395 protein-coding genes, 1 tRNA gene, 1 other RNA gene and 31 pseudogenes (2 of these 428 cut by a window edge) are annotated in these 452,568 nt (G+C 65.9%); 204 read left to right on the top strand and 224 right to left on the bottom strand.

The features are described 5' to 3' along the window. The 9 genes from puhA to ACYQPG_RS21075 all read left to right on the top strand — a co-directional run. Window positions 1-440, top strand: the 3' portion of a protein-coding gene (gene puhA, locus ACYQPG_RS21115) for a photosynthetic reaction center subunit H (RefSeq protein WP_147854056.1). Its footprint begins 340 nt before the window's first position; only the last 440 of its 780 coding nucleotides appear in the window; its start codon lies off the left edge, out of view; the stop codon is at window positions 438-440. After that, on the top strand, window positions 437-1,093 hold the full coding sequence (puhB, locus tag ACYQPG_RS21110; RefSeq protein ID WP_147938463.1) for a photosynthetic complex putative assembly protein PuhB: 657 nt from the start codon (window positions 437-439) through the stop codon (window positions 1,091-1,093). Before puhA ends, puhB begins: the two co-directional genes overlap by 4 nt. 11 nt (window positions 1,094-1,104) lie before the next feature. Continuing rightward, the gene (gene puhC / locus ACYQPG_RS21105; protein WP_419830143.1) at window positions 1,105-1,593 is read left to right on the top strand and encodes a photosynthetic complex assembly protein PuhC; all 489 of its coding nucleotides are present in this window, start codon (window positions 1,105-1,107) and stop codon (window positions 1,591-1,593) included. Continuing rightward, complete coding sequence (locus ACYQPG_RS21100) at window positions 1,593-1,889, top strand: hypothetical protein (protein ID WP_147854059.1); 297 nt, start codon at window positions 1,593-1,595, stop codon at window positions 1,887-1,889. Before puhC ends, ACYQPG_RS21100 begins: the two co-directional genes overlap by 1 nt. Then, window positions 1,886-2,974: a magnesium-protoporphyrin IX monomethyl ester (oxidative) cyclase gene (gene acsF, locus ACYQPG_RS21095; protein WP_147938460.1), complete on the top strand. Its 1,089-nt coding sequence runs from the start codon at window positions 1,886-1,888 to the stop codon at window positions 2,972-2,974. The genes ACYQPG_RS21100 and acsF overlap by 4 nt, the downstream gene beginning before the upstream one ends. A gap of 1 nt (window position 2,975) precedes the next feature. Further along, the gene (gene puhE, locus ACYQPG_RS21090; RefSeq protein WP_147909147.1) at window positions 2,976-3,770 is read left to right on the top strand and encodes a putative photosynthetic complex assembly protein PuhE; all 795 of its coding nucleotides are present in this window, start codon (window positions 2,976-2,978) and stop codon (window positions 3,768-3,770) included. Window positions 3,771-3,880: 110 nt separating this feature from the next. Next, complete coding sequence (gene hemA, locus ACYQPG_RS21085; protein ID WP_461231685.1) at window positions 3,881-5,098, top strand: 5-aminolevulinate synthase; 1,218 nt, start codon at window positions 3,881-3,883, stop codon at window positions 5,096-5,098. Between the two features lie 174 nt (window positions 5,099-5,272). Then, window positions 5,273-6,286 (top strand): magnesium chelatase ATPase subunit I, encoded by a 1,014-nt coding sequence (gene bchI, locus ACYQPG_RS21080; protein ID WP_461231684.1) that lies wholly within the window; start codon window positions 5,273-5,275, stop codon window positions 6,284-6,286. 158 nt (window positions 6,287-6,444) lie between these two features. Continuing rightward, window positions 6,445-8,163, top strand: coding sequence for a magnesium chelatase subunit D (locus ACYQPG_RS21075; RefSeq protein ID WP_461232495.1), 1,719 nt, complete (start codon window positions 6,445-6,447; stop codon window positions 8,161-8,163). 36 nt (window positions 8,164-8,199) lie between these two features. On the opposite strand, the gene ACYQPG_RS21070 is transcribed toward ACYQPG_RS21075, so the two are convergent. After that, window positions 8,200-8,346 (bottom strand): hypothetical protein, encoded by a 147-nt coding sequence (locus tag ACYQPG_RS21070; protein ID WP_187278355.1) that lies wholly within the window; start codon window positions 8,344-8,346, stop codon window positions 8,200-8,202. A gap of 207 nt (window positions 8,347-8,553) precedes the next feature. Here ACYQPG_RS21070 and bchO point away from each other — a divergent pair, with 207 nt between their 5' ends. From bchO to ACYQPG_RS21055, 3 genes are all read left to right on the top strand, one after another. Next, complete coding sequence (bchO, locus tag ACYQPG_RS21065) at window positions 8,554-9,459, top strand: alpha/beta fold hydrolase BchO (protein ID WP_147938457.1); 906 nt, start codon at window positions 8,554-8,556, stop codon at window positions 9,457-9,459. 90 nt (window positions 9,460-9,549) lie between these two features. Further along, the gene (locus ACYQPG_RS21060) at window positions 9,550-10,320 is read left to right on the top strand and encodes a gamma-glutamyl-gamma-aminobutyrate hydrolase family protein (protein ID WP_461231683.1); all 771 of its coding nucleotides are present in this window, start codon (window positions 9,550-9,552) and stop codon (window positions 10,318-10,320) included. Window positions 10,321-10,506: 186 nt separating this feature from the next. Continuing rightward, complete coding sequence (locus ACYQPG_RS21055; RefSeq protein WP_461231682.1) at window positions 10,507-10,878, top strand: hypothetical protein; 372 nt, start codon at window positions 10,507-10,509, stop codon at window positions 10,876-10,878. A gap of 230 nt (window positions 10,879-11,108) precedes the next feature. Here the strand turns inward: ACYQPG_RS21055 and ACYQPG_RS21050 are convergent, their stop codons facing one another. Both ACYQPG_RS21050 and ACYQPG_RS21045 read right to left on the bottom strand, forming a co-directional pair. After that, window positions 11,109-11,321, bottom strand: a complete 213-nt coding sequence (locus tag ACYQPG_RS21050; protein WP_147938455.1) for a hypothetical protein — start codon at window positions 11,319-11,321, stop codon at window positions 11,109-11,111. Window positions 11,322-11,361: 40 nt separating this feature from the next. Then, window positions 11,362-11,544: a hypothetical protein gene (locus tag ACYQPG_RS21045; RefSeq protein ID WP_147909061.1), complete on the bottom strand. Its 183-nt coding sequence runs from the start codon at window positions 11,542-11,544 to the stop codon at window positions 11,362-11,364. Window positions 11,545-11,876: 332 nt separating this feature from the next. Here ACYQPG_RS21045 and ACYQPG_RS21040 point away from each other — a divergent pair, with 332 nt between their 5' ends. Then, complete coding sequence (locus tag ACYQPG_RS21040) at window positions 11,877-12,752, top strand: SDR family oxidoreductase (RefSeq protein ID WP_461231681.1); 876 nt, start codon at window positions 11,877-11,879, stop codon at window positions 12,750-12,752. A 196-nt stretch (window positions 12,753-12,948) separates the two neighbouring features. After that, window positions 12,949-13,965, top strand: a complete 1,017-nt coding sequence (gene dusA / locus ACYQPG_RS21035; RefSeq protein WP_461231680.1) for a tRNA dihydrouridine(20/20a) synthase DusA — start codon at window positions 12,949-12,951, stop codon at window positions 13,963-13,965. A 106-nt stretch (window positions 13,966-14,071) separates the two neighbouring features. On the opposite strand, the gene ACYQPG_RS21030 is transcribed toward dusA, so the two are convergent. The 3 genes from ACYQPG_RS21030 to cobS are packed head-to-tail and all read right to left on the bottom strand — an operon-like array spanning window position 14,072 to window position 15,850. Then, window positions 14,072-14,764: a retropepsin-like aspartic protease family protein gene (locus ACYQPG_RS21030; protein ID WP_461231679.1), complete on the bottom strand. Its 693-nt coding sequence runs from the start codon at window positions 14,762-14,764 to the stop codon at window positions 14,072-14,074. Next, the gene (locus ACYQPG_RS21025; protein WP_447672062.1) at window positions 14,761-14,973 is read right to left on the bottom strand and encodes a DUF1289 domain-containing protein; all 213 of its coding nucleotides are present in this window, start codon (window positions 14,971-14,973) and stop codon (window positions 14,761-14,763) included. The genes ACYQPG_RS21030 and ACYQPG_RS21025 overlap by 4 nt, the downstream gene beginning before the upstream one ends. Before the next feature lie 52 nt (window positions 14,974-15,025). Further along, window positions 15,026-15,850 carry an adenosylcobinamide-GDP ribazoletransferase gene (cobS, locus tag ACYQPG_RS21020; protein WP_461231678.1) on the bottom strand — a complete coding sequence of 275 codons (825 nt, stop codon included), beginning with the start codon at window positions 15,848-15,850 and terminating at the stop codon, window positions 15,026-15,028. Between the two features lie 132 nt (window positions 15,851-15,982). Here cobS and cobT point away from each other — a divergent pair, with 132 nt between their 5' ends. After that, complete coding sequence (cobT, locus tag ACYQPG_RS21015) at window positions 15,983-17,020, top strand: nicotinate-nucleotide--dimethylbenzimidazole phosphoribosyltransferase (protein WP_461231677.1); 1,038 nt, start codon at window positions 15,983-15,985, stop codon at window positions 17,018-17,020. Between the two features lie 45 nt (window positions 17,021-17,065). Here cobT and ACYQPG_RS21010 read toward each other — a convergent pair whose 3' ends face one another. Further along, window positions 17,066-18,106, bottom strand: coding sequence for a methyl-accepting chemotaxis protein (locus ACYQPG_RS21010; RefSeq protein WP_461231676.1), 1,041 nt, complete (start codon window positions 18,104-18,106; stop codon window positions 17,066-17,068). 450 nt (window positions 18,107-18,556) lie between these two features. Here ACYQPG_RS21010 and queD point away from each other — a divergent pair, with 450 nt between their 5' ends. Both queD and queC read left to right on the top strand, forming a co-directional pair. Continuing rightward, window positions 18,557-18,913, top strand: coding sequence for a 6-carboxytetrahydropterin synthase QueD (queD, locus tag ACYQPG_RS21005; protein ID WP_147909053.1), 357 nt, complete (start codon window positions 18,557-18,559; stop codon window positions 18,911-18,913). Continuing rightward, window positions 18,903-19,622, top strand: coding sequence for a 7-cyano-7-deazaguanine synthase QueC (gene queC / locus ACYQPG_RS21000; protein ID WP_461231675.1), 720 nt, complete (start codon window positions 18,903-18,905; stop codon window positions 19,620-19,622). Before queD ends, queC begins: the two co-directional genes overlap by 11 nt. Here queC and ACYQPG_RS20995 read toward each other — a convergent pair. Further along, complete coding sequence (locus ACYQPG_RS20995; RefSeq protein ID WP_461231674.1) at window positions 19,609-20,175, bottom strand: TetR/AcrR family transcriptional regulator; 567 nt, start codon at window positions 20,173-20,175, stop codon at window positions 19,609-19,611. The genes queC and ACYQPG_RS20995 overlap by 14 nt on opposite strands. 128 nt (window positions 20,176-20,303) lie before the next feature. On the opposite strand from ACYQPG_RS20995, the gene ACYQPG_RS20990 reads away from it, so the two are divergent. From ACYQPG_RS20990 to panB, 4 genes are all read left to right on the top strand, one after another. Then, window positions 20,304-21,275 carry a quinoprotein relay system zinc metallohydrolase 2 gene (locus ACYQPG_RS20990; RefSeq protein WP_461231673.1) on the top strand — a complete coding sequence of 324 codons (972 nt, stop codon included), beginning with the start codon at window positions 20,304-20,306 and terminating at the stop codon, window positions 21,273-21,275. A 41-nt stretch (window positions 21,276-21,316) separates the two neighbouring features. Continuing rightward, window positions 21,317-22,135 carry a quinoprotein dehydrogenase-associated SoxYZ-like carrier gene (locus ACYQPG_RS20985; RefSeq protein ID WP_147909049.1) on the top strand — a complete coding sequence of 273 codons (819 nt, stop codon included), beginning with the start codon at window positions 21,317-21,319 and terminating at the stop codon, window positions 22,133-22,135. A gap of 2 nt (window positions 22,136-22,137) precedes the next feature. After that, the gene (locus ACYQPG_RS20980; RefSeq protein WP_461231672.1) at window positions 22,138-22,734 is read left to right on the top strand and encodes a rhodanese-like domain-containing protein; all 597 of its coding nucleotides are present in this window, start codon (window positions 22,138-22,140) and stop codon (window positions 22,732-22,734) included. 305 nt (window positions 22,735-23,039) lie between these two features. Then, a complete protein-coding gene (panB, locus tag ACYQPG_RS20975) occupies window positions 23,040-23,858 on the top strand; it encodes a 3-methyl-2-oxobutanoate hydroxymethyltransferase (protein ID WP_147909047.1) in 819 nt (272 codons plus the stop codon). 15 nt (window positions 23,859-23,873) lie between these two features. Here panB and ACYQPG_RS20970 read toward each other — a convergent pair whose 3' ends face one another. Continuing rightward, a complete protein-coding gene (locus tag ACYQPG_RS20970) occupies window positions 23,874-24,752 on the bottom strand; it encodes a LysR substrate-binding domain-containing protein (protein ID WP_461231671.1) in 879 nt (292 codons plus the stop codon). Between the two features lie 68 nt (window positions 24,753-24,820). Between ACYQPG_RS20970 and ACYQPG_RS20965 the strand changes: the two genes are divergently transcribed. After that, window positions 24,821-26,041 (top strand): YbfB/YjiJ family MFS transporter, encoded by a 1,221-nt coding sequence (locus ACYQPG_RS20965; protein ID WP_461231670.1) that lies wholly within the window; start codon window positions 24,821-24,823, stop codon window positions 26,039-26,041. Between the two features lie 70 nt (window positions 26,042-26,111). On the opposite strand, the gene ACYQPG_RS20960 is transcribed toward ACYQPG_RS20965, so the two are convergent. Next, a complete protein-coding gene (locus tag ACYQPG_RS20960) occupies window positions 26,112-27,107 on the bottom strand; it encodes an NUDIX hydrolase (RefSeq protein WP_419830135.1) in 996 nt (331 codons plus the stop codon). Between the two features lie 202 nt (window positions 27,108-27,309). Here ACYQPG_RS20960 and thiE point away from each other — a divergent pair, with 202 nt between their 5' ends. The 3 genes from thiE (at window position 27,310) to ACYQPG_RS20945 (ending at window position 29,555) form a co-directional block, all read left to right on the top strand. Beyond that, complete coding sequence (thiE, locus tag ACYQPG_RS20955) at window positions 27,310-28,020, top strand: thiamine phosphate synthase (RefSeq protein ID WP_147909043.1); 711 nt, start codon at window positions 27,310-27,312, stop codon at window positions 28,018-28,020. Further along, the gene (gene thiD, locus ACYQPG_RS20950) at window positions 28,017-28,832 is read left to right on the top strand and encodes a bifunctional hydroxymethylpyrimidine kinase/phosphomethylpyrimidine kinase (protein ID WP_461231669.1); all 816 of its coding nucleotides are present in this window, start codon (window positions 28,017-28,019) and stop codon (window positions 28,830-28,832) included. Before thiE ends, thiD begins: the two co-directional genes overlap by 4 nt. A gap of 96 nt (window positions 28,833-28,928) precedes the next feature. Beyond that, window positions 28,929-29,555: a helix-turn-helix domain-containing protein gene (locus ACYQPG_RS20945; RefSeq protein ID WP_147909041.1), complete on the top strand. Its 627-nt coding sequence runs from the start codon at window positions 28,929-28,931 to the stop codon at window positions 29,553-29,555. 21 nt (window positions 29,556-29,576) lie between these two features. On the opposite strand, the gene ACYQPG_RS20940 is transcribed toward ACYQPG_RS20945, so the two are convergent. The 5 genes from ACYQPG_RS20940 to ACYQPG_RS20920 all read right to left on the bottom strand — a co-directional run bounded on the left by ACYQPG_RS20940 (window position 29,577) and on the right by ACYQPG_RS20920 (window position 34,638). Next, window positions 29,577-30,158, bottom strand: coding sequence for an ABC-type transport auxiliary lipoprotein family protein (locus tag ACYQPG_RS20940; protein WP_147909040.1), 582 nt, complete (start codon window positions 30,156-30,158; stop codon window positions 29,577-29,579). 121 nt (window positions 30,159-30,279) lie between these two features. Next, window positions 30,280-31,362: an MlaD family protein gene (locus ACYQPG_RS20935; protein WP_147909039.1), complete on the bottom strand. Its 1,083-nt coding sequence runs from the start codon at window positions 31,360-31,362 to the stop codon at window positions 30,280-30,282. Between the two features lie 98 nt (window positions 31,363-31,460). Further along, a complete protein-coding gene (locus tag ACYQPG_RS20930; RefSeq protein ID WP_187277788.1) occupies window positions 31,461-32,270 on the bottom strand; it encodes an ABC transporter ATP-binding protein in 810 nt (269 codons plus the stop codon). A gap of 10 nt (window positions 32,271-32,280) precedes the next feature. Next, complete coding sequence (locus ACYQPG_RS20925; RefSeq protein WP_147909066.1) at window positions 32,281-33,405, bottom strand: ABC transporter permease; 1,125 nt, start codon at window positions 33,403-33,405, stop codon at window positions 32,281-32,283. 66 nt (window positions 33,406-33,471) lie between these two features. Continuing rightward, window positions 33,472-34,638 carry an MFS transporter gene (locus ACYQPG_RS20920; protein ID WP_461231668.1) on the bottom strand — a complete coding sequence of 389 codons (1,167 nt, stop codon included), beginning with the start codon at window positions 34,636-34,638 and terminating at the stop codon, window positions 33,472-33,474. A gap of 163 nt (window positions 34,639-34,801) precedes the next feature. Here ACYQPG_RS20920 and ACYQPG_RS20915 point away from each other — a divergent pair, with 163 nt between their 5' ends. Continuing rightward, complete coding sequence (locus ACYQPG_RS20915) at window positions 34,802-35,773, top strand: hypothetical protein (RefSeq protein ID WP_461231667.1); 972 nt, start codon at window positions 34,802-34,804, stop codon at window positions 35,771-35,773. A gap of 72 nt (window positions 35,774-35,845) precedes the next feature. After that, complete coding sequence (locus tag ACYQPG_RS20910) at window positions 35,846-36,286, top strand: DUF1489 family protein (RefSeq protein ID WP_461231666.1); 441 nt, start codon at window positions 35,846-35,848, stop codon at window positions 36,284-36,286. A gap of 51 nt (window positions 36,287-36,337) precedes the next feature. On the opposite strand, the gene ACYQPG_RS20905 is transcribed toward ACYQPG_RS20910, so the two are convergent. Next, window positions 36,338-44,053: an apolipoprotein A-IV repeat region-like domain-containing protein gene (locus ACYQPG_RS20905; protein WP_461231665.1), complete on the bottom strand. Its 7,716-nt coding sequence runs from the start codon at window positions 44,051-44,053 to the stop codon at window positions 36,338-36,340. Between the two features lie 290 nt (window positions 44,054-44,343). Between ACYQPG_RS20905 and ACYQPG_RS20900 the strand changes: the two genes are divergently transcribed. After that, window positions 44,344-44,667 (top strand): Hpt domain-containing protein, encoded by a 324-nt coding sequence (locus ACYQPG_RS20900; protein ID WP_147908601.1) that lies wholly within the window; start codon window positions 44,344-44,346, stop codon window positions 44,665-44,667. A gap of 146 nt (window positions 44,668-44,813) precedes the next feature. Further along, the gene (locus tag ACYQPG_RS20895; protein ID WP_147908602.1) at window positions 44,814-45,134 is read left to right on the top strand and encodes a 2Fe-2S iron-sulfur cluster-binding protein; all 321 of its coding nucleotides are present in this window, start codon (window positions 44,814-44,816) and stop codon (window positions 45,132-45,134) included. Between the two features lie 6 nt (window positions 45,135-45,140). Here ACYQPG_RS20895 and ACYQPG_RS20890 read toward each other — a convergent pair whose 3' ends face one another. Continuing rightward, window positions 45,141-46,316, bottom strand: a complete 1,176-nt coding sequence (locus ACYQPG_RS20890) for a vWA domain-containing protein (RefSeq protein ID WP_461232494.1) — start codon at window positions 46,314-46,316, stop codon at window positions 45,141-45,143. A 337-nt stretch (window positions 46,317-46,653) separates the two neighbouring features. Between ACYQPG_RS20890 and ACYQPG_RS20885 the strand changes: the two genes are divergently transcribed. Then, window positions 46,654-47,061 carry a hypothetical protein gene (locus tag ACYQPG_RS20885; RefSeq protein ID WP_461231664.1) on the top strand — a complete coding sequence of 136 codons (408 nt, stop codon included), beginning with the start codon at window positions 46,654-46,656 and terminating at the stop codon, window positions 47,059-47,061. Between the two features lie 34 nt (window positions 47,062-47,095). Here the strand turns inward: ACYQPG_RS20885 and ACYQPG_RS20880 are convergent, their stop codons facing one another. Beyond that, entirely contained in the window at window positions 47,096-48,943 is a 1,848-nt protein-coding gene (locus ACYQPG_RS20880) for a cation:proton antiporter domain-containing protein (RefSeq protein ID WP_147908604.1), read from the bottom strand. A 321-nt stretch (window positions 48,944-49,264) separates the two neighbouring features. Here ACYQPG_RS20880 and ACYQPG_RS20875 point away from each other — a divergent pair, with 321 nt between their 5' ends. The 3 genes from ACYQPG_RS20875 to ACYQPG_RS20865 all read left to right on the top strand — a co-directional run bounded on the left by ACYQPG_RS20875 (window position 49,265) and on the right by ACYQPG_RS20865 (window position 52,107). Beyond that, entirely contained in the window at window positions 49,265-50,539 is a 1,275-nt protein-coding gene (locus tag ACYQPG_RS20875; protein ID WP_147938433.1) for an ATPase, read from the top strand. Further along, window positions 50,536-51,183, top strand: a complete 648-nt coding sequence (locus tag ACYQPG_RS20870; protein ID WP_147908606.1) for a hypothetical protein — start codon at window positions 50,536-50,538, stop codon at window positions 51,181-51,183. The genes ACYQPG_RS20875 and ACYQPG_RS20870 overlap by 4 nt, the downstream gene beginning before the upstream one ends. A 72-nt stretch (window positions 51,184-51,255) precedes the next feature. Further along, entirely contained in the window at window positions 51,256-52,107 is an 852-nt protein-coding gene (locus tag ACYQPG_RS20865; protein ID WP_147938431.1) for an AAA family ATPase, read from the top strand. Between the two features lie 3 nt (window positions 52,108-52,110). Here ACYQPG_RS20865 and ACYQPG_RS20860 read toward each other — a convergent pair whose 3' ends face one another. Further along, window positions 52,111-53,040 (bottom strand): class I fructose-bisphosphate aldolase, encoded by a 930-nt coding sequence (locus ACYQPG_RS20860; RefSeq protein ID WP_461231663.1) that lies wholly within the window; start codon window positions 53,038-53,040, stop codon window positions 52,111-52,113. A gap of 173 nt (window positions 53,041-53,213) precedes the next feature. Between ACYQPG_RS20860 and ACYQPG_RS20855 the strand changes: the two genes are divergently transcribed. Beyond that, on the top strand, window positions 53,214-53,738 hold the full coding sequence (locus tag ACYQPG_RS20855; RefSeq protein WP_147908609.1) for a SixA phosphatase family protein: 525 nt from the start codon (window positions 53,214-53,216) through the stop codon (window positions 53,736-53,738). Window positions 53,739-53,742: 4 nt separating this feature from the next. Here ACYQPG_RS20855 and ACYQPG_RS20850 read toward each other — a convergent pair whose 3' ends face one another. Next, the gene (locus tag ACYQPG_RS20850) at window positions 53,743-54,774 is read right to left on the bottom strand and encodes an alpha/beta fold hydrolase (protein WP_147938429.1); all 1,032 of its coding nucleotides are present in this window, start codon (window positions 54,772-54,774) and stop codon (window positions 53,743-53,745) included. A 206-nt stretch (window positions 54,775-54,980) separates the two neighbouring features. Between ACYQPG_RS20850 and ACYQPG_RS20845 the strand changes: the two genes are divergently transcribed. Both ACYQPG_RS20845 and olsB read left to right on the top strand, forming a co-directional pair. Next, a complete protein-coding gene (locus tag ACYQPG_RS20845; protein ID WP_147908611.1) occupies window positions 54,981-55,463 on the top strand; it encodes an Hsp20 family protein in 483 nt (160 codons plus the stop codon). 151 nt (window positions 55,464-55,614) lie between these two features. Further along, window positions 55,615-56,607 carry a l-ornithine N(alpha)-acyltransferase gene (gene olsB / locus ACYQPG_RS20840; protein WP_461231662.1) on the top strand — a complete coding sequence of 331 codons (993 nt, stop codon included), beginning with the start codon at window positions 55,615-55,617 and terminating at the stop codon, window positions 56,605-56,607. Between the two features lie 152 nt (window positions 56,608-56,759). Here olsB and ACYQPG_RS20835 read toward each other — a convergent pair whose 3' ends face one another. Continuing rightward, on the bottom strand, window positions 56,760-57,212 hold the full coding sequence (locus ACYQPG_RS20835; RefSeq protein WP_147908613.1) for an RNA polymerase subunit sigma-70: 453 nt from the start codon (window positions 57,210-57,212) through the stop codon (window positions 56,760-56,762). Between the two features lie 221 nt (window positions 57,213-57,433). Here ACYQPG_RS20835 and ACYQPG_RS20830 point away from each other — a divergent pair, with 221 nt between their 5' ends. From ACYQPG_RS20830 to ACYQPG_RS20815, 4 genes are all read left to right on the top strand, one after another. Further along, entirely contained in the window at window positions 57,434-58,294 is an 861-nt protein-coding gene (locus ACYQPG_RS20830) for a Kdo hydroxylase family protein (protein ID WP_461231661.1), read from the top strand. A gap of 18 nt (window positions 58,295-58,312) precedes the next feature. Continuing rightward, window positions 58,313-58,612, top strand: a complete 300-nt coding sequence (locus tag ACYQPG_RS20825) for an antibiotic biosynthesis monooxygenase family protein (RefSeq protein WP_007568328.1) — start codon at window positions 58,313-58,315, stop codon at window positions 58,610-58,612. 697 nt (window positions 58,613-59,309) lie between these two features. After that, complete coding sequence (locus tag ACYQPG_RS20820) at window positions 59,310-64,595, top strand: alpha-2-macroglobulin family protein (RefSeq protein WP_461231660.1); 5,286 nt, start codon at window positions 59,310-59,312, stop codon at window positions 64,593-64,595. 205 nt (window positions 64,596-64,800) lie between these two features. Continuing rightward, window positions 64,801-65,925, top strand: coding sequence for a mechanosensitive ion channel family protein (locus tag ACYQPG_RS20815; RefSeq protein ID WP_461231659.1), 1,125 nt, complete (start codon window positions 64,801-64,803; stop codon window positions 65,923-65,925). 146 nt (window positions 65,926-66,071) lie between these two features. On the opposite strand, the gene rlmN is transcribed toward ACYQPG_RS20815, so the two are convergent. Next, the gene (rlmN, locus tag ACYQPG_RS20810; protein WP_419830125.1) at window positions 66,072-67,346 is read right to left on the bottom strand and encodes a dual-specificity RNA methyltransferase RlmN; all 1,275 of its coding nucleotides are present in this window, start codon (window positions 67,344-67,346) and stop codon (window positions 66,072-66,074) included. 99 nt (window positions 67,347-67,445) lie between these two features. Between rlmN and ACYQPG_RS20805 the strand changes: the two are divergent. Next, a pseudogene (locus ACYQPG_RS20805) lies at window positions 67,446-68,100 on the top strand (class I SAM-dependent methyltransferase). Window positions 68,101-68,256: 156 nt separating this feature from the next. Here ACYQPG_RS20805 and grxD read toward each other — a convergent pair. From grxD to recQ, 6 genes are all read right to left on the bottom strand, one after another. Then, window positions 68,257-68,595, bottom strand: a complete 339-nt coding sequence (gene grxD / locus ACYQPG_RS20800; protein WP_147855269.1) for a Grx4 family monothiol glutaredoxin — start codon at window positions 68,593-68,595, stop codon at window positions 68,257-68,259. A 28-nt stretch (window positions 68,596-68,623) separates the two neighbouring features. After that, window positions 68,624-69,133 carry a DUF29 domain-containing protein gene (locus ACYQPG_RS20795; RefSeq protein WP_147938424.1) on the bottom strand — a complete coding sequence of 170 codons (510 nt, stop codon included), beginning with the start codon at window positions 69,131-69,133 and terminating at the stop codon, window positions 68,624-68,626. Window positions 69,134-69,156: 23 nt separating this feature from the next. Beyond that, window positions 69,157-69,393 (bottom strand): BolA family protein, encoded by a 237-nt coding sequence (locus ACYQPG_RS20790; protein ID WP_007568343.1) that lies wholly within the window; start codon window positions 69,391-69,393, stop codon window positions 69,157-69,159. A gap of 26 nt (window positions 69,394-69,419) precedes the next feature. Continuing rightward, window positions 69,420-71,645, bottom strand: coding sequence for a phosphoribosylformylglycinamidine synthase subunit PurL (gene purL, locus ACYQPG_RS20785; RefSeq protein WP_461231658.1), 2,226 nt, complete (start codon window positions 71,643-71,645; stop codon window positions 69,420-69,422). 138 nt (window positions 71,646-71,783) lie between these two features. Beyond that, the gene (locus tag ACYQPG_RS20780; protein ID WP_461232493.1) at window positions 71,784-72,938 is read right to left on the bottom strand and encodes a hydrolase; all 1,155 of its coding nucleotides are present in this window, start codon (window positions 72,936-72,938) and stop codon (window positions 71,784-71,786) included. A 211-nt stretch (window positions 72,939-73,149) separates the two neighbouring features. Beyond that, the gene (gene recQ / locus ACYQPG_RS20775) at window positions 73,150-74,991 is read right to left on the bottom strand and encodes a DNA helicase RecQ (RefSeq protein WP_461231657.1); all 1,842 of its coding nucleotides are present in this window, start codon (window positions 74,989-74,991) and stop codon (window positions 73,150-73,152) included. Between the two features lie 74 nt (window positions 74,992-75,065). Here recQ and ACYQPG_RS20770 point away from each other — a divergent pair, with 74 nt between their 5' ends. After that, window positions 75,066-75,314 carry a type II toxin-antitoxin system VapB family antitoxin gene (locus ACYQPG_RS20770; RefSeq protein ID WP_461231656.1) on the top strand — a complete coding sequence of 83 codons (249 nt, stop codon included), beginning with the start codon at window positions 75,066-75,068 and terminating at the stop codon, window positions 75,312-75,314. Beyond that, entirely contained in the window at window positions 75,314-75,718 is a 405-nt protein-coding gene (locus ACYQPG_RS20765) for a type II toxin-antitoxin system VapC family toxin (RefSeq protein ID WP_461231655.1), read from the top strand. Before ACYQPG_RS20770 ends, ACYQPG_RS20765 begins: the two co-directional genes overlap by 1 nt. A 4-nt stretch (window positions 75,719-75,722) precedes the next feature. Here the strand turns inward: ACYQPG_RS20765 and denD are convergent, their stop codons facing one another. The 5 genes from denD to ACYQPG_RS20740 form a co-directional block, all read right to left on the bottom strand. After that, window positions 75,723-76,700: a D-erythronate dehydrogenase gene (denD, locus tag ACYQPG_RS20760; protein WP_461231654.1), complete on the bottom strand. Its 978-nt coding sequence runs from the start codon at window positions 76,698-76,700 to the stop codon at window positions 75,723-75,725. Between the two features lie 107 nt (window positions 76,701-76,807). Beyond that, complete coding sequence (gene otnK / locus ACYQPG_RS20755) at window positions 76,808-78,094, bottom strand: 3-oxo-tetronate kinase (RefSeq protein WP_461231653.1); 1,287 nt, start codon at window positions 78,092-78,094, stop codon at window positions 76,808-76,810. Continuing rightward, the gene (otnI, locus tag ACYQPG_RS20750; protein ID WP_461231652.1) at window positions 78,091-78,873 is read right to left on the bottom strand and encodes a 2-oxo-tetronate isomerase; all 783 of its coding nucleotides are present in this window, start codon (window positions 78,871-78,873) and stop codon (window positions 78,091-78,093) included. The genes otnK and otnI overlap by 4 nt, the downstream gene beginning before the upstream one ends. A 25-nt stretch (window positions 78,874-78,898) precedes the next feature. Next, window positions 78,899-79,813: an L-threonate dehydrogenase gene (gene ltnD, locus ACYQPG_RS20745; RefSeq protein ID WP_461231651.1), complete on the bottom strand. Its 915-nt coding sequence runs from the start codon at window positions 79,811-79,813 to the stop codon at window positions 78,899-78,901. 97 nt (window positions 79,814-79,910) lie between these two features. Then, complete coding sequence (locus ACYQPG_RS20740; protein WP_147938415.1) at window positions 79,911-81,230, bottom strand: MFS transporter; 1,320 nt, start codon at window positions 81,228-81,230, stop codon at window positions 79,911-79,913. A gap of 288 nt (window positions 81,231-81,518) precedes the next feature. Between ACYQPG_RS20740 and ACYQPG_RS20735 the strand changes: the two genes are divergently transcribed. Together ACYQPG_RS20735 and otnC are read left to right on the top strand one after the other, a co-directional pair. Continuing rightward, window positions 81,519-82,526 (top strand): LacI family DNA-binding transcriptional regulator, encoded by a 1,008-nt coding sequence (locus tag ACYQPG_RS20735; protein ID WP_147938414.1) that lies wholly within the window; start codon window positions 81,519-81,521, stop codon window positions 82,524-82,526. Continuing rightward, window positions 82,523-83,200 carry a 3-oxo-tetronate 4-phosphate decarboxylase gene (otnC, locus tag ACYQPG_RS20730; protein WP_147938413.1) on the top strand — a complete coding sequence of 226 codons (678 nt, stop codon included), beginning with the start codon at window positions 82,523-82,525 and terminating at the stop codon, window positions 83,198-83,200. Before ACYQPG_RS20735 ends, otnC begins: the two co-directional genes overlap by 4 nt. A gap of 50 nt (window positions 83,201-83,250) precedes the next feature. On the opposite strand, the gene glyS is transcribed toward otnC, so the two are convergent. The 3 genes from glyS to ACYQPG_RS20715 all read right to left on the bottom strand — a co-directional run bounded on the left by glyS (window position 83,251) and on the right by ACYQPG_RS20715 (window position 86,997). Continuing rightward, a complete protein-coding gene (gene glyS / locus ACYQPG_RS20725) occupies window positions 83,251-85,434 on the bottom strand; it encodes a glycine--tRNA ligase subunit beta (RefSeq protein WP_461231650.1) in 2,184 nt (727 codons plus the stop codon). Window positions 85,435-85,573: 139 nt separating this feature from the next. Beyond that, window positions 85,574-86,017 carry a nuclear transport factor 2 family protein gene (locus ACYQPG_RS20720; protein WP_147908632.1) on the bottom strand — a complete coding sequence of 148 codons (444 nt, stop codon included), beginning with the start codon at window positions 86,015-86,017 and terminating at the stop codon, window positions 85,574-85,576. A gap of 68 nt (window positions 86,018-86,085) precedes the next feature. Continuing rightward, a complete protein-coding gene (locus ACYQPG_RS20715; RefSeq protein WP_461231649.1) occupies window positions 86,086-86,997 on the bottom strand; it encodes a glycine--tRNA ligase subunit alpha in 912 nt (303 codons plus the stop codon). A 167-nt stretch (window positions 86,998-87,164) separates the two neighbouring features. Here ACYQPG_RS20715 and ACYQPG_RS20710 point away from each other — a divergent pair, with 167 nt between their 5' ends. Further along, window positions 87,165-87,623, top strand: coding sequence for a GNAT family N-acetyltransferase (locus ACYQPG_RS20710; RefSeq protein WP_461231648.1), 459 nt, complete (start codon window positions 87,165-87,167; stop codon window positions 87,621-87,623). A 153-nt stretch (window positions 87,624-87,776) separates the two neighbouring features. Beyond that, the gene (locus ACYQPG_RS20705; RefSeq protein ID WP_147941834.1) at window positions 87,777-88,052 is read left to right on the top strand and encodes a hypothetical protein; all 276 of its coding nucleotides are present in this window, start codon (window positions 87,777-87,779) and stop codon (window positions 88,050-88,052) included. Between the two features lie 144 nt (window positions 88,053-88,196). Here the strand turns inward: ACYQPG_RS20705 and ACYQPG_RS20700 are convergent, their stop codons facing one another. The 4 genes from ACYQPG_RS20700 to ACYQPG_RS20685 form a co-directional block, all read right to left on the bottom strand. Beyond that, window positions 88,197-89,807 (bottom strand): Na+/H+ antiporter, encoded by a 1,611-nt coding sequence (locus ACYQPG_RS20700; RefSeq protein ID WP_461231647.1) that lies wholly within the window; start codon window positions 89,805-89,807, stop codon window positions 88,197-88,199. 140 nt (window positions 89,808-89,947) lie between these two features. Continuing rightward, a complete protein-coding gene (locus tag ACYQPG_RS20695; RefSeq protein WP_461231646.1) occupies window positions 89,948-90,454 on the bottom strand; it encodes an MmcB family DNA repair protein in 507 nt (168 codons plus the stop codon). Window positions 90,455-90,574: 120 nt separating this feature from the next. Then, window positions 90,575-91,351, bottom strand: a complete 777-nt coding sequence (locus ACYQPG_RS20690) for a cobalamin-binding protein (RefSeq protein WP_461231645.1) — start codon at window positions 91,349-91,351, stop codon at window positions 90,575-90,577. A gap of 16 nt (window positions 91,352-91,367) precedes the next feature. After that, the gene (locus ACYQPG_RS20685; RefSeq protein ID WP_147910855.1) at window positions 91,368-91,889 is read right to left on the bottom strand and encodes a DedA family protein; all 522 of its coding nucleotides are present in this window, start codon (window positions 91,887-91,889) and stop codon (window positions 91,368-91,370) included. 364 nt (window positions 91,890-92,253) lie between these two features. On the opposite strand from ACYQPG_RS20685, the gene ACYQPG_RS20680 reads away from it, so the two are divergent. The 3 genes from ACYQPG_RS20680 to pdxY all read left to right on the top strand — a co-directional run bounded on the left by ACYQPG_RS20680 (window position 92,254) and on the right by pdxY (window position 95,343). After that, window positions 92,254-92,565, top strand: coding sequence for a hypothetical protein (locus ACYQPG_RS20680; protein WP_461231644.1), 312 nt, complete (start codon window positions 92,254-92,256; stop codon window positions 92,563-92,565). A 1,163-nt stretch (window positions 92,566-93,728) separates the two neighbouring features. Next, the gene (locus ACYQPG_RS20675) at window positions 93,729-94,313 is read left to right on the top strand and encodes a phospholipase A2 family protein (RefSeq protein WP_461231643.1); all 585 of its coding nucleotides are present in this window, start codon (window positions 93,729-93,731) and stop codon (window positions 94,311-94,313) included. 181 nt (window positions 94,314-94,494) lie between these two features. Then, entirely contained in the window at window positions 94,495-95,343 is an 849-nt protein-coding gene (gene pdxY / locus ACYQPG_RS20670) for a pyridoxal kinase PdxY (RefSeq protein ID WP_461231642.1), read from the top strand. Window positions 95,344-95,363: 20 nt separating this feature from the next. Here pdxY and ACYQPG_RS20665 read toward each other — a convergent pair whose 3' ends face one another. Further along, window positions 95,364-95,846, bottom strand: coding sequence for an OsmC family protein (locus ACYQPG_RS20665; protein ID WP_461231641.1), 483 nt, complete (start codon window positions 95,844-95,846; stop codon window positions 95,364-95,366). A gap of 154 nt (window positions 95,847-96,000) precedes the next feature. Here ACYQPG_RS20665 and ACYQPG_RS20660 point away from each other — a divergent pair, with 154 nt between their 5' ends. The 3 genes from ACYQPG_RS20660 to ACYQPG_RS20650 all read left to right on the top strand — a co-directional run bounded on the left by ACYQPG_RS20660 (window position 96,001) and on the right by ACYQPG_RS20650 (window position 98,932). After that, window positions 96,001-96,885, top strand: a complete 885-nt coding sequence (locus tag ACYQPG_RS20660; protein WP_461231640.1) for a PhzF family phenazine biosynthesis protein — start codon at window positions 96,001-96,003, stop codon at window positions 96,883-96,885. Next, window positions 96,878-97,582 carry an NUDIX hydrolase gene (locus ACYQPG_RS20655; protein WP_461231639.1) on the top strand — a complete coding sequence of 235 codons (705 nt, stop codon included), beginning with the start codon at window positions 96,878-96,880 and terminating at the stop codon, window positions 97,580-97,582. The genes ACYQPG_RS20660 and ACYQPG_RS20655 overlap by 8 nt, the downstream gene beginning before the upstream one ends. 369 nt (window positions 97,583-97,951) lie before the next feature. Next, a complete protein-coding gene (locus tag ACYQPG_RS20650) occupies window positions 97,952-98,932 on the top strand; it encodes an ABC transporter substrate-binding protein (RefSeq protein ID WP_461231638.1) in 981 nt (326 codons plus the stop codon). 17 nt (window positions 98,933-98,949) lie between these two features. On the opposite strand, the gene ACYQPG_RS20645 is transcribed toward ACYQPG_RS20650, so the two are convergent. Continuing rightward, complete coding sequence (locus ACYQPG_RS20645) at window positions 98,950-100,053, bottom strand: IS630 family transposase (protein WP_461231637.1); 1,104 nt, start codon at window positions 100,051-100,053, stop codon at window positions 98,950-98,952. Between the two features lie 314 nt (window positions 100,054-100,367). Here ACYQPG_RS20645 and glgX point away from each other — a divergent pair, with 314 nt between their 5' ends. The 3 genes from glgX (at window position 100,368) to ACYQPG_RS20630 (ending at window position 103,184) form a co-directional block, all read left to right on the top strand. Next, a complete protein-coding gene (gene glgX / locus ACYQPG_RS20640; protein WP_147910510.1) occupies window positions 100,368-102,635 on the top strand; it encodes a glycogen debranching protein GlgX in 2,268 nt (755 codons plus the stop codon). A gap of 137 nt (window positions 102,636-102,772) precedes the next feature. Next, window positions 102,773-102,862 (top strand) — tRNA-Ser (locus tag ACYQPG_RS20635). 145 nt (window positions 102,863-103,007) lie between these two features. Next, a complete protein-coding gene (locus tag ACYQPG_RS20630; protein ID WP_461232541.1) occupies window positions 103,008-103,184 on the top strand; it encodes a hypothetical protein in 177 nt (58 codons plus the stop codon). Window positions 103,185-104,185: 1,001 nt separating this feature from the next. Here ACYQPG_RS20630 and ACYQPG_RS20625 read toward each other — a convergent pair. Both ACYQPG_RS20625 and ACYQPG_RS20620 read right to left on the bottom strand, forming a co-directional pair. Further along, entirely contained in the window at window positions 104,186-104,848 is a 663-nt protein-coding gene (locus ACYQPG_RS20625; protein ID WP_419830089.1) for a hypothetical protein, read from the bottom strand. Further along, window positions 104,845-105,216 carry a hypothetical protein gene (locus ACYQPG_RS20620; protein ID WP_461231636.1) on the bottom strand — a complete coding sequence of 124 codons (372 nt, stop codon included), beginning with the start codon at window positions 105,214-105,216 and terminating at the stop codon, window positions 104,845-104,847. The genes ACYQPG_RS20625 and ACYQPG_RS20620 overlap by 4 nt, the downstream gene beginning before the upstream one ends. Window positions 105,217-105,551: 335 nt before the next feature. Here ACYQPG_RS20620 and ACYQPG_RS20615 point away from each other — a divergent pair, with 335 nt between their 5' ends. From ACYQPG_RS20615 to ACYQPG_RS20585, 7 genes are all read left to right on the top strand, one after another. Continuing rightward, window positions 105,552-105,734 (top strand): hypothetical protein, encoded by a 183-nt coding sequence (locus tag ACYQPG_RS20615; protein WP_419830087.1) that lies wholly within the window; start codon window positions 105,552-105,554, stop codon window positions 105,732-105,734. A 732-nt stretch (window positions 105,735-106,466) separates the two neighbouring features. Next, window positions 106,467-106,865 carry a hypothetical protein gene (locus tag ACYQPG_RS20610; RefSeq protein WP_461231635.1) on the top strand — a complete coding sequence of 133 codons (399 nt, stop codon included), beginning with the start codon at window positions 106,467-106,469 and terminating at the stop codon, window positions 106,863-106,865. A gap of 330 nt (window positions 106,866-107,195) precedes the next feature. Then, window positions 107,196-107,489 (top strand): hypothetical protein, encoded by a 294-nt coding sequence (locus ACYQPG_RS20605; RefSeq protein ID WP_147941411.1) that lies wholly within the window; start codon window positions 107,196-107,198, stop codon window positions 107,487-107,489. Between the two features lie 860 nt (window positions 107,490-108,349). After that, window positions 108,350-108,523, top strand: a complete 174-nt coding sequence (locus ACYQPG_RS20600; protein WP_187278613.1) for a hypothetical protein — start codon at window positions 108,350-108,352, stop codon at window positions 108,521-108,523. Between the two features lie 65 nt (window positions 108,524-108,588). After that, window positions 108,589-108,723: a hypothetical protein gene (locus tag ACYQPG_RS20595; RefSeq protein ID WP_419828643.1), complete on the top strand. Its 135-nt coding sequence runs from the start codon at window positions 108,589-108,591 to the stop codon at window positions 108,721-108,723. Between the two features lie 110 nt (window positions 108,724-108,833). After that, on the top strand, window positions 108,834-109,148 hold the full coding sequence (locus tag ACYQPG_RS20590; protein ID WP_419830085.1) for a hypothetical protein: 315 nt from the start codon (window positions 108,834-108,836) through the stop codon (window positions 109,146-109,148). Window positions 109,149-110,052: 904 nt separating this feature from the next. Beyond that, a complete protein-coding gene (locus ACYQPG_RS20585) occupies window positions 110,053-110,433 on the top strand; it encodes a hypothetical protein (RefSeq protein WP_419831056.1) in 381 nt (126 codons plus the stop codon). A 12-nt stretch (window positions 110,434-110,445) separates the two neighbouring features. Here ACYQPG_RS20585 and ACYQPG_RS20580 read toward each other — a convergent pair whose 3' ends face one another. After that, a complete protein-coding gene (locus ACYQPG_RS20580; protein WP_461231634.1) occupies window positions 110,446-110,790 on the bottom strand; it encodes a hypothetical protein in 345 nt (114 codons plus the stop codon). 116 nt (window positions 110,791-110,906) lie between these two features. On the opposite strand from ACYQPG_RS20580, the gene ACYQPG_RS20575 reads away from it, so the two are divergent. Beyond that, window positions 110,907-112,009, top strand: a protein-coding gene (locus ACYQPG_RS20575; protein WP_461231633.1) for an IS3 family transposase whose coding sequence is annotated in 2 segments (ribosomal slippage) — window positions 110,907-111,168 and window positions 111,168-112,009 — 1,104 coding nt in all. Because the reading frame shifts where the segments join, the coding sequence is not laid out codon by codon here. 256 nt (window positions 112,010-112,265) lie between these two features. On the opposite strand, the gene ACYQPG_RS20570 is transcribed toward ACYQPG_RS20575, so the two are convergent. Genes ACYQPG_RS20570 through ACYQPG_RS20555 form a run of 4 tightly spaced genes read right to left on the bottom strand, consistent with a single transcriptional unit; the run spans window position 112,266 to window position 115,989 of the window. After that, the gene (locus ACYQPG_RS20570; RefSeq protein ID WP_461231632.1) at window positions 112,266-113,207 is read right to left on the bottom strand and encodes an efflux RND transporter periplasmic adaptor subunit; all 942 of its coding nucleotides are present in this window, start codon (window positions 113,205-113,207) and stop codon (window positions 112,266-112,268) included. A gap of 60 nt (window positions 113,208-113,267) precedes the next feature. Continuing rightward, entirely contained in the window at window positions 113,268-113,477 is a 210-nt protein-coding gene (locus ACYQPG_RS20565; protein WP_147909004.1) for a DUF1656 domain-containing protein, read from the bottom strand. Then, entirely contained in the window at window positions 113,474-115,516 is a 2,043-nt protein-coding gene (locus ACYQPG_RS20560) for an FUSC family protein (RefSeq protein ID WP_461231631.1), read from the bottom strand. Before ACYQPG_RS20560 ends, ACYQPG_RS20565 begins: the two co-directional genes overlap by 4 nt. Next, window positions 115,513-115,989: a MarR family winged helix-turn-helix transcriptional regulator gene (locus ACYQPG_RS20555; RefSeq protein WP_147909006.1), complete on the bottom strand. Its 477-nt coding sequence runs from the start codon at window positions 115,987-115,989 to the stop codon at window positions 115,513-115,515. Before ACYQPG_RS20555 ends, ACYQPG_RS20560 begins: the two co-directional genes overlap by 4 nt. Before the next feature lie 487 nt (window positions 115,990-116,476). Here ACYQPG_RS20555 and ACYQPG_RS20550 point away from each other — a divergent pair. Beyond that, window positions 116,477-117,147: pseudogene (locus ACYQPG_RS20550) on the top strand (IS630 family transposase); the annotation flags it as partial. Window positions 117,148-117,818: 671 nt separating this feature from the next. After that, window positions 117,819-118,280, top strand: a complete 462-nt coding sequence (locus ACYQPG_RS20545) for a Ros/MucR family transcriptional regulator (RefSeq protein WP_461231630.1) — start codon at window positions 117,819-117,821, stop codon at window positions 118,278-118,280. Window positions 118,281-118,897: 617 nt separating this feature from the next. Here ACYQPG_RS20545 and ACYQPG_RS20540 read toward each other — a convergent pair. After that, on the bottom strand, window positions 118,898-119,632 hold the full coding sequence (locus ACYQPG_RS20540; RefSeq protein ID WP_461232492.1) for a putative bifunctional diguanylate cyclase/phosphodiesterase: 735 nt from the start codon (window positions 119,630-119,632) through the stop codon (window positions 118,898-118,900). Between the two features lie 120 nt (window positions 119,633-119,752). Here ACYQPG_RS20540 and ACYQPG_RS20535 point away from each other — a divergent pair, with 120 nt between their 5' ends. Then, complete coding sequence (locus ACYQPG_RS20535) at window positions 119,753-120,562, top strand: IS5 family transposase (protein ID WP_039903003.1); 810 nt, start codon at window positions 119,753-119,755, stop codon at window positions 120,560-120,562. On the opposite strand, the gene ACYQPG_RS20530 is transcribed toward ACYQPG_RS20535, so the two are convergent. The 8 genes from ACYQPG_RS20530 to ACYQPG_RS20495 form a co-directional block, all read right to left on the bottom strand. Continuing rightward, window positions 120,546-121,523 carry a GAF domain-containing protein gene (locus tag ACYQPG_RS20530; protein ID WP_461231629.1) on the bottom strand — a complete coding sequence of 326 codons (978 nt, stop codon included), beginning with the start codon at window positions 121,521-121,523 and terminating at the stop codon, window positions 120,546-120,548. The genes ACYQPG_RS20535 and ACYQPG_RS20530 overlap by 17 nt on opposite strands. 522 nt (window positions 121,524-122,045) lie before the next feature. Beyond that, window positions 122,046-123,773, bottom strand: coding sequence for a diguanylate cyclase (locus ACYQPG_RS20525; protein WP_461231628.1), 1,728 nt, complete (start codon window positions 123,771-123,773; stop codon window positions 122,046-122,048). 689 nt (window positions 123,774-124,462) lie between these two features. Then, window positions 124,463-124,876 carry a VOC family protein gene (locus ACYQPG_RS20520; RefSeq protein ID WP_419830080.1) on the bottom strand — a complete coding sequence of 138 codons (414 nt, stop codon included), beginning with the start codon at window positions 124,874-124,876 and terminating at the stop codon, window positions 124,463-124,465. A 42-nt stretch (window positions 124,877-124,918) separates the two neighbouring features. Next, the gene (locus ACYQPG_RS20515; protein ID WP_461231627.1) at window positions 124,919-125,953 is read right to left on the bottom strand and encodes a 5-oxoprolinase subunit C family protein; all 1,035 of its coding nucleotides are present in this window, start codon (window positions 125,951-125,953) and stop codon (window positions 124,919-124,921) included. Then, window positions 125,946-126,680, bottom strand: a complete 735-nt coding sequence (gene pxpB, locus ACYQPG_RS20510; RefSeq protein WP_147909012.1) for a 5-oxoprolinase subunit PxpB — start codon at window positions 126,678-126,680, stop codon at window positions 125,946-125,948. The genes ACYQPG_RS20515 and pxpB overlap by 8 nt, the downstream gene beginning before the upstream one ends. Continuing rightward, the gene (locus ACYQPG_RS20505; protein WP_147940817.1) at window positions 126,673-127,446 is read right to left on the bottom strand and encodes a LamB/YcsF family protein; all 774 of its coding nucleotides are present in this window, start codon (window positions 127,444-127,446) and stop codon (window positions 126,673-126,675) included. Before ACYQPG_RS20505 ends, pxpB begins: the two co-directional genes overlap by 8 nt. A gap of 35 nt (window positions 127,447-127,481) precedes the next feature. Beyond that, on the bottom strand, window positions 127,482-128,765 hold the full coding sequence (locus ACYQPG_RS20500; RefSeq protein ID WP_419830076.1) for a Zn-dependent hydrolase: 1,284 nt from the start codon (window positions 128,763-128,765) through the stop codon (window positions 127,482-127,484). Then, entirely contained in the window at window positions 128,762-129,826 is a 1,065-nt protein-coding gene (locus ACYQPG_RS20495) for a hydroxyacid dehydrogenase (protein WP_461231626.1), read from the bottom strand. Before ACYQPG_RS20495 ends, ACYQPG_RS20500 begins: the two co-directional genes overlap by 4 nt. Window positions 129,827-130,020: 194 nt before the next feature. On the opposite strand from ACYQPG_RS20495, the gene ACYQPG_RS20490 reads away from it, so the two are divergent. From ACYQPG_RS20490 to ACYQPG_RS20465, 6 genes and pseudogenes are all read left to right on the top strand, one after another. After that, window positions 130,021-130,827, top strand: a complete 807-nt coding sequence (locus ACYQPG_RS20490) for an amino acid ABC transporter ATP-binding protein (RefSeq protein ID WP_461231625.1) — start codon at window positions 130,021-130,023, stop codon at window positions 130,825-130,827. Window positions 130,828-130,861: 34 nt separating this feature from the next. Beyond that, window positions 130,862-131,545: an amino acid ABC transporter permease gene (locus tag ACYQPG_RS20485; protein ID WP_461231624.1), complete on the top strand. Its 684-nt coding sequence runs from the start codon at window positions 130,862-130,864 to the stop codon at window positions 131,543-131,545. 66 nt (window positions 131,546-131,611) lie between these two features. Then, window positions 131,612-132,409, top strand: coding sequence for a transporter substrate-binding domain-containing protein (locus tag ACYQPG_RS20480; RefSeq protein ID WP_461231623.1), 798 nt, complete (start codon window positions 131,612-131,614; stop codon window positions 132,407-132,409). Window positions 132,410-132,479: 70 nt separating this feature from the next. Next, entirely contained in the window at window positions 132,480-133,160 is a 681-nt protein-coding gene (locus ACYQPG_RS20475; RefSeq protein WP_147909018.1) for a GntR family transcriptional regulator, read from the top strand. 14 nt (window positions 133,161-133,174) lie between these two features. Next, window positions 133,175-134,341: a M24 family metallopeptidase gene (locus ACYQPG_RS20470; RefSeq protein WP_461231622.1), complete on the top strand. Its 1,167-nt coding sequence runs from the start codon at window positions 133,175-133,177 to the stop codon at window positions 134,339-134,341. A gap of 195 nt (window positions 134,342-134,536) precedes the next feature. Next, a pseudogene (locus ACYQPG_RS20465) lies at window positions 134,537-134,713 on the top strand (transposase domain-containing protein); the annotation flags it as partial. A 293-nt stretch (window positions 134,714-135,006) separates the two neighbouring features. On the opposite strand, the pseudogene ACYQPG_RS20460 reads toward ACYQPG_RS20465, so the two are convergent. Together ACYQPG_RS20460 and ACYQPG_RS20455 are read right to left on the bottom strand one after the other, a co-directional pair. Further along, window positions 135,007-136,112 (bottom strand): annotated as a pseudogene (locus ACYQPG_RS20460) (IS110 family RNA-guided transposase). Window positions 136,113-136,610: 498 nt separating this feature from the next. Next, window positions 136,611-137,036 carry a hypothetical protein gene (locus ACYQPG_RS20455; protein ID WP_461232491.1) on the bottom strand — a complete coding sequence of 142 codons (426 nt, stop codon included), beginning with the start codon at window positions 137,034-137,036 and terminating at the stop codon, window positions 136,611-136,613. Between the two features lie 64 nt (window positions 137,037-137,100). Here ACYQPG_RS20455 and ACYQPG_RS20450 point away from each other — a divergent pair, with 64 nt between their 5' ends. Beyond that, a complete protein-coding gene (locus ACYQPG_RS20450) occupies window positions 137,101-137,283 on the top strand; it encodes a hypothetical protein (protein ID WP_461231621.1) in 183 nt (60 codons plus the stop codon). A 269-nt stretch (window positions 137,284-137,552) separates the two neighbouring features. Here ACYQPG_RS20450 and ACYQPG_RS20445 read toward each other — a convergent pair whose 3' ends face one another. Both ACYQPG_RS20445 and ACYQPG_RS20440 read right to left on the bottom strand, forming a co-directional pair. Beyond that, window positions 137,553-138,851: a sensor histidine kinase gene (locus tag ACYQPG_RS20445; RefSeq protein WP_461232490.1), complete on the bottom strand. Its 1,299-nt coding sequence runs from the start codon at window positions 138,849-138,851 to the stop codon at window positions 137,553-137,555. Between the two features lie 34 nt (window positions 138,852-138,885). Further along, on the bottom strand, window positions 138,886-139,566 hold the full coding sequence (locus tag ACYQPG_RS20440) for a response regulator transcription factor (protein ID WP_461232489.1): 681 nt from the start codon (window positions 139,564-139,566) through the stop codon (window positions 138,886-138,888). A 293-nt stretch (window positions 139,567-139,859) separates the two neighbouring features. On the opposite strand from ACYQPG_RS20440, the gene ACYQPG_RS20435 reads away from it, so the two are divergent. The 3 genes from ACYQPG_RS20435 to ACYQPG_RS20425 all read left to right on the top strand — a co-directional run bounded on the left by ACYQPG_RS20435 (window position 139,860) and on the right by ACYQPG_RS20425 (window position 144,499). Next, window positions 139,860-140,561: a sigma-70 family RNA polymerase sigma factor gene (locus ACYQPG_RS20435; protein ID WP_461231620.1), complete on the top strand. Its 702-nt coding sequence runs from the start codon at window positions 139,860-139,862 to the stop codon at window positions 140,559-140,561. Window positions 140,562-140,961: 400 nt separating this feature from the next. After that, window positions 140,962-141,549, top strand: a complete 588-nt coding sequence (locus ACYQPG_RS20430; protein WP_461231619.1) for a hypothetical protein — start codon at window positions 140,962-140,964, stop codon at window positions 141,547-141,549. 253 nt (window positions 141,550-141,802) lie between these two features. Further along, window positions 141,803-144,499: a PAS domain-containing protein gene (locus ACYQPG_RS20425; RefSeq protein ID WP_461231618.1), complete on the top strand. Its 2,697-nt coding sequence runs from the start codon at window positions 141,803-141,805 to the stop codon at window positions 144,497-144,499. Between the two features lie 386 nt (window positions 144,500-144,885). Here ACYQPG_RS20425 and ACYQPG_RS20420 read toward each other — a convergent pair whose 3' ends face one another. The 4 genes and pseudogenes from ACYQPG_RS20420 to ACYQPG_RS20405 all read right to left on the bottom strand — a co-directional run bounded on the left by ACYQPG_RS20420 (window position 144,886) and on the right by ACYQPG_RS20405 (window position 150,065). Then, window positions 144,886-147,006 (bottom strand): TonB-dependent siderophore receptor, encoded by a 2,121-nt coding sequence (locus tag ACYQPG_RS20420; protein WP_461232488.1) that lies wholly within the window; start codon window positions 147,004-147,006, stop codon window positions 144,886-144,888. Between the two features lie 384 nt (window positions 147,007-147,390). Continuing rightward, window positions 147,391-148,472: pseudogene (locus ACYQPG_RS20415) on the bottom strand (IS5 family transposase). Between the two features lie 265 nt (window positions 148,473-148,737). After that, window positions 148,738-149,178 carry a bleomycin resistance protein gene (locus tag ACYQPG_RS20410; RefSeq protein WP_461231617.1) on the bottom strand — a complete coding sequence of 147 codons (441 nt, stop codon included), beginning with the start codon at window positions 149,176-149,178 and terminating at the stop codon, window positions 148,738-148,740. A 215-nt stretch (window positions 149,179-149,393) separates the two neighbouring features. Further along, complete coding sequence (locus ACYQPG_RS20405) at window positions 149,394-150,065, bottom strand: TetR/AcrR family transcriptional regulator (protein ID WP_461232487.1); 672 nt, start codon at window positions 150,063-150,065, stop codon at window positions 149,394-149,396. 81 nt (window positions 150,066-150,146) lie between these two features. On the opposite strand from ACYQPG_RS20405, the gene ACYQPG_RS20400 reads away from it, so the two are divergent. Continuing rightward, on the top strand, window positions 150,147-150,887 hold the full coding sequence (locus tag ACYQPG_RS20400) for an SDR family NAD(P)-dependent oxidoreductase (protein WP_461231616.1): 741 nt from the start codon (window positions 150,147-150,149) through the stop codon (window positions 150,885-150,887). A gap of 265 nt (window positions 150,888-151,152) precedes the next feature. Here ACYQPG_RS20400 and ACYQPG_RS20395 read toward each other — a convergent pair whose 3' ends face one another. From ACYQPG_RS20395 to ACYQPG_RS20385, 3 genes are read right to left on the bottom strand one after another with little or no spacing between them, the layout of a single operon-like run. Continuing rightward, window positions 151,153-153,621, bottom strand: coding sequence for a branched-chain amino acid ABC transporter ATP-binding protein/permease (locus ACYQPG_RS20395; protein ID WP_461231615.1), 2,469 nt, complete (start codon window positions 153,619-153,621; stop codon window positions 151,153-151,155). Between the two features lie 4 nt (window positions 153,622-153,625). Beyond that, window positions 153,626-154,495 carry a branched-chain amino acid ABC transporter permease gene (locus ACYQPG_RS20390; RefSeq protein ID WP_461231614.1) on the bottom strand — a complete coding sequence of 290 codons (870 nt, stop codon included), beginning with the start codon at window positions 154,493-154,495 and terminating at the stop codon, window positions 153,626-153,628. Window positions 154,496-154,505: 10 nt separating this feature from the next. After that, window positions 154,506-155,699 (bottom strand): ABC transporter substrate-binding protein, encoded by a 1,194-nt coding sequence (locus ACYQPG_RS20385; protein ID WP_461231613.1) that lies wholly within the window; start codon window positions 155,697-155,699, stop codon window positions 154,506-154,508. Window positions 155,700-155,893: 194 nt separating this feature from the next. On the opposite strand from ACYQPG_RS20385, the gene ACYQPG_RS20380 reads away from it, so the two are divergent. Continuing rightward, window positions 155,894-156,328 (top strand): nuclear transport factor 2 family protein, encoded by a 435-nt coding sequence (locus tag ACYQPG_RS20380; protein ID WP_461231612.1) that lies wholly within the window; start codon window positions 155,894-155,896, stop codon window positions 156,326-156,328. Here the strand turns inward: ACYQPG_RS20380 and ACYQPG_RS20375 are convergent, their stop codons facing one another. Further along, window positions 156,329-157,039 (bottom strand): GntR family transcriptional regulator, encoded by a 711-nt coding sequence (locus ACYQPG_RS20375; protein ID WP_461231611.1) that lies wholly within the window; start codon window positions 157,037-157,039, stop codon window positions 156,329-156,331. It abuts the gene before it with no gap. A gap of 1,236 nt (window positions 157,040-158,275) precedes the next feature. On the opposite strand from ACYQPG_RS20375, the gene ACYQPG_RS20370 reads away from it, so the two are divergent. Beyond that, a complete protein-coding gene (locus tag ACYQPG_RS20370; protein WP_461231610.1) occupies window positions 158,276-158,623 on the top strand; it encodes a hypothetical protein in 348 nt (115 codons plus the stop codon). Between the two features lie 68 nt (window positions 158,624-158,691). Here ACYQPG_RS20370 and ACYQPG_RS20365 read toward each other — a convergent pair whose 3' ends face one another. From ACYQPG_RS20365 to ACYQPG_RS20345, 5 genes are all read right to left on the bottom strand, one after another. Further along, window positions 158,692-160,056 carry a S8 family serine peptidase gene (locus tag ACYQPG_RS20365; protein WP_461231609.1) on the bottom strand — a complete coding sequence of 455 codons (1,365 nt, stop codon included), beginning with the start codon at window positions 160,054-160,056 and terminating at the stop codon, window positions 158,692-158,694. A gap of 67 nt (window positions 160,057-160,123) precedes the next feature. Then, window positions 160,124-160,909, bottom strand: coding sequence for a phosphatase PAP2 family protein (locus tag ACYQPG_RS20360; protein ID WP_461231608.1), 786 nt, complete (start codon window positions 160,907-160,909; stop codon window positions 160,124-160,126). A gap of 39 nt (window positions 160,910-160,948) precedes the next feature. Next, window positions 160,949-162,739 (bottom strand): adenylate/guanylate cyclase domain-containing protein, encoded by a 1,791-nt coding sequence (locus ACYQPG_RS20355; protein WP_461231607.1) that lies wholly within the window; start codon window positions 162,737-162,739, stop codon window positions 160,949-160,951. A gap of 1,056 nt (window positions 162,740-163,795) precedes the next feature. Further along, entirely contained in the window at window positions 163,796-164,824 is a 1,029-nt protein-coding gene (locus ACYQPG_RS20350; protein ID WP_461231606.1) for an IS110 family RNA-guided transposase, read from the bottom strand. Between the two features lie 200 nt (window positions 164,825-165,024). Continuing rightward, window positions 165,025-166,926, bottom strand: a complete 1,902-nt coding sequence (locus ACYQPG_RS20345; protein ID WP_461231605.1) for an adenylate/guanylate cyclase domain-containing protein — start codon at window positions 166,924-166,926, stop codon at window positions 165,025-165,027. A gap of 408 nt (window positions 166,927-167,334) precedes the next feature. On the opposite strand from ACYQPG_RS20345, the pseudogene ACYQPG_RS20340 reads away from it, so the two are divergent. The 3 genes and pseudogenes from ACYQPG_RS20340 to ACYQPG_RS20330 all read left to right on the top strand — a co-directional run. Then, window positions 167,335-167,790: pseudogene (locus tag ACYQPG_RS20340) on the top strand (DUF2157 domain-containing protein); the annotation flags it as partial. Between the two features lie 157 nt (window positions 167,791-167,947). After that, window positions 167,948-168,442, top strand: a complete 495-nt coding sequence (locus ACYQPG_RS20335) for a hypothetical protein (RefSeq protein ID WP_461232539.1) — start codon at window positions 167,948-167,950, stop codon at window positions 168,440-168,442. Between the two features lie 251 nt (window positions 168,443-168,693). After that, window positions 168,694-169,356, top strand: a complete 663-nt coding sequence (locus tag ACYQPG_RS20330) for a GDYXXLXY domain-containing protein (protein ID WP_461231604.1) — start codon at window positions 168,694-168,696, stop codon at window positions 169,354-169,356. A 290-nt stretch (window positions 169,357-169,646) separates the two neighbouring features. Here the strand turns inward: ACYQPG_RS20330 and ACYQPG_RS20325 are convergent, their stop codons facing one another. Both ACYQPG_RS20325 and ACYQPG_RS20320 read right to left on the bottom strand, forming a co-directional pair. Continuing rightward, window positions 169,647-170,168, bottom strand: a complete 522-nt coding sequence (locus tag ACYQPG_RS20325) for a DUF1993 domain-containing protein (RefSeq protein ID WP_461231603.1) — start codon at window positions 170,166-170,168, stop codon at window positions 169,647-169,649. 210 nt (window positions 170,169-170,378) lie between these two features. Continuing rightward, window positions 170,379-170,828 (bottom strand): winged helix-turn-helix transcriptional regulator, encoded by a 450-nt coding sequence (locus tag ACYQPG_RS20320; RefSeq protein ID WP_419830066.1) that lies wholly within the window; start codon window positions 170,826-170,828, stop codon window positions 170,379-170,381. 102 nt (window positions 170,829-170,930) lie between these two features. On the opposite strand from ACYQPG_RS20320, the gene ACYQPG_RS20315 reads away from it, so the two are divergent. Together ACYQPG_RS20315 and ACYQPG_RS20310 are read left to right on the top strand one after the other, a co-directional pair. Continuing rightward, window positions 170,931-171,701, top strand: a complete 771-nt coding sequence (locus ACYQPG_RS20315) for an SDR family oxidoreductase (RefSeq protein WP_419830065.1) — start codon at window positions 170,931-170,933, stop codon at window positions 171,699-171,701. A gap of 61 nt (window positions 171,702-171,762) precedes the next feature. Beyond that, window positions 171,763-171,975: a tautomerase family protein gene (locus tag ACYQPG_RS20310; protein WP_147832167.1), complete on the top strand. Its 213-nt coding sequence runs from the start codon at window positions 171,763-171,765 to the stop codon at window positions 171,973-171,975. A gap of 267 nt (window positions 171,976-172,242) precedes the next feature. On the opposite strand, the gene ACYQPG_RS20305 is transcribed toward ACYQPG_RS20310, so the two are convergent. The 3 genes from ACYQPG_RS20305 to ACYQPG_RS20295 all read right to left on the bottom strand — a co-directional run bounded on the left by ACYQPG_RS20305 (window position 172,243) and on the right by ACYQPG_RS20295 (window position 174,941). Further along, window positions 172,243-172,623 carry a nuclear transport factor 2 family protein gene (locus ACYQPG_RS20305; RefSeq protein ID WP_461231602.1) on the bottom strand — a complete coding sequence of 127 codons (381 nt, stop codon included), beginning with the start codon at window positions 172,621-172,623 and terminating at the stop codon, window positions 172,243-172,245. A 419-nt stretch (window positions 172,624-173,042) separates the two neighbouring features. Next, window positions 173,043-174,110: a threonine aldolase family protein gene (locus ACYQPG_RS20300; RefSeq protein ID WP_461231601.1), complete on the bottom strand. Its 1,068-nt coding sequence runs from the start codon at window positions 174,108-174,110 to the stop codon at window positions 173,043-173,045. A gap of 15 nt (window positions 174,111-174,125) precedes the next feature. Then, window positions 174,126-174,941: an amino acid ABC transporter substrate-binding protein gene (locus tag ACYQPG_RS20295; protein ID WP_461231600.1), complete on the bottom strand. Its 816-nt coding sequence runs from the start codon at window positions 174,939-174,941 to the stop codon at window positions 174,126-174,128. 237 nt (window positions 174,942-175,178) lie between these two features. Between ACYQPG_RS20295 and ACYQPG_RS20290 the strand changes: the two genes are divergently transcribed. Next, on the top strand, window positions 175,179-176,105 hold the full coding sequence (locus tag ACYQPG_RS20290) for a LysR substrate-binding domain-containing protein (protein ID WP_419830060.1): 927 nt from the start codon (window positions 175,179-175,181) through the stop codon (window positions 176,103-176,105). Window positions 176,106-176,317: 212 nt separating this feature from the next. Here ACYQPG_RS20290 and ACYQPG_RS20285 read toward each other — a convergent pair whose 3' ends face one another. The 9 genes from ACYQPG_RS20285 to ACYQPG_RS20245 form a co-directional block, all read right to left on the bottom strand. Further along, window positions 176,318-177,073, bottom strand: a complete 756-nt coding sequence (locus tag ACYQPG_RS20285) for an amidohydrolase family protein (protein WP_461231599.1) — start codon at window positions 177,071-177,073, stop codon at window positions 176,318-176,320. Continuing rightward, complete coding sequence (locus ACYQPG_RS20280; RefSeq protein ID WP_461231598.1) at window positions 176,980-177,279, bottom strand: hypothetical protein; 300 nt, start codon at window positions 177,277-177,279, stop codon at window positions 176,980-176,982. The genes ACYQPG_RS20285 and ACYQPG_RS20280 overlap by 94 nt, the downstream gene beginning before the upstream one ends. Before the next feature lie 110 nt (window positions 177,280-177,389). Continuing rightward, entirely contained in the window at window positions 177,390-177,938 is a 549-nt protein-coding gene (locus ACYQPG_RS20275) for an invasion associated locus B family protein (RefSeq protein WP_461231597.1), read from the bottom strand. Window positions 177,939-178,014: 76 nt separating this feature from the next. Continuing rightward, on the bottom strand, window positions 178,015-181,320 hold the full coding sequence (locus ACYQPG_RS20270; RefSeq protein ID WP_461232486.1) for a YadA-like family protein: 3,306 nt from the start codon (window positions 181,318-181,320) through the stop codon (window positions 178,015-178,017). A gap of 449 nt (window positions 181,321-181,769) precedes the next feature. Next, window positions 181,770-183,446, bottom strand: coding sequence for a putative bifunctional diguanylate cyclase/phosphodiesterase (locus ACYQPG_RS20265; RefSeq protein WP_461231596.1), 1,677 nt, complete (start codon window positions 183,444-183,446; stop codon window positions 181,770-181,772). A gap of 2 nt (window positions 183,447-183,448) precedes the next feature. Next, window positions 183,449-185,272, bottom strand: coding sequence for an ATP-binding protein (locus ACYQPG_RS20260; RefSeq protein ID WP_461231595.1), 1,824 nt, complete (start codon window positions 185,270-185,272; stop codon window positions 183,449-183,451). Between the two features lie 246 nt (window positions 185,273-185,518). Beyond that, a protein-coding gene (locus ACYQPG_RS20255) for an IS630 family transposase (RefSeq protein WP_461229959.1) occupies window positions 185,519-186,474 on the bottom strand; the annotation gives its coding sequence in 2 pieces (ribosomal slippage) (window positions 185,519-186,123 and window positions 186,123-186,474; 957 coding nt in all). A 630-nt stretch (window positions 186,475-187,104) separates the two neighbouring features. Then, a complete protein-coding gene (locus tag ACYQPG_RS20250) occupies window positions 187,105-187,512 on the bottom strand; it encodes a dienelactone hydrolase family protein (RefSeq protein ID WP_461232485.1) in 408 nt (135 codons plus the stop codon). Continuing rightward, a complete protein-coding gene (locus ACYQPG_RS20245) occupies window positions 187,446-188,450 on the bottom strand; it encodes an IS481 family transposase (protein WP_461231594.1) in 1,005 nt (334 codons plus the stop codon). The genes ACYQPG_RS20250 and ACYQPG_RS20245 overlap by 67 nt, the downstream gene beginning before the upstream one ends. On the opposite strand from ACYQPG_RS20245, the gene ACYQPG_RS20240 reads away from it, so the two are divergent. Then, window positions 188,355-189,185 (top strand): LysR substrate-binding domain-containing protein, encoded by an 831-nt coding sequence (locus ACYQPG_RS20240; protein ID WP_461231593.1) that lies wholly within the window; start codon window positions 188,355-188,357, stop codon window positions 189,183-189,185. The genes ACYQPG_RS20245 and ACYQPG_RS20240 overlap by 96 nt on opposite strands. A gap of 194 nt (window positions 189,186-189,379) precedes the next feature. Here ACYQPG_RS20240 and ACYQPG_RS20235 read toward each other — a convergent pair whose 3' ends face one another. From ACYQPG_RS20235 to ACYQPG_RS20220, 4 genes are all read right to left on the bottom strand, one after another. Continuing rightward, entirely contained in the window at window positions 189,380-190,432 is a 1,053-nt protein-coding gene (locus ACYQPG_RS20235; protein ID WP_461231592.1) for an alpha/beta hydrolase, read from the bottom strand. Window positions 190,433-190,451: 19 nt separating this feature from the next. After that, window positions 190,452-191,567: an alpha/beta fold hydrolase gene (locus ACYQPG_RS20230; protein WP_461231591.1), complete on the bottom strand. Its 1,116-nt coding sequence runs from the start codon at window positions 191,565-191,567 to the stop codon at window positions 190,452-190,454. 171 nt (window positions 191,568-191,738) lie between these two features. Further along, complete coding sequence (locus ACYQPG_RS20225) at window positions 191,739-193,961, bottom strand: xanthine dehydrogenase family protein molybdopterin-binding subunit (protein WP_461231590.1); 2,223 nt, start codon at window positions 193,959-193,961, stop codon at window positions 191,739-191,741. Window positions 193,962-193,975: 14 nt separating this feature from the next. Next, entirely contained in the window at window positions 193,976-194,446 is a 471-nt protein-coding gene (locus tag ACYQPG_RS20220; RefSeq protein ID WP_461231589.1) for a (2Fe-2S)-binding protein, read from the bottom strand. Window positions 194,447-194,579: 133 nt separating this feature from the next. Between ACYQPG_RS20220 and ACYQPG_RS20215 the strand changes: the two genes are divergently transcribed. After that, window positions 194,580-195,176: a hypothetical protein gene (locus tag ACYQPG_RS20215; RefSeq protein ID WP_419830057.1), complete on the top strand. Its 597-nt coding sequence runs from the start codon at window positions 194,580-194,582 to the stop codon at window positions 195,174-195,176. 286 nt (window positions 195,177-195,462) lie between these two features. Here the strand turns inward: ACYQPG_RS20215 and ACYQPG_RS20210 are convergent, their stop codons facing one another. From ACYQPG_RS20210 to ACYQPG_RS20200, 3 genes are all read right to left on the bottom strand, one after another. Further along, window positions 195,463-195,624, bottom strand: a complete 162-nt coding sequence (locus tag ACYQPG_RS20210) for a hypothetical protein (RefSeq protein ID WP_461231588.1) — start codon at window positions 195,622-195,624, stop codon at window positions 195,463-195,465. Between the two features lie 358 nt (window positions 195,625-195,982). Next, entirely contained in the window at window positions 195,983-196,765 is a 783-nt protein-coding gene (locus ACYQPG_RS20205; protein WP_147939798.1) for an SDR family NAD(P)-dependent oxidoreductase, read from the bottom strand. An 84-nt stretch (window positions 196,766-196,849) separates the two neighbouring features. Further along, on the bottom strand, window positions 196,850-197,821 hold the full coding sequence (locus ACYQPG_RS20200; RefSeq protein ID WP_461231587.1) for a cupin domain-containing protein: 972 nt from the start codon (window positions 197,819-197,821) through the stop codon (window positions 196,850-196,852). A 218-nt stretch (window positions 197,822-198,039) separates the two neighbouring features. Here ACYQPG_RS20200 and rclC point away from each other — a divergent pair, with 218 nt between their 5' ends. The 4 genes from rclC (at window position 198,040) to ACYQPG_RS20180 (ending at window position 201,214) form a co-directional block, all read left to right on the top strand. Beyond that, the gene (gene rclC / locus ACYQPG_RS20195) at window positions 198,040-198,675 is read left to right on the top strand and encodes a reactive chlorine resistance membrane protein RclC (protein ID WP_281407075.1); all 636 of its coding nucleotides are present in this window, start codon (window positions 198,040-198,042) and stop codon (window positions 198,673-198,675) included. Between the two features lie 124 nt (window positions 198,676-198,799). Further along, window positions 198,800-199,795: an MBL fold metallo-hydrolase gene (locus ACYQPG_RS20190; RefSeq protein WP_419830056.1), complete on the top strand. Its 996-nt coding sequence runs from the start codon at window positions 198,800-198,802 to the stop codon at window positions 199,793-199,795. 28 nt (window positions 199,796-199,823) lie between these two features. Beyond that, the gene (locus ACYQPG_RS20185) at window positions 199,824-200,660 is read left to right on the top strand and encodes an alpha/beta fold hydrolase (RefSeq protein WP_461231586.1); all 837 of its coding nucleotides are present in this window, start codon (window positions 199,824-199,826) and stop codon (window positions 200,658-200,660) included. Window positions 200,661-200,872: 212 nt separating this feature from the next. Continuing rightward, complete coding sequence (locus tag ACYQPG_RS20180) at window positions 200,873-201,214, top strand: hypothetical protein (protein WP_419830054.1); 342 nt, start codon at window positions 200,873-200,875, stop codon at window positions 201,212-201,214. A 177-nt stretch (window positions 201,215-201,391) separates the two neighbouring features. Here the strand turns inward: ACYQPG_RS20180 and ACYQPG_RS20175 are convergent, their stop codons facing one another. Beyond that, entirely contained in the window at window positions 201,392-201,646 is a 255-nt protein-coding gene (locus tag ACYQPG_RS20175) for a hypothetical protein (protein WP_419830053.1), read from the bottom strand. A 182-nt stretch (window positions 201,647-201,828) separates the two neighbouring features. Here ACYQPG_RS20175 and ACYQPG_RS20170 point away from each other — a divergent pair, with 182 nt between their 5' ends. After that, window positions 201,829-203,319, top strand: coding sequence for a carbohydrate porin (locus tag ACYQPG_RS20170; RefSeq protein WP_461231585.1), 1,491 nt, complete (start codon window positions 201,829-201,831; stop codon window positions 203,317-203,319). Between the two features lie 20 nt (window positions 203,320-203,339). Here ACYQPG_RS20170 and ACYQPG_RS20165 read toward each other — a convergent pair whose 3' ends face one another. Both ACYQPG_RS20165 and ACYQPG_RS20160 read right to left on the bottom strand, forming a co-directional pair. Further along, window positions 203,340-204,383 carry a transporter gene (locus ACYQPG_RS20165; RefSeq protein ID WP_461231584.1) on the bottom strand — a complete coding sequence of 348 codons (1,044 nt, stop codon included), beginning with the start codon at window positions 204,381-204,383 and terminating at the stop codon, window positions 203,340-203,342. A gap of 5 nt (window positions 204,384-204,388) precedes the next feature. After that, complete coding sequence (locus ACYQPG_RS20160) at window positions 204,389-206,017, bottom strand: inorganic phosphate transporter (RefSeq protein ID WP_461231583.1); 1,629 nt, start codon at window positions 206,015-206,017, stop codon at window positions 204,389-204,391. 182 nt (window positions 206,018-206,199) lie between these two features. On the opposite strand from ACYQPG_RS20160, the pseudogene ACYQPG_RS20155 reads away from it, so the two are divergent. From ACYQPG_RS20155 to ACYQPG_RS20135, 5 genes and pseudogenes are all read left to right on the top strand, one after another. Further along, window positions 206,200-207,212: pseudogene (locus ACYQPG_RS20155) on the top strand (integrase core domain-containing protein). 350 nt (window positions 207,213-207,562) lie between these two features. Beyond that, a complete protein-coding gene (locus tag ACYQPG_RS20150; protein ID WP_147939804.1) occupies window positions 207,563-208,576 on the top strand; it encodes an ABC transporter substrate-binding protein in 1,014 nt (337 codons plus the stop codon). A 10-nt stretch (window positions 208,577-208,586) separates the two neighbouring features. After that, window positions 208,587-209,447 (top strand): ABC transporter ATP-binding protein, encoded by an 861-nt coding sequence (locus ACYQPG_RS20145; protein WP_461231582.1) that lies wholly within the window; start codon window positions 208,587-208,589, stop codon window positions 209,445-209,447. Window position 209,448: 1 nt separating this feature from the next. Continuing rightward, window positions 209,449-210,294 carry an ABC transporter permease gene (locus tag ACYQPG_RS20140; RefSeq protein ID WP_147910373.1) on the top strand — a complete coding sequence of 282 codons (846 nt, stop codon included), beginning with the start codon at window positions 209,449-209,451 and terminating at the stop codon, window positions 210,292-210,294. Between the two features lie 44 nt (window positions 210,295-210,338). Next, window positions 210,339-211,259, top strand: a complete 921-nt coding sequence (locus ACYQPG_RS20135; protein WP_147910374.1) for an acetamidase/formamidase family protein — start codon at window positions 210,339-210,341, stop codon at window positions 211,257-211,259. Between the two features lie 119 nt (window positions 211,260-211,378). Here the strand turns inward: ACYQPG_RS20135 and ACYQPG_RS20130 are convergent, their stop codons facing one another. The 7 genes from ACYQPG_RS20130 to ACYQPG_RS20100 all read right to left on the bottom strand — a co-directional run bounded on the left by ACYQPG_RS20130 (window position 211,379) and on the right by ACYQPG_RS20100 (window position 219,788). Beyond that, window positions 211,379-212,455: a DmpA family aminopeptidase gene (locus ACYQPG_RS20130; RefSeq protein WP_147910375.1), complete on the bottom strand. Its 1,077-nt coding sequence runs from the start codon at window positions 212,453-212,455 to the stop codon at window positions 211,379-211,381. Continuing rightward, window positions 212,452-213,348 carry a glutathione ABC transporter permease GsiD gene (gene gsiD / locus ACYQPG_RS20125; protein WP_147939807.1) on the bottom strand — a complete coding sequence of 299 codons (897 nt, stop codon included), beginning with the start codon at window positions 213,346-213,348 and terminating at the stop codon, window positions 212,452-212,454. Before gsiD ends, ACYQPG_RS20130 begins: the two co-directional genes overlap by 4 nt. Window positions 213,349-213,355: 7 nt before the next feature. Then, the gene (gene gsiC / locus ACYQPG_RS20120) at window positions 213,356-214,276 is read right to left on the bottom strand and encodes a glutathione ABC transporter permease GsiC (RefSeq protein ID WP_147910377.1); all 921 of its coding nucleotides are present in this window, start codon (window positions 214,274-214,276) and stop codon (window positions 213,356-213,358) included. A 108-nt stretch (window positions 214,277-214,384) separates the two neighbouring features. After that, window positions 214,385-215,932, bottom strand: a complete 1,548-nt coding sequence (gsiB, locus tag ACYQPG_RS20115; protein ID WP_246692330.1) for a glutathione ABC transporter substrate-binding protein GsiB — start codon at window positions 215,930-215,932, stop codon at window positions 214,385-214,387. A 33-nt stretch (window positions 215,933-215,965) separates the two neighbouring features. Next, window positions 215,966-217,867, bottom strand: coding sequence for a dipeptide ABC transporter ATP-binding protein (locus ACYQPG_RS20110; RefSeq protein WP_461231581.1), 1,902 nt, complete (start codon window positions 217,865-217,867; stop codon window positions 215,966-215,968). A gap of 8 nt (window positions 217,868-217,875) precedes the next feature. After that, window positions 217,876-218,853 (bottom strand): isoaspartyl peptidase/L-asparaginase family protein, encoded by a 978-nt coding sequence (locus ACYQPG_RS20105; RefSeq protein WP_461231580.1) that lies wholly within the window; start codon window positions 218,851-218,853, stop codon window positions 217,876-217,878. After that, a complete protein-coding gene (locus tag ACYQPG_RS20100; protein ID WP_461231579.1) occupies window positions 218,850-219,788 on the bottom strand; it encodes a MurR/RpiR family transcriptional regulator in 939 nt (312 codons plus the stop codon). The genes ACYQPG_RS20105 and ACYQPG_RS20100 overlap by 4 nt, the downstream gene beginning before the upstream one ends. 584 nt (window positions 219,789-220,372) lie before the next feature. Here ACYQPG_RS20100 and rnhA point away from each other — a divergent pair. The 4 genes from rnhA to ACYQPG_RS20080 all read left to right on the top strand — a co-directional run bounded on the left by rnhA (window position 220,373) and on the right by ACYQPG_RS20080 (window position 225,350). Next, complete coding sequence (gene rnhA, locus ACYQPG_RS20095) at window positions 220,373-221,038, top strand: ribonuclease HI (RefSeq protein ID WP_419830049.1); 666 nt, start codon at window positions 220,373-220,375, stop codon at window positions 221,036-221,038. Between the two features lie 696 nt (window positions 221,039-221,734). Beyond that, window positions 221,735-223,909, top strand: coding sequence for a marine proteobacterial sortase target protein (locus ACYQPG_RS20090; protein WP_461231578.1), 2,175 nt, complete (start codon window positions 221,735-221,737; stop codon window positions 223,907-223,909). Continuing rightward, complete coding sequence (locus ACYQPG_RS20085; protein WP_419830047.1) at window positions 223,909-224,499, top strand: class GN sortase; 591 nt, start codon at window positions 223,909-223,911, stop codon at window positions 224,497-224,499. The genes ACYQPG_RS20090 and ACYQPG_RS20085 overlap by 1 nt, the downstream gene beginning before the upstream one ends. A 92-nt stretch (window positions 224,500-224,591) precedes the next feature. Then, complete coding sequence (locus ACYQPG_RS20080) at window positions 224,592-225,350, top strand: helix-turn-helix domain-containing protein (protein ID WP_147940035.1); 759 nt, start codon at window positions 224,592-224,594, stop codon at window positions 225,348-225,350. Between the two features lie 110 nt (window positions 225,351-225,460). On the opposite strand, the pseudogene ACYQPG_RS20075 reads toward ACYQPG_RS20080, so the two are convergent. Beyond that, window positions 225,461-226,221, bottom strand: a pseudogene (locus ACYQPG_RS20075) (integrase core domain-containing protein). Window positions 226,222-226,280: 59 nt separating this feature from the next. Here ACYQPG_RS20075 and ACYQPG_RS20070 point away from each other — a divergent pair. After that, window positions 226,281-226,523 (top strand): hypothetical protein, encoded by a 243-nt coding sequence (locus ACYQPG_RS20070; RefSeq protein ID WP_419828639.1) that lies wholly within the window; start codon window positions 226,281-226,283, stop codon window positions 226,521-226,523. A 15-nt stretch (window positions 226,524-226,538) separates the two neighbouring features. Here the strand turns inward: ACYQPG_RS20070 and ACYQPG_RS20065 are convergent, their stop codons facing one another. The 4 genes from ACYQPG_RS20065 to ACYQPG_RS20050 all read right to left on the bottom strand — a co-directional run bounded on the left by ACYQPG_RS20065 (window position 226,539) and on the right by ACYQPG_RS20050 (window position 232,140). Next, entirely contained in the window at window positions 226,539-228,389 is a 1,851-nt protein-coding gene (locus ACYQPG_RS20065) for an ABC transporter ATP-binding protein (protein WP_147908955.1), read from the bottom strand. Between the two features lie 86 nt (window positions 228,390-228,475). After that, a complete protein-coding gene (locus ACYQPG_RS20060) occupies window positions 228,476-229,408 on the bottom strand; it encodes an ABC transporter permease (RefSeq protein WP_147940037.1) in 933 nt (310 codons plus the stop codon). Continuing rightward, entirely contained in the window at window positions 229,374-230,333 is a 960-nt protein-coding gene (locus ACYQPG_RS20055; protein WP_147940038.1) for an ABC transporter permease, read from the bottom strand. The genes ACYQPG_RS20060 and ACYQPG_RS20055 overlap by 35 nt, the downstream gene beginning before the upstream one ends. Window positions 230,334-230,349: 16 nt before the next feature. After that, on the bottom strand, window positions 230,350-232,140 hold the full coding sequence (locus ACYQPG_RS20050) for a peptide ABC transporter substrate-binding protein (RefSeq protein WP_419828638.1): 1,791 nt from the start codon (window positions 232,138-232,140) through the stop codon (window positions 230,350-230,352). 218 nt (window positions 232,141-232,358) lie between these two features. Here ACYQPG_RS20050 and ACYQPG_RS20045 point away from each other — a divergent pair, with 218 nt between their 5' ends. From ACYQPG_RS20045 to rpsI, 5 genes are all read left to right on the top strand, one after another. Beyond that, complete coding sequence (locus ACYQPG_RS20045) at window positions 232,359-233,777, top strand: M20 family metallopeptidase (protein WP_461231577.1); 1,419 nt, start codon at window positions 232,359-232,361, stop codon at window positions 233,775-233,777. A 163-nt stretch (window positions 233,778-233,940) separates the two neighbouring features. Continuing rightward, the gene (locus tag ACYQPG_RS20040) at window positions 233,941-235,257 is read left to right on the top strand and encodes a nucleotide sugar dehydrogenase (RefSeq protein ID WP_147940041.1); all 1,317 of its coding nucleotides are present in this window, start codon (window positions 233,941-233,943) and stop codon (window positions 235,255-235,257) included. A gap of 61 nt (window positions 235,258-235,318) precedes the next feature. Next, entirely contained in the window at window positions 235,319-235,903 is a 585-nt protein-coding gene (locus tag ACYQPG_RS20035) for a CoA-binding protein (RefSeq protein ID WP_147940042.1), read from the top strand. 217 nt (window positions 235,904-236,120) lie between these two features. After that, a complete protein-coding gene (rplM, locus tag ACYQPG_RS20030; RefSeq protein ID WP_147855873.1) occupies window positions 236,121-236,582 on the top strand; it encodes a 50S ribosomal protein L13 in 462 nt (153 codons plus the stop codon). Window positions 236,583-236,584: 2 nt separating this feature from the next. Then, entirely contained in the window at window positions 236,585-237,070 is a 486-nt protein-coding gene (rpsI, locus tag ACYQPG_RS20025; protein WP_147908961.1) for a 30S ribosomal protein S9, read from the top strand. Between the two features lie 286 nt (window positions 237,071-237,356). Here the strand turns inward: rpsI and ACYQPG_RS20020 are convergent, their stop codons facing one another. Further along, entirely contained in the window at window positions 237,357-237,491 is a 135-nt protein-coding gene (locus tag ACYQPG_RS20020) for a hypothetical protein (protein ID WP_274533107.1), read from the bottom strand. On the opposite strand from ACYQPG_RS20020, the gene ACYQPG_RS20015 reads away from it, so the two are divergent. Further along, window positions 237,490-238,737 (top strand): DUF3829 domain-containing protein, encoded by a 1,248-nt coding sequence (locus tag ACYQPG_RS20015; protein ID WP_461231576.1) that lies wholly within the window; start codon window positions 237,490-237,492, stop codon window positions 238,735-238,737. The two genes, ACYQPG_RS20020 and ACYQPG_RS20015, sit on opposite strands and share 2 nt — an antisense overlap. 205 nt (window positions 238,738-238,942) lie before the next feature. Here ACYQPG_RS20015 and ACYQPG_RS20010 read toward each other — a convergent pair whose 3' ends face one another. Together ACYQPG_RS20010 and ACYQPG_RS20005 are read right to left on the bottom strand one after the other, a co-directional pair. Continuing rightward, window positions 238,943-239,329 (bottom strand): hypothetical protein, encoded by a 387-nt coding sequence (locus ACYQPG_RS20010; protein ID WP_461231575.1) that lies wholly within the window; start codon window positions 239,327-239,329, stop codon window positions 238,943-238,945. A 202-nt stretch (window positions 239,330-239,531) separates the two neighbouring features. After that, window positions 239,532-239,798: a hypothetical protein gene (locus tag ACYQPG_RS20005; RefSeq protein ID WP_147940045.1), complete on the bottom strand. Its 267-nt coding sequence runs from the start codon at window positions 239,796-239,798 to the stop codon at window positions 239,532-239,534. A 144-nt stretch (window positions 239,799-239,942) separates the two neighbouring features. Here ACYQPG_RS20005 and ACYQPG_RS20000 point away from each other — a divergent pair, with 144 nt between their 5' ends. Beyond that, on the top strand, window positions 239,943-240,341 hold the full coding sequence (locus ACYQPG_RS20000) for an ABC transporter ATP-binding protein (protein ID WP_147940046.1): 399 nt from the start codon (window positions 239,943-239,945) through the stop codon (window positions 240,339-240,341). Window positions 240,342-240,355: 14 nt separating this feature from the next. Here ACYQPG_RS20000 and ACYQPG_RS19995 read toward each other — a convergent pair whose 3' ends face one another. The 7 genes from ACYQPG_RS19995 to ACYQPG_RS19965 form a co-directional block, all read right to left on the bottom strand. Further along, complete coding sequence (locus ACYQPG_RS19995) at window positions 240,356-240,712, bottom strand: hypothetical protein (RefSeq protein ID WP_147940047.1); 357 nt, start codon at window positions 240,710-240,712, stop codon at window positions 240,356-240,358. A gap of 80 nt (window positions 240,713-240,792) precedes the next feature. Further along, window positions 240,793-241,485 (bottom strand): hypothetical protein, encoded by a 693-nt coding sequence (locus tag ACYQPG_RS19990; protein WP_461231574.1) that lies wholly within the window; start codon window positions 241,483-241,485, stop codon window positions 240,793-240,795. Window positions 241,486-241,496: 11 nt separating this feature from the next. After that, window positions 241,497-242,150: an HD domain-containing protein gene (locus ACYQPG_RS19985; RefSeq protein ID WP_147940049.1), complete on the bottom strand. Its 654-nt coding sequence runs from the start codon at window positions 242,148-242,150 to the stop codon at window positions 241,497-241,499. 10 nt (window positions 242,151-242,160) lie between these two features. Further along, on the bottom strand, window positions 242,161-242,439 hold the full coding sequence (locus ACYQPG_RS19980; RefSeq protein ID WP_147908967.1) for a hypothetical protein: 279 nt from the start codon (window positions 242,437-242,439) through the stop codon (window positions 242,161-242,163). A gap of 53 nt (window positions 242,440-242,492) precedes the next feature. Then, window positions 242,493-243,101: a hypothetical protein gene (locus tag ACYQPG_RS19975; RefSeq protein ID WP_187193635.1), complete on the bottom strand. Its 609-nt coding sequence runs from the start codon at window positions 243,099-243,101 to the stop codon at window positions 242,493-242,495. Between the two features lie 2 nt (window positions 243,102-243,103). Then, window positions 243,104-243,610, bottom strand: a complete 507-nt coding sequence (locus ACYQPG_RS19970; protein WP_461231573.1) for a hypothetical protein — start codon at window positions 243,608-243,610, stop codon at window positions 243,104-243,106. Window positions 243,611-244,024: 414 nt separating this feature from the next. Next, a complete protein-coding gene (locus tag ACYQPG_RS19965; protein ID WP_246692782.1) occupies window positions 244,025-244,468 on the bottom strand; it encodes a hypothetical protein in 444 nt (147 codons plus the stop codon). Between the two features lie 54 nt (window positions 244,469-244,522). On the opposite strand from ACYQPG_RS19965, the gene ACYQPG_RS19960 reads away from it, so the two are divergent. The 3 genes from ACYQPG_RS19960 to ACYQPG_RS19950 are packed head-to-tail and all read left to right on the top strand — an operon-like array spanning window position 244,523 to window position 246,099. Beyond that, window positions 244,523-244,849 carry a hypothetical protein gene (locus ACYQPG_RS19960; protein ID WP_147830646.1) on the top strand — a complete coding sequence of 109 codons (327 nt, stop codon included), beginning with the start codon at window positions 244,523-244,525 and terminating at the stop codon, window positions 244,847-244,849. Next, complete coding sequence (locus ACYQPG_RS19955; protein ID WP_147940052.1) at window positions 244,836-245,354, top strand: hypothetical protein; 519 nt, start codon at window positions 244,836-244,838, stop codon at window positions 245,352-245,354. The genes ACYQPG_RS19960 and ACYQPG_RS19955 overlap by 14 nt, the downstream gene beginning before the upstream one ends. A 52-nt stretch (window positions 245,355-245,406) precedes the next feature. Further along, window positions 245,407-246,099, top strand: coding sequence for a hypothetical protein (locus ACYQPG_RS19950; RefSeq protein ID WP_461231572.1), 693 nt, complete (start codon window positions 245,407-245,409; stop codon window positions 246,097-246,099). A 3-nt stretch (window positions 246,100-246,102) separates the two neighbouring features. On the opposite strand, the gene ACYQPG_RS19945 is transcribed toward ACYQPG_RS19950, so the two are convergent. Genes ACYQPG_RS19945 through ACYQPG_RS19935 form a run of 3 tightly spaced genes read right to left on the bottom strand, consistent with a single transcriptional unit; the run spans window position 246,103 to window position 249,172 of the window. Continuing rightward, entirely contained in the window at window positions 246,103-246,453 is a 351-nt protein-coding gene (locus ACYQPG_RS19945; RefSeq protein ID WP_147830653.1) for a hypothetical protein, read from the bottom strand. Between the two features lie 54 nt (window positions 246,454-246,507). Next, on the bottom strand, window positions 246,508-247,011 hold the full coding sequence (locus ACYQPG_RS19940; protein ID WP_056186785.1) for a hypothetical protein: 504 nt from the start codon (window positions 247,009-247,011) through the stop codon (window positions 246,508-246,510). 10 nt (window positions 247,012-247,021) lie between these two features. Then, on the bottom strand, window positions 247,022-249,172 hold the full coding sequence (locus ACYQPG_RS19935; RefSeq protein WP_147940053.1) for a M48 family metalloprotease: 2,151 nt from the start codon (window positions 249,170-249,172) through the stop codon (window positions 247,022-247,024). Window positions 249,173-249,308: 136 nt separating this feature from the next. Between ACYQPG_RS19935 and ACYQPG_RS19930 the strand changes: the two genes are divergently transcribed. Then, entirely contained in the window at window positions 249,309-249,512 is a 204-nt protein-coding gene (locus ACYQPG_RS19930) for a helix-turn-helix domain-containing protein (RefSeq protein WP_461232484.1), read from the top strand. Window positions 249,513-249,773: 261 nt separating this feature from the next. Here ACYQPG_RS19930 and pdxR read toward each other — a convergent pair whose 3' ends face one another. Continuing rightward, on the bottom strand, window positions 249,774-251,255 hold the full coding sequence (pdxR, locus tag ACYQPG_RS19925; protein ID WP_461231571.1) for a MocR-like pyridoxine biosynthesis transcription factor PdxR: 1,482 nt from the start codon (window positions 251,253-251,255) through the stop codon (window positions 249,774-249,776). 90 nt (window positions 251,256-251,345) lie between these two features. Between pdxR and ACYQPG_RS19920 the strand changes: the two genes are divergently transcribed. The 3 genes from ACYQPG_RS19920 (at window position 251,346) to ACYQPG_RS19910 (ending at window position 253,795) form a co-directional block, all read left to right on the top strand. Beyond that, entirely contained in the window at window positions 251,346-252,263 is a 918-nt protein-coding gene (locus ACYQPG_RS19920; protein WP_461231570.1) for a DMT family transporter, read from the top strand. Between the two features lie 84 nt (window positions 252,264-252,347). Continuing rightward, window positions 252,348-253,016 (top strand): GNAT family N-acetyltransferase, encoded by a 669-nt coding sequence (locus tag ACYQPG_RS19915; protein ID WP_461231569.1) that lies wholly within the window; start codon window positions 252,348-252,350, stop codon window positions 253,014-253,016. After that, window positions 252,917-253,795, top strand: coding sequence for an isocitrate lyase/PEP mutase family protein (locus ACYQPG_RS19910; RefSeq protein WP_210248943.1), 879 nt, complete (start codon window positions 252,917-252,919; stop codon window positions 253,793-253,795). The genes ACYQPG_RS19915 and ACYQPG_RS19910 overlap by 100 nt, the downstream gene beginning before the upstream one ends. A gap of 171 nt (window positions 253,796-253,966) precedes the next feature. On the opposite strand, the gene ACYQPG_RS19905 is transcribed toward ACYQPG_RS19910, so the two are convergent. Next, entirely contained in the window at window positions 253,967-254,869 is a 903-nt protein-coding gene (locus ACYQPG_RS19905) for an SDR family oxidoreductase (RefSeq protein WP_419828625.1), read from the bottom strand. Window positions 254,870-254,967: 98 nt separating this feature from the next. Between ACYQPG_RS19905 and ACYQPG_RS19900 the strand changes: the two genes are divergently transcribed. Then, complete coding sequence (locus ACYQPG_RS19900; protein ID WP_147940058.1) at window positions 254,968-255,831, top strand: helix-turn-helix transcriptional regulator; 864 nt, start codon at window positions 254,968-254,970, stop codon at window positions 255,829-255,831. A 210-nt stretch (window positions 255,832-256,041) separates the two neighbouring features. On the opposite strand, the gene ACYQPG_RS19895 is transcribed toward ACYQPG_RS19900, so the two are convergent. Then, complete coding sequence (locus ACYQPG_RS19895; RefSeq protein ID WP_461231568.1) at window positions 256,042-256,452, bottom strand: Cif family virulence factor; 411 nt, start codon at window positions 256,450-256,452, stop codon at window positions 256,042-256,044. A gap of 730 nt (window positions 256,453-257,182) precedes the next feature. Between ACYQPG_RS19895 and ACYQPG_RS19890 the strand changes: the two genes are divergently transcribed. The 14 genes from ACYQPG_RS19890 to ACYQPG_RS19825 all read left to right on the top strand — a co-directional run bounded on the left by ACYQPG_RS19890 (window position 257,183) and on the right by ACYQPG_RS19825 (window position 270,086). Further along, window positions 257,183-258,643 carry a helix-turn-helix transcriptional regulator gene (locus ACYQPG_RS19890; RefSeq protein WP_419828623.1) on the top strand — a complete coding sequence of 487 codons (1,461 nt, stop codon included), beginning with the start codon at window positions 257,183-257,185 and terminating at the stop codon, window positions 258,641-258,643. Window positions 258,644-258,902: 259 nt separating this feature from the next. Then, the gene (locus tag ACYQPG_RS19885) at window positions 258,903-259,268 is read left to right on the top strand and encodes a CsbD family protein (protein ID WP_147908978.1); all 366 of its coding nucleotides are present in this window, start codon (window positions 258,903-258,905) and stop codon (window positions 259,266-259,268) included. Window positions 259,269-259,314: 46 nt separating this feature from the next. After that, window positions 259,315-260,283 carry a PhnA-like protein gene (locus ACYQPG_RS19880; protein ID WP_461231567.1) on the top strand — a complete coding sequence of 323 codons (969 nt, stop codon included), beginning with the start codon at window positions 259,315-259,317 and terminating at the stop codon, window positions 260,281-260,283. An 87-nt stretch (window positions 260,284-260,370) separates the two neighbouring features. After that, window positions 260,371-260,574 (top strand): CsbD family protein, encoded by a 204-nt coding sequence (locus tag ACYQPG_RS19875; RefSeq protein ID WP_147957821.1) that lies wholly within the window; start codon window positions 260,371-260,373, stop codon window positions 260,572-260,574. Between the two features lie 73 nt (window positions 260,575-260,647). Further along, window positions 260,648-261,031: a CsbD family protein gene (locus ACYQPG_RS19870; protein WP_461231566.1), complete on the top strand. Its 384-nt coding sequence runs from the start codon at window positions 260,648-260,650 to the stop codon at window positions 261,029-261,031. 206 nt (window positions 261,032-261,237) lie between these two features. Beyond that, entirely contained in the window at window positions 261,238-261,735 is a 498-nt protein-coding gene (locus ACYQPG_RS19865) for a YidB family protein (RefSeq protein ID WP_147908162.1), read from the top strand. Between the two features lie 137 nt (window positions 261,736-261,872). Beyond that, window positions 261,873-262,823, top strand: coding sequence for an N-acetyl-gamma-glutamyl-phosphate reductase (argC, locus tag ACYQPG_RS19860; protein ID WP_147908163.1), 951 nt, complete (start codon window positions 261,873-261,875; stop codon window positions 262,821-262,823). Window positions 262,824-262,940: 117 nt separating this feature from the next. After that, the gene (locus tag ACYQPG_RS19855) at window positions 262,941-263,483 is read left to right on the top strand and encodes a sigma-70 family RNA polymerase sigma factor (RefSeq protein ID WP_147899394.1); all 543 of its coding nucleotides are present in this window, start codon (window positions 262,941-262,943) and stop codon (window positions 263,481-263,483) included. Further along, a complete protein-coding gene (locus ACYQPG_RS19850; protein WP_461231565.1) occupies window positions 263,480-264,271 on the top strand; it encodes an anti-sigma factor family protein in 792 nt (263 codons plus the stop codon). Before ACYQPG_RS19855 ends, ACYQPG_RS19850 begins: the two co-directional genes overlap by 4 nt. A gap of 85 nt (window positions 264,272-264,356) precedes the next feature. Continuing rightward, window positions 264,357-265,073, top strand: a complete 717-nt coding sequence (locus ACYQPG_RS19845; protein WP_461231564.1) for a helix-turn-helix transcriptional regulator — start codon at window positions 264,357-264,359, stop codon at window positions 265,071-265,073. Between the two features lie 83 nt (window positions 265,074-265,156). Next, window positions 265,157-265,384 (top strand): DUF1127 domain-containing protein, encoded by a 228-nt coding sequence (locus tag ACYQPG_RS19840; protein ID WP_447674714.1) that lies wholly within the window; start codon window positions 265,157-265,159, stop codon window positions 265,382-265,384. A 135-nt stretch (window positions 265,385-265,519) separates the two neighbouring features. Further along, window positions 265,520-266,869 carry a coagulation factor 5 8 type domain-containing protein gene (locus tag ACYQPG_RS19835; protein ID WP_461231563.1) on the top strand — a complete coding sequence of 450 codons (1,350 nt, stop codon included), beginning with the start codon at window positions 265,520-265,522 and terminating at the stop codon, window positions 266,867-266,869. A 258-nt stretch (window positions 266,870-267,127) separates the two neighbouring features. Continuing rightward, window positions 267,128-268,372: a discoidin domain-containing protein gene (locus ACYQPG_RS19830; protein ID WP_461231562.1), complete on the top strand. Its 1,245-nt coding sequence runs from the start codon at window positions 267,128-267,130 to the stop codon at window positions 268,370-268,372. Window positions 268,373-268,436: 64 nt separating this feature from the next. Then, entirely contained in the window at window positions 268,437-270,086 is a 1,650-nt protein-coding gene (locus ACYQPG_RS19825; RefSeq protein WP_461231561.1) for a GDSL-type esterase/lipase family protein, read from the top strand. Window positions 270,087-270,095: 9 nt separating this feature from the next. Here the strand turns inward: ACYQPG_RS19825 and ACYQPG_RS19820 are convergent, their stop codons facing one another. The 5 genes from ACYQPG_RS19820 to ACYQPG_RS19800 form a co-directional block, all read right to left on the bottom strand. Further along, window positions 270,096-272,501 carry a glycosyltransferase family 2 protein gene (locus tag ACYQPG_RS19820; protein ID WP_461231560.1) on the bottom strand — a complete coding sequence of 802 codons (2,406 nt, stop codon included), beginning with the start codon at window positions 272,499-272,501 and terminating at the stop codon, window positions 270,096-270,098. 47 nt (window positions 272,502-272,548) lie between these two features. Next, the gene (locus ACYQPG_RS19815) at window positions 272,549-272,965 is read right to left on the bottom strand and encodes a hypothetical protein (protein WP_147908169.1); all 417 of its coding nucleotides are present in this window, start codon (window positions 272,963-272,965) and stop codon (window positions 272,549-272,551) included. A 276-nt stretch (window positions 272,966-273,241) separates the two neighbouring features. Then, on the bottom strand, window positions 273,242-273,916 hold the full coding sequence (locus ACYQPG_RS19810; RefSeq protein WP_147908170.1) for a DedA family protein: 675 nt from the start codon (window positions 273,914-273,916) through the stop codon (window positions 273,242-273,244). Window positions 273,917-274,049: 133 nt separating this feature from the next. Next, complete coding sequence (locus ACYQPG_RS19805; protein WP_461231559.1) at window positions 274,050-275,090, bottom strand: NAD-dependent epimerase/dehydratase family protein; 1,041 nt, start codon at window positions 275,088-275,090, stop codon at window positions 274,050-274,052. Further along, on the bottom strand, window positions 275,087-277,732 hold the full coding sequence (locus ACYQPG_RS19800; protein WP_461231558.1) for a glycosyltransferase family 61 protein: 2,646 nt from the start codon (window positions 277,730-277,732) through the stop codon (window positions 275,087-275,089). The genes ACYQPG_RS19805 and ACYQPG_RS19800 overlap by 4 nt, the downstream gene beginning before the upstream one ends. Window positions 277,733-278,045: 313 nt before the next feature. Between ACYQPG_RS19800 and ACYQPG_RS19795 the strand changes: the two genes are divergently transcribed. The 4 genes from ACYQPG_RS19795 (at window position 278,046) to ACYQPG_RS19780 (ending at window position 283,534) form a co-directional block, all read left to right on the top strand. Then, entirely contained in the window at window positions 278,046-278,705 is a 660-nt protein-coding gene (locus ACYQPG_RS19795) for an acetyltransferase (protein WP_461231557.1), read from the top strand. Window positions 278,706-278,815: 110 nt separating this feature from the next. Further along, window positions 278,816-279,925, top strand: a complete 1,110-nt coding sequence (locus ACYQPG_RS19790) for a DegT/DnrJ/EryC1/StrS family aminotransferase (RefSeq protein ID WP_461231556.1) — start codon at window positions 278,816-278,818, stop codon at window positions 279,923-279,925. Between the two features lie 39 nt (window positions 279,926-279,964). Then, entirely contained in the window at window positions 279,965-281,737 is a 1,773-nt protein-coding gene (locus ACYQPG_RS19785) for a glycosyltransferase family 61 protein (RefSeq protein ID WP_461232483.1), read from the top strand. Window positions 281,738-281,764: 27 nt separating this feature from the next. After that, entirely contained in the window at window positions 281,765-283,534 is a 1,770-nt protein-coding gene (locus tag ACYQPG_RS19780) for a glycosyltransferase family 61 protein (RefSeq protein WP_461231555.1), read from the top strand. A gap of 27 nt (window positions 283,535-283,561) precedes the next feature. Here ACYQPG_RS19780 and ACYQPG_RS19775 read toward each other — a convergent pair whose 3' ends face one another. Continuing rightward, window positions 283,562-286,927: a rhamnan synthesis F family protein gene (locus ACYQPG_RS19775; protein WP_461231554.1), complete on the bottom strand. Its 3,366-nt coding sequence runs from the start codon at window positions 286,925-286,927 to the stop codon at window positions 283,562-283,564. A gap of 1,009 nt (window positions 286,928-287,936) precedes the next feature. Between ACYQPG_RS19775 and ACYQPG_RS19770 the strand changes: the two genes are divergently transcribed. From ACYQPG_RS19770 to ACYQPG_RS19760, 3 genes are all read left to right on the top strand, one after another. After that, window positions 287,937-290,378, top strand: coding sequence for a glycosyltransferase family protein (locus ACYQPG_RS19770; RefSeq protein WP_461231553.1), 2,442 nt, complete (start codon window positions 287,937-287,939; stop codon window positions 290,376-290,378). A 200-nt stretch (window positions 290,379-290,578) separates the two neighbouring features. Further along, complete coding sequence (locus tag ACYQPG_RS19765) at window positions 290,579-291,640, top strand: hypothetical protein (protein WP_461231552.1); 1,062 nt, start codon at window positions 290,579-290,581, stop codon at window positions 291,638-291,640. A gap of 562 nt (window positions 291,641-292,202) precedes the next feature. Next, complete coding sequence (locus ACYQPG_RS19760) at window positions 292,203-292,475, top strand: hypothetical protein (RefSeq protein ID WP_461231551.1); 273 nt, start codon at window positions 292,203-292,205, stop codon at window positions 292,473-292,475. A gap of 217 nt (window positions 292,476-292,692) precedes the next feature. Here ACYQPG_RS19760 and ACYQPG_RS19755 read toward each other — a convergent pair whose 3' ends face one another. Then, complete coding sequence (locus ACYQPG_RS19755) at window positions 292,693-293,667, bottom strand: alginate O-acetyltransferase AlgX-related protein (protein ID WP_461231550.1); 975 nt, start codon at window positions 293,665-293,667, stop codon at window positions 292,693-292,695. Between the two features lie 602 nt (window positions 293,668-294,269). Here ACYQPG_RS19755 and ACYQPG_RS19750 point away from each other — a divergent pair. Beyond that, on the top strand, window positions 294,270-295,391 hold the full coding sequence (locus tag ACYQPG_RS19750; protein ID WP_461231549.1) for a glycosyltransferase 61 family protein: 1,122 nt from the start codon (window positions 294,270-294,272) through the stop codon (window positions 295,389-295,391). Between the two features lie 689 nt (window positions 295,392-296,080). Here the strand turns inward: ACYQPG_RS19750 and ACYQPG_RS19745 are convergent. Genes ACYQPG_RS19745 through ACYQPG_RS19720 form a run of 6 tightly spaced genes read right to left on the bottom strand, consistent with a single transcriptional unit; the run spans window position 296,081 to window position 300,621 of the window. Next, on the bottom strand, window positions 296,081-296,731 hold the full coding sequence (locus tag ACYQPG_RS19745; protein WP_461231548.1) for an LbetaH domain-containing protein: 651 nt from the start codon (window positions 296,729-296,731) through the stop codon (window positions 296,081-296,083). 13 nt (window positions 296,732-296,744) lie between these two features. Then, complete coding sequence (locus ACYQPG_RS19740) at window positions 296,745-297,467, bottom strand: SDR family NAD(P)-dependent oxidoreductase (RefSeq protein WP_461231547.1); 723 nt, start codon at window positions 297,465-297,467, stop codon at window positions 296,745-296,747. Window positions 297,468-297,476: 9 nt separating this feature from the next. Continuing rightward, window positions 297,477-297,704 carry a hypothetical protein gene (locus tag ACYQPG_RS19735; protein ID WP_147940528.1) on the bottom strand — a complete coding sequence of 76 codons (228 nt, stop codon included), beginning with the start codon at window positions 297,702-297,704 and terminating at the stop codon, window positions 297,477-297,479. Next, the gene (locus ACYQPG_RS19730; RefSeq protein ID WP_461231546.1) at window positions 297,704-298,741 is read right to left on the bottom strand and encodes a 3-oxoacyl-ACP synthase III family protein; all 1,038 of its coding nucleotides are present in this window, start codon (window positions 298,739-298,741) and stop codon (window positions 297,704-297,706) included. Before ACYQPG_RS19730 ends, ACYQPG_RS19735 begins: the two co-directional genes overlap by 1 nt. Continuing rightward, window positions 298,734-299,048: a hypothetical protein gene (locus ACYQPG_RS19725; protein WP_461231545.1), complete on the bottom strand. Its 315-nt coding sequence runs from the start codon at window positions 299,046-299,048 to the stop codon at window positions 298,734-298,736. The genes ACYQPG_RS19730 and ACYQPG_RS19725 overlap by 8 nt, the downstream gene beginning before the upstream one ends. Continuing rightward, window positions 299,014-300,621 carry an HAD-IIIC family phosphatase gene (locus tag ACYQPG_RS19720; protein ID WP_461231544.1) on the bottom strand — a complete coding sequence of 536 codons (1,608 nt, stop codon included), beginning with the start codon at window positions 300,619-300,621 and terminating at the stop codon, window positions 299,014-299,016. The genes ACYQPG_RS19725 and ACYQPG_RS19720 overlap by 35 nt, the downstream gene beginning before the upstream one ends. A 246-nt stretch (window positions 300,622-300,867) precedes the next feature. Between ACYQPG_RS19720 and ACYQPG_RS19715 the strand changes: the two genes are divergently transcribed. After that, window positions 300,868-302,301: a MaoC family dehydratase gene (locus ACYQPG_RS19715; RefSeq protein WP_461231543.1), complete on the top strand. Its 1,434-nt coding sequence runs from the start codon at window positions 300,868-300,870 to the stop codon at window positions 302,299-302,301. A 632-nt stretch (window positions 302,302-302,933) separates the two neighbouring features. Here ACYQPG_RS19715 and ACYQPG_RS19710 read toward each other — a convergent pair. Continuing rightward, window positions 302,934-303,491, bottom strand: a complete 558-nt coding sequence (locus ACYQPG_RS19710) for a hypothetical protein (protein ID WP_461231542.1) — start codon at window positions 303,489-303,491, stop codon at window positions 302,934-302,936. A 350-nt stretch (window positions 303,492-303,841) separates the two neighbouring features. On the opposite strand from ACYQPG_RS19710, the gene ACYQPG_RS19705 reads away from it, so the two are divergent. The 5 genes and pseudogenes from ACYQPG_RS19705 to ACYQPG_RS19685 all read left to right on the top strand — a co-directional run. Beyond that, entirely contained in the window at window positions 303,842-304,444 is a 603-nt protein-coding gene (locus ACYQPG_RS19705) for an acyltransferase (RefSeq protein ID WP_461231541.1), read from the top strand. Between the two features lie 272 nt (window positions 304,445-304,716). Continuing rightward, the gene (locus ACYQPG_RS19700) at window positions 304,717-308,604 is read left to right on the top strand and encodes a glycosyltransferase (protein WP_461231540.1); all 3,888 of its coding nucleotides are present in this window, start codon (window positions 304,717-304,719) and stop codon (window positions 308,602-308,604) included. Window positions 308,605-308,770: 166 nt separating this feature from the next. Continuing rightward, window positions 308,771-309,565: an ABC transporter permease gene (locus ACYQPG_RS19695; protein ID WP_461231539.1), complete on the top strand. Its 795-nt coding sequence runs from the start codon at window positions 308,771-308,773 to the stop codon at window positions 309,563-309,565. 38 nt (window positions 309,566-309,603) lie between these two features. Further along, window positions 309,604-310,125, top strand: a complete 522-nt coding sequence (locus ACYQPG_RS19690) for a glycosyltransferase (RefSeq protein WP_461231538.1) — start codon at window positions 309,604-309,606, stop codon at window positions 310,123-310,125. A 342-nt stretch (window positions 310,126-310,467) separates the two neighbouring features. Next, window positions 310,468-311,459: pseudogene (locus tag ACYQPG_RS19685) on the top strand (DDE-type integrase/transposase/recombinase); the annotation flags it as partial. A gap of 430 nt (window positions 311,460-311,889) precedes the next feature. Here the strand turns inward: ACYQPG_RS19685 and rfbA are convergent. From rfbA to rfbC, 4 genes are all read right to left on the bottom strand, one after another. Beyond that, a complete protein-coding gene (rfbA, locus tag ACYQPG_RS19680) occupies window positions 311,890-312,789 on the bottom strand; it encodes a glucose-1-phosphate thymidylyltransferase RfbA (RefSeq protein ID WP_461231537.1) in 900 nt (299 codons plus the stop codon). Then, the gene (rfbD, locus tag ACYQPG_RS19675) at window positions 312,786-313,691 is read right to left on the bottom strand and encodes a dTDP-4-dehydrorhamnose reductase (RefSeq protein WP_461231536.1); all 906 of its coding nucleotides are present in this window, start codon (window positions 313,689-313,691) and stop codon (window positions 312,786-312,788) included. The genes rfbA and rfbD overlap by 4 nt, the downstream gene beginning before the upstream one ends. After that, window positions 313,691-314,740 (bottom strand): dTDP-glucose 4,6-dehydratase, encoded by a 1,050-nt coding sequence (rfbB, locus tag ACYQPG_RS19670; protein ID WP_461231535.1) that lies wholly within the window; start codon window positions 314,738-314,740, stop codon window positions 313,691-313,693. Before rfbB ends, rfbD begins: the two co-directional genes overlap by 1 nt. 109 nt (window positions 314,741-314,849) lie before the next feature. Beyond that, on the bottom strand, window positions 314,850-315,401 hold the full coding sequence (rfbC, locus tag ACYQPG_RS19665; protein WP_461231534.1) for a dTDP-4-dehydrorhamnose 3,5-epimerase: 552 nt from the start codon (window positions 315,399-315,401) through the stop codon (window positions 314,850-314,852). A gap of 448 nt (window positions 315,402-315,849) precedes the next feature. Between rfbC and ACYQPG_RS19660 the strand changes: the two genes are divergently transcribed. The 6 genes and pseudogenes from ACYQPG_RS19660 (at window position 315,850) to tnpC (ending at window position 324,355) form a co-directional block, all read left to right on the top strand. Continuing rightward, on the top strand, window positions 315,850-316,410 hold the full coding sequence (locus tag ACYQPG_RS19660; RefSeq protein ID WP_461231533.1) for a hypothetical protein: 561 nt from the start codon (window positions 315,850-315,852) through the stop codon (window positions 316,408-316,410). Window positions 316,411-316,470: 60 nt separating this feature from the next. Next, a complete protein-coding gene (locus tag ACYQPG_RS19655) occupies window positions 316,471-320,400 on the top strand; it encodes a glycosyltransferase (RefSeq protein ID WP_461231532.1) in 3,930 nt (1,309 codons plus the stop codon). A gap of 208 nt (window positions 320,401-320,608) precedes the next feature. Continuing rightward, window positions 320,609-321,505, top strand: a complete 897-nt coding sequence (locus ACYQPG_RS19650) for a class I SAM-dependent methyltransferase (RefSeq protein ID WP_461231531.1) — start codon at window positions 320,609-320,611, stop codon at window positions 321,503-321,505. Between the two features lie 159 nt (window positions 321,506-321,664). Next, window positions 321,665-322,468, top strand: a pseudogene (locus ACYQPG_RS19645) (transposase); the annotation flags it as partial. Between the two features lie 77 nt (window positions 322,469-322,545). Then, window positions 322,546-323,003 (top strand): annotated as a pseudogene (locus ACYQPG_RS19640) (transposase); the annotation flags it as partial. A 49-nt stretch (window positions 323,004-323,052) separates the two neighbouring features. Then, window positions 323,053-324,355, top strand: a pseudogene (gene tnpC, locus ACYQPG_RS19635) (IS66 family transposase). A 29-nt stretch (window positions 324,356-324,384) separates the two neighbouring features. On the opposite strand, the pseudogene ACYQPG_RS19630 reads toward tnpC, so the two are convergent. Further along, window positions 324,385-324,531, bottom strand: a pseudogene (locus tag ACYQPG_RS19630) (IS66 family transposase); the annotation flags it as partial. Between the two features lie 226 nt (window positions 324,532-324,757). On the opposite strand from ACYQPG_RS19630, the gene ACYQPG_RS19625 reads away from it, so the two are divergent. Continuing rightward, window positions 324,758-325,600 (top strand): 3'(2'),5'-bisphosphate nucleotidase CysQ family protein, encoded by an 843-nt coding sequence (locus tag ACYQPG_RS19625; protein ID WP_461231530.1) that lies wholly within the window; start codon window positions 324,758-324,760, stop codon window positions 325,598-325,600. Between the two features lie 131 nt (window positions 325,601-325,731). On the opposite strand, the gene ACYQPG_RS19620 is transcribed toward ACYQPG_RS19625, so the two are convergent. The 4 genes and pseudogenes from ACYQPG_RS19620 to ACYQPG_RS19605 all read right to left on the bottom strand — a co-directional run. Continuing rightward, window positions 325,732-327,183, bottom strand: coding sequence for an IS4 family transposase (locus ACYQPG_RS19620; protein WP_461231529.1), 1,452 nt, complete (start codon window positions 327,181-327,183; stop codon window positions 325,732-325,734). Between the two features lie 47 nt (window positions 327,184-327,230). Next, window positions 327,231-327,836, bottom strand: a pseudogene (locus ACYQPG_RS19615) (integrase core domain-containing protein); the annotation flags it as partial. Window positions 327,837-328,182: 346 nt separating this feature from the next. Continuing rightward, window positions 328,183-329,337, bottom strand: a complete 1,155-nt coding sequence (locus tag ACYQPG_RS19610) for a hypothetical protein (RefSeq protein ID WP_461231528.1) — start codon at window positions 329,335-329,337, stop codon at window positions 328,183-328,185. Window positions 329,338-329,732: 395 nt separating this feature from the next. Next, window positions 329,733-330,623 (bottom strand): annotated as a pseudogene (locus ACYQPG_RS19605) (IS3 family transposase); the annotation flags it as partial. Between the two features lie 92 nt (window positions 330,624-330,715). On the opposite strand from ACYQPG_RS19605, the gene ACYQPG_RS19600 reads away from it, so the two are divergent. Continuing rightward, window positions 330,716-331,735 carry an IS110 family RNA-guided transposase gene (locus ACYQPG_RS19600; protein ID WP_461232482.1) on the top strand — a complete coding sequence of 340 codons (1,020 nt, stop codon included), beginning with the start codon at window positions 330,716-330,718 and terminating at the stop codon, window positions 331,733-331,735. A gap of 272 nt (window positions 331,736-332,007) precedes the next feature. On the opposite strand, the pseudogene ACYQPG_RS19595 reads toward ACYQPG_RS19600, so the two are convergent. Next, window positions 332,008-332,298, bottom strand: a pseudogene (locus tag ACYQPG_RS19595) (transposase); the annotation flags it as partial. 63 nt (window positions 332,299-332,361) lie between these two features. Here ACYQPG_RS19595 and ACYQPG_RS19590 point away from each other — a divergent pair. Further along, window positions 332,362-332,826, top strand: a pseudogene (locus ACYQPG_RS19590) (IS66 family transposase); the annotation flags it as partial. A 31-nt stretch (window positions 332,827-332,857) separates the two neighbouring features. Here ACYQPG_RS19590 and ACYQPG_RS19585 read toward each other — a convergent pair. The 5 genes and pseudogenes from ACYQPG_RS19585 to ACYQPG_RS19565 all read right to left on the bottom strand — a co-directional run. Continuing rightward, window positions 332,858-332,979, bottom strand: a pseudogene (locus ACYQPG_RS19585) (IS630 family transposase); the annotation flags it as partial. Window positions 332,980-333,208: 229 nt separating this feature from the next. Further along, window positions 333,209-333,886 carry a hypothetical protein gene (locus ACYQPG_RS19580; protein ID WP_461231527.1) on the bottom strand — a complete coding sequence of 226 codons (678 nt, stop codon included), beginning with the start codon at window positions 333,884-333,886 and terminating at the stop codon, window positions 333,209-333,211. Between the two features lie 196 nt (window positions 333,887-334,082). Next, window positions 334,083-336,650, bottom strand: a complete 2,568-nt coding sequence (locus tag ACYQPG_RS19575; protein ID WP_461231526.1) for a glycosyltransferase family protein — start codon at window positions 336,648-336,650, stop codon at window positions 334,083-334,085. Between the two features lie 24 nt (window positions 336,651-336,674). Next, a complete protein-coding gene (locus tag ACYQPG_RS19570) occupies window positions 336,675-337,595 on the bottom strand; it encodes a hypothetical protein (protein WP_461231525.1) in 921 nt (306 codons plus the stop codon). 246 nt (window positions 337,596-337,841) lie between these two features. Then, window positions 337,842-338,678 carry a methyltransferase domain-containing protein gene (locus tag ACYQPG_RS19565; RefSeq protein WP_461231524.1) on the bottom strand — a complete coding sequence of 279 codons (837 nt, stop codon included), beginning with the start codon at window positions 338,676-338,678 and terminating at the stop codon, window positions 337,842-337,844. Window positions 338,679-339,172: 494 nt separating this feature from the next. Here ACYQPG_RS19565 and ACYQPG_RS19560 point away from each other — a divergent pair. Then, window positions 339,173-340,309, top strand: a pseudogene (locus tag ACYQPG_RS19560) (IS30 family transposase); the annotation flags it as partial. Window positions 340,310-340,312: 3 nt separating this feature from the next. Here ACYQPG_RS19560 and ACYQPG_RS19555 read toward each other — a convergent pair. From ACYQPG_RS19555 to ACYQPG_RS19545, 3 genes and pseudogenes are all read right to left on the bottom strand, one after another. Continuing rightward, window positions 340,313-340,783: pseudogene (locus ACYQPG_RS19555) on the bottom strand (transposase); the annotation flags it as partial. Between the two features lie 265 nt (window positions 340,784-341,048). Beyond that, window positions 341,049-342,086 carry an IS110 family RNA-guided transposase gene (locus ACYQPG_RS19550; protein ID WP_461231523.1) on the bottom strand — a complete coding sequence of 346 codons (1,038 nt, stop codon included), beginning with the start codon at window positions 342,084-342,086 and terminating at the stop codon, window positions 341,049-341,051. Continuing rightward, on the bottom strand, window positions 342,049-342,924 hold the full coding sequence (locus ACYQPG_RS19545) for an IS256 family transposase (RefSeq protein WP_461231522.1): 876 nt from the start codon (window positions 342,922-342,924) through the stop codon (window positions 342,049-342,051). The genes ACYQPG_RS19550 and ACYQPG_RS19545 overlap by 38 nt, the downstream gene beginning before the upstream one ends. Before the next feature lie 107 nt (window positions 342,925-343,031). Between ACYQPG_RS19545 and ACYQPG_RS19540 the strand changes: the two are divergent. Further along, window positions 343,032-343,340: pseudogene (locus ACYQPG_RS19540) on the top strand (transposase); the annotation flags it as partial. A 114-nt stretch (window positions 343,341-343,454) separates the two neighbouring features. Further along, complete coding sequence (cysC, locus tag ACYQPG_RS19535) at window positions 343,455-344,135, top strand: adenylyl-sulfate kinase (RefSeq protein WP_461231521.1); 681 nt, start codon at window positions 343,455-343,457, stop codon at window positions 344,133-344,135. 469 nt (window positions 344,136-344,604) lie between these two features. Here the strand turns inward: cysC and ACYQPG_RS19530 are convergent, their stop codons facing one another. The 4 genes and pseudogenes from ACYQPG_RS19530 to ACYQPG_RS19515 form a co-directional block, all read right to left on the bottom strand. Further along, complete coding sequence (locus tag ACYQPG_RS19530; protein ID WP_461231520.1) at window positions 344,605-345,657, bottom strand: IS481 family transposase; 1,053 nt, start codon at window positions 345,655-345,657, stop codon at window positions 344,605-344,607. Between the two features lie 373 nt (window positions 345,658-346,030). After that, window positions 346,031-346,882 carry a hypothetical protein gene (locus ACYQPG_RS19525; protein WP_461231519.1) on the bottom strand — a complete coding sequence of 284 codons (852 nt, stop codon included), beginning with the start codon at window positions 346,880-346,882 and terminating at the stop codon, window positions 346,031-346,033. Window positions 346,883-347,373: 491 nt separating this feature from the next. Then, window positions 347,374-347,980 (bottom strand): annotated as a pseudogene (locus tag ACYQPG_RS19520) (IS3 family transposase); the annotation flags it as partial. A 110-nt stretch (window positions 347,981-348,090) separates the two neighbouring features. After that, a complete protein-coding gene (locus tag ACYQPG_RS19515) occupies window positions 348,091-348,324 on the bottom strand; it encodes a helix-turn-helix domain-containing protein (RefSeq protein WP_461231518.1) in 234 nt (77 codons plus the stop codon). A gap of 95 nt (window positions 348,325-348,419) precedes the next feature. Here ACYQPG_RS19515 and ACYQPG_RS19510 point away from each other — a divergent pair, with 95 nt between their 5' ends. From ACYQPG_RS19510 to ACYQPG_RS19485, 6 genes are all read left to right on the top strand, one after another. Beyond that, window positions 348,420-348,716 carry a hypothetical protein gene (locus tag ACYQPG_RS19510; protein ID WP_461231517.1) on the top strand — a complete coding sequence of 99 codons (297 nt, stop codon included), beginning with the start codon at window positions 348,420-348,422 and terminating at the stop codon, window positions 348,714-348,716. A 13-nt stretch (window positions 348,717-348,729) separates the two neighbouring features. Next, window positions 348,730-348,954 carry a hypothetical protein gene (locus ACYQPG_RS19505; RefSeq protein ID WP_461231516.1) on the top strand — a complete coding sequence of 75 codons (225 nt, stop codon included), beginning with the start codon at window positions 348,730-348,732 and terminating at the stop codon, window positions 348,952-348,954. Window positions 348,955-349,400: 446 nt separating this feature from the next. Next, on the top strand, window positions 349,401-350,603 hold the full coding sequence (locus tag ACYQPG_RS19500; protein ID WP_461231515.1) for an HNH endonuclease signature motif containing protein: 1,203 nt from the start codon (window positions 349,401-349,403) through the stop codon (window positions 350,601-350,603). Window positions 350,604-351,206: 603 nt separating this feature from the next. Continuing rightward, window positions 351,207-351,677: a DUF4214 domain-containing protein gene (locus tag ACYQPG_RS19495; RefSeq protein WP_461231514.1), complete on the top strand. Its 471-nt coding sequence runs from the start codon at window positions 351,207-351,209 to the stop codon at window positions 351,675-351,677. 489 nt (window positions 351,678-352,166) lie between these two features. Then, the gene (locus ACYQPG_RS19490; RefSeq protein WP_461231513.1) at window positions 352,167-352,394 is read left to right on the top strand and encodes a hypothetical protein; all 228 of its coding nucleotides are present in this window, start codon (window positions 352,167-352,169) and stop codon (window positions 352,392-352,394) included. 233 nt (window positions 352,395-352,627) lie between these two features. After that, window positions 352,628-354,055, top strand: coding sequence for a phosphomannomutase (locus ACYQPG_RS19485; RefSeq protein WP_461231512.1), 1,428 nt, complete (start codon window positions 352,628-352,630; stop codon window positions 354,053-354,055). Between the two features lie 542 nt (window positions 354,056-354,597). On the opposite strand, the gene ACYQPG_RS19480 is transcribed toward ACYQPG_RS19485, so the two are convergent. Next, window positions 354,598-354,720 carry a hypothetical protein gene (locus ACYQPG_RS19480; protein ID WP_461231511.1) on the bottom strand — a complete coding sequence of 41 codons (123 nt, stop codon included), beginning with the start codon at window positions 354,718-354,720 and terminating at the stop codon, window positions 354,598-354,600. 522 nt (window positions 354,721-355,242) lie between these two features. On the opposite strand from ACYQPG_RS19480, the gene ACYQPG_RS19475 reads away from it, so the two are divergent. After that, window positions 355,243-357,402 (top strand): Hint domain-containing protein, encoded by a 2,160-nt coding sequence (locus tag ACYQPG_RS19475; protein ID WP_461231510.1) that lies wholly within the window; start codon window positions 355,243-355,245, stop codon window positions 357,400-357,402. A 20-nt stretch (window positions 357,403-357,422) separates the two neighbouring features. Further along, a complete protein-coding gene (locus ACYQPG_RS19470; RefSeq protein ID WP_461231509.1) occupies window positions 357,423-357,752 on the top strand; it encodes a hypothetical protein in 330 nt (109 codons plus the stop codon). 85 nt (window positions 357,753-357,837) lie between these two features. On the opposite strand, the gene ACYQPG_RS19465 is transcribed toward ACYQPG_RS19470, so the two are convergent. Further along, complete coding sequence (locus ACYQPG_RS19465) at window positions 357,838-358,230, bottom strand: HNH endonuclease signature motif containing protein (RefSeq protein ID WP_461231508.1); 393 nt, start codon at window positions 358,228-358,230, stop codon at window positions 357,838-357,840. Then, a complete protein-coding gene (locus tag ACYQPG_RS19460; protein ID WP_461231507.1) occupies window positions 358,230-358,502 on the bottom strand; it encodes a hypothetical protein in 273 nt (90 codons plus the stop codon). The genes ACYQPG_RS19465 and ACYQPG_RS19460 overlap by 1 nt, the downstream gene beginning before the upstream one ends. 1,362 nt (window positions 358,503-359,864) lie before the next feature. Between ACYQPG_RS19460 and ACYQPG_RS19455 the strand changes: the two genes are divergently transcribed. Further along, on the top strand, window positions 359,865-360,188 hold the full coding sequence (locus ACYQPG_RS19455) for a polyhydroxyalkanoic acid system family protein (RefSeq protein WP_461231506.1): 324 nt from the start codon (window positions 359,865-359,867) through the stop codon (window positions 360,186-360,188). Between the two features lie 23 nt (window positions 360,189-360,211). Here ACYQPG_RS19455 and ACYQPG_RS19450 read toward each other — a convergent pair whose 3' ends face one another. The 3 genes from ACYQPG_RS19450 to ACYQPG_RS19440 all read right to left on the bottom strand — a co-directional run bounded on the left by ACYQPG_RS19450 (window position 360,212) and on the right by ACYQPG_RS19440 (window position 363,086). Further along, window positions 360,212-361,456 carry a capsule biosynthesis protein gene (locus ACYQPG_RS19450; RefSeq protein WP_461231505.1) on the bottom strand — a complete coding sequence of 415 codons (1,245 nt, stop codon included), beginning with the start codon at window positions 361,454-361,456 and terminating at the stop codon, window positions 360,212-360,214. Window positions 361,457-362,101: 645 nt separating this feature from the next. Further along, window positions 362,102-362,539 carry a response regulator gene (locus tag ACYQPG_RS19445; protein WP_461231504.1) on the bottom strand — a complete coding sequence of 146 codons (438 nt, stop codon included), beginning with the start codon at window positions 362,537-362,539 and terminating at the stop codon, window positions 362,102-362,104. Window positions 362,540-362,570: 31 nt separating this feature from the next. Beyond that, on the bottom strand, window positions 362,571-363,086 hold the full coding sequence (locus tag ACYQPG_RS19440; RefSeq protein WP_461231503.1) for a GAF domain-containing protein: 516 nt from the start codon (window positions 363,084-363,086) through the stop codon (window positions 362,571-362,573). 924 nt (window positions 363,087-364,010) lie between these two features. On the opposite strand from ACYQPG_RS19440, the gene ACYQPG_RS19435 reads away from it, so the two are divergent. After that, on the top strand, window positions 364,011-365,204 hold the full coding sequence (locus ACYQPG_RS19435) for a flagellin N-terminal helical domain-containing protein (protein WP_461231502.1): 1,194 nt from the start codon (window positions 364,011-364,013) through the stop codon (window positions 365,202-365,204). 806 nt (window positions 365,205-366,010) lie between these two features. Here the strand turns inward: ACYQPG_RS19435 and ACYQPG_RS19430 are convergent. Next, a complete protein-coding gene (locus ACYQPG_RS19430; RefSeq protein ID WP_461231501.1) occupies window positions 366,011-366,454 on the bottom strand; it encodes a hypothetical protein in 444 nt (147 codons plus the stop codon). 538 nt (window positions 366,455-366,992) lie between these two features. Here ACYQPG_RS19430 and ACYQPG_RS19425 point away from each other — a divergent pair. Further along, window positions 366,993-367,190, top strand: a complete 198-nt coding sequence (locus ACYQPG_RS19425) for a hypothetical protein (protein ID WP_461231500.1) — start codon at window positions 366,993-366,995, stop codon at window positions 367,188-367,190. Between the two features lie 194 nt (window positions 367,191-367,384). After that, window positions 367,385-367,807, top strand: coding sequence for a hypothetical protein (locus ACYQPG_RS19420; protein ID WP_461231499.1), 423 nt, complete (start codon window positions 367,385-367,387; stop codon window positions 367,805-367,807). 1,307 nt (window positions 367,808-369,114) lie between these two features. Here ACYQPG_RS19420 and ACYQPG_RS19415 read toward each other — a convergent pair. After that, window positions 369,115-369,432, bottom strand: coding sequence for a hypothetical protein (locus ACYQPG_RS19415; protein WP_461231498.1), 318 nt, complete (start codon window positions 369,430-369,432; stop codon window positions 369,115-369,117). A 282-nt stretch (window positions 369,433-369,714) separates the two neighbouring features. Here ACYQPG_RS19415 and ACYQPG_RS19410 point away from each other — a divergent pair, with 282 nt between their 5' ends. Further along, window positions 369,715-369,927 carry a hypothetical protein gene (locus ACYQPG_RS19410; protein ID WP_461231497.1) on the top strand — a complete coding sequence of 71 codons (213 nt, stop codon included), beginning with the start codon at window positions 369,715-369,717 and terminating at the stop codon, window positions 369,925-369,927. A 552-nt stretch (window positions 369,928-370,479) separates the two neighbouring features. Here the strand turns inward: ACYQPG_RS19410 and ACYQPG_RS19405 are convergent. Both ACYQPG_RS19405 and ACYQPG_RS19400 read right to left on the bottom strand, forming a co-directional pair. Next, on the bottom strand, window positions 370,480-371,460 hold the full coding sequence (locus tag ACYQPG_RS19405; RefSeq protein WP_461231496.1) for a hypothetical protein: 981 nt from the start codon (window positions 371,458-371,460) through the stop codon (window positions 370,480-370,482). 108 nt (window positions 371,461-371,568) lie between these two features. After that, on the bottom strand, window positions 371,569-372,516 hold the full coding sequence (locus ACYQPG_RS19400; RefSeq protein ID WP_461231495.1) for a hypothetical protein: 948 nt from the start codon (window positions 372,514-372,516) through the stop codon (window positions 371,569-371,571). A gap of 267 nt (window positions 372,517-372,783) precedes the next feature. On the opposite strand from ACYQPG_RS19400, the gene ACYQPG_RS19395 reads away from it, so the two are divergent. After that, window positions 372,784-373,844, top strand: a protein-coding gene (locus ACYQPG_RS19395; RefSeq protein WP_461231494.1) for an IS630 family transposase whose coding sequence is annotated in 2 segments (ribosomal slippage) — window positions 372,784-373,270 and window positions 373,270-373,844 — 1,062 coding nt in all. Because the reading frame shifts where the segments join, the coding sequence is not laid out codon by codon here. Between the two features lie 550 nt (window positions 373,845-374,394). Further along, window positions 374,395-374,708 (top strand): annotated as a pseudogene (locus ACYQPG_RS19390) (aldehyde dehydrogenase family protein); the annotation flags it as partial. A gap of 1 nt (window position 374,709) precedes the next feature. On the opposite strand, the gene ACYQPG_RS19385 reads toward ACYQPG_RS19390, so the two are convergent. Together ACYQPG_RS19385 and ACYQPG_RS19380 are read right to left on the bottom strand one after the other, a co-directional pair. Then, window positions 374,710-374,967: a hypothetical protein gene (locus ACYQPG_RS19385; protein WP_461231493.1), complete on the bottom strand. Its 258-nt coding sequence runs from the start codon at window positions 374,965-374,967 to the stop codon at window positions 374,710-374,712. A 674-nt stretch (window positions 374,968-375,641) separates the two neighbouring features. Beyond that, window positions 375,642-377,321, bottom strand: coding sequence for a methyl-accepting chemotaxis protein (locus ACYQPG_RS19380; RefSeq protein ID WP_461231492.1), 1,680 nt, complete (start codon window positions 377,319-377,321; stop codon window positions 375,642-375,644). 810 nt (window positions 377,322-378,131) lie between these two features. Between ACYQPG_RS19380 and ACYQPG_RS19375 the strand changes: the two genes are divergently transcribed. The 3 genes from ACYQPG_RS19375 (at window position 378,132) to ACYQPG_RS19365 (ending at window position 381,292) form a co-directional block, all read left to right on the top strand. Next, window positions 378,132-379,238, top strand: a complete 1,107-nt coding sequence (locus ACYQPG_RS19375; RefSeq protein WP_461231491.1) for an acyltransferase family protein — start codon at window positions 378,132-378,134, stop codon at window positions 379,236-379,238. A gap of 977 nt (window positions 379,239-380,215) precedes the next feature. Next, entirely contained in the window at window positions 380,216-380,608 is a 393-nt protein-coding gene (locus ACYQPG_RS19370; protein ID WP_461231490.1) for an integron, read from the top strand. A 222-nt stretch (window positions 380,609-380,830) separates the two neighbouring features. Continuing rightward, a complete protein-coding gene (locus ACYQPG_RS19365) occupies window positions 380,831-381,292 on the top strand; it encodes a hypothetical protein (protein WP_461231489.1) in 462 nt (153 codons plus the stop codon). Between the two features lie 187 nt (window positions 381,293-381,479). Here the strand turns inward: ACYQPG_RS19365 and ACYQPG_RS19360 are convergent. Continuing rightward, window positions 381,480-382,648, bottom strand: a protein-coding gene (locus ACYQPG_RS19360; protein WP_461231488.1) for an IS3 family transposase whose coding sequence is annotated in 2 segments (ribosomal slippage) — window positions 381,480-382,384 and window positions 382,384-382,648 — 1,170 coding nt in all. Because the reading frame shifts where the segments join, the coding sequence is not laid out codon by codon here. Window positions 382,649-382,785: 137 nt separating this feature from the next. Further along, entirely contained in the window at window positions 382,786-384,141 is a 1,356-nt protein-coding gene (locus ACYQPG_RS19355; RefSeq protein WP_461231487.1) for a cytochrome P450, read from the bottom strand. Window positions 384,142-385,103: 962 nt separating this feature from the next. Here ACYQPG_RS19355 and ACYQPG_RS19350 point away from each other — a divergent pair. Beyond that, a pseudogene (locus ACYQPG_RS19350) lies at window positions 385,104-385,445 on the top strand (IS481 family transposase); the annotation flags it as partial. 104 nt (window positions 385,446-385,549) lie between these two features. On the opposite strand, the gene ACYQPG_RS19345 reads toward ACYQPG_RS19350, so the two are convergent. From ACYQPG_RS19345 to ACYQPG_RS19325, 5 genes are read right to left on the bottom strand one after another with little or no spacing between them, the layout of a single operon-like run. Further along, on the bottom strand, window positions 385,550-386,683 hold the full coding sequence (locus tag ACYQPG_RS19345) for an FAD-dependent monooxygenase (protein ID WP_461231486.1): 1,134 nt from the start codon (window positions 386,681-386,683) through the stop codon (window positions 385,550-385,552). Window positions 386,684-386,712: 29 nt separating this feature from the next. Continuing rightward, a complete protein-coding gene (locus tag ACYQPG_RS19340; RefSeq protein ID WP_461232481.1) occupies window positions 386,713-387,249 on the bottom strand; it encodes a cytochrome b in 537 nt (178 codons plus the stop codon). Window positions 387,250-387,257: 8 nt separating this feature from the next. Continuing rightward, window positions 387,258-388,370 carry a catalase family peroxidase gene (locus ACYQPG_RS19335; protein ID WP_461231485.1) on the bottom strand — a complete coding sequence of 371 codons (1,113 nt, stop codon included), beginning with the start codon at window positions 388,368-388,370 and terminating at the stop codon, window positions 387,258-387,260. Window positions 388,371-388,379: 9 nt separating this feature from the next. Next, complete coding sequence (locus tag ACYQPG_RS19330) at window positions 388,380-389,153, bottom strand: anti-sigma factor family protein (protein ID WP_461231484.1); 774 nt, start codon at window positions 389,151-389,153, stop codon at window positions 388,380-388,382. After that, a complete protein-coding gene (locus tag ACYQPG_RS19325) occupies window positions 389,150-389,680 on the bottom strand; it encodes a sigma-70 family RNA polymerase sigma factor (protein ID WP_147940846.1) in 531 nt (176 codons plus the stop codon). Before ACYQPG_RS19325 ends, ACYQPG_RS19330 begins: the two co-directional genes overlap by 4 nt. 285 nt (window positions 389,681-389,965) lie before the next feature. Here ACYQPG_RS19325 and ACYQPG_RS19320 point away from each other — a divergent pair, with 285 nt between their 5' ends. Continuing rightward, window positions 389,966-390,235, top strand: coding sequence for a hypothetical protein (locus ACYQPG_RS19320; RefSeq protein WP_461231483.1), 270 nt, complete (start codon window positions 389,966-389,968; stop codon window positions 390,233-390,235). 1,369 nt (window positions 390,236-391,604) lie between these two features. On the opposite strand, the gene ACYQPG_RS19315 is transcribed toward ACYQPG_RS19320, so the two are convergent. Beyond that, window positions 391,605-392,498: a LysR substrate-binding domain-containing protein gene (locus ACYQPG_RS19315; protein ID WP_147940844.1), complete on the bottom strand. Its 894-nt coding sequence runs from the start codon at window positions 392,496-392,498 to the stop codon at window positions 391,605-391,607. 111 nt (window positions 392,499-392,609) lie between these two features. Here ACYQPG_RS19315 and ACYQPG_RS19310 point away from each other — a divergent pair, with 111 nt between their 5' ends. Then, window positions 392,610-393,365, top strand: coding sequence for an SDR family NAD(P)-dependent oxidoreductase (locus ACYQPG_RS19310; protein WP_147940843.1), 756 nt, complete (start codon window positions 392,610-392,612; stop codon window positions 393,363-393,365). A 206-nt stretch (window positions 393,366-393,571) separates the two neighbouring features. Here the strand turns inward: ACYQPG_RS19310 and ACYQPG_RS19305 are convergent. From ACYQPG_RS19305 to ssrA, 11 genes and pseudogenes are all read right to left on the bottom strand, one after another. Next, window positions 393,572-393,703 (bottom strand): annotated as a pseudogene (locus ACYQPG_RS19305) (IS630 family transposase); the annotation flags it as partial. Window positions 393,704-393,790: 87 nt separating this feature from the next. Then, on the bottom strand, window positions 393,791-395,491 hold the full coding sequence (locus ACYQPG_RS19300) for an AAA family ATPase (RefSeq protein WP_461231482.1): 1,701 nt from the start codon (window positions 395,489-395,491) through the stop codon (window positions 393,791-393,793). A gap of 37 nt (window positions 395,492-395,528) precedes the next feature. Further along, window positions 395,529-395,942 carry a hypothetical protein gene (locus tag ACYQPG_RS19295; protein ID WP_461231481.1) on the bottom strand — a complete coding sequence of 138 codons (414 nt, stop codon included), beginning with the start codon at window positions 395,940-395,942 and terminating at the stop codon, window positions 395,529-395,531. Window positions 395,943-396,086: 144 nt separating this feature from the next. After that, window positions 396,087-396,983, bottom strand: coding sequence for a hypothetical protein (locus ACYQPG_RS19290; RefSeq protein WP_461231480.1), 897 nt, complete (start codon window positions 396,981-396,983; stop codon window positions 396,087-396,089). 1,309 nt (window positions 396,984-398,292) lie between these two features. Continuing rightward, the gene (locus tag ACYQPG_RS19285) at window positions 398,293-399,594 is read right to left on the bottom strand and encodes an LLM class flavin-dependent oxidoreductase (protein ID WP_147941372.1); all 1,302 of its coding nucleotides are present in this window, start codon (window positions 399,592-399,594) and stop codon (window positions 398,293-398,295) included. A gap of 40 nt (window positions 399,595-399,634) precedes the next feature. Next, window positions 399,635-400,969: an MmgE/PrpD family protein gene (locus ACYQPG_RS19280; RefSeq protein ID WP_461231479.1), complete on the bottom strand. Its 1,335-nt coding sequence runs from the start codon at window positions 400,967-400,969 to the stop codon at window positions 399,635-399,637. Next, window positions 400,969-401,763, bottom strand: coding sequence for an amino acid ABC transporter ATP-binding protein (locus ACYQPG_RS19275; protein WP_187278612.1), 795 nt, complete (start codon window positions 401,761-401,763; stop codon window positions 400,969-400,971). The genes ACYQPG_RS19280 and ACYQPG_RS19275 overlap by 1 nt, the downstream gene beginning before the upstream one ends. Before the next feature lie 17 nt (window positions 401,764-401,780). Next, window positions 401,781-402,512 carry an amino acid ABC transporter permease gene (locus ACYQPG_RS19270; protein ID WP_246692409.1) on the bottom strand — a complete coding sequence of 244 codons (732 nt, stop codon included), beginning with the start codon at window positions 402,510-402,512 and terminating at the stop codon, window positions 401,781-401,783. Between the two features lie 47 nt (window positions 402,513-402,559). Then, window positions 402,560-403,303, bottom strand: a complete 744-nt coding sequence (locus ACYQPG_RS19265) for an amino acid ABC transporter permease (RefSeq protein ID WP_147941368.1) — start codon at window positions 403,301-403,303, stop codon at window positions 402,560-402,562. A gap of 16 nt (window positions 403,304-403,319) precedes the next feature. Beyond that, a complete protein-coding gene (locus ACYQPG_RS19260) occupies window positions 403,320-404,132 on the bottom strand; it encodes a transporter substrate-binding domain-containing protein (protein WP_461232480.1) in 813 nt (270 codons plus the stop codon). Window positions 404,133-404,587: 455 nt separating this feature from the next. Continuing rightward, window positions 404,588-404,759, bottom strand: a transfer-messenger RNA (tmRNA) gene (gene ssrA, locus ACYQPG_RS19255). Window positions 404,760-404,987: 228 nt separating this feature from the next. Between ssrA and ACYQPG_RS19250 the strand changes: the two genes are divergently transcribed. Continuing rightward, window positions 404,988-406,607 (top strand): methyl-accepting chemotaxis protein, encoded by a 1,620-nt coding sequence (locus ACYQPG_RS19250; RefSeq protein ID WP_461231478.1) that lies wholly within the window; start codon window positions 404,988-404,990, stop codon window positions 406,605-406,607. A gap of 198 nt (window positions 406,608-406,805) precedes the next feature. Here ACYQPG_RS19250 and ACYQPG_RS19245 read toward each other — a convergent pair whose 3' ends face one another. Next, on the bottom strand, window positions 406,806-407,639 hold the full coding sequence (locus ACYQPG_RS19245) for an outer membrane protein (protein ID WP_147957816.1): 834 nt from the start codon (window positions 407,637-407,639) through the stop codon (window positions 406,806-406,808). A 372-nt stretch (window positions 407,640-408,011) separates the two neighbouring features. Between ACYQPG_RS19245 and ACYQPG_RS19240 the strand changes: the two genes are divergently transcribed. Together ACYQPG_RS19240 and ACYQPG_RS19235 are read left to right on the top strand one after the other, a co-directional pair. Continuing rightward, complete coding sequence (locus tag ACYQPG_RS19240) at window positions 408,012-408,176, top strand: hypothetical protein (RefSeq protein ID WP_461231477.1); 165 nt, start codon at window positions 408,012-408,014, stop codon at window positions 408,174-408,176. Between the two features lie 279 nt (window positions 408,177-408,455). Continuing rightward, entirely contained in the window at window positions 408,456-408,743 is a 288-nt protein-coding gene (locus ACYQPG_RS19235) for a hypothetical protein (RefSeq protein ID WP_147910234.1), read from the top strand. 14 nt (window positions 408,744-408,757) lie between these two features. Here ACYQPG_RS19235 and ACYQPG_RS19230 read toward each other — a convergent pair whose 3' ends face one another. Continuing rightward, window positions 408,758-409,201, bottom strand: coding sequence for a DMT family transporter (locus ACYQPG_RS19230; RefSeq protein ID WP_147910233.1), 444 nt, complete (start codon window positions 409,199-409,201; stop codon window positions 408,758-408,760). A gap of 116 nt (window positions 409,202-409,317) precedes the next feature. Continuing rightward, the gene (locus tag ACYQPG_RS19225) at window positions 409,318-409,539 is read right to left on the bottom strand and encodes a DUF6894 family protein (RefSeq protein WP_147910232.1); all 222 of its coding nucleotides are present in this window, start codon (window positions 409,537-409,539) and stop codon (window positions 409,318-409,320) included. Window positions 409,540-410,139: 600 nt separating this feature from the next. On the opposite strand from ACYQPG_RS19225, the gene ACYQPG_RS19220 reads away from it, so the two are divergent. After that, complete coding sequence (locus ACYQPG_RS19220; protein ID WP_246692323.1) at window positions 410,140-410,340, top strand: hypothetical protein; 201 nt, start codon at window positions 410,140-410,142, stop codon at window positions 410,338-410,340. An 89-nt stretch (window positions 410,341-410,429) separates the two neighbouring features. On the opposite strand, the gene ACYQPG_RS19215 is transcribed toward ACYQPG_RS19220, so the two are convergent. From ACYQPG_RS19215 to ACYQPG_RS19190, 6 genes are all read right to left on the bottom strand, one after another. Beyond that, window positions 410,430-410,825 carry a hypothetical protein gene (locus ACYQPG_RS19215; RefSeq protein ID WP_246692972.1) on the bottom strand — a complete coding sequence of 132 codons (396 nt, stop codon included), beginning with the start codon at window positions 410,823-410,825 and terminating at the stop codon, window positions 410,430-410,432. A gap of 214 nt (window positions 410,826-411,039) precedes the next feature. Next, complete coding sequence (locus tag ACYQPG_RS19210; RefSeq protein ID WP_147910231.1) at window positions 411,040-411,483, bottom strand: DMT family transporter; 444 nt, start codon at window positions 411,481-411,483, stop codon at window positions 411,040-411,042. Between the two features lie 135 nt (window positions 411,484-411,618). Continuing rightward, the gene (locus tag ACYQPG_RS19205; protein ID WP_147941615.1) at window positions 411,619-411,840 is read right to left on the bottom strand and encodes a hypothetical protein; all 222 of its coding nucleotides are present in this window, start codon (window positions 411,838-411,840) and stop codon (window positions 411,619-411,621) included. Between the two features lie 61 nt (window positions 411,841-411,901). Further along, complete coding sequence (locus ACYQPG_RS19200; protein WP_187278633.1) at window positions 411,902-412,078, bottom strand: hypothetical protein; 177 nt, start codon at window positions 412,076-412,078, stop codon at window positions 411,902-411,904. Window positions 412,079-412,199: 121 nt separating this feature from the next. Continuing rightward, entirely contained in the window at window positions 412,200-412,610 is a 411-nt protein-coding gene (locus ACYQPG_RS19195) for a hypothetical protein (RefSeq protein ID WP_147941614.1), read from the bottom strand. A gap of 193 nt (window positions 412,611-412,803) precedes the next feature. Next, window positions 412,804-413,247 (bottom strand): hypothetical protein, encoded by a 444-nt coding sequence (locus ACYQPG_RS19190; protein ID WP_147941613.1) that lies wholly within the window; start codon window positions 413,245-413,247, stop codon window positions 412,804-412,806. Between the two features lie 256 nt (window positions 413,248-413,503). On the opposite strand from ACYQPG_RS19190, the gene ACYQPG_RS19185 reads away from it, so the two are divergent. After that, the gene (locus ACYQPG_RS19185) at window positions 413,504-414,013 is read left to right on the top strand and encodes a hypothetical protein (RefSeq protein ID WP_147910227.1); all 510 of its coding nucleotides are present in this window, start codon (window positions 413,504-413,506) and stop codon (window positions 414,011-414,013) included. Beyond that, window positions 414,010-414,456, top strand: a complete 447-nt coding sequence (locus tag ACYQPG_RS19180) for a hypothetical protein (protein WP_147941612.1) — start codon at window positions 414,010-414,012, stop codon at window positions 414,454-414,456. The genes ACYQPG_RS19185 and ACYQPG_RS19180 overlap by 4 nt, the downstream gene beginning before the upstream one ends. Before the next feature lie 13 nt (window positions 414,457-414,469). Here the strand turns inward: ACYQPG_RS19180 and ACYQPG_RS19175 are convergent, their stop codons facing one another. After that, on the bottom strand, window positions 414,470-414,724 hold the full coding sequence (locus ACYQPG_RS19175) for a hypothetical protein (RefSeq protein WP_461231476.1): 255 nt from the start codon (window positions 414,722-414,724) through the stop codon (window positions 414,470-414,472). Window positions 414,725-414,816: 92 nt separating this feature from the next. After that, window positions 414,817-415,083 (bottom strand): hypothetical protein, encoded by a 267-nt coding sequence (locus ACYQPG_RS19170; RefSeq protein ID WP_147910224.1) that lies wholly within the window; start codon window positions 415,081-415,083, stop codon window positions 414,817-414,819. 459 nt (window positions 415,084-415,542) lie between these two features. Here ACYQPG_RS19170 and ACYQPG_RS19165 point away from each other — a divergent pair, with 459 nt between their 5' ends. Next, window positions 415,543-415,680, top strand: a complete 138-nt coding sequence (locus ACYQPG_RS19165; RefSeq protein ID WP_187278632.1) for a hypothetical protein — start codon at window positions 415,543-415,545, stop codon at window positions 415,678-415,680. Between the two features lie 54 nt (window positions 415,681-415,734). Here the strand turns inward: ACYQPG_RS19165 and ACYQPG_RS19160 are convergent, their stop codons facing one another. Beyond that, window positions 415,735-416,460, bottom strand: coding sequence for a hypothetical protein (locus tag ACYQPG_RS19160; protein ID WP_147942012.1), 726 nt, complete (start codon window positions 416,458-416,460; stop codon window positions 415,735-415,737). Window positions 416,461-416,631: 171 nt separating this feature from the next. Between ACYQPG_RS19160 and ACYQPG_RS19155 the strand changes: the two genes are divergently transcribed. Beyond that, window positions 416,632-417,411: an SDR family oxidoreductase gene (locus ACYQPG_RS19155; protein ID WP_147910222.1), complete on the top strand. Its 780-nt coding sequence runs from the start codon at window positions 416,632-416,634 to the stop codon at window positions 417,409-417,411. A gap of 1,000 nt (window positions 417,412-418,411) precedes the next feature. After that, window positions 418,412-419,200: a class II aldolase/adducin family protein gene (locus tag ACYQPG_RS19150; RefSeq protein ID WP_147910221.1), complete on the top strand. Its 789-nt coding sequence runs from the start codon at window positions 418,412-418,414 to the stop codon at window positions 419,198-419,200. Between the two features lie 211 nt (window positions 419,201-419,411). Here the strand turns inward: ACYQPG_RS19150 and ACYQPG_RS19145 are convergent, their stop codons facing one another. After that, a complete protein-coding gene (locus ACYQPG_RS19145; protein ID WP_147910220.1) occupies window positions 419,412-420,311 on the bottom strand; it encodes a LysR family transcriptional regulator in 900 nt (299 codons plus the stop codon). A gap of 155 nt (window positions 420,312-420,466) precedes the next feature. Here ACYQPG_RS19145 and ACYQPG_RS19140 point away from each other — a divergent pair, with 155 nt between their 5' ends. From ACYQPG_RS19140 to ACYQPG_RS19120, 5 genes and pseudogenes are all read left to right on the top strand, one after another. After that, entirely contained in the window at window positions 420,467-422,611 is a 2,145-nt protein-coding gene (locus tag ACYQPG_RS19140) for a malate synthase G (RefSeq protein WP_461232479.1), read from the top strand. A 933-nt stretch (window positions 422,612-423,544) separates the two neighbouring features. After that, a pseudogene (locus ACYQPG_RS19135) lies at window positions 423,545-423,886 on the top strand (helix-turn-helix domain-containing protein); the annotation flags it as partial. 58 nt (window positions 423,887-423,944) lie between these two features. Continuing rightward, window positions 423,945-425,165 (top strand): IS256 family transposase, encoded by a 1,221-nt coding sequence (locus ACYQPG_RS19130; RefSeq protein WP_461231475.1) that lies wholly within the window; start codon window positions 423,945-423,947, stop codon window positions 425,163-425,165. Window positions 425,166-425,310: 145 nt separating this feature from the next. Further along, entirely contained in the window at window positions 425,311-425,547 is a 237-nt protein-coding gene (locus ACYQPG_RS19125) for a hypothetical protein (protein ID WP_147910961.1), read from the top strand. A gap of 649 nt (window positions 425,548-426,196) precedes the next feature. Further along, window positions 426,197-426,775: a site-specific integrase gene (locus ACYQPG_RS19120; RefSeq protein ID WP_246692953.1), complete on the top strand. Its 579-nt coding sequence runs from the start codon at window positions 426,197-426,199 to the stop codon at window positions 426,773-426,775. Between the two features lie 41 nt (window positions 426,776-426,816). Here ACYQPG_RS19120 and ACYQPG_RS19115 read toward each other — a convergent pair whose 3' ends face one another. The 6 genes and pseudogenes from ACYQPG_RS19115 to ACYQPG_RS19090 all read right to left on the bottom strand — a co-directional run bounded on the left by ACYQPG_RS19115 (window position 426,817) and on the right by ACYQPG_RS19090 (window position 430,524). Continuing rightward, a complete protein-coding gene (locus tag ACYQPG_RS19115; RefSeq protein ID WP_147853188.1) occupies window positions 426,817-427,017 on the bottom strand; it encodes a hypothetical protein in 201 nt (66 codons plus the stop codon). Window positions 427,018-427,086: 69 nt separating this feature from the next. Continuing rightward, entirely contained in the window at window positions 427,087-427,296 is a 210-nt protein-coding gene (locus ACYQPG_RS19110) for a cold-shock protein (protein WP_147941461.1), read from the bottom strand. A gap of 306 nt (window positions 427,297-427,602) precedes the next feature. Further along, a pseudogene (locus ACYQPG_RS19105) lies at window positions 427,603-427,929 on the bottom strand (MucR family transcriptional regulator); the annotation flags it as partial. Further along, a pseudogene (locus ACYQPG_RS19100) lies at window positions 427,915-428,423 on the bottom strand (transposase); the annotation flags it as partial. The pseudogenes ACYQPG_RS19105 and ACYQPG_RS19100, both read right to left, overlap by 15 nt. A gap of 758 nt (window positions 428,424-429,181) precedes the next feature. Beyond that, window positions 429,182-429,979: a pyrimidine utilization protein D gene (gene rutD / locus ACYQPG_RS19095; protein WP_147941460.1), complete on the bottom strand. Its 798-nt coding sequence runs from the start codon at window positions 429,977-429,979 to the stop codon at window positions 429,182-429,184. Between the two features lie 413 nt (window positions 429,980-430,392). Beyond that, complete coding sequence (locus ACYQPG_RS19090) at window positions 430,393-430,524, bottom strand: hypothetical protein (protein ID WP_461231474.1); 132 nt, start codon at window positions 430,522-430,524, stop codon at window positions 430,393-430,395. A 525-nt stretch (window positions 430,525-431,049) separates the two neighbouring features. Between ACYQPG_RS19090 and ACYQPG_RS19085 the strand changes: the two genes are divergently transcribed. The 6 genes and pseudogenes from ACYQPG_RS19085 to ACYQPG_RS19060 all read left to right on the top strand — a co-directional run bounded on the left by ACYQPG_RS19085 (window position 431,050) and on the right by ACYQPG_RS19060 (window position 437,289). After that, the gene (locus tag ACYQPG_RS19085) at window positions 431,050-431,238 is read left to right on the top strand and encodes a hypothetical protein (protein WP_147941459.1); all 189 of its coding nucleotides are present in this window, start codon (window positions 431,050-431,052) and stop codon (window positions 431,236-431,238) included. 183 nt (window positions 431,239-431,421) lie between these two features. Beyond that, window positions 431,422-431,862 (top strand): BLUF domain-containing protein, encoded by a 441-nt coding sequence (locus ACYQPG_RS19080; protein ID WP_246692952.1) that lies wholly within the window; start codon window positions 431,422-431,424, stop codon window positions 431,860-431,862. Window positions 431,863-432,209: 347 nt separating this feature from the next. Next, entirely contained in the window at window positions 432,210-432,353 is a 144-nt protein-coding gene (locus ACYQPG_RS19075) for a hypothetical protein (protein ID WP_187278617.1), read from the top strand. A 1,031-nt stretch (window positions 432,354-433,384) separates the two neighbouring features. Next, window positions 433,385-434,932 (top strand): sensor domain-containing diguanylate cyclase, encoded by a 1,548-nt coding sequence (locus ACYQPG_RS19070; RefSeq protein ID WP_461231473.1) that lies wholly within the window; start codon window positions 433,385-433,387, stop codon window positions 434,930-434,932. Between the two features lie 95 nt (window positions 434,933-435,027). Further along, a pseudogene (locus tag ACYQPG_RS19065) lies at window positions 435,028-435,451 on the top strand (HNH endonuclease); the annotation flags it as partial. 1,580 nt (window positions 435,452-437,031) lie between these two features. After that, window positions 437,032-437,289 carry a hypothetical protein gene (locus ACYQPG_RS19060; protein ID WP_147941000.1) on the top strand — a complete coding sequence of 86 codons (258 nt, stop codon included), beginning with the start codon at window positions 437,032-437,034 and terminating at the stop codon, window positions 437,287-437,289. A gap of 845 nt (window positions 437,290-438,134) precedes the next feature. Here the strand turns inward: ACYQPG_RS19060 and ACYQPG_RS19055 are convergent. From ACYQPG_RS19055 to ACYQPG_RS19045, 3 genes are all read right to left on the bottom strand, one after another. Further along, entirely contained in the window at window positions 438,135-438,344 is a 210-nt protein-coding gene (locus ACYQPG_RS19055; RefSeq protein WP_246692888.1) for a hypothetical protein, read from the bottom strand. 74 nt (window positions 438,345-438,418) lie between these two features. Beyond that, entirely contained in the window at window positions 438,419-438,697 is a 279-nt protein-coding gene (locus tag ACYQPG_RS19050; RefSeq protein ID WP_147940998.1) for a hypothetical protein, read from the bottom strand. 121 nt (window positions 438,698-438,818) lie between these two features. Further along, window positions 438,819-438,905, bottom strand: a complete 87-nt coding sequence (locus tag ACYQPG_RS19045; RefSeq protein ID WP_246692889.1) for a hypothetical protein — start codon at window positions 438,903-438,905, stop codon at window positions 438,819-438,821. Window positions 438,906-439,263: 358 nt separating this feature from the next. Here ACYQPG_RS19045 and ACYQPG_RS19040 point away from each other — a divergent pair, with 358 nt between their 5' ends. Continuing rightward, window positions 439,264-440,547: a cation:proton antiporter gene (locus ACYQPG_RS19040; protein ID WP_461231472.1), complete on the top strand. Its 1,284-nt coding sequence runs from the start codon at window positions 439,264-439,266 to the stop codon at window positions 440,545-440,547. 9 nt (window positions 440,548-440,556) lie between these two features. On the opposite strand, the gene ACYQPG_RS19035 is transcribed toward ACYQPG_RS19040, so the two are convergent. Next, window positions 440,557-441,672, bottom strand: coding sequence for a potassium channel family protein (locus ACYQPG_RS19035; protein WP_147940996.1), 1,116 nt, complete (start codon window positions 441,670-441,672; stop codon window positions 440,557-440,559). An 800-nt stretch (window positions 441,673-442,472) separates the two neighbouring features. Between ACYQPG_RS19035 and ACYQPG_RS19030 the strand changes: the two genes are divergently transcribed. Then, window positions 442,473-443,069, top strand: coding sequence for a carbonic anhydrase (locus ACYQPG_RS19030; RefSeq protein WP_461231471.1), 597 nt, complete (start codon window positions 442,473-442,475; stop codon window positions 443,067-443,069). Between the two features lie 190 nt (window positions 443,070-443,259). Here ACYQPG_RS19030 and ACYQPG_RS19025 read toward each other — a convergent pair whose 3' ends face one another. Together ACYQPG_RS19025 and ACYQPG_RS19020 are read right to left on the bottom strand one after the other, a co-directional pair. Beyond that, entirely contained in the window at window positions 443,260-443,868 is a 609-nt protein-coding gene (locus ACYQPG_RS19025) for a PAS domain-containing protein (protein WP_461231470.1), read from the bottom strand. A gap of 234 nt (window positions 443,869-444,102) precedes the next feature. Further along, window positions 444,103-444,730, bottom strand: a pseudogene (locus ACYQPG_RS19020) (integrase core domain-containing protein); the annotation flags it as partial. Between ACYQPG_RS19020 and ACYQPG_RS19015 the strand changes: the two are divergent. Next, window positions 444,719-446,094 (top strand): annotated as a pseudogene (locus ACYQPG_RS19015) (ISL3 family transposase); the annotation flags it as partial. The pseudogenes ACYQPG_RS19020 and ACYQPG_RS19015 sit on opposite strands and share 12 nt — an antisense overlap. A gap of 637 nt (window positions 446,095-446,731) precedes the next feature. Here the strand turns inward: ACYQPG_RS19015 and ACYQPG_RS19010 are convergent. The 4 genes from ACYQPG_RS19010 to ctrA all read right to left on the bottom strand — a co-directional run bounded on the left by ACYQPG_RS19010 (window position 446,732) and on the right by ctrA (window position 449,406). Beyond that, window positions 446,732-447,013 carry a hypothetical protein gene (locus ACYQPG_RS19010; RefSeq protein ID WP_147940994.1) on the bottom strand — a complete coding sequence of 94 codons (282 nt, stop codon included), beginning with the start codon at window positions 447,011-447,013 and terminating at the stop codon, window positions 446,732-446,734. 521 nt (window positions 447,014-447,534) lie between these two features. Continuing rightward, complete coding sequence (locus tag ACYQPG_RS19005; protein ID WP_147940992.1) at window positions 447,535-447,927, bottom strand: helix-turn-helix domain-containing protein; 393 nt, start codon at window positions 447,925-447,927, stop codon at window positions 447,535-447,537. 230 nt (window positions 447,928-448,157) lie between these two features. Continuing rightward, complete coding sequence (locus tag ACYQPG_RS19000; protein WP_306440327.1) at window positions 448,158-448,610, bottom strand: Ros/MucR family transcriptional regulator; 453 nt, start codon at window positions 448,608-448,610, stop codon at window positions 448,158-448,160. 94 nt (window positions 448,611-448,704) lie between these two features. Next, complete coding sequence (gene ctrA / locus ACYQPG_RS18995; RefSeq protein WP_461231469.1) at window positions 448,705-449,406, bottom strand: response regulator transcription factor CtrA; 702 nt, start codon at window positions 449,404-449,406, stop codon at window positions 448,705-448,707. 613 nt (window positions 449,407-450,019) lie between these two features. Here ctrA and ACYQPG_RS18990 point away from each other — a divergent pair. Together ACYQPG_RS18990 and ACYQPG_RS18985 are read left to right on the top strand one after the other, a co-directional pair. Then, window positions 450,020-451,111 (top strand): IS630 family transposase, encoded by a 1,092-nt coding sequence (locus tag ACYQPG_RS18990; protein ID WP_461231468.1) that lies wholly within the window; start codon window positions 450,020-450,022, stop codon window positions 451,109-451,111. Window positions 451,112-451,553: 442 nt separating this feature from the next. After that, the gene (locus tag ACYQPG_RS18985) at window positions 451,554-451,778 is read left to right on the top strand and encodes a hypothetical protein (RefSeq protein WP_147940989.1); all 225 of its coding nucleotides are present in this window, start codon (window positions 451,554-451,556) and stop codon (window positions 451,776-451,778) included. A gap of 660 nt (window positions 451,779-452,438) precedes the next feature. Here ACYQPG_RS18985 and ACYQPG_RS18980 read toward each other — a convergent pair. Then, window positions 452,439-452,568 carry the 3' end of an outer membrane protein gene (locus ACYQPG_RS18980; RefSeq protein WP_147957816.1) on the bottom strand. The gene runs 704 nt beyond the window's last position, so only the last 130 of its 834 coding nucleotides appear in the window; the start codon falls outside the window, past its right edge — the gene reads right to left on this strand; the stop codon is at window positions 452,439-452,441.

Below are 452,568 nucleotides of genomic sequence, written 5' to 3'. Positions count from 1 at the left end.
CCGGTTCCTGGGTCGTCCGCCACGACGTGCACGACAGGACCTGGGACGACGAGAAGCGGATCGTGCCCCTGCGGGTCGCCACCGCCTTCGTCGTCCACGAGGACGGCCCGAACCCGATCGGCATGACCGTGTTCGGCACCGATAATGGGGTGGCGGGCGTCGTCAGCGACGTCTGGATCGACCGCGGCGAATCGCTGATCCGCTACTACGAGGTCGAATTGCCCACGGGCGGACGCAGGCTGATGCCGTCCGCGTTCTGCCGGGCCGGCGGCTTCACCAAGACGGTGAAGTCCGAAGCCCTGCTCGCCGACCAGTTCGCCGACATCCCGGCGACGCGGGATCCCGACAGCATCACCTTCCTGGAGGAGGAGCGGATCATGGCCTATTTCGGTGCCGGCACGCTCTACGCCACCCCGGCCCGGGCGGAGCCCCTGCTATGAGCGGCGATTTCCTGCCCGAGGGCACTCCGCGCGGGTTGCCGGGCCCGCTTCCTGCGGGCGAGCGCATCCTGTGGCAGGGCGCGCCGACCACCGCGGGGGCACTGGTCCGGATCTATCACGCCCGCCTGGTCGCCGCCTGGTTCGCCGCCTGCGCCCTGGCCTTCGGGCTCAGCGCCGGCTCGCCCGCGGCGGCGCTCTCCACCGTGGGGCCGACGCTGGTGGTCGGCGCGGTCGGATTGGCCCTTCTGCGTCTGTTCGCCTGGCTGACCCACCGCACCACGGTCTACACGATCACCAACCGCCGGGTGGTGCTGCAGGCCGGGATCGCCCTGCCGGTGACCCACAACGTGCCCTTCGCCCAGATCGAGGGTGCGGCGTTGCGTGCCTTCACGGACGGGAGCGGAGACTTGCCGCTCCAGTTGCGGCCGGGCCTCCGCATCGCCTACCTTCAGCTGTGGCCGCATGCCCGGCCCTGGCGTCTCGGCCGGACTCAGCCCATGCTGCGATCCGTGCCTGATGCGGATGCGGTTGCGATGGTCCTGGCGCGGGCGATCGAGGCCCATGCCGAGGCGTCTCAGACGGTACGGCCCATGATCGTCCCGCGTCCGCGGGCGGTCCAAGACAATCCCGGCCGCCTCGTCGCGGCCGAGTAGGGAGAGGCGCGATGGGCGAGCGGGCGGAGAGCGTCGGCCGGGCCAAAAGCTCGGCAGCCGGACCGGCACCGGCTCTGCTGATGATCGGCGCCGGCGCGCTGATGGGCTTCTCCATGCTGGCCGTCCTGATCGGGCGCAGCGAAGGCATCGGCATGATCGCCCTGCCGCCGGCCAAGCCCGTCGAGCGGCTGGAATTCCGCGCCGAGGACCAGGTCGACGGGTCGATCGCCCTGCGTAACGCCGCCGACCGGCACATCGTCGCCTGGATCCGCCCCGGCGAGGACGGCTTTCTGCGCGGGACGCTGCGGGGCCTGGCCCAGGCCCGCCAGCGCGATGGCCTCGGCCAGGAACAGCCGTTCAGCCTGACCCGCTACGACGACGGCCGTCTCTCGCTCGCGGACGACGCCACCGGCCGCCGGGTGCCGCTCGAGGCGTTCGGCCCGACCAATGCCGGCGCCTTCGCCCGGCTGCTCGCCGCCGCCACGACGGAGACCCGCTGATGGGCCTGTTCGGGAGCCGCACCGTCACCGTGCCGTGCACGGTCGAGATCGAGCAGACGCCCGAGAGCCTGCACGCGCACGTGACCCTGGATTCCGGCTTCGAGATCGAGCCCGGCGACGAGGTCCAGGTCCACGACGCGCCGACCTCCGTGCCCTATGGCGAGCGGCTCACCGTCCGCCGCACCGCCACCGTCACCCGGGCCGGCCCGCTCGAGCGGGCCTGGACCAAGCTCGTCGCCCATCTCGAACTGACCGAACTCTACGAGGTCAGTTTTTCCGAGAGGAGGAAGCTGTGAACGCTCCTGTCCCGCCGCTCTCCGGCCAGCCGGTCCCGAAAACACCGGTCAACGAATCGACCAAGGCCGCGCAGGAGACGACCTTCCTGAGCCCGCGCTTCTACACCACCGATTTCGTCGAACTCGACCGCACCGATGTCGAGCCCGTACGCCGGGACTGGGACCTGCTCATCGCCGAGTTGCGCGACGACCCGAATAAGCGCCACTTCACCCGCAACGCCGACTTCGACTGCGACCTGTCGCAGATGGAGCCCGAGCTGCGGAAGGAGTTTCTGGATTTCCTGGTTTCGTCGATCACCGCCGAGTTCTCCGGCTGCGTGCTTTACGCCGAGATGCGCAAGCGCGCGAAGAACAAGGACATCAAGGAGCTGTTCGGCTTCATGAGCCGTGACGAGGCGCGCCACGCCGGCTTCATCAACGACACGCTGAAGGATTTCGGCATCGGCGTGGACCTGGGCTTCCTCACCAAGTCGAAAAAATACACGTTTTTCCGGCCGAAGTTCATCTTCTACGCGACGTACCTGTCCGAAAAGATCGGCTACGCCCGCTACATCACGATCTTCCGCGAGCTGGAGAAGCACCCGGAGCGGCGCATCCATCCGATCTTCAAGTGGTTCGAGTTGTGGTGCAACGACGAGTTCCGCCACGGTGAGGCATTCGCGCTGTTGATGCGCGCCAACCCCAAGCTGACCAGCGGCATCAATCGCTACTGGATCCGGTTCTTCCTGCTGGCGGTCTTCGCCACGATGTACGTACGTGACCATCACCGCCCGGCCTTCCACGCCGCGCTGGGGGTCGATCCAACCGACTACGATTACAGGGTCTTCCGCATCACCTCCGAGATCTCGCGGCAGACCTTCCCGCTGGAGCTCGATCTCGACAACCCGAAGTTCCACGCCGGGCTGGAGACGCTGCTGGCCTGCTCGCGGGCGATCGCGGAAGCCCGGGCTCAGGGCGGCGTCCTGGGCAAGCTGAAGCACGGGGTCCAGGTGCTGCGCGCGGCCGCCACCTTCGTCCGGCTCTATCTCCTGCCGGTGAAGGCGAACGCATTGCCGGCCGACATCCGCCTCCAGCCGGTCTGGTAGAATGGCGACCTACGCCGCGCCGGTGGTCTACGCGCTTCTGCTCTGGTGGTTCTCCACCGGGCTGATCCTGCTGCTCGACCACGCGCCGCGGCGCACGCATCCGTGGAGCATGGCCGGCGCGACCCTGCTGCTTGCCGGCGCCCTGGTGGCGATCCGTACCAGCGCCCAGGATACCAGCGCCGCAGGGGCCTACACGGCCTTCACGGCCGCCCTGGTGGTGTGGGGTTGGCAGGAGATGAGCTACTACATGGGCTTCCTGTCGGGCCCGAAGCCGTTCGCCTGCGCGCCGGGCTTGCGCGGTTTCGACCGGTTTCTGGCTGCGCTCGCCACCAGCCTGTGGCACGAATTCGCCATCGTGATCGGCGGCCTGGCGATCCTGGCGCTGGTCTGGGGCGGGGCCAACACCATCGCGTTATGGACCTACGGCGCGCTGGTGGTGATGAACCTGTCGGCGCGGTTGAACCTGTTCCTCGGTGTGCGCAACCTGCACGCCGAGTTCCTGCCTGATCACCTCGGCTACCTGGCCTGCTACCTGTCGCGCAAGCCGATGAACCTCCTGTTCCCGGTCTCGGTGAGCCTCGGGACCATCGCGGCGGGGCTGCTCGGGCGGGCGGCGCTCGGTCCGGACCTGTTGGCGCACGAACTGATCGGTTTCACCGTGCTGGCGACCCTGATGGCGCTGGCGACGCTCGAACACTGGTTCCTGATGCTGCCGCTGCCCTCGGCCGAATTGTGGCGGTGGAGTCTGCCGGCCCGCGGGCCGGACGGCGCGGCGCGGCCGCGGGACAACGGGTAGACCCGGCCATCACGAAAGGATTTCGCGCGCGCACCAGTTTGGAACTGGTCTCGTGCGAAATCCAACCTCACAGGCGGGGGCAACCCGCGAACCAATCGGGGAGAGGCGACATGGACTACGAAACCTTCTTCGGAGCCGAGATCGCCGGTCTCCACCGCGAAGGGCGCTACCGGGTCTTCACCGATCTCGAGCGCCACGCCGGCAACTTCCCGCACGCCACGCACCACCACCCGGCCGGCACGCGCCCGGTCACGGTCTGGTGCTCGAACGACTATCTCGGCATGGGCCAGCACCCCACGGTCACCGGGGCGATGCACGAGGCGATCGACCGCTGCGGCGCCGGCGCCGGCGGCACCCGCAACATCTCCGGCACCAACCACTATCACGTGCTGCTGGAGCAGGAGCTCGCCGACCTCCACCGCAAGGAGGCGGCCCTGCTGTTCACCTCCGGCTACGTCTCGAACTGGGCGGCGCTCGGGACCCTGGCGTCGCGCCTGCCGAACTGCGCGGTCTTCTCCGATTCCGAGAACCACGCGTCGATGATCGAGGGCATCCGGTTCTCCCGGGCCGAACGCCACATTTTTCGTCACAACGATCCGGAGGATCTGAACCGGAAGCTCGCCTTGGTCGATCCGGCCCGGCCGAAGCTCATCGCGTTCGAATCCGTGTACTCGATGGACGGCGACATCGCCCCCATCGAAGAAATCTGCGACGTGGCCGAGGCCCATGGGGCGCTCACCTATCTCGACGAGGTCCACGCGGTCGGCCTCTACGGCGCCCGTGGCGGCGGAATCTCGGAGCGCGACGGCGTCGCCCACCGCCTCGATGTGATCGAGGGGACGCTGGGTAAGGCGTTCGGCGTGCACGGCGGCTACATCACCGCCTCGGAGAAGCTGTGCGACTTCGTGCGCAGCTTCGCCTCCGGCTTCATCTTCACCACTTCGCTGCCCCCCGCGGTTGCGGCCGGCGCAGCGGCCTCGATCCGCCATCTCAAGGCCAGCGGCACCGAGCGGGCGCGCCATCAGGAGCGCTGCGCCAAGGTCCGGACCGCCCTGGAGGCCGCCGACATCCCGGTCCTGCCCAACGACAGCCACATCGTGCCGGTGATGGTCTGCGATCCCGTGCTGTGCAAGGCGATCTCCGACACCCTGCTCGACGAGTTCGGCATCTACGTGCAACCGATCAACTACCCGACGGTAGCCCGCGGCACCGAGCGCCTCCGGATCACCCCATCGCCGCTGCACACGGATGCGGATATCGCCAATCTGGTCGGGGCGCTCTCCACGATCTGGGCGCGGATCGGGCTCCGGCAGAAGGCGGCGGAGTAGCGGTTCCCTTCTCCCACCCGCTCCCGCATCCTGAGAGCCCGCGCGAGCGGGCGTCGACGGAGCCCTCAAGCCGGCGACCCGATCCCCGGAGGTCTCGTTCGAGGCCTTCGCTGCGCTTCGGCACCTCAGGATGAGGGGGGTGGATCGGATCCCCCAGCAGCATCGAGTCACCGCGTGTCAACCTTCCCCTTCTCGGCCATCGTCGCGCAGGACGAGATGCGCCAGGCGCTGCTGATCGCCGCGGTGGATCCCTCCATCGGCGGCGTGCTGGTGTTCGGCGACCGGGGCACGGGGAAGTCCACGGCGATTCGGGCGCTGGCCGCCCTGCTGCCGCCGATGCGGGCGGTGGTCGGCTGCCCGTACCGGTGCGACCCCGACAGCCCGGCCGAAGCCTGCCCGCACTGCGCGGCCACGCCGGGCCCGCGCAAGAGTCACAAGACGGCGGTGCCGGTGGTGGACCTGCCGCTCGGCGCCACCGAGGACCGGGTGGTCGGCACCCTCGATCTGGAGCGGGCGCTCGGCGCCGGCGTGAAGGCGTTCGAGCCGGGGCTGCTGGCCCGGGCCAATCGCGGTTTTTTGTATATTGACGAAGTGAACCTCCTCGAGGACCACCTGGTGGATCTCCTCCTCGACGTGGCGGCCTCCGGGATCAACACCGTGGAGCGGGAGGGCCTCAGCTTGCGCCACCCCGCCAAGTTCGTCCTGGTCGGCTCCGGCAACCCGGAAGAGGGGGAGCTGCGCCCGCAGCTGCTCGACCGGTTCGGGCTGGCCTGCGAGGTCGTGACCCCGCGGGACATCGCCACCCGGATCGCGGTGGTGCGCGCCCGCGACGCCTACGAGCGCGACCCCGAGGGGTTCTGTGCCGCCCGCGCCCGGGACGAGGCCGCCATCCGGAAGAAGATCCTGTTGGCCCGGGAACGCCTGCCGGGCCTGACGGTGCCGGATTCGGCGTTGGAGCGCGCCGCTCAGCTCTGCCTGGCGCTCGGCACCGATGGCTTGCGCGGCGAGCTGACCCTGATGCGCACGGCCCGGGCCTTGGCGGCCCTCGACGGCGCCGGTTCGGTCACGGACGACCACATCCGCCGGGTCGCCCCGGCCGCCCTGCGCCATCGCCTGCGACGCAATCCGCTGGACGAATCTGGCTCGACCGCCCGGGTCGAGCGGGCGCTGGCGGAGGTGTTCTCGTGACGGAGCCGCCGTCTCTCCCTCCCCGCGCTACGGGGGAGGGTACCCTGCGCAGCATAGGGGGCCGGGACGAAGTCCCGCGAGAGGGGCAGCGCGTCGGCTCAGAATGCGAGACCCGTCGCGGCTCCTCCGGCAGCGGCGCTCCCCTCTCCCGACCCTCGCTGACGCGAGGGCCATCCTCCCCCGCAGAGGGGGGAGGAAAGGCGAAAACGGCAAAAAAAACCTGGCTCGAAGCCTGCATCGCCGCACGCCTCCTGGCCGCCGACCCGAGCGGATGCGGCGGCGCGGTGGTGCGGGCGGGGCCCGGGCTTGTACGCGACCGCTGGCTCGATGACGTGCGGGTGTTGCTCCCCACAGGCACGCCCTGGCGGAGGCTGCCGCCGGGCATCGGCGACGACGGCCTGCTCGGCGGCCTCGACCTCGCCGCGACGCTCGCGGCCGGCCGGCCGATGGCGCGGACCGGCCTGCTCGCCGAGGCCGATGGCGGGCTGATCGTCGTGCCCATGGCCGAGCGGCTGCCCTCCGGCGTCGCGGCCCGCCTGGCCGCCGCCCTCGACGCGGGTACCGCGTCGGAGCGGCCGGCGCGCTTCGGCCTCGTGCTGCTCGACGAGGGCGAAGGCGACGAGACCGTGGCGGAGTCCCTCGCCGACCGCCTGGCCTTCCGGATCGACCTGAGCGGCGTCGGGCTCGCGGATTGCGATGCCGCTCAAGTCGATCCGGAGTCCGATCCCGGCGCCCCGGAAGCCGACCCGCTCGGCGTACTGTGCCGATTGTCGGAGGCGTTCGGCGTCGCCTCCCTGCGCGGGCCGATCCTGGCCGCCCGGGTGGCCAGGTCCCTGGCAGCCGGGAACCCGGTCGGCGCGGCCGAGCTCACCATGGCGGCTCGCCTGGTCCTGGCGCCGCGGGCCACGCGGCTGCCCATGCCGGAGGACAGGCCACCCGAGGAGGCCGAGGCACCACCTCCGCCCCCGCCCGCGGAAGACCAGGCTGCCGCGGAAGACGCGACGGATCCCGCCCCCGCCGAGGCGGCCGACGACCGCGTGCTCGATGCGGTGCGCACGGCGATCCCGGCAAACCTCCTGGATCAGTTGCTGGCGGGGGGCGTACGGCTCTCGGCCGCGAAGGCCGGGCGGGTCGGCCAGCCGGCGGCGTCCCGCACCGGGCGGCCGATCGGCAGCCGGCGGGGCGATCCGCGGCGCGGGCGCCTCGACCTGCTGGCGACCCTGCGGGCGGCGGCCCCGTGGCAGACGCTGCGGCGGGCGGAGGGGGAAACCCGCCCGATCGTGGTCCGGCGGGACGACCTGCGGATCCGGATCCTGCGGCAGCGGACCGAGACCACGACGGTGTTCTGCGTCGACGCCTCGGGCTCGGCCGCCCTGGAGCGGCTGGCCGAGGCGAAGGGCGCGGTCGAGCTGCTGCTGGCCGAGGCGTATGTCCGACGCGACCGGGTCGCCCTGGTGGCGTTCCGCGGCAGCGGTGCGGAACTGGTGCTGCCGCCGACCCGCTCGCTCACCCGGGCGAAGCGCGGCCTCTCGGGCCTGCCGGGCGGGGGTGGGACGCCGCTGGCCGCCGGGATCGATGCGGCACTCAACGTGGCGCTCGGCGTGCGCCGGAGCGGAAGCCGACCGGTCATCGTGCTGCTGACTGACGGACGCGCCAACGTGGCACGCTCGGGGGAGGGCGGCCGGGCCCGGGCCGGGGCCGAAGCCCTGCAGGCGGGCCGGGCGCTCCGGGCGGCCGGGTTGCCGGCCCTGGTGATCGATACCGGGGCCCGGGGCGAAGGCGCCCGGGCGGTCGCCGAGGCGATGGCGGCCCGCTATCTCGTGCTGCCGCGGGCCGATGCCGGCCTGCTCAGCGCCGCGGTACGGGCCGCGCTCTGAGCAGAAAGGTTGGGCGAGGCCGAACCCGGTCGAGGATCAGAGGTGGTACCCGGCCCCGAGATCGGCGACGCGCTGGTTGTGGGACATCCAGGCGTTCAGCATCTCGCGGAACAGGCCTCGGAAGCTCCAGCGGCCGTTGGTCGAGCTGGCAAAGTGATGGGTCGAGGAGGTGAAGACGATCATGGCCGGTTCCAACGGTGAGAGATGCGCGGTGCCTGCGTTCGCCCCTTTGATGCTCTCGATGCTGCGTCGCAGCAATCCAGGCTGCGGCAGCGGTGGCATGCGATTTCCGCATGCGTTCTCAGTGCTTTACGAAATATTTCCAACCCAGAACGATAGCGCAGCCATGATCCATATAGCTACCTTTGGTGCGTCGCGGAACGATGGCCGGTGCTGAGGCCCCGCGACGCCGACCGGCCCGATTGGGCAGTCGAGGGCCGGGATTGGCCGCATCGGGACGCGAGCCGCTTCGTTGAGGCGGCGGGCCTGCGCTGGCATGTCCAGGAGTTCGGGCGGCCCGAGGCGCCGGTGCTGCTGCTCCTGCACGGGACCGGGGCGGCCACCCATTCCTGGCGCGGGCTCGCACCGCTCCTGGCCCACGATTACTTCGTCATCGCCCCGGACCTTCCGGGCCACGGCTTCACCGATCCCCTGCCGGACGCCGACCTGTCGCTGCCCGGCATGGCCAGGGCCGTGGCGGGGCTCGTGGGCGTGCTCGGACGCCCGCCCATCGTGGCGGCCGGTCACTCGGCTGGGGCGGCCGTGCTGGCGCGGATGTGCCTGGACGGGTCGATCGCGCCGCGCCTGCTCGCGGCATTTAACGGCGCGCTGGCGCCGTTGCCCGGGGCGGCGAGCCTGCTGTTCCCCGGCATGGCGAGGCTGCTGTTCCTCAACCCGTTCACGCCGAGGATCTTCGCCTGGACGGCGGACCGGTCGGCGGCCAAAAAGCTGATCGAGGGGACGGGCTCGCGGCTCGATCCGCAGGGCGTCGATCTCTACAGGCGCCTGTTCGCCCGGGCCGGGCACGTCCGCGGCGCCCTCGGCATGATGGCGAACTGGGACCTGGCCGGGCTGCACCGGGCGCTGCCGGAGCTCACGACCCGGACCCTGCTGATCGTCGGCGGCGACGACCGGGCGATCCGACCCGACACCGCCTTCTCGGTCCGCGACCGCTTGCCCGACGCCCGCGTCGCGCTGATCCGGGGGCTCGGCCATCTCGCGCACGAGGAGGCTCCCGAGCGGGTCGCCGAGGTGCTGCACGAGGAGGCCCGGGCCGCGGGCATTCTCGGCGTCTGACGGGACTGGCGCCGGGTTTGCGTGGGTCGTAGAGCCAACCGCAAGGTACAGGGCCTGCGGCGAGGCCAAGATGAAGGAGTGGCCGGGACGATGGCGAGACCCGTGATCGGCGTCATCGGAAACGCGCGCCTGCTCGACAACCGGTTCACGGCACAGATCGTCGGCCAGAACAACCTCCGGGCGGTGGCCGAAGTGGCCGAGGCCCTGCCGCTGATGTTCGCCGGCTGCCCCGGGATCACCGATCTCGGCGACCTCCTCGACACGGTCGACGGCATCCTGCTCACCGGCGGCCGCGCCAACGTCCATCCAACCCGGTTCAGCACCGCGGCGGACCCCGCCCACGAGCCCTACGACGAGGCCCGCGACGCGACGGCGCTTCCGCTGATCGAGGCCTGCGTGGCGCGGGGCGTACCACTGTTCGGCATCTGCCGCGGGTTTCAGGAGATGAACGTCGCCTTCGGTGGCAGCCTGCACCCGGAGATCCGCAACCTGCCCGGGCGCCTCAACCACCGGATGCCACGGCTCGAGAACGGCGAGATTCACCCGGACCTCGAAGTGGTGTTCGCCGACCGCCACGCGGTCCGCCTCACCCCGGGCGGCGCCTTCGCGCGGCTGCTCGGGCGCGAGACGATCCGGGTGAACTCCTTGCACGGCCAGGGCATCCTGAAGCCGGGCGCCCGTATCGTGATCGAAGGCATCGCCGAGGACGACACCATCGAGGCGATCCGCATCCACGACGCGCCGGGCTTCGCCCTGGGCGTGCAATGGCACCCGGAGCACGACGCCGCGACCAACCCGATCAACCGGGCGTTGTTTGCGGCGTTCGGGGCTGCGACGGCGCGGAGGCGGGCCTCACGATGAGAGGCGTTGGATAGACCCTGCGACGGCCCACTATCGGCATCGCCGATCAGGCCGGCACCCTTCGATATCGCGCTGCTGCGAACGCATTTACTGCAGAAAGCAAATTGACCACACCGCGAAACGCTTTTGTTTTGATCTAGTAACAGCAGCACCGGGCGTCTGGGCGGGATCAGCACGGTCCGGCAGATGGGCAACGCGCTCGGGGACCCTGCGCGGGCGCGTCGGCTACGCCTTCGACCGCACCCTCGTGTACGGCACCGGCGGCTTCGCCTACGCAGGCGAGACCTGCCGCGGCGTCTTCCAGACGGCGGCAGCTCGCGCGTCGAGACCGGCTATGCCGTCGGCGGCGGCATCGAGTTCGCCCTGCCCACCGATTCGGCGTTCAATATCTTCCACACCAACGCCGTGACCCTCAGAGGCAAGGCGCTGTACTACGATTTCGGACGCCGCACCGTCCCGGTCGTGGCGGTCGGACCGGGCGTCGGCGCCTACGTGGCGCGCTTCCGGAACGAGGGCGTGCTCGGCCGCTTCGGCTTGAACTACAAGTTCGGCAGCTAAAGCATCGCTCCGGAAGGCGGCCGCCGGCTCGTCGATGGCTTCGCGGTCCGCTCAGGACTGCAAGCGCTCGCCGCCGACAGGGATCCCGGCTCGGTCGAGCGAGGGCCTCGCATCAAGGATCTGGCGCATTCGGCAAAAGGCCGAGTAAGTATGGCCTTCTGTTTCCGTCGGTCGGCCTTTCGTCCTCCGCATCGGCCCTGACGAGCCCGAGCGGCGTTCGCATCCGCGCCTCACGGCCGCTTCGGCACCGGCCGCCGGCAATAGGCGCGCGCCTCCGCGTCCGAGAGGCCGTCCTGGGCCGTCACACATTGATCGAGGGTCAGGCCGATGCTGGCCGCGTAGGTCTGGTTCGGCGACAGGGCCTCGCGGGCGAGACCCGCCAGGTAGACCAGGAACGCGGCCACCGCGACCAGGGTCACGGCCACGATGGCGCGGTTCAGCATCGGTCCCGCTCCCGTCCACGCCGGAGGACCCAGCGGCCCATCACGGGAACCCGACCAACAGTTGCGCCAGCGCGAGCAGCACGAGGCCCGCGCAGATCAGCACGACGGCGGTGCGATCGAGATCAGGCCGGCCCATCGCGGGCCGGCCTAACCCATCGTGCCGGGTACTGGAACCGGTACGATACGCTGGCTTTCTGATGCGCATCGGCTTTTTGCCGAACACCGGTGGCCGCCTTTCAGGATGATGCTCCCGCATCCGCCGTAGAGCGGGCGGCGCCCGGCGCGGAGCTCACTGGAGCACGCCCCACAGGCCCGCGGCCAGGCCGAAGGTGAGCGCCAGCATCGCGGCGCCGAGCAGGGCGCGATCGATCCTGCGTGCGATGCGAGCCTCAGACTGCAACACGATCATGGCGCGCCCTCCCTCGGGCCGTAGAATGGGGAGCGCCTGTTGCTGCTCGATGTCCCCGCGTCTCTGTCCCTATCGGCGCGTCGGCGCGGCACAGGAACACCCCGGTCGAGCCATCGTTGGACCCATAACCCAACGCGAGACCCCGCATGACCACAGATCCCCTGCACAAGTATCCCCGTCCGCCGTTCGAGGCGCAGCCGCAGAGCTTTCCGGGCAAGACCGGCCGCATGGCGCCCGAGCCCGATCACGGCGAGGAGAGCTACAAGGGCGCGGGCAAGCTCACCGGCAAGGTCGCGCTGATCACCGGTGGCGACAGCGGCATCGGCCGCGCGGTGGCGATCGCCTACGCCCGCGAGGGGGCCGACGTCGCTATCTCGTACCTGCCCGACGAGCAGGCGGATGCCGAGGCGGTGAGCGGCTGGATCGAGAAGGCGGGTCGGCGCGCGCTGCTGCTGCCGGGCGACCTCAAGGATCCCGCCTACGGCCGCTCGATCGTGGCCCGCACCGCAGAGACCTTCGGACGCCTCGACGTGCTTGTGAACAACGGCGCGTTCCAGCAGCCGAACCAGGGCCTGGACGCCATCGAGGACGCCATCTTCGAGGACCATTTCCGCACGAACGTGTTCGGCCCGTTCTACGTGACCAAGGCGGCGCTCGCCCACCTGAAGCCCGGCGCGTCGGTGATCTTCACCTCCTCGGTGAATTCCAAGCATCCGATGCCGTCCCTCATGGCCTATAGTGCGACCAAGGGCGCACTGAGCAACATGGTGCTGAGCCTGTCCCAACTCCTGGCCGAGAAGGGCATCCGGGTGAACGGCGTGCTGCCGGGCCCGATCTGGACGCCGTTCATCCCGTCCGGAATGAGCCAGGATTCGGTGAAATCCTTCGGTAGCCAGGTGCCGTTCGGCCGCCCGGGCCAGCCGGCCGAGCTCGCCTCCGCGTACGTGATGCTGGCCTCCGAGGAGAGCAGCTACACGTCGGGGGCGCTCGTCACCGTGGCCGGCGCGATGCCGGTGTTCTGAGACGGACCGCTCCCGCTTTCTGCATCCGGGAACACCGCCGGGCTTGCCACCGGGCGGTGTCCCAGACCCGCGCGCTTTTCGAGGCTCGCCCGCCCGTGGTATCAACAGGCCTCCTCCTCGATCCACCGGAAGACACCGACCGCGCCCCGAGGCGCGGGGCGCCGGCAGGACACGGGTCAACACGGATCTTGCACACGTGACGGCGGCTGAGACTTGCGGCGCACTTCCGGGATGGCGGTTCTCCGTCGCCCCGATGATGGACTGGACCGATCGCCATTGCCGGGCCTTCCACCGCACCCTCTCGGCGCGGGCGCGGCTTTATACCGAGATGGTGACCACGGGCGCGGTGCTGCATGGCCCGCGCGAACGGCTACTTGGGTTCTCCGAGCAGGAGCATCCGGTCGCGGTCCAGCTCGGCGGGTCGGATCCGGCCGAGCTGGCGCAGGCGGCGCGGATCGCGGCGGAGTTCGGCTACGCCGAGATCAACCTCAATGTCGGCTGCCCGTCCGATCGGGTGCAGGACGGCCGCTTCGGCGCCTGCCTGATGCGCGAGCCGGCCCTGGTCGGCGACTGCGTGGCAGCCTTGAAGGCAGCCGTGTCGGTTCCCGTGACGGTCAAGTGCCGGATCGGCGTCGACGACCAGGATCCCGAGGCGGCCCTGGATGCGCTCGCCGACGCGGTCGTGGCCGCGGGGGTGGACGGGCTGATCGTCCACGCCCGCAAGGCCTGGCTCCAGGGGCTGTCGCCCAAGGAGAACCGCGACGTGCCGCCCCTCGATTACGGCCGCGCCGCACGGCTGAAGCGGCGGCTCGGCGCCCTGCCGGTGGCGGTCAACGGCGGGCTGCGCGACCTGGATACGGTGCGCGCGCACCTCGCCGAGGTGGACGGCGCGATGGTCGGGCGCGCCGCCTATACCGAGCCGGCGCTGTTGCTCGGCGTCGATCCGGAGCTGTTCGGCGTGGCCGCGCCCGTCCCTGACGCCTTCGCGGCCATGGCAGCGTTCGAGCCCTACCTGGCTGAGGTCCTGGCCCGGGGCGAGCGTCTGCATGCCGTGACTCGCCACATGCTCGGTCTGTTCAACGGGAGGCCCGGCGCCCGGGCCTTCCGGCGCCACCTCTCGACCCACGGAATGCGGCCCGATGCCGGACTCCAGACCCTGCGGGATGCGGTCGCCCTGGTCTCGCGCGAAGTGCCGGAGGCGCGGGCGGCGTGAGCGGCGCCCCGTCTCAGCGTATCGTGCCGGGCATCTGTACGATGCGCTAGATCACTGATCCGCATTGTCTTTTCCGAAGGCGGCAGCCGGCTCTTGGAACGATGCTTCAGGGCGGGCTCAGGATCAGCCGGTCGCCTCGGACCTCGTAGGCCGACAGGCGCGTCAGGAAGGTCTGGCCCAGCAGGTTGCCGGCCAGCGAGCCCGGCCGCGCCACCATGGCGTTCACCCGGCGCTCGGTGATGGTGCCGATGCGCAGAGAATCCAGCTGGATCGGCGCCGCATACGCTATGCCGTTGGCCGTGGACACCCGGGCGGTGAAGTCGGCCGCCGCCGGGGTGAGACCCAGGGCGGCGGCATTCTCGGCGGTCAGCACCACGCTGCTCGCGCCGGTGTCGAACAGGAACGGCTGCACGCGGCCGTTGACCTCGGCCTCAACCCGGAAGTCGCCGTCCGCCCGCCGGGTGATCGTGACGCCGCCGCCGGGCCCGGAGACGGCCGAGCCCGGCCGGAGTTCGCTGAGCATCCGGGCCCCAACGCCCTGGAACTGGCCGCGGTAGCTGTAACCGATGACCAGGGCGAGCCCGATCAGCGCCCAGGCCAGGAGCGCCCGCAGGCTCGGGCCGAGCGAGGTCGTGATCTGCCGCCAGTAGCCGGCGACCACCAGGATCAGGATGCCCCCCGTCGAGGCGAGCCCGGCGAGGTGGTCGGGCTCGATCACGCCGCCGATGGTGTCGCTGCCGTCGCTGAGGACCAGCACGGCCATGACCAGCGCGATGGCGGCGAGCCCGAGATAGATCATGACGGCAGCGGCTCCTCGAGGGGGATGAAACCCGCCGCGCGCAGCCGCGCGCCGAGCCCGGCCATGATGGCGCGCCGCCGCGCCTCCGGCATCCCGCCCCAGGTGGCGATCTCGTCGCGGGTCCGACCGCAGCCGCGGCACAACCCGCTGCCGGCGTCGAGCACGCAGACCTTGGTGCAGGGGGACGAGGGTTTGGGCGCGGGCTGCATCGCGGATCCTTGGCCGACGGATCGTGGCCCGATCAAGGCCCTGAATGCCGCATCAATCCGCCAACGCCGCCACCAGGGCCAGCAGCGCGGCGATCTCGGCGAGCTGCTGGCAGGCGCCGATCACGTCGCCGGTCTGGCCGCCGATCTTGCTTCGGGCGAGCCGGGTGAGGGCGAGCACCGCGAAGCCGGCGCACGGGATCATCAGCGCGACGCCGGCCACCGGCAGGCCGAGAAGAACGCTTCCCAGCGCGACGGCGAGGCCGCTGCCGAGGGCGATCCGAAGGCTCCCCCGGTCCGGGCGGCCGACCGCGGCGGAGAGCCCCCCGGGGCGGGCCGGCGGCAGCAGCACCATCGGGGCGAGCGCCGCGAGCCGCGACAGGGCGGCGACCAGGACGAGCGCGGTCGCGGCGGCGTAGCCGGCGCGGTCCAGGAGCGTCGCCAGCGCGCCGATGCGCAGGGCGAGCGCCAGGACCAGGGCCGCCCCGCCATAGGCGCCGATCCGGCTGTCACGCATGATCTCCAGGCGCCGTTCAAGCGTGGCGCCGCCCCCGAAGCCGTCGGCGACGTCGGCCAGGCCATCCTCGTGGAGCGCCCCGGTGGCCAGGACCATGACGGCCACCGCGAGGGTCGCGGCCAGGAACGGCCCGAGCCCGATCCACCAGCCGGCCGCCAGCGTCAGGGCGGCGGGCAGGGCCAGGATCACGCCGGCCAGCGGCAGCATCCGGGGCAGGGCGGTGAAATCGGGGACCCGGTGCGGATCGGGCTCGCCGGGCAGTTGCGGGATGGGCAGGCGGGAGTAGAACCGCAGGCACCCGGCGAGGTCGTAGAGGGCGGCGCGCCCGGGCCAGTCGGCCTCCCCGCCGGTCTGCCTGTCCATCGCGGTCACTCCCCCACCGCCCCCGGCGGGGCGAGCCGATCGCGAACGGTCGGGCGGCGCAGGACCACTATAGTCGCCCCGCCACGTCGCCGTCTCCCCGTTCGCGGGCGCCCACAGGAAATCATCGCCGCCATGACCGACGCCGCCAAGACTGATCCAGGTCCGTTCGACGACATCCGCAACCTGCTCAAGGCGATGCCGGGCCCGGACCGGGACGCGCAGGAGGCGGTGGCCGCCCGGGACGCGAGCCTGACCAAGCCGGCGGGCTCGCTCGGACGGATGGAGAGCCTCGTCTCCTGGCTGGCGGCCTGGCAGGGCAAGGCGCCGCCGAGCCTCGACAGGCCGCTGGTCTGCGTCTTCGCCGGCAGTCACGGGGTGACGCGCAAGGGCGTCTCGGCCTTCCCGGACGCGGTCAACCGCCAGATGCTCGACAACTTCGCGGCCGGCGGGGCGGCGATAAACCAGATCTGCGCGGCCTACGGGCTCGGCTTCAAGGTGTTCGACTTGGCCCTCGACATGCCGACCGGCGACATCACCGAAGGCCCGGCGCTCGATGAGCGCGCCACCGTGGCGACCATGGCGTTCGGCATGGAGGCGGTGGCCGCCGGCACCGATTGCCTCGGCATCGGCGAGATGGGCATCGGCAACACCACGGTGGCTGCCGCCCTCTACGCCGCCCTGTTCGGCGGCGAGCCCGCCCACTGGGTCGGACGCGGCACCGGCGTCGACCAGGATGGGCTCGCCCGGAAAGTGGCAGCCGTCGAAGCCGCGCTGGCTTACCATGCCGGCCATCTCGACGACCCGCTCCAGGTGCTCGCCCGGCTCGGCGGCCGCGAGATCGCCGCCATGGCGGGCGCGATCCTAGCGGCCCGGCTGCAGCGCATCCCGGTGGTGATCGACGGCTACGTCGCCACCGCGGCGGCGGCACTGCTGCACGCCGTGGACCCGACCGCGCTCGACCATTGCCTGGCCGGCCACGTCTCGGCGGAGGGCGTCCACGCGGAGGTGCTGGAGCGGCTCGGCCTGGTGCCGCTCCTGGCCCTGGGGATGCGGCTCGGCGAGGGCTCGGGGAGCGCCATGGCGATCGGCCTGCTCAAGGGCGCGCTCGCCTGCCACACCGGCATGGCGACCTTCGCGCAGGCGGGCGTTTCAGGGAAGAGCGGCGGGTAGGCGTAGGACCGGACCTCGACGCGCTCGCCTCATTGAGGTCCGGTCTCAGGCGATGGATTTCTGCTCGATCACGCCACGCCACCCCATGCCCCGATAGGTCTCGTAACCGGGCGTCTCGTGGAACGCGACCAGGGCGCCGCGCTCGTTCAGATAATAGCCCTGCGCTTGATCCTCGGTGCGAAGTGGGTAGGTCTCGCTCAGCATGCCCTGCCCCCACGAGCAGGCGATCACCCGGTGGCGCGCGTCCAGAAGCATCACGCGGGTCCGCTCCTTCTCGCCGGCCCCTAGCCGGACGCCGTCGACGATGGCCTTGGCTTGCGGCTGCCAGTCGAAATGGATCGCCAGAACGCCAAGTGGCGCGCCGTCGCTTCGACCGTCGGCGCGAATGCTCGCGCAGTAGGTGGCGACTTGCGCGCCCCGGAGCCGAGTCTCGGTCCGCACGTCGGCCACAGCGAAGGCGTCGCCGCTCCGCAGTGTCACGGCATCCCTGAACCAAGATTCTCGCCCGACCTCCGAGCCGACGACGTCCGGGTATGTGTCGGGGCGGCCGTTCGCGAGGACGCGGCCGTCCAAATCGCACAGCCACAGGTCCAGGTAGACTGTGTACGCAGAGAGGATGACGCCCAGACGTTGTGTAGCGTAGGCGGCCGCCTCCGCGCTCGGGTCGGAGCCGCATGCGACGACCGCCGCGTCCGTTGCCCACCAGCGCACGTCGCAGGTCCGCTCGTAGAGATTACGGTCTATCAACTCGACGGCGTTCAGGGCCAGGTCCACGCTGCGGACGGCGGAAGCCTCGTCGGTCAGGCGGCTCACTGCCTGGGTCAGATCGTCGACGCCGGTACTCAGGTCCAGACGCAGGATCGAGGTCAGTCGATCGACCTGCGTCGACACGGCGCGGACTTCCTGGGCGACGACCGAGAAGCCCAGCCCCTTCTCGCCGGCATGCGCCGCCTCGATCAGCGCGTTCAGAGCCAGCAGCTTCATGCGGCTGGCAATGGTTTGAATGGATGTCAGATGCGAGGTCGCTTGGCTCTTCAATGTCTGGGCCGATATGTTCACAAGATCCGCAACAGCAAAATTGCTCATATCCGCCTCATGCGTTTGACATAACGGGAATATTATCGAGTAAATCTGGCGTGAATAAATAAGCATGATTTATGCCAGACGATATGATGTCATTCCGTATCGTCAAAAATTTGATTTTTATAATATATCTATACTACAAATTATCAACTTGCTGTCACACGTTAGGTAGAAATTCTAAAATTCAGCACAATATTATTATCGTAGCAAGTCAATTTCGAAAAATCTACGACTTTGCATAGATATAGGAAAACAGACGCAGAGAGGAAACGCCCATCGGCACGTCACGCTCATTCACGCCCTGGAGAGGCTGGGGCATCACAGCGGACGCTGGCGATCCGAGGGGAAATGGAGACGCGTCAGCCGGTTGCCTCCGTCGAACCATGTTTTGCATGGAGGCTATCGTCGGCGCTATTCCGGCGCTCCGACCGCCCGGCCTTGCGACCGCGACCCATGAACATCACCCAAGCCTTCACCTTCGAGGCGGCCCACCGGCTGCCGAACGTGCCCGCGACGCATCGCTGCCATCGGATGCACGGGCATTCCTACCGCGTCGAGCTGACCGTCTCCGGGCCCGTGGATCCCCATACCGGCTGGGTGATCGACTTCTACGAGATCGAGAGCATCTTCGGGCCGCTGCTGGCGCGGCTCGACCACCATTGCCTCAACGAAATCGAGGGGCTGGAAAACCCGACCGCCGAGAATATCGCGGCCTGGATCTGGCAACGGCTGCGGCCGGATCTGCCGGGGCTCGCCCGGGTGCGGGTCGCGGAGACGCCGATGTCCTGGGCGGAGTACGATGGCGACTGACGACACGATCATCGGCGACCGCTCGGCGCTGGTCCTGTTCTCCGGCGGCCAGGATTCGGCCACGTGCCTCGCCTGGGCGCTCGACCGGTACGACCATGTCGAGACGTTGGGGTTCGATTATGGCCAGCGTCACCGGGTCGAGCTGGATCGTCGGGCCGTGCTGCGGGCCGGCATGGGCCGCATCGACCCCACCTGGGCGGGACGCCTCGGTGACGACCACACGGTCGCGCTCGAAGCGCTGGGAAAAATCTCCGAGACGGCGCTGACCCGGGACGCCGAGATCGGGTTCGAGGCGTCGGGCCTGCCCAACACCTTCGTGCCCGGTCGCAACCTCGTGTTCCTGACCTTCGCGGCGGCGCTCGCCTACCGGCGCGGCATCCGGCACGTGGTCGGCGGCATGTGCGAGACCGACTATTCCGGCTATCCCGATTGCCGGGACGACACGATCAAGGCGCTGCAGGTCGCGCTGAACCTCGGCATGGAGCGCCGTTTCGTGCTGCACACGCCGCTGATGTGGCTCGACAAGGCGCAGACCTGGGGCCTCGCCGAGGCTCTGGGCGAGCGGGCGCTCGTCGACCTGATCGTGGAGGACAGCCACACCTGTTATCTCGGCGAGCGCGGGGCACGGCATGCCTGGGGCTACGGTTGCGGCACCTGCCCGGCCTGCCGGCTGCGGGCGGACGGCTTCGCAAGGTTCACCGCGGCCTGAGACCGTCCACCAGCACCGCCAGCGTCCCCGAAAACGCCGCCGGGCTCGCGAACAGCCGCTCCATCAGCAGCGCCCCCTCCAGCGTAGCGATGACGTAGCGGGCGAGCGCGGCCGGTTCCTGGCCACGCTGGACGCTGCCGTCAGCCTGGCCCGCGCGCAGGATCGTCTCCAGCCAGGCGAGATGCGTCTCGAAGAACGCCGCGATGTCGGCGCGCAGGCGCTCGGGCAGGGCCTCGCCCTCGATGGCCAAAGCCGCGCACAGGCACCCGAGCCCCTGCTCGACGCCGCCGAGATAGAGCCGGCCATAGGCCGCGATCCGGCCGGGACCGTCCGGCACCGCGGTGCCGATCCCCGTGAGGGCGTCGTCGTAGCGCGCCGCGTAAGCTGCCACCAGGGCGGCGCCGAGATCGACCTTGGTGGGAAAATGATGGTGGATGCTCGCCTTGCGGATCCCCACCGCTCCGGCGAGGTCGGCGTAGCTGAAACCGGCATAGCCGCGCCCCCGGACCAGAATCTCGGCTTGGCTCAGCAGCTCGGCCCGTGTGTCGCGCATCGCTCAGACATCGTTTCTGGGGCTCGCGCGAACGTGTGACGGTCCGGGGCCCGACCTCCAACATGCCACTTGACCACCGAAAGATCTACCTACTTAATGGTAGGCAAGAAGAATAGGGAGGTTCCGGCATGACGGCGTCCGCCGTCCATCAAGGCGAATCCGTCGCCGTAGGCCGCCCCCTGTCGCGGCGTGACGCCCTGTTCGCCGGCCTCTGCCTGTGCTGCCTGCCGGGTCTCGGGCGCGCCGCCGAGGGCTTCGCGATGGAGGAGGTCGGACCCGGCATCTTCATGCGCCAGGGCCTGACCGCGGACGCTTCGACCGACAACGCCGACGCCATCGCCAATATCGGTTTCCTCATCGGCCGGGACGGCGTGCTCGTGACCGAGACCGGCGGCAGCTTGGTGGACGGCCAGTGGCTGCGGGCCGAGATCGCCAAGCGAACCCCGAAGCCGATCACCCACGTGGTGCTGACCCATGTCCATCCGGACCACGTGTTCGGGGCAGGGGCCTTCGTGCAGGACAAGCCGGTCTTCATCGGCCACGCCAAGCTCGCCGAGGCCCTGCGTGCGCGGGGCGAATTCTACCGTCAGCGCCTGATCGAGATGCTCGGCGCCGATCGCACCGGGCCGGTGGTCTACCCGACGCTGAGCGTGGCCGACACGGCCGAGATCGACCTCGGCGACCGGCGCCTGACCTTCACGGCGCACGGGCCGGCCCATACCAGCTGCGACCTGTCGATGCGCGATTCCGCCAGCGGCCTTCTGTTCCCCGCCGACCTGCTGTTCGTGAACCGGATCCCGTCCCTCGACGGCAGCCTGCGGGGCTGGCTCAAGGAGATCGAGCGGCTGAAGGCCATGGGGGCGACCCGGGCGGTGCCGGGCCATGGGCCGGTCTCTGTCGATCTCGCCCCGGCACTGGACGACCTGAGCGGCTACCTGACCGCCCTGCGCGACGGCACCCGGGCGGCGATCGCCAAGGATGTCTCGATCGAGAAGGCGGTGGCCAGCGTCGCCCGGGACCAGCGGGACAAGTGGGCCCTGTTCGACACCTATAACGGCCGCAACGTCACCGTGGCCTATCAGGAACTCGAGTGGGAATAGTCGCTCGAACCTCCATATTGAGACCAACCGGGAGAAACGCCATGACGCTCAAGACCGCCCACGCGGCAGCGCTCGCCCTGATCCTCGCAACCACCGCCCTGTCGGGACCCGTCCGGGCCGCCGGCGCCTCCGACACCGAGCAGGAGCGGACCGCGCGCTGGCAGGAGATCGCCAAGTCGATCTTCGGCGACCGCGCCATCGAGACCACCGACAACCTGGTGAAGATCGACGCGCCGGCGCGCGCGCTCGACGCCGCCCTGGTCCCCATCACCCTGACCATGCCGCAGGACGGGCAGATCAAGGCCGTGTCGCTGATCATCGACGACAACCCGGCGCCCTACGCGGCCCGGTTCGAGTTCGGGCCGGCCGCCGACCCGACGGAGCTGAAACTCCGGGTGCGGGTCAACAACTACACCGACATGCATGCCGTGGTGGAGACCCAGGACGGCAAGCTCTACGAGGCCAAGCAGTTCGTGAAGGCGTCCGGCGGCTGCTCGGCCCCGATGGGCATGAGCGACGAGGAGGCCATGAAGGGCATGGGCGACATGCGGATGAAGTTCGCCGAGACGAAGGTCGGCAAGCCCGTGGAGGCGACGCTGATGATCCGCCACCCGAACTTCTCCGGCATGCAGATGAACCAGGTCACCCGCGACTACACGCCGGCCCGCTACATCGACAAGCTCACCGTCTCGGCTGGCGACCGCAAGGTCTTCACGATGACGGGCGACATCTCGATCGCCTCGAACCCGGTGATCAACTTCGCGTTCAAGCCGGACGGCAAGCCGCTCCAGGTCGCGGCGAGCGACAATGCCGGCGGTAGCTGGCAGCACAGCTTCACCCCGCCGAGCCCGACGAACTGACCATGCGGCGCGCATCCCTGATCGGTCGGCTGGCGGCGGCGTTGGCCGCCGTCGGCTGCCTCGCCGCCGCACCGGCCGATTCCCCCGTCAACGTGCCCGAGCCGGAGGGGCTCTACGCCGGTCCGCCCAAGGGCTACACCCCGCAAACCCTGCAGGGCGCCACGGTGGTCGATGCCGACGCGCTCGCCGCCCTGATGACGGGGCCGGACAAACCGGTGCTGATCGACGTCGCCGCCCCCGACCGCAAGCCGTCGAACTTCCCCGAAGGCCGCCTCTGGCTGCCGGTGCATCCCTCGATCCCCGGCTCGATCTGGCTGCCGCTGGCCGGGGCCGAGCCGATCGCCCCGGAGCGGGAGGCCCTGTTCTACGCCCGGGTCGCGGAGCTGACCGGCGGCGAAACGGGAAAACCTGTCGTGGTGTTCTGCCATGTCGAGTGCTGGGGTAGCTGGAACGCGGCCAAGCGTCTGGTCCGCAAGGGCTATACCGGCGTGCGCTGGTTCCCCGAGGGCGTCGAGGGCTGGCAGGAGAGGCACGAGACCATGACCCTGCGGGAGGATCCGGCCTGGAAGGCTGCCGCCGAGCCCCAGGCGGGACGCTGACCCGCGGGGCGGTGCGGTGTATGAAGGGTACCAGAAGCGCTGGGACGGGCCCGCCCTGTACGGGCTCGTTCAGCACGTGGGTCTCCTTCCCCCTCTGCGGGGGAGGGTGGCTCGCGAAGCGGGTCGGGAGGGGGGAGCGCCGTTTCCGAAGGGGTCGCGGCGGAGCTGAGATCCTGCTTCGTCGTGCTGCGCATCTCCCGACCTCTGCTGACGCAGGGGCCATCCTCCCCAACGAACGGGGAGGAAAAACCGTGGTGTTTCGGGCGCCCTCCGCCGACCCCGATGAGCCGAAAGAGGTCTGAACCATGTCGCAGGTCGTGCAGTCGCGCCGGCTCCGAGCCATCGACATCGGAAAGCGCAAAGCCGAGGGGCGCAAGATCATCGCGCTCACCGCCTACCATGCCCACACCGCCGGCATCGTCGATCCCTATTGCGACTTCATCCTGGTGGGCGATTCGCTCGGCATGGTGATGCACGGGATGGAATCGACCATTCCGGTGACCCTGGAGATGATGATCCTGCAGGCGCAGGCGGTGATCCGCGGCACCGCCAAGGCGCTGGTGGTGGTCGACATGCCGTTCGGCTCCTACGAGGCCAGCCGGGAGCAGGCCTTCCTCAACGCCGCCCGGGTGCTCAAGGAGAGCGGGGCGGGGGCGATCAAGATGGAGGGCGGGGCGCATTTCGCCGAGACGGTGGCGTTCCTGGTCCAGCGCGGCGTGCCGGTGATGGGCCATATCGGCCTGACCCCGCAGGCGGTGAACACGATGGGCGGGTTCAAGGTCCAGGGCCGGGCGCCGGACGACGAGCGCCGCCTGCTGGAGGATGCCCGCGCGATCTCAGAGGCCGGGGCCTTCGCGATCGTGCTGGAGGGCATCGTCGAGCCGGTGGCGCGCGCCATCGCGACGTCCCCGCAGGTCACCGCCGCCACCATCGGCATCGGCGCCTCGGCGGTCTGCGACGGGCAGATCCTGGTGCTGGAGGATATGCTGGGCCTGTCCGAGCGCACCCCCAAGTTCGTCCGCCAGTTCGGGTCGCTGCGAGCCCATATCGAGGACGCCGTCAAAGCCTACGCCGACGCCGTGCAGGCCGGGCGGTTCCCGGCGGACGACCACACCTACGGGTAGGGGCGACCACGCGCCCTACGCCGGCGCGCTGGTCCCGGCCGCGTCGGGCAGCAGCATCGTGAGCGCGCGCAGGGCCGCGCTGGCCTCCCCCTTCCAGACCAGGCGGGTCCGGTTGACGCGCAGGTGCGGCGGCAGCGGATGGCGCTCGACCGCCGTGCTCATCACCGCATTGTCGAGCACCGCCGCCGGCACGATGGCGATACCGGTGCCGGCGGCCACGCAGGCCACGATGGCGTGGTACGAGCTCATCTCCAGAACCCGGTCGTAGGACGCCCCATCCTCCGCCAGCCACGCGATCAGGCGCTGGCGATAGGAGCAGCCGTGCGGGAACGCCACCAGGGTCCGCCGGCCGGAGCCGTTGCCGATCCCGGACGCGTTCCGGCCGGTGATCAGCACCAGCTCCTCGTCGAAGGCCGGCACCGACGACAGGCTCACGTGATCGAACGGTTCGGAGACGAAGGCCGCCTCGATCTCGAAGCGCTCGAGGTGCCGGAGCATGGCGCGGCTCGTCCCGGTCTGCAGCTCGATCGTGACGTCGGGGAACTGTGCGTGGAAGGCCGACAGGATCGGCGGCAGCCGCGCGCCCGCCGCGCTCTCCAGCGAACCCAGCCGCAGGACGCCGCGGACCACACCGCTGCGCAGCTCCTGCTCGGCCAGATCGGCCATCCGCAGCAGCGTCTCGGCATGGCCCAGGAGAATGCGTCCCGCCTCGGTGAGGTTCAGGTTGCGGCCCTCGCGGCGGAACAGGGCCACGCCCAGCCGCGCCTCGAACTGCTTGATCCGGGTCGTCACGTTGGACGGGACCCGGTGCAGCCGCGTCGCCGCCCGCGTCACCCCGCCCTCCCGGACCACGCAGCGGAAAATATCGAGATCGTCCAGATCCATCGTTCTCATCAAGAGAACCGTACGTCACAAAAATTCATTTTCCAAGAACGTCCGATCGGTGTTCAAGAGGTGCCGCCATGAGCACGCACCCGCACGCCCCGACCGATCCGAAGCACCCAGCCTGGCCAATCGTCGCCAGCGGCCTCGTCGCCCTCGCGGTCGCGATGGGGATCGGCCGGTTCGCCTTCACGCCCCTGATGCCGCTGATGATGCGCGACGGCACCCTCACCGCCGCCGCGGGCGCCGAATGGGCGGCGGCGAACTATGTCGGGTATTTGGTCGGTGCGCTGACGGCCCCCTGGTTCGCCCGCGCTCCGCTCCGGGGCCTCCTCCTCAGCCTCGCCGGCGTGGCGCTGACGACGGTGGCGATGGCGGCGGCCGATCACGCCGCGCCCGCCGGCCTCGGGGCGGGATTGCGGGCCCTGGCCGGCGTGTTCAGCGCGTGGGCGCTGATCTGCGCGAGCGGCTGGTGCCTGGCCGAGCTTGCCCGGTGCCACGTCGCGCGGCTCGGCGCGTGGATCTACACCGGCGTCGGCCTCGGCATCGCGCTGGCCGGCGCGCTGGCCTGGCTGGGCGGAACCCAACCGGCGACGCGGCTGTGGCTCGAACTGGGCCTCGTCGCAGGGCTGGGTGCGCTGCTCGTCGGGTTCCTGTCCCGGGGACAGGGCATGGCCCCGGCCCGGATCGAGGAGCGCGAGGGCGCGTCCTTCGCACGTCCTTCCCGGAGCGGGCAGGCGGCCCTGGTCCTGTGCTACGGCATCTTCGGGTTCGGCTACATCGTGCCGGCCACGTTCCTGCCGGCGATGGCCCGCGAGCTGGCCTCGGACCCCCGGGTGTTCGGCCTGACCTGGCCGCTGTTCGGCCTCGCCTCGGCCCTGTCGGTGGCGGCGGTGGCCCGGTGGCTGGCGAGCGTGCCGCGGCGGCTTCTCTGGGCGTCGGCCCAGGGCCTCATGGCGCTGGGCACCGGACTGCCCCTGGTCGCCCACACCCTGTGGGCGGTCGCAGCCTCGGCGGTGCTGGTGGGCGGCACCTTCATGGTTGCCACCATGGCGGGCCTGCAACTGGCCCGCGAGGCGCGGCCCGACAACCCGACGCCGCTCCTCGCCCGCATGACCGCCGCCTTCGCGGCCGGGCAAATCCTCGGGCCGGTGCTGGTGCGCCTGCTGGGTCCCGGCCGCCGCGCCGGCTGGGACGCCCTGGACTGCACCGGTGCCATCGCCACGGTTCTACTGGTGCTGACCGCCCTGTGGCTGTGGCGCGCCGCGCGCGCATCGCCCGAGAGGCTGGTGCCCGTCTGACACGGCGTCAGATCGCACAACCCGATCTCGTAAGCCCCCTGGCCGGCACCGTTGAGCGACGCTGTGCCGATCACCCCACCCGCCGCGAGGGCAGCCGCAACCCCGGCGCCGGCCGTTCCAAGAGCACCTCCCGGCGGAAGCGCACCAGGCGTGCCGGCCGTCCGGCGGTGCCGCTGGTGAGGGCCTCGGTCTCCTCCACCAGACCCTGCTGGGCAACGAGCCGGCGAAAGTTCTGCTTGTGCAGCTGCGTGCCCGACAGGGCCTCGACGGTGCGCTGGAGCTGGAGCAGCGTGAAGGCCGGAGGCATCAGCTCGAACACCACCGGGCGATACTTGATCTTGCCGCGGAGCCGGCCGATCGCGGTGGCGAGCACCCGGCGGTGGTCGAAGGCCATCGGCACGCCGGTCGGGTCGTTCGGCACCGCCGGGCCGGCATTGCCGCGCGCCTCCGGGATCAGGCCGGCCTCGAACAGCAACTCGTAGCGCTCCAGCACGCGCTCCTCGTTCCAGGTGCCGCCGTTCATCCCGAAGGTCAGGCCGAGCCGGTCGAGGCGCCGGGTGCGGATCGCGCAATCCGCGGGCTCGGCGGCCCAGGCGGCGAGCCGCGTCTCGATCGCGTCGAGCTGGGGCGGCCGGCCTTTGCGGAAATCCTCGTACGGGAGGTAGCGGTACCAGTTCTGCCACGCCGCCTCGGCCAAGCCGGCCGGGCGCTCCTCCCGGACCAGTGCGAGGTAGGCCACCGAGAGCGAATGCGCGTCCGGCATGTCGGCGGTGCCGGAGCGGTCGCGGTCGCCGAAGGTGTAGAGCTGCTCGACATAGCCGAGGCGCTGGTGCGTCTGCCGCTCGACCCAGGCGCGCAGGCCCCGCTCCAGGGTGGCGTGCTCGGGCACGAGCGGCCCGGCCGGGAGGCCGTCGCCGCGGCCCGGGGCCTGATCCGGAACCCGAATGGTCAGGGCGCGCGGCTCCCCCTTGGTCGCCGCGACGATCACCGCGACGAGGCCCACGGAGGAGCGCTCCGGCAGGGCCTGTGCCCCGCGCGCACCCGTCTGCGCCTCGCCGACCGCCATCGTCCCTCTATAAAACCTCTCCCGCCGGGTGCGGGATCTCAGATCGATACGTCTCTATAGGGGCACAGGATCGCCGCGCGTCAACGCGGCCGTGTGACCGGACGTCTTGCAAAGCCGGCGGCCGCTGCCCAAACAGGGCCGCCCGAGATGCGCCGGCGCGGGGCCGGCGCGGGGCCAGTTCCGGCGGGGGCCGGCGACCAGAATGGCAGCGCGCGCGAACTCCGCGACAGCCGGAAGCCGGCCCGTCGACCTGCGGCTCTACGGCCTCCTCGATGTCGGCGTCTGCGGCGCCGACGGCGATCACTTGGCGCGGCTCGCCGCCGACGCGGCGACGGGGGGCGCGACCCTGCTCCAATACCGCGAGAAGGACATCCCGGACACCCGCGCCGCGCTGGCGCGGATCCGGGCGATCCAGGCTGCCGTGGGCGGGCGGGTGCCTGTGCTGGTCAACGACCGGGTCGATCTGGCCCTGGCGGCCGGGGCGGACGGCGTCCATCTCGGACAGAGCGACCTGCACCCGGCCGAGGCGCGCCGTCTCCTCGGGGAGGGGGCGATCATCGGGCTGACCGTGAAGACCGCCGCCCAAGCCGACGAGCTGTACCGCCTCCCGGTCGACTACGCCTGCATCGGCGGCGTGTTCGCCACCACCAGCAAGGACAATCCGGACCCGCCGGTCGGCCTCGACGGGTTTTCGCGCATCGCCTTCCGGGCCCGGCTTGCCCGGGGCTCCGGCTTGCCGCTCGGCGCCATCGCGGGCATCGGCCTGCACAACGCCGCCCCGGTGATCGCCGCCGGTGCGGACGGCGTCGCGGTGATCACCGCCCTGTTCGGGACCGAGCCGGTGCGCCAGCGTGCCCGGGAGCTGCGCGCGGCCATCGACGCCGCCCTGGCGGCGCGGGGAGACGCGAAGTGAGCGGCGCCAGCCCGATCGCGGTCACTATCGCGGGCTCGGATTCCGGCGGCGGCGCCGGCATCCAGGCCGACCTCAAGACCTTCTCGGCCTTGGGCGTCTACGGCGCCAGCGTGATCACGGCGCTCACCGCCCAGAACACCCGAGGCGTCCAGGGCATCCACGACGTGCCGGCCGATTTCGTGGCCCGGCAGATCGACAGCGTCTTCTCCGATCTGGCGGTCGATGCCGTGAAGATCGGCATGCTGTCGCAGATTGCGGTGATCGAGGCGGTCGCCGACGGGCTGTCACGGTGGGCCGGGACCGCCCCGGTCGTCCTCGACCCCGTGATGGTCGCCACCAGCGGCGACCGGCTGATCTCGGAGGACGCCGTGGCGGCGCTTCGCGAGCGGCTGATGGGCCGGGCCGACCTGATCACCCCCAACCTGCCGGAGGCGGCGGTGCTGCTCGGCGAGCCGGTCGCCGGGGACGAGGCGACAATCGTGGCCCAGGCCCGCCGCCTGGTCGGGCTGGGCGCCCGCGCCGTGCTGATCAAGGGCGGGCACGGGACGGGGGCGATGAGCATCGACCACCTCGTGATGCGGGAGGGTCTCGCACAGACCTTCGCGGCCCAGCGAATCGCCACGCGCAACACCCACGGCACCGGCTGCACGCTCTCCTCCGCAATCGCGGCGGGGCTCGCCCGGGGCCTGACGCTGCCTGAGGCCGTGACGGCCGCCAAGGATTACCTCACGGCCGCGCTCACCGCGGCGGACCGGCTCGCGATCGGCGCCGGCCATGGGCCGGTCCACCACTTCCACGCAATCTGGCGCTAGCTCCCGATCGCCCCTGCCTTGCGTCGGAGCAGCGATTGCGTTTGAAGAAGCGCACGATCGTTCGGATAATGGAACGGCCAGGGTGGACCGGTGACGATGCAGGACCAGGCGGAACGGCCCGACCGGACGCGCGGACGCGACCTGCTGACCGGGGCACAGGTGCTCTCCGGCCAGCTCGGCAAGACGATCCAGCGCCTGCGCAAGGCCTACAACCTCTCACTGTCGGAACTCGCCGAGCAATCGGGCGTGGCAAAGTCGATCATCAGCCAGATCGAGCGCAACGAGACGAACCCGACGCTGGCGACGATCTGGCGGCTGTCCCAGGCGCTCGACGTGTCGATCGACCGGGTCCTGGCGTCGAGCGACGAGGAGCCGTTCATCGAGAAGACCTCCCGGGCGGACACCCCGATCCTGGTCTCGGAGGATGGCAAGGTCCGGCTGGCGATCATCGGCTGGATCAAGACGATCGAGTGGCTGCAATGGTACGAGGTCACGGCCGACCTCGGCGGCGTCCTCGATTCGGACCCGCACCAGCGCGGCTCGGTGGAATCGCTCTCGGTCACCGAGGGCGCGTTCGAGGTCGAGATCGGCGGGATCGTGCAGCGCGCCCGGACCGGCGAGACCCTGCGTTACCGCTGCGACCGGCCCCACCTCGTGCGCTGCACCGAGGGCCCGGCCCGGGCCACCATGGTGGTGATCATGAAGGCCGCGGTGATGGAGTAAGGCGACCGAGGCCTCGGCCCGTCACCGCCCGGTATTCACCCAGCGCACCACGTCGGCCAGCACGGTGGTCAGAGCCTGATCGAGGGCGCGGGCGCCGTTGCCGGCATCGATCTTGGACACCGGCACGCGGGCGGTGAAGATCCGGGCGGCAGTGACCTTGCCGGTACCGTCGGCCACGAGCTTCAGGGACAGGTCGACCACCGCCTCGCCGGTCGTCGCCTGGATGTCGAAGGCGCGGATCTCGCTGATCAGCTGGTAATCCGCCACGACCTTGTCGCCGGGCCGGCTGACCGAACGGAGCCGGCCGGAATTTTCCAGGCTCTGCAGGAGGCGGGTCTGGATCAGCCGCGGCAGCCGGTCGGCCCATTGGCCGCCGCCCAGGAAGGCGAGGGCGCCACCGGATTCACGCACGATGATCCGGTCGGCCTCGAACGGCTGGATCCCCACCGGCTCCGACACCGCGATCGAGCGGCCGGCCGCAACCGGGCGCCCGGCCGGAGGGAGTGCCGCGAGATCGAAGGTCAGGGGCGTCGCACCGCCGCAGCCACCCAGCAGGGCGGCGAGCAGGGTGGCGGCGATGAGGTGGGACGAGCAGCGGGCCATACGCACAACCTGAGGAACCCCGCCGGCGAACGGCAGAGCTGTATAAGCTATGCCGCAGAAACTATCCCTCTCTCGTATAAGTGCCGTGCGCCGGGACACATCGGCCCGGCGCACGATGATTTCACCGGCCGCCGTTGTATTCGGGCAACGACGGCTTGCCGCCGAAGATCACCTGGCTCGGGTCGCGCTCCAGGCTGCGCACGGTGCGGTTCAGGGTGTTGAGGGTGCGCTGTCCGTCTCCCGACAGGGCCTCCACCTCCCGGCGGCCGGTCCCGCTCAGGCGGCCGAAATTCGTCGAGATGCTGGCGGTGCGCTTGTCGAGGTTCTCCGACATGACGCGGAAGGCCTTGCCGGCGTCGCGCACCGAGACCGCGGCCGCGCGGATCTCGGTGAACGTGCTGGAGCCCTCCTGGCCAGCGGCGGAGCCGAGGAAGCTCTGGGCGCCGTTGAGCACCGCGTCGATCTTGTCGGCCGAGGCATTGAGCTTGGCCGCCAGGGAGCGGGCGTCGTGCACGGCGCCCTCGATGTCGGGGCTGGACTTGGACAGGGCCGCCGAGAACCGGTCGGCGTTGTCGATGACGTGGCCGAGCTTCGCCCCGTCCACCGCCTTGACCAGGGTCGCGATGTTCGGGCCCGCATCGGCGAGCGTCTTCGAGAACGCCTCGACGTTGGTGAGCGCGCGATTGATCGCGCCCTCGTTGCCGGCCACGATCCGGTCCAGCCTGGCGAGCATGTCGTCGGCCCGCTGGGCGACCTGCCGGGCCAGCGCCATCATGTCCTGCATGTCGGAGGAATCGGCGAAGATCGTCGGCGGCTCCCCGTTGGCCATCGGGGCGAGCACGGGCGCGTCGGCGTTGCCGCCCGACAGGGAGATCACCGAGACGCCGGTCAGCATCGCCGAATCGAGCCGGGCGCGGGTGTCCGCCCGGAGCGGTGTCGAGGGGTCGACCTTGATCTGGGCGAGCACCCGGCGCGGGTCCTGCGGGGCGAGGCGGATATCGGTGACCTCGCCGACCTTGATGCCGTTGAAGTTCACGCTCGACCCGCGGGAGAGCCCGCCGACCGAGCCGGAGAACACGATGCGGACGACTTGGCTCACCTGCCGCGAGGAGCCGCCGGAGAGCCACAGCACGGTGCCGAAGCCCGCCAGGATGACGGCGAGGGTGAAGGCCCCGATGAGGGCGTAGTTCGCGCGGGTTTCCATGCGATCAGCCTGCGGTTCCGCTCGGCGAACACGGTCCGGCCGAGCTGCGTATCCACGATCCCGGATGGGACCGGGACGGGATCAGGGGGAAGAAGCGGTCAGGCATGCGCCGGCACCCCGGGGGTGATGGCGCGAGCCCGCTTGCCGTGGAAGTATGAGCGCAACCAAGGGTGGTCGCTCGCCAGCATCTCCTCGATCGTGCCGGCGGCGATGATCTGCCCGTCGCCCAGCGCCGCGATGCGGTCGCAGGCGGTGTAGAGGCTGTCGAGGTCGTGGGTGACCATGAACACGGTCAGGCCCAGCGTCTCCTTCAGGGTCGAGACGAGGTCGTCGAACTCGCCCGCACCGATCGGGTCGAGGCCCGAGGTCGGCTCGTCGAGGAACAGGATCTCGGGATCGAGCGCCAGGGAGCGGGCGAGCGCCGCGCGCTTGATCATGCCGCCGGACAGCTCGGACGGCAGCTTGTCGGCCGCATCCGGTTGCAAGCCGACCATCTCGATCTTGAGCCGGGCGAACTCGTCGAGCAGGCGTTCGGACAGGTCGAGATGCTCGCGCATCGGCACCTGGATGTTCTGCTTGACGGTCAGCGCCGAGAACAGGGCGCCCTGCTGGAACAGCACGCCCCAGCGCTGCTCCATGCGGCGCCGCTCGGCATAGGTCATGCCGTCGACGTCGCGGCCGAACACCTCGATCGTGCCCGCCCGCTTCGGCGTCAGGCCCAGGATCGTCCGGGTCAGCACCGACTTGCCCTGGCCCGACGGCCCGACGAAGCCCATGATCTCGCCCGCGCGGATGTCGAGGTTCAGCCCCTTGAGGATGGTGCGGTCCCGGAAGCCGACCACGAGGTCGCGCACCCGGATGATGGGCGCGGGGCCAGCGGCGGTCTCGGGCATGGCGGGGGCGATCATCACAGCGGGCTCAGAAATCGATCGCGGCGAAGAACACCGCGAACAATCCATCGAGGACGATGACCATGAAGATGGACTTCACGACTGAGGCCGTGACGTGGCGGCCCAGCGATTCGGCCGAGCCCTCCACGGCGAAGCCCTCGATCGTGGCGAGGATCCCGATGATCAGCGCCATGAACGGCGCCTTGATCAGGCCGACCATGACGTGGTGCACGCCCACCGCCGCCTGGAGCCGGACCAGGAACTGATCCAGCGTCAGCCCGCCGTACAGCATGGCGGTGAGGCCGCCGCCGGTGAGCGCGGCGATGTCGCCGATCAGCGTCAGCATCGGCAGGCCGACCATCAAGGCCAGCACCCGCGGCACGATCAGGATCTCGACGGGATCGAGGCCCATGACCCGGAGGGCATCGACCTCCTCGCGCATGCGCATCGAGCCGATCTCGGCGGTGATCGCCGAGCCCGAGCGGCCCGCCACCATGATCGAGGTGAGCAGGACGCCCATCTCGCGCAGGATCAGGAGGCCGATCAGGTTCACCACGAAGGTCTGGGCGCCGAAGCGCTGGAGCTGGAAGATGCCCTGCTGGGCGACGATGCCGCCGACCAGGAACGAGATCAGCACGATGATCGGGGCGCCGTTGAAGGCCACCTGCTGGATCTGGTTGACCAGGGCGGTGCCCCGGAACGTGCCCGGCCGCAGGGCCACGCGCCCGCAGGCGGCGATCACCTCGCCCAGGAAGGCGAGGGCGGTGACGAACTCGCGACCCCCGCGCACGGTCTCGCGGCCGACGGTGTCGAGGAACCCGACGATGCGGCCGTGCCGCAGCGGGTCCGCCGACTCGACCTCGCGCAGGCGGACCTCGCCCAGCAGGGTCCGGTGCTCGGACCGCACGCCGACATAGGTCAGCGTGCCTCCCGCCTGCTCGATCTCGGCGCGGGTCCGCTCGAGCACCCAGGCGCCCAGCGTGTCGAGCCGCTCGATCCCGGACAGGTCGACCGTCATGGAACCGGCCCGGCCGGCCGCCAGGATGCGCGCCGCATTCGCCTCGACGGTCGGCGCCTGATCGGCGGTCCAGCGCCCGTCGAGCGCCAACCGGCCATCCGCCGGCCGGTCCCGCAGCGATGCGCCGGGAACCATGCCCTCGCTCAGCAAGCCCTAACTCCTCGATTGGAGGCACCACCCTGCCGTGTGGTTATGTCGACATTACGGTTGACGATCCGTATCCGACGTCACGCGGTCGGAGGCGAGCGCCAGACCCAGGCCACAGGCGGCGAGCGGCGCCATCAGCAGGAAGGCGAGGGGGCCGCCGGTCCGGTAGGCGAGCCCGCTCGCCAGGGTGGCGACCACGGAGATTCCGGCGTTGACCGCGCTGAGCGTGCCCTGCGCGCGGCCCCGCGCGCCCTCGGGGGCGAAGGCCGACACCGCCGCCATCGCGCCGAGCTGCGTCGCCCCGAAGGTCAGGCCGTGCAGGCATTGGAGCGGTACCAGGGCGGCCAGGTGGTCGCCGAGAAGATACATGCCGACCGCGCGCAGGATCGCCGCCGCCGCGCCCAGAGCCAGGAGCCGCACCGGGCTGCGCCAGGCGGCGGGGAGGGCGGTGATGCCGGCAAACAGCGCGATCTCGGCCAGCACGCCGGTCGCCCAGAGCGAGCCGACCCAGGCCGGTGCGATCCCCTGGCTGGTCCAGTAGATGCTGCCGAACCCGTAGATCGCCCCGTGGCTCGCCTGGATCGCCGCCGCGGCGCCGATGCAGAGCCACAGCCTGAGCGGCAGGCGCGGCCGCATGGTCCCGGACGGGACCTGCGGCAGCGCCACCACCGAGCGGCTGCGCCAGGCCACGAACCCCGCCGCCAGGGCGAGGCCGGTGAGCAGCAGCGGCACCGCGAGCTGGCCGCCGAGCGCCGAGAGCATCAGGCCGCCCACGAGGTTGGCCAGCAGGAACGCGATGGAGCCCGCCATCCGGATCCGGGCGTAGACCAAGCGGGCGTCGCGGCGCACGGCCGCCAGCGTCAGGTAGTCGATGCACGGCACCAGCGGCGCGCCGGCCACGGCGTTGAGGACGATGAGCGACGCGAGCGCGGGCCAGCCGATCCCGGCGGCGCCGGGCATCAGCGCGTAGGTCAGGCTGAGGGCGAGGCTGCCGAGCATGATCAGCCGCCGCGGACCCAGCCCGCGGTCGAGCAGGCTCATCAGCGGCGCCGTCGCGACGATCCGCGTGGCGATCGGCAGGGCGAGCAGCACGCCGATCACCCCGGCATCGAGGCCGAGCCCGTCGAGCCAGAGCGGCATGAACGGCATCGCGATGCCGATCTCGGTGAAGACGACGGCGTAGAGCAGCGACAGGCGCGCCGGGCCGGACGGTCGATGCAAGGATGGAAGGTCCCGGAGGAAGGGAGGCGGGTTCGGGGCGTCCCGGGTCCCGGGTCCGAACGCCGTAAGCGCCCGTTAAACCCTCCCTGTCAATTTACCGTCTCCCGGTTCGCACCGCGCGCCGGCCTTCGCCGTGCCGTCCTTTCGGGTTCGGAGGGATTCCATGTCCGGTTCAGCCCCCGCAGGCGCCCTCGCCGAGTACGAGGCGATCGAGGCGACGATCTGCCTCAGCGAGCGCGGGCGCTGGTTCCTGGCCGAGTATGCCCGGCGCAACCGGGCCGCCGAGACCGAGATGCTGCTCGGCGCCATGAGCCGGCTCGAGCACGTGGTGACGGCCGAGCGGGACAACCAAGCCTTCGGTCAGCTGCACGGCAACCTCGTCGAGATGGCCGCGGCGATCAGCCAGACCAAGGCCGAGATCGCCGCGATCAGCGCGCGCGACAACGAGCAGACCCGCCTGACGCAGGCCTCCCTGGCGCTGGACGCCATCGTACGCGAGACCGAGCAGGCGACCTCCGACATCCTCGGCTCGGCCGAAGCGATCCAGGAGGCGGCCTGGACCCTGCGCGAGCGGGGCGCCGACGCCCCGACCTGCGACGCGCTGGATCGGCACGCGACCGCGATCTACACGGCCTGCTCGTTCCAGGATCTCACCGCCCAGCGCACCGCCCGGATCGTCTACACATTGCGCTACCTCGAGGACCGGCTCGCGTCGATGATCGCGATCTGGGGCAGCGAGGCCGAGCGGATCCCGCCGATGCCGGTCAACCCGGCGGCCGGGGCCCTGCCAAACGCGCCGCCGCTCGACCTCTGCCAGAGCGACATAGACCGCTACATCGCCATGGAGGTCCCCGCCGTGACGGCGGCGGCGCTCGTCGCCCGCCCGGGAAGCCCGCCGCTGCACGAGGACATCGTGTTCCTGCCGGTCTCGGAGGAGGCGGAGAGTGTGACGGTCGAGGACCTCGCGGCGGCCGACGCGTTCGCAGGCATGGATGCCGTACATGCCGAACCCAGCCCCGACGCGGATCGGGCCGAGTTCGCGGCCGCACCCGCCTTGGAACCGGACTTGCCGGCCTTGAGCTTCGCGGCGATCGACGCGCTGCCGCCGGAGCAGCGGCTCGCGCTGTTCGCCTGACGGCGCGGACGCGCTCGGAGCCTGCTATCAGGGGGGCCCGCCCGCCGAGGGCCGTCAGCCGAAAACGCTTCCGTGGCCCTGAACCTGATCAAGCTCTGCGTCGGACCCGCCTCGATCGCGGACCTCGAAGCCCGTCAGGACCGGTTCCGGACCGAGGCGCTGTGCGAGGGACGTCCGGCTGAACCGTTCCACGTCACCCGCACCCTGCCCAAGCGCCATCGCGAGATCGCCGGCAAGGGCTCGATCTATTGGGTGATCCGCGGGACCCTGTCCTGTCGGCAGGCGATCACCGCGATCGAGAAGCTGACCGGAGAGGACGGCATCCCGCGCTGCCGGCTCGTCTTCGATCCGCGCCTCGTTCCCGTGTCGCCCCGCCCCTGCCGCCCATTCCAGGGCTGGCGCTACCTCACGGCCCGGGACGCGCCGGCCGACCTGGGCGCCGGGCAATCGGGTGATCTCGCCGAGATGCCCGAGGCCCTGCGCCGCGAGCTGGTCGGGCTGGGCCTGCTCTGAGGCCGCGTATCGGCGGCGCGGGCACGTGATGCACCCGCGCCGGCCGTCGTCCTACGCGCCGTCGAAGCGCCCGCTGGCATGGGCCAGCATCGTGTAGACCTTGCCGGTCTCCGAGGTGAGATAGGCGTCGGTCCGCTTGGCGTCGCTGTCGTTCTTGACCACGTCCCCCAACAGCCGCTCGAACTCACCCACGTACCGGTCGACGCTGCGGCGGAACTCCGCATCGGCGCGGTAGCGGCGTTGGATCTCCGCGAAGGTGGTCCGGCCCTGCGGCGTGTAGATGCGCGGGTCGAACAGGTTCGGCTCGCCCCGGCGATAGCGCTCCCACAGGTCGACCACGGTCCGGTGCTCGATCATCCGGGCGATGTCGGTGGAGATCGTGTCCAGCGCGATCCGACCGGTCTCGGCGGGGGCCTGAGACTGCGCCGCGGTCTGGCGGCCCGTCGGGGCCGGGGACGCGGCGCTGGTGGCCGCCGGCTCGGCATCGTCGTCCTCGTCCAGCGAGGCGCGGGTCAGCAGGTCCGACAGCCAGCCGCGCTTGGCGCCGCCCGCCGTCATGGCGGCGGGGCGAGCGGTCGCGGAGGGCCGCGGCGCCTCGATCCGGGCCGGACCGATGGCGGACCGCGCCTGAGCCTGGGGCGCCGGCAGAGCCGGAGTCGAGACCGGCTGAGCCTGCGTCGCAGTCGAAGCGCTGCTCACCTGCGCCGCCGAGACGGCGCGGGATCCACCACCCTCGGCCACCCGGCGCTGGGCCTGCGGCTGGGCCACGTCCACCGAGCGGGTGGTGCGGGACACCAGGGCCGACAGCTCGTTCAGCGCCTTGATCTGGTCGGCCACCACCCGGCGCATCTCGCCGGTGGCATCCTGCGTCTCGCGCGGAAGGTCGAGGACGCCCCGGGCGAGTTCGGCGCGGGTCGCGTCGAGTTCGCCGCGGATCGAGCCCGCCATCTCCCGCAGGGACGAGACGGAGGCACCGAACTTGGTCTGCGCCTCGTCGAGGCCGCTGCGCATCTCCCGAGCGGCCTCCTCGATGGCCTGCCGCACGCCCTGGGCTGCCTTCTCGCTCTCCGCCCCTGCGCTGTCCTTGAGGCCCTCGAAGGCGCTGGTAACCGAAGCCCCCGCGCCCTCCGCCGAGCGGGTCAGCGCCTCGCCGACGGCGCGGGCGCGCTCTTCGGCAGTCCGCAGCGTGCGCTCGATCGTCTCGGCCAGGGCACCGCCCTGCTGCTCCAGGGTGCTGGCTCGCGCCTCGAAGCCGGCCAGCGCCTCCGCGAGCGCGGCCTCGCGGCCCGCCAGGGTCGCCCCAAGGCGCTCCTCGATCGCGGCGAGCGACGAGGCCGCCCGGTCGAGCGCCGAGACGTGCACCGAGGTCTGCTCGCCGAGTGCACGGCCGCGGCCGTCGAGGGACTCGGCGAGGCCGGTCGCCTCGCGGAGCGCCGTGTTGGCGACCTCGCGCAGGGCCTCGACCTGGGACGCCACGCCCGCGGTGGCGCGGCCGGTCTCCGAGGCGATGCGCTGCAGCGCCGACTGGACCTGCTCGACCCGGCCCGCCAGACCCTGCTCGATCGCGCCGAGATTGGTTCCGGCACCGGACACCAGCTCGCCCAGGGCGGCGTTGGCGCCCTCGATCCGCTGGAGGACGGCACCCAGTTCGCGGCCCAGCCGATCGTTGGTCTCGAACAGCTCGGTGAGGGCACGGCCCGCGCCATCGTCGATGGCGGCGCGGAGCAGCTCGGCCGAGGCCCGCGACTGCGCGGCCAGTTCCTCGGTCTGTAGCCGCAGGGTCTCGGCCAGCGGCACGCCGGTCTCGATCAGAACGCGCTCGATCGCGTCGGCACGGTCGGCCAGGGCCCGCGACAGGTCGAGCATCGGCCCGTCGATGGCGGCGCGCAGGCGATCGACATGCCCCTCCAGGCTGTCGCCCACCGCACGGCCGCTGCCGTCGACGCTGGCGATGAGCGCCCCGCCCTTCTCCTCGATGGCGCGGACCAGCACCTCGGCGCTCTCCGCAAGGCGACGGGACAGGGCTTCCCCGCGGGCATCGACCAGGGCGCCGAGCGCGGTGGCGCGGCGCTCGAAGCCGGCCCCCAGCGCCTCGGTGCGGGCGTCGATCAGGCCCGCCAGCGCGGCCTCGCGACGGCTGAGCGTGTCGGCCAGGGCGGCGTTGTGCGCGTCGACCTGCCCGGCATGTGCCCGCGCCCGCTCGTCGAGCGCCGCCACGAGGCTGGCGGTGCGCTCGTCCATGAGGACCGCGAAAGCGTCGTGGCGGTCGTCGAAGGCGGTGGCCAGCGTCTCGGCGCGCTGGGCGACCAGCGTCGCGAACAGCCGCATGCGGCTGTCGATGCGCTGGGTGAAGGCGTCGGCGCGGGCATCGACCCCGCGGGCCAGCGCCTCGCTCTGCGCCTCGACCGTGTGGACCAGGGCTGCGGTACGCCCCTCGACGACGCCGTCGAGGTCGCGGATCCGTGCGTCGAACGCCTCGACCAGCGAACCGGTGCGCCCCTGAGCGGCGTCGAGCAGCGACTGGCTGCGCTCGCTGAGCAGCGTCTCGATCGCTGAACGCGCCTCGTCGAAGGTCGTACGCAGGGTCTCGATCCGGGTGTCCAAGAGGGCGGCCACGCCCGTGGGCGCCGCGTCGAGGAGCGTGCGCAGGTCCTGCGTGTGCGCCTGGACCGCCATGGCGATCTCCCGGCCGCGGCTCTCCACAGAAAGCTCGAGGCTGGATTGCGCCCGCTCGAACAGGGTCCGGAGCTGACCGCTGCGGGCCTCGAAGGTCTCGGCGAACTGCGTCTCGCGGGCCTCGAGCAAGCCGGCGATGGCCGGGTTCGCCTGCTCGATCACGGTCTGCAGTGCCTGGGTGCGATGCTCGATCGTCCCCGCGATCTCGCGGCCGCGGCCATCGACCAGGCGGTCGATCTCCGACTGGGCCTGCGCGAACAGGGCCTGCAGGTCGCCGTTTTGAGCCTCGAAGGCCTGGGCCAGCTGGGTCTCACCCGCCTGCAGCAGGCCGGCGATGGCCGGGCTCGCCTGCTCGATCACGGTCTGCAGTGCCTGGGTGCGATGCTCGATCGTCCCCGCGATCTCGCGGCCGCGGCCATCGACCAGGCGGTCGATCTCCGACTGGGCCTGCGCGAACAGGGCCTGCAGGTCGCCGTTTTGAGCCTCGAAGGCCTGGGCCAGCTGGGTCTCACCCGCCTGCAGCAGGCCGGCGATGGCCGGGCTCGCCTGCTCGATCACGGATTGCAGGGCCTGGGTGCGGTGCTCGATCACCCCGGCGATCTCGCGGCCGCGGCCGTCGACCAGGCGGTCGATCTCCGACTGGGCCTGCGCGAACAGGGCCTGCAGGTCGCCGTTTTGAGCCTCGAAGGCCTGGGCCAGCTGGGTCTCACCCGCCTGCAGCAGGCCGGCGATGGCCGGGCTCGCCTGTTCGATCACGGATTGCAGGGCCTGGGTGCGGTGCTCGATGGTCCCGGCGATCTCGCGGCTGCGGCCATCGACCAGGCGGTCGATCTCTGACTGAGCACGCTCGAACAGGGCACGCAGGTCGGCAAAGCGCGCGTCCAGCAGGTCCGCCATGTCGGTGGGAGCCGCGTCGAGGGTCTGGCGCAGGCCCTCGGTCCGGGTGGTGATCGTGTCGGCGAGTTCCTGGCCGCGCACCTCCACGAGATCGCGCAGGCCTGCCTGAGCCTCCTCGAACAGGGTTTGGAGGCGCTGCGTGCGGCTGTCGAGCGTCGCGGCAAGCTGGCGCTCCCGGGTCTCGACCAGCGCGGTGACGGCGGCGGGCGCCGCCTCCAGCATCGTCCGCAGCGCCTGGATCTTGGTGTCGACCGAGGCGGCGAAGCGGCCGCCCCCGCCTTCCACCACCGCGTCGAGGGCGGTGTGGGCTTCCTCGAACAGGGTCCGCAGGCCCTGGGCGCGGGCGTCCAGGGTCTCAGCGAGGCGGTTGCCGCGGCCCTCGACCAGGTTCTCCAAGTGCCCGAGGCGTTCGTCGAACAGGCCACCGAGCGCCTGGGTCCGGGAATCCAAGGCTCCGGCGGCGCTGCCGAAGGCGTCCTCGACGGCGGCGATCAGCGCGCGGCCGCGGGTGTCCAGCGCCTCGTTGAGCGGGCCCATGCGGCCGTCGAGGGTGCTGGCCAGGGTTCCAGCATGGCCATCCAGCATCACGCGGATCTGGTTGGTGCGGTCGTCGAGCAGGCCGTGGACCGAGCGCACGCCCTCGTCGAGCAGGCCGCTGATGTCGGCGGTGCGGCTCGACAGGGTGTGGCCGAGGCGGCCTTCGCCGGCCTCCAGCATCCGCTCGGCATCCGCGATGGTCTGCTGCAGCTTGGACAGGACGCTGTCGCCGCGCTGGTCGATCAGCTCGGCCAGCGAGGTGCCGCCGCGATCGAACAGGCGCGCCAGCTCGGTGATGCGGCCGCCGATCGCCCCGAACACGGTGCGGCCCTTCTCGTCGAGCTCGCTCGACATGACGGTGATGCGCTCGTCGATCAGCTTCGCGAGCAGCTCCGAGCGCTCGGCGAAGGCCGCGCGCACGGCCTCTGTCCGAGCAGAGAGGGCCGCGTCAGCGCTCTGGGCCCGCTCGTCCACCAGCTGGACGATCTCCTGCACCCGGCCCGACAGCGAGGCCTCGAGAACCCGGGTGGATTCCACGACGGCCCCCGTGAGGCTCCCGATGCTCTCGGCCATCGCCTTGTCGATCCCACCGGTCCGGTCGGTGATCGTCGCGACCAGGTCGCGGGTGCGGCCGGCCAGTTCCTCGTCGACCGCGCGGGTCCGCGCCTCGATCAGGCGGATCGCCTCGAAGGCCTGCACGCCGAAGCTCTCATCCACGAGGCGGGCGCGCTCATCGAGGGCGTTGGCGATTTCCTGCAGACGGCTGATCACGCCGGCGTCGAAATGCTCGGCGCTGCCCGCGATGCGGCGGGCCATCTCGGCGGTGCGCCGATCGATGTCCTGCCCGAGCCCCTCGGCCCGTCCGTCGAGCACCGCGACCAGGTTGCGGCTGCCCTCTTCCATGATCCGGGCCATCTCCCCGGTCCGGGCGGCCAGCGCCTCGTTCAGGGCCTTGCCGCGGGCGTCGATCCGGCCGTCGACGTGATCGACCAGGTTCGCCACGACGTCGCCGATCTCGGCGGCGCGCTTGGCGGAACGCGCTTCCAGGTCGCCGAGATGGGTCTCGACCAGGCTGCCGGCCTCGCGGGCGCGGGTCGCGATGGTCTCGGCCACCGCCTGGCCCTTGACGGTGATGAGCCGGTCCATCTCCTCCAGCCGGGCCCCGACGGTCTCGCCCATCGTCGCGGTGTCGCGGCCGATGCGGTCGGCCAGGATGTCGCCGCGGGCGATGGTCTCCTGCAGGGCGGCGAGGCGGCTGCCCAGCGTCTCGTCGATGGCGCGGACGCGGCCGTCGGCGGTCTCGGCGAAGCTCGCGCCGGTCTGGCTGAGCGTGTCGGCGATCCGCGCACCTTGGCTCGCCACCGCGAGCACGATGTCGCGGCCGGTGCCGCTGATCCGGGTCTGGGTCTCCTCGGCATGGCTGGCCAGGAGTTCGGCCACGCCCTTGCCGTGCTCGCCGAAGGCGGACTCCATCTCGCCGATGCGGGCGGCGAGGTCGTCCGAGATGGCGCGGGCGGCCTGCGCCAGGCTGCCGGTGGCATCGTCGGTGCGGGCGGACAGCTCGCGGTTGAGGTCGTCGAGGGCGCCGCGCAGGGCGGTCACCGCGGCGGAGCTGCGCTCGCCGAGTTCGATGCCGGCCCGGTCGGCGGCATCGCGGAAATGGGTCAGCAGGTTCGCGGTCTCGGCCTCGACCGCGCTGGTCACCTCGGCCGAGCCGTGGCGCAAGGTCTGCAGGGTGTCGGCCAGGCGGGCTGAGGCCGCGCGGGTATGGGCCTCGAGTTCGCCGGTGACGGTGCTCGCGGAGCCGCGAAGGGACTGAACGGCGGCGGCGGCGCCGGCCTCGAAGCCGTGGCCCAGCGCCGAGAAGGCGGATTCCAGGCTCTGCGTGGCCGCCTGTGTCCGGTCGGTGATGTGGCCGCCGGCCCGCTCGGCCGCCGCCTGGACGCGGCCCTCGAGGTCCGAGGCCTGCACGGTCACGGTGTCGTGCAGGCGCGCCGCGATGCCGTCCATGCGCCCGGCCAGGGCGTTGCCGTGCTCGGAAATCGTCTCGGCGATCCGCTCGGCGGTGCCGATCAGGTCGTCGCGCACGGTGCCGGCCTGGCTGGTCAGCGTCTCGCCGACGCCGCCCATGGCCAGCGCCAGGGCGGCCTGGGCGTCGCGTCCGCGGCTCTCGATTGCTTCGGCGACGGAGAGTCCGGCATTCTCGATCTCGGCACGCAGCGCCAGGCCACGGCCGGCGATGTCCTGGGTAAGGGCCGCGCCGGTCTCGGCGAAGCGCGCGGTGATCTGGGTCCCCATCGCGCCGAACCGGTCTGTCAGCTCGGAGCTCCGCGACAGGAAGGCGTTCTCCAGGCCGATCACCGAGCGCTCGAAGCTCTCGCGCACGACGCCGCCCTGGCGTTCCAGGGACTCGCTGACGCGCAGGCCGGTCTCGGCGAGGCTCTGGGCGACGGAGGCGGTGCTCTCGGCGATCCGCCCGGTGAGGGCGTCCCCGGTCGACTGGAACGCGCCGGTCACGTCTTGGGCGCGGGTCTCGAAGGCGCGCGTCAGGCTCTCGCCGACGTCCAGCAGGCTGCCGCGCACGCCCTCGCTCGTGGCCGCGAGGTTCTCGATCAGCTCGTCGCCGCGGCCGGTCATGAGGCTGACGACCCGGTCGCCGGCCTCGCCCAGGGATGCGGTGATGGCCGCGCCGCGGGCGTCGAGCGCCCCGGTCACGCGCTCGCCCGCGCCGTTGAGGGCCAGGACGATCCGCTCGGACGCGCCCTCCAGTTCCTGGCTCAGGCTCTGGTGGGAGCCGGTGATCGCGCCGCGCACCCGCTCGGCGTTGGTGACGATGGATTCCCGCTGCGCCACCAGCTCCTCGACGAGGGAGCGGATGCGGATCTCGTTGTCGGAATAGGCCCGCTCCAAGGTGGCGATCTCGCCACGCACCAGGGTCTCGAGCTCGCCGGCCCGGGCGAGCGCACGCTCGACGCCGTCGCCGACCGCGGCGACTTCCCGGCGCACCGTCTGCGACATGGTCAGGACCGCGTCCGTGGAGAAGCTCTCGGGCTCGGCCAGGCGCACCGCGACTTCGCCGACTGCGCGGGCGACGAGGCGCATCTCCTGCGCCCGTGCGGCCAGCATGGCGGCGATCACGAACAGGACGACCGGTCCGAGCAGGGCCGCAGCGCCCACCGACGCCTGGAGCGGGGTGAGGCCCGAGACGACGCCGCGCAGGTCGCCGCCGGATTGCAGCCAGGCGACCAGCACCAAGCCGGCGACCCAGGCGAGGCCGGCCAGCAACGCGTACAGGTAAGGCTTGGGCGAGGACCGCACCCGCAGGGTCTGCTGCAGGATCCCGATGTTGCGCCGGTCGTCGTTCGCCACCAGCGAGCGGTCGGGCGGCAGCAGGCCGCCCTCGCGGCGCGGGCGCTCCCGGCCGGGCGGGGGCAGGTCGGAGGCGAGGGGCGGGTCGAGGTCGAGGCGCGGCGGCGTCTGGCGGCCGGCCGGATCGAGGGCACCGTCGAGCAGGGGATCGGCATCCCCGACATCGGGCAGGCGCGGCTCGGCGCGGCTCTCGGTGCCGGTCGGCGTCAGGGCGTCGAGGTTCAGCGCCTGCTCGATCGCAGAGAGCGCGGCCTCGGCCGGATCCTTCAGCTTCTTCTCGGTCGCCATTCAACGCCTCGTCACACGGGTTTCACCGGCACCTGGGGAGGCTGATGCCAGAGACGCAACGTCCCGTTTACCATTACAGGATTAGACGCGGACACCGATTGCCGATACCCGAGCCGCCGTCCGACCCCAGAAACCGTTACGAGAATGGTTACCGGGTCCGCCGCCTTCCGGCTCCACCATCTTGGCGCAGATGAGGGTCCCTGCGCGATCCCCGTCCGGCGAATCGGGGGGTGAATCATGGGGAGAGGTTCGGCAACCCCCAGAAGATTGCGGATTCCGGGAGTTCGAGCATGCTGGCCATCGATCGTGCGGAGCTCGATGCGCAGACCTTCGGCGACGCCGAGCTGGCCGACGAGGTGCTGGCGCTGTTTGCCGGGCAATGCCGGTCGATCCTGCCTCGTCTGACCGACCCGTCCCTGCCAGCGGCCCAGCGCGCCGACCTCGCCCACACCCTAAAGGGCTCGGCCTCCGGAGTCGGCGCCACCCGGGTCCGCGCCTGCGCGGACGCCGCCGAGGCACGATTGCGGGCCGGCGCCGAGGCGGTCGCCCTCGACGACCTCGTTCAGGCCGTTGCGGCGGCACTGGCCGAGATCGCGCCGGACGCCGAGTCTTAAGAGCGGCCGTTCGCCGAACATGCGCCGATGCGGCGATCGATCCGGAACGGACCGCCGCCACCGCGCTTGCATTCCATGGCCTCAGCCGCCAAGCAGTCACCCCGCCCGTCGAAGCGAGGCCGCTCGACGCGAGCCCGGAGCCGAGCATGCCCAAGATCACATACGTCGACCACGCCGGGACGGAGAGGACCGTCGAAGGCAGCGTCGGCGCGACCGTGATGGAGACGGCGCTGCGCAACAACGTCCCGGGCATCGATGCGGAGTGCGGCGGCGCCTGCGCCTGCGCCACCTGCCACGTCTACGTCGCCGACGCGTGGATCGACGTCGTGGGCAAGGCCCAGGACATGGAGCAGGACATGCTCGATTTCGCCTCCGACGTGCGCGAGAATTCCCGTCTGTCCTGCCAGATCAAGATCGCCCCGAACCTGGACGGGCTCGTGGTCTCGACCCCGTCCCAGCAGGGGTAGCGGCTCTCACCGCACCAGCACCCGGGCCGCCGCGTCGAGCCCATCGAGGGTGAGGGGGAACATGCGGCCGCCGACGAGCCGCTGCACCATCCCGATCGACTGGGTGTAGCCCCAGTGAGTCTCCGGCACCGGGTTCAGCCACGCCGCCTTCGGGAAATGGGCGAGGAGCCGCTGCAGCCACACGGCGCCCGGCTCCGCGTTCCAGTGCTCCACCGACCCGCCCGGCGTGGCGATCTCGTAGGGGCTCATCGAGGCGTCGCCGACGAACACCACCCGATAGTCGCTGCCGTAAGTGCGGATCACCTCCGGCAGCGGGGTCCTGGCGTCGTGGCGGCGCCGGTTCTCGGTCCAGACCGCCTCGTAGGGGCAGTTGTGGAAGTAGTAATGCGCGAGGTGCTTGAACTCCGAGCGCGCCGCCGAGAACAGCGCCTCCGCCTGCTCGATGTGCCAGTCCATTGAGCCGCCGACGTCTAGGAACAGCAGCACCTTCACGGCATTGCGCCGCTCAGGCCGCAGCCGCACATCGATGTAGCCCTGGCGGGCGCTCTCGCGGATCGTGCCGTCGAGGTCCAGTTCCTCGGCCGCTCCCGTCCGGGCGAAGCGGCGCAGCCGCCGCAGAGCGAGGCGCATAGTGCGCGCGCCGATCTCGCGGTCGTCGTCGAGATCCTTGAACTCGCGCTTGTCCCAGACCTTCACCGCGCGGAAGTTGCGGTTGCCGTCCTGGCCGATGCGGATACCCTCGGGATTGTAGCCGTAGGCGCCGAACGGCGAGGTCCCGCCGGTACCGATCCATTTCGAGCCGCCTTGGTGACGCTCCTTCTGCTCGGCCAACCGCTGCCTCAGGGTCTCGAACAGCTTGTCCCAGCCGAGCGTTTGCAGCTCGGCCTTCTCGGCATCGGTCAGATACGTCTCTGCGAGCTTGCGCAGCCATTCCTCGGGGATGGCTGCAGGCTCCACCGCCTCCCCGAGCGTCTCCAGCCCCTTGAAGACGGTGCCGAACACCCGGTCGAACCGGTCGAGATGCGCCTCGTCCTTCACCAGGGCCGTGCGCGCCAGGAAGTAGAACGCCTCGACGTCCCGCTCGGCCAAGCCCCGGTCGAGGGCGCCGAGCAGGGTCAGGTACTCCTTGAGGGAGACGGGAACCTTGGCATCTCGGAGGGCCGTGAAGAAGTGCAGCAGCATCCCCGAAGAACGCGCCAGCAAAGCGCGCGGGTCAAGCCCGGGCGAATCAGCCAAGTTCTGGATCCGGCAGCCGGCACGTCCGGCGCTGATCTCAGAGTCTTTTCAGATGGTCGACAAGATTCATCGGCAGGCGAAGCGCTAATCCGGAGTCTCCCGGAGAGTCTCCAGAAGCCTCGGAGAGTCATAAGCTGGGCATAACTCACCGAATCTGTTGATATGTGCGGGTCCAAGCCTCGCGCAGACACTGAAACGGTCACGGGAATCGCTCAACTCGGCATCTCAGGTGTGTTCAGCCGCGAGGACGCGTGCCGCACCAACCGAAGCGAGGAGACCAGCAATGGCGGTCATCCTGCGGAATCTGACGGATTTCAAACGGTTTCTCGGGAAGCCGGGTGCGACGATTCAACTAGTGCGCAACACCTTCATGGATCGCCAGCCCGAGACGACCCGGGAGGCCTATCACGCCAAGGGCATGTACGCGCCGCGCGCCGTACAAGCCCTGTCTCGCAAGGCCGCGGTGTTCACCCTGCGGGGGTTCCCCGGGACCGTGTGGCTGTACTGGGACAAGGGCGCGCGCGGCTGGCGCTTCTCGGGGGACACCGTGACGGTCCCGCTGGTCACCGGCCTCGGGCCGGCGGACGAGATCGTGTACCGGTGCAGCTTCGCCGACGGGTTCGAGCCGGCGCCGCGCAACCGCGTCACGCGTCAGCCCAAGCACGCCGAGGCGCATCTCGCCCCGGCGTGAGCCGGCACCCGGCTCACGCTCGCTGCGGGCCGGCTCAGGCCTCCTGGCGCCCGGCCTCCTGACGCGGCGGCGCCTCCTTCTTGGCCGGCGGCTTGCCGAGGGCCTTCCCGACGGTGCGCCGGGCCCGGAAGATCGGCTTGGCCTCGTTCTCGCGCTTCTTGAGCAGCGCGCGGTACTCGTCCCGCCGCTCGTGGATCGACGCGATGACGAGCCCCATCGGCACGCCGACATCGACCAGCACGGCCTCCGACAATTGTAGAGACGCCTCGATCGTCTCCGGCACGGCGTCGTCGACGCCCAGCTCGTAGAGCGCCGAGGCGTGCCGGGCGTCGCGGGCACGGGCGACGATCGTCAGGTCCGGCCGCTCAGCCCGGGCCGCCGCCACCGCCTGCTCAACCGCCCGCGGATTGTCGAGGGTGACCACAAGGGCGCGCGCCGTGGCGATGTCGCAGCGGCGCAAGATCTCGGTGTTGCCCGAATCCCCAAAGTAGACGGGCGCGCCGGCCCGGCGCTGCTCGGCGACCCGGGCCGCGTCGGAATCGAGGGCGAGGTAGGGAATCCCGTGCCGGTCCAGCATCTCGGCGACCTGGCGGCCGACGCGGCCAAAGCCCGCGATCACCACCCGGTTCTCCACCCGCTCCGGAAGCGGCTCCGTCTTCATGGCGGCCTGGGCGGCGCTGGCCGCGCCACGGCTCAGCCTGCGGCCCAAGGCCGCCAGGGCCGGGATCATGATCATGGTGACCGTGGTCACGATGAGCGCGGCGGCGCCGACATCCTCCGGCACCAGCCCGGTGGCCACTGCGCCCCCGATCAGCACGAAGGCGAACTCGCCGCCCGGCCCGAGCAGCAACGCCGCCTCCAGGGCCACCGGGCGCGAGATCTTGAGGGCGGGCGCGGCCATCATCACCACGGCGGCCTTGATCAGCACCAGCGCCAGCGACAGGCCGAGGATCGCCCCGGGCGCCGCCATGAGCTGGGCGGGATCCAGGTTCATGCCGACCGAGACAAAGAACACGCCGAGCAGCAGGCCCTTGAACGGGTCGATGGTCGCCTCGATCGCCCGGCGGTACTCGGTCTCGGCCAGCAGCAGCCCGGCCACGAAGGCACCCAGCGTCATCGACAGGCCGCTCGCCGCCGCCGTCAGCGCGGTGCCGACGATGACCAGGAGGCAGGCCGCCATGAACAGCTCGGTCGAGCGCGTCCGCGCCACCAGCTGGAACAGCGGGCGCAGGGCGAGGCGGCCGGCCACGACGATCAGCACCAGCGCGATCGCGGCCTGGCCCAGCGCCATGGCCAACGCCCAGCCCTTGTCGCCCTCGTCGCCGCGGCCGAGGACGGCGATCGCGAACAGGACCGGGGCGACCGCGAGGTCCTGGAACAGCAGGACCGCGAAGCTGGCGCGGCCGGAGGGCGCGTTGAGCCGCTTCTGCTCGGCCAGGACCGGCAGCACCACCGCGGTGGACGACAGGGCCAGCCCGATGCCGACGATCACCGCGCCCGCAAGCGGCACCTGCAGCCCGTACAGGATCGCCCCGAGGATCAGCGTCGAGCAGCCGACCTGCAGCGAGCCGAGGCCGAACACGAGCCGCCGCAGGGTGCGCAGCCGCTCCCACGACAGCTCGACCCCGATCATGAACATCAGGAAGATCACCCCGAACTCGGCCAGGTGCGAGATCTCGGTGCGGTTGCCGATGGTGAAGAGGTGGACGTAGGGATGGGTGTCGGCGAGCCGACCGAGGCCGAACGGTCCGAGCAGGGCGCCGGCGCCTATGAAGCCGAGCACCGGGGAGATCCGCAGGCGGTGGAACAACGGCACCACAATCCCCGCGGTGACGAGGAACAGGATCGCTTCCTTGTAGGAGCCGGCGTGGACTTCTGGCATCGGCGGCGGATCGAACCTCCTGTTTCCGACCGGCGCGGAGACCAATCACGGATGCGCGATCATGGGTCGGCCCCGCGCAGCGGGCAACCGCTTTCGGCCAAGGCAAGGCCGGCGAGGTGCGCTCGGACACAAGCCGGATACACGGCTCGGGTGAGACATTTGAGCCACCCGGATGCGGCTTGCCGGCGATCCACCGGCGAATTGCGTGCAGGGCGGCCCAAAATCGGCACAATGCCCGCATACACGCGGCGGTTAACTGGGCGTTAAGTTCGGCCAGGACCGCGCCCGAGCTGTAACACGGCGCCTGCGAGACTGGACCCGATGGATGTGACGAGGCCGATGATCTCCATCAAGTCGATATTCTCCGGTCCGACGGCCCCCCCGAGTCGCGATCTGCAGCGCGAGCGCCGCGAATGGCGGCTCGAGTCGGACCGGTGGGTGCACCAGCGCCACGTCGACCGCGGCTACCGCATCAAGTGGGGCTACGTGGCGATCGCGTATCTCGTCGAGTTCATGGTGATCGGCGCCTCGCTCTGGGGCGCATGGCTGTTCGCGGGCGTCTACAGCGACGGCGACTGGCACGCCTTCTACTTCATGTTGCTGGCGCCCCTGGTCTACGCCGCCGTGGAGCTGTGCCGGGTGCCGCTCGGCATCCTGGCCCGCACCCAGCGCTCGCATTTCGTGCGCGGGCTCGCGGTGCTCGGCATCATCTTCGCGGCCGGCGTCACCACCAAGTCGGTGTCGCAGCTCGGCGAGATGATGTTCCATCCCCGCCTGATGGAAGCCGCCCGGACCAAGACCGCCCTGAAGGACGCCCAGGCCGACCGCGCCACGATCGGCGACCGCATCAAAGCGGCGGACGAGCGCGTGGCGCAGTACACGACCGAGCTCGACCAGATCGAGAAGCGGTCCTCCGACAACGCCCAGCAGCTTGCCGGCCTGCCGGCCCAGCGCTGCGAGCGGGTGTTCGGCACCAACAGCAAGGGCCGCAAGTACCAGAACCTGAAATGCGTGGCCGACCCGCGCGTGGCCGCCCTGTCGGCGGGCGTGACCAAGGCGTCGGCCGACCGTGCCGTGCTGATCAAGGAACTGGAGGACGCCCGCAAGGCGCGCGCGACCCTCGACCCAGGCGCCGCCGACCGGCGCGTGGCCGATGCCGAGCAGGGCTACCGCAACGCGGTCAACCGCTCGCAGCTGCACTCCTTCACCGCGATGGTCTACGGCGTCGATCCGATCGACGTGACCGAGCAACAGGTCCATGCCTTCCTGCGGATCTTCGTGTTCCTGCCCGCCGTCTGCGCCGCCTTCGCGTCGACCATCCTGGCGCTCTGCGCGGTCTCGACCCGCCGGACCTTCATGGATGAGGACGACCTGGGCGCCGCCGTGAACCCGGAGGCCGCGCCCTACATGCTGGACGCGATCGCCGACGCGCTGCGCTCGAACCCCGAGCCGATCCTGCCCCGCGCGGCCAACGCCACGGGTGCGGTGATCCCGATGAACCGCCCCGCCCAGACCCAGCAGAGCCTGCCCGGCCAGAGCCATCCGGGTCAGGCCGTTCCGGGTCAGCCCCTCCCTGCCGCGGGAGCCGGCGCATGAACTACGTCGCCGGCGGCACCCCTGAGAACGTCGCCCTCGCCCAGCAGGTGAACTCCCGCCTGCGGGCGGATTCGAGCTACGTGGCGGCGCGGGCCTTCCTGTTCCGCGCGCTGGGCTTCGGCGCCTTCGCGTGCCTGGCCGGCATCGGGATCGGGGCGGCGGCCTATGGCTGGGCCACCCTCAACCAGTTCGACACGGCGGCCGAGAAGATCGCCGCGGCCATGCAGACCGCGCTCTCGGACGTGACCCTGAAGACCAAGGGCGAGGTCACGCTGACCGACAACACGCTCAAGCTCGAAGGTCTGCCCAAGATGGGCGGCGGCGGCACGCCGACGCCCACCAAGGCGCAGCTCGGCAGCGACGCCGCCCCGGCCTCGAAGGCGGCGGTGAACACCACCTTCACGGTGTTCAAGCAGGTACCCTATCTCGACGGCCAGATCGTCACCGGCTGGAATTTCAAGGACAACGCCGACCAGCCCTATCAGCAGTACTGCTACTTCTCCCGACGCTCCAACGAGTCGAAGGGCCAGGTCGAGATCAAGATCGACCTCGCCATGGACACCAAGACCCTGCCGCAGCCGCAGAAATCCGACGTGAACCTGGAGATCCTGGCCCGGAACTGCGTCTGGCACGAGAAGGGGTAGACCCGTCTCGCTTGCGGGGCGGCATCGCCACGCGCTACCGGTTGCGTCCAGGCCAGTTTCTCCGAGAGCGCGATGCGATTTTCCGGAACCGAGTCCTACGTCGCGACCCCCGACCTGACCGCTGCGGTCAATGCCGCCGTGGTCTTGGAGCGCCCGCTCCTGGTCAAGGGCGAGCCCGGCACCGGCAAGACCGTGCTGGCCGAGGAGATCGCCCGGGGCCTGGGCGCGCCGCTCATCGTCTGGAACATCAAGTCGACCACCAAGGCCCAGCAGGGCCTCTACGAGTACGACGCTGTTTCGCGCCTGCGCGACTCGCAGCTCGGCGACCCGCGGGTCTCGGACATCGGCAACTACATCCGCCGGGGCAAGCTCTGGGAAGCGTTCACTGCGCCCGAGCGGCCGGTGCTTCTGATCGATGAGATCGACAAGGCCGACATCGAGTTCCCCAACGACCTCCTGACCGAACTCGACCGGATGGAGTTCCATGTCTACGAGACCGGCGAGACCGTGAAGGCCGTGCGCCGGCCGATCATGATCATCACGTCGAACAACGAGAAGGAACTGCCGGACGCGTTTCTGCGCCGCTGCTTCTTCCACTACATCAAGTTCCCGGACGCCGAGACGCTGATGCGCATCGTCGACGTGCACTATCCGGGCATCAAGCACCGCTTGGTCGAGGAGGCCCTGCGGGTCTTTCTCGAGACCCGCGAGGTCCCGGGCCTCAAGAAGAAGCCCTCGACCTCCGAACTGCTGGACTGGCTCAAGCTCCTCGTCTCTGAGGATATTTCGCCCGAGACCCTGCGCGAGCGTGACGGCCGCAAGCTGATCCCGCCGCTGCACGGCGCGCTGCTCAAGAACGAGCAGGATGTCAGCCTGTTCGAGAAGCTGGCCTTCATGATGCGCCGGGAGCAGCGCGGCGGCTGAGCGTCAAACTGCCTTGCCGGCATAGATGTCGGTGATCCGCCCCAGCAGCGTCAGGGCATCCGCCTTCGCGCGCTGGAAGGCGTTGCGGCCGACGATGGAGCCGAAGCCGCCGCCCGCCTGGATGGCCCGGATCTCGTCGAGGAACGTGTCGTCCTCGGCATGGGCACCGCCCGAAAAGATCACGATCCGCCGCCCGTTGAAGGCGCATTGCACCACGTGGCGGACGCGCTCCGCCGCGGTGCCGATCGGGATGCCGGTGGATTCGTAGACCCTCTTGGCCGCCGGCTGCTCGATATGGGCGGTGGGCAGCTTGACCTTGATGATGTGGGCTCCGAGCTGCGCGGCGATCTGCGCCGCGTAGCCGATCACGTCGATGGCGGTCTCGCCGTCCTTCGACAGCGCCGAGCCCCTCGCATAGGACCAGATCACCACGGCGAGCCCGGATCTCTTGGCCTCCTCGGCGATCGCGCGGATCTGGCCATACATGGCGTTGCGGTGCGCGGAGCCCGGATAGATCGTGAAGCCGATGGCGCAAGCGCCGAGCCGCAGCGCGTCCGCCACCGAGCCGGTAATCGCCTGCTCGGGATCCTCCTCGTCGGCCAGGAGGTCGTGGTCGTTGAGCTTGAGGATCAGCGGGATCCGCCCGGCATAGTCCCGGGCGCCCGCCTCGAGGAAGCCCAGCGGCGCCGCGTAGGCGTTGCAGCCCGCCGCCAGGGCCAATTCGAAATGGTAATGCGGATCGTAGGCCGGCGGGTTCGGGCCGAAGCTGCGGGCCGGGCCATGCTCGAAGCCCTGATCCACCGGCAGGATCAGCATCTTGCCGGTGCCGCCGAGCCGGCCGTGCTCCAGCATCCGGGCGAGGTTGGTCAGCGTGCCGGGGCTGTCGGCCCCGTACCAGGACAGGATCTCCGAAACGCGGGGCGAGCGATCCATGGCGCGACCTCCTCCGACAGAGACCGCCACCCTATGCGCGTCCCGCATCGGCGGCCCAGCTTTTCGAACCGGGCAGGATCGCCGAGGTTCCCGGGCGCCGCGCTTTGCGCTAACCGGGCCCCCGCGCCTGTTCGGCGCGCGTCGGTCACCCCATCCCGAGAAGGGCCCGCTCCATGCGCAGGCTGATCCTGTTGCGGCACGCCAAGTCGGATCGTCCGGCCGGCGTCGCCGACCACGAACGGCCGCTCAACGACCGCGGCCGCCGGGCCGCGCCCGCTGTCGGCGGCCACATCGGCCAAGAGGGTCCCCGACCGGACTTGGCCCTGGTCTCCACCGCCACCCGCACCCGCGAGACCTGGGATGCGGTCTCGGCCGCCCTCGGCGCACCCGAGGCGCGGTATCACCACGACATCTACGAGGCGCCGGCCGAGCGGATCCTCGGGCTGATCCGGGGGGCGCCGGACAGCGCGGAAACCGTGATCGTCGTCGGCCACAATCCCGGCCTGGGCGACCTCGCCGCGACCCTGGCCGGGGAGGGGCCGCGCAAGGAACGCACGCGCCTCGCCACGGAATTCCCCACCGCCGCCTACGCGGTGATCGCGTTCGACGCCGCGGCCTGGTCGGCGATCGCCCCGGGGCAGGGGCGGCTGGAGCGGTTCGTGCGGCCGCGGGACATCGACCCCGATCTGGGGGGCTGACGGCTCAGGCCACCGGCACCGCCTGATGTGCCTCAACCTCCGTGTGGGAGGGCAGGGGCGAGCCCGGCACGAAGGCGACGAAGGCCGCCCAGAAATCCTGCCGGATGGCGTCCCGTTCGCTCAGGATCTCGTGCCGGGAATCCGGCAGGACCAGGATGTGGCCGGCCTTCAACCGCGCCGCGAACCGCTCGGTGTCCAGGGTCCCGCAGACCGGGTCGGCGCCGGCCGCGACGATCAGGGTGGGCAGCGTGATGCGCGGGGCGGCGCGCGGGTCGCGCAGGCGCGCCATCGCACGGAACGCCTCCGCGAGCCACGCGATCGTCGGGTCGCCGACCGCGCCGGCGCCGACCTGCCGGGCCGCCGCCGCGTTGCGGGCATAGCGCGCGGGATCCCGCGACAGCCGGTTGCCGACATAGGGCTTGGTGGCGATCGAGACCGGCTTGCCCAGCGGGATGTAGCGGTCGCCCAGCCCGATCCGGTGCAGGGACCGCGACAGGAACGCCGCCCCGGCGGGCCAGCGCACCATCCGGATCGACAGCATCGGCGCCACCGTCACCAAACGCCGGAACGGCAGCCAGCCGTCGAGCGCCCCGATCAGCGCGACGCAGCCCCCCATCGAATGCGCCAGGCCGACATGCGGCTCAGGCATCAGCGGCACCAGCACCGTCTCGGCCACCGCCCGCAGGTCGAGGCGATAATCGTCGAACCGGCCGACATGGCCCTTGTGCGGGTCGTCGACCCGCCGGTCCGACTCGCCCTGGCCGCGCCAGTCGAACGCCACCACGGCGAAGCCCCGCGCACGCAGGTCGTGGATGGTCTCGTAGTACTTCTCGATGAATTCGGCCCGTCCCTGGAGCAGGCAGACCGTGCCCCGGCAGGTCCGCGTCGTGGCCTGCCAGTAGGCGGCCCGCAGCGTGCAGTCGTCGCGGGTGCCGACCGCGATCAGGGTGCCGCCCGGCGGCACCGGATTGTCCGGCGTGCCGCGCAGGGTCAGGAGCGGCGGCTCCCGTCCGATATCGCCGTCCAACCGTCTCACGGGCCAACCTCAGTCCGTCCGCATGCCGGGTCCGCATGCAAGCGTCACCGTAGCGGAAAAATCTCGCATCCAAGTCCTTCCGGAGGTCTTGAACCCGGTTTTTTGCCCCCCGATATCCCGTCTGTGCCGGCCGTCAGGCGGCACGAACGACGGGTCCGGCCCATCGGGCGGACCGCTTCTGCATGTTGCTCATACGAGGATATGTCATGCGTCAGTTCGATCTCGCTCCCCTGTATCGTTCCACCGTCGGCTTCGACCGGCTGTTCTCCGCCCTCGACCAGTTCGCCACCGCCGAGGCGGCGCCGACCTACCCGCCCTACAACATCGAGCGGACCGGCGAGAACGCCTACCGCATCACCGTCGCGGTCGCCGGCTTCACCGAGTCCGACCTGTCGATCGAAGTGCGGGAGAATGCGCTGACCCTGAAGGGCGAGCGCAAGGCCGAGCCCAAGGCGGAGTTCCTGCACCAGGGCATCGCGGCCCGTGCCTTCGAGCGCCGCTTCCAGCTCGCCGACCACGTCCAGGTGACCGGCGCCGCCCTGGAGAACGGCCTCCTCCACATCGACCTCGTCCGCGAGGTCCCGGAGGCGAAGAAGCCGCGCCGCATCCAGATCGCCACGGCCGGGACCCCGTCCGCCCCGGTGATCGAGGGTGACGTGCGCAAGGACCCGGTCCCGCAGGCGGCCTGATCCGGTCGCGCCTCGGAACCCGCTACGCTGTTGGAGCGCCCCGGCCCCGGCCGGGGCGCTTTCGTGTCGGGGCTGTCATAATGGCGTGTGCGGTTCGTGCTCTCTGTCCTTCCCGACGGTGCACGATCGTGCGCCCGGAGTGAACCCGTCCATGGTCGCCAATCTCGCTCGCGGAGCCTACAGCGCGCTCGGAGCCGGCTGGCACAAGGGCGTTCAATGGGGGGTCGGCGCGCCGATCGCGAAACTGCGGCGGCGCCACGCGCTCGTCCAGGCGGAACCGGCGGCCATCGCCGACATCCTGTCGGGCGAGCGGGCGATTCGTCTGCCGGAGCCGTTCGAGGGGCGCAGCCTGGGCCGGATCGGCAACCTCGAGGTCCGGTTAGCTTCGAAGAAATCCGAAATCCGGCGCGCGCAGCGCCTTCGGTTCAAGGTGTTCTACGAAGAAATGGCGGCGATCCCGACGGGTCTTGCGGCTTTGTCACGACGCGACGCCGACGCCTACGACGCGCTCTGCGACCATCTCCTCGTCCTCGACCATGACGCGCCCCGGCGGAAGAAGCCGTTCGTCGAGCATCGGCCCAAGGTGGTCGGCACCTACAGGTTGCTGCGCGGCGAGGTCGCCGAGCGCCATGCCGGCTTCTACTCCGAGGGCGAATACGATCTGGAGCCAATCCTGGCGGCGCAGGAGCATCGGCGCCTGCTGGAACTCGGCCGCTCCTGCGTGCTCAAGCCCTACCGCAGCAAGCGCACCGTCGAGCTGCTCTGGCAGGGGATCTACGCCTACGTGCTGCATCACCGGATCGATGCGCTGATCGGCTGCGCCAGCCTGGAGGGCACCGATCCGGACCGGCTGGCCCTGCCGCTGTCGTTCCTGCACCACCATGCCCGCGCACCCGAGGCGTGGCGGGCCCGGGCCCTGCCGGAGCGTGCGGTGTCCATGGATCGGATGCCCCGCGAGGCGGTCGATCCCAAGGCGGCGCTGCAGGCGCTGCCGCCCCTGATCAAGGGCTATCTCCGGCTCGGCGCGACCTTCGGGGAAGGCGCGGTGATCGACCGCCAGTTCGGCACCACCGATGTGTTCGTGGCGCTTCCGGTCGAGGCGATCGGCGCGCGCTACCGCGGGCATTTCGCGCCGGCGAACTGAGCCCCGGTCGCCGACCCATAGAAATCCCGGTTTCAGAAGGTCCGTGACCTCTTGCGGGTCCAGGGCAGAGCCCTGGGATAGGGATCTCGAGGCTGCGCGCCCCGAACTCCGCCGAAGGGCTGCAAGCCCTTCGGGATCCCCTCCTGTCGCTCCTACAGATCGCCCAAAGCCAGCTGGCCCTGGTTGCGCGCCTTGGCGGGCACCTTCGTGGCGGCCGCCTTGCGCTCCTTCGGCCGCGCGGTAGCCAGCGGCGGCTTCTTCGGCTTGGGGTCGCCGCGCATGCGGGCCAACGCCTTGTCGCGGGCCACCGCCTCGGGGGCCTGGGGGTCGTCCGACAGCCACTTGCCGCGCTTGATCACCTCGTTGACCCGGCCCTGGTTGACCCCGACCTTGAACGCGATCTCCTGCTGGGTCATGCCCGTGGAGGCGTGCAGGTCGAGAATCGCCCGGGCGAGTTCGGGCGTCATCTTCTGGCCCGTGAGACGGCGGGCCGGCTTGACCGTGCGGGTGGCGCGGTCGCGCTCGCGCAGGCGCTCCAGCAACGCCAGCGCCATGTTCATGCCATGCTCGCGCAGGGCTTCCTCGAATTCCTTCAGGGTCGCCATCGGCGCCATCCTCCGCCGGGCTCGTGGGCCGGTATGCGGAGGGGAACGTGCCGGGAACGCGGCGGTTGCGCAAGCACCCGGGGCGGCGCCCCCGGCCGGTGCCAGTGGACGAGCGATGTCATCCACCGGAAATGCGGGCCCTGGCCTCCCGCGGGCGGCTCGGCTACAGGATTGCACCCCGTCTAGCCCCTCTTCGGCCCGGCAGATCCAGCCCGAACACGATGATCAGCCCGATCCGCACAGTCGTCCCCGGTGAGAATGTTGGCTCCCTGGCCCGGGAGCTGGAAGCCGGGGCGGTGCTGCTGTTCCCGGACCTGCCGTTCCCATTCAGCGCGTACGAGCACCGGTTTACCGAGCGCCCCTTCGCGGACGGAAAGGCCAAGAACGTCAACATCCGGGGCGAGGCCGCGGAGCTGCGCGGCGCCGCCGGCACCCCGGAGGAACAAGAGGCCCTGCGCCAACTCCTGATCCGCTACCGCGCCTTCGCCCGTGACCTGATCGGCACCTACCTGCCGGATTACGCCGACCGGGTGGCGCTCGCCGGCACCTCCTACCGCCCGTTCGACGTGGACCGGCGCAAGCTCAGCTGGCGGCGCGACGACACCCGGCTGCATGTCGACGCCTTCCCGTCGAACCCGATCGGCGAGAAGCGGATCCTGCGGGTGTTCCGCAACATCAACCCGTCCGGCGAGCCCCGCCGCTGGCGGGTCGGCGAGGATTTCGGGTCGATGGCGGAGACGTTCCTGCCCCGGCTGCCGCGCTACGCGCCGCTCACGGCGCGGCTGCTCGCGGCCCTGCGGATCACCAAGGCCCGGCGCTCCGAATACGACCACCTGATGCTGCACCTGCACGACGCCCTGAAGCAGGACGAGGCCTACCAGGCCAGCGCCCCCCAGGTCGACGTCGCGTTCCGGCCCGGCGAGACCTGGGTGACCTTCTCCGACCTCGTGATGCACGGGGCGATGGGCGGCCGCTACATGTTGGAGCAGACCGCCTACCTGCCGGTCGCCGCCCAAGCCGATCCCGGCTTGAGCCCGCAGCGTATCCTGGCGTCCAAGCTCGGCCGCCCCCTCCACGCGTAAGGAAAAGGATTCGACGCCATGATCCTCGAAATTGCACAGATCGAGATCAAGCCCGGCATGGAGGCGGCGTTCGAGGCCGGCATCACCGAGGCCTCGGCGATCTTCAAGGCCGCCAAGGGCTGCCGCGCCTTCGAGGTCCGCCGCTCGATCGAGCATCCGCAGCGCTACCGGCTGATGATCCACTGGGACACGCTGGAGGCCCACACCAAGGACTTCACCGGCTCGCAGCCCTGGCAGGATTACCGCGCCCTGGTCTCGCACTGCTTCGCCGGCCCGGTCTCGGTCGAGCACACCGAGCAGGTGCTCAAGGCGTTCTGAATTTTTGGGATCGCGCGCCGCGCTCGCGGTAGGGGCGGGACGATCGACCACCGGTGACCCGGGACACGCGCGGGTTGCCTGTCCCGTGCAGGCTCGGTCGTTCGCACATCGCAGCTGGAATGTTCATCGTTTCAGCGCGCGGAAAGCTCCGTCTCGTTCTTCAAGCGGTGGCTGGATCGATGCCGCCAGGGGCGGTCGTCCCGGGACCGCGCAGCGGAGCCCGGGATCCAGAACCATCGCTGTGTCGAGCTCCTGCACGGACAGCGTTTCTGGGTTGCCGCCCCCGCGGCCCCTTCGGGTCCGGGCTCGCCTGCGGCGCCCCGGAATGACGGCGCGGGTCAACAGGTATGGGGCATTGATCCTCAGGAGGTGAATTGTCCAACCTGTGCAACCCGTAGCCCGCTAAGGGGGGGCGGAAGAGCGCGTGCCTGCCTCGCGCAGACCTCTCTTGCGGCCGAGGACCGTCCGGAGGGCACTCTGTGCATCCGCCCGCCCATACGGGCGCGGGGGTGCGTTGCAGCCTGCAAAAGCCCATCGCGCCTCGATCCTGTTGCGGCCATAGCTCCGCGGAAAGGGGCCGCGGAGCGGCTCTCAACACGCATCCGAAGCGTTGCGGCGGGATCGATCGGTGCTAGGCTCCCGGCCGGCCGATCCCGGGACGAATCGTCCTGGATCCGGGGCCGACGAGGGCAGGCGTATGGCGTGGCGGATCCGGCTGGCGGGTGCTCTGGCGCTTCTGGCAGGTCTCGCCTGCGGGCCGGCCCTCGCCCAGACGGCGCCGGCCTCGCGCACCGCGCCCCGTCAGGCTGCAGCCTTCGAAAGGACCTTCGTCCGGACCGATCTCGCCAGCGCCGCCGTGCGGCTCGAGGCGGCGCTGAAGGCCGAGGCCGGCGGACCGCTCAGGCCGGCCGGCCAGTCCCGGGCCGCGGGACTGGCGCTGCTCGCCGCCGGCAAGCCGGACGAGGCGCTGGTCCCGCTCACCGCCGCGGTCGCGGCCGACCCGGCCGACATCCGGAGCTGGCAGGCGTTCTCCCGCGCCGCCGCGGCAGCGGCCGATGCCCTGGAGGAGAACGATTACCAGGGCCGGGCCCGCCTGCGGGACCGGGCCGCCGCAGCGGCCTACCGGGCCTACGAGCGCGCCGGCTCGCCCGCCGACGCGGCGGCCTCCCTGGCGCAGCTCGGCGCCCTGGAGGCCGGGCAATCCAACTGGCGGCCGGCCCTGAACGCCTACGCGGCCAGCCTGGCCCTCGACGACCTGCCCGCGACGCACCGGACCTACGAGGCCCTGCGGGCCGAGCACGGCTTCCGCATCCTCGACTACAAGGTCGATTCGGATGCGGCCGCGCCGCGCTTGTGCTTCACCCTCTCGGAGCCGGTGGTCCCCAAGACCGACTACGCCCCCTACGTAGCGGTCTCGGGCAGCAGCAGCGCCGCCGTGACCGCCGAGAACGCGCAGGTCTGCGTCGACGGGCTGAAGCACGGCGGCCGCTACGCAGTGGTCCTGCGCCAGGGGCTGCCGTCCGCGGTGGGCGAGAGCCTGCTCAAGTCCGCCGATTACGAGATCTACGTCCGCGACCGCGCCCCGCAGGTCCGGTTCACCGGGCGCAACTACGTCCTGCCCCGCACCGGGCAGGCGGGCGTGCCCCTGGTCTCGGTGAATGCCGCCAAGCTCGACGTCGAGGTCCTGCGCATCGGCGACCGCGGCCTGCTGCCAACCCTGCGCTCCGAGGATTTCCTGGGCCAGCTCAGCGGCACGAATGCCGCGACGCTGGCGGCCGAGAAGGGCCAGCGCGTCTGGAAGGGCACGCTCGACACCGCCAAGGCCGAGCTGAACCAGGAGGCGGTGACCGCCTTCCCGGTCCTGCAGGCCGTGGGCAAGCTGGAACCCGGGATCTACGTGATGGTGGCCCGGCCCTCCGGCACGGTCGCCGGGGACGAGGACGGATACGAGACGCAGGCGACCCAGTGGTTCGTGGTCTCGGATCTCGGCCTCACCGCCACCAAGGGGCGGGACGGGGTCAACGTGGTCCTGCGCTCGCTCGCCTCCGCGCAGGTCCTGCCGGGGGCCGAGATCCGGCTGGTCGCCCGCAACAACGAGGTGCTGGGCACCGCCAGGACCGACGCCCAGGGCCGGGCCGTGTTCGGTCCGGGCCTCGCCCGCGGGGAGGGTGGCACCGCGCCGAGCCTCGTGGTCGCCCAGGCCGGGGACGATTACGGCTTCCTCGACCTCAACCTCGGCGCCTTCGACCTGACCGACCGGGGCGTGAAGGGCCGGCCCGAGAGCGGCGGCCTCGACGCCTACCTGTTCACCGAGCGGGGGGTCTACCGCTCGGGCGAGACCGTGCAGATCACCGCCCTGCTGCGCGACCCACGGGGCGCGGCGGTGCCGAACCTGCCGCTGACCGTGGTGGTGAAGCGCCCGGACGGGGTCGAGTATCGCCGGGTTTCGGTGCCGGACCAGGGGCTCGGCGGCCGGGCGCTACCGCTGCCGCTGCTGTCGGGCGCCATGCGGGGCACCTGGCGGATCGCCGCCTACAGCGACCCGAAGGCGCCGGCCCTGGGCGAGACCAGCTTCCTCCTGGAGGATTACGTCCCCGAGCGTCTGGAGGTGACCCTCAAGCCGGCGCAGGCCGGCCTGCGCCGGGGCGAGGCCGCGCAGGTCGCCGTCGCGGCACGCTACCTCTACGGCGCCCCGGGCGCCGGGCTCGACGTCTCGGGCAGCGTCGTCGTGCAGCAGGCCGCCTCCGGCTCCGGCATCAAGGGCCTGGAGGGCTACGCCGTCGGCCTCGACGACGAGGCGGTGGAGCCGGTCACCCAGGAGATCTCCGGCGGGGCGACCACGGACGCGCGGGGCCTGGCCACGATCCTGGTGCCGATCCCGGACCTCGCGGCGCCGCGGCCCCTGGAGGCGAAGATCACCCTCGCGGTCGGCGAGCCCGGCGGGCGGGCGCTGTCGCGCAGCCTCACCCTGCCGATCCTTCCGGCCGCCCCGGTGCTGGCGATCCGGAAGGGTTTCTCGGACCTGAAGGACGGCGGACGCGCGACCTTCACGGTGGTCTTCGCGGCCCCGGACGGTACGCTGCTGGCCCGGCCGGGCGTGACCTGGACGCTCTCGCAGATCGACCAGAGCTACCAATGGTACCGCGCCGGCGGCCGCTGGTCGTTCGAGCCGGTCAAGACAAGCCGCCGCGTCGCCGAGGGCGGCCTCGACCTCGGAGCCGGCGGGTCGGGCCTGATCGAGGCGCCGGTCGGCCTCGGGCGCTACCGGCTCGAGGTCTCGGCCGCGGGCGCCCCGGACGCCACCGCGAGCCTCGGCTTCACGGTCGGCTGGGGCGGCTCGGAGACCGCCGAGGCGCCGGACCTGCTCGACCTCACCCTCGACAAGGCCGCCTATGCGGCGGGCGACACGCTGCGGGCCAAGATCAGCCCGACGTTCAAGGGGCAGGCCAGCCTCATGGTGGTGGGCGACCGGGTGCACGAGACCGTCGAGGTCAGCGTCCCGGCGGGCGGCACCACCGTCAGCCTTCCGGTCAAGGCCGAGTGGGGCGCGGGCGCCTACCTGGTCGCCACCGCCTACCGGCCCCTCGACCAGGCGGCCAAGCGGCTGCCGGGGCGGGCGCTCGGGCTCGCTTGGTTCTCGGTGGACCGCGAGCGGCGCAGCCTCGGCGTCGCCGTGAAGGCGCCGGAGCGCACCCGTCCGCGCCGGGACCTGACGATCCCGGTGCAGCTCATCGGGCTGAAGTCCGGCGAGCCGGCACGGATCACCGTGGCTCTGGTCGATGTCGGCATCCTCAACCTGACCCGCTACGAGGCGCCGAACCCGACCCGGTACTTCCTCGGCCAGAAGGCCCTGGGTCCGGAGTTCCGCGACCTCTACGGCTACCTGATCGACGGCATGCAGGGTTCGGCCGGGGCGATCCGATCCGGGGGCGACGCGGGGGGCGGCGAGCTCGCCGACGCGCCACCGACCCAGGCGCCGCTCGCCCTGTTCTCGGGCGTCGTGACCGTGGGGCCGGACGGGGCGGCCAGCGTCACCTTTCCGCTGCCGGCGTTCAACGGCACCGGCCGCGTGATGGTCACCGCCTGGAGCGGCGACCGGGTCGGACAGGCGCAGGCGGACGTGATCATCCGCGACCCCGTGGTGCTCGCCGCCACGCTGCCGCGCTTCCTCGACACCGGCGACCGCTCGCGCCTGTTCATGGCGCTCGACAACGTCGAAGGCGCGGCGGGCGACTACACGGTCGACATCGCCCCGTCCGGCCCGATCCTGATCGGCGCCGGGGCCCTGCGCCAGACGATCCGGCTGGAGGCCGGGGGCAGGGGCCAGGTCGCGGTCCCGATCACCGCCGCGGGGCCGGGCACGGCACGGCTCGACCTCGCCCTGTCGGGGCCCGGCCTCGACGGCCCTCTCGGCCAGAGCTTCGCGCTCGGCGTGCTGCCGGGGACCGGGGCGCTGCTGCGCCGGTCGGTGCGCAGCCTGGCGCCCGGGGCCGGCCTGACGGTGAGCGCCGACCTGCTGGCCGACCTGCTACCCGGAACCGGCAGCGTCTCGCTCTCGGCCTCGGCGCTGCCGGGCCTCGACGTTCCGGCGCTGCTCCAGGCCCTCGACCGCTATCCTTACGGCTGTTCCGAGCAGATCGTCAGCCGGGCGATGCCGCTGCTCTACGTCAACCGGCTGGCCGGGCCCGACAAGCTGGCCCTCGACGCGAACGTCGACGATCGCGTGCGCGAATCGATCGAGCGGCTGCTCGCCCGCCAGGATGCGAGCGGCGATTTCGGCCTATGGTCGGCGCAGGGATCGGGCGACGTCTGGCTCGATGCCTACGTCACCGACTTCCTCACCCGCGCCCGGGAGCGCGGCTTCGCGGTACCGCAGCCGGCCTTCACCCAGGCGTTGGACCGCCTGCGCAACACCGTCGCCAACGCCACGGAGGTGCGCGACGGGGGCGCCGACCTCGCCTACGCCGCCTACGTGCTGGCCCGCAACGGCCGGCCGGTGATGGGCGACCTGCGCTACCTCGTCGACACCAAGCTCGACGCCTTCGCGACCGGGCTCGGCCGGGCGCAGCTCGCCGCCTCCCTGGCGCTCCTGGGCGACCGGGGTCGCGCCGCCAAGGCGATGGACGCGGCGCTGGCCACGCTGCGATCCCAGCGGGATACGGGCGTGTACCGGGCCGATTACGGCTCCCGCCTGCGCGATGGAGCCGGTCTGATCGCGCTGGCGGCCGAGAGTGGGCTGACCCAGGTCGCGCTGGCCCCGGTGGCCGCGGTGATCGGCGAGGAATCACAGGACACGCGGACCACCAGCACACAGGAGAATGCCTGGCTGGTGCTCGCGGCCGAGGGCCTGTCCAAGGAGGCCGACGCTCTGTCGTTCAGCCTCGACGGCGCGGTGCAGGCCGGGCCGCTCGCCCGGATCTACCGGGGGCCTTCCCTGGATGGGCGCAGCATCGCGCTGGTCAACACTGGCCGGGCGCCGGTGCAGGTGGTGCTGGGCGTGAACGGCAGTCCGCTGGTGCCCGAGCCCGCCGCCGCCCAGGGCTACAGGATCGAGCGCAGCATCCACCGGCTCGACGGCAGCGTGGTCGATCCGGCCCACGGCCTGCGCCAGAACGACCGGCTCGTGGTGGTGCTCAAGGTGACCGAGGACAAGGCTCAGGCCGGGCGGATCCTGCTGGTCGATCCGCTGCCGGCGGGGCTGGAGATCGACAACCTGAAGCTGCTCGACGCCGACGCCCTCCAGGGCCTCGCCTTCGCCAAATCGGAGGTGCAGCCGGTCCACACCGAGTTCCGCGACGACCGCTTCGTGGCCGCCTACGACCGCGATCCGAGCCAGTCGGCGTTCTTCACCGTGGCCTACACGGTCCGGGCGGTCTCGCCCGGGACCTACGTGCACCCGGGCGCTTCGGTGGAGGACATGTACCGGCCGGCGCGGTTCGGCCGGACGGCCACCGGCAGCGTGGAGATCGGCGCGGCGCGCTAGGTGTATGGTCCCGGGATCGGTCCGCCTATCGGGGCGAGTCGCCGACAAGCGCGCGCGGCTGCCCGGCCGGGCGCCGAAACGCAACCGCCCCGCCGCGTTCTGACCATGCCGCTGCGTTGCAGCGCCGGCATGGTGCATTGCGGAACCCCGACCGGTGCCGCCCATTCCTCCAGGTCCCGTTCGGAACCCGTGGAGGTCATGCCCGATGCCGGACCTTGATGCCCTGACCGGCCGCGCCGCCTCCGTGCTGGCCTATCTGCCGTGGTGGGCCGAGAGCCTGATCCTGATCGTCACCTGCTGTGCCGTGGTGATTCCGCTGCACGGGGTCGCGTACCGGGCGATGAAGCGGGCGGTGGCGAGCAAGAGCCTGTTCTGGCGCTCCCTGGTCTCACGCACCCGCGGACCGAGCCGCCTGGGCCTGATCGTCGTGGCGATCAGCCTCGCCTCGACCACGGTGCGCCTGTCCTGGGAGGTGCGGATCGCCCTCAACCAGCTCCTGCTCGTCGCCTTCGTGACGCTCACCGGCTGGTGCTGCGCCACCGCGCTCCACATCGCCACGGTGATCTACCTGCGCCGGTTCAAGCTCGACGCCGAGGACAACCTGCTGGCGCGCAAGCACTTCACCCAGATGCGCATCCTGGAGCGCGCCGCCGTCACCCTGGTCGGCCTGATCACCGTCTCGGTGGCGCTCATGACCTTCGAGCCGGTGCGCCAGTACGGGGTGAGCCTGCTGGCCTCGGCGGGGGCCGCCGGCCTGATCCTGGGGCTGGCCATGCAGCCGGTCCTGTCGAACCTCGTTGCCGGCATCCAGATCGCCATCACCCAGCCGATCCGGATCGAGGACGCGATCATCGTCGAGAACGAGTGGGGCTGGGTCGAGGAGATCACCGCGACCTACGTGGTGGTGCGCCTGTGGGACTGGCGGCGCCTGGTGCTGCCGCTGACCTACTTCATCCAGAAGCCGTTCCAGAACTGGACCCGGGACGGCGCCTCGCTGATCGGCAGCGTGTTCCTGTATGTCGACCATCGCGCCCCGGTGGCCCGGATGCGCGAGAAGCTGTCGGAGATCGCCGCCGCCACACCCCTGTGGGACGGCAAGGTGGTCAACCTCCAGGTCTCGGACGCCCGGGAAACCTCTATCGAGATCCGGATACTGGTGAGCGCCCGCAATGCGCCCCAGGCCTGGGACCTGCGGTGCGTAATCCGGGAGGCGATGATCACCTGGCTCCAGGCGGAGCACCCCGAGGCCCTGCCGCGGCACCGGACCGAATGGGTCGGCGCCGAGGAGCCCCCCTTGCGCCGGGCCGACGGGCACCGGATCGCCGCGTAATCGCCAGGGTCCAAAAGAGGATCCCAAAGGGCCATGCCCTTTGGCGGAACGTCACGGGGAAGCCCGACAGCGGGCGAAGCCCGGCAGTAGCAAGGCTTCGCCCTGCACCCAGGAAAGGTCTCGGACCTTTCGCAACCCTGACCGGGTCAGTCGTCGGCGCCGGCGTAAAAACTCTCCACGCCGATGCCCTCTTCCTGCATCAGCCGGGCCCGGGCGCGCAGCTTCTCGGTCTCGCTCTTGAGCTGGCCGCAGGCGGCCAGGATGTCCCGGCCCCGGGGGGTGCGCACCGGCGAGGCGTAGCCGGCGTTGAACACGATCTCGGAGAAGCGCTCGATCCGGTCCCAGTCCGAGCACTCGTAGCGGCTGCCGGGCCAGGGATTGAACGGGATCAGGTTGATCTTGGCCGGGATGCCCTTGAGCAGGCGGACCAGCTCGCGCGCATCCGCGTCCGAATCGTTCACGCCCTTCAGCATCACGTACTCGAAGGTGATACGGCGCGCGTTGCTCACGCCCGGATAGGTCCGGCAGGCTTCGAGCAGCTGGGCGATCGGGTATTTGCGGTTGAGCGGCACCAGCTCGTTGCGGAGATCGTCGCGCACCGCGTGGAGCGAGATCGCCAGCATGGAATTGGCCGCCTCGCCCAGCCGAGGGATCTGCGGCACGACCCCGGAGGTGGAGACCGTGATGCGCCGCCGCGACAGGGCGAGCCCCTCCTGGTCGGACATCACCCCCACGGCGTCGATCACCGCGTCGAGGTTGTACAGGGGCTCGCCCATGCCCATGAACACGATGTTGGTCACCAGGCGTCCCGCGTCGCCGCCCCCGGAGGCGTCGCGGCTCGGCATCTGGCCGGGCCAGTCGCCGAGCTCGTCCCGGGCGGTCACCAGCTGCTGCACGATCTCGGCGGCCGAGAGGTTGCGCACGAGGCGCTGCGTGCCGGTGTGGCAGAACGAGCAGGTGAGGGTGCAGCCGACCTGCGAGGAGACGCAGAGCGTGCCCCGGTCCGGACCCGGAATGTAGACGCACTCGATCTCGGCGCCGCGGTTGTGCTCCTGCGGGTTGGTCGGAGCCATGCGCAGAAGCCACTTGCGGGTGCCGTCGCGGGAGACCTGGCGGCTGGCGACCTCGGGACGCTCCAGGGTGAAATGCTGCGCCAACTCGGCTTTCAGGGCCTTGCCGACATTGGTCATCTCGGCAAAGTCGTGGGCGCCCCGGAAGTTGACCCAGTGCCAGAGCTGGCCGGCCCGCATCCGGCTCTCGCGCTCGGGCACACCCATCGCCACGAGCTGCGCCTTGAGCGCGTCGCGGGTCAGCCCGACCAGCGAGGGGCGCCGGCCGGGGAGCGGCATGGGTTGGAAATCGGGCGCCTTCTCGATCGCGGCATCGGCCGCGCGGGCGCTGTCGAGCGACGGCGTCGCCATAGCGTTCAAACGATCCATTCGATTGGAAAGGGTTTGATATAGGCGATTGCGCCGGCGAATGCGAATGCGCGCCGCCCACAGGGGGCCTGACGGAGAGCCATGGCGAGCGATACCCGAGCCGGGCAGGCGATCTACAACAACCGGACGTTACGGCTGTACGACCTCGTCGTGCTGCGCCTGTCGAACCCGCTGGTCTGGCGCTGCCCGACCGCGCGGATCCTCGCCCTCTACCACCGGCACGTGGGCACCGCCCATCTCGATGTCGGCGTCGGGACCGGCTGGTACCTCGACCGTTGCCGTTTCCCGTCTCCGACGCCTCGGGTCGGGTTGATGGATCTCAAAGCCGACAGCCTCGCCTTCGCGGCCCACCGGATCGCGCGTTATCGGCCCGAGATCTATCGCGTCGACGTGCTCGGCGCCCCGGCCGGCGGCCTCGCGCCGTTCGACTCGATCGGCCTGACCTACCTGCTGCATTGCCTGCCGGGGGACATCGCCAAGAAAGCGAAAGCCTTCGACACGGTGCGCCCGTGCCTGCGCGACGACGGTGTGGTGTTCGGCGCCACGACCCTCTCGGGCGGCGTCCCGGTCACGGCTGCGGCGCGGACCCTCATGCGGATCTACAACCGCAAGGGCGTGTTCTCGAACGTCGACGACACCCTGCCAGCCCTGCGCAGCCCTCGATCAGCGCTTCCGGTTCGTGGAGATCACGGTCGTCGGCTGCGTTGCCCTGTTCGTCACGCGGGGGCCGCGCTGATCCGGACACGGTCTTTGCGGGCGCAGCGAACCAATCCAGCGGCGCAACGTCCACCGACCTCGCGCCGTCCCGGGTTGCTTCGCCGGACTCGCAATGACGGGCCTGAAAAAGGGCGCCCGCAGGCGCCCTCATTCAATGTGCAAAGTCCCGACAGAATCAGGCGGCGGCGGACTTCACCGGGATGCCCTTCTCGGCCAGGAAGGTCTGCAGCTCGCCCGACTGGAACATCTCGCGGGTGATGTCGCAGCCGCCGACGAACTCGCCCTTCACGTAGATCTGCGGGATGGTCGGCCAGTTCGAGAAGGCCTTGATGCCCTCGCGGATGCCCTGGTCGGCCAGCACGTTCACGCCCTTGAACGGCACTTCGAGGTAATTGAGGATCTGCACCACCTGGCCCGAGAAGCCGCATTGCGGCATCTGCGGGGTACCCTTCATGAACACCACCACGTCCTGGGAGGCGATCTCGTTCTGGATGGTTGCGTTGGCGTCGGTCATTAGGTCAGTCCTCGTGCGATAGCGTGATTTAGGGGTGACCAGGGTCGGAATTCAACACCGTGGCGAGACGCTCCAGCGCTTCGTCCATGTCGAAGCCGGGCGCCGTTATCGCCTCGGGCGTGAACGGCATGCGGTCCGGCAACCCGCCGAGCAGTGCGTCGCCGAACATCCCGAGCGAGGAATCAGCAATCTTTCTGGCTGACGACCAAAGCGCGTCCCAGTCGATGCGCTGCCGCATCGACCGCCGATAATTCCGACGCGCGGATGCCTGAAAAACAAGGACCTCCTTGCGCCAGGATTTCGTAGATTGGGCACCAGGCGCCGACGCATATTTGAGGACGTGGATCAACAGCTGGAGGATAGCACTCTCGACCCGCTCAAGATCGGCCCGCCCCACGCTCTCGATCTCCTCGATCACGTTCGCCCAATCGACGACATTCGACAGGTCGCCGCGCATGGCGAGGGCGCGCAAGGCCGTGACCTGCTCCTCAGCCCAGGTCACGATGTCGTCGTCGTAGAGGCTCGGTCCGTTGTCCATGGCCGCGAATCCCGCGTGAGGCGTCAATCCTGCGGGACGCCCGTGGTCAGCGCAAGGGCGTGCAGCACGCCGCCCATCCGGCCCTGGAGGGCGCCGTAGACCATCTGGTGCTGGGCCACCCGGGTCTTGCCCTTGAAGGCCGCAGACAGGACGGTGGCCGCGTAATGGTCGCCATCGCCCGCGAGGTCGCGGATCTCGACCTGCGCGTCGGGCAGGGCCTCGCGGATCATGCGCTCGATCTCGCCCGCATCCATCGGCATCGAAAAACTCCCAGGGCGTTGAGGGGTCAGGCGGCAGGCGCGGCCGGCTGGCTCGCCATGTAGGTGGGCAGCCAGCCTTCATGGGCCGCGATCAGCTCGGACAGCGATATGGTCTCGCCACCCGGCAGGGTCAAACGGTCGGAGCCGGTCACCCCGACGACGGCCGCGTCGATGCCCTGGGCCGAGGCGCTGTAGAGGAGGTCGGTCGCCACCTCCGGATCGACCGCCAGCAGGTAGCGGGCCTGGTCCTCGCCGAACAGGTAGGCGTGGGGGGCCAGGTCCACCGGCACCTCCGGCAGCGCTGCGCCGATGCCGCCGGCCATCGCCATCTCGGCGAGCGCCACCGCGAGTCCGCCGTCGGACAGGTCGTGGACGGTGTCGACCGTGCCGGACACGATCAGCCCGCGCACGAAGTCGCCGTTGCGGCGCTCGAGCGAGAGGTCGACCGGGGGCGGCGCGCCTTCTTCCCGGCCCTCGATCACCGCGAGATAGGACGACTGGCCGAGCCAGCCCTCGCCGGCGCCGACCAGGACCAGCACGTCGCCCTCGCGCTTGAGCGCGATGGTGGCGTGCCGCTCCACGTCGTCGAGCACGCCGACGCCGCCGATGGTCGGGGTCGGCAGGATGCCGACGCCGTTGGTCTCGTTGTAGAGGGAGACGTTGCCGGACACGACCGGGAAGTCGAGGGCCCGGCAGGCCTCGCCGATGCCCTGGAGGCAGCCGACCAGCTGGCCCATCACCTCGGGCTTCTCGGGATTGCCGAAGTTCAGGTTGTCGGTGATGGCGAGCGGCTTGGCCCCCACCGCGGTGATGTTGCGCCACGCCTCGGCCACGGCCTGCCGGCCGCCCTCGACCGGGTCGGCCTCGCAGTAGCGCGGGGTGACGTCGCAGGTCAGCGCGAGGCCCTTCGGGCCGTCCTCGACCCGCACGATCGCGGCGTCGCCGCCGGGCTTCTGCACGGTGTTTCCGAGGATGAAGTGGTCGTATTGCTCGTAGACCCAGCGCTTCGAGGCGAGGTCGGGCGAGCCGACCAGGCGCTTGAGCGCCTCGGTGAGCGAGGCCGGCGCCGGCACCGCGGATGCGGCGATCACCGGCTGATGGGTGTTGGCCAAGTGCGGCCGGTCGTAGAGCGGCGCCTCGTCGCCCAGTTCCTTGATCGGCAGGTCGGCCACGGTCTCGCCGTGCCACTTGACCACGAAGCGCAGCGTGTCGGTGGTCCGGCCGATCACCGCGAAGTCGAGGCCCCACTTCACGAAGATGCCTTCCGCCTCGGCCTCCATGCCGGGCTTGAGCACCATGAGCATGCGCTCCTGGCTCTCGGAGAGCATCATCTCGTAGGGGGTCATGCCGGCCTCGCGGGCCGGCACCTTCTCGATGTCGAGCTCGACGCCGAGATCGCCCTTGGCGCCCATCTCGACCGCCGAGCAGGTCAGCCCCGCCGCGCCCATGTCCTGGATGGCGATGACCGCGCCCGAGGCCATCAGCTCGAGGCAGGCCTCGAGCAGCAGCTTCTCGGCGAAGGGGTCGCCGACCTGCACGGTCGGACGCTTCGATTCCGTGGCCTCGTCGAACTCCGCGGACGCCATGGTGGCGCCGTGGATGCCGTCGCGGCCGGTCTTGGAGCCGAGATAGACGATCGGGTTCCCGACCCCGGTGGCGGCGGCGTAGAAGATCGCGTCGGTGCGGGCGAGCCCCACCGCCATGGCGTTGACCAGGATGTTGCCGTCGTAGCGCCGGTGGAAGCCGGTGAGCCCGCCCACCGTCGGCACCCCGAAGGAATTGCCGTACCCGCCCACGCCCGCCACCACGCCGGAGACGAGGGCGCGGGTGCGCGGATGATCGGGGGAGCCGAACCGCAGGGCGTTGAGCGCCGCGATCGGCCGCGCGCCCATGGTGAACACGTCCCGCAGGATGCCGCCGACGCCGGTCGCCGCGCCCTGGTAGGGCTCGATGTAGCTCGGGTGGTTGTGGCTCTCCATCTTGAAGACGCAGGCGAGCCCGTCGCCGATGTCGATGACGCCGGCATTCTCGCCCGGACCCTGGATTACGTGCGGACCCGAGGTCGGCAGGCCCCGCAGGTGCTTGCGCGACGATTTGTACGAGCAGTGCTCGTTCCACATCGCCGAGACGATGCCGAGTTCGGTCAGCGTCGGGTCGCGCCCGATCAGGCCGCGGAAGCGCTCGTACTCCTCCGGCGTGAGGCCGTGCTGGGCCACGAGCTCGGGGGTGATCGGAACGTCGTTGCGGAACATGCGAAGGTCTCGGCAGAGAGCGGCCCGTCCCGGAGGACGCGTACCGCGGCGAACCCGAACCGGGCTGAGATCTCAAGCTGACCCGGCTCTAAAGCGGAAGCGCCCGCGCTGGCAACATCCGTGGGCGCGGGGCGGGGGTCAGATCCCGGCTTCGCCGACGCGCTCCGGGGGCGGTCCATCCTCCTGGCAGCGGGACACGAGCGCGTGCACCGGCTCCGGCCCGGTGACCACGTCGAGATAGTCGAAGCCGCTGTCGCGCTGGCTCGCCATGAGCAGCTGGAAGTGCATCTGGAACAGGTTCCACTGCCGCCGGCCGACATCGGCGCTGGTGATCAGCTCGTGGATCGCCACCCAGAGGACGGCGGGCCGTCCGGAATCGGGCGGGGTCAGGCCGCAGGCGGCGATCGGGTTGTTCTTGTGGATCGACAGCCAGTCCCAGGTGGCGCGCACGTCGAGCCAGCGGATCTGCGCGGCCCGCCCGAACCGCAGGAGGCTGTCGCGGAAGCCCTGGGCGGCCGGATCGAGGCCGAGCCAGGGGATGACGCTGCCGATGCTCACGAACGAGACCGGCGTGCCGCGCCCGCCGAATCCGGGATCGCGGGCGAGCACCCGGTCCAGTGCCTCGATGCCGAGGAAGCTCGACGAGGAATGGCCGACCACCACCACCTCGTCGGCCTCGCCCTCGGCGGCGTGGATGCGGGCCGCGAAGGCGTCGAGCCGGGGTCCCATCTCGGGTGCCTCGCCCGCCGCGTAGGCATGCGTAAAGGCCGTGTCGTCGACGAGGTGGGGCACGTAGAGCGGCTTGCCGCGGGTCGCCCGGATCAGCCCGGCCAGGATCGCGTAGGCGAGCGGCGGCACCGCCAGCAGGCTCCAGGGCTGGACCGGCGCCGGGGCCAGGCCGGCGAGCCCGGCGGCCGCGGCGAGGCTGAGGAGCGCCAGCGCGATGTAGATGTAGTGGACGTAGAAGATCACCGTCGAGAAGCGCCAGCTCTCCCGGCGCAGGTTCGCCATGTAGCCCGACCGCCACAGGCGCCAGAGCAGCGCCGGCACGCCCCGGAGCCGCGTCCAGTCGGATTGCGGGAACCGGGCGCGGACGATGTCCTCCCAGCGCAGCAGGACGTAGCGGGTGGAAACGCCGCGCGATTCCGCCGTCCAGGCAAGTTCGAGCCCGTCCGCCGAGCGGACCGGATCGCCGACCGTGATCGCGGCCCCCCGGCGCGCGGCGGTGAACCGCGCCTCGCGACGGAACAGGCCCCAATAGGTCTCCGGATCGCGCGGGTCGAAGCCCGGCATGTAGAACACGATGCGGGAGGTCAGCGTCCGCGATGCGGCGCCGTCCGGCTTCCCGGAGGGGTGCTGGGCCGGTGCGTCGGCGGCGGGCGTAAGCGTCGAAATGATGGGTCCGATCGATTCGAGTTGGCGGCTTGCCTACATGAAGCGGCCGGGCGCGCCGAGAGTGAAACTGCGTTGGGCCCGCGCCGGACCGGTCGCCGAGGCGGCAGGCTCACGCCGCCGGCGGCTGGGCCAGGAACTCGCCGATCGCCGCCACGAACCGCTCGCCGTAGGCCTCGCGCTTGCGCTCGCCGACGCCGTGGACCGCCCGCAGCGCCCACAGGTCGACGGGCTTCTGCCGGGCCATCTCGATCAGGGTCCGATCCGGGAACACCATGAAGGCGGCGATGCCCTCGGCCCGCGCCAGGGTGGCGCGCAGGCCGCGCAGGTGCTGGAACAGCGCCTCGTCGGCCTCGGAGAGCGCGATCTCGCCCTCCTCGCGCGGCGCGGCGCGGCGGCGGTCGCGGGATTCGGATTTCGGCTCCGGATCGGGGCGCAGCTTGACCGGCTCGCGGCCGAACAGGATCGCCTCGCCCTTCTCGGTCATGGACAGGCCGCCGTAGCCATCGGCATTCTCGGCGATCGCCCCGGCGGCGAAGAGCTGGCGCAGGATCGCGCGCCAGGCGGCCACCGGCTTGTCCGCCCCGACTCCGAAGGTCTTGAGGCCGGTATGGCCGTTGCGGCGGACCTGCTCGCTTTCCTTGCCGTGGACCACGTCGCAGATATAGGCCGCGCCGAAGCGCTGGCCGGTGCGCACGATCGCCGACAGGATCTTCTGTGCCGCTACGGTCCCGTCCACCAGGGTGACGCCGCCGCGGCAAAGGTCGCAGCGGCCGCAGGGCTCGCTGGCCTCGCCGAAATAGCCGAGCAGCGACTGGCGCCGGCAGGAGGCGCCCTCGCACAGCCCGATCATCGCCTCGAGCTTGCGCCGCTCGACCCGGCGGCGCTCGTCGGAGATCTCCTTTTCGTCGATCTGGCGGCGGCGCAACGCCATGTCGTCGAGGCCGTAGAGGGTCAGCGTGTCGGCCGGCAGCCCGTCGCGGCCGGCGCGGCCGATCTCCTGGTAGTAGCCCTCGACGTTGTTGGGCATGTCGGCGTGGCAGACGAAGCGCACGTCAGGCTTGTTGATGCCCATGCCGAAGGCGATCGTGGCGGTCATCACCACCCCGTCCTCCTGGAGGAACCGGTCCTGGTTGCGCATCCGCGTGCCCTGGTCGAGCCCGGCATGGTAGGGCAGGGCGTCGAACCCGTCCTTCTTGAGGGTCTCGGCGAGCTGCTCGACACGCTTGCGCGAGGAGCAGTAGATGATCCCGCTCTCCGCCCTGCGGTGCTTGAGGAAGCGCTCGATCTGGCGGGCCGGGTTGTCCTTGGGCTGGAACGTCAGCCGGATGTTCGGCCGGTCGAAGGAGTGGACGAAGATTTTCGGGCCGCGCCCCTGCGGGAACAGCCGCTCGGCGATCTCGGCCCGGGTGGCGGCATCGGCGGTGGCGGTCAGCGCCAGGGTCTGGATGTTGCCCAGCGCCTGCCGGGCCCGGGCGATCTCCCGATATTCCGGGCGGAAATCGTGCCCCCATTGCGAGACGCAATGGGCCTCGTCCACCGCGAGCCGACGGACCCCGACCCCGCGCAGGGCCTCGATGCAGCCCTCCATTAGCAGCCGCTCGGGGGAGACGAACAGCAGGCGCAGCTCCCCGGAGCGGAGGCTGCGCCAGGTCTCGCGCGACTCGACCTCCGATACGGACGAATTGAGGGTGGCGGCCTCGACGCCGACGCTGCGCATCTGCTGCACCTGGTCGTGCATCAGGGCGATCAGGGGCGAGACGACGACGGTCAACCCGGCATCGATCAGCGCCGGAAGCTGGTAGGTCATCGACTTGCCCGAGCCCGTGGGCATCACGGCGAACACGTCGTCGCCGTCCAGCACCGCGCCGATCACCTCGTCCTGCCCGGGCCGGAAATCCTCGTACCCGAAGGTCTTCTTCAGCGCGGCGCGAGCCTCGTCGAGGCGGGTCATCGGGATCCTTGGTTTCGGGACTTGTGCGCGGCTTGCGGCACCCGTGGCGACACACCAGCCTTTCGGATCTCTACATGGGGACGGTCATGCCGCTCAACATCCGCAGCGAAGCGGTGAACCGACTCGCCGAGACACTGGCCTCGCGCGCCGGCGCGAGCAAGACCGAAGCGGTGCGGATCGCGCGGACGAACGAGTTGGCGCGCCAGGAGCCGCGGGTGCCGCTCGCCGAGCGGCTGAAGCCGTTGCTCGACGAGCTTGCAGCGATCCCGCGCACGGGCCTGGACGCCGACAAGGAGTTCTACGACAGCCTGAACGACGAGTGATGTTCGTCGATGCGTCCGCAATGGTCGCGATCCTGTCGGACGAGCCGGGGGCCGGCGACCTGGTTCGCTGCCACGACGGGTCCGAGATGCCGATCACATCAGCTTTGGCGGTGTTCGAGACGGCCACAGCCCTCACGCGGAAGCTCGCCCAGGATCTGGCAGCCTCGGTATCGCAGATCCTGCGCTTTCTTATTGCGAGCGGTATCCAAATCGTCCCGATCGGCGCGCCAGAAAGCCGCGAGGCCCTGACCGCCCATGCCCGCTTCGGCAAGGGCCGCCACCCCGCCCGGCCGAACCTCGGCGACGGCTTCGCCGATGCCTGCGCGCAGGTCCACGGCGTGCCGCCGCTGTTCGTCGGCGACGACTTTCGGCAGCAGGATATCCGCTCCGCCCTGGCCCGATGAGGCCTCAGCCGGCGTGGAACTCCGCCACGTGCTGCGCCACGATCGCGTCGAAGGAGGCGTCCGCCCGGAAGCCGAGCGCCAGGGCCGCCTCCGGCTCGAACGCCTCAGGCCAGGAGGAGACGATCCGGGCGATGGTCGCGTCCGGCTCGCGCCGGATCAGCGCCACGGCCTTGTCGCCGGCCACCCGCCGCAGGGCCTCGATCTCCTCGGCCACGGTCGCGGAGACGCCCGGCATGGTCAGGCTGATCCGCGAGCCGATCGCCGCGCGGTCGAGCCCCGCCGCATGGACCAGGAAGCCGACCGCGGCGGCGGGGCTGGCGAACCAGTGCCGCACCGTCTCGGGGACCGGCAGCACCGCCTCCTGGCCGGCCAGCGGCTCGCGGATGATCCCGGAGAAGAAGCCCGAGGCCGCCTTGTTGGGCTTGCCCGGGCGCACGCAGATGGTCGGCAGCCGCAACCCGATCCCGTCCAGGAAGCCGCGCCGGGCGTAGTCGGCGAGCATCAGCTCGCCCATGGCCTTCTGGACCCCGTACGAGGAGGCCGGACGCAGGATGTAATCGTCCGGGATCACCTTCGGGAAGGGCGGCCCGAACACCGCGAGCGACGAGGTGAAGACCAGCTTCGGCCGGTAGCCGTCGGCGGCGTTGGCCCGGCGGATCGCGTCGAGCAGCAGCCGCGTCCCGTCCAGGTTGACCCGGTAGCCGAGCTCCAGGTTCGCCTCGGCCTCGCCCGAGACCACCGCGGCGAGGTGGAAGATCACCTCCGGACGCTCGGCGATGGCGGATTCGGCGGCGCCCGGGGCGGTGAGGTCCGCGGCCTCGGCCTTCACCGGCCCGGAGAAGCCCGCGGGCGCCGTGGGCGGCACCACGTCGAGCAGGGTAAGGGCGGTGAGCGGCGCGCCGCCTACCGTGCCGTCCGCGACCAAGGCATCGACAAGGCGGCGGCCGATCATGCCGGCGGCACCGAGAATCAGGGCGTGCATGGGTAACCTCCTGCTCCAGGGCAAAGCCCTAGATTTTTAGTGACGCATCATCGTTGTTCGAAAGCCGGCGCCACCGCTCTCGGGATGATGCTTGGTGGTTTGCCGCGTCAGGCCATCATGTCCAGGGCGCGCCCGAACAAGTCGGGCCCGCCGAAATTGCCGGATTTCAGGGCGAGCAGCATCGGCTCCGGCCGGCCGGCGGTACGCAGGATCGGCACGCCCGCGGCGATCTCGGGTCCGACCAGGAACGCCCGGAGACCGAGCCGGTCGACCACGGCGCCCGAAGTCTCGCCCCCCGCCACCACGAGCCGGCGCACGCCGCGGGCGACCAGCCCCTCGGCGATGGCGGCCAGCGCCGCCTCGATGGCGTGACCGGTCGCGTCGATCCCGTGCTCGGCCTGGAGGGCACGCACCGCCTCGGGGGTCGCCGAGGAGGCGATCAGCACCGGGCCGGCGGCCAGGCGTTCTTCAGCGAAGGCAAGGGCCTCGCCGACCACGCGCGCCACCGCATCGGCGCCGCCGAGCAGGGCCGCCGTGTCGAGGCGCAGCACCGGCATCAAAGCCTCCGCGGCGGCGATCTGCTGGAGGGTCGCCTGGGAGCAGCTGCCGGCGAGGCACGCCGCGGCCCCGCCCACCGGTTCGCCGAGAGCGCCGCCGGCCGCGTCCGGGTTGCCGCGCCTGTCGGCCACGAGGGCGCGGGCGAGCCCCAACCCGAGCCCCGAGGCGCCCACCGAGAACCGTTTAGCGAGGATCGCCCGGCCGAGCGTTTCGAGGTCTTTGTCGAAGATTGCGTCCGCGATGGCCGCCTGCTTGCCCTCCGACGCCAGGGCGTCGAGCCGGGCCGCCACGGCCTCGGCGCCGCGGGCCACCGTGGCGGTGTCGACGAGGCCAACCGGGCCCGCGCTTTGTCGCGCCAGCACGCGCACAAGGTTGGCATCGCGCATGGGGTTGAGCGGATGATCCTTCAGCGGGCTCTCGTTCAGGGGCACGGAGCCGACGAACAGGTTGCCCTGGTAGACGCTCCGCCCCGTCTCCGGGAAAGCCGGGGTGACCAGGGCGATCGGCTCCCCGGCATCCGTCCGCAGGGCATCCATGACCGGACCGATGTTGCCGGCCTCCGTCGAATCGAAGGTCGAGCAGACCTTGAACATGACGTGGGCGGCGCCCCGGGCGCGCAGCCAGCCGTCCGCCTCGCGGGAGCGCGCCACGGCCTCGCCGGCCGGGATCGAGCGGCTCTTGAGCGCCACCACCACCGCGTCGGCCTCCGGCAGGGCACGGTCGTCCGTCGGCACGCCGATGGTCTGGATCGTGCGCAGGCCCGCCTTGGTCAGGGTGTTGGCGAGGTCCGAGGCGCCCGTGTAGTCGTCGGCGACGCATCCCAGTGCAAGGCTCATCGGGCACTCCCTTTGTAGGCGGCGAGCCAGCCGAGGCCGGCCACGGTGTCGCCGGCCGGGATGTACTCGCAGCCGACGAAGCCGGCGTAGCCGAGCCGGTCCAGCTCGTCGAACAGGAACGCGTCGTTCATCTCGCCGGTGCCGGGTTCGTGACGCTCGGGCACGCTCGCGGTCTGGACATGGCCGACGATCGGCATCAGCGCGCGCAGCCGCATGGTCACGTCCCCGTGCAGGATCTGGCAATGGTAGAGGTCGAACTGCAGCTTGAGGTTCGGCAGAGCCAGCGCGCGGATCAGGTCCGCGGCCCGGCCGAAATCGTTCAGGAAGTAGCCCGGCATGTTGCGGCCGTTGATCGGCTCGAGCACGAGGTCGAGGCCGGCCGCGCCCAGGCGCTCCGCCGTCCAGGCCACCGCCCGGCGATAGGCCTCCGCGGCGCGCGGATCGTTCGGGTCGGCCAAGCCCGCCATCAGGTGCAGCTGGGCGACGCCGGTCGCCTCGGCGTAGCGGAGCGCCGTGTCGACGCCGGCCCTCAGTTCATCGAAGCGCTCGGGAAACGCCGCCACGCCGCGCTCGCCCTTGGCGAAATCGCCCGGCGGCAGGTTGAACAGCGCCTGGGTCAGGCCGTTCGCCCGAAGCCGCTCGGCGATGGCCGCGGGCGGGTGTTCGTAGGGAAACAGGAACTCGACGGCGTCGAACCCGGCATGGGCCGCCGCCTCGAAGCGATCGAGGAACGGCACCTCGTTGAACATCAGGCTGAGATTGGCGGCAAAGCGCGGCATTGTTCGGACTCCCTGCGCGATCCGGTCACTGCCGACCGGGAAGCTTGGCGCCCGAGACCTGCGCGTAGAGCCGCGCCACGGATGCGTCGTCGTCCCGGCCCATGCCGGATCCGGACGCCATCAGGAACATCTGGAGCGCCGCCGCGGCCACCGGAACCGGATATTTTTCGGCCCGGGCCATGTCCTGCACGATGCCGAGGTCCTTGACGAAGATGTCGACCGCGCTCTTCGGCGCGTAGTCGGCATCGAGGATGTGGGGCACCCGGTTCTCGAACATCCAGGAATTGCCGGCCGACTTGGTGATCACCTCGTAGACGCGGGCCAGATCGAGGCCCTGCTTGGCCGCGAAGGCCATCGCCTCGCAGGCGGCGGCGATGTGCACGCCGGCGAGCAGCTGGTTGATCATCTTGAAGGCCGCACCCTGGCCGGCCGCGTCGCCGAGTTCGTAGAGCGTGCCCGCCATGGCATTGAGGGCGGGGCGGGCCTTGGCGAAGGCCGCCGCCGAGCCCGAGGCCAGGAAGGTCAGGCCGCCATCCGCCGCGCGGGCGGCGCCGCCGCTCATCGGGGCGTCGAGATAATGGCGGCCGGTGGCCTCCAGCCGCGCCGCCAGTGCCCGGGCGACGGCCGGATCCATGGTCGCCGAGGACACGAACACGGCGCCTTCGGGCATCGCCGCGGCGGCGCCGGCCTCGCCGAACAGCACCGCCTCGGTCTGGGCGGCGTTGACGACCACGCTCACCACCACGTCGGCGCCCCGTGCCGCCTCGGCCGGATCGGCCGCGGCAGTGCCACCCGCATCCCGGAATCGGGCGACGGCCTCCGGGTTCACGTCGCAGGCGGACACGGAGAAGCCGGCGCGCAGGAGCGAGCCTGCCATGCCGGAGCCCATGGAGCCGAGGCCGATCACCGCGGCGCGGCCTGTCTGCGTGGTGTTGGCCATCGGGTTGGGTCCTGCTCTTGATGACGGGACAGGTGAGGCGGCAGCGCAGGGCGAAGCGCGCTCTCCTCCCCCGTGTGGAGAGGGGGGGGAAAGACCCTCAGCGGTTGACCATCCTGGCCGGGGTGACGAACACGCAGGCCGAGCCGACCACCAGCATCACCGCCAGCGCGTACATGCCGGCCGCGGTGCTGCCGGTGGCGTCGCGCAGCGCCCCGATCACGTAGGGGCTGACGAAGCCGGCGAGGTTCCCCACCGAGTTGATCAGCGCGATACCGGCAGCCGCGCCGGCGCCGCTCAGGAAGGCGGTGGGCAGGGACCAGAACAGGGGCGAGCAGGTCAGCACGCCGGCCGCCGCCACCGAAAGGGCCGCCACCGCGACCGTGGTCGAGCCCGCGCTCGCCGAGACCACGAAGCCGACGGCCCCGACCAGCGCCGGGACGATGAGATGCCAGCGGCGCTCGCGCATCCGGTCGGCGCTCAAGCCCAGCAGGACCATCACGACGGCCGCGCACAGGAACGGGATCGCGCTGATCAGGCCGATATTGAGGTTGCCCTGCACCCCGGACGCCTTGACGATGGTCGGCAGCCAGAAGGTCAGGCCGTACTGGCCGGTGACGAAGGCGAAGTAGATCAAGCTCATGAACCAGACGCGGCCGTTGCGGAACACGGTCGCGATCGAGTGCGGGCTGGATTCCTTGCCGTGATTGTCGGCGGCGATGTCCCGCGCCAGCACCTGCTTCTCGGTGTCGGTCAACCACTTGGCCTCGGACGGACGGTTGTCGAGGTAGAGGAACACGGCGACGCCGATCAGCACGGCCGGCACGGCCTCGATCAGGAACATCCATTGCCAGCCGGACAGGCCGTGGGCGCCGTTGAACGCGTCCATGATCCAGCCGGAGAGCGGGTTGCCGAAGATACCCGAGATCGGGATCGCCGCCATGAACACCGCGATCACCCTGGCGCGGCGATGGGCCGGGAACCACTGCGTCGTGTACAGGATCACGCCCGGGTAGAACCCGGCCTCGGCCAACCCGAGCAGGAAGCGCATCCCGTAGAAGGTCCATTCCGAGTTCACGAACACGAACGCGCCGGAGATCAACCCCCAGGTGATCATGATCCGGGCGATCCAGACCCGGGCACCGACCCGGTGCAGGATCACGTTCGATGGCACCTCGAACAGGAAGTAGCCCAGAAAGAAAATGCCGGCGCCGAGGCCGTAGACCGTCTCGGAGAACTTGAGCTCCTGGGACATCTGGAGCTTGGCGAAGCCGACATTCACCCGGTCCAGATACGCCACCACGTAGCAGAGCATCAGGAACGGCACGAGGCGCCAGAACACCTTCGCGTAGGTGCGGTCGGTAAAAGTCTTCTCGTCCGCGAGGGCCGCGCCCCGCAGCGGGGCGGCTTGAACCGACATCGGCGTACTCCCTGGTCCGCACCCCGCGGGAGGCGGACGGATAATAGTTTTCACCGCTCGTTCCGGCGGCGCTGACGGGGGCTGTAACGGTTTTTGGCAGCGCTGCCAATCCGGCTTGTGCGAAATAATGCAGGCCGCTATGGCGGGGCATAAGGCGCCGCCAAACGGGAGCCCTGCATCCAATCCACCCCCCATCCAGAGGTGCCGAAGCGCAGCGGAGGCCTCAGGATGAGGGCCCTGGGTGGGAGGCGAGGCGGAGACGCGAAAATGGCCGGGAGAAGCCGGGAGATGGATGCATTCCAGCCGCCGGGGCGGCTCGTGACGCTCACCGACGTCGCCCGGGCGGCGGGGGTCGGCGAGAGCACGGTCTCGCGGGTCCTGCGCAACCACGGCTCCTATTCGAAGCGGGCCGGGGAGCGGGTGGCCGAGGCCGTGGCCCGGCTCGGCTACGTGCCCAACCGCCTCGCCGGCAGCCTCGCCGGTCCCGGCGCGAGCGCACAGCTCGCCGGGGTGATCGTGCCGTCGCTCGCCAACGTGGTGTTCCCCGACCTGCTGCGCGGGCTGACCGGGGCGCTGGAGGCCGAGGGCATCCAGTGCGTGATCGGGGTGAGCGACTACGATCCCGACCGGGAGGAGGCGCTGGCCGCCGCGCTGCTGTCCTGGCGCCCGGCCGCGCTGTTGCTGACCGGGCTGGAGCACAATCCCGGGACCGTAGCCCTGGCGAAGGCCGGGGGCGTGCGCGTGGTCGAGATGATCGACACGGACGGGCCCGGGATCGACGCCGTGGTCGGCTTCTCCAACCGGGCGGTGGGGGCGGCGAGCGCCCGGCATCTCGCGCTCCGCGGGTATCGCCGCATCGCCTATCTCGGCCACGACCTTGCGGTCGACCTGAGGGCGGGCAAGCGACTGGCCGGGTTCGAGGCTGCCCTGGGCGAAGCGGGCTTGGCGCTCCAGGCCCGAGAAATCCGGCCGGGGCCGTCCTCGCCGGCCTCAGGGCGGGCCGGGCTGGAGACGCTGCTGGCGCGCCGTCCGGACCTCGACGCGGTCTACTTCTCCAACGACGACATGGCGCTCGGGGGCTACTTCGCTTGCCTGTCGGCAGGGCTGGCGGTGCCGGGGCGGATCGCCCTGTTCGGCTTCAACGGGCTCGACTTCACGGCGGCGATGCCCCAGCCCTTGTCGACGGTGCGCACCCCGCGCCTGGAGATCGGCCGGCAGGCGGCCATCTGCCTGATGGGTGAAAGTCCCAAAAGAATCGATCTCGGATTCGAGCTGATCGAGGGAGCGACCGCATGAGCGAGACGGCGTTGCGTGAACAAATCTGCCGCTACGGCCGCTCGCTGTTCGAGCGCGGCCTGACGCCGGGCTCCTCCGGCAACATCTCGCTGCGCCTGCCCGACGGCGGCTGGCTGGTGACGCCGACCAACGCGTCGCTGGGCTTCCTCGACCCCGCCCGGATCTCGCGGCTCGACCAGGATGGCCGGCTGATCTCGGGCGACAAGCCGACCAAGGAAATCCCGCTGCACACTGCGCTCTACGAGAGCCGGGGCGAGGCCAAGGCGATCGTGCACCTGCACTCCACCCACGCGGTGGCGGTCTCGATGCTGCCCGAGATCGACCCGCGCCAGGTGCTGCCGCCGCTGACGCCCTATTACCTGATGCGCACCGGGGGCACAGCGCTGGTACCGTATTATCGCCCCGGCGACCCCGCGGTGGCGGACGCGATCCGGGGGCTCGCCGGCCGGTACAGCTCGGTGCTGCTCGCAAATCACGGTCCGGTGGTGGCCGGCGACAGCCTGGAGGGCGCGGTGTTCGCCACCGAGGAGCTGGAGGAGACCGCCAAGCTTTATCTGTTACTTCGCAACCTCAACCCGCGGCAGTTGAGCCCGGGACAGGTGGCGGATCTCGTCACCCATTTCGGGCTGACCCTGCCGGAGGTGGACGACCATGCCGGGCACGATCATGGGTGACGGGACGGGGGCCGCGCGTCCCGTCGCCCCGCCTGCGGGGAGAAGGGGTGCTATCCCTCGATCTTCGAGAAATCCGCCACCGCGCGGGTCGCGGCGCGTAGCGCGTTGAGCAGCAGCAGGCGGTTCTCGCGCAAGCCCGGATCGGGCGCGTTGACGGTGACATCCTGGAAGAAGGCGTCGACCGGCGCGCGCAGGGTCGAGAGCGCCCGCATCGCGCCGGCGAAGTCCTCGTTCGCGATGGCGTGCGATGCCGTCGCGGCGGCGCCCGTCAGGGCCTCGGCGAGCGCCCGCTCGGCCGGCTCACCGGACGCGGCCAGCGCGGAATCGGGCGCGGCATCATAGGCGCGGCCGTCCTTTTTCTCCTCGATCCGCAGGATGTTCGAGGCGCGCTTGACCCCGGCCAGCAGGTTCTTGCCGTCCTCGGTCTCCAGGAAGGCCTGCAGGGCCTCGACCCGGCGCACCACCATCAGCAGGTCGTCCTGCCCGGGCAGCGCGAAGACCGCGTCGATCAGGTCGTGCCGGGCGCCCTGGTCGCGCAGGTAGACCTTGAGGCGGTCGGCGAAGAAGGCGAGAAGATCAATGCTGCTGATATCTGCAGTTCGTCCGCCCCAATCGATTAGACCACGACCATGCCCGAACGCATTGCCTCCAGGAGACGCTTTGGCACTTGCTGTCGCGTTTATAGACTTGCCAACCAGATCAGAATGCGCGTCGAAAATGTTAACGAGATTCAGGCGGAGCCCATTGAGGACATACCGAATCACACCCAACGCCGCTCTTCGCAGCGCATATGGGTCCTTGCTCCCCGTCGGCTTCTCGTCGATCGCCCAAAAGCCCACCAGCGTGTCGAGCTTGTCGGCCAGCGCCACGGCGATCGAGACCGGATCGCTCGGCACCCGGTCGGAGGGGCCGACCGGCTTGTAATGCTCCTCGATAGCCGCGCAGACGCTTCCGTGCTCGCCCTGGAGCGCCGCGTATTTGCCGCCCATCAGGCCCTGAAGCTCCGGGAACTCGCCGACCATCTCGGTGACGAGGTCGGCCTTGGCGAGGCGGGCAGCGCGCTCGGCGAGCGCCGGGGCGGCCCCGACCAGGGGCGCCAGCTCCTTCGCCAGAGCGGCGATACGGGCGATCCGCTCACCCTGCGTCCCGAGCTTTTCGTGGAAGACGATGCTGTCGAGCTTGGGCAGCCGGTCGTCCAGGCGGATCGCCTTGTCGGTCTCCCAGAAGAATTTTGCGTCCGACAGGCGCGCCCGCACCACGCGCTCGTTGCCGGCGGTGATCGCCAGCCCGCCATCCGAGGCCACCAGATTCGAGACCAGGATGAACGCGGGGGCCAGATCCTCCGAGCCGGATTTGCGCAGGACGAAGCACTTCTGGTTCGCCCGGATGGTCGCCCGGATCGCTTCGGCCGGGATGTCGAGGAAGGCGTCGTCGAAGGAGCCCATCAGCACCACGGGCCATTCCACCAGGCCGGACACCTCCTCCAGCAGGCCCTCGTCCTCCACGAGGTCGAGGCCGCGGGCGAAGGCAAGGTCGCGGGCATCGTGCAGGATCACGTCCTTGCGCCGGTCGGCGTCGAGGATGACCTTCGCGCGCTCCAGGGCCTGGATGTAGTCGTCGAACCGGCGCACCTCGATCGGTCCGGGCGCCAGGAAGCGATGGCCGTAGGTGACGGTCCCGGCCGCGATGCCACTGACGGCGAACGGCACCACCTCGGGGGTCTCGGTCTCCGGCCCGAAGGTCGCGACGATCGATTGCAGCGGCCGCACCCAGCGCAGGGCGCCGGATTGGGCGGAGGTTGCGCCCCAGCGCATCGCCTTCGGCCAGGGGAAGCTCCGGATGATCTCGGGCAGGAGCTCGGCCAGCACGTCCAGGGTCTCGCGGCCCGGGCGCTCGATCACCGCGAGGTAGAATTCCCCTTTCTTGGGGTCGGTGATTCGTTGGGCCTCGTCCAGGCTCGCAAGGCCGGCGCCCTTCAGGAAGCCTTGGACGGCGGCCTCGGGGGCGCCGACCCGCGGCCCGCGGCGCTCCTCGCGCACGGCCTCGCCGCGGGCGGGCAGGCCGGCGATGTGCAGGGCGAGGCGGCGCGGCGTCGAGAACGCCTTGGCGCCCTCGTACAGGAAGCCGCGCTCGACCAGCGCGTCGGTGACGAGTTTCTTCAGATCCTCCGCCGCGCGCCGCTGCATGCGGGCGGGGATCTCTTCCGAGCGGAGTTCGAGCAGGAGGTCGGGCATGGCGCGGCCATATCGCCGCGCCGCTGGCCTGTCGAGGGTCGAACGGCCGGGGCCGTCCTGAGAACCTCTCACAAATCTCCCGCTGCGCCGTCGCTGCCAGAGAAGAACTCCCGGTGATCGGGAGTTTCGTGAGAAGCTCTTATTGCGCCTCGCCCTTCAGGATGGTGGTGAGCTGCCACTTGCGATCGCCGATCGCGTGGGCATCCGACACCCGCCAGGCGCCGTCCTCGCGCACGAGGTCGAAGACGATGGATTTCGAGCCGTCCCCGCCCTTGCGCTCCACCGTGACCTTCGCCTGGTCCTTGCCCTCCGTGGCCTCCTTGAAGGTCAGGGCCTTCACGGTATCGGGCTTCAGGGGCTCGCCGTTCAGGCGGTAATCGAAGTCGAGGCTGCCGGTGGCGCCGTTGGCCTGCTTGGCGTCGGCGTCGAACAGGCCCTGCAGGCGCTTGGTGTAGACGGCCGAGTGATTCGGGCGCGGCTCCGCATAGAGCTTCTTGACCACAGCCTCCGGGCCGGGATCGGCCGCGAGCGCCGGGGCGAGACCGAACGCGAGGACGCCGAGGGCGAGGAGGGTCTTTTTCATCATGGGATTCCCGCGTCTGCGGACGCGCCGAAACGCGCCGATTGGCGGGGGTTGCAACGCGCGAGGGCTCAAGGGGCTCCACCGGCCGCCGTCTTGAGCCACGCCGCGCCGCAGGCCTTGGCGAGTTCCCGCACCCGCAGGATGTAGCTCTGGCGCTCGGTGACCGAGATGACCCCGCGGGCGTCGAGCAGGTTGAAGACGTGGCTCGCCTTGATGCACTGGTCGTAGGCCGGTTGCGCCATGCGGTGGCGCTCGGTCTCGGCGGCGGGCGCGCCGGCGTCGAGATAGGACCGGCAGGCGGCCTCCGCGTCGGTGAACTGGCGGAACAGCATCGCGGTGTCGGCCGCCTCGAAGTTGTGCCGGGAATATTCCTGCTCGGCCTGCAGGAACACGTCGCCGTAGGTGATCCGGTCCGCGCCCTCGGCGCCGTTGAAGTCGAGGTCGTAGACGTTCTCGACACCCTGGACGTACATGGCGAGCCGCTCGAGGCCGTAGGTCAGCTCGCCGGCCACGGGCGCGCATTCGAAGCCCGCCACCTGCTGGAAGTAGGTGAACTGGCTGACCTCCATCCCGTCGCACCAGCATTCCCAGCCGAGGCCCCAGGCGCCGAGCGTCGGGCTCTCCCAATCGTCCTCGACGAAGCGGATATCGTGGAGCTTCAGGTCGACCCCGATCGCGTCGAGGGAGGCGAGGTAGAGTTCCTGGAGGTTGGGCGGGTTCGGCTTCAGGATCACCTGGAACTGGTAATAATGCTGGAGCCGGTTGGGATTCTCGCCGTAGCGGCCGTCCTTGGGCCGGCGCGACGGCTGGACATAGGCGGCCTTCCAGGGCTTCGGGCCGAGCGCGCGCAGCGTCGTCGCCGGATGGAACGTGCCGGCGCCGACCTCCATGTCGTAAGGCTGGAGGATCACGCAGCCCTGCGCGGCCCAGAACTCCTGCAGCGTCAGGATCAGCCCCTGGAACGATTTCTTTTGGGACATGGGCGGAGACGGCTCGGCGATGCGGGTCTGGGGGTCGGCGGGCCGGTTTAGGTGCGGGCGGCGGGGGGTGCAAGACGAAGGGCCAGCGGGGCGGGCGCGGTTGCGCTTGCGCCCGGGGTACGGAGGGTGGTCAGCTCTCCCCCTGTGCCATGCGGGAGACGCGGACCATGACCCTCGAACCGGAGACCATCGCCATCCGTCCGATCGCCCCGGAGGATCGGGCGGCGTGGCTGCCGCTCTGGCGGGGCTACCAGGCCTTCTACAAGGTCGAGATCGCCGAGGCCGTCACGGACTGCACCTGGGCCCGTCTCAACGACCCGGCCGAACCGGTCGACGGCGCCCTGGCCTGGCGGGGCGCCGAGGCGGTCGGGCTGGTCCACCACATCCGCCACCGCTCGGCCTGGACGATCGGCGATTACTGCTACCTGCAGGACCTGTTCGTGGCGGACACAGTTCGTGGCGCGGGAATCGGCCGTCGGCTGATCACGCATGTCTACGCGGCCGCAAAAGCCGCCGGCTGCTCACGCGTCCATTGGTTGACCCATGAGACCAATAGCGACGCGATGCTGCTCTACGACCGGATCGCGGAGCGGTCGGGCTTCGTGCAGTACCGTAGGATCGTCTGAATCCTTCGCACGGGCGCCCCGGTTGTGTGGCGAAGCACGCAAGCGGGGCCGTTTTCTCGGCATAGCGGGAACCGTCAAGTTCGCGGCCAAGTTATCGCCGCAAACAGGGGATTTCGGCACCTCAGCGCTGCCGAATACGACGGACCACCAGTCATGCATCAGGCTCGCACGCGTCACGATTTCGGCCGCAAGAACTTTGCCGTCTTGGCCGCGCTCGCCGTCTCGGCGATGGTTGCCACCCCGTTCGTGATGAGCGCCAGCCGCGCGCTGGCGACCCCTGAGGAGCCGACCGTCACGGCGAGCCTGCGGGTGGAGCCGGTGGAGGTCTCCCCCGTGGCGGCGCCCAAGGAGGCCGCCCCCTGCCTGCGCAAGGTGCGGGTCGTCTACAGCGGCTACAGCAACCCGGCCGACGCCTGCACCACCCGCTAAGGCATCGTTCCGAAAGGCGGCCGCCGGCTTTCGGAAAAAAACGTTGCGGATCAAGATGCCAGCGCAACGTGCTGGTTCCGACATCCGGCAGGATGCGCGAACGCTTAGCCTCGAGATCCCCGACGCTCCGCTCGGAGTTCGGGCTTAGACGGCGCCGTGCGCCGGCGCCTCGCCGGCCAGGCGCTTCAGGTGGAGTTCCTCCAGGTCGATCTCCCCTTCCAGGGCCCGCAACACCGAGCTGTGGATGCGGTTCTCCCGGTGCAGGGCGATCAGCGCCGAGCGCCCGGACCGCACCGCGAGCAGCGCGGCGGCGAAATGCTCGGTCTTCTCGGCGGCCAGCGCCCCACGCTCGTCGCGGTCCCGGGACGATGCCCGCACCCGGCGACGGTACTCCTCGACCAGGCGCGGATGCTGCAGCGCGCCGGACCCGGGCGCCACCAGCCGCTGTAGGGCACCGAGCCCGGCCTCGTTCATCACCACCCGGGCCATCGCGGCGTCGAGATGGCCCTCCGGGAGGCTCTGGCGCGGGTCGAGGCGTAGCCACCGGATCAGCGGACCAAGCGTCGTGCCCTGGATCAGGACCGTGAACAGGATCACCGCGAAGGCCGCCACCAGGATCGCGTCACGGCCCGGAAAGTCCACCGGCAGTGCCAGGGCAGCGGCCAGGGTCACCACCCCGCGCATGCCGGCCCAGCCGATGATCAGCGGCACCCGCGGGTCCGGGCGGGGCTCCTGGGCGCGAACCCGGGCCGACAGGGTCCGCCGCAGGTAGACGGCGGGGAACACCCACAGCAGCCGCGCGGTCACGCATGCGACCGTGACGGTGACCGCCAGCGGCAGACCGGTGGCGAGCGCGCCGAGGTCGCCACCGGACCGGGCCAGCACGCCGCGCAGGGCCAGCCCGATCAGCACGAAGACCAGGGCCTCCAGCACGAAGACCACGAATTCCCACACCGACACGGCGTGACGCCGGACATGAGCATCGAAGGTCTCGTGCTCGCGCCCGCCCATCATCAGCCCGCACGCGACCACGGCGAGCACCCCGGAGGCGTGGACCTCCTCGGCGGCGAGGTAGGCGGCGTAGGAAGCCAGAAAACTCAGTACCGCCACGGCGTTGGCGTCGTGCAGGCGCCGCACCAGCGCGTTCACCGCCAGGCCGCAGGCGAGCCCGACCGCGACGCCCGCCACCGCCAGCCAGGCGAAGCTGCCCGCAGCCGCCCAGACGCTGAAGCTGCCGGTCAGCGCCGCCGCAACGGCGAACCGGTAGAGCACGAGGCCGGACGCGTCGTTGACGAGGCTCTCGCCCTCCAGGACCGTGACCATCCGGCGGGGCAGGGCGACCCGGGCCAGCACCGCCTTGGCGGCGACCGCGTCCGGCGGCGACACGATGGCGCCGAGCGCGAAGCAGGCGGCCCAGGGCAGGGCCGGCACCACCGCGTGGGCGACGAGCCCGACCACCAGGGTGGTGAACAGCACCGCCCCGAGCGAGAGCGACAGGATCGCGCCGAGGCTCGCGCGGAAGTCGCGCCAGACGGTGAAATAGGCCGATTCGAGCAGCAGCGGCGGCAGGAACAGGACCATGATCAGGTCCGGATCGAGATCGAAGGCCGGCAGGCCCGGCGCCACCGCCAGCGCCATGCCGCCCAGCACCAGGGCGGCGGCCGGGGGAAACCCGAGCCGTCCGGCTGCGAGCGACAGCAGAAGGGCCGCCCCGAGGAGCGCGAGAATCAATTCGAACAGGGCAACGGGCGTCATCACCCGCCCATAGCGTAGTCTTCACGAAAACGTCAGGGTTTCAAAAGGTCCGAGACCTGTTGTGGGTATAGAGCAAAGCCTTGCAGGTCCCGGGGCTCCGCCACCGCCCCCCCAAAGGGCTTACCCGTTGAAATCCCTCGTCAAAGCGCCCCTTTCCGCACAGCGCCCGGGTCGGCCAGCGCGTGGAGGATGCGGGCGGCGCTGTGGGCGAAGCGGAGGGTGACGGCCTTGCGGCGGGGGCCGCTGAGCGGGTGCTCCGGGGCTTCCCGCAGGATGCCGGCGCCGTAGGCGTCGGCGACGATCAGGCCACATGCCTCCGGGATCAGCGATTCCGGCACGTCCTCGGGGATCGCGAAGAAGAACCGGTCGCAGAAGTCCCTGTAATCAGGCCACTTTCTGTCGGCGCGGAAATCCGCGACGCTCGACTTGATCTCCACGATGGTGAGCCGGCCGGCGCCGCACAGGGCAATCACGTCGGCGCGGCGGCCGTTGACCAGGGAGAATTCCGGCAGGGTGACGCAGCCCATCTCGGAGAACAGGCGGCGCACGCCGCGCTGGATCCGCAGGGCGGTCGGCGATTGCCGTCTGTCGGGGGGCAGGATCACGTCGCCCGCCGGGAGCGCGGGGAGGCCGAGGGAAGCGGACATGCGGTTGCGGGATGCGCCTGTGTCGAATCGGGACATCCTGCCGAACCGCGACCGATCCGTCACCTGCGGCGCGGCATCGCCCCCGCCACCCGGAATGAACATCCACTTGAATTCAGAGGCTTAAGCCAGGAAGGCCTGGATCGCAGCGAACCCGTCGGTGAGCGCGGCGGGGCCCGGCTGGAGGATCAGCGGGGCCTTGATCTCGTGGATCCGGCCGATCTGCACCGCCGGGATCGCGTCCCAGCCGGGGCGGGCGCGGATGCGGTCGACGTTGACCTTCTTGCCGCACCAGGAGGCCAGGATCACGTCGGGGGCGGCGGCGATCACTTGGTCGGCGGTGACGATCCGGTCCTTCGCGGCCGGCTGCCGGCTGAGTTCGGGGAACACATCCTGGCCGCCGGCGAAGCCGATTAATTCGGAGATCCAGCCGATTCCGGAGATCATCGGCGCGTCCCACTCTTCGAAGTAAACGCGAAGTCTGGGCCGGGTCGGGGCCTGTGCGGCGGCGGAATGCAGGGATTCTTCGAAGAACCGTGCGAGCGCGTCGGCCCGCTCCGGGACCCCGACCAGAGCCCCCAGGGTGCGGACCATAGCGAGGCAGCCCGCCACATCCCTCTGGTTGAACAGGTGTACGGCGATACCCGCGCGGGCGAGATCGGCGGCGATGTCGGCCTGGAGGTCGGAGAACGCCAGGACGAGGTCCGGCGCCAGGGCCAGGATCTTTGGGATGTCGGCGCTGGTGAAGGCCGAGACCCGGAGCTTCTCCCGCCGGACCCGGGGCGGGCGCACCGCGTAGCCCGAGACGCCGACGATCCGGTCCTCCTCACCCAGAAGGTACAAGGTCTCGACGGTCTCCTCGGTGAGGCAGACGATGCGCTCCGGCGGGAAGCGGCGCATCAGCGGGCCGACCGGATCATCGGTCGAGCCAGGCGAGCAGCCCGGCCCCGGGGGCGAGCAGCACGAAGGCCCAGACCAGCGCCGAGCCGACATTGGCCAGCTGGAACGGCAGCCGCGCCAGCCCGAGGGTGCCGGCGAGCAGCGGCACCAGGGCCCGGGCCGGCCCGAAGAAGCGCCCCAGCGCCACCGCGGCGATGCCCCAGCGGCCGATGAAGCGTTCCGCCTTGGCGACGAGGTCGGGGTAGCGCCGCAACGGCCACTTGGTGCGGGCGCCCGGCCCGACCCAGCGCCCGGCCTCGTAGGAGAGCCAATCCCCCAGCGCGGCCCCCAGGGCGGCGGCGCCGATCACCGGCCAGAGCGGGATGTCGGCCCCCCCGACCAGGGCGCCGATGCCGATCAGGATCACGGTGGCCGGCACGAACAGCGACAGGATCGCGATCGACTCGCAGAAGGCGAGCCCCCCGGCGATCAGCGGCGTCCAGACCTTGTGCGCCTCGACGAAGGCGAGGGTGGAGGTCCGCAGGGCTTCGATGTCCATCGGGCTCGGGGGGCGGCGGGGGGATCGGACCCATCTGAGGCGGGAGGGGGCCGGGGACAAGGGTTTTGGGTGATTGAACTAGGCTTGGGAGTAGGGGCGGGAGCACCAGCCTATGAACCTGACATATTGATTGATCGCCCTTTGCGATTGTTCTTGCTACCGACGGCAAATCCAGAGCCGGCATTGCAGGGGTCGGTAATCCGCCAGTTTGTTCATCCTTTGTTCGCGTGCTATAGATAGCTCCATAAGGAGCCTGCAGCAGTTTTATCACAGCGGTTAAGCTTCCTGCTGAATCCGGCCATGTCATGGATGGACAACTTAAACGCGATTTGCACTCTTCGCTGTCTGTGAAGGAGGGGTACAAATGGCTCAAGCCGAGGACGTGCCGATGAGCCGGCAAGAGTTCTTAGTTGCTTACGATGGCCCCTCTCGTGCGGACGACCACTCTATTGATGTCCGGAACTTGGCGCCAGCGCTGCTGGCTTTTGGCCGACTGCTGCGCGAGGCTAATACAGAGTTTGATGGCAAAAAATCCACAACTAAAGTTTTAGTTGTCTCAGATTCCGGGCACAAATGCTTTAACATAAATATTGAACCGATCAATGGTTTTTACGATCAAATCAAGCAATTTCTCGGCCTGGATCAAGTAAAAATCGCGAAAGAAATATTTGTATAGATCGGCCTTCCGAAAGGTCCGCTATATGGAGTTGGGCTTGCAACAGGCTAAATAAATTTTTTGAAATATCTCGAGCGGAAAAAGGCCAAGATATTATAGAATAAAGAGTCGGATCCGACCCGCGCGGAATTATAAAAGTCACAATAAAAGGCAATGACAATAGGGTTTGCCTGACACCAGAAATATATAGCCTGTCAAAAGATCCAAAGACGCTTCAAGCAACTCAGGATGCTTTTTTGCCACTGGGGCATGATGGCTTTGAAACAATGCGTGTTTCTGGGAATCAAGAGGATACGCCGGAAAATTTTACACCCGAAGAGGTTGCCAATATCGCCGCATCTTGTGTGAAGGGCATAGAAGAAAGCAAATAGGTCAACGAGCCAGACGTTGAAGAAACACCCGCATGGCTAAGCGTTTATTCGCCGGTATACGATGCAAGCGCAATAAACTGGCGGTTTCGCCTTGGGCTGGAAACCATACACGCAGACATTATTGCGACAACAATTGCACAAGATACACTGGAAAGAGGCGGCGCACTATCAGAGGATGCGTACCAAGTTGTGTTGGAAATAATCACGCCTTATGACTCCGACAGTAACGCCAAACAACCAACTTACAAAATTAAAAAGGTCATGCGCTTCGTTCCCGATCGCCCTCCGAAGCAAACGGATTTATTTAATCCCGATGGCGCCTTATAAGATACGGACAAACTAATTTTACAAAATTACCGCTAGATATGCAGGCTCTTTTTAAACCAAGATCTAGGACAATATCGCCCGCAGCGGCGGTTCTCCCCCGCGATCCGAGAATTACCGGCGTTGAACACCCTGTCGATCTAGTCCGACGTCGACTACGGCCCGATTGGCAACGCGGCTTCGATGGTCCCGATGCAGCGGCGCGGGGTCGAGGTCGGGCCGGTCCACACCGTCCCATTCTCAAACCATCTCGACTGACGCCCCGTCTTCGACGCGGAAACAATCCGCGCCACGGTCCGGGGCATCGGCGGGCGCAGACGGGTCGGCACCGGGCGCGCCGTGCTGGCGGCCTCTCGGGGCTCGGCCCCAACCGCGCAGGACGCCCCCGACCCGGCCCCGCTGCGCAGACCGACTTCGGAACGGAACAGTCGCGCTCCGCATTGCTGGCTCCGCATTCGGGAGCCTGCCGTGAGACCCACCCTTCTCGTCCTCCTCGGGCTGTCGCTCCTGGCCGTCCCGCAGCATGTCCGGGCGCAGGCCGTCGCCGGTGAGGCGTATACCACCCTGGAGGCGGACGAGCCCCGCCCGGGGCCGCCGCCGCCGCTGCCGGACCTGTCCGATCCGAACGGCCGGGCGGGCGAGGCGCTCAACGAGCCGGGCGAGCGCTCCGGCATCCCCAAGGCGCTGCGGGCGTCGGGCTCCAAGGCTGGCGGCCCGGCCAACGACCTCAACCCGAGCGGGCAGGCGGAGGCGCCGGCGCCGCCCAAGGGCGATCTCGGCAAGGTCGCGGCCGGCGAGGACCTGTTCCACGGCAATTATTGCGGCACGGGCCAGCGCGGCGAGGGCCTGCCCCCGATCGACGCCCTCGATGCCGCCTGCATGCGCCACGACGCCTGCTACGACGCCGCCGGCTACAGCTCCTGCGCCTGCGACGCTACGCTGAAGCGGGAGGCCGCGTCCGTCTCGGACGCGCCGGGCGCCTCGCTGGAGACGCGGCGCCGGGCGCTGAGCGTCACGCAGGCGACGGTGGCCATGCGCTGCCGCGCGCCCTGATCCGCTCCCGCCGTCCAGCCGAGCGGGACGCGGTCCGGCCCGCCTGCCGGCCGCGGGGGCCGAACCCGAGGCGGGCCGGCCGTCCGAACCGCGCCGCTCGCGGCGTGCCCCCCGCGCTTGCGCCCGCGCGCCGGATCGCCGACAGCAGCGGCTCTCCTCACGGCACCGGGAATCACCCGCGTTGAACGTCCTGTCGATCCAGTCCCACGTCGCCTACGGGCATGTCGGCAACGCGTCGGCGGTGTTCCCGATGCAGCGGCTCGGGGTCGAAGTCTGGCCGGTGCACACGGTGCAGTTCTCCAACCACACCGGCTACGGGGCGTGGCGCGGCCCGATCTTCGAGGCGGACATGATCCGCGACGTGGTGCGGGGCATCGGCGAGCGCGGGGTGTTTCCCGGCTGCGACGCGGTGCTGTCGGGCTACATGGGCTCGGCCGCGATCGGGGCGGCGATCCTGGAGGCGGTGGCCTCCGTGCGGGCCGCGAACCCGCAGGCCCTCTATTGCTGCGACCCGGTGATCGGCGACGTCGCGGAGGGCGTCTACGTGCGGCCCGGGATCGAGGCGTTCCTGCGTGACCACGCCGTGCCGGCGGCCGACATCCTCACCCCCAACCAGTTCGAGCTCGACCGGCTCACCGACCTGCCGAGCCGGACCCTGCCGGAGGCGGCGGCCGCGATCGCGGCGCTCCAGGCCCGGGGCCCCCGGGTGGTGCTGGTCACCTCGGCGCTCTGCGCCGACACGCCGCCCGACCGGATCGACCTGCTGGCCGGGGCGGAGGGCCGGGTGTTCCGGGTCCGCACCCCGCGCCTCGCCATCGCGGTGAACGGCGCTGGCGACTGCATCGCGGCCCTGTTCCTGGTCCACTACGCCCGCACCGGCTCGGCCGCCACGGCTTTGGGCGCGGCCGCCGCCTCGGTCTACGGCCTCCTGAAGCGCACCGCGGCGGCGGGCTCCCGGGAGATCCTCACCGTGGCCGCGCAGGCGGAATACGTGACCCCGACCGAGACCTTTTTGGTCGAGGCGGTGTAGGGGCCGGATCGCGCACGCCCTCAATCCACGCCCTCCCGCACGATGGTCGGTTCGTGCGTCACCGCAAAGTTCACCGAGCGGGCGATGAAGCATTGCGCGTGCGCCCGGTGGTGCAGCGCCAGGGCGGCGGCGGCGTCCGATTCCGCCGTGACGGTCACGCGCGGGCGCAGGGTGACCGTGGTGAACTGGCCCGCGCCGCCGGGCTCCTCGGTCATGCGGCCCTCGGCGGTGTCGGCGTAGGCCGTCACCACGATCCCGGCCTGCGCGCACAGGCCGAGATACCAGAGCTTGTGGCAGGCCGAGAGCGAGGCCACCAGCAGGTCCTCCGGGTTCCAGCGCGCCGGGTCGCCCCGGAAGGCCGGGTCGGACGAGCCGGCGATCACCGGCTTGCCCGGGGAGGCGGCCTCGAAGGCGCGGTCGTAGCCGCGATAGGTCCGGGTGCCGGCCCCGGTGTTGCCGGTCCAGGTCACCGTGACCGCGTAGGCGTGCTCCGTGTCGGGCATGGCTCCCTCCCGTCTCCGCGGCCTGGGAAGCGGTGCCGCACTGGGCTAGGCTCTGGGACCGCGCCGCCCGGATCGAGTCGGGCGTTCGCACAGCCTTAGCAAAGCGCGCCGCAGCCGCCAGCCGGTCGCGGGCGCCGCCCGGAGGACCGACACGATGGCGCGCCGCTTCGTCACCCTCGACGTGTTCACCGACCAAAAACTCGCCGGCAACCCGCTGGCCGTGGTGCGCGACGCCGAGGGGCTCGACACGGCCGCGATGCAGGCGATCGCGGCGGAGTTCAACCTGTCCGAGACGGTGTTCGTGCTGCCGCCCACCGACGCGCGGCAGCGGGCGCGTCTGCGGATCTTCACGCCGCGGCACGAGCTTCCGTTCGCCGGCCACCCGACCGTGGGGAGCGCCGTGCTGCTCGCGCTGGAGGACCCGTCCCGGGGCGATGCCCGGGCCTTCGGCCTGGAGGAGCGGATCGGGATCGTGCCCTGCGTGGTCGAGACGCTGTCCGACGGCAGCGGCGGCCGGGCACGGTTCAAGCTGCCGGCCCTGCCGGAATTTCTGGGCGCCGGCCCGGAGCCGGCGGTGCTCGCGCCGCTCCTCGGGCTCGAGCCCGGCGATCTCTGCACCGGCCGGCACGTCCCGAGCCGCCACGGGGTCGGGCCGACCTTCACCTGCGTGCCGGTGGCCACGGTGGCGGCGCTCGATTCCGCCCAGCCGGCGCGAGGACCGGAGGCGCAGGACGGGCTCTACCTCTACGCGCCAGACCCCGAGGGGACGGGCCAGAGCTGGCGGGTGCGGATGTTCGCGCCGCATCTCGGTATCGCGGAGGATCCCGCCACCGGCTCGGCGGCCGCCGCCTTCGCGGGGGTGCTGATGCAGTTCGAGACCCTGGGCGACGGCACCCACGACGTGGCGATCCAGCAGGGCGAGGCCATGGGCCGGCCGAGCGCCATCGCGCTCCAGCTCACGATCGCGGCCGGCGCCCTTCGCTCGGTGGAGATCGGCGGCTCGGCCGTGATCGTGTCGGACGGGACCTTGCGTGTCTGACGGCTTCCGGATCACCCGGCTCGCCGGGGTCACGGCGCGACTCGTCGCGCATGACTGGCCGTTCGCCCGGGACCACGAAGCGGAAATCGCCGAACACTGGCAGGCGCGGCGCGCCCGCAGCCCCGGGATGTTCGACGGCACCGTGTTGCTCGCCCGCGCCTGGTCGGTCGCGGACGGGATTGCCCGGGTCGACCTGTTTGCCGCCCGCTATTCCAGCTTCATCGCCTACCGGGACCAGGGCCGCACGGAAGCCGGCGTGGTCAACGCCTTCGCGGCGATCGTGCCCGGGAGCCTGGACGGTGGGGTGCTGCTCGGCGCGATGGGCACCCATACGGCCAATGCCGGCCAGCTCTACTTCCCGTGCGGCACGCCCGACCTCGACGACGTGCGGGGCGAGACCGTCGACCTCGCCGGCAGCGCCGCCCGGGAGCTTGCCGAGGAGACCGGCCTGGCGCTGCCGGCGGATGCCGCGACCGACTGGGTGCTGCTGGCCGGGGAGGGGCAGCTCGCCTTCCTGCGCCCGGTGCGGTTCCCGGAGACGGCCGACGCCCTGTGCGCCCGCATCGAGGCCCACCGCCGCCGGGAGGCGGAGCCGGAACTCGCCGGGATCCACGTGGCGCGCGCGGCCGACGGTCCGGAGGCGACTCGGATGCCGGGCTTCGTGCGGGCGTATCTGGCGGATGCTTTTGCGGTGTAGGCTGCCGGAGCCCGGCGGCAGGGAGGCTGAGGGCTGGTCATCGGACGAGGGCCGCTCCCACCCAGTCCCCTCATCCTGAGGTGCGAGCGCACCGAGCCTCGAAGGAGCCCTCCGGGGATCGCGCGGCCGGCTGGAGGGCTCCTTCGAAACCTCCGCTGCGCGAACGCACCTCACGAAGACCCGGTTGGGTGAGAGAGGCCCGCCGCAACGACACGTATCTTCTCTCGCGCGACGAAACCCGACACCGCCATCACCCGATGTGCCCGCAATACGGAGTGTCGTTTCCTTGTTCGCCGCAGGCGCTTCCATAGACTTGGCCGCTCCGCTGGACCCCTCGCGCACGCTGCGCCGGGCAACGAAACGGGCGACATGCGCATCCTCTCTGACGCCCCGAGAACGACCCGCCGGCACGCGGCCGCCTGGCTCGCCGCCGCCCTGATGCTGTCGGCGGCCGCCCCGTCCTGCGCGGCCGAGCCCGTGATGCTGCGGGTCGGCGACCAGAAGGGCGGCAACCGCGCGCTGCTGGAGATCTCCGGCTTCGGAAAAGACCTGCGCTACACGATCGCCTGGTCGGAATTCCCCGCCGCCGCGCCGATCCTGGAGGCGCTCAATGCCGGCGCCCTCGATGTCGGCTATACCGGCGACCTGTCGCTGCTCACGGCCTACGCGGCCGGCGCCCCGATCAAGGCGGTCGGCGGCACGAAATCGGACCCGCGGAGCCATGCGATCCTGGTCCGCCAGGATTCCCCGATCCGGTCGGCCGCCGACCTCGCGGGCAAGCGCCTGGCCGGCACCCGCGGCGGCTGGGGCCAGTTCCTGATCGACGCGACCCTGGAGAAGACGCGGATTAGGTTGGAGGACGCCACCTTCGCGCCGCTCAACCCCGTGGACGCCAAGGTCGCCCTGGTCGCCGGCTCGATCGATGCCTGGGCGGTCTGGGAGCCCTACGTCTCGTTCGCGACCCGCAAGGACAACGCCCGGGTGATCGCCGACGGCGCGGGCCTGACCCCGACCATCACGTTCATTGTCGCCTCCGACACCGCCATCGCCACCAAGCGGGCGGCCGTGCAGGACCTGCTGGACCGCCTGAACAGGGCCCGGCTGTGGTCGCTCGACCATCTCCCCGAATACGCCAAGAGCACCGCCGCCCTGACACGCCTGCCGGAGGATGTGCTGCTGGCGGCCTATGCGGCGCAGCGGACCAGCCCGATCAACATCGACGACGGCGTGGTCGCGGAGGTCCAGGAGGCGTCCGATCGCGCGACCCGCTACGGCATCCTGGCCAAGCGGCTCGACGTCGGCCGGGTGCTCGACCGCAGCATCACCGCGCCGGCTCCGAACGCGAACTAGTGTCCTGCGCCTGAAGTTTATGGCAAAGGTGCATTGTGAGGATCTGTGTCGAGCGTTCGCAGGCAGAAGCGCTTGACGCTAGCCAGGATGGCATCGGCCGACTTCACCCATCGGAATGGCTTCGGGTCAGCGTTCGTGGCCTCGATGAACGCGCGGATGTCGCGTTCAAGCTCCTCCACCGAACAGTGCACGCCACGTCGGATTGCCCGGTCCGTCAGCAGGCCGAACCACCGCTCAACTTGGTTGATCCACGAGGCGGAAGTCGGCGTGAAGTGCACGTGGTAGCGTGGGCGCTGGGTCAGCCAGTCGCGGATCAGCTTGGTCTTGTGCGTCGCCGAGTTGTCGAGCACCAAGTGCACGTCGAGGTCGGCCGGCACCGCCGCCTCGATCTCGTCCAGGAAGCGGCGGAACTCGCTGGCGCGGTGACGCGGATAGCACTGCCCGATCACCGTCCCGGCCTTCACGTCGAACGCGGCAAACAGGCTGGTGGTGCCGTGCCGGGCATAGTCGTGGGTGCGCCGCTCGGCCTGCCCGGGCCGTAGTGGCAACAGCGGCTGCGTGCGATCGAGCGCCTGCACCTGGGACTTCTCGTCCACGCAGAGAACCAGGGCGCGGGCGGGTGGGGCCAGATAGAGCCCGACGATGTCGCGCACCTTCTCGGCAAAGAGTGGGTCGGTCGAGAGCTTGAAGGTCTCGGACCGATGCGGCTGCAGGCCAAACGCTCGCCACACACGCCCGACCGTCGTGCCCGACACGCCGCTGGCCTTGGCCATGCTGCGCCGGCTCCAGTGGCTGGCGCCCGGCGGCCGCTCAGACAGCGTGCGGTCGATGAGTTCGGCGACCTGTTCGTCGCCGATCCGGCGCGGTGCCCCCGAGCGAGGCTCGTCCAGGAGCCCGTCCGTGCCCGCGCTGGCGAACCGTTCGCGCCACTTGCCGACTGTGTGCTTGCCGGTGGCCAACTCGGCCGCGATGCTCGTGTTGTTCAGCCCGTCGGCAGCCCGCAGCACGATCCTCGCGCGCAGGGCGAGCCCCTGGGCTGTCTTGCGGCGGCGAGCCCAGCTCTCAAGCTCGGCTCGTTCCTCGGCGCTGAGGTCGAGCGGGGTGAGCACGCGGTAGGCCATCAGCACCTCCCAACAGCCCCCCCACATTGTCACAAACTTCAGGCGCACGACACTAGGGCATCGTCCCAAAGGGTGGATTCCGGCTTTCGGAAAACGACGATGCGCAGCGAAAAACTCGCGCCGCGTGCCGGTTCCGATATGCGGCACGCGGCGCGAGAGGCGGGGCCCGCCGGCCCGAACCGCACCGCAAAAATTCGCCCGCCCCGGCGGGAGCTTCGCTGTTCCCGGGACGTTTGCGTTGCAGTCCGGGGTCACCGGCCGAGGCGTCCCGCGACGCGCGGCCGGCGTTCCGGGCTGCCAGCACCGGAGCTCCCATGGCCGACCCGACCCGTTCGACAAACTCGTCCCGCGCGACCCGCACGCGCATCCAGGAAGGCCAGCCCTATCCGCTCGGCGCCACCTGGGACGGGCTGGGCGTCAACTTCGCCCTGTTCTCGGCCCACGCCACCAAGGTCGAACTCTGCCTGTTCGACGACCAGGGCGAGAAGGAGATCGAGCGGATCGAGCTCCCCGAATACACGGACGAGATCTGGCACGGCTACCTGCCGGATGCGCGGCCCGGCACGATCTACGGCTACCGGGTCCACGGCCCCTACGAGCCGAAGGCCGGCCACCGGTTCAACCACAACAAGCTCCTGATCGACCCCTACGCCAAGGGACTGGTGGGCTCGATCACCTGGAACCCTGCCCTGTTCGGCTACCAGATGGAATCGGGCGACGACCTGACCTTCGACGAGCGCGACAGCGCGCCGTTCAACCGCCGCTCGCGGGTGATCGACCCGGCCTTCACTTGGGGCCGGCACCGCAAGCCCAACGTGCCGTGGGAGAAGACGATCTTCTACGAGGCCCACGTGAAGGGCATGACCAAGCTCGACCCGCGGGTTCCGGAGAAGCTGCGCGGCACCTATGCCGGCCTCGGCACGCCCGACGTGCTCGACTACATCAAGAGCCTCGGCGTCACTTCGGTGGAGCTGCTCCCGGTGCATTCCTTCGTGCAGGACGACTACCTGCAGCAGAAGAACCTGGTGAATTACTGGGGCTACAACACGATCTCGTTCTTCACCCCCGCCCGGCGCTACGCGGCGGTGCCGGACTTCGCCTTCTCCGAGTTCAAGGAGATGGTCTCACGCTTCCACGGCGCCGGCCTCGAGGTGATCCTCGACGTGGTCTACAACCACACCGCCGAGGGCAACGAGAAGGGCCCGACCCTGTCGTTCAAGGGCGTCGACAACGCCTCCTACTACCGGCTCCTGCCGGGCGAGCCGCGCTACTACATCAACGACACAGGCACCGGGAACACCTTCAACCTGTCGCACCCGCGGGTGCTGCAGCTGGTGACCGACTCCCTGCGCTACTGGGCCACCGAGATGCGGGTCGACGGCTTCCGGTTCGACCTGGCCACGATCCTCGGCCGTGAGCCCTACGGCTTCGACGAGGGCGGCGGCTTCCTCGACACCTGCCGGCAGGACCCGGTGCTCAACGGCGTCAAGCTGATCGCCGAGCCGTGGGATTGCGGCCCCGGCGGCTACCAGGTCGGCGGCTTCCCGCCGGGCTGGGCCGAGTGGAACGACCGGTTCCGCGACGACGTGCGCGCCTATTGGCGGGGCGATCCCGGCCTGCTGCCGGACCTCGCCGCCCGGGTCTCGGGCTCGGCCGACAAGTTCGACAAGCGCGGCCGTAAACCCTGGGCCTCGGTGAACTTCCTCACCGCCCATGACGGCTTCACCCTGCATGACACGGTGGCCTACAACGAGAAGCACAACGAGGCGAACGGCGAGGGCAACCGCGACGGCCACTCGCACAACCTCTCGTACAATTACGGCGCCGAGGGCCCGACCGAGGACCCGGCGATCCGGGCCGTGCGGCTGCGCCAGATGCGCAACATGCTGGCGACCCTGTTCCTGTCGCGCGGCACCCCGATGCTGCTCGCCGGCGACGAGTTCGCCCGCACCCAGAACGGCAACAACAACGCCTATTGCCAGGACAACGAGGTCTCTTGGCTCGACTGGGGGGCGATCGGCGACGAGGAGCGCGATCTCGCGGAGTTCACCCAGCGCCTGGTCATCCTGCGCAACGCCCTGCCGATCCTCAGCCGCGGACGCTTCCTCACCGGGCAGTACGACGAGGAGTTCGGCGTCAAGGACGTGACCTGGCTGCGCCCGGACGGGGGCGAGATGGCCAGCGAGAACTGGTCCGAGGGGGCGGCGAAGGCGTTCGCGGTCCAGCTCGACGGGCGTGCCCAGGCCACCGGCCTGCACCGCCGGGGCGGCGACGCCACGCTGCTGATCATGTTCAACGCCCACCACGACCTGGTGACGTTCACTCTGCCCGAATCGCCCAACGGCGTGGCCTGGACCCGGCTGCTCGACACCAACCTGCCCGACAGCCAGGACGTCGAGAGCTTCCCGTTCGGCAATGGCTACGACGTGACCGGGCGCTCGCTCCTGATGTTCGTGCTCAAGCCCGAGGACACCCCGGGCGACGACGCCACCGAGATGGAGCGCTCCTACCAGCACGTGATGCAGGCTTTTGAGCGCGCCAACGTCGAGAGCGTGCATTTCCACCTCGACCCGGAGGCCTGAGACGCGCTGAGCGGGACGGTTTTCGTCTCGCTCAGGGTCCGCCGCTTGCGCCCGGCGGCGCACCCGGCTAACAGCACCGCACCGCGCGGCCCTGGTCGCGTCCGGCGCCTCGGTGCCCGGGCGCCCTGTCCGCGGTCGGAGGGGTGGCCGAGTGGTTGAAGGCGCACGCCTGGAAAGTGTGTATACGGGAAACCGTATCGCGGGTTCGAATCCCGCTCCCTCCGCCAATTGACCCGCAAAACCCGTTTATCCTCAACGAGTTAGCGGTTTCCATCTCAACCTTGCTTACAATGATACCTACAAGCCGCTCGCACGGGGGTGCGCGGGCGTCACTTGATCCCGTGGCGGCATCCTCGTTCCGAGGAGGGTGCCTTGATCTACGTGCTCATCATCATGCTGGCCGGATCAGGCTCAGGCTCGGGTTCTGCGATCGGGTCCATCGAGTTCAACAGCAAACATGCGTGTGAAGAAGCGGCAAAAATGATCGCCGAGTCTAACCGCACTTTTTCTGGGGCTACCGCCGTGACCGTGTGTGCAGCCAAGGGGTGAGCCCGCACGGGATGCGCGAGTAGCATTCATGAGGGCTGCGTTCGGGGCCATCGACCGAACAAGCAAGGAGCCGTATTCTTGGGTGTCGACTCTCCAGCCGACCTTCCACGTCCGTCTCGACAGTGCCCCTCAACTCACCGATGGGGCGGGCGTGGATGTCGCTGGTGGTTGCCGCTATCAACTTAGCGTCAATCTCTCGTCGGCATCCTGCCTTTGTCGGCCCAGCGCCGATCTTCCACGCCCGCCGACGGTTTCACTTCGACGGTGGCGGCCCGGCGGGCGTGGATGCTTCGACTGACAACGTTGGCGGCAAGAGCGACCGTCACTGGGGAAATCTCCAGGGAGTCTGGCTGTCGCTGCGAACGCTCGCAGCGAGCCTTGCAGAATATACGAGCCGCGTGCCGGTCAGACTTCCAACCCAGTTTGTATTTCCGCTGGCCGATGCCGGTTAGGTTGGTTTTGTCAGCGGGCTGGGCGGCTCCTTGACGATCCACGCCCGCCGCCCAAACATCCACCCGGTGTGAGGGTGGCGGGCGTGGATGCTTTCGTTCACCTGTGAGCGAAAGGGCTTCTGTCCGATCCGAAGATAACCTGTGTTCCACTCAGGTTTTGCGATCCCCGGTTTCGGGGAGCGTCATTGGCATAGGTTAGAGACGCGTCGTATCGCGCCGCGGTAGCAAAGACGGGTCGATCTCAAATTCGACAATCCGCTCCAGCCGCTTGGGTTTTCCCTAAGACACCAAACGGCGTGAGTAACTGCTGTGCAAAGCGACCCCACGCCCGCTTCTTGGTTTTCCCCCCGATACCCAGCGAGTGGGCGTGGTTTTTCACATTCAGCACGGCAAGACTGAAATCGGTTCCGTTCCGCGAAAAGCGAAACAGTTTCGCATTTGACTGCCCTGGGGTAAGGCGGCCGGTGTTAGCGGCGGGATGGGTCGCTGACCTTCCACGCCCGCTTGACGAGCCAGCCAAAGCTTTTCCGGGCGGGCGTGGATGCCCTCTCACGATCGACACACCCGCGGCACGCCGCTGGCCGTGACAGGCACAGCGAACAACCCTGAAGCTGCGAACCGCCGGTCCGAGCGCCGCAGCAGCACCTTGGCTCGCTGCAGGTCACGATGGGCGAGCCAGGCCAGGAGCACGCGGCGGCCGAGCCAAGCGAAGCCAACGACGTGGCCGGCCAGGACGCCGAGGCGAGTGAAGGCGGTCACAGCGCCCCCGTCTCGGATCGGCTTGATGGCCCCGTAATTGGCCTCCAGCCGCTTGCCAATCTGGCTGAGCATGCAGCCCATCACGTAGATGCACTCGCGGTGCACGACGTCGTCGTGCGTGCCGAGGGTCGTCAGCACGTTGGCCAGACGATCCAGGTGCATGATGTCATCCTCCAGGGCTAAGATCTGACCCCAGTCGACGCATGCGATGCTCATCGTGCGCCCTCCCGCAGCGGGCGGGACAGTTCGAAGGCGCGCTCCCAGTCGCTCGACCTTCACGGCGGCTTCCACCATCGCGTCGCCCACGACGTAGAGGGCGCCGGCTTCGACGTCGCAGCCCGAGCAGCCCATGGCGCGGACCGCCTGGCCCCAGCGGACGAGATTTCGAACCGCGTCCTCCATGTCGAAGATCAAGCTGGTGAGATCGTCTCGACGGGATGCGGGAGCGCTCATGCCGCCCTCACGACATTGAAGCGGTGAGCGCTACGGCCGGTCCACTCGGTGGCCGAGGCGTCCAGCGCCTCCGGCTCGCGGTCAGCGTCGCCGTCGAGCGCATCTAATAAGGCCAGGTCCGCCTCGATCCGGTCAGCGATCCGGCGGCGCAGCTCACGGACGCGCTGGCGGTCCGCATCGGCGAAGAAGCTGTCGAGGCAGATCTGGATCTCGGTGATGACCTGGTCGGCGAGGTCGGTCTCGCGGCAGGCTCGGATCGCCCTGGTGACGGGACCCAGCTGCCGGCCGAGCCCTTGACCTAATAGGGGCCGCGGGTTGCCGGACTGGGGTAATAAGGGCGTGCGTGTGCTATGGGCGTGAATAGCCATGAACAGCATCCTCCAGATGCGGTTGGTGGTAAGGGCCGGATGGAAGGGCTCAATCTTCCTTCCGGCCCGCAGTTGTGGTACCACTAGGCGTGAGGCACGTCAACTATGGTACCATATGCGCACGGGTAGAACCCGCGGGAAGCAAACCGGCATTCAGATCCAGGTCCGGGTGCAGCCTGAACAGGTTGCCCCCCTCGACGCCTGGATTGCTGATCAGCCCGATCCGAAGCCAACCCGTCCGGAGGCGATCCGGTACGCTCTTACGGACTGGCTTACAGGCCAGGGCTACGTGAGGCACCGCGAGGATCCGGAGGGAGCAAACTAAGGAATGCAGTTTGCCTGAAAATCATAGTAAAGAGCGCAAGCAGGCCGAGGCCGCGTTCGCCAAGATACAGGACCACCTCGGCGACAAGATCTCCGTCATACCAGGTATCAGCGATGCGGATCAAAACACGGCCCGGCTGAAGGCTGCGCGCCTGGAACGAGATAGCTCCGCGGGCGAGATGAAGAAGCTCTGACACACAGCGCTAGCATCTCAACCGCTCCCAATCATCGCGGAGGGCTAATGTCTCACTTTCCGATCATACACTCCAACGATCACACAAGCCTGCACTTGAAGGCTGAGACCCGCGAGACGAACTCCGCCGAGGTCTGGGTTGAAATCGAGGAGGAGCGTCAGGTTGTGGAGGAGCGTACGGCGAAACTTAGACAGCAGCGACTTACTCGCGATAGCGCCGGATCCTGAGGCCACAGCGAACGCAGATCATGAAGCGCCCCGAGGCGAAGGGCTATCTGAAATGAGCGCGACGCTCGGCGGCGACCAGGGAGCGGGCAGATGCGAGCCATCCTGATTGCCGCCGTAGTTGCAATTGCCGTCGTCGCGGTTGTGGTTCTTGGCGGCCTTGTGAGCCGCAACGTGGGCTGACTTTCAGACTCTGTGGCCCGCGAACCACGCAAATGCTGAATTGACGAACTGTTAAGATTTATCGCTGGCGGTCGAATGCCGTTCGTGGGCATCAGTTGTTCCGCTTATGCGAGCACCCGTCTATGCCGATACCGATCTACGATCGCTTGCACCGCTACATCGTAGTGGCTTTGGTGTGCGGCGGGTTCGCCATGATGGGAGCGGCTTGGCTCTGGGATGCGCTGTAACAGACTAGCTAACCGATAGCGCTTTGTACGGCGTGAGGATCCCGAGGAGGCAAACTAGTGCGCCTCACCGAGCACCTGAATGCGAAGGGCTACCTAAAATGAAAAGCGCACCCCTCGGTGCTGTGGTAGCGCTCTTGCTCTTCCAATCCGGTGCTTATGCGCAAGACGGCCTTGGCCTCGACGCGCCGGACGCGCCGAGATCAGGTGCGGAGCCGGAAGCAGAGATGCGAGTGCGGGTTGCATCTGAGTTTCCGGACGCCCTACTGATCCGCTTCCGCAACGTCCGGCGCATCACCACAGAAGCTGGGCATGAGATCGAGTTCTGCGGCCAAGTGAGCGCTCTCGATGCTGGACAACTTAAGCCGACCTACCAGGTCTTTCTCTATCATCGGACCGGCACGGCCGAGCACGTGCGCGTCCTCGGCTCTGAGGCCCTGAATGGCTTCCATATCGGACGGAAACTGATGGGCGCCTTGAGGCGCGCCGGATGCATGTAAGCTCCTATCCGCCGCCTCTGCGAGGAAACGCCGAAGGCGAAGCGATCCTGACGCCACAGAACTGCACTAAGTTTTCCGGCCGACATGATAGGACCGCCCATGTCTGATCTTCCCCACACCGCCCGCGGCCAACTGGACTCAAGGGCGGCCAGGGCAACTGCGCGCCTGGAGAATGCGGTGAATGTTCGGGGGGAAGTTGAGGACAAGCAGCACGCAACCGACGAACGGACGGCCCAGCTGAAGGCATTGCGGCTGGCCCGGGAGAGCAAAGCCCTCTGAGGGCGCAGCGGATGTCGCTCACCGAGCACCTAAAGGCAAAGGGCCACCTAAATGAGCGACGCCAACCCTCAGCCTCCCAAGGTGGACGAGATCCTCCGCCTATCGACAGCTCTCGCTGAGCAGATGTTGGAGGCGCAGGTCATGGGGCAGCCGATCCCCACCCAGAAATTTACGGCGCTTGTCGGCGCAGCTCGGTTCCTCAAGGACAACAACATGGCATGGCCTCCGCTTGTCGAGGAGGTCGTGCACGAAATCGGAAAGCGGATGGCAGCCGCTAAATCAGCGCTCCTGGATGAGGATGCTGAGGGCTCACCGCGCCACTCAGAAGCCGCGGGCTCCTCGTGAAAGAGGCGCTGAACGCGGGGCGGTCGTAGACGCCTCGACACTTGTGCGCCGGTGGCTATCCTCCCGCCATGCGCACCGCCCTCGCCGCCCTCGCCTTCGTCGTCGCTGCCGGTGGGGCGCAGGCACAGCGGCCGATGCCTTCGCGCTGACTGTCGCTCGGCCCCGTCCCGATCTGTTCATAGGGCGGGGGAGCGTCCGATTTCACCGGCGGTCGAGCCGATATGCAACGCGGCTCGGGATGCATGATGACGCTGGGCCGTTACCGAAGGGTGCCAACCGAGCTGGTACCTAAGAGCGTAAGTACAAAGGCGCATTGCCGCCGATCCAGCGAGCGCCATCTCTATCCTCAGGCACACCGTCTGGAGGCGCGCTATGTCGTCCAAGTTCTATGTTTTTGGGAGCGAGACCGAGGCACGGGAGTACGCCGCAAAGCACGGCGATAAAGCCCGGGTCGCCTATCGCGGTGACTACCGCCAAGACTGGCTGGTTTCGGTCGCGGAATAGCTCCAGGGCGCGGGCACAAAAAAACCCGCCGCGGCGCTGGGCCGGGCGGGCTATCTCAAAGGCGATCAGCCTTCAGCTGTTTCAGGCCTGCCAACCCTTATGCCGGCAGAGGGCGACATAGGCCCCGAAGGTGATCATGTCGGCATCGAGCAGATCCAAGGCCTGCTGGCGGGTCTCGATCAGGTCGGCGTTCATCTCGGCCTCGTGAAATATGGATTGAGGCGATAACGGGGAGGCGGCAAGCCCGTTCCAGGACTTCGGCGCGGATGCCAAGGGCATCGCGGTGGCCTCTACGCAACAGCTTCCCAACCATGACGGTTCTATGTGTCCGGACGGACAACGTCGGATTGCAGGCCATGAGCACAGCTACCGGACACGTCGACGAGCGTGCAGTGAAGCCCGCGCAGCGCGATACCCCGCAGGATCTCTACGACCCCCATTTCCCTGCGCAGCGCCGCGTGAAGAAAGCCTCAGCCGGCGCAGGCAACGAGACTTTCGACCCTCACTTCCCCCAGCGCCATCGGCACTGATCGGGCTCGTTTAGGGAACTGTCAGGCCGTAACCGCTTTGCTCCTCCGCTTCCAGGAGGGGCGCCATGGCCGAAATCAGCATTTCCGAAGGTACGGACGGGCGCTGGACTGTCTACGGTCCGGGCCTGGTGGTAACCGATCTGACCCGTGAGGCCGCCGAAACGTTCGCTGAAAGCTACCGCCGGCTTGCCGTCGCGTGAACAAAGACGTCCCACGCGGCACTGGGCGGGCGGGGCTGAGGTTGCAGTACATCTCGCAATGATGGATCGAGCGCATGTCTCATGCTCGTGGATCCATCATGAAATTTCGCATGCTGAAGCCGTTCAAGCGGCCTCCGTCGTTCGTCAAAGTCCGGCTGCCGGGCTTCGACTCGGCCTACTATTTGAACGCGTACCCAGACGTGCGGGCAGTGGGGTTAAACCCACTCGATCACTATCTGCGGCACGGCTGGAAGGAGGGCCGCGACCCGAGCGCGGGCTTCAGCACGGATGGCTTTCTGGCTGCGAACCCTGATGTGGTTGCCTCTGGCCACAACCCGTTGGTGCACTTCGTGAACACCGGCTTGGCCGAGGGGCGGAGTGGGTCCTTCAAGGATCCGAAGTCGCCAGCTCCGAAGCCACGCTGACGGCCGGGCACGAAAAAGCCCGCGCCGGCGAGCCGGGCGGGCGAAGGTTGTGACCTCGAACTCGGGGGAGTCGGAAATCCCCACGTTCATACCCCGGCCAGAGCCAAAAGAAAGCCCGCCGCAGCGTGAGCCGGGCGGGCGAAGGTAAGGGGCCTCCTGGTGCGTTACGCCAGGCGGCAGGCCGACCGTATCAGCATTTCAGGCGCAGGAGAGACCGCTGCGATGACAAATCGGGCGGCCTCTCAGCTTGGGATACAGGCGTCATCCAGGATCCCGAGGTTCTGATGCACCAGCTGGTGGGGCAAGCGTTGCCGGGAGCACGTCCTCAAGCGTAAATAGTGCATAGCACCACTGCTGGTGTTATCAGCGCGTTGGCTGCACCTATTATAACTAATCCTGTGACAACGTCGCCATGAAATTTGGGATTATTTGCGAATAGATACTGTGCGGGAAACGCCATTATTGTTATCGGTAGCATGCACAGTACGCCGATCGTCCATACAATGATGCATGGTACAAAGAGTAATGCGCCTATCGCATGGTCCAGGCGAAAGCTGCTGTCATGCTGTCGTGCTGCATAGGCCTGGGCCATCCGACGCGCCGCTCATGCTAGGTTACGAATACAACTATCGGTAGCATATCGATTTGCAGCGCTACCTCAACGCGAGTCTGCAGCTAGGCTTGAGGGCTGATTACGCAGAACCGGTTCACCCACGCCGAAGCAGCAAGCCTTCGAGAGGCGCGGCTAAGCTTTCTGGGATCACTCGGTTCGCTGGAGCGCAGCACACGCAAGGGTAGTGTTCCGGAACACATCACGGATTGGTGGGTGGTGTTTAACCATTCTTCGCACCGTCCTCGCCGACGTGACTAAGAGAGGCGCCGGTGCTGGAGGGTCTCCGCCATGATGTCGCTCGCCGCCATCCGACTCGCCGCCCCGATGCTTCTAATCGCTTCGTGGGCCGCCCCGTCTCTCGCGCAACCTGCCGCCAATGGTGGCCCCAAGCTTCTCATTCACGGCAATTACTGCGGCCCAGGCAACAACGCTCCGCTGCCACCCATCGACGCGCTGGACGCAGCTTGCGCCCGCCACGACGCCTGCACGCCTGATGTCGGCCTACCATCGAAGGCCTGTAATCTCCGGCTGGAACGCGAAGCGGAGGCGGTCGCCCACGATCCACGCCAGCCGGACGACGTTCGCTCAATGGCTGGCTTCGTAGCCTCGTTTGCAGCGTCAAATGCGTCGAGCACGACCCCGACAGTGCTACCGGCGCGGCTAGCCAGGTGAGGGGCTAGCGCCTCACGACCGCTCTGCCGGGGCCATCGTCCGCCCCCGGCTTAGCACCACGTCCTTGAACAGGTTGCCGGAGGCAGAGGTCCGGACGTTCGTGTCGGGCCCGGGCTTCTGAACGAGGACGTTCACGCTGCCGTTCGCCTCGACCTTCGTGCCGCCCACGACACCGGCACGGCCGGCGGACGCATCGAGGCGGCCCTCGCCCTTCTGCATAGTCTCGAACGCCTTCCTGGCCTTCTCCCGGGACGCCCAGCCCTCACCGTCGGCCTGGCCTACATCCGGGCGCGGTAGGCCCTGGACGCGAGCGGAGGCCGTAGCGCCATCAGGACCAGCGCGATGGGCATTGCGCACGCGCCCGAGCGTCGGCTGACGATCGCCGGGCTCTCGAATGATCCTGACCCACCAAACTGGTCCGCGCTGAGCGCAAGTGCTTCGGGCATCCTGAACCCTGAAGGAGGGTGGATGCCATGCCTCGCAAACGCCTCACGAACGAACAGATCGCCTTCGCCCTGCGGCAGGCGGAGAACGGCGCGACGGTGGACGAGGTCTGCCGGAAGGTGGGCGTATCCGAGCCGACCTTTTATCTATGGGAGAAACAGTTCGTCGGCATTGGCGTGCCGGAGATCCGACGGCTCAAGCAGTTGGAGGACGAGAACAGCAAGCTCAAGCGGCTGGTCGCCGACCTGACGCTGGACCGCTCCATGTTGCAGGACGTCCTCAAACGAAAGTGGTGAGGCCTGCCGCTCGCCGTGAGGTCGCTGGTCACCTGCAGGTGGCCTACGGGATCAGCGAGCGTCGGGCCTGCCAGGCCACCGGACTCAGTCGCTCGTCCCAGCGTTACAGGAAGCGCTCGGACCCTCAGGTCGCGCTGCCGATGCGATTGAAGGAGTTGGCTGCTGCACGGGTGCGCTACGGCTACCGACGGCTGCACATCCTGTTACGACGGGAGGGCTGGGAGGTGAACCATAAGCGCACCTACCGGATCTACCGCGACGAGGGACTTTCGATTCGGTCCAAGCTGCCCAAGCGCAAACGAGCCTGGCGCTATCGCCAGGGACGACCGGCGATCGGTGGGCCCAACGAGGTCTGGGCGACGGACTTCATGTCCGACCGCATCTTCGACGGGCGTCCATTTCGGATCCTGACCGTCGTCGATTGCCACACGCGAGAGGCGCTCTCACTCACACCGAGAGCGAACTTTCGCGCCTTCCAGGTGACCGAGGCTCTGGACGCCTTGGTCCGGCTGCGGGGCCGACCCAAGAGCCTGCGGGTCGACAACGGGCCGGAGTTCGCCGGGCGCATGCTCGACCAATGGGCCTACCTGAACGGGGTCGAGATCGACTTCTCCCGACCGGGCAGGCCGACCGACAACGCCTATATCGAGTCGTTCAACGGCCGCCTCCGAGCGGAATGCCTGAACGCCTCGTGGTTCCTGTCGCTGGCCGATGCCCGTGAGCGCATCGAGGAAAGGAGGTGCCACGACAACGAAGATCGACCCCACACGGCCATGGGCGGCTTGACGCCCCGAGCCTTCGCCGATCAAGCTGTAACAGCCCGAGAACTTGCATAGGCCGTGGACCACAAACGGGGTCAACTCCAGTCGGCTCAAAAGCCATACTTCAGGGCGGACCACTTCAAAGGGGGACGATCAGGAGGCGCCGTCAGCTTCAGCGCGGTGCAGCGGCTTCCGGCAGTTGGGAAGGCGGTGCCCTGGTGGAGGCGTCCCGTCTCGAAGGCAGCGCATTCACACAGGATCTCGGCGGATAGGCGCGTGCGACCTGCATAGAGAGGTTCGACTACTCACATCGATTGACGCTGCACCTCGGTCACTTCGAGGAGCGATCGGCCACGAGCGTAAACTTGTGCAGAAATCCAAGGAGGGCGGGCCGGTGGTTTTCGCCCGCCGCATCGACGGCGACCGTCGCTGTTCGGCCCGAGACCAGCCGCGTCTGATCAGGCACCCTGTCCAGCTTGATCCGCACGGGAATGCGCTGTGCCAGCCGCACCCACGCGAAGGTCGGGTTGACGTTGGCCAGCAGGTTCGCACCGGCCGAACGCTCACGGTCCTCGATGCCGCCGGCGACGCTCTCGACGTGCCCGGCCAACAGTCCATCATCGCCCATCAGGCGGATGCTGGCCTTATCGCCGACGTGGATGCGCGGCAGCTTCGTCTCCTCGAAGTAGCCCTCGACCCGGAGCGTGTCGCGGTCGACCAGTGCCATAACGCCCCGGCCGGTGTTGACGTAGTTGCCCGGGCGCAGCTCCATGTTGGTGATGCGCCCGTTGACTGAAGCCTTCACCGCCGAGCGTTCGAGGTTCAGACGGGCGAGGTCGCGGTCGGCCATGGCCTGATCGTAAGCAGCTTTCGCGGCGAGGTCTGTCGCTCGTGCAAGCTCGACCTTCTGCTGCGAGACCGCGGCGTCGCTCAGCTTGATGTAGCGCTGGTAGTCGGCTGCCGCCTGTTCCGCCGTCGCTTTCTTGCCCTCGACGATCGCATCGGCCTGCCGCAGGGCGAGGGTGAAGCGCTCGGGGTCGATCTTGAACAGCACGTCACCGCGCTTCACGGTCTGGTTGTCCTCGACCAGCACCTCGGTGACGAGGCCGGAGACGTCCGGCGCCACCTCGACCACGTCGGCGCGCACGCGACCATCCCGGGTCCAGGGCGCCTCCATGTAGTAGTCCCACAAAGCCAGGCCGACAACGACGGCGGCGGCGACCATCGCCAGGGTGACGACGAGCCGGAACGAGAGGGCGAGAAACCGTGTCATGGCGGGAACCAAACGATCAAGAGAAGGCGTGAGGAACTGACGGGGGCGAACGACGAACTGTCAGGAGATCAGGGGCTGCCCGACCGTGACAACACAGCCCAGCAGGACGACGTAGAGCGCGAGGTCGAACAGCGGCCGGTGCCAGACCAGCCGGTAGAAGCCTGTCAGTGCGAGCATCCGGCGCAGGGGCAGGCTGATCAAGAAGGCGAGGATCATCCAGGCCCCGAGGCTCGGGACGAAGACGCCGTAGATGTCGAGTTCGCCGGTCATGCCGCAAGCGCCGCCTGGGTTTGGGCCACCAGACTCGGCCGATAGGGAGGAGCCTCGGGAAACAGCCCGCGGCGGATGCCGACAAGCCCGAGGAGCGCCGCTCGATGTGCCGGGCGCTCCGGTTCAATCGCCACCGCGTCGAGCGCCGCATCGAGGGACACCAGGAGTTCGGTGGGCGGGAGAGCCGCGCGGCCGCCGAAGTGCCGCGCCATGCCGCCAAGGAGCCGCTCGACCGCGGTCCTGGCTTCCGTCGAGAGCTGCCGGCGGTCGCGGCGCAGTTCGACCACGTTCACCCCGATCCGCACCTCGGCGAGCAGATCGGCCGTCCATTCCGCATCATCCGGCGGTAAGGCTGCGAGACGCGGAGCGAGCAGTCCGACGCGGTCCAGCATGATGGCGGCGAGCTCCAGACCGCTCTGCGCGCCGTGACGCTCGGCGGCCTGGGCGAGGCTGCGCCGGTTCACGGCCTGGAGGCGGTGCGCCGACCACCCGGCCCCGACCGACCGGACGAGGCGTGTCACCAGCGTGGCGACCCACATCCCGACGATGATCGAGAGCGCAGAGTTGGCGAAGGCAGCGAAGTCGCCGGTGTAGCTGTTCTGGAGCGCGATCACGGCCGAACCGTTGACCGCAGCACCCATCGCCATCGGCGCCGTCCGCGGCTGCGTCATGCAGACTCCGCACAGGATGAGCGCCGGCGCCAGCGCCAGGGCCAGCATCTCGAAGCTCGTGGCCTGCGGCAGAACCGCGAACAGGTAGATGGCGGCGACGACGGCGCCGAGCACGGCCGAGTTGGCGAAGCCAAGGATGGACGGTGCAGGGTCGTCCTGCGCGGCGAAGAAGCAGCAGCCGACCGACGCCATCATCGGCGCGCCGGAGCCATCCGGCCAACCGGTCGCGATCCAGATCGAGCAGGTGAGCAGGACGACAAGGAACACGCCGACCGCGGACAGAAGCGCCATGCCATGGTCACGGTGACGGATCGTGCGCGCGGCGGCGGTATAGCGAAAGGCGAGTTCCTTTCTAACGGGCGTCCCGTCGACGATGTGCCTTTGCAGGAGCCTGGCATCCTGGCGCAGGTCGATGAAGTCGCGCAGGCGCGCCACCAAGCTGGCGAGCACCAGGTCCGGCCAGGCGAAGTTTTTGTGAAGGACCGGATCGACCGCGTCGGCTGCCATCCGCAGCCGGTCAGCCGCGACGGGGTCGGTCGCCCCAGAGGCGAGCCACGCAGCCATATCGTCGAGGAGGGCGCGCACGCGGATCGGAAGCGCCTTGGCTTGCTCCAGGGCATCGACTCGGTCTGCGACCGCCGAAACGATCGGCAGAAACATCAGCATGTGCTGGCGCAGCGTCGCCATGGCGGCGACAGAGCGCTCGGCGCCGGTCATGTCGTAGCGCAACGGCGTCGCCAGGGCGTCGAAGGCGATGGCGTCCGAGGCGAGCTTGAGCCGCTTGGCTTGAGTGTCTCTCGTCTGACGCGCACGGCCGAGCACGTCGGCAACCCAACCGCGCGCGTCGCGCAGCCAGAGATCCAGGCGCGTGGATATCATCGGCGCCACGGACTGGGGCAATACGATCGTATTGACGAGGCTGGCGCACAGGATGCCGAGCGTGATCTCCTCGGCGCGGGCCACCGCGGTGTCGAACATCGTCCCCGGTTCGCCCACGCTCGGGAAGCCGATCAGGGCCGCCGTGTAGCCGCCGAGCATCATCAGATAGCTGCGGGGGGTGCGGTCGAGCAGCGAGAAGTACAGGCAGATCGACACCCAGAGCGCGATAGCGAGCGTCAGAAGCTCAGGCGCATTGACGAGGTTCGGCACGAGGGTGATGCTGACGACAGCGCCCAGCAGGGTGCCCAGGACCCGGTAGAGGGCCTTGGCCCGAGTCGCACCGGCCAGCACCTGGCTGGTGATGTAAACGGTGCCCAGCGCCCAGTAGGGCCGAGGCAGGTCGATCCACATGGCGAGATACATCGCCAGCACCGCCGCCACGAAGGTCTTGATCGAGAACGCCCAGTCGCGCCAGCCGGGGAGCGTCATTCTGCGGCCTCCTCGCGGGCCATGCCGTTCGGGAACTCACGGATGTACTTCTGAAGCGCTTGGAAGACCCTCACGCTCGCTTCCAGATCAGCGGTGTCGACGTCGGAGAACACCTGCTCCCGTAGTTCGTTGAGTTCGGCTTCCATCTGTGCCACGGTCTGCTGCCCGGCCTGCGTGAGGCTGAGCATCTTGGCGCGCCTATCCGTCGGATCTTCCTTCCGCACGACCAGTCCAGCCGTGCAGAGCTGATCGAGCAACCTCACCAGCGATGCGCCTTCGATGCCGACGGCCTCGGCCACAGCGTTCTGGCGCGGCTCGCCATCGAGTCGGCCAATGAGAATGAGAGGGAGCGCGGTCGCGTCGGAGAGGCCATGTGATTCTACGACGCCGTTAGCTGCGCGCCGCCACTGTCGCCCGGCCAGCAGCAAGGTATGGGTGTAGGCTTGGCGCAAATAATCGAGCTTCTTGGACATCCAGTTCGCCTGGGCGCCGAAGGCAAATCGAGCCCTCGCGCGGGACCCTTATAGATGGCTAGCTATCGGTTAGGATGCGATCTTATAGATGCTCAGCCATGCGACGGCGGCAGGCCAATTCCTCGTTGGATGGTCGTCCCTAAACGATTATGCGTAGGCTGTAGGCGCGCCTCGCGAACACGTGGACTAGGAACCGGCCGCAACCCGGAGGGCCATGTGGCCGACCGACCGCTGGACCTCTCCCGCAGCAATCCCGTTAGCAAGGTCGCTTTGCGCCCATCCCGGTCGTTCAGTGAGCCTCCGACGCTCCTCAATAGCGAACGCCTACCGCGACGGCTGCGGCAACCCGTTCGCAAGAGGTCAAGCTACAGCAACAGGCGCGCCTTGATAGTCCGCGGCTGCTAGCGGCCCATTGTGCGCCTCGCGAAGTCCGCGTCCCGGCTATCGACCACGTGGCGGCCTGCGACTTGGTTGGGGGGATTTTCGCTCGTCCGCTTCGCTGAGCCGGGTCCTGCGAGCCCGGGGCTACCGCAAGCTCTCCGCCTGCCCGCGCCATCACGCCCAGGACCCGGAAGCCATCCCGGTTTTTAGAAAGCCTTCCCCGCCCGCATGGCGGAGATCGCGCAAGCCGTCGGCGGCAAGCCGATAGAGATCTGGTTCGCCGACGAGGCTCGGGTCGGCCAGAAGAACACGATCACCCGCCGCTGGGCCAAGCGCGGCACGCGACCTGCGGCGCCGAAGGACCAGCGCGCCGCCTCCGCCTACATCTTCGGTGCGATCTGCCCCGCCCTCGGCAAAGGGGACGGCCTCGTCATGCCACGCTGCATCACCGAGGCGATGGCCTTGCATCTCGAAGAGATCGCCCAGGTCGTCGCCCCGGTGCGCACGCCGTCCTGCTGCTCGATCAGGCGGGCTGGCGCACAACCAAGAAACTCGTCTTGCCCGCCAACATCACCCTATTGCCCGTGCCGGCTCGCTCCTCCGACTGAACCCCATGGAGAACCTCTGGCAGTTCATGCGCGACAACTAGCTCGGCAACCGCGTCTTCAATTTTACGCTGACATCCTCGACCACTGCTGCCGCGACTGGAACACCCTCATCGACCGACCCTGGCGCACCATCTTTATCGGACTGCGCGCCTGGGCTCATGGGTTCTAATCAATGAGGATCGGCATCACTTGTGCGTTGGCTTACGATTCCAGACTCGACAGGCTTTCTGGCGGACGGTTTCACACTGACGCCAGAGATAGCTCATGAGTTCTAATACAGGTTGTTGCGGATCACTGTTCGGTCATCACAGGATCCTCGTACGACCGATATTGGAGATCGGTTACGGCGCGAGGGGCAGCCGCTTCGCCCTTTGGGAGCCTTCCCATGTTTGCTCAATCGCAAGTCCGGGACGAAACCAGGCGACGCCCTTGCTACCGAGTTTACTGGTTACGCGGGGATGGTCGGATCGATGGAGCGGAGATCATCCGTTCCGAAGATGACGGTGAAGCGATGACCACGGCTCGTGGTATGGCTGATGGGCGCAGCGTCGAGGTATGGGATCGCGAGCGATTCATCGGGCGCTTGGATCATCATATCAGCTGATTGTGCGAGCCGGGCCGATCCTCGGGTATTGTGACTGGGATTCCGCTTCCTTCTTCAACGAGCGCATTAAACTCGTCCGCAACGAAGCAACCCGCTAGCCCCACGACCGGCGGGCTTCTGTTAACCATATTGGAATCCCCGGCAGTCGGGGCTTGAATCCTGCCTTTCGCTGCTGATCTAATTTGCGTGGCCGTGGTGCATGCACGCACCTAAGCTTCCAACTGAGCAGTAGTAAGATGATACTAGAAGATACCGGACCTCAGGTTGATTCCGTCCGATTGGCTGGTGAGGTTGTCGCCGCGTACATCTCGAACAATTCCGTGCCGGTCGCTGAGTTGGCTGGTCTGATCCGAGCCATGCACGACACCATCGCTTCGATTGCTTCAGGTTCGGCTGCCAGTGCCGCCGAATCTCAGCCAGAAGTTGCACGACCATCCCCCGCCCAGATCCGCAAGTCGGTTCAGCAGGACGGTCTGACGAGCTTCGTCGATGGAAAGACATACAAGACGCTCAAGCGGCACCTGACCGCCAATGGGCTGACCCCGCAGACCTACTGCGAGCGCTACGGTCTTCCAGCCGACTACCCGATGGTCGCCCCCAGCTATGCCGAACAGCGTTCAGCGCTGGCCAAGGCGATCGGACTGGGGCAGCCCGGCTCACACACCGAGCCTCGTGAAAAGGCTCGCAAGGCAGGTTGAACCGCACGGTTCTTACCCCTGGAATCGTGAGAGCCCGCTGGTCCCAGGACCGGCGGGTTTCCTGGATCGACGGGCGGCTTCTACGGTCGCCAAATTTGGCTCTGGACGGGCGCGGGTCGTTTTCCGCTACAGAATCCGAGCAAGTGCAGAGGTGCCTGTACGGCTCCAGATCCGCAATTTGCGACGATTGGCCCGAACCCGACACTTGATACCCGAAGCTTGGGGCTGCCTCCGGCCCTTCTCGGATCCTCAAAAGGTCCGCTCGTGGCAGCTCAATAAAGCACGACCTGCGTTCGGGTAGGATGGTTTCCTGCTCATTCACTCCCAAAAACCGAATGTATTGCATCAGAGGTAGATGTGAAGTCCGCCCCGAACCAAGAAATAATTTAAATCTAGTTAGTTATATAGAAGAGTTAAATTACCTGAAAATGATTTATATTTGCGAATTAATTCTGTTTTCGCCATCGCTATCATCGAAATTTATAGGTTGACCAGATAATGCCCCATTCAACTTGATTAGCAATTAACATATTACATTTAGAAACAGCGCTATTACGAATATAGCTCATTCTGTTTGACCATTTTCAATTACTTATAGTACCCGAAGATTTGATATTTTACTCGTGGTCTTCAAACCAACTCTGAAATTCATCGACCTCCAGCGGACGAGCAAAGAAGTAGCCCTGGGCCTCGTCGCATTGCATCGCCAAAAGCAGATCGGCCGCCTCAACGGTCTCGATGCCTTCCGCTACCACACGGTAGCCGAGATCATGCGAGAGGCCGATCATCGAGCGCACGAGCGACATCTCCTTCTGGCCTTCGCTTAGTTTCAGTACGAAGCTGCGGTCGATCTTCACGACGTGGGCTGGCAGATCCTGAAGATAGGCGAGGCTGCTGTAGCCGGTGCCGAAATCATCGATCGCTAGGCGAACCCCGGCGGCGGCAAGCTCGTCCAACTGGCGCCGCGCGTTGATAGCATCCTGCATGATCGCGCTCTCAGTCACCTCCAACTCTAGTCGCTCCGGTTCCAGACCGAGCCGCTCAAGCGCGACCTGGACGGAATGGGCGAAATCCATTTCGTGCAGGTTGGCAGCCGAGACGTTGATCGAAATCACAATCTCACGCTTGGCGTCTCGCCAGCGACGCGCCTGCGCGAGGGCTGTTTCCAGAACGAAGGCCGTCATGGCTTGGGCGTGTGGTGAGTGCTCGATGACCGGGACGAACTCGCTGGGAGACACGGGGCCCAAGACCGGGTGGTTCCAGCGCAGCAGCGCTTCCGCGCCGATACATCGTCCCGTGGGCAGATCGATGCGCGGCTGGAACACGAGCCGCAACTGATCACCAGCAAGCAGTGCCGACCCGAAGTCCTGCAGCAGTCTGTATCGGCGATGATAGGCTTGATCGGCCGCGAGTGAATAGATGCCGACTAGAGGCTGTTATGAACTGAATGGGTGAGGTTTGCGTTTTTGGGCATGAGCGCAGGTCGTGCCGGCTATCCCTCTGACGTGTCCGATGAGGAATGGGCGCTGGTTGCGCCGTATCTGGCGCTGCTGCGGGAGAGTTCGGGCCAGCGTGACCACGACCTGCGCGAGGTGTTCAACGGCTTGCGGTTCATCGTGAAGACGGGGGCGCCGTGGCGGTTCATGCCGCACGACCTGCCGCCGTGGGCGGCGGTGTACCAGCAGATGCAGCGCTGGCTGGCTGCGGAGTGCTTCACCGATGTGGCCGGGGATCTACGGGCGGTTCTACGCATGGCAGGGGATCGCAAGCCGGAGCCGTCTGCGGTGATCCTGGACAGCCGGACGCTGCGGTCCTCGCCGGAGAGCGGCGAGCGGGCGGGCTACGACGGGGCCAAGCGCAAGCGCGGTTCGAAGGTGCATCTGGCGGTGGACACGCCAGGCCACGTGGTGGCGCTGCATGTCACCCCGGCCGATGCCGACGATCGCGGCGAGGTCGATCGCCTGACCGGCGCTGTGCAAGCGGAGACGGACGGAAGCGTCGAGATGGGTTTCGTCGATCAGGGCTACACCGGCGCGCGGGCGGCGGACGCGGCCCAGGCGCACGGTATCGCCCTGGAGGTGGTCAAGGCGCCCGAGGCCAAACGCGGGTTTATCCTGCTGCCGCGTCGCTGGGTGGTGGAGCGGTCCTTCGCCTGGGCGACGCGCTGTCGGCGCCTGGTCAAGGATTACGAGCGTTATGCCAGCACGCTGGCAGGACTTCATATGGTCGCCTTCGTCTGTCTCATGCTGAAACAGGCCGAACGACTTATGACAGGTGCATAACACGCTCTAGATCGGGCGACATGCGGGCCTCCTGAACCGCGCCGTAGAGGGCTCGCAGTACGTCTTGCGGTCTGGTCGATCCGGGCGCAAAGACGGTCACACCGATGGCGCTGGTCATAAGCATTCCAGTGATGGAGCGCTGCTGCGCCTCCCTCTGTCCGTCCGTCAGCCGACGGACATAATCGTCTTGTCGGACTCCCGGGGGCGCCAGGAAGGCGAATTGCGTGGCCGCCGTGTGATAGAGCTTGAGCTCTCTACCGATGTCACGGTGTATTCCGCGCGCGGTGTCCCTGATTAAATCGTCGATGCGGCCCAGGCCCATGACGCGGGCATAGGCATTGATCTGTTCGGGACGCGCGAGATCGATGAGCACGGCAAGCCGAGCCTCGTCCGGACGCTCGGCCGCGAGATCGGACAGGTCATCAAGGAACTGGTTCCGGCTCGGCAGGCCGCTCAGCGGGTCGATCCGGCCGAAGGCATGCTGCAACTCGATCTGCGCCATGACCATCGCGGCCAAATCTTTCAGGGCGGCGACCTCGGCCTCAGTGGCAGCGCGCGGCTCAGTTCCTAAAACGCATAGGGCGCCGAGCCCGTAACCTTCGCGGGTCACCAGCGGCGCGCCGGCATAGAAGCGGATGCCGCTGCGGCCGAGCACGCTGTCGGCGTAGCAGGCATCTTTCTTGAAGTCGGGGATCACCAGAACGTCGGCGGTCTCAGCCACCTGTCCGCACGGCGCCTGTTCCCGCGGGATCGATGAATGCTCGACGCCGACGCGCGACTTGAACCATTGCCGGTCGCGGTCCGTCAGCGACACCGCTGAAATTGGCAGGTTGAAGATCTGGCTAGCCATCCGCGTGATGCGGTCGAAGCTCTCGCTCGGCGGCGTGTCGAGCAGGTCGTACTGTTGAAGTGCACTCAGGCGCGCTTCCTCGGAACGGTCATTGTGTAAAATTTCAGACATAGTGCGACTGCAAGCCTTCGTGCGGCAAAGGTACGGGCGGCGCTTTCACCCGACCTAAGCCTCATATCCCCCTGATCCATCTAACTGAAAAACCCTTGCCAAACTCTGTTTGTAGCAGGAAGACGGCCTTACAGCCTCAAAAAAGCGTGTCTTATAGCTGGATCGACTAGATCGTAGCACGCAAAGGAGGAAAATTAACGGTATCAGAGCGATTATCCGGGTTTGAAAGCGGCATTTCTCCTAGTGCTGAAAGCATAACTGCTGCTTGCCACCCTTTGCGGAGCCTCGGGCGGCCAAATCGCCCGCGACTTAATCGCCCAGGTGCGTTGATCATCGCTAACTAAAGCTGCATGGATTGAGACTGGTTCACCTTTGGGTCAGATCATGCATGACGACCCTGTGTCCCGTGACGACAGCTTCAGCCGCCTCGTCGCTCTCAATGTAAAAGTAAGGGCTCGGCGATCCGGGAGATCTCGACCCAGTAGCCTCTCACGTAAGCGACTGGGATATCCCGCGGTCGCTCTAAGCTGCCGCTTTCAGACCTGGTGATTTTGAAGCCTCAAACGATCGCACGCAGTTGCGGCCGCCGGACTTGGCCGCATAGAGTGCGCGGTCTGCCCGTTCGATCGTGTGGTCGACGTCGCCATCGGTGAACTCAGCCTCGGCCATGCCGATGCTGATTGTAGCTCTGAGACACTGACCGCCAGGCTCAAATACAGTGTTTGCCACCGTCTGTCGGATGCGGTCCGCGAAGATAGCCGCGCCTTCCAGACCAATTTCGCAGAGCAGGACCACGAACTCCTCGCCACCGAACCGCGCCACCTTGTCGGTGGGTCGGATAGCCTCGCTGACGATGCGCCCAACTTGGCGGATAACCTCATCGCCCGCGGCATGACCGTACAGGTCGTTGACACGCTTGAAATGATCGATGTCGATCATCAGAATGCAGATCGAACGCCGGTACCGCTTGAAGTTGCTCATCGCGCCGTTGGCTAAGGGCAGGAACGCGCGTCGGTTGAGGAGAGCAGTCAGTGCGTCGGTGTCGGCAAGAACCTGCATGGCGTGCAGATCGGCGCCGAGACGTTTGAGGCGATTCTCTGCGGCTTCGATCGCGTGTGAGGCCTCCGCTTCGATAAGGCGGGCACCCGCCTCGACCGTGCCGATGCGTCTCAAGAGCGATCTGACAGAGGTCGATAGGCGCAGAACCTCGGGAGAGCCGTGCAGGTGGCGCGTCATCGTCGCATTCGCCTCGCGGCCGATGCGGTCGACTGCCGCCGTCAGCTGCGTCAGTGGCTGGGTCAGCCGGGCCGCGACCCACCAGATACCGACAGCACCGAGGATAGCCGTGGCGAGCCCGAGGAGAAGGATCAGGCTGGTCAGACGGTTAGCCCCGGCCAGCGCCGTATCGATCGGCTGCAGCGCGACGACGGTCCATCCCAGGCCCGGATATTCGCCTCGACCGCGCGTTGCAGCGACCGCAGCAAGCCGAGTGCCCTCAGCGCTCTGGACGATGAAATTCCCGGATGCGAGTTCCGCGGCCGTGTACGGGGTCGCTAAAGCGTCGGATCCGAGCAGAACTCGGCCGGAGCGATCGAGGACGACTACGTCCTCCTTCAGCTCAGGTCTGCGAGACGACAGGACCTCGCGCCGGACCACGTCTGCCCATCGCCAGCTGAGGTGCGCCCCAAGGACACCGATGATCTGTCCCGAGGCATCGCGGACCGGGACAGCCAAGTCCACGAACCGAAACGGCGTTCCATCGCTGTAGGGAGGAAGCTTGGATTCCAGCAGGGCTGCCGCGTGCACATCCTCCACCGCCGCTTGCCGAAGACCATTGCTGAACCAGGGGCGCTGGCTGACGCTTACCCCATCGAGAACGCCGCCTGTTGCGGCACGCACCCGGCCGTCGCGATCGGCAAACCCGATCCAGGCGTAGTCCGGCAACGTCCTCTGCATCGTCTCAAGCACTATGCGCAGGCCGCCGGTGTTCGCCATCCAGTGGGGCTGCAGCGGTTCGAGTGAACCAACGTTGCGGACTTCCCGCAGGCGTTCGGCCATGTCCTGATCAAGTCGATCGGCCATCGATCGGGCGACCTGCAGGAGGGTGTTCTGCGCCATATCGGTGGCCTGCCCGCGCGCCAGCAGCGCGGACCCGATCGTGGTCACGCCGACAATAGCAAGGCCGATGGCGCCGGCGAGCAGACTGATCTGGCGGCGCAATGAAACGCGGTCCGCGAGCCGCTTGAACATCTTTAACCATCCTCGATCGAGGAGGAGTATGCGGCTCAGTTCATGACGGCAGGTGAAGTTTGTTCGTGAATAACTCACTTCTTGCAGGGCTCGGCTGCAGCCGCATGACTGCCCGTTCCGGCAGTAGATTCCTGCCACCCCGAGCAAGCTACAAGCGGACGTTCCATGGGTCTGCAAGGGGTCGTGAGCGGGCCAAACCGCGACGTCCGCTTCGATTCGCGGCTACTTGGAAGCGGCCTGGCGGAGAACCACCCCAACAGATCGTTCAAGTGGGTACGCCCTGATGCCCCGAAAACGATCGTTTTCCAGATGGTCGTAGGCCGTATATGATAGACTGATCAACGCGATTGAAATCCTGTCGGGTAACCATGTCGGCTATTCAAAGGTCGGCAAAACGTGTTCTTTGGATACGGGAAGCGAGGCTGTTGCGACGTCCGCTTAAGGACATGGTGAAGTCGAAACCAGCCAGTCCGCTTTCGGCCAATCTAAGTCGCGCCAGGCCGCTGCCAGCCGCAAAACCGGTCGTTCGGCTTGGCGCCCATTTCAGCCATCCAGGCGCTTCTCTTCTTCGCTTCAGAGCGGACATTCAACAGCGAATCGCCATCATGCTCCGCCTTCCGCCTGCTCGACCGCGCCACGGAACGAACGAGCCGGCATTCAGGCGCGTGAGGGCTAACTGCGAATGTAAGTCAGTGTTCGAAGACGCTCTTGAGATCCCTAAAACCCTTGATTTCGATGGGGTTACCGCTTGGGTCGAAGAAGAACATCGTGCGCTGCTCGCCGGGCTCCCCCGCGAAACGGATTACCGGCGGGATGTCAAAAGCAACGCCCTCCGCCTCAATGCGGGCGGCCAGTGCCTCCCAGGCGTCGAGCGGCAGCACCACGCCGAGATGGGGCATCATCACCATGTGGGTACCGACCTTTCCGGTCCGGGTCGTCGCGAAGGGCTCACCCAGATGCAGCGAGATCTGATGGCCGAAGAATTCGAAATCCACCCAGGTCTCCGTGCTGCGCCCCTCCCGGCAGCCGAGCACACCGCCGTAGAAGCGGCGCGCCGCGTCGAGGTCGGTGACGTGGTAGGCGAGGTGGAATGGCGTGAGCATCGATAAGCCTTTTCGTCGTGTATGGACGGGACCGTCGCACCCTCAGGCGGCCGGTTCGAGAGCGCTCGCCGAGATGACGCCACCGATGAGGTTGCAGGACAGCAGGAAGGCGCTGTCGAGCTCTGCGCCGCCGGCCGGTACGAGGGCCGCCCGTCGCGCTGCGAGGGTACGTCTCGCCCCGCGGGCGAGGGACTGGGCCTCCTCGACGGTGACGGCTTCAAACACAATCGTTTCGCCCGGCCGCACCTGCGACAGGCGACCGAGATCGGCCGAGATCACCGTGGCGATCTTTGGATACCCTCCGGTGGTGTGGCGGTCGGCGAGCAGGATGAGGGGACGTCCGTGTCCGGGCACCTGGATCGAGCCGTTCACGATCCCGTCTGAGACTATGTTGAAGCCATCTGCATGGGCGATCGGCGGCCCGTCGAGGTGGCAGCCCATCCTGTCCGCCCGCGCGGTGAGCGTGTAGGGCGCGGAGAGGAAGGTTCGCAGACCCTGTTCGGTGAAGCTGTCGGCCTGCGGCCCGAGAACAACCCGGATCGGACCGCCTAAACGTGGCCGGTGGAGCGGCGGCAGGGTCAGCGGTCGGTCGCTGGACTTGGGCGCGCCGAGGGGTAGCAGGTCGCCCGCAGCGAGAGGATTGCCGTCCAGGCCGCCTAGGCGAGTACGGCTATGCGTCGAGACGCTGGCGAGCATCGGCGCCACGGCGAAGCCCCCGGCGACCGCGAGGTAGGCCCGTAAGCCCTGCCGTGGGGCGCCCAGGATGAGCCGATCCCCCCGCCGTAGGTCGTAGGCGGTGAAGAGGTCGAGTATGCGCCCATTCAGGCTCATCCCGAAGGGCGCCCCGGCGAGGGCGATGCGGCAGGATTCCGCCTCGCATACGAGATTGGGGCCGACCATCGCCATTTCGATCACGGCCGTGTCGAGCGGATTGCCGACAAGGGCGTTGGCCAGAGCCAGCAGATCGGGATCCATCGCCCCGGACCCGGAGATACCGTAGCGCAGGTAGCCCTGCCGACCGGCATCCTGCAGGGTCGAGGCGACACCAGGGGCAACGACGCGCAGGCCTTCAGCCATCGATTCGCTCCAAGGTGGCCACGGTCTCACCGGCACGGGCGGCCTCGCTGAGAGAATCGAACTCGGCGCGGCCGATGGGGTCGAACCGGATCAGATCTCCGGCCGTGAACAGGAACGGCTCGGCACGCGCCGGATCGTAGGAGCGTGCGGGCGTGCGGCCGATGAGTTGCCAGCCGCTAGGCAACTCCAGGGGTGGCGAGACGCCGGTCTGGTTCCCGCCGATGGATACACTGCCCGCCGGGGTCTTGGGTCGGGGATCGGTGCGCCGGCTCGCATGGATGCGGGGATCCAGGCCGCCGAGATAGGCGAAGCCGGGGGCGAAGCCGATCATGTAGACGCGGTAATCGCGGCCGGCATGGACGGCGACCACCTCCTCCGGGCTCAAGCCCGCCCCGGCCGCAAGCGAGGCGAGATCGGCCCCGTGCTCGCCGCCGTAGTGGACTGGTACCCGCCAGCGGCGGCCCGCGCCGGCCCCTGCTTCCGGGGGCGGCCAATGGGCGGCGATCAGCGCCGCGAGTTCGACCCGGGGCAACCGGTCAGGGTCGTAGAGGACGAGGAGCGAGCGATAGGTCGGCACCGTCTCTAAGAGGCCTGGTCGTCCAGCGCCGCGGATCGCCTCGTCCAGGGCGATGACCTGCGCGTTGACCGCAGGATCAACCGTCTTGCCAAGTTCGACCGTCAGGGCACGATCGCCGCAATCGAGGAGGCGATAGCCAGGCTCAGACACCAAGCACCTCAGCCATTGGACGCAGACCGATGCCCTTGGCGGAGCAATCCTCGCGCAGGCGGCGTCCCATGGCGACGGCGCCCGGCGTGTCGCCGTGAACGCAGATCGTGTCGATCCGAGTCGGGATGCGCCGGCCGGATAGGCTGGTGATCGCCCCATCCTCCAACATCCGCATCACGCGCTCCGAGACGGAGTCTGGATCGTGCAGCACGGCGCCGGGGAGCTTGCGCGAGACGAGGGAGCCATCATCCGCGTAGGCGCGGTCGGCGTAGATCTCGCGGGCGATCAGCAGGCCGAGCTTCTCGCCGGCCTTCTCGGTCTCCAGGCCCGGCATGACCACGAAGATCAGGTCGCGGTCGAGGGTGCGGATCGCCCGCGCCACCGCTACGGCGAGGTCGGCATCCTCGTTGGCCATGTTGCCCATCGCCCCGTGCGTCTTCACGTGGCGGACCGGGCAGCCGGCATCCTGGGCGAGCGCCAGGAGGGCGCCGACCTGGTAGAGAACCGCCTTCTCGATGTCGGCCGGGCGTTCGCCGTGGATCGGCCGCCGGCCGAAGCCCCAGAGGTCGAGGAAGCTTGGATGCGCGCCGGCCTGCACGCCGTTCGCGGCGGCGCCGCGCAGGGTCTCGTGCATCACCAGCGGGTCACCCGCGTGGAAGCCGCAGGCGATGTTGGCGGAGGTCGCCACCGTCAGCATCTCGGCGTCGTCGCCGAGGCGATAGACGCCGAAGCCCTCGCCCATGTCGCAGTTCAGATCGACGATCATCGGTGCATCCTTTCGCGTGGGTTCTGTCTGCGGGGTCAGGCTTCTGCGACGAGGTGCGCCACCAGGGCCGCGGCGGCGCACAGATCCTCGATCCGCATCGCCTCGTGCGGGTTATGGCTGCCGTTCTGGTTGCGGATGAAGATCATCGTGCTTGGCACGCCCTGGCCGGCGAGGGTCGCGGTGTCGTGTCCCGCCCCGCTCGGCATGGTCCGGAACGGCATCCCGAGCCGACGCGCATGGCCCGACAGGGCCTCGACCAACGCTGAGCTCATTCGGGCCGGCGTGCTGCCAGTGCGCTCGCCCAGGACGAAGCGCACGCCGCGGGCGGCCTCGATGGCGGCAACCAATTCGGCCAAGGCCGCCTCGATCCGGTCCAGAACGGCGGGCTCGGTGCTGCGCACGTCGAGGCAGAAGCGGACCTCGCCGGGGATCTTGGCGAAGGCGTGCTGGACCGGGTCAGTGCCGACCTCGCCCAGCGTGATCGTGGCCGGCCGCCCCTCCGCCTCCAGCGTGCCCCACAGGGCATCGAGGCCGGTGATCAGGTCGGCGAGGGCGAAGACGGCGTCGCTGCGCTCGGACCGCGCTACCGCGCCGGAATGGCCGTAGCGGCCGAAGCAGGCGGCCTTGCGGTAGCGGAAGCTGCCGCTGATCGCCGTGACGAAGCCTACCGGGACCCCGGTCGCCTCCAGCGCCGGACCCTGTTCGATATGCATTTCCACAAAACCGTGGATCCGCGTCGGGTCGAGCAGCCGCTCGCCCCGCGCCACAGCCTCCGGCCGCAGGCCGAGCTCAGCCATGTGCTCGCGCAGGCTCCGGCCGGAATCGGCGCGGGGCAGGTCGAGCACGTCGGGCGGCAGTAAGCCGAAGGCGGCGCGGCTGCCGACATAGGAGGCAGGGAACCACACGCTCTCTTCGGCTCGGAACACCGCCACCGTCACCGGGCGCGCCGGCACGAGGCCCGCCCGGCGCAGGGCTTCAAGGGCTGCGAGGCCACCAATCACCCCGGCCGCACCATCGAAGTTACCACCGTGCGGTACCGTATCCACATGCGAGCCGACCATCCAGGGTGACAGTGCCGGGTCGCGTCCCAGCATTGTCAGGAAGAGATTGCCGGCGGCATCGCATTCGGGCCTCAGACCCAGTGCGAGCCCGGTCGCTCGCATAAGGGCGTGGGCCCGCTCCTCCCCCTCGCCGTAGGCAGCCCGCGTGACCCCGGGCTCGTCGTGGCTGAAGGACAGGAGCTGCGCGAACAGTCCGGCGCAGAAGTCCGGGTCGATGGCGATCAAATCTGCGCCCGTTGCAGCCCCTAACCCGTTCATGCCGGAAACTCCGCGGACGGTTCACCCTGCCGCCGCCGATCCCAGACCTCCGCGTTGACGAGGTTCGGTGGGCGGCGGCCGGCGAGCACGTCGACCACCTGCCCGGCGACCCGCTCGGCCGCACGGATCAGGGCCGCCTCGGTGGATGCCGCGACATGGGGGGTAAGGATCGCCCGGCGCTCCCCATGGAGCGGATGGTCGTCCGCGAGCGCGTCCCCCGACACCACGTCGAGCCCCGCGCCAGCAATGGTCCCAGCAGCGAGAGCCTTGGCCAGGGCACCCTCGTCCACCAAGGCGCCACGGGCGGTGTTGATCAAAAAAGCGCCAGCCTTCATGCGGGTCAGCTCCCCCGAACCGATCAGCCCACGGGTCAGGGGCGTGAGCGGCAGGTGCAGGGAGACCACGTCGGCCCGGGCGAGGAGGTCCGGCAGGGAGGTGGCGCGCTCGGCTCCTATGGCCTGAAAATCGGAGTCGGGCCGTGTCGGGCCGTAGGCGAGCACTTCCATGCCGAGGGCCGCCGCCAGTCGGCCGGTCGCTTGCCCGATGGCACCGAACCCGACGAGACCGAGCGTCAGCCCGGCGAGTTCCACGAGGCGCGCCCCGTAGCGGAAATCGTGGTCGCCTTCCCGCATGGCCCGGTCGGCCTGCGGGATCGCCTTCGCCAGGGCGAAGATCAGGCCGATCGCATGCTCGGCGACGGACTGGGCATTGGCCCCCGGCGTGTTGACGACCGGAATTCCTACCCTCGTCGCCTCGGGAACGGCCACCGGGTCAGTCCCGGTGCCATGAACCCCGATCACCCTCAGCCGGGGCGCGGCCAGCACCGCCTCTGCGGGGAAGCCGCCGTTGCGCGTGATCACCGCGACACAGTCGGCCGCCTCGCGGACGAGAGTCGCGGGGGCGAGGTCGGTGGCGATCCGGTGCTCAAGCCCCGCCGCCCGGAGACGGGCCAGCCCGGCTGCGTGGATCGGCTGAACGATGAGGCAGACGCCCGACGGTTCCGCGGAGGGGGAACGGGGGAAGGAAGGCTCAGTGAACACGTACGAGGCAGCACTGCTCATAAATACCGCTTGAATGCCGGTGGTATACCGATGAGTGTACCGCATCGCCTCGATACTGGCAACATGAAAATCCAATACAGATCAGCATATCACGGTAATATTCTTGAACGGTAGAGCGAATATATCGATATGTTCAAGTACTATCACAGTATTACAATAAAAATTGAAACCATGACAACGATTTAGGGTGAACGATGACGGAGATTGAAGTTGCCAAGACGCCGCTTTTGAAGATCAGGAAGCTGCACAAGAGCTACGGCGCCAACGAGGTCCTGAAGGGCATCTCCCTCGATATCCACGAGGGCGAAGTGGTGTCGATCATCGGCGCGAGCGGCTCGGGCAAGAGCACCTTCCTGCGGTGCCTGAACCTTATGGAGACGCCGACCTCTGGCTTCATGGATTTCGAGCGATTCGCCTTCGACTACGAGCTGGGCGCCCGTCGTCAGCCGACCCCGCAGCAGCTCTGCGAATTGCGGGCGCGGATCGGCATGGTCTTCCAGAGCTACAATCTCTGGCCGCACATGACCGTGCTGGAGAACGTCGTCGAGGCGCCGATCCGAGTGCGACGAATGCCGCGCCGGCAGGCGGTGGAGGAAGCTGAGGCGCTGCTACAGCGCATCGGCCTCTACGAGAAGAGGCAAGCCTACCCGTCGAAGCTCTCGGGTGGGCAGCAGCAGCGCGTGGCGATCGTGCGCGCCCTGGCGATGGCACCCAAGGTGATGCTGTTCGACGAGGTGACCTCGGCCCTCGATCCTGAGCTGGTGGGCGAGGTGCTGGCGCTGATGGCCTCCCTCGCGTCGGATGGGATGACGATGCTGCTCGTCACCCACGAGATGGCCTTCGCCCGCGACGTCGGCACCCGCACTCTGTTCTTCGACGGTGGCGTGATCGCCGAGGACGGCCCGCCTAAGGAAGTCATCGGTGCCCCTCGGAGCGAGCGGTTGCGCCACTTCCTCCGGCGTGTGCTGCACGAGCCGACCGGCCTCGGGCACTCGGCGTGAGTAGCCGCATATCCAGCGGGGAGTTCGGACGGTGATGAGCGTGACGGCAATTCAGGACTGGTGGCTCAGCCTCTCGGAAGAGGTCGTCACCTACGGCCCCGGCTTTTTCTCGGCGACCATCGTCGTTCTCGGCGTCACGGTGGCGAGTATTCTTGTGAGCTGGGTCTGCGGCCTGCTCGGGGCGCTAGGCAAGCGCTCGTCCTTCGCTCCCTTCCGGGCCCTGGCGAGCTTCTACGTCTGGTTTATTCGGGGTACGCCGACCCTTGTCCAGGTGTTCATCGTCTATTTCGGCATGCCGCAGATCGGCGTGAAGCTGTCGCCGATCACCGCCGGGATCATCGCGCTGGGCGTCAGCAGCGGCGCCTACGTAGCCGAGACCATCCGTGCCGGCCTCGCGGCGATCCCCCGGGGTCAGATGGAATCGGCCTTGGCCTTGGGCATGAACCCGCGGATCATGATGGCGCGGATCGTAATGCCGCAGGTCTTCCGCATGATCCTGCCTTCGCTCACCAACGAGGCGATCTCGTCGGTCAAGAACACGTCGTTGCTCTCGACGATCACGGTGGTCGAGCTGACCCTCTACGCCCAGCTTATGATCGCCACCACGTTTCGCCCGTTCGATTTCTACATCGCGGCGGCGCTGATCTACCTCGGCCTCACGTCGATCCTGTCGCAGCTCTCCGCCTACTTCGAGCGGCGCTACGCCCGTCTGTCCTGAGCAGCGCCTGCCGCGAGTCGGGCCGCGGCTCACACCTCTCGCCCCGTCCCAACATCGGAGATTGCTATGAACCGCCGACACCTCCTCGCACTCGCTGCCCTCTGCACCAGCCTGCTGGCTGCTCCCGCGGTCCGCGCGGCCGAGGGCAAGCTGGAACTGATCGAGCCCGGCAAGCTGATCGTGGCGACCGACAGCACCTTCGCGCCCTTCAGCATGCGTACGCCGAGCGGCGAGCTCGACGGGCTGGAGGTCCGGGTGATGCGCGAGGTCTGCCGAAGGCTCGGGCTCGAATACAGCCCCTTGAACGTCAAGTTCGATGCCCTGCTGATCGGCCTGATGGCCGATCAGTACGACATCACCAGCGAGTCGATGGACATCACGCCCGCCCGGCAGAAGCAGGTCGCCTTCGCGGACGGGTGGCTCGAATCCGGGGCGCGGATCGTCACCCGCAAGGATACGGGCATCAAGGGTCCGGACGATCTAAAGGGCCGGAATGTGGGCGCCCTCTCGGCCTCGACCTTCGGAAAGCTCGCCGAGGACCACGGCGCCACCTTGAAGAGCTACAAGACCGCCGCGGACGCCATGCAGGACCTCGTCGGTGGCAATATCGACGCGGTGATCAACGACGCGGTGGCCGGCAACTACGCGATCAAGGCCCGCAAGCTGCCGCTGGTGATGATCGAGACCCCGCTCAGCACCATCCAGAAGGGCTTTGCCATCAAGAAGGGGAAGCCGAACCTGCATGCGGCCGTCAACAAAGCCCTCGCCGGGATGGTCGCCGACGGCACCTATGCCAAGCTCATCACCCCGCTGATCGGCTATGACCCGGCGCCGAAGGAGCCGATCCGCACGAACGCCATGTGAAAGGCGGCGGCGACACGGCATACCGACAAGAAGACGGGGGCGGCCCGGCCGGCCGCTCCGGGAGGAACCGATGAAGACCCTTGACGCATCGTCGTACACGACGGCGCTCAACGCCCGGCGCGAACAGAGCCTGGGTCAGATGGCCTATGACAAGCTGCTCGACATGCTGGTGCGGCGCGACCTTCCGGCCGGGACCGTGCTGCACGAGCGTCGCCTCGCCGAGATGCTCGACATCTCGCGCACACCGACCCGCGAGGCGATGTCGCGGCTGGAGACCGAGGGCCTGATCGAGCGGCAGCCCGGCGGGATGCTCGTCGTGAAGGAGTTCTCCCTGCGCGAGCTGATCGAGATCCTGCACGTCCGCCGCCTGCTGGAACGGGAGAGCGTCGTGCTCGCCGCGGGCCGGATCGCCGACGCCGTGCTGGAGGATTTGCAGGGACAGATCGAGGCGCTGCTGGCGGCGGGGGATCCGGATGCCCCGGGCAACTGGGAGGTCGACCGCCGTTTCCACGAACTGTTCGCCGATCACAGTCAAAATGCGATCCTGGCCAAGACGATCAAGGATCTGCGGCTTAAGACGCAGATGTTTAACCTGAGCCGGATGCCCGAACGGTTCGAGGCAGTGCATCGCGAGCACTTGGCGGTGGTCGCCGCCCTGCGAGCCGGGGACGCGGCGGCGGCGGCCGATGCCATCGCGGCTCATCTCGAAAACTTCAAGCTGGGCATTATTCGCCGCCTGAGCGAATTCTAAGTTGTGGCGGCGCGATGGATGAATTTGCGAACCTGCGCGGCTGTGAGGCGGCCTTCCCGGAGGCGGAGTTCGCCGCGCGGCAGATGGCGGCACGGGCTGCAATCGCCGCCGCCGGCCACGATGCCCTGGTTGTGACCGGTCCGGAGGCGATCTACTGGCTGACCGGCCGCCAGACGGCGGGCTACTTCGCCTTTCAGGCCCTCGCGCTGCCGGTGGAGGGAGAGCCGGCCTTGCTGGTGCGCCAGCTCGAATTGCCGGGGGCGGCGGCCAATACCTGGCTCAACGACATCCAGGCCTATCCAGACGGGACCGACCCGGCCGACGCCCTGGCCGCTCTCGTGCGCCGCCGGGGCTTCGCCCGGCCGGCGCTGGAGCGGGACGGCTGGTTCGTCTCGCCCGCCCTGGCGGCGCGGATCGGCATGGCGCTCGGCATCGACCCGGTTCCGGACGGGTCGGGCCTCCTCGGCCCCCTGCGCACAGTGAAGTCAGCGGTCGAGCTGAAGGCGATCCGGGCCGCCGCACGTTACGCACAGGCCGGGCTCGCGGCCGGCATCGCGGCCTGCACAGTGGGGAACGACGAGAACGCGGTCGCCGCCGCCATGCTCGCCGCCGCCACGACGGCCGGGTCCGAGGCGATGGCGATGGAGCCCCTGATCTCGTCGGGCCCCCGCAGCGGGCTACCGCACATGACGTGGCGCCGGCGCCGGCTGGAACCGGGCGATGCGGTGTTCCTCGAACTCGCAGGCAGCCATGCCCGCTACCACGCGGCGCTGATGCGCAGCGTTTGGATCGGCGAGCCGCCGTCCGAGGCGCGGCGGATGATGGATTGCGCGCTGCGAGCCCTCGACGCGGCCCTCGACGCGATACGACCGGGCCGGCCCTGCTCCGTCCCTCACGAGGCCGCTCAAGCCATCATCAATGCGGCGGGCTACGGCCCAGCCTTCCGCAAGCGCATCGGCTACTCGATGGGTATCGCCTTCGCGCCCGATTGGGGCGAGGGGGGGCTGCTCAGCCTCTTCACCGGCGTCGACCGGCCGATCGAGCCAGGCATGGTCTTCCACCTGCCGGCGACCTTGCGCCGCTATGGCGCCTGGACCGTCGGCGCATCCGAGACCGTCATCGTCACCGCGCATGGGGCCGAGCCCCTTTCGGACCTGCCTCGCTCCCTGACGCTGCGGTGAGGTCGCCAGAGCCCCGTTGGGTCGGAAAGGGCTCGCCCGCTTCTTCAGCGCTTCAACACCGAAACTGTCATCCTGCTTCCGGCAAGGACCAACCGGCTGGTTTGCGCCCATCTCGGTCATTCAAGGAGCCTCGGCCGCTCACCAATAGCGGACATTCAGCGCGACGGCTGTTTCGCCGGGCAATTCGCATAAGGGCAGCATTGGGCGGTGATCGCCTCGTTGATCGAGACCTGCAAGCTCGTCGGCGTAGAGCCGCACGCCTACCTCGCCGACGTCATCACCCGCATCGTCGAGGGTCACCCACAGCGCCGTCTCGACGACCTGCTGCCATGGGCCTACCCGGCCATGCCAGCCCTCAAAGCCGTGGCCTGAAAACAGCGCTCTGATGTCCGCTGTCAACGACATGGCCGAGCATGACCAGCCGCTCTGACGGGCGGTGAGGTTGTTTGTACGCGCACGGGTGGAGGCGGGACCTGAAGGACGTCGGTGATCAAGCTCTGATGCGCGGGTTGGCTACCGCATTCCCGGGTGTGCGTCCGGGGCTGTCCCGATCTTACAGCGGGCGTCGGTTCGAGAACCGGCCACAAAGCGTCTGACGGGCGTTCCCCTGCCGTGGTCCCGCCCCCGCCGGTGCGCGAGGGAGTGATCCGCCGCTCGGCGGCGTGTCAGGTCGCCCGTGCCTCGCGGGCCACCGACCACATGAAGCCGACGAGCTCACGGGCGATCGCGGTGCAGACCACCGTCGCCTTCTTGCTCCGCCCGCTCAGCGCCCGGTAACGCGCGGTCAGGCGGCTCTGCGCCTTCCAAGCGATCTCGCGCACCCTCGGCGGCACGGCCTCAAGGCGGTAGAGCTTCTCCTTGCCGATCTTGGGCGGATGCCGGTAGGTCCAGGCGCTCTCGACGAGCATGTGGCGGACCCGTCCGTTGCCAGCTTTGGTTATCCCGCCGCGCCGGACCGTATCGCCGGTGGAGCGCTCACTTGGCACCAAGCCGAGATAGCCCATGAGCTGGCGCGGGTTCTCGAAGCGGCCGACGTCGCCGACCTCGGTAGCAAACGTCACAGCCACGATCAGATCGACGCCGCGCAGGGTCTGTAAGGCCTGCACGATCGGGCCCAGCGACCATGACGGGACGAACTCGGCGATGACCGTCTCGATGCGCGCGACGCGCTCCTTGGCGATGCGGCCTCGACCATTTCCTGCAGTGCGATCTGGTGGGCAGGGTGTTCGAAGCGCTGCTCCTGCAGCCAGCGCAGGTAGCGCATCGTCCAACCCGTTTTGCGCGGGTAGATGCGGCCATGCTTGAGCATGAAGGCACTCACCTGCTGGCGATGTACGCGCAGGCTCTCGACCGCAGCAGCACGAGCGCGCACGAGATCGCGCATGGCCTCGTGGCCCGCGTCGGGGACCCACACGGCGGTGAGTTCACCGGCGCGCAGGAGCTTGGCCAGCGCGAGCGCGTCGCGGCGGTTCGTCTTGACCCGGTCGCCGGGCTTCCTCGGGATCAGCGAAGGGGCCACGACCGTGCAGGGATGGCCGAGATCGGTGATGAGGCGGTACAAGCCGTAGCCGGTCGGCCCTGCCTCGTAGCAAAAATGCACGCGTTCATGCTTGGCAGCCAAGCGCTTGATGAGGCGGCGCATGCTCTCAGGTGCGGCATCGACCTCACCGAGATAACGGACCTCGCCTCCACGTTCGCCGTCCGCAACTGCGATCGCGTTGCGCATCTTTGCGACGTCGATGCCGACGAAAACCTCGCTACACTGCTCCATGGCTCGCCCTCCTGCGATGAGGATCGGCTCGGCCCATCCGAGTAACCCTCGTAGGCGCAGTGTAGGGCGAGCCACCTCAGAGGCGCGGACATACGGTCTTACGATGGATCGCGCCGTCGTCCCCGTTGACCAGGACGATGGTGTCACCTCGGCGGAGGAACAGGTCGGTGGGGGCATATTGCCGACCCTTCTGCAGCACGACGCGGACGACGTTGGCAAGATCGGCTTGGGCCGGTCCGAGCGCGAGTAACCCTGCTATGAGCGCGATAGGCGTGCCGACGAGAAACCCGCGACCAAGATTACGTATCGACACGGATACAGCCTGGGTAAATCAATTTTCTGAAATAGGCATAGCATTATATAGCCCAGGTTCGCCTAACAGATATCAGTATATCCGTCTAAAAGTTCCCTGTGCTTCCCGATCAATTCGTTATGTAAGCGCAATTTGCGCAATGATTGCAAAGAATTATTAGGACTGGGCAATCGCGGATCGACGCCTCAGGCGTAGGGACCACCAAACAGGTCGCCCATCGCCTTCCGAAGGAATAGCGTCCGCCTACGCCGCCTCTGATGCTCCGGCCGATCGTGGATCATGTGGCAGCGCTGGCAGAAGGCTGCGAGGTTGGCGTCTGCGTTATTGGCCGTGTCGTGATCCCGGTGAGCGGCTGCCAGGACGACATAGGTCCGGCGAGAGCGGCCGAGGATATCGACGCCAGACCTGATCCGGATCCGGCGCCCCCATCCATTGCGCCAACGGCTGGCCTCAGCGTCCCACCAACGCCCATCGCCGAGATGGTAGACCATCTGCCCGTGCGGTCGGCCACAGCTCTCACAGCGGCCCTGCGCCCGACCAAAGCGGATCGCCATCGACAGCTCGCGCCAGTCGATCGGGTAGAAGAAGCGGTGCTCGGGCCGGATCGGCATGGTGGCGGACTGTGCCACCAGTTGTGAAGGAAGCGTAGCGTTAGAATGCCCCTACCTACCGCCCATGAACCTGTCCAACCTCGAATTCTGGGCGCTCCTCGCCATCGCACTCCTCGGCCTGTTCGTGCCGGTGATCATCGTGTGGTTGAAGGGCCGCCCTATCATGCCGATCGCAGTGCTGAGCCTCGGGTTCTGGCCTGGCGCGCTGATCCTGGCGCTGCGGTTGCGACGCCGTCAAGATTTTTAACTTCAATCAGGGTCGGTGCCTGAACGATACCGACCGTCAGCATGTGAACCAAGCAAACCAGACTGCCAGCGGTTCTCTGACCGATCCGTCGTGTGTGATCCGTAGCTTTGCGTCGCTTGCATGCGCTTCAAGTGTCGGCAATTCGATCGGTTTGCCGACATAGCGTTCAGATTGCTATCTACCTATTGCAGAAGGCCGTAGGGTCCGCTTCTGGGCAGCCGAAAGAATGCAAATCAGAAGGCCGAGGCATTTACCGGCCGCCTGGCTGCTTACAGGACAAGTTCGCGAGTGAATGCGATGCTTACCCGTAGCCCTGGCTGAGCGTCCGAGAGTGTGAGCTGCCCCCCGTGCAGTTCCGCGACGGCCGCTGCTAGGCTCAAGCCAAGGCCGTTGCCTGAACCGTATCGGCTCCGCTCCAGCCGGTAGAAACGGCGGATTACCTTCTCCCGCTCCGTTGCCGGGATACCAGGGCCATCGTCGCAGACGGCGGCCACAACTGAGAGATCCCGTACGCTGAGTTCAAGTGTGACCGTGCTGCGCTGCGGCGTGTGCAGGAGGGCGTTCTCGACCAGGTTCACGAAAAGCTGTGTGAGTAGGTCCTGATCGGCTTGGACCCAGACATCCGCGGTGATGTCGGCCGCGAGCGTACGCCCACCATCGCTTGCCGGAGCAGCGTAGGCGTCCGCAACAGTGTGGAAGAGCTCCGACAGGTTGACCGGGCGGAACCCCTTACGAAGCGTAGTGGCCTCGATCTGCGCGATACGCAGCAGTGCCGAGAAGATGTCCAAGATCCTGTCGGTCTCTTCGACCGCCTGCTCCACGGCCACTCGATAGTCGTCGAGAGTGGCGGCGCGGCGGTTGGTGGCTTCGAGGTTCTGACGTAGTCGTGAGAGCGGCGTGCGCAGATCGTGTGCGATGTCGGTGGAGACCTGCCTCAGGTTGACCATCAGCCCGTCGATGCGGTCGAGCATCCGGTTGAGGGTCACGGCGAGGCGGTCGAACTCATCCTTCGACCCGGTGTGCGTAATTCGCTGCGTCAAATCTCCGGCGACCACGGCTTCGGCAGTGCGGGTGATGGCGTCGAGCCGGCGCAAAAGCGCCGTGGAGAGCAGGGACCCCGTGCCGAGCCCGAGCGCCCCTGCAATGGCGAGCGCGATCAGGAAAGCGCGTCTGATCACGGCCTCGACGTGGCGCACATCCGCGAGATCGTCAGCCACCACGACGCGGCTGCTGTCGCTAAGCGCGCGGGCCGCTGTTCGTGGACCAGCGCCTCGCGACGCCACAGAGCTCGCGGGATCGCGGCCATACGGCAGTAACGTCTCATCTCCGAGGAGTGCCCGGCCATCAACTCCGATGAGGACGTAACGAATGTGTGTGAGCGGGTTGGCAAACCGCCCGGACAGCGCCGCTTCCAGATCCTGCCGCCCACCGGCCTTAAACTCATCAACGAGAGCGCTGGCCTCGTTCTCCAGCCCACGCTGCGCCTGGCGCTCCAACGTGTCCGACACCACGAGAACCGTCACCCACCCGATCACGCCGACCGTGACCATGAACGCGGCTGTGTACATCAAGGCGAAGCGTAGACCTGCGCTTCGCAGGAGGTCACGCCATGAGCGCATGGAGGAGGTACCCCGCGCCGCGGATCGTCTCGATCGGGTCCGGCTCATCATTGCTGTTGAGCTTGGCACGCAGGCGGCTCATGTGGGTCTCGACGATGTTCGTCTTTGGGTCGAAGTGGAACCCCCAGACGCTCTCCAGGAGCTGCCGCCTGGTGACGATTTGCCCGGCGTTGCGCATCAGGAACTCCAGTAGGCTGAACTCCCGGGGCTGTAGATCCACGGCCTGTCCGGCGCGGCTAACCCGTCGTGTAATGAGATCCAGCTCGATGCCGGCCGCATGTAGGACAGTCTCGACCCGACCGAGGGGTGGGCGTCGCGCGAGCGCGTGAATGCGAGCGAGCAGCTCGGCAAATGCGAATGGCTTGACGAGATAGTCGTCGCCGCCGGCCTCTAGGCCATCAACCCTGTCGCTGATGCCGCCCATCGTGGTGAGGAACAAGACCGGCGTCTGGACGCCCGCGGCGCGCAGTCGGCGCACGAGTTCGAGACCGTCGATGCCTGGCAGCATGCGATCGATGACGGCCACATCGTGGGCCCTCCCACGCGCGAGCTTGAGCCCGGTGTGTCCATCACCTGCTTGCTCGACCTCGTGTCCGGCCTCCCCGAGGCTCGATACGAGCAATGCCAGGGTCAGGGCATCGTCCTCGACAGCCAGGATTTTCATCAGGCCCCGGTCCTTCAGGTTCGGCGAGAGAAGCGTGTCAGCCAAGATTGGGAATTTGTAATTTGACCACGACCCGATGAATTGGCTTGCTCATCAACCGGGAGTTTCAGCTCCACCTACGTATTGATCCGCGAAGATTTAAAATTAACCCTAGCCCGCCGAACGAAAATCTGCTCAGGTTGCGATTATAATCAAAGATTTAAAAGTTAATGTCAACACTAATTTACAGCAAATAAGAAATTTACATAAAGATATTGGATGTAATAATGTATTCAGATCGGAAGTATTTCTGCATGTGGGATATGAACCGAATGCCTCCTCAAGCTGACGAGCCGCCCTGCGAGGATACAGAGCTGATCCCGAGTCTTCCGGGTTGCCTCTCAGCCCCCCTGCAAGAGTACTTCTGCGTAACCGAGCAGAACGCCCTGCCGCCGCGATTGGCCGAGCTCGTCCAGCGCTTCGAGAAGGCGTTCGCTTGTCGTGGACGCACCGTTGCAAATGAATTTCGTGACGACCTGATCAGAGCGCTTCCGGCGCTGAGGACCTTCGCACTTTCCTTGTGCGGGGATGTGAATCGCGCCGATGACCTCGTGCAGGAGACGTTCGTTCGAGCCTGGACGAAATGGCACCACTTCATGCCGGGCACGAACTTCACAGCGTGGCTGTTCACGATCATGCGCAACCAACTGTACTCGGATTTGAGAAAGCGTAAGCGAGAGATCGAAGATGCCGAAGGCAAACACGCCGGACGGCTCATAGCACTCCCGGATCAAGAGGAAGCTAATACACTGAGGATTGTATGGAACAACATCGATGCTCTTCCAGTCACCCAGCGCCAAGCGTTATTGCTCGTCGGTGCTGAAGGATACACCTACGAAGAAGCAGCAGCGAAGCTTGGCTGCCAAGTCGGAACCATCAAAAGCCGGGTCAGTCGGGCCCGCGCCCTCCTTGTCGGCACACTGGGCGTGTCGTTCGACAGCCAGCCGCCGGCCTGATTTTGATGGGAGACGCGGACGACTTCGATGCAATGGCTGATGCATGCATCGCGAACCACGGGGCGATCTCAAACCAGGGATCCCCCGAGATGCAGGCCCTCTCGCGCCTCCTGCTTCATGCATTAGCTGCGGAGATCTGGAGGCGCGAGATTGCCCCAGCCCCGTCGCACCCCAAGCCCAGTATGCCCGCTCCTGAGGGGCTGCATGATGTTTAGCGATCGACTGTTGCTAATTTGCTGCAGTTACGGGTGGTTCGAAGCTTACTGCGGCGGCGCCGGGCTGCTGGAGCCCGACGCCCAGGATCGGTCACCACGGTCTCTGACAGTCGCGGATGCGTAGAGCTCCGGTGGAACGGAAATGTCGAGCTTCGGATTGATCGCTCCAAATTCGGGAGCCTGCCTTGCGACCCTCTCTGCTCATGCTCCTTGGGCTGTCGCTCTTAGCCAGCCCGCAAAGCCTCCTGGCGCAGGTTGCCACTGGGGAAGGCGCCACCACGACCATCGAGGCAGATGAGCTCCGTCCGGGGCCACCTCCACCGTTGCCGGAGTTGTCCGATCCGAACGGGCGTGCGGGTGAAGCCCTCAATGAACCCGGCGCGCGTTCTAGCATCCCAAAGGTGCTGCGGTCGTCAGGATCCAAGGCGGGAGGTCCGGCCAACGACTTGAACCCGAGCGGGCAAGCTGAAGCACAGGCTCCGCCTAAGGGCGACCTCGGCAAGGTGGCGGCGGGCAAGGAGTTGTTCCACGGCAACTACTGCGGGAAGGGGCAACGCGGCGAGGAGCTGCCCGCCATCGACGCCCTCGACGCGGCCTGCATGCGCCACGACGCCTGCTACGACACCGCCGGGTACACCTCCTGCGCCTGCGACGCGACGCTCAGGCGAGAGGCGGCCTCCGTATCGGATGATCCGGATGCATCGCTGGAGACGAGGCGCAGGGCCCTCAGCGTCACGGAGGCAACTGCAGCGATGGACTGTCGCCGGCCCTGACGCTTTCGAGGGCCTCAACATAACCGGGACGGGTCCCAAACTGTATGTCAGCGCTCGGACGGAAACCCACTGCCGGCTCAACACCTTTTTCGTACGCTGCCAAATGCAGCCACGGGGGTCGGGAAAACGATCGGACCTCCGGCATGCGACGCCCTCCCGTCTGGTGCATACCGCAGGGTGAACCAGTCCGAGCACTCCTCCGGCTCAGGGCCGCGGTGAAAACCCGGCAGAGGTTTGGTAAAGCCTCGGCCCCATGAACGAGACCGTCAAGCCGCCAGGTACAGGGGCGACCCCCGAACAGCTCAAGCGTGACCGCGCCAGGATCACGTCGGAAATCGACGGCACGGATGGCGGCATCGATCCCTTCCCGGCCGCGGTGCGTGCCACGCGCATGCCGATGGTCATCACGAACCCACGCCTGCCCGACAATCCGATCGTCTTCGTCAACGACTCGTTCTGCCGTCTGACCGGCTACACCCGCGACGAGATCGTCGGACAAAATTGTCGCTTCCTGCAAGGACCTGCCACCGACCCTGCTGACGTGGCACGCCTGCGAGAGGCGATCGCAGCACCCCGCGCGATCGAGATCGACATCCGCAACTATCGCAAGGACGGCACGTCGTTCTGGAACCGGCTGCTGATGGCGCCGGTCAACGATGCCGGCGGCGCGCTCGCCTACTTCTTCGCCAGCCAGCTCGACGTCACGACCGAGCGAGAGCGCTTGGCGGCGCTTGAGAACGAGAATGCGACTCTGACAGCCGAACGGCGAGCCGACCGGGACCGGCTCGCCTTCAGCGAGGAGTCGCGCCAGCTCGCCATTGAGGCGGCCGAGATCGGTACCTGGGATCTCGACCTATTCAGCGATGTGCTGACTTGGTCGGACCGCACGAAGGCCATGTTCGGCATCTCCCCGAACGTACCCTGCAGCATGGCCGACTTCTACGCCGGCCTGCATCCCGATGACCGCGACGTCACAGTCGCTGCCTTCGCCTCCGCCCTCGATCCCATGCGGCGCGCCACCTACGACGTGGAATACCGTACGATCGGCAAGGAGGACGGCGTCGTACGCTGGGTCGCCGCCAAGGGTCGAGGCATGTTCGACGAGACCGGTCGATGTATCCGGGCACTGGGTACGGCCATTGACATCACCCACCGGAGGCAGGCGGACGAGGCTCTCCGCGCCAACGAGGGCCGCCTTCGCTTCCTCGACATTCTAGCCAGGGAGACGGCTAACAGCACCGATGCCGACGCTGTCCTCGCAACGACAACGCGGATGGTGGCCGAGCACCTTCTCCTTTCGAGCTGTGCCTATGCCGACATGGATCCCGATCAGGACGGGTTTACGATCCGTGGCGACTGGGCGGCCGAAGGCTCGCCGAGCATCGTTGGCCATTATAGCCTCGCCGATTTCGGCAAGCTCGCGGTTCGCAACCTGAGTGCCGGCGAGCCGCTGGTCCTCAACGATACCCAGTTCGAGTTGGCGCCGGAGGAGGCGGCGACGTTCCAGGCCCTGGGCCTCGCCGCTACGCTCTGCATACCACTGATCAAGGACGGCCGACTGACGGCCTTGATGGCGGTTCATGACCGGGTTTCGCGCATCTGGACGGCCGGCGACCTCACGCTCATTCGCGAAGTTACCGAGCGCTGCTGGGCCCATATCGAACGGGTTCGCGCCGACGCGGCGGTGCGCGAAGCAGTTGCGGCGCTCGCCACCCTGAACGCGACGCTCGAGGAGCAGGTCAGCGCGCGAACCGGAGAACTGATGCGTGTCGAGGAGGCCTTGCGGCAGTCGCAGAAGATGGAAGCGGTGGGCCAGCTCACCGGCGGCCTCGCTCACGACTTCAACAACCTGCTGGCGGGTATCTCCGGCTCGCTGGAGCTGATGCAAACCCGAATGCAGCAGGGCCGGCTCACCGATGTCGACCGCTACATGACCGCGGCCCAAGGAGCGGCGAAGCGGGCTGCCGCTCTGACTCACCGCCTACTCGCCTTCTCCCGCCGTCAGACGCTTGACCCGAAGCCTACCAACGTGACCCGGCTTGCTATGGGTTTGCAGGAGTTGATCCAGCGCACGGTAGGACCCGGTATCCCGGTCGAGGTGGTGGGCGCCTCCAGTAGCTGGCCCGCCCTGGTCGATCCGTCTCAGCTCGAAAACGCCCTCCTGAACCTGTGCATCAACGCGCGCGACGCCATGCCGGACGGTGGCCGCATCACCATAGAGACCGCCAACAAGTGGCTCGATGAACGGGCCGCGCATCAGCTCGACATGCCGGAAGGGCAGTACCTCTCTCTGTCCGTTACAGATACCGGGACCGGCATGCCACCAGAGGTGGTCGCCCGCGTATTCGAGCCGTTCTTCACCACCAAACCTATTGGCGAGGGCACAGGGCTCGGCCTCTCGATGATCTACGGGTTTGCGCAGCAGTCGGGAGGGCAGGTCCGCATCTACTCTGAGGTCGGTCAAGGGACGACTGTCTGCATCTACCTGCCTCGCCACTACGGCGAGGTCTCGGATGAAGACGCCTCGGTGACGGTGGCCAACCTGCCACGTTCCGAGCAGGGGGAGACGGTGCTGATCGTGGACGATGAGCCGACCGTGCGGATGTTGGTCACCGACATCCTAGAGGATCTTGGCTACACGGCGATTGAGGCGAGCGACAGCGTGGCGGGCTTGAAAGTCCTGCAGTCGGACGTGCGGATCGACCTGTTGGTTACGGACGTGGGTCTGCCCGGCGGGATGAATGGCCGACAGATGGCTGATGCGGCACGTGTGTACCGCTCTGACCTCAAGGTCCTCTTCATCACCGGCTATGCAGAGAACGCCATCCTCGGCAACGGGAGCCTTGCGCCCGGGATGGCAGTGCTGACCAAGCCGTTCGCGATGGACAACATGGCCGCGCGCATCCGCTCGATGATTGAGGGCAGCAAGGAGCAGGCGCGGCGCTCGTAGACTACGTCCGCTGCCGGGCGGGCGCTGCCGCTACGGATCGTCGGCAAAACGATCGTTTTTCCGACGGTCGTGGGTCGCATATGATAGATTGGTCAACGCGATTGAAATCCTGTCGGGTAACCATGTCGGCTATTCAAACGTCGGCAAAACGTGTTCTTTGGATACGGGAAGCGAGACTGTTGCGATGTCCGCTTAAGGACATGGCGAAGCCGAAACCAGCCAGTTCGCTATCGGCCAGCATCGGCCGTGTTGCCAGGCGGGGTGAACGGCCGGGTTGGGTGGCTTTGAGGCGGTCTGCTTTCGAGCAGCTCAAGCATCAGAGCGGACGTAGCCGCTAAACAGATAGGTGATCCGCCGCAGTGCCCCCTTTTTAACAGCCATGGAGGTCAAAAGCGTGCCGCGACACCACCCATGATCGTGCGTGGCGTACCCGGTGTGGCGTAGCGGTTCTGGAAGGCGCGGTCGTAGTAGGATGTGTCGAGTAGGTTGTCGACGTTGAGATAGACCCGCACTTGCGGAGTGATCCAATAGTACGAGATCAAGTTGACGACCGTGTAGTCTGGCAGACGGAAGGTCGAGAGGGCTGTGCCGGCTACGCGCTGACCGACATAACTCAAGCCGCCGCCGAGGCCGAGGCCACGCAACGCGCCCCCCTGGAATTCATAGACGCTCTGCACTGCAAAAGTATCGGCGGGAATGTTGGCGATCCGCGTACCTACGGGCAGGGTGTTGTCGCGGCTCACGGCGGCATCGGCGTGGGTGTAGGTGCCGATCACCCGCCAACCGGGTGCGAGGTAGCCGGCGACGGTCAGATCGAAGCCCCGGCTGCGCACCTCGCCCGCCGCAACACTGAAGTTCGGATCCACCGGATCGGCAGTGAGGACGTTGGTGCGCCGTATGTCGAACACTGCCGCAGTGGCGCTCAGTTGCCCGTCAAGCAGGCTGACTTTAGTGCCGAACTCGTAGCCCTCACCCTGCTGGAAAGCGAAGGGCCGCCCCGAGCGATCCGTGCCAGTATTCGGCAGGAATGAGCGGCCATAGCTGCCATAGATCGAGACCTCCTCGGTGAGATCATAGGTAAGGCCGAAGCGCGGGGTCGTGACCGTGTCCTGCAGGCTCGTAGTGCGGCCAGTGCGGTAGTCAGTCGAAACCAGGCTGAGGTTTTCCACTCGCACGCCGAGAAGTGCATGGAGGCGCGGCGTGAGGTCGATCTGGTCTTGAACGTAGCCGCCGAAGCTCTCAGTGTTCTGCAGGAAGTTAGTGATCGAGGCCAGCGGCGGCAGGGCAGATTGCCCGTAGAGGGGCGCGAGAAGGTCGAGGGTGAACGGGAAGAGGTTTGCGTTCGAGCGATCGAAAATCTCCCGGTAGCGGTAAGTGTCGTACTCGAAGCCCATCAGCAGGGTATGGCGGAAGGGGCCGGTCTCGAACTTGCCCGCCAGGTTGAGCTGCAGGTCGAGGTCCGACCAGCTCAAGTCACGATGCTCGAAGGTCCGGCGCAGGGTGCGCCCGTTGGGGAGGACGTTCATGGCGCCCACGCCGTCGCCAACGAGGCTCCCGCCCAGCGCCTGCACTCCGGCCGTCACCACCCAGTCCTGATCGAGCTTGTGCTCGATGCGAAGCTGGCCGAGAGCATTGTCGTTGCGCACAGGCGGGATACCCGACTCGCCGATGAAGCGATTGCGCGGCAGGGCCCGGATGTTGCCGTTGATTGGTACGACGCCCCTGTCGAACGTCGCGGCCGTGCTGACGAATTCACCCTCTAGAGTGATCGTGGTGTCGGCGGTCGGCTTCCAGGCAATGACGGGGGCGAGATAGAAACGATCACCGTGCACGAAGTCGCGGAAGCTGCCGTTGTCTTCAACTGCGCCCGTAACGCGGGCAAGCACCTTGCCTTCCTCATCCAGGGCGCCGGTGGCGTCGAAGGTGCTGCGCTTCTGGTTGTAGCTGCCAAATTGTGTGCCGATGGCGAAGGATCGCTCGGCGATGGGTTGCTTGGTGACGATGTTGAAGGTCCCGCCGGGGTCGCCACGTCCGTAGAGAAAAGCGGACGGGCCTTTCAGTACCTCGATCCGCTCGATAGAAACTACGTCCGGTGAGGGTGGGTAGCCCCGGTTGATCGGGAAGCCGTTGCGGTAATACTCGCCGGTGTTAAATCCACGGATCGTGAACTCCGTCAGGCCGAGACCGGCGAAGTTGTTGGCTCGGCCAACGCCGGCAAGATCGAGCGCGGTGTCGACACGCGTTGCGGCGGCGTCTTGGAGCACTCGATCCGGCACGACGACGACGGTCTGGGGCACCTCGCGTAGTGGTGTATCGGTGCGCGTCGCGCTGACGCTACCCTTGGCGAGATAGCCATCCACCCTGCTGGCTAGGCTGCTGGCGGGTCCGCTATCGCCGGCCACCGACAGCTCGTCGAGCTGCACCTCCTGCGACGCGTCGGTAGCGAGCTGGGCTAGGGCAAAGCTCGGTCCAAAACCGACCAAGGAGCCGGACTGCGCTATAAGCACGAGTGCGGCTGAGGTCGTGAGTTTGGAGCTCCTCTTGAGATTGATGATCGATACAGCCACGGACGCAAACCAACTTGGATCAGTGGTCGGCCGTTACAATTCAGAAACGCATAGGGTCAAGCGCGTGAAGGGGCTATATCGACAAGCCTAGTTTGTAGTCATTCAAATGTGCTCGGTTAGACTTGTAGAAGCGTTATAATCCCGCTGCTCTCGATGCATATGTGTTGCTCGCGCACCACAGCGATCGGACACCTCGAAGAACCCTGTAATTGCGGGGTTTAGCCGTCGATTTGACGCCACTCGCAGCTTTGGCGTGATTGGATTGGCGTTCTGGTAATCTGGCGGTGGTCGTGAACGAGCTCAGGGGGCTATCCCGAGCGTCCCTCAGGCCTCCACCGGCCGGGCTTCGATCCAAAGGAAGCGCTTGAGGTTGTAGGCGAGATTGGCGAGCCCGATCTTGGTCCGGGCTCGGGCCAAACCGATCGTGCGCACGAACAGGCCGAAGCGGTGCTTCTGCCCGGCGAACACCGTCTCGACGGCTGAGCGGACCTTGGAGCGGGCGCGGTTGGCCTTGCGCTGCGCCGGCGTCAGATCGAGGCCGGGCTGCCGCCGGAAGTGGACCTTCGAGCGCCGGCCATTCTTGGCAAGATGCGCTTCGTTAGTCTTCGAGCGGTAGGCGGTATCGGCCCATACGTCGCTCGCCGTGTTGGTCGCGTCGAGGACGTTGGCTAGTTGTGCCCCGTCGTGGGCGGCCGCGCTGGTCACGGTGAAGCGGCGGACGAACCCGTGCTTGCGGTCGATCGAGACGTGGGTCTTGTAGCCAAACATCGGAACGGCGATCTCGACCTTGGCCTTGGTGCCGTCCGCCATTGCGGGCCGCGCCTTGACCCGCTTCAGGGTCCAGCAGGCATCGCGATCTCATCTCGCGCCAGCTTCTTCGGTTTGGCCGCCCACGCGTCAGGGATCTTGCCCTCCCTGAGAGCCGCCTTCTCCGCATCGGTGTTGCGCTGACGCGGAGCCGCGATGATCGAGGCATCGATGATCTGGCCCGACGTCGCGAGGTAACCCTTGCCCTTCAACCAGGCGTCGAAGGCTGCAAACAGTTCGTCGATCGCGCCGGCCCGGGTCAGATGCTCCCGGAACAGCCACACCGTCTTGGCGTCGGGCACGCCATCCTCGAAGCCGAGACCGAGGAAGCGCATGAACGAGAGCCGATCCCGGATCTGGAACTCGGTGGCGTCGTCCGAGAGCGTGTAGAGTGTCTGAAGGACCAAGATCTTGAACATCAGGACCGGGTCGTAGGGCGGGCGGCCCCCCTTCGACCCATCGGACCGCTTCAGTGCGGTGGCCAACTTCGGGCGGAAAGCCTCGAAGTCGATCAAGGCCGCGAGCTTCACCAGCGGGTCGCCGTTCTCCGACAGACGCTGATAGCGCTCATCCAGATCGAAGAACCCTGGGTGACCCATCCGAGCCTCCCCAACGCCGACAGCATCAGGGAATCACGACACCGCACCGTACGGAAGGGGGTATTTCGAGGTGTCCGATCGAGCAGGTGAATGACCGCTTTCGAGACGCATCGAACAGCCGTCCGCCGTCTGCATCGGGTCAGTTGCCGAATGACTGCTTGGGGTAGATCTGCGTCAATCTGCTTCCGGGCAATAATCAAGGGAAGCTGACATCGCCGTTGCACCCGTTCGCGATCCTAGGCAGATGATGGAAAAGCGATTTTACTCACTTTGGCGCCACCACTGCGGCCCTCCTGCCAAGACCAGTGAAAAAGCGGAGAAGATAACCATCAGGGTCAGATACGACAAACTGACGGTTGCCGCCATCTTCATGGTTTATCCGATACCATTTATCTTCAAGTGGCAAATAGAATTTCGCGCCCGATCGCTCTGCTCTCTCGTACAAATCGTCAACGTCTGGAACGTTGATCTGAAGATTGATCCCTCTGACGTAAGGGTATTCTAATGGGGCGGGCCGGAACCGACGCCCAGGTCCACCTGCCTCTTCGAGCATCAAATGCACCGGACCTCGCGCGAGGTAGGCAAATCGCTCCTCGGGTCGATCAAAAAGCCGTTCGAAACCCAAGGCTTCGACGTAAAACGATAAGGATCGATCCAGATCGGAAACGTCGAACTCAGGCACAACAGGCGGGGCATTCAGCGACATTCCATAACCTAACAGGCGAAAGGCCGGGCGCTAGTAGGCAATGAAGCAATCATCCCGTTTGGGCTTTCCACCTAAGGGCGAAGTCGCTGGATGGCGGCTTATGGGAAGTGCCCGCGGCGACCCGAACGGCCGGGGTGGGTCGACATCGGCCAGACCGCTCCACGGCCAGGATGGGTGAATTATCGCCGGTCTGCTTTCGGGAAGAGGCCAGTAGATCAGACGTCGTCGACCATAGATTTGGCAATTCGGGCGTCCCAGCCAGCCATCGCAATATCGGCGACCGCGTCCAACTCTTCCCGGCTCGCGCCATCACGGGCCAGGATCGACATGCCGTTCTGAACGGTCTGCACGAAGCGGGAAAGAGCGCGAACGTTGATTGAGGCCGGGAGCTCGCCCGCACCCATAGCCCTCTCCAGGCACGCCTGCAGACTCTCAAGCGTACCGGCGCGTGCCGAGCGCACGAGATCCCCGAGTTCGGCGTGGCCCTCATTCCCGACCGAGGACAGCGTCACCATGCAGCCGCGCGGAATGTCGGTGACCGAGCCCGTCAAGGCCGCGGCGGAGTCCTTGAGAAAAGCCTCGACAGCCTCGCGCGCCGTCCCCGCCGCCCGGAACCGCCCCCAGACGAGCGCCTCGTAGGTGTAGACGTAATGGCGTAGCGCCTCAGCATAGAGCGCCTCCTTCGAACCGAAGGCGGCATAGAGGCTCGGCGATCCGATCCCCATCGCTTCCGTGAGATCGGCGATGGATGTTGCTTCGTAGCCTTTGCACCAGAACAGACGCGTCGCCTGGGCGAGCGCCGCCTCACGGTCGAACGCACGAGGGCGTCCTCGACCTCGAACCTGGTGCGCTCCGGGAGGCTCTGGTCTCTGATCCGGTTTCTGCATCGTTCGATATATAAATCCCTTGACCCCGATCGCCAACATGCCTAGCCATTTCTGTGTCGAACGATACAGAAAGGTTTAGCGATGCAGGAACTGGTTGGGAAGCGAGCCCTCGTCACGGGTGCTTCGCGTGGGATAGGTGCGGCCATCGCGGTCGCGCTCGCCGAGAAGGGCGCCGACGTGGCGATCACCTACGAGCGTTCGGCAGACCGTGCCGCGGAGGTCGTCAAATCGATCGAAAGCAGGGGCCGCAGGGCATTTGCCATCCAGGCGGATTTTGCAGATCCATCGGCGGTCAAACGGGCGGTGGCCGAAGCTGTCCAGGCGCTCGGGGGCTTGGACATTCTCGTCAACAATGCCGGGATCGCGCTCTACTCGACGTTCGCGGATGTCAGCGTCGAGACGATCGATGCCTTGTTCGACGTGAACGTGCGGGGGCCGCTGCTCGCGGCGCAGGCCGCCATTCCTCATCTCCCTGCAGGCGGGCGCATCGTGACGATCGGCTCCGCGGGTGCCGAACGCATCGTCGGCGACACGGGTGCGATCTACTTCATGACGAAATCCGCTCTACACTCCTTCACGCGCGGCCTCGCGCGAGAACTTGGATCGCGCGACATCACGGTCAATCTAATCCAACCCGGGTCCACCGATACCGACATGAACCCGGCAAACGGCGAGTTCTCCGACTTTCAGCGTAGCCTCAGTCCGCTCGGCCGGTATGGAACGCCAGAGGACGTCGCCGCCTCCGTCACCTTCCTGGCGAGTCCTTCAGCCCGGCATGTCACCGGGGCCATCCTGAATGTGGACGGTGGACAGACGACGTAAAAGCGGTATTTCGGTGTAACGCTGAGGTGGAGTGTCGTCGGTGTCGATCGCTCCACCTCATAGACCACTGACCTGCCACCAACGGCCGCTTTCGGAATGTCCCGGCAATTCTCTGAACGGCTCGTATGGGTCGGAGGCGGAACGTCCGCGTCGGGGCGAGAGGTCAGGGTTGAGTTGCGTCCCCTCACGGCCTCGCCGCGCGGGAGCAGGCCTCTGATCCACCCGCCATCGCCTCCAAATCCAGTTAGCTCTCGCAAAACCTAGATCAAGCCGCGCCGAGATAAGCCGCCTCCAAGCCCTTGTCCGCCGCAAGCTCGGCGGACGTTCCTTGTGTGACGACGCGGCCCTGCTCGAGGACGTAGCCGCGGTCGGCCACGGTCAGGGCGAGCGCCGCCATCTGGTCGACGATGAGAATCGTGGTGCTGGCATCCCGAAGCTCCGCCACCACGGCGTAGAGGGCATTGATCATCGCCGGCGCGAGGCCGAGCGACGGCTCGTCGAGGAGGAGGATGCGGGGCCGCGCCATCATCCCTCGGGCAATCGCAAGCATCTGCTGCTCGCCGCCCGACAGGAGGCCGGCCCGGCTCGTCGCTCGGTCGCGCAGGCGGGGGAAGCGGGTGAGCAGCGCCTCGATCTCGGCGGGGTCGATCGGGTCCTTCCGGCCGTGGGCGCCGAGGCGGATGTTCTCCAAGACGGTCAACTCCGGAAAAACTTGGCGGCCCTCGGGCACGAGGGCGAGGCCGAGGCGGGCGATCCGGTGGGCGGGGAGCCCATCGACGGCGCGGTCTTCCAGCACGATCCCGCCCTCGACCGGGCGCAGGAGGCCGGCGAGCGCCCGCATGGCCGTGGACTTGCCGGCACCGTTGGCGCCGAGCAACGCCACGGTCTCGCCGGGGCGGACCTCCAGGGACACTCCCTCCAGCACGGCGGCGGCGCCGTAGCCGGCGGTGAGACCGTGGGCCGAGAGGACGGCGTCGGCCGGCCCCCGCCAGGGGGCCGCGCGTGGCCGAGCCGGCGTGTCGGCGGCACCAAGATAGGCGCGGATCACCGCCGGGTCGTGGCGGATCGCGGCCGGGACGCCGCTGGCGATGGGCCGCCCGGCATCCATGACGAGGATGTGGTCGGAGATACCCATGACGAGCGGCATGTCGTGCTCGACGAGGATAACAGTGACCCCGCAGCCGGCGATCCGGCGCAGAAGCCCGCCCAGGCGGTCGGTGTCAGCGCGGGTGAGACCGGCGGCGGGCTCGTCGAGGAGGAGCACCCGGGGCCGGCCGGCGAGCGCGCGGGCGATCTCCACGAGACGGCGGTCGACGTGGGGCAGTTCGTCGGCCCGCCGGTCGAGAGCGCCGGTATAGCCGGTGAAGGCCAGCAGGCCAGCCGCCGTCATCCGATCCGCGCGGCCGGCACGACGCAAGAGCCGGCCTGGAGAGAAGGCCAGGGCGACGTTGTCGACGACACTCAGCGAGCCGAACAGCCGCGTGGTCTGGTAGGTGCGGGCGATGCCGGCCCGGGCGATGGTCTGCGCAGGCGCACCCGTGAGGTCCCTGGTACCCAAGCGGATGGCACCGGTGCTCGGGCGGTAGAAGCCCGAGACCATGTTGAGCACCGTTGTCTTGCCGGCCCCGTTCGGGCCGATGACGCTGGTGATGACACCGGGAGCGGCGGTGAACGACACGCCATCCGCCGCGCGGATACCACCGAACTGAATGCCGATGGCCTCCACCACCATGGACTCGCCCGGCCGATCGCCTAGGAAGCCGGCAAGGTCGGTGTCTCCAGTGACCCGAGCGTCCATACGAAGGGGAATCAGCCGCGAAAGGCTGCCGACGAGACCGGACGGCACGAGCCAGAGCACCACGAGGGTGGCGATCCCGAAGAACAGCAGCCGATACTCGGCGAGCCCCGACAGGGTCTCGGGCAGAAGCACGGTGACGAGGGCGCCGAACAGGGGGCCCAGCACGGTGCCGGCCCCACCGACAACGACAGCGAGGACGAACAGGATCGATTGTGAGAACGGGAACGAGCTCGGGGCGATGAATAACATGAGGGGCGGCAGCACGGCGCCGGCGAGCCCCGTGAGCGCCGCCGAGACGGCGAAGGCCAGCGTCTTCACCCGCACCGGATCGAAGCCCAGCGAGGCAGCCGCCACGTCGGTATCCCGCACGGCGCACATGGCCTGGCCGAGGCGGCTGAGCGCCAGACGGTGGAAGCCATAGAGGCTCATTCCGGCAGCGAGCACGCTCAAGATCGCAAGTTCGCGCTCCGCGAAGGGGATGCCGAACAGGCTCGGGCCGCCGGTGACGACGAGGCCGTTCTGCCCGCCGGTGAGCGCACCGCCCTCGATCAGCGCATGCTCGACGATGAAGCCAAAGGCGATGGTGACCATGGCGAGGTACGGCCCCTTCACCCGCATGGCCGGCACCGCCAGGACCACGCCGACGAGTGCCGAGAGCAGGGCTGCGGCCGGCACGGCCAGCCAGAAGCCCATACCCGCGCCGGTGAGCACGGCACTCGCATAGGCGCCGATGGCGTAGAAGCCGGCATGACCGAAGGAGATCAGCCCGGCCAGCCCGAGGAGCACGTTGAGGCCGACCCCCGCGACGGTCGTCAGCGCCACCAGCGCAATGATGAAGTGGCTGTAGCCAGCCGTTCCCGCGACGAGGCCGAGGCCCATCGCCGTGAGTGCCGCGATGGCGATGGGCATCGCCAGCCGTCCGTTCAGGTGGCGCATGGCGTCAGACCTTGTTGACGGCGCGACGGCCGAACAGCCCATCCGGTCGCAGCGCCAGCGCCAAGATGATCACCGAGAACACGATGAGCTGGGTGTAGGCGGATCCAAGCGTCGCCGTGACGCCCGCCTCAAGGAGGCCGTAGAGCAGCCCCGCCACGACGACGCCGGTGGCCGAGCCGATGCCGCCGAGGATCGCCACGGCGAAGGCCTTGATCCCGAACAGCACGCCCATTTCCGCCGAAACGGAGAACAGGGGCGCGATGAGCAGCCCCGCGACGCCGGCCAGCACCGCCGACAGGGCGAAGGCGCAGGCCACGGTTTTCCGCACGTCGATGCCCATGAGGCGGGCCGCGTCCGCGTTCTGGGCGACGGCCAGCAGCACGCGCCCTAGATCGGTCCGGCGGAACACCGTGCGGATCGCGATGGCCACCGCGATGCCGATGACCGGAATGACGAGCTGGAGCGGGTAGATCCCGGTCCCGAAGATCTGCACGGGCGACACTGCCAGCACGGAAGGCAGGCTTCGCGGCTCCTTGCCGAAGGTGAACAGCATGGCGTTGTCGAGGACGATGCCGCCGGCGACCGTGGCGAGCAGCCACGCATCCGAGCCGCGCTCGACGAACGGCCAAACCAGCAGCCGCTCCACCACCACGCCGAGGAGGGCACAACCGGCAAGCGCAGCGAGGACGGCGAGCGGCATAGGCCAGCCCAGTGTCACCCCGAGCCAGTAGCCGAGGACGGCGCCCAGCGTCACGGCCGACCCTTGCGCGAAGTTGACCGTGCCCGACACCGCGTAGGTGATGTGGAAACCGAGCGCGATCAGCCCGTACATGCTGCCGAGGCCGAGGCCGGTGACGAGGGTTCCGGTCAGCATCCGACCGGACTCAGTTCGTCACGGCGACGATCTCGCCGTTCTGGAAGCGGGTGAAGACGTAGTCCTGCGGACCAAGCGCGTCGTGCTGGCCCGGAGCGAAGGGCTTGTCGTAGGTCTTGATCAGGCCCGGGTATGTCGCGACCTTGTAGAAGCCGTCGCGGACCTCCGGACCCTTGGTCGAGTTCGCTGCTTTGATCGCGAGCGCCAGCAGGTGGATCGCATCGTAGGCGTTGGCGATGCCCACCGCCGGCGTCACGTCGGCCATCGACTTGATCGCCGGGTACTTCTTCTTCAGTGCCTCAAGGACGGCCGAAGCCTTCGGCGAGGTGTTGCCTGCGAAGGTGAAGGTCTGGATGAAGTGGACTTTCCCGGCGTTCGGGCCGGCGAGTTCGTCGAAGCGTCCGCCCGCCGGGCCCCAGTGCGAGACCACCGGCACGGTCCAGCCCATGCGGTCGAGGGATTTCACCACCTGGGCCGAGGGGCCGACATTGCCTACGAGGAACAGAGAGTCGGCGCCGGCCTCCTTCAGGCGGGTGAGTTGGGGCACCATGTCGACGTCGGCGGCCTCGTACTTCTCGATGCCCGCGTTGGGGAGGTTCGCCGCCTTGAGGGCCGCGACGAGGCCCTCACGGTTCGACTCGCCCCAGGCGTTGTTGACGAGGATGAGGCCGGGCTTCTTCGCGCCGTGGGTCTTCACCGCGTAGGCCACCAGGGCTTCGTCGACGAGGGCGTCCACGGCCGAGACCCGGAACGCGTAGTTGTCGGCTGCTCCGTTGCGGGTGATGCCGGTGCCGGCGGCCCAGGGGCCGAGGAACGGCACCTTCAACTGGTTGGCAATAGGCACCACCGCCATGGAGACGGGGGTGTCGAGGCCGCCGACTAGAGCGACGACGCCGACGCGCTGGATCAATTCGCGTGCGGCAAGCACGCCCTTCGACGGATTGGCCTCGTCGTCGCGCGCGACGAGTTCGAGGGGCCGGCCAAGAACGCCACCGGCGCCGTTGATCTCGTCGATGGCGAGGCCGATGCCGCGTGAGATCGCCTCGCCGGATTTGGCCGACTGGCCGCTCAAGGCCGTGACCAAGCCAATACGGATCGGCTCCTCGGCGAGGGCCGTGCCGGAGGCACCCAGGAGCAGGGCGGCGCCGAGGGTCGCGCCAAAGGATGCCCGGCGGGTCAGGGACGGGCTGGTGCGGATGCGCATGATGGGAGGTCTCCGACTGAATGAGCTCGCCATGCGCAATGCGTGTGCCATGCACGAAACCATTGCAATAACTCAAGAAATCAGAACAGCCCCAAGAGCATGCCTCGAACTTCACCAAAGTGCATACACTTTTTGCATGCACTTTGGGCGGACGGCGGCGAGAAGGGGCAGGAGCACATGAAGGAGATTGAGGGATGACGGAAGGACCGAACGACCCGAACACGACCGGATTGGACACGACGGCGCAGGACGCGGCCATCGTCACCGCGTATCTCGAAGCCTCGATGGTGCCCGATCCGGAGCGAGCGGCGACCTACATGGCGCCGGGCATCGAGATCGTGTTCACGGGCGCCCGCCGCTTCCGGCATCCCCGTGAGGTCACAGCGTTCAACGCCGGGCGCTACGCCTGGGTGAAGAAGCGCATGGAACGCCTTGACGTGGTGCCGGACGAGGGCTTCACCACGGTCTACAGCCTCGGTACCCTTTACGGCGCTTGGCCCGACGGCACGACGTTCGAGGGTAACCGCTACGTCGACCGCTTCACCGTGCGGGACGGCCTGATCGTCACCATGGAGGTGTGGAACGACAGTGCCGAGCGCATCCTGACGGCACGCGGCATCACTGCCTGATCAGTTTGACGCCTCGGCATAGGGGGCGAGCAGCTGGAGGAGGTCGCGGTCGCGGCGCGGCGTAGCAGTGATGCGCGCCCGCTCGGCGACGGCGTCGAGGTGGTGGTCCATGAGGGCGGCGGCGCGGTCGACATCGCCCGCGACCAGCGCCGCGATGAGGGCGCGGTGCTCGGCCACCGCGCATTCGGCCGAATGGGGCCGGCTGTAGAGCGACAGGATGAGGGCGCAGCGGTAGCCGAGTTCGCCGACGTAGCGGTCCAGCACGGAGCTGCCGGTCATCTGCGCCAGCAGCAGATGGAACTCCGTTGCGAGGCGGATCGAGCCCAGTCCGCCGCCGCGCCGGGCCGCCTCCTCGCTGTCGACATGGGCATGCAAAGCGGCCTCCTGGCCGGCATCGAGGCGGCCGGCGAGGCGGGCGACGACGAGGCGTTCCAGGCCGATGCGGATGTCGAAGGTGTCGCGCGCCTCCTCCCAGCTCGGCGTCGCCACGACGGCGATGCGGTTGCGGCGCAACTCCACCAGCCCCTCGCCGGCGAGTTGCCCCAGGGCCTGGCGCGCGATCGTGCGGCTGACGCCGAATCGCTCGCCCAGGGCATCCTCCGGCAACCGGTCGCCGGGCGCTACGGCTCGTTCGACGATCGCCTGCCGCAGAGCCCGGCAGATCGCCCCGACTCGGTCCGTGCCGCCCTGCCGCGTCGTGCTGCTCACCATGGCGTTTCCACCCATCCTGCCTTCGTCGTCCGGTGTCCTGCCGGACGACGATATGCCCGCCAGCCTTGGCCCAGCTAAACCCGCCTAGCCTGCCTCGGCCAAGCACAAGCGGGACCAGTCTCCGAGTCCCGACCACCAAGCTTCGACCACCGGGTACCGCCCCCGAGAACAGGATGCAGTTACAAATTCCGCGATGCCGGGCGCTCGCCCGTCTATGCCGCCAACGGGGCGGTGGCGCCCTCCCACCCCCTCGCGTCTCTGGTTGTCATCGAGACCCTGAGGGCCTGCCACGACATCGGGAATGCCAGCTATCGAGGCCGTGGTCGTGCGGGGCGTGGTCGAGCCTACCTTGAACCGCTCTCGACGTGCGGGAGGCGCCGTGCAGGTTCGGCTACGGCGGCGTCGCACTGCCGGGGGCTTCGCGGCCGGTATCGCAAAAGCCAGTGCTGCGCGAGGCCACGTCAGGGACCCGGTACCCCTCATCGGGCGGCGGCCAGGTCATCTGGATTGCCCCCGAACCAACATGTGCGCCGACAGCTACGATCCGCGTATGGACGGGACGCGTTGGGAAACTAGAGGCGTCGCTGGCTTGCGTCACGCTGGAAAGTTCTTGTGCAGCGCGGGAGCCGCAGTGGAGCCGCACATGGGTCGCCGCCTTCGACCCTGGCTGACCCTGCTTACCGGGCCTCGGGCATATCCGCGTCCGGCGTCTTGGTTAAATGCTTCAACGACCGGCTTGGGTAGATTTTTGCCGGTCTGCTTTCGGGATGCTCGATCAGAAAAGCGGACGTGTACTTAGCTATCAATGATCGGCGGCTATCTGCCCATTCAAATCATTCGATGTATTACAGCCGCTCCACCAGGTTGGACATTTTGCGCGGCCGCTGCCACGGTGAGCGAGTCCTATTAATGATATAGGGTACTCTGCACCGTATCATTAGGAACCACCTTCGGGTCTACTATGATCCCCCACACGAAATTCCCGACCGTCTGGACCACGCCATCGCTGGCCTCCCCGCTAATCGCAACAAGATTACGAGCTATGTTTTCTAGGACGAAGCGCCGTTGACAAGTACCGTGGAGAATTGATAAAGTATTGCGACGCGATTATGGTTCACGATCGGATGTGTACAGCATCAAGTTGGATTTTCTATCGACAGATTGCTGAATGCCTGCGACTAGCTTCAGACTAGTCAAAATTTTTGAACGCTGGTCATTTAATAGCAGATGGTCCCGATGACGGAGCCGCATAGGACTTTTGATATATCGAAGCCAATCCGTTTCTGTATCGGCTGGGCCGATGACGATTCGGTGTTAGCACTGCGTTTTGCTATAATCGATGCTCTCCAAGGACGAGAAACAAATCAGCAAAACTTGCCAGAAAAACAACTGCTATGCTGCGGCAGCGTCCAACGCTCGGAAGACGAAGTACGAGTCAGAATGCTTCTTTTCATCGACAGCGAGCGGCAAATTGTTGATAATGCATGGACGTTGACGTATAATTCTAAAGATCACCATTTTGATGTTGCAGTCGCAGTGGCCGACGCCGTTTCTGTGTATATTAAGGAAATTAGCTGCAAATAGAGGAGCGCAAGATCACACAGGGCTTTTAGTGAGGCGAAGCCCTTTCACCCCGCCGGCGCCCAAATGAATTAAGGGATGAGTCCCAGGCTACGGCCCGCGTCAATGGGCTGCAGAACGCCGTAGCCAAACTCCGCATTCCACCCCGCGGGTCCAGACTGCAGGGCGGTCGAGCGCAGGACCTGCACCATAGAGGCGGCGGAAGTGGTCGTCGGCTTCGCACCAGTTCGAAGCGCTGCGACACAGCCGGCCGCGACCGCGCAGGCAGCCGAGGTTCCCCCATCGGGCGTGAACCGGTTTCGGCTAAGCGAGCCCAGAAAGTGACTGTAGGCTGTTACGTCTGGTTTCTGCGGCATCATCCCAGCGATCGACGGCCCCTTGGCGGAGTAGCCGAGCCGGTCCCCGGCAACCGTGCAGGCGGCGAGAGTGAGCACCTCCGGATAAGCGTTACCTCCCATGATCGCACCCTTCACACGCTTCAGGCACGGAGCCGCTGGACATTCAGGCCCGCAATTGGAGCCCGCGAACACGACGTCGGCTCCAGCCGACGTTAAGGCGCGGACGTATGACCGGAACGGATGACTCGGGTTGTCGACGTAGCGGCCCGGATGACCTTTTGGGAGGTCGAGGCTCGGATGGTAGATGCCCCAGCTGTTGCTTACCACGAGCGCTTCTAGGCCCTTGGGCGGTCCGTCGAGCACCCAGCGGGTGATCAGGAACCAGTAAGCTTGAATGGCGGCCCCGATCGTTCCCGCTGCCGTGTGATCGCCGGCCGGGCGGGCGGCGAGGGCCGGAATGTCAAGCAGGGTGGCCTTCGGCGCTGCGATCAGCGCGTCGAAGGCGCACATCGTCCCGTGCCCGACCCGGTGCATGCCGGGTACGGAGACAATGGTCGAGGGCGACCAGGACTGGCTCACGTCGAGGAGCGGCGGTGCGCCGAGCTGAGCGCTCAACCGCGCCAGGGAGATGCCGACATCCACAATCGCGATCGCGACGCCCGTGCCGTCAAGACCGTTCTGGGTGAGCACATCGGTGTCGAGCCGCATCCGCACATCCGCCACAGTTCCGACCGGCCGGCTGCTGCCACAGGTCAGGTTGGTGCCGACCTCGGCATCGGAATAAATCGCACCCTCGTCGAGTGTGTCGGGGATCTCGCCGGAGGCAGGCACCGGAACGATGGCACGCACTAGGAACCGCTCCGACTTGCGTGGGTCGAATGCCAAGGGAGAGACCTCCCGCGCGGCCGCGCCTGCGCCGATCGGGATCGCCCCGAAATTGCGGTCAAGCCTCACCCCATCCGGGACGCGGTACGCGTCCAGCCTTCGGCTAGCTGGCTCGCGGGCGGCCACGCTCTCAGCAGCCCGGACGAGGGCCCGGTCGCCCGGACGCTCCCAGAGGACGCGACGGAATCCGGATTGCGGGATATTGAGCGCCACGAAAGCCTCCATTCCTCACCGCGAGTGCATCCACCGTCAAATCGGTGTCCGTCTCGGCGGCGGATGCTCAAGCCCACTCCGCCTGCGCAGCCACCAGCGTGTCCTTGTAGAGCTGACACTGCTTGATGAAGGGCTTCAGTTGCTGGCCCAAATCCAGGCCGACATCGACGTCCTGGCGGAAGTGCAAGCCTGCAATCACTCGGTTAAAGCCGACCCTCGTGGCAAGCGCCGACAGAGCCTGGGCGTGGGCTGGAACGAGTTCCGCAAGGCAGGCAGAGGTCAAGCTTCCGATCAGAGCATGACCGGCAGGATAAGAGGCGTGGCCTGGCACCGAAACCGGTGGGTAGAGCGTAGGACAGACCTGGGACGGCCGCGGCCGCGTTGGGTTACGAAGCTTCAACACCATCATCGCCAACTCGCCGCACCGCGCAATCAGCTTCATAAGCAGGTAGGTTAGCGGATGCGAAGCCCTGCTGATGTTAAGCAACTGCATCCAGCAGATCTGGAAATTTTGGTGCTGCTGGACGATCTCAGCGAGTGCATCCGGGCGTTCTGTAATCGCCAGGATCAGCAGATCGTCGATCATTGGCTGAGTGATGGCGGCCGGACCCGGCATAGTGATCGCGGCATCCCAGGTCTTTGTGCCGACCTTGGCCTTCATAAATTGAGGCACGATAGCGAGAGCGAACAGGTCGGGATCCCAATCGGAGGCCCTGAACGTGGCAGTGAAATTTGCTGGAACCGGGATCTCCGCGAGCGGATGGTCAGCACGCATCGCGAAGGTCTGCGCACCAAGCGAGCTCGCGGTGTCAGCCCAGTTGCCGCCCTGTGCGTCGAACCAATTGCCTCCCATTGCCCGCTCCCCGATCTGCCATGGCACCGGTCCGCGCTACTATTGCGGTAGTCCGGCCTGCTCCAGTCTGTCTATAAATTCACCTAACAAATTCCCTAAAAATGGACACCTTGCCGAATACGTTTTCAAGCGAAAATCCGGCTGAATCGAAAGAATCTTGCGAGCAGCAAGATTGGCTTCCGGAATTTGATCGAGCGCAACTAATGTTGCTGAAAGTATTCGAAGATTTGCAGACAGCCTTGGATTAAGCGCATATGTTTTCCGCGACCATATATGCGCCTCCTCATAGTTTCCATTAAGATAATGCGCTTGCCCTAAAAACATAAGATAAAAATATGTTTGCACGTCAACCGGAGAGATACGCAGCCCTTGCTCCGCACGTTTGACTGCAGTTGCTCCCTGTCCAACATAGCCGTAGACACCGCTACTGAGCGTCCAGGCCATGGCGTTGCCGGGCGAGGCTTCGAGGGCGCGCTCGAATATTAGCATCGCGTTAGGGTATTCGCGAAAAAAAAGCGCTTGCGTGTGACCGTAGACCGCGAGCGCGAAGCCGTCTGCCGGGTCGCGCTCCACTGCGGCGACTGCGAGACGTGTCGCCTCCTCGGCCTCGGAGGCTACATCCGTGGCCCAACCCTGCGCCACGTTATGAATGTGCCACAGGGCAGCATACGCGAAGGACGTTGCGTAGGTTTCGTCCGTCTGCATTGCGTTCTGCAGGTGTTCGCGAGCCTTCGGAAACTCAGGGCTGCGCATGAGGTACATCGCGTCGACGGCCTGCAGCACCAGTTCGTAGGCGTTCCGGTTCTCGGAGCGCTTACGAAGCGCGCGCTTCAGTTCGGCCTCGCGGACATGGGGTGCGATGCTCCACAGAATGCGGGTGGCGATGCGGCTCTGCAGGTCGAAGATATCGGAGTTCGACCCGTCGTAACGGTCGGCCCAAATCACGACACCGGTCTCCTGATCGGCGAGGCTGGCGTTGATCCGCAGCGTTGCCCCGTCGACCGCCACGGAGCCGCTGAGCACGTAGCGGACGCCGAGTTCCCGACTGACCCGCCTGCGGTCGATGCTTCGGCCCTGATACGGCAGGGTGGAGCTGCGCGAAATAACCAGCAATCCACGCACACTTTGCAACGCCACGATAAGGTCATTGGCCAGCCCCATGCCAATGTAGTCGGAGCCGAGCGTCCGACCCTCGGTAACGAAGGGAAGCACCGCGATCGATGGGACCTTGGCCTTCAGCCGACGCAGCGGTCGCGCCGCTGCATCCGATTCGGGCTCACTCCCCAGAATCGAATAGGCCCGCACCGGTATCGCCATATTTTTGAGATGAATCGGGCCGAGGTCGGTCGCTTTAATCCTCGCGCGCGGCGCGATCGCGTCGAAGACGGGCTTGGAGATGATGATACCGTCCGGCGGCGCCATTTCCTGCAAGCGCGCCGCGATGTTGACGCCGCGGCCGAACACATCGCCGGAGTCGATAATCGTAGAGTCGACATTGACGCCGATCCGGAACCTGATCCTGCGCTCGCCTGGCTGGGCGCGCTCGGTGGCGGCGACCTCATCTTGCAGCTGGATCGCGCATTCGACAGCGTCGAGCGGCGAGTCGAATGACGCGATCAGGCCATCGCCGGTGTTCTTTACGATGTGACCGCGGAAAGAGACGATGCAGGGGTCGATGGTGCGCACCCTGAGCGCACGTAGCCGCGTGTGCGTATCCTCTTCGGCGATCTCGGTCAGTCGCGAATAGCCCACCACATCGGCCGCCAGGATCGCAAGTGTATTGCGGACGATCTTCTCGTCCTGCCCAGCCGGCCCCATCGTGTTTGCCATCCCTGGCTCCTGATTGGCCATCCGTAACGAGCGTTCCGGATGAAGCAGTACATCGCGGCACCGTGATTCCTTATCATGGTTGGACGCATCTCGGCAGTATCAACTTGATCGTAAGCTCGTCATTTTTGTCAAATATTAAAATCGGTCGTAAAAATGTAGTTTCGGTGCAAATATAAATGAATATATATTGTTCAGCGTTTAGATTACCCGGCCAATCAAATCGTGAAGTTACTCCCACGTCAGTCCTATCTTAAAATATCGACATCCTGCAGATTCCGTCCGGCAATTGCCTGTTTCTAGTTCACGCATACTTCGACGTGGTCAGCAACCGCGTCGCCGTGGTGAACCTGGACAGCGCATATATTATCTCGAAAGTCGGGCCGCCGACCCACGCTGATCGTGGCCAGCGCGCCCGCCTCTCGGTGGCGTTTGGTTCGGAGCGTCTGGACTGGTGCACCGAGCGGCCGCAACCGTCCTCTCCAAGGGATTCGAAGCTCGACGATGCGGTGCCGCTGAATAGTGTTGGCACCAAAACTCGGGCTTCAATCCCGGACCTTCCTGGACAAATCCAACTAAATTCTACGTCATCAGATCTCGCTCAAGATCAAAATAGCTGTTCGAATAAATTAGGCGCGAAATGGCCCAAATACAGAACGCGTCCGAGCAAGAGGCCGCTCAGTGACGCTCCAAGATCAAGGCCTGAGCCGTTGCGAACATCCGCTTCTCCGATACAAGCACCTGAAGCGGTTAAACCGCTTCCGTTCAGCTACAGTAGCACCGAACGTTCCCGCCAATGTCTTGTGTGGATGGACCTCGCATTGCGGGCGGCGAATTCAGGTTCTGGCGCGTTGGTCGGGTGCAGTCTTGTGTCCGGCCTGTTGATGCAGTCGTTCATGTTGACCGCTGGCCCTGATGGTATCCGCGAGCTGGGTCCCACTCTGCTTTGCGGGCTATGATGCCCTGGACAGACAGCGGGGTGTCCCGGCTCCCGGTCTGACCGGTTCGCCATCAACTCTCATCGTCCTCGCAACCTGGACAGTCGTCTTCTCCGTGCTGTCAGGCAGCCCTGGCCGCCGGTGCGCAGTAGGTGCCGCCGTGGGTCATGATCGCCCAGGCGACCCGCGCCGTGCGATTGGCCGCCGCAACGGTCACCACGCGCACCGGCTTACGCTGCAGCAGCGCCGGCAGCCGCGGGTCGACCGAGGTCGGTGTGGTCTTCGCACGCCGGATCAGAGAGGTCATGCCGACTACGAGCAGCCGGCGCAGGTAGCGGTCGCCCATGCGCGAGATCCGGCCCAGGCGCTCCTTGCCGCCCCTGCAGTTCTGCAGCGGTGTCAGGCCCAACGAGGCCGCGAACTGCCGACCGGAGCGAAAGCGCTCGGGCTCGCTCACCGAGGCGGCCAACGCGGTTGCCGACACGATGCCGACACCCGGGATCGTCGCCAGGCGCTGCGACAGGTCGCTGTCTCGATGCCAGGCCAGCAACTCCTCCTCCAGTCGAGTGAGTTGGATCTGCAAGGCTCCGATCTGATCGGCCAGCCCGGTCACCACGCGCTGGGCTAACGGCGCCACCTCGGCCGCGTCTCCGGCCGAGAGCCGGGCCGCCAGTTCGAGCGCGTGCCGCAGGCCCCGCGCCATCTCGATCCCAAACTCGGCGAGCAGGCCGCGGATCATGTTCACCAACTGCGTGCGTTGCTTGACCAGCAGATCGCGCGTCCGGTGCAGCGCCAGCGCCGCCTGCTGCTCGGTCGACGTCACCGGCACGAAGCGCATGCTCGGGCGCGTCACCGCCTCATAGATGGCAGCGGCGTCGTTCGCATCGGTCTTGCCACGCTTGACGTACGGCTTCACGTAAACTGGCGGCATCAGCCGCACGTCGTGGCCGAGCTTCATGAGTTCCCGGGCCCAGTGGTGCGCCGTGCCGCACGCCTCCATGCCAACCATGCATCGCGGCAGCTTGGAGAAGAACGGCACGACCTGTGCCCGCCTCAGAGTCTTGCGCACGACGACGTGCCCAGCTGCATCGACGGCGTGAACCTGAAATATGCTCTTGGCCAGATCGATGCCGACGGTGGTGATCTCCATGAGAATGGCTCCTGCATCTGCGTGGCTGCTGCTTCGACAGCAACCACATCTTGGCACCGAGATGCCGTCAGTTGGAGCGGGAGCCATCCACCCCATCTGCTTTTACCGCAGTCATGCTCGGAAGCGGACCAGCCGCTTTCGGCCAAAAGCAGCTGCTTGCCGACTTGGACCCACCGATTCGATGGGCTCGTTGAATGCGTTCACCGCTCTGGCAAACCCGCGCGTCGGAGCCCGTCGTAGATGCGCTCGCGTTGGGCGAGGAAATTCGGATCTGTGGAGGTCAGACCTCGATAGCGGGCAAGGGTGTAGCCTGGCCGGAGCTTGAGAAACTCGGCGAGGGACGCCCGGGCTTCGGCATCCCGATCCAGCCGTGCAAAGGCACAGGCGAGATAGAGATGCGGGAAGTCGAACAGCGGGTTTACGGCCGCCGCGCGGCGTAGCGGTGCGATCGCCTCTTGATCCTGCCCGAGATGAAGCTTGGCCAGCCCTTCCCGTGCGAGCCAAGCGCCGAGCAAAGGATCTTTTGGGCTGAGGCGGATCGCAGCCGCAATGTCGCGCTCCGTCTCCTCTGCCCGACCGAGGAAAATATGGATGAGGCCGCGATAGGCGTGGGCCCGCGCAAAGCTACGATTCAGGGTCAGAACCCGGTCGAACGCGGCGAGCGCCTCCGAGTAGCGGGATCGGGCGCGCAACGTCTCACCGCGCAGGTAATGCGCAAACGGGTGCGTGGGATCACCCTGCAGCACCGAGGCAATGGCGCGCTCGGCCACCTCGAGGTCGGCAGTCCGTTCGGTAGTCCAGCCGTTCAGCGCCCCATCGACGAGCACCTCGGCCATTCCAAGTCGTGCGTCGACATTCTCCGGATCGAGCTTGAGGGCCCGCTCGAATAAAGGGAGGGCCTGCGCATGATTCTCGCGTGCAAAAGGCCGGTTGAGCAGGGCTTGGCCGCGCATGACCAGATCCACCGCATCCACCGGCTGACCGGAGCGCGCGCGTGTCGCAGCTTCTAAGAGACGAACACCGAGCGCGCGGCCGACCTGTGTGACGAGGACATCCTGCGTGGCGCCGACAGCGGCACGCGGTCTGTCGTAGTGGTCCGCCCAGAGGGAGGCGCCAGTCTCGACGTCCGTGAGTTGCACGGCGAAACGCACTTGCTCGGCGCTGTGCCGTAAACTGCCCTGCACGACGTAGCGCACGCCGAGCTCTCGACCGATCGCGCGCGGTTCGGACTGCCGCCCCTTGTAAGATTGGGCCGTGCCGTGAGCGATCACGAAGGTGCCGGGGGCGCGGGCGAGGTCGGCGGAGAGATCCTCGGCCAGCTGCTCGGCGAGATAATCCTGGTCCGTGTCGCCACTCTGATTTGTGAGCGGCAGGACAACGAGCGACAGCCTCGGTCGCGCAGGCACGCGCGGTGCTTCCCCCTGCTCGGATCCGACGAGGTGAGGCCAGGCCATAGCCAGCCCTGCGGCGGCGGCCAGAACGGCGGCCGCCCCGAGGGTCGGTCGAAGGGCTGCGCGGGCGCGGCGTGCCTGGACGTTGCGCCATGGCTGTCCATCCGGTGGGGGCACGGCATACACGCGCAAGGGCCGGGCGATGTTCTTCAGGCGCTGCGGACCGAGATCGATGAAGCGGATATCCGGAAGGCCGCGCACTTGAAGATAGGCCGCCTCGGAAAGCCTCAACGCACCGGGATCGGCTGCCGTCTGCAAGCGCGCCGCGATGTTGACGCCGTCGCCGAAAAGATCGCCGGCATGCACCATAATGTCGCCGATATGGATCCCGATGCGCAGGCGAAACTGTCCTGCGTCGCCGTCGGCTTCGGCAAGCGCCCGCTGGATCGCCACGGCGCAGCACACAGCGTCCGTTACAGATGCGAACTCGGCCAACACGCTGTCCCCGGCCGTGTTGGCGATCCGTCCTCGCCGCGCCAGGATAAGGCGGTCGACGATCATCCGCATGGCCTGGAGAGCCCGCATCGCGCCGCTTTCGTCGGCGTGCATCGCTCGGGAATAGCCAGCTATGTCGGCGGCGAAGATCGCGGCAAGCCGACGTTCCGGAACCGACCATTCCGATGCGGTGGACCGCTCCGTGTTCTCGCTCATCGCGATCCGTTAGTGCTTCGACGGCCGAGGTACTGCTCGCTGCGAAGACTTTATCGAACGCGGCGGCTCAAGTCTCGTGCAGATATCTTCGACAAGCTCCGTGGCCACGTTCAATATTCGGTCTATCGACAATGGTCAATTAGACGCCTGCTCTAAAGCGCCTCACGGCAGATTGGTGCTGTCCAAGACGCCGGGTCTCAGCGTCGAGGCAAGCAGGGGCAATTCCGTCGCTCTCATTCATGAAGGCTATTGAATTGACCGTCCATGGTCTCATCCCAGGTCAGGACGGGGTAGTTCATTCACAAATTGACAATCATCTGATGCGGTTGTGCCGAAAGATTCGGATTTCAGAGACCATGACGTAAGATTTTGGGCTGTTTGATTCGCCTCAGGATCCGAAGGTCGCACATGCCGCTGTCCTATTCCGCACGCCTGCGGCGCGACCTTCGCGACTGGCAAGAACGCGGTTTGATCCAGCCGGAGCAGGCTGGGCGTATTGCCGCCCATGCCCTCGCGCCTCGCGGTCTCCGGCATTTTCAGACCGCTCTTGCCCTGTGCATCCTCCTGCTCGTAGCGCCATCCATCATCGCGTTCGTAACGGCGAACTGGTCCACGATGTCGCCGTCCGCTCGGCTGATCGTTCTATTCCTCGCCAACGCCGCGGCCGTGTCCGCCACCTACCTCGCATCGCGGCGCGTTGCCCGCGACCAAGCCGGCTCGATACCCAGGCTCGTGGATGGGCTGGCAACCTTGTCCCTCGCCATCGCGGCGGCCACGCTGGCCCTGGTTGGGCAGACCTTCCACGTCGCCGCGGATCCCCACGGCTTCGCCGAGACTATCGCGGTTCTCGGTCTAGCGACCGCGCTCGTCACACGCTGGGGGGGGGGGGGGGGGGGGGGGGGGGGGGGGGGGGGGGTTCATCGCCTGCATTGCGCTCATCGCAACCGACGCGGGCCTGGGTGGGCTCGACCTTGCCCTGATGCGGGGAGAAGCCGCCTCAGGATCGGGGTCTTGGTTCTGGATGGTGGGGCCGGCGCTGTTCCTCGCAAGCCTGTCGGGCTGGCTGCCGGCGCGAGGGACCACGCTGCTCCTGCTCTTGATCGTGCTGACCAATCATCTCGGGGGCGCGCCCGCTGGGCTGACGTTTCTTCTGCCGCCTGACCGCATCCTGTCTGTCGCGGCCCTCGCCCTTGCTCTCGGCCACGTGCTGTCCCGTTTCTCACGCGAGGGAGTATGGGCGTCGCGCCTCCACGACGGTGCGCAAGCACTCACGCACGCCGCTGTCGGGCTCAGCCTGCTAGGTAGCGTCATGGTATCGGTGCGCACGCTTGGCTTCGGTAGCGCGCAGCCAACCTTCATGGTGGCGCTCGCATTCGTCGCGATCGCGCTCGCCGTACTCATCCTTGTACGCTTCCGAACGCCCACTTGGGCGACGACTCCGATGAGTGATCTCCTCGTTCTTGCTGCGGCCGCCCTGGCACTTGTGGTCTGGCGGGTCACAGGCTCGAGCCGCTAGTCCTCGACGTTCTGGACCGTATGGGGCGGCATCGTGCCGGCGCTTATACTCGTCGTGGCCGGCGAACTCGAGGACAGGCGCGAATTGTACGGCTGGGGATTGGCACTGACCGGTGGTTTCTCGCTGAGCATGCTCGCTGCATCCCGCAATCTGATCGCCTTCTCGGGGAACCTGCTGCTCTGCGCGCTTCTCGTAACCCTCGCGCTATTGGCCTGTCGCTGGGCTGCTCGCCTCGTCGATCGGAGAGCCGCGTGAGAAGCTATATCCTCGGCTTCGCCTTCGCTGGCTTGCTGGTGATCCAGGTGCTACCTTCGGCGCTTCTGGCCTGGCAGCAGACGCAACGGCTGAATGACGGGCGCTTGGTCCGCCTCGCCGGCGAAACCCGGGATCCACGTGATCTGCTGCGCGGGGAATTTAGCGTCCTCGCATACGAGATCGGACGCATCCAGGGGACAGGCGCAGGAACGAAGCCACCGAGCTGCGATCTCAATGCCCGCGAGAGCTGTCGGCTTGAGGCCGGGCGTACCGTTTATCTTCGGCTCTCGGTCGATGCCGAGGGCATCCACCGGGCAGCCGAGGTGCTGTTCGAGCTTCCGACAGGTGACGTTCCGTTCATCAAGGGCCACTTGAGTTCAGGCACGCTGGTGCGCCAGGGGGCTCTGCTCGGCATTCGGGCCAGGAACGGCGGTCAGCCCACCGACCCCACCACTTGCCAGCGTTCCGTCTGTCTAACGGGCGTCGTGAACTACGGCATCGAGCGATGGTACGGAAAGCAAGGTGTGCCTGCCAAGCTCGATCGCACGGCGCGTAAGGAAATTCTCGTGGAGGCGCGCATAGCGTCAGACGGGAGTGCGGTAATCGACGGGATTATGGTGGCGGGCAAATCCTTCGCCAAGACCGCGCCCCTGTGGTGAGGATCTATCTCGGTCACCCCAACCCGCTGCCAGCACGTGCAGAGGTAACAGGCGCGCAGTCGGCTGAGAGGCAGTTCGACATTGTAGGGCTGCTGACCATGGACGATCAGGCGAGCCTTTCACTTGGATAGGCTCGACCTTGGGGCTCCCGTTCGGAGGAGGAAACAGGAGTAAATGCACCGGCAGCGGTAAGGCTCGGTCGAGGACGCAGAAACTGCCGCGGCGAAGGCGTCATGCGCACGTTCACCCGGTCGCGCGGATTGGATCTGGGGCTTTGGGAGCCGGAACGACTACTGCGCCGCGTGGATATTCGGAGGGCCAAGATGCTGGAGAAAATCCGGCTTGCCGAGGCTCACGCCAGCGCCCCGGAGGATCCCGTAGGCTGTTGTCACGTGGAAGAAGAAGTTTGGAAGCGCGAAGCCGGTCAGATAGGCCTGCCCACTGAAGCGGTATCCCATGCCATTCGGGAACTTCAGCTCCACCTCCCGCTCCGTGCTTGAGGCCAGCGCCGCCGGATCGATGCCTTCAACGAAGGCGATCGTCCTGGCACAGCGCTCCTTGAGTTCGGCGAAGGTCGTCTCGACGTCGGGCATCGAGGGCGCTTCGATCCCAGCCAGCCGTGCCACCGCATTCTTCGCACTGTCGGATGCCATTTGGTACTGGGCAGGCAGAGGCTTCATGTCGGGAGCCAGCCGCCGGACGAGCAGCTCGGCTTCTGGCTTCTCCGATGCCGCCTTGTCGAGCCAAGTGCTCATGTTGCGAAGCGCGTTGACGAAGACGGGGACGCTGACGTCGTGGATGCTGATGCTCATCTGGGCTTCCTAAGGCACCTGCTATGAAAGACGCGGTGAGAAGGCGCACACCTCAAAAGAGTGCGTCGGACGAAGTTACTAGGCCGCCGACGAACGGCCGCTTCGGAGAAGCGACGGGAGGGGTCCGGGCGGCTAGGTTGGGTCGGATGCAGCACCTCCGCTTCCGCGAAAGGGCAGGGTCCGCAAGCCACGTATATCGGCCCTCTGCCTTCACGGTGTCTTGATGCATGCGGACACATCGGACGGTTCACCCGCCGCCGCAAACGCCCGACGTGCGTGCTTGATCTCAGCGTGATGGGTTTCAGCCCAGATCCACACACCACAGAACGCCGCCCCCAAACTCTCGCCCAATGGCGTTAGCGTGTAATCCACGTGCGGCGGGATCACCGGATGCACGGTGCGTCGCACGAGACCATCCCGTTCCATCTGCCGGACCGTCTGCGTCAGCATCTTTTGGCTGATCCGACCCACCGCCTTGCCGAGTTGCGTGAACCGTAGGGTGCCATGCTCGTCCAGAGCCTCAAGGATCAGCATGGTCCACTTGTCGGCCACCTTGGCAATGATGTCGTTCACCAGCACCTCGATCGTCGGATCGACGTCCTTCGGGATCGGTCCCTTCCGTTGGGCCTCGATGATGGGATCCGGGGTAGCCCTACGCATCCGACGCTCTCCTTTCGGTAAGTACAAATCTTTTCGGTGCCTACTTCAGCCTGGAGAGCGTGATCGATAATTTCGTCGGCGACAACAACGAAGGTCGCCGTCATGAACATCTCAGGCAACACCATTCTCATCACCGGAGGCGGCTCCGGGATCGGGGAGGCTCTTGCGCATCGCTTTCACGATCTAGGCAACACCGTCATCATCGCCGGGCGTCGGGTGGAGGCACTGGAACAGGTCGCCAGCAGCCGCCCCGGCATCAACGCCTTGCCGCTCGATATCTCGGACGCCGCGGACATCGCCGCATTCGCGCAGCGGGTCGTAGCCGAGCACCCGGCCCTAAACGTGGTGATCAACAACGCCGGGATCATGCGCTTCGAGACGCTGGATCAGACCCGAGACCTCTCAGACGCGGAGGCGACGATAACCACCAACCTGCTCGGCCCGATCCGGATCGCGGACGCCTTGATCGAGCATCTGCTCGCGCGCCCTGACGCCGTGCTGATCAACGTATCCTCCGGACTAGCATTCGTTCCCCTGGCGGCGACACCGACCTACTCGGCGACGAAGGCCGCCATTCACAGCTACACGGTTTCGTTGCGCGAAGTCCTGAAGGGCAGGGTTGAGGTGATTGAACTGGTGCCTCCGGCGGTTCAGACCGATCTGACGCCCGGCCAAGCCAACCGCGAAGGCTACCTGCCGTTGGCCGACTTCATCGATGAGGTCATGGCTCTGTTCCAGCACCAGCCGACGCCGCCTGAGATCCTCGTGCAGCGCGTCGCCTTCCAGCGCAACGCCGAAGCGGAGCACCGCTTCGACGAGGCTGTGACGACCTTGAACGATGCCGTTCGTAAGGCCCGCGAGAAGCAGCGCTGAGGCCAGTGGGCCGGGACGCCTACCACGCCGCCGTTCAGTTCACCCACCGCGGAGAACTCTGATGCCGTTCGCTAACATCAAGGTCCCGGAGGCTGCGCTCAGCCGGGCGCAGAAGGAAGAGATCGTCCACAAGGTGACCAACCTGTTCGTCGATTACTTCAGCGAAGCCGTTCGACCACACACCATGGTTTTGATCGAAGAGGTCAAGGATGGCGGCTACGCCCGAGCGGATGAAGTGTTCGTCATACCGGATGCATATCGCGCGAAGGACTGATCGCAGGTGGGCCGCCGATGGAATTGGCGCCCCTTAAAAATAGTTTTGGCGCAAGTTTTGCATGAAAATCTAAATGAGTCAGTAACTACACTACTCCGGCCGTCCTTCACGGCCTGAACGATAGAATTCTTACGGCTGCTTCCGATGATGTACGGTCCCTCCTACGACGCAATTGGGTGGATATCTGCTGGTCTGCTATCGGCCGCCGAACCCAGAAAGCGAACTCTCGCTTCTCGGCGGCTCCCACTGCCGGTCCGGGGCTCGAAGTCAAACAATCTGTTCAACCCACTGCGAACGCGACGGTCCCGGTGGGAAGGGGTCACCGAAATATTGCGTTTCCCGAACAACTTTCCCGTCGCGAAACTCCATAATGCTCACGGTGTAGGACGGCTTACCGTCATACGTGAGTACGTACTCCGTCACCCATAAATCGCCAGAGCCGACAATCCGTCTCACATCAAACCGTTTCTTATTAGGTTGCGCCGTACGAGATGCCTGGATCTTGTACCGCCCGCTGATGCGCTCGCCGGATTGAAGATATTCAAGCACTGCGTTGTCGAGATAGATCTGATGCTCTTCCTCAAAATCGTACGCGTCCGAGGCTGCCCAGTGCGGGTCGAGAGCGCGTCTAATCTCTTGATCGTTCATGGAAGACCTCCTGCGCCTATCCAGCTTAACCGGCGGTTCGAGCGGCCTGCTGTGAAAGCATGTTCATTCCACCGTTCAGACCGGAGCGCTACCCACAACTGCTTTGGAGCATCAGGCCAGCCATCACCAACGTCAATTTTGGGACGGTTGGAGCCCGTCCGCCTTTTCGGTCGAACTTCTCTGACGCGGACATGCTGCTTTCTGCAGGGCCAGTCGACTGACTAACTGAACCGGCCAGTTATAAAGCTCCTCCTTCGAAATTAGTCTTAACAAAGAAGACGCCCTGAATATCTTTTATAAAAAAATATCATAACAAATTCATATGGCGAATGCGAATTTATGTTATGTGATTTTCAGAAACCAAATCTTCTATGAAGCATAATTTTATGCAGGAAATAACCAGGCGTTAATGTTAAGTTTTATTTTACATAATTCAAGCATGATCCGAAAAATGCAACGGTTTTGTCAATTTCGGCTGGCCCAATGTGACGATGGGTGACGAGCCGGAGCCGGTTTTCACCCAGCGGGCGCACTCTCACACCCGCGGCCTCCAAATCGGTGACCCAAAGCTCGCTACCTCGGCCGGTGCGCGATAGATCGACTTGAACGATGTTGGTCTGCGGCACACTTGCAGAGATGCTGGGATGCAGCGCGTTCAGCCCATCGCTGAGTTGGCGGGCGCTTGCGTGGTCGTCGACTAGCCGCGCGCCCATCACCGTCACTGCTTCCAGACCAGCCGCGGCCATAATGCCGAGTTGACGCTGCGTTCCGCCGATCATTTTGCGGATCCGTCGTGCATTGGCGATCACGGCATCCGGACCGGTCAGAACCGCGCCCACCGGGGCGCTCAAGCCCTTCGACAGACATAGCGACACCGTACCGGCATGGACCGCAAGCTTTGCCGGTGCGAGCCCGAGATAGGTGGCGGCATTGAACAGTCGCGCCCCGTCCAGATGGACAAGGATACCGCGCGAGCGAGCCATCTCCGCCACGGCCGCCATGTGTGAGACGGGCGGCACCGCGCCGCCAGCCGCGTTGTGCGAGGTCTCCAGCGCTATCATCGCCGTCCGGAGCGGGCTGGCGGAAGGCCGTAAAGCGTCCTCCAACCGGTTGAGATCCATCGCCCCGCGGCAACCCGTGATTCCAAGTAGGAAGGCCCCGGTGAAGGTAGCTGCCCCACGCTCGGTGGTGACCATGTGAGCCTGTGCTTCCAGCAGGATCTGCTCGCTGCGCTGTACCTGCGCGAGGATCGCCAGGAGATTGGCCATGGTGCAGGTGGGTACGAACAAGCCGGCATCTTTGCCAAGCATCGCGGCGGTAGTCGCCTCGAGTTCGCGCACGGTCGGGTCGCCCTCAAGACCGTCATCGCCGAGCGGAGCGGTGCGCATCCGTTCGTACATCGCCTCGGTCGGCCGCGTGACGGTATCGCTGCGCAGGTCGACCGCGGTGGCGTGGGGGCTGGAGTCGATGGATATGGAAGAGGCCATGGTATGGTGTGCCGGCTATCGGTAATCGGCTTCGTCGCCGGAATCGGTCGGCTTGGCGAGTGCGCGCTTCAAGATCTCGCTCATCGGAAGTTCAAGATTGATACCCTTGGGCGGGATCGGGGACTCGAAATACTTAGTATAGAGTTTGGCTACGGTACCGTCCTCGATCAGCTTGACAACCGCTTTGTCGACCTGAGCCTTGAAGTCAGGATCGTCCTTGGGCTCGAGGATGCCATAGGGTGCGAATTCGAGGCCCTTGACGCCTATCTTGAAGTCGCCTGGGCGCTTGGCGCCCGCCACGGTCGCGTGCGCGAGCGCATCGTCGTTGACTGAGCCGGCGGCGCGACCGCTATCCAACAGCAGGAAGGTTTCCGCCGTGTCCTTGGCTGGCATGATCCGGATGTCGAGCTTGTCGCGGACATTGAGCCGGGTGACGACGCGTTGCGTCTCACCTCCGGCCTGAGCTGAGATCGCTTTTCCACGGAACGAAGCGAGGTCGTTCACGTCGACCGGCGTCTCCTTACGCGCCACGAGCACGATCTGTGCGACGAAGGTTGTCGGGGCGAACGCCACGAGCTTGTGCCGCTCCGGCAGGTTGCTCGCCGTGCCGCATTCCAAGTCGATCGTGCCGTTGTTGATGAGTGGGATCCGTGTCGCCGACATGACGGGAACGTAGCCTACGTCGAGCTTGGCTAACCCCAGCGCGGTCTTGAGCTCCGCGGCCACGTGCTCGCATATCTCCAATGAATAGCCCACCGGCTTGGCGGATCCGTCAAGGAAGGCAAACGGCGGCGACGCATCGGGAAAACCGATGTTGATACGTCCAGACATTCGAATTTTGTCCAGTCGACTTTCGCCTTCGGCCGATACTGGAACTCCAGTTCCTATCCAAACCGCGACGCTGAGCAGTGCGAAACAGGATTTCAACATCGCTTCGGTCCTCATGCTTCTGCGAAGGTAGCGAGACGGGTGCCTGTGAGCGATCCGCAGAGGCGATGGTATGGTGTTATCGTGCGGGGCGCATACGTCGTCCAATTCCAATTCGCCGGTCGTCTATTCGGATTTGATATGCGCAAGCGGCTGATGAGTTTCCGGCATGTCGAGGCGTTCCGGGCTGTCATAGCGGCCGGCTCGATGACAGCGGCGGCTCAGCGCCTGCATACCTCGCAACCACAGGTGAGCCGCCTGATCGCGCAACTCGAGGCGATAACGGGTCTTCCCTTGTTTGAGCGTGCCGGCGGCCGGCTCGCGCCGACACTCGACGGCATGCGCTTTTCCGCCGAAGTCGAGCGAGCCTTCGTCGGTTTGTCGAGCCTAGAAGCTGCGGCGGTTCGCATCCGCTCATTCGGCTCCGGGCGTCTGCGGGTCGCCGCGATGCCACGTCTGGCTGGTGGGTTGCTCGCGCGGGCTGTGGCCCGATTTAAGACCGAGCATCAGGAGGTGGCAATCGCGATCCATTCCGGCGGCGACGCGGCAGTGAGCGAGTGGATCGCCACCGGCTTTTGCGACGTGGCGCTCACGATGATCTACGGTGATGCCACCGATCCAGCGCCAGAGCACGTCTTGACGATGGATTGTGTCGCCGTGCTGCCCCCGGCCCACCCGCTCGCCGCGCTTGAACGTTTGGAGCCGGCTGATTTTCATGATGCGCCGTTTATCGCATCGCCCCTGGGAAGCACGCTGCGGACGCAGATCGACGCGGTGTTCGAAGCCGCGGGTGTCGAACCCATAGTCTCTGTCGAGGCCGGGCTGGGCGCATCAATCTGTGTGTTAGTAGCCGCCGGACTAGGTATGAGCTTGATGAACCCTTTAGCAGCCTATGAAGAGGCGAAAGTTTCAGAAATAGAGATCCGGCCTTTTGTGCCCTCTTTGCCCGTACGTTTTGCTCTTCTTTTTCCGCCGGATCATGCTCGAAGCCGGCTTGTCGAAACGTTCAGCAAGCTTGCTTTCGAGATGATGCTGGAGGAATTGAGTCGGCTTCCTGGAGGCGTTTGACTTCTTTATAGCGTCTCGAATTTTCATATGATCATGTTAAAGAGGCCTTGTGTACAGCCAGCTGCATCGACCGCCGAGAGCAACTATTCCGTCATCGGCAGGATCCGGCCGGCCGCTTTGCGCCCATCCCGGTCATCCAACCGGATCTGCGGATTCGCTGTAAGCGGACACGAACTCGAAGGGCTTCATTTCACGCACTCCTTAAAGTTCGTTCAATTGAAGCCGTAAAGCGTTGCAGGATTGTCGACCAAAACCCGCGTTCGCGCTTGGTCGTCGGGCACCCATTGGTCCAGATGGTCCAACAGCTCGGCATCTTTGGGCATGTGCTTTTCGCCCCTGCGAAGCCAGTCACTGCCCCAGATCATCCGGTCCGGGGCCGCCATCGCGTAGGACTTCGCGACCATCGTCGCTTCGGCGTAAGCAGGCGGGCCGCTCGCGGTGTTGAGGAAGGCGCCCGACAGTTTCATACATGTCCGACCGCCATCGAGCAGCTGGCGCACCGCGGCGTAGGCGGGATGGCTCACACCCTGGGCCGGCGAGAGCCGCGACAAGTGATTAACGACGAGGGACGTCGGTAGGCGCCTCAGCACGGGCTCCAGCTCCAGGATCTGGTCGTCGGTCGCGTAGATCTGGAGGTGCCAGCCGAGGGGCTCGACCTTGCGGGCCATCGCCTCCAATCGCTTGGCTGTCGTCGGTCCCCAAGACTGCGGCGTACCGAAGTTCATGCGAATCCCCACAACGCCCCGTGTCGCCATCGCTCGGAGCGCGGTATCGGCGATGTCGAGATCGACCACGACCACCGCTCGGGCCGTGGGGCCGAACTGTGCGACGCCATCGAGGGTTGCGCGGTTGTCGGTGCCGTAGGTCGAAGGTGTCACCACCACCCGGCTGGCCGCGGTGGGCCGTGCGGCGCGAAGGCGGCGATCAGCAGTCCGAGCAGGATGCGGCTGCCGGACCGAGGGCGCCATGCGGCGCGGTCGAGGATGCGGTGGACGTTCACGAACCGCCGCTCATGCGCGCGGCCCATGATGTGCAGTAAGATGGTCGCCGTGCGACGGCCGGGTATGAGGATCGCGCCGATCAGGAGGATCTGCGCATGACGCCACGAGCGGTGGACGAACAGTGGCGTGAACGACAGGATGGGTCCGGCGAAGCGGGCGGACAGATCGGGCATCGGGTGTCTCTTGCTGGTGACACCCCAGCCTACCCGTCATGCCCGCTTCGTCACCTCGCACCGCTCGACCGGTACCCCAATTGGCCAAAGTCGAGCTCAGACGCCGAGATCTAGCTCGGGGTCGATTTTCCTCGCAAACTTTTGATTGCAAGTGCAAGCCCGTCCAACGACGACGATATATCGACTCTGGGCGATCCGTCTGCTGTCCAGTAATGGATCTTTACGGTGCCCTTGTCACGGATCTGGCGCATCATCGTCGGGTCGACCGGCAGAAAGCCGACGCACAGGCTGGCGTCGCAGGCGGTCAGACGAACCACCGTTGCAGCACCCCCGAAATTTAACGTGACGGTGCGGGCGGGGACGCCCGTCACCGGTGCGCGCACGACGAAGACCGGTTCGCCTGACGCTGTGGCAGCGATTGACCAACTGAAGACAAGGCTCCCGTCCGGGGCAGCAATCGATTGGACAATGTTGCAGACCTGACGGCCTTTCGCCTCGTCGCAGATCAATGTCCAAGTCAGAAACCGTTCGAGGACGCGGCGAATGCCCGGGCTGACCGGGGCCCCGTCGACGGGCTTCACTTGATAGGTTGGCGCGGCGGACGGTAGCTCCTCGGTCAGGCTGCCGCGCAGGGGCGACTGCGCCTGTGCCGCCGACAACAGGCCGATCCCCAGGAGGAGCGCGCATGCGCATCCCGGTCGCCATGACATCCGCGGTGGCCGCACGCTGGGCACCTCAGTTCAGGGTGAAGCTTGCGCCGGCGCCGATGCCGAAATCGCGGCCTGCGGCGACACCGGTGGCATTCACCCGGGCCGTGCCGTCCGGGAGGGTGTATCCGATGCCGAAGGACGCAGCAGCTTCGCCGCGCCAAGCGCCGCCACCGGCGGCGACGCTGAGCTTGCCCGGCCGGTCGTCGAAGCGGAGGGCCGCGGCGGCCAGCCCGATCGCCGCTCCGCGCCGCGCGTCCGCGCGAACCTCGCCGACTTGTCGATTGAGATCGAGCAACTGGCTGCCGAGACTGCTCATCTGCTTCTGCAGGGGGGCCACGGCCGCATCGGTGTAGGCGACGCTGGCGGCCGAAGCCACCGCGACGCTCCGGTCGGTATAGGCGTTGGCCTCGGCCTTGGCCTGTGCCACCTGTCCGGTGTTGGCAACATCGGTGGCCAGCACGCCCGCCGCGACATTGCGAATCATCACCGGCTGGTTCGGATCGGCGCCAGCCAGCGTCATCGACTGACCGCGGCCGCCGGTGGAGGGGTCCACGTCGTATCTCACCCCGAAGGTGTCGACGGCGCCGAGGGCTGCGCCGACGCTGGCGTAGGTCTGGCCGCCGATCGTGTAGCTGGGCGCCGTGAAGCCGCCATCCGCCGTGAAGCGAGCTCCACCACCCAGCGCACTCGCCAGGTTGCCACCCAGAGCGCGCACTTGGCGCAGATTCACCGCGTCGGTGTCCTGCGTTCCACCGGCGACGTTGGTGATCTGGCGTTCGCCGCCCTCGAAGCCAACCGAGATCGCCCCCTGTGTCGAGTTCACCGCGGCTCCCGAGAAGGCTTCGGCGGCCCCCGCCATCCCGGCTCGGGTGGCGACCGAACCGGCCCCGAGGGCGACGCCGCGATCGGCGCGGGCCGACGCCGCAGGTCCGATCGCCACGGAATCGGCGCCGAGGGCCTGCGCCGCAGCGCCCGTGCTCCGCACGGCCACATAGCGGCTACCGTTGGTGCTGAGCGTCGTCACCGCAGCGTTGAGGCCGCCGAGGGCGCCACCGACGGTGTTGTAGGTCGCCCCCTGGATCGCATAGCTGGGCGCGCTTAGCGTCCCGTCGCCGGCGATCCCAGCGCCGCCGCCCAGTGTCGAGGCCACGGAGGCGCCGACCGTGTAGATCTGGCCGCCGTTGATCGCCTGCGTGCTGCTGGCCGTGATTTGGCCTGCGCCGACCCCGGTCAGCGTGCGCGCCGTGCCGTTCTGGTCGGCGATGGAAACCACCGTTCCGTCCGTGGCGCCGCCGATCGAGATGGCGCGCGAGGTCGAGTCCTGTCGCACCAGACCGGAGGTCCCGTTCTGCAGATCGGTGACGCTGTTGCTGACCGCGTAGAGCTGACCGCCGTTGACCGCTTCGGTCGAGCCTGCCGCCACCAAGCCCGACGCGACGCCGCGCAAGGAGACGGCCGTAGTGCCACCCTTGGCGAGATCGACGACGTTGGTCGGGTTGCCATTCCTATCCGGCACGTATTGGACCGCGAGGTTGTTGCTCGCCGCGAGGGCCGAACCGACATCGCGGTAGATCTGGCCACCGACGCTGTAACTCGGCTTCGTGAAGACGCCCGTGGCGTCGTACCCTGCGCCGCCGCCCAGCGCGTCGCCGGTTGCCCGGAGCTGACCCAGCGTCGCGGCGTCACTGTCGCTGGTTCCGGCGGCGACGCCGGTCAGGCGGCGGGGGCCGTCGGTCCCGGTGAAATCGACGGCGCTGCCATCGGTGCCCTTCCCGACGCGGATGGTGCGGGTGGTCTGATCCTGCTGGACGAGACCGAGGCTGCCGTTCTGGAGCGCAGCGACCTTCTGGTTGGTCGAATAGAGTTGGCTTCCATTGACAGCATCCGTCGAGTCGCTGGTGGTGATATCGCCGGGGCCGACATTGTGGAGCAGGACCGTCTGGCGGGCGTTCGAACCGACCAGCGTCACGTCATTCGATGGAACGGCCGGATTCGCGACGGTCGGGCTGCTCGCGGTCGAATAGCGCAGCGGCATCTGTGACAGGGCCACGGCGCCGCTATCGGTTGCTGCCGGAGCCAGGCCGGTGATCGAAACGGCTGATCCGAGGTCGCCGCCACGGGTCAGATCGATGCTCGCCAGACGCTTTCCGCCACCATCTGTGTCATAGCGCAAGGCTAGGCTGTCGATCGAACCGACGAGATCCGGGATCGTGCTGTAGTCTCGTTTCGCGTAGGAATATTTCGGCGGCGTGTAAGTGTTGGTCGCCTGGTCGAACGAGCTTCCGAGCGTAGTGCCAAGGGTGTTGCCGAGACTCCTGAGCTGACGCACGTTGACCGCGTCAGTGTCTTTCTGGCCACCCGCAACATTGGTGATCAGGCGCTCGGTCCCGGAATCGCCGACCGAGAATTCCGTATTGGCCGAACTCAGTGCCGTGCCGCTATATGCCTCCGTGCCGCTGATCGTTCCGCGCAACGCCATGGCGTTCGAGCCGATCGCGACCGCCTGTTTCGACGACGCTTTGGCACCGCTGCCGATCGCCAGCGCCGAGCCACCCTTGGCAGACGTGTTGTCACCGATGGCGATGTTGCTGGCCGTCGAATTTGCGCCTTTCTCGCCCGCGACCGAGAGGCGGCCGATGGCGAGCGCATCCTGGCCGTAGGCACTGGCGATGAAGCCTTGCGCGAACGAAAAGTCACCTACGGCATAGGATTGCCGCCCGAGGGCGATGGCGATATCGCCCGACGCCTGGTTGCCGGTGCCCAGCGACAGCGTCGAACGGCCATCCGCTGTATTGCCATAGCCGATCGCAACGCCGTACGCGCCGTTGGCGGAGTTACTCGTCCCGATCGCGGTCGAGTTGTAGTCCGGGTTGCCCGCGCTGTTGTTGTAGCCGACCGCCACACCGCCGGCAGCGCCGACTGTCGATCGCAATCCGATTGCGGTACCGGACGGGATCGAACCCACATCCGAAGTTTCGTTGGGCGGTGACGTGCTGCCGTTGGAGCCGCTGGAGAGATCGCCGCCTGCGGCGGCACCGCTGATGCCGGCGCCACTGCGGTCTCTATAATTGATGATTCCTTGCGCTTTCGTCGCCGACTGTGCCTTTGCGTCCGAGCCGATTGCGACGGCGCCGGCGCCTGTTCCGCTCGCGCCCGAGCCGATGGCCGTCGAGTCCGCGCCGCTGCTCGTGGCATTGTACCCACCGGCAAACGAGCGATCGCCGCTGGCTGTCGCTCCAGACCCGATCGCTGTCGCGTTGTTATTTGCGTTGGGCGTAGATCCGCCACCCGCCGCATAGCTACTTTGCGCACGGGCTGACCCGGTGAACATCAAGCCAAGACCGATTGCTACGGCGGTCGTAGCCGATAAGTCTCGGCGGATGCGACTTGAGAAACGCGAGTCAATAGTATTCATGCTTCATTCTTCAAAATCAAATATTTTATTCGCAATATCCGCGGCCCATCATTGGCGGATATATGCTCCTGTGCAATGATCGTATTCAAATCACCGACTCATCTAATTCGACCTATGATTACACGAACTTTGTTAAGCGCATATCTAACAAAGACCGATAAATAAAAGGTTATTAACGGTAATACCGCGGAGCGTTCAGGGAATGATTAATCTGATGCTGACGCGCTCGGCGGCCGTGACGCAGCATTGAAAGACGCGAAAATTGTCGTCTCGGACGCCGTCGTTGTTGTCGCCGAGATCTCGCCCATCAGGCGCGCCGGACACCGGCCGATGTGGTGACATCATTCGTTAAAGTTCGACGCGGCTCAGCGCAGCGCACTTATCCGGGTTTCATAAGCCCGGCCGGAGGAGATTTGCCGTTGCTGATATGTGCCGCGCGGTGCGGAAATCCGCTTGTCCGGGCTATCGATCTGGTCAATCAGCATAGGCTTGGCGAAGTAATAGCCTTGTGCGCAGCGGATCTGCGTCGCGCCGAGCAGGTAGGCGACCTCCTCGTGGGTTTCGACACCCTCGGCGACCACCGACATCCCGAGGGCGAGGCCCAGGGATTCGATCGCTCTGAGCAGAATCTGGCTGCGCGGCCGCTTGTGAATGTCCGTGATGAATGAGCGGTCGATCTTCAGTTCGTCCGCGGTGATCTCGGCGAGGGCTGCGAGGGATGAATAGCCCACGCCGAAATCGTCGATCGAAACCCGCGCCCCGACAGCCCGGATGCAGGGAAGAACCTCGCGCTGGAACAGCCCCTTCGTGAAGAACGCTTCCTCGGTGAGTTCGAGCACGAAGCGGCTGGCCATGCCGGTTTTGCCGAGGGCGTCGCAGAACCGGGTCATGAACGGAACGTCACACGCTTGCTTGGCGGCGATGTTCAAGCTGATCGAGATGCCGGTCCCAAATATGTCATCGATTTCCGGTATTGTCCGGATGGTCTCCGACAATATCTGGAGCGTTATCTCGTTGATCAGCCCGAGTTCGATCGCAAGACCGATGAAGTCCCCCGGGGCGTGAACCGTCCCACGTTCATCCCGCCACCGCAGCAGCACCTCGACGCCCAGCACCGTGTGCGTGCGCATGTCGACCTTCGGCTGGAAGGCGCAACAGAAGCGGCGGTCGCGAATGGCGAGGCGCAACCGCTGCTCGACCGCCATGCGCGCCGTAGCGGCGTGGCTCATGGTCTCGTCGAACAGGCTGACGCCCCCTTTCACGCCGCCTTTGACCTGATACATCGCGTTATCGGCTCGGCAGCGCAGGATCTCGTAGGTCGCGCCGTGATCCGGAAACAGGCTGACGCCGATCGACGCGGACGCGAAGATCTCGTGGCCGTCGATGAAGCACGGCTGTTTCAGGCGTTCGGAAATCTCCGTGATCGCCGCAACCGTCGCGATGCGATCGGTGACCGGGTTCAGCAGCAGCACGAATTCGTCGCCGCCGACGCGGGCCAGCATGTCACTGGGGCGCAGGGCGCCGCGGATCCGGTCGGAGACCCGACGCAGCACGGCGTCGCCGGCCGCATGACTATAGTAATCGTTGATGTGCTTGAAGTTGTCGAGATCGATGAACGCGAGGGCGAACCGGTCGGCCGGACCCGCTCGTGCGACCAGCTCCTCAACGCTCTGCTCGAACATGGTGCGGTTGGGCAGGCCAGTGAGCGCGTCGATGAAGGCGCGATTGATGAGGTCGCGCTGGAGCCTGTGGTGGTGCGTGACGTCGATCAGGGAGGTCAACGTGTAGACCTCCTGTTCAACCATCACGCTCCGCGCCTGAACCTCCAAAACGCGCTCGCCGACCGGCTCGACGACAACCCCGTCCGGATGCGTCAGGGCTGCGCGCGGCAGGTCTCGCGTCGCCTTGGCTCCGAGCTGGTGCGTCGCGGCGTTGGCGAGAATGCAGAGACCGTGGTCGTCGTGGACCAGGATCCCGACCGGCAGCGCCTGAAGCGTGACTTCCAGCAAGCTTTGCAGATGGGTGACGGATCGCTCGGTCACGGTCAGCCCTGCTGCCAGAGGGACTTGGCGGAGCGCGCGCCGGCCTCGGCCGCGTGGTCGGCGCCGTCGAGAGGACGCCTGAGCAGCCGGCGATGGACCTGGTCGATGGCGCTGCCGTTGCCGGCGTCGGCGACCGGGTCGCGACCGATGCGGGTCGCGACCGATGGGTCGGTGTCGGGCCCGCCGGCCTTGTTCATGGTGGCGCCGCGCCAGCGTTCCACCACCGCGCCGACGAAGCCCGCGCCCGCGATCGCCACGCCGTCATCCATGAGACGCGCGCTCATATCGTTGCGCGGCTGCCGCTCCGGCGGCAGCGGGCGAAACGTGAACCGCGCCGGCATCGGCACGCCTTCGCCGAACGCGATCACCTCCCCGGTGCCCAGGGACGGAACGAACGTGAGCAGGTTCACCGCATCCGAAACGGCGGCGGCCAGTATGGCCTGATCGCGGTCGTTGGTCATGCGCATGGCAAACAGCGTGCTGCATTGCGACATGATCGTCGGGTCGAGTTCGGCGGGGCGCTGCGTGACGAGGCCCAGATAGACCCCGTGCTTGCGGCCCTCGCGGGCGATGCGTGAGAGCGCGCGCCGGGTCGGCGTGAATCCGATCGCCCGGTCGGCCGAGGCGTAGCGGTGGGCCTCCTCGCACACGAACAGCAACGGGATCGCGCCCTCGCTCCAGATGCCGAACTCGAAAGCGAGGCGACAGAGCACGCACACGACGGCGTCGACGACCTCCATCGGCAACCCGCCGAGTTGCATGATCGTCATCGGCCGCCCGTCCGGCTCCAACCGGAACAGATGCGCGAGGATCTCGCCCATCATATCGCCGCCGACGTTGGCGTTCTCGAACATGAAGCCGTAGCGCAGGTCGTTGCGAATGGCCTCGATCCGGGTGATGAGGCGATGGAAGTGCATCCGCGTGACGCGGTTCTCGAGCCGCCCCATCCGCTCGTCGATCAACGCGATCAGGTCCTGCAGCATGTAGGGCACAGGCGTGTCGACGGTGTAGCCGGCGTTCTTGCCGTTCGAACGCTTGATGGTTTGTCGCTCACTCGCCTCTTTGTACTGAGCATACTTCAGCTTCGCGAGCGGAATGACGTCCGCCAGGATCTCGATCTCCTCGTCGACCGGAGGTCGGCCTCCGTAGATCACATCTGCGATCTCTTCGAGATTGAAAAACCAGAACGGAAGCTTGAGGTTGCGGGGTGTGATCACATTCGCCTGTTCGCCGAAGCAATTGGCGTACTCGTTGTGGACATCGAGCAGGAAGATGCGAACCTTCCGCTGCGCGCGCATGACCTGATCGAGGATCACGGCGACGCCGCTCGACTTCCCGACTCCGGTCGTTCCCAGGACGGCGAAATGCTTCGACAGAAGATCGTCGATCTTGATGCAGGCTGGCGTATCCGGATCCTGCACGAGCGTGCCGATGGCCACGACGTTCGAGGCGGAGACTTCGTAGACCACCCGAAGGTCGGCCGGAGCGAGCAGGCTAACGCCGTCGCCGATCGCCGGATAACAGGCGACGCCGCGGCGGAACCGCTTTGCACCGGCCTCGACGATGAACTCGCCCAGCAGATCGAGGCTGGCGTAAGCGCTCGATGGCCCACCGCGATCGCCACCTGACGACAAGGTGGTGATGACGCCGACTAACCTGGCGGCGCCGGCCTGGATCTGAACGAAATGCCCTACCGTCGCGCGGATATTGGGACGCCCATCGCCGCCCAGCAGCCCGAGATGGACCTTCGAGCCATCGATCGACGTCACGAAACCCATATGCGCCATCGTAATTTCGGGGCGTGTCGCAACGTCGCAGTTCAGCATCAGGCGTGTCCTCGAACGCAGAATTTGCCCGGATCTTAGAGACGCCCTGCTTAAATATTCTGCTGCGCGGAAATATCGCCATCTTACTGGTTAATACTTTATTATTGGCCCTGTTCTTCGTTGTCCGTAGGCTCCCGATCAAGGATCTTTCCGACAGTCAAACCATGATAAACGTAACATATTCTTGCGGTACAAGCAGAATTACCGGTCAAAAAGTCAATATATACGCTTTAGAGCCGTGCCCTTTCAGGTTGGCTCATAGGCATCGTATCCAGCAGCGGTAAGGTAGTTTCGGCACTCATCCGGTCGGACGGCGGCGAACGCGTCCTCGATGGCGATGGTCAGGCCGGCGGCGGTCCGTGCTGCAGCCGTCCGGAGGAGGGCTTTGACCTTGGCAAAGACCTGCTCGATCGGATTGAAGTCGGGACTGTAGGGCGGGAGGTAGAGAACCCGTGCGCCGACCGCCTCGATGGCCTCGCGCACCCCGGCGACCTTGTGGGCGTTCAAATTGTCGAGGATGACGGTGTCACCGGGCCTCAGCACCGGAGCCAGGGTGTCGGTGACGTAGGCCCGGAAACGCATACCATTCGTGGCCCCATCGAAGACGGTCCTGGCGATCAGTCCCGTGGCGCGCAGGGCGGCGGTGATGGTGGTGGTCTTGTAGTGCCCGTGAGGCACGGCGATCCGGCAGCGCTGACCGCACGGAGCACGACCATAGCGGCGGACCATCTTCGTCGTGGCGGCCGTCTCGTCGAGGAAAACCAGGCGATCTGGATCCAGATCGGGTTGTCGCTCGAACCAGTCCTCGCGTGCAGCCTTCACATCCGGCCGCTCCTGCTCGGCCGCGTGGACAGCCCCTTTTTACGGGTGATCCCATGCCGGGCGAAGAAGCGCGACAAACTGCTCGTGCTCGCCCGGACGCCGCGGTCCGAGAGCCTGTCGCGCAGTTCCCGCAAGAAGGAGAGCGGGTGTTCTTCGTTGAGCCGAAGGATCAGGGCCGCCTGCGCTTCCAGACGCTGCGAGTTGCGGTCGCCGCCCATGGGCTTGGGCGCGATCTGCCCGTTCTGACGGAAGCGCTCGTACCAACGGACCGCGCTGGCCGCCCCGACCCCGAAGCGTTTGGCCGCCTGACGCCGCGATGCACCCGCTTCAATCGCAGCGACCACACGCTCGCGCAGATCCACCGACAGGGCTGAAGGCATGGCGATCCTCCATCACAAGCCCATCCAGTGAATCACACGCCAGCCAGATCGCCTACCCCGCGCGATTCAACCCGCCAGGGCACGGCTCTAGTGGATTTTTTATTTACTCTTTAATTTTTCATTCGATCGCCCACGCGAAGGATTCGAAACTCATTATAAAATTTATTGATAGATCTCGCTCACGCGCGCTGTATCCGAGGCACCTCGGAGGTGGAATGGCTAGAATCAATCTTGTCCGTCGGGTCGGCGCGACAGCGGGATGTCGACGATGCGGCGGAACAGATTGACCGATTCGGCGGTCTTGGAGGCTTAGGTGCTGACGGCTGGGACGTCCCAGAGCCGCGCAACTACCACGGTGCTTGGACATTCTATTTCAAAGGCAAGGGTGGCTATTCATCAAGGTTGCAACGCAGACCCACCTCCGTCGCCCCGAACTTGCCGCCGTCTGACAATGTATTACAGCAAGAACTTAAACACATGTTGCATGAGGTCCGCTTTTGCCTCCTTTCGCAGCGGAAGCGGACCATCTCCAGAGCACCCTAAACGTCCATTCCGAATCCGACCCGACGTCGCCGATCAGGCTATTCCACGGCCTGCTCGTTGGCGGACGCTGGATCAGTACCCGCGTTATCACTCGCCACCGTGCAGGGTCCGGCTGAAGAGCGCGAGCATCTCGCTCCAGCCACGCTCGGCGGCGGCGTAATCATAGACAGGAAAGTCCGGCATCATCCAACCGTGCGCGGCCGAATACGTTTGCGATGTATAGCGTACGCAGGCCTCCGTCAGAGATCGCTGCAGCCACTCGCCCATCGCAGGCGGGTAGCTGCCATCGTTCTCGGCAGCGCCAATGTAGACCTCCGCCTTCAGCTTCGGCGCGAATAGGTGGGGGCTCGTGGGCGCATCGGTCGCGAGATTGCCCCCGTGAAAGCTTGCGGCTGCAGCGAACCGCTCGGGGTAGGTTCCCGGCGTGGCTAGATGTTTGGTCCCGGCATGTGGTGTGACGGATTGAGCCTGAAGCGTTCGGGCTCTTTCGTCCAGGTCTGGCAGATAAATTCGTAGGGGGTGAGGCCTCGCAGGGTCTTCAGCCGGCGACCGTAGTTGTAGGCCTCCACGAACAGTTGCAGGTGGCGGCGCAGCTCGTCGTTGTCGATGTAATGGTAGCGCTTGACCGTGGCGTCCTTGATGGTGCGGTTCATCCGCTCGACCTGACCGTTCGTCCACGGGCGGCGTGGTTTGGTCAGGCGATGCTCGATCTTGGTCTGCTCGCAGGCCCATTCGAACGAATGCCAGCGGTACAGGCGCGGCCCGTCCTGGGTCGCCCAGTAGGCGGCCGCCTTCGCTTCGGCCTCCGCGTTCACCGGCTTGTTGTCGGTGAACTGAATGCCGTTGTCGGTCAGGACCGTGTGGATCGTGTAGGGCACGGCCGCGACCAGATCGCGTGGAAAGGCCGCTGCGATCCGCTGAGTTGCCTTCTCGTGAAGTTGAACGAAGGCAAATTTGCTCGTGCGGTCGATGGCAACGAACAGGTGGAGCTTGCCTTGTTCGGTGCTGACCTGTGCGATGTCGATGTGGAAGTAGCCGATCGGGTAGGCTTTGAAGCGCGAACGCTTGGGCTTGTCGCCGTCGACCTCCGGCAGTCGACTGATGCCGTGACGCTGGAGACAGCGGTGCAGACTTGAGCGGGTCAGGTGCGGAATGCTGGCCTGAAGCGCGTAGAGGCAGTCATCCAGTGGCAGCAGGGTATGCCGGCGAAAGGCGACGATGACCGCCTCGTGCTCCAGGCTCAGCGCCGTGGAGTGAGGCTCCTTCGGTCCCATCCGCGCATCGGTGCTGGTCGGACGTGACCGCCACTTCTGCACGGTGGTCGGGCTGATCCCATAATGCTTCGCGGCGGCTCTCACGCTCTCTTTACGAGCTTGGATTGCCCGACGGACCGTCTCAGTCGTTGTGGCGCTGCCGTGGAGAATCTGTCCCATAGCGCGTCCCTCCATGTGGCACCAGATGTATCACCACACGGCGGGACCAAACATCTAGAAGCTGCGGCGGTTCGCATCCGCTCATTCGGTTCCGGGCGTCTGCGGGTCGCCGCGATGCCACGTCTGGCTGGTGGGTTGCTCGCGCGGGCTGTGGCCCGATTTAAGATCGAGCATCAGGAGGTGGCAATCGCGATCCATTCCGGCGGCGACGCGGCAGTGAGCGAGTGGATCGCCACCGGCTTTTGCGACGTGGTGCTCACGATGATCTACGGTGATGCCACCGATCCAGCGCCAGAGCACGTCTTGACGATGGATTGTGTCGCCGTGCTGCCCCCGGCCCACCCGCCCGCCGCGCTTGAACGTTTGGAGCCGGCTGATTTTCATGATGCGCCGTTTATCGCATCGCCCCTGGGAAGCACGCTGCGGACGCAGATCGACGCGGTGTTCGAAGCCGCGGGTGTCGAACCCATAGTCTCTGTCGAGGCCGGGCTGGGCGCATCAATCTGTGTGTTAGTAGCCGCCGGACTAGGTATGAGCTTGATGAACCCTTTAGCAGCCTATGAAGAGGCGAAAGTTTCAGAAATAGAGATCCGGCCTTTTGTGCCCTCTTTGCCCGTACGTTTTGCTCTTCTTTTTCCGCCGGATCATGCTCGAAGCCGGCTTGTCGAAACGTTCAGCAAGCTTGCTTTCGAGATGATGCTGGAGGAATTGAGTCGGCTTCCTGGAGGCGTTTGACTTCTTTATAGCGTCTCGAATTTTCATATGATCATGTTAAAGAGGGCTTGTGTACAGCCAGCTGCATCGACCGCCGAGAGCAACTATTCCGTCATCGGCAGGATCCGGCCGGCCGCTTTGCGCCCACAACAGTCATAGAGCTGGCTGTTACACGATCCCGTAAGCAGAAGCGGCCATCCGCCCCACGCGGGAAGCTACCGCGCCAGATGCTTGTCGAAGAAGCGCGCGATCTCTTGAAAGACCGCTCGGGACTCCGGCGCGGTGTCGTCTCGAATGTAGTGAGCATGGGATTGGCCTTCCCCAACTTGAAGGAAGGCCTCCACGCCAGCCTCTCGCAGCTTGCGATGCACGCGAACCGTGTTCGACAGCAGCAAGTCTCGCGTGCCGGTGGTCAGGATGGTGGGCGGGAAACCTTTGAAGTTGCCGTAGACGGGCGACAGCATCGGATCCTTGAGGTCGTGGCCGTCCGCGTAGACCTTGGCACCGTCGTCGCAGAAGCCGTCCGGCGAGACGAGCACGTTGTCGAGCATGGCGTTCGTCACGAAGCTGTCGCCGACCTTGGTGGTGTCCGACATCGGCGTGCCCGGCGCGATGGCGGCAGGTAAGGGCAGCCCCTCCTGCTTCGCCCGCAGCACCATGGCGAGGGTCAGCGCGCCGCCGGCCGAGGTGCCGAAGATCGCGGTCTTCCGCGGATCCGTCGCCCGCGTCACGGCCCTCCAGACCGTCATGGCGTCGTCGTGGGCGGCCGGATAGACGGCCTCCGGCGGCATGCGGTAGTCGACCGAGATCACCTTGAAGTGGCCGAACCCGGCCATGAACAGCGCCTCCGGCAGGCCGGCCTCGCCGGGGTTGAGCACGTAGCAGCCGCCGTGGACGTGGACGAGCACCCGGTCGCGGTTCTCCGGCGGGACGACCTCTGGGGTCACGATGAAGGCCCGCACCCCGTCGATCGTCGTGCGTTCGACCTTCACGTGCAGGCGCTGGATCATGCCGGGCATGAGCTTCTTGAGCGCCCCCGCGCTGGCCTCGGCGACGGGCTTCCAGGCCGCGCCGTCCTTCGGGTGTATGTCCCAGTTCGGCCGCAGCGGCTGGCCGATGATCTTGCCCATCTGCGGGCTGACGTCGGTGGGCACCGGCACCGACTTGGCCGGCACCTGCAGCGGGGCGGCCTGCTGCTGCGCCGCAGCAGGGCCGGCGGCGAGCGCCGCCAGAGCCGCGCCGATCGCGATCACCGTCTGTCCGATCATCGTCTGACCTCTCGCTGTCTCAACGACCGCGCGGCGCGGCCGCGCCCAGAAAATCCTGGACGGTCCGGTTCATGAAATCCACGTCCGCCGCTTTGGTCGCCGTGGCCGTCGTGTGACCCTGCACGGACGGCACGGCGACGACGCTCGCCTGCGAAATATAGGCGCCGGCCTCGCGGGCCTCCTCGACTGGATTGTACAGGTCAAGGTTGCCGCCGGTGAGGATCAGCGTACGGGCCCTGATCGCGGCGAGCGCCTTCCGGACATCGCCGCCGAACCCGGGGGTCTGGCCGATGTCGTGGCGGTCGTAGGCCCAGGTCTGAGCGATCCAGTCGTTGGCATCGAAGCCAGCTTTGAGCACCGCCTCCTCTTGTGCGCGCATCCAAGGCAAGATGTCGAGGGGCTGCGGAGCGATCCCGCGTAGGGCCTCCGGGGTCCGGGCAGCCAGCACCTGCAGGATGTCGGCGCGCAGCCGCCAGCCCTGCTCGGGCTGCCTTTCGTAGGCGCCGTCCTTGAAGGCAGGATCGAGCATCAGCGCCTTGCGGGTCGCCTCGTTGACGGCGATCGACCAGGGCGCGGTGCGCGCCATCGGGGTCAACGCCACTAAGGCGTCCATGAAGCCGGGATGGCTGACGCCCCATTGCAGTGCCTGCATGCCGCCCATCGAGGCGCCCGCCACCGCAACGACGTGGGTGATCCCGAGCCGGTCCAGGAGCCGCTTCTGGCTCTCGACCATGTCGCGGATGGTGAAGTGCGGGAAGGCGGTGCCGTGCTGGCTCGTGCTGTTGCTCGGGCTCGTGGTCAGCCCGTTGCCGATCGCGTCGGTGGCGACGACGAAGTACCGGTCCGTGTCGAGGGCCTTGCCGGGACCGATGAGGAAGTCGATCCGATGATGGTTGCCGCCGATCGCGGTGGTCATCAGGATCGCGTTCGACTTGTCGGCGTTCAGCGTCCCGTGGGTAACGTAGGAGATTGCGAAGTCGCGGATCGTCTCGCCGCTCTCCAGCGGCAGGTCGCCGAGCGACTCCAGCCGGTGCGGTGGGTCGTTCGGACCATGTGCGGCGGAAGGCAACAGGCCGGCGACCAGCAGCGCCGCGGTCAGGGCCCATCTCAGCGGCCTGCGGTTTGGTATGCGCATCGGAAGTCTCGCCTTCGAACGTGTTGATGCTTGCCTCGGGTCGAACCCCGCCACCGTTCCGGAGCGCCGGGTGCGGCACCACCCGGTGTCCGCGGCGCGTCCGGCAGATTGCGATCCGGGCCCGCGCCGCAGGACCGGCGCCGCGCCCCGACGATCCTGCCCATTCGCATTTCAGGCCCCTTGCAGGGCTGCCTTCACCTTGGCCGGGGTGAACGGCACGGACCGCACGCGCACGCCGGTCGCGTCGAAGATCGCGTTCGAGACCGCCGCAGGCACGATAGCCGCGGACGGCTCGCCGGCGCCCCACGGCTTCTCGGTCGGCCGGTCGATCAGGTCGATCACGACCTCGGGCACGTCCGGGAAGGTCAGAATCGGGTAGCTCGCCCAGTCGAGGCTTGTGACGGCGCCGCGATCGAAGGTGACCTCCTCCATCAGCACCCGGCTGACGGTCTGGATGACGTTGCCGTCGAGCTGGTTGCGCACGCCGTCCGGATTAATGATCTGGCCGCAATCCTGGACCACGAAGAAGCGCGGCACCCGCACCTGCCCTGTGTTGCGATTGACCTCGACCTCGGCCACGCCGGCCACGTAGGTGCGATTGAGTTCGTACTTTACGTAGGAGATCCCGCGGCCGCGCAGCACGTCGCCCGCGACATCCTTCACCGGCGAGGGGCGCGCCTGCCACTTGGCGAGGTCGGCAACCCGCTTCAGCACCTCGATGCCGCGCGGATCCTTAAGCGCGCGCAGGCGGTACTCCAGCGGGTCGGCGCCGGCTGCCGCCGCGCATTCGTCGAGGAAGGCCTCGTTGGCGTAGGTGTTCTGCATCCGCCCGGGGGTGCGGATCCAGGAGGGCCGGAACGGCGTCGAGGCCAGCCGGTGGCAGACCGTGCGCACGTTCGGGAAGGCGTAGGGCAGCGCCGAGTTGCCGATGATGTTGCCGGGCGCCATCGTGGTCTCGTGCGGCAGGTCGGCCAGTGAGGCCGCCACCAGCGGCACGTTGCCGGCCGCTCCTTCCGGGATGTGGAACTGTGAGGACCATGCGGCGACGTTGCCCTGCGGGTCGAGCCCGGCCTGCAGGTCGATCAGGGTCGGCGGTCCCTTCGGATCCCAGCCGTGCTCGTCGGCGCGCGACCACTGGACCCTCACGGGGCGACCGGTTGCGCGGGCGAGAAGGGCGGCGTCGCCCGCCGCGTCCTCGTGACCGTTTCGGCCGTAGCAGCCTGAACCCTCTACGTAGATGCACCGGACCAATTCCGGCGCGAGGCCGGTCATGGCCGCGAGTTGCTTGCGCAGGGCGTGCGTCATCTGCGAGGCCGTCCAGCAGGTCAGGAACCCGTCCTTCAGCTCCGCGATGGCGCAGGACGGCCCGATCGAGCCGTGGGTGTGGATGGCGAAGTCGTAGGTGGCTTCGAGCCTCCGGGCCGCCTGCCCGAGTGCTGCCACGGCATCGCCCGTGCTGCTCGTGACGTCGTCCTTGGTGACCTTCGTGGCGCGCACGTGCTGCCAGAGCTTGTCCTGCTCGGGCAGGCCTTCCCATTTCGACCACGTCGCCTTCAGCTGCTTGGCAGCCTTCACGGCCGCCCACTCCTTCTCGGTGACGACAGCCAGGAAGTTGCCCTGGCGCACGACCTTGATCAGTCCCGGGATGTCCGCGACCGATGCCTCGTCCACGGCCTGCAGATCCGCCCCGATGGTCAGGGGACGGACCACCCGCGCATGCACCATACCGGGCACGCGGTAATCCTGCATATAGGTGAAGCGACCGGTCATCTTCTCGGGGATGTCGATCCGCGCCACCGGCTTGCCGACGAGGGCGAACTGCGCCGGGTCCTTGGTCTTGACCGCGGGATCGACCTTGAGGTCGAGGCGCCCGTCCTTCACGAGGTCGGCGTAGGAGAGGCCCTGGCCGCCAGCTTTCGGGCGGACGGTGCCGTTCTCGCTCATCAGCGCGTCGGCCGGTACGCCGAGGCGCTCGCTGGCCATCTGCACGAGGCGCACACGGGCCGTCGCCGCCGCCTGCCGGATCTCGACGCCGCCCTTCTGGATCGAGAGACTGCCGTAGGTCGGTCCCTGATCTGGCGTCAGCGCCGTATCGCCCTGGACGATGATCACGCGGTCGAGCGGCAGATCGAGCTCCTCGGCCGCGATCTGCGACAGGGCGGTCTCGACGCCGGTGCCGAGATCGACCTTTCCGGAGAAGATCGTGGCGCGACCGTCGGCGCCGAGCGCCAGGAAGCTGTCGACGCGGTCCGGGGCGACGGGCTTCGCGAAGCCGTTTGTGGCGACCGGCGCGAAGGTCTGGGCGCTGGCGCCGCGGCCGGACAGCGAGAAGCCGACCACGAGGGCGCCGCCCTGGAGGAGCAGGCTGCGGCGGGAGAGGGCGGGTGCGTTCATGGCAACGATCTCCGTCAGAGCGTACCGGCCGCGCGCTGGACGGCGCGCACGATCCGCTGATGAGTGCCGCACCGGCAGAGATTCTGGGCGAGCGCCTGCCGGATCGCGGTCTCGTCGGGCTTCGGCGTCTCGTTGAGCAGGGCGGCCGACTGCATGATCATGCCGTTGATGCAGTAGCCGCATTGCGCTGCCTGCTCGGCGATGAAGGCCGCCTGCACCGGGTGCGGCTTGTCCAGGCTGCCGAGACCTTCGAGCGTCACGATCTTGGCCCCCGCCTTCAGGCTCGAGACCGGGGTGATGCAGGAGCGCACCGCTTGCCCATCGACATGCACCGTGCAGGCGCCGCACTGGCCCAGACCGCAGCCGAAGCGCGGCCCGTGCAGGCCCAGATCATCGCGCAGCACGTAGAGGAGAGGCGTATCGGGGTCGTCCACGCTCACGGGCGCCGCGCGCCCGTTCACGTCCAGCGACATCGGCTGCGCCATCGGGCATCTCCCTGGAACCATTCTGGGGTGCTCGGCCTATACCCGGCGTAGATCCGGAGCAACGCGGCGGCGTGACAGCGATCCCTATTCGCTGCACGGGGTCGTGCTGCCCCCGGCGCCGTCAGGGAAGTACATGCCTTCGCAGAACCGCAGCAGATGCATCCTCGCTCTCTTCCTTGCGCTGTCCGCGGGGCCCGCGAGGGCGGCGGAGCGCCTTGCGCAGGATTGGCCCGAGCCGTCCCGCAAGGCCGCTGAGGCCGTTGCTGACAAGTACGGCGCACCACAGGAGCATACGGCGACGCTGCTGATCTGGTACCGCAACGGGCCGTGGATGCGGACGGTGGTGCACAAGGTCGGAGCCGAGCACGACTTCCCGGTCAAGCACAGCGACGTGCTGGAGCAGAGCCTGCCCTACAAGGTTCCGCTCAACCTCTTTAGCGCCGTCGCGACTTTCAACGGCAGCGTCATTCCGGACCGAACGCGAGGCACGCTCACCGTCTACGGCGCCAGCGAGGCCGAGAATGTCCTGAGCCTGAACTTAGCTCGGGCAGTGGTGCGCGGCGAGCTCACGGCGGAGCAGGCACGGGACAAGGAAGTCGCGGCCGCGCAGCAATTGGCGAACGGGCAGGTGCCGGACCTCGCGGCCAAGCTCACCCTCGATCAACAGCAGGAGGGCGACGTCTCCGACCCGGATACCGCGATGATCCTGCCACCCAGCCGAACGCCATAATCCAGAATACGAGGCGCTCTGATCTGGCAACGCGTTGATCCATCGTCGCCCGCCGGCCGAGATTGTGGATTCTCACGCGGCGCACTACTCGACGCTCTGCACCGGCGTTGGATACGCCCGTGAAGAGCCCCGCGCCCTGTACCAATCAGCGCCACGGCGGCCGCCACATCTTGTCGGCTAGACATCGGGGCTCCGGCAATCTCCCGGCGAAACGCCGCAATCCGGTCGAGAAGCGGCCGCCCCGCGAGGGACCGGCTTGTCCGGGACCGACGCTTGGGACTGTGCGTCAGACGCTCAGAACGATCTTTACGAGATGCTCTTTTCTCCTCATGCGGGCGTGCACGATCGCCGCCCCAGCTAGGGCATAGCGGCCATTGATCGGCAGATAAAAGCTCCTGACCACCATCACCGGCCACAGGCCGGCCCGGACGCGCACGGTGCGCTTCATCAAGCCCTGCGAGCAGAGCCCATTGTGGTTGGCAGCGGGGGTCGATGCAGACCATTTTCTGCACGAACGTTATTGTCGCGGATCGCTGTAGAGAACGTCCGCTTTTCCATTTAACCTACTACGAAGCGGGCCAGCTGCTTTCGGCCAGATCCCGTCGTTGCAGGTTGTCCGTATGCAAGTCTGTGATGAGTGGATTTGCGATGGTCCCCTTCCGGGCGGCGGCAGAAGTAGACACTGCCGTCGCACCCGCTCACGACCCATTGCAGTCTTTCAAAAGGTCTGCTCCTGGGTGTCTCATCATTCCAGAGCGACCAAGTTTGGCCTTCTCATGCGTCTGCATTGGGGAGGGGAGGGGGGATCAAATCTGGACCATCCCCCCATCTACGAACAGCTCGACACCGTTAACGAAGCTGGTCGCGTCCGAGGCCAGAAACAGGACAGCCGCAGCAACGTCCTCCGATCGGCCAATCCGATCCGATGGGATATTTGCGAGCATCCCCGCCTTGACCGCCTCGGCTTGTTCGCCGCTACCGAACAAATCGGTCAGCCCGGCCGTGTCAGTCACGCCGGGGCTTACGACATTGACCCGGATGTGCCTATCCTTGAGGTCCAGGATCCAACTGCGCGCGAAGTTGCGTACCGCCGCCTTGGTCGCGCTGTAGACACTGAAGGCGGGCGTGCCGGCCGAGCCGGTGGTCGAACCTGTGAGAACGACGGACGCGCCATCGCGTAGGAGCGGGAGCGCCTTCTGGACGGTGAACAGCACGCCCTTCACGTTGGTCGCGAAAATCGTGTCGAAGTGCGCCTCGTCGATCGCCCCGAGCGGGGCGAAACTGCCCCCGCCGGCATTGGCGAAGACGACGTCGATCTGCGCGTGGTTCTGCCGGACCGTCTCGTAGAGCCGATCGATGTCGGCGAGCCGGCTCATGTCGGCCCGCACGCCCGTCACTTCGCCCTTGGTCGCCTCGCCGCCGATCACCGCGACCGCGGCGTCGAGTGCGTCTTGGCGCCGGCCGGTGATGAACACCGAAGCTCCCTCCGCCGCGAACGCCGTGGCGGTTGCGAGCCCGATCCCACTCGTGCCGCCGGTGACGACCACCACTTGGTTCGTGAACCTGTCGTTGCGCCTGATCGCGGTCATGTCTGCCTCCTCCGATGCGGGGAAGGTAGCCGGGGCGGCATCGCCCGTTGATGCCGGCCCGGCGCGATCCGATGACCGGCCGGATCAACCGGCCTGTGAGCTGTCCGCCTGCGTGATCCGCGCGCCCGCATCCCGACGCAGGCTGCCCGGACGGACGCCGTACTTGCGCAAGAACGCGCGGCTGAGCGCGGCTTGGGACTGATAGCCCACGTCGACCGCGATCTGGTCGAGCGAGCTGGTGTCTGTCCGCAGGCGGTGGCGGGCTAGCCCGAGCCGCAGGTCGGCGAGGAATTCCAGCGGCGCCATGTCCACCGCCTTGCGGAAGGCGCGCACCAGGCTCGCCCGTGAGGCGGCGGCGATCGAGGACAGCTCGTCCAGCGTCCAGGCGCGCACCGGATCGCGCACCATCGCGAGCACCGCCTGCGCCGTCACGCGCTGCCCGATGAGCCGGAGCAGGCCCTCGGCCGACGCGGAGGCTTCGAGGTGGGCGCGCAGCAGCATGATGAACAGCGCGCTAGCGAGATCGCTCGCGATTGCGATCGATCCGGGGCGGATATCGGTCAGCTCCGAGCGGATGCCGGCGACGAGGGGGCTGTATCGGCTGGCCAGAGGCTGCAGGCCGACCCGCAGCACGATCGTGTCGGGCAGCGCCGCCAAGATCAGGCTCTGGGGCGCACCTTCGAAGCTCAGCCGGCCGCATACCAGCTCGACGTCTGGCTCGACCCCAACGGTCGTCTTCAGCCGCAATTCGCCGATCCGCCGGACCGTGGTCACGGACTGCGCATGCCCGGCACTCTCAACCGCGCGCGTGGTATGAGCGTCGCCGTGCGGCAGGAGCAGGACGTCACCCGCTTCGAGCCGCAGCACGCCGGTCCCGTGGCGGTCGAGCAGCGCGCAGCCCTGCGTGACGATGTGGAAGTAGGCGTGGCCGTTCGGCTCGGGTTCGTGCGGGGACGTCCAAGCCCCGCCCAGGCGGCACACATCACCGAGCACGGGGCGCACACGCAGGAGCGGCGCGAGCCCGCTCAGGGTGTCATCCGTCATCCGCTCCGCCATGGCGCCCCTCCGCGGCGCGCTTGATCCGCGCGGTCATCATCCTGCGCCGGGCCGGCATCGCGAGACCCGGCGCCAGCGATCATGTTTGCGGCATCGAAGCAGGCGGTCATGTCCGCACCCAATCCCAGCCGTGAACGGCAGCGCCCGACCCGCGTCCATGAAGGTCGAACGCCGCCAATTTGGCAAGCATCCGACCTTTTGAACCAAGGAGCCACGTCATGAACACGCAGATCCGTCAGGTGCTCGGGATCGTCTCGGGGCAAAGATCCAACCGCATCGGCCTGGACGCCGTGCGGGTCGCCATCGCCACCATCTTCATCTGGATCGGGGGGTTGAAGTTCGCTCCCTACGAGGCCGACAGCATCACCCCGTTCGTGGCCAACAGCCCGCTGATGTCGTTTTTCTACAGGCACCCCGACCAGTACGCGCAGCACCTCACCCACGAGGGCGAACTCAAGCTCGCCGAGCGCGCTTGGCAGGCGGCGAACGACACCTACGCGTTCTCGAACGGCCTCGGGAGCGTCGAGATCGCCATCGGCCTTCTGGTCCTCGTCGGGCTGGTCTCGCGCCGCTGGGGTCTCGTAGGCGCGGCGCTCGCCTTCCTGACGCCGGTGGTCACGCTGTCGTTCCTGGTGACGACGCCCGAAGCCTGGGTGGCGGCGCTGGGCGATGCGCAGCACGGCTTCCCGTACCTGTCCGGCGGGGGGCGCCTCGTGCTGAAGGACATCGTTCTGATGGCTGGAGCTTGGCTCGTGGTGGCCGACGGGGCCCGCGCCGTACTCGAACACACGGTTCAGACCTCGGTGGATCGTGCCAGCCTGGGCGCTACCCTCGCGACCGCATCCCGAACCTAGGACCCGCGAGCGCCGCTCGTGCGCGGCGCTCGTTTTGGCGATGCGAGGCAGTGCGGAAGCTCTCCGGAGCGGAACGATTGCCTGATGTGAGGCCCCCCACAACCTGACCTTCGGAGCACAGACTATGACCGCCCGTGAACCTGCGTCCGGCGCCGCGAGACAAACGTTCTCCCTATCACGCCGCGGCTTCTGCCTCTGCTGTCTGTCCGCCTCTGCTCTGCCGACGGCGAGCGGCTGGCTCTCACCCCGCTCTGCGTTCGCGCAGGCGCGCGGCATTGTGGACACGATTATGTTCGAAGCCACCCGCTCGCCGATCACAGTCCATAGGCTGCGCGGGGGTGTCGCCGTGCTGGAGGGGTCTGGCGGCAACGTCGCGGTTCTGACCGGGCCGGACGGGAAGCTGCTGGTGGACGCCGGGATCGGCGTGTCGCGCGCCCAGATGCTGACGGCGCTGAACGACCTCGGCGACGCGCCGATCACCCATCTCATCAACACACATTGGCACTTTGATCACGCGGACGGCAACGCTTGGCTGAACGCGGAAGGGGCGGAGATCCTCGCCCACGAGAAGACCCGCAAGCACCTCGCGGCCGCGCAGCGCGTGGACGACTGGGACCATGACTTCCCCGCGGCACCGCCCAACGCGCTGCCGACGCAGGTGTTTTCGTCCGAGCACGAGACCAAGCTGAACGGCAGCACGCTGATGCTGAAGCATTACGGCTCCGCACACACGGACAGCGATATCTCCGTCCGCTTCGTCGAGGCCGACATCCTGCACACGGGCGACACTTTCTGGAACGGCATCTACCCGTTCATCGATTACTCCACGGGTGGCAACATCGACGGGACGATCGCTGCAGCTGAAGCGAACATAGCCGTGACGACAGACCAGACTATCGTCATCCCTGGCCATGGAGCGCCTGTCGGTACTCGCGCACAGCTGCGCGACTTCCATGACATGTTGGTGGACGTGCGTGCGAACGTCGCCGGCTTGAAGAGGCGAGGCCTATCCTTAGAGGCGACTGTCGCGGCCCGCCCGACCGCAGCGCACGACGCGAAATGGTACCGGTCCGTCATCAGTCCAGCGCTCTTCACCCGTCTAGTCTATGAGGGTGTTTGAGAATTATTTTGGATTGAGGAGAAGCGTCATGGCCACGATCACAACCCAAGACGGCGTCGAGATCTTCTACAAAGACTGGGGCCCGGAGGACGCGCAGCCGATCATGTTCCATCACGGCTGGCCGCTCTCCGCAGACGACTGGGACACACAGATGTTGTTCTTCCTCAAGCACGGCTATCGTGTCGTTGCCCACGACCGCCGCGGCCACGGCCGCTCGGCGCAGGTCTCGGACGGGCACGACATGGACCACTACGCGGCCGACGCCGCCGCTGTGGTCGAGCATCTTGATCTCAGGAACGCCGTCCACATCGGCCACTCCACTGGCGGTGGCGAGGCCACACGCTACGTCGCGCGATACGGCGAGCCTCAGGGTCGCGTGGCCAAGGCGGTGCTGGTGAGCGCCGTGCCCCCATTGATGCTGAAGACCGCAGCGAACCCGGAAGGACAGCCGATCGAAGTATTCGACGGCTTCCGCCAAGCGCTCGCGGGCAACCGCGCCATGTTCTTCCTCGACGTCCCATCGGGACCGTTCTACGGCTTCAACCGCGATGGCGCTCAGGTCCAGCAGGGCGTGATCCGGAACTGGTGGCGGCAAGCCATGATGGGCTCTGCCCTGGCGCACTACGAAGGTATTAAGGCGTTCTCAGAGACCGATCAGACAGAGAATTTGAAGGCGATCGGCGTTCCGACGCTGGTGCTGCACGGCGAGGATGATCAGATCGTGCCGATCATCGCGGCGGCGCCGAAGTCGGTCAAGCTGCTGCGCAATGGCACGCTGAAGACTTATCCCGGCTATGGCCATGGCATGCTGACGATCAATGCGGACGTACTCAACACCGACCTCCTCGCCTTCGTGAGGGCGTGAGGTGGACGCGGAGCCGAAGGTCTGCTTCCGGACTTCGTGCCGACTTCCGCTTACCACCGAGGCTGTGTGAAAAAGCAGAGGCTTTCCAAAATTTGGAGCATTCTTCTATGTGGCAGCCCTCCAGGCACCCGGTATGGGGGCATAGATGCCATTGGGGCCCCTACTTCGGACAGGCTGCTTACATCTAGATACTGCCGTTGCAGATAGTCCGTATGAAGGTCTGTGATGGTTGGGAAGAAGGCCCTGGCCTGCAGCCAAGAAGCTGCGCTACGGCGCCCAGTTCTTTGCCGGCCTTTAACGCCGGCAAGAAGGCCGCCAAGCGTCACAAATCATTCCCGCCCGCCTGTGAAGACTTGCAGGACGACCGCGGCGACCTCAACGAGATCGCCACCGGCCACGAGATCCTCGACGGACTTACCGGGACCGAAGTCGGAACCGGATCGGCGCTGTTCGCGGCGGGTGTGACCATGGGGGACATCGAGGCACGGACAAGGAAGCTGCTGGCCTCGGCCGCCAAGGCGCATCAAGCGTTAGTCGACGTCCGCCCGTTTTGACGCTCAAGGACCTACCGTTCGGCGGTCGGCCGTCAGGCCAGCAATTCTTGGCCAACCTGTTCGACGACCGCCAGGCGATCAGGGAGCCGGTGATGTACAGCGGCATTCGACGGTCGCGGTCGTCCATCCTCGCGAGGATGCGGTCCATCCCCTCGTCGTCTCGGTGATCCCGAAACATCAGTGCGATGCCAGCGACAAGCCGGTGTCTTGGCAAGATGGCGGCGGGATGGGGCCGGACAGGGCGCAATCGGCGTCGGCGAGCTCGCGCCGTAGGTCGTCCCGCTGCGCCTCGACGAGATCGGCGAGGATATCCTCGTCGCGTTCGTCTATAACTGCGACGAGGCGGAAACCCGTTCCATCCCGCTCGAACTCTACCATGACCTCATCCTGGGCGTAGGGGTCGTGCGGATCGATGCAGAGGTGCTTCGGCATGGTCAGGGCTGGTTGACGCCGCCAGGGCGGCGAGGCGGCTCTCCTAGGCCCGTGCCGTGACGAAGGCATGAACGCTCATAAATGCCGACGCGAAGCCGTAAATTGTTTCAGAAACCTGCGTGTCGTGGAACGGTGATGAAGCTGTGTCGATGCTCAGCCTTCCAACCGGATCGGAGATCGAGGTGCGTTCCTCCCGCCGCACCACCATCTTTGCCGTCGTTGCGCTTGCCCTCTGGCTGCCCCCAAACCTAGGCGCGGCCCAGACCGAGGGACGCGAGGAACAAGCCACGGCTGCACGGCTTGCAGCTGAAGGCATCACCATCGGCTCGCCCTCCGGCGCGGGCGGCGATCCGCAGACCTCGGTTGCCCAGCCCGTCTTCTCGGCCGGCCGGGCGGCGGAGGTGACGACCTCGTTCCAGCCATTGCTCGGGCCCGCCGGCGACCCGGGCGGATACCGCGCATTCCTAGAGCGACACGGGATCACCTTCGGACTGATCACGGTGGCGGAGACCTACCGCGATGTTCGTGGCGGACTGCGGCGCGGCTCCACGGGCCTGACGCTGCTTGACCTCGACGTCGACGTGGATCTCGACACCCTGGCTGGATGGAAAGGGGCCACGGCCCACGGCACGGTCTACCAGATCCAGGGCAGCGGCACCTCTCGCTCGCGCGTCGGCAACCTCATGACCATCAGCGAGATCGAGGCCCTGCCCGCCTCGCGCCTGTCCGAACTTTGGCTGGAGCAGAGCCTGTTCGACGACCGGCTGTTTCTCCGGATCGGCCAGCTCTCCGCCGACACCGAGTACATGGTCAGCCAGACCAGCATCCTGTTCACCAACGGCACCTTCGGCTGGCCGGCAATCTTCGCCGCGAACATGACCGACGGAGGGCCGGCCTACCCGCTCTCGGCGCCGACCGTTCGCCTGAAATACGTGCCGACCCGTGAGCTCTCGTTTCAGGCCAGTCTGATCGACGGGACGCCCGGTGGAGGCAACCCACGCTCGGGGGTCGACCCGCAACGGCGCAATCCGAACGGCGTCCGCTTTCCGGTCTCCGATCCGCCGCTGGCCATCGCCGAGGTCTCCTACGCCTACAACGCCCATCCCGGCGACACGGGCCTGCCCGGCACCGTGACGTTCGGGGGCTGGCACCGGTTCGGTCGCGTCGATGCAATCATGCCAGACCCGGTGAGCGGACTCGGCCGACGGGTCTCCGGTGATTCTGGCGTCTACGGTGTGATCGACCAGACGATCTATCAGGAGCCGAACGATCCCAACGACGGTGCCAGCGTGTTCCTGAGGGCCTCGGCCTCTCCTGCCGACCGCAACCTCGTAGACTTCTACCTCGACGCCGGCATCGCCTATCGCGGCCTATTCCCCGGGCGCTCGGACGACACCCTTGGTTTCGGCCTCGGCGTCACGCACATCTCCCCAATGGCGCGGCGGCTCGATGCGATTGCCGCGCTCCAAAGTTCGGCACCCACCCCCCGGCGCAGTACCGAGCTTCTGTTAGAGGCGACGTATCAGGCCGTGCTCGCTCCCGGCATCGCGCTGCAGCCGACTGTGCAGTACGTCGTCCACCCGGGGGGCGGAATCGCCAACCCCCGTGATCCCGACGGCAATCGAGTGCGCAACGCCACGGTGTTTGGCCTTCGCGCCATCAGCCGCTACTGAGCTGGGCACGGTTCGTCGGCTCAATCTCGCGGCGGCCGGATGCCCAGGACGCGGATTAGCGCATAGGCGACGACCGCCGAGAGGCAGGCGATGGCGATGGCCACGGTGGAGCCGGTTTCGTTGTCCGTGAGCGGCAGGCCCTTGGTGTTCATGCCGAACAGCCCGGTCACGAGCGTCGGCGGCAGGAACAGCGCGGTGAGCACCGACAGCATGTAGAGCTGCCGGTTCGAGGCCTGCGCGAGATAGGAGGACAGCTCCTCCTGCATCAGACGGCTGCGGTCCGCGAGCAGGACCATGTCGCGGTCGAGCGCGTCGAGCCTCTGCGCGATCCGGGTGGCCGCGGCGATGGCCGCATCCGGAACCTCCTCGTTGGCCGAAGCGGTCTCCAGACGATGGAAGACCGCGCGCAGGCCGAGGAGCTGGCGATGCAGCCGGACCGCGTCCCGGCGGATCGGCCCGAGCCGCCGTCGCTCGCCGCGCACACGCTCGTCGAGGATGTGGTCCTCGATCTCGTCGAGCTCGTCGGCCAGGTGAGCACCGGTATCGGCCATCGACGTGACAACCCGCTCGACGATGACATCGAGCAGATGGATCGGGGCCAGGATGCCGCGACCTTCCACAGCGGCGTCACGGGCGAGGTCCGGTCCGAGGACGGGATGTCGTCGGCCGCTCGCCAGGAGGCGCGGGCCCATGACGAAATGCAGGCGCCCGCCGGCGTCGATCTTGGGGCTCTCACCGGCCTCCCGGACGAGATCGGCCACGACGCCGCCGATATGACCTGCCTCGACGATGAGGCGCTGGTGCGGATCGCTGGCGAAGGCCGCGGCTGCGAGACGCGGGGGGCCGAGACGCCCTTCCTCGATTACGGCCGGCAGGCGCGCGTCGTTCAGGTTGAAGTGCAGCCAGGTGAACGTCTCACCGAAAATCCCCGGGGCTGGCAGCGCCTCACCGTGGTCGAAGAGATGACCGCGGCCACCCTCGTCGAAGCGCATCGCCCAGAGAAGTCCTGGAAGCGCCGGCTCGTCGCACAGACGGCGAGCGGGTGTCGCGGTGCGGGCCTCCATCCGGCTCAGAACACGTGGCGCAGGATGAAGAACAGCGTCCCAGCAATGAGGATCGCGGCCGGCAGGGTCATCACCCAGGCCAGCGCCATGTTGCGCACCGTGGACATCTGCAGGCCCGAGCCGTTGGCCGCCATGGTCCCGGCGACGCCCGACGATAGGATGTGCGTGGTCGAGACCGGCAGACCATAGAGTTCAGCGAGCCCGATCGTCCCTGCAGCCACGATCTCGGCCGAGGCGCCCTGGGCGTAGGTGAGGTGGGTCTTGCCGATCTTCTCGCCCACCGTGACGACGATGCGCTTCCAGCCGACCATGGTGCCGAGGCCGAGCGCCAGGGCGACGCAGACCTTCACCCAACTCGGGATGTAGCGCGTGCCTTCGTTGAGGAGCTCGGTGTAGCCCTTCAGCGTCTTGGCATCGGCCTCGGAGAGGGCGGCCCCGGACTTCGGGAGGAGGCGGATCGCGTCGGAAGCGAGGTACATGTCGTTGCGCACGTTCGAGGTTGCGCCAGCCGGAACTTGCTGGAGCGAGCCGTAGCCCTTCACCGACACCGCGATGTCGCTCGAGAGCGTCGAGAGAGCACCGAACACCTCCGGCTTGTTGAGCGCCTTGGCTTTCAGCGCTTCGGCCACGGTCTTCCGGGCTTGGGCGGCGTCGGGACGTGCCGCCCCGTCGGCGTAGGTCGAGAACACCTTGCTGGCGGCCTCGGAGGTCTGGACGAAGGCCGGGGTCGCGTCGGCGTTCATGGTCCGGTTCAGGGCGTACGCGGTGGGGGCAGCGCCGATCAGGATCAGCATGATCAGGCCCATGCCCTTCTGACCGTCGTTGCCGCCGTGGAAGAACGACACCAGCGTGCAGGTCAGGATTAGGAGGCCGCGGATCCACAGCGGAGGTGGCGCCTCGCCCTTGGGCGCCTCGTACAGGTCCTTGCGTCGCACGGTGAACTTGAGTGCGAGGAGCAGTAAGGCGGCAGCCACGAAGCCGCAGATCGGGCTGAAGGCGAGTGCCTTGAACACGCCGAGCGCCTGCGTCCAGTCGACTCCAGAGGTGCCGTCCTGGCCGCCCATCAATTGGTTGGCGAGACCGACGCCGAGCACCGAGCCGATCAGCGCGTGCGATGAGGAGTTCGGTAGTCCGAGGGCCCAGGTTCCGAGGTTCCAGAGGATGGCCGCGATGAGCAGGGAGAAGATCATCGCGTATCCGGCGCCAGAGCCGACCTGCAGGATCAGTTCCACCGGCAGCAGGGTGACGATGGCGTAGGCGACGGCGCCTGAGGACAGCAGAACGCCCAGGAAGTTGAAAGTCCCGGACCAGATCACCGCCACCAGGGGCGGCATTGAGTGGGTGTAGATCACGGTGGCCACCGCGTTGGCGGTGTCGTGGAATCCGTTCACGAACTCGAAGGCCAGGGCGATCAGCAGAGCGAGGCCAAGGAGAGCGAAGGCGCCTAGTGCGAGGGGCTCTTGGTGGACGGCGTTCATGTCGGCGATCAGGCTGAACACCGCGTAGCCGAGCCCTGCGACGAGCACGAGCAGGAAGGCGATCACGCCACCGGGATGGATGCCGTGATCGAGCTTGGGTTTACCGGCCGTCACATGTCCAACAGTACCGGTCGGTGCCAGGATTGCGTCGGACATGAACACCTTGAGAATTTATTTCGCCGATCGGGGATTAAATTGGCCGCGTGACGATGAGGTGACGGTCCAGAGTTCTCGTGATTATCCCGCGTGCGGAATTCGGGTGACCCTGACCCAGCAAACTGGTCCGCGCTGAACGCAAGTTTTTCGGGCATCCTGAACCTTGAAGGAGGGTGGATGCCATGCCTCGCCAACGCTTCACGAACGAACGGATCGCCTTCGCCCTGCGGCAGGCGGAGAATGGTGCGACGGTGGATGAGGTCTGCCGGAAGATGGGCGTGTCCGAGCCGACGTTTTACCGCTGGAAGAAGCAGTTCGTCGGCATGGGCGTGCCGGAGATCCGCCGGCTCAAGCAATTAGAGGACGAGAACAGTAAGCTGAAGAGGCTGGTCGCCGATCTGACGCTGGACCGCTCCATGCGTGCCGAGATGTGCTCAAGGATCAGTGGTGAGGGCCGCCGCTCGCCGTGAGGTCGCCGGCCACCTTAAGGCGGCCTACCGCATCAGCGAGCGTCGGGCCTGCCAGGCCACCGGACTCGGTCGCTCGCCCCAGCGTTACAGGAAGCGCTCGGACCCGTAGGTGGTGCTGCGGGTGCGGCTGAAGGAGCTGGCTGCCGCGCGGGTGCGCTACGGCTACCGACGGCTGGCCCAAACGAAAGCGGGCTCGGCGCTACCGGCAAGGCCGGCCGGCCATCGGCGGACCCAACGAGGCCTGGGCGATGGACTTCATGTCCGACCGCATCTTCGACGGACGTCCGTTCCGGATCCTGACGGTGGTCGGTTGCCACACGCGAGAGGCGCTCTCACTCACGCCGAGAGCCAACTTCCGCGCCTTCCAGGTGACCGAGGCGCTCGACGCCTCGGTCAGGCTGCGGGGGCGGCCCAAGAGCCTGCGGGTCGACAATGGGCCGGAGTTTGCCGGGCGCACGCTCGACCAGTGGGCGTACCTGAACGGGCCGAGATCGACTTCTCACGACCGGGCAAGCCAACCGACAACGGCCACAAACGAGTCGTTCAACGGCCGTCTACGGGCGGAATGCCTGAACGCCTCGTGGTTCCTGTCACTGGCCGCTGCCCGCGAGCGCATCGAGGAATGGAGGTGCCACGACAACGAAGATCGACCCCACACGGCCCTGGGCGGCTTGACGCCCCGAGCCTTCGCCAACCAAGCTGTCACCGCCCGGGAACTTGCTTAGGCCGTGGACCACAAACGGGGTCAACTCCAGGCCTACCGCGCACCAACCTGAACCTTGGACCACCTTGTGGGGGCCGATCAGGACCGACGATCGATTGTCGCGACAACCACGCAAATCGACCACGCGAGTGAGGCTTCCTTAGCGCCGCCGAGCAGACGTGCGCAATGGATCCCACGCATACGGAGCGGATCCAAGATCGAGTACCCCCCATTGCCGGGAGCACTCGCGTGGTCTGGCAGCTAACTTGCTTCATACAGGGGCCGGCGGCGGCAATCGTACGATCGTGAACCGACGCCATCGCACGTCTGCGGCAATCGGCCGATCGCCTCCTCGCGTCTCGCGGAGTTCGTATGCCTCAATCCTGGTCGCCACTGCTTGGTAGGCGCTCGATCCTGAAAGGTCTGGCCGGCCTAGCGGTCGGTGCGCCGCTGGCGCCGACGGCCGCGCGCGCCGCGGGCCTCAAGACCGTCCGCTTCAGCGAGGCCGTCCACAACCTCGGCTACATCAATCTCTACGTCGGAATGCACGCCGGCATCTTCGAGAAGAACGGCCTCGACATGCAGGTGAGTGCTGCCGGCGGCGACACGCAGACCTTCGCGGCCGTGCTCGGCGGCTCGTCAGATTTCGCCATCGGCGATCCGACGATGGCGGTGATCTCGCGCGAGAACGGCGGTCCCGGGATGGTCGTCGGCACCGTCGTTCAGCGGGCCCACTACTTTGCAGTCTCGAAGACGGTCGAGGCCTTCACCGATCCGAAGGGCTTCAAGGGCAAGCGGATCGCCACATCGCCGGAGCCCAACACAAACTTCAGCGTCACCAAGCGTCTCGTCGAGAGCAACGGGATGAAGCTCGGCGTCGACGCGACGATCGTGCCGGTAAGTCCCGGATCCGAGATCGCCGCCATGCTCGCGGGCGCGGCCGATATCGCGGTCGCCTTCCAGCCCGGCGTGGCGCAGGCCGTGGCACAGGGCGCCAAGATCGTGTTCGATTTCTCGAATTATGTCGGGCCCTTCTGCAACACCGGGATCATGGTCCTACCCACAACCATGCAGAAGGATCCCACGACCGTGCAGGCCCTAGTGACGGCCTTTGAGGAGGCTGGGCGCAGGACCTACAGCGATCCCGACTACGCCAAGAAGGTCGCGCGGCTGGAGTTTCCGGACCTGCCTGAGGATGTAGTGGACGCGGCAATCGACGCCGAGCTGAAGTACAAGATCCCAGCGTCCAGCGTCGTGACGGAGAAGGACGCCTGGGAAAGCCTGATGGACATGCAGAAGTATCTTGGAAATATCAAGGGCACGCTCTCTTTCGATCAGATCGTCGACAATACGTTTGCCGACAAGGCCGCGAAGCGAGCCGGTTGACTGGCGCCCTGTGTCCGAAGGCCTCCTGCACGCCGCGACCAACCCCACGCCTCCTCTCGCCGTCGAGCGCCTCGCCAAGGCGTATCGGACGGGCAGTCACGTCCTGCCCGTCGTCGGCGATCTCACCTTCGCGCTCGCTCGCCGGGAGATCGTCGCGATTGTCGGGCCCTCTGGTTGCGGGAAGACCACGCTCCTCAACGCCGTCTGCGGTCTGACACCGGTGGATGCCGGGCGCATCCTCTGGAACGGCTTGCCCCTCGACCGACGTGGTCGGCCGCCGAGCGGGATCGGCTACATGCTGCAGAAGGATCTCCTGCTGCCCTGGCGCACGGCCCTCGACAACGTGAAGCTCGGGACCGAACTGCGCGGGATGCCCCGCGGGTTAGCGGATGAGCGGGCACGCGCGCTCCTTAACCAGCTCGGTCTGCACGGGTTCGCCGGTGCCTATCCCGCGACCCTATCCGGCGGCATGCGCCAGCGCGTGGCCCTCGCACGCACACTGATCAACGATCCGGACGTCCTGCTGTTCGACGAGCCCTTCGCGGCGCTCGACTTCCAGACGAAGCTGCTGATCGAGGCCGACACGGTGCGGCTCGTGCGCGACGGCGGCAAATCCGTGCTTCTGATCACACATGACATAGAGGAAGCCGTCTCGGTGGCCGACCGCGTCCTCGTGCTGAGCGGGCGGCCGACCACCGTCAAGGCCTCCTACACGATCGACCTCGACTGCGCGCCCGATGACATGATCGGGGCCCGGGAGAGCGTCGGTTTTGGCGATTACGTCCGCCAGATCTGGGCCGATCTCGATATCCCACGCACTACGATCGGCGGCGCAGGTCGTGGGATCAGCCGCGCTGCAGCGAGGTCCTGAAATGTCGGATGCTGTGACCGGACCGGCAACGGAGGCCGGGACGAGCTGGGCTGTCCCATCTGCACCGCTGCGCGACGGCCCACGCCTGCGCTCGGGCGCGCTCGTCCTGCTCGTGCAGATCACACTGCTCGCGGCCCTGTTGGCGGCCTGGGAATGGCAGACGCGCCAAAGCCCGCAATCGTCTTTCCTGTTCGGCTCGCCCTCGGCGATCGGCCGGTTCCTCTGGCAGGGTCTTGCCGACGGCACGCTCTTGCGCGACGCGGGCGTCACCGCCCTCGAAACGGGGCTCGGGTTCCTCATCGGCAACGTCGTGGGCACGCTCGCCGGTCTTTCTCTCTGGTACTCGACCTTCGTCTCGCGGGTCGTCCAGCCCTTCATCGTTGCGGTAGGCTCGATCCCGATCATCGCGCTCGCCCCGATCATCATCATCTGGTTCGGCACGGGGCTCGCCTCGAAGGTCGCGATGTCGACGCTGTCCGTCGTCGTGGTCGCCCTCGTGACCTCCTACAAGGGCGCGCTCGGCGTCGACCCGGACCAGATCAACCTCCTGCGGACTCTCGGTGCACGAAAGCCGCAGATCTTCACCAAGCTCGTCGTGCCGTCGAGCCTCGCCGACATCTTCGCCGGCTTGAAGCTCACTGTCGGCTTCGCGCTGATCGGCGCCATCGTCGGCGAGTTCATGTCGTCGTCCGTGGGGCTGGGCCACGCAATCTTCCAAGCGGGATCCCTCTACGCGATCCCGAAGGTCTTCGCCGCGCTGGTCGGCACGATCGCGCTGGCCCTCGTTCTGACTTTCCTAGTCGGCCGGGCCGAACGGGCGCTCATGCCTTGGCGGGATCATCTCTGACCCACGCCCCCTCGATACCACCGACATCGCCAAAGGAGTTCCATGTGACGCAGCGCATCAGCAAACAAGGAACGATCAAATACGCCCTCTCGGGCGACGAGCCCTTCGTCGCGACGATCGCACCCGGCGAGATCGTCACGGTTGAATGCGTGATCAACATTGGTGACGGGGTCATAAAGGAACTCGGGCAGAACCTGACCGAGGCCGACGTTACCTTCCCGTTCGTGAATGGGGCGACGGGGCCGATCGAAGTCGCGGGCGCGAAGCCGGGCGACATGCTGAAGGTCGAAATCCTCGACATGGAACTGGGCCAACGCGGCTACAGCTCCCTCTGGCCCGGGCACGGCATGTTTCCGGACTGGGTGCGCCGCAAGGAATGGGGCATCCGGACAAAGATCGTCGATGTAAACGACGGTCATGTCATCTGGAATGACCGTCTCCGGCTGCCGGTGAAGCCGATGGCCGGCGTCATCGGCGTCGCGCCCGTCCATGGTGCAGTCCTCACGGTCGACAACGGCACGCATGGCGGCAACCTCGACGTTCAGGAGGTCACTACCGGCAACATGGTGATGCTGCGGGTCGAGAAGGCCGGCGCGCATTTCTTCATCGGCGATTGTCACGCGCTCCAGGGCGACGGCGAAGCGGTTGGGATGGGGGCGATCGAAATCGGTGCGAACGTGACCCTGCGGGTGAGCCTCGTGCCCGCGCCGGCGCGGCTCGGCCACCCGCGGATCGAGACGCCCACGCATATCTGCACGCTCGGCTGCGCCCGTCCGCTTGAGGACGCGATGCGCATCGCGTTCGCCGACATGATCTACTGGCTTGCGGACGAGTGGAACATCCCCGAACCGGAGGGTTACCTTCTGCTCGCACAGATCGCCGAGGCGCGCTGCACGCAGATGGTCAATCCGAAATACACGTACATCTGCAAGGTGCCGAAGGTGATCCTCGCGGCTTTCCAGTGAGTCGAGCCGCAGACCTGCAATCCGGTCAATCGCCGGATCCGATCCTACCGAGCCAAGCAGTTCGGCCTGTAGATGCCGGCGTCGCCCTCGATGTCCGTCGAGATCAGGTCGCACATCAATCAGGCCCCGAGGATGTCGGCCCAGCTGGGCAGAAGTTCGGTCAGCGCGTGTCGCGTGTGGCCGGCTCGACCCGTCACCGTCTCGGCCCGCCACAGGGCATGGATGATCGCCTGCTCGATTCCGTCGGCGGCGGCCTCGAACAACGGATCGAGCTCCGCGTCGTGAAGCAGGACGGGCATGGGCGCTGGGCGTGTGGGATCGTGCGGCACGGTGTAGGCGGTCGTGAAAGCGAGAGCGATGTCGCCGCTACCGTGGCCGAACACCGACCCGGTCCGGGCAAGGCCCGCGCCGGCGCGCCGGGCGACCCGACGCAACTGGCGCGCGTCGAGCGGCGCATCGGTGGCGACGATCATGATGATCGATCCCTTCTCCGGGGTTTCCGCGCCTGCTACCTCGTCCTCTGAAGCGGTCCTGAGGTAGGGCGCAAGCGGCTTGCCGCAGACTCGGATCTGAGACGGCTTGCCGAAGTTCGACAAGACGAGCGTGCCCACAGTGAATCGGCCGCGCGCTGGCGTGCGGATCCGCCGGGAGGCGGTACCGATGCCACCCTTGAACCCGAAACTCGACATCCCGCGCCCGGCACCGACCGACCCTTCCGCCACGGTGGTCCCGGCCGCGCCGACCGCGTCGCGATAATGAGCCGGTTCGACCGCCATGCGCTGGATGTCGTTGAGATGGCCGTCGTTGCACTCGAACACGAGCGGGTTGACGGTTGGCAACCCGCGCCCGATCTCAGGATTGGCAGTGATCGCGATCCGGATCTGGGCGGCCGCCACCGCCGGCACGCTGAAGGTGTTGGTCAGGGCGACGGGCGTCTCCAGCACACCGAGTTCCTCGACCTGCATGAGGCCGACGGACTTGCCGAATCCGTTGAGCACCACGCCGGCCGCCGGGACCCGGTCCCGGTATAGATCGCCACCGTGCGGCAGGACGACCGTCACCCCGGTCTGCACCTCCCCGTCGGCCAGCGTGCAATGGCCGACAGTCACGCCCGCCACATCGGTGATGGCGTCGCGGGCGCCCCGCGGCAGGCGCCCGACCCGCGGCGCCGGGCGAGGAGAGGCGGGCGCCGTCATTGGCGATCGATCTTCGGGTCAAGGGCGTCCCGAAGACCATCCCCGAGGAGGTTGAAGGCGAGCACCGTGAAGAAGATCGCCAGGCTCGGGAACAGGGCTACGTGCGGCGCCGAGACCATGTCGGCCCGGGCTTCGTTCAGCATGGCCCCCCATTCGGGCGTCGGCGGCTGCGCGCCCATCCCGAGGAAGGACAGGCTCGCCGCCGTGATGATCGAGGTGCCCAGCCGCATCGTGAAGTAGACGACGATACCCGAGATCGTACCCGGGAGGATGTGCCGAAGGAGGATTGTCCGGTCGGGAGCACCGATGCTGTGCGCGGCCTCGATATAGGTGGTGTTCTTCAGGACCAAGGTCGTGCCGCGCACGAGCCGCGCGAAGGCCGGAACGCTGAAAACGGACACGGCTACGACGACGTTGACGAGCCCCGAACCGAGTATCGCCACGACGCCGAGGGCGAGTAGGATTCCCGGGAAGGCGAACAGGACGTCTGACATGCGCATGACCAGCCGGTCCCACCAGCCGCCGTAGTAGCCCGCCAGCAGACCGAGAAGCGTACCGACGAAGCCGCCGACGGCGACCGAAAGGAAGCCTGTAGCGAGGGAGATCCGCGCACCCTCGATGATGCGACTAAGGATATCCCGCCCGAGGGGATCGACGCCCAACCAGTGTGCGACCGAGGGGCCCTCGTTGATCCGGTCGTAGTCAAAGTCGTTGACGGCGTCGTAGGGGACGATCCAGGGAGCCAGAACGGCGATCACGACCAAGAGGGCGATGAAGCCGAGCGCAGCGACGGCGACACGCTGGCGCCGGAACTTGCGCAGGAACTCGGACCACGGCGTGCGCACGCCGCTGGGGACGGATGCAATCGCGGCGGGGACGACGGTTTCGATCACGGCCAGCTCAGCTGTAGCGAATGGTCGGGTTGATGAGACCGTAGAGCACGTCCACGACCAGATTGATCAGGATGAACTCCAGGGAGAACAGCAGGACCAAGGCCTGGATCACCGGATAGTCGCGCTGATTTACGGCATCGACGAGCAGACGGCCGATGCCGGGCCAGTTGAACACCGCCTCCACGACGATTGAGCCGCCGAGGAGGAAACCGAACTGCAGGCCCATCATGGTGACGACGGGGATCAGGGCGTTGCGCAGGCAGTGCTTGGCGATGACGCTTCGCTCCTTCAGCCCCTTCGCTCGAGCCGTGCGCACGAAATCCTCGCCGATCACCTCGATGAAGGCGGCGCGCGTGAAGCGAGCCATCACGGCGGCGACGGCGGCGCCGAGGGTCAGCGAAGGCAGGATGTAGTGCCACCACGTCGCCGCACCGACGGTGGGCAGCCACCCGAGCTCCACCGAGAAGATCTGCATCAGGAGGATGCCCAGCGCGAAGGCGGGGAACGAGATGCCGGAGACGGCGAGCGTCATGCCGAACCGGTCGGGCCACTCGTTCCGGTAGACCGCGGAGACGATGCCGATCATGAGGCCGAAGGCGACGGCCCAGGCCATGCTGGTGAGCGTCAGCAGCAGCGTCGGCATGAAGCGCTCGCCGATCTCGACGGCGACCGGGCGGCGAGTGCGGATCGAGACGCCGAAATCGCCCTGCGCGAGGTGGGCGAAATAGCGGACGAACTGCTCGGGCAGCGACCGGTCAAGGCCGAGTTCGGTGCGCACCAGCGCCACCGTCTGGGCGTCGGCATCCTGTCCGGCCGCCAGGCGTGCCGGATCGCCCGGAAGCAGATGGACGAACAGGAACACCAGCACCGCGACGATCAGCAGCGTGGGCAGCAGCCCGAGGAGCCGCTTGAGCAGGAAGGTCAACATAGGCTCGCGCCTGCGATCGAAGGTTTTCGTGAGGAATGCGTGAACGCCTGCAGCGCGAGGCGGTCAGCCTTGAATGCCGCCTCGCGTCGGGTCCGGGGCCGGACGCGTCTAGGGCGTGACGGCGATCTCACCGGAATCGATGTTGCCGTCAGGCATGACGTAGACACCAGAGAGCCGCGCCGAGGTTGCGTAGAGGTTCTGCTCGGTCACGAGGGGCGCCCAGGGCGCATCCTTCATGACGATCTCCTGGGCCTTGGCGTACAGGTCGGTCTTCTCCGCGTCGCTGGTCGAGACCAGGGCCTTGGCCAGGAGAGAGTCGAATTCAGGGTTGCTGTAATAGGCCGTGTTGTTGAGCTTGGGCGGCCAGGCCTCCGTCGCCAGAAGCGGCCGTAGACCCCAGTCGGCCTCACCTGTCGAGGACGACCAACCGGCATAGTACAGACGGACCCGGGCCGTCTTCGGGTCGGGAGCGGTCTGAACCCACTCGGTGCGCTGGCCGGGCTCAAGCGCCTGGGTCTGCACCTTGATGCCGACCTGACCGAGCTGCTGCTGGATGAACTGGATCGCCTTCTGGGCGGTGGTCGTGGTGTAGGCGCTCCAGAGGCTTGCCTCGAAGCCGTTGGGGTAGCCCGCGTCCTTGAGCAGCTGGCGCGCCTTGGCGGGGTCGTAGGGCCACGGATTCATAGCGTGGGCATAGAGCACGCCCTGCGGGACGATGCCCTGCGCGGGGAAGGCGTAGCCGCTGAAGGCGACCTTGGCGAGCGCATCCTTGTTGATGGCGTAGTTGATCGCCTGACGCACCCTCAGGTCGTCAAACGGCTTCTGCAGCACGTTCATGCTGAGGTATCTCTCGATGATCGAGGCGTGCGCCTCGACCCTCAGCTTCTTGTTGGTCTCAAGCATCTTAGCCTGCTCGTAGGGGAGCGGGAAGGCGAAGTCGGCCTCTCCCGTCTGCAGCATGGCCGCGCGGGTGCCGTTCTCCGGGACAGGCTTCCAGGTGACGGTGTCGACCTTCGGGAGCCCGGCCTGCCAGTACGCGGCGAACTTTGCGCCCTTGACGTAATCGGTCTGCTTCCAGTCCACGAAGGTGAAGGGTCCGGTGCCGACCGGGTGGAAGGCGATGTCCTTGCCGTATTTCTTCAAGGCCGTCGGAGAGATGATCGCCGCCGAGGCGTGGGCGAGGGAATTGATGAACGGCCCGAAGGGCTCCTTCAGGGTGATGCGCAGGCTCGCGGGCGAGAGCACCTCGACCATCTTGATGCGGTTGAACTGATTGAAGCGGGCGAGATGGTTCTCCGGATCGAGGACACGGTCGAGATTGGCTTTGACCGCTGCCGCGTCGAACGCCGTGCCGTCGTGGAATTTCACGCCTTCGCGCAGCGTGAACGTGTAGACGAGACCGTCCGGAGACATCTCGTAGTTCTGGGCAAGAACGTTGCGGACCTTGAGGTCCTTATCAAACCCGAAGAGCCCCTCGTAGAACGACTTGGTGACGGCCGTCGTGAGCGTCGTGTTTGTATTGTACGGGTCGAGCGTCTCGGGCTGGCCGCTGATCGCCAGGATCGGATCGCCCGCCGCCGTTGCGGGAGATACCGCTACGGTCAGGAGAGTGGAAGCAAGGAGCATACGCTCGAACACGGTCAGACCTCGGGGCATGGGGGCGATCCTACTGGCGGGATTGAGGCGGGGTCAGGCGGCAAGGCCACCGACCATGTGGCGGGCGACGAAATGGCCGGGACCGACCGCTACGAGGGGCGCCACGGGCGGCTCGTCGCCAAGCGACCGGATCGGGCTCGGGATCTCGTCGGTCATGAGCCGGCCAGCACGCAGGTGGCGGCGTGCTGGGTCGGCGACCGGTACCGCCGCCATCAGCTTGCGGGTGTAGGGATGCTGCGGGTTCTCGAAGATCGCCCGGCGCGGGCCGATCTCGACGATCTGACCGAGATACATGACCGCGACCCGGTGGCTGATCCGTTCGACTACGGCCATGTCGTGGCTGATGAAGAGGTAGGCGAGGCCGAACTCCTGCTGGAGGTCGAGCATCAGGTTGACGATCTGGGCTTGGATCGACACGTCGAGAGCCGACACCGCCTCATCGGCGACGATGACCTTCGGGTTCAGGGCGAGCGCCCGGGCGATGGCGATTCGCTGGCGCTGGCCACCCGAGAACTCGTGCGGGTAGCGCTGGGCTTGGTCGGGGGTGAGGCCAACGCGTTCAAGGAGCCAAGCCACGCGGGCTTCGGCCGCCCGGCGGGTCGCGATCCGGTGAACGAGAAGCGGCTCCATGATCGAGAAACCCACCGTCAGGCGTGGGTCGAGGGACGCGTAGGGGTCCTGAAAGATGAACTGGATATTCCGCCGCAGGCCGCGCAGCTGTCCGGCAGGCAGGTCGCGGACGTTTCCGCCATCGAACTCGATCAGGCCACTCTGGCTCTCGACCAGACGCAGGAGCGAGCGGCCCGTCGTCGACTTGCCGCACCCGGATTCGCCGACCAGAGCGAGAGTCTCTCCGGGATGGAGATCGAAGCTGACCCGCTCGACCGCGCGGACCCGGCGGCGAACGCGGTCGAGTAGGCCGGCGCGAATGTCGAACCGGGTGACGAGGTCGCGCACCCGCAGGATCGGTGCGGCGCCGGGGCGAATGGTGTCGTGGGGCGGCGCCTCGTCCGGCGGGACCATATCCGCCGGAAGCTCGGCTCGCAGCAGATCGAATTTTTTCGGCAGATCGCTTCCTGCCATCGCTCCCAGCCGCGGGACGGCGGCCAGGAGAGCACGGGTATAGCCGTGGCGAGGGTCTGCGAAGAGTGCCGGGGCCGGCCCCTCCTCGACCTTGTCGCCGCGGTACATCACCAGCACGCGGTCGGCGATCTCGGCCACGACGCCCATGTCATGGGTGATGAAGACGACACCCATCTTCATCTCGGCCTGAAGGCTGCGGATAAGTTCGAGGATCTGCGCTTGGATGGTGACGTCGAGGGCGGTGGTCGGCTCGTCGGCGATGAGCAACTGGGGCTTGCAGGCCAGGGCCATGGCGATCATCACGCGTTGGCGCATCCCGCCGGAGAGCTGATGCGGATAGCGCCCGAGCACGTTGCGCGCCTCGGGGATACGCACGAGATCGAGCATGCGCAGCGCCTCGGCCCGGGCAGCTGACGCGCTCTTCCCTTGATGGACGCGAATCGACTCCGCGATCTGATCCCCAGCCGTGAAGACCGGGTTCAGCGAGGTCATCGGTTCCTGGAAGATCATCGCGATCTCGGCGCCGCGGATCGCGCGCATCCGAGCGTTCGAGGCACCCGCCAAGTCGACGATTTCGCCCGAGCGCCGCCGAAACGGCATCCGCCCGGCCGCGATCCGGCCGCCGCCGTGTTCGACGAGACGCATCAAGCTCAGCGAGGTCACGGACTTACCGGAGCCGGACTCGCCGACGATCGCCAAGGTCTCGCCCGCGTCGACATGGAACGATAGGTCGCGGACCGCCTCCACGACGCGTTCGGAGGTGGCGAAGCGGACTGTCAGGCCCTCGACGGCGACGACTTGGCGGTCCGGCAGAACGGAATGGGAAGCGGTCCCGGATGCGGTGGCCAGCATGACGGACCTCAGCGCAAGGGGGGCGATATGTGACGGGAATCACTGAAGATCGCCGTGACCGGCGTCTCGCCCGGATGGACAAGGCCACGATACATGCCCTCAGTATTGAACGGCATCGCGACTTGCCCATGGGCGTCGACCGCGATCAGCCCGCCACGGCCACCGACCGCCGCAAGGGCCTCGTGGACCACCGCACGGGCCGCCGTCTCGAGATCTTGCCCCCCGTAGGCCATGCGCGCGCAGACGTCGTGCGCCGCCGCGATGCGAATGAAAGCCTCGCCCGTGCCGGTGCAGGACACGGCGGCGGTCCGGTCGTCCGCATAGGTCCCCGCGCCGATCAGGGGTGAGTCGCCGACCCGGCCGGGACGCTTGTTGGTCATGCCCCCGGTCGAGGTCATGGCAGCGAGATGGCCGTTCCGGTCGAGCGCAACGGCGCCGATCGTCCCGAACTTGCGCGTCTCGTCGAGCGGGCCGGACGCCACGTCATGGTCGAGGGCGACCTTTCCGGCGGCCTGGGCGCGGTGGAGCTGGTCGCGGCGGGCATCCGTGGAGAAGAAGTCCGGTTCGACCATCTCAAGGCCTCGCCCCTCAGCAAATGCATCGGCACCGCCACCGGCTATGAGGACGTGCTCGCCCCCATCCATCACGGCCCGGGCCGCCCGACCGGGCCGGCGCACCCGCGTGACACTCGCGACGGCGCCCGCGCGCAGCGTGGCGCCGTCCATGACGGCGGCGTCGAGCTCGTGCGTTCCGGCGCTGGTGAAGACGGCGCCGTGGCCCGCGTTGAAGAGCGGACACTCTTCCAAGAGGTCGACGGCGAGGCCCACGACATCGAGGGCGCTGCCACCGCGCGCGAGGCAGTCCGCTCCAGCCGCCAGGATGCCGGCGAGGGCCGCGTGATAGTGTGTCTCGCCAGCATCTGCCTGGCCCTGCGCGATGGTCCCAGCACCACCGTGGATCACGAGAACGGGGCGGCGGTCGCTCATGAGGCAGCTCCGGATTGCGGGGTCTCTGACAGGTCGTCGGCTCCACCCTGGGGCGGCCAAGCGGCATAGTCGCGATCGAGCCAGGGCAGCACCGCTTCCGTGACCCGCGTCGCGGCCGGGACGAGGTCCCCGGCGGCGAACGCGAAGGCGCTTGCCAAGGCCTCCACGAGCGCTGTCAGGCTGGCATCCGAGGCAGCGAAGTAATGGCAGTCGGTCTGCGCGTAGAGCGCCAGGGTGGCGGTCGCGACGAGGGGGGAATGCGGCCCGTCGGTCAGCGCCAGCACCGCGGCCCCGTGCCTCCGGGCGATCTGGGCCAGCCGCACCGTATCGGCGAAGTATCGCGGCGTGGCGAGGACGAGGACGAGGTCATCGGGGGTCAGTCGGCGCAGGGTCCGCGCGGCGAAGCCGGGGCCTTCCAGCGTCGCCAGCAGATGGACGTCCTCGCGGTTGACGTCCAGGTTGCGCGCGAGGATCCCGGCCGGCCAGCTGCTGCTGCCCAAACCTACGACGTACACCCTCCGGGCCTGATGGATCGCCTGGACCGCTTGGGTACACGTCGCGCCGTCGAGCGTCCGCCGGGTCGCTTCGATGTTGCGGATGATGTCGGCGAGGGCCCCGTCGAGGATTTCAGGGACGGTCGCAGGCTGATCCCGGCCGACGCGCAGCTTCTCGACCGGTGCCAGGGCCTTTTCGTAACTGAGGACCAGGGCAGCGCGGAACTTCGCATAGCCCTCGTAGCCGACGGCGCGGGCGAACCGGTTAGCTGTGGCGACGGAGACGCCGACGAGGTCGGCAAGCTCGTTCACCGGCAGGGTAGCCACCTTCAACGGATGATCCAGGACGAATCGTGCGACCTGCCGATGGGCCGCGCTGAGCGCCGGGAAAGCCTTCGCGATGCGGTGTGTTACGGACGCGTCCTCAGATTGTAGGGCCACGGCGTCTCAACCGATCAAAAATTCTCTTCCGTTGCGTTTTTGAGAAATTTTCCGATCATACGCAAGCGGCCGTCTGCCGCTTTTGAGTGCGCCGGATGCACAAATCTTCGCGCTGTCGAGGGCAGGGCGAACGCGCCTGACACTTGAAGACATGACTTTCCAAGTGCCAACCGGATGCCGGTGGGCTGCGTTCAGGTGACCATCGATCGGTCAATCATCGCAATCTGGGGGTATCGGCTCGCACGGATCAGACACTGGGTTCTTAAATATTGAAAGAAAAGAAATTTTCCAGCTAAAATCTTGGTCTACCCCCAAACATCAGTCGACAAAAATATCAGAAACTCATCATAATGCTTATTTAGAGATTGAACGATAAGATATAGACGAATAAACGTTGTGCTATTTTATAATATCAGTATCCGTCGGTGGCGCCGCCCCGACTCATACCCTGACATCCACTGCTATTAATTTCGCTTCAACCGTATCGCGGCAATGAACAACGCTGCGATTGGACAGCCATCGGCGCGCCTCGAAGCGATGGTAGTCTGCGATCGACCACCCAATACGGAAGGACTGATGCTACGATGCGAACGATCGTTTATGCCGATGGCGGTTGCGACCCTAACCCCGGGCCAGGCGGTTGGGGGGTCGTCGTCGCCGCTCCGGACGGCACGGTCGAGCTGTGCGGCGGAGAGCCCGGCACAACGACCAACAACCGCATGGAGCTGACGGCGGCGATCAAGGGTCTGGAGCATTTCCCGGCCGGGGCCGCGATCGAGATGCGGTGCGACAGCCAGTACGTCGTCAAATCGGTGACCGAGTGGATGCGCGGTTGGAAGGCGAAGGGCTGGCGCACGACGACGGGTGACGTGAAGAACGTCGACCTCATGAAGCGCCTCGACGAACTGAACGCGGCGCGGGACGTCAAATGGACCTGGGTCCGGGGGCATGCCGGCGATCGTCTCAATGAGCGCGCAGACGCTCTCGTCCACCGGGGCCGTCGCGAAGCGAAGCTCGGCAAGCTCGAGTCGCGGAACAGTGCTGCGCCCATACCTGCCCCTGCGGCCGCACCAGCGTCGCCGAGCCAAGGCGCCGCCCTGCGCGTCGATCTGGCGCTCGGCCTCCAGGTCGCTCGGGCCGCGAAGGCGGCGGGTGTTACGCCCGACGCTCTGATCGACGATGCGATCCGGTTCTACCTCGAAATCGGACCGAGCGAGGTCGCCCGCCTGCGATCGAGCCGAGCAAAGTAGACGAGGCCGGTTGCGACGCCGATTGGTCGCCGGCTCGATCCCGACTTTATCACATGCGTCGGCCGCTCGGACACCAGAAGCTTTTTGGGCAAGTAGCGGCCAGTCGGCGAAGCTTCCATGAGGGGCTGCTGCATGTCGTGAGGGGGGGCCGCGACGTCCTCTTTCAGGCACCACCGCCCGAAGGAGGACCAGTGGACATCCACCCGTTTCGATCGCGGCTCTCATCAAGTGCCTGGAGCGGGCCTTCGGGCTTGCTGCAACGAGTCGGGTCGGGACACAGAAAACCCAGCAGGAGAGCGGCTGCTGCAGCTACGGCGAGCTACGGCGCTTCGGTCGCCGCGTAGCCCGTTCGTCGGCCGACTCGGGTCCCTTCGACCTCCCGAGGTTCAACCACTTGGCGGGGCCGCGAAGTGCCACAGAACGCCTTCGCGGGAATGGCCGTACCGCCCGGAGAAGATGAGCACGGCCGGCATTCGGCCAGGAGACCGTGATGTTGGCGCCGCGCAGCGTCTGGTCGGCAGCCGGCACCGCGGGGCGGACAGAGCCGCACCGGCCCCGCACAGATCCGTCCGGTCGCGGCGAGCGGGTGCGGCTCCAGCCCGGAAAAGAGCGAAGTTTCTGGTGGTGGCAGAGGGGCGGGCGCGGGAGCTTCAGCGGCGAGCCGGCCTCGATCAGCCGGCGCAGGAGACTTCCCCGATGCCGTTCTTCACTCCACGATCCGCAGCCGAGCCCAGGCACATCGCCACGCTGTCGCCGCTCTTCCTCGCGCTGCTGGCGCTCCTCGTCATGCTCGCCTCGGCTCAGGCGGCGCCCGGACCGCGCCGGGGCGGCCTGACGCTGCGCGGGTCGGCCGGCACCGCGCAGGTCGAGGCCGTCCAGCTTGCGACCGACATCGGCGTCGATGTCAGCGGCCCGACCGCCCGGACCGTCGTCACCCAAGCCTTCCGCAACACGAGTACGAACTGGGTCGAGGGCACCTACGTGTATCCCCTGCCGGAGGACGCCGCCGTGGATGGCATGAAGCTCGTCGTTGGCTCCCGCGTGATCGTCGCCGACATTCGCGAGCGGGCGGCGGCCAAGCGCGCCTACGAGGCCGCGCGGGCGGCGGGGCAGTCGGCAGCCCTGACCACCCAGGAGCGGCCCAACATCTTCACCAACGCGGTCGCCAATATCGGCCCCGGCGAGACGGTGCTTGTCCAGATCACCTATCAGCAGACGATCCCCGTCTCCGGCGAGACGCGGATGCTGCGCCTGCCCCTGGTGGTCGCGCCCCGCTACAATCCCACCCCTGCCTCGGTGGCGGCAGTCTCCCTCGACGCCGTGGTCGAGGCGGCCCGCGACCCGGTTCCGGATCGCGCCCGGATCAGCCCGCCGGTGCTCGACCCGTCGATCTCCCGATCGACCAACCCCGTCGCCGTCACGGTTCGGCTTCGGGCGGGTTTCGACGTCGGAGCCGTTCGCAGCGCGACCCACGCGATCAGCGTGACAGAGACCAGCCCGGAGGCCCGGACCATCACCCTGGCCAACGGCGTCGCGCCGGCCGACCGTGACCTCGAGCTGACCTGGGCGCCGGTCCCGGGCCGGATGCCCGGCCTCGGCCTGTTCCGCGAGACCGTCGCCGGCCGGACTTACCTGCTGGCCGCCGTGAACCCGCCCGCGATCGAGGCCGACACGGCCTCCCGGCCGGCGCGCGACGTCATATTCGTCATCGACAATTCCGGCTCGATGTCCGGCGCCTCGATGCGGCAGGCCAAGGCCGGGCTGCTGGCCGGCCTCGGGCGCCTGACTCCGCAGGACCGCTTCAACGTCATCCGCTTCGACGACACCTGGGACGCGCTGCATCCCGTACCCGTGCCGGCGACGCCGGATGCCCTGGCAGAGGCCGAACGCTTCGTCGCCGCCTTGGAGGCTCGCGGCGGCACCGAGATGCTGGCGCCACTCAAGGCCGCCCTGGCCGATCCCCATGCGGAGGACGGGCGCGTGCGCCAAGTCGTGTTCCTCACCGACGGAGCCGTCGGTGACGAGGAGCAGATCTTCGCGGCGATCCACGCGAATCTTGGGCGCTCGCGCCTGTTCATGGTCGGCATCGGCTCGGCGCCCAACGGCCACCTGATGCGCCACGCCGCCGGGATCGGACGCGGCAGCTTTACCGAGATCCGCGACCTCGCGCAGGTCGGCGAACGGACCCGCGCACTCTACGAGAAGCTTGAATCTCCCGCCGTCACCGACCTGACCGCGACCTTCTCGGTTCCGGGCGTCGAGGTCACGCCGGGTGCGCTGCCCGACCTGTACCGCGGCGAGCCTCTGGTCTTCGCCGCGCGGCTGCCGAGGACTGCCGAGGGGACCGTGACCGTCGCGGGCCGGGTGGGCGGCCGGACCTGGAGCCGGACGCTGCCGCTCGCCGAGGCGGACGCGGGCGCCGGCATCTCCAAGGTTTGGGCGCGCTCCCGGATCGGCGAGACCGAGACGACGCGCCTGACCGGGCGACTCGGCGCGGACGCGGCCGACGCCACCATCCTGGCCCTCGCCCTGGAGCACGGCCTGACGACGCGGCTGACTGCTCTCGTAGCCATCGACGCCACCCCGCGCCGGGCGCCGGGCACGCCCCTCGTCGCCGCCGACCTGCCGCTGAACCTGCCGGCGGGCTGGGACTTCGCCAGAGTGTTCGGCACGGACCGGCCCGACGACGCGCCAGCCGACGAAAAGGCGGCCCGAATCGTGCCGATCAGTGCCGATGGCGCGGCCGTTGACCTGCCGCAGACGGGGGCCGGTATCCTGGCGGAGCTTAGCCTGGGCCTTCTCCTCGCTCTCCTGGGCCTACTGCTGGGCGCCGGTCATCGGTCCGGCGGCCGGCGGACCGGGGAAATATGATGCGCCGTCATCTCGGACCCGGGCGGGGGAGGGCCCTCGCGACCCTCCTCACCCTTGCGGGCCTCGCGCTGACAGCGCAGGCCGCCTGGATACCCGTCAAGGCCATTCTGGCGCAGGTGCTGCTGGAGCGTGCCTTCGCCCGCAGCCTGGCCGGGCGGCAGCCCGCCAAGCCATGGCCCTGGGCCGACACCGAGCCGATCGCCCGGCTCACCGTCGCGGGCCGCAGCTTCGTGGTCCTGCGGGGCGGGAGCGGGCAGGCCCTGGCCTTCGGCCCCGGCCATCTGGACGGCACCCCGGAGGCCGGCGAACCCGGTACTGCGGTCTTCGCCGCGCACCGCGACACGCAGTTCGCGGGACTGGGGCAGATCGGCCCCGGCGATTCGGTCACGGTGACGGGCCGGGACGGCCGAACCTTGCGCTTCCGCGTCACCGGCACGCGGGTTGCGCGCTGGGACGCCTCGGGCATCGACCCACACGCCCCGGGACGGCATCTCGACCTCGTCACCTGCTGGCCCCTGGAGGCGCTGCAGGCCGGTCCGCTGCGGCTGATCGTCGAGACCGAGTTGGCGTCGGAGGCAGGGCGTTCCTGATGGGCCGGCGTGGCTGGCCAGCTTGGCCGCGCTTGCGCAAATGTGCGGTTTCATGCGGATCTGTACGGATCGAGCCTGCGCGAGCCTTGTCCGTGAACGAAGTTGAACTGTCCGCAGCGCAGAGCCGCGCCATCGCCCAGAATGTACGCGAGGCGCTGGCCCGCCGACGCATGTCTCGGCAGACGCTGGCCGATGAGGCCCGGATCAGCATCTCGACCCTGGAGAAAGCACTCGCCGGCCGCCGGCCGTTCACCCTGGCAACCACGATCCGGCTGGAGGAGGCGTTGGGCCAATCCCTGCGGCAGCCGGCGGAGCAGGCACCGGTTCCGGAACTGCCCCGTCACGCCCCCGACGAACTCGGGGCCTACGCGCGTCAGGGTGTGTCTTGGCTGGAGGGCTGTTACCTCACCCTACGCCCCTCGTTCGAGACGGCGGGAGTGATTTTCGCCTACCGAACCGAGATTGCCTGGGACACGGACAGCGCGCGCTTGGTATTCCGTGAGGCCGAGCGGATCGATGCGCCGTTCGCACAGTCCGGCAGTGTCGCCGTTCCCAGCCAATCAGGCATGGTATACTTAACGACCAACTGGCACGGGCAGCATCGTCTCGCGGTGCTAGGCCGTCCCAATATTCGAGGCGAGATGTACGGGATTCTCACCACGCTGCACGCGGGCCGCGGCATGCAGCTCACGCCCGCTGCTGCCCCGCTCGCCCTGCTCCCGGAGCGCGTTGCGGCTGAACTCCGTTACGGCCGCATCGCTCCGCATGAGGCGACTTACGCAGCCTATCGAGCGCATCTGGATCGTGTCCACGCGGACGGCTACGCCACTTTCTTCGTAAGCGTTTCCTAGCTGGAACGGCACCAGCCTAATTCACGTACCCGATCGCTTCCAACGGGGTGATCCAACATGAACGTTACTGCATCGCCGATCTGGAGTTGACCCCGTTTGTGGTTCACGACCTATGGGAGCTCTCGGGCGGTGACGGCTTTGTTGGCGAAAGCTCGGGGCACAAAGCCATCCGGGGCTGTGTGGGGTCGATCTTCGGTGTCGTGGTACCTCCATTCCTCGACGCGCTCGCGAGCATCCGCCAACGACAGGAACCACGAGACGTTCAGGCACTCCGCCGGTAGACGGCCGTTGACCGACGCGATGTCGGCGTTGTCGGTCGGTCTGCCTGGTCGGGAGAAGTCGAACTCGACCCCGTTGAAGTAGGTCCACCGGTCAAGCATGCGGCCGGCAGAATTGGGGTGTGCAGCCGCCGGTAGGCATAGAGCACGTGCGCTACGGCCAACTCCTTCAGCCGCATCCGCAGCGCGACCTGAGGGTCGGATCGCTTCCTTTAGCGCTGCGACAGACGACAGGCGACCGACGCCGGTGGCCTGGCAGGCCCGACGCTCGACTCGAGCCTCGGGCCACCTTGCAGGTGACCGGCGACTTCACGGCGAGCGCAGGGCCTTACCGCTGTCGCGTCAGGACATCCTGCAACATCGAGCGGTCCAGCGTCAGGTCGGCCACCAACCTCTTGAGCTTGCCGTTCTCGTCTTCCAGCTGCTTGAGCCGCCGGATCTCCGGCAACCCAGGCCGACGAACTGTTTCTTTCACTGGTGGAACGTAGGCTCGGACCACCCCCCTTCCGGCAGACCTCGTCCACCGTCTCACCGTTCTGCGCCTGCCGCAGGGCAAAGGCGCCCCGTTCGTTCGTGAAGCGCTTGCGGGGCATGGCATCCCCCGTCCGGGGTTCGGGATGCCCGAAAAACTCGCGCTCAGCCGTGGATCAGTTTGCTGGGTCAGGGTCCCGACAACCAGCTAGCCCAGGCTCTACCGAACGCGGCGTATCGTCGTGGGGGCCGGCGCACAATCCGCCTCAAGCTCAAGCCCGGGAGCCTCCACTTCTCCTGGGGCTCCCGCTCGCTGCACACCGACGAAGCGTGTGATGCCGACGCGATCCGCGCCATCGTGCTGCTGCACTACGCCGATCCGCACGCTGACAGCCGGATCAAGCAGGTGCTCCGCTGGCGATGACTCCGCAGTCGCCCGTCACGCCGCTGCCATGCGCGTCGTGGCGCCCTCCCAGTCGGCGCCCCAATCCTGCACCACGTGGCCTGGGGAGACCTCACGGTACAGCCGCTCCGGCGGCGCGTAGTCCGGTGCCCGGATCGGGCTGCGGATCTCGTCGTCCGGCAGCGCGTGACGGTCCCGGCGGCGGGCAGGGTCGGGGACCGGGACGGCGGCCAGCAGCTTCTTCGTATAAGGGTGCTGGGGGTCGCCGAACACGGCCGCGCGGGGGCCGATCTCCACGATCTCGCCGAGATACATCACGGCGACCCGGTGACTCACCCGCTCGACCACTGCCATGTCGTGGGAGATGAAGAGATAGGCGAGCCCCATCTCGGCCTGCAGGTCGAGCATCAGGTTGACCACCTGTGCCTTCACCGAGACGTCGAGCGCCGAGACCGCCTCGTCGGCCACGATCAGGCGGGGGCGCAAGGCCAGCGCCCGGGCGATGCAGATCCGCTGGCGCTGGCCGCCGGAGAACTCGTGCGGGAAGCGCCCCGCGGCCTCGGCCGGCAGCCCGACCCGGGTCAGCAGCGCTTCCGCCCGCGCGCGCGCCTCGCGACCCGTGGCTAGGCGGTTGATCAGCAGGGGCTCGGCCACCGCGGCGCCGACGCTCATGCGCGGGTCGAGACTGGCGAACGGGTCCTGGAAGATCATCTGCATCCGCTGGCGCCGCAGGCGCAGGGCCTTGGGGTCGAGGGCGGCGACGTCCTCGCCGTCGAGCAGGACCGAGCCGGAGAGCGGCTCGACCAGTCGCAGGATCGAACGGCCGGTGGTGGACTTGCCGCAGCCGGATTCCCCGACCAGCGCCAGAGTCTCGCCGGCCGCCAAGCTGAACGAGACCCGCTCGACCGCGTGGACGCGCCCGGTCACCCGGCCGAACAGGCCGCCGCGCATCTCGAACCGGGTGGTCAGGTCGCGCACCTCCAGGATCGGGCGCTCGGCCGCCTTGACGGTGTCGGGGGTTTCGGGCGTCGGCTCGGCGACGCCGGTGGCGCGGTCGATCACGGGGAAGCGCATCGGCCGGGCCCGCCCCGCCATGGCGCCGAGCCGCGGCACGGCCGCCAGCAAGGCCCGGGTGTAAGGATCCTCGGGCGCGGCGAAGATCCGGGCGGTGGGGCCGGCCTCCACGGCGCGGCCACGATACATCACCACCGTGCGGTCGGCGATCTCGGCGACCACGCCCATGTCGTGGGTGATGAACAGGACCGACATGCCCTCCTCGTCCTGGAGGCTCTTGATCAGGTCGAGGATCTGGGCCTGGATCGTCACGTCGAGCGCCGTGGTCGGCTCGTCGGCGATCAGGAGCTTGGGCCGGCAGGCCAGCGCCATGGCGATCATCACCCGCTGGCGCATGCCGCCGGAGAACAGGTGCGGGTATTGATGGATCCGCGACCGGGCGCCCGGGATCCGGACCTTGTCGAGCAGCCGGACCACCTCGGCCTCGGCGCCGGCCCGCGACAGGCCCCGGTGCCGGATCAGCGCCTCGGCGATCTGGAAGCCGACGGTTAGGACCGGGTTCAGGGAGGTCATCGGCTCCTGGAAGATCATGGCGATGGCATCGCCCCGGACCTGGCGCATCTCGGCCTCGGAGGCGGTGAGCAGTTCCCGGCCCTCGAACCGCACGCTGCCGCCGACGCGGCTGGCGTCCCGGGCGAGCAGCCGCATGATCGACATCGCGCTCACACTCTTGCCGGAGCCGGATTCGCCCACCAGCGCCACGGTCTCCCGGGGGCCGATATCGAATGAGACGCCATGCACCACCTCGCGCCACTGCCCGTCGGAGCGAAAGGCGGCGGTGAGGTCGCGCACCGAGAGGATCGGATCCGTCACGGGCTCAGCTCCTTGACCAGTCCTGGTTTCAAAAGGTCCGGGACCTTTCGCGGGTGCAGGGCGGAGCCCTACGGCGGAGGTGCCCGTTAGAAAACCCGGCGCGGGTCGAGGGCGTCGCGCAGGCCGTCGCCGATGAAGTTGATCGCCAGCACGGTCAGGAAGATCGCGCCGCCGGGGAACAGCGCCCAGTGCGGGGCGACGTCGAGATGGTCCTTGGCGTCGAACAGCAGCCTGCCCCAGGTCGGGATGTCCGGGGGGAAGCCGAGGCCCAGGAACGAGAGCGTCGATTCCGCGATGATCGCCGCCGAGACCTCGATGGAGGCGGCCACGATCACCGGCCCCAGGGCGTTGGGCAGGATGTGGCGGCGGACGAGGTGTCCGGTGGTGGCGCCCTGCGAGCGGGCCGCCTCGACGAACTCCTTCTCGCGCAGCGTGAGGAACTGCGCCCGCACCAGCCGGGCGACCGGCATCCAGCGCAGGCCGCCGATCACCGCGACGATCATGAGAAAGACGCCGCCCTGGACCCCGAACACGGCCTTCAGGCTGTCGCGGAACAAGTAGATCACCAAGAGCAGCAGCGGCAGCTGCGGCAGCGACAGGAACAGGTCGGTCAACCACATCAGCGCCGGATCGAGCAGGCGGCGCGACATGCCGGCCAGCGCCCCGACCACGACCCCGATCAGGCTTGCCACCGCCATGGCGGCGAAGCCGACCGCGAGCGAGATCCGGCCGCCGTAGATCATCCGGGCGAGCAGGTCCTGGCCAAGGTCGTCGGTGCCGAACGGGTGCGCCCAGGACGGCCCCTGGAGCTGAGCCGAGAAGTCGATGTCGTCGATGGCCAGCGGCCAGACGAGGCCGCCGAACAACACCCCGCCGACCAGCACCGCCAGCACGGCGACGCTGGCCAGCGCCAGCCGGTGCCGGCGGAAGCGCCGCCAGGTCTCCCGCCCAGGCGAGGCCGGGGAGCGGGCCAGGGGGGACGCCTCAACGGAGGGCGATGCGAGGGTCGAGCCAGCCATAGAGCAGGTCCGCGACGAGGTTGAACAGGACGACGAGGCCCGCGAACACGAAGGTCACGGCCATCACCACCGGGGTGTCGTTGGCCAGCATCGCGTCGATCAGCAGGGAGCCTATGCCGGGGATCCGGAAGATCTGCTCGGTGACGATGGCGCCGCCGAACACCGCCGGGATCTGGAGGGCGACGAGGGTCACCACCGGGATCAGGGCGTTGCGGGCGACGTGCCGGCGGGTGACGGTGCCCTCGGTCAGCCCCTTGGCCCGGGCCGTGGTGACGTAGTCGAGGCGGGCGACGTCCAGCGCCGAGGCGCGCACGTAGCGTGTGTAGGAGGCGGCCTGGAAGAAGCCCAGCACCGCCACCGGCATGATCGCCTGCCGCACGCTCTCCCAGGCCCAGGCCAGCCCCGTGCCGGGCAGGTCGGCTTGGTAGACGAAAGGTAGCCAGCCGAGCTTGATCGAGAACAGCAGGATGAACAACAGGCCGGTGAAGAAGGTCGGCAGCGAGAAGCCCACGAAGGCCAGGGTGTTGGCGACCTGGTCGGCCAGCGAGTAGGGCCGGCGGGCGGCGTAGAGCCCGACCGGCACCGCCACCAGCAGAGCCAGGACCTGCGAGGACCCGACCACGAACAGCGTGGTCGGCAGCCGCTGCAGGATCAACGTGTCGACGTTCACCCGACTGGCGAAGGAGAAGCCCCAGTCGCCGTGCAGCATCGCCCAGAGCCAGCGCAGGTAGCGGGTGAAGATCGGGTCATCGAGCCCGAACTTGAGCCGCAGGGCCGCGCGGACCTCCGGGGGCACGTTCGGGTTGGCGGCGAGCTCGCCGAACGGGTCTCCCGGGGCAAGGGCCAGGACGACGAACAGGATCAGGCTGATCCCGAGCAGGCTCGGGATCGCGATCAGGAGCCTGCGCAGGATGTAGGCGCCCATGGCGCGCGGCTCCCGCTCAGGCCTCCCGGCTCCATTCGGGCAGGAACGCCAAGTCGTTGTCCCAGCCGCTGCGCGGGGCCACCAGCTTGGCGGCGGCCCCCGAGACCTCCGCCCGATGGATCAGCGGCAGAATGTTCTCCGAGACCGCGAGGTCGTTGGCCTTGATCAGCAGGGCGGCGCGCTTGACCGGGTCGAGTTCGGCCTGGGCGTCCCTGTAGGCGGCGTCGTAATCCGCGTTGCGCCAGCGCGCGATGTTGCGGCCCTGCCACTTGTTGTCCTTGGTGGCGGCCTCCCACGAGACGTACTGGAGCAGCCAGGTCGAGGGATCGGCCTGGGTCATGCTGATCGCGTACATCTCCATGTCCGCGTAGAAATGCGGGAACGTGTCCGGGTTGGCGGTGTCGGAGGAGAAGAACACCGAGCCGGTGACCGATTTCAGCTCGATCTCGATCCCGGCCTTGGCCGCCGCCTGCTTGATGATCGCCTGGGTCTTCTGGCGCGGGGCGTTGATCGAGGTCTGGAACAGCAGCTTCAGGCGCTTGCCGTCCTTGGCCCGCACGCCGTCCGAGCCTCTCGCCCAGCCGGCCTCGTCGAGGAGCGCGTTGGCCTTGGCCGGGTCGAAGGCGAAGCGGGTGTTCTTGGAGACGAAGCGCTCCGGGCCGTTGACCGAGTTGGCCGTGGCCCGGCCGGTCCGGCCGTAGATGTAGTCCTGGATCGACTTGCGGTCGACCAGCAGGTTCATCGCGTGGCAGACCTTCGGGTCCGAGAAGGCGGGGTGCTTGGTCTTGAGCGAGGAGCGTTCGCCGTCGACCTCGATGTTCGGGTCGGTGGTGTTGAGCAGCAGGAACTCGAGCTTGCCGCCGTAGACGACGTCGACCCGGCCCTTGCCGCCGGTCTCCAGGCGCTTGAGCACCTCGTCCTCGACGAGCAGGTTCCAGGCGTAGTCGTACTCGCCGGTCTGGAGCACCGCGCGGGCTGCCGAGACCGCGTCGCCGCCGCCCTTCATCTCGATGGTGTCGAAGTAGGGCCGGTTGGGCAGGTGGTAGTTCGGGTTGCGCTCGCCCCGGACGATGTCGCCGGGCCGGAACTCGAGGAACCGGTACGGCCCGGTGCCCACGGGGGCGAGGTTCTGCGGCGCATCTCGGGACTTGGCCCCGGTATAGGCGGCGAACAGATGCTTGGGGATCACCATGCCGACGGTACCCACGAAGGCATCGCTCCAGTACGGCGTCGGCTTGTCGAACAGGATCCGGACGCTGAGGTCGTCGACCTTCTCGACCGTGCAATCCTTGTAGGAGCCGATCGTCACCGCCGCGGTGGCGGGGTCGCGGGCATAGGCCCAGGTGAACACGAGGTCGTCGGCGGTGAGCGGCTTGCCGTCGTGCCACGTCACGCCCGGCTTGATCTTCCAGACCACCGAGCGGCCGTCGGCGGCCAGCCCGCCATTCTCCTTGGACGGGATCTCGGCGGCCAGCACCGGCACGAGGTTGCCGTCCGCGTCCCAGGCGGCGAGCGGCTCGTAGAAGATCCGCGAGGCCTCCTGGTCCTTCGTGCCGATGGCGAAATGCGGGTTGATCAGGGTCGGCGCCTGCCACCAGAGCAAGCGCAGCGCACCGCCGCCGCCAGCCTTCGCCGCCTTGTAGCCGCCCCGGATGTCGGCGGCCATCGCCACCCCGTTGCCTGCCAGCATCAGCCCCGCCATCGGCGCGGAAAGGCCGACGGCCAGCATCCGCTGCACGAAGCCGCGCCGCGACAAGCGGCCGACCTTCACCTGCCCGATGAGCCCGCGCAGATCCCGCTCGTCCATGCACCTATCCCTGATTGCCGCCGCGACCCGCATAGCATCCTTCTGGGTGCGGCTTTGGCAAGGCCCTTGGCAAGGGGCGCGCCAGTTACGCTTGGGGCGAAACGTCGTCGCCGGGGCTCGGCAGCCTGGCCCCGGGCCTGCATGACGGGGCCCGACACGCAGGCCGCCGCACCCGCTATGGATGCGCATCAACGCGAGACACGCTCGGAGACGACGAGATGGACAACCGCAACACCGTGTGGCGCCACGTCGATACGCAGAAGGCGCGGCTGATCGCCCTGTCCGAACGCGTGTGGGGCATGCCGGAGGTCTGCTACACGGAAGAGCGCTCCTGCGCCGAGCACGCGGCGGAGCTGCGCCATCAAGGCTTCCGCGTCACCGAGCAGGTCGCCGGCATCCCCACCGCCGTGATGGGCGAGGCGGGAGAGGGCGGTCCGGTCATCGCCTTCCTGGGCGAGTACGACGCGCTACCAGGACTGTCGCAGGAGGCGGGGATCGCCGAGCACCGGCCCGTGGAGCAGGGTGGCCACGGCCATGGCTGCGGCCACAACCTGCTCGGGGCGGCGGCGTTGCTGGCCGCGACCGCCGTGAAGGACTGGCTCGCCGAGACCGGCACCCCCGGCCGCGTGCGCTATTACGGCTGCCCGGCCGAGGAGGGCGGGGCCGCCAAGGCGTTCATGGTCCGCGAGGGCGCCTTCGCGGATGCCGACATCGCGATCTCCTGGCACCCCGGCAGCTTCTGGGAGGTGGCGCCCCCGGTGGCGCTCGCCAACACCCGGGCGGATTTCATCTTCACCGGCCGGACCGCCCACGCGGCGGCCGCGCCGCATCTCGGCCGCTCGGCGCTGGACGCGGTGGAGCTGATGAGCGTCGGCGTGAACTACATGCGCGAGCACATGCCCTCCGACGCAAGGGTGCACTACGCCTATCTCGACGCCGGAGGCATCGCCCCCAACGTCGTCCAGGCGAGCGCCCGGGTGCGGTACTCGATCCGAGCGCGGGACCTCCCGGGCATGCTCGCCCTGGTCGAGCGGGTGAAGAAGGTGGCCGAGGGCGCCGCCCTGATGACCGAGACCGGCGTCGAGGTGCGGATCGTCAGCGCGGTGTCGAACCTCCTGGGCAACGACCCGCTGGAGCGGGCGCTCCACGGCGTCATGGAGGACCTCGGCCCCCCGCATTTCGACGAGGCCGACCGGGCCTTCGCCGGCGCGATCCGGGGGACGCTCAGCGACGGCGACATCGATGCCGTGTTCCGCGCCATCGGGCTGCCCCGTACGGAGGCACCGCTCGCCGATTTCCTGGTCCCGCGCGACGCTCCGCGCAACCCGGCGGTGGGCTCCACCGATGTCGGCGACGTGAGCTGGGTGGTGCCGACCGTGCAGGCCCACGCGCCCACGGTGGCGATCGGAACCCCGTTCCACACCTGGCAGGTGGTCGCCCAGGGCCGCAGCCCGGCCGCCCACAAGGCGATGGTTCAGGTCGCCAAGGCGATGGCCGCCACCGGCGCCCTGGCGCTCACCGATCCGGCCCTTCGCGAGGCCGCCAAGGCCGACCTCGCACGCCGGGTCGGCGCCGCCGGCTACGTCTCGCCGCTGCCGCCGGAGGTGGTGCCGCCGCTGCGGATGTCGGTGGGGTGAAGGCGGCGGCAGGCCACGCGCGCCTTTCCCTCCCCGTGGGGTGGGGAGGGAGCGCGACTGCCGTGAAGGCGATGCACCGTCGCTGGCCCAACCCCGCATACCGAAACCCGCCCGGAACAGGTATGACCCGATCCGGGCGGCACGCGCCCCGCACGGCATCACGATGGACGTCACTCCCTCCGAAGAAACATGCGTGGCCATCGTCGGCCTGGGCTATGTCGGGCTGCCGCTCGCCCTGGCGTTCGGGCAGGGCCTGCGCACGATCGGCTACGAGCGCGCGACCGCCAAGGTCGCGGCCTACCGGGACGGGATCGACCCGGCCGGCGAGATCGAGCCGGGGGCATTCCGGGCAGCCCAGTACCTGTCGATCACCGACGACCCGGCCGCCCTGTCGAGGGCCGACGTGATCATCGTCACGGTGCCGACGCCGGTCGACGACGCCCAGAGCCCGGATTTCAGCCTGCTCACCGAGGCCTCCGCGCTGGTCGGGCGGCACATGCGGCCCGGGGCGACCGTGGTGTTCGAATCCACGGTCTATCCGGGCGCCACCGAGGAGGTCTGCGTGCCCGTGCTGGAGCGGCATTCCGGCCTGCGCTGGAAAACTGATTTCTGGGTCGGCTACTCGCCGGAGCGGATCAATCCCGGCGACCGGGAGCACAGCCTCGCCAAGGTCGTGAAAATCGTGGCCGGCGACACGCCCGAAACCCTGGACCGGCTCACCGCGCTCTACGGGACGATCATCGAGGCCGGGATCCACGCGACCTCGTCGATCCGGGTCGCGGAGGCCGCCAAGGTGATCGAGAACACCCAGCGCGACCTGAACATCGCGCTGATGAACGAGCTGTCGCAGATCTTCGACAAGCTCGACCTCGACACCCTGGAGGTGCTGCGGGCCGCCGGCACCAAGTGGAATTTTCTGCCGTTCCGCCCGGGGCTGGTCGGTGGCCACTGCATCGGGGTCGATCCCTATTACCTGACCCACAAGGCCGCGATGGTCGGCCACCATCCGCAGGTGATCCTGGCCGGGCGTCGCATCAACGACAGCATGGCGGCCCATGTCGCCCGCAAGACCGTCAAGCTGATCGTCCGGCAGGGGGCCCGCAATGGCGGCGGTGCCCGGGGCGCCAAGGTCATCGTGCTGGGTTTGACCTTCAAGGAGAATTGCTCGGACCTGCGCAACTCCAAGGTGGCCGACCTGGTCCGGGAGCTGGCGGAGTTCGGCTGCGCCGTCTCGGTCCACGATCCCCGCGCGCGCAAGGACGAGGCCAGGGCCGCGTACGGCATCGACCTGATCGACTGGGCCGATCTGCCCGACCAGGCCGACGCCGTCGTGGTGGCGGTGCCGCACCGGGACTATGCCGAGCGCCCCCCAGAGGAGATCGCCGCCCGGCTCAAGGCCGGGGGCCTGATCGTGGACGTGAAGGCGCTCTACGACCCGGCCGCGTTCCGGGCGCTGGGGCACGAAGTCTGGCGGTTATAGAGAGATGTGAACCCGCACGGCCGCCGGCCCTGCGATGATGCGGCGGGAGCGGATCCGCGACATGCAAGAGACCAGCGTCACCGAGGAGCCGGGGTCGGATTTCGCCGGCCGGCACACGCGCTATCCAGAGGCGCAGATCCGCAGGATCCTGAACGACACGCGCACGATCGCGCTGGTCGGCGCCTCCGCGAACCCGGCCCGCCCGAGCTGGATCGTGCTGAAATACCTGCTCGACCGGGGCTATGCGGTCATCCCGGTCAATCCCGGGCTCGCCGGGCAGGAGCTGCTCGGGCGGCGGGTGGCGGCCGCGCTCGCCGAGATCCGTGAGCCGATCGACATGGTCGAGATCTTCCGCAACTCTGCCGCCGCCGGCCCGCTGGTGGACGAGGCGCTCGCCCTCGACCCGCCGCCGAAGGTGATCTGGATGCAGCTCGGCGTGCGCGACGACGCCGCCGCCGCCCGGGCCGAGGCCCGCGGCCTCGCGGTGATCATGAACCGCTGCCCGAAGATCGAGTACGGCCGGCTCTCGGGGGAGATCGGCTGGACCGGGGTGAACTCCCGCATCATCACCGCGAAGAAACCGGTTCTGGCGGGCCGGGGCGTCCAGAGGCTCACCATCGCCGAGCGGGGCAAACGCCCGGAGTGAGGGACGCGGTATCATGATACCGCTAAGGCGAAGTCATTCCAGCGAAAAGCGTTTTCGGGATTTCGATTTTGTCGGTTGACGGAGCGGGCATCCCCGGCTATCCACCGGCCGTCGCCGCCGCGTGCTCCCCACGCGGCGGCTCGTTTTTCGGCACCCCGAGGCTGTCCGCGTCCCGATCCGTCGGGGTTCCGGCGCATCGGAACCCTGGGATCTCACCATGAAGACCACCTCGCTAAAGCCCGCCGAGGTCGACAAGAAGTGGATCGTGATCGACGCGGAGGGCCTCGTCGTCGGCCGCCTCGCCTCGATCGTCGCGATGCGCCTGCGCGGCAAGCACAAGGCCGCCTACACGCCCCACGTCGATTGCGGTGACCACGTGATTGTCGTCAACGCGGACAAGGTGAAGTTCACCGGCCGCAAGTACGTCCAGAAGCGCTACTACTACCACACCGGCTACCCGGGCGGGATCAAGGACCGCACGGCCAAGTTCATCCTCGAAGGGCGCTTCCCCGAACGCGTGGTCGAGAAGGCCGTCGAGCGCATGCTGCCCCGCGGCCCGCTCTTCCGGCAGATCCTCGGCAACCTCCGCGTCTACAAGGGCGCCGAGCACCCGCACGTGGCCCAGCAGCCGCAGGCGCTCGACGTCGGCGCCCTCAACCGCAAGAACGTGAGCGCTTGATCATGGCGACCCTCCAGTCCCTCGCCGACCTCAACCGGGCGAACACCGGCGCGGTGGATCCCGCCAACGAGGCGCCGGTCCACGTCCAGAAGCTGGACACCCAGGGCCGCGCCTACGCCACCGGCAAGCGCAAGGACGCGGTCGCCCGCGTCTGGATCAAGCCGGGCAACGGCACGGTCACGATCAACAAGCGTCCGGTCGAGGTCTACTTCGCCCGTCCGGTGCTGCGCATGATCCTGCGCCAGCCGCTGGAGATCGCCGGCCGCGTCGACCAGTACGACATCAACGTCACGGTCGCCGGCGGCGGCCTCTCGGGCCAGGCCGGCGCTGTGCGCCACGGCCTCTCGAAGGCGCTGACCTACTACGAGCCGGAGCTGCGCGCCCCGCTCAAGCGCGAAGGCTTCCTCACCCGCGACGCCCGCGTCGTCGAGCGCAAGAAGTACGGCCGCAAGAAGGCCCGCCGCAGCTTCCAGTTCTCGAAGCGCTAATCCGCGGTCTCATCGACGGTTTGGAAGAGGGCGGTTCCTGCGGGAGCCGCCCTTTTTCGTGTTTGGACGCAGCGCAGGAAACCGGAATCTGACCGCGATCGGATTGGCTGTCGCGATGTCCGAGTTGGGTGGATTGCGGTCTGTCCGCTGATTGGCGGCAGATCGACAAAGCGGTCATCCAGCATTGCCGATCTACCCCGGGATGAAGAACCCCGGCGGAGACCAGCCAGGCCCACGTAATTATGAGGAAAGGCATCGCCGAGGAGGGTTCGGACCATCTTCTCGGCTACAATCCCGACTTGATCGATGCAACGAGGTCCATGTCGCCATCCGCAATCCCTAGCGTCGTCGTTCCATGACCAAGCGCTTCAACTTCGAGGACCAGAATGCGCAGCACAGCCTCCACGAGAAAGCTCGGCATGTCTCACCGTTCGGCCTGTGCGCTGGCCCTCCTGTCGGGGATCTCGGCCACACCCGTGGTGGCGGTCACGCCGGTGACACCGGTGGGCGTCGAGAGCTGCGACGCCTTCCTGGAAGCCTATGCCCAATGCGCGGCCAGCCCCGGCGTACCGGAAGCCGCTCGCCCCGGCATCCGCCAGGGCATCAACACGATGCGCGAGAGCTTCCGCGACTCGGTCCTGCGCAACGAGGCGGCGCGTCCGACCGTGGCCTATCAGTGCGCCCAGGCTCATGAGGCCGTGCGCAAAAGCTTGGTCGACGCATTCAAATGCGATTTTCCCGCCGCACCCGCGGCCTCACAGGCCCTGTTGCAGAGCCCGCCGCCACCGCCGGGCTCGCCTCGGGCGACCGCCCGCCCGGCGCCGACGCCCGAGGCTCAGGCGCTGGCAAAGGCCAATGCTTACACCGAGGCCCAGAACCACCTCGTCCGGTCGCATCCCCTGGAGCAGCAGTTGGCCGACTACCGGCGCGACAACGAGCGGGTGCTCAAGCTCGGAACGAAGTTCGGCGCCAACGCCTGGTACCACTTCGGCATCGTGGATTTCGATGGGGTCATCGACGAGTTGGAGAAGGCCGTTGCCTTGCCGGGCGTCGTGCCAGAGGTGGATGCTCAGGCCTCCCGGCTGCTGGCAGCCCTGCGTGAGGTCAATCCCATCCTGAAGGCGCTCACGCGCTATCAGACCACACGCGAGTTCAAAGAGGATGGCTTCAAGTTCGCCCGCGAGCAGCACGCGATCCTCGTTCCCAGAGTCGACGCGGCCGCCAAGGCGATGGACGCGTATGGCACGGCCCTGTTCGAGCGCGAGATCGCCCGGGATGAGCTCCGCCTGGCGGCGCTGCCGGAGGATGCGCCGGCACGGCGCCTCCTCTCCACCAGCCTCACCCTGCGCCGCGCAGTCCGGCGGTTCGAGGCACTGGGACCGAAGGCGGATGTCGCTCCCTTCCTGACCGCACTCGGCGAGGTCTCGAACGCCAACCGCCACCTCGGCACGGTTCTCGACGGCATGAGCCCGAAGGCGAACTCATCCTGCACCGTCTACACCGACACGGTTGCAAGCGTGATTGGGCATGGCCGGGACGTCGCCCGGGACATTCGCGCCAAGAGTGATCCGAGCCAACCGGCGCAACGCTTCAACGAGACCTACAACCGCTCGGTACGCGATCTAGAATCTTGCCATAAGAATGAGAGTCGGGTGCGTCCAGGCTGAGGTCAGCCGAAGATCGCTGAAGACAGGACTGATGTCTCCTTCAAGGTAAACGCTCGTCCTTACGCCTCCGTAAGTCTGCGGGGAGACGAGCAGGTTGACGTCAAGGAGCGTACGTTCCACGGGTAGCACCGGCGTCTATTAATGAGGACGGACGGAGAGCGGTCGCTAAACCTTTGCGCGGGATCGCGATCGCGTCGTCCGCTCCTCATCGGGGCCAGTCGAAGTAGCGCCGGGCGGCGCCTCGGCCTTCCGCCAACGGCCTCGTCAGCCGGCCGCGCCGGTCGATCAACCCCCATCGGCCCCCGACCATGGCGGATGGCTCGCGCCCGTCCGAGCGGCAGCCCTGGCAAACCAGGGCCTCGCCGCGGGCGTTGAACGGGAACGACCAGTCGAAATTCGTGGCCAGCACCCGGCGCAGGCGCCGATCGTGAAACGCGACCTTGCCGGCGTGACGAGCGCGCACCAACCCCTGCGCGAAGGGATCCGGCCCGTTGTCGAGGGGGAACACCGGCAGCGCCAGCCCGTCGCGGCGCGCCCAGAGCGAGCCGACTCCATCGACGACGATCTCCGTCACCCCACCCCGGAACGGCATGCGCGCGAGGCGGACGGGGTCGATGCGGACGAAGTCCCCCGCGCGGCGGGCGCAGTGCTCCGTGCGGGCGAAATCCGCGTGGACGTCACGGCAGGCCAGTGGGTAGGCGCCCCGGCGCGCGCCTGCACGGCCTGCGGCGCGAGGCCGGCCGCAAGCCCCAGGAGGGCGAGCGCACCGAGCACTCTTCCCCGTGCCCTCAGGCTCACCTGAGGCCCCAGCGCCCGAGCGGGCCGGGCGCGCCCGCGGCGTCGTCCACGAACACGCGCCAGCCGCTGCCGTAGGCGACCTCGCAAACATCCCAGACGAGGCCGGTGTCCGTCCGGGTCGGCACGGCCGTGCCGGTGGTGGCTGTGCCTGTTCCCGCCGCGGCGCACGCCGCGATCGCCGCCGCCTGCTCGGGCTTGAGGCGGCCCGTCGCGGGGGCAGGTCTGGCGGATCGGGAGAACAAGCGGTCCAGGATCGCCAGCACGGTTCGGGCTCCTTGCATCGGCGAACGAGCATGGGCGTCCGGCCCCGGGATGTCACCCGCCCCGGTGCCGGTTGCGGGGCGGCCGCCCGTCAGCCACACCTCCCGGACCGGATCAGGCGGAAGAACCGCATGTCAGGAACCTAGATGTCCTTGAAGCTCGACCACTCCTCCGTGGAGGAACTAGACTTGGCCCTGCGCCTGTATCGGCGCCTGCTGGTCCGCCTGCTCCTGATCCTCGTCCTGGGCTTTGCCGGGGTGATCGGCTTGGCCAAGCTCAGCACGATCCTGTCGCCGCCCTACGGCGTCTACTTCCTCGGGCAGGGCCTGGTGACCTGGGGGCTACTCGGCCTCCTCGCCCTGCTCTTCGCGGAATTCTGGTGGGAGGGCCGCCAGATCGGCAAGGCCCTCAACCATCCCGGCCTGCTGGATGCCCCCATCGCGGGGCTGCTGGGCGGCCTCGCCGTGATCGGTGAGCGAGCCGCCGCCATCGGGATGGAGCCCAGCTTCTTTCACGGCCCCCTGCGGCCGATCCGCCGGCGCTGACGGGTCCGTGGCGCTCAGCGCGCCGGCCCCTTGCGCGCGACCAGACTGTCGCGGTGGACCGCGAGGCTCGCTCCCGCGCTCGCGAGGGTGACGGCGCAGCCGAGGGCGGGCAGCGTCCAGTCCTCCGCCCGCCACAGGGCCGCCGCGAGACACGCGCCGGCGCCGAGGCAGGCCAGGGCCAAGGTGGAGCGCCAGTTCCGCACCGCGCGCGGCTCGAACCGCACCAGGCCGTTCACCCACCAGACCAGGGGGAGCATCGACAGCCAGTAGAGGGGTTGGGCACGGGTGGGGCCGTGTGGTCCGGGCACGAGGCAGCCGATGACCGAGATGGTGGCGGCGACGCCCGCTACGAGGGCGAGCCCGGCCGCCACGTTCGAGGGATGGTCCTGGCGCAGGCGCTACCGGTAGGCCGGGTAGCGTCGGATCATAGAGCCTCCTCCCGGGCCGGCGCCTACCGCTTCCAGGCCGCGAGGCGCGCCAGGACGTAGGCCGGCACGCGGTCGGCCACGTCGAGGTTCTCTGGGCGCAGGGAGAAATCGTAGGTCAGGCCATCGCGGTGGACGAGGTAGGTGCAGGTGGAGACCTCGCGCCCGTCCGAGGTGTCCGAGGCGAGGCAGCTGTGCGGCGTCTGGTCGGCCGGCCGTGCCGCTTGCTGGGACGGGAGGCGGTAGAAGCGCCGGTGGTCGACGCCTTCGGAATAGACGAGGCGCTCGCCGCCGTACGGGTCGGGCCGCCACGGTGCGCCCTCGGCCAGCCGCGCGTCGAAAGTGCCCCATTGCCGGGCGTGGCGGAATGCGAAGTGGCGACCGTCCGGGTCGCCCACGACGTGGACCACGAGGTCGGTGGCGAACGGGCCGGCATGGTCGTGGCTGAGGGGGCTGTAGCCGGCGAGGCCCGCCGCGACCTCGGTGGCGGGCAGCATCAGCCAGAGCGCGTCCGCCGGCTCCCGGCCGAGCCCCGGGAGCGCGTCGAGCCAGGGTAGGCGGAAGTTTCGGGAAAACTCGTAGGCGTGCGGCACGGCGTACGCGGTCCCGATGAGGCGGTACCGCGTGGTGCCGAACTGGCCCTCTGCCGCAAAGGCCGCGAGCACGAGGGGCAGGCCGAGGAGCGCAACGAGGAGCGCCACGCGTCGCGAGGGACGCATGCGGGACGTCCCTATTCCGGGGGGCCGGCACGGAGCCCGGCCGCTTCCGCCGCAACGTTGGCGCGGGCGGCGGCCTCCAAGCGGTCGTGGAAGAGGTCAGTCTGGTAGAGGCGCGGCCGGGCGAGGAAACGGTCGAGGACCTGGGCGCGCCCGAGCCGCCAAACCGCCTCGGGAACGGCCGCGTATTCCCGGCGGATCGCCGCCGCGTAGGCCGCGTAGACGGCGCGCGGCGCACCGAGCACGGCGAGATCGAGATCGAGGAGGAGCCGGGTCGCCGGTTCCGCGCTCGGGCCGTGTGCCGCCGTCGCGTGGATCATCGCGATCGCGGCACGGACGTGCGCATCCCCGGACGCCGGCCCCGCCTCGGCACGCAGCAGGTCGGCGCTGCGGGTTTCGTTGTCGTCACGAGCGGTGTCGTAGACGGCGTCGTGGAAGGCGATGGCGAGATCGATGGCGTCGCCGTCGAGGCCGGCGAAATCGGGATGCGCCCGCACGGAATCGTGCCCCGCGAGCAGCGCCGCGACGTGGGGCCAGCCGTGATAGTGCCGGTCCGCCGCGCCGTAGCCCGCGTCGAGGGCCCGCCACGCCGCCGCGCCGGGCGTGCCGACGGTACGCGCCCACAGGGCGTCGAACCGCGCGCGAAGGGAGGCGTCCCTGACTTCCATCGCACCGGCCTCAGTTCACGCGGTGGCAGGTCGAGGTGGTCTCGGATGCCCCGCGCATCCCACCCGCCGGCCGCACCTCGCAGACCACGTACTTGCCGCCCCGCTCGAGGGTGAAACTCGGACCGGAGGCGGAGACGATGCGGTGGCCGCCGTTGAGGAGCGCGCTCATGGGCTCCTCCACCGGCACCCAGGTCGTGGCCGGGCGCGGCGGCGCGGCCGGGGCCTGGGCGACGGCCGGGCCGGTCACGAGGATCAGCGGGAGGAGGGTGTGGGACAGCGTTCGGCGCATGGGACATCCTGTGGTCGGGGGCGGGCCTTCGGCCCGTTCGAGCGGCGAGGGGGTCAGGGAGTCACCACGGCGAGGTCAGCCGCCGGCAGCCAGCCGATGACCGGGGCCTTCTCCCCCCGGTAGCGCACGCGCACCCAGGCGCCCCGCCGCTCCAGCACCGCGACGGGATCGAGCCGGACGAGGTAGGGCGCTCGGGCCGGAGCCGGGCCGGGTTCCGGCCGGAAGGCCGTGCGCTCGGCCGTCACGAGGCCGACGCCGATCCATCCGGACGGGGTCGCTGCCGCACGCCGCGAGAGCGCGTAGGGGGTCCCCACCATGGTTCCCGTGGTCATCGAACAACCGCCGTGATCCTCCACGAGGGTCAGGGCGGCGCCGTCGGGGGTAAAGGCGAGGTCCCCCGGGATGCGCTCCGGCTCGTCGGGAAACCACGTCTCGACCTTGGCCCGGTCGCCCGCGAGGGTGCCGCGCAGGAGGAAGACGCAGGCGAATTGCGGGCTACCGGCATCGACCGCCCCCCGCTGCTCGGCGAAGACCCCCGCCACCGCATCGCCGGAGATCGCCAGCGTCAGGCTGTCGTAGGTGCCGGACCGGGCGGCCGGCTCACCCGCCGCCGCGCCGCAGGCGGCGAGCAGGGCGGCGAGGCTCAGGGCGGTGCCACGCACCGTCAGAGGCCCTTCTCCAGCAGCTTCACCACGGCCTCGACCCGGTCCTTCGAGTCGGCGACGTTGGTGAACGGCCGCCAGTTCACGTCGAGGACCCCGCCGTCGAACGTGAGGCGCTTGGCGTAGTTCGAGGCCGGCGCGGTGTTCTCGTCGAAGCGGACGCGGATGGTCTTGAGCTTCGCGGCCAGGGCGTCGCGGCCCATTTTGTCCTTGGCCACCTCCTTCAGCCCAACGGCCAGGGGCTCGAAGATCGTCTTCTCGAAATAGTCCGGGTCGGAATAGTACTTGGCGTCGCCCGGGAGCGTGAGGTCGTCCCACGCCACCTCCACCGGCACGGCGAAGCCCGCCGCCTCCTGGATCGCCTTCTCCTGCGCGCTGTAGCGGTCCTGGCGGTAGGCCGCGATCGCCCGGCGCTCGGCGAGGCCGATGGTCGGCTCGGCCATGGCCGAGGGGGCGGACAGGACCGACAGGGCGAGCGCAGCGGCGAGGGCGTGACGGCGAGAGATCATACGGCGGTTCCTCGGTAGGACGGCCCCGGATGCGGGCTTGGCGTGACGGTTCAATGACGGGGCGGGCACGCTGTCAAAGTGAGACCCGCCCTCACGGGAAGATCGCTTTCACGGTGTCGGGGCGCAGCGCACCGGGCCGCCGGCCTCGACGGTGGGTGGGGCGGTCCCCGTTAGTTGTACGGGAAACGAGACGATGCTGGGCGTGTCCTTCGGGGCCTTTCCGGCCCGATAACTCCCGGCGCAGGCCTTCACGGGCGCCGGCAGCGCCGCGACGGCGGGTGGAAGCGGCCCGTCGCGGGCGATCCGCGCCCAGCACGCGGCGCCGTGCTTCGGGATCGAGCAGGCCCCCTGCACACCGCGCTGGAACCCGAGCCGCAGGGTCCCGTCCGCAACCGCGAAGGTGTCGATGCCGGCCTAGGCGGTCGTGTCCCGGATCAGGGTGCGGCCCGTGCCCGCGTCGAGCACCGCGAACGGGACGGTGCCGTTGGTGCTCGCCTGCTCGAAGACGAGGAACCCGCCCGTGCGGCCGAGGAAGCGCTGGCCGGCGGTCGCCAGGATGCGCGCACCCGGCCCCGGCGCGGTGGCGCAGGCGGGGGCGGCGCCGTTCGCGAGGGGCACGAGGGTCGCGTCCTCGGGGTCCGGCGTGTCGGCGTCGCTCTCGCGCACCATGAGATCGCGGTAGGTGGTGCAGGTGATCTGCTTGCCCTCCCCCGACATCTTGCCCTCTCCAGACGTCGCGGTCTCGGTCTTCGCGGGCGACTCGAACCGCGCCGCCTCCCATCCCGCCGCCACTGACGGGGCGGGGAGGCACGCTGCGAGGAGCGCGAAGCGGGCGGCGGGGAGAAGGCTGCGTCTCATGCGGGTTCCCTGTATACGGCGTGGGACGCCCGAAGAAAGGCAGGATGGAGAGCCATGCGGACCGTTCTCTCCAAGGTAGCCAAGCGTTCTGCCGGGCCGCTCGCAACGCTTCTCGCCGCGCCGCTCCTCGGGCCGCTCGCCGTCCGGGCCGAGCCCGCTCTGCCGGGCGACGTGACGGCGTACGTGACGCGGCTGCGGGACTGCAACCACTGGGGCGGGGAGGATGCCACGGACGCGGCGCGCGGCCGGGCCATCGCGGCGGCCGTGAAGCGCCTGCGCTGCGACGACGCCGAGGCGGACGAGCGGACCCTGCGACGGCGCTACCGGGGCGACCCCGCCGTCCCGAAGGCCCTCGACCGGGCGCGCGATGCGGACAGCTGAGCGGGGGCCCGACGCCGGCGATCCGGTCCGCCGACGCGTCTTGCGGCTGCTGCACGTTCCGCTCCTCGGATTGCTGCTGGCGCTCGGCCTCGCCCCGGTCTTCCTGCTGTTTCCCCTCCTGCCCGCCGAACCCGGAACCGATCCGACCTTGCGGCCCGTCGAACTCTGGCTCGGCACGGCCCTCGTCGGCGGCCTCGTCGGCACCTTGGAGGGCGCGTCGCGGTCCCTCTACCGGGCGGCCGGCCTCGTCCTCGCCGTCGGCCTGCTCTCGATCCCGGTCCTGCGCGTCTTCCTCTGGACCGACCTTCCGGTCCCGCACGGGCTCGCGCGCTGGCTCGGCCTCGATGGGGAAGCCGCCCTCGACGCCCACCTGTACGAGATCTGGCTCGCAGCGTGGTTTTCGGCCTGGGTTTTGGCTTGGGTTTTGGCTTGGCTCGGCCTCGTGCTCCTGGGCCGGCACCTCCCGGCGCGACGCGCCCGCATCGACCGTGCGGCCGTTCGATGACGGCGCCGTTCGAGGATTCTGGTCGGGGATTCTCGGCGATGATCGTCCCGCCATGATTGCCCCTCGGTCCGACGGGACGCGAAGGGCGGCCCTCATCGTCGGCGGCTGCGGTGTCGTCGTGTTCGGCTGGGCCCTCGTCGCCTACGCGCCGGCCCCGGGGATCGCCGCGGCCGTCGTCGCGGTGCCGGCGTTCGCCCGCGCGGCGAAGCGCCGGGTCGCGGCCTTCCTGGCCCTGGCGGTCTTCTCTGCTGCCGTGATCTGGGCGGCGTTCGGAACGACGACGGGCTACTTCGTACTGAACCGATCGCGGCTCGACGCCGTGGTGGCGGAGATCGCGGCCATGCCCACCCTGGTGTCCTTCGAACGCGGGCGGGACGATCCTCCGGCGGAGGCGGAGCGAACGGCGTGGTGGGAGAGCACCCGCCTCGTCAACGGCCAGCGCGTCACCCCGTACCGCCCGCAAGACGCGCGCGACACGGACAGCCTGCGGGAGATCGACGTCCTGCGGGAACTCGGGGTTCCCTACGACCGCTACCGCGCCATCTGCGACGCCCTCGAACGCCTCGGGCTCGCGGGGTTCACCCGCGGTCCCGGCGGCGAGATCGGCCTGGACGAACCGATCCCGGGGGGCACGCCCTGGGGCACGTCGTTCGTGTACCGGCCGGACGACGTGTTTCCGGCCGCCTCCGGGGCCGAGAGCGACCGCCGCCTCGCGCCGAACTGGTTTTTCGTGTCGCGGGGCTGAGATTTACCGAACAACGCCGCCGGGTTCTTGGAGGGAAGGGCGGGCGCGCGAGGCCTCCGCCGTGGTGATGGTGCCGGTCCCGAGCAGGGCCGCGAACACGAGCATCGGCACGGCCCAGACCTGCATCGGCAGCCCCCAAAAGGCGTGGTCGCGCCCGGCCGGCCCGAAGGTCGTGCCGTGGTTCCAGCGCCATCCGAGACCGAGGACGGCGAGCGCCGCGAGACTCATGGTGAGGCAGACCGCCCTGTCAACTTCCGGCCCGTCGACCTGCCGCAGGACGATCAGGGGCAGGAACATCGCCAGCGCCACGAAGAGGACGACCCAGTAGCCGCGCCCGGTCCAGAAGACGATCATGTGCTGGTCCTTATCCCTCGTGTTTCGGAGCGATCCGCCCGGGCCGCGACCGCGTTAGCCCATCGCGCCGGCGCGCCGGTTGCGCACCATCGCGGCGAGGGCCGCGACGATGATGACCGCCAGCGCCCCGGCGATGACTAGAAGCGTGACGGTGCGGTTCCACAGGCGGTCGAGGGCGAGATCGGTGGTGACGAGGTCGGGCCGGGCCGGATCAGCCAGCACCCGGACGCTGTAATCGCCCACGTGCATGCCCGTGAACACGGTATTGATCCGGCGCACCACCGTGCCCGTCGGCGTGGGCAGGGTGAGGGTCATGTCGCAGAGATGGAGCACGATCTTGGCGCTGCACTTGCCGTCGCTCACCCGCGCGGCGGCGACGGGGCGCGCCGTGTCCCGGATTTGCCAATCCGAGATCACGGGCGGGGCCGTGTAGACGGCGCATGCGACGAGGAGGGCCGCTAGCGCCACGAGGCCGAATAGGGTCCAGAAGATGTTGCCCCAGCCCTGGCGGGGCGGCGGCAGGCGCAGGGGCTCGGGGCGGTCGGCGGCGGTGTTCATGCTCGGAACCTCACGGGATCAAGGGAGTCTGGGAGGATTCGGAGGCCGCCGCGGTCTCGGCCAGGACACGGCGCGCCTGCGCCGCCTGCCGGTAGCGGCCGATGAGGCCGGCGAAGTCCTGTACAGACATCCGGTACGGCAGGCCCGCCGTGATGGTGACTATACGCCGGCCCGCATCGAGCTTCACCTTGCGGCCGCCCGGCACCCGTTGCGGGAACGGCGCCTCCGGCGGCAGCAGGAGGCGGGTGACGACGCCGTTCTGCCGGGTCGTCATGTCGAGGTCGGCGATGCTGTCCCAGGAGATCGGCCGGTCGAGGCCGGGCACCGCCACGGAATTGGGGCTCAGGATCATCGTCGTGCGCTCGCCCCGCCACAGCCGGAAACCGCCAATGCCGCCGAGGACCGCCCCGCAGGCCAGCGCCACCCCCATAACGGCCCCCGCCTGGCTGGCGGACAGGCCGGGCAGGCCGGCGGCGAGCCACAGGAGGGCGACCCCGATGAAGAAGCCGCCGGCGACCAGGAGGGCGATGGCCCCCGGGCGGGTGCTTTCGCGCAGCACCCGTGCCTCGGTGCCGATCTCCGCCACCGTCGCCTCCAGGTGCGCGCGGAACGCCGCGTCGCGGGTCCGCACCGCGTCGAGGAAGTCGTGCGTCGCCGCGCGGCAGAGGCCGGTGGGGTCGGCGAAGTAGGCGGCGAGCTGGCCGAGCGCGTGCGGGGGTGGCACCGCGGCCGCGGCGGCCAGGAGTTCGGTATCGAGGGTCCGTCCCAAAGCTGCCACGCGCTCGCGGGTCGGCGGATGGGTGTCGGTGGGGTGGGCCTGCTCCGCCTCGAGATGCGTCGCCGGATCGTCGAGGCCGCGCGCGATGGCGTGGTCGAGGCTCGCCGCCACGAGGTCGGCCGGGGCGGACCCGGGCGCTTCGGCGGCGGCGTCCAAGGTCTCGGCGATGCGGGGGGCCACGGCCCCGGTGCGCAGGAGCGCCCGCGCGGCGGCGTCGACGGAGACCGGGCCGGCGCCCGCCGCGTCGGCAGCGAACTCGCGGGTCCGGCTCCAGTGGCGCACGGCGAGGTGGAAGTTCTCCATGACGAAGACGCCGAGGCGCAGGGACGGACCGAGCAGCCCGAAGGACCCGGCATGTCCCTCCGCCACCGCGTCGAGGGAGCGCCCGACGCCGGCGTAGATGGGAAGGAATCGCTGACTGTAGACGGTGTCGCCCCCGGCGTAGTGGGCGAGTTCGTGGCCGATGATCGCCGCCACCTCGTCGCCCCGCAGGAGGGCAAGGTAGGGCAGCGGCAGGTAGAGGATCCGGCCCGTCAGCGGCGCGCCGCCGGGCTCGACCACGGCAGGACCGGCGCTGACGAAGAAGCCGCCCGTGAGGCCGACCACCACGGCCTCGGGCTTCAACGCCCCGAGCCGGTCACCCAGCCCCTCGATCAGCCGCCACAGGCCCGGCGCCTCGGCGGGCGAGACGACCCGGCCGAAGATCGACAGGGGGTCGGGCTCGAAGGCGGAGAGCGCACGGCGCAGGCCGAGCACTGTGGCGCCCGCCGCGACCAGGACCGCCCCGATGGCGACGACGGCCACGAACAGCATCTTGATCTCGCTGCCGCCCAGCCCGGGCCGTGCCAGCAACCCGGCCTCGAAGACCACGGCGGCGACGAAGCCCGCCGTGGTAAAGAGCACTTGGAGGGCGAGCACCGGCGGCAGCAGGCGGCGCATCCACGAGAAACCGGCCACCAGCGCGTCGCGCGAGGCCCGCCCCAGCCCCCCGAGAGCGGCGCCGGCGAGGAGCACGAGGATCGACAGTAGTGCGGCGCCCCCCCCGGCCGCGACGACCACGGGCGGGAGCAGGCGGCGCCAGTCCATGACCGTCGTCAGGGTCGCGACCTCGTCCCGGGCCGCCCGGGCCTGAACCAGGGCAAGTGGACCGCCATAACCCTTGCCGTTGCGGCGGAACTGCATCCGGAAATCGGGGCGCCCGTCCGGCGGCGCCCGCGCCTCCAGATCCGCGACGATCCGGGTCAGGTGCTCCCGCTCGGCGACGAGGTCGGCCCAATCGGCGCCGGCCCGCTCCTGCTCCCACAGGCCGAGGAGCAGGATGCCCAGGGGCAGGAGGACGGTGGCGGCGATCAGGTGCGTGACGGAACGCAAGCGCAAGGGCATGCGCGAATTAGCTACGTCAGGGATACCCGCCTCCTCAGATGCGTTCGGAGCCAGAACGGGTCACTCAGAATTCGTTCGCCGGACGCTCGTCCACTGGAATCGGGATGAGGCTGTCGTGCTTGCGGCACGAGATCCTATCGACCTTGCGGCTCTCACCCTTGATCAGGTCCATGGCGCCAGTCTTTCGATTGACCAGGAAATAGCTACTGACATCGGCAGCGTCTGCGAGGTGGTGAGTCGCATTCTGGCGCAATGGGCAGAGGCTGGTCTGGTCGAGCTACGTCGTGGCGCGGTCGAGATCATTGACAGAGGCAGCTTGGCCTCTGCCGGTAGACGGTGACTGCTGCACTCCAATGGTTCGGTGTCCGCTTCGGGGCAGAAGGTCAAGGTCCGTTACCCATCCCGAGCCGAGTTTGCCGGACGGCCGACGAATGGCCGCTTTCGGGAAGCGCTGATGGTGATCCTAATGACTGTGTTGGGTCGGGACCCGTCCGTCTGCTCTACGGCCGGGGTGGGTGGAAGGCAGAACGGCTGCTCGGGAGTGGATGAGGCTCTAAGCGGAAGCTGCCTACATCAGCTCGCACAGGCTATCCTGAACGAGCTACAGCGGAGGCAGCACGAATAGGGTAGCGAGTCGCCTGACTGCGTCGCGCAATTGCTCGGGCAGAAAACCGCCGAAGCCGAGCATCAGTCCCGGACGTCCGGGTAGCTCGGCGTACATCGGCGAGATCGGACGCATCACCAAACCGATGGCCTGCGCCCGGGCAGCAACCTGCACATCGTCCGCCCCTTCCGGCAGCCACAGCACGATGTGCATGCCCTGGTCACTCGGCTGAATGGACCAGCCCTCCGGCAGGGCCGGCGTGAGCGCTTCCAGCAGCACGGCCCGGCGCTCGGCATAGAGGCCGCGGATGCGCCGGACATGGGCCTCGAATGAACCGTCCTGCATGTAGGCGGCCAGCAGGTGCTGATCAGCGGTGGGGGAGTGTCGGTCGAGCATCGCTCGGGCACCGGCGAACGCCTCGACCAGCGGACTCGGCGCGATGACGTAGCCAAGCCGCAGCGAAGGAAACAGCACCTTGCTGAAGGTGCCGAGGTAGATGACCCGCGCTGGGCTGAGCCCCTGGATGGCCGGGAAGGGATGCCCCGCGTAGCGCAGCTCGCTGTCGTAATCGTCCTCCACGATCCAAGCCTGATTACGCTCGGCCCACGCGACGAGGGCTTGGCGCCGGGCCATGCTCATCGGCATCCCGACCGGATATTGATGAGAGGGGGTGACGAAGGCGGCGCGGGCCGTCGCGCAGATTGATAGGCCGCGTTGCACGTCGAGGCCTTGCTCATCCACGGGCAGGTGGTGCGTGAGGACGCCGAGGTCTTCCAACACGGCCCGCAAGCCCGGATAGGCCGGGTCCTCCGCCCAGACCGCATCGGCGCGCGACAGCAGCACCCGACCGGCCATGTAGAGGCCCTGCTGGGTGCCGGACGTGACGATGACGTTCTCCATTCCGCACCGAACCGCGCGTGCGCGGCGTACGTGATCGGCGATTGCCGCTCGCAACGCGGGTAGTCCGTACGGATCGGCGTAGCCCGCCGGTGCGGAGCGACTGGAAGCCCGGACACGATTGCCGAGCTTTCGCCACGTGTCGTCGGGGGCAATGCCGGCCGCCGGCACGGCGACCGCGAAGGGAACCTGGGGCTGTGACGCGACGGCACGGGCGAAGGCGGCCAGTCGTTCCGCCGCAGGCGGCAAGACCATTTCATAGGATATCAGATGTAGGCTCGACTCTGGCGGCGTGACCAGCGGCTCGTCGCTGAGCGTCGACGCGACACGGGTACCCGCACCGACGCGCGCGTCGAGGTAGCCTTCCGCCCTGAGCTGGTCGAACGCCTCGACCACCAACCCTCTGGCAACCCCAAGGGAGGCAGCCAGCGTGCGGGTCGATGGAAGCCGCTCTCCTGGCTTCAGTTCGCCACTCGCCACGGCATCACGCAGGCGCTGCGCGATCTGGCGGCCGAGGTGGCCGTCGCGCCGCTCGAAGGCTCTCAGGGAGGGGATCACAATGATCGTTCGCTGCTTCGGCATCCAAGTGGACTAGCCGAAAACACCGATAATGGCACTCTACGCTAAACCATTTTGAGACGAAGGTAAGGTGCTCTCAGGGACCCTCTAGGCATGACGTCCAGCTCCGCCACCACCGTTCTTGGACGCCGACCGTCTCCGGCCTCTGCTCGCTCGACGCTTGGTCTCTTCGCCTTCGTGGTGGTGGCCTGGAGCCTCAACTGGGTTGTCATCAAGGTTGCCGTTCGGGAGATCACGCCACTCTGGGCCGTTGCCATCCGTACCGTTCTGGCTACCCTGGTCCTGTTTCCGGCGCTTTTGGCCACGGGGCATCTCGTTCGTCCGCCCCGTGCTGACCTCCCCGTCGTGCTCGTCATTGCCTTGTTCCACATGGTCGCCTTCGCGGCGCTCATGACGGTGGGCATGACATTCGTTCCAGCGAGCCGCGCCATCGTGCTGGGTTACACGACGCCGCTCTGGGTGGCGCCCGCTGCGTTCCTGTTCCTTGGGGAGCGCATCACGACGCGTCAGGCGATTGGCATCGCCATCGGGCTTTTTGGACTGCTTCTCCTCCTAGGACCGCGTGGTCTGGATTGGGGAAGCCCAGCGGCTCTCTACGGCAATGGCCTTCTGCTTCTGGCCGCACTCTCTTGGTCCGTCAGCCTCGTTTATACGCGCGGCCACCGCTGGACGGCGACGCCGCTTCAACTCATGCCCTGGCAGTGCCTGCTGGCTAGCTCGGTTCTCGTCGGGCTCGCACTTCTGGTCGACGGTGCGCCATCCCCGCGGATGAGCGCCTCCGTCCTCATCGCACTTGCCTATAACGGCGTGATTGGGACGGCACTCGGCTTTTGGGCAATGACTGTCGTGAGCCGCCGCCTGCCGGCAGCCAAGGCTTCTCTTGGCCTCTTGGCGACGCCCGTTCTCGGGATCGGCCTATCCGCCGTCTTCCTCGGTGAAGGGCTCGACCCGGTTCTCGTCCTCTCTGCGTTCGCGATTCTGGCCGGCGTCGCTCTCGGGATTGCCTTCTGAGTGGCAAGACCGTTCGGACACTGCTGAACGGATCAGGCTTGCCTTATCCAATACTCCCTCATCTCAGATGGATTACTGAAAGCTATGGATCGACAGAACTGGATCGGCGTCCCGAAGCCCGGATCTTGCGTGCTGGAAGGGCGTTACGCGCGCCTCGAGCCGCTGAGCCCCGCGCGACACGGTCCGACGCTCCTTCACTCGGCGCTCCGACCGGGCGCCGAGGATCGCTTCCGCTATCTCTTCGATGAACCACCGGTGGATGAGCCCAGCTTTGCCGCTTGGCTTGAGACAGCATCGACGTCGCACGATCCACTGTTCTTCGCCGTGATCGACCAAGCGACGGGACGGGCCGAAGGGCGCCAAGCCCTGATGCGCATAGATCCGACCCACGGCGTCATCGAGATCGGCAACATTCTCTGGGGACCGGCCATCGCAAGGACACGGGTGGCGACGGAAGCGCTCTCCCTCTTCGCCGCCTACGCGTTCGAGACACTCGGTTACCGACGGTTCGAATGGAAATGCGACAGCCGGAACGCACCATCGCGGAACGCGGCGGCTCGGTTCGGTTTCACCTTCGAGGGCATCTTCCGCCAGCACATGATGGTGAAGGGTGAGAGCCGGGACACGGCCTGGTTCTCGATCATCAGCCCTGAATGGCCCAGGATCTCGGCCGCGTTGACCGCCTGGCTCGCGCCCTCGAACTTCGACGAGGCTGGCCAGCAGCGGCGTCGGCTGGACGATGTCAGGGCCTGATGACGATGGATCAACCGATGACCACCACGGTGGAGAAGCGGAAGGCCTTTTGCAGCCTTCACGAGAGCGGCTTCTTCCTTCTGCCCAATGCCTGGGACCGCGGCAGCGCCGTTCGACTCGCCAAGCTCGGCTTCAAGGCCCTCGCCTCAACGAGCGCGGGTGCGGCATGGGCCGCCGGCCGGCAGGATGGGGAACTCGGTCTGGAGGCCATCCTCGATCACCTGAGGATGCTCGTTGCCAGCACCCCTCTACCGGTCAACGCCGATTTCGAGAACGGCTTCGCCGACCGTCCGGAGGATGTCGCGCGGAACGTCGCCCTGGCGGTCGACACGGGCGTGGCCGCCCTGTCGATCGAGGATTGGTCCGGAACCGCGATGTACGAGACGGCTCACGCCGTCGAACGGATCGCGGCCGCGCGCAGGGCTATCGACGCCATCGATCCCACGGTGATGCTCGTCGGTCGCAACGAAAACTTCCGTGTCGCCGGCATGTCGGTGACTGCCAGCATCGCGCGCGTCGTCGCCTATGCGGAGGCCGGCGCCGACTGCCTCTTCGTGCCCTTCATCCTCGATCAAGGTGCCGTCGCGGAACTCGTCGCGGCGGTCGCTCCAAAGCCCGTCAACGTCGTCGTGCACCAGTACGACGCGGGCATCCGGGCGTTCGCCGAATGCGGGGTCCGTCGCTGCAGCGTGGGTGGAAGCCTTGCCCGAAAGACCTGGGCGGCCTTCGATGACGCTGCAGAGGCCCTCAAGAGTTACGAAGCAGGCGATGGGTGCTGACAAACGAGCAGGTTGGAGCGTCTGCTTTCGAGCGACGGCCGAATCCCTGGCTACGTCGTAGTTGGGTCGAAACCCGTCCGTCCGCTCTATGTTGAGGTCAGATTGGTTTGCGACATTCCGCGGTCAACAAATGAGAGCGTCGAAGCTCGTTCACTAGCGTCGACCAACATCTCAAGACGAGGCACGGGAGTAGTCCATCCGCTCAAGGTCGGCCAGCAGGCTCGGTCCGGTCGGACGCCAGCCGAGCTGAGCCTGCGTCCAGACACTGGACGCTGACATGTCGTGGCCGGCGAACATGCCGAGCCACCCGAAGTGTCCGGCTACCTCCTCCGACGAGATGGCAGATACCGGCACCTTAAGGCCGCGGCCGATGACCTCCGCGATGTCGCGGGTGCTGACACCCTCCTCGGCGACCGCGTGGTAACGGGACCCCGCATCCGCCTTTTCCACTGCAAGACGATAGAGGCGCGCAACGTCGAGGACGGGACCCGCCGCCCAGCGGTTCGCTCCGCCTCCGGCATAAGCTGATACGCCTTTGACGCGCGCGAGATCGACCAGGTAGGTCACGAGCCCCTGCTTGACCGTGTCGTGGACCTGCGGGAGGCGCATCACCGAGACGTTCACCCCCTCGTCCAAGAGCTTCGCCGCCGCGAGTTCCGAGGCCACACGGGGGTTCGGATACTCGGCATTGAAAACGTCCTCGCGCGCCAGCTGCCCCGGGGCCGAGCAACCGAAGCCGACCCCGGACGTGATCAGGAGGGGACGGTCGGACCCCTTGAGCGCCGAGCCCAGGGCCTCGATGGCGCGCCGATCCTTCTCGCAGTTGGCGACGAAGTTCGAGAAGTCGTCGTGGTCGAAGGCGGTGTGAATGACCCCGTCGGCTTGGACGGCGCCGCGACGGAGGCTGTCGACGTCCTCTAGGTTGCCGAGGAACGGTTCGGCTCCGGCTTCGGTAAGGGCCCGTGCCCCGGCCTCCGACCGTGTCATCCCGAGGACCCGATGGCCCGCGGAGAGGAGTTCGGGGACGATGGCCGAGCCGATGAAGCCGGTGGCGCCGGTGAGGAAGATGAGCATGGGAAGCGGTCCGTTGGGTTCAGACGCCAACTATCCGCTGACTGTTGATCCCGTTAAAGTAGTGACCGTATCCCGGTATAGCGACTAACAGGATCGCCATGCTTGCCAGCACTGAAACCTCGCTCGGAGCATACCTGCGGGATCGGCGCACCAGGCTCGATCCTGCCGCGCTAGGGTTCTCGGGCCGCCGGCGCACGCCCGGCCTGCGCCGGGAAGAGGTCGCCCAGCGCTCGAACATCAGCGCCACCTGGTACACGTGGCTGGAGCAGGGACGTGGCGGAGCGCCCTCGGCTGACGTCCTGAACCGCATCGCGGTCGGGTTGATGCTGACTGAACCCGAGCGCGAGCACGTGTTCATGCTCGCCCTCGGGCGTCCTCCCGAGGTCCGCTACACGCCGAAGGAAGGGATCACCCCGCGCCTGCAGCGGTTGCTCGACACGCTTGAGGTCAGCCCCGCGCTGATCAAGACGGCGACCTGGGATGTAGTCGCCTGGAACCGCGCCGCGGCCGTCGTACTGACCGACTGGGACACGGTCCCTCCCGGCGAGCGCAACATTCTGCGCCGCATGTTCGGCGACCCGCGTGTGCGAGCGGCGCAGCATGATTGGCATAGCGTCGCTCGCTATGTCGTAGGCGCGTTCCGGGCGGACGCAGTGCGGGCGGGTGCCGCATCCGAGGTCAACGAACTGGCGGAGGAACTCAGTCGCACCAGCCCGGAGTTCGCAGCCCTGTGGCAGGAGAACGACGTCCGGGCGCACACGGACGGGGTCAAGCGGCTCCGGCATCCGATCCTGGGCTCCATCGAGCTGGAATTCTCGGCCTTCTCCGTGGACGGCCGTCCAGATCTGGGCATGATCGTCTACAACCCTGTCACGCAAAACGTTCGGGAAGGCATCGGCGCGCTCCTTTGCGGGGCCCACGACAGGATCGAGACCGAAAGTCCCCTTACGGAGCCCCTCTAGCAGCATATGGGTTGGTAGCAGCCCGCGACCTACTGCTCTGCTCAACGTCCGGCCTGGGTGGATTGCTGCCCGTGCGCTTTCGGGTGGAAATTGGTAGAAGCAGACAAAGCTGTCCCGCCCGCTCGCGACCCTTCAGAGCCATTCGCAGTGCCCGCTTCTTGGCGATGCACCTGCGTGAACTACCTGTGCGGAGTGCTTGACATTCGAGGGTTAGAGTTGCGCCCCTCGTGCGGCCCATGCCGCCATCTCACCATCGGCAATCGTCAACGATACCCGCCAACGGTCGCTGCGGCGCAGAATATAGACATGCTCCCATTCTGCGATGAGTGCTTCTCCTTCGCCCTGCATCCGGTAAGCCATCCGAGCCTCAGCGACATTCGGGAAGAGTTCGACCGCCGACAGCAGTTCGCCCACAGGCTGAACGACCCCTTGCTTGCGATAGAAGTCTAGCAGCGTCACGCAATGGTCGCGGAACGCCTCCCTCGGCATCGCAAAGTTGCCGGTCGGAGACGGGAACAGTCCAACCGGCTCCCAGAGATCGCTCAACGCATCGGCGTCGCGGCGAACGAACGCACTGACGTAGCTGTCGAAGAACGCTGCGATCTCATTCTGAAAGGTCATGGTCGTCCTATTCGGTGTTTCGGCTTACGCGATCTACCAGGACGCACCAGCCACCGCGAGGCGGATATCCGCTACCTAGCAAACGGCCAAAGTCCGCTCTCCACCCCGAGCCGAAGTTGCCGGGCTGACGAACGACCGCTTTTGAGAAGCGGCAACAGCGGTCCCGGTGGCTGGATTGGGTCGAGCCTGTGTGAAAACGAAAGCGCTTGCCGAAATTGTAGAACAATCCTCTACGCTGCAGACAAGCGGCCCCGCTGCAGGGCGGTTCTGACGCGATTTAGGCCTAAATTTCGGCGCTGCCCAGGTTGTTCTCGGGAAGATCCTTCTGCCCCTTTGTCGTTTTCACACATCCTCGGTCGAAAGCAGCCGTACAATGCTCCAACGAATTGGGTTCACACCACAGGAGATCCGTCGCCTTCGGGAAACGGGCTCCACGAGGTCGGTTCGTCGCCCTCGCCCAAGACCGGGACCAACCCTCTCCTGACTGCGTCCGCGAGGGCCGCCTCGTGCGGAGCCGGCGACGTTTCGGGGCCTCCGGCAGGGCCTTGATCGCCCTCTGAACATTGCAGAACCTTGGCCGTCCGCGCGGAGTCACACCACGACGCCCGATTACAATCCTAAGTAAAATATACCAGCAATCCGATTGCGCACAAGGGAACAACCGGGTGCGCCGCCTGTTACCCGCCGCCGATCCAGTCCGGGTCGCATCAGGCAAGGCAGCTGAACCACCGTGACCGCGGGCGTCGACAGACACGAGCTGAGGCAGATCATCGCCGGCCTGACCGAGGGCGTCATCCTGGTCGAGCCGGATCAGACGATCACCTGGGCCAACGACGCCGCCCTGGCGATGCACGGCGCCGGCAGCCTGGAGGAGCTGGGCGAGACCGTTGACGCCTACCGCGACCGGTTCTCCGTCCGCTACCGCAACAACCGGCCGCCCGAGTCCTACCCGATCGAGAGGGTGGTGCGGGGCGAGACGTTCCACGACGTCATCGTCGAGGTGGTGCGGTCCGATAAGCCGGACGTCGCCTTCGTCCATTCCCTGCGCAGCCTGGTCGCCACCGACCGGGCCGGGCAACCGAGCTGCCTCGCGCTGATCCTCCAGAACGTCACGCCGCAATTCGAGGCCGAGGAGCGGTTCGAGAAGACCTTCAACGCCAATCCGGCGCCGGCCGTGATCACCCGGCTGTCCGACCTGCGCCACGTCAAGGTCAATGCCGGCTTCCTGGAGATGACCGGCCACACCCGCGACCAAGTGATCGGGCGCAGCGTCTACGAGGTCGACGTGCTGGCCGACGCCAAGCAGCGCGAGCTGGCGGTGACGCGGCTCAATGCGGGCGCGACCATCCCGCAGATGGAGGCCTGCCTGCGGCTGCCGGATGGCGGCACCCGCTTCGTCATCGTGGCCGGCCAGCCGATGGAGATGGGCGACGAGCCGTGCATGCTCTTCACCTTCGCGGATCTGGAGCTGCGCAAGAAGGCCGAGACCTCCCTGCGCCAGAGCGAGTCCCGCTTCGCCACCGCGTTCCGGATGACCCCGGTGCCGACCCTCCTCGCCCGGGCCGACGGATTCGCCATCACGGCCGTCAACGAGGCCTTCCCGCGGATTTTCGGCTACGGCCTGGACAAGACCGTGGGCCGCTCCGCCGCGGAACTGGGCCTGTGGATCTCGGACAGCGCCCGGACGAAGTTCGAGGCCACGGTCCGGCGCACCGGCTACGTGCTCGGCCTCGAGACCTGCATGCGGCACGAGGACGGGACCGAGATCGACTGCCTGGTGTCGGCCGAGCGGGTGGTGATCGGCGAGGACGACTACGTCCTGGCGGTGCTCCAGGACATCACCGAGCGCAAGCGCTCCGAGCGCGACCTGTTCACCGCGATCGAGACCGTGATGGCCGACACCTCGTGGTTCAGCCGCGGCCTGATCGAGAAGCTCGCGGGCCTGCGCCATCCCGGCCGCGACAGCACCGACGAGGGCGTCCAGAGCCTCACGGTCCGGGAACGCCAGATCCTCGGGCTGGTCTGCGCCGGCCTCTCCGACGAGGCGATCGCCAAGCGTCTGAACCTGTCGCGCAACACCGTGCGCAACCACGCCGCCGCCCTCTACCGCAAGCTCGGGGTCCACAAACGCACCGAGGTGATCGTCTGGGGCCGGGACAATGGCTTCACCACGCGGGAAGCTAGTACATAAGTTCGAGCAAATCGGTATAATTATACCATTGAACCAGCGATATCAGATCCCACTCTAGTATCGCCAGGATCAACAATGGGTTTGACCATCGAAACCCATCCCACGCTGACCGGCGCCGCGGAGATCCCCGCCGGCGGCCAGGCTCAGCACTCTTCGCAGACGTCCGACGCGAAACCCGGGATCCCGCGCAACGCGTAGGCCGGGTCGAGCGGCGCACGACCACCAAGCCACCCGCCGACCCCCAGACAGGAGAGACACCATGGTTGATACGGATCGCGTGACGGGCGCCGCCAAGGCGTTCGTCGGCAAGGCGCAGGGCGCCGTCGGCGACCTCACCGGCTCGAAGAGCGACTCGGTCGAGGGGCGCTTCCGCGAGGCACAGGGCTCCGCCGAGAACCTCTACGGCCAGGCCAAGGACACGGTCCGGCAGGCGGCCGACCAGGCCGCCGACTACGCCGACGAGGCCGGCCACTACGCCGAGGACGCCTACGAGCATGCCGGCGACTACGCCCGCCGGGGCAGCCGCGCCGTGGCCCGGCAGGTCGAGGAAAGCCCGATCGTCGCGCTGCTGATCGCCGGAGCGGTCGGGTACGGCCTCGCCCTGCTGATGCACACCCGCCGCTGAGGCCGGGCCGCGCATCCGGGGCGACCCCGATACGACGACCAAGACGATGACGACCAAGACGACGACCAAGACGACGACGACCAGGAGTTACCCAGTGGCCGCTTCCCCCAACCTCTCGACCACACCGCTCGCCCATGCGAGCGACTCGCGAACCGTCCTGCTCCACCAAGTGTCCTGGGGCGCGATCTTCGCAGGCGCCACCACGGCCCTGGTCGCCCAGGTCATCTTCAACATGCTCGGCGTCGGCATCGGGCTGTCCAGCGTCGGCATGAACGCCGCCGACAACCCGGCCGCCTCGACCCTGTCGATGAGCGCCGGCATCTGGTTCGTCGCCTCCGGCATCGTCGCCTCGCTGATCGGCGGCCTCCTGGCCGGTCGGCTCTCGGGCAAGCCCGTGGCCGGCGCCGCCGGCCTGCACGGTCTGGTGTCCTGGGCGGTGACCACCCTGGTGGTGCTGTACCTGCTGACCTCGGCGGTCGGCGGCATCGTCGGCGGCGCGTTCAGCGGCGTGACCAGCACCCTGGGGGGGGCCGGCTCGCTCGTCGGCGGCACCGTGCAGACGGCCGCCCAGGCCGCCGCGCCGTCGCTGTCCAAGATCACGAACCCGCTCGACGGGATCGAGAGCACGGTCCGCCAGCAGGCCGCCGGCCAGGACCCGCAGGCCGCCCGTGACGCCGCCGTCGCCGCCGTGAAGGCGCTGTTCACCGGCGATCCGAGCCAGAAGGCCCAGGCCGAGGCCCGCGCGGCCGACGCCCTGGCCAAGGCCCAGAACATCCCGGTCGACCAGGCCAAGCAGCAGATCCAGGACTACGAGAAGCAGTACGACCAGGCGGTCGCCACCGCCAAGCAGAAGGCCGAGGCGGCGGCCGTCGCGGCCAAGTCCGCCGCCACGCAGGGCGCCTTCTACGCCGCCCTGGCGCTGATCCTCGGCGCGCTGGCCGCCTTCTTCGGCGGTCGCCTCGGCGCCCCGAAGGCCGAGACCCTGGTCGGCGCCTACGACGCCCGCCGCGCCTGATCCCCCCTCGGTCCCCGCCCTCGCGGCGGGGACCTCGCCCGACCGGCACGAGCCGGCCACCCGCAGCACCCCGCAAAGAGACCTTCGATGAGCAGCACCACCGACAAGATCAAGGGCCTGGCCAACGAGGCCGTCGGCAACGTCAAGCAGGCCGCCGGCAACGTCACCGGCAACGACAAGCTCGTGGCCGAGGGCAAGGCCCAGGAGCTCAAGGGCGAAGCGCAGAAGACCGTCGGCGACGCCAAGGACGGCGCCAAGAACCTCGCCGACAAGATCACCGGCAAGCATTGACGCAAGCGCTGCCGAAAGCGCGGGGGCGGCCACCCGGCCGCTTCCGCCCCAGGGACCGAGACAGGAGCCTCACATGAACCGGGACGGGTTTCGCGGCGCCACGCGCCACCTCAAGGGCCGCGCCAACACCGCGCTCGGCGGCCTGACCGGCGATCCGGCCCGCCAAGTCCGCGGTGCGGTCGATCAGGTCGCCGGCGGGGCGCAATACGCCTACGGCCGCGCCCGGGAGCGCACCGACGATCTCGTGGAAGAAGGCACCGAGCTCGCCCACGAAGCCCGCCGGCGGGGCGAACGGCTCCTCGACGACGGCAGCCGCTACGCCCGGGAGGCCCGGCAGCGTGGCACCCGCTTCGGCCGCGACGCCCTCGGCTACGCGGACGACCACCGCAGCAGCACCCTTCTCGCCGTCGCCGTCGTCGCCTTCGGCGTCGGCTGGCTCACCCGCTCCCCCCGCTGAACCGTCACGGAGACCCACGATGATCCGCAAGCTCCTCACCATCTTCGTTCTGCCGAAGCTGATCGCCTATGTCGGCCGCCGCTTCGCCGGCCGGTCCGCCGCGCCGACCCGCCGCCCCCGCTGAGATCCGCATCGCGGGGCCCGGCATCCGCCGACCGGGGCCCGCGCTTCCACGACGATGGGCGGCTACACGAGAGGACACGCCAATGAGCAAGGGTTACCCCTCGATGACCGCGCTGCTGGGCCTACTGGCCGTGGCCGGCTACCAGAACCGCGACAAGCTCGCCGAGCTGCTGAAGGGCCACGACCACGGGACCAGCCCGGCGCAGGTTCCGTCCGTGCCGAAATCGGCCCCGACAGGAACCGGGACCGCGACCGGCGGGCTCGAGAATTTCTCCGGCCTCTCGGGCCTTCTGGGCGGCGCCGGGACCGCCGGCGTCGGCGGCCTGATCGCTAGCGGGCTCAGCGAGCTCGTCGACCACTTCACCAAGGGCGGTCACGGCGAGGCCGCCACCTCGTGGATCAACCACGGCGCCAATCGCGACCTCCCCGAGGCCGACCTCGAGCGCGCCATCGGTCCCGAGACCCTCGACCACCTGACCCGTCAGACCGGCCTGAGCCGGGCGGCGCTCCTGGCGCGCCTGTCCCGGGAGCTGCCCTCGGCGATCGACCGCTATTCGCCCGACGGCCGCCTGCCGACCTGAGGCCGGAACACCACGCGCCCGCATCGTCCCGGCCGCCGCGCCGGAGCCGATGCGGGCGCCGCCGTTGACAGGCGTGCGCGCAATGGTCACCTCCAGGACCTGACGGCCAGGCGTGATTCTGGCCTGAGAGGCGGATCATGGCGAGCGAAGCAGCGACGCGGCCCATCGTGTTCATCGATGGCGAGGCCGGCACGACCGGTCTCGGCATCCGCGAGCGCCTGGAGCGCGACGGCCGCGTGACCCTGCGCAGCATCGCGCCCGAGCACCGGAAGGATCCGGAGGCGAAGCGCGCGCTGCTCGCCGAGGTCGATCTCGCCGTCCTGTGCCTGCCGGACGACGCCGCCAGGGAGACGGTGGCGCTGGCCGACGGCCTGCCCGGGGGCGGCCCGCGCATCCTCGACGCCAGCACCGCCCACCGGGTCGCCCCCGGCTGGACCTACGGCTTCCCGGAGATGACCCGGGAGCAGGACGCCGCCGTGGCCCGCGCCCGGCGCGTGGCCAATCCCGGCTGCTACCCCACGGGCGGGATCGCGCTCCTGCGTCCCCTGGTCGAGGCCGGCCTGATCCCGGCGGATATCCCGCTCAGCGTCAACGCGGTCAGCGGCTACAGCGGCGGCGGCAAGGGCATGATCGAGGAGTACGAGCGGGGCGGCGCGGCGCCGTTCCTGCTCTACGGCCTCGGCTTCGCCCACAAGCACGTGCCGGAGCTGCAGCGCTACAGCGGGCTCACCCGGCGGCCGATCTTCGTGCCGTCGGTGGGCAATTTCCGCCAGGGCATGCTGGTAAGCGTGCCGCTCCACCTCGACGCGCTGCCGGGCAAGCCCGCTTCCGGCGACCTCGAGGCGGCCCTGCGCGACTGGTACGCCGGCCAGCCGCTGGTGCAGGTGGTGACCGGCGCCGAGACCGGCCAGCACCGCGAGAAGATCACCCCCGAGGATCTGAACGACACCGACCGACTCGAGCTGCGGGTGTTCGGCTCCTCCGAGCACGGTCAGGCGGTGCTGGTGGCGCGCCTCGACAACCTCGGCAAGGGCGCCTCCGGGGCGGCGGTGCAGAATCTCGGGCTGATGCTCGGGCTCGACGCCTGATTTTTCGCCGATCCCGGGAATACCCGGGACGGCCCGACGGTTCTCAGTCCGGGGCGAGGAGCTGCGGGGTGAGCGGCCGATGGCGGCGCAGGATACGGACCCGGCGGGCGGCGGCGCATGACGACGCTCGCCCGTGCGCGCTTCAGCCAACTCGTCCTGCCCCGGCTCGACGAGGGCTACCGGCTCGCGCACTGGCTCACCGGCAACGCCACCGACGCCGAAGACGTGATGCAGGAGGCCTGCCTGCGCGCCTATCGGGCGATCGAGACCTTCGCGGAGGGCAACGCCCGGGCGTGGTTCCTGACCATCGTCCGCAACACCGGCTATTCGTGGCTGCACCGGCACCGGCCCCGGACGGTGGTCTTCGCCGAGGACCTCGCTCCAGAGGCCCGCGCGATCCTGGATGCAGGAAGCGTGCACGCCGAGGCGCCCGAGACGCCCGAAGCCGCGCTCATCGCCCACGACGAGGGCGGGCGTCTCGCCCGGGCGATCGACGCGCTTCCGGTCCCGTTCCGCGAGACGCTGGTGCTGCGCGAGTATCACGGCCTGAGCTACCGGGAGATCGCCGAGGTGACGGACGTGCCGATCGGGACCGTGATGTCGCGTCTCGGGCGGGCGCGCCAGCACCTGCTCGAACGGCTCGCAGGGGAGGGGCGATGACCGGCGGCGACGAGACCCTCCTGCTGCTCTGCGCCTACGCCGACGGCGAGCTGTCGCCGGGCGAGGTGCTGGCTATGGAGCGGCGCCTCGCGGCCGATCCCGAGCTCCGGACCAGGGCCGAGCGCCTGCGCGGCCTCTCCAGCGCGGTGCGGACCACGCTGGCGGCGGTGCCGCTCCCCGAGACCCTGCGCGGACGGATCGTCCAGGAGGTCGGGTTCGCCGACCCGGAGCCCGGCCGCGCAAGGATCAGCTCTTGGCTGAGCCCTCGGCTCACCTCTTGGCCGGCGCTCGCTGCTACGCTGGTGGTCGGGATCGCCCTCGGTGCCTCGCTCGGCGGCCTCGGTCCCCTCGGGATCGCCGCCCCCCCGCCGCGGGCGGCCGACGCCATTCTGGCCGGCCATCTGCGAGGTCTCGCCGCGCCGCAGCCCTACGATATCCCCTCCTCGGACGGGCACGTGGTCAAGCCGTGGTTCAACGGCCGCACCATCATCGCCCCCGACGCCCCCGACCTCGACGAACGGGGCTATTCGCTGGCCGGCGGCCGGATCGACATCGTCGACGGCAAGCCGGTGCCGACCCTGGTCTACCGCCACGACCGGCACGTGATCAGCGTCACCGTGGTGCCGGCGGCCGCCGATGCGGCGGCCGTCGAGGCGCGCCGGGACGGGACGTTCATCGAGCGCTGGAGCGCCGGCGACCTCACCTACTGGGCGGTGTCGGACCTCAACGCCCGAGACCTGCGGGGCTTCGTCGCGCTGTACCGCGCCCGGACCGGGCAGCCGCACTGACGAATTCGATCGGCGTCCGGGAATAACCGCGCGGGGAACCGGGTTCTACATCCTGCCATCCGCTTCGATCCCATGAGGGCCGCGCGTGATCGTCAGTCCCGACCGCACCCTGCGCCCATCCGACCGGCACGCCACGCCGACGCCCGATCCGCCCCGTGGGTTCGGCGACCCGCGCCCGGCCCGCGAACCGGCAACTCTGGAGGACGCGCTTTACCGGCTGGTCGAGCATCTCGAGCAGGGGGTGGCGGTGACCGACCGGTCCGGGCGCGTTCAGGTCCTGAACCGCGCCGCCCACGCCTTGGTCCGCCGGGGCCTGCTGCTCCTCCGGAACGGATACCTGTGCACCGGCACGCCCGAGCACGCCGCGGTGTTCGGCCGGCTCGTCGCCCGCTGCGCAACCGGCACCGGCGGCGCGCTTCGCCTCGCGGGGGAGGGCGGCACGCTCCTGATCGCCGCCTGCCCGATCCCCGGCAACGGAGTGCTGCTACGCGTCATCGACCCCGCCGCCGCCCCGCTGCCGGACCCGGGGGCGCTGCAGGAGCTGTTCGGCTTCACGCCGGCCGAGGCGGCGCTCGCCACCGACATCCTGGCCGGGCACGATCTCGCGGCGAGCGCGGCCCGGCGCCGGATCACCCTGCACACGGCGCGCGCGCATCTGCGCCGTCTGTTCGAGAAGACCGGCACCAACCGGCAGGCCGAGCTGATGCGCCTGCTGCTGCTATGCCCGCTCCCCGTCCCGGCCACCGCCGAAGCAAACTGGCAGCCGACAGGATTTTCGACGGAGTATCGCTCAAATGAGTGATGCGCGAACCGTAGAATAAAACGACGCTGCCATTCGTCGAATATCGACACTACATCAATATTCACAGCGGGGGAGAGCGCGATATGCTCGTCTCGATCTTGAGATCCATTCGGGTCCGGCGCGCGGCTGCGCGGACCTACCGCGTCCTCTCGGCGCTCGACGACGATGCGCTGCACGATGTCGGCCTGGACCGGCGCACCCTGCGCGCGTTCTGCGACGCGGGCTGCCGCCACCACGCCGCGCTTCCGGGCAAGCCGGGCGCGGGGCTGGGGGTCCTGATGCCCGGCGGCCTCACGCCCGCCTGGCGTTGAGGCCCATCGTGCCCGTTCCGATGGCAGCTCCACCTGCGACGATCGCGGCACGACCGGGAACGGCTCTCGTCAGGCGGGACGACCGCCATCGGCTCCGGTACAGGATCTCCCGGCATTCGGGAGGATCCAGGGACGATGCGCGCGGCACTCGGCGGGACGGACGATCTGATCGACTTGGCGGCGGGACAGCCGTGGCATCGGCTGGATACCGAGGCGCGACGCCCCGATCCCGCCTGCACCGTCCGGCTGCAGGTCGATCTCGGCCTGCGCTTCCCGATCCACGCCGTCGCGGGCGACGGCGAACTCCGGGATCTCGCCGTCTCGGATGACGGGGAGGTCTGGTCGGAGGTCGCCCTCGAGGCGGGCGAGGGGGCCTCGGCGGCCCGGGTGATCGAGCCCGGGGAGGGCACCTGGGCGCGCCACGTCCGGGTGACCGCAAAGCTCCCGGCCGGGGCGGGCCTCCCGGCCGTGCAGGTCTGGTGCGCGCGCGCCGCGTTCGACTTGATCGCCCTGCGGCAGGTCTTGGGCGCGTCGTTCGACATGGCCGGCGAGCGGCCGGGATCCACGCCCTACATCACCTACAGCCTCGTCAGCGCCGAGCGGCCCCGGTCGCACGCGCTGGTCGGCATCGCGCTCTACGAGTGCGGCGCCTTCGGCAATTGCCTGATCCAGTGCCTGCTGGCGATCGGGATCGCCCGCAACCTCAACCTCAAGACCATCAAGCTCCCCGCCGCCGACCGCAGTGCGGTGATCGCCCTATCCGGACCCGTGACGCTCGGCGGCATCACCTTCATCCCCGGATCCGAGCCGCTGCCGGAGGACGGGGACTACCTGTCGGGGATGTATTTCGACCTCGGGATCCAGCGTCTGGCCGGCGTGCTCGGCCCCGAGGAGACCCGGGAGATCGTGCGGACCACCATCCGGCCGCTGTTCAACCGGCTGCCGGCACAGATCCCCGAGAAGCCTGACGACGCGTTGCTGATCCATATCCGCTCGGGCGACATCTTCGGCACCTGGGTGGCGCCGCAATACCCGCAGCCGCCGCTCGCCTTCTACCGGATGGTGATCGACCGGCTCCTGGGGGAGGGCAAGATCGCGTCGATCAAGTTGGTGTTCGAGAACCGACTCAACCCGGTGATCCCGGCGTTGGAAGCCTGGATCGCGGCGCGCGGCGTACCGCTCTCGACGCAGAGCGGCGCGCTGACGGACGACGTCGCGGCGCTGATGAACGGGCGCTACCTCGTGTTCGGGCTCGGCACCTTCGGCCCCGGCGTCTGCCAGCTCTCGGACCGGGTGGAGCAGGTGTTCTACTTCGCCTCCGGCTGGCCGCAGCACTTCAAGAGCATCCCGACCATCGGCGCGGTGGTTGAGGTGCTGGACGTGGCGGGCAGCTACACGAAGGTCGGCGAATGGGATAATTCGCCGGAACGGCGCGCGCTGATGCTCGACTACCCGATCGAGAACCTCGCCTTCGACGACGCCTGAACCGCCGCCCTTGCCGACGGCGGGAAACTCGGTGACAAGCGCCCGAGAAACCTTGAGTCGGTCCTGCACGCCGAAAAGAATCCAGGATTTAAAAGGTCCATGACCTTTTGCGGGTCCAGGGCGGAGCCCTGGTGTCGGGCTTCGCCCAATGCTCGTGGGCTCCGCCCCCGAACCCCGCCAAAGGGCTCAAGCCCCTTGGGATCCCGGTCTTGCCGGTGCGCCGATCGACGGCTGGGTCAGCCGCCCGGGAGGATCGATTTGGCCAGCGATGTCCAGCCCTCGGAGGCCCTGCGGGTCAACGCCTTCCCGATGCACCGGGCCGAGGTCCTGATGCAGCAGCGGCGGCGCCTGCGCCCGCGCCGCAAGACCCTGGTCAGCTTCGCCGCGAAGTACCACTACGTCGAGAGCCAGCGCCGCCTCGTGGCCGCGGCCGCCGCCACCGGGGATTTCGATACGATCGAGAGCTGGTCGCCCGACCGGCTGCGCGGGACGCCGTTCTACACGGCGCACAGGGCGATCCTCGACCGGTCCCGGGGCGCCGGGAACTGGGCCTGGAAGCCCTACATCATCGCCGAGGCGCTCGCGCACAGCCGCGACGGCGACTTCATCGTGTTCACCGATACCGGCATGCAGGCGATCGACGCCGATCCCCTGCCGCCGGTCACGCCGCTCCTGACTTGGCTCGCCGAATCCGGGCGCCGGGTCGCGGTGGGCGTGCTGCACGGCAAGCCGCAGCGGGTCTGGACCAAGCGCGACTGCTTCGTGCTCATGGACTGCGACATCGAGCGCTACTGGAACGCCGACCAGATCCAGGCGACCTGGATCGCCTTCATGGTCGGCCCGGAGACCCGTCACTTGGTCGCCGAATGGCTGCGTTATGCCGGCGACGAACGGGTGGTGACCGACATCCCCAACCAGATGGGCTTAGCCGATTTCGACGGCTTCATCGATCACCGCTTCGACCAGAGCATCCTGTCGAACCTGATCTACAAGCTCGACTTGGAGATCCCGCCCCTGCGGGAGGCCTCGAAGAAGATCAAGACGCTGGTCGGCGAACTGGAGATGGACACCCTGGTCTCGGTCCGGCCGTCCGAGAACATCGCACTGGGCAAGACCTGGCGGGCCAGCTCCGCCTCGCCCTGGTCTGGGACGCACGGCGTCTACGGCGAGCGGACCACCGGCGACCCGTCGTTCTTCTTCCACACGGCGCTGGAGCCGAAGCCCTGGTTCGTGCTCGACCTCGGCACGGTCGAGCGGGTCTCGGAGATCCGGCTCTACAACCGCTGGGGGCAGCTCAGCGAGCGCGCCCAGATGATGCGGGTGTGGCTCGGCGAGACCGAGGCCGAGTATCGCCTGGTCTTCGACGCCGTGGATGCCGACTGGCACCCCGGCCTGCCGCTCTATCTCCGCTTCGACAATGCCCGGTTCCGCTACCTGAAGGTCGATCTCGACGAGGAGCAGGTCCTGCACCTCGACGGGATCGAGATCTTCGCGGCCCGCTGACCCGGCGTGCCGGACGACAGCCCGCATCACGGACGATGACGCCACCCATGACGAGGCAGACCGCATGAGCGCGCCGGCCGGCGACAGGCCGCTCTTCCCGTTCGGGCCGATCCTGTTCTTCGGCGACTCGGTGACGGCCGGCTGGACGGCGCAGATGCCGCAGGCGTTCTCCGGCCCGCAGACCGTGCCGCGCGGGATCGCCGGCCAGACGACCCGGGACATGGCGCGCCGGCTCCGCTCCGAGATCGCCCTCTACGGCGCCCGGGGCCTGCACCTGATCTGCGGCCGCGACGACATCCTGGGCGGCGCCCCGGGCGTGTCGCTCGACGGCATCGTGGCCGACATCCGGGCGATGCTCGCCGACACCCGCGACCTCTACGTGCGCAGCTGGGTCGGCTCGATCCCGCCGGTCGACCCGGCCTCACCCGCCGCTTCCGGGCGGCCCCTCGAACTCATCGGACAGGTGAACGCGTGGCTGCGCGACCACGTGCACGAATACGGCGCCGGCTTCATCGACCACGATCCCGTGCTGGCGAATGCCGCGGGCGCGCTCAGGCCCGATCTCAGCGACGACGGCGTGCGCCTCAACGCCGCCGGCAACGCCGCGCTCCAGGCCGCGATGCTGGCGGCGCTCACCGCGGCGGGCGTCGACCAGATCTGGGCGCCGCCCGAGAGCGAGGATGCCGCGCGCCGGCGCAAGTTCTTGCACCATTTCGGCTATCTCGACTCGAACACCCGCCATCCGAGCCCCTACATCCAGTTCGCCGGCAAGCCGGGGGCGAGCCATTACGGCGTCCCGTTCGACGCCCAGGGCTTCCTCAACGCCACTGCCATCACGGCGGACAAGCCCCCGGGCGAGACCCGGGTCTTCGTGGTCGGCGACTCGACAACCATCGACGGCGGCACGCTGGCCAACACCCTGCCGGGGCGCCTCGAGCGGATCCTGCGGGCGGACGGGCTCGCCGCGGCGCGGGTCTACAATTTCGGCGTGATGTCGAGCTGCCTCACGCAGATGACCCACCTGATCTGGTCGCGGCTCGTCAGCTACCGGCCCGATGCGATCGTGGTGATGAGCGGCAGCACCGACCTGTTCCAGCCCTGGACCTACGATCCGCGGCCCGGCTACCCGTACAACGCCTTCATCACCGAGCGGCTCTACGACCACTTCTTCGACACGCACGATCCCCGGGCGCGCGAGGACGGCCTGTCCTACGACGCGCTGGTCACCCTGATCTACGAGGCGCTGAAGCGGCTGCGCGCGGAGGTGGGCTGGCAGACGCCCGGCTGGGAGGACGCCATCGTCCACCATTACCAGCTCGCCGCGCACCGCCTGACCAAGCTGTCCCACGACCACGCCGTGCCGATCGTGAGCGTGCTGCAGCCGACGGTGCTGCGCAAACGCCACCTCACCGCGGTGGAGCGGAGCGTCGCCTCGGGGGCGTTCCTCGCCTATCTCGACCGCCAGTACGCCAAGCTGGAGGCGTTCACGGCCAAACTCGCGGCGCGACGGCCCTATCGCAGCACCTTCACGGCGCTCGATCTCAGCGGACTGTTCCGCGATCGGGAGGAGGGGACCTTCTACGACATCGTGCACTATGACGATCCGGCCCGCGAGATCGTCGCCGCCCGGTTGGCGGCCGAGGTGACGCGGGTGCTGGACCGACCGCGCACGCCCCTCGCCCGCGTCCGCCGCCTGCTCGGCGGAAGGCGGTAGCCCGCCGCCTTACCCCTGTCGGTCGGTCTGCTTCACCCGGTGCGTGAAGATGACCGACAGCCACGGCACGACCTCGTGCTCGACCTCGATCGAGAGCAGCACTTCGAGGTGGAGCGCGTAAGGAAGGGTGAGGCGGAAGCCGCAGCGGGCCTCCTCCATGGTGGTCGGCATGTCGCCCAGTACCGCCGCGATCACGTCGGGCCGGTGCACGTCCACGGGATGGCGCTGGATCTCGCCGTCGACCTCGGCAACGAGCGTCGCCTTGGCCCGGCTCGCCGAGACCACCCAGCCAACCAGCACCACCTGCCCGTCCTGGATCTCGGCCCAGACCCGGTCCGGGGGCGATTCGAGGTTCGCCCGGGCGAAGGAATCCGGCAATTCGCCGTCGAGTTCGGCGATCGTGCAGCCGACCTCGTATTTCTCGAAGCCGCGCCCCTCGCCGAAGATCTGCGCGAACTGCTTCTGGTACTGGGCGATCCGGGCGTTCCTGATGTCCTCGGGCAGGCCCGACCACTGGCCCTTCTCCTGGACCGTGTAGACCGACAGCAGCTCGCGCAGGAACGCGATGCGGCCCTTGTCGGCGACGTAGAGGTTCATCAGCCAGTCGGCCGCCGCCGCGTTCTCGTAATACGCCTCCGGCACCCGGCGCAGGGCCTCGGCGCGGTAGACGCAGCACGAGAAGTTGGCGGTGAGCGGCGCGTTGGCCAGCACCGGGAAGCTGATCGTGCCGGTGGGGTAGCGGCCCTGCTCGTCGTGCGGCACGTAGGAGCCGGTCGCCGGGTAGTGCAGCAGGACCCAGTTGAAGCACATGTCGAGGGCGCGGTCGTTGCGCAGCATCCGCAGCTGCATCGCGATCTTGCGGTCGGACAGCCAGTAATCGTCGGCTTCGCAGAACGCGATGTAGCGCCCGGTGCAGGCGCCGAGGCAATCCTGCATGTTGCGCAGCATGCCGAGGTTTTTCGCCCGGGGCCGCACGGTGATCCGCTCCGGATCGCGCGCCCGGTAGGATTCGACGATCTCGGGCGTCCCGTCGGTGGAGCAATCGTCCCCGATCACGACCTGGAGCTTGAACAGGCCGCGCTGGGCCAGAACCCCGTCGAGGCAGCGGCGGATGTAGGCGGCATGGTTGTAGGCGGTGACGATGACGCTGACCGTCAGCTGTTCCTCGAGCCAGACGCGCAGGGCTGCCGGATCGCCGGAGAGGGCGTCGGGCGCGTCGAGGCCCATGTCGCGCAGGGCCGCCCGGGCGATGTCGGGGTTGGCCTCGATCAGGGCGCCCAGGCTCGGGACGTCCTCCTCGTCGAGATAGGCCTCGGCCAGGCGCCGGAAGATCGCCTTCTGCGAGGCTTCGTAGCCCGCGGCGTAGCGGCCGCCGAAATGGCCGCGGAGCGCCCGGAAGAACGCGATCTCGGAATTGCCGAGCTTCTTGTGCCGGGCGAGTTCGGTGGCGTAGGTCGCCCACATCCCGGCCGCGTGCTTGCGGTAGACCGCCATGATCTGGGGCAGGAAGCCGATGCGGCCGACCTCGGCATGCATCAGGTGAACGTACCAATCCCCCGGGGCGATGCCCTCGTCGAGCCGGAACGGCTCTTCGCCGTGGTAGCGCCAGCGATAGAGCACGCTGTTGGTCTGGACGAAGTTGTGCGCGACGAGGTCGGACAGCGACGGCTGCGGGCTCGAATGCTTCGGATAGATCTCCTCGACGCCCGGCATGTCCTCGTAGAGGACGCGCACCGGGTGGAAGCACAGGGTGAATTCCGGGTTCGCCCGCAGGAATTCGACCTGGCGCTGGAGCTTGCTCGAATCCGTCCAGTAATCGTCGCCCTCGCAGATCGCGACGTATTCACCGCGGGCGCGGGCCGTAAGATCGGAAAAATTCTTGTTCGGCCCGAGATTCTCAGATCGCAGCACCGCCACGAGGTTGGGATGGCGCGCGGCGTAGTCCGCGATGATCTCGGCGGTGCCGTCGCTCGACCGGTCGTCGCCGACCAGGAGCTCGAACGGGAAATCCGTGACCTGGCCGAGGATGCTGTCGAGGGTCTGCCGGATGAACCGGGCTTGGTTGTAGGTGATGCACAGGACCGACACGACCGGCCGGTTCCATTCCGGCACCGGCTCGGCCTCAGCGCGCGCGCGGATCCAGGCCGCGAACGGATTGACGAAGGTGCCGTCGAAGCTCTCGTCCGGCTCGGCGGTAAAGTCCGCCCGCGGCTGCCGCCCGAGCCGGGCGCCGTACTTGACGTAATGCTCCAGCGGCGAGAGGTCGGTCAGGCCGACATCGGGATAGCGCGCCGCGTACCAGATGTGGTCGAACAGGCCGCTGCGATAGATCGTCGAGAAATCGTCCTGCCACGGCTCCAGGGCGGGCGTCGCCGTGCTCGCACCCGGCGCGGCGTCTCCTGCACCGTCCTGCATCGATCAGATTCCTCGAACGCTCGGGACCACGTCCTTCGACCGGCCCCTCAGAGGGTGCCGGGAAGGCGCCCTTCCTCGGAGCCGTGGTTGTAATAGTGCCGCGTCGGATCGGCGCCGGCATTCGCGACGTCGTCGTTGCAGGACAGGTAGAAGTGCCGATCGAACAGCCCGGAGGTCTCGAGCCAATCGAGCATGGTCTGCTCGGGGACGACCGGCGCCCGATCGGGGCTCGCCGCGGCGGCCTCCCGGTAGAGATGCACGAACTTGGCGATCCGGGCCGCGACCTCCTTGGCGGGGGGCCGGCGCACCGAGGAGGCGACGACGCTCGATGGCTCGCCGGGCCGCCGGCGCTGGAGATCGGCCTCGGCCAGACGCACCAGCCGGGCCATCTCGCCCTGCGCGTCCTTGAGCCTCGCCTGCGTCTCGGCGAGCTCGGCCCGCAGCGCGTCCACGTCCTCGCTCAAGGTCGGCTCCGTCTCAGTCACGACGTCCTGAATGCGTGCATGGGATCATGCGGCGGGATGGCCGGATCAGAGGCGCGATCGGACCGCACGCCGCGTGAGGCGGGGTGATACGATCGGCACCGGAGTCGGTCAACCTTGGGCGATTCAGCCTGTAAGACGATCTGCCGATGCCCGACACGCCACCGGCGCAGGGTGGCGCCGGCGCATCCTCTGCGAAGAGAACGCCGCGCGTAGCGTGGCGTCGAGTGGCTACGCGCGGACCGGGAGTGGCTTTGCCTACCCCGCGACCGCCTGCGGCGCGACCGAGCCCGCGACCAGCGGGCCGGGGATCGCGGCCTCGGCGTCGACCATCAGGCGCGCCTCGTGGCGGCGCATGAACATCCACAGGGCCACGGCGCCCAGCAGCACGAAGGCCAGGAGCGCGAGGCCCACGGGCCCCATGACGTTCTCGATGGAGCGACCGCACAGATATGCGCCGAAGCCCATGATCGAGGCCCAGGCGACGCCGCCGACGGCGTTGAAGAACATGAAGCGGCGGGCATCGAGCTTGTTCACGCCGGCGAGGACCGCCGCGTAGGCGCGCAGCATCGCGGTGAAGCGGCCGAAGAACACGATCTTCCCGCCATGCCGGCGGAACAGGTACTGGCCGAGCTTGAGCCGGCCGTGATCGAGGCCGATCATGTGGCCCTTGCGCAGGAGCAGGGGCAGGCCCCAGCGGCGGCCGACCCAGTAGCCGGCATTGTCGCCGAGGATCGCGGCGGTCGCGGCGATCGCGACCACGAGGGCGATGCTCAGGTTGCCGGTGCTGCCGGCATAGGCCGCCGAGGTGAGCAGGACCGTCTCGCCCGGCAGCGGCAGGCCGGCGCTCTCCAGGGTGATGATGACGAAGATGGCGATGTAGCCGTAATTGGCGATCAGGTCGGCAATGGGCAGATCGTGCAGGAAGGACATGCGGTCTCCTCGCGGATCGGAGGGCTGCCCTGTCGGCGAGAAACATGGCCGCTCCGGGGCGGAGCGCGAAATACCTGGCCGGGCCACGATCGGCTGTGCCGCCGAGCACGATGGCTCTCGGGCTTCGCCGGCCTCAGCGGGCCAGGTTCGACAGCGCGCCGTCCCCGCGCGCCTCCGCCAGATGAGCCCGCATCCAGTCGATCGTACCGGTGAGCCCGTCGCGCAGGGCGACCCGGGGCCGCCAGCCGAGTTCGGATCGAATCAGCGTGGTGTCGAGCACGTTGGCCGGCACGTCGGCCGCGCGGCTCGCCTTGTACACGCAGGGCAGGCGCTCGCGCCGGAAGACCCGCTCCAGTTCGGCGATGATCTGGTTGACGCTCAGGCCCGCACCGCTGCCGACATTCATCACTTTGTGCGGCCCGTCATACGGGATGGCGGCCAGGAAGGCGTCGCTGACATCGTCGATGTGCAGGAAGTCGCGCACGACCTCGCCGGTGCCCCAGACTTCCAGCGGCAGGTTCGCGAGCACGCGGTGGATATAGCTGCCGATCAGGCCCTGGTGCTTGTTGCCGAGTTGGAACCGGCCATACGGATTGGCGATCCGCAGGATCTGGTAATCGATCCCGTGAAGATGCCGGTACAGGTAGAGCGACTTCTCGATCATCAGCTTGCTGATGCCGTAGGCCGAGATCGGGTCGGTGGGCGCCCGCTCCGGGATCGGGGTGGCGCGCGGGATCCCGTAGATCGCGCCCCCAGAGGATGCGAACACGACCTTCTTGATCCGGGCCGAGCGGCAGATTTCCAGCAGGTGCAGGGTGGCGATCGGTGCGGCGGCCAGTTCCGCGGACGGGTCGCGGTTCGAGCTCTCGGGGATCGATCCGGCGATCAGGTGGAAGACGATGTCCTGACGCTCGACCGCGTTGGCAATGCCGAGCCGATCGGCGAACTGGCCGGTCACCCGGGCGACGCGCCGGTCGAGAACCTCGGCTTGCGGGTGGCTGCGGCTGAAACAGGTGACCTCGGCGCCGGCTTGCGCCAAGCGGTTGCACAGGTTCAGGCCGAGGAAGCCCGCACCGCCCAGGACGAGACAGCGGGCTCCCGCCAGGGCCGAAACCGATGGGCCGATTGCTGCCGGATCGATCGGCAGCCCGTCATGTCTTCGGCCGCCGCTCATGGTCGGATTTCGGCGCTCGGGTGCACCGGCGCCGGGGCTGCCGGCGCCTCGGGCCCGGCCGAGTCCGCGTCTCGCGCTTCGATCAAGCGCTCGACCAGGGCGAGGGCAGATTGCTCCAGCGCACGGCGCGTCGGCTCCAGCGGCGCCTTCCCGTAGGCCCGGGTCGCCGCGTAGGCGGCCGCATAGGCCGCATCCCAGCCGGCGGCGAGGATTGGCGGCCCGGCCTCCTCCAAGGCGTCTCGGACGGTGATCCAGGCGGCCTGCTGGGTGGCATCCCAGGCCGCGGCCCGAACCGCGGAGCCGGTCTGCCGCAGGGTGAGGTTGGCGACCGCGGCCCGCTTGCGCGCACGCTTCAGGTGATCGCACAGGAGGGTGAGATCGGCGACGTCCGTGAGTTCGGCCAGGTCGGCCAGCTCGTCCGCCTCGACGTTCAGCTTGGCCAGGCGGAACCAGGCCGGCACGTGGCTGCGCACGAGCCAATCGGCGACCATCGCGATGCGCCGTCGCTCCAAGGCCTCCGAACCGCGCGTGCCGACGACACGCGGGACCAGCGGGAGAATCAAGCCGTCGCGCTCCGCCTGCGGCAGGCCATCGCTCAAGGTCCGGACGAAGGCGGAGATGCTGGGCGAGGCGCAGGCGGGCTGATCGGAATGGGGCTCGCCGGCGAGGTAGGCCACCGCCTCCAGAGCGCACAGGCCCTGGTCCGGGCTCGCGTGCGGACCGGCCGCCAGGGTTGTGATGCGTGCGCGGCGCGCGGGGTCTACCCGCACAGGCTCCCCACGGGCCGGCGACTGAAGCACGCCGTCATCCGGCACGCGGATGGGATGGCTGTCCGGGTCCGAAAGCGTGAAGCCGGCGGGCGTGCCGGACGCGACCTCGTTCTCCAAGGCGGCGACCGCGGCGGCGACCTTCCCCGGATCGACGGTGTAGCTCACGTGGAAGGCGTGCACGCCCGGGCGGTGGAGGGTCCGGCCGCGCAGGAACAGGATCCGCGCGCCCCCGACCTCGATGTAGCTGGTATAGCCCCGGAAGTTGAAGGCCAGCTCCTCGTGGATCAAACCGAGGATCCGGCAGCCGGGCCGGCAGAACAGGGCGTTGCTCAAGGCCGAACTCGACGAGCCGACCACCAGGGCGGCCGAGTGGAACGCGTCGACCTGTTCGAGGAACGACATCGTCTCCGGGTAGATCACCTCGAAGCCCAGGGGACGCAGGCGCTCGGCGATCTCGGCCTCGTTCACCAGCGCCCGCTGGGTGAAGGCCTTGCGCGAGATGAACAGGCGCCGATCGGTCCGGTCCGACAGGACCCCGCGCTCCCGCGCGCTCTCGAGGATCCGCTCGCGCACCGCCGCGAAGATGTCGGCCGGCCAGACCGCATCGTAGACCGGCCGCCCGGGCTTCATCTCGAACGGGAAGAACGCCGGCGGGGGCGCCATCCCGAGGAGCCCGAATTCGACGGGCTTGGGCGGCAGCTTGATCACGGGCCGGTCGCGCGTATCGAGCAGGCGCAGGATCTCCTCGTGCGAGCCGGGCATGTGGTCGTCGATGCACAGCGGGATCCCGTCCGGGCAACGCGGATCGTTGTAGCAGAGCATCCGCGGGACGTACTCGCAGAACCAATGCCCGTAGTTCCGGCTCTGGAGGCCGAACATCATCAGTCCCGCCTCGACCACGTGCGGATCCTCGGGCACTTCCACGAGGGCGCGCGTATCGCCGAACGCGGCCATCATGATCTGGTCTGGATTGAGCCCGTCCTGCAGCAGGATGTCCGGGCGGCGCGGATGCGCGGCCAGATCGTAGACGAGCTTGTCGCCGGCGATGACCACGTTGCTGCGCGGGAACGCGCGGGCTTCTTTCAGAAAGGCGAGGTACTGGGGCGGCATGTCGAGTTCGCCCCGCTCGGACAGCAGGGCCGGGGGCGGCTCGAAGAAGCGGAGTTCGGGAGGCGCGATCCTGCGCGCCGGCCGCAGCTCCGTGTACGCGGCGCCCCCGCTCACCGCGAGCGCCTTGGCCGTGGTGATGTCGTAGGCGGAGAACGGCCCGGCCGAATAAACGTGACGGGTCTGCTCGTGCAGCGCGATCGCGTCCGCGTAACGCCGATCCGGGAGCAGGGCATCGAGCTGCAGCCGGCGCAGGTTCTTGACCTTGGTGCTCACGGCAAAGCCGTCCGCCGTCGTGATGCCGTCGTCACCACCGTTCAACTCGTAGGCCAGCCGATAGCTCTGCGCGCAGGCTTCCGGCTCCCCCCTGCACTCGGCCACCCAACCGAGCCGGAGCAAGGTTGCGACGCCGTCGCGGATGGCGGCGGGCTCGCGGCTCGCGTGCAGACTTCGGACGAGGGCCGTGGCCTCCGCGTAGCGAGCGTGCCCGCAGAGGTCGCGCAGGCGCGCGGTGACGGCGGCCAAAGCCCAGCGCTCGCGCTCGTGCGGGACCAGCGAGCCGATCAGATCGTAGGTGTCGGCGGCGGCGCCGAGCTGGTCGTCGCCCTCGAGCCGGAACGCGAGCGCCTCGAGATGCCGTCGTATCGTGGTGAGGCCGGCCTGATCGTCGACCGGCACGAGCGTGTGCAGCCGCTCGAGGACCTCCGAAGCGTTGTCGCGATTGACCGTCCGGATCAAGTCGATGAACGTCTCCGTCGGCTTCATGTCCGTCTCAACATCCTGCCCGTCCGCGCGCGTTTGCGCGGTCGATCATGCCGCGCGCACCTGTCGGCGGTGTACTGGAACGGAGGCAGCGTGACGAGGCATCCCGGGTTCCGCGAGCCTCGAACCATCGATCCACCCGCCGCCGCGATGCCGGCCGATCCCGAAGAGCGATCCGAAGCCTCGCCCCTGGAGAGCCCGCGGGGACTCGTGTAGGGCAGGGCTCCCGACAGGCAGGGAACCCGCGCATGGACGTTCGCCCGAGCGGCAGGCAGCCGCCAGCGCCGAGCCGGAGCCGGTCACGGCAAACGGCGCGATGACGGTCCGCCTCGTCCTCTACGGAGCGGGCGCCCTCGCCCGCGAGATCGTCGATGCCCTGAAGCGCCTGAACGCGCGCGAGACCGCGATCGAGCTGCAGGCGAGCATCGTCGATCCCGGTATCGATGCGCCGGAGACCTTCCGCGGAACGCCGGTGGTTCGGGACGTCCGCACCTTCGCGGGCGACGACAGCCTGCGTTTTGTCGTGGCCCTTGGCGAACCAGGACCCCGCGCCCGAGCGGTCGCGCATCTGCGATCGGAAATTGGTGCTCAGTTCGCCACGATCATCGATCCCGGCGCGCTGATCGGCGCGAGCAGCCGCATCGGCGCGGGCGCGGTGATCCTCGGCCACTCCTCGATCACGGCGGATGCGCAGATCGGCGACCACGTGCTGGTCAATCCGGGCTGCACCGTCGCCCACGACGACGTGCTGGAGGATTTCGCGACGCTGAGCCCCGGCGTCCACTTGGCCGGGCATGTCCAAGTCGGGGAGGGGGCGTTCCTCGGTACGGGCGCCTGCGTGATCCCGAAGATACGGATCGGCGCGCATGCCCTGGTCGGCGCCGGGGCCGTGGTGATCCGGAACGTCGCGCCGGGCCAGACGGTGTTCGGCAATCCCGCACGCGCCTTGCCAGCCCGACCCCCGCGGCGCGCCTGACAGGCGGCGGTCGCCGCCTTCCGCGGCCGCACCCGGCCATGTATAGCGGGCGCCGTCACCGGGCGTGCGGATAGGATGGTGGCGACCGACAGTCAGGATGTGTCTCGACGATGATCCCCGTGCTCATTCCCAGCCTGCCGGATACGGACGCGATCGTGCCGTATCTGCGCCGGATCGATCAGACGCACACCTACAGCAATTACGGGCCGCTCTCGCGCGAATTCACGGCCAAGCTCTGCGCCTTCGTCTCGGAGCGCGCCGATGGTGCGTCGGTCGCCGCGACGATCACCGGCAACGGCACCAGCGCCATCGAACTCGCGCTGCGCTATCGCATCGCGGGCCGGTCCGGCCGGCTCTGCCTGATGCCAGGGTACACCTTCGTGGCCACCGCGCACGCGGCGGTGAATGTCGGCCTGGAGCCGTTCTTCGCCGACGTGGATCCCGAGACCCTGTCGCTGACGCCCGCCATCGCCGAGCGGGCGCTCGCGATGGCGGAGGGGGATGTCGCGGCCGTCGTGGTGGTCAGCCCGTTCGGGGCGCCGATCGATAGCACCGCCTGGGAGGCGTTCGAAGCGACGCACGGGATCCCGGTGGTGTTCGACGCCGCCGCCGCCACGCTCAACCTGCACCGGGTCGGCGCGCAGCCGATCTGCGTCAGCCTGCACGCCACCAAGGCGCTCGGGATCGGGGAGGGTGGCGCGATCCTCACCACCGACACAGCCTTGGTGGAGCAGACCACCGCGATGACCGGGTTCGGCTTCACGACGACCAGCCGGGTCTCGGAGGTGCGCGGCGGCAATTACCGGATCTCCGAATACGCAGCCGCCGTCGGCCTTGCGGTGTTCGACGGCCTGGAGGCGCGCATCCGGCAGTTGCGCGAGGCGTCCCTGGCCTATGTCGAGGGCTTCGACCGGATCGGGGTGCGGATGCAGCCCGGCTTCGGCGCAGACTGGCTGACCATGACGGTCAACGCGCTGTTCGAGCCCGCCGCCGCCAAGGCGGTGACGGACGGCTTCGACGCCGCCGGGATCCAGTGGCGGCGCTGGTACGGCACCGGCTGCCAGGCGCATCCCGCCTTCGCCACATGCCGGCACGACGGTCTGGCGCGGACCGAGAGCGTCGCCGCCGGCGCCATCGGGCTGCCGTTCTTCCCGGCGATCACCCGGGAGCAGATCGCGGAGGTCTGCGGCTGCGCGGAGCGGGCGCTGGCGGCCCGCTGAGGGGGCTTGCGTATCGCGAAAGGGGAACGGTCGGTGACGATGCAGGACGACTTTCGCCGGACCCTGACGCAGGCCAATCGCGCGAACGGCACCGCCGCCCTCGACACGATCGCGGGCGCCCTCGCCTCCGTAGCGGAGGGCCGGGCCGAGACCGCCGCGCAGCACCTCGCGACCCTGGGCTTTCGGTTCCAGGGCGAGGACAGCTTCGATCTGGCCGCCCGCGCCTACGGGCTGGCGGCCCGGACCTCGCGGTCCCACGCTGCTCAATACCATCTTGCCGCCATCCGGACGGGCATCGTCGCTTGCTGCCGCCAGCAGGCCTTCGACGGTGTGGAGGACCTCCTGGAGGAGCTGCGCCAAGCCAAGGCCTCAGCAGGGGACCGTGGGTCGAACGATCCGTCGCTGGTCCAGATCGCCTGGGATTACGAGCTCGCCGGGGAAGCCGAGAGCGCGGTGCGCTGCTACCTGCTGGCGCGGATCGCGCGGGACATCCTGGGCGGCCCAGCGCTCACGGTCGACGGCGACACGCTGGAGCGCAAGATCCGAAATCTGCGCAGCCTGCAGATGACCACGCTGGCCGAAGAGGGGCGGCACGAGGAGGCGCAGGCGCTGCACGAACGCACGCGCACGACCCTCGGGCTCGGGCCGGTGCGGATCTACGACATCGTCTCCGCCCGCCAAGCCGCCGCCGCGGGGGAGGGCGACTATCGCGAGCTTATCGGGCCCCGCCGGATCGCGGAGCCGGAGATCCGCTTCCTCGCAGGCCCGGTGACGCTGACCTCGACCTGCGGCACCCTGGACGCCCCGCCGCAATACGTCGCCCGGTTCAAGGACTGCCTGACCTTCCCGCGCAGCAACATCGTGCTCCAGGGCAATCGCCTGATCTACGACCTCGCCGCGCACCCGGACAGCGGCGTCGCGGACATCAAGGACGGGAAGAATTCCGATCAGATCATGACGGCCGTCTACGGGGCCGGGCGCGCCCTGGTCGAGGAGCCGGCCGAGGCGCAGACCCTGGATGCCGGCCTGATGATGTTCGGGCTCCAGAGCAAGAACTACGGCCATTGGCTGCTCGAGTTCGTGCCGCGGATGCTGTGCTTTAACGATCCCGCCTGCCCCGCGGGCTTCCCGATCTGCATCGACGACCACATGCCCGAGACGCACCGGCAGATCGTGGAGCTGCTCGACGAGCGCAACAGGCCGATCCTGCCTCTGCCGGCACGGGCTGTCCGCTTCAAGGAACTCGGGGTCGCCCCGGTCCCGACCTTCTTTCCGTTCGACGCGCGTCCGGGCCTGCCGGTCTACGACGCGGTCTGGCCGAAGGATGTCCTGGGAGGCATGCGGCGCGCGGTGCTCGACAAGCTCGCGGCGCGCGGCGTGGACGTGCGTTCCACCGGGCGGCGGATCTTCCTGTCGCGGAAGGGCTTCACGCAGCGCCAGCTCGTCAACGAGACGGAGATCGCCGGCGCCCTGGCGCGGCACGGGTTCGAGGTCGTGTATCCGGAGAAGCTGTCGTTCGTGGAGCAGATCGCGCTGTATCACGCGGCCGACGTGATCGTCGGCTCCGCCAGTTCGGCCCTGACGAACTGCATTTTCTGCAACGACAACGCCCGCGTCGTCGCGCTGATTCACGAGAACCGGTCGTTCAACTTCCGCGGCTACACCAGCATGATCGAATCGAGCGGCGCGAAGGTGCTGTTCATTCGCGGCACGACGGTCGCGGGCGAGAACGCGCATCCGTTCCACGCCAATTACACGGTCACGCCCGGACAGGTTCTGCGCGGCCTGGAGAGCGTGGGCGTCGGCCCGTAGCTCTCAGGTTCTGGAGACGGGAGCGCCATGCGGCCGACGGCGACCTTCATCGACCTGATCCGGTCGATCGACAGCGGCAATGCCACGACCAAGCTCGAGACGCTGGCCGCCCTGCTGGGCGCGGAGCCGCCCCCGGCGGCGCGCACGGCCGCGACCCTGCGGCACCTTGAGGCCCTCGGGTTCCGGCTCGAAGGCGGCGCGCGGTTCGGGGATGCCGCCCATGCCTACGAACTCGCCGCCTCGATCGATGCGCCGGGTCTTCAGCGCTGGCGCATGATCGCCGCGACGGCGCGCCTGCGCGACTTCGTCGAGCACGAACGCTGGGACGACGCGGCGGCGTTCATCGCCGAGATCAGGAGCCGCGGAGAGACGGAGGCGGCCCTGCGCGAGGCCGCGAGGACGCTGCTGCAAGTCGGTTGGGATCACGAGTGCCGCGGCCGAGCCGAACCCGCCGTCCAGTGCTACCGCCTGGCTTTCGCGCTCAACGGCGGCGATTCCGGCCTCTCGACCGGGGACGGTCACAGCCTCAGCGCCAAGATCCGGAACCTGCGCATCCTGCAGATGAACGCCTTGGCGGAGGCGGGCTACTACGAAGAGGCCGCGGCCCTACACGAGAGCACGCGGGCGATCGCCGGGTTCCGCCCGGTCGGCATCTACGACATCGTCTCGGCGCAACAGGCCGCCGACGCCGGGCACGGGCGCTATCGCGAGCTGCTGGCCGGCCGCACCATCGACGAGCCCGAGGTGAAATTCCTCGGGGGCTCGATCGCGCTGACCTCCCGGGCGGGATCGCTCAATGCCCCCCCGCAATACGTCGCGCTGTTCAAGGACTGCTTGACCTTCCCGCGTAGCAACGTTGTTCTGCACGGACCGCGCCTGATCTACGATCTGGCGGCCCATCCGCTCAGCGGCCTCGCCGACATCAAGGACGGGGTCAATCCCGGCCAGATCATGCTGGCCGTCTGGGGGCCCGGGCGCGCTCTGGTCGAGGCGCCCGCCGAGATCCACGAGATCGACGCCGGCCTGATGCTGTTCGGCTTCCAGAGCCGGCAATACGGACACTGGCTGCTCGAATTCGCGCCCCGGATGCTGTGGTTCAACGATCCCACCTGCCCGGCGGGCCTGCCGCTCTGCATCGACGACCAGATGCCGGACTCCCACCGGCAGATCATCGCGTTGATGGACGAGCGCGACCGCCCGGTGCAGGTCCTGCCGCCGGTGGCGACCCGCTTTCGGGAACTGGGCCTCGCCCCGGTGCCGACCTTCTATCCCTTCGACACGCGGCCGGGCCTGCCGACCTACGACGCGATCTGGCCGAGCGACGTGCTGGCCGCCATGCGGGGCAAGATCCTTGAGCGGCTCGCCGCGCAAGGCGGCGACTTGCGGCGGACGGGGCGGCGGATCCTCCTGTCCCGGCGCGGCTTCACGCAGCGTCGGTTGGTCAACGAAGCGGAGATCGCGGACGCCCTGCAGCCTCACGGCTTCGAAGTCATCCAACCCGAGAATCACACCTTCGCCGAGCAGGTCGAGATCTATCACGCGGCCGACATCGTCGTCGGGTCGGCGAGTTCCGCCCTGATCAATTGCCTGTTCTGTCGCCCGGGCGCGCAGGTCATCGCCCTGACCCACGACAACCCGGCGTTCTATTTCCGGGGCTTCACCAGCCTGATCGAGTCGAGCGGGGCGCGCCTCCTGTTCGTCCGCGGCCACGCCGTGCACACGGAAGGCCTCCATCCGATGCACGCGGATTACGCGGCCTCGCCCGCGGCGATCCTGCAAGCGCTGGCCGCATTCTGAGCGGCCCCAGCCGGCAGGCCGCCGCAGCTACACCGCCGCGTAGACCTTGTGGAGCGGGAAGCCGCAGAAATCGTCCTCGACGCCGAGCTTACCGATCGGTTCCGAGGGCGTCGCGATCTGGCCTTCCATCAGCATGCGCAAGAGCTCCTGCGGTGCCATCAGGGGGATCTCGGCCCGCAGCAGCTCCGGCCCGTAGAGGTCGAGGGTCTCGATCACGTACTGCTCGGCGCCGGCATGCAGCTCGGCCAGGATGGCGTGCTCCTCCGGCGTCCGCGGATCCGCCTTGAACAGCGGCTCGATCCGATCGCCCGCCGTGTCATAGCCGATCACCTGTCCATGAGCTGCGGTCAGGAAGGCTTCGACGGAGAGGGAGTGGTTCAGCGCGGGCATCGACGCGGTCAAGGTCGCGACGTTCTCGCACAGGCAGCCGAAGGCGGACCCGCCCTCCGCCGCGACGGCGTTCGCCTTGTCCAGGGCCGCCAGGTAGAACCCGGTCAACGGCCGGCCGAGCGCCGTCTGCATCATCCGCTGGATCGTGGCCGAGTATCCGACATCGACGACGCCGCAGGCGACATCCGGGTCCAACCCCTCCTGCCGAGCGTAGGCCAGGAGGCGCCGGTGCATGTCCGCGGCATGCGCCGCAATCTCCGGCTCGAGGTCGATCATGATCCGCTCGACGGCCTCGACATCGCCCGGAAGCCGCACCGCGATGCGGTCGAGCTCGCGATGCGCCGGGGCCGTGAACCCGGCCCTGTTCCACAGGAGCCCCTGCACGGAGCCCACGTAGCGTCCGGCCGCCGTCACCAGGTCCGGGCGGAACGCCTTGGCGAGGGCGGCGGCGATCGCCGTTTGCCGGGAGACGTGGAAGTAGCGCCCCTCGGGCAGGTGGTCCCAGCCGTAGCGCTCCCGGATGAGCCGGTAGATCCTGACGAGGACGTCGCCTTCGCGCGCCAGGAAGTACAGCCGCTCGACCCGGGCCAAGCCTTCGTGGCGGATCAGCCACGACATGAACAGCAGCAGCAGCGGACCGTAGACGGCGTACCCGATCTCACGGCTCGAGCCGAGAGACAGGTAGGGGGCGGCCGCCCTGCCGAGAAACGGATTTCGGCCCAGCTTGAGCATGGCGTGGCCGACGACCAGATCGGCCGGCCACGTCCGCGCCAGATCGCCCTCGTCCCGCACGAACCCGCTCTGGGCGAGGATCTTGGCCGGATGGGCGACGTGCAGGTAGGGGATGCGGCGGTCGCAGGCCGCCTGGATATCCGAGTGCTCGTTGTCGCCGACATGCAGCCAGCGGGCGCGCGGCACCGCCTCGGCCTCCTCGACGTGGCGCCAAAGATCGCCCCGGTCCTTGCGCGCGCCCACCGCGTTGGACACGTAGAGGGCGGCGAACCGGTCGGCGATCCCGGCACCGTTGAGGATCGCGCGGATGTCGGCCTCCTCGTAATAGGTGTCCGTCATCAGGACGATCCGTTTGCCGAGCGCGTGCGCCGCTTCGAGGATCGCGATGACCTCCGTGCGCGGGCGCAGGGCGCCGAGGTCGATCCGCTTCTCCAGGGCGTGCGCCCGCGCGACCACGTCGCCCGGGATCGGCCCCGAGGCGGCAAGCTCCGCGTAGATCTCCGACAGGTTGACGTCGCCCTGATGGTGCTTGCGGGCGCGCACCCGGTTCTCGGCGGCGCGGCGCTCCGCGAAGAGCGGGATCGGCCGGCCAGCCTCCGAGGAAATCCGATGCTCGACGAGCTTGAGCACCGAATCCGGGCGCCGGGCTGGGCGGCTCACGAGGGTGTCGAACAGGTCGAACGAGACGAGCTCGACATCGCCCAGTGTCCGAAGCACCTCCTCCTGGGTGCGGGCGCTGTACTGATCCCAATTGCGCGCGCTGCTATCGAAGCGGGCGAGCCCCCGGTCGTAGTCCAGGCAGACCGAGCTGTAGCCCTGGGATCGGCACACGATGGGGACCACCCGCTCGATCGCATGGGCGAGCGTCCCGTCGGTCTGGCCGTGCTCCTCGGGGAAATCCTGTGGGGTCAATCCGGCGGTCAGGAGCGGGCGCAGGGCATCGACCCGCGCCCAAAACATGCCGCCCACCGGATAGTCGAGATACTCGTCGAACCCGTCGTAGCGCAGGCAGAGGCGATCGAGCAGCCCGTAGCCGACGCCGATATTGGCGAGCCAGGAATGCGCCCAATAGACGATGTGCTTGCTGGTCTCAGGGAAGAACAGGCCGATCTGGGGATCCTCGTCCAGCAGAGTCACGGCGAGGCGGGCGCAGGCGGCGTTGGCGAACAGCGCGCGATAGATCTCGTCGCGCCAGCGCGTCTGCTCGGCGCCGCTGAACAGCGACTTCTTGGTGTGGACGTGGAGCACGTAATCGTAGCGCAGAATGTCGGGCGCGAACACGGTGACGAACGGCCCGAAATTGCGCCCACGATTCTCCACAAGCACGGCCCGGCAGCGGCCGGCGAGCCCGGCGCGCTCCGCCGCCGCGTCGAGCGCTATCTTCTTGTCCGGCTGGTCAGTGGAGACCAGCAGGTCGAACTGGGAGATCGCCCGCACGAGGTGGGGCAGGAGCTCCTCGAACACGTCGACATAGAAGGCGTGGACGACGACGACGATGCGCGCCGGCGTGCTCTCGCGCAGGACGATGGGGCGGGTCTCGATCCGGTTTGCGCACACATCGCGAGCGACAGCGAGACGGATGGGCCGTCCCTCCGCGCGTCCACTGACCAGGTAGTGCAGGAATGGGTTCGCGCCGGCTTCGGCGACATCGGCGTTGTTGCCGAGGTACCACGCCCCGTCGAACAGCGGGCCGGGGTTCATCCCGCTAGCCGCGCCCTCCCGGAGGTAATGGCGCGCGGCCAGGCTCGGCGACAGATCGGGGACGTGGGTCGCGCGGTACCATTCCGCATCGAACAGCTCGGAGCCCTCGACCCGCGCCAGCGCCTCTGGATCGGCGAACGGGCAGATCGGCCGGCCCTCGGCGCGCCCATCGTTCAGGTAGTGGAGGAGGGGGTTCTGGCCCGCGTCCGCCACGTCGGTGTTGGTCTTGAGGTACCATGGCCCGTCGAACAGGGGGCCGGGGCTCAAGCCCCGCGCGGCGCCCTCTTGCAGGTAGTGCCCTGCGGCGTGGTCCGCCGCCACGTCTGGGGCCTGCGTCGCGCGGTACCACCCCGCGTCGAAAAGATCCGAGCCCGCGATCCGCGCGACCGCTTCCGCGTCGGCGACCGGGCAGATCGGACGTCCTTCCGCGCGCCCGCTGTCGAGATAATGCAGCAGGGGGTTCAAGCCCGCGGCGGCGACATCGGCGTTGTTTCGAAGGTACCAAGGCCCATCGAAGTGCGGCCCGGGGTTCAAGCCCCGAGCGGCACCCTCCTGCAGGTAGTGCTGCACGGCTCCGTCCGAGGCTACGTCGGCCGCCTGGGTCGTCCGGTACCACTCTGCATCGAACAGGTTAGACCCTAAGAGTCTCTGCTCGGCTGGGAGGGCGAAGTCAATACCGAGGAGTTTGCTCAGCGACCGGCGGAACGCATTCTGGCGAGCCATAGCACGACTTTAAATCGGAACAGTGCGCGCCGGGCAGCGAAGCATCGCAACCCGCCTGACAGCGAACGAGCCTCTCTCGTACCGCACAATCTGGGTGTATCGCAAACTAAGAATGCAGCGCTTACTCCTCGTCAAGATACCTGTTAAGGGTCCGGACCAGACCGAGCCCTCAAACACCATATCGATACGACGATGACTCACGGAGACCAGGACGTGATGCTTTGAACAATCCAAGACGCATTCTTGATCACATATCAAGCCCAATACCAGCATGTTCTACTCATTTTTGTCCGAGTGATTGGCGGCAGCATTTTCGAAGCGGAAACCGAGCAGCCGCTAATCAAGATTAACGACTGTAAGGAAAGGCTGCAGCCTTGCGAGACTGGCGCGATGGCTGTTGCGCCCAGCATTGCTATCTCCGTTGGGAGCTGTCGGTTGAGGGCGCGACGCTGCCATTGAAGTGGCCAACGGCGGAAGCTAGGGTAGCAACCTGATCGCCGGTCGAGCAACTTTCACTTCTTGATTCTGTGCCTCAGCAATCGCTGCAGGACGACGCTACTTCCTGGTATGGTAGCGGCCACCGGTTAGGCATCATAGCCAAGCCTCCGGTAACTGGTGCCTTGACGAACATGGCAATGCTTAGCAATTCAAACATAAACATCTCAGCGCAAAATTGAACTTCGATGCATCATCCATATCTCAGACCGGCAAATTGAAAAAATCGAACTAAGCCCCACACACCTCGCAAAGGACGTGTAAAAATTTGCGCACAGCCGAACGAAATATCGTCGAGAGCAAACCACTCTTTTAGCGTTCGCGAAATGACCGCACCTTCTAAGAAGGAGTTAAATGTCCAGTGAGTAACAATTATTCAGATAACCGTAAGAAAAATCCATGTCCCGAAAATGTTTTGGACGAATTGCGCGCGATAGAATCATATTTCGATCGCAATTATTATCTGGCCAATAATCCAGACGTCGCGGCCTCTGGGCGTGACCCGCTGATCCATTACTATGAAGACGGCTGGCGCGAGGGTCGCGATCCAAGCGCGACCTTCAGTACCACATATTATCTCAACTCCAATCCCGACGTAGCGGAGGCCGGAGTCAACCCTCTGCTCCACTACGCGCGCACTGGACATCTTGAGAAGAGAGCTATCCATGTCTTTGAAAATGACTCGGAGAACCGGCGCGCGATAGGGCCATATTTCGACCGCGACTACTACCTCACCACGAACCCTGACGTCGCCGCTTCTGGGCGCGACCCGCTAATCCATTACTATGAAGACGGCTGGCGCGAGGGTCGCGATCCAAGCGCGACCTTCAGTACCACATATTATCTCAACTCCAATCCGGATGTAGCGGAGAGCGGAGTCAACCCTCTGCTCCATTACGCACGCAGCGGCCATCTCGAGAAGAGAGCCATCAACGAGTCCGAAACCGATCTAGAGAGCCTGCGCGCGATCGAAGCATACTTCGACCGCGACTACTATCTGGCTAACAATCCGGACGTAGAAGCATCCGGGCGTGATCCGCTAATTCATTTCCATAAAGATGGCTGGCGCGAGGGCCGTGATCCCAGTGCGACCTTCAGCACCACATATTATCTGAATGCCAACCCAGATGTAGCAGAAGCCAAAGTTGACCCTCTGCTCCACTACGTCCGAAGCGGCCTGTCAGAAGGGCGGCCCACCAGCAAACCCATCTTAGAACCCGAAGAAAGGAAAATTCTAGAAGAACTGTTTGATAAGGACTTTTACCTTAGCAGCAATCCCGATTTAATTGGAATAGAAATCGAGGCGATCGAACACTACCATCTCCACGGGTGGAGAGAAGGTCGAGACCCAAGCCCGCACTTTAATACGAAATACTATCTTGATACGAATTGGGATATTTCAAATATAGGTATAAACCCACTTTTACACTACGGCCTCGCCGGAAAATCAGAAGGCCGAAAGCCAAAGAGAGTATTGCATGAAGAGAGATTAACAATAGAGAGGGCAAAACCCGCTAACCAATATTCTTTCATAAGACCTATCGCCGCAGATCAAGAATTCATATCCACAACAGACATCCTTAGCCTTCTTCGTAAAGGAAATTTTGAGCCTTTAATTTTCTCATTTAGTCACGACGACTACGCAGAAAACTTCGGCGGCGTCCAAAATATCATTCGAAACGAGGCGACTCAGACACAGCTCAGTGGCGGAAGCTACATTCACTTAAGCCCATTCGATTTCGCACTTACCTTGGCAGACGAGACGAAAAGTACCCCAAACTTCCTACGTTGTAGATACAATGGAAGGTATTTAGGCCTACTAAACGTGGCCGACTTGTCGGGCCTCGCAAATGAGTTATCCCGCGCGAATTACGAATTTACTTCAATAATTCATCATTTGATGGGGCTCCATCCCGCTATAATCGCAAGTTTTGCACTCCGAAGTCCGCACAAAATATATTATTGGGTTCACGACTACTTCACTGCGTGTGAGAAATTTACTCTACTGCGAAACGATCTCACTTTTTGCTCTGCCCCTCCACTCGCGTCGGGCAGCTGCAGAATCTGCGTTTATGGAAAGGCAAGAGAAATTCACGAAGCTCGAATAAAATCTTTTTTTGAGGAGGTAAATCCAATTGTAGTTGCGCCTTCTAAAACCGCACTTGAAAACTGGATTAGATTTACATCGTGCCGATTCAAATATGGAAAAGTTGCTGAGCCTGCTGTATTTAGATTTTCCCCCACTGAGACTGGCCTCAATCGTCACAAGGCCCCAATCGAGACTTCTGCAGTTCTCCGAATCGCCTTTGTCGGAGCGCGCCTAACTCATAAAGGATGGGATAATTTCAGAAATTTGGTAGAGCTCACACGCGAAAATAGCCGCTATGAATTTTTCCACTTAGGTGATGAATCGGGAAAACATATATCGAAGAGTTTAGTTAAATTCGTCCCCGTACGAGTTACGCAAGCGAATCCCGACGGAATGATCAACGCAATCCGAGAAAACCAAATAGACGTGGTCGTCAGTTGCCCAAAGTGGCCTGAGACTTTTAATTTTGCAACTTATGAAGCTGTTTCTGCGGGCGCATTTGTAGTGACGACTAAGCAATCTGGGAATATTGCGAGATTCCTCGAAGAGGAAGCGCCAAAGCAAAGCTTTATCGCCAATGACGATGGTGAGTTGTTATCGATATTTTTAAATGGAAGAATATTTGAGCTTATTTCCGGGGCAGCACGTCATATTGGGGAGCTGAAGTCTACCAACGGCACAATAGATCTACTCGAAGCAAAAACGCCCGCCTGATTTTCAAAGGACGCAGCTAAATGCACAAATCCTCAAATCAATCGGGCGCGCAAATAGCGCGCATCTGTTTCCCGACAAATCAGAATATGTCGAATTATTGTGCCGAACTCATACTTAGAAAGATCGAAATTAGTCTACATAGCAAACATCCTGCATAAACTAGACCATCTTGCTCCGGCACTACATTCTCAGAGGAAAGCATGACGAAGGTTCATTGTTTCACAAGCGCGTCATTTGCGTATATCGATCGGGTCCTGGTATTATCGAAAACAGTCAAAGAGTTTCACCCTGATTGGGAGTTTTGGCTGTGCTTGGTTGATCAACCTCATCCGGAGGCATGCGCCGACAACCTCATTTGTCAGTTAGATCGGGTTGTTAACGCAGAAGAACTCCAGATTCCAAATTTTAAGCAATGGGCTTTTTGTCATGATATCGTGGAGCTGTGCACTGCGGTAAAAGGAAGAATGTTAGAGCATATACTTTCACAAGAAGAAGCCGATAAGGTCTTTTATATAGATCCTGATATAGCTTTGTTTGGACCTTTGTCGGAGGCTCTCGATCTGCTTGAAACCCAGGATATATTACTGACCCCACACCAGCTTACGCCGGAGAGCGATAAACAGGCTATTATAGATAACGAGATTGGATCTCTAAAGTATGGAATATATAATTTAGGCTTTTTGGGGTTAAGGAACGGGCCAGAGGCCCGCCGATTTGCGAAATGGTGGAGCTCTAGGCTTCTTGAATTTTGTTATGATGACGTGCCTGGAGGGTTATTTACGGATCAGAAGTGGTGCGATCACGTCCCGGCATTCTTTGACAATGTTGCAATACTCAAGCACTCTGGATACAATGTTGCGAGCTGGAACTTAAGCAATCGCATCATATCGATAAACGATGAGGGGACGATACTTGTCAACGGTCAGGAACTGAAATTTTATCATTTCACGAAAATTGACCGAATTGGCGAGACCATGATCGAACGTTATTGTAACGGATCTGTTGCTGTTTTCGAATTACTAGTTTGGTATAGAAAAAAGCTTGGCGAATCCAAAATTGATGGTTTTCCGGACCGTTGGTGGGCATACGGCTCCTACACCGACGGCAGCCCGATCCTTTACGCTGAGCGGCGATATTATCGTGACAACGATGCAATTCGCTTACTGGCTGAGAACCCCTTCAGCTCTGGAAAAATAATAAAATCAATCGTTAAAACCCTTCAACTCGGCTCGGAGGTGATGCATCCGATTTTGGATAAATAGCTTAAAAAGCCATGAAAGATGCGTCGCGTTTTCGGAAGATAATTATGATCCTTTTTGTGCCCTCGGCGGGCTGACGCCATTTATCTTTTGCAAACACACAGATTTCACTTGGCGGGCCGGATTGGAGAGCAGGTGTGGACGTAGCGACATCCGACGCGTCATGAGGCGCGCCTAAAGAACATGGCACTTCACACTGGCCTGGACGCGGTGGCGCGCTGCTTGAGAAGGGTAGATCCACTAGTCCGTCCGGAGGCGACACCGGCGCTTTGCGTGCTGGCCGCGGATGCCTGGCGCCTTCTGGTCAGCGGAGTATCGCGGGCGTTACCTGCGGACTTTCCGCCCTGGCGCACAGTCGATGGCTGGTTCCGGCGCTGGATCGACGAGAGCCTGATGCGGGCTCTGTCTCGCCGACAGCGCCGGCGGTGTGGACAGTGGTGGGAGCCACGGCTTGCGATCATCGACACACAGAGCGTCAAATGCATCAGCGTGCGCGGGTCGCGCGGCTACGATACCTTCAAGATGGTCGTCGGGCGCAATGGTTCGACAGCCGCACAATGAGGGTGTGGCTCTGGTCGATGCGGAAGGCCACGTCCTGGCTATCTCCGTCGTCCCGGCCAACGTTCAGGATTGCGATACCCTGTCCGCCTTCGATGACGGCAAGGACCAGTGGCCCAGCTCGCGCTTGGCCATCCTCGGCGGCGCCTTCTCGGCCGAGCGCTGCAAGGACTGGTGCAATATCCACGGCATGCGCCACTGCGTCGTCGAGAAGAAGCCCGACCAGAAGCGCTTCGTTGTGCTGGGGCGGCGCCGAGTGGTCGAGCGCACCTTCGGCTAGCTCAGCCCCCGGGAGCTGGCCGGCACCCTGAACGCACCGGTCGCCTGAATATCGCCTCGGGCCGGCTCGCCTACATCGCCAGCCTCATGACCATCCACGTCCTTTAAAATCCAGCCTGAGAGCAGTCCTCAAACAGGCTCAAGCAAATAATCGGCCACCCACCAACTAGACAACTGTTTCGAGTTAATATGGTTTAAGGGACCGAGGGAACTCCCGCTTACTCTTTCAAAAACCCGGTCAACGCTCCGGCGGATGCTATTGGCTCCGATTGCCAATAAGCGGAAACAAATCGTTCGGCCATGATGTGAAGCACAATATCCGGATCCTCACGATTGATCACATCTTCGTAAATGATGCCATCCCGCCAGACAAAGACGGACCTTGAAAAATGCTCGGCAATGAATGGGTGCATTAAATCTGCGGTGCTGTCCCTAAAGATGACAGCCCGAGGTTTTGATTGTTCACTAGTTTCATAGATATAGGTAGGGCGGTGAAAGGCTTGCTGGTACTCGGCCGGTACAGAGACCGGCCTCGCCAGTCTTCTTTGTTCCGGAATCTCCAGCAAGATTGTCTGTTCCAAACCCCATTGAGTTAACCAAGGACACCATTGCTCGTCATAGGCAGTAGCTTGCTCAGTGGTCATTTGCTCACGCAGGTCGCCGTCCCAATACGCCACTCGGCTGGAGAGATCGCGAAGCGATAGCAAAGGACCGATTGATGGAGTTGTTTTCTGTAACGGCTCCATCAGACTTCGATATAGTGCCCACGCACCTATCCAATTAGTATGTGTGTCACCTCTGAAATATACCGGACAAATACGCTTGGCGTCATCAAGAGTTCGCCTCCCATAAAGAATACGATCAGGAAATTGCGAAACAAGCTGTACCGCAGGGCGAAAGTTACAGATGGGAGCGGATGAGAAACGCTCCGGCATGAGCTCTGAATAAATTATACTCTTTTCTGGAACAATTAATTTGATATAATCAATGCCGCGATCCGTCAAGACCTGCAACCGCTTGCTCATAATATCACGCGCGGATGATTCTTGATCGCTCGTCCATAAGTTGAAACCATACTGATAATAGAGAAACGAGTTATGGTCGTTAATAAGAAACAGCCAACCCGATGGACTATCCAATGTTTTACTTGGGCTCAAAGCCTGTTCTAGATGCTCAATTTCAAGGCGCGTCAACAAAACTGACAATTCCTCGCAGTAGCCACCATCAACCCATTGCTCGGCCAGGCTCCAAACTGATTAGTTTTCTCCACTTCTTTTTCAACAACGCGTCGCATGATTCTGATCCGTTCAAAACTTAATGCCAACAATAAATTTAAGCTTGCCGTCGGCGGTCTATTGAACTATTCCGACCTGTCGCTCAGTTGGCCTACACCCGATGTTGAACCCGGCAGCGACACAAAGCTAGCGCATTGACTCAAAACCGCAATAGCTTTGCTGCGAGAAACGTCGCGACGTGCTTCGTTGATAAGGAGGGCTAGTGCCGCACACGTGCACGGCATCGTAGCACTTGATCGTTGGCTAAAAGTCTAGGAGACTTGGGAATGTGCTACGTCGAAGCTAGCGACGCGAGGTTGCTGTGCAGGACTCTGCAGCATCGTCTATATCCGGGGAATGTTTTTCATAATCAGGTTGCGGCAATCATGATGTAGGACTTTGGCTTTAGAGGCGCCGAATCTGTACGGCGCTTACGACGTTAATGCGGACTTTGATTCAGAGCGATCGTTCGCTAAGATGGCAGGCATACATTCGAACTCTAAAAGTGGAAATCACGGCCTATGCTGGAGTCTAACCCAACCATCGTTTCCGCAAGTATCGCATCCGCAAAAGTACAATCTTTTGGCAACATGCACAGCCACAACGGCGGGCCATTTATAGAAAATACCGGCCTTTGGAGACTAAGACATCTCATCAAAGATAGTATTTCCGACACCTTTGATGAAGGCGCCGTTTATCACGATTTTTTGGAAGGTGAATGGAATTATGTAGGCCCTGCTTTCACGCATTTTGGGCACGCGATGGCCGAATCTACCCATCGCATACTACAATACCTTGAAACATTTAATTGTGGTAAGTGGCTTTTGGTCGGCGAAACCAACGGAAAAATTCAACTTCCTTCGGCATTGGTTTCGGCCCTTGAATTTTTCGAAATTAAGGCTGCCGATGTGTGTCTCATCACAAAAAACACTATCGTTGAACGTTTAAATTTATGCAAACAAGGCGCGAGCTTTGCAGGATCCGTGGATAGCGATTACCTCCGCCGTTTGAATTCGTTCACTAGGCGTCGTCTTGATTTTGTTTTTGGAGACACAGTTAGGCCGAAGAAAATTTTTGTGACACGCGCGGCCATAAAACATGGAGGCAATATCCTTGGTGAAAGTTACATCGCTAGCTTCTTTGAGGGGCATGGGTTTAGTATTGTCTACCCTGAAGACCACGACCTATCGACGCAGATGGATTACTACCGCAAAGCAGAGGTCATTGTTTTCCCGGAGGGATCTGCATGTCACGGTCTTGAGTTCCTTGGAAATCTTAATCAAATTTGGCTGCTGCAGCGGCGCCCGGAAACTGGTTATATTTTCGACGCGCTGGTGAGACCTCGAACTTCGTTCTACGAAAGGTTGCCGATAACGAGCTTTGTTGGAACCATTGCGCGGCACCCGTATGAGGAGCGGGAACTTGGTGAATGGGGCGTTAGCATACTTGATCGTGAGAAATGGGTTTCATCCATTGAACGACTGGCGCCAGGAGCAGGCCGTACATTTGATTTTTCGAACTACAGGAAATGTGCGGCAAACGATTTTGACGATTACATAGCTTTTCATCGAAAAGCGGGAACACGGCTCGTCGAAGAGGGCAGGATTCAGACGATGCAAGATCAAATTTCTAGACTCGCCTAATCTCTCTAGAGGCCTATCCTAAGGTTTCTAAGCTAAGCGCAGACCCCCGTTTTAGTGCAGCCGGCGGTGCCCCCGGGGATAGTGATCTCTGGTTGTCACGGACCGCCTATGTCATCGGTACGGGCGGTCTTTTCCGGAAGTCTGATCCATCGCCCCTGCAAGTAGGAGACCTTCGGGACTGGCGGTTCTGCTTGGTCCCTCGTAAAGACGTGGCGCTCTTGCGGTCGGCATTGGTCCTTGTCCGGATCCGCTTCACCTGCGTCTCCGTCGGCTTGCGAGTGCGATTTCGCTCCGGTCTAAAGACCAGGCCAAGATCGGCGGGCGGCGGTCCTTGTTTGACGGGATCGCAAAAAGCGACTTCCACACCGCAAGTCGAGCTCGCCCGCCTGCGACGATGGGAAACCGGTGACGAAGTTCGACGTAACTTGCTCGGCCTATATCGAAGGCGATTACAATCGGGAGCCCATCCCTTCAGCATTTGTCTACAGCACAGTTCACTAGACCGGATGAACCGCAAACTTTTTTGTAAATCTCGGAGAGGATTACTGTTAGATTCGGCGGAAAGGCAGCGCTCGCGAACTATTTCAACGCGCGATCGATGATGTCTAGTCATGCGCAGCACAACTTTAATAGCAAGCTATCGCACCTGCCTAAAAGGCGCCATGCCGCCTAATCAGGCTCCTATCGGCTCAAGCGCGATCCAGTTTTACTACGGGGTTATCGGGTCTCGGCCAGATTACACCCTCGTCAGGTAGAGCGCGTAGAACAGTGCAGCCCATGCCGATCGTCGCCTGCTCACCGATCTTGAGGCCTTGTAGGACCTTGGCCAACGGACCGACCAACCCATCCTTACCGATCGCGCAGCGCCCGCCGATGAACGCCGCGGGCGAGATGGTGGTGTTATCGCCGATCTCTGCATCGTGGCCGATAATCGCTCCGGTGTTCACGACGCAGAAGCGTCCTAGGCGCGCATCAATGTTAACGATCACCCCGTGCGCAACAAAGGCCCCCGGGCCCAAGGCCACTCCCTGGCTCACAATTGCATGCGGTGACACCAGGGGTGGGCAGGGCAGGGCGTGCTCGTCGAGCCATGCGATGATTTCCGCCCGTGCTTGGATCGCCGCCCGGCTCACCCCGCCCACGGCTAGCGCGACGCCCATATACTCGGCGCGGTCGGCCAGCAATTCGTCTAGGTACCCCCTGTAGGTGCCGACCTGCGCGCTCGGCTGGCTCGAATAGGTCGCCTCGACCGTGTAACCGAGCAGCTGCGCGACTTCAGCAATCTCCTTGGAGAAGCCGCCGCCGCCGATCAGAGCGAGGCGCTTTACTTTAGCCGTCACGTGATTCTACCAATCATAGGGACGCTCCGCCATCGACCCGCATGATCTCGCCGGTTACGTGCCGCGCCTGCGCCGACATCAGGAAGGCGATGGCGTCGACGACCGCCGCGACCGTCGCAACGCCTGCGGGGCTGCGCTTTTGCAGCGCCTCCTTGAAGCCCTCGCCATAAAGCCTCGCATGCGCCTGGGTCATTTCGGTGTCGAGCCACCCCGGGGCGATGCCGACCGCGCGCCGGGGGGCGAGTTCCCGGGCGACGCCGCGTATCAGGGTGTCGAGGCCCGCCTTCGAGGCGGCGTAGGGAACGATGGCCGGCTCCGGCCGCTGGGCGGCGACCGAAGAGACGGCGCAGAACACCGCGTCGCGGGTCGAGATCCGGGCACTGCCGAAGGCTGCGGCGAACATGGTCGGGGCGACGAGGTTCGTGGTGTAGAGGCGCTGGACCTCCTCCACGCTCAGGCTGCGCATCGGCTTGATGATCTGGACACCGGCGCAATAGACCAGCCCGGTCAGCAGCCCGCGTTCGGTGACGGCAGTCTGCAGGATCCCGGCGATGCCGGTGAGGTCGGTCACGTCCGCGGCCACCGTGGCGATCCCGGCCTCCGTCAGCTCGGCTAAGCGGTCTGCCCGACGGGCGAGGGCGGTCACGGGTCCTTGCGCGGCGAAGCGCTCGGCGACGGCCCGGCCGATGCCGCTGCTGGCTCCGACGACGAGGATATGTCCCGCGGGTTCCGTCATCGCGCGGCCTCAGGCCTGCAGCTTCGCGCCGGCGATACCGAGGAGGTCGTCCGTGGTCGCGGCCTCCGCGATCCGGGACGGCTCCACCTCGAGACCCAGCGTGTCGAACAGGGCCATGATGTTGAGGATGCCGAGGGAGTCGAAGGTCTCGATCTCGCCGAGCGTCTGTCCGCGTGCGAGCGGCCCCGGCTGATCCAGAATCGCGCCGAGCTCGTCCAGGAACCCAGCCTCGGTCATCACGCGGTCTCCTCGAACTTCAAAACGGGCGGGGCGTAGATCCGGTCGGTGCTGAGCGCACACGCGCCCCAGCTCAGACCGACACCGAACCCCGCCAACACCGCGCGCAGCGGCCGGCGCGCGAAATCCTCCGCCAGGAAACCCGAGATCGTACCAGGGATCGAGGCAGAGTTCTGGTTTCCGTAGACGGATTGCGTGCCCGAGGGAAGCTTGCCGTCGTCGAGCCCCAGGCGCCGCTGCAGGTTCTTGAGAATGTACTTGTTCGGCTGGTGCAGCACGTAGAAATCCGGCTCCTCCGGCCCCATCCCGGAGGCCGCCAGGATGTCGGTGACCAGCGAGGGAACGCGCTTCAGGGAGAAGTTGAATACCTGCGCGCCATCCATGTGCATGGAGGCCGGCTTGCTCGCATCCTCGGGATCCGCGCGCAGCCCGCTATGCGGGATGAACAGCGCCTTCTCGCCGGAGCCGTCACTGTGGAGCTGGAAGACGCTCTCGGTCTCCCGCCGATCGATCAAAACGGCGGCGCCGGCATCGCCCATGATCGGGGTGATGGAGCGATCGTTCGTGGCAACCATGCGGCTTGCGACATCGCCGACGCAGAGGAGCATGCGCTTCAGCCCGGACTCGACCAGGCTGTAGGCGACCGAGAGCCCGTACACGAAGCCGCTGCAGCCCAGCCGCATGTCGAAGCACAGCGTGTCGGTGCGCATGCCTAAGCGATGCTGCATCGAGATCGCGGTCGAGGGCGAGCTGTAGTCGGGGGTCTGGGTGACCAGGATCAATCCGTCGAGATCCGTCGGCTGCAGGCCGAGGCCGCGCAGGAGCTCTTGGGCCGAGTTGAGGCAGAGGTCGGCGGTGGTGGTGTCGTCGCGTACGACCACGTGGCGGGTGGTGAAGCCCATCGCGCGCTTGAGCCGCTCGGCCTCCTCGGGGGACATCCCGAGATCCGCCGCCTCGGCGTCGAAGGCGAGCGCCCGGCCGCCGACCGTCGTGACCAGGCCGGCAATCCCAGCGTGTTGGAATCGCAGCTCAGCCACGGGCGACGGCCTGCGCGACGTAGTCGAACCAGCCCTGGAGCCGGCGCAGGGGTGAGCGGGTGCTGTCGAGGATGCTCTCGTCGGCCAGCGGGACGTAGCGCCCGACCGCCTTCTCGACCTCGGACTCGGTCTCCAGCAGCAGCTCGACCACCGCGAAGGAGTCGATCCGCTCGTAGAGGTCGTCCTCCGGGCCGAGGCCGCTCAGCTCCGGTCGGCTCCACGTCTCGACCAAGCGGTCCAGCGTGGTGCGGGCGGCCGCCGCGGCAGCGTGCTCACTCGGCGACGATGTGGACGTAGGCAGTGTCATCCGGTCCTCGGGTCAGTCGATAGTCCTTGCCCTCGGTGCCAGAGCCGATGAGCGCGAACCCGTTCTCGTCCAGGAAGGTCTCGACCATCCGGTTCTTGGCGCTGGGGCGATACCTCGCCCGCAGCGCCGGGTCGGCCTCTTCCTGGCAGACGTAGCGCAGGACTTGGCTCTCAATGCGGCGTCCGAGCGCCCGGCAGCTCATCAAGAACGTCTCGATCGCACCGCCCCGGACGATGGCGACGCCGACGATGCCCATATCGCCGAAGCGATCGACCACCCGGGCCGCGTAGACGCTGCCCTCGCGCATCGCGGTGGCGACCTCGTCCTCGGTGTAGCGACGGGTGGTGAGGTTGAACTGGTTGGTCTTGTTGATCAGTTGCGCCACGCGCCGGAGCGCACCGGCGTTGTTGCGGGTGATGTGCAGGCGGATGTCGAGCGAGGCGAGATACTCGTCCATGGAGGCGGCCGAGCGCTGCAGTTCCTGCCGCTGCGCCTCACCGCGATACTGCTCGGTCTTCGACATGTCTTCCGCGGTAACATTCCGGGCCCGAAGCGACGCGATCCCGTCGAGCAGGGTCAGCGCCTGCTCCGGCCGTGTCCGGTCGAATAGGTGGCACTCGACGCCGGGCAGCCGGGCGCGGACCTCCTCGATCTCGAACGGATTGTCGTCGAGGAAGATGAAGCTATCGAGGCCGAGATTGAGCGTCTCGGCAAGTTCGCGGATGTTGTCGCTCTTCTCGGACCAGTTGCTGCGGTAGGCCACGAAGTCGTCGAGGCGCAGGGGCATCGTGCGCTGCTCGAAGACCGAGCGGAAATCCGCGTCGTTGTTCTTCGTGACCGCGCAGAGCAGGATGCCGAGGCTCTTCAGGCGCAGCAGCTGCCGCTGGAGCTGGGTGTGGACGATCCCGGGATAGTCGCTGTCGACCTCGAGATTCTCGACGCCGTCCTCGCCGACGACGCCGCCCCAGAGGGTGTTGTCGGCATCGACCACCACGACCTTGCGGCGCGCCCGCAGGCGGGCCGCGATCGCGTCGGCGTAGCGCTCGACCAGCGCATCGACGGCGGCCGGGGCGTAGGGCATCTGATAGAGGTAGCGGTTGCGCTCGCGCAGCGCGTTGGCGAAGCCGATCTGTGCCAGCGCTCCCGCCGCATCGATGACGCTGACGCGCTCGTTGGCGCGGGCGAGTTCGAACAACACCCCGTTGATGCGGGCCATGGCGTCCAGCTGGCCGTGGAGGTCGCTCTCCACCGACGAGACCGGCACGAACGGCACCGTGTTGAGGATGATCGTTCCTGGCGCGCTCGCGAGGCGGGCCGAGACCAGTTCCGCCAGCATCCGAGCCCGCGCGACCGAGGCCTCGTCCGGGGCGACATCGAAGAACCAGCGGTGATCGAGATGGACGATGAGGGTGTCGAAAGAGGCCGGTCCCGCCAGGACCTGCTCAATCTGCCCGATCGGGAAATGCTCGCACGCGACCTGAGCGAGATCCGCGAGGCGGCCAGTCACCTTCCCGAACGGGTTGGTGACGACGTTTCCGACGAAGCCGAGCGAGAGAGCGCGAGCCGTGGTCATCCTCGATACCGGTCCCTGCGACAGTCCGAAGAATGCCTGCCCTCCGGCGATCGACCGGCCCCATCCTGACTATGTGAGCGGCGCCCTCTTGCGAGATCCGATACCATAAAGCAAGGGGCCGAACCGGATCACGGTTGGTCGCGCCCGAGCGCCCGATCGAAGCACGGTTTCGGAACCGGCCCCGATCCGGTTGGATCGGGGCCGGTTCCGAAGCCACCGACTTGGTCGTCGACAAGGAGCTTCACCATGAACGGATCCGATTCAGCTGCCGCGACGGCGATGGTGCGGATCTGGTCCGAGACCCACCAGACGGCCTTCGCCCGGGCCACCGGCGACGTGAACCCGATGCATATGGATGTGCGCCTGGCACAGCGGACGCTCGCAGGCGGCCGCGCGGTCCACGGCGTTCACGCGGCCCTGTGGGCGCTGGATGCCTGCGCGGAAACATACCGGCTCGAAGACTTGAGCAGCCTGCAGATGCGGTTCGAACGCTTCGTGCTGGTGGGCGACCGCACCGAACTCGCGGTGCATGAGGCGGATGCGCAGGGCTTGCGTCTCTCCCTGGCGGTGGACGGCGTCCGTGCGGCGACGATCCAGGCGACGCTCGGAGGAGCGCGACCGCGGGCCGAGCCCGCGGCGGTCGCATCCGGGGCGATCCCGACGGAGCCGGCCGTCGTCGATCCATCAACGATCGCCGGTGCGACGGGGGCATTCCGGCTCCCCGCACCGGAGGCGATTGCCGCGCTGGTGCCCCGGCTCGCGCGGGCCATCGGTCCCGCCCGGGTCGCCGCCCTCGGCGGTCTCTCAACCCTGGTCGGCATGGTCGTGCCCGGGCTGCATTCGATCCTCTCCAAGATCGACGTGACGCTCACGGATGAGGCCGACGGTTCGAGCCTGGCCTACACCGTGAAGCGGTTTCAACCGATGCTCCAGTCGGTGACGACGCAGGCCAGCGGTCCGGGCCTCGAGGCCCGGGTCGAGAGCTTCGTACGCCCGCGCCCGATCGAGCCGGAGAAGCTGGCGGACCTCGCGGCCCTGGTGCAACCCGGCGAATTCTCCGCGGTGTCCGCCCTCATCGTCGGGGGATCGCGCGGCCTCGGCGCAGCCACGGCCAAGCTAATCGCGGCGGGGGGCGGCGAGGTCTGCATCACCTACGCGTCGGGCGCCTCCGAAGCGGAGGCGGTCGCCGCTGAAATTCGCAACGGTGGGGGACGCTGCCAAGTCTTGCGCTACGACGCCGCGCACCCGGTCGGACCGCAACTTCAATCCCTGGCGATCAAACCGTCCCAGCTCTATCACTTCGCGACACCGCGCATCTTCCGGCAGAAGCGGGCGCCGTTCGAGCCGTCGTGCTTCGAAGAGATGATGCGGGTCTATAATTACGCGTTCTACGAGCTGAGCCTGTTTTGCCTCGAACGGCGCGACCAGCTGGCGGCCTTCTATCCCTCGACCACCGCCATCGACGAGGCGCCGCGCGACACCCTGGAATACGTGATGGCGAAGACCGCCGGCGAGACGCTCGCGGCGACGCTGCCTCGGACCATCCCGAACCTGCGGACCATGGTCGAGCGCCTGCCGCGGGTGAAGACCGATCAGACCGCCACGATCTTTCCCGTTCCGGCCGCGCCCCCAGGCGCGCTGATGCTGCCGATGATCCGGCGCCTGTCAGCGCCAGCTTGAGACCGACCGGACCCGCAAAATCTGACACGCCCCGGGAAAACTCCGCCGATGACCGGCGAACGTCGTCCGACCACTCAGCGCGATGGCGTCCCCCCGGAGCTCGAGAATGCATCACTACCACCCTGGACACCGGCGGTACCGAGCGGATTCCCGCGCGTGTCGGAACTCAAATTCAGATCCCTCTGGACCAAACCGGGGGGAGCGGGATCAAAAGGCTCGACCGGGTTAAACACCTGCTGCCCGCCGTAGAGCGGCTTCGCAACGACTTCAGGGCGGATGGAATCCGTGCACAGCCCTGTACAAATCGGCTCAGCGAGATCGGTCTGCTGGCAGATCGGCCGCATCACCCCCCTGACACAGGCACACCGACAGGCTGCCCACGCTTGCGTAGGCAGGATTAGAAGGGAGCAGAGCAGGAGCATCGACCGCATGGCGCAGGGCCCTTGGTGACGCCGCACCGAACGGGCGGCGGATGGCAGCATAGCAGGCCCGCCCGGCGGTCGCGAGGCGCGGCCGTTATCTCGAGAGCCCCCGAATGGGCCTTCGCGCCAGCGTTTGCAAAGGGCCGTCTGACGCGCCGACGGTGTGCGTTTCGCTGGGGGAGGGTGCTTGACGGCTAACGCCCGATTCCCTCACTCAGCCGCAGCCGTCTGATGGTGCGGATCCTCATCCTCGGACACCGTATCATCCTGGTCAGCATCGGCCTCGGTATCGGTGTCGTCCGCCTCATTCTCGGATTCCTCCTCCGATCCCTCGGCGGCGGTGAAAAAGTCGCCCCTCCGCACGGCCTCGCCCCCCGTCACCATCATGCTGAGGTAGGTGTTGAGCGTGTTCGGAGCGACATCGGGCAACCGCTCGGCGATCTCGGCGTGCGTCAGCCCTTGCGGCCCCGCACCGCCGAGGAGGGTCTTCAGGCGCCCCTTGGCTGAGTTCGATCGGGGACCACGAGCTCCACGCCGCCCACTGCGACCGGACCCGCTCTGATCTTCAGCCGACGGTCGCTGATTATCGGACGAACGAAGGATGGCCGTTTCCTTCAACGGAACGCCTTCCACAATCGCCGTCAGCGCAGCCTCCGCTGCATGCAATTTGGTGAGTTCAGACGAGATCCGGTCGTAGTCGCTCTGGAGTGCGGCCTTCCGCGCGCGCACATCAACCAGCGCTTTGGTTAGGGTGTTATCCTCAGCCATGAACCAGCCTTATCGCAAACATTCGTTTGTCCGGGATCCTAGGTCACAGGACCGTGGAAGCGTCAACACCAACCTGGAGTATCCCTGTCATGCTTTAAGGGGCCTTTGAGGCGTGCTGAGTTGTCGGAGGGACATAGCTTGGCTTAAAGATATTTGAACTGTTTCTGCGGTCGGGGGCGGGACCGCTGCGGAGGCGCCGCTTGACACTCCGGTCGAATGCCAACCTCTCCTCCGCCAATATCGCTTGGCTATACAGCATTCGGCCCCGCGGCCTCCGTATGCAAATGGTCATTATGGATGACATCAACCTCGCCGGTGGGAACACCAGAATCTAATTTACAGAGCGATCAATGCCATTAGATATCTTCGACAGCGGCGAGAATAATGTCATCGACATTGACACTCGTGAACAGCACGATCAAGCGGGCAAAATTTACATCAATGGAAGCAATAATTACGTCCGCGTAGGACGAGGCTGCGTATCCGACAAGGACATGCACATCGTCGTCGAGTCGAACTGTAAATTCGACATCGGCGAGCATGTCCGTTTAGGCATGGCTAACATCTATATCGGCCCAGGCTCGATGCTCCGCATCGGTGACAGAACCGGCTTCACCGGATTGGTCCACCTCAATCCGGTCGAGGGGAAGGCGATTGAGATTGGCTCGGATTGCTCGATCGCATCCGGTGTATGGATGACGACGAGCGATTTTCATTCGATCATCAGTCGAAGCGGAGGTACCCGGCTGAACCCGGCAAAGCCCGTCCGCGTCGGCAACCATGTATGGATCGCCAACCAGGCCACGCTCCTCAAGGGTTCAACCATCGGTGACAACGCGATCGTCGGGGCGCACGCGGTCGTCACCGGGGTCGTGCCGCCTCATTGCGTGGCCGCCGGCAACCCCGCGCGCATCGTGCGTGAGGATGTCACTTGGCGGTCGGACCTGATCTGATCGCGCCGCCTCGGTCGTAGCCCGCGCGCGGGCTCGGTTCGAGGCGTCTTGAGTTGCCGCGGTTGGCCCGGATGGCCAGCGTCCATATTTACCGGGCGCGCCTGTTCCGGTAGGTCGAGGGCCGCCGGCGATCCGCTTGCCCAACGCGGTGATCCGACCTCGACATAGCACGCGCGAGAACATGCTCACCCGAGCCGAAGACCTCGACCCAAACTCCAGCCAGGCCCGCATGCTGGAGCGCGCGCGATGGGCGGCAAGGTGAGAACCGCGCGTTGAAGACCCTCTACGGCCTCTATTCCAGCTGGGCAGCTTCCGCCGGCGCGCGTGCAAGCCGCAATCCGCTGATCCGGCTCGCCACAGGTCGCAGCCTTCCAGCGGCGAGCGATATCACGTCGGCGGCGGAGCAGATCGCAACGCTAGAGCCCTATGTCGATACAGGTTTCTACGCGAGTTGGTACGGCATCACGGTCGATCCGGTGCGCGACTACCTCGTGCTCGGCTGGCGCGAGGGTCGGGATCCGCGGCCCGACTTCTCGACCGCCGACTACCTCGCCGCGCGGCCGTATCTGGCCGCCGCCGGCATCAACCCGTTCCTGCACTGGGTGACGGCGCAGCGCGCCCGAGGCGGCCCCCTGTCCAGGCCCGACACCGGGCAGGCCGAGCGCCTGGCCCGCCGCCTCGTGGACGGCGCGTTCTACCTCGCCAACAACCCCGACCTGCAGGCGGCCGGCGTCGACCCGGCCGGCCACTACATGGCCTCCGGCTGGCGCGAGGGCCGCGAGCCGTCGCCGCACTTCGACACCCTGGCCTACTGCCTGACCCGGGGCATCTCCTACGCGACCCAGAACCCGCTGGTGCACTACGTCCTGCACGGCGGCCCGACCCGGCCCGAGCCCGAGGATCTTTTCGCGCTTCAGGCCGAGACGCTCGCGCCCTATTTCGACGCCGCCTATTACCGGGACGGATTGGACGAGCGGGAAGCCCAGGAACTCGCCGAGGCCTCCGACGCCGAGTTGCTTCGCACCTACGTGAGCGGCGGCTGGCGGAAGATGCGCAGCCCGCGCCAGGATTTCGATCCGGCCGGCTTCGTGCAGGCGCGCGCCGGCAGCCGGGCGGTGATCGGCGACCCGTTCTTCCGGTACGTCGCCGAGACGCGGCTCGCGGGGGAAAAGCCGTTCGCGGGCGAGGATCTGCCACAGTTTCCCGTCATAGATGAGGTTTGGTACCGGACGACCTACCCGGATGCGCAGGGGCTTGCGCCCTACGTCCATTTCTCCCGGGCCGGCTGGCGGGAGCTGCGCGATCCCGGCCCGAATTGGTCGACACTCGGCAGGCTGCTGCAGGTCTGCGGCTCGAGCCCAGCGCGACCGCCGATCGAGGAGACCGGCTGGCTCGGCGCAATCGGCTATGTGCCGTTGGACCGGGCAGCATTCCTGGACCTGCAAGCCGAGCTGGCGGCGTTGCATTTCGACCACGCCTTCTACCGGCAGCGCTACGGCTTAGCGGAGGACGTCGACGCCGTCCGCGACTACTGTGACACCGGTTGGCGCCGGGGCCGCAACCCGCGCGCCGCCTTCAACGGCTGGGCCTATCGCGCCCACCGCCCCTACGTCGAGGCGACAGGGATCGCCCCCTTCGTCCACCACCTCGCCACAGCATTGCTGCGCGGCATCGACCTGTCGGGGGATGCCTTCGATCCAGGCTACGGAACGCCGCCCGCCGCGGAGGATGCGGAACTCATCGAGCAGGCCGAGCTGATCGAGCCCTTCTTCGACGCAGCTTGGTATTTGAAGCGCTACCCCGACACACGCGGCTTCGAGAACGGCCCGGCCATCCACTTCCTGTCGCATGGCCAGGAGGAGGATCGTGATCCGAGCAAGGCCTTCTCGACCCGCTTCTACCGCCGGGCTTACGGCCACTTGTTCGCGCCGGGCGAGGCGCCGTTCCTGCACTACGTCCGCACCGGCCGGGCCGCCGGGCTGATGGGCTGCCCGGAGGATCTCGGCAGCTGGCCGGCCATGGAGGCCCCCGAGTCCCACGACTGGGACGGCCTGCCCAGCGCGCTCACCCTCGCCCAGGCCCGGGTCGTCGTGATCATGCCGGTCTACAAGGGCCGCGGCGAGACCCTGCGCGCCATCCACGCCTGCCTCTCGGCTCCGCAAAAGACCCCGTTCACCCTGCTCGCGGTCAACGACCGGTCCCCCGACCCGCAGCTGACCGCAGACCTGAAGGACCTCGCCGGCCGCGGCCTGTTCCACCTCGTCGAAAACCCAGACAACCTCGGCTTCGTGCGCTCGGTCAACCGCGGCCTGTCCCTGCGCCAGGGCCGCGCCGTGGTCCTGCTCAACTCCGACGCCCAGGTGTTCGGCGACTGGCTCGACCGGCTGGTCGCCCACGCCGAGGCCGCCGAAACGGAGGGCCGCCCGCCGGTCGGCAGCGTCACGCCGCTGGCCAGCAACGCCACGATCTGCAGCTACCCGAAGTTCAACGCCAACAACGCCATGGCGCTGGAGATCCCTCGGCCCGAGCTCGACCAGGCCGCCAAGGCGCTCAACCGCGGCCGCTCGGTCGAGGTGCCCACCGGGGTCGGCTTCTGCCTATACATGACCGCCGCCGCGCTCGATGCCGTCGGCACCCTCGATGCGGTCGCCTTCGGCAAGGGCTACGGCGAGGAGAACGACTGGTGCATGCGCGCCCGCAAGGCCGGGTTCTCGAACCTGCTCGCCGAGGACGTGTACGTCTACCATGCCGGGCAGATCTCGTTCGGGCTCGACCCGGGCGGCGAGTACGACCAGGGCCAGGCGGCCTTGCTCGCCAAGCACCCGGACTACCCGGCGCTGGTCGGCCAGTTCGTCCAGGCCGATCCGGGCCGGCGCGGCCGGGCGCGGCTCGACCTGTACCGGCTGGCCCGGCACTTCCGCGGCCGGGCTGTGCTGTTCGTGACCCACAGCTGGGGCGGGGGCATCCAGCGGCACATCGACGACATGATCGCCCGGCTGAAGGAAGAAGGCACCGCCGTGGTGCTGCTCTCAGTCGACCGGGCCCGCAACATCCAGGTCAACGTCTCGTACCGCAGCCGGGAGTTCGTGTACCTGCCGAACCTGGACAGCCTGTACCTGCCCCGCGACGCCGAGGCGGTGGCCGCCTTCGTGGAGCAGCTGGCGCCAGTTCTGATCCACGTGCACTCGCTGGCGGGCCTGCGCTGGAACGCGGCGCGCGCCCTGATGGACCTCGTCTCCGGCTCGGGGCGACCCTACGCCTGGACGCTGCACGACTTCTCGCCGGTCTGCCACCGCAACCACTTGGTGATGCCGGACGGGCGCTATTGCGGCCTGGCGCCGGTGCCCGTGTGTCGGGACTGCCTGGCATCGGACGCGGACGGCTACGAGGAGCCGGACCCGGAGGAGCGCCGGGCCGTGTTCGGGCGGTTCCTGGCCAGGGCGGCACGGGTGTTCGCGCCGTCGGCCGATACGGCGGGGCGGATCGGGGCGGTGTACCCGGAGCTGGCGATCACGGTGCGCCCGCATGTCGAGCACGACACGCGTGCCCGCCCGACGGCGCTGCGGCGGCCCAGCCGGGTCCGCCAAGTGGCCGTACTGGGCGGCGTCAGCATGCCCGAAGGCGGCTTGTTGCTGCAGGCGCTGGCTGCGGACGCCCGGAGGCGAGATCTGCCGCTGCGCTTCGCGATCGTGGGCTTCTCCGACCCGGCGCTCACGGACGGGCTGGAGCGGGCCGGAATCACCGAGACTGGGCGCTACTCCACCGACGACCCGACGCTCGATCGGGTCGCCCGTGCGGCTGTCGCGATCGCAGAGACCGGGCACCCCTGGGAAGACGATGAGATGCTCGATCTCCTACCGAAGGTGTCCGCCGACTTGATCCTCGTGCCGTCGATTTGGCCGGAGACACATTCGACAGCACCGACCCTAGGGCTGCGAACCGGATTGCCGGTGGTCGCCTTCGATTTAGGCGCGCAGGGCGAACGGCTGCGCACCCAGCCACATGGCCATCTCCTACCTTTCGACCTCGCCGAAGATCCGGCCGCTTGTAACGATCAGCTCCTCACGCTCGAACTCTCCGATTACGACCGGCGCTCCGTCCCCCCTGAAGCGGCGGCGTACGAGAACCTGATGCGCGATTACTATGCTCTGATGACCTAGTTGCCGTCCGACGCCACCCTCACGTAGCTTCAGCGGCAGGATGACCTTCTACGCAGCCCAGCACCCGGACGAGCGGGGGAGGGGACGGCGGGAGCGTCAACACCAGGTCAACGCACTTTAGCCCAGTTTCTCGTGAAAGCAGGCGGGGAAACGCAGAGGTCAACCGATGTCCGTTCTCCCGGCGGCTCAGACCCAGAAAAGCCCGGTCGAGTCTTACCTGCACGTCCTGCACGCGCTGATCTTGCGCGACATGCGCACCCGCTTCGGAGCCTCGATCTGGGGTTACGGCGTGGTGGTGATCTGGCCGTGCGTGCACATCTTCATGCTGATCGCGATCTACACGTTCCAGAAGGTGGCCGCTCCGCTCGGAGACAACCGCGCGCTGTTCTTTGCGACGGGCGCAGTGCCGGTGCTTGTCTTCCAGTATGTGTCCCGTGAGGTCATGAAATCGGTCGTCATGAATCGGCCCTTGACCTATTACCCTCAAGTGAAATTGTTTGACCTGGTATTCTCACGCATCTTAGTCGAGATCGTGACCGGCTTTCTTGCTTTGCTGGTCGTCGCGTCAGTGCTGGTCGTCATTGGATCTAACCCGATTCCAGCAGATCCACTCACTGCCGTGTGCGGCTATGTGGCGGCTATTCTCCTAGGAATTGGCATTGGGACAATCAACGTCGCCATCATCGGGTTTTTCCCCGGATGGATGATTGGCTATGCGCTATTCAGCATCATCATGTATGTGTCGAGCGGCGTTATGTTTCTGCCCAGTTACATGCCTGATAAAATTTATTACTGGATGAAATATAACCCCGCCTTGCAATGTGCTGAGTGGGTCAGATCGGCATACTACCCGTACGCAGGGATTCAAGTCGACCACATGTATGTCATCCTGTTCGCTTTAACGGCCGCAAGCATTGGACTGTTTATGGTGAAGCATGTGGTTAGCAAGATTCAGGGCTGAGTGCGCCCCGCCTGACGTCCGAGCCGAGACTTGGCACCGTGCTTCAATACCTTCACCTTAAATGCAATTGGATCTCGTTCGGGTTCGACCCGGGCGGCGAGTACGACCAGGGCCAGGCGGCCTTGCTCACCAAGCATCCGGACTATCCGGCGCTGGTCGGCCAGTTCGTCCAGGCCGATCCGGGCCGGCGCGGCCGGGCGCGGCTCGACCTGTACCGACTCGCTCGGCACTTCCGCGGCTGGGCGGTGCTGTTCGTGACCCACAGCTGGGGCGGGGGCATCCAGCGGCACATCGACGACATGATCGCCCGGCTGAAGGAAGAAGGCACCGCCGTGGTGCTGCTCTCAGTCGACCGGGCCCGCAACATCCAGGTCAACGTCTCGTACCGCAGCCGGGAGTTCGTGTACCTGCCGAGCCTGGACAGCCTGTACCTGCCCCGCGACGCCGAGGCGGTCTCCGCGTTCATCGACCAGCTGGCGCCGGTTCTGATCCACGTGCACTCGCTGGCGGCCCTGCGCTGGAACGCGGCGCGCGCCCTGATGGACCTCGTCTCCGGCTAGGGGCGGCCCTACGCCTGGACGCTGCACGACTTCTCGCCGGTCTGCCACCGCAACCACTTGGTGATGCCGGACGGGCGCTATTGCGGGCTGGCGCCGGTGCCCGTGTGCCGGGACTGCCTGGCATCGGACGCCGACGGCTACGAGGAGCCGGATCCTCTGAGGATCGCCGGGACGTGTTCGGGCAGTTCCTGGCCGGGGCGGCGCGGGTGTTCGCGCCGTCGGCTGACACGGCGGGGCGGATCGGGGCGGTGTACCCGGAGCTGGCGATCACGGTACGGCCGCATGTCGAGACCGACCGTAGCGTGCGCGTGACGGCCCTGCGGCGCCCGGACCACGTCCGCCGGGTCGCGGTATTGGGTGGACCCAGCCCCCGAGAAGCTGGAGATCATCCGGCTGGTCGAGCAATCCCACCTGTCGGTGCGTGCCACCCTGGACAAACTCGGCATCACGCGCTTGACGTTCTACCGCTGGTACGACGCCTACCAGCGCGGCGGCCCCGAGGCGTTGAATGACCAAACTTCGCAGCCGAGCCGGGTCTGGAACCGCCTGCCTGCGGAAATCCGCGAGCAGATCGTTGCCCTGGCTCTGGAGCAGCCTGAACTCAGTCCGCATGAGCTGGCGGTGCGCTTCACAGACGAGCGCCGCTACTTCGTCTTGGAAGCGACCGTCTACCGGTTGCTCAAGTCCCAGGACCTGATCACCAGCCCGGCCTATATCGTTATCAAGGCCGCTGACGAGTTCCGCGATAAAACCACGGCTTCCAACCAGCTCTGGCAGACGGACTTCACCTACCTCAAGATCATTGGCTGGGGCTGGTACCACCTGTCGACCGTCTTGGACGAATTCTCACGCTACATCGTCTTCTGGAAGCTGTGTACAACGATGCAGGCCAGCGACGTCACCGCCACGCTCGACCTGGCGCTGGACGCGGCAGGGCTCCATCAGCCGCGGGTGATGCAGCGGCTACGCCTGTTCTCCGACAACGGTCCAAGCTACGTCGCCAGCGACCTGGCTGACTGGCTCGGCATTCGGGGCATGGCCCACATCCGCGGTGCGCCATGCCATCCGCAAACTCAGGGCAAGATCAAGCGTTGGCATCAGACGCTCAGGAACCGCAACCTGCTCGAACACGCTTACTTGCCCGGCGAGCTGGAGACGCAAGTTGCCGACTTCGTCGAACACTACAACCATGCCCGAGCCCATGAGAGCCTCGGCAGCCTTACGCCCGCTGACGTCTACTTCGGACTCGGCGAAGGGATCCTGGCCGAGCGGGAACGCATCAAGCGTCAGGCCCTGATGGATCGCCGCTGCGCCACCATGCGCAAGCTGCCTAACCTCTCACCTCAGATGGACCGGAGCCTCCGCTCGTGAACACCGCAGACTATCCCAAATCATCTGACGACGGACACGACAGCATTCCTTTTTTGGTTGCTACCACTTGATACACTCACTTGCCGTCAACGTCGCGGGAGTCCCGTCATTGGCTGGAATATCAACCGTTGCGCAAGATGAACTCCTAACCTGATATCCGCCACCGCCTCGGCGGAGGTCCGAATTGGGGACCGGCGGCGGTCCCGCCTTGACCGCGGCCACGCCGAATACCTCGTCGGTCGGGCGCGCCATGCCGCCGCTGTGCGCGTGTGGCCACGCCGACCGACAGGCGCATCCGGACGAAGCAGGAGATGCAGAACGACCGGCTCATGTGCGGGATCTGCATCGGCTGCAACGCCCGATAATCCCGCGTATCGATCGCCGGTTGGGCCGCTACTTGCCCCGACGTAGGAGCAGGTCCTCCTCGCTCTCGCGGGCGAGCCTCAGCAGGTTCTGGCCGTAATTGGTCTTGGCGAACATCTCGCCGCGGGCGATCAACTGTTCGCGGGTGATAAATTTCTGGAGGAAGGCAATTTCCTCCAGGCAAGCCACCTGGAGGCCCTGGCGGTTCTGCAGGGTGCGGACGAACTCGCTGGCTTCCAGCAGGCTGTCGTGCGTTCCGGTGTCGAGCCAGGCATAGCCGCGCGACATCCGCTCGACATAGAGCTGTCCGCGCTCGAGATAGGCCTCGTTGACGCTGGTGATCTCCAGCTCGCCCCGGGCCGACGGCTTCACGGCGGCGGCGATGTCGAGCACTTGGTTGTCGTAGAAGTACAGGCCGGTCACTGCCCAGGTGGATTCCGGATTCTGCGGCTTCTCGACGATCTTGGTCGGGCGCCCGGTCTTGTCGAGATTGACCACGCCGTAGGCCTGCGGATTGTCGACGTGGTAGGCGAACACCGTCGCGCCGTCCTTGCGTGACCGCGCTTGGTGCAGCAGCTCCCTCATGCCGGCGCCGAAGAACAGGTTGTCGCCAAGGATCAGCGCCACGTCGTCAGTGCCGACGAAGTCGCGTCCGATCACGAAGGCCTGGGCCAGGCCCTCTGGCCGCGGCTGCACCACGTAGGTGAATTGCAGGCCGAACTGCTCGCCGGTGCCGAACAGGCGCTTGTAGTTGTCGAGGTGCTCCGGCGACGAGATGATCAGGATCTCGCGGATGCCGGCCAGCATCAGAACCGAGATCGGGTAGTAGATCATCGGCTTGTCGTAGACCGGCAGCAGCTGCTTGTTGATCGACAGCGTGGCCGGATGCAGGCGCGTGCCGGATCCGCCGGCCAGGACGATGCCCTTCATGGCTTGGAAGCTCCCTCTCGAACCGGCCCCACGAGCCGGTCCAGGATGTCGTCGAGCGCCGCCTGCCAGGGCCGCGGCGCGATGCCGTAGGCCGCTGTCAGGCTGTCGGTGGACAGGCGCGAATTGGCCGGCCGCCGGGCCGGTGTCGGATAGGCGGAGGTCGGGATGCCGGTGACCGGGATCGACCGGCCCCCGCGCCGGGCCAACCCCGCCACGATCGCCTCGGCGAAGCCGTGCCAGGTGGTGGCGCCGGCATTCACATAATGGAACGTCCCGGTGGGCGCGTCCGCATCCTCGGCCAAACGCTGCGCGATCACCGCCAGGGCGGCGGCGAGGTCGGCCGCGGAGGTCGGGCAGCCATGCTGGTCGTCGACGACCGTGAGGGCGTCGCGCTCGCCGGCGAGCCGCAACATCGTCTTGACGAAGTTGCCCCGGTGCGGGCTCACCACCCAGGCGGTGCGCACGATCGCGTGGTGCGGGTTGGCACTGCGCACGGCGAGTTCGCCCGCGGCCTTGCTGGCGCCGTAGACGCTCTGCGGATCGATCGCCTCGTCTGGGGCATAGGCGCCGTCGGGCTTGGTGCCGGCGAAGACGTAGTCGGTCGAGACGTGCACGAGCGGGATCTTCCAGGCGGCCGTCGCGGCCGCCAGGATCGCCGGGGCGAGCGCGTTGAGGCGCCAGGCCTCGACTACGTCGGACTCGGCCTTATCGACGGCCGTATAGGCGGCGGTGTTGATCACCGCCCGGTAGGCGCGCGCGTCCAGGGTCCGGGCGACGGCGCCCGGGTCGGTGATGTCGAGCTCGGCGCGGCTCGGCGCGTGCACCGAAACCCCGTCCGGCCAGGCCAGGGCCTGCAGCTCGGTGCCGACCTGTCCGCCGCCGCCGAGGACCAGGATATCCATCAGCGGGTCAGCCCGAGGCGCTCGCCCGTGTAGCGGCCCTCGCGGATCGGGCGCCACCAGCTCTCGTTGTCGAGGTACCAGGCCACGGTCTCTTCGAGCGCCTGCTCGAAGGTCTTCTGCGGCCGCCAGCCGAGTTCGGTCTCGGCCTTGGTGCAGTCGATGGCGTAGCGCCGGTCGTGGCCGGGCCGGTCGGTGACGAAGCTGATCAGCTGCTCGTGCGGGCCGTTCTCGGGCCGCAGCCGGTCGAAGGCCGCGCAGAGCGCCTTCACCACCGCGAGGTTGTTGCGCACCGCCCGGCCGCCGAGCAGGTAGGTGTTGCCGATGCGGCCGCGCTCCAGCACGGCGACCAGGCCCTTGGCGTGGTCCTCGACATGGATCCAGTCGCGCTCGTTCAGCCCGTCGCCGTAGACCGGCAGCTTCTTGCCCTCGAGGGCGTTGAGGATCATCAGCGGGATCAGCTTCTCCGGGAAGTGCCGCGGCCCGTAATTGTTCGAGCAGTTGGTCACCAGCACCGGCAGCCCGTAGGTCTCGTGCCAGGCGCGCGCCAGGTGGTCGGAGGCGGCCTTCGAGGCCGAGTAGGGCGAGCGCGGGTCGTAGCGGCTGTCCTCGGTGAAGAACGCCTCCGGCGACAGCGAGCCGTAGACCTCGTCGGTCGAGACGTGCAGGAACCGGAAGGTCGTCTTCTCCGCCTCCGGCAGGGCCTCGTAATAGCCCCGGGCCCCGTCCAGCATGGTCTGGGTGCCGATGACGTTGGTGCGCACGAAGGCGCCCGGATCGGTGATCGAGCGGTCGACATGGCTCTCGGCGGCCAGATGCATCACCGCCTGCGGCTTGAAGTCGGCGATGGCGGCCTGCACGGCGGCCCGGTCGCAGATATCGGCCTCGACCAACCGGTGGCGCGGGTTTTCGGCGAGCGACACCAGGGAGATCGGGTTGGCCGCGTAGGTCATCGCGTCGAGGGTGCACACCTCGTGGCCGAGATCGTTGACGAGATGCAGCACCAGCGCCGAGCCGATGAAGCCGCAGCCTCCGGTCACGAGAATGCGCATGGCGGGTCCCCTTCGGATCGATCGCGGATGAAAATGAGCTGCCGGCAGCTAAAGACCGCCCGGCGTGACGAAAATACGGCCCGGCCGCGAGCCGGACGGAAACGTGGGTTCAGAACACCCGGCCGAGATCGGCGAGCCGGGGCGCGCGGCGGTCCTTGTCGGACAGGATCGCGGCCTCGCCCGAGACCGGCCACGGGATCCCGATCTCGGGATCGTCCCAGGCCAGCGCCCGGTCGTGCTCGGGGCTGTAATAGGCGTCGACCTTGTAGGCGACCATCACGTCCGAGGTCAGGGTGCAGAAGCCGTGGGTGAAGCCGTGCGGGATGTAGAGCTGCTCGCCGTTCTCGGCGTCCAGCGTCACGGCGACGTATTTGCCGAAGGTCGGCGAGGCGCTTCGGATATCCACCGCGACGTCGAGGATCGCGCCCTGGAGCACGCGGATCAGCTTGGCCTGCGCCTGCGGGGCGATCTGGAAGTGCAGCCCGCGGATCGTGCCCTGCGGCGCCGAGAAGGACTGGTTGTCCTGCACGAACGGCGTCGTGATCCCGGCCTTTTCCATCGCGTCGACCCGGAACGTCTCCGAGAACCAGCCGCGGCTGTCGCCGAAGCGCTTGGGCTTGATGCGCTTGACGTCCGGAATCTCGGTCTCGATCACGTCCATGCCAGCGTCCATTCTCACCAGTGTCGCGTTATACGTCGCGATGTTTTGCGCACCGCACCGACTAAGCCCAGCAGTAGCATGATCTCCTCAGGCTGCAGCGTGATGAGGTCAGCCGCTGCATCGCCCGGCTAGCACAGGCCTGGCCTTCGTATTTACCCAGCGCGAGCGTTCCGATAGGGCAAGACCGCCGAAGAGCCACTCGTCATCGCGACGGCACACCCTCGCTTTCCTGTGCGAACGTATGTCCACCCGCGCTTCAAATTCCAAGCCATTTGCTAGGGAAGCTTCCGCGTCCGTCAGCCCACAGCGTGCAACCGTCACGACACAGGTATCCCCCGTCTGCAGGCGCATCAGAGGGGCTGAAAGCTCACGTGGGTATTATGGGCAAGGCCGAACCGGGCCGGGGGGCACAGGAAAGGCGAGGAAGCCGCGCAGTGAGAGCGGTGCTTTGAAGAAGCTTGTTAGCCTGTACCACCGTCGGGCGAGCACGAGCGCCGTCCGCGCGAGCAGCAACCGGCTTGCCCGGCTCGCCGCGCGCGGCGGCCTCCCCACCGCGAACGATCTCGCCACCGCGCACGAGCAGATCGCGGCGGTGGCGCCTTTTTTCGACGCGGGCTTCTACCCGAGCTGGTACGGGATCACGGCCGATCCGGTGCGCGACTACCTGGTCCACGGCTGGCGCGAGGGCCGCGACCCGCGGCCCAACTTCTCCTCCGCGACCGACCTGCCCTATCTCGTCCGGGCCGGCATCAACCCGTTCCGGCACCTCCTCGCAAACCAGCGTCCTAGGAAAGGCCCGGTCGGCGGGCGCGTCGGCGAGGAAGGCAACGCAGTCCTGGCCAGCCCGACACGGCTAACTCGTCGACGGGCCGTTCTACCTCGCGGCAACTATGACCTCGCGGCCGCCGACGTCGATCCGGTCGACCACCACATGGCCTCGGGCTGGCGCGAGGGCCGCAAGCCGTCGCCCCCCTTCGACACCCTGCTGGACCAAAGAGCGCTTACCTAGACGACCATCGACGAGATTCTTACCGATCGGTCCAGATATTCAGATGCATAAGGACCAGTAATGCCACGATTTCCGAGCAAACTTAAGCGAACATGGGCAAAGATAGCGGACGAACTCGTCGCCGCTGGACAACCGAAAAAACAGTTCGACCCAGATTTCTATAGGAAATATTTCGGCGATTTAAGCCACCTCCGCGGAGAGAAGGCGCTTCGTCGGCACTATTATCGGCACGGCCGAGTCGAGGGTCGTCCGGGCACGCCGGAGGAGCTACTGAAAAAACTTGCCCTCAAGTATGGCACGCCCCCGGCCGAATTCCAACCTTCTGAATATCGAATTGCAAACCCCGACCTCCGACATCTGAAGGAGAACTATGAGCTAATTGCGCATTATCTACAATTCGGAAAAATCGAGGGTCGAGAATACATTCACAAGGATGACGTATTAGAAAATGACTATCGACTGCTGGCACTCAAGGCAGCGAACTCACGAAGGTTGCCAGACACCCTGGAGGAATTTGTACGGCTACACTTCATATCGTCAATATCATGGACGAAACTACTCAATTTAAGCGAATTTAACCTTCTGAATCGAGGCGATCTCGCAAGTCCCTGCCTAACGAAGATTGAGGCAATTTGTACTTTTATTGAAATTGGTATCGAGAGGCAATTTGCGCTTTCATCCAAATACAAATTCGACGCGCAATTTTACACAACCGTGACTAGCCTCGATATAGAACGTCCCAGCGCTACACAATTGTACGCATACTGGCTAAACACCGGCTTCGGGCGCGGGGAAGCTCCGAATGAAGCGGAATATCTTAATGGTATTATCGGCGAGGATGAATTTCCAATCTGCTTCAACGAATTTTTGTATCGTAAGATCGTCAGCACACACATATCTATCCCGGATGGTCGCGCTAACGCATTGCGGCACTTCGTCGAGTTTGGCTTCGGAATGGGTTTGCAGGTCGTTGACGGTGGAAGCAGTGGCGCCGCCTTCATGAATGTCCTGGCCCGACGTTATTTGCTTAGCAATCAACTCACACTGGCTTTGAAGGCCACTGATACGGCAATCTCAATGGCCGACCATGTGAGTTCGGTGCACCACACACGCGGCGATGTGCTTAAGGCACAGGGCAACATGCCCGACGCAACAAAAGAATTCTTGATTGCTGCGCATCTGCCGAATGCCTCAATATGGAGTCATATTCATGCTGTCGAAGGACTGGCGTTCACACTGGACCTCTTTGATCAAACGCTGAGGGAGATCGAGTTCTCATCGGCATATTGCAGCTCGTCGTATCACTGGCGGAACACATCGCGCCGCGCCCTGAGTCATCTGCAGAATATCAAGCGCAACCATTACATAGAAATGTATCTGCGGGGCAGGCGCGCCGAGGCGGATAACGAAATTCAAGTCGACCTCGACCGCCTTGTAAAAGTCTTGGCTAAAATCAGGCCCTTTCCGGCGATTCTCCCGCAACGCGACGTCGGACCCATCCTCATAATAGCGAACAGGGACTTGGCACAATGTGATCATTATCGGGTTATCCAAAAGTACAATTACCTTCGGCTTGGTGGATGGGAGGCCGAGGTTTACGACCAAAATCACCCGGATGCGTACCGGCCTGCTATCGACCGAGCCAGGGCGGTTATCTTTTACAGAACTCCGTCCACACCAGATATCATCCATGCTATCCTGTATGCTCGAGCAATTGGCTTACAAACCTACTACGATATCGATGATTTAATTTTTGACGCAGAATTGTACCCTGATACATTCGCAAGCTTTCAAGGGCAAATCGACGAGGAGACCTATGCAAGTCTCCAATACGGCGTACCTTTATTCCGCTACGCGATGAAATTGTGTGACGTTGGAATTGCATCTACCCCTGAACTCGCCAAGTATATTCGACCTCTGGTCCGCACTGGCATATGCCACGTTCTTCGCAACGGTCTTGACTACAGGAATAACGCTTATATCCAGCACAAGCCGAAACGTCTGTCCGCAGCCAAGTTGACGTTTTTCTACGGGTCCGGCACTAAGGCTCACAATCAAGATTTTAACGAACTTGCGGCGCCCGCGTTGGCGTACATCTTGCGCAAGTACGCCGACACGCGCCTAATGATCGTGGGGCACCTTAAACTCGTTCCAGAATTGCAGAGCCTCGGCGAACGAGTCTGCCAAATCCCCTTCAGCACAGATGTATCTGACTACTGGGAAGCGCTATCGGGCGCCGATATCAATCTCGCGCCTCTCAACAAAAGTAGGACAACCGATTGCAAAAGCGAGATCAAATGGCTTGAGGCCGCGATGTGCGGCATTCCTTCGGTTGTAAGTTCGACTGCGACCTACGATGACGCGCTTCGCGACGGCGAGGACGTGTTGATAGCGCGTTCGCCAGAGGGTTGGGCGCAGGCCTTGGAATACCTCGTCCTCCACCCGGAGGGCCGCTCCCAAATAGGCGGAAAGGCCAAAGAACGGGCGATGGCCGACTACAGCGCCGCGGCCGGAATTGAAGGCCTGTCGTCATTTCTGCCGCTTCCTAATAGCCTCGCTTACAAAGAGAAATCCTTACACACGGTGGGGCGAAGCTCTCCCGCCGGCCCAGCTGAAATTGTCGAACCTTCGGCGTCATACCACCAAGCGAGGCTCAGAGCTCATGAGCAGATCTTTGGCCGGCGCATCGGATCGAAGCAGCCGTCATCCGCTCAGAATGGCCGACGGCATCGCGTCCTAGTGGTCAACATATATTTTCCCCCACATTCGATAGGAGGAGCGACCCGGGTCGTCCGGGATAACGTTGAATATATTACATCGCATTATAAACACGCGTTTGACTTAGCAGTTTTGGCGAGTGATGTGGGCTCAGAGAGGCCCTATGAGACATCCATTGATTCCCACGATGGAACTCCGGTTTATCGGACCGCCATAGAACGCAAACATCATATGGACTGGTATGGGTTCGACCAGAAAATGAGCGCCCCTTTTCAAGAGGTGCTTGATCATTTTAAACCGGATCTCATTCACTTTCATTGCGTGCAGGGCTTAACAGCGACTCCGGTCGAAATTGCCGCCGAGCTCGGTATTCCATATCTGGTCACACTTCATGACGCCTGGTGGATCTCGGATTTCCAGTTTTTGATTGATGCGGATGGCCAGCTCCGCCTCCCAACGACAGATCTTTTAGCTTCGTCGAGCGACGTACCAATCGGCCGGCTGGCCTCTGTGGCGAGACGACGTCGATTAGAGCGCCTACTTTCAAAGGCGAAAATGGTTCTAGCCGTTTCGAACAGCTTTTCCGAGATTTATAGGAATGCTGGCGTCGAGCAAACGGTTGCGGTCCCAAACGGCATATCTAAGCTCCGCTTTCTTCCTCACACGATGTCCACTACCGGAAGAGTGCGGCTCGGTCACATTGGAAACCGCTCTGCACACAAAGGCGCCACCTTGCTGGAAGCAATACTTCGGGCAAATGATTTTCGAAATCTAAGCTTAACAATGGTCGACAATAGATATGACGCTGGTTATACGAGGTCGGAGACGTGGGGCACAACTCCTGTTGAAATCATTGGCCCAGTTGCACAAGAACGTGTAACCCAGTTGTATGCACAATTGGATGTCCTTCTTGCGCCTTCACTGTGGCCGGAGAGCTTCGGCTTAGCTGTCAGAGAAGCGAAAGCAGCCGGGCTGTGGGTCGTAGCGAGCAGTTTAGGCGCGGTTGGCGAAGACATCGAAGAAGATGTGAATGGTTACGTTGTCGACGTTAGCGACGTGACGCCATTGCGTGATATTCTGCGCCGGATCGATGAGGATCCGGATCGCTATTTGGTGTCCCCACCCGCAACGAACGTGGAACCGCGGTGGGCCGACGACCAAGGCGAGGATCTCGTTCTTATTTATCGAAACATATTAGATGCTGGAGCTGATGGACGACAACTCAGCGCCGGCGAGAAGTCGCTCGCCGGGATGGGCCCTAAGCAAGGATGAAAACGATCCTCGAACATCGGCGTCTATTCTTTCGAAGCCGGCTCAATAACTTCATCAATCCGCGTGATTAATGTCGCGTCTTCCAAGTTGTTTTCGAGCTTCTAGGGTCCAAGGTACGGTTCAACGCGATGAAATTCGACGCATAATCCGCGGCGCCGTTCCGGAAGCGTAATTTATCCCGTTGTCTAATCTAAATGGAGTTGTGGCTATGGCATGGTCTCCGGTTACACGCCGCGATGCATTTCTCACCCGCGGCTCTAATCCGAATGTCCAGCGAGGCCTCGAGATCGGGGCCTTGAACAACCCTGTCATTCGTCCCGAAGTAGGCTCGATCAAGTATGTCGATTACACTGATACGGACGGACTGCGAAGGCAGCATGAAACCCTGCCGAATAGGGTCGCCGGCATTGTGAACGTTGATTATGTGTGGCGCGGGTCCGGTTCTCTAGCGGAAGTCGTTGGTGAGAAGGACGCTTTTGACTACGTGATCGCAAGCCACGTAATTGAACATGTACCGAATACACTTGGATGGTTCCGCGGTATCTGCTCCGTTATGAAACCAGATGGGGTATTCAATCTCGCGATCCCGGACAAGCGTTACACTTTCGATCTGAAGTGCCCCCTTAGTACGCTCGCAGAATTGATCGAGGCAGACATGCTCAACTACCAGATTCCGAGCGTGCGACAGATGTTTGAACATACTTTCAACATTGCGAGGATCGAGCCCGGTGCGATCTGGCGCGAAGACGTGAATGTAGACGGACTGGAAAAATATAATTCTGAATATGCTATTTATCTCGCGCACGCGCAGGCGGCTCAGATTATAAATGATGGCGCTTACATCGATAGCCATTGTTGGTTCTACACGCCGGCATCTTTCCTTGAGCTGATCGAGGGCGCAGTGTTGCTCGAAAGATTTGACTTACTCTTGACTTGTATTGAACCCACTTTTGAGGGCGATTTCGAATTTTTTGTATCTTTTCGGAAGCCGGAGCGAGTAGAAGGACGGGAGAAACTCAAGATGGATCAATTCGAATTAATTCAGGATGCGAAGCGGCTTGTGGCAGAGCGTCAGCGGAGGTTCTCATTAGCGGCTCTGATGTGAGGACTTTGAGCCGGATGCCTTTGCGTGTTGGTTGACGGGGTTTGGGCCTCTACCCAGGAGTGGCAATCAGGAGGGCTCGACCGGATGGACACCTCCAAAAACCTCGTGGTTTGAGAGGTTTCGTGGTGTGATGGCCTCGGCGGTTGGTGAGGTGCAGCGATGCGCGGTCAGCCCAGTTTTTTCGACAGCGACGAGCGCCCTAAGGATCTCTCAGCCAAGGGCGACGCGCTGGAGCGGCTGAGCCGCATCGTCGATTTCGAACTGTTCCGGGACGACCTCGCCCTTTCCGTGCCCCGCTCGGACGGGTCGAAGGGCGGTCGCCCGCCGTTTGACCGCGTGTTCATGTTCAAGGTGCTGATCCTCCAGGTCAGCCACTCGCTGTCGGACGAGCGCACCGAGTTCCTGATCAAGGACCGGCTCTCGTTCATGCGCTTCCTCGGGTTGGGGCAGTCCAACTCGGTGCCGGACGCCAACACGATCTGGCCCCCCCGCGAGGTGCTCACCCGGGCCGAGATCGCGGGCAGGCCGGCGATCGAGGTGCTATTTGGCGCCTACGACGCGGTCTTGCGTGCTGCTAGCTTCCTTTAGATGGACGGGCAGATCGTCGACGCGACCGTGGTGGCCGCGCCCAAGCAACGCAACACCGAGGCGGAGAAGGCGGATCTGAAGGCGGGGTGCGTGCTCGACGCCTGGGAGGCCCGACCAGCCAAGCTCGCCCAGAAGGATCTGGATGCGCGGTGGACGATCAAGTGGTCGAAGGCCAAGCCGGCCGAGGATGGCGCGAAGCGGATCGACCTCGCGTTGCCGGCCTTCGGCTACAAGAACCACGTCGGCATCGATCGCCGCCACGGGCTGATCCGCACCTGGCTCGCCACCAACGCGGCCCGGCACGAAGGGGCGCAGTTGCCCGGTCTGGAATCGAAGGCCAACACTGCCGGCGACGTCTGGGCGGATACCGCCTATGACCCTGACCCTGCAAACTGGTCCGCGTTGAACGCAAGTTTTTCGGGCATCCTGAACCCTGAAGGAGGGTGGATGCCATGCCTGGCAAACGCTTCACGAACGAACAGATTGCCTTTGCCCTGCGGCAGGCGGAGAACGATGCGACGGTGGACGAGGTCTGCCGGAAGATGGGCGTATCCGAGCCGACCTTTTATCGCTGAAAGAAGCAGTTCGTCGGCATGGGTGTGCCGGAGATTCGGCGGCTGAAGCAGCTAGAGGATGAGAACGGCAAGCTCAAACGACTTGTCGCCGACCTGACGCTGGACCGCTCCATGCTGCAGGACGTGCTCAAGCGAAAGTGGTGAGGCCCGCCGCTCGCCGCGAGGTCGCCGGTCACCTGCAGGTAGCCTACGGCATCAGCGAGCGTCGGGCCTGCCAGGCCACCGGCTTCGGCCGCTCGTCCCAGCGCTACAGGAAGCACTCCGACCCTCAGGTCGCGCTGCGGATGCGATTGAAGGAGTTGGCTGCCGCACGGGTGCGCTATGGCTACCGGCGTAATTACCCAGGCCCTTGCGCGGGTCGGGTTTCGCTGATTCTTTCGTAGGATGGGGCGCAGCGATCTTGAGCGGTTGAGCCGCGAGGAACTGATCGATCCTTCGACAGGCTCGGGATGAGGTGGTGCTGCGTCTGCAGCGTCCGGACAAGACCTCTCGCACATCCTCGAAGCCACCCGCCACAGACCGCAAAGAGCGGCACGAGCAATCCAAACCTGGCGGGGCCAAGCCCGGCCACGAGGGCCATAGCCGTGTGATGAGCGACGATCCCGACGCGGTCGTCGATCATCAGCCCGACCGCTGCGCGTGCTGCGGCGGCGCCCTGCACGGAGATCTTGCTGTCGAACTCGTGAGCGTGTCCGAGCGGATCGAGTTGCCGGCGGTGACACCGGTCGTGACGCAGCATCGACGGTTGGCCGTTCACTGCCCAACCTGCGGGGCGCGGGTCGTCGCGCCGGTGCCGGAGGCGGCGCGGGGCACGCCGTTCGGCCCACGGCTGCATGCGGTGGCGACGTATCTCAAGACCTTCCACGCGCTGTCCTACGAGCGACTGCAGGCAGCCTTGGCGGACCTGTTCGGTCTGACGCTCAGCCAGGGCGGGCTGATGAACCTGCTCCAGCGCGCGCAGAGGCACTTCCGCTCCGGTCGCGAGGAGGCCGTCTCGACGCTACGCCGGGCCGCTGTGATCGCCTCGGACGAGACCGGCGTCCGGATCGAGGGCAGCAACGCTTATCATTGGGTGTTCCACGCGACCGACGCCGTGGTGCACACGGCCTCGCCGACGCGGGGCGCCATCGTGGTGCGGGAGATGATGGACGGCCACCGGCCCGCGGTTTGGATCTCGGACCGCTACACCGCCCAGCAGGGTCATGCCGCCGCGCACCAGACCTGCCTCGCCCATCTCGCCTGCGACGTCGCTTACGTCGTCGAGGTCAGCGACGATCCCGTGCGCTGGCGATTGCAGCTCTGGTTGCAGACGGTATTTGGCCTGGCCGAGCGCGTCACCGATCTGGCTGCCTCGACGCTCGCCGCCAAGCGCCGGACCTTGGATCGACAGCTCGGCGCCATCCTCGCCACACCGAGCTGCTGCGACCTGACCCGCGACCTGCAGGCCAAGATCGGACGGGCGCGTGATCAGCTCCTCGTCTTCCTCGCCCATCCCGGCGCGGTCGAACCGACCAACAACGGCTCAGAGCGACTGCTGCGCCCAGCGGTCGTCCAGCGGAAGGTGACCAACGGCTACGGCGCCATGTGGGCCGCCGTGGGCGAGGCCGCCATCCGCACCGTCGTCGATACCGCACGCCTCGCAGGCCACAGCCCATTCGGCACCATCCTCACGACCGTCGGCGCCTGAACCACGCACTTACGAGGGTGGGTAATTACGCCGGGCTTTGCCTGGTCGCGCCGCTCCTTGCGGTCTGTCGCCGGCGGCTTCGAGGACGTGCGCGAGGTCTTGTCCGGGCGCTGCAATCGCAGCACCAGCTCGATCAGCTCCTCACGGCTCAGCCGCTCAAGATCGCTTCGGCTCATCCCAGAAGGGAATCAGCGAAACCCAACCCGCGCAAGGGGGTGGGTAATTACGCCAACGCCCTCTACAATCCAACCCGAGAGCCGTCTTCAAACAGACTCGTAGGGAACTTAAGTCGCCAAGCCGCGAGGCGCTTATCGAGTTGATGTGCGGCTACAGCAGCCAGTGAAGACCTCACACCTCACCTGGCCACTTGAGCACGCGGCCTGAAGTCAAAAGGATAGCGTTATGAAACATGCAAACATTTCAGAGCCTGCTCGCGAACGAATCGCCGTCGTGCTCGCCGAGATTGCATGTGCGGCGGGCGAGGTCCTGCGGCGTCACCACAAAGGCCCTTGTCGTCATGCCCTAAAGCCGGATGGCTTCCCATCGAGCGCTGCCGATGTCGAGGCCGAAGATCTGATAGTCTCCGCCCTCGCTGGGCGCTTTCCTGAGATCGCGGTCGTCGCCGAGGAACGATCTCAGCATGGAGTGACGCGATCAGGTGACACCTTCTTCTTGGTGGACCCCCTTGACGGTACCCGGGATTTTCTCGCCGGCACGCTGGATTACTCAGTCAACATCGCCCTTGTGGCGGGCGAGCGCCCGGTGGCGGCAGCGCTCGCCGCGCCTGGATTTGGCCGAGTCTGGTGGGCGGGCGCGGCAACCTTCGAGGCCGCCGTAGAGAAGGGCCGCCCGGGGAGTGGGCGGTCGGTTCGGACGCGGCTGGCGCCACAAGGCGGCCTCATCGCTTTGCGCAGTCGACAACACGGCGATCCCGAGACGGATGCCTGCCTCACGGCTCTGCCGGTTCTAGAAACGCGTCAGGTCGGCTCAGCCCTCAAGTTCGGCCTTATTGCAGCCGGCGAGGCGGACATCTACGTGCGCTGCGGTCCGACCATGGAATGGGACACCGCAGCCGGCGATCACATCGTCGCTGCCGCCGGGGGCTGCGTAATGGTATCGGACGGGGGCCCGATCCGCTATGGGCATCACGGACCCGACCACCGCAACGGGCCCTTCGCAGCCTTGGGAGATCCGGCCCTAGCGGCAAGGCTCACCCTGCCACATTCTAAGAGTGTCTTGATGTGAGACCGCCTTGCCGTTTTCAACGATGCGTAGGGCCCGTTTAATGAGACTAGATGTTTGGTCCCGCGGTGTGGTGTGACGGGTCGAGCCTGAACCGCTCGTGCTTTTTCGTACGCCTCCGGTGAGGCTTCCAATTACCCACATCGTCGTTCGGTGCCGATGGTTATGCCGACGGCGATGTCGTGCAGGCGGGTGAGGCCACGCCAGACGACCATGTTGCCGGGCGGCGGGTCGCGACTGCGGGCGAGGTAGCCGCCAAGCATGGCGATCTGCAGGAGGTAGTCGGCAAGCGTTCGCCGACGCAGCCGCGGTTTTGAGCGTGCCGCATCGAGGCTGTTGAGCGCGTTGATCTCAGCGGCGGTGAGGACGGTGTCGGGTGGTGCATCGGGTTCGACGCGGGCCGTCATGGTGAGAAAGAAGATGCGCCAGCTGACCACCGTCACGAGGGCGAGGAACTTCACCAGCCTCTCGGCAGTCTGCAGCCTGCTCTCCTCGGCGCGGCAGCCCGACTTCATGACTTTGTGGAAGACCTCTGCCTTCCATCGCAGAGCGTACCAGTCGAGCTTCTCCACGGCCCCGGCGAGGTCGGTGACCGGCAGGTTGGTGACGAGCTTCCAGTCGATCGGCGGACGATCGGTTGGCGGATCGAGTTCGAGAGCGTGGATGTAGGTGAGGACCTGCGGGCTGTAGCGCTTCTGCTTGCCGATGGGCGGCAGGGTCGTGATGGCGGCGAACTTGACCTGCAGGCAGGCGGTGTCAGCGGCGTTGCCGCCGACGGTCACGTGATGGGGACCCGACCAGGGGACCGCATCGAGTTGAGCGTAGACGCGATGGTCCGCATTCTGGCGCGGCCCGGCGGGCGGCGGTTTGGCCAGTCTGTTGGTCTGCACGCGCACCAGGAAACGGGTGCGTAGATCCTGTGCGAGGCAGAACAGTTCGTAGATGTCGCTCTCCCGGTCGGCGACGTGCACGCAGCGCTCCGGCGTGCCGAGGAGAGCCATCGACTGGTGGAGGTTCTCAAGCCAGCGATAGCTTTCCTTGGTCTCGATGGGTACACGGGTGGGGTTCACGTTCCGCTTGAGTGTCCAGGTCCCCTTGAACTTGGTGCGCGTCCAGAACTTCGCCGCCGTCAGGCCGAGAGGCGTGCCCGCGAGCGAAACGGCGAGACTGGAATGCATCAGCACGCCACACAGCGTGTGCACGTTGGGTTGCCCCGCTTTGTACCGCCCGCCGTTGATGGTCCTGGTGAAGCCGATCTTGCCCGGATGCGCGCGGCCGTAGATGAACTCGGTCGTGTCCTGGAGGATGAGGATCGGCCCTTCAGTCGCCGCGCAACGTACGGCAGTCGCGGCGAAGTGCCCGGCCAGGATGCCGTGCTCGGTGATGCGCGGGTTGTCGAAGAAGCGGTAGGCTGCTTTCGTGGCAGCCCAGTCGCCGCAGGCCGCCGGCATTGGCTGACCCGGCGCGGCGGACATCTGATCCAGGAGCCGGCGAAGGCGACGGGCGAGGCGCTGATCGGGCAAGCTCGCGCAGGCGATCTCGGCGTCCTGCCAGCCGGCGTCGCCGGCCAATACACCATCGCACATCCGTGACGCCTCCGTGATTCGGCGTCACGGAGAGAATCACGGCCGATTCAGGCAAAGCAAACCGCACCGACGATGTGGGTAATTGGAAGCTTCACCGTAGGCGTACGCTTTTTCGTCCAGGTCTGGCAGATAGGTTCGTAGGGGGTGAGGCGTCGCAGGGTCTTCAGCCGGCGACCGTAGTTGTAGGCCTCCACGAACAGTTGCGGGTGGCGGCGCAGCCCGTCGTTGTCGGTGTAATGGTAGCGCTTGACCGTAGCGTCCTTGATAGTGCGGTTCATTCGCTCGACCTGGCCGTTCGTCCACGGGCAGCGTGGTTTGGTCAGGCGATGCTCGATATTAGTCTGCTCGCAGGCCCATTCGAACGAGTGCCAGCGGTAGATGCGCGGCTCGTCGCGCTCTGCCCAATAGGCAGCTGCCTTGGCCTCGGCTTCCTCGTTCACCGGATGGTTGTCGGCGAACTGGATGCCATTATCCGTCAGCACCGTGTGGATCGTGTACGGCACGGCGGCGACCAGATCATTTAGAAAGGCTGCCGCGATCCGTTGTATCGCTTTCTCGTGCAATTGAACAAAGGCAAACTTGCTCGTGCGGTCGATGGCCACGAACAGGTGCAGCTTGCCCTATTCGGTGCTGACCTGTGCGATGTCGATGTGGAGTAATTACCTAGGCCTGTGACGACTGGGATCAGGCACCGACGGTCTTGAGGATGGTGCTGAAGGGGCTGCGGCCTGCGAGGCGAGCGGTATCGACGACGGTGCGGATGGCGGCCTCGCCCTCGGCGTCCCACATGGTTTACATGACCCTAGCGACGCGCGGCCTTATCGTACCGTGCACAAATTATTCCCTATATCCATGGTGGAACCAACTCGTGCAGCAAGGACGCAGCTACCCACCCTCAACGACATCGCTGAAGCATAGCATCTCGCGCATGCGCAGAGTAAATCATCCCACCGCTCGTCGGATGAGAAAACCACTCAGCCGGGCTCATAAATGTATGTTTCAACGCTGCACCCACGCATTGCCGTTGCAGTAGACGAGCACTTGGTTGCTGCCCCCTCCTTTGTTAATGGCTTGGCCGAATGCAACAGTCAACGCATCTACAACAGTTACGTAAGTGTACTGGTTAGCAGAAACGCAAGGCGGAAGGTGGTCATAGTTGAAAACCCCCAACTTTGTTAAGCCGGTCGCAGAGAGTGTAGTAAAAGTGCCGCCGCCGCTATCGGAGATCTGTGCTACGTCGGATCCACCGATAGAGAGTCGGAGACTTGTATCGCTATGATAGAGGCAGACGTCAACGCCTTTGAAACAGACCCGCTGCCCATCTCCGGCTGCGAAAGCAACAGTTGCTGAGCTGTTGGCTGTAAAGATTGCTGAGAGCGAGTAGGTGCCACCGAGATTGAGGGCGGTCGGCGTAATTGCGTTGTCTGAGATCGACGCACTGCCATGTTCACCACCGATCGAATAACTAACCGCTGATGATGTGTCATCCCGAATCGTATGGTCTTTTACAGTCTTGCGGCCGTAGAACCAAATTCCTTCATGGACCATATAAGAACTTGAACCGACGTCATTTATAAATATTCCAGAAGTGCTTGGAAAAGCAGAAATACCGCCTAGCGTTAGGAAGTTCGCGAATGGGCTGCCAATTACCGGCGTATAATCTAAATTGTTAGTGTTCACATTAATTTCGACGCCTAATACTTGTTGGCGATCAACGTTTTTTTGAGCAGTAATAACAGAATTAAATCCGTAACCATTCCCTGAGCCAGGTTGCATTACCATTTCGGTCGCGAGTGGAATTTTGAATGCGCTGAGTGGGCCTGTGCCGGTTGAGGCTCCCTTACTCGAAGTCATACGAAAAATTGCTCCTGCCTCCTGGGTGGAATTGGAACTGGCATTAAGGTCTAATACCTCTGTAGCAAGCGGCGTTGCTCCAGCCCACTTGATGGACCGGGGCGCAGATACGGTTAATGACGCTGTAGCAAGCCGCGACTTGATCGTACCTACCTCCCAAAGACGAAGTGTTGGGCCTCCAGGAAGGACCAATTCGTTTGCGCCCTCAATCCGGTCAGATCCCAATACCTGATCAGCTTGGGCACATAGGATCACTAAAGAAAGCATCGCAGCACCGATAAGAGGATCGTTCATACCCATCGATCTTTCTCCTTACTTCAACTTCTACAATTGAATGGGCGAATGGCCAGATAGTTAATCGCATTAGAAAACCTTTAACACTCATAATTTTACCAACGCGTGTCATCGCTACCAGATTAAGATATGCAGCGATGCAGGGCAGGCATTTGAAAATCGCAGCAGTCTGCTCATAGCAAGTTGCGATAGTGCGATATTTCTCGAGCCCGGCCCATAGGCGCTCAATTATGATACCGTTGTTGTAAATATCCTATCAGTTAGGGGACGGGTTAAGGCCACGAGGTGGCGCTTGTGGAAATCGGCGATGGTTCGGAAGTCTGGCCGGTTTAGGCCGGTCACCGCCATAACGTCGACCCGCTCCTCGCAGGTGATTCTCCCCCGACTTCACGGACAGGGGTTTAGCTCGCGTTCCGTTCGGCCTGCTTGGGGGTGATGTAGCCCAGTGCCGAGTGGATGCGATGCCGATTGTAGTAGCCCTCGATGGAGGCGAACAAGTCGCGTCGAGCCTCGTCCCGGGTCGCCCATCGTCGTTGGTGGACGAGCTCGACCTTGAGGGTATGGAAGAAGCTTTCCACGGGAGTGTTGTCGTAACAGCAGCCCGTCCGGCTCATGGAGGGCGTCGCCTTCATGCCGATGAGCTGCTTTCGATAGGCCTCGGCGGCGTATTGGCTGCCGCGATCCGAGTGGCAGATGAGGCCAGCCCGCGGTCGTTGCCGTTGGGTGGCCATCATCAGGGCCGCCGACGTCAATTCGGTCCGCATGTGCTCGCGCATGGACCAGCCGACGATCTTGCGAGTGGCGAGATCGAGGACGGCGGCCAGGTAGAGCCAGCCCTCTCCGGTGGGCAGATAGGTGATATCTGCCAGCCAAACCGTGTTGGGCAACGCCGCCGAGAACTGTTGCTTCACGAGGGTGGGTGCGATCGGCAGATCGTGGCGGCTGTCGGTCGTGCAGGGCCGGAATCGACGTCCTGCCAGTGCCCGGATGCCATGACGGCGCATCAGACGCTCCACCCGCCCGCGACTGGCCGTTCGGCCCTCTGCGCGCAGGGCAGCATGGATCCGAGGCGAGCCGTAGCGCCTGTGATGCCCGGTGTGGATACGCCGGACGTCGTCGAGGAGTTGATGGTTGGACGTCGCCTGGGCGCTCTCGGAGCGTGATCGCCAATCGTAGTAGCCGCTGGGGGAGACTTCGAGCAGGCGGCACATGAGACGCACCGGCCAGGTGTTCGCATGCTGCTCGATGAAGGCGAACGTCACTTGGGCATCTCCGCGAAGATGCCGATCGCTTATGGGATGGCCCGCCCCTCACCGAACCGTTGGTGGCATGCTGCTGCCTTGGAGAAATGGAGGGATCGGGAATGGCAAAGAGTTCGGTCGCCGTGCTGGGTATCGATCTCGGCAAAAACAGCTGTAGCCTGGTTGGCTTCGACCCAGCCGGTACGGTGGTTCTGCGTCGTCGCGCACGGCGTGAGACGATCGTCGGCCTCACGGCCAAGCTGTCCGCTTGTGTCGTCGCGATGGAGGCCTGCTGTGGCGCCCATCACCTCGGGCGGCTGCTGGCCGCGCAGGGACATACCATCCGACTGATGTCGCCCGAGTATGTCCGCCCCTACGTCAAGGCGCAGAAGAACGACGACCGCGATGCCGAAGCGATCGCCGAGGCCGCCACACGTCCGACGATGCGCTTCGTGCCCCTCAAGGCGCAGGAGCAACTCGACATGCAGAGCCTGCACCGGGTCCGGTCTCGGCTGGTCGGCATGCGCACCATGCTCATGAACCAGCTCCGCGCGATCCTGCTGGAGCGCGGTCTCGTTTTCCCGCAAGGCCGCCGCAAGTTCGAGACGGCGGTCGGCATTCTCGTGACGGATCCCCAGGCGCAGATTGGCGCGCGTATCCAAGCTCTCGTCGCCGAGATCCGTGAGGAGTGGGCGAGCCTCGACGGCCGTATCGAAGCGCTCGACCGAGAGTTCGCGGCGCATGCCCGCGCCGACGAGGCGGCACATCGCCTGGTGTCGATCCCGGGCGTCGGGCCGATGACGGCCACGGCCTTGCGCGCGGCCATCGACGACGGAAGCGCCTTCGCGTCCGCGCGCGACCTGCCGGCTTGGCTTGGCCTCGTGCCCCGACAGCATACGACCGGTGGCAAGCCGAAGCTGCTCGGCATCAGCAAGAGGGGCAACGCCTATCTGCGTGGGCTCTTCATCCATGGGGCGCGCGCAGCGCTAGCCTCGCTGTCCAAGGTCGAGGATGCGACCGGCCGATGGCTGCGCGGTCTGCTGGCGCGGGCGCACTACAACGTCGTGGTCGTCGCGCTCGCCGCCAAGCTCGCGCGGATCGCCTGGGCGACGCTGCGCAAAGGAGTGAGCTTCGAGCGGCGGCCGGAGCCGGCCCTCGCATAGGGCATCAAAAGAGGTTGACCTGAGGCGGAGCACGATCGCTCGGCGCAGGTCCACGAGGTCTGCGGGAGGACAGTGAAGATGGCCTGACGGTCGAGCGGCGTTCCGGAAGCCTGGCAAAAAAAGCGGCCCCCGAGGCCGAATTGCTTATGAGGCCCGGGACGTGCGGCTCTCCATCTTGGCGGCGGCCACCATGCCGACATGCCGGATACGTTTGTGCAGACCGGTCACAGGCACCTTCATCGACGACCTTGCAGACGGGGCGGGCCATACGTTTTTAGGACGTCGCGCTCCATGCGCGTCCGGTCGAGTTCACGCCGCAGACGGGCGATCTTGGCCGCTTGGTCGGAGGGGGAAGCCACCGGGCTCGCGGATGCGGCTCCCGGTGAACCTGCTGCCCGCGGCAGTGGGGAGCCACCCATCAGCCCCGTGCGCCACTGCCTCAGCATGGAGGGTAGGATCCCGAGTTCGGCCGCGATCTGCATCTGTGGCCGGCCGCTGCTTTCCAGCAGGGCCACCGCATCGCGTTTGAACTCGGGTGTGAACTCGCGTCTCGTCTTCGCCATCAAACACCTTCCCCGCCCGCAAGGAGCGTATCAGAGGTGTCCGTGCAACCAGGGGAGGATCACTGCCTTGCCCATCTCGCCCGCGACGTCGCCTACGTCGCCGAGACCAGCGATGATCCCGTACCCTGGCGTTTGCAGCTCTGGCTGGCCTCCGTGTTCGCCCTGGCCGGGCACGTCACCGATCTGGCCGCCTCGACGCGAGCCGCCAAACGCCGAAGCCTGGATCGCCAACTCGGCGTCATCCTGGCCACGCCAAGCCGCTGTGATCTGACCCGCGACCTTCAGGCCAAGATCGGCCGGGCTCGCCATCAGCTCCTGGTGTTCCTCGCCCAGCCCGGCGCGGTCGAGCCGACCAACAACGGTTCAGAGAGGCTGCTGCGTCCGTTCGTGGTCCAGCGGAAGGTCACCAACGGCTACCGCGCGATGTGGGCCGCCGAGGGCGAAGCCGCCATCCGCACCGTCGTCGATACCGCCCGCCTCGCAGGGCGCAGCCCGTTCAGCACCATCCTCACGACCGTCGGCGCCTGAACCATGCTTTCACGAGGGTGGGTAATTACGTGCCGGTACTCGTAGTGCCAAATTCGGCAAACGCCAACAAAAATCGCGCGCATTGGGCAGTGTTTGACCGACGTTGCGGCGGCGCACAAGCCCTGCCCGTCGCGCGCGCTCGTCGCTGGTCAGATCTAATTCGCCCCGCTTTAAAACCGTCGGCTACCCAAACAGCCTTCGCTCGAAAGCCGGGCATATGTTTCTCGCGACACAAAACATGAGAAGTTATCTAACTCAGACAACTATTAACTGGCCTACCTACCTAACAGTCCCTCAATCCTCCTGAAAGCCGTCGAAAGATGATCGGCCATTATTCGATTATTGATGAGGCGCGGAATAATGCCGTTTATAAGGCAATCCTTTAAACTGCACGGTCATTTGCGCGATATTCTGACTCTCGCGACGTACCGATGTAACGCAAATAGAGCTGAAGATCGACCTTATTGGAAGATTCAATCAAGTCTATCAATTCGTCGTCTAGATGGGGAAGTTTATAATTATTAACATTTTTCCTCCCAAGCTCGATATTACCGGGCGGCAGATTATAGAACCTTGCAAATGATCGGCCAATCTTTCGGTTAAGCTTCGGATCCTCCAGCGCGCCTACAAAAGAAAAATACTTATCAATATTTTTCAAAGCGGTCTCGAGAAGCTCCGAATCAGTTCGCTTGGAAGGTCCGAAGCCGGAGATCATGCGAGCAGCAAGGTTATTATACTGAAAATCCCCGCTGCGCACAATTGCTTTAAAATGATCGAGGGCGGATGTCGGAATTTCAATTCCGCCATTTGCGCCACGATGCTGGAAGCAATATTGAGAGATAACTCGACTAACAGGATCTCGAAAAACCGTCATATAGTTCGCAGGACGGTCAAGCAATTTATGGACCCCAAAGAAAAAATGGCCATAGATTAGTTTGATCTGCCTGCGCTCCTTATCGCTCATCCAAAGGAGATCCTCAATTGTTTTTCCCGGCACCGCCCAATAACAATCAAAAATCTCGGACGGTTTGACCATATAAGATGCCGCTAAATCCCGCATGGTCGTTCCGCCACACTTTGGGATATGAAGATAACACATAAGCTTTCTGGACATCTCAACTCTTGCTCAGTAGTGGCCGGCTAGAAGGGATCGAAGAACACGAATGGAACGGGATAATTATTAACGCTGTCAATGTGCGAGAAGTGCCCACATGGACTTTAAATGCATCGATCAAGGACCTCCTGCTTGGAGGAAATCAGTTATCTAGAATGCCTCTGGCTCGTAATTCAAAGGCCGTCATAAGATCTAGATCAGACAGGAGTTGATTGCGAATATCGGACGCAGAGACGCGTTCAGTTTTCGACGTTGCCGGAAACCAAAGTCTACCCTCCTTGGCGCCATAAAGAGTATAATGCTGATAAGCCGTTATACCACGATCGACCAGAATCGCCGGAACATCAGGGTTCAAAGTTTGATAATCAGACGCATTGAAGTCAGATTCAGGTACGACTGAATAACCCCCTTGAACAGTTGTTCGAGAAATCGCAAATTTCTCCATCAAAGCTTCGAAGGGAATTCCGACCGCGAATCTGACCTTATCTATTGCACACGCCCAGGACTGACCAACAACATCATCCGCAAACCGATGCTCCATGATGCTTTCATAGGCACAGCGTAGCCCAAGATCTGGATCGTAATATATTTCGTCAAGACAATCTATAATAGCTTTAGCGTCACTGCAGTCTACCAACGGGCCAGCATTTAGTGGGGAATCCGAATAGGGTGCAGCCTCAGAGTAAAGAGCCGGAACGCCAAAAGACGCAAACTCTACCATTTTAATGTCGGATTTGCAATTGATAAACTCTTGAGTCAGCGCGTCGGCATGGGTATCGAGCGGCGCCACCGCTAATACATTCTCATTATGCAAAAACCGACGATAGTCCGAATAACTTAGAAACCCAGTTTCATAAATATCACAGTCCAATTCAGGAAAGTTGTTTGCCCCTGTTCCAATATAGAAAACAGGCAGTCCCCTCGATTTCGCAAAGGAATTAATCGCAGTGAAGAATGGCGCGCGCGAAGTGGTAAGCGGTAGCTTATCGCTAGATGCCAAAAGCAAAGCTTCCGGTTTGGTTTTAAACCGACGTCTAAATAATTGATCAGTGAGATTCGGTGCAAGCACGATCTTATGCTCTATCTGGAAACCTAAGGTTCTTTTTAATGACTCGACCAACCTCGATGTGGTGGTCGAAATCGTTCCAGCGCTTTTTACCAAAGAAGAAAGGCCTGCTATCCACGGTTGGCCGTATGGAGTACGGTAACTCGGCGTGATAAACAAGTTATCGTCCAAGTCAAGATTGTACTGTTCTGGGAAGAACTCGGTCAGAAACGAAACATATGATAGAGCACCTCGCTGAACCCAGATGGCATCGATTGTCGCCAATCGGTCACGATCTCCAGTCAGAGAATGGATCTTACCATTTGCAAGAACTATATAGCCGCCAATATGGCCTGCGCGATACATAGCATCGAAGGGTATCTTGATTCTTAGTGAAATAAAATTTTCATGGTCGTCAGTAAGAACGAGTACAACTGGCGACGATCTTTTCCTTGAATTGAAATAAGATTTTTCGCGGGCGGTCCGTGTCGTAGTTAAGCTTTTCGTATGCAGGATTTCGACCTTCTTAATCAAACGCTCGAACCCTGCCGTCGAGTCAAAACAGTTCTTAAGGAGCTTGGGCCCATTCATCGATTTCTGGCTTAGACCCGAGCCAAGAGGGTTATCCAAAATTCTGGCCACAAAATCTTGTATTGCAGCCACGTCAGACGGATCGAATCGCCATCCAGCGTCGTGTTTTTCAATCAGCGATGAAATATTGGAGTAGTTATCGCTTACTACCGGCACTCCGTTTGCAAGATAAACCAATGTGCGTATGGGTAGGGCCAGCTGCCGCTCCAAGGTCTTTTCATGCAAATCGATAGCAACTCCGTTCCCTCGAATCATAGTTGTAAAGTCATCCAAGTGCATGGAGTCTTTCACTTCTACAAAATTGCTCTCGGCGAACTTACGAAGCTCGGCATTTAGTATTTCACCGTGGGGAAGCAGCGCGTTTGCTTTTCCAACAACAACTAACTTTCCCTTCTTTTTGTTTTCTAGCACTTCTGCGATGTTGGCAATCCATCGGCCCGGCGAATTCCATGGCAGAAAGGATCCGCTTATATAGAAAGTTGGGCTTCCGGCGTCGTAGGTGAATTCTGCACTTCTGATTGGAGGAACAAAGGGTATCTCTATCGCATCCAGACCCTGCGAGGAATTTTCGTTAAATGCAAAGAGCCCGGACCAAAACGCAGCTTGCTGCGAAGATCCCGTCAGAACTATATCGGCGCACTTTAAAGTGTTTAGATACTCGACAGTTGCGTTTTTAATGTTAGGGACTGATTTGTTTAGTGCGGCCTCGAATAAAGCTCCTTCGATATTTTGCAGTCCATTTATATCATATATATTTATAACGTTTCTCTTCTGTGCCCTCGGAAACGTGAAGAGCTTGGGCCATAGGAAAACGGCAGCGTCGGGCGCGAGTCTGTTTACTATATCCAGTGGCGATCTGCCGGCTTCAGAAAAATCAAACGCCAGCTCCCGTTCCGATGAATCTAGCACGCTCCAAAATCTTTTAACCGAATCCGAGGCCTTTGGCATAGAGTAAGTAACGTCAGCTCCAGCCTTCCGTAGTCCTTCTATAATTTGCTTGCTCCGCAAGCCGCCCCCGGTTGAGACAGTCTTGTTCCCTGGAAGCAAATCTATTGTAAAAACATGGAAATGCATTTTGTTCTCCATCCGTCTAACGTTTTATGCCTTAGATAGGCGAGATAACAGAGCTTCAATCAAAAACTGCTGCCGACGCGTTATGTCTTTATATACGTTAATCGAACCAATTATTACATCCGGTGACATTCTTTCAATATCCCGAATCCCCCTGTTTTTAGAGAGGAGTTTTGAAACTTGGAGCAACAGATTTATTGGAATTGAATCAACCTTCCCGGATTCAGCCGCCGCTTTTGCAAATCGGACAATAAGATTAACATCTGTGGACCCGATGGCAAGTGAAAGAGCTTCTACGATTTCAGGTTCTTCTAACTCGCCGTGCTCAAAATACCGTTCTATACCTGATAAGTAATGATACTCGTTAGTCTGACCAATCCGCTGTAATAGATGTGTTATTTCTTCGGATGTATATCCCAAAGCGTCCGATTTCGCACTTGGTCTCTGCATGAAACCGCCGCGCTTTGGAAGGGAAGGAGTCTCGATCAATCTGTTCGAGCTGGATGATTTTAGAACACTCAATAAATTAATGTTACTGAAAGTAGAGCCAGCATTGTTCCAGCGCGGAAGCTCGTAGTCAGTGTCCTTTACAAGGACCCTTATATCGGCGGTTTCGCCAGGTCTTTCGCTTAGCGCAATTTCGAATTTCTCTAGCGCTGAACTTGCGCGTTCCGTATCCAGCTGGAGGAAACTAAAACAGAACCCACAAAATGCAGTGCTGTCAAAATGGCGAGCTATATCGGCTCTCTCTACTTCTGTGATTATTTCAGCTATGCAAAAATCTGCGATATTTACATTCAAAGACACAGGCCGTTCGGCGGCAGCCGGGTCCACACACCATCCTTTTATTTCATTTCCATCGATCGAATCTATGCTTCCTCCAGGCTTAAAGTCTGAATGATGCACCGCGTCGTTAGAAATAAGTATATAATCCGATCGATCAGTCATTCGTTATCTGCCAGGCCTTGCATACGATTGGCAATTTGATTTATTTTTTGACGCTAACAACGAGGATATCAAGTCCGCTGTGCCGTCATCTACGGTTCCGCACCAGCCAGACTAGCTCGCCCAGCGGCATTCCATGGTAGGTACCACCCTGAGCAACCAGCCGTCGTGAATTGCACGCGCGTGTGTCATGAAGTCAGTCTCATGTTGTTAGACCTGTCATGGTCTTGGTGTCCGCGGCAACCCGTGTCAAAACGTTTCGTTGCCCATCCAATGCTGTGCCAAGTCATGAGCTTTAGCCCAGCTTTTTGCATTTTCTTCCCGGCTGTCGCCGATAGCAAGGCTGACATAAAATTCGATACTATCCCTCCTTGTAGGGATATAATTTTGGCATTTGAGCCAAATCGCTCCAATCCCTGAAATTTGTCGCATTAGGTCCGCGAACGACTTCGGAGTAAATACCCAACAGTGCGCGTCAAGGTAAGCTGATTCCACAAAAGCTTTGTTTGCTGTTTCGAATGCAACTTGCAATAAAGTCGAATCGACGACAGGCTCACTGGGTGCAATACCATTCCATATATTATTGGCATCGGCGTTGATCGCGTTAATCATGTAATCTATTATGGAGTTCGGTCCTGGAGTCTTATCTTTCCGGATCCAGGCGCCAAGAACTTCTGCTACCTGTGTAACTTGCCTATAATAGTCGAAGATGAATCTTTTATCCGGAATCGCGAGTCGAATCTCGCCTCCGTCCGCTAGAACCGATGACAACTCCCTCAGCCAATCAATTAGATTTGGAACATGTTCTATTACGTGGGAAGCTACGATATAGTCGATTTTTATATCACTTCCAATAGCTTCTTGCAGTGAACCACCATTCCAGACGATGTCAACATTCACGAAATCATTTAGGTCGTAATATTGGTTGACGCCGTACTTAGTCTTTAATTCATTTAGAGGCGCATGATCTACATAATAAATAAGGCCATCACTGCGCCTTACTAGTGGCTTAGACAGCGGGCCCAGTTCTAGGCCGCGAAGGTTCTTTATGTCGAGACCCTGCAATATTAAGTCGCGCCGATTCATATTTTATCCTTTGCCGCCCGATGGGAGCGATCGCATTGAGTTTCTCTACCACTTCTAGGTTTTAAGTTACAAGGAGCTGGGCTGGTAGGTAATTTATACAACATGGGCTTTCCGAGCAAGCGCCGATCATATGGGCTATTTGTTGAGTAAAATGGTAGCACAACTTTGCCGCGACCCCTTATTTTTATTCATTGTGGTAGTTATTTTGGGCGAATCAATTTACGTTCTAGCGTTTGCCTGCGAGGAATGCTTTTCTATGTTCAATCAGATAGTCAATTTCTTTTTTTGCCGGCTTAATCTTTTTCATTCGAAGTCAAAAATTGTCTTGAGCCGCTGGGTGATTGGCCTAGTGACATTGCGATAGCGAGGCTTCGAGGTCTTGACGTATATTTAATTTATTCTTAAGTCAGAAATTTGTGTTCGCTCACCTCGTAGACGAAAATTTAGACAATGATTTGTGCGTAAGAGACTGCAGATGTCGTTCGCGGGGGGGGGAAATCGCGATACTCCACGCGCAAGGTCACGGGGTCCGAGAAGTCGCTCGACGTCTGGGACGTGCGGCGTCGACCATCTCGCGAGAGTTGCGGCGCCATGCGGCGACCCGCAGTGGCGGCCTGGATTATCGCGCCACGACCGCGCAGTGGCGCGCTGAACGCGCGGCACGCCGGCCAAAGCCAGCAAAGCTGGCGGGGAACGTGGTGCTGCGGACGTACGTGCCGGACCGGCTCGCCGGTGCTGTCGCAACACCGGGCGGGAGCGCCTTGCCTGGACCGAGCGTTGCCTGGAAGGGACGGCGACACGGGCGACGCCAGAGCCGGCGATGGGGTCGATCCTGGAGCCCGCAACAGATCGCCGAGCGCCTGAGGCTCGACTTTCCGGGCGACACGACGATGCGCATCAGTCACGAGGCGATCAATCAGGCCCTCTACGTCCAGGGCCGGGGCGCGCTGAAGCGTGCGTTGATAGCGTGCCTTCGCACAGGACGGGTGTTGCGGGTGCCGCGGGCCCGCAGCCTGGGCCGAGGCAAGTCGTTGGTCACCCCCGACGTGCTCATCAGCGAGGGTCCGCCCGAGGTCGAGGACCGCGCGGTGCCGGGCCACTGGGAAGGAGATCTGATCCTGGGACTGAAGAGTTCGGCGATCGGGACCCTGGTCGAGCGCACGACACGCTTCACGCTGCTGTTGCATCTTCCGCCGATGGACGGCCATGGGGTGACACCGCGTGCCAAGAACGGCCCGGCGCTGGCGGGGCACGGGGCCGAGGCGGTCCGCGAGGCGATCACCGGCACGATCGCGGGCTTGCCAGAGCAACTGCGGCGCTCGTTGACCTGGGACCAGGGAGCGGAGATGGCCGAGCATGTGCGCTTACGGATTGACGCGGGTCTGCAGGTCTACTTCTGCGATCCGCGCTCACCCTGGCAGCGGGGGACGAACGAGAACACGAACGGATTACTGCGGCAGTACTTCCCGAAAGGAACGGATCTGAGCGCCCACAGCGCGAACGATCTTGCTGCTGTGGCCGCGGCCCTCAACAGCCGACCGCGCAAGACGCTGAACTGGAAGACGCAGGCAGAGGCGCTCGACGCTGTGCTGGGGGACTATCGGAAATTCCGTGTGTGGGCGGCGGGTTGAACATCAGGCCGCCATGGCCCGGGTGAAGCGCTCGCCGAAGATGACGGCGAACTGCGCCTTGGCCATGACCCACTCACGTGGGCCCATCTTTCACGCCTTCTCGGAGCGGTTCAAGACCAGGTAGAGCAGCTTCAGCGCGGCCTCGTCGGTCGGGAAGTGGCCGCGGGCGCGCACAGCCCGGCGCAGCGTGGCGTTCAAGGCCTCGATGGCGTTCGTGGTGTACAGGATCCGCCGGACCTCGCCCGGGAACGCTGAGAGAGGGATGACTTCGCCCCAGGCCCGTCGCCAACTCTGAGCGATGGCCGGGTACTTCCGGCCCCACTCGCTCGCCTCGAAGGCAGCCAAGGCCGTCTCGCCGGCGGCGGCATCGAGCGCACGGTAGATCTCCTTCAGCGCCGCCGCCACGAGCTTGCGGTCCTTGTAGGAGACGAAGTCGAGGCTGTGGCGCAGGAGGTGGACGATGCATATGTGGACGGTCTCCCGCTTACAAGACATTCAGGCAGATTGGGGCTGATCGCTTGCCTTCATATGTCCGGCCTTTGAGGTGCGATCGCGATTGATCGCTGGCCAAGATGGTTTCCGCTACTCAGGGTCCAAACAAATCTGCGGCATTTAAGTGCCATTGCATCGTATGGTTTGCCGTGAGCCCGGATCGATCAAATCCATCTACCGTGGTCTTGCAAGTTCGCTTCCAGCCCAGCAGCACCTGTCCTATGAGCTTTGGGCGGATTTCATTACATTATGCCGTCACGGGTTGATTGGTGCTGCGCGAGTGGTACCGCTCTCCCGAGACCATCAATTTCCACGCGATGCGGGCAATTTTGTTGGCGACGGCCACGGCAACCAGTTTGGGCGGCTTCCGCTTCAGCATATCCAGGAGCCAGGGGCTCGCATGCTTGCTACGTCCGGCGCGAACATGCCGTAACAGCGCCGTAGCGCCTGCGACGAGCACGCTTCTTAAGGCCTCGTCGCCGGCTCGCGTGATCTTCCCGGTTCGCGTTTTGCCGCCTGTCGAGTGATCTTTTGGTGTGAGCCCTATCCAGGCTGCGAACTGCCGCGCTGATGCGAACAGCTCGGGAGCGGGCGACTTCATGGTGAGAAGCGAAGCGCCGATCGGGCCGACACCTGGTATTCCAGCTAAACGGCGCGCGCGTTCGTCCGCGCGGTGCCACTGGGCGAGTTGCGCTTCGGTCTCGGCGATCTCTTCTTCCAATTGCTGATAGATTTTTCCCTGCGTTGCGAACAGCGTCCGGGCAAGCGCAGGGACGGAGCGATCCAGAGCGATCCGGTCGAGAAGTTGTTCGGCCCTGCAGATGCCCTTCGCGGCTATGAGCCCGAACTCGGCTGCGTAGCCGCGGATGGAATTTGCCACCTGCGTTCGCATTTGGATCAGACGTTCGCGTACACCGATCAGCATCAACGCTGCCTGCTGTTGTGGCGTCTTTATCGGTACGAACCTCATCGTTGGCCGGCTCATCGCCTCACAAATGGCCTCCGCATCCGCAGCATCGTTCTTTCCGCGCTTCACATAAGGTTTGACCAATTGCGGCGCGATCAGTTTGACCTCATGGCCATAAGAGGTCAGCAGCCGTGCCAAGTTGTGGGACGCCCCACAGGCCTCGAGCGCGACGCTGGTCGGCGGCAGCCTCTCGAAGAACATCAGCATGTCCGCTCGCCGCAACTGCCTGCGAAGCACCGGCTTCTCGGCGGCGTCTACCCCGTGAAGCTGGAAGACGTGCTTAGACGTGTCGATCCCAATCCGGATAGGCTTTTCCACGGACGGTCTCCTTTATCTGGTTCTCAACAACCTCATCGTGGCACATCCTGATGCCGTTGAGAGACCGTCCACACCAACAGGTCTGGACCAGCGCCTCGGGGAACACCGCCCGGATCGCGTCGGGGAAGCCCTTGAGGCCATCGACCACGGCCAGGAGCACGTCCTCGACGCCGCGGTTCCTGAGCTCGTTCATGACCCGCAACCAGAACTTGGCGCCTTCGTTCTGCTCCAGCCACAGGCCGAGGATCTCCTTGGATCCGTCGGCGCGCACGCCGAGCGCGATATGGACCGCCTTGTTCCGGACCACACCCTCATCGCGCACCTTGATCCGCAGGGCGTCGAAGAACACGATCGGATAGACCGGCTCCAGCGGCCGGGCCTGCCAGGCGGCGACCTCCTCCAGCACCGCGTCGGTCACCGCGCTGATCAGGTCGGGCGAGACCTCGATCCCGTAGAGCTCGCGCAGGTGCCCGACGATCTCCCGGGTGCTCATGCCGCGGGCGTACATCGACACGATTTTGTCGTCGAAGCCGGGAAAGCGGCGCTGATAGCGAGCGATCAGCTGCGGATCGAATGTCGCCTGTCGGTCACGCGGGATCGCAAGCTCGATCCGGCCGGTCTCGGTCGTGACCGTCTTGCGACCATAGCCGTTGCGCGTGTTGCCGGCCTCCTCGCCCGCCAGATGGTGGTCCATCTCGGCGTTGAGCGCACGCTCGGCCAGGGCCTTCTTCAGCGCGTCCAGTAAGCCGTCGGACTCGAACGCCGTCTTCGGATCGGCCCCGGCCAGGAGCTGATCCAGGATCGCGTCAGGGATGTGGGGTGCTTTGCGTCGTGCCATCGGGAACCTCCTTCGGATCCACTATGGCCGCCTCCACACGAAATTCCTGACAGTCCCTGTGCTGGCCGCCGAGCAAGATGGTGTTGCGACGACCGCTTGAACCCAAGCAATACACGTCGCTGGCCTTCGGCAATCGATGCCGGGAGGCTGGCGTACGCCCCTCGATGGGCTCGGGCGGCGATGCCTACGACAACGCCATGGCCGAAAGCTTCTTCTCGACCCTCGAATGTGAGCCGCTCGCCCGCCGCCGCTTCCGCTCGCAGGCCGAGGCTCGGATGGCTTGCTTCAGCTATATCGAGGGCTTCTACAATCCGCTGCGCCGGCACTCGGCGCTCGGCTACCGCTCGCCCGTTGTCTACGAGAATGAAACCCGCTCGGACCCGTTGCCCGAGACCCTGCTTAGCCAAGCCCCCTGAACCGTCCACAGAAACGGGGCAATCCCAATCCCACAACCTGCGATGTAGTATTTTTGACACGCTTACGATCACAGATGCGTGTACACTCGCAATCCGTGGGCAATTGGAAGTCGCATGACCCGGCCGTTCGCAGACGCAGCTGATCGCAACCTGACTTGGCAGACCATGCTGCCTCATGAAGAACGCTGGCATGCTCTCGGTCAACGTCCAGCGATTGCCTGGCTCACTGGGTTCTCTGGATCAGGCAAGTCGAGCATCGCCAACTCAGTCGATCGCGCCCTGATACAGAATGGCCGCCACACAATGGTAATAGATGGCGATAATCTTCGCCATGGGCTCAACCGAGATCTTGGCTTCAGTGCAGCTGATCGAGGCGAAAATGTCCGACGTGCTGCTGAGACCGCTCGCCTTATGGCTGAGGCCGGCCTTATAGTAATCGTTTCACTCATATCGCCTTTTCGTGAAGAACGAGCGGCCGCCCGGGCTATTGCAGGCGATATTACTTTTTTAGAGATCTTTATCGATACCCCGTTATCACTTTGCGAAGCGCGCGACCCAAAAGGTCTGTACAGCAGAGCGCGTGCTGGAATGATTACAGATTTTACGGGGGTATCTGCCCCGTACGAGGCCCCGATCATGCCGGACCTCGCAGTCACCACTCAAAACTGTACAGTTGCGCAGTCCGCAGCCCTGATAGTCTCGTCGTTAATGCAAGTGTCCGCTTCCGCCGCCTCCGGAGCTTCGGCAGAGATCACACAAAATTGGGATGAAAGCTCTACGTCTAAAGTAGCATGATCCCGAACCATCTGAGCAAGTGGTAGACGCCGTGGATATGTATATAGACTCTAACTTATTTTAGATTCACTAGGGCAGCTTGCGACAATGAAAGCATACAGACAACGTCTGATTGTAGGCCAGCAGCTGAGCTTAGAATCCTTGGGCATTGAAGGTACAATTGTAGCGCTCTGGCCTATGACCGATGGCACAGAGGCTTTGATCCGAATGTCCCACCTTGATGACAGCGGCCTTCAGACGATCCGTGTATTTTTACCCGCCGGAGATGGAAAACAAACCAATTTTCTATAAGCGCCCTACGATAGCATTCTAGGTAAAATTATGCCCAAGCTGCCGATTGATAGTCATGGGCAACATCACACTTTAAATCAGTGCCGCAAGGTATTCGCCTATTTTTTAAAATCCAACCAGTGCATAAACTTAATCGAGATGATCAGCAGATTGAATTGGCGTTGGCGCCGGGGCCTGACTATTGCATAAGCGCAATTTCAGGATGCACCAAATTGAGCGATTGACTACGGCGTTGTCGAGCACGAGGTGTGTCTGGATGCGAGACCTCCTTGGCATCTGCAACGACGCAGAGGGCGCGTTTGATGATAGTAGAACTGGGCGGTCTGTAGGTTGGGTTGGCCAATGCGGGATCGGCTTCGACACGCTGGCGCAGCACCATCTCGGGCGAGAGCCCCTTGAGCACGCGCTGCCGGCGGCCGTTGTAGGCCGCGTTGAAGCCGCGCAGCACGATCTCCAGGTCGGCGTGGCTGTAGAGCGTGATCCCCAGCACCTCGCGATGGACGCGCCCGTTGAAGCGCTCGACCATGCCGTTGGTTTTAGGCGTGTAGGGACGCGTCTTGCGATGCTGCACACCGTGCCGCTGGCAGGCGGCCTCAAACGCATCGGCCGTGAAGCATGAGCCGCGGTCGGTGAGCACGTGGGTGACTTTGAACGGAAAGGCCCCGAGCGCGTCCGTGAGGAAGGCCACCGCCGAGGCCGTGGTCTCGTCGTCCTTGACGGCGAGGTGCACGTAGCGGGAGGCGCGATCGATGGCGACGTACAGGTAGCGCTTGCGCGAGACGCGGTCGCGATCCTGCAGCTTGGGCAGGTGCTTCACATCGACATGGATGAAGCCGACCTCGTAGTCCTTGAAGGTGCCGTGTGGCTTGCGGGCCTGCTCGGCGGGCGGCAGCCGGTTAAGGCCCTGGGCCTTGAGGATGCGGTAGACCGCATCCCGGTTCAGGTGCGGCAGGAAGTGGCTGACGATGAAGGTCAGTGCATCCAGAGGAAAGCCGGTGGAGCGGCGGAGCGCGCACACGATGGCGCGCTCCTCATCGGTGGCTTTCCAGGGCAGCTTGTGGGGTCGAGCCGAGCGGTCCTGACACGCATCGGGACCGCGATTGCGCCATTTGCGGATGGTCTCGGTGGACACGCCGTAGCGCTTGGCCAGCACCCCGGAGCGCTCGTACGAGCGGGCGATCTCGGCACGGACAGCCGGGGTGGTGCGGGCTTGGGGATGGATGGCGAGCATCAGCGGGCCCTCCTAGAAGAACGGCGGCGCGCACCTGCAAACCGCCACGCATAGGCTTTGATCGCCCAACGCGCCGCATCCCAACGACGTTCCGCAACCAAACAGTTAGAGCAAGCCCCCAAACGGCGCGCCTCGGATCGAGGCACAACTTATTGTCCAACTTTTGGTCGAGGTAATAATCCGTTGACCCCAAAGCCAGTGTTCAGCAACCAAAAAAATTGCGTTGGTAGCTGAGGGCGTAAGTTGGACGCCGGCAGATTACTGTCATCAGCTGCCCGGTGCTTGTCGTTCGTTCACATCGACCCTCTAAAAAAGTTTGTCGAACAGCAGCAATTGGTGCAGAATTTTTAAAGAGCCAATCATAACGAAGAATTCATCTTGTAAATAACTCGAGCTCGGCACTCACATCCAAAACACCACTTCGTTCTGCGGCAAATATAATTGCAGGACGGCCAATTGCTAATGAAGCATCAAGCTGCAGATCCATTTCCAGGCTATCTGCAGTACTGTAATCAGCAATTATGCTACTTGCAGCTGCTATGTCGACTCCATCAAATATTTGCAATGCACCGGACAAAATTACAGTCGGCGTTGTGCGCATCTGCACCGGCAAAGGCATTCCACAGCGGCCTGCTACGCTCCCGCACACGACCCCGCGCAGGGGCGGATCAGTCAACCGAATGAAGTAGCGTTGACATCGGCGCAGCTCGTCGTCGCGGCGTTCGAACACAGAAGGCGTCGAACCCGGCTCGAGTTGGACAAACTGCAGGGAGACAGGCTCAGCCCCATGAGAAATGCCGAATTCAACGAGGGCATCCGATCCAGGCTTCAAACGAGGAACAACCACGGGGCCGGCTGTCAAGGTTGCGGTTTCACCTGGTACGACTAATCGTCCAATCGCCGTGCCCTTCCAGGATAAGCAAAAATTCCCCCCTTCCTGGAGATAGTGGCGGCCTTCGACTGATTGCAACACTGATCCCGCACCGATGTGAAGCGTAGGGTCGCCGTTCGGCGCAATCGCGCAGGCTGCAGTACATCCGCCAGAGCCAGCTCTCCAACGATCACGAATGAATGCGCCAGGTTCATACACTGTTGGGCTAACGGGTGCGGCACGCTGATTGATGGCGAGACTACCGTTGACAAGACGGTTTCGGAACGAAACAGCAGCGTCCCCATTGAGGCCCAAACTGAAAAGCAGGCGAGTAATTGTGTCGACGGTTTGCATCAGGCTAGTCTGGTTCGGCAACAGTCATAATTTCAAGGAGCACACGCGAATACCGGCATCTGACTTGCTTCATCATCGTCGTTTAGCATAAGCGAATCTTAAATCACTCTGACGACAAGCGCTCAATAGCAACCTACGCTAGAACAAACAACCTTGGCTATGGCATATTTGCCACAGCGAATAATGATCTGATTTAGAAGCTCGTCTGCAGAAGCTTGTGACGGTACCGAGAAAGACGTCGGCGGACTGGATTCAGTCGAAGGGCTTTGGGTTGACGTTGGTCTGATCGACATAGGCATGTACCGTAGCTCCACGGTCGACTGTTTGTTCCAAGAAACCTCGTTAGCGCACTGGCCTGGCGGCGATCGTCGCGGGTTCGGCGCTCTGCTCGGCTTCAATGTGGCTTATAACGGCCGCCGGCAGCGCGTGTTCAACGGGCTCTCGCCCGAGATGAGGCGGCCCCTGCACCTAACCTCGATCCCGCATCAGTCAACCCAACGTGCGTTCGAGCGTGGTGCCGTGAACTGGCGATTGACCCGGTCAAGCGGGCACAAAGCTGCCAGATCGGGGATTGTCATCCGGACCGTCTGCCCCGCACGAGGTCCTTCAGTCCCATCGGCCGCATCAGCGGAGCGACGGTGCACCGAGCTACCACGATCCCGTCTCGGCGGAGCTGCTGCCAGACCTTGCGCACGCCGTAGACGTAGAAGTTCGCCTCGAACACACGCTGGATCTCGACCCTCAGCGCCGCGTCGCCGTCGATGAAGGCGATCATGTTCGCGAACAGCGGTCGAGGTCCGCCATCGCAAAATACGCCGATGCCTTCCGAAGGATCTCGTTGGCCTGCCGGAGTTCGCGGTTCTCGCGCTCCAGCGCCTTGATCCGCTCGCGCTCGTCCGCGCTCGGGCCACCGCGCAGGCCATTATCCCTCTCGGACTGCCGGATCCAGTTCCGGAGCGTCTCGCCCGAGCAGCCGATCTTGGCCGCGATCGAGCTGATCGCCGCCCATCGCGAGGCATGCTCGCCTTGGTGGTCCAGCACCATCCGCACCGCGCGGGCACGGACCTCAGGGGAATACGGTGGGGTTCGCTGCGTCATCGCTCCATCCCCGCAAAAGTTGGGGCCGCCGGGAAACCCGGCGCGGTTCAACCCGCGCGGCATGGCTCGCGCCAATCGCTTCAGGGGTAGCTTGACACCGACAAAGTGCGTCACGGCGCCTTCCGCTCCCGAAACCGGATCCCGGCCCCGCCACCGTTTTCGGGGATGAACTCGATCCCCGCCGCCTCGAAGGCGGATCGCATGGCCTCGATAGTCGACTGCTTCGCGTCGGCGCCGTTCTCAATGCGCGTCACGGTGTTGGCAGTAATCCCTGCCTTCTCTGCCAGATCGCGCACGCCCCATCCCAAAGCAGCACGAGCCATCCGCATCTGAGCCGGGTTCATTGGTGTACTGTCCAAACGCGAGTTGACACTGTACCGGTTTGTTGATAGGTACATCGTACCAACGCACCACGACGTTGGCAACGCGGACCGGTACTATGTCCCTCCAGCGCCGTATCTCCTGGAACGCCGCCATCGGCTTTCGTGACGAACGCGCCAAGCTTCCGGCTGGCCTGCTCGTCGCCAAAGCCTCCATCAACCTGACCGTCCGCTACGACCGTCGCCCACTGGTCGTCGTGGGTGAGTTCGACCGGTCTGCCATTATGCGGACTGCAGCCACGGTCGCTCACCTCCATCAGGCGCGGTACTGTTGCTCCTGGGTCGACGCCATGTCGGTGGCGCTTAAGGCAGCCTGGGGCGCAGCGAAGTTCGCCCGTCACATGGCCGCACACTGAGGGGAGGGGGGCCATGAACCATGCACTCCCCCTCGTCCTACGCTCGCCAACCCAGCGTCTCGCACACGCTCGGGAGGATCACGCGACCTGCCTCGTCCTGGCCGCCGCGTACCGCATCCGCCTCATCCGCGCCGACGGCGATCCCGCAGACCTACGCCAGCGCCACACGTGGGCCATCGACCACACACGGACGCTGCGTACCCGCTTCCCCGGCGTCCTAAGCGCCTCGCAAGCCTAACCGGCCTCCGACCAAAGCACCTGCCACCTTCGACCTGCCACCACGAGCCCCATTCGGAGCGCGAACGATGACGTATGCGCGCATCCCCGATTTCAGCCAGTCCGGAGAGGGCTGTGGGACATGGCGGCCGGCTCGATCCGCGCAGCAGGCTGACACGACAACTCGACCTGGCAAGGCCAACGAACCCGCACCCAGCCTCTCGTCCCCGAATCCAGCAGCGAGGCAAACCATGGCTCAGAAGAGACCGCGCAGTCGCGCGGATGACCACACGCGCCCAACGGTGGCGTCATTATCCCTTCAAGTGAAGCTCGTCGCCCGTGAGGACGACGCAGAGTTGAGGGACCTGATCGAACGCTATGAGCAACTCCTGTGTGATTGGGAGGGGCTAACCCACCGGGCGCTCAAAGCGCTCGCAGTCCGACCGAACCCTCAAGGCGAGCGTCACGATGCCGTACGTCGCTCTTGAGGACGTCGGCACGACGAAGCGTCGATCGTTATCGGGGCGCCGCCGGCTCGAGGTTTGGGAGAAGACTGGCGGCACCTGCATCCTGTGTGATCGGCGGATCGACGGCGTGCGCGAGCGATGGATCGTCGAACACATCCGGGCCCTCGAGCTCGGGGGGATGGATGACATCGACAACATGGGCCCCGCGCATGAGGCTTGCGGTCGCGAGAAGACGCTTGATGATCACGCTCGGGCCGCCGAAGCGAAGCGGCAGAAGATCCGCCATCTTGGCGCCGTTGTCGTCACTCGGCCGCTACCTGGCTCGCGAACGAGCGCCCTCAAGCGGAAGGTCGACGGCACGGTGGTCCTTCGCGCGGATCCGCTGCGCGCTTCTGCCGATACCAGTTCAACGTTGGGGCAGGGAAGAGTCGTCAGGAGCAATCCGATGCCATTCCCGGTGGATGCAGCAATGAAACCGAAGGATCGGCTTTGTCTCTGCCCCACACCTTCCGATAAGGAGAGTGAGGCAGGAACGGTGAATCCGATGAAAATTCGACAGCGGCCCGCCCGACGTCAAACAACTGATAATACGGCTGGCGATGCAATCTACTCAGGCGAGATGGTGCCGGAAATTCCAGCCCATCTTGACTTTCTCTTTGCTGAACGTCCGCTTTTGCCCGGAGAGGACGCAGACCAGTACGACGCGCTCCTGCGCAGCATCGTCAAGCAGGTCAAACCCGTCGACGTGATAGAGGCGATCTGGGTCAAGGATGTTATCGACCTGATCTGGGAGGCCAAACGGCTCCGCCGCTGGCGCCGTCAAATTTTGGTGCAGGCTCGGCTGGAAGCCGCCGAAAATTTGATTCGACAGGCTCGCGATAATATAAGTCCTATACTTAGGAATAGTGCGACGGATCAAACACCCGGCTCACTTGCAGCGGGGTGGGCAACGAACAAACAGATTGAGAAAGCGGAGGTTGAAACAATGTTTTCGGCTCGCGGCATCACGTCCAATGACGTTGATGCACATGGTTTCTTGCTGAGCCTCCCCGCGATCGAGCGCATCGATCGTCTTGTGTCCATGGCCGACCACCGTCGAGACGCGCTCTTACGCGAGATCGAGCGGAAGCGGGCGAGCTTCGGCGAGCAGGTGCGCAGAGCCACAGCAAACACTATTGATGCCGACGGCGCGGATATCTCGTGAATCACCGTTCCAACGATTGTCGTTGCAATGACCTCTGAGCCCGCCAAGCTCGCAAATCGCCGAAACGCTCAAGCCAGCACCGGCCCACGCACACGGGCGGGTAAGGATCGCTCGAGACAAAATGCCCGCAAGCACGGCCTTACGGCGACAGACCCAAACCCTGGGACATCGGCGGAAATCGAGCGTCTCGCTGAGCTGATCGCGGGCCATCACCACTTCGTTGCAGGCGTTCTGGAGGCCGCACGCGGAGTTGCCGATGCGCAGTTTCAGCTCCAGCGTGTCCGGACATTCAAAACGACGCTGCAGCGGAACACCCCTCTCGCCCCAGGATGGAAAGGGGAATTGGAAGATGTTCCACCTGCAGAGTCCCTTCTGAACCTCCTCCGACAGCTTGAAAGTCTAGATCGCTACGAGCGTCGAGCGTTGTCACGTCGCAAGTTCGCGATTCGCCAGTTCAATGAACTGGTCAGTTGGAGCGCTTAAACGGAGTCCGAACCCCCACAGCATGATCGCCCTCCTCGCAAACGAAGCGGATTTACATTTTGTTAACTACAATCCCATTATCCGACTATGATAAAGGGGTGTCTGACTGAAGCCAGGGCGATGACCGGTACGTACGATAGAAGCCCCGAACTCGGCGACGTGCTCAATCTAGCGATTGCCCTGGCGGACCGCATCGCGGATGCACGGTGCCAGGGTCAAGCGGTAGCCGATGATCAAGCCATGGCTGTCGGAACCGTCGCCTCCCTCTTACGAGAACATCACATCGAGTTGCCTAACCAGATCAAGAAGGCGCTCTTCGACGTGATCGAGACCGCACCAAAGAGTCGCGGCAGATCCCTAGCGGTCATTGAGTATATTCAGTCAGGATTATTTGATTCAGAGCAGATCAGCAAACACAGCCAGCCATTTGTAAGCGACCTCTACCGGATTGTATTGGCTCGCGAAGCGGAGGATGACGCCGTCCGACATTGGGCCTACCAGTTGAATACAGGGGCTATAACTAAAAAGCAGTTACTTAGCACCGTCATTAGTTCTGAAGAATTCCGACAGGCATTTGCGCCAGCGCTCTGATCTAAAGGTCGAGACGATTATTATCAAAAACATATTCAACCAATATGTTTTATAGCGAATCAAGCATTCTGATCTTAGTAGTTTGAAATTCATAGCTGCAGACACGGGACGCATGGCGACCGCTCTCCTTCACAGATTCAAACCGAGCAGAATTTGCGCTGTGAGCCCTTCACCGCCAGTGGCTCAGCGATCGGCCGTCATTTCGGAAGCTTTTGGCGAAACGAACCCAACGAGACGTCGATAATCGACGCGGCCAAGGACCAGGCAGACCTTCACGATGGCCTGACCAGTCCACCGTGACCAGGATGTCGCGGCCTCGACCTCTCGACCAGCCCCTATGCGCCCCGATGGCGAGACCGAGCAGTCCCAGGGCACCTTCAAAAGCGCCCGGCGGATCCGAGGCCCGGCGTTACGCCGGATGACAGCGAAGCCTTGCGGTGCGAGGATATGCGGTGCGATTGATGCAGGACTGATGTGGAGGCGGCGCGGATGCTGAAGAGATTGCTCGCGCATGTTGCGCCGCTGCCCGTGCCCCCACCGCAGCCTGAGGCAGATAAGCAGCACGACAAGGAAGCCATGGAAGCCCACGCCTTCCTGAGCGCAGTTGCTGCTGCAATGCCGCGGATAAACCCGCCCAACGCTGCAAACGACGACCCTATGGAGAGTGTTCACAAGGTCGTCGAGTACGCCCTGGCGCAAACCGGCTACTTGCGCTGAAGGTATTCATCCGGTTTTTATGGCAGCGAATTGCTACGCGATCCGCGCGGCGAGATTGACTGCACATGGATAGAGATCGACTGTCTCAGTCGGGGAACAGTGCGACGGCGGTGTCGGGCACATGGGGGTCACGACGGCGTTGAAATCCCCCCGCCGGCAGGCGTTGAGAAAAGGGGCGATTCACGGCATCAGGCGTTGGAACAGATCTAACCGCTGGAGCCGATGGAAACGCCGTGAGCAGCTTGAAATTTGGCACCAGTGGCCTGCGAGGTCTCGTGACGGACCTAGTAGGCTGGCCGAGCTACGCATACGCCAGCGCGTTTTTCCGATCCGTCGCGGCAGATGGTGCCCTCCGTAAGGTGGTGATCGGCCGTGACCTGCGCGACAGCAGCCCAGGCATCGCCGCGACTGTGGCGAGCGCCGCCGCGGCATGCGGCTTCGAGGCGATCGACTGCGGCGCCCTCCCAACCCCAGCCCTCGCACTTGAAGCGATGCGGCGTGGAGCCCACGCCGTCATGGTTACCGGCAGTCACATCCCTGAGGATCGCAACGGTCTGAAATTCTATCGGCCCGACGGCGAGATCACCAAGGACGACGAGATCGCCATCCTGGCGGCGTTGGGGGATGTCACTGCGGTCGGTGAGATACCGACAGCAGTGCCAGCGATATTAGAACCCAACGCCATCGAGCGCTACCACCAGCGCTACAGCGACGCCTTCGCGCCCGAGATCCTGAAGGGCGTACGCATCGCGGTCTATCAGCAAAGTTCGGTCGCTCGCGACCTGCTGAGCGATCTGCTCGCGCGCTTCGGGGCGAGCGTTACGCCGATCGGTCGCTCGGACAAGTTCGTGCCGATCGATACCGAGGCGCATCGTCCCGAAGACATCGCGTTCATCCTGGACACGATGTCGTCCGGCGACTTCGACGCGCTGGTGACGACGGATGGCGACGCGGACCGGCCCCTGGTGGCCGATGGCACTGGGCGGATCGTGCGCGGGGATGTGCTCGGTCTGATCACCGCCCGCCACCTCGGCGCCGATACGGTCGTGGTCCCTGTGACCGCCGGTTCGGCGCTGGAGCAGTCCGGCGGCTTCAGCCGAGTCGTGCGGACCAAGGTCGGCTCGCCCTTCGTCATCGCCGGTATGGAACAGGCGAAGGAAGCCGGGGCGCAGGCCGTCGTGGGTTTCGAGGCGAACGGTGGGTTCCTGCTCGGATCGGATGTGTCTCTCGGGGGCAAGATTCTGTCCGCCTTGCCGACGCGGGACGCGATGCTCCCAATTCTGGCGACACTCGCCGCGGCACGCGCGGAGGGTATGCGGCTGACCGATCTCGTGACCTCGCTCGACGCGGGGGAGATGGCGAGCGACCGGCTGCCCAACACGCCGTCGGAGCAAAGCAGCGCCTTTCTCGAACGGCTCCGCGAGCCGAACTTCCGAGGCGAATTTCTCCGGTCGATCGGTTCGCCGCAATCGGTCGATGAGCAGGATGGGATCCGGATCGGCCTGAACGGCGGCCGGTCGATTCATTTCCGGGCCTCAGGCAACGCTCCTGAGCTACGCTGCTATGCCGAGGCCAAGTCCGCTCGCGACGCTCAAGCTCTCGTCCAGTGGGGACTGACAGCAGCGGCGGCCGCGATGGCGGGACGGCCCGACTACTCATAGCGGCCGAGACAGCCAGCGTGATCGAGATACCGCGTCGCGATACGTTCTCAGATCACCGGAGCGCAGAACCAACGCCCAACTCGCCGCCATAAGCCCGTTCTACCCGCGGCGTGGTCCGGGTTGGCGTCGAACGACGCGAGGCGGCCCCTCAGCTTATGATAGCCCGCATAACCGTGATGGGAAATGTGGGCTGCATCTGCTCCAGGGTTGAGACGTCATAGATGGCGCTCTCACGCATTTGCGAGCGCCGTTGCTGCCCCGCGACACAAGACGCATCGGCTTGGCTTAGTCTGTCTCTCCATTAAGGAGGACGCATACAGCATGGCCAACAAGCACTTTGTTCACGCCGCTCGGCATCAAACCGCAACCATCCGACTCGGCAGCTTCGCGTGCCTTGCTCGGTCCTGGCATTCAATGACGGCAGCGCTCATGTCCGCGTGCTTACAGCTGGCGGAATTCCCGAGCATTTAACCTTCCTGCGTGATGGCCAAGCGCAGCGTGCGCGGGTCGCCTTTCGCAAACAGGGTCCATTGGGCTTGGACCTATGGCTCGATCTCCAGGTAGCGCAGGATATCCGAGCCGCTTAAACACGTGACCAATGTCAGACTGAACTTAAGATCGATTTGACCGGGCGTCAGGAGCATGTGCGTGGTATCGATATCCATGCACATCACTCCAAAAAAAATGTTACAAATTATACAAATACTTATCGGTCTAGCTACAGAAATAGGCAGATCAAAGAAGCGAGCGCGATAACTTTTGATCGTGCAGGTGATCCGTACACAATCCTGGACAGCAATTCGGCAGGACAAAGTAATATTTCAGGTTATAGTTTGACCATGCGCCGGCTCATAGTCTGGTGGCATCGACGCGAAATTACCTCGGGCGCATCTTATCAATCCCGCTCAACACGCTGATGACACACGGCAATGGCTGCAATCATGCCGCCATCTTGGTGTACACCCGACAGCGCGGCGTAATTTTCCTACGCGATCAGCGTTCGTCATACAAAGCAGCGGCAAGCGATCGGCTCAGTCCTCGCTCTGACACACCCACTATGGCTGCCTGGGACCATCGACCACGAATCATAACGATGCATTAACCATTTAAGAATTATGCGTGCACTGCGACATCTGTAGATCAGTGCGTATTTCAGAGGACTATAGGCTCGAATCGGGGTTGAACTGATGGTCGATCTCTCCGGTTACCGCCTGACCTTCGACGACGAATTCAACACGCGCAGCATCTCGCAGAATGGCGTCGGCACCACGTACGCCGACATCCGATCGGAATGGCGCTTCGACGCCAACTCCGACATCGGCTTTGGACGCTCGTCATTCGTCGATTCCGCCTCAGGCTATGATCCCTTCAGTCTTCAAAACGGAGCGCTATCGATCACGGCAGCGCCGCCCGGTACGACGGCGTCGGGCTATCCCGGCAGCTGGGATTCGGGCCTGATCACCACTCAGGGCAACTTCTCGCAGACGTACGGCTATTTCGAAATTCGTGCCGATTTCTCGAATAACGCCAACGCCTGGGACGCGTTCTGGCTTCTACCCAACCAGCAGACGCCGGACCGGAACAACTCTGGCGGCCATCAAGAGCTTGATGTCGTCGAGCACTATGGCAACAACGACAAGGGTGTGTACAGCACGATACATACGACAGATGTACAAGGCAGCACGCCTTGGCAGGTCAATCGGCAAGTCTATAGCGAAATCCCTAATCCGTCTGGATATCATACGTACGGCGTGAACTGGCAGGCAGATAAGATCAGTTTCTACGTCGACGGTCAGTTCGCAGGGTCGCAGGCGACGCCGTCTGACTTACACAGCCCCATGTATCTGCTAGCTAATCTAGCCGTCCAGAGTAACGCTCCCGCGACGGGAAGTCCGTTTACGTCGAACATCGATTATATCCGGGTCTATTCTAACGCGACGAACGCGACCGCTGTCCCACAAGGTAGGGTTTCCTCCCCGGATGGAACCGATCCCGGCTTGTATGGGGCGACGGCCGCCGTACCGACCACTCCGGGCGCGGGCGCAGCGATACCAGCTTCGACGGGGGCGGTCGGGTCAACACCGCCGTCGACGGGTATATCAGGATCGGCCCCGGCCTCGACCGGCATGACGGGATCCGTGCCGACCACTCCGGGAGCGAACGCATCGATACCAGCTTCCACGGGGGCGGTCGGGTCAACACCGCCGTCGACGGGTATATCAGGATCGGCCCCGGCCTCGACCGGCATGACGGGATCCGTGCCAGCCGCGACCGCAAAGAGCGGTTCGACTCCCTCCTCGGTGGCAACGTCTGGAGCCACGCCGTCATCGGTGGCATCAGGTCCCTCGACGAGTGCGAGCGGATCAACGCCCGCCGCGACGGGGATGACCGGATCGGCATCCGCACCGCTGGGCACGCCGGAGACCGCGACGTCAGCCAATCCAGCACCTTGCTACTGCACCGACACGCACATCCTCACGATCCGCGGTGAGGTGGTAGTACAGGAGCTGGGTGTCGATGACATGGTGGTGACCGCTTCCGGCCAATCCCGCCCAGTGCGCTGGATCGGGAGCCGCCACTATCCCGAGCAAACCGCCCCGCGTGCCGACCGACCGGTGCGGATCAGAGCAGGTGCCCTGGCCGAAGGGGTCCCCGCGCGCGACTTATGGGTCTCACCTGACCACGCGCTGTTCGTCGACGACCTGTTCGTGGCCGCCGGCCACCTGGTCAACGGCCGGACCATCACGCGCGGCGAAGCGGTGGCGGATCTGACCTACTGGCATGTCGAACTCGACACTCACGACCTCCTGCTGGCGGAGAATACCCCGGCGGAGAGTTTCCTGGCCATGCCCGGCCTGTACCGGCACTTCGACGGTGAGCGAGCCGAACCGATCGCGCAGGTGACGTCAGCACCGTACGCCGAGCGGGCCCAGGAAGGCCCAAGACTGACAGCGCTGCGCCGGCGCCTCATCCTGCATGCCGGCCTATCGCTGGACCACCCGGGCCTCGGCGATCTCCGTGGCGAACTCGACCTCTGCGAAGTCTACGGCGGCAATCTGCGCGTCGCCGGCTGGGCGCGAGATGCGGCGCATCCAAACGGGCCGGTTTGCCTCGACGTGGTCGTAGACGGAACGGTTGCGGCGCTCACCCTAGCTGAGGTGTATCGGCCCGACCTCGCGGAGGCCGGGGTCGGCGACGGGAGGCACGGCTTCGATCTGGGTTTCGATGAGCCTCTGACGTCGGGGACAGCGCACACGATCGAAGTGCGCCGCTCGGCCGACGGCGCACCGATCGGTGCAATGCGAGTGGATGCGACGGGCGTCTGGAGCCGGACGCTGGTTGCCTGACCGGCCGGAGAAGGACCGCTATGGCGTTGCGCGGCAGCATCGATGTGCTCAGCCATCGGCGGATCGTCGGTTGGGCTTGGGAGACGGACGCGCCGGAAACACCGGTCGCCGTATTGATCGCAATCGACCGGCGTGTCCTGGGCCGGTGCAAGGCGGATTTGTTCCGTGAAGATCTGGCAGTACACGGCATCGGGACAGGCCGGTGCGGTTTTGCGATGAGCATAACGGCAGCCCTGCTATCACCACACCACGGGTACGAGATCAGCGCCCGGCGGGAGGGCGATGGGACTCATCTACCCGACTCGCCCTATGTGCTCGCGCCGGCGATCGGAATCGTCGGCGAGCCATAGCGCTTTGCCAAAGCCAGAAAGTTCAACCCGGCCGCACCCATTGAATGGTCCTGCGGCGATCCCGGGCATGGAGCGGGCTGGAGCACTATCGATCTCGCCTATCCAGCCGCTCACCTGTGTCTCGCCGGACGACACCACCACCGATCAGTCGCTTGAATGGGCTGGCCTTGCCGCCCGGAAGCGAACGGCGATGCGCATCTGTGATGCCTGCATGCCGGTCACGCACGCGGCGAACCCACGCGATCACGCCGACGTCGATCACCGTCTTGGCCGCGTGACAGGGCCTGCACAGCACCTGGCAGTTGTCGAGCGACGCATCCTCGGTCAACGCTGCTGGCACGATGTGATCGTAGTGGAACCGCCCAACGTGCAGGGCGCATGGGCAGCGGCTGCCATCGGTCAGCACACCCTCGCATCGCCCCATCGCTCGGGCGAGGGCAGCGCGCAGGACAGCTTTGCTGAATTCCCGGCGGGGCATCACACCCCTCCCACGTCAGCAGTCGGGATCGGACCACCCAGATCGGCGGCGATCGCCGCGCGTTCAGGTCCGCTCTCGGCCAGTCGATAGGTATGCAGTTCACTCGCCCCGCGTGTCGCGCAGGCGGCGAGCCACCCGAGAAAACCCGGATCGCCGGCTGGGCAGACGCGAACAGCGGCAATCGAGGCCTGTCCCTGCTCGTCGCGGCCCACGGCCAAGACGACCGCAGGATCTTCGGCGACGAGATCGACGGTATCGAGCGGCTGCACCACGACGACGTAGCGTCGGCCCGAGTGCCCCCGCCAAGCGCTCATAGCGAGGACAGGCGCGCCCCGTAAGCCCGTGCTCGTGCGTAGACGCTCCTCGCGAATCGCCGAGCGTGCCACTCGGTCGGACTTCAGCTCGCGCAGTGCGGCCGCCCAAGAGATGCTGCGATTGGACATGCCCGCCCTTACGCCGAGATCGGGGAGGGCGGTGCCAAGCGGTGGTCCGATATCCGACAGCTGCACAGTCTCAGCCTTGGGCGATCGAGCGGGGATGGGGGGAGGAGAAGGGTAAAATCGGGGAGATACATGACACGCACCGAGTTCGCGGCGGGATCGGCCCCGCCACTGCCCCGACCCCGCACGCAGCCCGGTAGGCCTGCAGGGTGATGTCATCCTTCAAATGTCCCGCCCCGCTTGCGGGCGGCGTCCCTCAAGCGAACGGAGCTTTGGCGCTCACGTCCGCCGGTCGGTCTTTGAGCGATTGAGTGTCATACGAACCAGACACCTCCCGGTGCAGGATGGTTATAAGGTATAGATGAATAGCATGCCCGGGTCTAAGCCTTGAGTATGATCACATCGATGGCCAAAACCAGCTCGATACGCCGGAATGATTGTTCTAGCACTCCGCTGCGTGCCAGTAGGTAACGCTCGTCTAAGGAGACTTGCTCATAAATTTCATGTCCCGAGTCGCGTAGTGGGCTTTTTCGTGGCCCACTGAGTAACGCTCCATTCGTCCGAGCAGTCCAGTGGAATATGCCCGCCTCGTTCAGGAAATTAGCGATGGCAATCTTACCTCCCCAATCGATCCAAATAACCAGTAATCAGTTCAAACATCGTCTCGCCGACGCCGATTCGTCAGGCGAGCCGACCTGCCGCCACGGATCAACTCCAACCCGCCTCAATCCAGTCGCGGTGCGACGCGCAGGCAACAATCCAAGGCCTGGGCATGACGACCATTTTCCTACTCACTGCCGGCGTCCGTGACAGGGGGGCGCAAAAGGCAGCAACCGACTTTCGGCTCGTCACACGGAATGCCGCCCCGGAATCGTGCAGGGCAAGGCATGCATCGACGGGGTCCGCGTCGGTCACAGCATGTGACGGCGGCGGGCAAGCAGCTTGACCGACCGACCGTGATGCGAGCGAACAGGTGCTGTGATGAAAAGCCCGCCTCAGCGTGCGCTGAACGAGCTAAGCTCGTAAGCTGAGGGGTATATCGGCACGGAACCCGGTCTCGGTTCTGTGACCCATGCGTCCGCGGCAAATCTCGAACCACCTCCGCGGGGTGGTCTGGAAGGGAAGCGTCTTGCGATGGTGACCGGCGCTTAACCCGCGCTCGCCACTTTGCAAACGACCATCATGGGAAGGCATATGCCGAAGCACATCACCATCGCGATCCCACACGATCTCGGCGCCGCAGAAGTGATCCGTCGCCTGGACCAACGGACCGATTGGGCGGTGCAGCGGTTGAAGCGCGAGAACATCTCCGTCACGATGACAGAGTGGGTCGAGGACCGGAGGGCATTCACGGCGCGCGCTCTTGGACAGGACGTCCGAGGTAACATCGTCGTGGCGGGCGACACCTTGCTGCTCGAAGCCAAGATGCCCTGGACCATAGGCGTGTTTGCACCTGCGATCGAGGCGGCAGCCAAGCATTACGGGGCACGGCTACTCGCCACAGCCGAGGCTGCCTAAAACCTCCGAATGCCTGGCCTCAATCAGCTAACCATTGTTTTGCGGGCAAACATCGCAGCCGCAAACAAAACAGCGGATCCTGCGGCGATCAGGCTTATCATCAACAGGCGCCGAGGCTCCGTGGCGGAATCTGCCTTTATCGGTGCAGTGATCATGTTGAAGAACTGCGGCTGCCGAGCGACCAAGATGCGTGCTCGGTCAAACGCCTTCCGAACCTCTTCGGCGTATTTGACTGCGCTTTTCCGCTCATGATCGAGGGCCTCGAACCGCGTCAGTGCGCTTGCGAGCTGACGTTTCTGGCTTGGATCCTGGCCTGTAGCCTGCCGTTCGATTCGAGCGATGTTGTCATCGAGATCTCTGATCTGCTGCTTGATATCGATGATCCGACGAGACTCTGGGCCGAGATCTCGCTGGCCGATCGAGAGCTGAACGGCCAAGTTGATGCGGGAGCCTCGCAGCTCTGAGACGAGCTTGAGATTGGCCTCGTTGGATTTTTGAGCATCGAGCAGGCCTTCGCGATTGCGCAGATCCGTTTGAGCGAGGTCAAGCTTAGCGACGCGATCCTCAGCGATCTTCAGTTCACGCGTGCTCTCAACCAAGGCATCCTCACGTGCCCTCAAACTGAGGTTGCCCAGCATCTGCTCGGCATCATTCAGGATCGCTTGTGTGATCGCCAGGGACTCGTCTGGATCAAACGCCTCTACCGTCAGTCCCATGATGCCCGAGGCGGACTCGACATCGATGGACACCCGCCGCTTCCAGTAGCGAAGAGCTTTCTCAATCGGCTTCTCAGGGTTGAGCCGGGACGCGAAATCGACGCTGTCGCGGCCGAACCATTCGCGGATCGGCAGCTGGGCCTCGATCTGCTCAAGCATCGGCCGGCTAAGGATGTACTCCTGGGTGATCAGCGTGTCTTGCGCGATCGTCGAACTCACCACGCCGACACTGGTGCCAACCGCATCGGGCGCCGCCTTATCGGCCGTGCCGACCGAGGGGCGGATTGCGAACTTCACCTCGGTCACGTACCGATCCGACGCGATCAGGCCATAGTACAGCGCCCCAACCAGCGTCGGCAGCACGAAGCAGACCACGAACAGGATCAGGATCCAGGGATCGCTTTTGACGTGGCTCTGGTAGGACGTCACACCCTTCTTGCGGTCCCGGAAGCTGGGAACGTTTGGTAACCGCTGCAGGACCTTGGCGATCGCTTTTTGATTCTGAGGGGCGGCGATGGGCTGTCCGCCGGCCTTCCGAGCTTCCATATTCATGGACCAGTCCCTGGCGCTGGCGATCCGCGAGGTTTCGAGACTCGGCCGGATACCGGCGGCCTCAGTGCGGCTGTGCGCATGGGCAGTCCCATCAGCTCGCGGCAAAAGCATGTCGGCCCTAGCGCGATCAGGTCCGCGCCGATCTCGATGGCGTGATGGATCTCCGGGATGGTCAGGAGCTCGCTCATGGATGTGAAACGCAGAGCGACATTCTCGCCGTCACCGTTTCCCAGGCATCCTGGTCCGGGACAATCCCTGCGAAGCCGTACTCGGCCGGACCCGATCGATCAGTACCTCTGCGGCCGTCGCGGTCAAAGGCTAGGCCTTCGCGCTCCGCCTCACCATGGCCTACCCGCCTTGATGTCGGGGAAGCCGCCCCCGGATGAAGGATTGGCCAGAAAATGTCGGAACGGCTCTCGAGGCGATGCGCGGCACCGACCGACCCGAGGCGTTGGTTGGTTATACCCGGGTCGTTGACGATACGAAGACCGAGGCAGTACGGCAGCGTGTCGGTCGTGGTTCAGAGGCCTGGGTCAGAGACCAAGCTTGGCCCGCTCGCCTCTGGTAGCCCGCTCGAAGGCGCGGTCATGAACCGAGGTGGACGTTGACGCGGGCAATTCGATGTCGCCACGAACGCCCGCTCGGCTAATCCATCACCACGATGGTCGGCCGTGAGTGATCCCACTTGCCGTGAGGAAACGCGTGCTTCCTCTCCACCGCAGCAGCGATCTGCGCGCTCAGATCGGCTGGCGTAAACGGCTTCAACAGCACGCCATCGACGCCGGCCTCGCCCGCCGCTTCCACCATCTCGCCAGTTCGCGAGGTGGTCATCACGAACGTCAGCGCCCGATTGTCCGTCAGCCTCCGTACCAGCATGATAAATGCGGTGACGCGCATCGGACCGACCCGCGCGTCGATCACCGCGATATCAGGTGCGGTCGCCTCGATCTGCCCGCGTGCGGTGAGGGTGTCGAAGGCGACATCCGAATTCGTCAGACCGGCTGAGCCGAAAATTTTGGCCACGAGGCGCGCGACCGCCACCTGACCATCGACGATGAGAACACGTGCGTCCGAGCGTAGCATCGCTCAAGCCTCCTGTCGCAGCGAGGCGAACTCAGACACGCTGATGTCCGGCAGAACGCGCGGCTTGCCGGACCCAAATCTCGCCCGCGACCCGGTCAGCCAAATGTCGCAACGTGGGGACGTCGATCTCATCCGTGGCGCGCGGGCGCCGATCGATGATGCACAGCGCACCGAGACGGATGCCATCTCCGTAGTAGAGCGGAGCCCCCGCGTAGAACCGCACATGCGGTGGTCCGACCACGAGCGGATTCGAGGCAAACCGCGAATCTTGCCGCGCATCGGGAACGATCAAGACCACGTCCTGTGCGACTACATAATTGCAGAATGACGCGTCTCGCGTCGTCTCACAAATGTCCAAGCCGACGCGAGACTTGAACCACTGCCGCCGCGCGTCGAGCAGCGTGATAAGCGCGACCGGCGCGTCGAAGGTCAGGGCGGCTTCTCGGCAAAGATCGTCAAAAGCGGGATCTTGCGGCGTATCGAGTAGGTCGAGATTTTCCAAAACGGCGAGGCGTTCAAGTTCATTAGCGGGAACAGGATACGTCATGCTGCAGAACTCGAACCGCGATCGTGCTCGACCGGGTCTGGGTCAATAGGGATAAGAATCAGTTAGGCGTTCCGAGGCGGCGACCTCGGCCTAACGACAAACTGATTGACGACGTCAACCAGGACCCAGAGCGACAGATGACGGAGCCTGAGGGAGGTCTGGAGGCAGAGAACCACTGATCACTGCCGACAAGCGTCCAGCCTTTATTTTATCCAGAATCCCGTCGGAATTGCAGTGACGTGGGCTTTTTCCTCCCAGCGACGGAGGCCGAACTCACCAATCGTCGCCTGAAACGCCGCTCGTGGTTGCGATTTTGAGTTTGACGCAGACGATAGCTGATGCGGTTCAGACGAGGTGGGCGTTGCGGCACACCCAGGTCCTTCCTCAGGCGCCTCGATACCCGCTTTTGCCGTTGCCCTTGGTACTCTCGTGCTGCGGCTCCTCGTACTCCTTGTCGTCAAAGGCACCCATATCGCCGGGCTCGGACTCGCCCGGCGATCGAGGCCCCTGCGGTCGCACGGCGACGTCACTCGGGGGATGGGGGCGAGCGTTAGAAGGAGCCTCTGTGACTACCTCTTGAGCTGGGGTTGGTTCGGTACGACTCATCGCACGCTCTCGATCCATTGCGCTCCAGTTTGAAAAAGGAACTCAGGGTGACGTGGTTCCGAAACGGCAGATGGCCGTCAGCCGTAATCCGGCGCACCTTTGCCCTCGCCTTACGGGACCGCGGGCACCAGGCAGCGATAGCGGCGCAGCTCCTCCAACGCCATCGCCCGAGCAGCGATCGAGGGAGAGAGGCCCGTACAAGCAGCACCTCGCCCCGGACCATCCAGCGAAGAGTTTCTTGGAGTGCGACCGCAATAAGATTTCATTCATCCTATCGTGCAAAAAAGCAGTGCACGCTCAATGATGGATGCGTAACCAATGTCTTCTAGCGTCACGCTTACCGCGGCCACCCGCCAAAACCTGCTCTCGCTGCAGGATACCGCTGCGCTGACCGCGACCACCCAGAACCGGCTCTCCACCGGCCTGAAGGTCTCCTCGGCCCTCGACAACCCGGTCAACTTCTTCACCTCGCAGTCCCTCAGCCAGCGCTCGGGCGACCTCGGCAACCTGCTCGACGGCATCTCGAACGGGATCCAGTCGATCCAGGCCGCCAACCAGGGCATCACCTCGATCCAGAAGCTGGTCGATCAGGCCAAGTCGGTCGCCAACCAAGCGCTGTCCACCCAGATCACCACCACCGGCACCGCCTCGACCGCCTACTCTGCTCCGGCCGCTGCAACCACCCTGAACCTCTACGTCAACGGCTCGGCGACCACCGTCGCGCTGGCCACGGCCGACACCCTCGACCAGGCCTTGACCAAGCTCAACGCCGCGGTCGGCGCCGGCAGCTTCTCGAAGAGCACTGACGGCACCAAGATCGTGATGAACGCGTCCTCGGACGTGGAATTCAAGACCTCGGCCGACCAGACCGCACTCGGCTTTGCCGGCGGTACGGCCTCCTCCGGACCGACCTACGGTACCACCTCCGCGGCCGGCCAGAGTTCGGACCTCAGCGTGTCGGGCGTCACAGCCCGGGCGACGCTCGCGACGCAGTACAACAGCCTGCTGACCCAGATCGATCAGCTCGCTGGCGATTCGAGCTTCAACGGCACGAACCTGATCAACGGCAAGAGCGACAACAACAACCTGACGATCAACTTCAACCCGAAGGGCAACTCGAACCTCACGGTCACCGCGACCGACGAGACCTCGGGTGGCCTGGGGCTGACCTCGATCACCAGTACCTCGACGAAGACGTCGACGATCGGGCAGGGCAACTTCCTGCTCAACGCCGACATCAACACGACCCTGAACAAGCTCACGACCGCCTCCAGCCAGCTGCGGACGGACTCGTCGACCTTCGGTTCGAACCTGTCGGTGGTGCAGAACCGTCAGGACTTCACTAAGAACTTGGTCAACGTGCTCGACACTGGCTCATCGAACCTGACGTCCGCTGACTTGAACGCTGAAGCTGCGAACTCGCAAGCCCTGTCCACCCGTCAGTCGCTGGGCATCTCGGCCCTGTCGCTGGCGAACCAGGCGCAGCAGGGCATCCTGCAGCTCCTGCGCTAAGCGTCCGCTGCATCGTAGACGTCGCGGCTGGGGTCATCCCCAGCCGTTTCGCGTTGCGTGCGTGCTCGTATCGGCGCCTCGGCGTGGCGTATCTCGACAGGATGACCATCGAGGTGGGTACTTGGACGGCGCTCAGAAGGTCGCCGACGTGGACCTGGAAGGGGGCCTAATCCCGTGCCATGAAGCCGGTCGGCAACGACGAGACCGACGGCAAGTGGCGCGAGCGGTTCAAGCACGCACAGATGTCTTGGCTGCGCGTGTGGGGCACCGAGCCGCGACCTGGCGGCGGCGCCGCGGGTCCGGCGCCGCCCCGGATCAGGAGACGCCGGGGATCTGCATCCACCTTCGATCGCGTCTTATCCGTGATCTTTGCCGGCCGCCGCGGAAGCGTGCGTGGGAATGTCTCGCGGCGCTACCACTGTGCTTGCTGTCCCGAGGAATGCCATGCCGAGGCAGGCGAACCCCAATGCTTTCATGCGGCGAGAGGGATCTCGAACTGCGCGTTCGTGAGCTAGCACGTCGTACGCTGCAGCCCGATTTGAGTTGGCACGATCGTTGAGCATGACGCCCTCCGTCCACCCCGCAGAAATACGGGCTCGGATGAGGGCTAAATGGTCTGACCTACAGGGCGATGTCCTGTTCGTTGCAGCCGAAATCCACCCGGCCAAATCGTCTGTTGCGGCAACCCGCCGGGCGTTCCGCTTCGAGCCGCGCCCCCCCCCAAGCCGCGGGCCAGCAGCATGCCTGAGCCCATAATGATCAGCGCGGGACCATCGAGGTCGATCACCCCTCGCGGGTGGACCGCGTCACTGGAGGGAACGTCCCTCCGGTGCCATTGAGCGTCCGGCATCGAGAAGAGCGCGAACCTTGCGCATCGCATGCAGCATGATGTCGGGGCGGGCGACCTCGCTCGCGTGCTCAGCAGCGAAGCTGTCCAGCGCTTCCGTGATTTGGTTCTCGATCTCGTCCATCAGGGCGAGACCGTCCGATCCCTCACGACGCAGGTGCGCCCCCGCGAGCGTCAGGTAGGCCGCGCTGGCAAGGAGAAACGCCACACCATTCGCCTCCTGCGCAGCGGCAGAGGGTGGCTCATCGCGGCTTGTATTGTCAGCCGACCGGTCATCAATCATCAGAATGCACTCCTCGTGTTCGTTCAGAGAGCGTAAGTGCCAATCACCATGCGGCACGCAGCCGTGAATATTGCGCAAAAGATCGATATTTATTGACGTCAATACAATACGAAGGCTCATGCCTGCCTTCGTAAGACAACTTTTGGTTGTGGCGACGAAGTCATGGGCGCGGGGTTAGTTCGTCGCGGCAAAAGACGCCCGCGGCTGAGACCTTCAGCGCCGCCGACCCGGCCGATTGCGCTGAGCGAGAGGTCCGCCAGCGGCTACGCGCTGATCCTCGAAGGGTAGAGATCGGAAGCAGGACCCAGCAACTTGCCGACTGCTACAGCGCACTCATGCACGCGATCGTGGAAGCTCCGTGCGGAAGCCGACAGCGAGGACGCGAGCAAAGACGTGTTGGCGCCTTGCCAGGCGTGAACCCGTGACTTCGGTTCCGCTCCGCTACTGCAGATGGACGCGCGCGAGGGCCATCTGGTGCGCCCGGCATACTGCGGTCGAGAGTGGTCCGGGCCGGTCATCTCGGACGCTCACCAACGATCGATCGCATGCCACAGCCAAGGCATCGAGCGCTGCCGACGCAGATGCCATCAAAGCCAGGGTCAGAGCCGAGCCGACGGAGATCAAAGCAAAGATCGTTGCGAGGGTTTGGGGAGCTGTCATGGCGAACCTCCTCAGTTTCCAGTGGATCGCCGTCAGTATTTGGGATGTGAGAAGCCGCAATGCCGTGCGGATCAGCACTCGTCTCAACCGCCGCGCAGACGCTTCGCAAAACGGGTGCTTCATGTTCGTCACGGCCGAGGTGCTCAACATCGCGGCGGCGGCATGCGCGCGACGGCTGACTGATGGCGAGCCATAGCCGCCCGCATGCGTGCCTTTCGACAGGACGGGTGCCGATACGGCTGGCGACGCGAAGGCAATCTGATCGTGCGGCCTGGTAGACGCTTGCAAGTCGTTGAAGAACGCGATCGCTGCCCGAAATGCGGAGCGACGCGTCAGGAGACTGTCTTCCGATCACGCGCCGCTAGCTAGTCGGGCGACACGTCGGTCGGGATGGACCGACACAGCTCCGAGATCTGGGCCACCGTCCGGCGCTACGGTGCCGGCGAGTTCGCCCACATGGAGAGCGACACCCAGGCCGCGACCTACTTCATCATACGCGACCGGTGGATCCCGTTTCTGCTCGCGATGCCCGCTCCGAAGGCAGCTGAGCTCACGAAGACCGAGACCGGCGCCGATCGATCCGCCTCGGCCGTCGAAACCGCTCGAGAGCCGGCGTGCCGATCTCGCTGGCAGGCGCGGGCCCTCATTATCGAGGCGCAGTTCGAAGTGGTCGAGGTCGGAATCGTGGTGTTCGAGGACGAGCCCCTGGCCAACACCGTCCCGCCGGGGGCGAGCATCGCCTTCGGCGAGGTCCTGCCCGAGAACATGCGGCTGGCCCGTGAGAAGACCGCGCTTGATCGGTCCGCTGTTTGAAAAAGACAGCGCTACTCGTGTCGCAGGGGCCGCCTTCAAAAAATCCACGCCCGCTCGCGCGACTCCGGGGGGATGTTGCGCAGCGGGCGTGGATCGCCAGGAGCTGCCCAGCCCGCTGACGTCACCGTGCTAAAAGACTTTGATACGCGGCACTATATCTTGGGTTGGATCACTCTCGATTCAGTGCGGCACACCAAACGCAGATCCTGCGGGATTGGTCGGCGTCGCGGACGATTGATTCCCCGCCCGGCTGGTCGTCGACGGACTGCCTTGAGGGTTGCTCATGTCCCCGGCGCCGGCACCTGTTCCCTCTGGCGCCACGGCACCGGTCGGCGGAGTCGGATCTGAGCGCTGCGGCTGACCATTGCCGCCGTACAGCGCGCCAACGCCACCAGACGGTGCCGCACCACCTCCGACCCCACCGTGGCCGCCTGCCTTTCCCGCGCTTCCGCCTAAGCTACTGCTGCTCGACGGCGACGTGCTGCCGGCGATCGGGGCCGAACCGCTCCCGCTTCCACTTCCTGGTGCGGAACCGGAACCGACTCCCTGTGCGGCGGCCACGGTGATCAAGCCGATGACTGCGACGCCGCCAACCATGGTTACCGTGAGAGGTGAGGCTTTCAAGTGGAGATCCCTGACTATCGCGAGACGGGATGAGGTCCCTGCGTGGTCAATCTCGTCTCTCCAACACCGTTCCCACTTTTACGACGGCCGCTCGCGCATCCCGTGCGGGGAGCCGTCGGGCAATCTTAAGCTCTCAAAGAGAGCGCAAGCGCTGCCGCCAAGGCGCTACGACATCAGCCCACCCGTGCAAGGCTTAACCGACAGAGCTCCGACGTCTAAGGCTCGATTCGTCGCATCCCGTGCTGTGATCGAACATCCGGCGACCCACAACAGCTTATCTGCCGATATCTTCGCCGCGACTGGGCTCTCGTGCAGAGCATCAGATCTCCAAGAGGGATTGCCCCATCGGCATGACGACGCCGTGGAGATCCCGTACCCAACGCGCGCTCCGTCATGAAGCAGCCGATAGGATCAGTGCACCACCCTGCTGATTCCCGGGCCAAACGCTGCCAGACCGTCCCTCTCCACGACCTCTAAAAAGGCGCGGTAGGTATCCTGCTCGGTTGCGAAGCGCTCTTGCCACGCCGTGCTACCGCTCGCCATGTGGACGACCGCCAACTCTCAGGGATCCTGCGTCCCCGCGAACCGATAGATCTCCACGTCGACGGTCTCACCGCCACGGGTGAACGAGCCGGACATACCCGAGTGCTCGAACTCGCGATCCTCGTCCACGGCCGGCTTTCTCAGGTCCGTTCAACGTCGCCGACGAACCGGCTCATCTGCACCACGACATCATCGCCGTTGGGCCTCACCCCCGCGCTCTCTGGATGCACCTCAGCCTTCTCAACGCGCTGAGCGATCTCCATGAAAACGATCTCGACCGAGGGCGGCCAGGGCACATCGTTGTCCTGGAGCATCTGGGTGGCCCGGACCAACATATGGAATTGGCTCGGCTGGATCGATGTGCCGGCAACGTGCTGATCGAGGATCCGGTCGGCCAGTGCTGTCGCCAACCCGGCGACTTCTGCCAGCTTGTTGGGTGGTACGTCAGCGTCTGTCATCTCAGGTGCCCCTCGCTTCCATCGGCTTGGAACGCAGCTCAGGTACGCCCCTTCAGGGCGTTTGCGCGCTGTATCCGCCGTCAAATCAATCGCGGCCGACCCGTACTAGCTCATGGAGGGGGGAGGGGAGCATCCACCGTGCCGCAGTTAGAATACCCCCGCCAATTCCGCACACCGGCTGCCCCTTGCCGCTGCTCAGGCAGATCTATCAAAATGACTGAATCTCCGAAACCCGATCCTCATGGGTTCCATGGTCCACCTTCATGCGAGGAGGCCAGAGCCATGACGATCACTGCCTCGATCAACACGGTTGGCGTCGTGCGCGCGACCGAAATGCTGCAAACGGCGCGCACGGATGCAGCGCTCGATCATCGGGAAGGACCGCATACCGTCTCGGTCGAAATTGCTCGCTCCAGCGAGACTGGGGCGCAGCAGCGGGAGGGTAGGCAACTGTCTCCACCATCGCAGAGGCGGGTCGTAGATATTCGCGTCTGAAATCGGTCAGGCCGATTGCCAATTCTGGCGTAGCTCGAGCTGCGCGGCGCGTCCTGCATCAGCGTCGAGGCGGGGACGTCGATAACGCGGCATCGACTCTTAAAACGTACCGTTGCGCCCTCAGGAATCAGCGCGTCGGGCTCGGCCGCTACAATCTCCAGGTCGATCGCTCGTCGGCGCGAATTCAGCGGCCGTATACTCTCCCGAATGCGCCGGACTGGCGACCCACGCTCCGACTTTCCAGTTAGGCTGTCGGTCTCCCAGTGCCTGCGATCGAGCACGGCGGTAAGCGCAAGAGCCCAGGATCGCCCGCCGCTTCCGCACGTAGACAACTTCACTTGCTCGAGGCTAGCTAGCAGGTGCAATGACTTGTATGTGCAGTTCGTGAAAATGCTCTGACGCCGCAACGCTCATATATAGCGTTGCAGTGCCAGATCGATCGCTCGCTCGCGAAATCCGGGCAGAGGGACTGCAAAGCTGGCTTCTTTCTGAGATCGGGGTATCTTGAGGCCACTCGCGCGCACGAAGGTGTGCGGGCCGGTATCGCTCGCGTCAGATTTTGGGCGGCTCGTGTACAGCCGACGAGAGCTTCGCGCCCCTCGCCCGATAAGTCGGCCGGACCATCGCCACTTGAGAAGGATCGACTCCGACCATCGTCGGCGCCCAACCTCTCGCGGAACGCCGGCGGGCGTAGTGGGATGTAGCGGTTCGCGTCGAGTTGTGTCCGAGCAACGCAGCGACGCTCGCTCCGTCCATCACACCCTTGGCGCGTGCAGCGGCAATGTGACGGGTCGTATAGGGGCTGATCCGTCCTCCCCGCAGCGACGGCACCGCCTTGGCCGCTTGCGCAGATGCCCACGAGAATAGATACCGGATGCTGGCAAAGATCTTGGCCCAGGTGTTGGTCTTCAGCGACGTTTTGATCATCGCGAGCAGCTTGGTGATCATGGCGTTTCGCGCGGGCTCGAGTCCGCTCAACTCGAGGTAGCGGACTTCGCCGTTCGCACGCTCGTTCGTCGCCTTGGCATTCATCACCACCAGGGTGGTTCCCTCCAGGCGGGCGGTCGACCATTCAATCGGACGCAGGCCGAGCTCGCTACCGAGCCACAGTATGCTTCTGGCGAGGAGAGCGTACCGATGCTGCGACTGCTGCAACACGTCGGAAATCGCCCTCACCTCGTCGGGCATGCACGCCTTCCTCTTCTTCGCACTCGTCCTGCGCTTCCCGCCCTTGGTCGGCTCGGGACGCATCGGCTCGGCGTTCAATCGTTCCAGAGCCAATCTTGCTTCCTCGTAGTATGCCGGGTTGCAGCAGAAACTCTCCAGAGCAAAACGGAGGGAGGCTCGATATTGTCGAACTGTCGACGGCGCCCACCTGCCGTCCGCCCCCTGAAACCACTCGACGAGTTTGCCGAAAGGGGTGAACTCGCATGTCAGGCCGAGCTCTCCTGCCGCCGTCTTCGCGAGGTCATTAGCGCGTTTGAAATAGGCCTGTTCCGTCTCCAATGTACGGGTCTGGTTTTTGGCATCCATGCTCGTCACCCCCACGTTACTGCGACTGGCAGTAACGGCTTCCAGTAACGGCAGCCGTCTCAAATCCGGTCTGGAGGAAGCTTGCAGAGGCTGACGAAAAACGCTCGGTCACCGCCGCCGATCAAGACCGAAGATCGCGAGCGCAACCGGAAGGTTCGCGTATCCACCATGCCGAGCGCAGAGTGGGGTGCCTTCATCGGCACAAAGAAAAGCAATCGACCGCGATCCGCAGCCATCGTGTTCGCAACGAGCATCCCACGAGAGCTGCTCCGCGTGGAAGGCAGCCCGCGCATACTGCACGTCGGTCCCCTGCATCCATAGGGGCATGCTTCGATCGTAGCGCTTCCTCGATCTACGCGGGGTGATCGTTGCTTGAGCGACCGTGGTATCGCCCCCAATTTGGGTGCTGTTCGACGACGGCGGATCTTGAAATACACGCAAAATTTCGACCTCGGGCGTCCTATCAGCGCCATCCTCTTCGAGTTCATGTTTCCCGGGGGACGGATCGGCGTCGCACCCATTTTGGGTGCAATCGGCGATCGTACAGGCGGTGTCCGGAGCTGAAAAACCAGCTGGGGCGGAAACGTCCGTCCCAGCCGAAAGCGGTTCCGGCGTCGGGCATACGGCTACATCGGATCGGTATCGGCGGGGTCGATGAGGATGCTTGCCCCCAAAGGGCGAAGGCACCGCGCCGGCAATAGGAGCCTGAACGTCACCAAGAGACACGGTTTCGACAGAATGACCGGCTTTCCATCGGGGATCGGGTTGGATCGTCCGAACGTGAACGCCGTCGACTGTGCAACGCGACCACACGATAGAGCCCGCCGCACGCAGACTGATAAGTGCATTTTTTACGGTGTTGGCAGCCAAGTCCAACCGAGCAGCGATGTCTGGATCCTCGGCGGTACATCCCTTCGTCCAGAAGTCAGCATCCAACGAAATCAACCAGGCGACGTGCTCGGCCGATTTTTTCACGTCCTGATTGCGCATGATCGCTAAGGCCCATGCGTCCTGTTTGAAGGAGGCAGGCGGTTGTTTTGGTTCTGCGGTCGACATCTCGTCCTATCTTTCTCGATTTCCTCCTGCGGGAAACCACAAGGATACGGCCTGCGTTCGCAAAGAGCACCCAATCTGGGTGCGCGGTATTGTGGGCCTCCGCCACGCGCCCCTGGGTTGGTGGATGAGCTGCGTCCAGCCTTGTTAGCCTGCATCGATATCTGCGAGCATCATACTGCACCTAACACCAATCGACGGGGAGGCTGACTCACGGGGTTTCGTTGCGGGGCTGGATCTGATTCGATGCGGTGAACCGGAGGGTTTGCCATGTCAGCTGCGGTGCCGCTGCGCGAGGACTTCACGTCCGATGATCTGCGGCGGCGAGCCAAGGTCAGCCGGGACGCGGGCCAGAGCCGTCGTCTTCTGGCGTTGGCTGAGATCTACGACGGCGGCAGCCGCACGGATGCGGCGCGGATCGGGGTGGTGGGCCTGCAGACGGTGCGCGATTGGGTGCTGGCTTTCAACGCGGATGGTCCGGCGGGGCTGATCACCGGAAAGGCGCCGGGCCAGAAGCCGAAGCTAGACGCGGCACCGCGCCGGGCACTGATGCAGATTGTCGAGAGCGGGCCGGACCCGGACCGGTACGGCGTGGTGCGTTGGCGGCTGAAGGATCTGGCCGCCTCGATCTACGCGAGCTTTGGCGTCAGCTTGGACGAGAGCACGCTCGGACGGCTCATCAATCGCCTCGGCTTCCGCAAGCTGTCGGTGCGCCCGCGCCACCACGAGCAGGATCCAGCCGCCCTGACGGCCTTCAAAAAAACCTGCCCGCCGCCGTGAAGGCGATCCGCGCGGGGCTGCCAGCCGGAACGGCCATCGAGGTATGGTGGCAGGACGAAGCGCGCGTCGGCCAGAAGAACACCCTGCCGCGGCGATGGGCGCGCCGCGGGACACGACCCTCGGCCCCCAAGGACCAGCGCACAGCCTATGCCTACATCTTCGGAGCGATCTGCCCGGAGAAGGGCAAGGGCGCCGGTCTCGTCCTACCCCGCTGCGACAGCGAGGCGATGAACCTGCATCTGGCCGAGATCAGCCACTCCGTCGCGCCCCGCGCTCATGCCGTGCTGATGCTCGACGGCGCAGGCTGGCACGGCGCTCACGACGTCGTCGTGCCGGACAACATCACCCTGCTGACGCTGCCGCCCTGCGCGCCCAAACTCAACCCGGTCGAGAACGTCTGGCAGTTCATGCACGACAACTGGCTCGGCGACCGAATCGTCGCCTCCTACGACGACATCTTCGAAAGCCGTTGCGACGCCTGGAACCGCCTCATCGACCAGCCCTGGAAGATCATGTCCCTAGGCCTGCGCTCGTGGGCCTACCGGTTATGATCAACGCCGATTGGTATAATCGCTCACGACGACCGGTGCGCGTAAGCTGCCATGCGCGAATGCCGCTACCCGTTATGGAGCGACCACAGGGTCCGTGGTGTGGCCTTCACGTAAGATGGTGATGTTGAAATGAAGACCAGAGACGTCGGCGCGTTTGCCGAGCAAAGCCATCGGTGGGCGCTCCGATTCAACGGCCCGATCCGGACGCGTTTGGCGTGAGGCCAGAATTTAGGAACGGCCGTGGGTAGGTTCGCGCGGGGGCCGGGGGTGCCACGGTGCCAGTAGGGAAGGGCGGGGGAAGTCCCAGGGGAGGGGAGCAAGTTTGAAGGCTATCCCTCGGGTCTTCTCACTTATTTTGCGCCGGTCGCTGGGGACGGCTTTCGAATATAGGACCCTTTTTAAGAACGGCATCAGGATAGATTTTCAGCGTCGATCTAGTTGACTTGGACTGATTTTTTGAGGAACCTTGGTATGATAAGGCCTCGCCGCATCGGCACGTCAGTGATCTCTGAATTCATTACTTTCAGAGCGAAAAATTATTCGCACCAATAGGTTCCGAGACGAGGCGGAGGCGATCCACATGGCCAACGACAATGAGTACCGCCCGGCCCGCTACTTCTACACCCGCGATCTCAGCCGCACCTTCCGGGCCGCCGAGGCGCTGGAATACGGCATGGTCGGGATCAACAAGGGGACCATCGCCACCGAGGCGGCCCTTCGGCGGCGTGAAGGAATCGGGTGTCGGCCGCCAGGGGGCCTAAAGGCATCAAAGATTACTCGAACACCATATATATATGCCTCGGCGGGCTCGTCGCCTTATCCGGACGGCCGCTCCCGGGAGTCTCCGGGATCGGCCTAGGCTGACTTAGCGGGCGCTGGGCGCCGTGCCGCTGCCAGCGGGCACGCCGGGCGTGCCGGCCCGGTGGGCGGCGGTGGAACCGGTCGTCGCGCCCGGTCGCGCCGAACCGGACTGTTCCAGCGAGCCCTGCCCGGTGCCGCCCACGGCGCCGGACTTGTTCACGTTGCCCTGCCCGGCGCCGCCGGTGGTCGGAGCCTGGGCCATGGCCGCTCCCGACAGCGCAAGCGTCACGGCGGCGGTAAGGGCGAGTGTGGTCTTCGGCATGGTCGTTCCTCTGGCCAGATCGCATCGGATCCTGTGGAAGGCCAACCCCGTGGCCGCCGGAATGGTTCAGCGGACGAGCGCCACGCTCCACTCGGTTAGGGGCTAACGCAGGCCCGAGGCGAGCTTACGCTTGCCTCAACGGCCTGGCTGCTCCTAACCCAACAAACAAATCCGCATCGAGTGCAATTTTTCGGGCACCCTGAACTCTAAAATATGGTGGATGCTATGATCAGCAAACCCGCAACGATCGGATGGTTCCGTTTTTCCTGCGGCATGCAGACAATCGTGCAACGGCAGGGATCGTCTTCTGGAAAGAAAACATGCTCCAGCCAACCACTTAGTGCAACAGGAAGTAGTACGCAGACCGCCTTGCCTCGAACAGGCAGATATAATCTTTCGCTACAGTGCCGCGTTCCGATAGCTGCCCTTTATACGAATGGCATAACGTCACCGTCATCACGTTGAATGTCCGCTATGGAGGACCTTAAGATCCGATTCGAATGACGGAAATGGGCGCAGAGCCGAACGACCGCCCTGGCGCGGGTCGGCGATCCGGCATGGCGTAGTCGGGTGGGAAGAGGCTCTTCCGCTTCCAAGATCAGTCGGCAGGGAAGCGGACATTCGAGTTGCGGCCGAATTCCATCGCTTGCACACTGCGGGCCACCGGACTCAGCTCAGGCGGCTCGTACAGTAGCCAGGAAACGTGAGACTTCCGCCGTGAGATGCTCAGATTGGCGCGATAGTTCAGAAGCGGCCCCGAGCACTTGGCTCGCTGCCGCGCCGGTCTCTTCGGCAGCCCCCGCCACACCAGCGATGTTGCCCGTCACCTCGCCCGTGCCTACCGCCGCCTGGGCGACATTGCGGACGATCTCCTGTGTCGCCGCACCCTGCTCCTCCACCGCCGCGGCGATGGAGGTGGCGACTGCGCTGATCTCGCGGATGCGTCCTGTAATCGCGCCGATTGAGGCGACGGCCTGCCCGGTTGACGCCTGGATCTGCAGGATCTGTCCGGAAATCTCGCTCGTCGCCTTAGCGGTCTGCTCGGCCAGCGCTTTTACCTCCGATGCGACAACGGCAAAGCCCTTCCCAGCGGCCCCCGCGCGCGCAGCTTCAATTGTGGCGTTGAGAGCCAACAGGTTCGTCTGACCCGCGATGGTCGAGATCAAGCCCACGACATCGCCGATCCGGGAGACGGCGGCGCTGAGTTCCTGTACCAGCGCGCCGGCCTGATCGGCCTCGGCGACGGCCTGCCGGGCGAGGTCTGCAGAGCCGTCAACCTGCCGTCCGATCTCTTGCACCGAAGAGCCGAGCTCCTCGGCCGCCGCGGCAACGGTGTTGACGTTGGAGGCCGCCTCCTCAGCAGCGGCCGCGACCGCGGAGGATTGGGCGGCGGTCTCGGCCGCAGTGCCGCTCATGGCTCCAGCGGTGGCCTGTAGTTCAGTGGCCGAGGACGACACCATGCCGATGACACCACCCACTGCGGCCTCGAACCCGTCGGCCATTTCGCGCATCGCGCGCTTGCGCTGCTCCTCCGCGGAGGCCCGGGCCAGGGCGGTCTCCTCTTCGAGCCTACGGGTGCGGACGAGGTTGTCCTTGAACACCTGCACGGCAGCGGCCATTTCGCCGATCTCGCTGCGCTCGCCGGCATTCGGCACCGCAAGATCAGCCGCGCCCTCGGCCACCCGTTTCATGACGTCCGCCATGCGGCGAACAGGGACCGAGATCGTGAAGACGGACATCCAGCCGATCGCCAGCGTGATGGCAACCACGACGACAAGCACGACCGCGATGCCAGCGCGGGCGCTCTCGGCTAGAGCTTTGGCACTGGCGGCGCTCTGCTTGCCGGACGTATCGTTGAAGGCGATGTCTGCCTTCAGAGCCGTGCGGGCCACGTTCAGGTTCGGCAGCATGCTGTCCAGGAGATAGTCCGCCGCCGCCTTCGTCTCTCCGACGTGCATCCGGCGCAGGAACTCCTCGCCCATCTGTGAGTAAGCAGGCACCGCTGCCGTCACGGCCTTCCAGAGAGTTTCTTCACCGTCGCTGAGATAGGGGGCGTACTCTTTCAGGTCCGTCTCAATGTCGGCCATGCTCGCCCGAAGGCGTGGCAGGGACTGAGGCCGGCGCTCTTCGCTAGAGACGAGGTAGGCCAGTTGCCGGCTGCGAAGCGCCTCGAAATTCGTGGCCAAGCGGCTGAGGATCCGGGTGGACGGCAGGGTATTACCGCCGAGGTCGTGGACGGACCCAGTAAGGGCGTTTAGGCGGGCGTAGCAGAAGCCACCCAGTCCAACGGATAGGGCGAGCAAAACCAGAAGCGACGCGATCAAGCGTACCCGTACGGAGAAGTTGAAGTTCATTTCAGCGCGATTCCGGGCGGAACAATTCATTCTAGAAGTAGCGCCCTATGTCTAATTTATTATTAATGGCTCTGTTTCTTGCACCTCATGCAATTTACTTCTCGCTTATAAGTTTGAATGAACTATACTAATTAATTGACTCAGCTAAATCGTCAGGATCTGCGTTTGTCGCGGGGTATCATAGTCATATCCCCGTTCGCCTTGGCAGGATGAAACGAGGATCGCAACCGACCAGGCTGGGTCGTAAGCAGCCCCCCGGCCGCAGGTACCATGTCTCGGATTTTCAGCACCGGCTGCTCTTCGGCGCGGATTTCCCGATCGACGTGTCCCATGCCTGACCGGGTCGGTTCCAATAGCTCAACATCCGCTCGAACAGTATCCGCGTCGGCTCGACGCCCCGCGACTTATTGGGGGTGCTATTTGCCCCTCAGGAGGAGGTCCGGATAGTACCGTGAAGAGCTCAATAAGCCGCGACAGCTGTGATAATAACTTATACAATTTTTGAAAGCAGCATCAATCGCAATACTCGCATATATACTCCATATTGATAAAATATCTGACTAACTCTGACGTCATCTACTGCGAATTATAGTTGGTATTTTCTCGATAGATCGGTTATGAATGATAGTCATCGATGAGATTGTTGAAGATCATCAACTCGAACTCCGCTCGAGCCAGGGAAAGGAGAGGAGCCGAAAAGCTCGGTAGTCAAAACAAAAACTACGTATTCGTCCCGCTGCAAAAGAGCCAACGCAAACGTAATTTGCAAGACTGACTGACCTATACTATGTCAGGAAGTGCATAGGATTGGTGAGCGGTTCCGGCTTGGTTGATATAATGGTTGATAATAAAAACTTAAATATCAGCTCTGCATTAGCCGCTTCTAGAGGAATAGCTGTTTTCATAGCTGTATTGTGGCACGTCGACATTCATTTATCGAATAGCTATCCTTTATACCAAGTTCACGGAACAATTTTCAAATACCTGTGGTACATACCTCTGCCGCTATTTTTCTATCTTTTGGGAATTTCATTTAGCGCAATCATTCAGAAAAACCGGATTGGGTTGATATCCGCTGCTGTTGGATCTTACGTTTATATATATATTGTGTGGGTTATGATCTACCATATAATTTTTTACGCTTTTGGACGGCATAGTATTGATGCGGGGGTCCTGCAAAATTTGAAAAGATTTTTTTTCCCAGCTCCCGAGCTGTGGTTCATTTTGTGGATGCCCTGTTGCATTGCGTTGTGCATGCTAACGCACCGTGTTTTGCCAATAGGAATTATGATCGCCCTCGTTTGCACAACGTTGCTGACAACCACCTCCGGTTATAAAATTCAGAATTTTTTGATATACAATCTAACGTTCACGTTTGCAGGGGCTTATACCCGACAGATATTTGTCGACTTTATGCAAAAACATAGTGGAAAGTTGCTTGTTTTAAGTGCCATAACGTATGTGCCAATCGCACATCTTACCGTTCCGTTAGATGCATTTGCTATACCAGCACTGGCGATTTTCGAAAGCGTTATAGGGATCATCCTAATTGTTTCAACAATGACAGTTTTGCAAAAAATCAATTTGGTTAAGTCCCTGGCTTCGCTGGGCCGCAACGCGTTTCAGATTTATCTCATTTCTCCCCTGTGGATTATAGTAGATTTGCAAATAGTACTACGGCTCCAAGTCGCAGAAAACCAACAAGAAAACCTGTTGTTTCAGGAGTCTGCGTACATATTAACCGCTATTGTGATGCTGCAGTCTTTAGTGACGACGCAGCTAATTGGCAAAAAAAATCCGCTTCTCAACGTGCCAATGGCTCTGCGCAAGAGAATCGAGTATCCGATAACGCAGATCTTGTCGAAGTTTTCGGCTCCGTCGATCGGCGTCCGAACAGCCCGTCAAACTCGCAGATAATCATATAGACCTTCGCGTTTGCCGCACGTTGTGTGAGACCGAACCGAACTATCCTTGTATGTGTCAAATATATAATAGCCGACGAAAAGCCCCGCGCGGCGGATGCCGGCGGGGCTGAAGGTGGTCTCGGAGGAAAATCTAGATTACCGTGCTGTCGGCCCGCTGCTTTAACATGAAGCAGATCACGCCTGGCTAAAATGACGCAGCCCCGTACGCGGCGCTAGGCGGGCCAGGGCTTCGTAGGTCTCTCGCGAGAGAGACGGTAGACACAGTTGGCGGGGTAGCGATTGCGGCTCAGCCTGGATTCCGGGGGAGATCCCGGCCGACGACGATGCCACCCAGTAGCGCGAGGAGAGCCCAAACGCGGCTGAGATCCTCTCCGTCAGGGCCGCCGCCTTACCCCTTAGAGCCGCCGTCCGTTCAGGTAGCTCGCTCGGAACTTATCGACGTTGAATGGGCGGCCCAACGTGTTTGTTATCCGAACGTCGGCATAGCCAGAGTCCATCCACCGCTGCGCAAGCACGAGTGCATTAGAAGCCACTTGGCGCGTCTGTTGGACAAAGCCTTCCTTAGCCTCCCCAGTGATGACGTAGAGGGCCTGCCGGAACATGTCGTCGTGCATATCGGCGGGCTAGTGCCTAACAGAGCCGAGCACATTACCGCAGGTTAGAAATATGCGGACGTTGGACGCTTGGTGTTCCATCCAACACTTCGCGTTCCGCGAGGGCTGGCTCTGCCGTATGGGCGAACGGTAGAATCGCCAACGAGAAAGCCCCGCGCGGCGGCTGCCGGCGGGGCTGAAGGTGGTGCGGGAGGGACCGCGGGGGAGCGTCGCAAGCCGCGGGCTTGCTAAGGCGGATCCGCACCAAAGGGGCTTTAGGGAACGCGCAGTCCGCCCGCGGCACTTAACGCATCGCTATGCTGCGCAACGCACTCGAACGAGTTGCCTGACGTCATCGCTTTGCTATTCTGCCGGGATGCGCACCGCCCTCGCCGCCCTTGGTCTCGTTTTCGCTGTCGGCGGTGCAATAGGCCAGCCTCACCTCGACGTACCGATCTACGCGGGTGGCGACAATCGCTTTGATGCGTGTGGCGGTAACGGCCAGGTCGTTGGTCTTGATCCGAACGGCGACGGGTTCCTGTCCGTCCGCAGTGGCCCAGGCGGTCGCCCGTTTCGAGAGGTCGACCGCCTCTATAACGGCAATCTCGTTGCGATCTGTACAGAGAATGGCCCTTGGATGGGCGTGGTCTACGGAACTCGCGGCACGGACTGCAACGTCGATACCCCTTGGCCGGTCAAGCAGGCCTACACTGGCCCGTGCAAAGCGGGATGGATCCACTTCCGATATTTGAAGGTGATCGCAGGCTGATCGCCGCTCGCTGGCGAGACTGCAACGACATACCGTCTCACCCCCCATTGTGCTGAACATCCGCTCGGCCCGACCCCGATCTGCTCACAGGGCGGGGGAGCGTCCGATTTCACCGGTTGGGCAGCGAAATTCATCTGCCCGCGGTAGAGTGTGGACGAGATCGCTGGCTTGGTGAATCCTGCTGTGACCATGCCGAAAAACGCACGGCCGTGTACATGAGCAATGGGACTGGCCACTGTGGCGCTGAAAAAATGGACTATCGAGAGAATTCGCGATTTTAAAGACTCAGATCAGCGCACACTTTACGAAAGGGCGCTGATGGATCCCGCCGCGTCATACATCGTAGATATGATGAACGAGAGTGGCTTGAAGCCTAAACTCAATCTTATGTCATTTACGGACCCAATCTATAAGAAAATGGTCAAAATTTCGAAGTCCGCGGAGGGCAAAGATGCGATGGAAGCTGCTGCAAGTGAGGGAAAGCCTGCGATCTGCGGCTTAGACAAACTCTTTCAATCTGTGCTCGGAAAGGACTATAGCAACACCAAAACTCCCGGTACGATCATGTCGGCCGGAAGTCTAGCGGCAGAGATCATGCCGAAGCTCGGTCATATTAAGGCAGGCAATGCAAAATGCCCCGAGGGATGCATTGCACGAGAAGGTATTATTTGGGCAAAGGATTAGCTCTATTCTTTTTGGGCTAGAAAGCGCGGCAAAGGTAGCGCACTAAAAAGCCGGCGCCGGCGGACCGGGCGGGCTGAGTTAAGGGAGCGTCCGGGGCGTTACGCCGGGTGCATACCGAAACACTACCAGCATCGCAGACATAGCAAAGCCCTCTGGCCTGCCCCCGTTCGGTGGCCCAGGTTCGAAGTTAGTGCATCGTCGGTCGTGTGACGATGGCAGAACGAGCGGACGGCACTGATCCGCTCGGTTCGGTTGGCCAGATGACGACCTCTGGCGCAGGCGGCTGGTAGCCGAGCGACGAGTGCGGCCGGATGCCGTTGTCGTGCTTCCGCCATTGCTCGATCACGACGCTGGCCTCCTTGAGGGTGTAAAACACCTCGCCGTTGAGGAGTTCATCCCGCAGCTTTGCGTTGAAGCTCTCGCAATAGCCGTTCTCCCACGGACTGCCCGGCTCAATGTAGGCGGTCGTCGATCCCACCGCCGCGATCCAGTCCTGAACGGCCTTGGCGATGAACTCCGGTCCATTGTCCGAGCGGACATGGCCTGGCACACCGCGTAAGCTGAACAGATCCGAGAGCACGTCGATCACGTCCAGCGCCTTCAGTTTGCGGGATACGCGGATGGCCAGACACTCGCGGGTGAACTCATCGATGACGTTCAGCATCCGGTACTTGCGCCCGTTGTGCGTGCGGTTCTCGACGAAGTCGTAGGACCAGACGTGGTCAGGCCGCTCCGGCCGCAGCCGCAGGCAGGAGCCGTCGTTGAGCCAGAGGCGCGACCGCTTCGGCTGACGAGCGGGAACCTTGAGGCCCTCGCGGCGCCAGATCCGCTCGACGCGCTTCACGTTCACCGTCCAGCCGTCACGCCGGAGCAAGGCCGTGATCCGACGATAGCCGTAGCGCCCATACTGCAGAGCCAGAGCGACGATGGCGGCCGTCACAGCGACCTCATCCTCAACCACGACGGCGACCTTGCGCTGGGTCGAACGATGTTGGCCCAGGACACGGCAAGCGAAGCGTTCGGACACACCGTGCTCGGCAACGACGAAGTCGACACAGGCCCGGCGGCGAGCCGGGCTCAGAAGTTTCCCGAGGCGGCCTCCTTTAGAATCAGCTTCTCCAAGGTCAGGTCGGAGATCGCTCGACGGAGGCGCTGGTTCTCTGTCTCCAGAGACTTCAGCCGCTTGACCTGGTCACCCTTCAGACCGCCGTACTCGGAACGCCAGCGATAATAAGTGACTTCCGTCACCTCGATGGAGCGGATTGCTTCGGCAACCTTGCGACCCTGCGAGACCAGGACATCGACCTGGCGCAGCTTGGAGACAATCTCTTCAGCCGTATGCTTCTTCCGCCCCATGACGACATCCTCCACATGGCCCAAAGCTATACCTCAAGGAGGACCTCTTTTCAGGAGGCAGGCCACTTGGCCGCTTGGTATGCGGACAGGCCATAGGCATGACCATGCTCTGTCTCACATGACTTTGCAGAGACGCCCTAATGCGTGCAGCGACGCAGCCTGAACATCGGCACATGGCTCGGCCGCGTCGAGAACGATCCGATCGGCTGGACAGGATTGGCTTGTTCGATAGCAATTGCGTTGCCACGTAGGAGTCGAGCAAGGACAAGCACACTCTCGGCGAGGGCGAGTTGAGCGCCGATGCAGACCCGCGGTCCGGCACCGAACGGCAGGAACGTAAACCGCGCAGGCTTCACAGCGCCGAGGAAACGCGATGGATCGAAACGCGAAGGGGAGGTCCAGAACACGGGGTTCCTATGCAGCATGCAGAAGGGAAGGAGAACGAGGCTGCCACCGCGGATCGGTAATTCGCATAGGTCGTGCGGGTCCCTAACTTCGCGGGCCGACATATAGGCTGGGGGATACAGGCGCAGGGTTTCCTCGACCACGGCCCGTGTCAGCGGCAGGCGCGCGAGCGCCTCTCCGGCCGAAGTCGGCGACACGTCACAGGCGCAAGCCTCGTCGCGCACGGCGCCCTGCCATTCAGGCGCGTTGGCGAGGAGATAGCACGCCCAGAAGAGGGTTAGTCCCGTGGTCTCGTGGCCGGCGAAGAGCATCGTCGACACTTCATCGGCCAACAAGGCCTCGTCTTGGTCCTTGTAGGCATCCGCCAGTATATCAAACAAATCGCGCGGCGTATCTGGCGACGCCGTGTAGCGGCGTTCCACGATGATGGAGGAGATAATTCGCGACCAGCGTCGCCGAAACAGTGCCCGCCGCATATCTGTCGGCGTCAGCAACTTCGATGGCAGCAAGAAATCACTCGCGCGGGGACGCCCTATCGTGGCGGAATAGAACAGGAGCAAACGCCTCAGCTCAGGCCCGAAACGGGCCGTTTCGAGCGAGAACATCGAGCGCGCTGCGATATCCAAACTCAGGTCCTGCATCGCGGACAGCAGATCGATTAGGCCGCCCTTCGAGGCTTCGATCCGTACGCAGGTTGCCTCCGCGCACGCCGCGATATGCTGCGACAGGACGGGCAGTGTCCGCGGCGTGAACGCGGGCGCAAGCGTGCGGCGCTGATGCCGCCAAGCATCTCCCTCCGCTGCAGCAAGTCCCCGGCCGAGGATGGGACCGAGCACGCGTCCTGTCGCTCGTACGCGGCGGAAACGATCCGGATGATCTGCCAGGACATGACGCATGGCGTCGGGGGTGTTGGCGAGGATCAAATCCGTGATGCCGAGGCGGAACTTCATTACCGGCGCGGTGAAGCACCGTTCTGGGAAGGCTGAGAAGGCGTTGCTCCGGACCCGCATGAGGACGCCGAGACCAGTGATCTGGTCGGGTGCGAGCGGAGGCGCTGGAGGCTCGAAGGGTTGGCCAGGGCTGTACATACTAGCTTTCGCCTGAGCTCATAGGAGTTCCAAATTTCCCGATCTAACGCTGCCTACACTGCGCAGATCATTAAACACATCGTCTCCTAGCGGAAGAATTTTCGGCATCATCCGCTTTCGCTCATGAAAGAGAAGTGCCAATCATTCAATGTTTTTTCTTCACGAAATTCAGGGACTCGATTAAGTCAAAGCCCCCCGGACCTCATTTGCTTACAGGGCAAAGTTTATACGCTACGCCTGCTTGATCGCCAGCCGACGTACCCGAGATTTTGAAGCTCCCGCGCGACTGCACGAACACCGTCTCAGACGTGGTCGTTGGCGTCACCGGGCTTCCGTCCCCCGCAGCGCCGCAAGAGGTCGCTATTTTGTATGTCTTGCCGCGAGCGTTTATGATCTTGCTGACGCATTTGCTGTCGTGCGGGCCGCCCAGCCCCTGCCCGTCGTATGTCCTCAAAGCAGCAAACGGCGCGCCCTCGCACGTCAGATCTGCTCGGACGTAATTGCCGTGGGACAGCGGCAGCGGCTCCGCCTTGAGAGAGCCAGCGCAGACGATGGAGGCTGAAAACACGCCAGTGGCGTATAGCTGGGAAGCGACGGATTTCATGCGCAACCACCATGCGATTTGTGGATCATGCCAGCCGATTTCGGCTTGGCTAGTTCTAAGTATTTCTTCTGGGTGCTAGGCGCCTAGTCCTACCGAAGACCTTGATAGCCAAGTGGAGTTTCGGCTCTGTTTCGAGCGATAGGTGAATCGGTTACGCTTGAAACATTCTGGACGTAGGCTCTTTCGGTACGCGGCGGCGTTCAACGACGGCCAGGGACCTGGCGAAGCTGCCATTCGCATAGTGATGACACGCCCACGGCCCTCCGCGGTCACGGACGCCTTAGCTCGGTTCCAAGTGTGCAGTCCCACAGTGTGGTGGCATCACTTTAGCTGAGGTCGCTGCACACCGGGGGGCGTTGTGGGACAGGTTCTTCACGGCTGCGCCACGACCACGCACGCGGTCAGAGCAGCGCTACAGCGATCGAAAGCCTCGTTCAAGAAGCTTGCGGCACAGCATGGACTGAACCCCAAGACGGTCGTGAAGTGGCGCAAGCGCGCGTTGGTGCATGATGCGGCGATGGGACCAAAGACTCCGCACAGCACTGTGCTCACTACCGAAGAGGAGGCGGTAATCGTTGCCTTTGGACGGCACACGCTCCTGCCGCCCGGCGACTGCCTGTGTGCGCTCCAGGCCACCATCCCGCACCTGACCCGCACGTCCCTGCACCGCTGCCTGCAGCGCCACGGGATCAGCCGGTTGTCCACTAAGCTCCCAACTCGGGACGTCCGCCTTTCTTAGCGGTCAAGGTTTGAAGGTCCCGCCCTACGACCGTTGGGATGGGCTGAATCGCCTCAGCCCGATGCTCATGCCGAGACCGGTGTGCGGAGCGGAGAGTACGTCGCGCGGTAGCTGCGCGGCCCAATCATGGGAAGCAGGAGGTTTTTGGCCCAACTCGGCATCCGTGCGGTCCGCGATAGGCGATCGGTCATCGCCTGGACATGAGCCACTCGGGGCCGGCGTAGCGCCTCGTACTCGGCACCGATCGTGCCCCAGTCCATCCGCTCAGCCAGCAGCGCGGCCAGCACCAGCGCATCCTCAAGAGCGAGGGCGGCCCCCTGAGCCCAGACCGGTGCAGTCGCGTGGGCGGCGTCTCCCACGAGCGCCACCCGGTCCCGGGTCCAACTCGGAATACGAACCTCTTCGAGGGGGGAGTGATAGAGTGCGCCGGGCTTAGCCAGAACCGCATCGAGAGTGTCGCGGACGAGTCGCGGAAACGATGCGAAGACATTTTGAAAGGCAGCCAGGTCCTGCCCCCGTCCGGCGGCCCCGCTTACTGAGACCCAGCCATAGACCTTGCCATGGTCGACGGGGATGAGCAGGAACAATCCGTTCGATCCTGCCCAAAGCGTCCATGCGTCAAGGCCTGGGTTCGGCGCCATGAAACGCCAGCTCGCAGGGGCGAGCATCGCCGCTCCGAGCTCGGAAGCACCGAACGTGTCGCGTCGAACCCGCGAGTGGACACCGTCGGCGCCGACGTGGAATCCGCCGGTTTCGGCCGTCCCATCCTGAAGCTCGACCGCGACGCCCCTTGGCATCTGCCGGACAGCGCTGATCTCAGATCCCGGCCGGAGATCGGTCGGGGGAAGGTCGAGTGCCAAGAGGCGCAGCAGGTCGGCGCGACGCACACAACGCGGGCACGCTTCTTCCCCCCAGAACGCTGCCTCGTCGATTCCGAAGATGAGGCGCCCGCTCTCGGTGCGGTACTCGCGCCGACGGACGGGCGAGCCGATGTTGCGCAGGGCTTCGCTCAAGCCGAGCTGCCCGAGGGCTTGGACTGCGTTCCCCGGCAGGTTGATGGCGAGGCCCGCATCGGCCGGCGTCGAGCGCCGCTCCAGGGTCAGCGAGGGAATGCCGCGTCGCTGCAGCGCTCGCCGCATGGCAAGTCCGGCGATACCGCCCCCGGCTATAAGCACCCGGCCCGCTGCGCTGTCGTCCATGCTGTCTCGCCTCGTTGCCTGGCCCGTCGTCATCGTGACCGCGGGCTCGTCAAGCGCAGGGCCATGCTGGAGAAGACACCATCCCGCCGGATCAGCCCGTGTATCAGGGCGGCGCCGAGATGGGCGAGGATGAGACCGAACAGGGCGTAGGCCAGCACCGTGTGAAGCGGACGCAGCCAGGCGTAGATCGTGGGATCGCGCGGCAAGATCGGCGGAAGCACCACCGCGCCGCCGAGCCCGATGGGGTAGCCGGCCGCCGACAGCATCGCCCAGCCGATAAGCGGCAACCCGAGCATCAAGCCGTAGAGCAGGATGTGCGAGGCGTGCGCCGCCTGTCGCTGCCAGCACGGAAGGTCCGCCGGCAGTTCGGGCGGCGGATGACGCCAGCGGTTGACGAGGCGGAGCGCCGCGAGGATCAGGATGCCGATCCCGAGGGGGCGGTGCAGCGCCACGAGGGCGTCATAGTGCGACAGGGAGGTCACCATTGCCACGCCGATGAACAGCATGGCCAGGATCATGCCGGCCATGGCCCAGTGCAGCAGCCGGGCCGGTCGGTTGAAGTTCATGGTGGTGCTCACAATCCGGCTCCTGCAGCGGGGACATCGTGGACGGCGCTTGGGGCCTTCGGCTCGCCAGCGCGTCGCGTGAAGGATTGCGCGTAGGCTGCCGAGCGCGCGCTGAGCAGCGGATCGTCCGATCCCGCGATGCCGGTGGGCAGGACCAGGGGGTCGAAGTTCACGTCACGGCAATTGCCGCTGGCCTCCGCTTCCGTCGCGGTGACCGCCACGCTCCCGAGATCGACGCTCGTCCGCTCGGCCGGCCAGGGATGCGTCGCGTCTGCCGTGGCATCGCCTGCTTCCCCGAGGGTGGCGAAGAGGTGCCAGCGCACGGGCGCCCGACGGACCGCGGACTCGAAGTCGTCGAAGAGGTAATTCTTGTCCGCACGTGCGGTCTGGGCCGCACTCTCGGCTGTGGCGGCCTGCTCCGGCACGAACGCCCAGCGAACGGGCGTTTCCGTGCCGTCTCCGGCGACGAACCGGAAGGCGTTCAAGCCTCGGAAGGTGTCGTCAGCGAAGCCGGAGGTGATCGTACGCGCCTTGATCAAGGCCGCCGCCGTCGTGCTCTCCGGGTTTGCGGCGAAGAAGGCTTTGAGCGCCTCCGGATCGGGCTTGCCCGTGGCCGGATCGGGCTTAGCGGCGAGGAGCTGGGCGTAGAACGCCTCTGGCGTCCGCACCGGGAAGACCGGGATGTCGTTGTTGCCGGTGCGCCATTCCTCGCCGTCGGGAAGTTGGAAACGGAGTGCGAGGCTGCGGACCGTGGTCGATGCATCCGCTGCGTAGGGCTGGCCGCCCGCGAGGGCGATGCGTCCGGTGATCGGGGTGATCTGACCCGCCGCGAACAGCGACGCCTTCGACAGGCGCTCGCCCCGGCCGGTGCTCTCGAAGCGGCCGGCGAGGCAGAGCCCCTTGGCGTGGTTGCGCCGGAACCCCGGATGCGGGCCGTTGACCCGCTCGAAGCGGTCGACGATCCGCGCCTGCGTCAGGGCGCCTGGCGAGAACCAGCCGCCGACATAGGCGAAGGCCCCAGCAGCGCCGGAAACGAGCGCCCCGATGGCACCGAGGCGCAGGAGGACGGCGCGCGCGTTCAGATCCGGGCTGACGCCGGTGAGGTCGTTGAGGAGGGACATCGCTGGCCTTCAGATCTTCTTCGCGGTGGCGCGGCGGATGTCATTGGCGAGCGGGTGAAGGACCGCTGGGTCGGCTGCTCCCACGAGGCTGTAGCCGAGTCCGTCCTGAGCCCAGGCGTAGCCGTTCGACGTCCCGGAGGTGTGCGGCTGCATCGGCGCGTCGCCGGGCACGGACATCGGCCGCATCAGCATCATGAAGCGCGCGCCGTGCCCGTCATCGTACATCAGCAGCCCGGCTGGCCCCTGGGCTGTTGCGACGAGGCGCCCTCCCATGAGGTGATAGCCGGAGCCGCTGAGGTCCGGCACGCTCACCGGCCGCCTGAGCCGGGCCGAGAACCAACCGGCAAGCTCGTCCCGATCGGCTGCGACGAGCTCGACCGGACGGGTGTGGTCCGGGGCATAGACCGCGTAGTTCATGCTCGCGGACTGGGCCAACGCCTCGATCCCTGTCGGCACCGGCGAGACCGCATCGCGCAGGCCCCAGCCTCCCGCTCCCCCGATGAGAAGCAGAAGCCCGGCTGCCATCGCCTGCCAGACGGGCCGTTGCGGGCGACGGCGTGCCTCGACGATCCGCGTCAGGTTCAGTTGGGCAGGGACCGGCTCCGCGGCGATGGACGCGAAGGCGGCCCGCATCTCCTCGCCGAGCGCGACGAGGCGGTCGACCCGTGCTTGCGCCTCGGGATGTTGGGCGAGATAGGCTTCGACCTCGCGCCTGCGGGCGGCATCCAGCCGCTCGTCCACGAGGCCTTGAAGATCGTCGTCGCTGATGGGACGCATGGTCATTTCACCCTCCGCAGGAGCGGGCGCTTGGCTGGAACGGTGGCGTCGGCGCCGTCCATGAGCTGGATCATCCGATCCCGGGCGCGGGACAGGCGGGACATCACGGTGCCCGTCGGGATGGCGAGGATGTCGGCGGTTTCGGCATAGGACAGCCCTTCCACCGTCACGAGGAGGAGGACGCCGCGCTGCTCCTCAGGGAGCGCATCGAGCGCGCTCATCAAGTCTCGGTGGCGCAGGCCGCTCTCCTGGGTCGGCGCCACCGCGAGGTTGGCCTCCGCCGTGTCCTCGATGGGCATGTGGGCGCCGCGCCGCGCGCGCTGGCGCATCTGCGTCACGGCGAGGTTGTGGAGGATGGCGAAAAGCCAGGTCCGCGTGTCGCGATCGACTTGGCGCTGGTGCCACCGACCGACAGCGCGCTCCAGGCAGTCCTGCACGAGATCGTCGGCATCGGTGGGATTGTGCAGGAGTGCGCGGGCATAGCGGCGCAGGGCCGGGATCAGCGGCTCGATGAGGCGCATCATGTCCGTCATGTCCGATCTCCTGGCATGGGCGGGACCCCTCCGTGTGCAAGCCAAACGATGTGAGCCTGCTCTGGGCTTGGCTTCGGAGGCATGGACGCTGCCAATCCGGGATTATTCCACGCACGCGGCGATCTATTTCAGACCCGCATCACGTACCCATGCTCGGTGATGTGGCTATGGATACGAGCATCAAACTTCTTTGATGCGACGCGAAATAAGCAGCCGAAGACGTCGTCTGTCCGGCATCCCTGCTTGACGCTGTTGGATCGAGCAGGACAGCACTGGAGAGCTGACATGACGATGCTCAAGAGTGTTTCGGCCATCGCTTTCGCGTCTGCCTGCACCCTTGCCGCCTTGACCGGCGCCTCCCGGGCCCGGACCGTTTCCCATCCCACCGAGGACCCAAGGACCACGGGCTCGGTCCTGCCGCAGGCGCAATCCACGTACTGGCTCGGCGGGATAGACACCGACAGCGGCAATGCCCGGAACCCAGCCCTGCCGGGCTACGCTCAGGCCCGCGGCCAGGAGACAGGCGGCCCCGTCCGTGAGCCGATCCCGAACTAACCCGGCGTTCCCCGAGTGCGGACGCGCCCGCGCTCGGGCGTTCGACACCATCCAGTCAAAGCAAGTTGTTTGAGACCGGCACCGCGGTCCAGACGCAGGTATCACGCGAGCAACCGGGGGCGGTCGCCCGTGCGCGGGTTCGACGGCAAGAAATGGCCAGCGTTTTGAAATTACAAACGTAACGCTCCCGCGTGCCGATGAAACGCTGCAGACATCTGCGGGAGGCAGACACTTGACAGGAGCAGCAAGGGTAAGTCGGCCTCTGAGCGCATTCCGATATGTCCCCTGTATCTGAGCATAGCCCACTCCGTCAGATATCCGGGTTAGAAGCCCCGATCATTGAGCGCAGACGTATTTTGATTATAAGCGAACTCCATTCGAGAGCGAGGAGCAGGTGATGTCAATGTTGGCCGATCAATCCGGCTTGAGGCCATCCCCAAAAACAGCGCCTCCCTACAGATTTAACTTCCGCGCTGCAGACATCGTTGTTGTCTCCGACGGGGTGCGTGATCTTGGACCTCCGGCCATCGCGTTCGGCGGCAGCCCAGCTGAAGAGTTTGAGCGGCGCCTGAAGTAAAATTGTTTGCCGGCCAAAAGCATTGCAATCCCCATTAATATTCCCGTTATCTCTATAGGCGGAAACATTTGATCTTTGAAAATGGGATCGGATCCTCGAAAATTTTCGGGAACAGTAGCAGCTTATTGCATAATCGCTCAATAGAAGCTGGCATCCGTCCAGGAAGCATAGACCCTGTTGTGTGCTCTCACCCTCATCGCGATAATAACGGCGGGCTGTGCAATGACAAAGGCAGCCTCCAATTTCCAAATGCTGCGATTTATTTGACGGAGATTGGTTTTTATTATTGGACCGACGGATAACATTTTGGATCATACATTGATGCCACGGTTCGGATAGCGTGAAACAAGCTGCCGCCATTGTAAAATCGGATTAATTTCTTTAAGAATAATAAGCAGTTTTGCCGGTAATAGAGACCATTTTTACGCCATTCCATTCCGCAGAACATAGAAGCTTTCGGCTTCACTCAGGTGATAATCAACTGTATATCATTGGTTACTTGGTGCATCATTCGGCTTCGATTCTTGATAACCCAAGAATCAAGTTTTTTTCTGACATTGAACCGAGCCATTCAGTAAAATCAAGGATAGGCCTGCTATCAATTATTGCTGTACGGCGCGCACGCTTATTTGCATGCCATTTTCCATGCCTGGTTTGGGTCATGTCGCTGTCGACGGCGACTGCTTTAGATGTCATCCTAGTGAAATTCGATGGTAAAATTTGATTATTATCCATCAAGTCTGAGTTTCTCTACCCTCAAGGAAACGATCATCAACCGGGGTGTTCGGACCCTCAAAGATCCGGAAACTCTCTTGCCAGGTGGTCGATCAGGGATCGGACGGCGGGCGGCAGGCCGCGGCGGGTCGTGAAAACGAGATGGACGATACCATCCCTGCTACGCCAGTCCCGGAAGACACGGACGAGCCTTCCGGCGTCGATGTGTGCTGCACAGGCGTGATCGGGCAGGAAAGCAACGCCCAGACCGTCCGCTGCGGCATCGCAGAGAACCGCGTAGTCTGCGCAGGTCAGGCGCGGCTCGTGGCGCATCACATGCGCTGTCCCGTCCTCGCGCTCCAGCATCCAGGTGGTTTCGCCCACCTCGTCGCTCGTTCCCATGGTGGGGACGGAGGCGAGATCGGCAAGGTCGGCCCCGAGGCCGCTCGCGACCCGCGGGCTGGCGACGAGGATCCAGCGGGAGCGGCCGAGCGACCGCATCGTGAGAGATGCATCGCTCGTCAGCTCGTGGCGGACGCGCAGCGCGACGTCGATCCGCTCCTCGATCAGGTCGACGGCTCGATCCGTTACGATGAGTTGGAGCTGGACCTTCGGAAAGCGGTCGAGGAAACATCGCATGATAGCGGAGACGACTTTCACGAGGTTCCGCGGGCAACTCATGCGGATGCGCCCGTGCGGTTCGGCCTGGGCTTCCGCGATGAGTGCCTCAGCCCGCTCCGCCTCCAGCATCATGGCGCGGCAGCGCTCGTAAAAGGTCTGTCCGACCTCAGTGACGCGGAAGCGCCGGCTGGAGCGCTCGATGAGCCGCACTCCAAGGCGGGCTTCCAGCGCCGAGACGCGCCGGCTCAGCTTCGACTTCGGCTCGCGAAGCGCCCGGCCAGCGGCGGTGAAGCCGCCATGGGCAACGACCTCGGCGAAGGTGACGTAATCGTTGAGGTCTGGGCGCATCATCGTTCCCCGATTGGAACGCTAAGTGCCATTTCCAAGACCTGTTCGCATCATCGTTCTGGGAGCATCTCTCTCGGCAGCGGCTCACACGCAGCCGAACTATGGAGAGCGATGATGACCAGCAGATTCCAGGACAAGGTGGTGGTGGTGACTGGTGGCACCAGCGGCATCGGCCTCGCTGCCGCCAAGGCCTTCTCGCGGGAGGGCGCCTCGGTGTTCGTGACCGGTCGCCGTCAGGACGCGCTAGACGCAGCGGTGGAGCAGATCGGCGGCCGGGTCACCGGCGTTCGGGGCGACATGGCGAACCTCGCCGACATCGACCGCCTCTACGATGCCGTCCAGCAGAAGCACGTGCAGATCGACATCGTCTTCGCCAATGCCGGCGGTGGCGCGTTCGCGCCGCTCGGTGCCATCACGGAAGAGCAGTTCGATAGCACCTTCGACACCAACGTGAAGGGCACACTCTTCACTGTCCAGAAGGCCCTTCCGCTTCTGAAGGATGGCGGCGCGGTGGTGCTGACCGGCTCGACCGCCGGCAGCGAAGGGACGCCGGCCTTCAGCGTCTATTCCGCTAGCAAGGCAGCCGTTCGCAACTTCGCGCGCACCTGGATCCTCGACCTGAAGGAGCGTCGCATCCGCGTCAACGTGGTCAGCCCCGGTGCGACGCGCACGCCGGGCCTCGTCGGCCTTGCCGGCGACGATGCCGACAAGCAGCAGGGCCTTCTCGATTTCCTGGGCTCGCGCATCCCCCTCGGACGCGTTGGCGAGGCGACGGAGATCGCCAATGCGGTCCTGTTCCTAGCCTCCGACGAGGCGAGCTTCGTCAACGGCGTCGAACTGTTCGTCGACGGTGGTCAGGCGCAGGTCTGACGAGGCGGGTTGAACGCTCATAGATCAAGAGCCGTCATCAACCGACACTACTCTCTCGGGCTCGCCTTCCCTGGTCCCTGTCCATGGTCAGCCGCCGAAAGCCGACAACGTGAGCAACCATGCCCGCTTCTCACCGAATTTCATGAGAAGCGGAATGGCTGCTTGCCACCGAGGCCGTGTGAGAACGCAGATCTCTCAGGTTCAAGCCGGGAGCGCTCGTGCCATCGTACCGCGCTGGCCCCTCCGAGACCGAAACGTTTGGCCACCGGACGCTGCGTGGGTCCCCCTGCATCGCCGACCACACGCCCGCGCAGATCGACCGACAGGGCTGGAGGCATGGCGTCCCTCCTGCGGAAACCTATCCAGTGAATCACACCCGATCCACACCGCCGGCCCCAAACGATTCAACCCGCAAGGGCCTGGCTCTAATGGCGCGTTAGGAGTGTCTCGCGCGTCGTCACCAGCGCCTCGACCAGCCGGAGCAGCCGCCGAATCGAGCCTCCCTGCCACCCTCGTCTGATCAGCGAGACGGCGTCACCGTCCAGGGTCGGCATGAAGGCGGGATTGAGGCCGCGATCAGAGGCGATCCGCTTGAGTACCGGGTCGAGAAGAGCCTCCAGATGCATCGCGCTGGGCGCAGGCATCTCCAGAACGCGCAGGCGATCGAGCAGCGGGCCGGGCAAATTATCGATGCTGTTGGACGTGGCAAGCCACGACACTTGGCTCAGGTCGACCTCGACCTGGAACGCCGGGTCCTGGTAGTTCCGGGCGGTCTCGGGCTCCAGCATCGGCAGCAATGCGTCCCACAGCCTGCCGTTGTCGGATCTGGTGGCGGCCTTTTCAAGCTCATCGATGAGCAGGCATGGATTGGCGCAGCTGGCCCTGGCCACGGCCATGACCGCGTGCGCCGGCTCGGACGTCGCCCAGCGGCGATCAAGCCCTCCGAGGGACGCCCCCGAATCCCGCGTCGCATCCACCCGCCAGAGCACCAAGCCGAGGTGATGGGCCACCCTAGTCGCGAAGCGACTCTTGCCGGCGCCGGGCGGTCCGACCAGGATCGTCGGGCGCAGGGTCGCATGCGTCCGTCCGACCAGATCGGCGAGCAGTCGATCGACGGTGACCTCGGCGTACGGAAATTCATACAGCAATGCGGCACGAACCGCCGCGAGATCCGGCACCGGGGCCAGCGGCAAGTGCTTGCCGATGATGTGCTCGTAGCCGCGGACGACCCCCTTGCTGCGATCGGTCCCCGTCTGCGGGATCGCCGGGACGACCAAGACGTGTCCCTCCGGTACGACCTCGGGTTTGAGGTCCGCATCCGGCATCGACGCCTCGATCCGCCCCGTGGTCGCCGTGTCGCGATGACGCGCCTCGCTGCGGGCCAGCGAGGCTTCGACGGCCTTCCGCTTGCGCCGCTCCCGCGTGGCCGCGCGCTCCGCGACCGGTAGCATCATACGATGTCCGACCGGCACGAGGGCGTGGACCAGCGGAACTTCGCTGGCGAACGGGTCATGGGCTCCGGCGGCCAGCACCGCCGCCGCAGCGGCGGCGTTGCTCGCTTCGCTCGAGAGCTCCAGTAGGGCATCGGCGAACGCATCGCCCCAAGCCGTCTGAAGGGCGGTCGCAAGATCGGTCGCGCCGATGACGTCGGTCTCGGCATCGGGCTCGGAAGCGCGGCCGAGCGAGAGGCGCGTCTGCGCCTCCGCGAGGCTGGCGAGTTGCAGGCTGAGGCTGGGTACGGCGTCGCGTTCGAGCCAGAGCGGCCGAGCGAGACGCGCCGCGGCTTCGCGATCATCGCCCCCACAGGAGAGCAGCATCACGATATCCGCGAGCGCGCGTGCCGCCGGCCGGTCGCGTTCGACCGCCCAAGCGTCGAGAAACAAGGTCAGGGCGCGTCGAGGGGCGATCCACCGGTGGTCATGCCACAGGGCCCCCCCCGACGCGGCGATCGCGTCGGTCCAGGCCGAGACCAGCGCCTCGGCCTCCGGGGCAAGAGTGGTGATCTCGACGGCGAGGCCGGTGCAGGCGTCCGGAATGCGCAGGTTCTGGTCGACGCAGGCGCGCAGGCGCCGCGGCAACATGGGCAGCAGCAGACGCCGCGCCGACTCGGGGTCGATCTGCAGCACCGCGGTTGTCGAGGAGAAAGTCATCCTTCGCCCCCCTTCAGCGGCCGAGGGCAGCGACGATGCGGTCGGGCCCGCGTCGAGAGGTGGAGCACCAAGCCCTGGCGAGCCATAAGGCCCCGAGGTCGGCCCGACGCCGAGCCCGCCGTCCGAGAACGTGGACAAGCAGTTCGATGGATGCGGCGTCCTCGAGTGCGGCGCACAGAAGGATCGCCGACATGGCCCGATCCAGGCGCCCCGGCAGGACCGTGGCTCCGGCGAGCGCGTTCAACGCGACACCGAGCGCTGCGGCCGGATCGGCCCGGCAGGCCGCGTCCCAGTTGGGCGAGGGCAGGGGCGGCGCATCGAGCAGAGCGGCCCGGAGACGAAGCTGCGTGTCCGGGTCGAGCGCCGTGGGTGCGAGGAGGCGCCACCACGTCAGAGGCGACGTCCGAAGCGCGGGCTCGGCGGACATACGCGGCCGGCCGGCATCGGGGTGGGAAGCGGGATTCATGAAGGCAAACCTGGAGAGCGCACCGGCGCGCAGGCGCGCGGCACGGCGATGAACGGAGAGGCTGGAAGTCGCGCCGGGCCTTCCGCCCGGCGCCAACGGGTGTGGTCAGAGCGAGGGCAACTCGGAGCGACGAGGGAGTGCGGCGCCCTCGCCGATGCCGAGGCTCGCCAGCGCGACCGTGAGAAGGTCCGGGACGGCGGCGCGCAGGCGGCGCTGAAGCACCGCGGTGACGGCCTCGACCGCGGCCGTCACCGGCACCGCGAACAAGCGGTCGATCTCGGGGCCCGAGACCGTCAGGTCATCGCCGTAACCGGCACGTCCGTAGATATCGATCAGCACCGCGCGCGCCGACGCGACCTCGAAGCCGAGGCTCGCCAGAAAGGCCCGCCCCTGGACCTGGGCACAGCGTAGAGTCCACTCGACCTGATGAATCTTCCTGGCCTCGTTCTTGCCGGAACCACGTTTGACCTCGGCGATGATGGCACGGCTTTCGTGCCGATCGACCACGATGAGGTCGAGGAACACGGTCTGGGCCACGGCTCCGGAGATCGCGATCGACATGTCGCCGAGCTGCGCGAGGGTGCTCGCGCGCACCAACTCCTGGGTGGGCGTCGTGATCGGCATCGCGACACCCCTCAGGACGATGTAGCGACCGCTGCGCTCCAGGACGTCCGTCATAGACATCTCGATCAGGCCACCGTGGCGCTTGACCACGGAGGCCAAAACCGAACCGAGCTGCGACAGGCCGGGCCCGAGCAGAGGATCGGGGACGAAGGTCGCCTTGAGTGCGCCGTCGACCGCCGCCTCGGCGGCGGCGAGGAGCTCGCTCCCGCACGCCTGAGGGATCACGGCGTGGGTGAAGGAGCAGCCGACTGCAGCGGCGCTGCCGAGCGGGACGGTGACGCGTGAATGATGTTGCGGACTGGCGGCGGGCTGGCCGCGCGCAGACGTCCGGTGCCGGACGCCGCGGTGGGCGGCCGGGTGGGAAACGACGATGGGCATACGGGGAGGTCCGTCCAGGTGACACCCGCCAGCGGCCGCCCGCCGCGATGCGGCAGGACGACAAGCAGGTTCGTGCCGTGGCCGCTGCCACCGGCATCGATCGAGCATCGGGATTGCAGGAAAGCGAGGTGACGCGCGTCCGCACCGGGTGGGTGCGCGGGCGAGCCTCAGGCGATCATGCGCTTTGCCGGAAAGGACCTGGCGCGCCGCTCGTATTTCGTGCCGTGGGGCGGTTTCACGGACGCGACAACGTCGGTAGTGAAGGTCTCAGCCATGGGTCTGTATCCTTTGCCGATACGGATCGTGGTCAGGCCGGCGCAGGTGCTGCTAACACCAGTGTCGGCCGCCCCCTGCTAAAGGGCGGCGTGGCACATGCGACGGATCAGCCACTCGTGAACCTGGCCTGGTCGGAAGCCTTTGGGAAGCGCCGATTTGGAGAAATTTCCGGCCAAACATGCCGTTCCCTGTGGGAGCGTTAACGGAAGCCTGGCCGCATCCGAATTCAGACCGTCCCTCTACGTGCGTGCCCACGCGTCTTCCTACAGCATCGGTCGCACGGCCGGTCGGATCGATCACCGTAGCGTACCGGCTGTCCGAGCGCTCCGCGGAGCAGCTTCCGATCGCAAGACGACGACGGTGGACGGATAGCGGCCGATTCGCCGCGCTCGCCGGTTGCCAACTGAGCGAGATCGTGAGGCTGAGAAGGTCCCAGTTCGACAGGGCACAGCCATGCTGTCGGCTCGAGGGACGAAAGGATGGCACCCTGGTCCGGCGAGTCCGGCAAATCAAAGTAGCTGTGCTTCCGATTCTCGAGGGCCGCGCGCGGATCCGGGTTCGATCAAACTCCTGCCGATGGCCAGCGGAGAGCAGGGACCGTTCATCAGCCTCGACGACGCCCTGACGCGCGTCGTCGGCCCAACTGGGCTGGGTCGCGTCTCGGTGCGCATTGTCCGGCATTTGCTCGCCTCGACCGCCGGCGAACGTGACGGACATGGCGCCGCGATCGGCGCGATGCTGCGTCGGGCGAGATCCGGCGTCCCCTGGGAATATATCCGGGCCTGTCGCCGGCAATGACGTCGGTTGCAGGCTCCGCACGTGCGCGAGAGCGGCAGCCGACGTTCGTCTCCGACCGGCGTCGCCAGTCCGGCACCGGGGGGTTGCTCGCGCGCAGAGACGGTGATGGACCTGCACCACAGTCGATATCGCGGGCTGGCTAAGATTTGCCTCCAACGCCGACTGACGGCGACAGCCATCAACGACGTTCGGCTCGCGGCCCGGGTCGAGGACGCGCCCGCCGCTGGAACCGGATTTACTGCGGCTCCGGCCTCGACAGGCCGAGATGCCCGCGCAGGGTGGTTCCCGTGTACTCCGTCCGGAACAGGCCGCGCTCTTGGAGCAGCGGAACGACCTCTCGGACGAAATCGCTCAGCCCCTCGGGGAAGAAGGGCGGCATCACGTTGAAGCCGTCCGCGGCCCCACCCTCGAACCAAGCCTGCATGCGGTCGGCGACGTCCGTCGCCGTGCCGACGATCATGTGGTGGCCGCGCCCCGCTGCCACCCGCAGGGCGAGCTGGCGTATGGTCAACCGCTCCCGGCGGGCCAGCCCGGTGAGGAGTTCGGCGCGGCTGCGCAGCTGATCCGAGATCGGGAGGTCCGGGAGCGGCCCGTCCAAATCGTAGGTTGCCAGCGAATGGCCGAGACGCTCTTCCAACAGCGGCATCGCCTTGGCGATCTCCGTCCACCGATCGAGTTCGATCAGCTTCGCGCTCGCCTCCTCCAGCGTCCGACCGATGACCGGGAGGATACCCGGCATGACCGCCACGGTCGCGGGATCGCGGCCGAAGCCGGCGACGCGCTGCCGGAGGCTGGCGTAGAATGTCTGCGCCTCCTCGATGGTCTGCTGGGCGGTGAACACCACGTCGGCCCTGCGGGCGGCGAGATCCTGGCCCGGACCGGACGAACCGGCCTGGATCAGGATCGGGTGGCCTTGCGGCGAACGTGGGATGTTGAGCGGGCCCTTGGTACGGAAGTAGCGGCCGACATGGTCGAGCACCCGCACCTTCGCGGGATCGGCGTAGATGCCGCGTGCCTTGTCCTTCACGAAGGCGTCGTCGTCCCAGCTGTCCCAGAGGCCGCAGACCACGTCGACGAACTCCTCGGCGACGGCGTAGCGCTCGTCATGCGCGGGATGGTCCTTCGAGAAGTTGTCGGCGGTGCGCGCGTAGGAGGTGGTGACGACGTTCCACGCCGCCCGTCCGCCGCTCAAATGATCGAGCGACGCGAAGGCGCGGGCGGTGTGATACGGCTCGCCGTAGGTGGTCGAGGAGGTCGCCGCGAGGCCGATGCGGCTCGTCACCATCGCCAGGGCGCTCAACAGCGTCAGCGGCTCGAAGCGCGCGATCATCGACGGATGCGCGTCCACCGCGCTGGTAAGGCCGTCCGCGAGGAACACCATGTCGAACTTGGCGTCCTCGGCCATCTGCGTCACCCGGCGCAGGAGGTCGAAATTCTCGCTGCCGGCCTCGGCGCGCGGGTGGCGCCAGCCGGAGACGTGATGGCCGGCTCCCTGCAGGAACAGGCCGAGATGCATCTGTCGCGGGGTCGTCGTCATGGGCGGGCTCACGGATGCGGTTCGGGGGCGGCTGGAATGCTCACGGCTGCAGCCGTCGCGCGAGAAGGCCGAGGAGGTGGGCGAGATCGTTTCCGTCGTGCATGTTGCGCACGAGGTCGGGCACCGGACGCAAGGCCTCCGAACCGGCGGTCGCGTCCCGGAACTTGTCGTCGGGATCCGTGAGCCCAGGCAGGCCGTCGATGCGCCGGCAATTCGTGCGGCCCGCGGGGTCCGTGATCTCCACCACGACGAAGCGCGTGCTCGGGTCTGAGGAAAGGCGGCGGGCGGACGGATCGTGCCGGCGCTCGACCCGCGCCGCCAGCGCCGCGAGGTCGGGGCGGACCGGACGCGCGTCGAAATGGTCGATCCGGACCGCCCCGTCCACCAGGGCCGCGGCCAGGATGTATTCCGGGCTGAACCGTGCCTCGATGCCGGTGCGCGGCGTCCGGACCACCAGGGCCGCGTCGCCCCCCGGCGGGAAGGTGATCGTCGCCCCCGCCAAGTCGCGGATCCCCTCGCGGTGGAAGGCGAGGCCGGCCACTGCCACGGGGTGGGCCGCCGTGCAGCAGGGGAACGCCTTGAGGGTCAGGCCGGGGCGGACGATCTGCCAGGGGGCGCCCCAATCTTCCAGCAGCCGCTCGGGCGCCGCCTCGCCGAAGCCGTAGGCCTGCAGGAACCCGTTCGCGCCATCGAGGCCGTCGTCGGCGCCGGACAGGCCGGCCTCGGCCAGGAGGGCCGCCGCCAGGCCGTTGCGGGCGGCGAGCCCGGCATGGAGCGGCTTCGCGTCGGATCCGAATTGCAGCCGCAGCCCGGCGGCCTGCGTCGCGGCGAGACCGAGGGCGATCGCGGTCGTCCCGGCGGTGAAGCCGCGCAGATGCGCGATCGCGGCCGCCGCACCGAGGGGACCGAGGGTGGCGGTGGCGTGGAAGCCGCGCTCGTAATGGGCAGGGCCGATCGCGCGCCCGAGATGCGCCATCGTCTCCAGCCCGACCAGGTAGGCGGCCAGGAACGCGACCGCGGTGGGGAGCGCGTCCGGGTCGAGGGTGGCGAGCAGCGCCGGGACGATCACGGTGGTCGGATGGCCGCGCACGCTGGCCTGCACGTCGTCGTAATCGAGCACGTGGCCCGCATGGCCGTTGAGGAGGGCAGCGAGGAACGGGTCGGCCGGCTGCCCGGAGCCGATCACCAGGGCACGACCGGGCGCATCGCCGAAGACGCCGCGCAACGTCGCGAGCGACGGGTCGGTGCTGCCCGCCAGAGCGCAGGCCAGGAAGTCCACCAGCGCGACCCGCGCCGCCATCATGGCGGCCGGATCGGCGTCCGGGCGGGCGGCGACGATCGCCTCCGCGAGGGCGGCGGTGCGCGGGTTCGGCATCAGATCCCCTCCCGGTCCTGCACGGCGTCCCGGTAGCCCTGGAAGCCGCCGATGAACTGGCGGATGCGCGGATTGCCGGACCGATAGAACAGCTCGGCCGGCGGCGCCTGCGCGACGATCCGGCCGTTCTCGGTGAACGCGATCGTGTCGCTGATCTCCTCGGCGAAGCGCATCTCGTGGGTGACGAGGATGCTGGTCAGCCCGTCGCGGACCAGCTCCCGGATGACGGCGAGCACCTCGCCGACCATCTCGGGATCCAGGGCGGAGGTGACCTCGTCGAACAGGACGAGGTCCGGCCGCATGGCCAGCGCCCGCGCGATGGCGACGCGCTGCTGCTGGCCGCCGGACAATGCGCCCGGATAGGCCGCGACCTTGTCGGCGAGGCGGACCCGGGCGAGCAGGTCGCGGGCCAGGGCCTCGGCCTCGGCCCGCGGCACGTTGAGGATGCGGGTTGGCGCGATGGTGATGTTCTCCAGCACGGTGAGGTGCGGGAACAGGTTGTATTGCTGGAACACGATGCCGATGCGCTTGCGCAGGGCGATCCGCTCGGCCTCGGTGCGCAGGGTGTCGACCCGGGTGCCGGCCACCGTGATCCGGCCCGCCTGCGGCTGGGCGAGCCCGTTGATGCAGCGCAGGATCGTGGACTTGCCCGATCCGGACGGTCCGATGATCGAGACCGCATCCCCCTTCGCCACCGTGAGATCGATGCCCTTGAGCACTTCGGCCGCCCCGAAGGACAGGTGGACGTCCTGAAGCTCGACGAGGATCGGCCGGGGGGTGGAATCCTGTGCCATGGGGCGGCGATCGACTTTCATCGCGGGGCGAGGCGGCGTTCGAGGCGCCGCGTCAGGCGCGAGATCGGGAAGCAGAAGAGGAAGAAGGCGGCGAGCACCGTGAGGTAGACCGCGATGGTGAAGTCGTCGCGGCGCACCGCCGTGCTCGCGTCGGTGGCCGCGTGCAGCAGCTCGTGGACGCCGACCAGGGAGGCCAGCGCCGTGCTCATGGTGATCGAGGCGTAGAGGTTCATCCAGGGCGGCAGCGCCCGGCGCAGGCACTGGGGCAGGATGATCCAGCGCAGGGTTTGCCCGCGGGACATGCCGACGCCCTTGGCGGCGTCCCACTGCGTGGTCGGGACCGACTGGATCGCCCCGCGGACGATCTCGGCCACGTAGGCGCTCGCCGGGATCGCGAGCCCGAACACCGCCTTCAGCCAGTCGGGAAAGGGCAGGTAGTTGCCAGCCACCACGATCTCGAATGGGAAGATGTAGGTGGTGGCGAAGATCAGCACGAGGTGCGGCGCGTTGCGGAAGACTTGCACGTAGGCCACCGCCGGGGCTCGCACGAGCCGCGAGGCCGACAGCTCCATCGCCCCCAGCATGACGCCCGCGAGCGTGCCCGCGCCCATGGCGAGCACGCTGATCAGGATGTTCATGGCGAAGCCCGAGGCGAGATAGGGCAGCCAGTCGAGCAGGTCGCGGGCGAGCCGCGCGTCGAGCACGAACCACAGGAGGAAGCCGGCGGCGGCGAGACCGAGCCATGCCAGGGCCGGACCGAGGGTGGCGCGGCTTCGCGCGGGGAGCGCGGCGGTGCTCACACGCCGTAGCCCGGGACGGCGAGGCGACGCTCCACGTACCGGCCGACCTGCGACAGCACCGTGTTGATCAGGCCGAAGAACAGCAGGATCACGATCATCAGTTCGAGGACGTTGTCGCGCTGCGTCCAGATCATGATCGACGCATAGGTGACCTCGCCCACCGCGATCGCCGACCCGATTGTCGTCAGCTTCACGAGGTTGACGAGGTTGTTCACGATGGCCGGCATCGCCGTGCGCAGGGCGAGGGGAAGCGTCACGAAGCGCAGGACCTCGAAGGCGGAGAAGCCGATGGCATGCGCCGTCTCCACCATGGCTGCCGGCACGGCCTCGATCCCGCCGCGCAAAGCTTCGGCGTGGAAGGCGGCGACGTGGAGCCCGGTGACTGCGACCACCCAGAAGAACGGCGTGAACGGGTTGTGGGCCGCGCCGCCGAGCGCCTTCGACAGCAGCATGTTGAGCGCGAAGAACGCGAACATGAGCTGGACGAGGGTCGGGGTGTTGCGGGTGAGCTCGACATAGGCCCGCACCGGGCCGGCGAGCCAGGGCCGGCCCGAGGTCAGGGCCGCCGCGAAGGCCACGCCGGCCGCAAGGCTCAGCGGGATTGCCAGGAGCACGAGCAGGAGCGTGGTGCCCATGCCGGCGATCCAGGGCCGGACCTCGGACGCGCTGAGGAGGAAGTCGTAGTGCAGGCCGACCTCGCCCGCGAGGGCGATGAAGGTCCGGACGGCTTGGTCGATCATGCCGGCAGCGACGCGGTTACGGCTTGGCGGGCGCGGCGTATCTGCGCCGTGCCTCCTCCAGGAAGGTCGGATCGACCAGACGGTTGGCCTTGGCCATCTCCAGCATCGCACCCGAGGCATGGAGATCGCGCACCGCCGCGTCGAGCGCCGCGCCGGTGTCGCGCTCGCCCTTGCGCAGCCAGATCACCGAATCGGCCGGCTCCAGCTCCGTCGGGATGACGATGGCGAAGTCCTTCCACTCGTTCGGGCGGTCGGCGAGCAGCAGCTTGATCGTCGGCGCCACGTGGACGGCGACGACGCAATTGCCGCCCTGGAGCGCGAGCATCGATTCCGGCTGGCTCGGGATGCCCTTCACCTCGGCGCCGTAGGTGTCGGTCAGGGGCTGCGCGTAGTTCGAGCCCTGCGAGATGCAGACCGGCTTGCCCTTCAGGTCCGCCCAGTCCTTGATCCCGCTGTCCTTACGGCCGAGCGCGGCACCGCCGGCTCGGTCATACGGGGTCTGCACGTGATCCATGATCTTCGCGCGATCCTCGGTGAACTGCATGTTGGCGATCAGGACGTCGACCTTGCCCTGCTGCAGGAACTGCACGCGGTTGGGCGGCGTGACGGTGACGAGCTCGACCTTCACGCCGAGCTTCTCGGCCAGCGCCTTCGCCAGGTCGATATTGAAGCCCTTCTCGGCCCGGCTCTGCGGATCGATGTAGCCGAAGGGCGCACCCGACAGGATGATGCCGACCGTGAACTTCTGCCGCCCCTTGATCCGGTCGAGCGTCGCGTCCGCCTGGGCCGTCTGGCTCGTGACCGTGCCGAGGGAGACCAAGGCGAGCATGCCGAGACAGGATTTCAACGACGATGTGCGCGCCATGACGGCTCCGGTGTAATGCGCGAGGCGGGCCCATCCTTACGGGGGACGTGGACGCGCGAAAAGCCGGAATGCGCCGCGCCGCCGAAGTCTCGCCCAGGCTGAGGAAGAGTCTGCACTGCTGCCGGTCAAGGCGCGATCCGAGCGTCCGGACGTGCATCGACCGCCCACGGCTTGGCCACTGAGCGTCGTCGATCATCGCGATGAAGGAAAAAGGTGGGCCCCGGGGCCGAAGCCCCGGGTTCTGTTTCTACGGCTGCCCTGCCGCAAGATGCTTACGCCGCGAGGCGGGCATCCATGACAACGTTATCGTTGGCATTTAGAGTTTTGGTCAGGTGCCCGGAACAGGGGTTGCCTGCGCCGAACCGGTCGAGTCCTTACCGAAGATCGCATCTTATCCTGCCGAAACAGGGTAGAACTCGCGGTCCCTTTACCGTCCAGTCGAACCTAACTTCGCCCCCAGCAGAAACACCCTGGCCGCAATCGACGCCCGTTAAGGGCCGTCTGCGCTGCCCCGTGAAAATCACCGGGCAGGATGTTTTTGGTGGAGGCGCCGGGTACCGCCCCCGGGTCCTGAAACGTTATTATGAACCGGTCATCAACCTCGCGGACATTCTACCGCGTACGCGCCGGAAGGTCCACTGGTTCGTGGCGGCATCGCAGACCGCCGTACCGTCATGCGGAGGGCGCCGGCCCGGAAGGGCGGCGCGCTGTCGCCGCCGGTCGCTCGCACCGGCGGGGTTTGGGCGTTATGGGCTTACCCGCCATCGATAGCCGCGGCCGCGCGCGGCCGTCCGCAAATCCAGGCAGGGAAAGTCGAGCATGCAGAACACGTTGGGCCTCAACCGCACCCTAGGCGGCGCCATCGGCGTCATCGCGCTGGTCTCGGTGCTCAGCAGTGGGGCGGTCCTGGTCACCCGCGGGCAGCTGCAGGACGCCAACGACGTCCTCGACCGGTCGAACCAGACGATCCGCGGCCTCGACGCGTTCCGCAACGCCATGCTCAACCAGGAGACGGGGCTGCGCGGCTACCTGATCACCGGACGGGATGGCAGCCTCGAACCCTACCGGCAGGGACGGCCGGCCCTGGACGCGGCGATCAACCGCCTCAGCCTCCTGATCGGCACCGACGCGACGGCGTCGCGGCTTCTGGCCGATGCCGCCACGGCGGCGCGCACTTGGCAGACCGAGATCAGCGAGGCGGCGATCAAGGGCGCAGCCGACCCGGCGACCCGGCCCGAGGCGATCCGCATCGAGGCCGAGGGCGCGGGCAAGCAGCTGTTCGACACCCTGCGGTCCAAGCTGGGCGCCATCGAGACCGCCGAAGAAGCCCGCCGGGTCGCCTTGAAGCTGCGCGTCGCCCGGGCCGAGCGCAACGAGAGCCTCGCCCTGTGGGGCGGCACCCTGATCACGCTCCTGATCTGCGCCGGGATCGGGCTTGCCATCAACCGCCTGATCGTCCGGCCCCTCGGGGCCGTGTTGGGCTTCGTCGAACGGGTCGGCGCGGGCGATTTGTCCGGCCGGCTGCGCTCCGGCGGGCGTGACGAGATCGCGCGCCTGGGGCGGACCCTGAACGCGATGGTGGACAACCTGTCGGACCTCGCCCGCACGAGCCGGGCGGCCACCGCCGACCTCAACGCCGCCGCGGCCGAGATCCGCGCCTCGGCGCAGCAGCAGGCGGCGTCGGTCGAGGAGCAGTTCGCGGCCGTGCAGGAGACTGCGGCCACGGTGGACGAGATCACCCATTCCGGCGCCCAGATCGGCAAGCGTGCCACCGAGGTGATCGCCACCGCCCAAGCCACGGCCCAGACCTCCCGGCAGGGCCTGCGCGCGGTCTCCGACACCGCCAAGGCGATGGACGCGATCCGCGAGCAGGCCGAGGCGGTGGCCGGCAACATCGTCAGCCTGTCGGAGAAGACACAGACGATCGGCGACATCATCGAGACGGTCAACGACATCTCGGAGCGCACGCACCTGCTGGCGCTGAACGCCGCGATCGAGGCGGCGGCGGCCGGCGAGAGCGGGCGCAGCTTCGCCGTTGTGGCCTCCGAGATGAAGCTGCTGGCCGACCAGGCCAAGGCGGCCACCGGTCAGGTCCGGGGGATCCTGGGCGAGATCCAGCGGGGCATCAACACGTCGGTGATGCTCACCGAGGAGGCGGTCAAGCGCGCAGCGGCCGGCAAGACGCGCTCGGACACGACCCAGCGGACGATCGAGGAGATCACGGCGCGGGTGGAGGAGAACGTGCAGACGTTCCAGCAGATCGTGGCCTCGACCAACCAGCAGCAGCTCGGGATCGAGCAGGTGATGGGCGCGCTGCAGAACATCCGCCAGGCCAGCCAGCAGACGGCGGCCGGCACCCGCGAGGTCGAGGCGGCCTCGGCCAACCTCACCGAACTCGCCCAGGCCCTCATGGCCCTGGCCGAACGCTACCGGCACTAAGGGCGGTACCGGTCCCGGGTCATCCGAGGCCGCGGCTCACCTTTGCGCAATGGAAAAACCCCGGGTGCCAGGGGCACCCGGGGTTCTGCACGGCCGGAGCGGCCGATTTGACCGGGCTGGGATGCCGAAGCGGCTCCCGGCCAAGACGACTTCCGGCGAAGACGACTCCCGGCGTTAAGGCCGGGAGCGTCGCGGGTCCTAGTACGAGCCGAACTTGTAGTTCAGGCCGGCGCGGACGACGGCGAACTCGTCGTCGCGGCGACCGATGGCGCTGTAGGCCACCGGGACGAGGTTGGCGGCGTTGACGACCAGGGCGCCCTGGTTGCGGTTGCCGCGCTCCAGGTTGACGTACAGACCTTCGATCTTGAACGTCACGGCCGAGGAGCGGAAGAAGTTCAGGAACGACTCGGTGGGGAGGGCGAACTCGACACCGCCGCCGACGGCGTAGCCGGTGCGGAAGCTGTCGTTGCCGGCGTAGCCGCCGAACGAGCGGTCGGCGCTGCCCGAGCCGTAGGCGAAGCCGCCGGTGCCGTACACGAGGGTGCGGTCGAAGGCGTAGCCGAGGCGGCCGCGCACGGTGCCGAAGTAGTCGAGGCTCGACAGGCCGCGCGGGTCGGTGACGTAGTAGCCCGGGGCGACGGCGCCGTTCACGAAGGCGTTGTTCCGGCTACGGCCGAAGTCGAGGTACTGGGCGTCGGCCTCGATGCCGACGACCACGCCCGAACCCGGGGTGAATTGGACGTTGTAGCCGATCTGCGCGCCGCCGGAGAAGCCGTCCTGGCTGCGGTTGCGGAAGGTGGCGGTGGTGCCGGGAACGGCGAACGGGGCCGGGACGCCGAAGGTGGAGTTGTTCGAGCGGCTGCTGGCGTCGAAGGCGTAGCCGGCGTTGAAACCCGCGTAGAAGCCGGTCCAGGTGAACACCGGCACCGGGGTGAACACGGGCGGCGGGGCGGCGCGACGCGGCAGGTCGGCGGCGGCAGCGGCGCCGGTCAGGGCGGTGAAGGCGGCCAGGGAGGCGAGAAGCTTGGTCATGCGGGGTAATCCAGGACGTGAAATCTGACGCCATGACTACCAATCCGTCGGGAAGAAAGCTGTAGTTTTACGGACACACCCGCCGGCAACGACACCGGGCATCATAGTAAACCGGCGGTAAATGGCTGCGGTCCGCCAGACATCATTCGGGAATACTGGGCCGACTGTGACAACGCCGACGCCGCGCATCGGTTGCGGCGACGCGGCGGTTGCCGAGCCCCTGTGGCCGAAGAGCGACAGAACGGGTTCGCGGAGGGCAGCAGAAGGATGGCGGCAGTGCTCGCGTTCACATTCCGTACCCACTGTGGCCCGGGGGCGGCAGCGGCTTTTCGGGGGCGCTGCTAGACAGCTCGACGTCTCTGGATGCCGCGCATGTCCAATCGACCGATCCTCCGCCGCATTGTCTTGGTCCTGGGGCTGATGGGCATCCTGATGGCCTTGGCCGACGTCGTCGCCCGCCGGGAGCTGACGCAGGCGGCCCACGAGACCTTCGGGCGCGGTGGCGCCATTTCACGGACGGCCGAGGCCACCGATTAGAGCCGCTCCCGATCGCGCCGCCGGGGCCCGCAAGGCTGCGGTAAGGGCAGCCGGTCGGACCGATGACGGACGGGAGAGCGTCGGCGCACGCCTCAGTACGGCCGGATCGTTCCGCAGATACGATTCCACGCCACGACCGAGCGACGTGTCGAGGGCCGGCGGAGTGTTGATGCCGGAAGCGCGGCAGAACCGAACGCCGCGCTGCGCCGTTGAGGGACGTGATGCCGGCCGAGGAGCGGTCGGGGTCGCATATCCACGCCCATGGCCTGCGAGCTTCCGATGACCCGTCCGCGTCGCGTGGGCCTGCCCTGGTACGCCCCGGAGCATTACGAGGCGCTCCGCGCCAGCCTCGCCGACGGACCGCGGCTGCCGCCTCGGTACGAGACTTGGCGGATCGCCACCGAGCAGATGGAGCGCGAGGTCCAGCGCAGCGGCGTCGCCGTGATACGCGTGTCGATCGAGCCCGCTGCGTTCGCGGCGTGGTGCGCCGATAGCGGCGTGCTAGCCGACGGGCCAGGCCGGGCCCGCTACGCCGCCGAGGTTGTGGCCGCCGCCGCCCCGGCTTGAAGGGCGTCCGCCGCTCAGAACAGCGCGACCAGCGCCACGCCAGCGATCATGAGGACGGCACCCAGCATCCGCCAGAGGCTTGCCGGGTGCACGGCGAAGCCGACCCAACCGTAATTGTCGAGCACGATCGACGCGACCACGCCCACGGTGACGATGATGCCGAGGAAGGACGCGGCGCCGATGGCCGGCGACGCGTAGAGTTGGGCGAGGATCAGCAGGATGCTGAGGAACCCGCCGAGCCAGGCCCACCAGGGCACCTGCGCCCATTGCTGCCCGCTCGGGATCTCGAGCTTGCCGACGGCGAGGCCGCCCACCAGAAGGGCGGCCGTACTGACCAGCAGCGTCAGCAGGGCGGCCGTAATCGGCAAGCCGAGGGATTTCGACAACGTCGCGTTCTGGCCGGGCTGGATCGCATTGGCGAGGCCGGCGAGGATGGTGAGTCCGTAAAGATACCACATGCTCCGCTAGCTCTTGGACCTGCGGCCAAGATCCGCCGCCCGCCCGCGCATTTTTGACGCGCCTGGCGCGGGCGGCGGTGCGGCCCCGCCGATCCACGCAGGATCGTGCGCGGATCCTAGGGCGTGACCGGCAACCGCCCGACCACGGATCCGGACGCGTCGCGCACGATCAGGATCCACGCTTCGTCGGGATCTGCGGTCGCCAACTCGGCGGCCATCTCCCGGATCACGCTCCGGGCCTCCTCCAGGGCCGCATCTAGACTGACAGCCTCGACGCCGTCCTCGTCGCGGATCGCCTCGGCGCCGTTCTCGATGTCGAAGTAGAAGCGCTCGGGCATCTGGCAGGTCCCCCAGATCGAATCCCCCGTAAGGGTCCATGAATTCGGCTACGTAGTGCGTAACAGCACAGCAGCATTCAAAAACAACGATAAACCTTAAAATATCTCAAATCTGAATTGGCTGCGTGAGTTGCAATTATGTCGAGATTTTGGCGAGACGATCCACTAAAGCTTTTAGCGATCGCCTTCCGAACCAAGGCCCTAAGGCCCGCTGAGGTGGCGCTCCTTCCTTGGGGCACTTGCCATGTCGACGTGTAACAAACCGGACTCGGCCAAGAAAACCGACGCGCCGTCGGACAGTAAAGACCAGCTGCGCAACCACATCCGGCGCGTGTTGCTGTGTATCAAGACCCGGTCGGCGCAGAAGTAGTTGCTGCGCCACCGCGCAGAGTGCGATCGACCATCCGGCATACGAGCTCGGCGTGAGGAGGCCCGGACAGGGTCTGGCCGCGACGCTTTGCGGCATAACCTGACCGTCTGTCGGCGGCCCGCTGTGGCGTCCCTGCGCTGGCGCGGCCCGCCGACAGACGGCATCGTCGCGTCATGGTGAAGCCCGGAACCCCGACCTGCGAAGTCTCCGTCGAAGGAGCCTGGGTGGCCATGACGGTCGACGAGGCGCAAGCGCGCCATCGCGACGCCCTCAAGCGCTGCCCGGCCTGCTTCGGACGCCTGATGATTCAGGGTGGCTATACGGCGGTGCGGCGCGCTTCGCCGTCACATTTCCGCGTCCACGATGGCTGCCCGCTGATCCCGCGCCACTACAAGGGCGCGCCATCGCGGCACCCGGCGGCGATCAGCTAGACGAGGGTCTGCCGTTTTTTCAGCGGAAGCCGTCCCGATGCTCGGCGCATCGGGGGCACCGAAGCTCCGCGACCGTTCGAGATCGAGACTCAGCGCTGTACCGCCTCGATGTCGTCCTCGAAGATCGAGTCGGGCTGGCAGGCGTGCCAGTCCTTCTTCTCGTCGGTCTGCCCTTTGCGACCCCAGCAATAGCCGGCCTGGGCCAGGCGTCCGCTTAGTCGGTCCCGGAGCCGGCACTGCTCGCGGATGACGGCAGGATCGCCGGATCCCTCGCATCCGAGCGCGGCCCGCGCCTCCGCGCTCAGCAGTTCGGGCACCGTGGGCGGCGGCTGCTGTGCGAGTGCGACCCCGGCAGCCATACTGAGGGTGAGGGCGGCGAGGGCGGTGCGCATCCCGGCACGATACAGGCCGGCGGAGCCTTGTCGAGACGACGACCGCGTCGAGCGGGCACGGCGGCCGGTCCGCTCACTAGGGCGCGCGGTCATCACAGGGGTCCGCATCTCAGGGATTTACCGCCGGTCGGGCACGCTATCGCCCGCGCAGGAAGAAGAACCAGATCAGGATGAGGACGGGGATCGGGACCCCGATCAGCCACAGCAGACCACCCGTCAGCATCGCGCTCTCCTTGAACTCTCCGAAGGGCAACCCCGTGCGGAGCGGGACCGTTCCGGCATGCCGGCGGTGCAGTCGGCCCCGTTGTCAGAAGGTTGCAACCAGCGCCACACCGGCGACCATCAGGACGCCGCCGAGGATGCGCCACAGGCCGGCGGGATGCGTCTCGAAGCCGACCCAGCCGAAATGGTCCAGTACGATCGAGGTGATCACACCAGAGGTGACGAGAAGGCCGAGGAACGGTGCGGCCCCGATCTGCCGCGCCACGATGAATTGCGCCAGGATGATGCAGCCGCCCAGGATCCCACCGAACCACGCCCACCAGGGCATCGCCATCACCTGATCCGCCGTGGGCCAGGTGAGCCTGCCGGAGAGGAGGCCGACCACGAGGATGCAGGTGGCAGTCCCGGCCGCCACCACGAGCCCCGCGGTCAGCGATTCGGCAAGCCCTTTGGAGAGCGCCCCGTTCTGCCCCGCCTGGACGGCATTGGCGACGCCCGCCAGCAAAACGAAGCCGTACAGGTACCACATGGTTGAGATCCCGATCTGTGACGGCACGGGTTGGCGACACGGTCGGGGCCGTGGCGGCGCACAACCGAGGTCGGTGACCTCTCATACTGCCGCGACAACCGCGCGGAGATGGTCCGACGGGGTGTCGGATGCCTGTCAGAGCACCCCGTCCGGCTGCGGTCCGGCGGTATCCATGCGGTCGGCCAGATCCTGCACGACCTCGTGGACGAGGGGCGGCCAGGGCACGTTGCTGTCCTGAAGGAGGCGCGCCGCACCCACCAGCGCGGCGAGTTGATCGCCCGAGATCGCCCGCCCCATGATCTGAGAAGCCAGCATCTGCTCCGCCAGGGCCGTCGAGAGGCGCAGAACCTCCGGCATCCGAGCTGTCCGGGGATCGCATTCTGGGCTGGAATGCGCGTCGGGGTCCCTGTCGGTCATGTCAGCCCCCCTTCGCTTCGTAGCCGCGCGCCACCCGGATGAATACGGGTTCGGCGGCAGGCATGTTCCATCGCCGATCGACGGCGTTGCCCGATGACATGACAATCGGGTTCATCGAAAGCAGATTTTTCAGTCTGTTCGGCGTTGTCAGGGCGAAGACCGATGATCGATCGGTCACCGGCCCGGTCGGCGCGGTCTCTCTCGGCGGTGACCCAACGAGGGGCGACGGTGGGCGCCCGCCGAAGCGGGGAGGGCGGGGCCGGCCCGCTCTCCCCGGGCCTCGGGGAGACCGATGCGCGCTATTTGGTGATCCGCACCGAGACCGGATCGCTGCCGGGAAAGCTCTCTTCCAGCGCCTCGTCGAGCCGCTTTTCCATCCGATCCGCCTGGTTCGCGGCGAGACCCCGATCCGCAGCCGGGAATCCGGCCGCGAGCGCGGTCGAACGCCGGCGCGCCGTCGACCGGAACACGTCGTAGACGAGCAGGCCGAGCCCGGCGGCGATCAGCAGGGCCGGCACGGGGTTGACCCGCACGTCGGCGACGAAACGCTCGACCGCCTCGCCGGCGGCCTGCCCGGACCGCTTCAGGTCGCCGAGATCCCGGGGGATGCCCGGACCTTGAAGGCGGGATTGCAGATCGCCCAGCGTGCGATCCAGGCGCCCGCGGCTCGCCTCCACGTCCTGCTCGAGTTCGTCCGCCGCGTTGGTCATGGGTCCTGTACTCCGGTGGGGCATCGTCCCGCGGTGCCGGTTTCCGGCCCTCGGTACGATGCGAAATCGAAACTCTCAGGCCTCGTCCCGGAGCGGATGTCCAGGACGATCCGCGAGACCCTGCGCATCTCTGCTGATCTGCCGTCCCATCCGGGTCCGCCGCCTACCGGGATCCGCGATCCGCGACGCGGCCCTACAGGTCCGGCGTCGGCAGGACGTCGACCGGGACCAGGGCCCGCGAGCGCGGCACCGGCCGGATCCCGGGCGGGTTGATCAGCCGATAGAGCGCGACGCCGGCCAGCATGGCGGCGGCCGCGGTCAGGACGGGCCGGCGCCGGGCGGCTGCCCGGACCGCGTCGTACATCTCGCCGAAGGAGCGGCGGGACATGTCCTCGGCCAACCCGTCGACACCGAGAGCGGCCTGCTCGAAGAAGGCTTTCACATGCGGCAGCCCATCGAAGCCCGCGCCCGAATCCCGGATGGCATCGCCGACATCGGAGACGACCCGGACCGCATCGGCCCGCCGCTTACCGGCATAGCCGTGTGCTTGATCGCGCAGGGCGTCTGCGAACCCACGCGCCGGGTCCCGGTCCGGCCCGGAGGAGGTCGGACCTCGATCCTGGGCACTGTTCCGCATCAAGCTGTTCTCCGGCAGGAATCCGTCTGAAGGGAAGCCGGCAGCAGCCCATCCAGTTCCGCGAGCGACCGGGGGAGCGTCGGCCTTTCCGGTGTCGCGGAGCCGGCCGGCGCGGTCCATCCAACCCGCGCGAATTCCAGCACCGGGCGCAGCCTATGTTAACAAACCCTCACCCTGCCGACTTGATTTTAATGGTTTGTTAATCATTGCGCTTCGTTTAATCACCCAACGTCTACAGGCAGGGAGAGGGCGCCCCGTGAGCGAGCTGCAGCGGCTTTTGAACGATCCGCGCTTCCGCACCGCCGACAAATCGAAGCGCGAGCCGGGCGCAGCCCCGGAAGCCAATCTCGGCAACGTCCTGCGGGTGGTGTCGTCGCTGAACGAGCAGGCCCCGTTGCCGACACCGCAATCGTCGCCGCAGGATTGGGACGCGCTGATCCACCGGGTGCAGGCCGCGGCCCGGCAAGCGCGGGAAGTCGAGGCCCAGGCTCGGGAGCGCGAGGAGCGCATCGAGCACGTGCTGGAGCGGGTCCGCGACGACATCAATGCATCGAACGAACGGGCCCGCATCGCCGAAGTTCAGGCGCGGGAAGCGCAGGTTCGCGCGGAAGCGCAGGTCATCGCCGCCGAAGAGCGCGCCAAGGCGGCCGAGGCGCGAGCCCGGGCGGCGGAGGATCGCGCGCGTCACGCCGAGGAGTGGCTGGCCCGCGTCCAGGACGCGATCATGTCCGAATTCTCCGACCTGACCGATCAGGCCGCCGCATGAGCAGCAGCCCGGCCCGAGCGCAAGCGGTCCCCCCGGAAGTCGAGCCGGTGGACCGGGTGGTCGCGCTGTTCTCCGGACCCGACGCCGTCGCGTCCGCGGAGGACGAGGATTGGTCGGCCTCGCTGCTGGCCGTCCGGGGCGTCGCAGCTCGGGTCCGCGAGATGCAGAAGCGCGCGCGGGACTCCGCCCGAGACGCGCAGCGCTCGGTCCGCGAGGCGGATGCGGCGGCGCGGGCGGCCGAGGACCGGGCCCGCCATGCCGAGGCGACGATGCGCGAGGCGGTTGCCCGCGCGGAGCGGGCCGAGGAACAGGTCCGCTTGGCGGCCGAGCGGGCCGACCGGGCGGAAGCCCGCGCGACGGAGGCGCATATGTGGCTGCGACGCATGCACGAATGCATGGTCAGCGAGTTCGGCACGCTCGCCGCGGACCCGCCCCGGCCCTGACGCGCCGCCGCGGTCAAGCGACCTCCGGAGCCGCCACGACGTCGACCGCGTGCGGTGTCCAGGCGTAGGGCGCGGTATGGCCGTGATACCCGGCGATCTCGAGTTGCAGGATCCGCATGCACTCGGCCGATAGCTCCGTCAGGATGTCGTAGCCCTCCTCGTCCACCGCGGACCGGACCGTCACGAACGGCCGGTGATCGTCGTAGGTGACGAGGACTTCCTGTTCGGCATACGGATCGAGCGGGTTAATACAATAATGGGCCGGCATCCGCCTTCGCTCCTGAGATGATGTTACGCAGGATGCCTCTAGTTCCTGGTTGTAACAGCCCGATGAAGAGTGCCGACCGCCCCGCCACACGGTCACAATCCGAGCAGGGCGCCCGGGCCGGACGCGATTGGGCAAGGTGCAATTGGGAGAGGCCCGGAAAACTCGGCCCGGAGGGCGGCGAGCGCCGCGCGGATCGCCAGCGTCACAGATCGGGGCGCGCTCGCGGCCTGGGCGCGCAGCTGAAGCTGCTGCAGCTCGTGCCGGAGGACCCGCCGCCCGGGATCGCCGGGGAGCCCGTAATCCGCGGTGAGCAGACTCAACAACTGCCGGCCGAACGGATCCGCAAGAAGGGCCGCCATCAATCCATCCCGATGCAATACAGAAACACGCCAATAGCGGCCTATGCTCTATCACTCAGTATAAACCGCTGATTGGCGACTCCATAGCCGGAATGATAGGCGTAGATTACTGACTTGCGTACCCCCCACGCAGGCCAGTACCGGCGAGGCGGGAGGGGGAGCCTTGCTCGCCCGCCTCGCCGGTACCCCCGGCTCCCGGTCGTCGCCGATGCGCCCGCCGCTCCCGCTATAAGCGGCCGACCGCCCAACAGACGTCCCGACCCGGAACGATTCCCTATCCTTACGGGACCGCGCGCTCCTGCGAGGCGCCGGCCGCCCAGTCTGTGCGCAACGGGTATCGGTCCCGGCGACATGCTGAATCCACCTCAAAACGACCATTCATTTTAAGGGCAAAACAATATTTTTCGACGATGATTGCTGCATCCGGGCAATTCTAAGCTGTTCAGCGAGCAGGCCACCGTGACCCTCAGTCTCGTTCTCAGTATCACCGCCCCGCTGCTGACCGGCGTCGGCGCCCTGCTCTGGGCTGGGTTCGTAGCCCCGTGCCTTGACGAGGTGCCGGAAGCGGGCGCGCGCCGCGACCTGCGGACCTGGTAGCGCGCACCTCACTTTTCGGGCCCGCCACCGGGGACGGGGCGGGGAGGGGGCCGCTCACGGCATGCGTCGGATCCCGGTGATGTTCTCTGGCGAAAGGTCGGCCGCCAGACTCCGGTGCGGCGGGGTTGCGGCGGCCCGCACCCGGGTCGGCGGCGTCCTGCCGTGGTCGGCCGCACTTGGGGCCATCGCAGCCTCCCGGTCCGGCCAATCCTCGAGCTTCAGATGCCGGGCCGGCTTCTGATCGCCGCAGCCGTCGCAGACCGAGACCAGCCACGATTGCCAGAGGCCATCGGTCTTATCCTGTGCCGAGCGCGCCTGCTCGCGGTGCGCGGAGGCCAGCGGCAGAGTGTCGAGGTCGGCTTGCTGCTTGGGCGGCGCCAGGGTCCGGAGTTCGTCGAGCTGGACGTCGCGTTTGGCCGGCACGCCGGCCTCCGGTCCGGATCCAGGCGACGCGTTGGGCAAGGAGGCAGGCGAGGCGCTGGGCAAGGGCTCGGCCAAGGAGCCGGTGGTGCCGGGATCGGGCCGGCAGCCGATGCAGATCCGGGTGCTGATCGCGTTGTCCGCGACCTGGCGCGGGGTCCGGCGCGCGATCGGCCGGATCTCGGCCGGGCTGGCGTCCCGACTCGGCGGTTTGGTCTGTCCCACCGCGGTGGTGTTCGGCACTTTCTCGGTCGAGAGCGGGCCTCCGCCGGTCCCGGTGACGTCCGGCTGCGCGCAGGCCAGTCCGGCCGAGAGCGCCCAGAGCGCAAACCCGGCCAAAGGAATCCGAAGCACGATCATGGGCACCTCCATGAGAGACCAATCCCACAGGTTGCATCGGGTTCGATAAGTCTTTCGGCGGATCGGCACGCCCGGTCCCGCATACGCCCCGCCCCGGGTGCCGGCGGCAACGGGCGCGCGTTACCATCCCGCAAAGGTCCTCGCCGGGAGGACCGGTTCTCGGAGGCATCCATGGATCTCGGGTTGAGCGGGCGCCGGGCGCTCGTATGCGCGGCCAGCAAGGGTCTCGGCCGGGGCTGCGCCCTGGCGCTCGCCCGCGAGGGCGTCGCCGTGACGATCACCGCCCGCACCGCGGAGACCCTGGAGGCGACCGCCGAGGCCATCCGCCGGGAAACCGGCGCCGCCGTGACCGTGGTGGTGGGCGACATCGCCACCGAGGCCGGCCGGGCCGCCGCGCTCGCCGCCTGCCCGGAGCCCGACATCCTGGTCAACAATGCCGGCGGCCCGCCCCCGGGGGATTTTCGCGACTGGGACCGCGACGCCTGGATCCGGGCGCTCGACGCCAACATGCTGGCGCCGATCGCCCTCATTCAGGCTACCGTCGACGGCATGATCGGGCGCAGGTTCGGCCGGATCGTGAACATCACCTCCGGGGCCGTGAAGGCGCCGATCGCGCATCTCGGCCTGTCCAACGGCGCCCGCTCGGGGCTGACCGGCTTCGTGGCCGGCCTCGCCCGCCAGACGGTGCGGCACAACGTGACGATCAACAACCTCCTGCCCGGCCCGTTCGACACCGACCGGATCCGCAGCAACGCCGCCGCCGGCGCCGCCAAGGCCGGCACCAGCGTGGAGGCGTTCCTCGAAGCCCGGGCGCGCGACAACCCCGCGGGCCGCTTCGGCCAGCCGGACGAGTTCGGCGCCGCCTGCGCGTTCCTGTGCAGCCGCCACGCCGGGTTCATCACCGGCCAGAACTTGCTGATGGACGGCGGAGCATATCCCGGGACGTTGTGAACGCCTGTCCGGCCGGCCCATCCCACCCATCCCGTCATCTCTCCCTCATCCTGAGACGCCCGCGTCAGCGGGCCTCGAAGGAGCCTCAAGCCGACCGCGCTATTCCCGGAGCCCTCCTTCGAGACCTCCGCTCCGCTTCGGTCCCTCAGGATGAGGGGGATGGTCTGCGACGGTGCGGGGCTCGACGGCTTTCGACACACCGCATCGGCCCCGCGCGGAAAACACCGCCGGGGGCATGGCCTAAAAAACCCAGGCGCAACCGGGGTGACGCGGGACGCCGCGAAGCCCGAACGCAACGTTGCACAAAGCCGGCTCCCCGGCGTCCCGCGGACAGGTGGCGCCGCCGCCGATAGGCTGATCGCACCACCCCATCCGTCTTTTACGTCTGGTGTTCGTCACGCGGGAACGCGCCTGCGCTAAGATCCGACCCGAGGTGCTCATCGCCCCTCAGCACTTCCGAGCGAGCCTTCGTCGCACGCCCCCTCGTAGTGGAGAGCGCCGCAGAACCGCCGCACCGCCCAGGACAGGGCCGCCAGGACAGGGTCGCCGCTGGCCTCTGAACGACCGGAGGAATTTCTTCCGCCGGCCGCCGCCCAGCCCGAGTCGGGGGGTGTCGCGTTCCCGCGCCCGAGGCTGCCGCAGCCGACGGCAGACGCGGGCCCCATCCCACAGCCGCCGATCCGGCGGCTAACCGGGCCGGCGGCTGTGGGACGTCTCACGACATATCGCGGCAGGCGGTGAGACCATGAGCACAAGATAGGAATAATATAAAAAATCGCGGAGTAAAGGGCTCCCAAAAGGCAAGTCCTTTGGCGGGGTTCGGGGAAGGAGCCCCTGATCATGGGGCTATGCCCCACACCCGGGCTCCGCCCTGGATCCGCACAAGGTCCCGGACCTTGTGCGGATCCAGGACTCCAGCGATCGGCCCCGATGCATTGCCGGCCGCCGGCCCCTGGTGCACCCTGTCGGCGATGCCGCCCAGCGAGCCAGGAGCCGTCGCATGATCGAAGCCGCCCATTCGAGTGCCCCGGACCCCGCAGCCGACCCCGCCGCGGTCGAGGCGATGCGTTTCGACCTGGCTGCGGCCTACCGGCTGATCCACCGGCTCGGCCTTGACGACAGCATCTACACCCACATCTCGGCGCGGCTGCCGGGAGAGGGGCATCGGTTCCTGATCAACCCCTACGGGATGCGCTTCGAGGAGGTGACGCCGCACAACCTCGTCACCGTCGATATCGACGGGCGCGTGCTCGAGGATCCGATGGGGCTGGGCATCAACCCCGCCGGCTTCACGATCCATAGCGCCATCCACGCCGCGCGCCACGACGCGATCTGCGTGCTGCACACCCACACGGTCGCGGGCGTCGCGGTGTCGTGCCAGGAGGAGGGGCTGCTCGCCCTGAACCAGTGGTCGATGCAGTTCGCCGGCCGGCTCGCCTATCACGCCTACGAGGGCATCGCCCTCGACCTCGACGAGCGGGCGCGGCTGGTGGCCGACCTCGGCGACAAGCCCGTCATGGTGTTGCGCAACCACGGGCTGCTGACCTGCGGCCGCTCGGTCGGCGAGGCGTTTAAGCTGATGCACAACCTGGAGCGCTCGTGCCGGGCGCAGCTGGCCATCCAGGCGGCCGGGGCCCCGATCACCCGGCCCTCCGCCGCCATCGCGGCCAAGACCGCCGGGCAATACGCAGCCGGCTACGATCGCGTCGCCGTCCAGGGCGCGCCCGACAACGAGTGGGCAGCGTTCAAGCGGATGCTGGCCCGCACCGATCCCGATTGTGCTCAGTGAGCCGGCTACGGATGGCGGAGGTTTTGGGGCGTGGGGCGTTGTCATCTGGAACACGGGCGGCGCTCTCCGGCCCCTTGTGGCTACGGGTTACACCGGTTTCCACCGGAGCCGTGATCATGCCGTAGGCGCAGAGGGCGCAGGTTCCCATCCCCGTGCGGGAGAGGGGACCTGCGCCAAATCCTTTACCCGCCGGTGAGCCGGGCAGGGCGCCTCACGGCTCCGGCCAGGCAGCGCTCGACCGGTAGGTGCGCTTCAGGAAATCGAGGAACGCCCGGGTCTTGGCTGGGACGAAGGCCCGGCTCGGATAGACCGCGTAGATGCCGGCCTGCGCGGCGGCCGTGTAGGCCGGCAGCACCACCTCCAGCAGGCCGCTGCGCAATTCCGCGTGCACGTCCCAGGTGGAGCGCAGGGCGATGCCCAGCCCGCCGATCACCGCCTCGCGCACGACCTCGTTGGAATGGGTGCGCAGCGGCCCGGCGGCGCCGACCGTGCAGGGCCCGTTCGGTCCGACCAGCCGCCACGGGTTCTGGTTCTCGGTGGCGAGGCAGACATGGCCGCGCAGGTCGTCGAGGCTGGCCGGGCGCCCGGCCGCGTCGAGGTAGCTCGGGCGTGCGCACAACACGCGCCGCACCGGGGCGAGGCGCAACGCGGTCAGCCCGGAACTCTCCAGGGCGCCGACCCGGATCGCGAGATCGTAGCCGCGCTCCACGATGGGCTCGAAATCGTCGCTCAGCTCCAGGTTCAGGACGATCTCGGGATGGAGCGTGAAGAAGGCCCGCAGGTGCGGGACGATGTGCAGCCGCCCGAACGAGGTCGGTGCCGTCACCCGCAGGGTGCCCCGGGCCCGTGAGGCCCGCTGCGACACCAGGGTCTCGGCCTCCGCGATGGAATCGACGATCGGGGCGATCCGCTGGAAGAACTCCTGGCCGACATCGGTGGGGACGACCCGCCGGGTGGTCCGGTGCAGCAGCCGCACCGCCAGCCGCTCCTCCAGCCGCTTCAGGCGCTTCGAGACCACCGCCACCGACAGGCCGAGTTCGGCCCCGGCCTGGGTGAGGCTGCCGGCCCGGACCACCCGGGCGAAGATCTCCAGGTCGCTGTGGTCGTGCATCGGGTGGGATCCGCATTCTCAACGCCGCGGAAAGAATCAAATCCCTTTTGGCGCCTTTTTCGCCGGAGCCAAGGGTCCTATCGCTGGGGCGTCAAAGATTCTTCACGCGCCGCTCAAGTTTTTCTGACATGCGCGCGCCAGCCCAGGGGATCGCCATGTCGGGCCTCGTCGTCGCCGAAGACCTCCGCCGCTTCGTGTCCGAGGAGGCGCTGCCCGGGACGGGCGTGGACGCGGACCGGTTCTGGTCGGGCTTCGCGGCGATCCTCCGGGATCTCGCGCCGCGCAACCGGGCGCTCCTCGACCGGCGCGACGCGCTCCAGGCCGACATCGATACCTGGCATCGCGACCGAAGGGGCCAGCCGCACGATCCGGCGGCCTACGCGGCGTTCCTGGCGCAGATCGGCTACCTGCAGCCGGAGCCGGAAGCCGTGCGGGTCACCACCGCGGACGTGGATGCGGAGATCGCTGGGATCGCTGGCCCGCAGCTCGTGGTACCGATCTCGAACGCGCGCTACGCCCTCAATGCCGCCAACGCCCGCTGGGGCAGCCTCTACGACGCGCTCTACGGCACCGACGCGATCCCGCGGGACGGCGACCTCGCCCCGGGCCAGGGCTTCAACCCGGCCCGCGGGGCGGCCGTGGTCGCCCGGACCAGGGCGTTCCTGGACGCCGCCGCGCCGCTGACCGCCGGCGCCTGGGCCGAGGCCACCGGCTTCGCGGTGACGGCGGGACGCCTCGCGGTGGATCTCGGCGGCCGGACGGCCGGGCTGGCGGACGAGGCCGCGCTGGCGGGCTATACCGGTGCCGCGCAGGCGCCTGACGCCATTCTGCTGCGCCATCACGGGCTGCACATCGAGATCCGGCTCGACCGGACCAGCCCGATCGGCCGCACCGATCCGGCCGGCATCGCCGACGTGGTGCTCGAATCCGCCCTCTCGACCATCATGGACATGGAGGATTCGGTTGCCGCCGTGGACACCGCCGACAAGGTCGCGGTGTACCGGAGCTGGCTCGGCCTGATGCGCGGCGACCTCGTCGCGCATCTGCCCAAGGGCGGCCACACCATCGCGCGGCGGCTTGCCGAGGACCGGACCTACACGGCCCCCGACGGCGGCGGCCTGAGCCTGCCGGGCCGGTCGCTGATGCTGGTGCGCCATGTCGGGCATCACATGGTCACGGACTCCGTGAAGCTGGACGGCGCCGAGATCCCCGAGACGATGCTGGACGCGGCGATCACCGCGCTGATCGCGCTCCACGATCTCAAGGGCACCGGCCCGCTCCGCAACAGTCGGGCAGGCTCGGTCTACATGGTCAAGCCGAAGCTGCACGGGCCCGACGAAGTGGCGTTCGCGGCGGAGCTTTTCGGCCGGGTCGAGACGCTGCTGGGGCTGGCGCCGCGGACCCTGAAGATCGGCGTGATGGACGAGGAGCGGCGCACCAGCGCGAACCTCCGGGCCTCGATCGCCGCCGCGGCCGACCGCCTGTTCTTCATCAACACCGGCTTCCTCGACCGGACCGGGGACGAGATCCACACCACGATGGAGGCCGGCCCCGTGGTCCGCAAGGACGCCATGAAGGCCACCGCCTGGATCCGGGCCTATGAGGACGGCAACGTGGATGCCGGGCTGGCCTGCGGGCTGCCGGACCACGCCCAGATCGGCAAGGGCATGTGGGCCGCCCCCGACCGGATGGCGGCGATGCTGGCCGCGAAGGGCGACCAGCCGGAGGCTGGCGCAAACACCGCCTGGGTCCCATCCCCGACGGCGGCCACGCTCCACGCGCTCCACTACCACCGGACCGAGGTGCGCGCCCGCCAGGCGGAACTCCGCGGCCGGGCGCCCGCGACCCGCGCCGCCATGCTGACCCTGCCGCTGGCCACGGAGCCGTTCCCGCCCGAGGCCGTCCGGGAGGAGCTTGACAACAACTGCCAGGGCATCCTCGGCTACGTGGTCCGCTGGATCGACCAGGGCGTCGGCTGCTCGAAGGTGCCCGACATCCACGATGTCGGGCTGATGGAGGACCGCGCCACCCTGCGCATCTCCAGCCAGCACATCGCCAACTGGCTCCGGCACGGGATCGTGGACCGCGTGCAGGTCGCCGAGGCCCTGCGCCGGATGTCCGGTATCGTCGACCGCCAGAACGCCGGCGATCCGGCCTACCGGCCGATGGGACCGGATTTCGACGGGCCGGCCTTCCAAGCCGCGGAGGCACTGATTTTCGAGGGTGCGGCCCAGCCGAACGGCTACACCGAGTTCGTCCTGCACCGCTACCGCCGGGCGGCGAAGCGCCGGGGCGCGTGACGCGCGCCGTCCCGGGCTTGCGCGGAGGAGCCTCGGCCGGGTCTCAGCGACGCTTGCGCGTCGCGAACCGTCACCGGGATCCGCATCGGTTCTGACCGGTAGCGCAGGGGCGGGCGCCTCCCAGACGGACGAGGCCACGCGCTCGGATGGCCCGACGCGCGCGGATCGGCCAGAGTGAACTGGAGGCTAGACCCGGGGGGAAGGCGGCCAGAGGCGGCCCAGCGGCGGCTCCGTTCCATCGAGACATCCACGTGTGTAGTGACCGGAAGCCAACGCCGGGCCTCCTGGGGCTTCCTGCGCGATTTGGGGGCGAAAGTGTCAAGCTCGCGTCAGCTGTTGCCGTTGGGTTCAGGCTCTGTCCGCATTTCTGTCCACCGACCGAGGAGTGGCAGCCGTCAATAAGTCCAGACAGTGCCTCAGCCTCGGCCGCGGTGATCTTCCCCTCGCTATATCTACATGCGAGACTCAGCGGCTTGGCCTTATCGCTTCGTCAGCGGCCACAGCCTCGACCTCGCAGCCCTCGTGAGCGCCTCTCCAGCTTCCACGATGGCGGATCGGTCTCAGCCACAGGTGAAGGGGTTTCGGACGGTGCTGGCGGCCGCCATCATGGGAGCCCATCCAACCCCACCCTGAGCTTCAGCCGCTTGGCCCCGTTCGACCTGCGTGCTGATGCCGCGAGGCGTTTGCGGTCCGGCTGCTACGTTTCTTGCAACAGCGTTTGGCGCCTCGTCGTTGTGGCAGTGATTGAGCGCTCGCTTGAGGCTGCATCCCGCCTATGTCTCCTACCCCCTCGAACCCAGATCCGTCTGACCCGCCTAACGAACAAGGCTCGACAGTCTGGATGTTGGCACTCGCCACCGCGCTCCTCGGCCTCGTAGTGCACTGACGCGGTCAGAGGATTCACACAGGGGGTGATGCATGCGAGTCTGGGCGATGGCTCAGACCGTCTGCGTGCTCCTCGACGACGCCACCAAGTTGGCGTTGTCTACGATCGCCGGAGACCGATCCCGCCCGCTCAAGCACATCCTGCGGGCGCGCATCGTCCTGCTCTCGTTCGAACGCTTGAGCGTGCAGGACGTGGCTCGGCAGGCCGGCGTCAGCCGGCCCGCAGTCTGGCGCTGGCAGCAGCGCTTTGCCGAGGAGGGCGTTGAGGGCCTGCTGCGGGACAAGACCCGCCCACCCGGCACCCCGCCGCATTCCACCCGCACCGTGGCGACGGTGCTGGCGCTGACGTGTTCGGAACCGCCGGACGAGGTCACGCACTGGACCGGCCGCGGGGACTGTCAGGAATTTCGTGTGCGGGCGGCCATAGTGGATCCGATGGAGGTTCCCGATGGCACGACGCAAAGCACCCCGTATTCCTGACACGCTCCTGGATCAGCTTCTGGCCGGGGCCGATCCGAAGACGGCCTTCGAGGCCGACGGCCTGCTGAACGAGCTGAAGAAAGCCCTGGCCGAGCGAGCGCTCAATGCCGAGATGGACCACCATCTGGCGGGCGAGGATGCTGGCAACACGCGCAACGGCTATGGCCGCAAGACAGTCACGACCGAGACTGGCCGGATCGAGCTGGCGATCCCGCGCGACCGGCAGGCGACGTTCGATCCGCAACTGATCGCCCGGTATCAGCGCCGCTTTCCCGGCTTCGACGACAAGATCGTGTCGATGTACGCCCGCGGCATGAGCACCCGGGAGATCGTCGGGCACCTGCGCGAGCTCTACGGGATCGAGGTCTCGCCCGACCTGATCAGCGCAGTGACCGACGCGGTGCTGGAGGAGATCGCCGCCTGGCAGGCCCGGCCGCTGGAGCCGGTCTATACGATCGTGTTCTTCGACGCCCTGCGGATCAAGGTGCGCGATGAGGGTGTGGTCCGGAACAAGGCGGTCCATATCGCGCTCGGCGTGCGCGCCGACGGATCCAAGGAGATCCTCGGCCTGTGGCTGGAGCAGAACGAGGGCGCCAAGTTCTGGTTGCGGGTCATGAACGAGCTCAGGAACCGCGGCGTCGAGGACGTGCTCCTGGCCGTGGTCGATGGCCTGAAGGGCTTCCCCGATGCGATCCGGGCGGTGTTCCCCGAGGCGCTGGTCCAGACCTGCATCGTTCACCTGCTGCGCCACAGCCTCGACTTTGTCTCCTACAAGGACCGCAAGCTCGTGGCGGCCGCGCTGAAGGACATCTACCGCGCGCTCGATGCCACAGCTGGCGAGGCGGCCTTGGCGGCCTTCGAGGAAGGTGAGTGGGGCCGGAAGTACCCGGCCATCGCTCAGAGTTGGCGACGGGCCTGGGGCGAAGTCATCCCGTTCTACGCGTTCCCGGGCGAGGTCCGGCGAATCCTGTACACCACGAACGCCATCGAGGCCCTGAACGCCACGCTGCGCCGGGCTGTGCGCGCCCGAGGCCACTTCCCGACCGACGAGGCCGCGCTGAAGCTGCTCTACCTGGTCTTGAACCGCTCCGAGAAGGCGTGGAAGATGGGCCCGCGTGAGGGGGTCATGGCCAAGGCGCAGTTCGCCGTCATCTTCGGCGAGCGCTTCACCCGGGCCATGGCGGCCTGATGTTCAACACGCCGCCCGCACACGAAATTCCTGACAGTCCCCTCGCGAAGCAGCCGTGAAGAAATGAAGCCGAGGCTATATGCCGAGGATCGAAGCCCTCTGTAGGGTTCGCCGTTCGAGCAAGGGCAATGGTGGATCGCCTCACATGACAGACGACAACGAAAGCCTTCCGTTCCTCCCAGCGGAGTGGCGGCGATCGGCCGAGGCCATCGCGCACGCGATGGGGTTTGCACCGCCTGCCCAGGCCAGCGAAGCCGAATGGGACGTCATTCTGCGCAACGTCAAAGAGGCAGCGCGGCTCCGCGGGATCATCGACCCGCCGATCGGCTGGCAGGAAGCGTTGGCGCGCAAATTCGGGCGCGGACAACAGGGCGGCGGGTAGTGAACGACGATTGGATTCCCCCGAGAAGCCGCCTTGGCCGCGCCTCGGAACCCCGGGTTCTCTTCTGACGCACAGCAGTTGGCGCCGGAGCTTTAGCAGCGGCTGCCGGCTTCCGTCGAGGCGCGGGCGCGGATGCGCGGAGTCGATCTGCCAGTTGGTTGGTGCGCAGAACTGGCCGAACAGATGGGTCGGACAGGGCTCGACTCGCACGAAGCCCCGGAAACTGAGCGACGTCAGCCAAAGCCTTACTCATCGAAGATTACGCGGAGGCTGCAAAAACTGCCGGCCGAAGCTGCAGCGGTCGTTCGAGCCTATCAGCGGCCCAGCAAGGCCGACGCGACCGTGCGGGCTACACCTCGGACGCCCAGGTGTTTCAGGACTAGTGCGCCCGGTTCGGGCCTCGGTCGTTGCCGGCAAGCCCAGAGGCAGTGGCCGCTTTCATCGTGTCGGAGGTGGAGGAGGGGTGTGCCGCTTCGACGCTAGGCCGGTGGATCGCCGCGATCCGGTGCGCGTACAAGCTTGCGGGCGCCGCCGACCCGACAGAGGACGAAGGTGTTCGCGCCGCGATGATGGACGCCCGGCGCAAGGTGGGCGTGGCGCCGACTCAGAAAGAGCAGCTGCCACGGCTGAGATCCTAGCAGCGCTTCTGATGCGAACGCTGGACACCCTGACGGGCAAGCGGGATTGGGCGCTGCTGGCGTCGGGCTTCGCGGGCGCGTTCCGCCGGTCTGAGCTCGTCGTCCTCGACGTCACCGACCTGGTCGAGGATCCCGAGGGCCTGCGGGTCCGGGTTCGCCGGTCGAAGACGGACCAAGCGGGTAGGGGGCTGGAGAAGGCGATCCCGCACGGGAGGTTCATCCGGCCAGTGGCGTTGGTGCGGGAATGGCTCAACGCGGCTGGGATCGTCCAGGGGCCAGTGTTCCGGCCGGTGTCACGATCAGGGAATGTGCGAGGCACCCTCAAAACTGAGGAGGCGCTTGCTACGCCCCGGCTGACCACCCACGCGGTGGCCGATATCATCAAGCGGTACTGTACGGCTGCCGGGCTCGATGCCTCGACCTTCGGGGTTCACAGCCTGCGAGCTGGCTACATTACCACAGCAGCCGAGCGCGGGGCCGATCTCGCGCGGATCATGGATCAGTCCGGCTACCGGGATCCGCGGACCGTCGTCGGATACATTCTGCGAGCGAACGCCTTTAAGGGGCACTCAGGAAGCGGGTTTTTATAGGCTGCCTGGTTGCACGATAGGACCCGCTCGACTGAGGTTTCTTAGGAGACGAGAGCGAGTTCGCCTTCCCGAGCAGCACGCTCGCCACCATCAGACTTAATCCGGTAGCAAGGCTCGCCGGACCGGTCGTCAGGCATGAGCCGAACAACCTCGTAAAGGCCGTCGACGACGGTGCTTTTATTGTTGCCGTAGTTGATACCGAGCTGCCGAACGCTCTGACCAAGCTTGAATTTATGAGACATCAATCGTCCTCCATGAAGCCGCTCCCAGGGGAACGGCTTCGAAGCTGGTCATAGATAGATAAGCGACGCTCAAGCGGACTGGAGGTTGCCAGCAGACTGCTTGCCGCTGCGCTTGTCGCTTTCCATCTCGTAAGAAATCTTTTGTCCCTCAATGAGATTACGCATCCCTGCACGCTCTACGGCCGAGATGTGCACGAACACATCATTGCCGCCATCGTCAGGCTGGATAAAGCCGAAGCCCTTGGTTTCGTTGAACCATTTCACAGTACCGATAGGCATAAATATTCCGTATTGCTGTAGGCAAGCCGATAGGTTGAGCGCATGCACTGCACGCGCTCGATTGTTATTCGTCGAAAATGGGAGAAATGCCGAGCGCTCGCCCTGTTGAGGCGAGGCGGCCCAATATTTGGCCAAAGATCGATAAGTGACCACTACGCTATTTGCGAGACAATCACAACCACACTTCAAATCATGCGGACAAGCTTGAGGCCTTCATATCCCCTACGGACCTGCCGCCATGTCTATCAACGTGACGGTCAGGATCGCCGGCGCGACCTTTTCCAGAAGGCGCTAATCAGCCCCTCCTTAGGCCTCCTTGGCCTTCCGCGGCCGGCCGGCACGCTTGGGCTTATCGGAGACGGTCTCAGCGGGCTCGGCGGCCTTCGGAGCCGCATTCTTACGCTTCTGACCGAGGCCGAAGCTGTGGGCGAGCTTGGAGCGCGCCTCGGAGTAGCTGGCGGCCGTCGAGGGATAGTCGCGCGGCAAGCTGTAGCGCTCCCGGTACTGCTCGATCGTCATGCCGACGCCATTGAGGTGCCGCTTCAGGGTCTTGTACGGCTTGCCGTCGACGAAGCTGATCAGCGCATCGGGAGTGACCGACTTCCGGATCTGCGAGGGGGTGGGCTTGTGGCTCACCTCCCAGCCCTCCCGTCGCATTAGGATATGCAGCCGTCGGTAGCCGTAGCGCACCCGCGCGGCAGCGAGTTCCTTCAGCCGCATCCGCAGCGCAACCTGCGGGTCAGAGCGCTTCCTGTAACGCTGGGACGAGCGGCCAAAACCGGTGGCCCGGCAGGCCCGACGCTCGCTGATGCCGTAGGCCACCTGCAGGTGGCCGGCGACTTCACGGCGAGCGCCGGGCCTTACCACTTTCGCTTCAGGACATCCTGCAACATCGAGCGATCCAGCGTCAGGTCGGCCACCAATCGTTTGAGCTTGCTGTTCTCGTCCTCCAGCTGCTTCAGCCGCCGGATCTCCGGCACGCCCATGCCGACGAACTGCTTCTTCCAGCGGTAGAACGTTGGCTCGGACACACCCATCTTCCGGCAGACCTCGTCCACCGTCGCGCCGTTCTCCGCCTGCCGAAGGGCGAAGGCGATCTGTTCGTTCGTAAAGCGCTTGCGAGGCATGGCATCCACCCTCCTTCAGGGTTCAGGATGCCCGAAGCACTTGCGCTCAGCGCGGACCAGTTTGGTGGGTCAGGGTCACCGAGGTTTCTCACTCGCGCGTGCGCGAGTGAGCCGCCCGTATCCTCTCAGCGGAAAATCTATCGACCTTTTACGGCGCTGGTGTTCCAGAACACGTCGGACCTGAAAGCCTGGGCATACATCGGGATCACACCGCGACGACAGTCGCGAACCCGATGGAGACGACGATGACCTGGGCCAACCGCATCACCATAGCCGCCACGCTGATCGGCGGCGCTTTCGTACTGATGACCTACGCGCAGGCACTGAGCCTGCCCACGCACTTCGCTTGAGGGATCGAGCAGCGGCGTCGTGCCTGCTGATAGAGGCTAGGCGCCATGGGCTAAACTCGCTGGTATAGGCCGGTCACGACGAGCGCCCTCTGATCCCGTGCGATGCCATTTCGAGCACGATCGCGCGCCAACCGGAATGGGCAGGGTCCATCCCCGCGATCTCGACGGACAGGCCGACAAAGTCCTCGTCCGGTTTGGCAGCGTGTAGGGCATGGCCGACCCGGCGTAGCTAGGCCCAGCAGGCGGCGCTAATTGGATCCGCGGCGAGGCCGGCCACGTCGAAGTCATCAACTTCCACGGGCGCCATGGAGTCAACCACGGCCGGCCTTTGGCCGAGCGGGGGTTGGCGGCGGCGCTGCTCTCCCCTCGCTCTCCACGACAATGCGCAGGAAGGCGTCAGCAGCGGCCTCAATGGGGGTGGCGGGCATGGATGACCTTCTTGAGAAAGTCTGTCAGATCGGCGTTGAACCGATCAGGGCCTGTGGCTGAATGGGCGTGGCCGCCCTCAGCAGCTAGCGCCAAGCGCGAAGCCGGGATGGCGCGAGCGAGATCCTCCGAGCGCGTGTACGGGACCAGCACATCGTCGCGCGAAGCTGCGACCAGAGTTGGTACCTGGATTTCACCCAGTCGCGCCTCGGCATCGAACGCGAGGAGTGCTCCAAGGCGAGCATGAAGATTGTGGCTCCCTTGGAAATGCCGGACACCCTCGGCTTGCTCCCGTGCCACGCGCTCCGGATGTTGCGACAGCCAGGGAGCGGGGTAGAGAAAGATCGGCTGGGCCCGGAGGTAAGCTTCGGGACCTCCGTGTTTCAGAAGCGCGGTACGGGCATCGAAGCAGCGCCGGGTGTGGGCGTCGACCTTCGCCCACGCATTGACGAGAACCAAGCTCGACAGGCGTCCCGCTGCACGCAGGGCGAGATCTATGCCGACCAGACCACCGAGCGCGTGGCCGACGAAGTGGCAGCGTCGCACGCCTGCTCGATCAAGAACGTCGAGCACATCATCAGCCATATCGGCTATCGAATATTCGGCACTCAGCTCTTCCCAGTTCTTACCCGTCCCGCGGTGGTCGTAGACCACGACACGGTACTGTGCGCCGAGAGCATCAATTTGAGGCTTCCAGTATGAGCCCAAGCCGCCAAGCCCAGCCGACATCAAGATAGTCGGAGCGGTTTCCTCGCATCGCCCGTGAATGACGTAGTGCATGGCTTGAACCTCGGCTGATCGGCTCTGAAGGGTGGCAAATGTCCTGCCAACGCATTTCGTCTGAGTGGCCGCTGAACCGCCTTTCCAAGGCCACCTCCACAAGAGCGTGTGCGCGCGAGGCAGTCAGTGCAGCCCCTCCAGCTCGGCCTCGAACGCAGCCATCTCCTTGTCCCCCGAGGCGACGGCCGAGCACCAGGCGAAGTGAACCGGGATCGGCATGGCGTAGCTTGGCACCCGGTAGGATCCGAGCGCATCGCGACGGGTCTCGCCCCCCGGCGCCCACGATCAGCCCAGCGCCGAGCAGGGCCTTCAGCGTCTTCGGAGAGCAGCGCGGGGTCTCGCCGCACCGGATTACGTCGAGGGCGCGGCGCTGGGCGACGTGCGGCCGGGATGGGGCGGCCGCTCGACCGACATCAGCACACCTCCGGGCGGGCGGCGAACTCGATCTCGGCCAGTTCCGCGGCGCGTAGCACGGCGGAGCTGATGAAGTCGTCGACGGCGCGACTCTTCTCATCGTCCGGCAGGGTGGCGTCGATCTCCAACATGCACAGCCTGGCGCTTCAGAACGCACAGTCCGCGACGGTCTGAGGCCGGAAGGCGCCTACCGGGCGGGGATCGAAGCTCCCCGCTCCAGACGCCCGATTGATGCATGATAAGTTCGGACTTGCTTAGGCGGTGTCCATCCACTGTTGCTTCAGTGAGATCCAGATAGCCCGCCCCAACAAACTCACAGCGATAGGTGAGAGAGTTTTCGCGTCCGTTGCTGCACTGTATGACGATGCGGCGAGGCGCCTTGTCCTGCGCATCACAGTTGAAGCCCGCCCGATCCAGCCGCTCGAAATAGCCCTTGGCGTCCCGCTCGCCTGATGGGCCTTTGTCCGGCGACTCGGCCATTGAATCTACGTCGCGACTCAAATCGGGGGGCTGGGTCCACGGCTCGGCGCTGGCTGATGAAGCCATGAGGAGTAGGGCGGCGAAAGCGTAGCGCATACCGCTAGAATAGTCTCAGTAAACGTAGCTGTCGAAATGCGTATACTGTCGATACCCGCTCTCGCGGCTACAGCCCGCCCATGTCCAACCAGCTCGACGTCCTCCTTGAACGCCTGAAGTCGCACCAGCGCACGATCATTTTGGCGGTGGCCGAGCACGATGGGCTGCCGTCAGGGGGCTCTATGCGTCAGGTCGCCGAGCTGGAGAACGTTATCGCCGCGGTAGAAGCGGTCCGCGCTGAAGAGAGGGATCGGGCTAGGCGGGGCTAATGCCAACGCTGGCCAACAGCACAAGGCGCATGCAAATCGCGTTAACTCAGCGTTATTGTTGCAGCAAAATACACCACTAACAGGAGCTATCAATCAAGGATCATTCGTCAGCTTGGCCGTTATAGCTGGTTAGATGAGGGCCGCTGGCGGCCCCAATGAGGCACAGCCCTAATGATCCATCAGTTGGTCTACTACAGCCGCAACACGGTTCCCGGTGGCGACCGTCAGATGCTCACGAATCTGCGCGAGATCGTCTCTGCCTCGCAGCGCAACAACAGCCGCGACGGCGTGACCGGCTTCCTGATCTTCGACAAGACGTGGTTCTTGCAGATCCTCGAGGGTGAACGGGCCAAGGTGACCGAGACCTACAATCGCATCGCACGCGACAGTCGTCACTCCAGCGCAACCATTGTGAATGTCCACGATGTTGCCAGCCGATCCTTCCCGAATTGGACCATGGGCGGCGCCCTGCGTTCACCGGAGGTGCAGGAGGTCTATTTAAGCCATGGCATCGGCGGCGCTCTGGATCCCGTCCGGATGAAGAGCACGCAGATCCTTCAGCTCGCCCTCGACCTGCAAGAGTTCGAGCAGGCAAAACGGCAGGGGCAACGTATCGCCAGCTGACTGACGTCAATCGATTCAACACGTTGCTTATGGCTGGTGCATGTGGAAGCGATTCACGCTCGGCATTGTGCCAAGGAGGCAAAGTGTTTTTTTAGGCGATCAGCTCCATTGCACTCACATAGATACTGAAACGACAACGGCGCAGTAACCTAGAAGGTTACTGCGCCGCTTGATCGGGCCGCCTGAGGGGGCGGAGGACAGCCTTGATGACATGGATACGCCCGATTTGATCACCGGGGCGTGCGCAACAGCACTTCCAACCGTCCGTGGCTCGGATGCGACGGTGCTCGAAGACCGCCTATGGAGGGTGCGGAATGCCTCCGATCGGTCAAGGTTCGAGGGTGAGCATGATGCTTCCATTCGATCCGCCTCATCTCATGTTCGCCCGAGCTCATGCCTTCGCCCTCTATCACCGCGAGCACTTCGCCGTGCTCCTGTCCTCGGCCCTGTTCCTGGCCGGTCCGGTCCCGTTGCTCTGGGCGGTAAGCTGACCTTTCAGGCGCACAAGAAAACACCTCGCCCCCTGGGCCTCCCGTTAGTAGCACCAAGCCGAGAACCGCTCAGCTGAGGTCATCCGGTAACGCGCTCCGGCGCTTCGAACCCGGCGGGCGCGGAGTCGTGTTCGTCCAGTGCATCGTGCCGTCCGGTCGACGCGGGATCGACCGGACCTTGCCCTTGGGAGCGGCCGGACGCTCGGGGCGGGGTCCTTGGCACTCGCAATCGCGCCACACCCAGAACTTGCGGCCGTAGATCTACTCCTTTCGGTTGTGGTCGGCCCGAACCAGCATTTCTGCCATCACCCGCTCGGCCTCTCCCTTGTCGAATAGCGCCGCACCCAGCAGACGGATTGTGTAGCGCCGTAGGCTTTGCGGCTCCTCCAGATCCGGTGGCTTTGTAGGCCCCGCAGCATCGCGTGCAGCACCGCCCTGCCAACGTCATCGCGCTTCGGCGTTCCGATCTTCTGACGGGCTTGTCGGCGCCCTGCCTCGGTCTCGGCATGGGCGTCGATGCTGTGCTTCAGCCGCTTCGACATTCCCTTGCGGGACTTCCGGGCCGGGGGTGTCCAACCGGGACGCCCGGGGGTGGGGTTTGCGGCTGGCTCTCGTCCGACATCGGGGTGCCCCCATTTCAGAGGCCCCTCATTCATACCGGATCGACGCAAGATACAAACATTCGAGCCACATCAGAATCCTGGACGTCTCATCGGCTGACCCGGTCGCATCAGCGGATGACGCCGGACCGGTCATCGGCTGACGCTCGGGTGTTAGGAATCCAACTCGCCATGACCGTCTGGCGAGTTGCGATGCCATCATGGTGAGGCATGGGCGACGGTACCTGGATCGGTGACCGTCGGGCTTCCAGGCGCTTGGCTTCGTCCCGGCATGCATCGCGCTTGGTCACAACTGCCTTGATGGGGGTACGTAGATAGATGCATCGGTCGCAGGTCTCATCAGCACGAAAGGGCGGCTTAAGACCTACATGCTACGGTAACGCCAGTGTAGGCGCGATCGCGAGGTGCCTGATGCCCTCGATGCAGCGCCTGACGCATCCGTTCCGTTCCGCCCGCACCTGGATCGCACTCGGCGTTCTGGCGCCCCTCGGTATGGTCGTGGTCTCCGGCCTCATGCTGCTCGATCTGCGGCAGGATGCTTGGGACAAGGCCGAGCAGACCTCCAAGAACCTCCTCCAGGTCCTTGAGCGCGACATTGCCCGCAACATCGAGATGTACGATCTCTCGCTGCGCGCCGTGGTCGAAAACCTCAAAACCCCGGGCCTCGATCAGCTCAGCCCCGCGCTGCGCCAGCTCGTCCTGTTTGATCGCGCTGCTACGGCCCAGGACCTGGGCGTCATGCTGGTCCTCGACGAGAACGGCGACAGCATCATCGACGCGAGTACCCTGTCCGCGCGCAAGGTGAACAACGCTGACCGTGCCTACTTCCAAGCGCATAAGGCCCGGTCCGATCTCGGCCTCTACATCAGCGAACCGCTGGTCTCCCGACTGACGGGCACCCACATCGTCGTGCTCAGCCGTCGCATCGACAAGCCCGATGGCACATTCGGCGGGGTTGTCCTCGGAACCCTGAAGCTGTCCTTTTTCACACACCTGTTCGACCGGATCGGTCTCGGGCGCGACGGAGCGATCAACCTGTACCTGCGTGATGGCACGCGGGTCATGCGCCACCCCTACGCTGTCCCCGACATCGGCGTGAACATAGCGGGTGGCCCGAACTTCGCGCGGTTCGCGGGCAGCCGCAGCGGCAGCTTCGTCGGTCCATCGGCGCGTGACGGCGTAGAGCGGTTCTACACCTTTATGCAGGTGGGAGATCTGCCGATGATCCTCAACGTGGCACTTGGCACGAGAGAGATCGAGGCCGAGTGGCGTCAGAAGGCGCTTGTGATCAGCGTCATCGTGCTAGCGCTGTGCGGGCTGACCGTCGCGCTGTCGCTCCTGTTCGGGCGTGAACTGCGCCGCCGATCAGCGATGCAGGCCGAACTCGCCAAGCTGTCGCTGACGGACGTCCTGACAGGCCTGCCGAACCGCCGCGCGTTCGAGGACGCCTTCAGCCGGGCGGGGGGCAGCGCGAAGCACTTGGGTAAACCGCTCTCCCTCCTGATCGTCGATGCAGACCACTTCAAGCGCTTCAACGACCACTACGGCCATCAGGTCGGCGACGAGGTGCTGCAAGGCTTAGCACGCCGCCTGTCGGCCAGCGTTCATCGCCCCCACGATCTCGTCTGCCGGGTGGGTGGTGAGGAATTCACCATCCTCCTACCGGATACTGATCAGGCAGGTGCCCTGCGCATCGCGGAGAAGGTCCACGCCGAGGTATCAACCCTGGCCATCGGATCAGCCGGCATTGGGCCAGGAGCGGTCACGGTGAGCATTGGGCTGGCGTGTGCCGTGCCGACGGGCGAGCCAGCCATCGCGCTGACGGACCTCTACCGCCTCGCGGATACGGCGCTCTACGAATCCAAGGCGAGCGGGCGCAATCAGACCCGCTGTGCGAATTCGCAGAACGTCCCGGCCTCCTTGCAGAAGCGGGCGCTTGAGGTGGTCGGCACCTCGTAAGCTGCCACGTCCTTTGCTGTCGCCAGGTCGGGCTCTGCCTTCTTGGAGGTTGTATCGCTACGCTTTTTCACGACCTGTGGCACAGGGCCGCCACCATGCCGATCCGGCCCGAACACCGCTTATTCTATCCGATAGACTGGCGCGAGGTATCGACGGCGATCCGCTTTGGTCGGGCGCAGGGCCGCTGTGAGCGCTGCGGGCGACCGCACGGGCAGATTGGTCTACCACCTCGGCGATGGACGCTGGTGGGACGCTGAGGCCAGCCGCTGGCGCGATGGCTGGGGCAGCCGGATCCGAATCAGGTCTGGCGTTGATATCCTCGGTCGCGCTCGCCGACCCCATGTCGTTCTGGCAGCCGTGCAACGAGACCACGACACGGCCGACAACGCGGACGCCAACCTCGCGGCCTTCTGCCAGCGCGACCACATGATCCACGACCGGCCGGAGCATCAGAGACGGCGTCGAAAAACGCTGTTCCGGCGCAAGGCGATGGGGGATCCATTCGGTGGACCCTACGCCCGAGATCCGGCTGAGAAAGCAGTCAGCTATCCTGATCGCGGTCAAGATTGCGGATCAGGTCACCGATCGGATCGCCGTCGGCGGTCCTGCTCTGGGCAGCTGGATGTATCAAGGCGCTCGAAAGCCTGGGCAATTTTCTCCCCCGGCGGTACGGGCATCGTTGGGCGATGTGCCAACAGCGCGGCGCTGTCCGCCATCAACGCAGCAGGCTCACTGCCGTGTAGCCTATGCGGAGGATCGGCCCAGATCGTCGGCCCGGCCGCCGTTCCATCAGCGACTACACCGACCCTAACAAACGTTCCGACCTCTCGTAGTTGCCCGGATGTAGGACGTGGGCGGCGACCAGCAGCCCGAAGGCAGCAATCGCGGTGGTGGCGAGGGTGGATCTGTGGCGTTTCATGTCGGTGGAACCGACTGCCAAGCTTGCCGTTCCGCTTGCTCTCTCGGGATAGCTAACCGTGACTTCACGGGTGCCGTTCAGCCCGGCTGCAGGAACGATCCGAGCTTTCATTAAGGCTTCTTGTCGGGAGCCACGAACGGTTGGCGACGCCTACGAGCAGCTACTATCCAATCGAGAAACAGCTTCACGGAAAGACGATTACCGTAAAGCTGTCCAAGGGTCCCAAAGCTCGGGAGGCGGGTCAATAGGAGAACGCTTATGAAGGCACCACTGCTTGTTGTTGCAGCCATTCTCGCCCTCGGCAGCACAGCCTTCGCTGCTGAAAGTGGAGTTGGCGGCTCAAGCCGTTCAGGAACCGCAAACAGTACCGGCCCGAACGATGCGGGCTGAGGCTCATCCCCGGGTGCGGCCGGCAGCGGCCCTTCAACTGGTGGGATGAGCCGCTCCGGCACCACGAACAGCACGGGAGCCAACGACGCCGGATCAGGCCCGAAGCCAAGCTGGACGAGCGGAACACCTCGCAACCGCTGAACCTCAATCGAATGGAGCGGCCTCACCGCCTCCGTATTCACGGCTCAGCTATTTCAATTGAGCGTGCGGTCGCATTTGCCTGGTCGCGATACGGTCTGTAGACACCGACCGTTAACCAGATTGTCCCTCGCTCGCCGCATGTCGGCGGTAGGCACTCTCGCTCCCGCAACAGCCGTGAGCAGAGCATGACGTGAGCTGACCTCGAAAAGCGCGCCGCGCTGAGTGTGTGGCCTGGCGGGGACCCAGCGCACATCGCGCAGGGTCACGAGCTCCCAACGCCACGCCAGGCCCTTGCGGCAGCGGCTGAAGCCATAGACGCAGACGATGCGCAGCCCTGGATCACCAGACAGGACGGCGACATTCTCTCGCCGCGATGGATCAGGGCCAACGCTGGATCGAGCCGCCTACAATAACGGGCCATGGGCCGGCGCTTGCGGTGTCCAGTTCCTCCGCCGCACCGACCCTCACGGCGACCGCCCGGCCGAGGCTTCACGGGCGCCCTACGGGGAACTGGCCCGGAGATCGCCTGTCGTCACGTGCTTGCCCGCCGCACGCTTTGCGGTGTCGCGAACGCCTCGGGCGCGCTGACGGGAAGAGGCGGTTTTATAGCAGGCGCGAGCCTAGCTGTCGTCGGTCAGGCTCTTCCGCGTTGAGCCTTCAGCTGCTGCAGGGCGCGTTCATTCTCGCGATCGAACTGGGCCGGCGTCATTTCTCCAGCGTCCACACGGCGTGCGAGCTGCTTGCGGGATTCCAGCGCGTCCTCTTCTTGCGCGCTCAGCGGCACACTGGCTCGCGCAGCCGCCTGGGTACGTTCAGCCCACTCCGTGTAGCTGATCCGACCGGCATCGCGATCCGCTTTGAGGCGGGCGACCTCTTCCTGGAGGAGCGCGGCACCCCGGAGCCCTGAAGCGGATGGCTGCGATCCTGGAGCGCCTGTTTGGCAAGCGCCTAGCCCAACCGTGGTCAGCAGGATGGCGGCGATGTATCGGTTCATGGACAGCCCCTCGTTCAGGGGAGCTAAACTGGTCCATACCGTTGGGGCGAGAGCGGATCAGACACACTCGACGTCTTGCATTCCACTCGCTGTTCCGAGCAGCTGCCAACTCTGAGTAGGACGTCGCTTCGGCCCGCATCACGCAAACGACGACCGAATGATCACGCTCCTTGAACGCTGTGCCTCGTTAAGCGCTCGGCCTCAATCCGCAAGCGTCCTGCTCGGTTCTCATGCCTTCAGCGAGCGACGGCTTCACGGCGATGTGCGGCGCCGTGGCGAGCGCGGCGGTGGTAAAGCCGAGGTCCGCGGCTCTGCGAGTAGCCCGAGATCGGAACCGCCTCGGCTACCGGACGGGACGGACTACTCAGGAGCGCCCCGAACAAGCCTCCTGGTCTGTATCCGTGAGCAGCCGCGATCCTGGTCGCCTTTTCGATGCTCATATCGCAGGCGCTCGTCATACCCTGGAGAGCGCCGAGGGCGCGCTCATATTCGGGGAGATTGGTGCAGCCCGGTGAAGTCCAAGCGCAAGCCGGAGCTGGGCCTGCTAGCCCGGCGACAAGAGCCGTAACCGCTAAGCTCGTCTGGAACCTCACAGTCACCTCTTCTCCATTCCCCTCGCTGGATAACAGTGGTCAGAGACCTAGCGATCCCACCTGCGTCACCCGGGAAGAGCCTGCAGATTACGTAAAGGTCGGAGCCGCCTCGGTGCCGGCTGCATCAGCAGGTTGCATTGGGCCTCCATGAACATGTCATGCCGCTCAGTGCCCTCGGCGAAGCGGAGTTTTCAGGATCAAACTCCCAACCCGCAGTTTCAGCCGCGTGGACCGAATGGCTTCCAACGTCCGCGACGGAGCGTCCTTAGCCACGCCTTCGACCTCAAGGGCCGTGAGCTGATCAATCAACTGACCATGCTCATGAAGACCGGGTGATCGCGACTTGCGCGCGATCATCGTGATCAGCTTGCGCATCACTGGGCACATCAACGACCGGTTCTGATCTACCATGCAAGCTGTCCATGACAAGCGGATGAGGAACGCTGCCTTCAACAGCCGATTGTCGATCGATCAGCCAGCATCTTGATAGAGATTGCGGTTGGATCGTCCAGCAGCCCGAATTGCCCTACGAGGCGACTAGCCGACCACAGTTCAGCACCGTGCTGATCGGCGAGATCTAAGGCCTGGCGGGTAGCATCGGCATCGTTGCGGGCTGTGATGGTCCGCGATGTCTTCATGCCACCGTCCGCGGCGAACTTGCGGACCTGATAGGCCCGCCGGGCATGTCGCGAGCGGGGCTGTGTCGGATACTGAAGAAGGTCTGCCATGAGCTTGCCTGTTCGTCACAGGCGAGGGCACAGGGTCCTCAGCCACCGGAGCCTGGTTCAGCCGATCCGGTGATGTCGGCACCTTGCGCCTCTGGGGGCAACAAAGATAGCCGGGATGCCATCACACAGTTGGAACGACGGTTTTCGCGGCGGTGTCAGCCCTGCGCTCCGCCTTCAGCTCCCGCTCAGCCATGAGCCAGAACTGCAGGTCATAACCTTCAGGCCGATGATGTCGGTCCCGATGTCACGAGCCCGTTCGCGGATCTGTTCATCTGGGATCTGGTCGTCCGGTTCCATGGGGCTCGTCCACGTCTCTGGCAGCGTCCAGTCGGGGCTTTGACTGAAGCCGTGACTGAGGGCCATGAGCCGGCGCCTGCAGTGTGCAGTTCCCCCGCCGCACCGACCCTCACGCGACTGCCCGGCCGCGGCTCCACGAGCGGGACGCAGGGAACCGGCCCACGGCCGGCCGTCGTCACATGCTTGTGCGCTGCACGCCTCGCGATGTCGTCGATACGAATGTTGGGGCATTCACGGAACGGCGCGATCCAAGATTGGTTCGCCCTACAATGGAAACCTATGTCGTCGTCCTCGCCGGGTTCGGTGCCCTGGTCCTGCTGACGGCATGGCTGCCGATGGTACTCCGGGCACTCCCGCTGTCTTTGCCCATCTGCTGTGTCGGCGCCGGTGCGGTTTTGTCCCTGCTACCCGTAGTCGCCGGACTGCCTCTGAAGCTTTCCGAGCACCTGTCACTGGTCGAGCATGCCACTGAGGGTGTGGTCATCATCTCGCTGATGGGAGCTGGACTTAAGATCGACCGGTTGATCGGCTGGCACCGCTGGGCCGTGACCTGGCGGCTACTGGGCATTGCCATGCCACTGACCATCCTGGCACTGGCCGTGCTCGCCTGGGCGCTCCTCGAGGTTGGGCCAGCAACCGCTCTGCTCCTGGCCGCATCCCTCGCCCCGACCGATCCAGTCCTCGCCTCCGATGTCCAAGTAGGGCATCCCACAGAAGGGGGCGAGGACGAGATGCGCTTTGCCTTGACCTCGGAGGCCGGCCTCAATGACGGGCTCGCCTTCCCCTTCGTCAACCTCGCCATCGTACTCGCCGGTGCCGGCAGTTTCGCTGATCTGTCGCTAGGTCACTGGCTGACCGTCGACGTGGTCTGGAAGATCGTCGTCGGGGCGGCACTCGGAGGCTTGATCGGACGAGGTCTCGGCTGGCTTATCTTCCACCTGCCGAACGCGTCCAAGCTGTCTCGCACCGGCGACGGGTTCGTGGCTCTCGGGGCAACCTGCCTGACCTACGGGATCGTCCAGGTCGCTGACGGCTACGGTTTCGTCGGTGTATTCGCAGCTGCACTGGCGCTGCGCGCCTCTCATCACAGCCACGACTACCATCAGAAGATGCACACCTACGCCGAGGAACTCGAGCGCCTGCTGATGATGGTCCTGCTCGTCGGGTTCGGATTGGCACTTGGGGCCGGTGGCCTACTCGATGGTCTCAGCCTCTCGGCGGTCGGCTTTGTCATCCTCGCCCTTCTGATCGTACGCCCGATCAGCGGCTGGATTGGACTACTCGGCTCGGGATTACCGGCTGACGAAAAAGCCGTGATCTCCTTCTTCGGCATCCGGGGACTCGGCACGATGTACTATCTCGCGTTCGCGCTGAACCACGCACGGTTCGAGGCGCCGGACTTGCTCTGGGCGACGGCCGGGCTGACTGTTTTGGTATCCATCGTCCTGCACGGGGTGACAGTCACGCCCGTGCTACGCTTCCTCGATCGTCGCAGCGGGCGTGACACGCAGAGCGGTCAGGATGAGCTACCGTTCGAGCGTAGCGTTCTGTGATCGCAGTTTTCAAACGGCTCTGCTGCCGGCCAGCCGGTCGAGCAACCTCTGGATCGACACGCTGCTTGGTCGCTGGGTCTCGTCGACCAAGACGAACAAGGCCTCCCCTGTGACGGCAGTATGTGGCGGCGGGTTGCTATGCGGCTCACCCTGGACATCCGCGTAGCCCACCGGCGTGCCGAAATTCTCGTTCAAGATGGCTGATACAACGTCCGCCCAGACAACATTGGTAATCTTGACGTCGAAGCGAAGGCACTCGTCACCCTCGCTCGAGAACAGGCGCTCGATGATCCACTCGGTGCCGGGCGCAACGATGGCTCGGACGATCATCTCCGGGTAGCCGCGTAAGGGCCTGACGATCGCCGAAGCCCCTGCTCGCTTCAGGCGCTCACGGTTCTGGTCATCGACGCACTCGGCGACGATACGTACTTTGATACCCCGCTCGCGCAATCGATGGATGATGTCGAAGGTCCGGCTATCGGACAGACGTTCTCCCTCCTGCTCGGCGAGGATGACGAGCACTCGGGCATGATCGACGCCGGCAGCTTCCAGTGCCGCGGGGTCGTCGAAGCGTCCCTTGAGCTGGACTATGAACGGATCATCTTCGAGGTCTGGTGGCAGGCCATCCGGGAACGCCTCTGTCAGGATCAGCGACGGCACACTTGCGAAGTTGGCGTGCGAACGGTGCAGCTGGTCTAGGAGGCGACGCAGATAATCACCGGGCTCATCGGCCGGGGCGTTCACGAAGACGATGTGGTCGCGCATGTCCCACCTCCACTCGCCTCGACGTTTGCGTTCACGCCGCAGGATCCGGAACTCGAAGAAAGCTCCCCCCGCCTGGGTTAGCAGGAAGATGCCTGATAGGTAGATCAGGACGATGGTGGCCGCCCGTCCACTGGGTGTCTTGGCGGAGAGATCGCCGTAACCAGTGGTGGTGATAGTGGTGAAGGTCAGCCACACCGCTTCACCCAGGCTAAGACCCTCGAAGGCGATCATCGCGGCAACGTGCAGTCCGATAAGGACTAGCAGGCCGATGAGGGCGAAACGGATGCGGTTGCGCAGATCACGCACGACGCTGCGACGGAAGCGGAGGGGCCGGCTCCGGACCTGCGCTGGACGCATCATCGGGCTCGCTCTCATTTTCTTCGGTCGTCCAACCATCGGCCGACGCCGTTCTTCATATCGTCCGTCTGCAGACCCTCAACGCATAGCTCGGCCCAGGCCACCACCCGCGAGAATTCCCGTCCGGCCTGATCGGTCGAGGCCGACAGCCGCTTGTCGGCAGCCCTTTTTCGGTTCCGCTGGCCTCGTTTTCCCCAGATCTGGAACCTCAGTGGGCGTGTTGGTCACGCTTTTGATCCCTCTCCCTTGAAAGGCGAGGCCGTGATGCCCCCTCCCTTGGGCAGGGTGGACTAAGCATCGCTCCGCGCGAACTGATCGGAAGCCTGGGGCCGACCACACCCTCACGCGGTAGAGGTCGCTGAACCGCGCCTATGCAACGATTTCCGGGCGTTGGCGATGGCCGTGTCAGGGAAGAATGAGAGGGCCGCCCTCGTTGGAGCAAAGCCACCAAGGGGCCATCACCTGCAGCGAGGACCAAGGCCTAAGGGCAAGCAAGCCGGTGAATCACACGCTGTTCAGCTACCACAATGGTGACAGCCAGCGGTAAGGCAGCAGGGGACCAATAAAAATTGCAGTTGGTCGGACCACCACTGGATTAAGGCCTTGTGCGCAATCGTTGCCTGTCAGACTTTCGTATCCTCGCTTGTCGACAACAGCATGGGCTACCGGGGGACATCACGATGCACACGCTGAGCCGTCGACACCTTCTTGGATGCGGGTGCAGCCTCGGAGTCGGGATGATTGCGGCTATGGCTACAGGAAGCCTGGCCCTGGCCGCTTCACCGAACGCGAAGAAGACCGACATGACGCCGGATCAGGCTCTGAAGGCCATGAAGGACGGCAACACCAACTACCTGACGGACTCGCCGGTGCGCTCCGCGCAGGGTCGGGAACGGCGCATCGAGATCGCCCTGGGACAGACGCCATTCTGCGTGCTGGTGAGCTGCTCCGACAGCCGCGTCTCCCCAGAGATCCTGTTCGGTCGCGGCCTCGGCGAGCTGTTCATCGTGCGCAATGCCGGCAACACCATCGACACGACGGCGCTCGGATCGATCGAGTATGCCGTGGCACAACTCGGCGTCCCGTTGGTCCTGGTGATGGGCCACAGCCGCTGCGGTGCCGTCGAGGCAGCCGTGAGCGTGGTCAAGAACAACACCACCTTCCCGGGCGCCATCGGCCAGATGATCGAGCCGATCGTGCCGGCGGTACTTTCGGTTCGGGATAAGCCGGGAGACCTCGTGGAAAACTCGGTCCGCGCCAACGTCGACCGCACGGTAGCCCGCTTGCGCTCGGCTGCAGAGCCTATCCTTACCGATCCGCAGAAGAACGGCAAGCTGCGCGTGGTCGGCGCCGCCTACAGTCTGGATACGGGCAACGTGGACTTCTTCAACGAAGGGTAGCATCGCATTGATGCGCTAGTGATCCCGCGTCGGGACGCTTCGCTTCAAGACGGCTGTACAGCCCACTAACTGCCGCGTCCCATCCTGCATTTCTAGCGACGTTGCGTGTCAGCTGGACCACCGGTGGAGATAGACGGCCTCCCCGCCAGCCTGCGATCAGATCGGGGGGCGGGGTCGAGCCCAGCGGTGCTCAATTCATGCTCTTACGCTGCCCCTGAACTTCTTGCTCGGCCAGTTTGCGTCCTAATCCAAGCAAGAGCGCATCCGCCTGAGATTTCAGGACCGGGTCCTCCAACTCGACGATCGCCTGCTGGGCCGCCATCGCGTGGTCGGCGGCCCGCTCCAATGGCGGCTCCGCTGGATTGATCTCGGCCTCAAAGAACGTGCCCTCGTTCATCCGCATCTGGGTGACATCCACGAGGATGCCGCTTCCACCTACTGGCCTGCCAACATGGTCGCTGTTGAAACGGCCCCGCGACAATACCCACCGCGTCCGGCCATCAGCCGAGTGTACGCGGTACTCGGTTAGGTATGTGCTGCCTTCGCGAGCGTTGCTGCGGATCAAGTTGACGACGCGTTCCCGGTCCTCAGCATGGATGGCATTGACGTACTCAGTGATCGGGACACCGGTTTCGGCTTCTACCGGATCAACGTCGAACAGCAGGGCTACGAACGTATCCGATCGAGCAAGATCGGTGGCTGCATCCCATTCCCATCGCCCGATCACATCAAGTGCATCGAGGGCTCGCTGAAACGCCTCGGGGCAAGTCCGGTTTTGGTGCTGCTTCATTTTCGGCATCGAAATTTTCTATCCCGGCCAGGGGAATTTCACCTTGTATCGAGCCCCGATATGCAACCTCAAGGGATAAGCGACAGGTGGCCGCAACCGATGCGTGTTGGACACTACCTATTGAGGCGTTGAATGGATTATGAATACGAAAACCATACCCGTACACCCGAGGGAGCGACTCGATGGGATCGAAGACGCCATCGCCGAACTGGCCTGCCCCCGTTCGGTGGCCCAGGTTCGAAGTTAGTGCATCGTCGGTCGTGTGACGATGGCAGAACGAGCGGACGGCACTGATCCGCTCGGTTCGGTTGGCCAGATGACGACCTCTGGCGCAGGCGGCTGGTAGCCGAGCGACGAGTGCGGCCGGATGCCGTTGTCGTGCTTCCGCCATTGCTCGATCACGACGCTGGCCTCCTTGAGGGTGTAAAACACCTCGCCGTTGAGGAGTTCATCCCGCAGCTTTGCGTTGAAGCTCTCGTAAATCACCGTTCTCCCACGGACTGCCCGGCTCAATGTAGGCAGTCGTCGATCCCACCGCCGCGATCCAGTCCTGAACGGCCTTGGCGATGAACTCCGGTCCATTGTCCGAGCGGACATGGCCTGGCACACCGCGTAAGCTGAACAGATCCGAGAGCACGTCGATCACGTCCAGCGCCTTCAGTTTGCGGGATACGCGGATGGCCAGACACTCGCGGGTGAACTCATCGATGACGTTCAGCATCCGGTACTTGCGCCCGTTGTGCGTGCGGTTCTCGACGAAGTCGTAGGACCAGACGTGGTCAGGCCGCTCCGGCCGCAGCCGCAGGCAGGAGCCGTCGTTGAGCCAGAGGCGCGACCGCTTCGGCTGACGAGCGGGAACCTTGAGGCCCTCTACGCTCAGAGGACCCGCCGGCTGGCCGATGCCCAGGTTCGGACCGCGCTGGCGCTCGGTGCCACGCCCGCCGCCCGGCTGCTGCCGCACCTGGCGATGCCGACCAGTGCCACGACACTGCTGAGGGGCATCCGCAAATGGCCGCTGCCGACCCGATCCAAACCGATCATCGTCGGGGTAGACGACTGGGCCCTGCGCAAAGGCCGAACCTACGGCACCATCCTGGTCGACCTCGAACGCCGCCATGCCATCGACCTGCTGCCGGATCGTTCGGCCGCGACGCTGGCGGCTCGGCTCCGGCGAGACCCGCAGATCCAGGTCGTGGCACGGGACCGCTCGACCGAATATGCGCGTGGGACCACCATGGGTGCGCCCGATGCCGTTCAGGTCGCAGACCGATGGCATCTCCTGCTCAATACCCGGCAAATGGTCGAGCGCTGGCTCGCCCGCGTCCATCCGCGTCTGAAGCTGTTGCCGGCCGTGGCGCCGTCATCGCCCTCGATCCGGCGCGTCACGGCCTTCCCACGCGCACCGTCCGAGATGCTCGCGCGAGCTGCGGCCCGCGGCCGATGGGAAGCGGCCTACGATGACGTGCGTCGCCGCCATGCGGAGGGACAGTCGCTTCGGCGCATCAAACGCGAGACCGGCTTGGCCCGGGCCACGGTGCGCAAGTACGCCTTCGCCGCGAGCTTCCCCCGGAACGGCATGCGCGAGCCGCAGCCGAGCATGCTCGATCCTTATCTCGGGCACCTGCATGTCCGCCTGGATGAGGGGTGCGAGAACGCGACGCAGCTCTGGCGCGAACTTCAGGGTATCGGATTCGCCGGCACCGCGAAGCAGGTGCGTCGCTGGTTATCCGAGCGGCGCGCAGGCCCGGCTGGAATGACCATCCGGTCGCCGCCAGCAACAGCTGACATCCGTGTTGCGATCTCCACCGCATCACCCCTCGCCTCATCCAAGCAGCTATCCTGGCATCTCCTGCGTGAGCCCAAAGACCTTGATCCCGAGGCTGCCGCAGTGGTCGCGCGCGTCCTGCAGGATACCGAGGCGGCCAAGGTCGTCGATCTCGCCCGCCGGTTCTGTTGGATCGTCCGGAGCCGCTGTGGCCCGCAGTCGTCGGGGGATCGGATGTCACGGCGTTCGATGAATGGCTCTGCGAAGCGCAAACCTGCGGCGTCCGCATCGTGGAGAACTTTGCTGTCAGCCTCGGTCAGGACGGAGACGCCGTGCGGGCTGCGCTGACGCTGCCTTGGAGCAGTGGGCAGGCCGAAGGGCAGATCACGCGTCTCAAGCTCTTGAAGCGCGCCATGTACGGCCGCGCCAACCTCGATCTCCTCCGCCGACGGTTCCTCCTCGCAGCCTGATCCACCAAACCCGGCGAAGAGCCACTTTCCAGGGGGCAGGCCAAATGGCTCTGTGGCAGCACGGGCGGGACTGCGATGCGCTGGACCGAGGCGATGAGTGATGTATCGACGTAACAACGCCATCATGTGACGTAGACTAAATCACAGTGCGGCTCCTGACCTTGACCCCTCGGCGTCACGCAGGTGCCTAAGAATGCCTCGCGCGCCGCGAGCTGGCCCCTTCAGCTTCTGATCTGCGGTTTGGCGGCGGCAGCGCGCCAGCACCTCCGAATCGATGTCGTTAGCCGCGTCTTCGCCTGGGGCTGATTCGAGGCGTGGTCTTCGTCATGCTCTGGCCGGCTCTGTGCAACGCTCACAGAGGGTAGGCAGGTGAGGGCGGTCAATGTGGCTATGCGAGGTTGGGTCGCATGAGCATCCGCCTGGCTTGGCACGTCGGGCGGGCACCGTAGATGTGATCTGAAGCAAAGGTACGGTCTATCAACCTTGCGCGACTCATGGGCCAGAGCGGCCAAAAATCCGAAGGCGGCCGATTACAGCCACCGAGCGAATGCCACTAAGGGACACGCAGGTAACGGTTTTTCGTAACGGTGAGGTCGGCGGGGCGGACACTTGACGCCCCGCTCGGTTTAGCCAGCTCTCAGTACCCATACTCTCCGCGCGAGGGGCGCTGCGGCGCGCCATACCCTGGGCTGCGCGGCTGTACGCGAGCACCATAATCGATCTCTCGTTGAGCGCGGCGATTAGCCAAAGCGCGTCCCGCCAAACAACCGGCAACCGCACCAACTACTCCTCGCTCGGCTAGGTAATGACCGGCGAGGCCACCGATAATAGCACCCTTGATACAGCCCTTCGCTTCAGCTGCGCCAACGCTAACGAGTGTGATAATCGCGACTGCCGCCGCTTTAGCTATGGTCCGCACGATGTCTCTCCCAACCTATGCCGGGACCAACTAAACCGTTTGAAAGGCGTTCCTCAAAGGCATGACCGTACCTGCATGAGAGGCACGAATGATCAGCCTGCACACCGGCGGAGGGCTTGAAGGAATTGCTTGGTTGTCCGATGAGCACCCTTGGGCGGTACACCGACGATCGCACCAAGATCAGGAAATCCGGGCCAATAGTTCGGATGATATGCGCTGTTCAGGCCCAGATGGCCGGTTCCGAGCATTAGGGTCGCGCAGGTAAAGCAACAAGGCGGCGGAGATAGCTGCAAGGCTGCCACCGAACGGCGCCGCCAGGAGGGCCAACAGGAAACTGTGTTGCCAGCATACATGGAGAGCGACCGCTCCGCCTATGTAGGCAGCGACTATCAGGACGATGAGGCTCGTTCGCGCAGCCATGGCAACCCTCGAAGTGTCGCCATTATCGCTTATAAGTTGTATTTGATGCAATCAAACGCAATTTCTACGTAGCCTGATTGGCTTGGGTCTGTTTGCTGCGCCTAACCCCGCCGAAGGGTCGCCGCCGCTTTCACGATTGACAGAACGCTATCCCGCGTCGTCTCGTCGGAGATGCTCATGAATGCCAGCACGAGTTCCATCACCTTTGGATCGTCGAAGAACGTCGACGCGGTGCCCTCACTATCCCCCGCCCCTGCCTGACCCGCAAAGAAGGTTTCGACTGGCAACTGCATGGTGTCTGCGATCGCCTGCAGCCGGCCTGCGCCGATGCGGTTGCGACCCTTCTCGTACTTCTGCACCTGCTGAAAGCTGACACCGATCGCTTGCCCAAGCACCGTCTGGCTCAGACCCTGGGCGGCACGAAGCGCTGCGATGCGGCTCCCGATGGTGCGATCAGCGTCGGTGGCTAGCTTCGGCTTGTAGGGGGCAGTCATCTTGTGGGCAGCTTTCTCTTGATGTGTCGGGGTGGCCAGAGCAGCCAGAGCCCTCAAACCACATTACGTACGATTGAGTTGCTCACAATTTTGCTACCTGTGCCTGCATCGGCCACATAGCTTGGCCGTCCCCCTCTGCAGCCGGTCTACCTGAGCTTTACGGCTCGGTAGTATTCCCCTTGGCCTTCCGCGGCCGCCCAACAGCGCGCTTCGGCTCGGGAGAGACAGTCTCAGCGGGCTCCGAAGCCATCGGGGGCAGCTTTCTTGCGCCGGTTTCCGAGGCCGAGGCTCTTAGCGAGCGCAGAGCGCTGCTCGGAGTAGCTCGCCGCCGTCGAGGGGTAGTCCCGCGGCAAGCCATAGCACTCCCGGTACTGCTTGATCGTCATCCCATTGCCGCTGAGGTGGCGCTTGAGCGTCTTGTACGGCTTGCCGTCGACGAAACTGATCAGCGCATCGGGAGTGACCGACTTCCGGATCTGGGAAGGGATGGGCTTGTCGGCTGCTGGAGCCTGGGTGGTAGCTTCCTTACCGAGCCCAGTCAGCGCAGCGTGCGTGTTGGCGATCAGCGTCGCAAGCTCGGCGCCTTGTACGTGATTGTTCGACACATAGGCTTCGACGAGGCCAGTCGTCAGCTCCATGTAGTCTGCCGCCCCACACTCGATGGTCTCTGAATTCTCGTCCATGGTGTACCTGCACGTGTGAAGCAGGACATTTGTGCCCATGTGAACGTAACATCAACCGGGGTTAGAAATCTTTCTAAATTATAGCAGGATAATTTTAGCCAGCCATAGCTTGCATCTCGCTTGTGCCGTCACGCATCACGTAGCCGCGACCCCAGACGGTCTCGATGTAGTTCTTGCCCTGGCTGGCGTTGGCGAGCTTCTTGCGCAGCTTGCAGATGAACACGTCGATGATCTTCAGCTCGGGTTCGTCCATGCCACCGTAGAGATGGTTGAGGAACATCTCCTTGGTGAGCGTCGTGCCCTTCCGCAGCGAGAGGAGTTCCAGCATCTGGTACTCCTTGCCAGTGAGGTGCACCCGGGCGCCGCCGACCTCGACGGTCTTCTGGTCGAGGTTCACGATCAGGTCGTCGATGGTGATCACCGACTGGGCGTGGCCCTTCGACCGGCGCACGATGGCGTGGATGCGGGCGACCAGCTCGTCCTTGTGGAACGGCTTGGTGAGGTAGTCGTCGGCCCCGAAGCCCAGACCCTTCACCTTGTCCTCAATGCTGGCCATGCCGGACAGGACGAGGATGGGAGTCTGAATTTTGGCTACGCGCAGGTTGCGCAGCACCTCGTAGCCCGACATGTCGGGCAGGTTCAAGTCGAGGAGGATGATGTCGTAATCGTAGAGCTTGCCGAGGTCTATGCCTTCTTCGCCAAGATCGGTGGCATAGGTGACGAAACTCTCGGACTTGAGCATTAGATCAATGCTATGTGCGACAGTGACATCGTCTTCGATTAGCAGAACACGCATGACATCACCTCGAACTATGAGGTGTTCTAGTTCCCTATCAATACCGAACCGTTAACAGGCGTTCTTACTGTTCAGCGCTCATTGACGAACCGAACCACCCCTCCCTGATGTCGGCCTTGCCTCCTTCAGAGCTGGAATGCCAAGGCGCGGGCCGAGGAGCCGGTGGCGCCCGCTAACGCAGCTGAGCCGGTTCCCGCTACAGCCCCGACTGCCCCCAAAGTTCCCATTGCTCATATGAAGGGCACGGCCCTCAAAGTTGAGGTGCCGGATCTGGTGAGGACGGCGCTACGGAAGGAGGCGCTAAGCCGCCGGGTTTCAGTAAAGTACCTCGTGCGCAAGGCCCTGGCCGCCGAGGGACACAACATCGACCTGGCCGCCGTACCAGAAGTCGGAAGTCGTTTGCGATTATCAAGGCGGCTCTTATCGCAGCTCTCGCGGCCGCCCTTGCCGCAGCCGCAGCCGACCCCGTCAGCGTGCAGGGGAACGAATGCTCACCGCGGCATTCCTTTTGACGCCCGCGACCCTGGTTGGCCTAGTGGAGTGAGTTAGAGGTTCCCTTGCGGTTTTGGGAGTCGAGAGCCATCTGCCGGACGTCCGCGAGGAGGTTTCTGCGATGGCCCGTGGTCCCAAGCCGGCCGAGCTTGATCTGACCGAAGATGAGCGCGCGCGGCTGGAAGGCCTGGTCCGCCGCCGCAAGATCGGTCAGGCGCTGGCCCAGCGCGCCCGGATCGTGCTGGCCTGCGCCGAGCCCGGCTCCACGAACACCGGCATCGCCCGCAGCCTCGGGGTCAGCCGTCCGAGCGTCACGACCTGGCGCGCCCGCTTCCTCGCCCACCGCCTCGACGGCCTCATCGACCTGCCCCGCTCCGGTGCGCCGCGTGCCGTCGAGGACACTGCGATCGAGGCGATGATCACGCTGACCCTGGAAGGCCAGCCGGAGAACGCCACCCACTGGTCGACGCGCGCCATGGCGAAGCGGGTCGGAATGAGCCAGACCATGGTCTCGCGGGTCTGGCGCACCTTCGGCTTGCAGCCACACAGGACCGAGACCTTCAAGCTGTCGACCGACCCGGCCTTCGTCGACAAGGTGCGTGATGTCGTCGGCCTGTACATGGCCCCGCCCCACCGCGCCGTGGTGCTGTGCGTCGATGAGAAACCTCAGATCCAGGCGCTGACCGGTACCGCGCCGGTGCTGCCGATGCGGCCCGGCCAGCCCGAGCGCCGGACCCACGACTATTGCCGCCAGGGCACGACCGATCTGTTCGCTGCCCTCGACGTGCAGACGGGGACCGTGATCGGCCGCTGTACGCCCCGGCATCGTTCGGTCGAGTTCCGCGCCTTTCTCGATCAGGTCGAGGCGAGCGTGCCGGCAAACCTCGACGTCCACCTCGTCCTCGACAACGCCGCCACCCACAAGACCAAACTGATCCACGACTGGCTGCTGAAGCGCCCGCGCTGGCACCTGCACTTCACCCCGACCTCGGCCTCATGGCTCAACGTCGTCGAGGGCTGGTTCGCGCTGCTGACGCGGCGCCAGCTTCAACGCGGCGTGTTCCAGACCATGGGCGATCTGGAGACCGCCATCCACGCCTACATCGATCAGACCAACGCCCAGCCAAAGCCATTCGTCTGGACCAAATCAGCCGACGCCATCCTCGCCAACGTCAAACGCTTCTGCCAAAAAACTTCTAACTCAAATTACTAGCATTACAGTTGCATTTTTCGGCTTTTCGTCGTCAGCCTGTTTTGCTGGGCTTAGGGCGTCGATGTCTCGGGTCGGCTGACGCTCGGCATTTGAAATGGGCGTTTCGGGTGGCCGCCTGATGCGCGCGTCGCCATAGCGACCACGCGACAACGTGGGCGGGCTAGATGCGCCGCTGCGCCAGCCGCACGGCGAGGCAGCGGATCTCCTGGACCGACCAGCGAATCAGTGAGCGCGCAGCCTTGGGGGTGATCTTGTCCTGGCTCGTCTTTTTGGGGGCGGCGCGTTGGCGTGATGGCGGATCACCGCCAACAGCCATCTATCTGGCTGCCCGACCACATCTCGACCCGGACACGCAACGAGAGCTCGCGCTCGGCAGTCTGGCCCATTGAAAGGCCAAGGTCGAAATGCAACTTTGGATTGAATTAAATTCGGAGAAGCTGTGATGCAGGCATCAGAATGCTGCATCATCCGGGTGGCTATCGCCGGCAGCCTAGGCTGGCTGATCGCAATGACCCTGATGTTGAAGCACGGCATGCTCGCCGCCTTGGTTGTCAGTCCCTTGTTCGGGACAGCGGCGGCGATCGCGGCGATGACCTTGTTCTGGTTCGTGAGTTTGTTCGTCTCGTCAGAACCTATGGCGCCTCGAACGTCTGACGTTAGCCGGTAGCAATATTTGTTGCATCAACTTGTGAACGGGCCGCTCCCCACACAGGCCGACGGGGTCAACAGACACCGTTTTGTCTCTTACAGTGCTGGCGATCCAGAACATGTCGGACCCGAAAGCTTGGGCATGAATCGAGATCTCAGCGCGACGACCGCCGCAAATCCGATGGAGACGACCGTCAACTGGACCAACCGAATAATTTTAGCCGCCACACTGATTGGCTGAGCTTTCGCACTGGTGTCTATGCGCATGCACTGAGCCTACCCAAGCACTTCGTGCAAGCGAGATGCTAGGGGTCTGAAGTGGCTCATGCCTAGATACCCAATTCGACCTCGAACTCGGCCATCTCCTTTTAGCGGACCGTGGCATCTACCGTCACGCCACGCCCAGAATGCCCGGCACAGATTGCCTCCTGACAGCCTGGCGAGTTGCGACAAGGTCATGATGACCTGCGACTGGATTAGATCCCGACACGAAAAAACACCCCAGGAGCGGGTGCTCCCAGGGTGTTGCCGACCTCACGGCCAGATTGATCGGGCTGGGGATCCGGAGGCCAACGAGTTGTCGGCACCTTCCGCGGCGGGGAGCGAGGAGGAGGACCAACACCTCTCGCCCGCCGGCCGCATCTCCCGGCGTTGAGGCCGGGAGCAGCGCGATCCGATACTAGTACGAGCCGAACTTGTAGTTCAGGCCGGCGCGGACGACGGCGAACTCGTCGTCGCGGCGACCGATGGCGCTGTAGGCCACCGGGACGAGGTTGGCGGCGTTGACGACCAGGGCGCCCTGGTTGCGG

The organism is Methylobacterium sp. CM6246, from assembly GCF_054818005.1.
The sequence above is the reverse complement of the archived record's forward strand: the minus strand, read 5'-3'. Positions and strand labels throughout refer to the sequence as shown.

What these genes read in the sequence shown, in the direction of transcription:
- ACYQPG_RS19895 (WP_461231568.1), bottom strand. Translation starts at nt 256,452, where the DNA reads ATGACCTTTCAGAATGAGATCGCAGCGTTCTTCGACAGCTACGTCAGT.
- ACYQPG_RS19765 (WP_461231552.1), top strand. Translation starts at nt 290,579, where the DNA reads ATGACGAAGGTTCATTGTTTCACAAGCGCGTCATTTGCGTATATCGAT.
- ACYQPG_RS20820 (WP_461231660.1), top strand. Translation starts at nt 59,310, where the DNA reads ATGGCGTGGCGGATCCGGCTGGCGGGTGCTCTGGCGCTTCTGGCAGGT.
- ACYQPG_RS20060 (WP_147940037.1), bottom strand. Translation starts at nt 229,408, where the DNA reads ATGGCTGGCTCGACCCTCGCATCGCCCTCCGTTGAGGCGTCCCCCCTG.
- ACYQPG_RS19740 (WP_461231547.1), bottom strand. Translation starts at nt 297,467, where the DNA reads ATGACGGAACCCGCGGGACATATCCTCGTCGTCGGAGCCAGCAGCGGC.
- ACYQPG_RS20845 (WP_147908611.1), top strand. Translation starts at nt 54,981, where the DNA reads ATGCGTCAGTTCGATCTCGCTCCCCTGTATCGTTCCACCGTCGGCTTC.
- ACYQPG_RS20205 (WP_147939798.1), bottom strand. Translation starts at nt 196,765, where the DNA reads ATGACCGCGATCAGGCGCAACGACAGGTTCACGAACCAAGTGGTGGTC.
- ACYQPG_RS20310 (WP_147832167.1), top strand. Translation starts at nt 171,763, where the DNA reads ATGCCGTTCGCTAACATCAAGGTCCCGGAGGCTGCGCTCAGCCGGGCG.
- ACYQPG_RS20300 (WP_461231601.1), bottom strand. Translation starts at nt 174,110, where the DNA reads ATGGCCTCTTCCATATCCATCGACTCCAGCCCCCACGCCACCGCGGTC.
- grxD (WP_147855269.1), bottom strand. Translation starts at nt 68,595, where the DNA reads ATGACCGACGCCAACGCAACCATCCAGAACGAGATCGCCTCCCAGGAC.
- ACYQPG_RS20905 (WP_461231665.1), bottom strand. Translation starts at nt 44,053, where the DNA reads ATGGCGACCGAGAAGAAGCTGAAGGATCCGGCCGAGGCCGCGCTCTCT.
- ACYQPG_RS20440 (WP_461232489.1), bottom strand. Translation starts at nt 139,566, where the DNA reads ATGAAAATCCTGGCTGTCGAGGACGATGCCCTGACCCTGGCATTGCTC.
- ACYQPG_RS19000 (WP_306440327.1), bottom strand. Translation starts at nt 448,610, where the DNA reads ATGGACGAGAATTCAGAGACCATCGAGTGTGGGGCGGCAGACTACATG.
- ACYQPG_RS21030 (WP_461231679.1), bottom strand. Translation starts at nt 14,764, where the DNA reads ATGATCTATCTCGGGCTCGCCGCCATCGCGCTGGTCATGGCCGTGCTG.
- ACYQPG_RS20590 (WP_419830085.1), top strand. Translation starts at nt 108,834, where the DNA reads ATGCTGAAGCCGTTCAAGCGGCCTCCGTCGTTCGTCAAAGTCCGGCTG.
- queC (WP_461231675.1), top strand. Translation starts at nt 18,903, where the DNA reads ATGGCGACTGACGACACGATCATCGGCGACCGCTCGGCGCTGGTCCTG.
- rfbB (WP_461231535.1), bottom strand. Translation starts at nt 314,740, where the DNA reads ATGCGCATTCTCGTGACCGGAGGCTGCGGCTTCATCGGCTCGGCGCTG.
- ACYQPG_RS19655 (WP_461231532.1), top strand. Translation starts at nt 316,471, where the DNA reads ATGCCACGATTTCCGAGCAAACTTAAGCGAACATGGGCAAAGATAGCG.
- ACYQPG_RS20190 (WP_419830056.1), top strand. Translation starts at nt 198,800, where the DNA reads ATGACCGCCCGTGAACCTGCGTCCGGCGCCGCGAGACAAACGTTCTCC.
- ACYQPG_RS20965 (WP_461231670.1), top strand. Translation starts at nt 24,821, where the DNA reads ATGAGCACGCACCCGCACGCCCCGACCGATCCGAAGCACCCAGCCTGG.
- rfbD (WP_461231536.1), bottom strand. Translation starts at nt 313,691, where the DNA reads ATGGATATCCTGGTCCTCGGCGGCGGCGGACAGGTCGGCACCGAGCTG.
- ACYQPG_RS20435 (WP_461231620.1), top strand. Translation starts at nt 139,860, where the DNA reads ATGTGGGATATGAACCGAATGCCTCCTCAAGCTGACGAGCCGCCCTGC.
- ACYQPG_RS20400 (WP_461231616.1), top strand. Translation starts at nt 150,147, where the DNA reads ATGCAGGAACTGGTTGGGAAGCGAGCCCTCGTCACGGGTGCTTCGCGT.
- cysC (WP_461231521.1), top strand. Translation starts at nt 343,455, where the DNA reads ATGACCCGGCCGTTCGCAGACGCAGCTGATCGCAACCTGACTTGGCAG.
- ACYQPG_RS20795 (WP_147938424.1), bottom strand. Translation starts at nt 69,133, where the DNA reads ATGGACAACGGACCGAGCCTCTACGACGACGACATCGTGACCTGGGCT.
- ACYQPG_RS19970 (WP_461231573.1), bottom strand. Translation starts at nt 243,610, where the DNA reads ATGATCTCTCGCCGTCACGCCCTCGCCGCTGCGCTCGCCCTGTCGGTC.
- ACYQPG_RS20490 (WP_461231625.1), top strand. Translation starts at nt 130,021, where the DNA reads ATGACGGAGATTGAAGTTGCCAAGACGCCGCTTTTGAAGATCAGGAAG.
- ACYQPG_RS20035 (WP_147940042.1), top strand. Translation starts at nt 235,319, where the DNA reads ATGCAAGAGACCAGCGTCACCGAGGAGCCGGGGTCGGATTTCGCCGGC.
- ACYQPG_RS19240 (WP_461231477.1), top strand. Translation starts at nt 408,012, where the DNA reads ATGTCCAATCGACCGATCCTCCGCCGCATTGTCTTGGTCCTGGGGCTG.
- ACYQPG_RS19960 (WP_147830646.1), top strand. Translation starts at nt 244,523, where the DNA reads ATGCGGACCGTTCTCTCCAAGGTAGCCAAGCGTTCTGCCGGGCCGCTC.
- ACYQPG_RS20790 (WP_007568343.1), bottom strand. Translation starts at nt 69,393, where the DNA reads ATGCCGATGGATGCGGGCGAGATCGAGCGCATGATCCGCGAGGCCCTG.
- rfbC (WP_461231534.1), bottom strand. Translation starts at nt 315,401, where the DNA reads ATGGACGTGATCGAGACCGAGATTCCGGACGTCAAGCGCATCAAGCCC.
- ACYQPG_RS20230 (WP_461231591.1), bottom strand. Translation starts at nt 191,567, where the DNA reads ATGCGCATACCAAACCGCAGGCCGCTGAGATGGGCCCTGACCGCGGCG.
- ACYQPG_RS20960 (WP_419830135.1), bottom strand. Translation starts at nt 27,107, where the DNA reads ATGGCGGTCGGCGAGGCGCAGACGGGTGCGCGCGGGGCACAGGCCCTG.
- ACYQPG_RS20945 (WP_147909041.1), top strand. Translation starts at nt 28,929, where the DNA reads ATGCAGGACCAGGCGGAACGGCCCGACCGGACGCGCGGACGCGACCTG.
- ACYQPG_RS19130 (WP_461231475.1), top strand. Translation starts at nt 423,945, where the DNA reads ATGGCACGACGCAAAGCACCCCGTATTCCTGACACGCTCCTGGATCAG.
- ACYQPG_RS19785 (WP_461232483.1), top strand. Translation starts at nt 279,965, where the DNA reads ATGCAGGACGACTTTCGCCGGACCCTGACGCAGGCCAATCGCGCGAAC.
- ACYQPG_RS19415 (WP_461231498.1), bottom strand. Translation starts at nt 369,432, where the DNA reads ATGACAGACGCTGACGTACCACCCAACAAGCTGGCAGAAGTCGCCGGG.
- ACYQPG_RS20680 (WP_461231644.1), top strand. Translation starts at nt 92,254, where the DNA reads ATGGCTCAAGCCGAGGACGTGCCGATGAGCCGGCAAGAGTTCTTAGTT.
- ACYQPG_RS20930 (WP_187277788.1), bottom strand. Translation starts at nt 32,270, where the DNA reads ATGATCGCCCCCGCCATGCCCGAGACCGCCGCTGGCCCCGCGCCCATC.
- ACYQPG_RS20375 (WP_461231611.1), bottom strand. Translation starts at nt 157,039, where the DNA reads ATGGTGAGCAGCACGACGCGGCAGGGCGGCACGGACCGAGTCGGGGCG.
- ACYQPG_RS19110 (WP_147941461.1), bottom strand. Translation starts at nt 427,296, where the DNA reads ATGCCTATCGGTACTGTGAAATGGTTCAACGAAACCAAGGGCTTCGGC.
- ACYQPG_RS20410 (WP_461231617.1), bottom strand. Translation starts at nt 149,178, where the DNA reads ATGTCGCTGAATGCCCCGCCTGTTGTGCCTGAGTTCGACGTTTCCGAT.
- ACYQPG_RS20625 (WP_419830089.1), bottom strand. Translation starts at nt 104,848, where the DNA reads ATGAGCGCTCCCGCATCCCGTCGAGACGATCTCACCAGCTTGATCTTC.
- ACYQPG_RS20235 (WP_461231592.1), bottom strand. Translation starts at nt 190,432, where the DNA reads ATGATCGGACAGACGGTGATCGCGATCGGCGCGGCTCTGGCGGCGCTC.
- ACYQPG_RS20260 (WP_461231595.1), bottom strand. Translation starts at nt 185,272, where the DNA reads ATGCTGAACTGCGACGTTGCGACACGCCCCGAAATTACGATGGCGCAT.
- thiE (WP_147909043.1), top strand. Translation starts at nt 27,310, where the DNA reads ATGGCAGCGCGCGCGAACTCCGCGACAGCCGGAAGCCGGCCCGTCGAC.
- ACYQPG_RS19140 (WP_461232479.1), top strand. Translation starts at nt 420,467, where the DNA reads ATGTCGGGCCTCGTCGTCGCCGAAGACCTCCGCCGCTTCGTGTCCGAG.
- ACYQPG_RS20200 (WP_461231587.1), bottom strand. Translation starts at nt 197,821, where the DNA reads ATGGCGGAGCGGATGACGGATGACACCCTGAGCGGGCTCGCGCCGCTC.
- ACYQPG_RS20405 (WP_461232487.1), bottom strand. Translation starts at nt 150,065, where the DNA reads ATGCAGAAACCGGATCAGAGACCAGAGCCTCCCGGAGCGCACCAGGTT.
- ACYQPG_RS19480 (WP_461231511.1), bottom strand. Translation starts at nt 354,720, where the DNA reads ATGGATATCGATACCACGCACATGCTCCTGACGCCCGGTCAAATCGAT.
- ACYQPG_RS19115 (WP_147853188.1), bottom strand. Translation starts at nt 427,017, where the DNA reads ATGTCTCATAAATTCAAGCTTGGTCAGAGCGTTCGGCAGCTCGGTATC.
- ACYQPG_RS20865 (WP_147938431.1), top strand. Translation starts at nt 51,256, where the DNA reads ATGCGATTTTCCGGAACCGAGTCCTACGTCGCGACCCCCGACCTGACC.
- ACYQPG_RS20585 (WP_419831056.1), top strand. Translation starts at nt 110,053, where the DNA reads ATGTCGCTCGCCGCCATCCGACTCGCCGCCCCGATGCTTCTAATCGCT.
- ACYQPG_RS20890 (WP_461232494.1), bottom strand. Translation starts at nt 46,316, where the DNA reads ATGCTGCTGCACTTCTTCACGGCCCTCCGAGATGCCAAGGTTCCCGTC.
- ACYQPG_RS19715 (WP_461231543.1), top strand. Translation starts at nt 300,868, where the DNA reads ATGAACGGATCCGATTCAGCTGCCGCGACGGCGATGGTGCGGATCTGG.
- ACYQPG_RS19455 (WP_461231506.1), top strand. Translation starts at nt 359,865, where the DNA reads ATGCCGAAGCACATCACCATCGCGATCCCACACGATCTCGGCGCCGCA.
- ACYQPG_RS20290 (WP_419830060.1), top strand. Translation starts at nt 175,179, where the DNA reads ATGCGCAAGCGGCTGATGAGTTTCCGGCATGTCGAGGCGTTCCGGGCT.
- ACYQPG_RS19725 (WP_461231545.1), bottom strand. Translation starts at nt 299,048, where the DNA reads ATGACACTGCCTACGTCCACATCGTCGCCGAGTGAGCACGCTGCCGCG.
- rfbA (WP_461231537.1), bottom strand. Translation starts at nt 312,789, where the DNA reads ATGAAGGGCATCGTCCTGGCCGGCGGATCCGGCACGCGCCTGCATCCG.
- ACYQPG_RS20860 (WP_461231663.1), bottom strand. Translation starts at nt 53,040, where the DNA reads ATGGATCGCTCGCCCCGCGTTTCGGAGATCCTGTCCTGGTACGGGGCC.
- ACYQPG_RS19370 (WP_461231490.1), top strand. Translation starts at nt 380,216, where the DNA reads ATGCGCACCGCCCTCGCCGCCCTTGGTCTCGTTTTCGCTGTCGGCGGT.
- ACYQPG_RS21040 (WP_461231681.1), top strand. Translation starts at nt 11,877, where the DNA reads ATGACCACAGATCCCCTGCACAAGTATCCCCGTCCGCCGTTCGAGGCG.
- ltnD (WP_461231651.1), bottom strand. Translation starts at nt 79,813, where the DNA reads ATGGCCAACACCACGCAGACAGGCCGCGCCGCGGTGATCGGCCTCGGC.
- ACYQPG_RS19290 (WP_461231480.1), bottom strand. Translation starts at nt 396,983, where the DNA reads ATGCCCATCGTCGTTTCCCACCCGGCCGCCCACCGCGGCGTCCGGCAC.
- ACYQPG_RS19085 (WP_147941459.1), top strand. Translation starts at nt 431,050, where the DNA reads ATGTCCAACCAGCTCGACGTCCTCCTTGAACGCCTGAAGTCGCACCAG.
- ACYQPG_RS19075 (WP_187278617.1), top strand. Translation starts at nt 432,210, where the DNA reads ATGATGCTTCCATTCGATCCGCCTCATCTCATGTTCGCCCGAGCTCAT.
- ACYQPG_RS19145 (WP_147910220.1), bottom strand. Translation starts at nt 420,311, where the DNA reads ATGCACGACCACAGCGACCTGGAGATCTTCGCCCGGGTGGTCCGGGCC.
- ACYQPG_RS19790 (WP_461231556.1), top strand. Translation starts at nt 278,816, where the DNA reads ATGATCCCCGTGCTCATTCCCAGCCTGCCGGATACGGACGCGATCGTG.
- ACYQPG_RS20565 (WP_147909004.1), bottom strand. Translation starts at nt 113,477, where the DNA reads ATGACCGGCGAACTCGACATCTACGGCGTCTTCGTCCCGAGCCTCGGG.
- ACYQPG_RS20495 (WP_461231626.1), bottom strand. Translation starts at nt 129,826, where the DNA reads ATGAGCAGTGCTGCCTCGTACGTGTTCACTGAGCCTTCCTTCCCCCGT.
- ACYQPG_RS20695 (WP_461231646.1), bottom strand. Translation starts at nt 90,454, where the DNA reads ATGTCCGCTTCCCTCGGCCTCCCCGCGCTCCCGGCGGGCGACGTGATC.
- ACYQPG_RS19495 (WP_461231514.1), top strand. Translation starts at nt 351,207, where the DNA reads ATGACCGGTACGTACGATAGAAGCCCCGAACTCGGCGACGTGCTCAAT.
- ACYQPG_RS19935 (WP_147940053.1), bottom strand. Translation starts at nt 249,172, where the DNA reads ATGCCCTTGCGCTTGCGTTCCGTCACGCACCTGATCGCCGCCACCGTC.
- ACYQPG_RS19750 (WP_461231549.1), top strand. Translation starts at nt 294,270, where the DNA reads ATGCTGGAGTCTAACCCAACCATCGTTTCCGCAAGTATCGCATCCGCA.
- ACYQPG_RS19710 (WP_461231542.1), bottom strand. Translation starts at nt 303,491, where the DNA reads ATGGCTGAGGATAACACCCTAACCAAAGCGCTGGTTGATGTGCGCGCG.
- ACYQPG_RS20380 (WP_461231612.1), top strand. Translation starts at nt 155,894, where the DNA reads ATGACGGAAGGACCGAACGACCCGAACACGACCGGATTGGACACGACG.
- ACYQPG_RS20545 (WP_461231630.1), top strand. Translation starts at nt 117,819, where the DNA reads ATGATACTAGAAGATACCGGACCTCAGGTTGATTCCGTCCGATTGGCT.
- ACYQPG_RS19265 (WP_147941368.1), bottom strand. Translation starts at nt 403,303, where the DNA reads ATGATCGACCAAGCCGTCCGGACCTTCATCGCCCTCGCGGGCGAGGTC.
- ACYQPG_RS20355 (WP_461231607.1), bottom strand. Translation starts at nt 162,739, where the DNA reads ATGGCAAACACGATGGGGCCGGCTGGGCAGGACGAGAAGATCGTCCGC.
- ACYQPG_RS20175 (WP_419830053.1), bottom strand. Translation starts at nt 201,646, where the DNA reads ATGCCGAAGCACCTCTGCATCGATCCGCACGACCCCTACGCCCAGGAT.
- ACYQPG_RS19155 (WP_147910222.1), top strand. Translation starts at nt 416,632, where the DNA reads ATGGATCTCGGGTTGAGCGGGCGCCGGGCGCTCGTATGCGCGGCCAGC.
- ACYQPG_RS20700 (WP_461231647.1), bottom strand. Translation starts at nt 89,807, where the DNA reads ATGACGCCCGTTGCCCTGTTCGAATTGATTCTCGCGCTCCTCGGGGCG.
- ACYQPG_RS19985 (WP_147940049.1), bottom strand. Translation starts at nt 242,150, where the DNA reads ATGGAAGTCAGGGACGCCTCCCTTCGCGCGCGGTTCGACGCCCTGTGG.
- ACYQPG_RS18990 (WP_461231468.1), top strand. Translation starts at nt 450,020, where the DNA reads ATGGCCCGTGGTCCCAAGCCGGCCGAGCTTGATCTGACCGAAGATGAG.
- ACYQPG_RS20390 (WP_461231614.1), bottom strand. Translation starts at nt 154,495, where the DNA reads ATGCTGACCGGAACCCTCGTCACCGGCCTCGGCCTCGGCAGCATGTAC.
- ACYQPG_RS19005 (WP_147940992.1), bottom strand. Translation starts at nt 447,927, where the DNA reads ATGACTGCCCCCTACAAGCCGAAGCTAGCCACCGACGCTGATCGCACC.
- puhE (WP_147909147.1), top strand. Translation starts at nt 2,976, where the DNA reads ATGGCGACCTACGCCGCGCCGGTGGTCTACGCGCTTCTGCTCTGGTGG.
- ACYQPG_RS18985 (WP_147940989.1), top strand. Translation starts at nt 451,554, where the DNA reads ATGCAGGCATCAGAATGCTGCATCATCCGGGTGGCTATCGCCGGCAGC.
- ACYQPG_RS20325 (WP_461231603.1), bottom strand. Translation starts at nt 170,168, where the DNA reads ATGAGCATCAGCATCCACGACGTCAGCGTCCCCGTCTTCGTCAACGCG.
- ACYQPG_RS20620 (WP_461231636.1), bottom strand. Translation starts at nt 105,216, where the DNA reads ATGGCTATTCACGCCCATAGCACACGCACGCCCTTATTACCCCAGTCC.
- ACYQPG_RS19190 (WP_147941613.1), bottom strand. Translation starts at nt 413,247, where the DNA reads ATGCGGAACAGTGCCCAGGATCGAGGTCCGACCTCCTCCGGGCCGGAC.
- ACYQPG_RS19780 (WP_461231555.1), top strand. Translation starts at nt 281,765, where the DNA reads ATGCGGCCGACGGCGACCTTCATCGACCTGATCCGGTCGATCGACAGC.
- ACYQPG_RS19950 (WP_461231572.1), top strand. Translation starts at nt 245,407, where the DNA reads ATGATTGCCCCTCGGTCCGACGGGACGCGAAGGGCGGCCCTCATCGTC.
- ACYQPG_RS19195 (WP_147941614.1), bottom strand. Translation starts at nt 412,610, where the DNA reads ATGACCAACGCGGCGGACGAACTCGAGCAGGACGTGGAGGCGAGCCGC.
- ACYQPG_RS19440 (WP_461231503.1), bottom strand. Translation starts at nt 363,086, where the DNA reads ATGACGTATCCTGTTCCCGCTAATGAACTTGAACGCCTCGCCGTTTTG.
- ACYQPG_RS20130 (WP_147910375.1), bottom strand. Translation starts at nt 212,455, where the DNA reads ATGACGGCGCCCGCCTCTCCTCGCCCGGCGCCGCGGGTCGGGCGCCTG.
- ACYQPG_RS19910 (WP_210248943.1), top strand. Translation starts at nt 252,917, where the DNA reads ATGGCCCAGGATCTCGGCCGCGTTGACCGCCTGGCTCGCGCCCTCGAA.
- ACYQPG_RS19425 (WP_461231500.1), top strand. Translation starts at nt 366,993, where the DNA reads ATGGCGAACCTCCTCAGTTTCCAGTGGATCGCCGTCAGTATTTGGGAT.
- ACYQPG_RS20445 (WP_461232490.1), bottom strand. Translation starts at nt 138,851, where the DNA reads ATGTACACAGCCGCGTTCATGGTCACGGTCGGCGTGATCGGGTGGGTG.
- denD (WP_461231654.1), bottom strand. Translation starts at nt 76,700, where the DNA reads ATGCACGCCCTGATTCTCGGTGCCGCCGGCATGATCGGCCGCCGCCTT.
- ACYQPG_RS20530 (WP_461231629.1), bottom strand. Translation starts at nt 121,523, where the DNA reads ATGTCTGAAATTTTACACAATGACCGTTCCGAGGAAGCGCGCCTGAGT.
- ACYQPG_RS19025 (WP_461231470.1), bottom strand. Translation starts at nt 443,868, where the DNA reads ATGCCGAAAATGAAGCAGCACCAAAACCGGACTTGCCCCGAGGCGTTT.
- ACYQPG_RS19180 (WP_147941612.1), top strand. Translation starts at nt 414,010, where the DNA reads ATGAGCAGCAGCCCGGCCCGAGCGCAAGCGGTCCCCCCGGAAGTCGAG.
- ACYQPG_RS19355 (WP_461231487.1), bottom strand. Translation starts at nt 384,141, where the DNA reads ATGTACAGCCCTGGCCAACCCTTCGAGCCTCCAGCGCCTCCGCTCGCA.
- ACYQPG_RS20320 (WP_419830066.1), bottom strand. Translation starts at nt 170,828, where the DNA reads ATGCGTAGGGCTACCCCGGATCCCATCATCGAGGCCCAACGGAAGGGA.
- ACYQPG_RS20705 (WP_147941834.1), top strand. Translation starts at nt 87,777, where the DNA reads ATGCATCAGGCTCGCACGCGTCACGATTTCGGCCGCAAGAACTTTGCC.
- ACYQPG_RS20305 (WP_461231602.1), bottom strand. Translation starts at nt 172,623, where the DNA reads ATGAACGATCAAGAGATTAGACGCGCTCTCGACCCGCACTGGGCAGCC.
- ACYQPG_RS19865 (WP_147908162.1), top strand. Translation starts at nt 261,238, where the DNA reads ATGAGCAAGGGTTACCCCTCGATGACCGCGCTGCTGGGCCTACTGGCC.
- ACYQPG_RS20220 (WP_461231589.1), bottom strand. Translation starts at nt 194,446, where the DNA reads ATGGCGCAGCCGATGTCGCTGGACGTGAACGGGCGCGCGGCGCCCGTG.
- otnC (WP_147938413.1), top strand. Translation starts at nt 82,523, where the DNA reads ATGAGCGAGACGGCGTTGCGTGAACAAATCTGCCGCTACGGCCGCTCG.
- ACYQPG_RS20385 (WP_461231613.1), bottom strand. Translation starts at nt 155,699, where the DNA reads ATGCGCATCCGCACCAGCCCGTCCCTGACCCGCCGGGCATCCTTTGGC.
- ACYQPG_RS20470 (WP_461231622.1), top strand. Translation starts at nt 133,175, where the DNA reads ATGGATGAATTTGCGAACCTGCGCGGCTGTGAGGCGGCCTTCCCGGAG.
- ACYQPG_RS19510 (WP_461231517.1), top strand. Translation starts at nt 348,420, where the DNA reads ATGTCCCTCCAGCGCCGTATCTCCTGGAACGCCGCCATCGGCTTTCGT.
- ACYQPG_RS20595 (WP_419828643.1), top strand. Translation starts at nt 108,589, where the DNA reads ATGGCCGAAATCAGCATTTCCGAAGGTACGGACGGGCGCTGGACTGTC.
- ACYQPG_RS19230 (WP_147910233.1), bottom strand. Translation starts at nt 409,201, where the DNA reads ATGTGGTATCTTTACGGACTCACCATCCTCGCCGGCCTCGCCAATGCG.
- ACYQPG_RS19900 (WP_147940058.1), top strand. Translation starts at nt 254,968, where the DNA reads ATGCTTGCCAGCACTGAAACCTCGCTCGGAGCATACCTGCGGGATCGG.
- ACYQPG_RS21025 (WP_447672062.1), bottom strand. Translation starts at nt 14,973, where the DNA reads ATGCAGCCCGCGCCCAAACCCTCGTCCCCCTGCACCAAGGTCTGCGTG.
- ACYQPG_RS19575 (WP_461231526.1), bottom strand. Translation starts at nt 336,650, where the DNA reads ATGCATTTCCATGTTTTTACAATAGATTTGCTTCCAGGGAACAAGACT.
- ACYQPG_RS21100 (WP_147854059.1), top strand. Translation starts at nt 1,593, where the DNA reads ATGGGCCTGTTCGGGAGCCGCACCGTCACCGTGCCGTGCACGGTCGAG.
- ACYQPG_RS20085 (WP_419830047.1), top strand. Translation starts at nt 223,909, where the DNA reads ATGCGCCGTCATCTCGGACCCGGGCGGGGGAGGGCCCTCGCGACCCTC.
- ACYQPG_RS19525 (WP_461231519.1), bottom strand. Translation starts at nt 346,882, where the DNA reads ATGCAAACCGTCGACACAATTACTCGCCTGCTTTTCAGTTTGGGCCTC.
- ACYQPG_RS20740 (WP_147938415.1), bottom strand. Translation starts at nt 81,230, where the DNA reads ATGTCGGTTCAAGCCGCCCCGCTGCGGGGCGCGGCCCTCGCGGACGAG.
- ACYQPG_RS20650 (WP_461231638.1), top strand. Translation starts at nt 97,952, where the DNA reads ATGCGCATCCTCTCTGACGCCCCGAGAACGACCCGCCGGCACGCGGCC.
- recQ (WP_461231657.1), bottom strand. Translation starts at nt 74,991, where the DNA reads ATGACCCGCCTCGACGAGGCTCGCGCCGCGCTGAAGAAGACCTTCGGG.
- ACYQPG_RS20665 (WP_461231641.1), bottom strand. Translation starts at nt 95,846, where the DNA reads ATGCCCGACACGGAGCACGCCTACGCGGTCACGGTGACCTGGACCGGC.
- ACYQPG_RS20225 (WP_461231590.1), bottom strand. Translation starts at nt 193,961, where the DNA reads ATGAACGCACCCGCCCTCTCCCGCCGCAGCCTGCTCCTCCAGGGCGGC.
- ACYQPG_RS21010 (WP_461231676.1), bottom strand. Translation starts at nt 18,106, where the DNA reads ATGAGCAATTTTGCTGTTGCGGATCTTGTGAACATATCGGCCCAGACA.
- ACYQPG_RS20835 (WP_147908613.1), bottom strand. Translation starts at nt 57,212, where the DNA reads ATGGCGACCCTGAAGGAATTCGAGGAAGCCCTGCGCGAGCATGGCATG.
- ACYQPG_RS20660 (WP_461231640.1), top strand. Translation starts at nt 96,001, where the DNA reads ATGGCGCGCCGCTTCGTCACCCTCGACGTGTTCACCGACCAAAAACTC.
- rutD (WP_147941460.1), bottom strand. Translation starts at nt 429,979, where the DNA reads ATGCACTACGTCATTCACGGGCGATGCGAGGAAACCGCTCCGACTATC.
- pdxR (WP_461231571.1), bottom strand. Translation starts at nt 251,255, where the DNA reads ATGCCGAAGCAGCGAACGATCATTGTGATCCCCTCCCTGAGAGCCTTC.
- ACYQPG_RS20450 (WP_461231621.1), top strand. Translation starts at nt 137,101, where the DNA reads ATGAACCTGTCCAACCTCGAATTCTGGGCGCTCCTCGCCATCGCACTC.
- ACYQPG_RS20985 (WP_147909049.1), top strand. Translation starts at nt 21,317, where the DNA reads ATGACGCTCAAGACCGCCCACGCGGCAGCGCTCGCCCTGATCCTCGCA.
- ACYQPG_RS20015 (WP_461231576.1), top strand. Translation starts at nt 237,490, where the DNA reads ATGTCTCACCGTTCGGCCTGTGCGCTGGCCCTCCTGTCGGGGATCTCG.
- cobT (WP_461231677.1), top strand. Translation starts at nt 15,983, where the DNA reads ATGACCGACGCCGCCAAGACTGATCCAGGTCCGTTCGACGACATCCGC.
- ACYQPG_RS20240 (WP_461231593.1), top strand. Translation starts at nt 188,355, where the DNA reads ATGCTTCGCGGCGGCTCTCACGCTCTCTTTACGAGCTTGGATTGCCCG.
- ACYQPG_RS19260 (WP_461232480.1), bottom strand. Translation starts at nt 404,132, where the DNA reads ATGCTCGCCTTGGTCTCCCTCGGCACGGTCACGAGCCAGACGGCCCAG.
- rnhA (WP_419830049.1), top strand. Translation starts at nt 220,373, where the DNA reads ATGCGAACGATCGTTTATGCCGATGGCGGTTGCGACCCTAACCCCGGG.
- ctrA (WP_461231469.1), bottom strand. Translation starts at nt 449,406, where the DNA reads ATGCGTGTTCTGCTAATCGAAGACGATGTCACTGTCGCACATAGCATT.
- ACYQPG_RS19335 (WP_461231485.1), bottom strand. Translation starts at nt 388,370, where the DNA reads ATGTCCCTCCTCAACGACCTCACCGGCGTCAGCCCGGATCTGAACGCG.
- ACYQPG_RS19625 (WP_461231530.1), top strand. Translation starts at nt 324,758, where the DNA reads ATGAAACATGCAAACATTTCAGAGCCTGCTCGCGAACGAATCGCCGTC.
- ACYQPG_RS20735 (WP_147938414.1), top strand. Translation starts at nt 81,519, where the DNA reads ATGGATGCATTCCAGCCGCCGGGGCGGCTCGTGACGCTCACCGACGTC.
- ACYQPG_RS21060 (WP_461231683.1), top strand. Translation starts at nt 9,550, where the DNA reads ATGGCGAGACCCGTGATCGGCGTCATCGGAAACGCGCGCCTGCTCGAC.
- glyS (WP_461231650.1), bottom strand. Translation starts at nt 85,434, where the DNA reads ATGCCCGACCTCCTGCTCGAACTCCGCTCGGAAGAGATCCCCGCCCGC.
- ACYQPG_RS19905 (WP_419828625.1), bottom strand. Translation starts at nt 254,869, where the DNA reads ATGCTCATCTTCCTCACCGGCGCCACCGGCTTCATCGGCTCGGCCATC.
- ACYQPG_RS21070 (WP_187278355.1), bottom strand. Translation starts at nt 8,346, where the DNA reads ATGATCGTCTTCACCTCCTCGACCCATCACTTTGCCAGCTCGACCAAC.
- ACYQPG_RS20685 (WP_147910855.1), bottom strand. Translation starts at nt 91,889, where the DNA reads ATGGACATCGAAGCCCTGCGGACCTCCACCCTCGCCTTCGTCGAGGCG.
- ACYQPG_RS19570 (WP_461231525.1), bottom strand. Translation starts at nt 337,595, where the DNA reads ATGACTGATCGATCGGATTATATACTTATTTCTAACGACGCGGTGCAT.
- ACYQPG_RS19920 (WP_461231570.1), top strand. Translation starts at nt 251,346, where the DNA reads ATGACGTCCAGCTCCGCCACCACCGTTCTTGGACGCCGACCGTCTCCG.
- ACYQPG_RS19650 (WP_461231531.1), top strand. Translation starts at nt 320,609, where the DNA reads ATGGCATGGTCTCCGGTTACACGCCGCGATGCATTTCTCACCCGCGGC.
- ACYQPG_RS20370 (WP_461231610.1), top strand. Translation starts at nt 158,276, where the DNA reads ATGACGGAGCCGCATAGGACTTTTGATATATCGAAGCCAATCCGTTTC.
- ACYQPG_RS20715 (WP_461231649.1), bottom strand. Translation starts at nt 86,997, where the DNA reads ATGTCCCAAAAGAAATCGTTCCAGGGGCTGATCCTGACGCTGCAGGAG.
- ACYQPG_RS20720 (WP_147908632.1), bottom strand. Translation starts at nt 86,017, where the DNA reads ATGAAAAAGACCCTCCTCGCCCTCGGCGTCCTCGCGTTCGGTCTCGCC.
- ACYQPG_RS19070 (WP_461231473.1), top strand. Translation starts at nt 433,385, where the DNA reads ATGCCCTCGATGCAGCGCCTGACGCATCCGTTCCGTTCCGCCCGCACC.
- ACYQPG_RS19295 (WP_461231481.1), bottom strand. Translation starts at nt 395,942, where the DNA reads ATGTCCGCCGAGCCCGCGCTTCGGACGTCGCCTCTGACGTGGTGGCGC.
- ACYQPG_RS19705 (WP_461231541.1), top strand. Translation starts at nt 303,842, where the DNA reads ATGCCATTAGATATCTTCGACAGCGGCGAGAATAATGTCATCGACATT.
- ACYQPG_RS20000 (WP_147940046.1), top strand. Translation starts at nt 239,943, where the DNA reads ATGTCCTTGAAGCTCGACCACTCCTCCGTGGAGGAACTAGACTTGGCC.
- ACYQPG_RS19445 (WP_461231504.1), bottom strand. Translation starts at nt 362,539, where the DNA reads ATGCTACGCTCGGACGCACGTGTTCTCATCGTCGATGGTCAGGTGGCG.
- ACYQPG_RS20710 (WP_461231648.1), top strand. Translation starts at nt 87,165, where the DNA reads ATGACCCTCGAACCGGAGACCATCGCCATCCGTCCGATCGCCCCGGAG.
- ACYQPG_RS19320 (WP_461231483.1), top strand. Translation starts at nt 389,966, where the DNA reads ATGACGATGCTCAAGAGTGTTTCGGCCATCGCTTTCGCGTCTGCCTGC.
- ACYQPG_RS19275 (WP_187278612.1), bottom strand. Translation starts at nt 401,763, where the DNA reads ATGGCACAGGATTCCACCCCCCGGCCGATCCTCGTCGAGCTTCAGGAC.
- ACYQPG_RS20875 (WP_147938433.1), top strand. Translation starts at nt 49,265, where the DNA reads ATGGATGTGACGAGGCCGATGATCTCCATCAAGTCGATATTCTCCGGT.
- ACYQPG_RS20505 (WP_147940817.1), bottom strand. Translation starts at nt 127,446, where the DNA reads ATGATCGTCGATCTGAACTGCGACATGGGCGAGGGCTTCGGCGTCTAT.
- ACYQPG_RS20455 (WP_461232491.1), bottom strand. Translation starts at nt 137,036, where the DNA reads ATGCCGATCCGGCCCGAGCACCGCTTCTTCTACCCGATCGACTGGCGC.
- ACYQPG_RS20295 (WP_461231600.1), bottom strand. Translation starts at nt 174,941, where the DNA reads ATGTCTGGACGTATCAACATCGGTTTTCCCGATGCGTCGCCGCCGTTT.
- ACYQPG_RS19055 (WP_246692888.1), bottom strand. Translation starts at nt 438,344, where the DNA reads ATGCGCAAGCTGATCACGATGATCGCGCGCAAGTCGCGATCACCCGGT.
- ACYQPG_RS20940 (WP_147909040.1), bottom strand. Translation starts at nt 30,158, where the DNA reads ATGGCCCGCTGCTCGTCCCACCTCATCGCCGCCACCCTGCTCGCCGCC.
- ACYQPG_RS19380 (WP_461231492.1), bottom strand. Translation starts at nt 377,321, where the DNA reads ATGAACTTCAACTTCTCCGTACGGGTACGCTTGATCGCGTCGCTTCTG.
- ACYQPG_RS19150 (WP_147910221.1), top strand. Translation starts at nt 418,412, where the DNA reads ATGATCGAAGCCGCCCATTCGAGTGCCCCGGACCCCGCAGCCGACCCC.
- panB (WP_147909047.1), top strand. Translation starts at nt 23,040, where the DNA reads ATGTCGCAGGTCGTGCAGTCGCGCCGGCTCCGAGCCATCGACATCGGA.
- ACYQPG_RS19170 (WP_147910224.1), bottom strand. Translation starts at nt 415,083, where the DNA reads ATGGCGGCCCTTCTTGCGGATCCGTTCGGCCGGCAGTTGTTGAGTCTG.
- ACYQPG_RS19820 (WP_461231560.1), bottom strand. Translation starts at nt 272,501, where the DNA reads ATGCAGGACGGTGCAGGAGACGCCGCGCCGGGTGCGAGCACGGCGACG.
- ACYQPG_RS19120 (WP_246692953.1), top strand. Translation starts at nt 426,197, where the DNA reads ATGCGAACGCTGGACACCCTGACGGGCAAGCGGGATTGGGCGCTGCTG.
- ACYQPG_RS19235 (WP_147910234.1), top strand. Translation starts at nt 408,456, where the DNA reads ATGACCCGTCCGCGTCGCGTGGGCCTGCCCTGGTACGCCCCGGAGCAT.
- ACYQPG_RS20815 (WP_461231659.1), top strand. Translation starts at nt 64,801, where the DNA reads ATGCCGGACCTTGATGCCCTGACCGGCCGCGCCGCCTCCGTGCTGGCC.
- otnI (WP_461231652.1), bottom strand. Translation starts at nt 78,873, where the DNA reads ATGCCGCGCTTTGCCGCCAATCTCAGCCTGATGTTCAACGAGGTGCCG.
- ACYQPG_RS20900 (WP_147908601.1), top strand. Translation starts at nt 44,344, where the DNA reads ATGCTGGCCATCGATCGTGCGGAGCTCGATGCGCAGACCTTCGGCGAC.
- ACYQPG_RS19990 (WP_461231574.1), bottom strand. Translation starts at nt 241,485, where the DNA reads ATGCGTCCCTCGCGACGCGTGGCGCTCCTCGTTGCGCTCCTCGGCCTG.
- ACYQPG_RS19870 (WP_461231566.1), top strand. Translation starts at nt 260,648, where the DNA reads ATGAACCGGGACGGGTTTCGCGGCGCCACGCGCCACCTCAAGGGCCGC.
- ACYQPG_RS19875 (WP_147957821.1), top strand. Translation starts at nt 260,371, where the DNA reads ATGAGCAGCACCACCGACAAGATCAAGGGCCTGGCCAACGAGGCCGTC.
- ACYQPG_RS20885 (WP_461231664.1), top strand. Translation starts at nt 46,654, where the DNA reads ATGGCGGTCATCCTGCGGAATCTGACGGATTTCAAACGGTTTCTCGGG.
- ACYQPG_RS20040 (WP_147940041.1), top strand. Translation starts at nt 233,941, where the DNA reads ATGGACGTCACTCCCTCCGAAGAAACATGCGTGGCCATCGTCGGCCTG.
- ACYQPG_RS19225 (WP_147910232.1), bottom strand. Translation starts at nt 409,539, where the DNA reads ATGCCCGAGCGCTTCTACTTCGACATCGAGAACGGCGCCGAGGCGATC.
- ACYQPG_RS19400 (WP_461231495.1), bottom strand. Translation starts at nt 372,516, where the DNA reads ATGTCGACCGCAGAACCAAAACAACCGCCTGCCTCCTTCAAACAGGAC.
- ACYQPG_RS20765 (WP_461231655.1), top strand. Translation starts at nt 75,314, where the DNA reads ATGTTCGTCGATGCGTCCGCAATGGTCGCGATCCTGTCGGACGAGCCG.
- ACYQPG_RS20600 (WP_187278613.1), top strand. Translation starts at nt 108,350, where the DNA reads ATGAGCACAGCTACCGGACACGTCGACGAGCGTGCAGTGAAGCCCGCG.
- ACYQPG_RS20990 (WP_461231673.1), top strand. Translation starts at nt 20,304, where the DNA reads ATGACGGCGTCCGCCGTCCATCAAGGCGAATCCGTCGCCGTAGGCCGC.
- ACYQPG_RS20180 (WP_419830054.1), top strand. Translation starts at nt 200,873, where the DNA reads ATGAAGGTCTGTGATGGTTGGGAAGAAGGCCCTGGCCTGCAGCCAAGA.
- ACYQPG_RS19035 (WP_147940996.1), bottom strand. Translation starts at nt 441,672, where the DNA reads ATGATGCGTCCAGCGCAGGTCCGGAGCCGGCCCCTCCGCTTCCGTCGC.
- ACYQPG_RS20285 (WP_461231599.1), bottom strand. Translation starts at nt 177,073, where the DNA reads ATGGCGCCCTCGGTCCGGCAGCCGCATCCTGCTCGGACTGCTGATCGC.
- ACYQPG_RS19435 (WP_461231502.1), top strand. Translation starts at nt 364,011, where the DNA reads ATGTCTTCTAGCGTCACGCTTACCGCGGCCACCCGCCAAAACCTGCTC.
- ACYQPG_RS19030 (WP_461231471.1), top strand. Translation starts at nt 442,473, where the DNA reads ATGACGCCGGATCAGGCTCTGAAGGCCATGAAGGACGGCAACACCAAC.
- ACYQPG_RS19205 (WP_147941615.1), bottom strand. Translation starts at nt 411,840, where the DNA reads ATGCCGGAGGTTCTGCGCCTCTCGACGGCCCTGGCGGAGCAGATGCTG.
- ACYQPG_RS20215 (WP_419830057.1), top strand. Translation starts at nt 194,580, where the DNA reads ATGCCTTCGCAGAACCGCAGCAGATGCATCCTCGCTCTCTTCCTTGCG.
- ACYQPG_RS19580 (WP_461231527.1), bottom strand. Translation starts at nt 333,886, where the DNA reads ATGCGGGATTTAGCGGCATCTTATATGGTCAAACCGTCCGAGATTTTT.
- ACYQPG_RS19825 (WP_461231561.1), top strand. Translation starts at nt 268,437, where the DNA reads ATGAGCGCGCCGGCCGGCGACAGGCCGCTCTTCCCGTTCGGGCCGATC.
- ACYQPG_RS19125 (WP_147910961.1), top strand. Translation starts at nt 425,311, where the DNA reads ATGACAGACGACAACGAAAGCCTTCCGTTCCTCCCAGCGGAGTGGCGG.
- ACYQPG_RS20315 (WP_419830065.1), top strand. Translation starts at nt 170,931, where the DNA reads ATGAACATCTCAGGCAACACCATTCTCATCACCGGAGGCGGCTCCGGG.
- ACYQPG_RS21055 (WP_461231682.1), top strand. Translation starts at nt 10,507, where the DNA reads ATGGGCAACGCGCTCGGGGACCCTGCGCGGGCGCGTCGGCTACGCCTT.
- ACYQPG_RS19840 (WP_447674714.1), top strand. Translation starts at nt 265,157, where the DNA reads ATGCTCGTCTCGATCTTGAGATCCATTCGGGTCCGGCGCGCGGCTGCG.
- ACYQPG_RS20485 (WP_461231624.1), top strand. Translation starts at nt 130,862, where the DNA reads ATGAGCGTGACGGCAATTCAGGACTGGTGGCTCAGCCTCTCGGAAGAG.
- ACYQPG_RS20925 (WP_147909066.1), bottom strand. Translation starts at nt 33,405, where the DNA reads ATGGTTCCCGGCGCATCGCTGCGGGACCGGCCGGCGGATGGCCGGTTG.
- ACYQPG_RS19050 (WP_147940998.1), bottom strand. Translation starts at nt 438,697, where the DNA reads ATGGCAGACCTTCTTCAGTATCCGACACAGCCCCGCTCGCGACATGCC.
- ACYQPG_RS19330 (WP_461231484.1), bottom strand. Translation starts at nt 389,153, where the DNA reads ATGACCATGCGTCCCATCAGCGACGACGATCTTCAAGGCCTCGTGGAC.
- ACYQPG_RS20280 (WP_461231598.1), bottom strand. Translation starts at nt 177,279, where the DNA reads ATGCCCGATCTGTCCGCCCGCTTCGCCGGACCCATCCTGTCGTTCACG.
- ACYQPG_RS19980 (WP_147908967.1), bottom strand. Translation starts at nt 242,439, where the DNA reads ATGCGCCGAACGCTGTCCCACACCCTCCTCCCGCTGATCCTCGTGACC.
- ACYQPG_RS20995 (WP_461231674.1), bottom strand. Translation starts at nt 20,175, where the DNA reads ATGCGCGACACACGGGCCGAGCTGCTGAGCCAAGCCGAGATTCTGGTC.
- ACYQPG_RS19220 (WP_246692323.1), top strand. Translation starts at nt 410,140, where the DNA reads ATGACGGTCGACGAGGCGCAAGCGCGCCATCGCGACGCCCTCAAGCGC.
- ACYQPG_RS19500 (WP_461231515.1), top strand. Translation starts at nt 349,401, where the DNA reads ATGCCGTACGTCGCTCTTGAGGACGTCGGCACGACGAAGCGTCGATCG.
- ACYQPG_RS19505 (WP_461231516.1), top strand. Translation starts at nt 348,730, where the DNA reads ATGAACCATGCACTCCCCCTCGTCCTACGCTCGCCAACCCAGCGTCTC.
- ACYQPG_RS20560 (WP_461231631.1), bottom strand. Translation starts at nt 115,516, where the DNA reads ATGACGCTCCCCGGCTGGCGCGACTGGGCGTTCTCGATCAAGACCTTC.
- ACYQPG_RS20010 (WP_461231575.1), bottom strand. Translation starts at nt 239,329, where the DNA reads ATGCCGTTCCGGGGTGGGGTGACGGAGATCGTCGTCGATGGAGTCGGC.
- ACYQPG_RS20345 (WP_461231605.1), bottom strand. Translation starts at nt 166,926, where the DNA reads ATGAGCGAGAACACGGAGCGGTCCACCGCATCGGAATGGTCGGTTCCG.
- gsiB (WP_246692330.1), bottom strand. Translation starts at nt 215,932, where the DNA reads ATGCCCCGAGGTCTGACCGTGTTCGAGCGTATGCTCCTTGCTTCCACT.
- ACYQPG_RS19800 (WP_461231558.1), bottom strand. Translation starts at nt 277,732, where the DNA reads ATGAAGCCGACGGAGACGTTCATCGACTTGATCCGGACGGTCAATCGC.
- purL (WP_461231658.1), bottom strand. Translation starts at nt 71,645, where the DNA reads ATGTTCCGCAACGACGTTCCGATCACCCCCGAGCTCGTGGCCCAGCAC.
- ACYQPG_RS19855 (WP_147899394.1), top strand. Translation starts at nt 262,941, where the DNA reads ATGACGACGCTCGCCCGTGCGCGCTTCAGCCAACTCGTCCTGCCCCGG.
- ACYQPG_RS19420 (WP_461231499.1), top strand. Translation starts at nt 367,385, where the DNA reads ATGGACCGACACAGCTCCGAGATCTGGGCCACCGTCCGGCGCTACGGT.
- rpsI (WP_147908961.1), top strand. Translation starts at nt 236,585, where the DNA reads ATGGCGACCCTCCAGTCCCTCGCCGACCTCAACCGGGCGAACACCGGC.
- ACYQPG_RS19530 (WP_461231520.1), bottom strand. Translation starts at nt 345,657, where the DNA reads ATGCTCGCCATCCATCCCCAAGCCCGCACCACCCCGGCTGTCCGTGCC.
- ACYQPG_RS19250 (WP_461231478.1), top strand. Translation starts at nt 404,988, where the DNA reads ATGCAGAACACGTTGGGCCTCAACCGCACCCTAGGCGGCGCCATCGGC.
- ACYQPG_RS20895 (WP_147908602.1), top strand. Translation starts at nt 44,814, where the DNA reads ATGCCCAAGATCACATACGTCGACCACGCCGGGACGGAGAGGACCGTC.
- ACYQPG_RS19340 (WP_461232481.1), bottom strand. Translation starts at nt 387,249, where the DNA reads ATGAACTTCAACCGACCGGCCCGGCTGCTGCACTGGGCCATGGCCGGC.
- ACYQPG_RS20395 (WP_461231615.1), bottom strand. Translation starts at nt 153,621, where the DNA reads ATGCGCCACCTGAACGGACGGCTGGCGATGCCCATCGCCATCGCGGCA.
- ACYQPG_RS20610 (WP_461231635.1), top strand. Translation starts at nt 106,467, where the DNA reads ATGAAAAGCGCACCCCTCGGTGCTGTGGTAGCGCTCTTGCTCTTCCAA.
- ACYQPG_RS19545 (WP_461231522.1), bottom strand. Translation starts at nt 342,924, where the DNA reads ATGGCACGACGCAAAGCACCCCACATCCCTGACGCGATCCTGGATCAG.
- ACYQPG_RS19215 (WP_246692972.1), bottom strand. Translation starts at nt 410,825, where the DNA reads ATGACCGCGCGCCCTAGTGAGCGGACCGGCCGCCGTGCCCGCTCGACG.
- ACYQPG_RS20425 (WP_461231618.1), top strand. Translation starts at nt 141,803, where the DNA reads ATGAACGAGACCGTCAAGCCGCCAGGTACAGGGGCGACCCCCGAACAG.
- ACYQPG_RS19805 (WP_461231559.1), bottom strand. Translation starts at nt 275,090, where the DNA reads ATGAGCGGCGGCCGAAGACATGACGGGCTGCCGATCGATCCGGCAGCA.
- ACYQPG_RS20570 (WP_461231632.1), bottom strand. Translation starts at nt 113,207, where the DNA reads ATGACACGGTTTCTCGCCCTCTCGTTCCGGCTCGTCGTCACCCTGGCG.
- ACYQPG_RS20555 (WP_147909006.1), bottom strand. Translation starts at nt 115,989, where the DNA reads ATGTCCAAGAAGCTCGATTATTTGCGCCAAGCCTACACCCATACCTTG.
- ACYQPG_RS19835 (WP_461231563.1), top strand. Translation starts at nt 265,520, where the DNA reads ATGCGCGCGGCACTCGGCGGGACGGACGATCTGATCGACTTGGCGGCG.
- ACYQPG_RS20870 (WP_147908606.1), top strand. Translation starts at nt 50,536, where the DNA reads ATGAACTACGTCGCCGGCGGCACCCCTGAGAACGTCGCCCTCGCCCAG.
- ACYQPG_RS20185 (WP_461231586.1), top strand. Translation starts at nt 199,824, where the DNA reads ATGGCCACGATCACAACCCAAGACGGCGTCGAGATCTTCTACAAAGAC.
- ACYQPG_RS20140 (WP_147910373.1), top strand. Translation starts at nt 209,449, where the DNA reads ATGTCGGATGCTGTGACCGGACCGGCAACGGAGGCCGGGACGAGCTGG.
- ACYQPG_RS19965 (WP_246692782.1), bottom strand. Translation starts at nt 244,468, where the DNA reads ATGAGACGCAGCCTTCTCCCCGCCGCCCGCTTCGCGCTCCTCGCAGCG.
- ACYQPG_RS19795 (WP_461231557.1), top strand. Translation starts at nt 278,046, where the DNA reads ATGACGGTCCGCCTCGTCCTCTACGGAGCGGGCGCCCTCGCCCGCGAG.
- ACYQPG_RS19385 (WP_461231493.1), bottom strand. Translation starts at nt 374,967, where the DNA reads ATGCCGAAGACCACACTCGCCCTTACCGCCGCCGTGACGCTTGCGCTG.
- ACYQPG_RS19430 (WP_461231501.1), bottom strand. Translation starts at nt 366,454, where the DNA reads ATGAGCCTTCGTATTGTATTGACGTCAATAAATATCGATCTTTTGCGC.
- ACYQPG_RS19850 (WP_461231565.1), top strand. Translation starts at nt 263,480, where the DNA reads ATGACCGGCGGCGACGAGACCCTCCTGCTGCTCTGCGCCTACGCCGAC.
- ACYQPG_RS20090 (WP_461231578.1), top strand. Translation starts at nt 221,735, where the DNA reads ATGCCGTTCTTCACTCCACGATCCGCAGCCGAGCCCAGGCACATCGCC.
- ACYQPG_RS19175 (WP_461231476.1), bottom strand. Translation starts at nt 414,724, where the DNA reads ATGCCGGCCCATTATTGTATTAACCCGCTCGATCCGTATGCCGAACAG.
- ACYQPG_RS21050 (WP_147938455.1), bottom strand. Translation starts at nt 11,321, where the DNA reads ATGCTGAACCGCGCCATCGTGGCCGTGACCCTGGTCGCGGTGGCCGCG.
- ACYQPG_RS19285 (WP_147941372.1), bottom strand. Translation starts at nt 399,594, where the DNA reads ATGACGACGACCCCGCGACAGATGCATCTCGGCCTGTTCCTGCAGGGA.
- ACYQPG_RS19245 (WP_147957816.1), bottom strand. Translation starts at nt 407,639, where the DNA reads ATGACCAAGCTTCTCGCCTCCCTGGCCGCCTTCACCGCCCTGACCGGC.
- ACYQPG_RS20150 (WP_147939804.1), top strand. Translation starts at nt 207,563, where the DNA reads ATGCCTCAATCCTGGTCGCCACTGCTTGGTAGGCGCTCGATCCTGAAA.
- gsiC (WP_147910377.1), bottom strand. Translation starts at nt 214,276, where the DNA reads ATGTTGACCTTCCTGCTCAAGCGGCTCCTCGGGCTGCTGCCCACGCTG.
- ACYQPG_RS19315 (WP_147940844.1), bottom strand. Translation starts at nt 392,498, where the DNA reads ATGATGCGCCCAGACCTCAACGATTACGTCACCTTCGCCGAGGTCGTT.
- ACYQPG_RS19450 (WP_461231505.1), bottom strand. Translation starts at nt 361,456, where the DNA reads ATGAATATGGAAGCTCGGAAGGCCGGCGGACAGCCCATCGCCGCCCCT.
- ACYQPG_RS20970 (WP_461231671.1), bottom strand. Translation starts at nt 24,752, where the DNA reads ATGAGAACGATGGATCTGGACGATCTCGATATTTTCCGCTGCGTGGTC.
- rlmN (WP_419830125.1), bottom strand. Translation starts at nt 67,346, where the DNA reads ATGGCGACGCCGTCGCTCGACAGCGCCCGCGCGGCCGATGCCGCGATC.
- ACYQPG_RS19885 (WP_147908978.1), top strand. Translation starts at nt 258,903, where the DNA reads ATGGTTGATACGGATCGCGTGACGGGCGCCGCCAAGGCGTTCGTCGGC.
- ACYQPG_RS19405 (WP_461231496.1), bottom strand. Translation starts at nt 371,460, where the DNA reads ATGGATGCCAAAAACCAGACCCGTACATTGGAGACGGAACAGGCCTAT.
- ACYQPG_RS19040 (WP_461231472.1), top strand. Translation starts at nt 439,264, where the DNA reads ATGGAAACCTATGTCGTCGTCCTCGCCGGGTTCGGTGCCCTGGTCCTG.
- argC (WP_147908163.1), top strand. Translation starts at nt 261,873, where the DNA reads ATGGCGAGCGAAGCAGCGACGCGGCCCATCGTGTTCATCGATGGCGAG.
- ACYQPG_RS19365 (WP_461231489.1), top strand. Translation starts at nt 380,831, where the DNA reads ATGGGACTGGCCACTGTGGCGCTGAAAAAATGGACTATCGAGAGAATT.
- ACYQPG_RS20605 (WP_147941411.1), top strand. Translation starts at nt 107,196, where the DNA reads ATGAGCGACGCCAACCCTCAGCCTCCCAAGGTGGACGAGATCCTCCGC.
- ACYQPG_RS20915 (WP_461231667.1), top strand. Translation starts at nt 34,802, where the DNA reads ATGTCCGGTTCAGCCCCCGCAGGCGCCCTCGCCGAGTACGAGGCGATC.
- ACYQPG_RS19880 (WP_461231567.1), top strand. Translation starts at nt 259,315, where the DNA reads ATGACGACCAAGACGACGACCAAGACGACGACGACCAGGAGTTACCCA.
- ACYQPG_RS19475 (WP_461231510.1), top strand. Translation starts at nt 355,243, where the DNA reads ATGGTCGATCTCTCCGGTTACCGCCTGACCTTCGACGACGAATTCAAC.
- ACYQPG_RS19695 (WP_461231539.1), top strand. Translation starts at nt 308,771, where the DNA reads ATGTCCGTTCTCCCGGCGGCTCAGACCCAGAAAAGCCCGGTCGAGTCT.
- ACYQPG_RS20335 (WP_461232539.1), top strand. Translation starts at nt 167,948, where the DNA reads ATGGTGGGGCCGGCGCTGTTCCTCGCAAGCCTGTCGGGCTGGCTGCCG.
- ACYQPG_RS19915 (WP_461231569.1), top strand. Translation starts at nt 252,348, where the DNA reads ATGGATCGACAGAACTGGATCGGCGTCCCGAAGCCCGGATCTTGCGTG.
- ACYQPG_RS19955 (WP_147940052.1), top strand. Translation starts at nt 244,836, where the DNA reads ATGCGGACAGCTGAGCGGGGGCCCGACGCCGGCGATCCGGTCCGCCGA.
- ACYQPG_RS19945 (WP_147830653.1), bottom strand. Translation starts at nt 246,453, where the DNA reads ATGATCGTCTTCTGGACCGGGCGCGGCTACTGGGTCGTCCTCTTCGTG.
- ACYQPG_RS19735 (WP_147940528.1), bottom strand. Translation starts at nt 297,704, where the DNA reads ATGACCGAGGCTGGGTTCCTGGACGAGCTCGGCGCGATTCTGGATCAG.
- ACYQPG_RS20770 (WP_461231656.1), top strand. Translation starts at nt 75,066, where the DNA reads ATGGGGACGGTCATGCCGCTCAACATCCGCAGCGAAGCGGTGAACCGA.
- ACYQPG_RS20525 (WP_461231628.1), bottom strand. Translation starts at nt 123,773, where the DNA reads ATGTTCAAGCGGCTCGCGGACCGCGTTTCATTGCGCCGCCAGATCAGT.
- cobS (WP_461231678.1), bottom strand. Translation starts at nt 15,850, where the DNA reads ATGGACAGGCAGACCGGCGGGGAGGCCGACTGGCCCGGGCGCGCCGCC.
- ACYQPG_RS20050 (WP_419828638.1), bottom strand. Translation starts at nt 232,140, where the DNA reads ATGGACGAGCGGGATCTGCGCGGGCTCATCGGGCAGGTGAAGGTCGGC.
- ACYQPG_RS20270 (WP_461232486.1), bottom strand. Translation starts at nt 181,320, where the DNA reads ATGTTCACCGGGTCAGCCCGTGCGCAAAGTAGCTATGCGGCGGGTGGC.
- ACYQPG_RS19160 (WP_147942012.1), bottom strand. Translation starts at nt 416,460, where the DNA reads ATGATCGTGCTTCGGATTCCTTTGGCCGGGTTTGCGCTCTGGGCGCTC.
- ACYQPG_RS20980 (WP_461231672.1), top strand. Translation starts at nt 22,138, where the DNA reads ATGCGGCGCGCATCCCTGATCGGTCGGCTGGCGGCGGCGTTGGCCGCC.
- ACYQPG_RS19465 (WP_461231508.1), bottom strand. Translation starts at nt 358,230, where the DNA reads ATGCCCCGCCGGGAATTCAGCAAAGCTGTCCTGCGCGCTGCCCTCGCC.
- ACYQPG_RS19210 (WP_147910231.1), bottom strand. Translation starts at nt 411,483, where the DNA reads ATGTGGTACCTGTACGGCTTCGTTTTGCTGGCGGGCGTCGCCAATGCC.
- ACYQPG_RS19280 (WP_461231479.1), bottom strand. Translation starts at nt 400,969, where the DNA reads ATGCCGAACCCGCGCACCGCCGCCCTCGCGGAGGCGATCGTCGCCGCC.
- ACYQPG_RS20855 (WP_147908609.1), top strand. Translation starts at nt 53,214, where the DNA reads ATGCGCAGGCTGATCCTGTTGCGGCACGCCAAGTCGGATCGTCCGGCC.
- rplM (WP_147855873.1), top strand. Translation starts at nt 236,121, where the DNA reads ATGAAGACCACCTCGCTAAAGCCCGCCGAGGTCGACAAGAAGTGGATC.
- ACYQPG_RS20535 (WP_039903003.1), top strand. Translation starts at nt 119,753, where the DNA reads ATGAGCGCAGGTCGTGCCGGCTATCCCTCTGACGTGTCCGATGAGGAA.
- ACYQPG_RS19325 (WP_147940846.1), bottom strand. Translation starts at nt 389,680, where the DNA reads ATGACGGACATGATGCGCCTCATCGAGCCGCTGATCCCGGCCCTGCGC.
- ACYQPG_RS20645 (WP_461231637.1), bottom strand. Translation starts at nt 100,053, where the DNA reads ATGGCCTACCGCGTGCTCACCCCGCTCGACCTCAGCGCCGAGGAACGA.
- ACYQPG_RS20360 (WP_461231608.1), bottom strand. Translation starts at nt 160,909, where the DNA reads ATGGGAGGCAATTGGTTCGACGCACAGGGCGGCAACTGGGCTGACACC.
- ACYQPG_RS19470 (WP_461231509.1), top strand. Translation starts at nt 357,423, where the DNA reads ATGGCGTTGCGCGGCAGCATCGATGTGCTCAGCCATCGGCGGATCGTC.
- ACYQPG_RS19490 (WP_461231513.1), top strand. Translation starts at nt 352,167, where the DNA reads ATGCTGAAGAGATTGCTCGCGCATGTTGCGCCGCTGCCCGTGCCCCCA.
- puhB (WP_147938463.1), top strand. Translation starts at nt 437, where the DNA reads ATGAGCGGCGATTTCCTGCCCGAGGGCACTCCGCGCGGGTTGCCGGGC.
- glgX (WP_147910510.1), top strand. Translation starts at nt 100,368, where the DNA reads ATGGCCGACCCGACCCGTTCGACAAACTCGTCCCGCGCGACCCGCACG.
- ACYQPG_RS19810 (WP_147908170.1), bottom strand. Translation starts at nt 273,916, where the DNA reads ATGTCCTTCCTGCACGATCTGCCCATTGCCGACCTGATCGCCAATTAC.
- ACYQPG_RS19940 (WP_056186785.1), bottom strand. Translation starts at nt 247,011, where the DNA reads ATGAACACCGCCGCCGACCGCCCCGAGCCCCTGCGCCTGCCGCCGCCC.
- ACYQPG_RS20830 (WP_461231661.1), top strand. Translation starts at nt 57,434, where the DNA reads ATGATCAGCCCGATCCGCACAGTCGTCCCCGGTGAGAATGTTGGCTCC.
- ACYQPG_RS20165 (WP_461231584.1), bottom strand. Translation starts at nt 204,383, where the DNA reads ATGGAGGCCCGCACCGCGACACCCGCTCGCCGTCTGTGCGACGAGCCG.
- ACYQPG_RS20480 (WP_461231623.1), top strand. Translation starts at nt 131,612, where the DNA reads ATGAACCGCCGACACCTCCTCGCACTCGCTGCCCTCTGCACCAGCCTG.
- ACYQPG_RS20825 (WP_007568328.1), top strand. Translation starts at nt 58,313, where the DNA reads ATGATCCTCGAAATTGCACAGATCGAGATCAAGCCCGGCATGGAGGCG.
- ACYQPG_RS19410 (WP_461231497.1), top strand. Translation starts at nt 369,715, where the DNA reads ATGACGATCACTGCCTCGATCAACACGGTTGGCGTCGTGCGCGCGACC.
- rclC (WP_281407075.1), top strand. Translation starts at nt 198,040, where the DNA reads ATGAACACGCAGATCCGTCAGGTGCTCGGGATCGTCTCGGGGCAAAGA.
- ACYQPG_RS20935 (WP_147909039.1), bottom strand. Translation starts at nt 31,362, where the DNA reads ATGGAAACCCGCGCGAACTACGCCCTCATCGGGGCCTTCACCCTCGCC.
- ACYQPG_RS20515 (WP_461231627.1), bottom strand. Translation starts at nt 125,953, where the DNA reads ATGGCTGAAGGCCTGCGCGTCGTTGCCCCTGGTGTCGCCTCGACCCTG.
- ACYQPG_RS19565 (WP_461231524.1), bottom strand. Translation starts at nt 338,678, where the DNA reads ATGAATCGGCGCGACTTAATATTGCAGGGTCTCGACATAAAGAACCTT.
- ACYQPG_RS20780 (WP_461232493.1), bottom strand. Translation starts at nt 72,938, where the DNA reads ATGCCGGGCTTCGACCCGCGCGATCCGGAGACCTATTGGGGCCTGTTC.
- ACYQPG_RS19720 (WP_461231544.1), bottom strand. Translation starts at nt 300,621, where the DNA reads ATGACCACGGCTCGCGCTCTCTCGCTCGGCTTCGTCGGAAACGTCGTC.
- ACYQPG_RS19515 (WP_461231518.1), bottom strand. Translation starts at nt 348,324, where the DNA reads ATGAACCCGGCTCAGATGCGGATGGCTCGTGCTGCTTTGGGATGGGGC.
- ACYQPG_RS20245 (WP_461231594.1), bottom strand. Translation starts at nt 188,450, where the DNA reads ATGGGACAGATTCTCCACGGCAGCGCCACAACGACTGAGACGGTCCGT.
- ACYQPG_RS20350 (WP_461231606.1), bottom strand. Translation starts at nt 164,824, where the DNA reads ATGGAGATCACCACCGTCGGCATCGATCTGGCCAAGAGCATATTTCAG.
- queD (WP_147909053.1), top strand. Translation starts at nt 18,557, where the DNA reads ATGAACATCACCCAAGCCTTCACCTTCGAGGCGGCCCACCGGCTGCCG.
- ACYQPG_RS20020 (WP_274533107.1), bottom strand. Translation starts at nt 237,491, where the DNA reads ATGCCGAGCTTTCTCGTGGAGGCTGTGCTGCGCATTCTGGTCCTCGAA.
- ACYQPG_RS19090 (WP_461231474.1), bottom strand. Translation starts at nt 430,524, where the DNA reads ATGTTGGAGATCGACGCCACCCTGCCGGACGATGAGAAGAGTCGCGCC.
- ACYQPG_RS19310 (WP_147940843.1), top strand. Translation starts at nt 392,610, where the DNA reads ATGACCAGCAGATTCCAGGACAAGGTGGTGGTGGTGACTGGTGGCACC.
- ACYQPG_RS20045 (WP_461231577.1), top strand. Translation starts at nt 232,359, where the DNA reads ATGGACAACCGCAACACCGTGTGGCGCCACGTCGATACGCAGAAGGCG.
- ACYQPG_RS19610 (WP_461231528.1), bottom strand. Translation starts at nt 329,337, where the DNA reads ATGGGTATGAACGATCCTCTTATCGGTGCTGCGATGCTTTCTTTAGTG.
- ACYQPG_RS20160 (WP_461231583.1), bottom strand. Translation starts at nt 206,017, where the DNA reads ATGTCCGACGCAATCCTGGCACCGACCGGTACTGTTGGACATGTGACG.
- ACYQPG_RS20110 (WP_461231581.1), bottom strand. Translation starts at nt 217,867, where the DNA reads ATGCTGGCCACCGCATCCGGGACCGCTTCCCATTCCGTTCTGCCGGAC.
- ACYQPG_RS19345 (WP_461231486.1), bottom strand. Translation starts at nt 386,683, where the DNA reads ATGGACGACAGCGCAGCGGGCCGGGTGCTTATAGCCGGGGGCGGTATC.
- ACYQPG_RS20105 (WP_461231580.1), bottom strand. Translation starts at nt 218,853, where the DNA reads ATGAGCGACCGCCGCCCCGTTCTCGTGATCCACGGTGGTGCTGGGACC.
- otnK (WP_461231653.1), bottom strand. Translation starts at nt 78,094, where the DNA reads ATGAGCCTTGCACTGGGATGCGTCGCCGACGACTACACGGGCGCCTCG.
- ACYQPG_RS20880 (WP_147908604.1), bottom strand. Translation starts at nt 48,943, where the DNA reads ATGCCAGAAGTCCACGCCGGCTCCTACAAGGAAGCGATCCTGTTCCTC.
- ACYQPG_RS20475 (WP_147909018.1), top strand. Translation starts at nt 132,480, where the DNA reads ATGAAGACCCTTGACGCATCGTCGTACACGACGGCGCTCAACGCCCGG.
- ACYQPG_RS20520 (WP_419830080.1), bottom strand. Translation starts at nt 124,876, where the DNA reads ATGCTCACGCCATTCCACCTCGCCTACCACGTCACCGACCTCGACGCG.
- ACYQPG_RS19620 (WP_461231529.1), bottom strand. Translation starts at nt 327,183, where the DNA reads ATGTGCGATGGTGTATTGGCCGGCGACGCCGGCTGGCAGGACGCCGAG.
- olsB (WP_461231662.1), top strand. Translation starts at nt 55,615, where the DNA reads ATGGTCGCCAATCTCGCTCGCGGAGCCTACAGCGCGCTCGGAGCCGGC.
- ACYQPG_RS20055 (WP_147940038.1), bottom strand. Translation starts at nt 230,333, where the DNA reads ATGGGCGCCTACATCCTGCGCAGGCTCCTGATCGCGATCCCGAGCCTG.
- puhC (WP_419830143.1), top strand. Translation starts at nt 1,105, where the DNA reads ATGGGCGAGCGGGCGGAGAGCGTCGGCCGGGCCAAAAGCTCGGCAGCC.
- ACYQPG_RS20500 (WP_419830076.1), bottom strand. Translation starts at nt 128,765, where the DNA reads ATGAACGGGTTAGGGGCTGCAACGGGCGCAGATTTGATCGCCATCGAC.
- ACYQPG_RS20690 (WP_461231645.1), bottom strand. Translation starts at nt 91,351, where the DNA reads ATGCGCCGCTTCCCGCCGGAGCGCATCGTCTGCCTCACCGAGGAGACC.
- ACYQPG_RS20210 (WP_461231588.1), bottom strand. Translation starts at nt 195,624, where the DNA reads ATGAAGCGCACCGTGCGCGTCCGGGCCGGCCTGTGGCCGGTGATGGTG.
- hemA (WP_461231685.1), top strand. Translation starts at nt 3,881, where the DNA reads ATGGACTACGAAACCTTCTTCGGAGCCGAGATCGCCGGTCTCCACCGC.